Raw genomic sequence first — 461,373 nt, forward strand, 5'->3', positions numbered from 1 at the left:
CGTTGCGTTGATCAACGGTCGTCAGACGGCGGGGACCTCGAAAACGCAGGCTGTCACGACGTCATCCACGTCAAGTCGGACTGCCACGACAAGTCAGATTCAGACCAGCATCGTCAACCACGCTTCCACGATCGTCCTCGGCGCAGGCGGGCAGGTGTGCGGCGCCTCCGCGCCCGGAGCCTTCGCCTCGGCCGCTACGGGGAATTCGATCACCAGCTGCCCTTTCGCGCAAGCAGTCCGTGATGCCTACGCCGCGAGTGGTGCAGCCGGCAGCGATACGAGTGTTATGGCCTACAGCCCGGCCAAGCAGCGGAACTACACGATGTACTGCAGCGGTCAGGAGCCGGTGCGGTGCACAGGGGGTACAAATGCCGTCGTGCTGATCTACTCGAGCGACGACACCGTGGTGACCCAGTGATGCGTGGCCGGTCCAGCGCGTTCGCCGTCATGGCTTCAGGGATCGTGATGGCGGTCGGCGTCACCGCGTGCTCCCCGGCGGCGGCCCGCGCCAGTGCCGATGTTTCGGCGGAACCAGCCCTCAGCAGTACGCAGTCCGCGAACCCTCCACGGGCGACGCAGGGGGCGTCTGCGCTCACGGCATCGTTTGCCAGATTGCAGTCGCAACTAGGGGGCCGAATCGGGCTCGCAGTCGTACCGGTGGGTCCGGCGGGGCACACACAGCCCGGCGCGGTGCAGTGGGGCACGCTCACCAGCGAGGTGGCCTGGTCCACCTCCAAGGTGCCCTTGGTTATCGCCGCGCTCGCGCGCGCCAGTGGGTCTACGGTGCAAACGCTCGCGCGCGCTGCGATCACGAGATCCGACAACGCTGCAGCCGAACGTCTATGGCGTGAGCTCGGCAACGCCACAGCGGCGGGGAACTCGATGAATTCCGTGCTGGTGGCTCTGGGCGATCCCACCACCCGCACCCAGACTCGGGTTGTCCGAGCCGGATTCAGCGCCTTCGGTCAGACTCAGTGGACAGCGAAGGATCAGGCGAAGGTTGCCTCCGCTCTGCCATGTTCACAGCCGGCCCGCACCGTCTACGACCTGATGGGGAAAATCGATCCCGGCCAGGCATGGGGTCTCGGGACCATCTCGGGCGCTCGGTTCAAGGGCGGGTGGGGCCCGGACACGCAGGGACGCTACCTGGTGCGGCAGATGGGTGTCCTCATGGTCAAAGGCGTTCCTGTCATCGGCGTTTCGATGTTGAGCAAGCCGTCCGACGGCTCATTCTCCGCGGGCACCAGCGCACTCACCGCGATCGCGCACTGGTTGACTGCACATCTGGCAGCCTTTCCGAAGGGCCACTGCTGAACGCTGAGAGCTCAGCCCTGCTCGTCGGCGTAGCGGCCGGTGACGAGGTAGACGATCCGGTCGGCGACGGCGACGGCGTGGTCACCGAAGCGCTCGTAGTAGCGGCTGATCAGGGTGGCGTCGACCGCTGCCTCGGTGCCGTGCGACCACTCGTGATCGACCAGGGTGGCGAAGACACGGCGATGTAGCTGGTCCAGTGCGTCGTCGTCCTTCTCGATCTCGGTCGCCGCCAACGCGTCCTTGTCGGCGATGGCCTCGCCCGTCTTGGCCGCCAGATGCGCCGCGACCCGCTCCATGTCCGAGATCACCGCGCGCAGCTCATCCGGTACGGCATGTTCGGGGTAGCGCATCCGGGCGACCTTGGCGATGTGCCGGGCCAGGTCGCCCATCCGCTCGATGTCCGAGGCCATGTGCATCGCGGTGACGACCATCCGCAGGTCCGTCGCAACGGGCTGCTGACGAGCCAACAGATCCACCGCGTGGTCATCGACCTGGCGGCGTAGCTGGTCGATGTCGTCGTCCGCAGCGATGACGCTCTCAGCGACGGACAGGTCGGCTTCCAGTAACGCCCGGGTTGCGCGGGTCATCGCGACCCCGACGAGTCGGGTCATCTCGACCAGGTCGTCAGAGATCTTGTCGAGGTCTTCGTGAAAGGCATCGCGCATGGGCTTCATTGTCCTAGCTCGTGAGTGGGGTGCTGATCAGGAGGTTCGCAGGCTCGGGTGAACGACGGCGGGCGACAAGATGAACACCAGGGGGACACCGGGCGACTCGTTCTTCCGGGCCCGTCCTGCTGCGTACGCTGATCTGCGTGGATGTCGTTGTCGGCCTCGTGGTCGGGCTCATGGTCGGCCTCGTCATCGGCGCAGTTGCGGTGGCGGCGACCGTGCGTCGTTCCCGCAGAAGTCGGGCGCAAGTGGCGCCGACCGGGCACGACGGACCGCACGTCCTGTCCGATGAGGTCGTCGAGGTCATTCGTGCGCTGCCAGGGATGTCGATCGTGTTGGACACCTCCGACCGGGTCGAGCGGGCCTCGCCCCGCGCGCACGCTCTGGGGCTGATCAGGGGCAGCGAGTTGGCACATCCGGAGATCCTGGAGCTGGTCCGCTCAGTGCGTCGCGACGGGCGCATTCAGGAGGCCGAACTGGAGGTGGCTCGTGGTCCGCTGGGCTCAGGCATGCTCACGTTGCAGATCCAGGCCGCCACCATCGGCGACGAACACGTCATCGTTTTGGTGGATGACCTGACCTACAGCCGCCGCGTCGAGCAGACGCGTCGGGATTTCGTGGTCAACGTCAGTCATGAACTCAAGACGCCGGTGGGTGGGTTGTCCCTGCTGGCAGAGGCTGTCGAGGGTGCAGCCGACGACCCGGACGCCGTGCGACGCTTCGCCACCCGTATGCATTCAGAGACATCGCGGCTGACGCAACTGGTCCAGGAAATCGTGGAGTTGTCCCGTCTGCAGGTCTCGGCAGCCTTCGAGGAGCCTGTCGCGATCGACGCCGCATTGTGCGCGCGTCAGGCACTGGAGCACGTCCGGCTACTCGCGGAGAACAAGCAGATCGATCTGGTCTGCTCCTCCGGTATGGACGCGCCTGCCCCCACCTTCGGCGACGCGACGTTACTGACCACCGCTATCCGAAACCTGCTGGAGAACGCGATCCACTACTCCTCCCCGCACACCAGGGTCGCGCTCGCCGTGCGGCAGGCCGGGAACCTGGTGCAGGTAACGGTCACCGACCAGGGCGTGGGTATCTCAGCGCTCGACCAGGCACGTATCTTCGAGCGGTTCTACCGTGTCGATCCCGCCCGATCCCGACAGACCGGCGGCACCGGCCTCGGTCTCGCGATCGTCAAGCATGTCGCCCAGGGACACGGCGGTGATGTGACGGTGTGGTCCGAGGAGGGCCAGGGATCGACCTTCACGCTGCACCTGCCGTTGTCCAACGAGCGCCTCCCGCAACCCGCAATCGTCGCAGCTTCCACCGACCATCAGGTGGCTGAGCTGCGCGAACCAGAGCAGCAACCCGTCCCAGGAAAGGTAGTTTCCCGATGACCCGCATCCTGCTCGTAGAGGATGAAGAGTCCTACTCCGATCCACTGTCCTACCTGCTGCGCAAGGAGGGCTACGAGGTCATGCTGGCCGAAACCGGCCCGGACGCCCTCACGCTCTTCGACCGTGGCGGAATCGACCTGGTGCTGCTGGATCTGATGCTGCCGGGGATGTCCGGCACCGAGGTATGCCGTGGGTTGCGCCAGCGGTCCAATACGCCGGTGATCATGCTGACCGCCAAGGACAGCGAGGTCGACAAGGTCGTAGGGCTCGAGATCGGCGCTGACGACTACGTAACTAAGCCCTACTCCTCGCGAGAGCTGCTGGCGCGCATCAAGGCGGTGATGCGGCGCCCGCAGGACGCCGAGGAACTGCTGCCCTCGATATTGCAGGAGGGTGGGATCCGGATGGATATCGACCGGCACTCCGTCACGGTCGCAGGCGCAGCAATTGCGCTGCCGCTCAAGGAGTTCGAACTGCTGGAGATGTTGCTTCGCAATGTGGGGCGGGTGCTGACCAGAGGCCAGTTGATCGACCGGGTGTGGGGCAGCGACTACGTCGGCGACACGAAGACGCTCGATGTCCACGTGAAGCGGCTGCGCGCAAAAGTTGAAGCCGACCCCAGCGATCCGCAGTACATCCGCACGGTGCGCGGTCTGGGCTACAAGCTCGACATCGACGGCTGAGCGCCGCCAGCCGGTCTACTGATCTTTGTCCTGGGATTCCAGCACCGGTACCTGGACGGGCGTCTGCCCGGTGCCCGGAGTGCTGAAGACCACGTCGGCCTTCTTCCCGGGGATGACCGGGGTGTTGGCGACCAGGATCGGCGCGACGGTCTTCTCCGTGTTGCCGGACGTCTTGCCGTCCAGGCGGATGGCGGTATCGGCCGGGATCGTCACCTTGGCAGAACTGCCACCGATGGCGATGGTGAGGACCACGGGAGCGCCGCCGGAGTTGGCTACCAGACCATGCATAGCGCCAGGAGCGCCCTTGGAGCGCGTACTGATGGTGACCGAAGACATCTTCAGGCTACCGATGACGGCGTTCGCACCATCGCCACCGTTGTAGCTGACGTTGGTCTGGGCCGGATTGAGGTAGAAGCAGCCACTCAGCATTGTCGCGCTGGTCACCAGTCCCAGGGCGCCGAGGGCGCGTTTGCCAGCCTTGAATCGTCGCGTCACGGCGCTGAGACTACCGGGTCCGATGTGATCAGGCACGACGGAGGTTGATGACGGAGGGTGATGTTGACGAGCCGCAGCGGGCTGCGGTCAGTGGTCGGGTCAGTGGGCGATGCGGCTCACAAACTCGCGCGCGTGCATCAGCGGGGCGCATCTGTCAAGGCCCCTGAGCACATCTGTGGATCGTCCGGATGGCCTCTGACCTGCGAAAACGATGCCTGGGGGTGGCTCTCACCATGGTATTCTTAGGGTCGCGAAAGGGGCTAAACACACATGGCTTTCAAGGTTGGCGAGACAGTCGTATATCCGCACCACGGTGCGGCACTCATCGAAGAAATGAACAAGCGCACAATCCGCGGCGAGGAGAAGCTCTACCTCAAGCTGAAGGTCGCCCAGGGCGATCTGACGATTGAAGTTCCTGCTGAGAACTGTGACCTGGTAGGCGTCCGCGATGTTGTGGGCAAGGAAGGCCTCGACAAGGTGTTCGAGGTGTTGCGCGCCGAGCACACCGAAGAGCCGACCAACTGGTCGCGTCGCTACAAGGCAAACCTCGAAAAGCTCGCATCCGGCGATGTGATCAAGGTGTCGGAGGTCGTGCGCGATCTGTGGCGACGTAATCAGGACCGCGGTCTGTCCGCCGGCGAGAAGCGGATGCTCGCCAAAGCGCGGCAGATTCTCGTCAGTGAGCTGGCGCTCGCTGAGCACACCGACGAAGAGAAGGCTGAGGCCACGCTCGACGAGGTGCTCGCCTCCTGATTCATCCCGTAGCAGTGAACGACGCCCATCTCAGCCCTGCTGTGGTGGGCGTCGTCGTCGTAGCAGGCGGGCAGGGCACTCGGCTGGGTGCGGGCATGCCGAAGGCCCTGGTGTCCCTCGGTGGTGAGCCGCTCGTTGTACACGCAGTGCGTGCAGCGCAATCTGCAGCTCAGCTGGGTGACCTTGTTGTGGTGGCTCCAGCCACCCATCTGGACCAGTTCATTGCGTTGTTGCCGGATGTCCGGGTCGTCGCGGGCGGCGTCGAGCGCACTGATTCGGTAGCCGCCGGGTTGGCGGCACTGGACCCGCTGGCGCAGGTCGTGCTGATCCACGACGCAGCCCGGTCCCTCGCGCCCACCGCGTTGTTCGACAGGGTCGCAGCCGGGATTGCCCAGGGCTATGACGCCGTCGTGCCGGGCCTCGCTGTGACCGACACCATCAAGCAGGTGGATGCCTCCGGCCACGTGAGCAGCACGTTGGACCGCTCCGCGCTACGCGCGATCCAGACACCGCAGGGATTCACCCGGGAGGCACTACAACGCGCGCATACAGCCGGTGGTGCGGCTACCGACGACGCTGCGATGGTCGAACGGCTCGGTGGCCGGGTGCTGGTGATCGAGGGTGATCCCCGCGCGGCCAAGATCACCACGACGCCCGATCTACAGGCGGCTGTCCGTCTTTTGCACCCGCCCGGTCGAGCGACCCTGATCGTGCTCGGGGGGTTGCCCGGTGTCGGCAAGACAACCATGGCCCGCGCGCTTGCGGTGCGAATGCCGTTGATACATCTACGCGTCGACATCATCGAACAGGCCGTTGTCGACAGCGGGCTGACTGAGCACCCGGTCGGAGACGTCGGGTACCGCGTGTCCCACCAACTCGCCGCCCAGCACCTCGACCTGGGCATGACGGTGGTGGCGGACATGGCCAACGCGGTGACGCAGGCTCGCACAGGGTGGCGTCAGCTCGCGGTCGAACGCGGTGCCCGGCTGCTCGAAGTCGACGTTGTCTGCACCGACGAACGCGAACATCGGCGGCGCGTCGAAGTGCGCGTCGATGACATTGCCGGTCTCCCGCAGCCGAGCTGGCGGCAGATCCAGGACCGCGTCGTCGACCGCTGGGAGCCGCACCTGCGGATCGATACCTCTGCCATCTCAGCGGACCGGGCCGCAGACGTCATTCTTGCTGCGCTGGGCTCCCTTGACGAGCTCGATCCGGAGCAGGGGACGATGTTGTCATGAGTACCCGACTGCCCCGCACCGGTATCGGCATCGACGTCCACCCCTATGCCGAGGACGACCGCACGTTGTACCTGGCAGGACTGCAGTGGCCGGGTGAGCGCGGCATCGAAGGACACTCCGACGGTGACGTTGCCGCGCATGCCATCTGCGACGCGCTGCTCAGCGCGGCCGGGTTGGGCGACCTCGGGCAGCATTTCGGAACAGCGCGCCCCGAACTCGCAGGCGCCCGCGGAACGGTACTGCTGGGCGTCGTACGACAGCTCCTTGCGGACAACAGCTTCGAGATCGGCAATGTCGCCGTCCAGGTGATCGGTAACAGGCCGAAGATCGGTCCGCGTCGCCTCGACGCGCAGCAGGTGCTGTCCAAGGCACTCGGTGGCGCCGCCGTCTCGGTGGCAGCGACCACCACCGATGGGCTCGGGCTGACCGGCCGGGGCGAGGGTGTGGCCGCCATCGCCACGGCCCTGATCGTTCGGATGGCCTGAGCCCCGCTCCGGAAGTCAGGCCACCCGGTGGGGTGTCACGGTCGTATGGTCGACCTATGGATTATCGCAATCTCGGCCATACCGGTATGCAGGTCAGCCCGCTCTGTCTCGGGGCGATGATGTTCGGGCCGTGGGGTGAGCCGGATCACGACGAGTCGGCGCGCATCATCCACCGGGCGCTCGATGGGGGGATCAACTTCGTTGATACCGCCGACATCTACTCCCAGGGCGAGTCCGAGACAATCGTCGGTAAGGCACTGAAGGGTCGTCGCGGCGACGTCATTCTCGCGACCAAGTTCCACGGCCCGATGGATGTGGCGCTGGGCCAGGAGGGTGGCGACCCGAACCAGCGGGGCAACTCACGTCGCTGGATCGTCCGGGAGGTCGAGAACAGTCTGCGCAGGCTGCAGACGGACTGGATCGACCTGTATCAGGTGCATCGCCCAGATACCGGCACGGATGACGACGAGACGCTCGCGGCGCTGACCGATCTGCAAAGGGCGGGCAAGATCCGGGCGTTCGGATCGTCGACATTCCCGGCGTACCGGATCGTGGAGGGGCAGCAGATCGCGAAAGAACGCGGGCTGGCCCGGTTCGTGACCGAGCAGCCGCCGTATTCGATCCTGGACCGCGGGATCGAGCGCGAGGTGCTCCCGGTGACGCAGAAGTACCGGATGGGCGTGCTGTCGTGGAGCCCGTTGTCCGGCGGCTGGTTGACCGGTCGCTTCCGCAAGGGACAGGACGCGCCATCCACTAATCGCGCGAAGATGATGCCGGACCGGTTCGACCTGTCCAAGCCCGGTAACAAGATGAGGTTGGACGCCGTCGAGGATCTGGCGCTCCTGGCCGAAGCCAACGACATGACCCTCATCCACCTGGCGCTGGCGTTCGTCATGCAGCACCCAGGGGTCACCGCGCCGATCATCGGTCCGCGCACGATGGAGCAGCTGGACACCCAACTCGGTGCAACAGATATCCGGCTGAGCACGCAGGTGCTGGACCGCATCGACGAGATCGTCGCGCCGGGGAGCAACATCTCCGCCGAGACGAACCCCTACGTCACCGATGCGCTCACCGATCCGTTCCTGCGCAGGCGACGTACCGCCTGACCGGCTGATCCCAGTTCGCCGAGCGGCGGGGTCCACCGACGAGCGGAGGGGAAATATGGCCGCCGCCCGACATGGGACCCCGCCACTCGGCGGTTGGGGTGGCGGGCGCTTAGGTTATGGGGAAGCCAATCGAGGAGAGTTGCCATGTCACAGACCGTCCGCGGCGTCATTGCCCGCACCAAAGGCCAGCCCGTCGAGGTAGTCGACATCGTCATCCCCGACCCCGGACCGGGTGAAGCCGTCGTGGCGATCCAGGCGTGCGGGGTCTGCCACACCGATCTGACCTACCGCGACGGCGGTATCAACGACGAGTTCCCGTTCCTACTCGGCCACGAGGCCGCCGGCGTCGTGGAGTCCGTCGGCGAAGGTGTCACCGATGTCGAGGTCGGCGACTACGTGATCCTCAACTGGCGCGCAGTCTGCGGCCAATGTCGCGCATGTAGGAAGGGCAAGCCCTGGTACTGCTTCGCAACGCACAACGCCACCCAGAAGATGACCCTCACCGACGGCACGGAGCTGTCTGCGGCACTGGGAATCGGCGCGTTTGCGGACAAGACCCTGGTCGCGTCGGGTCAGTGCACCAAAGTCGATCGGGAGGCCTCGGCCGAAGCTGCCGGACTGCTCGGCTGCGGTGTGATGGCCGGATTCGGCGCGGCTGTGAACACCGGGGGAGTCACCCGCGGGGACAGCGTGGCCGTGATCGGTTGCGGCGGTGTCGGCGATGCAGCAGTGGCCGGTGCGTCCATTGCGGGCGCCACCACGATCATCGCGATCGACACCGACGAGCGGAAACTGGAGCTGGCCAGGCACTTCGGCGCCACCCACACCATCAACCCGGGCAACGACGATGTCGTGGAGAAGGTCCGCGAACTCACCGGCGGCAACGGCGCGGACGTCGTGATCGACGCTGTCGGCAGACCCGAGACCTACAAGCAGGCCTTCTACGCGCGCGATCTCGCCGGCACCGTAGTGCTGGTCGGTGTGCCGACGCCGGACCTCAAAGTCGAATTGCCGCTGATCGACCTCTTCGGTCGTGGTGGCGCGCTCAAGTCCAGCTGGTACGGCGACTGCCTGCCCGAGCGCGACTTCCCGATGCTGGTCGATCTCTACCGCCAGGGCCGGTTCGACCTGGACGCGTTCGTCACTGAGCGGGTCGGTCTGGATGACGTCGAGGCCGCCTTCGAGAAGATGCACAACGGCGGCGGCGACGATGTCGTACTGCGTTCGGTCGTGGTCCTGTGAGCGAGGTCGTGGCCGGTGACGACGGCGTACGCGTCGAACGGGTGGTGACATCCGGCACGTTCGAGCTGGACGGTGGATCCTGGGATGTCGACAACAACGTCTGGCTGATCGGTGACGACAAGAGTGTCTACGTGGTCGACCCGGGTCACGAGTCCGGGCCGATCCTCGAGGCGGTGGGCGGCCGGCGTATCGAAGGCATCCTGTGTACGCACGCTCACAACGATCACATCGACGCGGCCGCAGGCATCAAATCTGCTCATCCGGACGTGCGGATATCCCTGCACCCGCAGGAGTGGCCACTGTGGGAGATGACCTATCCCGAGCTGCGATGGGATGATGATCTGGCCGACGGTGACGTCCGCAGCATCGGTGGCGTCGACATCGAAGTGCTGCATACCCCCGGGCACTCGCCGGGCGCCTGCTGTCTGTCGATCCCGAGCCTCGGGGTGGTCCTGACCGGCGACACCCTCTTCCAGGGCGGTCCCGGCGCGACCGGACGCTCGTTCAGCGATTTCCCGACCATCATCGAATCCATCCGGGACAGGCTGTTCACCCTCCCTGCCGACACGCGTGTACTCACCGGTCACGGCGACTCCACCACCATCGGTGACGAGGCCCCGCACCTGCAGGAGTGGATCGACGCCGGGTCCTGACGACGTGACGCAGGTCGCTGCGCCCGTCTGCTGTGATGGCAGGCGGGCGGCGTTCTGCCGATAAACTCCGTCGGGTGAGCTTGCAGATCTACGACACCGCTACCGCAGAGTTGCGCGACTTCCAGCCGCTGCACGAGGGACGAGTCGGTATCTACATCTGCGGCCTGACCACCCAGGGCAGCCCGCACATCGGCCACGTTCGCTTCGCTGTCGCCTTCGACATCCTGCGCCGGTGGCTGACCACCGGGCACGAATACGACGTCACATTGGTACGCAACGTGACCGATATCGACGACAAGATCCTGGACAAGGCGGCCGCCAACGATGCCGACTGGTTCGCCTGGTCCTACCAGCACGAGCGGGAAACCAACGACGCGCTCGACGCGCTCGGGGTGGGTCGGCCGACCTACGAACCGCGCGCCACCGGACACATCACCGACATGATCGAGCTGATGCAGACCCTCATCGAGAAGGGTCACGCCTATCCGGCGCAGGACGGCAGCGGCGACGTGTACTTCGACGTGCGGTCGTGGCCGGAGTACGGCGAGCTGACCCGCCAGAGCATCGACGACATGGAAGCTGCATCGGATGCGGACCCCCGTGGTAAGCGCGATCCGCGTGACTTCGCACTCTGGAAGGGTCGCAAGTCAGGCGAACCGGACTCGGCGAGTTGGCCCACACCGTTCGGCGCGGGCCGTCCTGGCTGGCACCTGGAATGCTCGGCGATGGCGCAGCGTTGGCTCGGTGACACCTTTGACATCCACGGGGGCGGTATCGATCTGCGGTTCCCTCATCACGAGAACGAACTGGCTCAATCGAGAGCCGCAGGAATGGGGTTCGCCCGTTTCTGGATGCACAACGGATGGGTCACCCTGGGCGGCGAGAAGATGAGCAAATCGCTCGGAAACACCCTCGCTGTGGGCGAGCTGATCAAGACCGTTCGACCGTTGGTGCTGCGGTACTACCTCGGAGCTGTGCATTACCGCTCGACGATGGAATACCACGAGGGTTCGCTGGAAGAGGCCGCCGCTGCGGTGGCGCGCATCGAGGGCTTCCTCGATCGGGCGTTGGGGCGGGCCCATGACGGCGACCAGCTCGAGAAGGCCGTTCTCCCGCAGGCCTTCTCGATCGCGATGGATGACGACCTGAACGTCTCGAGTGCGCTGGCGGTCGTGTTCGACGCGGTGCGTGAGGGCAATATCGCGCTGGACGAGCATGAGCCGCACAAGGCCCGTGAGCTGGCGGCACAGGTCGTAGCCATGACCGACGTGCTCGGGGTCAACCCGTACTCCGAGCAGTGGTCTGATGCGGGTGCCGACCGTAGCGGTGGCGCCCTGGCGATCCTGGTCGAGGCCCTCATCACCCAGCGCACCGCAGCCCGCGCCGATCGCGACTTCGCGACAGCAGACCGGGTGCGTGACCAGCTCGCCGTGGCAGGGGTGGCCCTGGAGGACACCGCCGACGGCGTCCGCTGGTCACTGACCGACCCGACCGACTAACTGAGACGATCCCACCTGCGCGCGGGACAATTCGCGCGTCATCGACGCATCAAGAAGAGAGCACATCATGGCCGGTAACTCCCAACGGCGTGGCGCTATTCGTAAGGGCGCGAGCCGCAAGGGCGCGACGACCGGCAGCGGTGGGCAACGACGCCGCTCGCTGGAGGGCAAGGGGCCGACCCCGAAGGCGGCCGAACGCCCGAACCACAAGGCGTATGACAAGTCCGGTGGCGGCTCCAAGTCCTCCTCCGTGCGCAAACCCGTGCGGCGCTCCGGGCCCAAGAAGCCGAGCTCGGAGATCGTCGCGGGTCGCAACTCGGTGCTGGAGGCACTGCGCGCTGACATCCCGGCGACCGCCATGTACGTAGCGGGTCGCATTGAATCCGATGACCGGGTGCGGGCATCGATCAAGATCGCCACAGACCGCAACATCCCGATCCTGGAGACACCCCGCGGCGAGTTGGACCGGCTCACCGACGACGCGGTACATCAGGGGTTGGCGTTGCAGGTGCCGCCCTACGACTACGCCCACCCCACTGACTTCATCAATCCTGAAGCACCCGGCATCCCGCTGGTCGTGGCGCTCGACGGGATCACCGACCCGCGCAACCTCGGTGCGATCCTGCGGTCGGTCGGCGCCTTCGGTGGCCACGGGGTGATCGTCCCCGAGCGTCGGTCAGTCGGTATGACCGCGTCCGCCTGGAAGACTTCTGCCGGTGCCGCCGCGCGCGTACCGGTCGCGCTCGCCGGCAACCTGAACCGAACGCTTGAGGAGTTCAAGAAGGCCGGATTCTTCATCCTCGGTCTCGATATGGATGGTGATGTGGAGCTGCCGGACGTGCAGTTGGCGACCGAGCCGTTGGTCATCGTGGTGGGCTCCGAAGGCAAGGGCCTGTCCCGGTTGGTCACGGAGAACTGCGACCAGATCGTTTCGGTGCCCATGCACTCCGCGACCGAATCGCTGAACGCGGGTATCGCCGCATCCGTGACGTTGTATGAAATCGCCCGTAAGCGGGCCGGCTGTCCCGCCTGATCAACGCGCAGCAGACAACGAAGGGCCCGTATCCGGTCGGATACGGGCCCTTCGCCGTGTGCCGCGAACGCGGCTGCGAGAGTTACTTCGGGACGTCGATAACGACGGTCTTGAGGACCTTGTCAGCGAACGTCTGGCGTTTGGCGTCCCACAACGGGAAAAACCACCCGACGAAGCAGGCGATGGAGTCCAGGGCATGCGCGATGTCACGCACAAATGCCATACCCGGGCCGATCGGCTGACCCGTCTCTTCTGAGATGAGCTTGACACCCATCTGCTTACGACCGATGGACTGGCCGGTCTTGCCACCCATCAACCAACGGTTCCAGATTTGGAAACCCAAAAGCGCCAAATAGCCGAGAAGAACCAGCAGGCCACCTAACGTGCCGCCGATTGCTGCGCCGATTGCGAGCACGATATAGAACGCAATCACAGGCGCGATGATGTCGATCGCATACCCACCTACCCGAGTGCCCCACGAGGACAGCGTGCCCTGGGTCGGAGCAGGGGCGTATCCACTTTCCATCTGCGGTGCCTGGCCGTAACCGCCCTGCATCTGGCCACCCTGCTGGCCGTAACCGCCCTGCATCTGGCCACCCTGCTGGTCGTACCCACCCTGGCCCTGGCCGAAATTACCCTGGCCCTGGTCATAGCCGCCCTGTTGAGGTGGCTGGCCGTAGTTGCCCTGGTCGCCGTAACGGCCTTGAGTGGGCTGCTGGCCGTAGTTGCCGCCCTGGCCCTGGTCGTAACCGCCCTGCTGAGGCTGCTGGTCGTAGTTGCCGCCCTGGCCCTGGTCGTAACCGCCCTGCTGGCCGTTCTCGTGTTGGCCACCCTGCTGTTGGCCACCCTGCTGCGGGTAGGAGGAAGGCTGTCCCTCGTCGCTGGGAGGTTGTCCGTACGGATTGTCGCTGTTACTCATGGCCCATCCCTGTCGGAGTGCTGGTCAGTGGCGCACAGGCTATCGCGGGATTGCTCGAAGACGGCTGAACACCACCTGAAATACCCGCAGCTTCTGAGATACCTGCCGATAGGTCCCACCACCCGTCCTACTTCTGAACACCGGGTAGCACTGCAGCGTCACGGGTGAATTTCGCGGCCCACCACCGGGCGGTCGGCCTGGTGGATGACGCTGCTTCGCGCCTCAGCGGTTCTTTGCGCGTATCGGGATCGAACCGGTATCCACGCCGACGACCGATCGTTCATCGGGCTTGTCGGGCAGCACCCACTGCACGTAGTCCACGACCGCCTGCTCGATCGTCACGTCCTTCTCACGCTTCTCGGCCATGTACCAGCGGTGTTCGAGCACCTCGTGGAACAACTCCGCGGGTTCCAGTTTCGCGCGCAATTCAGCCGGTGCGGTGCGGGTGATGGGTTCGTAGATGGTGGTAAGCCAGTCGTAGGCGACGACCTCTTCGTCATCGTTCTGCCGGTCGGCGGAGGCGCGGAAAGAGTCCAGATCGTTCAGGAGTCGACGCGCCTGGTTGTCCTCGACATCCAGACCGGTCAGGCGGAGCAGCCGCCGGGAGTGGTGCCCGGCGTCGACGACCTTCGGCTGGATGCGGATGCGGGTTCCATCGAAATCAGTAGTGATGTCGAGCTCTCCGACGTCGAATCCGAGGCTGTTGAGCCGCCGGATGCGCTCGTCGACCCGCCAACGCTCGCCACGATCGATGGTCTCCACGCGGGTCAGCTCGGCCCACAGCTCGGCATACCGGGACAGGATCCGCTCAGAAACCTCGATGGCGTCGATGTCAGTGGACAGCAGCTCGCCGGCCTGCAGATCCATCAGCTCCCCGGCGATGTTGACCCGGCCGATCTCCAGGTCGTGCGCGCGCTGGCCGTCGGTGAGTCGGTTGTGCAGCTCGCCCGTCTCGGCGTCCACCAGGTAGGCCGCGAACTCACCGGCGTTGCGTTTGAAGAGCGTGTTGGACAGTGATACGTCGCCCCACCAGAAACCGTTCAGGTGCAGACGGACCAGCAGCACGGCAAGCGCGTCGATCAGGCGTTGGATGGTGCCGGTGCGCAACGCCTGGCCGAGCATGGCGCGGTAAGGCAGCGAGAACTGCAGGTGACGGGTGAGCAGGCAGGCATCCAACGGTTCACCATCGGCGTCGACCCTGCCCGTGACGACCCCGACCGCTTCGACGCCGGGCTGATCCAGGCGGCGCAGGTTACGCAGCATGTTGTACTCGCGCCGGGCGATATCGGACTTGATCTCCTTGACGGCGATGATCCGGCCCTCGATACGTACGAAGCGCACGACGTGTCGGGAAATACCACGTGGCAACGCGGCGAGCAGATCCTCCGGCCACTCCTCCAGTGGGGTCTCCCAGGGCAGGTCCAACAGTCCCGGCCAGGGACGAGCAGCAGTGATGTCCAGACCCACCCATTCATCGTGTCACCTTCGCGGCCGCAGGGCTACGTGTCACCGCGCACATCGAGGTGTCGTCGGCACCGAGATGTCACTTTCGGACAATAGATTCGCTCGAAGACCCTCCGAATCTGACATCTCGTAGGACGGCGGGGGCGCGGACACCCCTTGGCAGGTTTTCCCTGCGACTGTTCCGGCCAGCGGGCAGATCAAGCTGCTGGTCACGGTACGTCGACCCGCTGACTGCGCCGCGTACACATACCGCGTCCGGCGTAGTGACTACGACGGCGCCCTGGCGGTGAAGTGGAGATCACTACTGGACAGGCGCACGAGCGACATCAATGTGCTGGTTGAGCCCACCAGGATCTGCTGATCAGGTGCCGACGGTCACCGGCTGCGTCGGGCCTGCAGGACTGTCTGGATGATCGGCAGCACCTCATCGGTGCCGGTGATGCGGTGTTCGGCGACCGTGTCGCCTTCTCCGACCTTGATCGTGACGTGCCCGCCCGAGGTCGGCAGCACCTCGAAAGCCCGCTCGTCGGTGCGGTCGTCGCCGGAGTAACAGGTGACGGTTGCGCCGACGTGTTCGGCCAGAGCGTGCAGCGCCCCGCCCTTGTCGGTGTCGAGCACCCCGATCTCCAGCACGCTCTTGCCGGCGATGACGTGCGCACCGTCGATGGCGGACCCAGCCTGCTCGGCATCGCGGAGGGCAGCGTCGGCGGCGTCGTCGTCCATGCCGCGCGTGTGGATGGCCGCGCCGGCCGACTTGCGCTCGATCCGGCATCCCGGATGCGCTGTTGCCACTTCCTGCAGGGCCGCGGTCACGGCGTCGAGGCGGGCCTGCGCCGCGTCGTCCCACGCCTGGCCGCCCGGTAAGTCGATGCTCGGTTGGCCGCCGTGCGACCCGATCAGCACTATCGATTCGTCGTCGGCGATGCCGGACAACTGCCGCAGCGTGGCCAGGTCTCGCCCGGACACCACCGCGACCGTCGTTCCCGGCAACGCCGCCAATTCACGCAGCGCATCGATCGAGCCGTCGACAGGGGTCGACGTGGATGGATCCAGCACCAGGGGAGCGAGTACCCCGTCGAAGTCGGTGCCGTACAGGATGCGCTCCCGCCCGGCGAACGTCGTCAGAGCCGCGCGGAGGCCCGCCTCGAGCGCGGTCACGGTCCGGGCCGTTCCGGTGCAGCCTGCAGCGCCGCGAGGAAATCCGCCGCCCAGTGCTGTACATCCGCAGCCAGCACCACCTCGCGCAGGTGCCTCATCCGCGGCTCCAACTCCTCCCTCGATGCGCCCAACGCTTCGAGGATGGTCCGCTTGAGATTGCGGATGTCGTGCGGATTGCAGGGGAAAGACCCTTCGCCCAGCTCGATCGCGGCGCCGGTGAACTCACTGAGCACCAGCGCCCCGTCGTCCGGCCCACACATGACGTACTCCTTGGCGACCAGGTTCATCCCGTCTCGTAGTGGAGTCACCAATGCGACATCGGCCGCGACCAGGAGCGCGACCATCTCCTCGCGGTCGAAGGAGCGGTGGATGTAGGTCACCGCCGGTGATCCGATGGGCGAGTGCTCGCCGTTTATCCGACCAACGACCTGTTCAACCTGACCGCGCAGCGTGCGGTAGGCCTCCAGGCGCTCGCGGCTGGGGGTGGCGACCTGTACGAGAGTGACCTCTGCGGGGTCGATGCTGCCGTCGTTCAGTAGCTCGCTGTAGGCCTTCAGACGGTGCCGGATGCCCTTGGTGTAATCCAGGCGGTCCACCCCGATCAGCAGCTTCTTCGGGTTGCCGAGATCGACTCTGATCTGCTTGGCACGCTCCTGCACGCTGTCCGATAGCGCCAACTCCCGCAGAGCCGCAGAGTCGACCGAGATCGGGACGGCCGCCGCGCGGGTGGTCTGACCCTCGCCGTGCTGCACCAGGTCCCCCTCGACCCGCACGTCCAGCAGCCGATCACAGGCGCGCAGGAAGTTCTGCGCATCGCCACCTCGCTGGAAGCCGAGGAAATCGGCACCGAGCAGGCCCCGCAGGATCTCCTCGCGCCCCGGCAGCTGCATGAAGAGTTCGACGGGTGGGAACGGGATGTGGTCGAACCAGCCGATCCGCACATCCGGTCGCAGCTCACGCAGCAGGGCCGGGACCAGCTGTAGTTGGTAGTCGTGCACCCAGACCGTCGCGCCCTGCGAGGCGACATCGGCGATCCGTTGCGCAAAACGCTCGTTGACCCGGTCGTATGCGGACCGCCACCGCCTGCGGAAGGTCGCCGGAACAATCACGTCGTGATAGAGCGGCCACAGCGTGTCGTTGCTGAAACCCTCGTAGTAGTTGACGTACTCGTCCTGGGTCAGGCCAAGCGGTACCAGGTACATGCCGTCGTCCTCGAACGGGTCCGGCTCGGAGTCGGTGTCGCCCGCCCAGCCGATCCAGGCGGCCCCCTCGCGGCCCCGCATCACCGACTCCATCGCCGTGACCAAACCGCCGGGGCTGCGCTCCCAGCTCTCGTTGCCCTCGTCGTCGACCTTCCGATCTACGGGTAGGCGATTGGCGGCAATGACGAAATCAAAGGTGGTGTCGGACACGTGAAATGCTCCTTGGTGTGCGGGTCGAGCGCATGCATCTGCGCAGTCAGCGTAGGGCGGCAAACTGCGCGCACCCAGTGACCGGTCCCACCTGCCAACCGGGAACAGCCCTGCGGCGTCAGACGCTGTAGCAGGTGGCGGCTCGCCGCGACACGCTCGATTCTGGCCCCTTACCCACTCCACGTTCTACGGTTGAAGAATGCACTCCGATCGCCGCACCGAGGCTCCGCGCGAGCCTGCCGGGGCAACGACCGGTCCCGTCCGGCTGCCTGGCGGTGCCCAGCGTCGCCCGCCTGGACAGTCTCAGCGGTCAGCTCAGTCCCGGACCGCCTACGAGAAGATCGGCCCCTACCGCCTGATCGGCAAGGTCGGCGAAGGGGGCATGGGCGTGGTCTACAAGGCCTTCGACCCCCGCGACCAGATTGTGGCCGTGAAGGTGCTGCGGGCCCACATCGCGTACGACGCGGGGGCCCGGGAGCGTCTGCGGCGTGAGGTGTCCACTCTTTCGATGGCGCGATCCAACCGGATCGGCTGGGTATTGGATGCGGATGTCGACGGTGACCGGCCGTTCCTGGTCACCCGTTACGTCAATGGTCCGCCACTGGACGCCGTGGTCGACGAGTTCGGGCCGTTGGCGCCCGGGCCGCTCGCGATCCTGGGGCGAGGTATCGCCGAGGCGCTGCGCGACATCCACAGTGCAGGCATCGTGCACCGCGACCTCAAGCCCGGAAACGTCCTGATGGACGGCGACGAACCGGTCCTCATCGATTTCGGTATCGCCCACGTCGCTGATGAGTCCCGCCTGACCAGTACCGGACTCGTGATGGGCACACCCGGCTACCTCTCGCCGGAGATCGTCGAGGGCGGCGAGGTCACCGAGGCCACCGACTGGTGGGGATGGGCGGCGACCCTGGCGTTCGCAGCCTCGGGGGTGCCGCCGTTCGGCCGCGGCCCGATGCACGTAGTACTGGACCGGGTCTCCGAAGGCCGTGCCGACCTGCAGGGGGTGGACCCGCGTCTACGGCCGCTGCTCGCTGCGGCGTTGAGCCCGGACCCGGCCCGGCGTCCGAGTGCGCACGTCGTACTGGAGCAGCTGGAGATCTATGCGGCCGGCGGCCACACCACGACCATCGCGACGCGGCGTGGCGGCTCGGCCGTCCCTGCTGGGTCGTCTTCGTCCGCTGCTCCGGGCAATCGGGGCAACAACACGTCGCCGCACAACAACCGATCCGACCGATCCGACCGATCCGACCGATCCGACCGGTTCGATCGAGCGCTCGAGCGTCGTTCCGAGCCGACGGTCAGCTATGAACAGTCGGCCCCACGTGCCTCCGATCCCTACGGTTACGCCGCGCCGTTTACCCATGGGCGAGCTGATGACGAGCCGTACAGATACGCGGGCGAGGACTACGCATCGGCCGGATATGACGGCTACGACGGGAGCTCGCCCTACGATTCGCCGGCGACGCAATCCCGTCAGCAGTCCGGGTCGCACCTCGACCCGCGGATCGGGCAGTCGGCGCGTACGGGCACGTTGGCGGCGCTGGCTGCCTGTGCCATCGCCGTCTGCGCGCACTGGCCGATCATGAGTGTGATCCTGATCTTCGGGTGGTCTTTCGCGGCACGATGGAACGACCGGGCGATCACCTCCATGGTGCTGCGTAGATATCAGTCGGGTCCGCGAAAGTCCGACTCGCTGGTGGCCGTGGCTACCTCGCCGTGGCACGCGATCGTGGGAGCCTTCTCAGCGTTGTTGACCATGGTGATTCCTGCCTTCGTCGCGGGCTGCGTGGTTGCCGCGGCTGCTGTCGGCATGCATCTGGTCGACCATCAACCCACGTCGGTAGGCCGACCGGTCCCGCTGGCGCTCGGGGTCCTCGCGGGCCTGACGGTGCTGTGGTGGGGTCCGGGTAGTACCGGTATGCGGCGTGGATCGCGCAGCATCGTGCGCTCGGTGGCGCGCGATGAGGTACGCACCCGAGTGGTGATCGGGCTGTGTGCCGCGGTCGCCGCGGTCGCCGTGCTGGTAGCGGTGAATGCTCCGCTGCACGAGGTGAGTTGGCTGCCGTACAGCAGCTTCTCTCAGCTCCCGCTGGCTAACGTGATGCCTTCGCTACCCGGCAGTTGAGACACCCGGACACGGGCCTTGCGAGGTCGCGAAATCGAACGAATATTTCTGCCCGAACTACTGGACTTGAGTGACACTGATGGCGCAGTACGGCCACGAAACCCCCCTTCCCGGCCACCGCACGCCGAAATCGGACCGCACGCCGGAATCGCCGTCCCATGGCTTCCCGGTGCACCGCAGGATGCGCTTCCTACAAGGCGAGCCGATCACCGAACCGTTACCGATCGTCGATGCGCTGCGACACACGCCCTACCGCAACCCAGCGACGATGAATACTCCGGTTCGGGATGACGGCATCCGCAAGGCCCTCGATCTGTGTGTCCGCGTGGGGGAGTTGCTGTTGCGCTGCGGCGCCGGAACCAGGGATGTGGAAGCCAGTGTCGTCGCTGTTGCAGCGGCCGCCGGTCTACGCCGACTGGAGGTCGACCTCACGAACCAGTCGCTGCTGATCCAGGCGCCTGCCCCGTCCGGTGAACCCGTAACGATGCTGCGTGTGGTGCGTTCCAGTACCAGGGATTTCGCCCGCCTGACCGAGGTCCATCAGTTGGTGCAGGAGTTGATCAGCGGCGGCTTCACCGATGTTGACGATGCCCTGAAGGATCTACGACGCATTCAACGCGTGGCCCGTATCTACCCCCGCTGGCTGATCGGTCTCGCTTTCGGAGCACTCGCCGGCGCGGTGTGTGCACTGCTCGGCGGACATCTGACCGCGGTCGTGGTCGCCGTGGTGTCCGGGGTGTGTGTCGACCGGATCGGGCAGGCGCTGAACAACCGCCACCTCCCCTCGTTCTACGTCGACGCGGTCGGCAGCGGACTCTCGGTCATCCTGGCCTGGCTGGCCTATCTGTTGTCCGCCAAGGGCGGATTCGGGTTGAGCATGGATCCCAACGACTTTGCGTACGCAGTCTCCGGTGGTCTGGTCGTGCTGTTGCCCGGACGGGCGATGGCCGCCTCGGTGGAGGACGCCATCACCGGTTATCCGGTGACCGGTGCAGGCCGGTTACTGACCGTCTTCCTGACCGCTGCCGGCATCATCGTCGGCGTGGCAGGCGGGTTGTCGCTGACGCTCAAACTGGGCGTCGTCTTCAAACTGGAGCTTTATACGCCGGGGTCGCTGCAGTTCGGATCGCAGCGCGCCTCAGTCGCAGTTCAGGTTCTCTTCGGAGCTGTGGGCGCCGCGGCCGGCGCGCTCACGATGCGGACCAAGCCGCGCTTCATTCTGCCGACGGCGGCGCTGGGCGCTCTGGCGCTCGGCATCGCGGCGACCTTCCCGTTGATCTGGGGTGTCGGGTCCACGAGTGCCGTGGCCGCCTCCTGCGTCGTCGTGGGACTGCTGGGCAGGGTGGTGGCGCTGCGATGGGGAGCGCCCGCCCTGGTGCTGGTGCTACCGGCGGTGTCCCCGCTGCTACCGGGATTGCGGATCTTCGAAGGCATGTACTATGCCATCGCCGGGACCGTCGTGGGCACCGGCAGGGTCGTCCAGCAGAGTGCCGCACTGCCGACGCTGCTCGGGGCGGTAGGCATCGCGCTGGCGATCAGCACCGGTGTGGTGTTGGGAGACGTGATGGCCGCGCCCCTGGATCGGACGGCGTTACGCCGCCGCCGCACGCGTCATCGGTAGCCTGATCCCCTCGTCAACGGCAATTGCAAGCATCTGTCTCCGCGTGTCGCGAATTTAAAGTAACGTATTGCTGCCGAGCCGCGATGTGGTGATAGATCTCACGCATTCGATGCGGGCGTTCACTTTTCTCCCATAACTTCATACCGCCTACTCGCGCGTCCGGACGCTGAACCTCACGGACGCACCGGCCCCGCATCCTGCGGACGTCGGCTGAGGGCGGGGGACCCAATTTTGGCGGCGCCAGTGGTGCCGTCTTGGGGTGAAGCCGGTACGCCGGCCGGGCACCTGACAGCCCGAACCCGACAGCTGACCCCGCAAGCGTTCGTCAGGAAGGAACGCTGTTGCGTTATAGCCCCAAGCACGCTGCCCCCAAGGCGCCGTCCACCACCGGACGTCGCACCGCTGGAGTCGTCATGGTCTCGGCCGCCACCGTCGGTGGCGGCCTGGCGATGGCCGGAGCAGCGCAGGCTCAGTCCCCGCAGAACGTCTGGGACCGCGTCGCCACCTGCGAAAGCGGTAACAACTGGGCGATCAACACCGGCAACGGTTACTACGGCGGGTTGCAGTTCTCCGCCAGCACCTGGAACGGATTCGGCGGCGGCCGGTTCGCCGGCACTGCCAACGGCGCGACGCGCGACCAGCAGATCTACGTGGCACAAGCCGTGCTACGCACCCAGGGCCCCGGCGCCTGGCCGGTATGCAGCATCCGTGGCGGCCTCACGCGCGCCAATGGTCTGGCTGTGCAGGTCGACATCGGTGGCGGCACCAGCACCCCACCGCCGAAGACGGCGCCACCTTCGCGCAGTGAGACCCGCAAACTTGTCGTCGATGGCTCGTTCGGTCCGTTGACGACCAAGGCCGTTCAGCGGTGGGTCGGGGTGTCCCAGAGCGGTTCGTTGTCCTGGGAGACGCGTACCGCCCTGCAGCGCAAGGTCGGAACAGTGGCCGACGGCGACATCGGTCCGAAGACGATCTACGCCCTGCAGACCAAGATCGGAACCTCGCACGACCACTCTTCGTACCTGAACGCACGGACCATCAGCGCGCTGCAGACCTACCTGAACGCGAACCTGGGCTGACACCCTCCTCGATCAACGAAGCGTCCGTCCCTTCGCGGGGCGGGCGCTTCGTCCATTCGGGCGCGCCTAGGGCGGCGGCACCCCTTTTCCCTTTCTCCCTTCCCCCTTTCCCCCGTCTGCGTCGCTCGCGGCCCAAACGCGGCACGCGGACTGGGTTATGCGGTTTTCCTGGGCGCTGGCGACGCAAACGTGGGACGGGCCGGTCACGGGTTGTGCACAGTCTCCCCGCACGATCCGAGCACCTGGGCCAGACTGATCCGATGCTCACTGCCGTCGTCACCTGCGCCGCGGTGCTGGGAGCGGCGTACGGCGAGTGGCTGCGGCGGGTACTGGCTGCCGGTGCGTATCGACTCCCCGGCGAGATCGGGCCGATTCCTGCGCGCTACTGGCTGGGTCCGGTCGCGGCGTTGTTTGCCGCGCTGATCGGCTGGCATCTGGGCGGTCTCGAACGGTGGGTTGTACTACCCGCGTACGCCGTCATGCTTGCGATCGCACTGCCGTTGGCGGCGATCGACCTTGACGTCCACCGACTTCCCGATCGACTCACGTTGTCGGGGCTCCCGGCGCTGCTGCTGTTCCTCGCCCTGGACTGGGATACCGCGCGGATGGCTCGGGCGGTCATCTGCGCGGGCCTGGCCGGGTTGATTTTCCTGTTGCTGGCGCTCGCGGTGCCGGGTGGGTTGGGCCTGGGGGATGTGAAGTTGGCTGCCCTGCTCGGACTCGCGCTCGGTTGGTGGGGCTATGTCGCTGTGTTCCAGGGACTTGCCTCAGGGTTCGTCATCGGCGGCCTGGTATCGCTCGGGCTGATCGTCGCTCGCCGGGCTACCCGGCACACGCACATCGCGCTTGGCCCGGCGCTGCTGGTCGGCGCGCTCGGAGCACTGCTCACAGCAACGTGAGGTCGCCGGTACGATCGGTGCCGGTCCTCGTCGCAGCGCGGACGATGCCGGTGTAGCTCAGTTGGTAGAGCGCCTCACTTGTAATGAGGATGTCGCAGGTTCGACTCCTGTCTCCGGCTCCAGGGTGTAATTGCGATTGCTCGCCGCCGTGGTTGCGAAATCCGCCTCACGAGCCTGCGCACGTCAATCGGGTCGAAAGCGATGCATGAAGAAGTGGTCATAGTCCACTCTGTGCGACGGATCTTGTATTTCGTCGAGCCTCGGTAGCTCGCAATGGTGGCGATTACTGACTCTGGGCATACCAAAGGGCCGGAACCGCAGTGGTTCCGGCTGGTGTTGGCCTTCTCAGGCGACTTTGGGTGGTGCCTTCTGGCCGACGACATATTCCGGCTGATCGGCGGGGAACATCGTCACGGGCGAGGAGCTGCGCCGCCGGAACGGGCTTGATTCGTGAGCGGTGACCCCCAGGTGTGGCGGGTGGAAATGTCCGCGACTGCGCTGCGATCGTTGGACCGGTTATCGGCAAAGGTTGCTGTTGCGGTGGTGGAATTTGTGACGGTGGTGCTGCCGGGTAACCCGCGTCGGATGTCGCAACCATTGAGGTATGAGCTGGAAGGTCTGCGCGTCGCGCGGCGTGGGGACTACCGGGTCACATCCGTTATCGATGAGGACGATCACGCGTTACGGATCGGACGCATTGAACACCGCGCGCACATCTATATGGCGCGGTGATTCTCTCTCGCCTGTGCCAGCAGGGTCTGACCACTGCTGAGCCGGACGTGCAGAGGTGGTGGGTCAGTTTTCCCGGCCGATGGCCGTGACCGTCTCGGTCGAGCTTGCGGGAGCATCCCGGGTGGCCTGCGTAGATGGGTGCGTCACCGGCGGCGCGGACCGCGGCGTAGTTCTCGTAGTCAGACCCGCGTCGGATGGGCCGGTGGTGGTGCTGGCACGACGGGCCTGGGCCGCCGCCGCGGCGTTGCGTTTGTTATCGGCCCGTCTTAGATGTGGGCGCCTGGAAGATGGCCCACACGCCTTTGTGGTCTGAGCCGCGGACGGAGAAGGTGTCGGAGGATTCCACAGCCATGCCTGAGGACAGGATGTGGTCCAGGCGGGTGAAGGGCGCCGCGACGGGCCACGAGTTGGCTAGTCCGATTTTGGGCAGGGCGGTTGCCTCATCGAAGCCGTCGGCGAGGTTGCGGAACCCCGGGTGAGCGGTGCTGGCGTTGAAGTCGCCGGCCATCACGAAGGGCCCGCGAGCCTTGCTCTCGTTGGCGCGAGCCGCGAGCAGGTCCAGCCCGCGCCTCCAGTCGGTCGCCGCTTCGAAGACGGGCGGGAAGACGTGCACGCCCTGCAGTCGGACGACGCCGCCAGGTGTGACGACGTCGGCGCTCGGCTGTTGGAAGGAGTGCAGCAACTCGTTGCCGAAGGAAGAACTCACGGATCGCAGTGGATGCCGCGACAGCAGCGCGGTTCCGTAAATCACGTCACCCACCGGGGCTACCTGGTATTTGAAACCGACCATCCGCGGGTCGCTCAACAGTTGCGCGACCGCGACCTTGTCGGTCTCAGCCAGGATGATGACGTCCGCGTTGACCAGGTAAGCCCTGGCGGCGATATCGGATACGTCTGCGCGCGATTCCTTCATGTTGGCCGACACCACAGCGAACCTCGCGGCCCCGCCGCTTACCAGGGACGCTGTTGGCGGGCGCGACGCGATGGACTGACCGACAATCAGCGCAGCGGCCACGATCGCCGGCACCAACGCGACAAGCCCTCGCCAGCGGCGAAGCGCTGTGAGAACTATTCCGACGACCAGCAGCAGGCCGGTCACGATCATCCAGGTCGCCTGCAGCGCCGGAAGTAATCCGAATACCGTCACGTCAAGCCATCGGGAACCCAAAGCCACCACGAAGGCCAAGCCGAGGACCGCATAGAACCAGTCGCTCGTACGCATCGTGAAGCGGTCTGGGGAGTCAGTATTTGGCGACAAGGAAATCGCTACCGTCGCTCCACTTACTAACAACCAGTTGCAGCTTCGTCCCCGGTTTGATCACTACCGGAAAACTCTGCTGCCCGCCACACAGATCGACGCTGGAACGAAAGATCTTCTCTGCTTTGGTGACCGAACTGCCCTTTGCCAGGACGATGAGCTGCTGGTCCTCTCCCACGTTGGACGCATCAGCGGCATCGGCCCAGTTGAAACCCAATCTCGCCTTCATCGCGGCGCCAGTCCCGTGCGAACAACCGACAACAGCCCTGTCCCAGCCCGCACCATATATCTCGCCGAGCGTGATGGACGTTGGAGCGGGTGTGCGCTTCGCGACGTCCACCAACGGGCTACTGGAGGTTTCGACTCCGCCCGAACACGCGACGAGAGTCGACAAAAAAATCCCCCCGATCACACATTTGAGGACCCAATATTGCTGTTGCACCAGAACGAACTCACTTTCTTGACGCTGAGAGATCCGTTCGACCGGCCTGAGCGTCAGCCCGCCAGAATCGAGCCCGGATAGCTTGGCCCCCTGACTACTCCCCACCCCGCGATGTCCGTGGGGCTGCCGCTCCCCTGCGCATGACAAGGGAATCTGGTCATCATCCCATGTAATAAAAGGAGGCTCGAGTGTGTCTGCTGGGGCTGCGACGGTGAGGCGCCTACCCGAGACACCTTTCGGCTCGTAGAGCACTGCCTAGTCACCACCATCGACAATTGCGTTGGTGGTGCCTCAAGAACCTTTACCTTTACAAGTCACCCCACGGTATGTAATCGGGTGCTTGTGGCGGCATCACCAGATCGCGGATCACATGTCACGTGTCGTTGCCTGAGATGCAGGAGATCTCGACAACGAACCGTGGTAGCGCGGTCCCGGTTCCCACCGAAAAGATGAATTCAGCATCGGTTTTCTTCTTGCGTGAACCGAGGTCGACCTGATCAGCCCAGCTGCCTCCTGGCGAACTGACTCGGTAGATAAGACGGTCCTTGGTGTCAGGTCGCTTCACGATGACTGTGTCGAGGTCCTGTCTCAGATGTAGCTTGTGCTCACTGTTCGCGGTCCCAGCCATCTGTTTCGTGTACCAAGCGGCGGCGGCTGCGACCACGATCGCTACTACCGATAGCACCAACGCCGTCATCGCCATTGGTGCAGTATGCGGCCTGCGCCCAGACGTGATTCCAATGGAATCATTCGCGTACACATGTTCGAATATGCTCGGTGTGTGGGTAAGAGGCGGGCAGAGCGGACGTGGTCTCGGCCGCGTTCGATCCGGCACGTTTGGGTAAGGTTTCGTGACCTGCATCCGAAGCAACCCCTAGACGCCGGCGTGGTCATTTGGTGGAAAAAGGGACCAAGTCGCAGTGGATGGCGTTCGTGATCGTGGTGCGCGTCGGGCCGGAAGGTGAACCGAGCGGCCACTGACCCCAACAAGGTCCGCTCTAGTCACTGCAACGTTGAGAATCACGGCGCACCGAAGCTGAGGTGGACTCGGGGATTTACAGTTGAGCGGTCAGCGTGGTTCTGGCGACGAAGATCCTCACGTGCCCCTGGCGTGCCCCCGCGACTCAGCGAATGTCATGTAGCGCATCCCGGGCACTGACGATAACCTCCGAAACGACTACATACCAGCCATGGCGTGGCACTTGTAATGAGGATGTCGCAGGTTCGACTCCTGTCTCCGGCTCTACAGCCGTCAGGCCGGTTGCGCGGTCCGGCGCCTGGTCGCTCCCGTTGGTAACCGGGGGGGGGCGGCCAGCCGCCGAACGCGTGCAACGGCTGGTCAGCGCGGCAGTGTCGTCGCCATCTTCTTCACCTGAGCGTGCCGGGCTGCGAGCTGCATCTTCGCGGTAGGGCCGGACAGGTAGGTGTAGTCATAGCCCAGGACGTCCAACATGGGGAAGCCCGATGCCACCGTCGTGCCGAGGAGCGCGGATTCGTCACCTGCGATGACCTGGGCTCCGGGTCGAGCGGCCAGGTAGAGCACCCCGTAGCTGACCTCGCCCGAGGAGGACGCGCACAGCTGAGCAGTCACCAGGCGCACGTTCGCATTCGAGCGCACCCTGTTGGCCGTCCAGTTGGCGGATTTGTTGCACGTGGCGACGGTCCAGTACGTCGACGGTCGGGCGACGGCATGCAGGTATCCCCAGGTGGCCTCGTTGTCGGCCTTGAGCGAGGGGCCGAAGCGGTCATCGATGTTGACGAAGTGGTCGTACTTCGTCAACGGCACGCCCTTCTTGGCGAAGTACGCGATCAGGTAGGACCACTGGCCGGTCGAGACCGGGTAGCACGAGGTGCGGCTCTCGGGGCCGGTGATGCCGGGGTCGGAGTACGCCGGGATCAGCGTGACCTGCGCCGGTTTGGAAGCGATCTGCTTGACCCAGTAGCGCGAATAGGCCTCGCACGTCGAACGGCTCTGGAAGTGAGCATCGCGCGACGTGCCGTGGTAGTAGATGGTGTTGGTCGACCCGGCAGCGGAGGCGGGTGCACTGACCGCGCCGAATCCTGCGAGTCCTGTGCTTGCTGCTGCGACGGTGAGCGCGGCGGCCCAGAGTTTCTTCATTGGATGGATCCCTCCCGGAATGTGGGGTCTGAGCCCCGATGCTGTGGCTGTGCGAAGGACCGCCGAGGTGGCGGTCCTGGGTCGGCTGTGATGCCGGGCCGCAACTGGTGCTGCGGCGAAATGCTGCGGCGGCGTGTTGCGTCGGTGAGCGCCTGGATCAGCGCTGCGACGTCGGGCTGGTGGCGCCCCACACATAGGCCGCTTCGCCGTAGACGACGCGGTAGTCCCGCTTCGCCGACGAGGTGTAGGTGTACGACGCGTTGCCGGCTGAGTTGGTGGTCACCTGCTTGAGGATGCTCCACGCTGAACCGCCCGCAGGTCGGTACTGGATGATCCCCGTCGTGGACGTCCACGGGATGTTGACGTCGCGAGCAGTGGAGTACCGCACCGTTCGGGTGTTCACGGTGACCTTGGAGCCCTTGCGACTGGTCCACAGGCCGGCCCACGAGCCGACCTTGACGGTGGTCTGGGGCAAGTTCTGGCTGTAGACGTGATCATCGACATCGCTGGCGGCGTCCGGTGTCCAGGTCCGCGTGCCGAGTGGGGTGAATGCGAACAGCTGCCAGGAGGTGCGGTTGACCCCACCGAAGAAGATGTAGTCGGCCGGGTCGTCGTAGCTGCCGACGTACCAACCGGAGTAGACGTCCGGGTGGAGCGTGCAACCCCCTGTCAACCGGACAGGCACTGCCCGGCCCGAGCTGACCACCCGCACCGCGCTGGGCACGATGAGTGAGCAACTGCCGTACGGCTTGGCGTCGGCCGACCCGTGTCCGTGCACGAGGGCGCGCTCCTTGACGAACGAGCGGTGCTGGCCGTTGTGGGCGGTGCTGTCCGCAGCGTACGCGGGAGCGCCGAGCGCGGCGCCGAGGGTGAGAACGAGGGGTACGACTGCGATTGCAGCTCGGCTTTGATACATGGTGGCGGTAGCTTTCTGTCCCGGCTCAGCCCCCTGATTTCGGCCTCGCGATGCAGCAGATACTAGGGCGGGGGGAGGGCCAAAACTGGCTCGCGCCAGGTTGTGTCCAAAACGTCACCTCGGCCCGCCAAAAACGGTTCAGCAGACGGCCTCGCACCCCACCTAGAAACGAGATCAGCCGCGAGCTCGCATCAGCCGGTCGTCGTATCCAGAGCGCTACGCAGCAGTTGCGCGAGAGTGTCGCGGTCCTGCTCACTCAGCGTGGCGAAATGCGCGCGGCTGATCGCGACATGGGCCTGATCCAGGGTGCGCCGGAGCCTGAGGCCCTCTTCGGTCAGTCGTAGGTCGATAGCTCGTCGATCGATGACGCTCGCGGTGCGCTGCACCAGGCCTTGCGTCTGCAGGGCATCGACGACATCGGTGGCCGAGCGCGGCGCGATACCCAGCTCGGTGGCCAACGCAGACAGCCGCAACCCGGTGCCCTCATGGCGCCCGATGGCGGCTATCGCCCGGGACTGGTGGGGGGAGAGGCCGTAGGGCTCCAGGGCCTCCCGGTGGCTGCGGCGCAGGACCCGGGCGGTGCGTACCACCAGATCGCCGAGCGTCGCCTCATCCGTGCTCACGTTGGGAATCATATCCGGTACACAGGGGTTACGTCATAGTGAGGTAACCTCACCACATCGACAGAGAGGAGCCCGGATGACCATGCCCACCGCACGGCCCGGTGGCGGCCGACCGCCGAGTCCCGGCCAACGTGCTTCGCTCAAGGTCAGTGCAGCCGATGCCGCACAGCTGCAGGAGTACCCCGTCGGCGCCCGACGGGTGTTGTCGCTCTTCACGCCGTACCGCACCCCGATGCTCGGGGTCGCCGCGATCATCGTGGTCAGTACCGTGCTCGGACTGGCCAGCCCTTTCATCCTGCGCGCATTGATCGACCATGCGATCCCGCAGCAGGACGTGCACCAGCTGGTGCTGCTCGTCGGCGCGATGCTGGCCATCACGATCGTGACGCAGGCGCTCGGCGTCGTGCAGACCTACGCCTCCACCCGGATCGGTCAACGGGTGATGCACACCCTTCGCACCCGCCTCTTCACCCACCTGCAGCGCCTGCCGCTCGGCTTCTTCACCCGCACCCGTGGGGGTGAGTTGCAGTCGAGAATCACCAATGACATCAACGCAATGCAGTCGGTTGTCACCGACACCGGTACTTCGATCGCCACCAACGTCACCAGCACCATCGGGGTGGCCGCGGCGATGGTCGCCCTGTCCTGGCGACTGTCCCTCATCAGCCTGCTGATCCTGCCGCCCGCGATCTATCTGACCCGGCGCGTCGCGCGGATGCGCAGGGCCATCCAGTCGCGTGCCCAGCGCTCCCTGGCGGACATGCAGACCCAGATCGAGGAGTCGTTGTCGATCTCCGGGGTGCAGTTGGCCAAGACCCTCGGTTCGGGCCCGATGCTGTCCCGCCGTTTCGAGCAGACCTCTCTGGAGCTGACCGAGCAGGAGCTGCAGTCCCAGATGTCCGGCCGCTGGCGGATCGGCACGATGGCCATCATCTTCTCCGCGATCCCGGCCTTCATCTACCTTGCGGCAGGCCTGCCGGCGACCAGTGGCGGTATGACGATCGGCACCCTGGTGGCATTCACCGCGCTGCAGACCTCGCTGTTCAGGCCCGTGATGGGCGTGCTCAATGTCGGCATTCAGATCACCACCTCGATGGCGCTTTTCAGTCGCGTCTTCGAGTTCCTGGACGCGCCGGTCGAGATCGACGATCCGGTTGCGCCCACACCGAGCGACGGGCAGCCGGTGCGCGGGGAAAAGGTACGCGGGCAGGTGCTGTTCGAAGCGGTCGACTTCCGCTACACCGGTTCGGACACCGACGCACTCACCGGCATCGACCTGCAGATTCAGGCCGGGGCACGAGTGGCCGTGGTCGGCACCACCGGCTCGGGCAAGTCGACTCTCGCGGCCCTGATGTCCCGCCTGTACGACCCGACCGGCGGGCGGGTGCTGATCGACGGACATGATGTGCGCGATCTGCCGTTGGCGCTGGTTGCCGAATCGGTCGGCGTCGTCTCGCAGGACACCTATCTGCTGCACGCGACCATCGCGGAGAACCTCCGCTACGCCAAGCCTGACGCCACGGACGGTGAGCTGCGCGATGCCGCCCGTGCCGCGCAGGTCCACGACCTCATCGAGGCGCTCCCGCAGGGTTACGACACCGTCGTCGGTGCTCGCGGATACCGCTTCTCCGGCGGCGAGAAGCAACGGATCGCGCTCGCCCGCACCATCCTGCGCGACCCACCGATCCTGGTGCTCGACGAGGCGACCAGCGCGCTGGACAACACCACCGAACGGGCGGTGCAGCTTGCGCTGGACGAATTGAGCATTGGCCGCACCACCCTCACCATCGCCCATCGGCTGTCCACAGTCCGGCACGCCGACCAGATTGTGGTGCTCGACCACGGGCGGATCGTGCAGCGGGGGCGCCATGAGGAGCTCCTCGCGCAGGGCGGCCGGTACGCCGACCTGGTGCACGCGGCCGGCACGTCCGAGGACTCCTACCTGCAGGTCCCGGGCTGAAACCCGCCCCTGGTAGCGCACCCTCACCCACCCGGCGCGCACCCCGGCAACTTATGGTGATGTGCGGGGCTGATGAACTAAGGGTGTGGATATGGCAGTTCGGTCTCGGGTCTCCACCCGGGGCATGGTGCTGCCCTTGCTGCGCTCGGCCCACCTCGGGCCAGGACTGGCGGTGACCGGCCTCACCACGCTGCTGGCGTCCGCCGCCCGGCTGCCACCCCGGCGGGTTGTCGCGAGCGCGGCCGCCGTTTTCCTCGGCCAGCTGTCCATCGGGTGGGGCAATGACCTTGTGGATGCCGCGCGTGATCGTCAGGTCCAACGCGCAGACAAGCCGGTCGCTTCGGGGCAGGTGGGCATTCCCGTTGTGGCGACGGCCTTGGCGGCAGCGTTCGCAGGTACCACCTGGACGTCGCTGCGCCTAGGACGGCGTGCTGCGTTTGCGCACCTGGCACTCGGGGTAGCACCGGCTCATGCGTACAACCTCGGTCTCAAGAGCACGCCCTGGTCCTGGGCGCCGTACGCCGTCGCGTTCGGCGCGCTGCCCTCAGTCGTGAGTCAGGCAGCTCCGGATCCGAAGTGGGCGCCCGTCCGGATCACGATCCCGGCGGCCGCGATCGGGGTGTGCGCGCACGTGCTCAATGCGCTGCCCGATCTCGCACAGGACGACGCGACCGGGGTACGGGGGCTGCCGCACCGCCTCGGGCAACGTCGCGGGCAGCAACTCGCCACCGGACTCCTGGGCCTGGCCTCGATCGTGGTCGTCTTCGGACCCGCGCAGCCGCCGTCGGTTGCCGGCTGGGCCGCGCTCGCGATCAATGTCGGTCTCGGCACCGTTGCCTGGCGGGGCACCGGCCGGGATCCTTTTCGCGCTGCCGTCGGCATCGCGCTGATCGACGCTGGTCTACTGGTGGCAGGAGCCCGATGAGCACCCACGATCTGATCATCGTCGGGGGCGGCCCGGCAGGAGCCGCGACTGCCCTTGGCGCATTGCAGGCCCGACCGGGTATGTCGGTTGCATTGCTGGATCGCTCCGAGTTCCCCCGCGACAAGACCTGCGGGGACGGCATCGCTCCGGAAGTCATGGATCTCTTGGACGAAGCGGGCGCACCGGGTATCGGCGACGGATGGCAGCCGATCGACCGGTTGTCAATGCGCCGCGGGGACCGGGTCGTGGAGCGCACGATGGCTCGTTCGACCTGGGTCATCCCACGCGAAGTCTTCGACGCCCGGCTGCACGACGCCGCCGTGCGGGCGGGTGCCACGCCGCATACGCACCGCGTCAGCACCCTCAGCCTGGACGGGCCTGAGTGCGCCGTCGATGACCGGTTCAGCGCGCCGCTGATGGTCGGCGCCGACGGGGTGCACTCGGTTGTACGCCGCGCGCTGGGCCTGGCGACCGGACCCACCGCTTTCGCGCTGCGCGGTTACGCACCGGTGGGCGAGGACCGCAGCGGATCGCAGGCGATGGCCTTCGGGATGGTTCGGCAACCCTCCTACGCCTGGTCCTTCGACCGCGGCGACGGCCTGGCGAATGTCGGATACGGCGAGGTCCAGCTGCCGGGTGCGCCTCGACTGGCACGTCCCGCGTTGATGGAGCAGCTGGAGGATCTACTGCCCGGTTCGACCGCTGACGGCACGTCCTGGAAGGGTGCTCACCTCCCGCTGTCCGGGTGGAGCTTCGAAGGCTCCAACGGCCGGGTGGCGTTGACCGGGGACGCCGCCGGGATGGTGAATCCGATGACCGGGGAAGGCATCTACTACGCGGTCCTGACGGGGCTCATCGCCGGCCGCGCAGCAGCGGCCGCCCTGGATACCGGCGATATCGACCACTTCGCAGATGATTACACCGCCGCCGTGCGCGCCGCCCTCGGCGCACACCTGCGGCACAGTGCGCTCGCGGCGAAACTATGCCGCAACGGTCCGCTGTTGGACGCCGGGGTACGCGCGGCAGAGGACAATCAACAGGTCTTTGACGATCTCGTCGACCTCGGCCTCGCGGGCGGCAAGATCACCGCAGCCGTGCTGCGCAACCTGACCCGTCACCTGATCGGTGGCGCCTTGAACCGGACGGAGTCCATGCGATGACGGTGCAGATTTTGAGTGCGCGGGGCGCGTTGCCGCCCCACCGCTACCCGCAGGAGCAGATCACCGATGCGTTCGTGCGGTCGATGGTGCCCGGCACGGACGAGCGGCTGACCCGGCGCTTCCACGGCAACGCGGGGGTCGACTACCGGCATACCGCCATTCCCCTGGAGCAGTACTCCGAGCTGACCGATTTCGGTGCCTCCAACGACATCTTCATCGACGTCGCCGTACAACTGGGCTCCCAGGCCGTACTGGAGGCCCTGAAGGCTGCCGGCCTCGAGCCGCGCGACCTCGACGTCATCATCTCCGCGACCGTCACCGGCCTGGCGGTGCCTTCTCTGGACGCTCGGATCGCGGCCAACATCGGGCTGCGACCGGACGTCGTACGGATGCCGCTGGTGGGCCTGGGCTGTGTAGCCGGCGCCGCGGGGGTCGCCCGCCTGGATGACTTCCTGCGCGGTCGCCCGGACGCGGTCGGAGTACTCGTCGCCGTTGAGTTGTGCTCGTTGACGCTGCAGCGCACCGACCGGTCGTTGCCGAACCTGGTCGCCAGTGGTCTTTTCGGCGACGGTGCCGGCGCCGTCGTGGCCGCCGGGTCGCGTCGGGCCGCCGCGCTGGCGGACCCGATCACCCGTGAGCCGGTGCAGCCGCGCATCCTGGCCACCCGCAGCCACCTCTACCCCGACTCCGAGCGCACGATGGGCTTCGACGTGCGTAGTACCGGGCTGCAGATCGTGCTCGATGCGAACGTCCCCAATGTCGTACGGGAATACCTCGGCGATGACGTGGACGCGTTCCTTGCCGACCACGGCCTGACCCGCGCCGACATCGGCTGGTACGTCGCCCACCCGGGCGGCCCCAAGGTGCTCGAAGCGATGCAGGACACCCTCGGCCTCGAGCGCGAGGCGCTCGCGGTCACCTGGGATTCCCTGGCGCGGGTCGGCAACATGTCATCGGTCTCGGTGCTGCATGTGCTGATGGACACCCTCGCCGATCGGCCTCCGAAGCCCGACTCCTACGGTCTGATGATCGCGATGGGCCCGGGATTCTGTTCCGAACTGGTGCTGCTGCAGGCTCCCGGTACGGCCGAAACCCCGGCTATGTCTGAGACAGCCGATGCGGCGGCCGCACCGGCATGAGCAGCGAGATCCTCTACACGATCCTGATTCTGCTCGTCGGGTTCGAACGGATCGCCGAGCTGATCGTCACCAAGCGCAACGAGGCGTGGTCGATGGCCCGCGGCGGACAGGAGTACGGCGCCCGGCACTATCCCCCGATGGTCGTGCTGCACACCGCACTGCTCGCGGGTGCGTTGATCGAGGTGTGGGTGCGCCGCCCACAGACCCCGCTCTGGCTGGCGATCGTGATGCTGGTCGCGCTCGTCGGTTCGCAGTCCTTGCGCTGGTGGTGCATCACCACCCTCGGCCACCGCTGGAACACCCGGGTGATCATCGTGCCCGGCCTGGCCCCGGTGACCGGCGGCCCGTACCGCTTCTTCTCCCACCCCAACTATGTTGCCGTCGTCGCCGAAGGTATCGCGCTGCCGCTGATTCACGACGCATGGATCACCGCAGTGGTCTTCACCGTGCTCAACGCCTGGTTGCTGACCGTGCGGATCCGTTGCGAGAACGCCGCTCTGGCCACGCTGCCCGCGCCGGACCGCGAGGCCGTGGCGTCGTGATCGACCTGCTGGTGGCCGGTGGCGGTCCTGCAGGCCTGGCCGCCGCGTTGTACGCCGCCCGGGCGGGTCTGGACGTACAGGTCTGGGAGCCGCGCGCGGGCAGCATCGACAAGGCGTGCGGTGAAGGGCTGATGCCCGGTGCGCTGGCGGCGTTGCTGGACCTGGGCGTCGATCCGGACGGCCAGCAGATCCGGGGCATCCGCTACGTCGCCGGGCAGCGTCATGCGCAGGCGGACTTCCGGGCCGGCGTAGGTCGCGGGGTGCGCAGGGTCACCCTGCATGATGCGCTGCGTGACGCGGTGCTGGCCGCAGGAATCGTCACCGTGCAGCGAGCCGTCAAGGGCATCACCCAGGACGACGCGGGAGTGGTCGTCGATGGGCAGCGGTTCGGGCACCTCATCGCTGCGGACGGACTGCACTCGCCGATTCGGCGCTCGCTGGGGCTGGACCGCGAATCGCGCGGGTCCGCCCGATTTGGGTTGCGAACGCACTTCGAGATGGAGCCGTGGAGCCCCTATGTGGAGGTGCACTGGACGACAGGGTGCGAGGCCTACGTCACGCCGATCTCAGCCGACCGCGTCGGCGTCGCGATCCTGACGTCGGACAAGGGGCCGTATGCCGACCATCTCGCCCGGGTGCCTGCCATCGCCGAGCGCGTCGCGGGTGTCGAGCACGACAGGATCGCCGGTGCCGGTCCGTTGCGCCAGCGCAGCCGCGCCCGGGTGGCCGGTCGGGTACTGCTGGTCGGTGACGCGTCGGGATATGTCGACGCGTTGACCGGCGAAGGGATCGCGCTGGGAGTCGCGCATGCGCGGGTCGCCGTCGATGCGATCGTGGCCGGGCGGGCCCGCGATTATGAGCGGGCCTGGCGGCTCGCGAGCTGGCGGTACCAGGCCCTCACCGCGGGGTTGTTGCATGCGACGCAGGTCGGCGTCGTACGCCGCGCGATCGTGCCTGCGGCCGGTCGCGCCCCGTGGCTCTTCGGCGCAGCAGTCAATGCGCTCGCCGGCTCCGCAGCCTGAGCACACCAGGCCAGGCCGTCCTGCCAACGGGCCACGCTGCGTCAGCGGGGCGGCTGCAGGTGGGAGTGATGGGCGGCGACGACATCGGGGTGGGCGCGTAGCCGTGCCTTGAGGATGTTGTGCCCGAAGACATCGAGGATCGGGTTGGATTCATCCAGGGTGATGCCTGCGGCGTGGGCGGCAAGATGAGTCGGCAGCTCGATCTTCGGGAAGGTGGCCTCCAGAGCCGGGTTGTGGAAGTAGGGGACCGAGATGCGGTCGGTTCCAGCTTCAGGCGCGAGGACGCGGTGCTTGGTGGCTTTGAGGTATCCGTCCGTTGCCCACTCGAGCATTTCGCCGATATTGACGATGAAGGCGCCGTTCAGCGGCGGCGCGTCGACCACCTCGCCGTCGTGTTCGATCTGTAGACCGGCCGTGCCGGGCTCGACGAGCAGCAGGGTGAGCACGCCCGGGTCGTTGTGCCACCCGACGCCCTGCGTCGCCGACTCGGTCGTCTTGCCGGGGTAGCGGACCATCTTGGTCAGCGTCGCCGGTCGGTCACCGAATGCGCTGTCGAAGACGGTCGGCTGTTGGCCGAGCGCCAGCGCCCATTGGGCCAACAGCCGTCCCGCGAGCGCCTCGAGCATCGCGTTCCACTCCTGCACCACCTCGCGCAGCCGGGGCAACGCGGCCGGCCACTGGTTCGGTCCTTGCAGCATGTTGTAGTCCGGGTGACCAGCTCCGTACGGCAGCGGTTCGCGTTCCGGCGCGATGTCGATCTGCTCGCGCCAGTCGGTCTTGCCGCCGGTGAGCTCCCCGCCCACCCGGTTGTAACCACGAAAGTGCGGGCTGTTGACCATCTCGACCGACAGTTTCTCCGCATCCGGCAGCGCGAAGAACTCGCGGGCCACGGCGATGATCCCGTGCATCAGTTCCAGGTCGATGCCGTGGTCGGTGAGGTAGAAGAAGCCCACCTCGTGGGTGGCCTGCAGCAGATCCGTCCGGAACTGCTGTGAAGTCAACGGGTCGTCCGCATCCGACATGCGCAGCGTGGGTAGTTCCAGGCCGACATTTTCAATCACCATGCTCTGATTCTGACAGGGCGCGACCCTCACGTGCGGCGGTGTACGGGCTCAGACGCGTCGGATCCGGATCGGGCCTTTGGCAGTCGACGGATCAACGATGCGCCCACCTTGGGTGATGACGACGTCGCCCGCGTTCACGAGCCGCCGCGCCGCGCGCCGGGCCGGCTCCATCAGGTCCCGCCAGCCGTCTGGATTCGCCGCCGACGCGCCCACGATCCGGGCCGCGTCCGAAGGGCAGATGGTGGCCGACCGTGCCCTGGAATCGAGCAGTTCCAGGATCGTCTGTTCCAGTTGGGCATCGACGGCAGTGACACCGTGTTTGCGGCACGACGCGCTGCAGTAACGCACCTGCTCCCAGTCCCTCGCCCATTTCTTACGCCACTCGATGCGTCGTCCGCAGGCAGCGCAGGACTTGGGCTCGGGTGTGCTCACAAGGGCCAGTCTGCGGGAGCAGTCCGCTGCTCGGTCAGCTGCTGATGGCTGCGTTGATGGCGTCCACCGCGTGTGGCGGGTCATCGACGGAGATGATGAGCCGGGTGAAGTGCTCAGCGGGATCGAGCTGCACGACCACGGTCTGAGCGAAATCGGAGACGTTCCAGAACTGACGTCGGGTGAAAGACCACATCTTGTCCAGGCCCTGCGGCTCGACGACGAGCGTGTCACCGGTGATGGTGACGTTGGTGTGTGTCATGACTGAGCACTCCTTTGATGAGCTCCCATACCGGCCCGCGCCAGCATGCGTTCCCCGAGGTGCGAGGCGGTGAGATGGGTCGCAGCGATACCGTCGATCAGGCGCTGTCGCACGGCCGCGTCGGAGGGCGCGAGCTCGACGAGCGCGATGAGGACGAGGTCGAGGCCAGTAGGCCATTCCTCGTCGTGACTGCCGGATAGCCGTGCCAGTGCTTCATCGAGGGCTCTGACGAAGAGCCCGTATTTGCTGCCGAAGACGCTGTAGAGGCTGGCTCGATGCACCCCGGTGGCGCCGACGATGTCATCGATCGAGGTCGATGCATACCCCTGTCGCCGGAACAGTGCAGCGGCAGCGGCTACTGCGGCTGCTTCGCTGAACTGTCGGGACCGACCCATGAATCAAGAATGGTCGTTCCAATAAAAACTGTCAAGATTGCGAAGCGAAAACCCAGGTCACCATTCAAGCGATCCGGCGGCCCGGATCTGCGATCCCCACACACCGACCCGCTCAAAACTGCTGGCGGCAGAGCACTCTTCGCGCACCGGGCACGCGAGGCACCGGAAGGCTGCAGCCTCGCGGTCTGCCCTGTTGTTGCTCGTCCACAGATCGGGATTGATCTCGCACGGGACCTGCCGGTCGGCAAGGCGCACAGCGCGTAATGCCGTATTGAGGCGCTGTCGAGCATCCGTTGCTTCCGGCGATATGGCGCGCATGATTTCTCCCTCATCCTGTTCACCGGCGCTCGATCCGGTGCTCTTATCTGGTCATACCCCGCGCGGTGAGAGTTGAATCACCCGAAATGGCCGATCTGGATATATCTGCCTCGATACGCGTCGGCGGGAGACCTGACCCGGTCCCCGCAGCGGGTCAGGTGGACGTCGTCCTGGGGAGGATGGTGGCGGGGGGATCATGGCAGGGTGAATCCGAGCATCGCCTGCGCCACGACGTTGATCGACGAACTCATCCGCCATGGGGTGACGGATGCTGTGCTCGCACCCGGATCGCGATCTGCCCCACTGGCGTACGCGCTGCAGGACGCCGATCGCGCAGGACTGCTGCGGCTGCACGTGCGGGTGGATGAACGGTCGGCGGCGTTCCTTGCGCTCGGGCTGGCCAAGGCCAGCAGGGTGCCGGTTCCTGTCGTCGTGACCAGCGGTACCGCGGTCGCCAACCTGCACCCGGCGGTACTGGAGGCCTCCCACGCCCAGGTGCCGATGATGATCCTGTCGGCGGACCGGCCGCCGGAGTTGCGGGGGACCGGCGCCAACCAGAGCACCGATCAAGTCGATATCTTCGGCTCCGCCACCCGCTGGTCCCATGACCTCGGCACCCCGCACGAGCGCGACGAGCGCGACGCACAGAACGCCGTATGGCGATCGGTGGCTTCCCAGGCTGTCGGGCATGCTCGCGGTCTGCTCGGCGGGGCGCCGGGGCCGGTGCACCTGAATCTGCCGTTCCGCGAGCCCCTGGTCCCTCAGACGAGCGATCACGGGCAACGTGCGCCGCGCCTGGTCGCGAATGGCGGGCGGCCAGACGGTCGCCCCTGGACCCGCTTCGCCGCGCCTGCGTCCGCTGCTGCCAGCACGATTCGCGCCGTGCCGCGCACGCTCGCGGTGCTCGGCGATGTCCCCGACCCCGCAGCTGCCGCCCAGTTCGCTGCCCTCGCTGATTCGGCCGGGTGGCCGTTGATCGCGGAACCGTTCGGGGCCTTTCACCGGGTGCGGGTGCTACCGCACGGCCCGTTGCTGTTGCACGCGCAGGACTGGGTGGACGCTCACCTGCCCGAGCGCGTGCTGGTCGGCGGCCGTCCGACGCTGGACCGCGGTGTGGCCCGTCTGCTGCGCAACCCGTCGGTGCAGGTGGAGCTCGTCAGCCCGTCCGGACTCTGGTCGGACCCGGCGCACTCGCTCAGCGCCGTGCACGACTGGGCGGCTCTGGAAAGTAGCCACGATGCCGTGGCCAGCAGCGTGGACCGCGAGTGGGCGGCGCAGTGGCGCGCGGCGGGCGCGACCCTGGCGCAGGTTGCCGGCACTGTGATCGATGAATCGTGGCCCAGCGGTTTCACGATTGCCCGGGCAGTGGTCCACGCCGTACCGGCGGGGTCGGGACTGTTCGTCGGGTCTTCCAGCGCAGCGCGCTACCTGGATCTGGGTCGCAATTCCTCCCTCGTATCGAGGGATGTGGTCTCCGTCGCGAACCGCGGCCTGGCGGGCATCGACGGGTCGATCTCCACCGCAGTCGGTTTCGCGCTGAGCCGGGCGGACCACCCGGCGTACGCGCTGATGGGCGACCTGACGTTCGTGCACGACGCCAACGGCTTGCTCATCGGGCCGGGCGAGCCGCGTCCCGATCTGACGATCGTGGTGTTGGGCGACGACGGTGGCGGCATCTTCGGCACGTTGGAGCCGGGCGCCGCAGACGGCGCAGGGCTGGACCCCGCATATGAGCGCGTCTTCGGCACCCCGACCGGGGTATCGATCGCGGGGCTGTGTGCGGCGTACGGCGTGCCGCACGAGCTCGTAGCCGACGCCCGCGTGTTGAGTGAGCGGGTCGGCTCGAAAGCAAAAGGTATCCGCGTGATCGAGGTGCACCTGGACAGGTCCCGACAACGTGCTTTTCAGGAGCGGCTCTTCGCCCTCGCCGGTGAAGCATTGACCTGAGCCTGCCCACTCAACGCATGAGCTCCGGGCGTGGAACTCAGGCAGCGAGGGCGCTCCTGATGTCGGCGGCGATGTCCGCGGGCTTGGTCGTGGGGCCGTACCGCTTGATGACCTGCCCGTCCTTGCCGACCAGAAATTTGGTGAAATTCCATTTGATACGGCTACCGAGCATCCCGCCCTTCTCCTTGCGGAGCCACTGGTAGAGCGGGTGCGCGTCGGAACCGTTCACCTCGATCTTGGCGAACATCGGGAAGCTGACGCCGTAGTTGGCCTGGCAGAACTGCCCGATCTGCTCGGCGTCGCCGGGATCCTGGGAGGCGAACTGGTTGCACGGGAAGCCGAGCACGACCAGTCCCTCCTCGCGGAAATCGCCCCACAACTTCTCCAGGCCCTCGAACTGAGGGGTGAAACCGCACTTGCTGGCCGTGTTCACCACGAGGGCCACCTTGCCGTCGTATTCGGACAGCAGCTGCTCCTGCCCGGTCAGGGTGTCCGCAGAGAAGTCGTGCAGTGAGCTCATGAGGGGTCTCTTTCGCAGTGGGGTCATGACGATTTGGGGAAGTGCGCCCAGATTCGAAAGTAGTTCGACGCCGTCGCCCCGCCGGATGCCCCACCCCCAGTTTCCGGACAGTCGACCGGCGAGTCTACGAATCTGGGAGTCTGCGAATGGCTGTTTGGGCTGGGCGAGCGGGATCAGCCGGTCAGGGCCTCGCGCATCGGCAGCAGTTTCGATTCGGACTCAGCCAGCTCATCGGCCGGCACCGAGCCGGCCACGATGCCGCACCCTGCGTACAGACGCATCCGCGAGGGATCCGATGCGTCCAGTTGCCCGCAGCGCAGCGCGATGCCCCATTCGCCGTCACCGCTGGCATCCACCCAGCCCACCGGGCCGGCATAGCGTCCACGGTCCAGGTGCTCCAGCGAATGGATCAACGTGGCAGCGGCGGTGGTGGGTGTGCCGCAGACGGCGGCTGACGGATGCAGCGCTGCAGCCAATGTGAGCGATGTCGCATAGCCCGCGAGTACCCCGACGACATCGGTCGCCAGGTGCATCACGTTGGGCAGGTGAAGTACGAAGGGCGACTCGGGCACATTCATCGAGGTGCAGTGCGGTTTCAGCGCGTCCGCGACCGATCGCACGGCGTACTCGTGCTCCTCCAGGTCCTTCGACGAGCGCGCCAGAGAGCCCGCCAACGCGAGGTCGCGACTGTCGTCGCCGCTGCGCTGGATGGTCCCGGCCAGCACTCGTGATGTCACCAGCCCGCGCTCGCGGCGTACCAGCATCTCCGGAGTGGCTCCGACGAGGCCGTCCATGGAGAAGGTCCAGGTATTGACGTAACGCGACGCCAACTGTCCGATCAACCATCGGGGGTCGATGCGTTCGTCGGTGCGGGCGATGACATCGCGCGCCATGACGACCTTGTCCACGTCTCCGGCGACGATCGCGTCGACCGCCCTGGCTACCGCTTGCTCCCACTGGGCGCCCGTGAGTGCGCCGTCGCTGAAAGTCGCGGCGCCGGGTGGGAGCGGCGTGGTCTGCGGCATCGGTGCGGCCAGCTTTTCCAGTCGTTCGCTGATCGTGGTCACCCAGGAGGTGCCTGCACGCCGGCCCACGATCGTGGACGGGACGACGAGCGAACCCCCGGCAGGTGATCCGGACGAGAACGCGAAAGAGCCGAACGCCACCAGTCCCGTGCCGGCCAATTCCACGTCCGAGCGCACGAAGGCACTGGTTCTCACCTCATGCCACCAGTCGCTGGCGTCCTTGAACCGGCGCGCGCCACCGGTGTCGATGGAGGCCGCCCGACCCCAGCCGACGAGTCCGTCCCCACCGCGGAGCCAACTCAACACCTCACCGGAGGGGAGTCCGGGGGGGATCAGTCGGGCGAGGTCGCCCGGGTCGTCGATCCGTGTTGTCCTGACGACCAGATCCGGTATGCCCATCGGTGCGGATGCGGCGAGCGAGGTCACAAACGACAACGGTAGCCGGGGCATCTGGCCCGTCCACCCGGGGATCCGGTTTGAACTGACGCGAGGCCAGGACGGAGAGCAGGACGAAGGGCAGCCGCCAGGCCGGCTCCGTGCCCACCCGGGACGCCGGCGACGCAAACGTGGAAAGAATCGCCTGGGCAGCACCGGCCTCGGTCGCCGGCGACGCAAACGTGGAAGGGGAATTGGTGTACTCGGTCGACAGCCTGAAGCTGCGATGAGCGAGGATGCGAGATATGAACCGTGCCAGCCTCGACAAGCAACCAGCCGACGTTGCCCGGATGTTCGACGGCGTCGCCAAGCGCTACGACCTGACCAACGACGTGCTGTCGCTGGGGCAGGATCGCCGCTGGCGTCCCATCGTGGTGGAAGCCGTTGACCCTCAGCGCGGTGAGTTGGTGCTGGATATCGCTGCCGGCACCGGCACCAGCAGTATTCCGTTCGAAACCCGTGGTGCCCGCGTCATCCCCGCGGATTTCTCGCTGGGAATGCTTCGACAGGGCAAGAAGGTGCGGCCCCGGATGGCGTTCACGGCAGCTGACGCGATGCGGTTGCCGTTCAGGGACGACACATTCGACGCGGTCACGATGACCTTCGGGTTACGCAACGTAGCGGACCCGCTGATCGCACTGACCGAATTCCTGAGAGTCACCAAGCCGGGCGGCCGACTGGTGATCTGCGAGTTCTCCACACCCACGAACGGCGCGTTCCGCAAGGTGTACTCCGAATATCTGATGCAGGCGCTGCCCAAGATCGCACGTCGCGTCGGTTCGAACGCAGAGTCCTACGTCTATCTGGCTGAGTCGATCCAGTCCTGGCCGGATCAGTCCGGGCTGGCGGTCGAACTGCAGCAGGCTGGGTGGGCAGGCGTCGAATGGCGCAATCTGACGGGCGGAATTGTCGCGCTGCACCGGGGCCGCAAGCAGTCCTGACGTCGGCCGGTCCACGTTCGGGTCTGCTCGTCCTCAACCGTGCGGCGCACCGACCTTCGGTACCCACATGTGGCCCTGCCCGCCGCCGAACGTGCGGTTAGCCGAAGGTTGGTTAGGTCCGCCTTAGTGAGAGGCGTGTGCCTCTCGGACGTAGAGTTTCAGGCGCTCGTGAAAACTGTCACAAGACCCCCCGAGGACGCCCCGTGAGCCAGTCACAGATGGGCGGCGCTGTCAGCACCACCGCCCCCGAAACAGCCGATGTCATCGTTGTCGGAGCCGGTCCCGGCGGATCGTCGGTCGCCGCATACCTCTCGATGGCCGGGCTCGACGTCCTGCTACTCGAGAAGACGCACTTCCCGCGCGAGAAGATCTGCGGCGACGGCCTCACTCCCCGGGCCGTGCGCGAACTGGTCAGCCTCGGTATCCCGATGCCCGAGGACGACGGCTGGATCAGGAACAAGGGCCTGCGGATCATCGGCGGCGGCATGCGGCTGCAGTTGGACTGGCCCGACAACGCCAGTTTCCCGCCCTACGGCCTGGTTCGCACCCGGCAGGATTTCGACGACATCCTGGCCAAGCACGCCGTCAAGCACGGCGCGCAGCTGCGGGAGGGTGTGAACGTGATCGGGCCGATCAGGGGCTCGAACGGTCACATCGTCGGCGTGGACGCCAAAGAGATGGGCCGGGACGGTCGCGCCACCGGCAAGACGATGAGCTACCGGGCGCCCCTGGTGATCGCCGCCGACGGAAACTCCAGCCGGCTGTCTTTGGCGATGGGCCGGGAGAAGCGTGAGGACCGCCCGATGGGTGTTGCCGTCCGCGCCTACTACACGAGCCCGCGCCACGATGACGACTACCTCGAGTCGTGGTTGGAGCTGTGGTCCAAGGACAAGAACGGCAAGCGGGTCCTGTTGCCCGGATACGGCTGGATCTTCGGGGTCGGCGACGGTACGTCGAACGTCGGGCTCGGCATCCTGAACACCTCCTCGGCGTTCGGCAAGACCGACTACAAGGACGTCATGCGCCGCTGGGTCGCGACGATGCCGGAGGAGTGGACGTACAACGAGGAGACCATCACCGGTCCGATCCGCGGCGCCGCTCTGCCGATGGGCTTCAACCGTCAGCCGCATTACGCCGACGGTCTGCTCCTGGTCGGCGACGCAGGCGGCATGGTCAACCCCTTCAACGGGGAGGGCATCGCCTACGCGATGGAGTCCGCGCGTCTCGCCTCCGAGGTCGTAGCGCAGGCGTTTGCCCGCACCGACGACGAAAGTCGGGAGCGCGTGCTGTTGAGCTACCCGCAGGTAATGCGCGACGCGCTGGGCGGGTACTACACACTGGGGCGCGTGTTCGCCAAGATGATCGGTAACCCCGAGGTCATGAGGCTTGCCGTGAAGTACGGTCTGCCCCGCAAAACCATGATGCAGTTCCTGCTGAAAGTCATGGCGAACCTCGGTGACACCACCGGCGGCAAATTGGACGACAAGGCGTTGGCCCTGCTGTCCCGGATGACTCCGGCGGCATGATGTACCTCAAGATCGTCGCTGCTGCGGTAGCGGATGAATTGCGCTCCGGGTCCGCCCGCCGCGCCTGGAAGGAGCTCGCATGACCAACTACTCCTATTACCCGCTGCTGATGTTCGCGGCGCTGGGCGCTGGTTTCGCGATCTTCTCCGTGCTGGGCGCGGCTGGTCTTGCCGGCCCGAAGCGGTACAACCGCGCGAAGGCCGATGCCTATGAGTGCGGAATCCAGCCCAGCCCGCAGGCCGACGGCGGTGGTCGGGTGCCGATCAAGTACTACCTGACCGCGATGCTCTTCATCATCTTCGACATCGAAAGTATTTTCCTCTACCCGTTCGCCGTGCACTTCGACTCGATGGGCCTGTTCGCGCTGATCGAGATGGTGCTCTTCGTGGCGACCGTGTTCATCGCGTATGCGTACGTGTGGCGCCGAGGTGGCCTGGAATGGGACTGACCCCGCATCGAATGACCTGCAGCACTGTCCGGCTCGAAAGCACAGGTGTGTGAAATGGGTATTGAAGAGAAGCTCCCCGCAGGATTCATGCTGACGACCGTCGAGCAGGTGGCCGGCTACATGCGCAAGGGTTCGGTCTGGCCCGCCACTTTCGGTCTCGCCTGCTGCGCGATCGAGATGATGGCGGTCGGCACCCCCGACTACGACATCGCCCGGTTCGGGATGGAGCGCTTCAGCGCGACCCCGCGCCAGGCCGACCTGATGATCGTGGCAGGTCGGGTGAGCCAGAAGATGGCCCCGATCGTCCGCCAGGTCTACGACCAGATGCCGGAGCCCAAGTGGGTCATCTCGATGGGCGTCTGCGCAAGCTCCGGCGGAATGTTCAACAACTACGCCATCGTGCAGGGTGTCGACCACATCATTCCGGTCGATGTCTTCCTGCCGGGCTGTCCGCCGCGTCCGCAGATGTTGCTCAACGCCATTCTCGAGCTGCACAAGCAGATCCAGGGGATGAAGTTGGGCGTCAACCGGGTTGCCGCGGCGCGTGCTGCTGAGGCGGCCGCACTGGAAGCGACGCCGACCCACGCGATGAAGGGTCTACTGGCGTGACCGACGACTCGAAACAGGACGACTCGAAAAGGGACATCCCCACATCAGGGGGCAAGCCGACTGCGGGTCCGGCCACCACAGGGCCGGTCAAAGAGCCGTCCGGCGGTCCGATCACGCGTACCGCAGCTGCTCAGGAATTCGCGATTCAGCCCCACGAGCAGCACAACGCCGACCCGGTGGTCGTGTCGCAACGGCAGGGCATGTTCGGCTCCTCGCTCGGCAATGACACCAGCGGGTACGGCGGACTCAAGAGGCCCGTGCTCTTCCCCGGAAACAGCGAGCGACCGTTCGGCGGTTCGTTCGACCTGATGGCAGATGCCCTCGGCAGTGCGCTGCAGAACACCGGCACGTCGTATGAGCAGGCAGTCGAGCGCACCGTGGTCGACCGGGGCGAGCTGACCTTGTTCGTCCGCCGCGAACACCTGCCCGCAGTCGCGCAGGCGCTGCGCGATGAGCCGAAACTGCGGTTCGAGATGTGCATGAGCATCTCGGGTGTTCACTACCCGGACGAGACCGGCGCAGAGCTGCACGCGCTCTACCACCTCGTCTCGATCACCAACAACAACAAGCGCATCCGGTTGGAGGTCGCGGTCCCCGAGGGCGACGCGGTCATCCCGAGCATCGTGTCGACGTACCCCGGTGCGGACTGGCACGAGCGTGAGACGTGGGACATGTTCGGCATCGTCTTCGACGGTCATCCGGCCCTGACCCGCATCCTGATGCCCGACGACTGGCCGGGCCACCCCCAACGCAAGGACTATCCACTGGGTGGCATCCCGGTGGAGTACAAGGGCGCCACAGTGCCGCCCCCGGACACGCGGAGGTCCTACACATGAGCACCACAGCAGAGCACGACGCATTCGGCCAGACCAGCGCCAGGAGCGAGGAGAAGGTCGGCGTCGACGGCGACACACCTGTCCTCAACGCGTCCGGCGGCGACTGGGACGACCTGGTCGATGAGGCATCCGCGCTGCACGAAGAGCGGATCATCGTCAACATGGGTCCGCAACACCCGTCCACGCACGGTGTGCTGCGGTTGATCCTGGAGCTGGACGGCGAGACGGTCACCGAGGCGCGGGCCGGTATCGGCTACCTGCACACCGGCATCGAAAAGAACATGGAGTTCCGCACCTGGACGCAGGGGGTGACGTTCTGCACCCGGATGGACTACCTCACCCCGATGTTCAACGAGACCGCCTACTGCCTCTCGATCGAGAAGCTGCTCGGCATCACCGACCAGATCCCCGCGCGGGCCAGCGTCATCCGGGTGATGATGATGGAACTGACCCGGATCAGCTCCCACCTCGTCGCGCTCGCGACCGGCGGCATGGAAATGGGCGCGACCACGGTCATGACCATCGGCTTCCGCGAGCGTGAGCGCCTCCTGCAGATCTTCGAGGCCGTGACCGGGCTGCGGATGAACAACGCCTACATCCGCCCCGGTGGTGTCTCACAGGACGTCCCGGAAGGTACGACCGAACAGGTCCGGGCGATGATGCCGGACCTACGTCGCGGCATCGGCGAGCTGGAAGCACTCCTGAACGAGAACCCGATCGTCAAGGGGCGCATGGTCGACGTGGGCTACCTGGACCTCACCGGATGTATGGCGCTGGGCGTCACCGGTCCGGTGCTGCGTGCCTCGGGTCTGCCGTACGACCTACGCAAGGCCGACCCGTACTGCGGTTACGAAACGTATGACTTCGAGGTCCCGGTACGCGACAGTTGCGACGCCTACGGGCGCTTGCGGTTGCGGATCGATGAGATGTACCAGTCGATGCACATCGTGCAGCAGTGCGCCGATCGCCTGGACGCTGAGCCAGGTCCGGTCATGGTCGCGGACAAGAAGATCGCCTGGCCGGCACAGTTGTCGGTCGGCGCCGACGGGCAGGGCAACAGCCTGGAGCACATCCGGGAGATCATGAGCGAGTCGATGGAGTCGCTGATCCACCACTTCAAGCTGGTGACCGAGGGATTCCGGGTGCCCCCCGGCCAGGCGTACACCGCGATCGAGTCGCCCAAGGGCGAGCTCGGCTGTCACATCGTCTCCGACGGTTCGACCCGGCCCTACCGGGCGCACTTCCGCGATCCGTCGTTCAACAACCTGCAGGCAGTGGCAGCGATGTCGGAGGGCGGATCGGTCGCCGACATCATCGTCGCCGTCGCCTCGATCGATCCCGTGATGGGTGGAGTGGACCGATGAGCAACGAGTCACATCGGTCCGCAGACGCCGAAGTCGCCACGTCCGAGAGGTTGAGCTCGGTGACCCACGTGCATCCCGAGCATTTGAAGAATCCGTCCGATGCGTTCCTGCATCCGCCGACCCCACTGCACGCCAGCAGGACCCCGTACGACGAGCAGACCCTGGCAATGCTGCACCTGGACGCGGATCTGATCATCGCGCGTTACCCCCAGAAGCGCTCCGCGTTGCTACCGCTGCTGCACCTGATCCAGAGCCTCGACGGGTATGTGACGGGGCGCGGCGTCTCTTTCTGCGCAGCGAAACTTGAGTTGGCGGATGCCGAGGTCAGTGGCGTCGCGACGTTCTACACCCAGTACAAGCGACACCCGAACGGTGAGTACACCGTCGGGGTATGCACCAACACGCTGTGCGCGATCATGGGCGGCGACCAGATATTTGACACCCTCAGCGAGCACCTCGGCATCGGGCACGACGAGACGACGGCGGATGGCAAGGTCACCCTCGAGCGGGTCGAGTGCAATGCGGCATGCGACTACGCGCCGGTCGTGATGGCCAACTGGGAATTCCTGGACAACCAGACGCCGCAATCGGCAATTGCGCTGGTCGAGGACCTGCGTGCGGGCAAGGACGTCGTGCCCACCCGTGGAGCTGCGAAGGTCTGTACTTTCAAGCAGATGTCCCGGGTCCTCGCCGGGTTCTCCGACGGGCTCGCAGGCGAGGGTGTGGGCGCAGGCGGCCCGTCGCTCGAGGGCCTGCGGTTGGCCAAGCAGCGCGGGTTCGACCCGCATGCGCCGTCGGTGGATATCACCGGCGACTCCGACGCCGACAGTCCGTCCGACCACATGGCGGCGGGTCTGGCGGGATCGACCGACACCCCCGCAAACCCCGCAGGCAGCAAGGCCGGCGAAAAGGTGGATGAGTGATGAGCAGCACCCCCCCAAGTTTCTCGCCTGCTTCGCTCCTCCGAATACTTCGCAAGGACCCCGCATGAGTACCCCGTTGACCCCGATCCTGACCCGGTTCTGGGACCAGCCGCAGAGCTGGACCCTGGAGACCTATCTGCAGCACGAGGGCTACCAGGGTCTGGAGAAGGCCTTGGCGATGGATCCGGCCGATCTCGTTACTGCCGCCAAGGGCTCCGGTCTGCGCGGGCGCGGTGGTGCGGGATTCCCGACCGGCCTGAAGTGGAGCTTCCTGCCGAAGCCGGACGGCGGCCCCCGCTACCTGGTGATCAACGCTGACGAGTCCGAACCGGGCACCTGCAAAGACACCCCGATGATGCTCGCTGCACCGCATCTGCTGATCGAGGGCATGATCATCACCTCGTTCGCGATCGGCTGCAACCACGCGTTCATCTACCTTCGCGGCGAAGTCGTCCACGTCTACCGGCGGTTGCTGAACGCGATTGATGAGGCGTACGCGGCCGGACATCTGGGTCACAACATCCACGGCACCGGGTTCGACCTGGACATCACGTTGCATGCCGGTGCGGGCGCCTACATCTGCGGTGAAGAGACCGCACTGCTGGACTCCCTGGAGGGCCGCCGCGGACAACCGCGCCTCAAGCCGCCGTTCCCGGCCGTCGCCGGCCTGTACGCGCGACCGACCGTCGTCAACAACGTCGAGTCCATTGCCTCCGTACCCTCGATCGTGCTGAACGGTGCTGACTGGTTCTCAGCGCTCGGCACCGACAAGTCCAAGGGCTACGGCATCTTCAGCCTGTCCGGTCACGTCACCCGCCCGGGTCAGTACGAAGCACCGCTGGGCATCACGTTGCGCGAGCTGCTGGAGATGGCCGGCGGTATGCGTAATGGGGCGAAGCTGAAGTTCTGGACACCCGGCGGGTCATCGACCCCGATCTTCACCGACGAACACCTCGATGTGCCGCTGGACTTCGAATCAGTAGCCGCCGCCGGCTCGATGCTCGGCACGCGTGCGCTGCAGATTTTCGACGAGTCGGTGTCTGTGGTCCGGGCCGTCAGCCGGTGGACCGACTTCTATGCCCACGAGTCGTGCGGAAAGTGCACCCCGTGCCGCGAGGGCACTTTCTGGTTGAAGCAGATCATGACCCGACTGGAGCACGGTCAGGGCACCCAGGACGACATCGACAAGCTGGTCGACATCTGTGACAACATCCTGGGGCGCAGCTTCTGCGCGCTCGGCGATGGCGCCACCAGTCCGGTGACCTCGGCGGTCCAGTACTTCCGCGAGGAGTTCGAGGTCGGCATGCACAGTCCCTGGTGGGAGGCGTTCCCCCCGGAAGCCTCGGTACTCTTCGACGTCCCTACTCGCGATACCAAGGAGGTTGTGTCCGCATGACGACGGTCACCTCACCCGCTGGCGGCGGCAACGCCGTCGACAAGGGCGGCAACGCGAGTCCGGTGCCTACCGCGGCGGATGCCATCACCCTCACCGTTGACGGCGTCCCCGTCAGCGTTCCCAAGGGCACGCTGGTCATTCGTGCTGCCGAGCACATCGGCATCCAGATCCCACGGTTCTGCGACCACCCGTTGCTGGACCCGGTCGGCGCCTGTCGCCAGTGCCTGGTCGAGGTCTCGACCAAGGGCCCGGACGGCTCGATGCGTGCGATGCCCAAGCCGCAGACCTCCTGCACCCTGGAGGCCAGCGAGGGTATGGCCGTGCAGACCCAGCACACGTCGCAGGTTGCCAACAAGGCGCAGCACGGCCAGATGGAATTCCTGCTCATCAACCACCCGCTGGACTGCCCGGTGTGCGACAAGGGCGGGGAGTGCCCGCTGCAGAACCAGGCAATGAGCAACGGCCGCGCCCGAAGCCGCTTCGAGGACGTCAAACGGACCTATCCCAAGCCGATCAACATCTCGACGCAGGTGCTGCTGGACCGCGATCGTTGCGTGCTGTGCGCACGGTGCACCCGGTTCTCCGACCAGATCGCCGGCGACCCGTTCATCGCGTTGATCGAGCGTGGGGCGCTGCAGCAGGTCGGTATCTACGCCGAGAAGCCGTTCGAGTCCTATTTCTCCGGCAACACGGTGCAGATCTGCCCGGTCGGGGCCCTGACGGGTGCGGCCTACCGCTTCCGGTCCCGCCCCTTCGATCTCATCTCCACCCCGAGTGTGTGTGAGCACTGCGCGAGCGGTTGCTCGATGCGCACCGACCACCGTCGCGGCAAGGTCATGCGCCGGATGGCGCTGGAAGATGTCGCCGTCAACGAAGAGTGGAACTGTGACAAGGGCCGTTGGGCGTTCACCTACGCCAACGCCTCCGATCGTCTGTCCACCCCGATGGTGCGGGGGGAGGACGGCGAACTACGCGTATCCGGATGGCCCGAGGCCCTCGAGGCGGCAGCGGCCGGCCTGTCGGCTGCCCGTGACTCGGGCGGCGTCGGTGTGCTCACCGGTGGTCGAGTCACCGTCGAAGACGCCTACGCCTACTCCAAGTTCGCTCGGGTCGTGTTGGGCACCAACGACGTCGACTTCCGAGCTCGACCGCACTCGGCTGAGGAAGCCGCGTTCCTGTCGCATGCAATCGTCGCGACCGGTCCCGATACGCCGGGAAGCGTTACTTATCTAGATCTGGAACACGCCTCATCGGTACTTCTGCTCGGACTGGAGCCCGAGGAGGAGAGCCCGATGGTCTTCCTGCGGCTACGCAAGGCAGCCCGCAAGGGTCACCTCGCAGTGCTGTCCGCGGCTCCGTTCGCGACACGCGGGCTGCGCAAGATGAACGGTGTCCTGATCCAGGCCGCGCCCGGCACCGAAGCCGAAGTCATCGACGCGCTCAGCGCGTCGACTGGCGAGTTGGCCGTCCACGGCGACCAGATCACCGGCGACTCGATCGTGCTGGTCGGTGAACGCCTCGCGTCGGTTCCCGGCGCGTTGTCGGCAGCTCTGAAGCTGGCCGAGCGCAAGGACGCCCGTATCGCGTGGATCCCGCGCCGTGCCGGTGAACGCGGCGCTCTAGCAGCCGGTGCACTTCCGAATCTGCTGCCTGGCGGCGCGCCCGTCGAGGACGCCGGCGCCCGCGCTGCAGTAGGCGCGATCTGGGGCGCCGAGCTGCCCGGAACAGCTGGTCGCGATACCGCAGCCATGCTGGCGGCCGCAGCGAGCGGCGAACTGGCCGGCCTGGTCGTCGGCGGTGTCGACACCGCAGACATGCCGGACCCGCAGTTGGCGAACGACGCGATGAAACGTGCGTTCACCGTGAGTTTGGAGATCCGCGCGAGCGCTGTCACTGAGCATGCGGACGTGGTGTTCCCCGTTGCTCCGCAGCAGGAAAAGTCCGGTACCTACTTCGACTGGGAAGGTCGCGCGCGACCCTTCCAGCGCGCTATCGAGACCCTTTCGATGAGTGATCTACGCGTGCTCGATCTGCTGGCGGGTGAGCTGGGGGAGTTCCTCGGCACCCGCACCATTGAGGCGGTCCGGAACGAGATCGCGAAGCTGGGGGTGTGGACCGGCGTTCGTCCGGCAGCCCCCCGCGAGCGCAGCCAAGGCGTGCCGCGTCCGCTGGTCGGTCAGGCGGTGCTCGCCACCTGGCCGCATCTGCTGGACAAGGGCCGGATGCAGGACGGCGAACCCTTCCTGGCAGGTACAGCACCGATCTCGCAGGCCCGCATCTCGGCTGCCACTGCAGCCGCTGTCGGTGTGCAGGACGGCGGCCAGTTGACCGTCAGTACGCGGTCCGGCGCCATCACCGCACCGGTAGTGGTGACCGACATGCCCGACCATGTCGTGTGGTTGCCCACCAATTCAGCAGGTAGCGCTGTGCGATCGACGCTGCGCGTCGATGCCGGTGACCTGGTCTCGCTCGGCCGTCGTGCGGAGGTACGTCGATGAGTCACCTCGCAGCTCTCGGCTCGCTGGGGTCTGCCGTCGGCAACCCGGCAGCCGATTTCAGTGACACCCCATGGTGGTTGTCGTTGATCAAGGCGGTGCTGCTCTTCGCCTTCCTGCTCATCCAGACGCTGCTGGTGATCTGGTTCGAACGGCGCATCATCGGTCGGATGCAGCAGCGACCCGGTCCCAACCGGATGGGCCCGTTCGGTCTGCTGCAGACCCTCGCGGACGGTGTGAAGTTGGCGCTGAAGGAGGACGTGACTCCCAGGCGAGCCGACAAGTTGATGTTCATCATCGCCCCGATCCTGGCCGGATCGATGGCGTTCGTGTCGTTTGCGATCATCCCGATCTCGGGCAACGTCTGGATGTTCGGTCATTACACCCCGCTGCAGCTGACCGATACCCCGGTGGCAGTGCTGCTCGTACTCGCGGTCGCCGGTGTCGGTGTCTACGGCATCCTGCTCGGCGGCTGGTCCAGTGGCTCCACCTACCCACTGCTCGGCGGATTGCGCTCCAGCGCGCAGGTGATCTCCTACGAGATCGCGATGGGGCTGGCCCTGGTCGCGGTGTTCCTCTACTCCGGCTCGATGTCGACGTCGCAGATCGTGCTCGCGCAGGGCAAAGGCGTCTGGTACATCATTCCGGCCTTCTTCTCCTTCATCATCTACGTGATCACCATGGTGGGCGAGACCAACCGGTTGCCGTTCGACCTCGCGGAGGGCGAAGGTGAGCTGACCGGTGGTTTCCACACGGAGTACTCCTCGCTGAAGTTCGCGATGTTCTTCCTCGGTGAGTATGTGAACATGTTCACCGTCGCCGGACTGGCGACCACCTTGTTCCTCGGCGGCTGGCAGGCCCCTCCGGGCATCGCCGCCATCGGCGACGGCTTCTTCAACCATGGTTGGTGGGGCGTGTTGTGGTTCGTCATCAAGCTGTGGATCTTCATGTTCTTCTTCGTCTGGCTACGCGGCTCGCTGCCCCGTATTCGGTATGACCAGTTCATGCGCCTGGGCTGGAAGCTGATGATTCCGAGCACCCTGGTCTGGGTCGTCGTGGTGGCCTTCATCCGGGGCTCCAACGCCGGCTTCCTGGGCACCACGCGTATCGACCTGTTCGGCAGGCAGATCTACCGGTCAACGCTCATCGTGATCGCCGTGACGGCGTTGCTCGTGTTGGCCGCCGCCTGGATCTGGGACACTCGCAGTGCCCGCAGACAAGAGGCTGCCGACGCCCGAAGTCGGGTACCGGAGGAGATCGACCCGTTCGCGGGTGGTCACCCCGTACCTCCGCTGCCGGGCCAGCGCCTGGTAGAGCCGCTGCCCGCCCTGAGTGCTGCTGCGGCCCGGCCGGGCACGACACGAGACACCGACGACATACTCGCGAAGGAACCCCGTGGCTGACAAGAAGAAAACCGGCGCGAGCAGCGCCGACGGCACCCCCGAGCGGCCCGGCATATTTGCCGGTGTCGCCGGTTTCGGGGTGACATTCGCGACTATGTTCCGCAAGGTCGCGACCGAGGAGTATCCGGAGGAGAAGCGCCCGACTCAGCCGCGTTTCCACGGCCGTCATCAGCTGAACCGCCACCCGGACGGTCTGGAGAAGTGCGTCGGCTGCGAGCTGTGTGCGTGGGCTTGTCCGGCGGATGCCATCTTCGTGGAGGGCGCCAACAACGACGATGCTGCCGGTGAGCGTTTCTCGCCCGGTGAGCGGTACGGCCGCGTCTACCAGATCAACTACCTGCGCTGCATCTTCTGTGGACTGTGCATCGAGGCGTGCCCGACCAGGGCGCTCACGATGACCAACGAGTACGAGCTGGCCGACAACAACCGCGCCGACCTGATCTTCACCAAGGATCAGTTGCTGGGCCCGATCCAATCTGGCATGTTGCCCGCGCCGCACCCGATGGTCGACGGCATGGTCGAACGCGACTATTACATGGGCAAGGTCGATGGCGCGACAGATGCACAGCGCGCGTGGGTGGACGCCGACGCGAATCACGAGGCGGACCGGCAAGACAAATTTGACCCGAAAACCCGCGATGAGGGCACGCCGTCGATGTCCGCTGTGGCGACGGGCTCGCGCAATTTCGCGAACCAGGACAGGGGTTTTGACCGTTCGCACGCCGTGGGTGGCGCGCCCGACGAGCTCGTCGCCGAGGGTGGACCGGCCGGCGAGAAGAAATCCCAGGAGCCCAGAGATCGGGCGCTGCTGGACTCGGAGACGAGAGAATGATGCACCTGGGTGGGGCCGAATCCACGCTGTTCTTCTTCTGCGCACCACTGACCGTGTTCGGAGCGCTTGCGCTGCTGTTTGCCCGCAAGGCCGTCCATGCGGCCATGGGTATGGCGTTGTGCATGATTCTGCTGGGGATCTTCTACATCGCCCAGGAGGCTGAGTTCCTCGGGATCATTCAGATCTTCGTGTACTCCGGCGCTGTCATGATGCTGTTCCTCTTCGTCGTCATGCTGGTCGGCGTCGACTCCTCCGACTCGCTCGTGGAGACGATCCGCGGCCAGAAGGTAGCCGCGCTGCTTCTCTCTCTTGCCCTGATCGGCCTGCTGGCCTCGGGAATCGGGCGCGCCGCGTTCGCCCCCGGCAAGGGTTTGGCTGCCGCGAACCTCGCGCAGGGCGGAAATGTAGGCGGTATCGCCAACCTCATCTTCGGCCGCTACGTATGGGTCTTCGAGGTCACCTCGGCGCTGCTGATCACCGCTGCCATCGGCGCGATGATGCTTGCGCACCGCGAGCGGTTGACCCCCAAGGCCGGGCAGGCCGACTGGTCCCGCCGCCGCATCCGCGAGGGTGTCAACGTCGCAGGTCTACCCGTTCCTGGGGTGTACTCCCAGCACAATGCGGTAGACACTCCGGCGTTGCTCCCGGACGGCAGCCCGAGCGAACTCTCGATTTCGCGAGTGCTGCGCGCCCGCGAGCAGGTCAACCACGGCAGCGCCCACCAGTTGGAGCTGACCGAGCAGATCGAGGACGAGGTCGGCGATATGACGACGAAGGAAGTTGGGGACCGCCAATGAGGAAACCCCACGACGTGCTCCTCCGCTGCGCTTCCCCGATACTTCGCGAGGACCCCAAATGAGCATTGAGGTCTACCTCTACCTGTCGGTCATTCTGTTCAGCATCGGCTCCGCCACGGTGCTGTTACGCCGGAACGCCATCATCGTCTTCATGGGGGTGGAGTTGATGCTGAATGCCGCAAACCTCATGTTCGTCACTTTCGCGCGGATGTACGGCTCGTTGGAGGGTCAAGTGATCGCGTTGTTCGTGATGGTTGTCGCTGCCGCCGAAGTCGTCGTCGGCCTGGCGATCATCATGTCCATCTTCCGCGCCCGTCGTTCGGCTTCGGTCGATGACGCGAACCTGTTGAAGCTGTAAGGGAGCCCGCTGTTGCTGTCTTTGGTGGGGTCTGTCCCCCTGTCCGAACCCGGAACCGTTGCCACGGCTGCGTCCGGGATCAACCAGTACGCCTGGTTGCTCATCGCGCTACCGCTACTTGGAGCCATCATCCTGATGGTCGGTGGAAAGGCGATGGACAAAGCGGGACCGCTGCTCGGCGTCATTCTGCCCGGTCTGTCCTTCGTGCTCGGTGTGGCGATGGTCCTGCACACCGCAGGTCTGTCGTCTGCTGACCGGGCAATCCAGAGCAATGTGCACCTCTACGACTGGATCGACGCCGGCAGCTTGCATTTGTCGGCTGGCCTGCGCGTTGACCCACTGTCGTTGACCTTCGTACTGCTGATCACCTTCGTCGGCACGCTGATCCACATCTACTCCCTCGGGTACATGGAGCACGACCCCGCCAAGCGGCGGTTCTTCGCCTACATGAACTTGTTCGTGGCCTCGATGCTGACGTTGGTGCTGGCCAACTCGTTCGTCGGGTTGTTCGTCGGCTGGGAGGGTGTCGGTCTGGCGTCCTACCTGCTGATCGGCTTCTGGAACTGGAACCCCGAATATGCAACGGCCGCTAACAAGGCGTTCGTGGTCAACCGCATCGGTGACGTCGGCGTCCTGCTGGCCATGCTCACCATGTACGCGACGTTCGGACGGCTGGACTTCAACGGCGTCTTCGCCGGCGCGGCACAGGCCAACACCACTGCGGTGACCTGGATCGGTGTCTTCCTGCTGGTCGGTGCCTGCGGCAAGTCCGCTCAGTTCCCGCTGCAATCCTGGCTGGGTGATGCGATGGCGGGCCCGACCCCCGTGTCGGCGCTGATCCACGCCGCGACAATGGTGACCGCCGGTGTCTACCTGATCGTGCGTAGCCATGCGATCTTCGATGCCGCACCGAATGCGCGCCTCGCGGTCTGTGTCGTCGGCGCGATTACGTTGGTCTACGGCGCGATCGTCGGTTGCGCCAAGGACGACATGAAGAAGGCGCTGGCCGCCTCCACCATGAGTCAGATCGGCTACATGATCCTGGCCGCTGGGCTCGGGCCGATCGGTTATGTCTTCGCCATCTTCCACCTGCTGACGCATGGCTTCTTCAAGGCCGGGATGTTCCTCGGCGCCGGTTCGGTGATGCACGGTATGAACGACCAGGTCGGGATGCGCCGGTTCGGCGGTTTGTCGGCGGTCATGAAGATCACCTGGGCCACCTTCGGCCTGGGCTTCCTGGCAATCATCGGGTTCCCCCTGCTGTCCGGTTTCTGGTCCAAGGACAAGATCATCGAAGCTGCGTTCGTCGGTGAAGGCTGGCGACCGTGGGTCTTCGGTGGCTCAGCGCTGATCGCGGCCGGCATCACGGCCTTCTACATGGCGAGGTTGTTCTTCATGACTTTCCACGGCAAGCGCCGCTGGACCGACGACGTGCACCCGCACGAATCCCCGTTGACGATGACCGTCCCGATGATGGTCCTGGCGGTTGGATCGGCTTTCCTCGGTCTGGCTCTGGGCCCGACGAACATCATCATCAACTGGCTCGAGCCGGTCACCGGACACACCGAGGGCGACCCCAAGATCCCGGCAGCGCTGCTGATGGTGATCACCTTCGTGCTGCTGTGCATCGGGGTGGGGTTGGCGTGGGCGATGTACATCCGCGACGACGTGCCTATCACGCCGCCGGTCGGATCCCTGGTAACGCGCGCTGCACGTCGTGACCTCTTCCAGGACGACCTCAACGCGGCCGGTTTCCAGCGTCCCGGTCTGCATCTGACCCGGGCCCTGGTCTTCGCGGACAACCGCGGGGTGGACGGTGTGGCCAGTGGCCTGGCCGCCGGGATCGGTGGTTCGTCCTCGCGCATCAAACGTGTTCAGAACGGCTTCGTGCGGTCCTACGCCCTCACCATGTTGATCGGCGTCGTCGCAATCCTCGGCATTGTTTGGGTGGTGCAGTAATGACCTCGAGTTTCCCCTGGCTGACAGTGATCGGCCTGATTCCACTGGTAACCGCGATCGTCGTACTCGCGCTCCCGACGCCCGCTGCCGAGCGCATCGCGCGACCGGTGGCACTGGCCGGATCGGTCATCGCGCTGGTCCTCGGACTGGTGCTGTGGAGTCAGTACAAGACCGGCAAGGTCGGATCGCAGTTCCAGTTCGTCGAGACCCACCAGTGGATTCCGCAGTTCGGCGTTTCCTACCAGGTCGGCATCGACGGTCTCGCACTTGCGTTGATCCTGATGAGCCTCGTGCTCGTACCGGTCTCGCTGCTCGCGGCCTGGAAGGACGTCCCCGCTGACGGCAGTCGCCGGATGCAGAACTACTTCGCGCTGATGCTGGTGCTGGAGACCTTCATGATCGGGGTCTTCTCAGCCACGGACGTCTTCCTGTTCTATGTCTTCTTCGAAGCGATGCTGATCCCGGTTTACTTCCTGATCGGGTCCTTCGGCGGCCCGCGCCGCCAGTACGCCGCAGTGAAGTTCCTGCTCTTCAGCCTGCTCGGTGGATTCGTGATGCTGATCGCGGTCATCGCCATCTACCAGTACGGCCCCGGCGGCGACAACGGATTCCTGTTGTCCAGCCTGACCGGCTTGAAGCTGGGCACCTGGCCCGGCCGTTGGATGTTCCTCGGCTTCTTCTTCGCGTTCGCTGTCAAGGCGCCGATGTGGCCGGTCCACACCTGGCTGCCGGACGCCGCATCCGAGAGCAAGCCGGCGGTTGCTGTGTTGCTGGTTGGTGTGCTCGACAAGGTCGGCACCTTCGGAATGATCCGCTTCTGCCTGCAGCTCTTCCCGGACGCCAGTAAATGGGCGACCCCGGTGATCATCGTGCTGGCGCTGATCTCGATCGTCTACGGCGCCGTCGTAGCGATCGGGCAGACCGACATGATGCGGCTGATCGCGTACACCTCGGTCAGCCACTTCGGTTTCATCGTGCTGGGTATCTTCGCGATGACGACCACCTCACTGGCGGGTTCGGACCTCTACATGGTCAACCACGGGATCACCACGGCCGCGTTGTTCCTCTTCGCGGGCTTCCTGATCATGCGCGGCAAAAGCCGGGATATCCGCGACTACGGCGGCTGGCAGCGGGTCACCCCTGCCCTGGCCGGTGTCACTCTGATCGCCGGACTGTCGGCGCTGTCACTGCCTGGGATGAACTCCTTCATCTCCGAGTTCCTGGTGATGGTCGGTACCTTCCAGCGGTACAAGGCAGCTGGTGGGATCGCGACGGTCGTGGTGATCCTCGCAGCCCTCTACGCACTGCTGATGTACAAGAACATCTTCACCGGGCCGCCGCCGGCCGCTGTAGCGGACGGCGATGGTCATACCGGTGTTGACGCCGACGGTCCTCGCGGGGGCGACCCCTACACGGGCGAGTTGCTGCCGGTCGGTTCTGGCCCGTTGGCCTTGAACCTGTCTGCCGACAGTGACCCCCGTCGCCAGCTGGCGCAGCGCGAACCGGGCGGTGAGCCCAGCCTCGGCGGGCACACGGCGCCCACCGGCTCGAGTTTGAAGGTGCCCGATCTGGACCTGCGTGAGCGGGTCGTCGCCGGTGTGCTGGTTGTGCTGATCGTGGCTCTCGGCTTCTTCCCGAAGCCGGTGCTCGACATCATCCGTCCCGCAACCAACGCAACCATGCAGCTGGTCCAGATGACCGATCCGGCGCCCAGCGTCCCGAGCAGTCAGGTGAACTCGAAGTGATTGCCGCCGCAACCGGCTTCTCCCAGGTCAAGATCGAATACGCCGCCGTCCTGCCCATGCTGGTGGTCCTGGGCGCGGCGATGGTGGGTGTCCTCGTCGAAGCATTCGCGCCGCGTACCTTGCGGTACGCCTTACAGGTAGGCGTCACACTCGTCGGTCTTCTCGTCGCATTTCTGGCCTTGGTGCTGGGCGCGAAGAATCATCAGGCCGTGACAGCGGGCGGCTCAGTCGTCATCGACGGTCCGGCGCTGATGTTCCAGGGCGCAATCCTGGTGCTGGCCTTCCTGGCGGTCATGGTGATGTCCGAGCGGTTCCAGGGGTCCTCGCTGGACGCCTTCACGCAGTCCGGCGCCTCCGTGCCGGGGTCGCCGATGGAGACGAACGCTGTCCGCCTGGGAGCGACCTCGACGGAGGTCTTCCCGCTGGTGCTGTTCGCCGTCGGCGGGATGATGCTGTTCCCGGCGTCCGGTGACCTGCTGACGGTCTTCATCGCGCTGGAAGTACTGTCGTTGCCGCTTTATATCCTGACCGGCCTGGCTCGTCGTCGTCGGCTGCTGTCGCAGGAGGCTTCGATGAAGTACTTCCTGCTCGGCGCCTTCTCCTCGGCGTTCTTCCTCTTCGGTGCGGCACTCGTCTTCGGGTTCGCCGGTTCGCTGAACTTCTCCAATATCGCCGCTGCTATCGCCACTGGCGGGGACCGCGACGGGATCCTGATCCCGGGTGTCCTGCTGGTTGCGGTAGGGCTGCTGTTCAAGATCGGCGCGATTCCGTTCCACGCGTGGACCCCGGACGCCTACCAGGGCGCACCGACCCCGGTCTCGGGTTTCATGGCCGCCTGTACGAAGGTTGCGGCGTTCGGAGCTTTCCTACGCGTCTTCTATGTCGCGTTTCCCGGTATGGCGTGGAACTGGCAGCCGGTCGTGACGGTCGTCGCGATCCTCACGATGGTGGTCGGTGCAGTCATGCTGGTCACCCAGACCGACATCAAGCGACTGCTGGCCTACAGCTCGATCGTGCAGGCCGGTTTCATCCTCGTCGGTGTCGTGGCGTTGGACCGGGCGGCAGTGACCGGAACAGTCGTATATGTCGTGACCTACGGTCTGGCGACGATCGCTGCTTTCGCACTCGTCGCCATGGTGCGCTCCGGTGGTAACGAAGCCACCCACCTGTCCCAGTGGGCCGGGCTCGCCAAGACGAACCCGGTCGTCGGCGGGCTGATGGCGCTGATGATGATCGCGTTCGCGGGTATCCCGTTGACCTCGCTCTTCACGGCGAAGTACGCGATCTTCTCGGCCGCAGTCGGGCACGGTGGCACCTGGCTGGCGGTGATCGGTGTGGTCTTCAGCGCTGTCGCGGCGTTCGTCTACGTGCGCGTCGTGGTGCTGATGTACTTCTCCGAACCCACCGGCGACACCGTCGTGCTGCCGCCCTCCGTGTTGAGTGCCGCCGCGATCACCGCGTGCGCTGTGCTGACCGTTGCGCTGGGTGTCTTCCCGTCGCCGCTGCTGGACATGGCCAACCATTATTCGCAGTTCATGCGATGAACGACGTGCGAGGGCTGTTGCATTGAGTGTCGTGCCCGAGATCGGTGATGCACTCGACGAGAAGTTGCGCGAGGGCCTGGAGTTGGTAGACCAGCGACTGGCCGAGGTTGTCCGCCACGACGACGAGTTCATTCGCGGCGCATCGCATCACCTGCTGGACGCGGGTGGCAAGCGGTTCCGTCCGTTGCTCACGCTGCTGGTCAGCGAGTTGGGCACCGGGCGCAACGAGCAGGTCGTTGACGCAGCGGCGGGTGTCGAGCTGACCCACCTCGCGTCGCTCTATCACGATGACGTGATGGACGAGGCGACCCTCCGCCGCGGAGTGAGAGCAGCCAACCTGGCCTACGACAACTCCACCGCCATCCTCATCGGCGATCTCTTGTTCGGGCGGGCATCGCAGCTGGTTGCCGGTCTCGGATCCGAGGCGGTCCGCATCCAGGCCGACACGTTCGTACGGTTGTGCGCCGGTCAGATCGAGGATGACCGCCAGGCGCCCGAGGGCGCGGACCCGACGGAGTACTACCTGCAGGTGCTCGCGGGGAAGACCGGCTCGCTGATCTCCACTGCGGCCCGCTACGGCGGCATGTTCGCTGGAGTTCCGGCCCCGACGATCGAGCTGCTGGCTCGTTACGGTGAGTTGCTCGGGATGGTCTTCCAGCTGTCCGACGACGTGCTGGACGTGGCCTCCGACCGCGAGGAGTCGGGGAAGGAAGCCGGCGCTGATCTGCGGGAAGGTGTCACTACCTTGCCGGTCCTGTACGTCCGCAGCTCCACCGACCCGGCCGATGCCCGCCTGCAGGACCTTCTCTCGCGGCCGTTGACCGATACCGGTGAACACACTGAAGCGCTGGGATTGCTGCGGGCCCACAAGGCGATGCAGCAGGCGCAGGACCACACGATGGCAGTCGCCATGCAGGCCGTACGCCTCCTGGACGGGTTGCCCGACGGCGAAGCAGTGCGTGCTCTGCGCGCCCTCCCACCGTCCGTAGCTGCGCGCACCGCCTGATCGCTGCGGGGGGCCCACCCGCCGAGTGGCATAGGCATGTTTCCAGTGGTGCAGTCACAGGTCTGCCACTCGAACGTTATGGCTGCCACTCGGGGATGAAGGACCGCGTGCTCGGCCTGGGCGCTATTTTGACTCAGTCCAGAAAAGGCGACACCATATGGGTGTGACCGTCATCGCAGAGCCGCTCCTTCGTGAGGCTGGACTGCGGGTGACGAAGCCACGCGCCGCCGTGCTCGGGGTCGTACAAGCGCAACCGCACGTCGACAGCGCGACCGTCTATGACCTCGTGCGCGCTGCCCTTCCGGACGTGTCCCGCCAAGCCGTATTCGACGCACTGAACACCTTCGCGGCAGTCGGCATCGTGCGCCGGATCGAGCCCGCGGGCTCGCCTGCTCGGTACGAGCTGCGGATCGGCGACAACCACCACCACCTCGTGTGCCGGCGCTGCGGCGTCGTGTCCGACGTCGACTGCGCTGTCGGAGCCGCGCCATGCCTGACCGCAGATGACCAGTCGGGTTTCGTCGTCGACGAAGCCGAAGTCATCTACTGGGGTCGTTGCGCCGACTGCGCAACGCCCACTGACCTGACAACCTGAGTACGAAGCAACAACCCGAAAGGATCTCCTGTGACTGATGACCACACCACCGTCTTGAGTGAATTCAACGAGGAAGACGCCGAGCAGTGTCCGGTGATGCACGGCCTGCGTCGCCCGACCGAAGGTGATGCCAACCAGGACTGGTGGCCCAATCGGCTCAACCTGAGGATCTTGGCCAAGCACACGCCGGTCACCAACCCCTACGGCGCCGACTTCGACTACGCGAAGGCATTCGGGGAACTTGACATCGCATCCGTCAAGTCCGACATCGCGCACGTTCTGACCGACTCCCAGGACTGGTGGCCCGCCGACTTCGGCAACTACGGTCCGTTGATGATCCGGATGGCGTGGCACAACGCCGGCACCTACCGGATCCAGGACGGCAACGGTGGGGCGAGTTCGGCTCAGCAGCGCTTTGCGCCGTTGAACAGCTGGCCCGACAACGTCAACCTCGACAAGGGTCGCCGGTTGCTGTGGCCGGTCAAGAAGAAGTACGGCCGGAACTTGTCCTGGGGCGACCTGTTCATGCTGACCGGCAACGTCGCTCTGGAGACCATGGGTCTGAAACCGTTCGGCTTCGGCGGTGGACGGGTGGACGCGTGGGAGCCGGATGACGACATCTACTGGGGCCCCGAGACCACCTGGCTCGGCGACAACCGTTACACCGGCGATCGCGACCTGGAGAGCCCACTCGCCGCAGTGCAGATGGGCCTGATCTACGTCAACCCCGAAGGCCCCAACGGTGAACCGGACCCGGCCGCCTCTGCTGTCGACATTCGCGAGACCTTCGCCCGGATGGCGATGAACGACTACGAGACTGTCGCTCTGATCGCAGGTGGCCACACCTTCGGAAAGACTCACGGTGCCGCAACGCCTGAAGGCAACGTGGGCAACGCACCGGAGGCAGCACCGATGGAGGACAACGGCCTCGGTTGGACCAGCACCTACGGCAGCGGCCACGGCCGCGACACCATCAGCAGCGGTATCGAGGTCACCTGGACCCACACTCCGACAACGTGGGACAACGATTACTTCGACACCCTCTTCGGCTATGAGTGGGAGCTCGTCAAGAGCCCGGCTGGTGCCTACCAGTGGCAGGCCAAGGACGGCACCGGCGCCAACACCGTGCCCGACCCCGAGGATGGTTCCCTGTCCCGCCCGCCGACGATGCTCACCACCGACATCGCGTTCCGCGTCGACCCTGCATACGAGAAGATCTCCCGTCACTTCCAGGAGAACCTGGACGAGTTCGCTGATGCGTTCGCCCGTGCGTGGTTCAAGTTGACGCACCGCGACATGGGGCCGATCGACCGTTACCTCGGCTCGGACGTCCCGTCCGAAGTTCTGATCTGGCAGGACCCGGTTCCCGCCGCGCAGGCGCCTGCCGTCGGCGACGCTGAGATCGCTGAGTTGAAGCAGGCTGTCCGCAGCAGTGGTCTCACCGTTGCCCAGCTGGTTTCGACCGCATGGGCCTCGGCATCGACATTCCGCGGTGGTGACATGCGTGGAGGCGCCAATGGTGCTCGCGTGCGCCTGGCTCCGCAGAAGGACTGGGATGTCAACGACCCGGAGCAGCTTGCGGTTGCCCTGGGCGCGCTCGAAGATGTGCAGACCCAGTTCAACGCTGCGCACGATGGCGGGGTCCAGGTCTCGATGGCTGACCTCATCGTCCTTGCGGGTGGAGTCGGCGTCGAAGATGGCGCCAAGGCTGCCGGCCTCGACATCACCGTGCCGTTCACTGTCGGTCGTACCGACGCAACGGATGAGATGACCGACGTCGAGTCGTTCCAGTACCTGGAGCCGACCTCTGACGGCTTCCGGAACTATGAGCGACGTGACAACACGTTGCCCGCCGAGCACCGGCTGGTCGAAACTGCGCACCGTCTGACGCTGAGCACCCCGGAAATGACGGTGCTGGTGGGTGGACTGCGCGTATTGGGCGCCAACACCGAGGACTCCACGCACGGTGTCCTCACCGACAAGCCGGGCGTGCTGACCAACGACTTCTTCGTGAACCTCGTTGACCTCGGCACCAAGTGGACCCCGATCGAGGGTTCAGACAACTACGCCGGGACCGGCGCAGACGGCCAGAAGTGGCGCGGTAGCAGGGCCGACCTGGTCTTCAGCTCGAACGCCGAGCTTCGGGCTGTGTCCGAGGCCTACGCATCCGACGACGCACACGAGCAGTTCGTGCACGACTTCGTAGCAGCGTGGACCAAGGTCATGGAACTGGACCGGTTCGACGTCAAGAAGTAAGCACTTCGCACCATCTTCGCCGGGCCCGCCGCGTTCACGCGCTGCGGGCCCGGTGTCTTTGTCGGGTGGAAACATGTCAGCAGAGCCTTCCTGATGTCTACACTCGCCCTGAGCAAGCTGACTATCGAAGGGGCGCATGGTGGGACGGATTCTCTGCATGTTGCGGCTACATAAATGGGGTCCGTTGCAGACCGACGAACGCCGCTCCTTCCGGATGTGCGACCGCTGCGGCAAATTCGAGGGCTCCAGCAAGATGGGCCCGGACGGCTACGACGAGATGCCACCACAGGTGGTCGGCGGTCTCTGAAGGCAGGCCCGCCTCGACAGCTGCCCCCGGGTGATCAACTGGGCGAGGTCAGAGCGGTCCCAGCTGTCCGTTACCCCAGGTGCAGTGAGTAGGTAGTCGCAGATCTGCTGGGCTGACCAGAGGTGTGCATCCTGCAGCCCGGACGCGATCATCCGCAGGTACGCGGCACTGGGCGAGTTGAGCGGTGCGCTCGCCGCAGTCCACGACGCGGAGAACGTAACGACCGGTAGGTCCTGGATCGTGCCCACCCGGTGCAGCGTCTCATAACGCCCGTCCCCGAGCGTCACGCTCCGTGCGTGCCTCAGCAGGCTGTGAACGTCGAGGTCAGCGCCCTTCGTGCCCGGGAGGCGGTGCATCTCCTGTGCAGCGACATCGCTGAACTGCTGCACGGTGAGCAGGTATGCGCGTGCAGCCACCCCATCCGTGGGCCCCGTCGGGTCATAGAAGGCAACGCCGCCGGTCCAGGTCGCGGACTCCCAGGCGAAGTACAGCTGACCTGGCAGTAGGAGTGCGCGCTGGTCGGCGGGCGGGGTGTGATCGCGGGCGCCGGGATAGATGCGGGTCCCGCCGGCAGGTCGCCCACCCGACAGGTAGGTCTCGAAACGAGCACGGGACAGGTTGGAGCCGTAGGCCGCGTACCAGACCCGCTCCATCAGCCGGGCTCCATCAGACCGCGGCTCCGGCCGCCGACCGGGCCAGTCGACGGCCCTGGGTCGAGGCACGCACGGAATCCGCGGCCAACAGGACCAGTGAGACCCAGACGATGCCGAAGCCGACCCATCGAGCAGCCGTCATCGTTTCGCCGAGCAGCGCCACCCCGCAGATCAACTGCAGGATCGGGGTCAGGAACTGCAGCAGCCCGATCGTCACCAGTGGCACCCGACGCGCGGCCGCTGCGAAGAGCAGCAGCGGAATCGCCGTGACGATCCCCGATCCGGCCAGCAGCAGCGAGTGACCTGCGCCGTAGCCGGAGAACGTGGTGTCACCGCGAACGGTCAGTATCACCAGCACGACGGCGGCGATCGGTGCAAGCACTGCCGTCTCGAACGACAGGCTCTCCAGCGCGGTCATGCTCCCGCCGATGCGCTTCTTCATCAAGCCGTACCCGGCAAAACTGACGGCCAGGCTGAGCGCGATCCACGGCGGTTTGCCGTAGTCGATCGCAAGGTAGACGCAGGCCAGTAGGCCGATGCCCACGGCGACCCACTGCGTCGTGCGCAGTCGTTCCTTCAGGACGACGACGCCCAGCGCCACTGTGACCAGGGGGTTCAGGAAATACCCGAGTGCGGCTTCGGTGACGTGCCCGGTGACGACTGCCTGGACGTAGATCGTCCAGTTCGCGGCCACCAGCAGGCCGGCGAGAGTGAGGGCGGCCAGCCGTTTGGGTTGGCTCAAGACCTCGCGGATGAAGCCGAGTCGCCGACGTACCGACAGCACGATCACGCAGACCAGTAACGTCCAGAGCACCCGGTGGCAGATGACCTCCCACGCGCCGGCCGGCTCGATTGCGTTGAAGTAGAGGGGGAACGCGCCCCAGAGCAGATAGGCGATGAACCCGTACGCCGTCCCGACGTTCGTCTCCGAGCGAGCGGGCCGGTTCGCGCCGGCAACCATCAGGGGGGTCTCACGATCAGTCAGCAATGGGTCGATCGAAAGCCTAACTGCCTTCACAAAGACTCGACATCGTGCGTCCCGTGCGGGTTCCGCAACAAGCGACATCCAGAGGTGGGTATCCGCTACCGTCACCGGACGCACAGCACTCGACGTGCCCACGCATCCTTCCGAAACGTCGGTGGATCTGTCGGTGGCAGCAGTGAGCACATGTAGGTCAGTGCTCAGGACACCTCGGGGTGATCGCCGGCCCGCACTGAGCGTGCTGGAGCGCGTAGTCCGAGTAGGAGCAGAGCGCCCCAGATGAGGAAGAGCGGATCCCACAGCAGCACGTGCCCGGCCAGAGCATGCCGATCGGCTGGGGACACCGCACCGAATGCACCGAGCAGCGAGGCTCCGCCGAGCACGGTGTTCGCGCCGCCCCAGAACACCAGCACCACGCCACCGGCGACGCACGCCCACCACCACACGCGTGGTGCACGCAGCCGTCCGGCGGCATTGAACAGTGGGACAACGCCACCGGCCAGTTTGAGGATGCCGACGACGCCCAGCGTGAACGCGGTGAGTACGGGGAGATCACGCTGCAGATCCGAGGCCCACGATCCGACCGTCCACACGAATGCGCTTCCGCCTGCGGCCCAGTAGAAACTCGGCAGCGCGTGGATGACCGCGACGACGCACGCCGCATTGAGTAAACGCTGTCCGACCCCACCCATTGGCCCACGCTAGACGCTCGCCGGCCGAACCTGAACGGTCGCGATACCGACTCGCCGGTCGAGTGTCAGGAAACTGGAGTGTGGGGTTACGGACCTACGGTCCAGGTGTCATTGCCGTAGAGCATCTGCTCCAGCGAGCGGTCATCGGCCGGGCCACCGGCTGTGTCGATCGCCGCCGCTACCTGCGCGCGGACGCCGTCGTCGTAGGTCGGGCGGCTGGTCGAGCGGAAGATGCCCATCGGCACCTGCGCAAACGACGGATCATCCAATCGACTCAACGCGAACGCCTGGCTCGGATCGGGGTCGCCGACCCGGTGACGCACGATCGCAACGGGATCGGCCGATGCCTCGGGGACAACGAGCAGCCGACCCTCGGGGTCGCGCACGACGACACGAGCCGATTCGCCATCCCCGGCCCTGATCGGCTCGCCGTCCACGAGGTGCATGATGCGCGCCGTCGCCTCGTCGCGGTCCTTGACCATCTGGAACGCGCCGTCGTTGAAGATCGGGCAGTTCTGAAAAATCTCCACCAGTGCGCTGCCGCGATGTTCGGCCGCAGCCCGAAGTGTGGCGGTCAGGTGCTTGCGGTCCGAATCCATGGTGCGGGCGACAAAGCTCGCCTCAGCGCCCAGCGCCAGCGAGACCGGGTTGAACGGCTGGTCCACCGACCCCAGTGGCGAAGACTTCGTGACCGCTCCGACGTTGGACGTGGGGGAGTACTGACCCTTGGTCAGGCCGTAGATCTTGTTGTTGAAGAGCAGGATCTTGATGTTCACATTGCGTCGTAGCGCGTGGATCAGGTGGTTGCCGCCGATCGACAGCGCGTCGCCGTCGCCGGTCACGACCCACACCGACAGATCCGCGCGCGAGGTCGCCAGTCCGGTCGCGATGGCCGGAGCCCGCCCGTGGATCGAGTGCATACCGAACGTGTCGAGGTAGTAGGGGAAACGTGCTGCGCAGCCGATACCGGAGATGAAGACGACGTTCTCGCGCTTCAAGCCCAACTCGGGCAGAAAACCCTGCATCGCTGCGAGGATCGCGTAGTCACCGCACCCAGGGCACCAGCGCACCTCCTGGTCGGAGCTGAAGTCCTTCTTGGTCTGTGTCTCGCCGTCAGTCAGACGTGGCACGCCTGCCGTGCCGTGCTGGACGCCGATCTGCGGCATGCCGAGGTCAATGCTCATGCGGGGTCCTCGTGAAGTATCGGAGCGGAGTGCAGAACTTGGTGGGGTGCTTTCATCGCAGCTCCTCCAGGTGGGTGGTGATGACGGTGGCGAGTTCGGTTGAGGTGAAAGGCAGCCCCCGAACGGCGGTGTGGCTGCGTACATCGACGAGGTATTTGCCGCGCAGCAGCAACGCGAGCTGCCCGAGGTTCATCTCCGGAAGGATCACCCGTTCGTAGGACCGCAGCACCTCACCCAGGTTCGCCGGGAACGGCGCCAGGTTGCGTAGGTGTGCGCGCGCGACATCGGCACCATCCGCGCGGCACAACCGCGCAGCTGCAGCGATCGGTCCGTAGGTCGATCCCCAGCCGAGGATCAGCACTCGCGCCTTCCCGGACGGGTCGTCGACCTGCAGGTCCGGCACGTCGATGCCGTCGATCTTGGCCTGGCGGGTGCGCACCATGTGGTCGTGGTTATCCGGGTCGTAGCTGATGTTGCCGGTGACGTCGGCCTTCTCGATACCGCCGATCCGGTGCTCCAGACCCGCCGTGCCCGGGACAGCCCAGGGCCGGGCGAGCGTGTCCGGGTCACGCAGGTATGGAGCGAAGGTCGGGTTGCCCTTGGCATCGACGGAGTTGGGTTCGGTGGCCGACTCGACCTGCAGGTCGGGCAGGTCGGCTGCCCGCGGCAACCGCCATGGTTCCGACCCATTCGCGAGCGCACCATCGGACAGCACGATGACGGGGGTGCGGTAGGTCGTGGCGATCCGCACCGCTTCCAACGCGGCGTCGAAGCAGTCGACGGGGGTGCACGGAGCGATGACTGCGACCGGCGACTCACCGTTGCGGCCGTACATCGCCTGCAGCAGATCGGACTGCTCGGTCTTGGTGGGCAACCCGGTGGACGGTCCGCCGCGCTGCACGTCGACGATGATCAGCGGCAATTCCAGCGACACTGCGAGACCGATCGTCTCGGCCTTGAGTGCGAGCCCGGGCCCGGACGTCGTCGTCAGCCCGATCGCACCGCCGAACGCGGCACCCAGCGCCGCGCCGACACCGGCGATCTCGTCCTCTGCCTGGATGGTTGTGACGCCGAACCGCTTCATTCCCGACAGGGTGTGCAGGATGTCCGAGGCGGGCGTGATGGGGTAACTGCCGAGCACCAGCGGGCGCTTGGCCTGGTAGGAGGCGGCGACAAATCCGTACGCGATGGCGGCGTTTCCGGTTAGATTGCGATACGTGCCGGCAGCCTTGGTGGCCGGCGCGACGGTGTAGGACACCGCGAACGACTCGGTGGTCTCGCCGTACGCGTGCCCGGCGGCCAACGCGGCAAGGTTGGCAGCCAGGATCTCCGGCTTCGCTGCGAACTTGCGCTTCAGGAAGCCCTCGGTGCCGGCGGTCGGGCGGGAATACATCCACGACAGCAAGCCGAGCGCGAACATGTTCTTCGCGCGTTCCTTCTCCTTGCGGGTCAGATCGAAGCCGGCGAGGGCAGCGACGGTGATCGAGGTGAGCGGCACGGCATGCAACGCCCACGACTGCAGACTGTCGTCCTCGAGCGGGTTGGTGTCGTATCCGACCTTGCCCAGATTGCGCTTGGTGAATTCGTCAGCGTCGGCGATCAGCACCCCACCGCGCGGCAGGTCGCCGAGGTTGGCGCGCAGCGCTGCCGGGTTCATCGCGACCAGTACATCGGGTGCATCACCCGGGGTGAGCACCTCGTGATCGGCAAAGTGCAGCTGGAAGGAGGACACGCCCGGCAGGGTGCCTTGCGGTGCGCGGATCTCGGCCGGAAAGTTCGGCAGGGTGGAGAGGTCGTTTCCGAGGCTGGCCGTCTCTGCGGTGAAACGGTCGCCAGTCAGTTGCATACCGTCGCCGGAATCACCGGCGAAACGGATAACGACACGATCGAGGGACTGTTGGGATTTGCTGGTCATCAGTGACATCGCTCCGTGGAGGTGAGGGCTACCTTTTCCAACCTAAAGGCAGCCGAATTTCATCCCGAACCGGCCCACCCGCTGGACACGGTCTGAGCTGAGCCGCGGCTGAGCTGGGCCCGCGCCCAGCCGACCGGCATACGCTGCGTGGATGGGGTGGTGGCAGCAGCGCATTGTCGACGCCGGCAAGGAGCCGCTGGCGGTGTGCCTCATCGCGTTCATCCTGACCTTTTTGCTGACCCGGCTGGTGACTCGACTGATCCGCAGCGGGCGCGGCCCTTTCCGTAACAACGTGAGCGCCTCGGGAGTGCACGTCCACCATGCTGTCCCCGGGCTGGTGCTGCTGCTCCTCGGATCGTTGACCTCGCTGGCAGCCTTCGAGCCGACGTCGATGAACATCGCTGGGTTTGCCATCGGTGCTGGGGCTTCACTGGTGCTGGATGAGTTCGCGTTGATCCTGCATCTCAAAGACGTCTACTGGTCGCATCAGGGCCGCGCCTCGGTGCAGGCGGTCGCGCTCGCGGGCATGGTGATCTCGCTGGTGCTGCTCGGTTTCACTCCCACGTCTCTGGAGGAGCTCAATGACGCCCAGGCGCCGGTGCGGTACTCCGCGATTGTGATCCTGCTGGCGACGTTCGTCTGCTGCCTGGTGTGTGCCGCAAAAGGGAAATACCGCCTCGTTGTCCTGGCAGTCATCTTTCCGCCCGCCGCGTATGTCGGGGCAGCACGCCTGGCCCGACCGGGTTCACCGTGGTACCGCCGATACGAGCCCGGGTCGGCCAAGCAGATTCGCGCCAGTACCCGTGTGAGCCCGTTGAACAACCAGTGGGCCCGACCCATCTCGTGGTTCGCCGACCTCGTCGCGGGCGCGCCGACCCGCGACGAAGCGCCGGCGCCCTGAAGAGCGGGATGGCGGTGCGTCGTCCCGGCGTTTGCGTCGCTGGCGACCAAAAGTCAGCTGCAGGCCCCGATCGGACCCACGTTTGCGTCGCCGGCGACCACAACGCGGGAAGGGGGAGGCGGGGATCAGCCGAGTGCGTCCTGCAGGGACGTGGCGTCCATCGAATGCGCCTCTGCAACGGGCGCGTTGGTCAGCGAACCGGCGTGTGTATTGAGCCCGAGCGCGAGTGAATGGTCATCGCGGCAGGCCTGCGCCCAGCCCTTGTTCGCCAGCGCGACCGTGTAGGGCAGCGTCGAATTGGTGAGCGCGTACGTCGAGGTGTTCGGCACGGCTCCCGGCATGTTGGCCACGCAGTAGAACGTCGAGTTGTGCACGGCGTACGTCGGGTCCGCGTGCGTGGTCGGATGGGTGTCCTCAAAACAGCCGCCCTGGTCCACGGCAATATCGACCAGGACCGAGCCGGGCTTCATCTGCGACACCAGTTCGTTGGTCACCAGTTGCGGGGCTCTGGCGCCGGGGATCAGCACCGCGCCGATCACCAGGTCGGCCTCGATGCACTGCTGCCGGATCGCCAGTGCCGAGGACGCCAGACCGTGCACCCGGTTGCCGTAGCGCCAGAACGACATCCGCAGCTTGTCCAGGTCGGTGTCCAGCATCGTGACGTCGGCACCCATACCGAGCGCGATGTTGGCAGCGTTCTGCCCGGACACCCCGGCGCCGATCACCACCACCTTGGCGTTGGCGACCCCGCCGACACCGCCCATCAGCACCCCGCGCCCACCCTGCGCCTTCAGCAGACAGTGCGCGCCGACCTGCGGCGCGAGACATCCCGCTACCTCGGACATCGGGTACAGCAGGGGCAGCGAGCCTGAGGACGCCTGCACCGTCTCGTAGGCGATGCCGGTGACCTTTTGCCGCAACAACTCGTCGGTCAGAGCCCGGTCGGCAGCAAGGTGCAGATAGGTGAAGAGCACCAGACCCTCGCGCAACCGGCCGTACTCCTGCTCGACCGGTTCTTTGACCTTCAGCACCATCTCGGCGCCATTCCACACGTCATCGGCGGAATCGAGCATCTGGGCGCCCGCGGCGACGTAGTCCGCATCGTTGATCGCCGACCCGACGCCTGCGCCCTTCTCGATCGCGACCTCATGCCCGGCAGCGACCAGCTCGTGGACGCCTATCGGGGTGATCGCCACCCGGTACTCGTTGTTCTTTACTTCGCGCGGCACGCCGATATGCATGGGAGGTCCTCTGCTGGATGGCGAGGAACCCGGTGGCGGGCACCCCCTCGAGCATCGAACAGGAAGGCTGTGCACCGCTACCCTTTTGGGCATCTTTCTTCGCCCCACCAGGGTCCGGCGGCTGACCCGGATGAGTAGGGCACCGAGCGCAATGTCTCAGTCGAAGGCGATCCACTGGCCGTGCGGATGCGCGGTGCCCCAGCACTGCGGCGGTAGCTCGACACCGTCCCGCCACTGGTGAGCGCCCAGGATCGTCCCGCCGGGTGCATCCCGGAGCCGGTCGGGCAGTGGGATTCCTGGGACGCAGCGGGGTGGCTCCGCGCTGATCCAGCTGACGGCTCGACCGTCTCGAGCCACCTCAGCGAGGTGATCGACGATCAGCGGGCGACGGGCAGAGTCGGTGTAGGTCAGCGCCCATGAGCTGAACAGCACCAGATGTTCGCCCCTCACGCGGCCCAGGGTGTCGGGCAGGTCATCGATCATGTCACCGCTGTCCACGACCGGGGGATGCACGCGCATCAGATCCACTGCCGCTGTGAAGCGTTCGTACCGGCCAGGCACCTCGGGCCACAGGCAGGCCGCGAGCCACCGCACGGCGGCGGTGTCGCGCAGATCCACCGGCGCGAGATCGAGCCCGCGCCTGTCGAGGATGGGCGGGAGCGTGATCGCGGCGAAGGGTGCCGCGCTTCGGTCATCGCCGACGCACTGCACGGCGGACGCGGCCGGACCGTACGAGGTGTGTCCACCGCCGGATCCCACCAGCGTCGTGTGATATTTGTCGATTCCGAGCAGCAGTCCCGCGCTCGCGCCGATCTCGACCAACCCGACGTTCTGGTCAGGGATGTCGGCGCAGGCGCGCTGCAGCAGGGCCGCGAGGTAGACGCAGCGGTTGACCTCATTGGTCTGCGTGGAGTGGGTCGCGATGACTTCGCGCATCCGGTCGGCGTGTTCCAGCAAGGCAGCGCGCGCGTCCGGCCATGGGTCACCGGAGGGCAGGGCACCCTCGGGGTGGACGCTGCGATACCACCGGGCGATCGGCAGGTCGGGGTGATCCAGCACGAGGTCGTGCAGTGCAGCAAGCAGCAGCACCGGCCGCGCCTGACCGGGTCGAGCAGTGCGCAACAGTGCTGCCACATCGTCGTCTGCAGAGGAACCCGCGCAGATTGCCGCGTAGAGCGGAAGGTCGCAGTATTCGCGCGACCACTGCGCCAAACGAGTCTGGATCGCGCGTAGATCGGTCATTTCCACATCGTGCCCTGCGGCGAGCAGATCGTGCACCCGGGTTGTGCAACCCTCCCGAAGTCCGGAGTCCCCATCCGGGCGCGCTGCGAGGTCAGAGGATGACGAGCTACCTCATCGTCCGGGCTGCTGCAGCCCGACGGGCGTGTTCGCAGTGTTCAGGTATTTGACGGCACCGTTCAGGGTCTGACGATTCCGTAGGAACGCCACCACCATGAGGACCAGCAGGAACAACGGACGCTCCGCCTGCGAATAGCTGTCGCGCCACCCCACGATCGTCCAGATGATCAGGCCCGTGCAGATAATCGCGAACACGACGACGGCCTGGGTGCGCTGCTTGACGATCTTGCCCGCCAGGTCGGCCCCGGTATAGCGCGTCAACAGGTCGTCGCTGGGCTTACCCGCGCGCACGGTGCGGATGATCGAGCGACGATCACCGCGGGAGAATCCCCAGATGAGCGGCACCCGGGTCCCGATGCGGTGTTTCAGAACCCACTGCGTCGCAACGTAGTAGAACGCGATCGCGGCAATCGTCACGAGAACGACGATGACCAGCGCGATCACCGACGGATGGTGCTGCGCTGATCCCTTCTTGGAGTTGTTGCCATCCTGGGTGCTGACGAGGATCCCGGCGACGATCCCGAGCACCGGGATCACCGCGCCCAGCTGGATGGCGTACCGCTTGATGGCGCGCTGTCGGACCTGATCGACGGCGGCCGCGATCTGATCCGGGGGTGCGGGCATGTGCATAGTGGTTCCCGTCGTCGTCGGCCACCACGGAATCGGCGGTTGATAGTCGCACTATGCACGGCGACCCTGGGATCTCTGCCACGGTTTGGGGGAGACCGGAGATGACGCGGCCGCGGACGGTCCGGGGTTTGACCCGATGCTCTCGTTAGGCTGCGTGGCGTGAGTTCAGGGATGAGTGGATACCTCGTCCTCGCCGGGGTGAGCGCCGGCGGGGTGCTGCTGTTCGTGGCAGCAATGTTCGCCCGCAGCCTCCTCGCGCCGCAAGCGCCCGGTCACGCCAAGGAATCGACGTACGAGTCGGGGGTGGACCCCGTCGCCGGCGGGTGGGCTCAGACGCACGTGCGCTTCATGAGTTTTGCCTTCCTCTACCTGGTTTTCGCGGTCGATTCGGCCTTCCTCTTCCCGTGGGCCCTCGTCCTGCACGACACCTCCATCAACCGTGCGAGCCTGGTCGAGATGGGCATCTTCATCGCCGTCATCCTGGTCGGCCTCGTACATGCTGCCCGGCGCGGGTTGCTGCGCTGGACCACCGACAACTGAAGGGGAGCACGCTGCGATGACTACCGATCTCCCCATGCCCCGGGTCGGGCCTGCGCAGGCCGTCGCGCCCAAACCGATGCGCCTGGTGCTCAACTGGGGTCGCCGCTACTCCCTGTGGGTATTCAACTTCGGGTTGGCCTGCTGCGCCATCGAATTCATCGCTGCGTCGATGGCCCGCCACGACTTCATCCGGCTCGGGGTGATCCCCTTCGCACCCGGCCCCCGCCAGGCCGACCTGATGGTCGTCTCCGGCACCGTCACGGACAAGATGGCGCCCGCCATCCGCCGTTTGTACGACCAGATGCCCGAGCCGAAATACGTCATCTCCTTCGGCGCCTGCTCCAACTCCGGCGGGCCCTACTGGGATTCGTACTGCGTCACCAAGGGCGTCGATCAGTTGATCCCCGTCGATGTCTACGTGCCGGGGTGTCCGCCCCGCCCCGAGGCGTTGCTGCAGGGCATCCTCACGCTGCAGGCCAGAATTGCGGACGAACGACCCACCACGAAGGGTCTGCGGGAGAAACTCGGTCCGTACGCCGGTCGCCGTGCCATTGCTGCTCAGGTCAGCCGTCCGCTGGTCGCGCCACCGAAGGCTGACACCGTGGGCGACGACGTATGAGCGAGGCCGTACCCGTTGTCCATTGCGCCCCGGAGCTGTGGATCGAGACGTTGCGCGATGCCCGCAACGGCGGCTTCGCGATGTTCGACTTCCTGACCGCAGTCGATGAGACCGACCGCGCCGAAGACCCGGGGTTCGACATCGTCGTCCACCTCTACGACATCACGCCGGGCGATTTGCGCGAGACGCTGATCTGCACGCGGGTGCCCGACGGGCAGAACATGCCCAGCTGCACCGGTCTGTGGCGAGGTGCGGCCTGGCACGAGCGCGAGACCCACGAAATGTTCGGGATCGGCTTCGACGACTTCGAGGACGGCACCGGCCTCGGCCTGCGCCCCTTGTTGTTGCCGGACGGATTCGAGGGCACCCCGCTGCGTAAGTCCTTCGTGCTCACCGCCCGGGTCAGCAAACCGTGGCCCGGAGCGAAGGATCCTGCTGACCCGCCCACCGGCGCGACTACGGATGTCAAGGACGGCAAGGACGCCAGACCGGCCCGCGCGCCGCGTCGACGGATGCAGCCGCCCGGCATACCCGATCCCACCTGGGGCCCGAGATGAAGGGCCCGCGATGAATACGCTCGGGGAGGTCGTGCTTCGTTCGCTGTGCGTGCTGGTGGCATTCCTGGTGCTGCCGCTGCTCATCGGGCAGACCGAGCACAAGATGATGGCGCACATGCAGGGGCGCCTCGGGCCGATGTACGCCGGTGGTTTCCATGGCTGGGCGCAGCTGGTCGCCGACGGGGTGAAGTTCACCCAGAAGGAGGACATCGTCCCCCTCGCCGCCGACAAGACGGTTTTCAAACTTGCGCCGGCGCTCGGGATCGTTTCCTACCTGCTGGTGCTCGCCGTCATCCCGTTCGGGCCGAACCTGGTGGGCGCCGGTATCGCAGGAAGTCTGCTCTGGGTGCTCGCGGTGAGCGCCGTCGGCACCGTGGGTACGTTGATGGCGGGCTGGTCCAGTGGCAACAAGTACGCGCTCATCGGCGGGCTGCGGGCGGCCGCTCAGCTGGTGTCGTACGAGGTGCCACTGATCCTGGCCTCGGCGTCGTTCGCGATGGCGGCCGGGTCGTTCTCGTTGCTCTCGATCGCGCATGCCTGGACGCCCTGGTGGTTGCTCTGGCAGCTGCCCGGCGCACTGGTCTTCCTGGTGGCCGCGACCGCCGAGCTGCAGCGACCGCCGTTCGATATGCCGGTCGCCGACTCCGAAGTGGTGATGGGGGCGTGGACGGAATACACCGGACTACGGTTCGCCCTCTTCCTGCTGGCGGAGTACGCCGGCATCGTCGTCATGTCGCTGGTACTCGCCGTGCTGTACCTGGGCGGTTGGACCGGACCGTTCGACGCGCAGATCGGTTGGCTCTGGACGTTGCTCAAGGGCTTCTTCTTCGCGGCGATCATCTTGTGGATGCGGATGTCCTGGCCCCGGCTGCGTGAAGATCAGTTACAACGCGTTGCCTGGCTCGGTCTGGTGCCACTGGCTCTCGCGCAACTCGTGCTGACCGCAGTTGGGGTGGTGTTCGTGACATGACCGATCCACAGAAGAAGCCGAAGGGGTTCGTGCCCGGGCTGCTGAAGGGCATGGGCACGACAGCCCGTGCGATGACGAAACACGCGCATACCCAGGAATACCCGCACGTCCAGCCGCAACTACCACCCCGCTCGCGCGGTGTCATCGCGTTGGAGGAGTCCAACTGCACCTCGTGCATGTTGTGCGCCCGCGAGTGCCCCGACTGGTGCATCTACATCGACTCCCACAAGGAGACGGTTCCGGCGAGCACCGAGGGCGGGCGGGACCGCAAGGAGAACGTGCTCGACCGGTTCGCGATCGATTTCAGTCTGTGCATGTACTGCGGGATCTGTATCGAGGTCTGTCCGTTCGACGCGCTCTTCTGGAGCCCGGAGTTCGAATATGCCGAGACCGACATTCGCGACCTGCTTCATGAGAAGGACCGGCTCGGGCAGTGGATGCACACCGTCCCCGCGCCGCCGCCCATCGACCCCGGTGCGCCCATCGTTGAGCCCTCCGTTGAGCCCTCCGTCGGGTCCGCTTCCTCCGGGCCCGCTTCCTCCGATGCCGAAGATCCGGCACCGTGACGACGTACGACATCTTCTTCTCCATCCTCGGGGTCCTGTGCGCTGCCAGTGGGGTGCTCGCGGTGACGACACGGCACCTGATGCACTCCGCGCTCTGGTTGACCGTCGCCCTGGTAACCCTCGCCGGGTGCTATCTGGTGCTGGGTGCCGAGCTCGTGGCGTTGGTGCAACTGTTGGTCTATATCGGCGCGATCATCGTGCTGGTGATCTTCGCGCTGATGCTGACCCGGGCCCCGATCGGCCGCAGTCACGACCATGACACTCCGCTGTTGCAGCGCGCCATGGCACTCGTCGTCGCCGGATCAGCCGCCGTGCTGCTCGGCGCGGTACTGATCACGGGCGTGCGGGGCGGCACGGTCAAGGTGAACGGCGGATCGACGTACGGGTTGGCCAAGAACCTGTTCACCATCTGGGTATGGCCGTTCGAGCTGCTGTCGCTGCTGCTGCTCATCGCCGTGGTGTCCGCCTTGGCAATGAGCCGCAGGCTCGTGCCGGCGCGCTCAGCCGATGACGCCGCTGAGGAAGACTCGTGAGTTATGCCATGGGGTGTGACTCGTGAGGCATTTCGGGGTCCTCGCGAAGCATCGGAGCGCAGCGCAGAACTTCGTGGGGTGCGACTCGTGAGGCATTTCGGGGTCCTCGCGAAGTATCGGAGCGCAGCGCAGAACTTCGTGGGGTGCGACTCGTGATTCATTTGTGGCCGCCGCTGCTGCTGGTCGCGATTCTGTTCGGTACCGGCCTGTTCGGGGTCCTGGCCCGACGTAACGCGATTCTGGTCCTGGTCGGAGTGGAGTTGATGCTCGCTGCCGCCGGCCTGCTGTTCGTGACTTTCGGATCGACGGTGCGTGACACGGCCCGCGCGGGGCACGTGCTGACGATCTTCCTGATTGCCATTGCCGCCGCCGAGATGGCGGTCGCTCTCGCGGTGATCCTGGCCGTCTACCGCTCCCGGGCGAATATCGACGTCACGGTGGCAGGGGAGGACGACCTGTGATCGACACCCTGAGCGGGTTGACGACACTGGCCGACTGGCCGGTCCAACCCGCCGTACTCATCGTCCTGGTACCGGCGATCGTCGCTGCGCTGAGCGTGGTCCTGACCCGCAAGGCGCGGGTGCCGGCCTTCTGGTTGGCCCTGCTGGGGTCGCTCATCGGGCTGCTGGCTGCACTCGTGGTGCTGATCGCCCACCTGCGCGGTACGGGCGTCGCGTTGCCCGGCACGATCGGGTCGCTGCCGTTGGAGCCGGTACTGCGGGTCCCGCTGCACCTGCGGGTGGACCGCTTCTCGGCGTTGCTCAGCGTGACGGTCGCGATCGTCGCGCTCGTTGTGCAGCTCTTCACCCGCTGGTATCTGCGCGAGGACCCCCGCTACGCCGGCTTCGCAGCCACGGTCAGCCTGTTCACCGCGGCGATGCAGGTCGTGGTGCTGTCCGACGACATCCTGCTGACGATCCTCGGGTGGGAGTTGATGGGCTGGTGCTCCTATCTGCTGATCGGGCACGACAGCGAACGCGAGAAGGCCCGGCGCGCGGCCTACAAGGCGTTCCTGGTCACCCGGCTGGCCGATGCGCCGTTCGCGATCGGGTTGGTGTTGCTCGCAACCGGTGCGCACAGCACGTCGATCACCGCCATCGTGGCTTTCTGGACAGCGCAACCGTCCACCTTCCTGTCCGCAGGGATGATCGCGGTCATCGTCGGTGTCGCGGGCAAGTCGGCGCAGGTGCCCTTCCAGGACTGGCTGCCCGACGCGATGGAGGGCCCCACGCCTGCGTCGGCGTTGATCCACGCGGCCACCATGGTGGCCGCGGGAACGGTCGTTCTCGCGCGGTTGCTGCCGCTGCTGGAGGTTTCTCGCTCGGCCCGCTTCGCGCTCGTCATCAGCGCTGGTCTGTCCACCGTGCTCGCGGGCTTCCTCGCCTACTGCCAGACCGATCTCAAACGACTGCTGGCCTGGTCCACGGTGTCGCAGGTCGGTCTGATGCTGCTCGGATTGTCGGTGATGCCGATGGGTGGCGGTCCGGATCTCGCGCTGGACCACCTGGTGTCGCACGCGATGTTCAAGGCGCTGCTGTTTTTGATGTTCGGTTGGCTCTCGGTGCTGGTCGGGGGCACGGTCGTCGCGCGGATGTCGGGCTCGACGCGGTTGCACCCTGCCACCCGGACTCTCGTGGCCATCGGGTTGCTGTCGCTCGCGGGGGTGCCGCCGATGGCGGGTTTCATCAGCAAGGACCTGATCATCGATGAGGCGGCCACCCGAGCTGTCAACGGCGATGGCGTAGCCGGGATAGCCTTCGCCGCGCTCGTCCTGTCCGTCGTACTCACCACTGCCTACTGCATGCGCGCCTGGCTGGTCATCGATCACCGCTCGATCGTGGAGCGGCATGCTGCGCTGGATGTGGTGGACGATTCGCTGGACGTGCAGCAGGTCGGCATCGTCGAGATGTTCACGACCGGTGTCCAGGTGGACCGCAAGGGCAACGAGATCGACCCCGAACCGTCCCCAGCGCCGGTCGTTGAGGTCGAGGAGCCGGCGGGTCCGCCGGCGCCCGATTCCGCCGCGCGGTTCGGCCTGCAGGTGTTGGCACTCCTGGCGGTGATCGGCGGCCTTGTTGTCCTGACACCGCTGTTGGATGTCGACGTGCAGCACCCGACCTGGGCGTTGGTTGCGGCCACGCTGCTGCTGATGACCGCTGTTGCGATCGTCGTGCGGGTGCAGTCGCTCGGGATGCCGTACGGCGACGCCGCCGGTCGGCTGAGCAAGCGCCTGCGGCTGTCCGCCGACCGCGGCTTCGGTGTCGACTCGGTCTACGTCGCAATCGGTGGCTCGGTGTTGGCACTGGCCCGGCTGGTGGCCGACAGTGAGCACGCCCTGGACCGCGGCGTACGGTCCAGCGCGAGTGGCCTGCAACGCCTGGCCAGCGGTGGTGCGCGGCTGCAGAACGACACGCCCACCGCCGGGCTGATCGCTATTGCGCTCGGCGTCCTGCTCGTCGGTCTGGTGGGAATTTCACTGTGGTAGCCGCTTTGCTCCTCGCGCCACTGCTGCCTCTGCTGGGCGGGATCGCCTTGCTCCTCGCCGGTCGCGCTGCGCCCCGGATATCGCGCCCGGTCACCTGGGGCATCGCGCTTGCGCTGGCCATTGCCGCGCTGGCTGCGGTGCTGCTCATCGCGACGCAGAGACCTACGTTGGACCGTCCGTGGGTGCCGGCCATCGGGATGCGCCTGCATCTGAGCGCCGACGGTTTCAGCGTGCCGTTGCTGCTGCTCACTGCCGCGATCGGGGTCCTGGTCGTGCTGCACGCAGGGTGGAAGGATCACGGGCCCACCTACCTCGGGGCCTTGCTGATGGTCATCGGCGGAGCGATCGCGACATTCCTCGTGCAGGACGCGATTGCGTTCTTCCTCGCATTCGAGTCCGTGCTGATCCCGATGTGGCTGCTGATCGCCCGCTTCGGGGACACCCGGCAGCCCGGCGAGCGCGAGCGGGCTGCGCTGATGTTCCTGCTGTATTCGGTGCTCGGGTCCACCTTGATGCTGCTCGGCATCCTGGTGCTCGTCATCTCGGCGGGCACGTCTGATTTCGCCGGGATTGCCCGCGCTAATCTGTCGGGCAGCACTCAGATCGTCGTGGCGACGTTGCTGATGGTCGGGATCGGGATGAAGATCCCGATCTGGCCGCTGCATTCCTGGCTGCCCGCAGCACACACCGCTGCGCCGACCGGTGGGTCCGTGCTGTTGGCTGCAGTGTTGCTCAAGATGGGCACGTATGCAGTGGTGCGGCTCGTCGTGGTGCCGCTCCCGCTCGGGCTGCACACCATTGCGCCGTACGTCGCGGTGTTCGCGGTGCTCGGCATCCTGATCGGCGGCCTGGTCTGTCTGGTCGAGCGCAGCCTCAAGCGTCTGGTCGCGTGGTCCTCGATCGCGCATATGGGTTTTGTCGTCCTCGCATTGATGACCGGCACGACCCTCGGTATTCAGGCCGCGCTCTACGCCAACGTCGCGCACGGCGTGATCTCGGCATTGCTCTTCCTCGTCGTCGGGGGCCTGAAGAGCCGGTGGGGCAACGACGACCTCGACACTGCGCGGCGCTCTCTGCGGGACGTGAGTCCGCGGCTCGGGTTCGCGTTGATCGTCGGTTTCGCCGGGTCACTCGCGCTACCGGGGCTGGCCGGCTTCTGGGGTGAGATTCTGACGCTGCTCGCAGCCTGGGGGCCGTCCTCCGACCGTCCCCAGGTGCTGTTCCGGGTGCTGGCATCGCTTGCGGCACTTGGCGCTGTGCTCGCGACGGCGTACGCGTTACGCGTCCTACGCATCGTCTGGGCGGGCGGATCGCCGACGGCTGCTGATGACTCGACAGGGGCCGACGGGGGGACGGGTCACTCCGGAATGGAGGATCCGTCGAGCGAGGCCGCCGCGGCGCGCGATGCGCACTCCGTGGAATGGGTCGCCATGGCGCTGCTGATAGCCGGCGTCGTCGCACTCGGTGTCTGGCCGATCGCGCTGATGGATCAGACGAGCGACGCGCTGCGCCTGGTGGCGTACGCGTTCACCGGAGGACAGCGATGAATCCTGACTTCAATTTCCTCACCCTTGCTCCCGTGCTGATTCCCGCCCTCGGCACGATCCTGGTGCTGCTGCTGGACGCGGCCTTCCCGCGGTTGGGTCGGGCGCACTGGCTGATCGCCGCCCTGTTGCTGCTGGGGGGTGCTGCGACGACGGCGCCGATTCTGCTCGACAGTGCGCACCGGCCGCGGTCCACCCTGTGCACGGGCGGCAGCTGTTGGTACGCGGTCGATCACCTCGGCGCCGGCCTGCAGCTGTTGGCGCTGGTGTCGTCGTTGACGGTGGTCCTGCTGGCCTACCCGATCCGCGTCGTCGACGAGCGGGTTCCGATCCAGGTTGCTCTGGTGCTGACGAGCACGGCCGGCGCGGTGGGGGTGGCAGGAGCGCACGACCTGGCATCCCTACTGATCACACTGGAGATCTCGACGCTCCCGCTGATCGCGCTCGTCGTGCTGCGTGCGCGTCACTCGGCTGTCGATGCGGGTCTGAACCTGTTGACGACCTCGCTGGTGTCGTTCGCGATCCTGGCGATGGGTGCCGGGCTCTGGTTCGCCGCGACCGGCACCGCGCGACTGGACGTCCGCCCCGCCCTCGTTGCCGGCAACCAGCCGGACCTGCGGCGCATCCTGGTGCTGGCGGTCGTCTTCATCGTCGCCGGTCTCGCCTTCAAGTTGTCGCTGGCGCCCTTCCATCTGTGGACAGCGCCGACTATCGGTGCGGCCTCGCTCCCGGTAGGCACCCTGCTCGCAACGACCTCCAAGGTGGCCGCGGTGGCCGGTCTGGTGGCGCTCCTACGTACCGTGACCGACCTCAGCAGCGCCTCGATCGCCTCGATAGGCGTCCTCGCCGTGCTCTCGATGACCGTGGGGAACATCATGGCGTTGCGCGAGCGCAATGCCCTGCGGTTCCTGGGCTGGTCGACCGTCGCGCAGTCGGGGTGGATCGTGCTGCCGTTCACCACAGTGAGCACCGACTCGGGTCGCCGCAGTGCCCAGTACCTCGCGATCTACGTGCTGGCCTCGCTCGTTGCCTTCGCGGTAGTGACAGCTATCGCGCATGCGCAGGGTCGCCAACACGTCACCCGGATCACGTCGTACGCCGGTCTGCTGCGACGGCGTCCGTTCCTGGGCGGAGCGCTGGCCCTCGCGCTCCTGACGTTCGCGGGCCTGCCGCCCGCCATTGCCGGCCTCGCCGCGAAAGTGGTTGCGTTGCAGTCGATCATCGGGGATCGCCTATGGGTGCTCGCGGTGCTCGCGGCCCTGAACGCCATGCTGGGCGTGGCGGTCTATCTGCGGTGGATAGCGATCATGCTGGCTCCGGTCAGGCAAGCGGATGCGGCAGAACCGGGCATGCCCGGCGAACACGACCACGAGCTCGCGGGTGCGCCGGACATGGATCCGGTACATCCGGCGCACATCGGCGTCGTGGTCGTGAGCACGGTCGCTCTGGTGGTCTGCAGCGTCCTGCCCCAGGCGGCATTTGCATTGTTCAACTGAGCAGCTGTGTCGGGTCACCAGCACTGGCGACGGCCGGTCGTGGAACAAAGCGCTGGGCGTCGGTCGTTTCGCGGATATGCACAAGCACCACAACGGTCTGAAGACCACGCTGCTGTTCAGCAGTATCTGGGTCGTCCTACTCGGCGTCGGCGCACTCGTATCCGGTGGGAAGTACATCTGGATCTTCGCGCTGATCGGGGTCGGCACCACGTTCTACGGCTACTGGAACAGCGACAAGATGGCGATCAAAGCCATGCAGGCCTACCCGGTGAGCGAGGCTCAGGCACCGGCGATGTACCGGATCGTGGGTGAGCTCTCGACGGCCGCGGGCAAGCCGATGCCCGCTCTCTACATCTCGCCCACCCAGGCACCGAACGCGTTCGCCACCGGTCGCAACCCCAGCCACGCGGCAGTGTGCTGCACCGAGGGCATTCTGTCGTTGCTGGACGAGCGTGAGCTGCGGGGAGTACTCGGCCACGAACTGATGCACGTCTACAACCGCGACATTCTGACGTCCTCCATCGCCGCCGCACTGGCCGGGATCATCACGTCGGTCGCGCAGATGATGATGTGGTTCGGCGCCTTCGGGGGAGGCGGCGGCAACGACGATGACCGCCCGAATCCGCTCGTCATGCTCGCGATGGCACTGCTGGCTCCGATCGCGGCCACCATGATCCAGTTGGCGATCAGCCGCACCCGCGAGTTCGACGCCGACGAGGACGGCTCGCGGCTGACCGGTGACCCGTTAGCGCTCGCCTCGGCGCTGCAGAAGCTGGAGGCAGGCATCGCTCGCTCCCCACTCGCGCCGGAACCCAAGGTCGTCAACGCCAGTCACATGATGATCGCCAACCCGTTCCGTAAGCAGGACGTGTCGCGCGCGATGTCGACTCATCCACCGACGGCAGAGCGCGTCAAGCGGCTGCAGGAGATGGCCTACGGCCCGACCGGCAGATAGTCGCGGGGCGAAAGTTGTGTGAACGGGTGCGCCCAAGAGAGCGCACCCGTTCACACAACTACGGCACCCGTGGGGCGACTACGCAGACTGGGCGTGGAATGGTGTCGGTATGGCGATCCTGCAACGTACCGAGGCCGAAGCCCGCGCAGCACTGATCGAGGTCACGTCGTATGACGTGGACCTGGATCTGGACCAGGGCGCGACCGAGTTCGGGTCGACCACCACGGTCCGGTTCATTGCGCGGCGGCCGGGGGAGTCCACCTTTCTGGACCTTAAGGCCAAGCATGTCGAGTCGATCACGCTGAACGGCAACGCCATCGACCCCGCCAGTGTCGATGATGAGCGAGTCACGCTTACCGATCTACGCGCCGATAACGAGGTCCGTGTCGTGGCGACGATGAAGTACAGCCGCGACGGCGAGGGGCTGCACCGTGCAGTCGACCCGGAAGACGGCAACGCCTACATCTACGGCATGTCGTTCATGGACGCCGCTCCGCGGGTCTACGCGTGCTTCGATCAGCCGGACCTGAAGGCGCCGTACGACGTGCGTGTCCGGGCCCCGCAGGACTGGGTCGTGGCCGGCAACGGCGACGCGACGCAGACGGCGCCGGGGCAGTGGACGCTGGGCACGACGCAGCCGATCGCGACCTACTTCTTCACCGTCTGCGGCGGCCCCTACGCGACCGTGACCGACGAGCACGACGGCATCGCGCTCGCGGTGCATGTGCGAGCGGCGCTCGCCAACGAGTTGCGCGAGCAGGCGCCCGATATCTTCGCGGTCACCAAGGCGTCCTTCGACTACTACCACCAGCTTTTCAGGGTGCGGTATCCATGGGGTGACTACCACCAGTTCTTCGTACCCGAGTTCAATGCCGGCGCGATGGAAAATCCCGGCTGCGTCACCTTCCGCGACGAGATGATCATGCGCGGCACCCTGGCTCCCCAGGCGCTGCAGTCGCGCGCCAACACGATCGCCCACGAGATGGCGCACATGTGGTTCGGCGACCTGGTCACGCTGGCCTGGTGGGACGACCTGTGGCTGAACGAGTCGTTCGCCGAATACATGGCCGGTCGCACCGTCGACGCCGCAACGATCTACGACGAGTCTCGGGTCGCCTTCAGTGCCGCGCGCAAAAGCTGGGGCTATGCCGCCGACCGCGCTCCCTCGACCCACCCCGTCGCCGGCTCGCCGGCTCCCGACGCGCTGTCGGCGCTGACGAATTTCGACGGCATCTCCTACGCCAAGGGCGCTTCGGCGCTGGGGCAGCTGGTGCTGTACGTCGGCGACGACGCCTTCATCGCGGGGGTCCGCGACTATCTGACCCGACACGCATTCGGTAACGCGACGCTGGCTGATTTCCTGGCGGCCATGGAGCGCTCGAGTGGGCGCGACCTCTCACAGTGGAGCCAGGAGTGGCTTCGTCGGTCCGGTGCGGACGAGCTGGCCGTGCAGGTCGTCGCAGACGGTGACCTGATCACCGGTGCGCAGCTGCGGCGTACCCCACCCGCGGACCACCCGGCCGACCGCACGCACGTGGTGGACGTTGCGGGGTACACCGATGGTGCCCAGATCTGGCGCGCTCAGGTCGAAGCAGATGCATCGATGACTGAGCTCGCCGACCTCACCGGCGAGCGGGTGCCGCAGATTCTGTTGCCGAACGCGTCCGATGAGACCTGGGCTCAGGTGGTGCTGGACCCCCGAACTCTGCAGGGGCTGCGGACCGGTCTGCGTACCCTGCCCGACGCTCGCACCCGTGCGGCGGCCTGGTCGGCGCTGCTGAACGGAATGCTGACGGGATCGGTCGATCCTCGGTTGGTGCGTGACACCGTGCTCGACTTCTGGCCCGTGGAGACCAGCTTCACGCTGCTCGCCTACGTCGGTGGTCAGGCTCGTTCCGCACTTCTCGGTGGTTACCTGCCGAGTGCTGAATCAGCCTCGGCTGCAGCAGTATTCGCCGAAGTCGGATTGTCGATGCTGGATGGCGACGATGTACCGCTGCCGGCAGGTATCGCGGCCGCAACGATGGTGGTGCACACCACGTCGGACCAGGAATTGTTGGCTGACTGGGCGGCCGGGCGACAGCTGCCCAGAGTGTTCGAGGGCGACCCCGACTTCCCGTGGTCAGCGGTGCGGCGTCTGGCCGGCCTGGGGGCGATGACCGCCGAGCAGATCGATGCTCAGCTCGGCAGCGACCGCTCGATGTCGGCAGCATTGGACGGGCTCGCGGCCAAGGCCTCGATCCCGACGATCGCTGCCAAGGAATGGGCCCTCGATCTGGTCTTCGGCGGGGGCGACCTTTCCAACTACGAGGCTGCTGCGCTGCTCGGCTCGGTATTCCGACCCTCCCAGATCGACCTGGTCCGGCCCTACGTGGCGCGGTATTTCGAGCAGGTCGGTTCTCTCGCCGATCACTTCGGCGGGATGCCCGCAGAGCAGCTCACCCGCGCTGGATTCCCGCACGGCGTGGTCGAACCGGCAACTCTGCAGGCCGCCCAGCGGGCGATCGGGTCGCCAGGTCTGTCCGCAGGTATCCGGCGTGCGCTGATCGATCAGACGGCTGCGTTGCAGGAACGGATCACCTCGCGGCAGAAGTACTTTCCCGAGATTTGGACATGCTGAACGGGGCACAGATGCCCCGTTCGGCATGTCCAAATCGCGAAACTGTGCGCTGGAGCATCCAGGTCGGGGTGATCGGCGCCAGTCCCTGGCTGGTCGAGCAGCCCGATGTGGCGCTGCCCACGGCTTCGGTCGGCAAATTGTTGCTGCTCGGAGCAGCGGCCGAGATGTTTGCGGACGGGACTCTCTCCCGGGATGAGCCCCTGCAGCGCAGCAGCGGGAGCTTCGTGCGTGATTCCGGCGTCTGGCACGCGCTCGATCAGGACTGCTTGAGTGCTGTCGACGTGTGTCGGCTGATCGGCCTGGTGAGTGACAACCTGGCCACGAACGTTCTGCTGGAACACATCGGGCAGCGTGAGGTGCAGGCGTACGCGGACCGGCTGGGCCTCGCACCGATGGCGTTGCTGGACCAGGTGCGTGGATTGCGAGATCCCCACGATCCGGACATCCCGCCGACGCTTTCCGTGGCGAGCGCCACGTCACTGATCCGATTCATGGAGCTACTTGCGGACGGCACGGTCTCGCCCGAAGTAGGGCGGTGGCTCTCGCTGAATACAGACCTGTCGATGGTCGCCGACGCTTTCGGCCTCGATCCCCTGGCGCACAACGCGATTGGCGGTGGCGAGCCGGGTGGGTACACATTGATCAACAAGACAGGCACCAATGGAGGCACCCGTGCCGACGTGGGTCTGGTGCATGCTGGTGGTGCGCCGACGGCGTACGCGGTGATCGCCTTCTGGGACGAATCAACTGATGGTGACCGACTGCCTCAGGTCATCACCCGGATGCGCGAGATAGGCGCCCAGATCCGCGAGCGGACAGTAAAACGCCACGAGCCAACTCGCCGAGCGGCGGGGTCCGCCGCCCAGCGGAGGGTCAATAACCCCTCCGCTGGAGCGTGGACCCCGCCGCTCGATGGGCGAAGTGGTCAGTCCTTCGGGCCACCAGCGACGTAGAGCACCTGACCGCTCACGAACCCGGCCTCTTCACTGCAGAAGAACGATGCCGCCGCTGCGATGTCTTCCGGCTTGCCACCACGGCCCACAGGGATACCGGCGGCTGCAGCCTTCTTGAAGTCCTCGAAGTCCATCCCGACCCGCTCCGCGGTTGCCTTCGTCATGTCGGTCTCGATGAACCCCGGGGCGATCGCGTTGGCGGTGACACCGAATTTGCCGAGCTCGATCGCGAGAGTCTTGGTGAAGCCCTGCATCCCGGCCTTCGCGGCGGCGTAGTTGACCTGGCCGCGGTTCCCGAGCGCCGAGGTGCTCGACAGGTTGACGATGCGGCCGTATTTCTCCTTGGTCATGTACGCCTGCACGGCGCGCGTCATCAGGAAGCTACCGCGCAGGTGCACGTTCATCACGGTGTCCCAGTCGTCGACGGTCATCTTGAAGATGAGGTTGTCGCGCAGCACGCCCGCGTTGTTGACCAGCACTGTCGGCGCACCGAGCTCGGCAGCGACCTTCTCGACAGCGGCCTGCACGTCGCTCTCATCGGCAACGTTGCATGCCACGCCGATCGCATGGCCGCCGGAGGCGGTGATTCGCTCTGCTACAGCGGTGCACGCGTCCTGGTCCAGGTCGAGGATGGCCACGGCCATCCCGTCGGCGGCCAGCCGTTCCGCGACGGCAGCCCCGATCCCTCGGGCCGATCCGGTGACGATTGCGGTGCGGGTGCTCTGTGCTGACATGTGCAACATCCTTCGATTGGGGCATCGGTATGACGTACCGCACAACACGCCCGGAAGATCTGGCGCGCCGGGTCGGCACGGGGACTTCGCCCACTACGTTCTCACGTCTCGCTGGCGGCGAGCTCGCGTACTCCGGTGGCGAAGTCTTCGCGGGGTGACCAGCCGAGCTCCCGCCGGATGGCGGATGAATCGGCGGTGATGTGTCGTACGTCGCCCAGCCGCCACTGGCCGGTCACCGTCGGAGCGGGGCCGGACAGTGCAGTGCTCAGCTCGTCGGCGAGGTCGCCAACTGTCCTGGGTGTGCCGGACCCGACGTTGTAGGCCCGGAAACCTTCCCGTGGCTGCTCGGTCGCGGCAATCACCGCGCTCGCGATATCGCGCACATGTACAAAATCTCGCCGCTGGCCGCCGTCCTCGAACACCCGTGGTGCCTGACCGCGACGCAGCGCAGCCGCGAACAATGACGCAACCCCTGCGTAGGGAGTATTGCGCGGCATACCTGGGCCGTAGACGTTGTGGAAACGCAGTGCGGTCGCCGAGGCCGCGGTCTCGCGCGCCCACGTCATCGCGTAGTGCTCCTGAGCGAGTTTGGAAACGGCGTAGGCGTTGCGGGGATCGGCGGGCGTCGCCTCGTCGACCAGCGCGGGGGTGAGCGAGCGGCCGCACAACATACAGTGCGGCTCGAAATCGCCCGATTGCAGGTCGGTGGCGGTGCGCGGCAGACCCTGGGTCAGGCCGTGCTCTGGGCACTCGCCGTGGCCCTCCCCGTAGACGACCATCGAGGCGGCCAGAACCAGGGAGTTCTGCCCGGCGGCGGCCATTCGCGCGAGCAGCACGGCGGTGCCCACGTCGTTGGACGAGGCGTAGTCCGGCAGGTCTGAGATGTTCACTCCAAGGCCTACTTTGGCGGCCAGGTGGATCACGGACTCGACGCCGTCGAGCGCCTCATCGCAGATGTCAGGGTCGCGTACGTCGCCCTGCAGCAGCTGTACGCCGCTCGGCGGCTCCCAGGTCGAGGTTGGATGCACGTCTTCACGCAAGTTGTCCAGCACGAGCACGTCGTGACCGCCCGAGAGTGCCGCGGTCAGTACGTGTTGACCGATGAACCCGGCGCCACCGGTCAGCAGGATGCGCAAGGGGACCTCAACTTGCCAGGGGAAGCACGATGGTGAAAGCGCATCCGTCGTCGGTGTTCTCGAAATGAATGGTGCCCTCGTGAGCGTCCACGATCTCACGGGTGATGGTCAGTCCGAGACCTCCGCCGGCGCCGAGTCCCGGATGCGGTGCGCGGTGCTGTTCGCCGCGGAAGCCGACGTCGAAGAGCCGCGGCACATCGGCGGCGGCCACCCCGCCGCATCCGTCGCTCACCCGCAGGCAGGCCCGCCCCGGCGCCTTGCTCGAGCTCAATTCGATCGTCACCGTCCCATGCTTGCCCGTGTGTTGGATCGCGTTGTGCACCAAGTTGGTCAGCGCCCTGTTGAGGCCGCTGGCGTCGCCCAGTACCTCGGTGCCGTCCGCGACTCCGGTGGTCGTGCCGAGGAGTCGGATCTGCTCGTCGTGCGCCACCGGTTCGAGGCTGCTGACGGTGTCCGAGACAAGGTCGGAGAGGCTGATCCGATCCTGACGGCGGACCCCCACCCCGACGTGTAGACGACTGAGTTGGAAGAGGTCATCGACCATCCCCGTGAGCCGGGTGACCTCGGTGCCGATCTGTGCGTGGTAGCGGGCCTCGTCGGTGACCACGCCGTCCTGCAACGCTTCGGCCATCGCCCGAAGACCCGCCAGCGGGGTCCTCAGATCGTGGGAGATCCAGGCGATCAGTTCACGCCGCGAGGACTCCAGTGCCTGCTCGCGCTCGCGGGCCAGGGTGAGGTTCTGCGCCAGGTCACGCATCGCGTGGTGTACCTCGCGCAGCTCCCGCGACATGGGTTCGGTGTTGCCGGTCGGTACGACACCGAGCTTGATGGCGGCGATATCGCTGTGCAGGAATGCGCTGTCGCGGCGAAAAGTGCGCGCGGTGACCAGAGCTGCGACGGCGGCAAGGACCCCGGCGATCGTCGCCGCCGCGATGGTCGCCTTTCCGTCACCGTCGCTGATCAGCATCGCCCGGGTATTTCCGATGACCGCGGCGATCGTGGCGAAGGTGGCGACCAGGGCGATAGAAACGTAACCACCGACCCAACCCTTGCTGCGGATCGGCCAACTGAGCAGCCAGGCGAGGCCGGCGCCGCCCGCGCCCCACAGCAGCGCCGTCGCCAGGATGCGCACGAGGTCGTTCACGAGTCTGCCTCCAGCCGGTATCCGACTCCCCAGACCGTCTGGATCAGCGTGGGGTTGCCGGGATCGGCTTCCACCTTGGCGCGAATCCGTCGCACATGCACGGTGACCGTCGAGAGATCGCCGTAGGACCAGCCCCATACGTCGCGCAGCAGCTGCTCACGGCTGAGTGCCTCTCCAGGATGCCGCGCCAAATGTGCCAGCACGTCGAACTCCCGGGCTGCCAGGGAGATCTCCAGCGGTTCGCCACCGTGTGGATCGGTCCGGGTGACGCGGCGTGCACGGACATCGATGGTGAGCGGACCGACTCGGATCGGGGCGTGCGTGGGTGCCGGCCGGGTGCGGCGTAGCAGCGCCTCGACGCGGAGCATGAGCTCACGCGGAGAGAACGGTTTGGTGACGTAGTCGTCGGCGCCCAAAGTCAGCCCTGAGATGCGGTCCTCCTCCTGCGCAAGTGCGGTCAGGATGACGACCGGCAACTCCGGTCGGTCGGCGCGGATCTGAGCGCACAACTGCCATCCGTCGACTCCCGGAAGCATGACGTCCAGAATGGCCAGATCGAATTCGTCGGTCGGGTCGCGCAGCACTGCTGCTGCGGTGTCGCCCCGACACAGGTGGCGTACTTCGTGATGAGACCGCCGCAGATATTCGATGACGACCTCGGACATCGTCGGGTCGTCTTCGACGAACAACACCCGGGCCACACCAGGCAGCTTATTGTGCCCCGCAGGTCTCGGCTCGCAGTCGGACCGATCATGACCCATCCGAAGTTGTGGTGGGCTCAACCTACGCGAGCGCCTGCGCCTGCGCCTGCGAGCGACATTGTTCCTGACTTCGTAATGGCGTTGGGTGCCCACATTCAGCCGCCGATGGGGCAGGCTTGGCCACGATGATCGATATTGTCCTGCCCTGCCTCAACGAAGCTACGGCGCTGCCTCTGGTCCTGTGCGCCTTGCCCGAAGGTACCCGGGCGCTGGTCGTCGACAACGGAAGTACCGACGACAGCCCAGCCATCGCGCAATCCCTTGGCGCGTCGGTCGTTACCGCTCAGCAGCGCGGGTACGGCGCGGCATGTCACGCGGGCCTGCTGGCTGCGACGGCCGACTACGTCGCGTTCATCGACTGCGATGCCTCCTTCGACCTGTCCGTGGTGCCGCAGCTGGCTGCACCCGTCATCTCCGGTGCAGCAGATCTGTGTGTGGGTCGCCGTCGCCCCGTGGCCAGGGGTGCTTGGCCACCGCATGCCCGCGTGGCCAACGGAGTGCTCGCGTGGCGGTTGCGACAGCTGGGCCTGCCCGTGCATGACGTGGGCGCGGTGCGGGTAGGCCGCCGGGAGGCGCTGCTGGGCCTCGGCCAGACCGATCGGCGCAGCGGATATCCACTGGAGACGATGGTGCTGGCGGCGAAGGCCGGCTGGCGGGTCGTTGAGACGGACGTCGACTACCACCCTCGTGAAGGTCGCTCCAAGGTGACCGGCACGGTGCGCGGCACCATTCAGGCGATGCAGGACATGACCAGGGTGTTGGCCCGATGAGCAGCCTGAGCAGCGTGGTGGTCATTGCCAAGGAGCCGGTAGCCGGACGGGTCAAAACCCGCCTGACTGTGGCGATCTCACCCCAGCAGGCAGCCGACGTCGCGGTCGCGAGTCTGCGCGACACGCTGACGGCGATGCGTCAGGTGCCCGCCGAGCGTTACCTGCTGGCACTCGACGGGTCTGCAGGGGACTGGGTGCCGCGCGACTGGAGCGTGGTCGCGCAACCGGCCGGTGGCCTGGACCACCGACTCGCCACGGTCCTCGGTGAACTGCCGGCTGGGCCCTGCCTGCTCGTCGGCATGGACACCCCGCAGGTCACCCCCTCAGAGTGCGTGTTCGATACGAATTCTTACGATGCCTGTCTCGGGATGGCGACCGATGGTGGCTACTGGGCCATTGGTTTCGTCGATCCTGCTCTCGCCCCCGAGGTGATCGAAGGAGTGCCCATGTCCACCGACCACACCGGCTCCGACCAGCTCCAGCGGATGCTCGCCGCCGGCCTGCGCGTGCAACACCTTGCGTCGCTGTTGGACGTGGACACCCCGCAGGATGCCGACGCTGTGGCGCAGTTGGCACCGCACACGTCGTTTGCGGGCGCCTGGTCTTCAGCCGTCGGAGCCCGGTTATGAGAGTCGGTGCGCTCGCGGCGTACGAGCAGGCCCTGCGTGACCGCGGACCGTTGGGTCTACGCACCAGCTCCGGGCAACGCGTCGAGCTCGACATGGCCAGGTATCTGGCCGATGCGGACGCCGCGGACCGTACGGTGCTCGAACGCTGCGTCGGTCCCGTCCTGGATGTCGGATGCGGGCCAGGTCGGATCGTCGGCGCGCTGACGGAGTCGGGAGTCTCCGCGCTCGGCGTCGACATCGCCGATGCCGCCGTCGAGTTCACTCTGCAGCGCGGGGCTCTTGCGCTGGCCCGCGACATCTTCTCCCGGCTTCCGGGCGAGGGGCGCTGGCGAACGGTGCTGGTCATGGATGGCAACTGCGGCATCGGCGGTGACGTGCCCGCACTGCTACGGCGTCTGGTCGAACTCACCTCCGACGACGGCATCATGATCATCGAGGCGGCGACCACGGTGCCCGGCACCGATGATGTACTGACGGCCAGTTTCAGCACCGACGGTGAGGATGGTCCGACGTTCCCGTGGGCTATCGCGTCCGCAGATGTTCTGCAGCGCTACGCCGAGCAGGCCGGTCTGGCCCTGGTGCAACGGTGGAGTCACTCCGAGCGGGATTTCCTGATGCTGAGGAGCGAAGCCGCGTACCAGGTGCCGGTGACCACGACGACGACCCCGACGATGATCGCGTAATTGGCGATGTAGTTCTGCTCGAGCAGCGCCAATCCGGGGCTGGAGGCGGTGCCTTGTTTCCAGATCACGAAGAAGGCCATCGAACCAGTCAGTCCGATCACGACCAGTGCACCTTGCACGAATCCGCGAATGCGCGCGGGTAAGGCCTTGACCAGGAGCCACCCGATCAGGAGCAGCACATTGGCGATGACGATGTCGTGCAGCAGAACCCCACCGATCAGCCATTCGGCGAAGTTGATCGTCTTGATGTAGGGCCGCTCGTCCCACAGCAGCCGGAATCCAAAGGCTGCAGCGAGGATGCCGACCCCGCCGATAACGAAGCGGACAGCGCGATCAGGCATTCTTGACCTCCACTTTGCTGACCCACTTTGTTTGCAATTCGCCCTTCCGGTCCGGCGCGATGAGGCGGATCGGATACCCGTGGTCCATCGACAGTCGCTCACCATGCAGGTGGGTGGCCAACAGGGCTGCCTTGAGCTGTCCCGCTGTGATGGTCGAGTGGTTGAAGCCACTCTTCTCCAGGGACGTGATCGTCACGAGGCTCTCGGAGTTTCCGCCGACCATCGTCACGATGTCCATCAGCGACGGGCCCGACCAGGTTGCTCCACGACTCCATCCCTCGACGCAGGCGATCGACAGGTCACGGGTCTGGCGCGGCAGTGCCTCCAGCTGCGCGGTGCTGAAGGTCTTGGTGCTCGTGCCGCTGACGGTGAGTTTGTAGTCGTCGGCCACGGCTGTCTTGCGGACGCCGGCTTGAGCCGCAGTTCGTTGAATCGGCAGATCCTGTTGGGGTGCCTGGTCGGGACGACGCGGGGCCAGGAGCGCTATTTTGGCCAACGGGCCGACTGACTGCCCGATGGTCGTCACTCCGACGAGCCCGACTCCGATTCCGATTCCGGTCACGGCGCCACGCCGTGTCAGGCCGTGCTCGTCGATCATCGGCCCGGTCAGTTTGGTACTCAGACCTCGACGGATGATGGGCAGCTTGACGGCGATGTGCAGCAGTAGTGCGCCGATGACGATCCAGGACAGCGCGTAGTGCACGGTCACGAACGGCCACTTGAACGGGTAGTACTGGATGACGTTGAGCACTCCGGAGACCAGTTGGACCAATGTTGCGGCAATGAGCACGAAAACGCTGAGTCGCTCCAGCACATGAACGATGGACCGGGCCGGCGGCCACTGCACGAGCTTGTGCTGCACCGACCACAACTTCGCCAGAATCAGTGGGATCGTCATGAATCCGGTGATCATGTGCACGCCCTGGGTGAAGCGATACCCACCCGCGGGCGTTGCGGGCGGAGGGAGCCAACCCAACGCGTGGGACTGATAGTGACTGATCAACCCGGTCACGAAGCAGATTCCGAAAGCGATCCCGGCGGCCGCGCCGAGTCGTGCAGTGATCGACTCGTGGTGCAGCCTGCCCCGGTCCGCGCTCGGCCACCCCGGCGGCGGGTTCGCAGGCAGGCGCAGTTTCAACGAAGGCATGGGCTCATCATCCCCGGCCGGTTCGTGACGTGACACTTTCTGGCCCATTACGAAACACGGAACTACCCGACCTGACTAAGCGCTTGCTTAGCATCGCAAATCTGCGGCATGCTCGTCACCATGCCGACTCCCGCGCCCGGATCCAGCCGGCCCGATGCGCGGGTGCGTTTGTTGGAAGCGGCTCGTGCAGCCTTTGCGGAGAAGGGTTTTCACGGCACCACCACACGGGATATCGCCGCAGCGGCGGGGATGAGTCCCGCAGCGATCTACGTGCATCACCGCACCAAGGAGTCCCTGCTGCACGAGTTGTCCCTGGACGGGCACCGCGCCGCGGTCGAGGCTGTGCAGTTGGCCACCCGGGGCGTGGCCGACCCGGCCGAGGCGTTACGTGCCTGGGTGACGGCGTTCGTCACCGGGCAGGCCCTCGGTCACACCACGGCGCGCATCGTCAACTACGAGCTGGAGGCCTTGACCCCGCAGCACCGGTGCGATGTCGATCAGCTGCGCTCGCAGATCCAGGACTGCCTCATCAAAATTCTCGAACGAGGTTGTCAAGCTAGGGTTTTCGTTGTGGAAGACACCCATATGGCAGCAAACGCGATCGCCGGGATGGGTGTCGACGTCTCGCGGTGGTTCCGCGACGACGCAGGCACGTCACCCACTCAACTGGCACGCGAGTTCGGCGATCTCGCGGTGCGGATGGTGCGCGCATGATGCCGTTCACCGGCCGCACCTTCCGCGCCGTGCTCTTCGACAACGACGGCACTCTCGTGAACTCGATGCCCTCGGCAATGCGCGCCTGGGCGGCCTGGGCGGCTGAGTACGAGGTGCCGCTGAGCGCCCTGGAAGGCATCGCTGGAATGCCGGCAGCGGCCATCATCACCAAGGTTGCGCCGCACCTGGAACCCGTTGCAGCGCTGGCTCGGATCACCGCGCTCGAACTCGCCGACACCGATGGTGTGGTGCCGTTGCCCGGCGCCGTTGAGGCGGTACTGGCGACGCGGGACTGCTGCGCGATCGTCACCTCCGCGACGGCCGACCTCGCCGCGGCCCGGCTCCGCGCGGCCGGCATACCGTCACCTACCCGACTGGTGACCGCCGACGACATCACCCGGGGCAAGCCGGACCCGCAGCCGTTCCTGGTCGCGGCGCAGCAGCTGGGGGTGGACCCCGCGCAGTGTCTGGTCGTCGAGGACGCACCGAGCGGTCTGGCCGCCGGACGGGCAGCGGGATGCGCAACCATCGGCCTCACGACCGAGCTGTCCGCCGATCAGCTGGACGCCGACCTGGTCGTCGGGACGCTCGCTGACGTTGTCTTCGAGCGCACCCCGACCGGAATCCGGGTCCGCCGCATCGACGCTGCCCGATCCTCATAACCAAGGCCCCGTTGGCGACTACCGGTAGTTGGTGAACTGCAGCGCGACGTCCAGGTCGGCCGTCTTCAGCAGCTGCTGAACTTCCTGCAAATCGTCGCGTGACTTGGACGACACCCTGAGTTCATCGCCCTCGATGCGCGACTTGATCGACTTCGGGCCTTCGTCGCGGATCAGCTTGTTGATCTTCTTGGCGTCTTCCTGACTGATGCCGTCCTTTACCGTGAGGGACAACCGGTATTCCTTGCCGGACAGCTTCGGCTCCCCGTCGTCGCTCTGCTCGAACGCCTTCAGCGACACGCCGCGACGTACCAGTTTGGTCTGCAGCACATCGAGCACCGCCAGCACCCGTTCGGCGGAATTGGCCTTCAACAAGATCGTCTCGCCACTCCACTCGCAGGAAGCGCCGACGTTGCGGAAGTCGTAGCGGGTGCCGATCTCCTTCGCAGCCTGGTTCATTGCATTGGCGACCTCCTGCTTGTCGGTCTTGCTGACGACGTCGAACGAAGAGTCGGCCACGGGTGCTCCTAGGGGTGGGAAAAGGTTCGGGTACGGCGGCTTTCGAGTATGCCGGATCGGGCGTAGGTGCGCGGTCGGGCCGGGGCGGCGGCACTGTCAATGTGGGCTCGATTGGAGGCAGGGCCCGCCGATTGCTACCCTTGCGCACGCACTCCTGCCAGGTTGCCCGAGCGGCCAATGGGAGCGGACTGTAAATCCGCCGCGTAAGCTTCGAAGGTTCGAATCCTTCACCTGGCACCAGCAGTGTGAGCACGACACAGAAGGCGCGTCCAGCGGGCGCGCTTTCTGCGTTCTGCCCGAACCTCCTGCCCCGCCTCACCCCACCGCAATGAGCGCAATGCCGACCACGACGATGGCGGCGCCCAGCAGACGGCGCACCGGTCGCGGCTCCTTGAAGAGCCACCACGCGAGCAGTGACCCCACCACGATGCTCGATTCGCGCACTGGTGCCACGAGCGCGACCGACGTGGTCTTCATCGCCTGCAGTACCAGCACGTAGGCGAACGGCGAGAGCAGCGCGATGACCGCGACTTCCCGCCAGTAGGCCCGCACCACCGGCGCCACCCGGTCGCGCCGACGCCAGGCAACCGGGCTCATCGTCACGGCCTGCCAGAAAGCACTGATCGAGTAATACGACACAGCGCCCAGACCCAACGCGGTGACCGAGTGGTCATCGAAGAGGGTGTAAGTCGCGATCACCGCTCCGGTCAACGCGCCCCACCTCAGCCCCGCAACCCGTCGTCCGCGTGAGATCGCCGCGGTGTGCTCTGCACTGTCGGCGGTGGCCCGGGTGCTGGCGGTAGCGACCACGGCGACCCCGCCGATCACGACGAGGCCGCCGAGTACGGCTGCCCATCCTGGTCGCTGTGACAGCGCGGCGATCGCCACGATCATCGTCAGCAGTGGCCCGGTGCCGCGGGCTACGGGGTAGACCACGCCCAGATCGGCCCGGTCGTATCCCGTCTGCAAGCTGACTCCGTATGCGAAGTGCACCAGCCCCGAGATCACCGGCGCCCACAGCAGCGACCAGCTCAGTGGGTCAGGGGAGCGGGCAAGCAGGATGACGCCGATGGGCAGCCACAGCAGCGCCGAGGCGGTCGCGTAACACCACACGAACACGGTGCCGTCGGACGTGACGCGCTTGGCGGCAATATTCCAGGTGGCGTGGCAGACGGCCGCGATCAGCACGAGGGCTAATGCTGATCCGGACACCTGGCTATCCCATCACCAACGGACCGGCCAACTCGCCGGTCCGGAGTCGGGTTGCAGCGCGAGTGTCGGGATTCCGCCGCAGACTCGCCGGTCGAGTGGCGGGAAACTGTAGTGGGTGAACTGGAATGTCGGTCGGGTGACCTTCGTTCCATAGCTGTGAATGATGGCGTGCCCTTGCTGCGGATGGGCGACGCGGCCGGGCGCCGGTTGCTGGCCACCGCAATTCTCGGGTCCGGCATGGCGTTCCTGGATGGGACGATCGCGAACGTCGCGCTGCCGAAGATCGGCCGCGAGCTGCACACCGAGCTTGCCGGTCTGCAGTGGGTCGTGAACGGCTACACGCTGACGCTCGCTTCCCTGATTCTTGTCGGCGGATCCTTCGGTGACCGCTTCGGCCGGAAAAAGGTCTTCGGGGTCGGTGTCGCGGCTTTCATGCTCACCTCTGCCCTTGCCGCGATCAGTCCCACGATCGGGGTGTTGGTGGGCGCGCGAATGTTGCAGGGTGTTGCTGCCGCCCTGCTGACCCCCGGGTCGCTGGCCATGCTGCAGGCCTCCTTCGTGAAGGAGGATCGGATGCGAGCCATCGGCGCATGGACCGGCATGCTCGGGATAGCGACGGCGGGCGGTCCGATCCTCGGTGGCTGGCTGGTCGGTATCGACTGGCGCCTCGCCTTCTGGATCAACGTGCCGCTCGGCGTTGTCGTGCTGTGGTTGTTGAGGTCGGCCCCGGAGTCCAAGGATGCGCACGCCAGCACCGACCTCGATGTGCCTGCTCTCGTGCTGGCGCCGGTGGCGCTGGCCGGCCTGACCTGGAGCCTGACTGCCTGGCCCGATCGCGGTGCCGAGGTGAGTACCGTCGGACCACTGGTCATCGCGGTGATCGCGGCCGTTGCCTTCGTGGTGATCGAGCGGCGTTCACAGCATCCGATGGTGGCGCCTGAGTTGTTCGCGAATCGGGTGTTCACCGTCATCAACCTGGTAACGCTCGCGGTCTACGCGGCGTTGTCCGGCAGCTTCTTCTTCCTTGCCGTCTATCTGCAGATCAGCGCCGGTTGGAGCCCTCTGGAGGCCGGAGCTGCAACGGTGCCGATCTCGGGCATCATGCTGGTGCTCGCATCCCGGTTCGGCGCCGTGGCGACACGGTACGGCGCCCGCGCGCCGATGCTCGCCGGTACCGCGCTGCTCACGACCGGGTTGGCGTGGCTGGCGATGGCGCCGGACCACCCCGCGTACCTGACCCAGGTGCTCCCCGGCATCGTGACGATGGGGCTGGGCCTGTCGATGGTGGTGGCCCCGCTGACCGGCACCGTGCTCGCGGCTGCTCCCGACCACGAGGCGGGGCTGGCCAGCGGCATCAACAACGCCGTCTCGCGGACAGCGGGCCTGATCGCCATCGCCGCGCTGCCACTGGCCGTGGGTCTGAGCGGCAGGCAGTACCGCATCGGGCATGAGGTAGCGAGCGCCTACCGGTCCTCGATGTGGATCTGCGCGGGGCTGGTCGCAATCGGCTTCCTACTGACCCTCGCGGTCGGTGGGCTCAGCGCCGCTGAGGACCCCGAGTAGTGATCTGGTCACGCTCTGCGTCTGGTCGAGCAGGTCGTCCAACGCTTCGCGTAGGTCATCCGCCCGCACTCGGGAATGGCGTCCGTCAGCGAGCGCGGTCAGCACTGCACGACGGATCAGCTCCTTGAGGAAGGAGGCGGTCACCCCCTCGGTCCGCCCCACGGCGGCATCGATATCGCCGCCCGTCAGATCGTCGAGCACGTCGGCTCCGTACAGCCGCAGCAGCGCCGTCCGGGCGGCCACATCCGGGCGCCCCACCTCGACCGCGACATCGACCCTGCCGGGACGTTGGACGAGCGCTCGTTCCAGCACTTCGGCCCGGTTGGTGGTCAGCACGAACAACAGATCCGCGTCGGGTGCCGAACCGTCCATTGCGTCCAGCAGCTCGAACAGCACCGGGTTGACGTCGCCGTAGGAACGGTCCTCTGCGACGAGGTCCACGTCCTCCAGAACCACGATGCCGGGCGCAAGCTCCCGTGCGAGGGAGGCGATCTGTCCGACCGCGCGCAGCGATTCACCTTGCAGCAGCACCCGGGTGGCATCGGTGCGGGCGCCGACCAGGTAGCGGACGGTATGGGTCTTGCCGGTGCCGGGTGGTCCGTAGAGCAGCAGACCGCGCTTGAGGTGCTGTCCGGAGGCGGTCAGCTGGACCGCGTGCTGGGAGACCCCGAGCGCGTGCCGTTCGATGCGGGCGATCACCGGCTCAGGCAGGATCACGTCGTTGCGTTCGACAGGCTCGAGCGTCGCGAAGGTGAGCGCCACCGCTCCCATCGCGTTCATCGACGCGGTCACGACCTGGCCGCGGTAGACGTTCAGTCGGTTCCGCAGCCGTTCGATCTCGGCAAACACGGCCTGCGCATCGGGCACGGGTAGCCCGGCCACCTCGATGGAGACGCTCGGTTCCTGATGCTCCTGCGGTCCGCTGATCAGGACTGCGAACGCACCCGCCGGCCCGTGCACCAGGAGCAGCGCACAGTTCCAGCACGCGAGCGTCCGCCCCGGTCCGGCCGGCAGGTCGGTGATGTCCGGCGTCGACATGCGAACCGGCGGGAGGTGCTCCCCGTCCAGGAGCTGACCCAACGAGATTTCGGAGAAATGCGGCGGGACGGACAACCCCTGTACGCGTACATCGCGGGACTCTTCATCGATCCAGTGGTCCAGCGCCCGCTGCACGTTGACCTGTTCGAAGGCACTCCACTGTCGTCGCACGGCGGGCTGGTCGACACGCTCGCCGAGATGCTCACGAAGCATCGAGGTCACCGGTTGTTGCGCCGATCCGCCGAACGTGTGGGCCCACTGGATGAACTCGCTGAAGCGCCGCCCGAAGTCTCGGATTTCATCGCCCTGCTCTTCGTCGGTCCCGCTCATGCCGACCCCTCTCGTCAGGTGCAGCGTAGGGGCAGATACCGACAGTCTCTGGCCGCTGAGCGCGGCCTGCTCAGGACTGCCCACTCAGCGTTGCGCGATCGGCGCCGTGATCAGATCATCGGGAATTCCGAGGGCGTCCACCAGATCGGTGACGTGCCCACGTAGCTCGCGGCACAGCTCGTTGACCGTCGCGGTAACCAGCCGCGACCGGGTGGTGTTCAGCCGGCCGTGCTCGATGAACCAGGCCTTGTCGGCCTCGATCGAACTCAGCGCGTACAAGCTGAGCGTGGTTCCGAGCAGGTCCTTGGCCGGACCGTCGGCCAGCTGTGCGTGTGCGGCCTGCGACTCCTCCAGGACGATCGCGTCGATGTGTGTGCGCGCCGCGAAGAGCACGTGGTCCTGAGCGTTGTTGAACAGCTCGAAGCCGTTCTCCTTGTTCGCTTTACGTAGCCGCATGCCCAGCGTCGACAGGGCGTGGTCGGCGCGCTGCTCGAACATGGACAGCTGCCAACCGTGGTCGTCCATGGCGCTCTCGCTGTCGCGTCCTTTCGCGAGATCAACCAGGCGCTGGATGCCGATCCGTCCAGTCGTGCGCTCCAACACGCCGCTGGCGATCTGCTTGCTCACCTTGGCCACAAGTTCCGGGCCGCCCAGGCCACCCCAGACCTCGGCGTACTCGGTCAGCAGGCCTTTGGCGACCAGCTGCATCAGGACGGTGTTGTCACCCTCGAACGTCGCGAAGACATCGACGTCGGCGCGCATCTGACCGAGCTGGTTGTCTGCGAGGTAGCCAGCGCCGCCGCAAGCCTCGCGACAGGTCTGGATCGTGTCCACGGCATGCCAGGTGGTGACTGCCTTCAGCCCCGCGACGCGTGCTTCCAGCTCGCGTCCGGCGTCCTCGTCGCGCTCCTGCCCGTCCACCGGCGCAGTGCCGTGCAGCTCCTGCAGCATCTCCGTCACGGCGTTCTGGGCAAAGCTCAACGCATACGACTTGGCCAGGCGGGGCAGCAGTTTGCGCTGGTGCGCGAGGTAGTCCAGCACGATGGTCTCCTGCTCGGCGCCGGGTGCCTCGAACTGGCGACGGACCTGGCCGTACCGGATGGCAATGGCGAGGGCCTTCTTGGCGGCTGCCCCGGAGCCGCCGCCGACGCAGATCCGACCTCGCACGAGCGTGCCGAGCATGGTGAAGAACCGACGGTTGGGGTTCTCGATGTCGGAGACATAGTGCCCGGCGTCGTCGATATCGCCGAACGCGTTGAGCAGGTTTGCCTTGGGCACCCGCACACCGTGGAAGGCGAGGGTCCCGTTGTCGACGCCGGGCAACCCGGCCTTGTCGCCGTTGTCGCCGATGACGACACCGGGCATCGGCCCTCCGTCCACATCGCGGATCGGCACCATCATGGCGTGCACGCCGTGTTCTGTGCGGCCATTTTTCTCGGTGCTCAGCTGCGCGAAGACGACGGCCATCCGGCCATCGCGCGCAGCGTTGCCGATGTAGGTCTTCACGGACGATTCGGTAGGGGAGTCCAGCACGATCTCACCGGTGGCGTGGTCGTAGCGGGCGAGCGTTTCCAGGTGTTGCACGTTGCTGCCGTGCCCGACCTCCGTCATCGCAAAGCAACCGAGCAGCTTCGCAGTCATGATGTCTTCGAGGTATGCCTCGAAGTGCCGGTGGGTGCCCAGACGCGTCACCGCTCCGCCGAACAGCCCGAACTGCACGCCCGTCTTGACCAGTAGCGACAGATCCCCGAAGGCCTGCATCTCGAACAGCACGCAGGAGGCGCCGTAGTCGTAGATGCCGCCGTATTCGACGGGGAAGCCGATCCTGCCATAGCCCTGGTCGGCCACGCGGAGCAACTGCGCGAGCACACGCTCGCGCTGCTGCTCCACCGGCTGACCGGGTTCGCCGAGCAGGTCCTCGGGCTGCAGCTCTGCGCGAGCCTTCTCGCGCAGTTCGAACCACGCGCCGTCCAGGGCGCGACGGATCTGCTGCGCCACCGGGGAAACTCCGGGGGCAGGTGCGACTGCCGAAGGGCTGGCCAACGCCGTGGTCGTGTCCTGTGCGACATCCGTCGCCTGCGGTGGCTCGGATTCGGATTGCGGTGGCGAAGTGGTGCTCATTGCGACTCTCCCTCGTGGTGGTGCAGTAGTCCGTTCAGCCCGATCGCTGCGAATTCGGCCAGTTGCGCGACGATCACGCTTCGTGGTGCCCGATCGGGGTCGGTCATCCACCGGTCTGCCGACTCGCGGACGAGTCCGACCAGTCCGTGCGCCAGGATCGGCGCGAAGGTTTCGTCCCGGCCGGTCTCGCGCAGGTCTACGGCGAGTAACTCGGTGAGTCGATGGGCGATGGTGGCCGACAGACCGATGACCGGGTCGGCGTCGCGCGGCACATCCACCTGGGGTGGGCGGGTCACGAAGCGGTACACCTCCGGGTCGTGTTCCACGAGCGCGAGGTAGCTGTCGATGGCGGCAACCACCACGGCCTGTGGGTTGTTGGTCCGCACCCGGTGGGTGGCTCCTGATGTCTGCAGCGCGGCGCCGAAGTTGGCGAGGATCAGCCGGTCCACCGACGCGCATACTGCGAGATACATACCGAGGCGGTCCCCGAGATGGCGGTAGATGACCGTTTTGCTGGTTCCCGCGACGGCCGCGATCTCGTCCATCCCGACCTGCGCGCCGTGTTGCCGAATGGCTCGGATCGCGTCCTCGGTCAACTGCGCCCTGCGCTCCTCGCGGTGCGCTCGCCAGCGGGCGTCACGGCCATCGACGCGGTGGCTCCCAACGGGGTGGCTCTCAACAGGATGGCTCTCGACGGTGATATCCGTCGAATGTTCAGTGGCCGTCATTCCGGCAGAGTATCCGACACTCGGTGTATCTGCTACTTTGAGTATCAGTTATTTTCCCGATATCCGGGACCCCACCCCCAGGAGACGAATCGATGAGTCCACGCGATGTTTTCGTGCTCGGCGGCAACCGCATCCCCTTCGCCCGATCGGGTAGCAAATACCTGAAGGCTTCCAATCAGGACATGTTGACTGCTGCGATCGACGGCCTGGTCGCGCGCTACCACCTGCAGGGTGAGCGGCTGGGTGAAGTAGCAGCCGGGGCCGTCATCAAGCACTCGCGTGACTTCAATCTGACGCGGGAGTGCGTGCTCGGTTCGCACCTGTCGCCGACCACCCCGGCTTATGACCTGCAGCAAGCCTGCGGAACCGGTCTTGAAGCCACGGTGCTCGTCGCCAACAAGATCGCGCTCGGCCAGATCGAGTCGGGGATTGCGGGCGGTTCTGACACGACGTCGGATGCGCCGCTCGCCGTCAACGACAACCTGCGTAGGACGCTGATGAAGGTCAACTACGCGAAGACTCCCCAGCAGCGGGTGTCGGCCCTGCTCAAGATCCGCCCTTCGCAACTTTTACCGGAGCAGCCCCGCAACGGCGAGCCGCGCACCGGCCTCTCCATGGGTGACCACATGGCGATCACGACCCAGGCGTGGCACATCACCCGTGAGGCGCAGGACGAACTCACGGTGGCCAGTCATCAGCACCTGGCGGCGGCATACGACCGCGGATTCTTCGACGACCTGGTGACGCCTTACCTCGGTGTGACTCGCGATCAGAACCTGCGCCCGGACAGTTCGGTGCAGAAGTTGTCCACTCTGAAACCGGTCTTCGGTCGGGGCGAGGGCGCCACGATGACAGCAGGCAACTCCACGCCACTCTCCGACGGCGCATCGACGGTGCTCCTCGGATCGGGGGACTGGGCGAAGGAGCGCAACCTGACTCCGCTGGCCCGGTTCGTCGATGCCGAGACGGCGGCGGTCGATTACGTCTTCGGTGACGAAGGCCTGCTGATGGCGCCGCCGTATGCCATCGCCCGATTGCTCGCGCGTAACAATCTTTCACTTCAGGACTTCGACTTCTACGAAATCCATGAAGCGTTCGCATCGACCGTGTTGTGTCATCTTGCTGCTATGGCGGACCCGGCATTCTGTAAGGACCGGTTGGGTCTGGACGAGCCGCTCGGCGCGATCGACCGCAGCAAGCTCAACGTCGTGGGCTCCTCGCTCGCGGTCGGCCACCCGTTCGCGGCTACCGGGGCCCGCATTGTGGCGACGCTTGCGAAGCTGTTGCACGAGAGGGGTTCCGGGCGTGGGCTGATCTCGATTTGCGCAGCGGGCGGTCTCGGCATCGTCGCAATCCTGGAGGCAGCGGAATGACCGACACCCTGACGAATCTGGTCAATCAAGGCATCGGCAAGAAGATCGCGGTCCAGCTCGGGCTGCCACGTCCGACGATCCTGCGCCGATACGAGCCGGGCCAGCCGCTGGTCGAGGGCAGCATCGCGGTGGGCGGTATCCCGGTCGACGGCGCGGCACCGAACATCGCTGCTTTGCAGAGCATCCTGACCGAAGCGAAGGCTGTCCACGTCCGGGCGACAGCCGACACGACCTACGACGGAAAGCTCGCCGGGGTCGTCTTCGACGCCTCTGATGCACGCACATTGGACCAGTTGGAGCAGTTACGCGCCGTACTCGGTCCGGCGTTGAAGGCGCTGGGCAAGAACGGCCGGTTGGTGATGCTCGGTACCCCGCCGGCCGAGTTGAATGACAGCGAAGCGGCTGCCACCCAGCAGGCGTTGGACGGCATCACCCGCTCGCTCGGTAAAGAGATGCGCGCCGGAGGCACCGCAAATCTGCTGTGGGTGGCGCAGGATGCGCATGGGGACCAGGCCGTGCTCGACGCGCCGGTGCGGTTCCTGCTGTCCAGCCGCTCGGCCTACGTGTCCGGTCAACCGATCCGGGTGCTCGCAGCACCAGCGGGAGCGTCGGTCGATCCGCATGCGCCACTCACCGGTCAGGTGGCGGTCATCACGGGTGCTGCTCGCGGTATCGGCGCTCAGATCGCCCGTGTCTTTGCCCGGGCAGGTGCCGACGTGATCGCTGTGGACGTTCCCGCCGCGGGCGACGCACTCGCCACGATCGCCAACGAGATCGGTGGCACGGCACTGCAGCTGGACGTCACGGCGGTCGACGCCGGTCAGCGCATCGCAGCAGCCGTCAGTCGCCGCGGTGGCACGCTCGACGTGATGGTCCACAACGCCGGAATTACCCGGGACAAGCTTTTCGTCAACACCGACGCCGCCCGCTGGGGCAGCGTGCTGGACGTTAATCTCCGCAGCCAGTTCCGGATGAACAAAGTGTTGCTGGACCCGGCGACAGAGGGTGGTCTGCGCGATGGCGGCCGCATCGTCAGTGTCGCGTCCATCAGTGGCATCGGCGGGAACCGTGGTCAGTCCAACTATGCAGCCTCCAAGGCCGGTGTGATCGGGATGGTGCGGCAGCTGTCGCAGGAGCTTGCGCCCCGGAACATCACCGTCAATGCGGTGGCGCCGGGCTTCATCGAGACCGAGATGACGGCCAGGATCCCTGTGGCGACCCGTGAGGTCGGGCGCCGGTTGAATTCGTTGCTGCAGGGTGGTCAGCCGGTCGACGTGGCCGAGGCAATTGCGTTCTTCGCCGAACCCGGCGCCTGTGGCGTGACCGGGCAGGTGCTGCGGGTGTGCGGCCAGAGTCAGTTGGGGGCCTGAGTGTGTCGAGGGTCATCGAGGTGTCGAGAGCGCCGTCGCTCGGGCCGCTCTTCGTCAAAGCGGTCCTGCGCGCGCCGTTGCGCAAGGGCGGGCAGCTGCCCGATCTGCTCGTACGTCAACGCGACGCGGTCGCGGATCGGGAGCAACTCGCGGAGTATGCCCACGTATGTGGTTTCGATCTGGGAGACGTACTTCCCGCGGCGTTCATCCACCTGCTGGTCTTCCCGCTGCAGACCCGAATCATGGCGGATGCGGCATTTCCCTTCCCGCTGGTGGGCAGCGTGCACCTGAGTAACTCCATCACGTCTCACCGACCGGTATACGCCGATGACATCATGCAGATCGAGGTGCGGGCCGCGAATCTGCGTCCGCACTTCCGTGGCGCGCAGGCCGACCTCCTGGCCGAGGTGCGCATCCGCGGCGAGCTCGTCTGGCAGGAGCGCAGCATCTACCTCTTCCGCGGCGCCGACGCGCCCGGTGCGGTGCCCCAGAAGCCGGCCGAGCCCGCACCGCCGATCGGGCCGGGTGCGATCTGGCGGGTGCCCACAGACATCGGACGGCGGTACGCCGCGGTGTCCGGCGACGTGAATCCGATCCATCTGCATCCGCTTGGTGCGAAGGCGCTCGGATTCCCGACAACCATCGCGCACGGCATGTGGAGCGTTTCCAAGGTGTTGGGCGCGTTGGCGAACAGGGTTCCGACGGCTTTCATCTACGACGTTGAGTTCAAGAAGCCGATCCTGCTGCCTGCAACGATCAGATTCGTTGCGGAAGAGCACGACTCGGTGTGGGATCTGGCCCTGATCAACGCCAGGGAGGGTGGCGTGCATCTGGTCGGATCGATCCGGCCCGCGGTTCCTGCCGCGATTTCATGATCGGCGAGGCTCTGAGGTAGCCTCTTCGCTGCGCTCCCGGGACGTCAGACCCATGCGCGCAGGCCCCCATAGCTCAGTCGGTAGAGCGTCTCCATGGTAAGGAGAAGGTCAACGGTTCGATTCCGTTTGGGGGCCCGGTACGGCGTACGTCGGGAAGAAATATCCCGGCACCGCTGTTCTCCCTGGCGGGGTAGCTCAGCTGGTTAGAGCGCACGACTCATAATCGTGAGGTCGCGGGATCGAGCCCCGCTCCCGCTACGACAAATGTCCAAGCACCACCCGAGAGCAGGTAGCCCAGTGGCTAGCAAGAGCGGCGACATTCGCCCGAAGATCACGTTGGCATGCACCGACTGCAAAGAGCGCAACTACATCACGAAGAAGAACAAGCGCAACAACCCTGACCGGTTGGAAATGGCGAAGTTCTGCCCGCGTTGCAGCAAGCACACATCGCACCGCGAGACCCGCTGACCTCAGCAGGGAGCACGCGAGCACGACATTCTTGACGACCGGTCGTCGAGGGCAACCACTGGCTGTCCGCGACGGCCGGTTTTCTTGCGTCCCGGCGGCGAGCAGCTGAACCACGTGGGTCGAGTAACCCGCCGCTGTGCCATTTTCATCAAAGTACAGAACAGTGAGTGCAATGCCTGTGGCGATCGTCAGTAGCGCGGCGGGCCTCGGTGATCGGGTGCGATGGACCATCACCACAGCGTGTCATCGAACCCGCAACGGCGGTCTGCCTCGAACTATCTGACCGCCTGCTTCACCGCTCCGACTCACGACGGTCAGTGCTCCAGGGGATCGCTGACCGGTGAGCTTGTCTCCGACACCCAACCGCCTTCGTTGCCTCGGAATGAAGGCATGCCCTGGTCGTCGGTCAGACTGGGGCCGTGACGAATCTGGTCGTGTCGTTTAAGCCGAATTGGGTCAATGGTTGGTGGCTACGCGCGTTCACGGATCCATACGCGGAGGTTGACCGGGCGGTCACGAAGTGCTCATGGCCGACACCCACCACGATCGTCACGGCGCCCGGTGTACATCACGTTCGCACGTTCGTACGGTATCGACGGCTGATTCCAGGAGACGGCGGCTCAGGCGAAACCACTGTGGACCTGGCCCCCGGAGAAGACCTCAGCATCACCTCGTCAAACGGGATCGCCAATCAGAGCCCCTTCGTGCCGCGGGCGTCAGGCTGACCAGCCGTCCTCGACCACGTTGATTTCTGGCCTGGGTGATCTGGTCGAACCGGTACTCGGTGCGGGCGGGCACAACGGCCGTTCCGACGGCCGCCGATTGGGAAGCTCTGAGCATTGCTCCCAACGACCTTGAGCAGCGATCTGGCGGTTGCCCGTGTCGACCCAGACCACGCAAGCTCTTCCGGCTGCTCTCCAGTCGTTGTAGGTTGAAACCACGTCCAGGTGTCAGACGGAAGGACCTACAGGATGACTGTCACCGGTTCTGACGATGTTCTGCAACAGCTACCCCCAGGCACGTACCGGGTCGACCCGACTCGTTCGAATGTTCGTTACACCGGACGACATATGTTCGGACTGGGCGGTGTACAGGCAACCTTCGCCGTCGCCGCGGGCCTGCTCGAGGTTGCCGAACCGGCCTCCGGCTCGTCGATCCAACTCACGGTTGACCCGGCGACGTTCACATCGGACAAGACGCGGCGAGACCTGCACGTCAGGTCCAAGACGCTGCTGGACGTCGAGCAGTACCCGGAAATCTCGTTTCACAGCACCGCCGTGCGCGCGGACGGTGACCAATGGGTGGTGATCGGGGATGTCACGGCACACGGCAGCACCCAACCGGTCGAGATCACCGTCGATCGAGTCACCGCCTCCGGGACCGACGTAACCGTCCACGCCGTCGCAACGCTGGACAGATACGCCTTCGGCGTGACCGGGGTCAAGGGTATGGCCGGCCGGCAGGTGGCCCTGGAGTTCGATCTCACCGCTGCAAGGACGTCGACGTCTGCGGAGAGCTCGTAACCACGCGTCATCCATGCCACTCTCAACGTCCCCGATCGGCGACCCCGTCCCGGTCTACGGGTGCTGAGGATCGCCCGAGCACGTATACGAGTCGATTCGCAGTCGATCTGTGCCCGGTGGATGACCTGCCATGAACGTATTCTGGGGAATCCTTCGGTGGTGGCCCACGCTGCTGTCTCGCGCAGCGAACTCCATCTCAGCGACGGCACGGCGTGGCGGGAAACGGGCGTGGCCGCAGGACCTGTTGACTACCAGTTGAGCGTTTGCTCAAAAGTGTGCGAGATGGGTGTCAAGCAGTTGCTCCGCACAAATTTGGAGTCTGACATGGACGCGATCCGCCCGGCCCCGCCACAGCCCAGCCCGCGGCAACGCTCGGCGCGGGTACCCGCATTGTCTGTTTCCGTAGGAGTGGGGGCCTTATTAGTTGGACTGGTGGCTTCGGCTGCGGGACTGCAAGAGCTCACGGCCTTCCGCCACCTGAAACCTGGCTGGATCCGATACCAACCACCTTGGACTGTTCCGGTATTTGTTGGGGGCCTGGTGCTGACCCTCGTCGGCCTCGGAACACTCGCCGTTACCGCATCATGTCCCGACGAGAACGCTGATCTGGTCATTGCGCGACCGGCGCAGGGCTGACGCCACAACGTCCCGGTATCACCCCCGCTTCACTCCCGGCGGGATGCCCAGCGCTCGACATCCGTCAGCCCATTGCTGACCGATCTCGTCCCGGTCCTCGATCGTGAAGTGAGCTGCTGGTTTGGAAACTCACAGCTCGAGCCGCATGCGCGTCCGAGGCATCTGGACGGCTGTCTCATCGATACTGTGCCCTATGTCCACGGCAGAACCAGGCGAGATGATCCCGTTCAGGCCGTACGCACACGACGAAGTCGTCGACCCTCCTCTTACCGCGCCGCTGCGGTGGTTGGAAGGTCGGTGTGCTGCGCTATCGAGCAGGACGTATCGGCGGACTGATCCGAGTGGTTCACCGGGAGCCGCTAGCTGCAGCGACGGACCCCACAGCCCGGATCGCCGAATTAGTTGCCGATGTCGAAACTGGCCACTTCGACTCCTGACGATCGCGTAGTGGCCCCGAGCTGCGAGTACGACAACATGTTGGTCGCTCACGGAGCGCGCGGGACCGGGAGGTTGTCCACCAAGGCGCCCAGGGCCCGCATCGTGGCACCGCCGGAGTTCTGACGCGCATCGGGCTCCAGTGAGGTCTGGATCCGCTGGTAGGTGACGGCCTGAAATGCGAAGTCCGCCACATCTGCGAGTTGTAGAGCCCGGCGCAGGACGGACTCCGGGTAACCCACGCGCCACGGCTTCAGGTAGGCCTGCACCCAGGGTGCATCCCAGTCCAGTTCGGACCGCGCAGGGCGGACTGTGCGGGGTTGGCGCGCGCACAGGTGCGCCAGGTCGAGCATCGGGTGCCCGAGGCAGGCATCCGACCAGTCGAACACCACCGCTCCGTCGACGCTGACCACCACGTTGGCGGGGTACAGATCGCCGTGCACCAGTACGTCGGGCAGCCCGCACGCCGCCAGCCCATCGAGCAGACCGAGAGCCCGGTCCAGGCCGTCTTTCAGCTCCCGGTGGCGCCTGCCTTCCAGCTGTTCGGCGGGGATACCGGTGCTCAGCATGTCGCTGAGCTCGAGCCCGGTACCGGTCAGTCCGCGCTCTGGTGCACCGGTGGCGCGCAGCTCGTCGTTCCTCCCCGCGACGGCCACCTGCAGGCGCGCCATGGCAGTACACGTCGCCATTCGCTTCTGCTCTGGCGTCAGCGCCGGTTGTGCGGGAGGCAGGGCCTGCATGAGCAGGCAGGACCGCGCCTCATCGAGCGCCAGTACGCCAGGCACCAGGCCCGGAGCGAGATCGGCGAGCCACGCGGCGATGGCCGGCTCATGGGCGAACAGAGCGGATGAGGCCTTGAGGTAGCGGACGCCCTCGCTGGTGGGGATCTGCTCCACGTGTGAAAGACCCCACGACTTCACGACCGTCGACTCTCCCGTGCGGTGCGCTCCACGCTGCGCGAGGACCTCCTCGAGCCATGCTGCGGTCTGCTGCGACCACCCCTGGCGACACCACGGGGCGCGTGCGCCCGGGATGGGCCCACCGTGCTCCTGCTGGAGCGCAGTCGACACCACCCGCGTCAGCTCTTCAGGAATCGTGGACGAAGGGCCCGACACCCGGCCGCGCACCCGATGCACCACGTGACCGGGCGCTCGCAGCGGCGGACCAGCCGGGTCGGCGTTGCGCCCGGGGCCGAGGACTGCGACGAGCTCGGCGAAACAGGTGGGGTCCATCACCGGGCCCGGCAGGGCGATGCATTCGTGAGCACCGGCCGGGTCGATCACGAGCAGATGGTGGATCTCCACGTGCGCACCGTGTCACACCATCCGGCTGCACTTCACGACCAGTCTGGGACCCCTGCCGTCACCGCGTCGCCGAAACCCCTCGGGCGTTACTGCCATGACCATCTGTGGTCCAGGGCAGCTGACGGCGAGTTCGCGTCCATCAGGCACCTCGGGCGCTGGATCCGGGCCGTCCCATCCACCGGGGCGGTGGCTGCGAATACCCCGTGAGACGCAGAACACCGGGCAGAATCCCGGATGCATGACATCAGTGCATCGCCACTGCACGTCACAGCGAAGATCCGATGACGCGATTGCCATCTCGGCATCGATCGGGCTTAGTGGAAGGGTGCCCGATGTCCACCAGGAAAACCCTCGCGCTGATCGCGACCAGGGCAGTGCCGTGTGGGCATCCGGTTGACCACTGTGCGGAGGACAGCCCCTACGACGATGCGCCCAGGACACATCTGGACCGAACCCGCCGGAGGCGGCTACTGACCCGGCAGTCGGCGCGGTGGCCGTCGGTACCGCGGCAGCCGCCGTCGGCGCCGTAATCCTGCTGCATCGCCGTCAGCACACCGACAACTGATCCACGGGTAGGAACTTCCCCATGAATGAGCAGAGACGTCTACGTAGTCGCAGTATCGGTATCGGGCTTTTGTGCGCATGCCTGGTTCTGGCCGGAGCTGTCGCGATCGTGTGGGGCCTGCACCGGCCCCCGCACAACGGGCCCATTGCCTTGCCCACCTCGACGGCCACCACTGCTTCGACGGTGCCCGAAACGAGCAACGGCGGCACGCCGAACTCAACACCGGCTCCCACCAGCGCCACGACGACACCGGCAGTGGCCCCGTCGCTACCGACGAAGGTCGACATCCCCAGCATCACCGAGGGGTCACCCCTGCTGCGGTTGGGCACCACGACTGCCGGGGAGATCGCCGTACCGACCGACAAACTGGCTGATGATGCCGGGTGGTACACCGGGTCGCCGATGCCCGGCGCGGATGGGCCAGCCGTGATCGTGGGGCACTCCACCAGCTCCCGCGGTGCAGCGGTGTTCTACAAGTTGGCGCAAGTCAAGGTCGGTGCTGAGGTGCGCGTCACGACCAAGAACGGGAAGGTGCTGGTGTTCACCGTGTACAAGGTGGCCAGCTACCCCAAGACCAACTTCCCGACCAACACCGTTTACGCGAACACGACCGGCCCCGAACTACGTGTGGTCACCTGTGGGGGCACCTTCGATACCCAGACAGGTCATCTCCGTAACAACACCGTCGTCTACGCCAAACTGACCGCCTGACGTCCTGATCCAGGCCGCCATCAGGGGCTGCCGCTGCAGCGCAGGCGATGCTGACATCGGCAGGAGGACGTGCGCCGGCACCGGTTCGATTACGCTCGCGTCTCATGGCTGTGAATCCTGCGGTGCAGGGCAAGACCTATCCGAGTATCGCGCCCTACGTCGTCTCGCGCGCCAAGATCGCCGAGTTCGCGATGGCGATCGGCGCGACCGACGCGGTGCATACCGATCCCCGGATTGCCCGGGCGCGCGGCTATGCCGACGTGATCGCGCCGCCGACGTATGCCATCAGCATCGCCCAACGCGCCGAGTACGCCGTCGTCGCGGACCCCGCAGCCGCGATCGACTACTCACGCGTCGTGCATGGTGAGCAGAAGTTCGACCATCACCGGCCGCTGGTCGCCGGCGACGAGATCATCGCGGCGACCACCGTGACCAAGGTGCGCTCGGCCGGTGGTCACTCCATGGTGACGTTGCAGACGGTCATCACCACGGTTGACGGCGAGCCCACCACGACTGCTACCTCGTTGCTGGTTGTTCGAGGCAGTGACGGCAAGGACACCGAGGGCAAGGACGACGCAGGGGAGCGCGCATGAGTACCGAGGATGGACGGCTGCAGTTGCCAACTGTCGGGGCACAGCTGCCCGCACGGGTCATTCACCTGGACCGGGCCACCCTCGTCCGGTATGCCGGTGCCAGCGGTGACTTCAACACCATCCACTGGGACCAGCAGTCCGCAACGGCCGTGGGGCTGCCCGACGTCATCGCGCACGGCATGCTCACGATGGGCAGCGCGGTACAGGTGGTCGTTGACTGGGTTGGCGACGCGGGGCGGGTGACGCACTACTCGGTGCGGTTCAGCGCTCCGGTCCCGGTCCCGCACGACAGTGGCGCGGACCTGCTGGTCGAGGCGGCGGTGAAGTCGGTGGATGAAGCCGCCGTGAGTGCTGTCGTCGAGCTGATGGTGACGTGCGGTGGGGCGAAGGTCCTGACCCGCGCGCTCGCAACCGTCTCGTTTGCCTGACCCGCGCGACATGCAGGAACCGGCGTGCAGGAAGCGGCGCGAGGAAGCCCTCGAGAAGGATTGCGTGTGAAGGAACTGCAGGACATCCCGCTGGCTGCGTTGACCACGATGCGCGTCGGCGGACCGGCACGCAGACTCGTGATCGCCGAGAGCATCGACGAGATCGTCGATACGGTCCGTGAATGTGACGATGCGGACGAACCGTTGCTCGTGCTCTCCGGTGGCTCCAACCTGGTGATAGCGGACGAGGGTTTTGCGGGCAGTGTCCTGCGCATCGCGACGACCGGAATCACGGTCGAATCGAACGACGCATGCGGCGGGGTGTTCGTGCGGGTCGCGGCCGGTGAATCCTGGGATGACTTCGTGGCCTACGCCTGCAGACAGGGTTGGTCCGGAATTGAGGCCCTGTCCGGAATTCCGGGCCTCACCGGAGCGACCCCGGTGCAGAACGTCGGCGCTTACGGCCAGGACGTTTCCCAGACGATTGCCTCGGTACGGGTCTGGGATCGGCGTGAGGAATGTGTGCGCACCATCGTCAACGCCGACGCCCGGTTTTCCTACCGGCATTCGATGTTCAAGGACACCGATCGGTACGTCGTGCTCGATGTGCTCTTCCAGCTGCGTCCGGCCGACCGGTCCCAGCCGATTGCCTACGCCGATCTGGCGACCGAGTTGGGGGTGCAGGTGGGGGACCGGGTCTTGCTGGATGAAGCCCGTACCGCGGTACTTGCCCAACGGGCCCGGCGGGGAATGGTGCTGGACGAGGCCGACCACGACACCTGGTCGTGCGGATCATTTTTTACCAACCCGATCCTCAGTGCGCGGGCGTTCGAGATATTCGAGCGCCGCGCTGCGCAGGTTCTCGGCCCGGATGGTCCGACCCCGCCGAGGTTCACCGCCGATGAGGGCATCAAGACGGCAGCCGCCTGGCTGATCGACAAGGCCGGTTTCGGTAAGAGTTATGCCATGCCCGGCCCCGCCGCGTTGTCGACCAAGCACACGCTCGCTATCACCAACCGAGGCACCGCCACCGCCGCCGATATCACTGCGCTGGCCCGTGAGATCCGCGACGGAGTCCACGATGCGTTCGGAATCACGCTGGTCGCCGAACCGGTGATGGTCGGCCACACCATCTGAACATGAGACCCGTTGTGCGCTGCCCGCCGCTGCTCAGCTGTAAGAAAATGTGTCGGCAAATGCGCGCCTGACCCTAGCCTGGGGATCCTGCCAGGACGGTGTATGCCACGTTTGCAGGATCCTTGAAGAACTGGCCCATGCGTCCGCTTTCTTGAAATATCCCGTAGGTATTGGGCGCCGAACCTTGATTGAAGGCGGCCACGTCGCTGGGTGCAGGGCGGCGTCCTTCGTCCAGCGCGCGGCGGATGAGTTCGCCGTGCTTCAGGTCGAGGCCGGAGCGGGAACCGCCGCCACCGCGGGGATCGGAGGCGAACACGAGTCCTGGATATCTCCCCGACATACCAGTCGACACCACTGTCGAGAACACTTTTCCTTTCCCGCCGGCAGGATCCAGGAATGAGATATTTCTGTTTAGTCCGGCCGGAACATTTTCGAGGGCATCCTGCATCGAGACATCCCCAAGATGACCGAGCTCATTACCGAGCCACGACATCGGTGGCGTGATCTCGCCACTCTTGAGGGTCACGAGGTACATGACAAGTTGGTCGTTTTCGAACACTGCGCGCACTACGAGATTCGGCTTCTCACTGACGTACATCTGTAGGTGAGTCGGCTTCGGATTGGTGCAGGGCTGCTCCAGGCCACAAAGATCCACAATTTTCTGAGGATCGAACATCTTGTCGAAAACCGTGGGGCGGATCCCCAACTCAAGGGAGGCGATGCGCTCGTACTCGGCCTTGTTCGGGTGCAACCTCGCTTCGGACCAGGCCCGTAAGTCCTCGAATGCACCCAGGAAACCGGCGAGAGCTACAACGGACATCACGAACGCTCCGAGCGGCCAGACGAATTTATGACGCTTCATCCGCTCTGCTGATACCGCCAGCTTCGATTCGTTACCCGGCCCAGGATTCATTCTGCAGGTATACCAGTGCAGCAGGCGGCGGAACGGATTTTTGACCGATCACCAGCCACCGCTCGTTCATCGGGCGAGTGCCGGCCCCGTTGGTGACACGAATCCGAAAACTGTGATGCGGGGGTGACCCGAAATCCAGAGAGTGACGCGAAAGCTGAGTTCCTGCCTCAGCGCGACACGGACCGGCGCCGTGAGGTGGACAAGGGTCCTCCGGTGCGCATGGCCCGGGCCCGTGCGTAGAGGTTTGTCTCGGCCCGTACCGCGTCCTGCGGGCTGACTCCGGGTGGGAGTGCTGCTGCATTCGTGCGTAGTCGATCCAGTTCCTGCGGGTCGTTGACGAGCGTGACGATCGCCTCGACCATCGCTGCGGCGTCGGTGACGAGCAGCCCGTCCACCCCGTCGGTGATGAAATCGGACAGTCCGTTGCGGCGGTATCCGAGCACGGGCAGCCCCGCCGAGCGGGCCTCCAGCGCGGCGATCCCGAAGGCTTCCTGCCGTGAGGAGGCGACGAACACGTCGGCGTCGTGGCAGATCGCCCGGATCTCCTCGGACGGGTGATACCCGAGGAGGCTGACCCAGTCGGACAGGCCCAGTCGTTCAACTTGCTTCTGCAGGTCTTTCTGCCGCGGTCCGTCGCCCAGGATGCTGACCTTCACCCGCGTGCCGACCGGGACCCGCTGCCGCACCTGTGGGAGGACGTCGATGAACTCGTCCACGTGTTTGCGTTTCTTCAATCGACCGACCAGCACCATCCGGATCTCGCCGTCTGCGACGCGCATCGGTCCCTGGTTCTTCCACCATGGCGTGTCGATCAGATTGGGAAGGACAGATACCTCATCGACCCCGCGAAGCGTCCGATGCACATGTTGCGCGGCAACCGAGCTCACCGCGGACCACGCTGCCCGCATCCGGCCCCACCCGAACGGCAGGGTCGATACGCGCGTCGCGATGGCCACCTTCCACCACAGGGAATGCACGGTGACCGCGACGGGAATGCCCCGGCGTGATGCTTCGCGGGTGACGAAGATCGCCAGCGGCGAGATCACGGTGAAGTGGGCATGCACGATGTCGACATCGCCACGGTCGAGGATCTGCGTCACCATCGCGTGGTTGCGCCAGGGAAAGGCCACGGTGAGCCAGCGCCCGGATGCAGCGCGCGCGACCGGGATATCGCTGTCGACCGGACCCGTATCTGCGACCGCGGTGATGACCGTGACGTCATGGCCCTCGGAGAGCTGTCGGCGTGCCAGTGTCTCCACCTGCCGCTCGATCCCGCCGACGTCCGGTGGGAAGGAGTCTGCGACGTGGACGATTCTCATTGCGCCGTCCTCAGACTTGGTACGCAGCGGGAGAGGTGACGTTCAGCTGCACAGGCAGGGACCGGACGCCGTACACGATTGACAGGTCATGGAAGTCCAGAGTGCCCACCTCGGTGGCCAACTCGGCGTGCGGAAAACGGCGAGCGAAGGCGCGAAATGCCACCCGCATCTCCATCCGGGCGAGTTCGGCGCCGATGCACCGGTGCATGCCCCGCCCGAAAGCAAGGTGGGGTTGACGGTCGCGGTCGCTGCTGAACGCCTCTGAGTCCGTTCCGAACACGGGGTCACGATTCGCCCCGCTGAGCGAGCAGATCACGACATCACCCTTTTTGACGACATGCTCGAACAAGGTCATGTCCTGCAGCGCGAAACGCGGAAAGGCGATCTGTACGACGCTGAGGTACCGCAACAGCTCCTCTATCAGCGCGTCCAGCCCATCGTCCTCGCGGACGCGGGCGGCTGCTTCCGGGCGCTGTAGAAGCACCATCGTGCCCAGGGCCAACATGCTGGCCGATGTTTCGTAACCACCGGTGAACACGCCGTCGCACAGCCCCGCGAGCGCGATGTCGTCGATCTGGTCACCGTGCGCACGGATCATGTTGCCGATCAGCCCGGGGCCGGGCTGCGAGCGCTGCCTGTGCACTTCCTGCATCAGGAATTCCTGAGTGTCCGACATTGCCCCGAATGCCCCCTGCCCCCCGCCGTTGACGTCGAAGCGAGCCCGGCCCAAGTCTTGGAATCGTCGCCGCTCATCGACCGGTAGTCCGAGCAGCTCACAGATCACCGCAAACGGGATAGGAAATGCGAACTCGGACACGAGGTCGACCGGCCCGCCCTGGGCCTCGAGCCGATCCAACTGCTCTTCCACGATGCGCTCGACGTCGGGCACGAACGAGGCGAGCCTGCGAGCGGTGAACTCCGGGACGAGCATTCTGCGCAGGCGGGTGTGTTCGGGTGCGTCGGTGAATCCGAGGCCGGCGATGTCGGTGGAGGACTGCGCACCCATGAACGGCCGGATGTCGGTGCTGAAACTGTTGCGGTCCTCCAGGACATGACGGGTCTGTTCGTATCCGGTGACGAGCCACAGGGTGATGCCGAACACCCGGCCGAGTTTGGTCACCGGCGCTGCGGCGCGTTTGTCAGCCAGCTCGCTGACCGGATCCAGGCCGACGCGCCGTAATGGCATGGTGACCTTTTTCGGCAGCACCGTCACAGCCGAAAGTCCATGCCGCCGGGACGCCGACGTCGCGAGTAGTCTGCGAGCGATCGTGCGTCGCAGCCACCCGGGCATCAACAGCCTGGCCTCCTGTCGACATCATCTGCGCTTACCACTACCGCTGCGGTAGTCGCCGTTGATCTAAGCAGGACTTTAGGCGTTCCATGCCATGGACCCCGCCAGGACCTGATCCGCGGCGGCAAAAATTGAGTGTTCTACGGAGTCGGGCCCCGCTGTCCTCGACGTAGTCACCAGGGCCTTGAACTGCCGTGAGCCGCGCAGCGGCGGGAATTCATCAGAGGCGGCTCGCGCTGTGCTCGAGGTCGGTCCGGACCGACTCCTCAATGGTGATCGGTGCAATTGCGAAATATTCCTGTGCGCGTGTCGAGTCCATGACGTAGGGCCTGCGGAACTGGCACTGCGTCTCGCGCAGCTCTTTGACGAACGGGTTGAACACCCCACCCATCCACACCGCGGCGTACGGCATCGAGCGGACCTTCGGTGCTACGCCCAGCCGGCTCGCGGCGAGCCGCGTCAGCTCGCGTAGCGTGATCGGCGGCGCGCTCGGCGCATGCCAGACGGTGCCCCAACTGCCCTCGTCGGCTGCCGCTGCCACCAGGGTTGCGGCCATGTCGCGGACATTGGTGAAGGTGTGCGGCAGATCCAGATCGGCGGGCACCCAGGCGGTACGTCCCTTGCGGTAGGCGGGCGTCACCACTGCGTCGAGGTAGGAGTTGCCGCCGAGGTAGTCGCTACCGCGCACCTCGACAGCCCGGAGCCGCCCAGCCCGGTGCGCGTCCATGGCCTCCCGTGTCATGACTGCGCGCACGACTGCTTTGGTGCCGGTGCCGAGGTCCGGCATGCCCTGTGTCATCGGCCCGTTCAGCGGCCCGTACGGATAGAGGTTGCCGGCCGTCGCGAGCACGGCTACCGAGGCTGCCGCCGCAGACAGCAGTGCCCGCGCGATCGGTGGCCAGCTCTGCGGCCACGTGTCGTACGGCGGGTTGACGCAGTTGTAGATCGCGACGGAGCCTGCGCAGATCTCCGTCAACCGCGCGCCATCGCACGCATCTGCCACCACCGGTAGGGCCCCGGCCACGGTTGTTCCGCTGCGGGTGACCACGTGTACGTCGTGGCCCGTCGCGCATAGTGCGGTAGTCGAAGGGCGCACCAGCACTCGCGAGCGCATCCGTGCCGAAATGACCGAAGACATCAAGCGGGTCGCTCGTGCGCACCTGGCATCACGATGAGCGGATCTCTCGCTGCGGGCCGTCGCCAGGGACGTCGGAGTTGTCTCCTCGGCGGTCTATCGCTACTTCGCCAGCCGGGATGAGCTGCTCACCACGTTGGTGGTCGATGCGTACGACGAGCTCGCCGACGCTGCCGAGAGCGCAGAGCTCGCCCACCCCCACGAGTACGCATTGCTCTACGGCAGCCCCGTTCCCGGATATCAGGCGCCGCAGGACACCGTCGGACCTGCCAGTCGTCCGCAGCGGGTGTTCGCGCAGATCGTCCATGATGCGGCGTCGACCACCCGCAGCAACGCTGCAGCGGACGATCCGATGGCCGCGAGCCTGCGCGCCGATACCGACGGCGTCGCATAGTTCTTGCAACTCACAGATGTCCCGGCAACGATCATCGTGCGGGCACGTGGCGTGGACTCAGCTTTTCGGGGCACTCAGTTTCGAGATGTTCGGCAGGTTCGAGGGCGGAATCACCGACGCCGGGGCGCTCTTCGACTTCGAGGTGACCGCAATGAGTGACTATCTGGGGTTGCGCGCCACCTGACCTGTTCACTGCTTCCGGGTAGCCCTGGTCTGGTCGTTCTGCCGGTTTGCGTTACCCCGGGGCGGCGAGCCATGTGTCGATGTCCGCGAGCGCCTTTTTCTTGATCTGCGCCGGTGCCCTGGAGGCATACAGCGAACGACGGGCAAGCTCGGCGAGTTCGGCATCGCTGAAACCCAGATCATCCCGGGCGATGTCGTACTGGGCCGTCAGCCGGCTGCCGAACAGCAGCGGATCGTCGGCGCCGAGGGCGATTTGGGCGCCGGCGTCGTAGAGCCGGCGCAGCGGGATCTGGTCCGGCGTCGGGTAGACCCCGAGTGCGATGTTGGAACCGGGGCACACCTCGAAGGCGACGCCAGCTTCGAGTGCGCGCTCCAGCACCGCGTCGGACTCGACCGCGCGCACGCCATGGCCGAGGCGGTCGGGCGCAAGCGCGTCGAGGGTTTGGCTGACGGCCTGCGGTCCCAGTAGCTCGCCGGCATGCGGCACGGAGGCCAGGCCGGCGGCGCGGGCAATAGCGAAAGCCGGCGCGAACTCGGCGGTGTCACCGCGGCGTTCGTCGTTACTGAGGCCGAACCCCACGACGCGCCCGTGGCCCTGGCCAGCGTGTCGGGATGCCAGTCGGGCCAGTGTCCGGGCCTCGAACGGATGCCTCATCCGGGATGCGGCGACGATCAGGCCGACACCCACGCCGGCGTCGGTGCCCGCGGCGGTCGCCTCGTCCAGGACGATCTCCAGCGTGGGCGTGATTCCACCGAGCGGGCCTGCGTAAGAGGTCGGGTCCACCTGCAGCTCCAGCCACCGCGAACCTTCTGCGGCGTCGTCCTGCACTGCTTCGCGCACCAGGCGGCGCAGGTCGGACTCGTCACGAACGCAGGCCCGAGCAGCGTCGTACAGGCGCTGGAAACGAAACCAGCCACGCTCATCGGCCCCGCTCAAAGTGGGTGGCCAGTCGGCGCGCAGCGAGTCCGGCAGGCGTAGGTGATGGCGGTGCGCGAGGTCGTGCAACGTCTGGATGCGCAGCGAACCGGTGAAATGCAGGTGCAGATGCGCTTTGGGTAGGTGCGCCGTGGATCGCATGATGGGCCGACCGTACTGCGCCAGGGTGATCGGACGATTCAGGCACCTGGCGCACTGCGCGGGGCAGGTCATCGGTTCGCGCCTCGTCGCCGCAGTCGCGTACACTTGAGCGCTGATGGTTGACGATCGCCACGCTGACTGCTGTCCTTTTGCGGAGCATGCCTGACACCCCGCATGAAGGCAGGTCGCTCGGCGGACGTTGTCTATCAGTTGAGTCGCGCAGGTAGCGGCTCGAAGGGCACTAGCTCAATTGGTAGAGCACCGGTCTCCAAAACCGGGGGTTGGGGGTTCAAGTCCCTCGTGCCCTGCGTTGACCCACCGGTCGATGCGGACATCAGTTCGTGTTGCGGTGAGCCAGTCAGAAGCAAGTACATACGACGAAGAGGAGCCTCGCCCGTGACGAACATCAGCACGACCGCCGCGCGCCGCGGTTCGAGCAAGCCCGGCGATCCGGGTCGGCAGGGATTCGTCGCCAGGATCATCTTGTTCATCCGTCAGGTGCTGGACGAGATCCGCAAGGTGGTGCGTCCCACGCAGAGCGAGCTGGTCAACTACACCGGCGTCGTCGTCGTCTTCATTTGTTTCATCATGGCGTTCGTGGTCGGTCTGGACAGACTGTTCGAGCGGCTCGTCTCCTTTGTGCTCGGCACCTGACCCGGAGTCGTTAAGACCTATGCGTCTCGCTGTTGACACCCTCTGCAGACGCGCCCCGCACGAATCATGCATGACGCACTGAAGGAAGCAGGAAGCAGTTCAATGACGGACGAATGGACGCCCGAGAGCTCTGACACCGACATGGTGGATTCCGTATCTGTCGACGCAGGCTCCGGCGAGACGGTTTCGGCCGACGACACCCTGGCTGCCGAGCTCGACGCGGAGAACGCCGACGGGGATATCGATTCCCGACAGCGCGCAATGGCCGATCCCGGAGATGCCGCCACCGACGCCACTGACTTCAGCAATGCCGATGACACAGACACCGAAGAGGTCGATCTGTCCGGGATCCCCGATGCCCCTGAGGTCGCCGAGGGCAGTCAGGCGGAGCTCGACGCGGAAGCAGATGAAGCTGATGTCGCCGCCGAGGTGGAAGCCGCCGAAGACGCGCCACCATCTGCTGCGCAGCAGCGCGAGGCCTACCTCACAGACCTGCGCGCGCAATTCGGAGACTGGTACGTCCTGCACTCCTACGCCGGTTATGAGAAGCGGGTCAAGGCGAACCTGGAGACCCGTATCTCCAACCTCAATATGGAGGAGTTCATCTACGCCGTCGAGGTGCCGATGGAGGAGTTCACCGAGATCAAGAACTCCCAGCGCAAGCTCGGCACCCGGGTCCGGATGCCCGGATACGTCCTGGTCCGGATGGATCTGACCGACGAGAGCTGGGGTGCGGTTCGCCACACTCCAGGTGTCACGGGCTTTGTCGGCAACTCCCACCAGCCCTCACCGTTGATGCTCGACGAGGTCGTCACGATGCTCAACCCGGTCTTCGAGGAGCCCGAAGGCACCGCAGATGGCGGTTCAGGAGCAGGCGGCGCAAGCAAGAAGCGCGCCGAGGTCGCCGAGGTCGACTTCGTGATCGGCGAGTCGGTCACCGTCATGGAGGGTCCGTTCGAGACGCTGCCCGCGACGGTGTCCGAGATCAACCCCGATACCCAGAAGCTCAAGGTTCTGGTTTCCATCTTCGGCCGGGAGACCCCGGTCGAGTTGTCCTTCGAGCAGGTCTCCAAGCTCTGATCGACGGACGCGTTTGAACACAGCCGCCTGCCCGATACGTTCGGATCAGCGGTGTGCAACCGGGTCATCGCCCACGGCGTAGTCCCACCACCACAACAGGAAGTAACAACGACATGCCCCCCAAGAAGAAAAAGGTCTCCGGCTTCATCAAGCTGCAGATCCAGGCCGGCGCCGCGACGCCAGCACCTCCCGTCGGCCCCGCGCTGGGTCAGCACGGTGTCAACATCATGGAGTTCGTCAAGGCCTACAACGCCGCGACGGAAGCCCAGCGTGGCAACGTCATCCCCGTGGAGATCACGGTCTACGAAGACCGTTCGTTCACCTTCGTCACCAAGACGCCCCCGGCAGCCGAGCTGATCAAAAAGGCCGCCGGTGTCGCCAAGGGCTCTGGCGAGCCGCACAAGACCAAGGTCGCCAAGCTGTCCAAAGAGCAGGTTCGCGAGATCGCCGAGCAGAAGATGGTCGACCTCAACGCTCACAGCATCGAGCAGGCCAGCAAGATCATCGCCGGTACCGCCCGGTCGATGGGTATCGACACCGAAGTGTGATCCCCGGTATGCCGACCCAGCCGGGTCGGCATACCCGTGGCAGGGCCGGCTTCGGCCCGTGGACCACAACTCCCACGCATCACCACTGAAGGAGCAGCACCATGAAGCGCAGCAAGTCCTACCGCGCCGCAGTCGAGAAGATCGACGGCGACGCCCTCTACGCCCCGCTGGACGCAGTTCAACTGGCCAAGGAAACCTCCACGACGAAGTACGACGCCACCGTCGAGGTTGCTTTCCGCCTCAGCGTCGACCCCCGCAAGGCGGACCAGATGGTCCGCGGCACCGTCAACCTGCCGCATGGCACCGGTAAGACGGCCCGCGTGCTGGTCTTCGCCAATGGCGACAAGGCAGCTGCGGCTGAAGCAGCAGGCGCCGACTACGTCGGCTCCGATGAGCTGCTGGAGCGCGTCGCAGGCGGCTGGACCGACTTCGACTCCGTTGTCGCCACTCCGGACATGATGGGCAAGGTCGGGCGCCTGGGCAAGGTGCTGGGCCCGCGCGGGTTGATGCCCAACCCGAAGACCGGCACCGTGACGATGGATGTGGCGAAGGCAGTCACCGAAATCAAGGGCGGCAAGATCGAATTCCGCGTCGACAAGCACTCCAACCTGCACTTCATCATCGGCAAGGTGTCATTCGATGACGTCAAGCTGGTGGAGAACTACGGCGCAGCGCTGGAAGAGATCCTGCGTCTGAAGCCCTCGGCATCAAAGGGCCGTTACATCAGCAAGGCCACCATGTCGACCACGATGGGCCCGGGCATTCCGCTGGACTCCTCGCGGACCCGCAACCTCATGGGCGATGACAACGGCGAGAACTGACTCCCGCACCTTTCACCGAACCGCCCCGCGCCGATCCTCGGCGCGGGGCGGTTCGCTGTCCGCAGTGTCCAGTCGACTCCCAGGTGGGCCGCATAAATTCCCCTCCAGCCGCGGTGTCCGTTGTGCTGGTGTTCGTTCTGTCAAAGGGGAGTTTTCATGCAGGTCCGCAAGAACGTCACGTGTGTCGGGGCGGTGGTCACCGGCGCGCTGCTGATTGCCGGTTGCGGTTCCAACTCCGGTACGGCGGCTCCAGCAGTATCCAACCCGCCTTCCGTGACCAAGGGTGCGAGTTCACCGTCCGGAGCGTCCACCAGCGCACCGTCCTCGTCGACCAGTACGGGGTCGTCAACCTCGAGCGTTGCCGGTACTGCGAAGACATTCACCAAGGGCCAGAAAGTCGAATCCCAGAAGCTTCAGCGGGTCGTGAAGGCGGCGGTGGCTGCTTCAGGCGGGTCGTACGCCGTCAGGTTGACAGCGGCTGGGCTGGCGGCGGTCGGACACATCAAGCTCGTTCACGGCGCCACGCAGGGAAGCGTGCAGGAGACCGCGGGCGAAACAAAGATCTCCATCATCATCATTGGCGGGGTTGCCTACCTGAAAGGCCTGGGCGTCGGATCAAAGCCTTGGGTGAAGATCACGGACAAGAGCACCGGCACGCTCGCCGAGGCCTTCAAGCCGCTGCTCCAGATCGCCGACGGGGCTGCCGTGAGCGACTCGGTGCAATGGACTGTCACCTCGGCGACTGCGTCAGGAACAACCCTCACCTCCTCGCCGGCAACGGGTATCACCGTGACCGATCAACTCGACGCCAAGAACCGTCCCGTCCTGACGGTCGTCACCTCACCGGCGGGAACCAGACGCGAGACCTACTCCGACTACGGGACACCGGTAAATGTGCAGGCGCCCCCGGCCTCCCAGGTCGCAGCCATTCCCGGAGACAGCTCAGCCACCTGAGTTCCTCCGGTGAACACCGCAGGACAAGTGCCGATTAGGTGCTGACCCGGCCGTCCTCCTATGCTGGCATCACCGAAGACCGCCGGTTGCAAGCTCACCCGAGCTCGCCGAAGGTCCCGCCATTCGAGGCAGGGCAACCAGCGCAGGTGAGCAAAAGGCAACGTCAGCATCAAGTTGACGTGTGCGTCCAGCCGATGAGGCCGAGCGCATCTGGGAGCCCCGCGCCACTGCGCCGGGGCTCTTTTCGTATGTCGGGGCTTCACCCCGGTGGCCACACCATCGAAGGAGGCCCGCATGGCGAAACCTGACAAGGCTGCTGCCATCGCCGAACTGACGGAGAAATTCCGCCAGTCCGATGCGGCCGTTCTCACGGAGTACCGCGGCTTGTCCGTGGCGCAGCTGACCCAGTTGCGATCAGATCTTCGTGAGCACGCGACCTATGTCGTGGTGAAGAACACGCTGACCATGCGTGCTGCTGCCGATGCGGGCGTTACCGCCTTCGACGGCCAGCTGCAGGGTCCGTCCGCGATCGCCTTCATTACCGGGGAACCGGTTGAGGCGGCCAAGGGCTTGCGTGACTTCGCCAAGGCCAACCCGCTGTTGGTGATCAAGGCTGGCGTCCTGGACGGCAAGCCTCTCACCGCAGACGAGATCAACAAGCTCGCGGCTCTCGAGTCGCGCGAAACCCTGCTCGCCAAGTTCGCCGGAGCGATGAACGCATCGCTCAGCGGTGCAGCAGCGCTGTTCGCGGCGCCGCTTGCCCAGACGGCTCGCGTGGTCGAGGCGCTGCGCGCCAAGACCGAGCAGGAGGGTCCGGCCACCGCGCCGGCACCCGAGACCGACGTCGCCGAGGGTGGCGACGAAAGCTGAGACCTGTGGACACCACAGATTCAGTGCACACATCACATCCCGCCACTCATTGGCAGCACGACCAACAGAAAGGACGCCACCATCATGGCGAAGCTCAGCACTGACGAGCTCCTTGACGCGTTCAAGGAAATGACCCTCATCGAGCTCTCCGAGTTCGTTTCACAGTTCGAAGAGACCTTCAACGTCACCGCAGCCGCTCCGGTTGCAGCTGCCGCTGCAGGCGCTGCCGCCCCTGAGGCAGAGGCCGAGCAGGACGAGTTCGACGTCATCCTGACCGGTGCCGGCGAAAAGAAGATCCAGGTCATCAAGGAGGTCCGCTCGTTGACTTCTTTGGGTCTGAAGGAAGCCAAGGACCTCGTTGACAGCGCCCCCAAGGCGATTCTGGAGAAGGTCGACAAGGCTGCGGCCGAGAAGGCCAAGGAGCAGCTCGAAGGAGCCGGCGCAAGCGTCGAGCTCAAGTGATCTCCCGGGTGTGAGCAGGTCTTTCGACCTGCCCCACCCACCCCGCGGTTTCCGCGGACCCGCAGGACGACGGCGGGCCAGACCTCTCAGAGGCCAGGCCCGCCGTTTCGCTGTCTGCGGCCTTCCTAGATCACCCTCGCGGGTCCGGTGTCGGGTTACCTACGGATGGGCGGGGGCCGCGGTTACTGGCTGGCGCGGCTGTGTTCGCTGATGTGCAGGACCGTCGGTCGGTCGGCGCCCCAGGCCGTGCTGATCTCGGCTGCCAGGTCCTCCGGGCGTTGCACTGTGATGCCGTGGCAACCCATTGCGCGCGCGATGGCGGCGAAGTCGATACCACCCAGCCGCACCGAGTGGACAGTGTCGCCACGGTCATCCATCTCGTTGCGGATTTCTCCATATCCGCCGTTGTCCACGATGACGATCGGCAGCGCCAACCCCAGGGCGGCAGCCGTCGCGAGTTCGGGCAGGGTGAACATCGCGCCGCCGTCGCCGATCAGGGCCAGTACCCGCTGGGTACGGCCGCTCAGTGATGCGCCGATCGCGGCCGGTAGCCCGTAGCCGAGTGTTCCCACGCCGGTCGGGTAGAGGAATCCACCGGGCCGGCGTACCCGCAGTCCGCTGAGCGCGCCGTAGTAGCAGACCATCGTGCTGTCCCCGGCAAGCACCATGTCCTGGTCCACGACAGAAGCCAGCGCGGCCACGATGTCGACCCACGGTGCACCTTCGGTCCGGGCGTCGCCCGCCAGGGCCTCGCGGGCCGCTCGGGCCCGGTCATCCTCCCGCGGCGCGCCCGCGTCATGGTCGCCGATGTCCACCAGCAGCTGCTCCAGCACCGTGTCAGCGGCACCGACCAGGCGTACCCGTGGATCGGCGTTGGTGACCACGGACATCGCGTCGATGTCGATGCGCACCAGTCGGTCGTCCAGGTCCAGCGGACCGTTCCACAGGTCGGACGGGGCGAGTTCGGTCCCGATCGCGAGGATGACATCGCTGTCGGCGAGCAGCTGGGCCACTGACGGGTGATGCAGGCCCGCGCCGACGCTGAGCGGGTGTTCCTCATCGAAGACACCTTTGCCATTGGCGGTGCTGAGCACGGGCGCTGCCAGCCGCTCGGCAATCCGCAGCACCTCGGGTGCAGCCCCGCGGGCTCCGCCGCCGACAATCACAGTCGGCCGTCGGGCGGAGCGGAGCAGGTCCGTCGCAGTAGCCACAGCTGCGGTGTCGGCGCTCGCGACCGGTCGCATGACGGGAGCGAGCATGCGGACCGGCCCAGACTGCTCGAAGAGGTCTATGGGGATTTCTATGTGCACCGGGCGCGGCCGGCCCGTCTGCATCGCACTGAACGCGTAGGCGACCGCCGAGGGAATCTCCTGGACGCTGGTGACGCGGTGGCTGTAGGCGACTACCGCATCCAGCGCGGCGTGCTGATCTTTCACCTCGTGCAGGTATCCGTTGCCCCGACCCGGGTGGGTGAGCGGCATACCGGGGGAGATGAACAGCACCGGCACCGAGTCCGACCATGCCTGAGCGGCCGCGGCCACGGCATTGAGTATCGCGGGACCGGTCGTGGTGAGAACGACGCCGGGACGGCCGGTGACCCGGGCGTAGCCGTCGGCCGCGTAGCCCGCACCCTGCTCGTGTCGGGTCAGGACGGACCGAATGGGGGAGTCGGCCAGTGCGGCGTACGCGGCGAGATTATGCGTGCCGGGAATGCCGAAGACGGTGTCCACACCGTGTTGCTCCAGTGCGCGGATCAGCGCGGCACCTCCCGTCATCTCGATCGGCGTCGCATTCGAGGTGATATTCATGGGGTCCTTCGAGGTGGTGTCAGATGCCGGTCGGGTGCAGGAGTCTTCAGCCGAGATTGCGGGAGATCACCAGGCGCATGATGTCGGAGGTGCCTTCCTCGATCTCCTCGAGTTTGACGTCCCGCATCCACTGCTCGACGGGGAACTCCCGCGAATAGCCCCACCCGCCGAGGGTCTGCACGGCGGCATGAGTCACGAACATGGCGGTTTCGGACGCGGTCAGCTTCGCCATCGCAGCGAGACCAGGTGCGGACACACCGGCGTCCAGGGTGCGAGCAGCGTGATGCACCAGCAGCCGGGCGGCCTCGATGCGGGTCGCCATATCGGCGAGCCGGAACGCGACGGCCTGATGTTCGATGATCGGCTTGCCGAACTGCTCCCGCGTCTTCGCGTAATCGAGCGCGAACTCGTACGCCGCCCGCGCCGCACCGAGTGCGGCAGCGCCCAGGACCACCCGTGAGACGTCGAAGGTGCCCATCAGCCCGTAGAAGCCCTGACCTTCCTCGCCGAGCCGATCGGCATCAGGGACGAAGACATCGTCCAGGAACACCTCGCGGCAGACGATGGCGCGCTGACCCATCTTGCGCATCGGCTCGCCCCAGCTCAGGCCCTCGGCGTTTCCGTCGACCACGAAAGCAGTCACCCCACCCGAGCGTTTCGTGCGGTCCGTCTTGGCGAAGACGACGTAGAGCTTGGCGGCACCGGCGTTGGAGATCCAGGCCTTCTGCCCGTTGAGGCGGTAGCCACCCTCGACCCGGGTCGCAGTGGTGATGATCGATGCCGCATCCGACCCAGAGCCGGGCTCGGTGGTCGCCAGGGCGGTCATCGGTGCGTTCGGTCCGGTCACCATGCTCAGCCAGCGCTTCTTCTGCTCGGCAGTACCGGCCAGCATGATGGGGTCGGAGAAGAACCCGTTGGAACATACGAGGTTGCCGATGCCGGGGTCGCCCCAGCACAGCTCCTCCTGGACCAGGCACTGGGTGAACACGTCGGTGAACCCGCCGCCGCCGTACTCACTCGGGATCATGAAATCGGCAATTCCACACCGGGCGGCTTCGGCAAAGATGTCGACGGGTGTCACCACGTCCGCTTCGTCGACCTCCCTGCCGCGCGGTCGGATGATGCGCCGCGCGAAGTCGCGAGCCAACCCGATGAGCTCGAGCTGATCCTCGCTGAGCGGCCATGGGGTGGGCATGGTCGTGGGGGTGGCGGTCTTGGGGGTGAGGGTCGTGGTCATCGCGGTGAATCCTCCATAGCGTGCTCAGGTGTGGTCATCAGGGGTGGGGTGGCCGACGGTTGCGGGGGGTCCGGCAGGTGCGGGTGGTCGTTCGCAACGACGGTGTGCAGGGTCCATGGGGCGGCAGGCACCAGGAGTGCATCGACGGCGACCGCTCCCTGTGGTCCGACTCGCACAGGGTTGAGTTCGATCTCCGCAATGTCGACGCGGGCGCACACCAGTCGGGACAGCGCGGCTGCCACGGCTGCTAGGGCCCCGATGTCACAGGCCGGTCGGCCACGCCAACCGTGCAGCAGCGGGGCGCACCGCAGCCTGTTGATCATCGCGAGGGCACCCGGTTCGTCGATGGGTGCGCACTCGATGGCGATGTCGCGCCAGACCTCGGCATCGGTGCCGCCCATACCGAGCACGATCACGGGTCCCAGGGACGGATCGCGCCGTGCGCCGACGATGATCTCCAGGCAGTGCTCGCGAGTGTCCTGTTCTTCCACGACGTACTCGCCCTCGCCGAGTCGATCGCTCATCAGGTCGTAGGCCGCGACGAGCTGGGCCTCATCGAGCAGTCCGAGAATCACGCCGTCGGCCTCGGTCTTGTGCTCGATCCACCCGGCTTTCAGGACGTACGGCGGGTGCAGTGTCCGTGCTGCATCTCGGATCTCGCTGCGGTCCCGCGCGGCCCGGGCGTCGGGCATGGTTATGCCGGCGGCGGTCAGGAGCTGTTGGGCCGCGAGGTAGCCCGGTGAGGTGGGGGTTTCGTCGTTCGAGGATGAGGTCGGTGAAGGGGCAACCGGTTCGGCGTGCAGGACCGAAAGCCCGCGGATCATCCGGACGGCCTTCTCGATGCTGGCGACGACGGGTATCCCGCTGTTCCACAGGTGACGAGCAACGGGTCCGTCCGGTGCCATCGAGTGCACCACGATGGCCTTACCGGTCTCTTGGGCAATCTCGCCGATGCGTTGGGCAACCTGCAGTTCGCGGTCCGCCAGGGGTGGGGTGTCCTCGCTGTACCTGCCGAAGTATCCGGTGAGTACGGCAGCGTCGATCCCGGGGTCAGCGAGCATCGATTCGATGACTGTGGCGTATGCCGTGAGGTCCGCCTCGCCGCTACCGGCCAGGTCGACGGGGTTCTCCCGAGCGGCGCCTTCCGGCACCACCTGCGCGAGTCCCTGCTCGACGTTGTCGTCGAACGGAGCCACGATGAGGCCGGCATCTGTCGCGACGTCCGCTGCGATGCCGCACTGACCTCCGCTGTCGCCGGCGATACCTACCCGCAGGCCACTGGTGCCGCGCACGGTGAGGAAACCTTCCGCCACATCTACGAGCTCGGCGGGGGTCCGCACGCGTAGGACGCCTGCGGCTCGACAGGCCGCGTCGATCAGATCTGTGGCTGCGGTGAGTGAGCCGGTGTGCGATCGGGCCAGCCGGGCGCTCGCGGCACTGGAACCCACGGTCAGCAGCAGGGTCGGTTTGCCCGTGGCGCGCAACAGTCGCAGGGTCTCGAAAAGTTGCACACCGCTGGCGAAACCCTCGAGATAGAGGGCGATGACCTCGGTACTTCGGTGCTTCCGCAGTTGGTCGAGTATCTCGGCCGCGTCGATGTCGCTCTGGTTGCCGACGGATACGAAGCGGGATACGCCGATTCCCCTGCGGGCAAACCTGATCGCCAGCTCGGAGCCGAGCTGGCCGCTCTGCGTGACAATCGCGACGGGACCGGGGCGGAAGTGACCCCACGCCAACTGCAACTCTGTCTCCGCGTCGTACACGCCGAGGCTGTTCGCGCCGAGCAGTCGTGCTCCGCCGTCCCTGATGCGCCGGGCCAGGTCGGCTTCCTGCGCGACGTGGGCGGTGACGCCGAGGAATCCGCGGACCCCGAGGGCCAGTCCCTCCGCGACGACGGCCGATACGGCCGCGGCCGGGACGGCCAGCGCCACCAGCTCCGGCGGATGATCCAGCTCGGACAAGGAGCGGGCGCTGGGTTGCCCGAGGACGGTGTCGTGGGTGTGATTGACAAGGTCCACCGAACGTCGATGCCGGCCCTCGAGCGCGCCACGGGCCAGCCAAAAACCCCACTTGGCCGGGTTGTCCGATGCGCCGACGACCGCCACTGAGGCCGGGTCATTGAAGACGCGCAGGGTGTCATGCGCGTTCGTGGGTCCAGCGGTCACGGGTGATGCTTCTCCTTTACATTGTTCAAGGGGGAGGCAGAGGGGTAGGCCTGGTGGGCCAGCGCTCAGGAGCGCGCTCGTTCGTCGGTATAGATCGATTTGCCGAGCCACTGTCCACCGTCAACGACCAGAACCTCACCGGTGACATATGAGGCTCGGCCACTCAGCAGGTAGCACGCCGATTCGGCGATTTCGTCGGGGCTCGCGAAACGGCCTGCAGGAACCCCTGACTGGACGCGGGCCCGTGCTTCGTCGGTGCCCCAGAGCGCTGCTCCGGCCCCTTCGGTCTCCGTGGGACCGGGTGCAATCGCGTTGACCCGGACCCCGCGCCCTGCCCATTCCACCGCCAGGGTGCGGGTCATCGCCACGACGCCGCCCTTCGCGGCAGCGCTGTGGACTGTCCCCGGGTGGCCGTGCCAGGCGTAGGTTGCGATGACGTTGAGGATCGATCCTGAGCCGGCCGCCAACATATGCGGAGCAGCAGCGCGCGCGGCGTAGAAAGAGCCGTTGAGCACGATGTCGATAACGGCCTTCCAACCGTTCGGGCTCAGCTTCTCTGCCGGGGAGACGAAGTTCCCGGCGGCATTGTTTACGAGCGCGTCTAAACGACCTTCACGTTGCACGACGTCGTCGATTGTTTTCAGGACCGCTGCTGCATCGCGCATATCGCAGCAGGCGAAGTCGGCGAGACCACCTGCGGCCGTGATGCGGTCGACGGTTTCGCGCAGCGGGGCCTCGCGGCGACCAAGGACGATGGCCTTGCCGCCTGCGGCGCTGTATCGTTCGGCGATCGCGCGACCGATCCCGCTACCGCCTCCTGTTACGACGACGACCTGACCGCTGAACTCGCGGGAGATGTCTGGGACGGTCACCATGTCAGTCCTTGGGTGTGAGGATCGGCGATTCAGCTACTGAACCATGGTTCAGCATGACTGGAGGCTCAGGGCGCTGTCAAGACCCCGGAAGCGGTCATTACCGGGCTGCACATAGGCGAGCATCACCCTGTGCATTTCCGACCGCAGAGCTGGTCGTTGGCTGTATTCGTCACGCCTCGTGGCTTACCCTCCAGAAGTGGTCAGAAAGCGAATGGATGCAGATGTTCGACGTGCGGAGATCTTGCGCGCCACGATGCGTCAGATCGAGGAGCACGGCACCGCACTGTTGCGGATCGCCGATGTGGCAGCAGACCTGGATGTTTCCGCGGCGCTGATCGTCTATCACTTCCAGACCAAAGAGCAGCTGATCGTCGATACTTTCGCTTCCGCCGCGCAGCGCGACCTGGACAAGCTCGCGGAGCTCACCTCAGGTAGCGGCACGGCCCGGGAGCGGTTACGGGTCGCACTCAGCTGGTACGCGCCGACCGGGCGGGCCAATGGCTGGCGCCTGTGGATCGAAGGATGGGCTGAGGGAATGCGTCAGCCGATGCTGCAGAAGGTCGGCAGCGAATTCGATCTCGCCTGGCGCGCAGCATTGATTGCGATCATCGAGGAGGGGGTCGCTGCCGGTGAGTTCGTGACGGGCGATGCCAGGGGTGCGGCATGGCGGATCACCGCATTACTCGACGGTTTGGCGGTGCAGGTCATTGTGCACAACGGACTGATCACCCGGACCGAGCTACTGGATTGGACAATGGCGATCGTCACGCACGAGCTGGGGCTGGAGCCGCAGGCTGCGTTATCCGGCTGAGCTGCCAACTGCCCGGCGGACCATCCCTCCCGGTTGACCGACCACCTCTTTTACTGCACCATGGTTCAGTAAAAACAACGGGAGGACCCTCATGTCAGTCGCTGTACCCACCATTTCAGGTGTGAGCACCAGATCGCCCACCATGCAGGTGATCTGGACCGACCCGGTAACGGGTCGACAAGGTTTTGTCGTCATTGACAAGCTGGTGCGAGGGGTATCGAGCGGTGGCCTCCGAATGCGCGCCGGCTGCACGCTGAACGAAGTGGCCGGGTTAGCGGCGGGAATGACCCGCAAGGAAGCGCTGCACTACCTGCCCGACAACAAGTACGTGCCGCTGGGCGGCGCCAAGGGCGGCATCGACTGCGACCCCACCGACCCCGACGCTTTCGGCATGCTGACCCGCTTTCTGGACGGTGTCCGGTCCATCCTCGCGGAGCACTGGACGACGGGAGAGGATCTGGGAGTCCGCCAGGACACCATCGATGAAGCAATTCAGGCCGCTGGACTGGTCAACTCGATCCAGGCGATCTACCCGCTGCTGGACGACCCGGACGAAGCCCGCACCCGGCTCTCGGACGCCTTCGCAGTGATGGTCGACGGTGTCAGCCTGCCGGAGCTGATGGGCGGACTCGGTGTCGCCCAGGCCGCTCTGACCACGCTCGCGGTGCGGGGTGTTGATCCTGTCGGAACCCGGGCCGTGATCCAGGGCTTCGGCTCGATGGGCGGGGCGACTGCGCGGTATCTCGCGCGGGCCGGCGTCCGCGTCGTTGCGCTGTCCGACGTGCACGGCACGGTGGTCAACCCGGAGGGGCTGGACGTCGAACGGCTGTTGCTCTCCCGCGACCCATCGGGCGGGATCGACCGCGCGCAGCTTGCTGAGGGTGATCAGGATCTTGACGTCGGCGCCTGGATCGATGTGGACTGCGACGTCCTGATCCCTGCCGCCGTCTCGTACTGCATCACCCCGGCGAACCAGGGCCGGGTGAGCGCGACGTACATCGTCGAGGCTGCGAATATGCCCACCCTGCCCGAGGCAGAGGTCGAACTCCAGGCGCGTGGGGTGGAAGTCATCCCCGACTTCGTCGCGAACTCCGCGACCAACGCCTGGTGGTGGTGGACCCTTTTCGGCGATGTCGGCGCCGATGCCGAAGACGCCTCCAACCAGGTACGTAGCTCGATGACCCGCCTGGTCACCGCAATGTTGGAGCAGGCCGATGCCGAGCACATCACCCCGCGCGCAGCAGCGCAGCGGGTTGTAGAGGCGAACCTGACGGCGATCGACGAGCGCTTCGGCACCTCGGTCGGCTGACCTCATCCCCATGAAGCCAGAAGGCGGGTACCACGGGAAGTCCCGTGGTACCCGCCTTCTGGCGTTGGTCGGAAGTAGTTACAACCGACCGGCCTGCACGACTCGGGACAGGAACTGTTGGGTTCGCTCTTCCTGAGGGTTCTCAAAGATCTGCTGAGCGGTGCCGTTCTCGCAGATTTCGCCCTGGTCCAGGAAGCACACCTGACTGGCGACTTCCCTGGCGAAGCTCATCTCGTGAGTGGCCAACAGCATCGTCAGCCCTTCTTTCGCGAGCTCGCGGACAATCTCCAGCACATCTCCGACCAGTTCGGGGTCCAGCGCCGCCGTGATCTCGTCCAACAGCATCACGCGCGGCTCCATAGCCAGTGCGCGCACGATCGCGACCCGCTGCTGCTGACCACCGGAGAGCATGTCGGGGTAGGCCTTCGCCTTCATCCCCATGTTCACCGATTCGAGCAGGGCCATGCCCTTTTCAATGGCCACCTTTTTCTTGACCCCGCCGAGCATCGTGGGCGCCAGAATCACGTTCTCCAGCACGCTCATGTGCGGGAAGAGGTTGTAACTCTGGAAGACGATGCCCACGTCTTTGCGTAGCGCATTCAGGTCCACGCCTGTTCCGGTGACAGTGTCGCCCTCGATTCGGATTTCACCACCATTCACCTGTTCCAACTGGTTCACGCAGCGCAACAGTGTTGACTTCCCCGAGCCGGAGGCACCGATCAGGCAGACGACCTCGTGGCGCTCGACATTGAGCGTGACCCCTTTGAGGACCTGGTTCGAGCCAAAGGACTTCTTGACATTGTCGATCTCCAAAAATGACATCGATCAACCTCCTGCCTTGCGACTGGCGTCGCGATCGATGAGCCAATCAACGAACCGCGCCTGCGGAATGGTGATCAGGATGAAGAGGCCCGCGACGAGCATCACCGGTGAGAGATTGGCGAGTTTCGACTGCCAAAGCGTTGCAATCAAGAAGGCTTCAGGTACTGCTGCGATCGCCAGCAGTGCAGTGTCCTTCTGCAAGCTGATGAAGTCGTTCAGCAACGGGGGGATGACCCGACGCACAGCCTGCGGCACCAGCACTTTGCGCAGTGTCTGGACGTAGCTGAGGCCGAGTGAGCGCGCTGCCGCACTCTGACTCGGGTGGATCGAGGACAGACCCGCCCGGTAGACCTCTGCGACATACGCCGAGTAGGTCAACGTCAGCGCCACGATGCCCAGATAGGTAACGGGCCAACTAGTCATAGCGGGAATGGCCAATGGCAGGCCGAAGATGATCAGGTAGATCGTGACGATTGCGGGAATGGCCCGGAAGATATCGCAATACATGATTGCGATGAACCTCAGGGGCGCACCCGCTCGACCTGGCAGCATCCGCATAATCGCGAGAATCAGCCCGAAGATCAGAACGAAGACCTGTGCCACCAACGCTACCCAGATGTTGATCCAGAAACCATGGATAATTTCCGAGAAGGACATCCGAAAGGCACGCTGCTGAAAGAAGGTAATCGCGACGCTGCCATTATTGGCGAGTGCCAGGAATAGAACTCCAGAAGCGATCAGCGCCGCTGCTGCATATCCGATACCGATGAACGCTTCCTCGCGCCCACCCGCTGCTGCGCGCCGCGCCGACACAAGCTTCTTATCCCGCAGCAGCGAAGATCGCTGCGCATTGGCGCCGAATGCTTTGACCGTCGGCAGGAACGGATACAACGCGAGAACAATGAATACGATGGCAAAGATCGTTGATTTGATCCCGCCGTGGTTGAACTCACGGAGCTTGTAACTCACGAAAGCCGTGAACGCCAGACCAGCTGCGGACGCTAGGAGCGCGATCACGGCAAGGGGGAGTACGGGCTGTGGCGGGCTGGGCGTCGGAGGCGACTGGGTGTCTTCCCTGATCAGGTTTGCTGTACTCATATCGCAACTTCAGCTGGTCGGGGAACGACGGTGATCATTTAATTGCCCACACCGGGACGGTCGACGGGTCGCCACCGAATGCCGGGCCGAGGTAGTCCGTCGTGAGCGTCTTGAGTACGCCATCGGACATCAATGTCTTGATGCCCTTGTCCAGCTCGGTCTTGTTCTTGGATGCCTTGGGGTAGATCGCGCCGTACTTCTCGCCGGTCTTGAACTGCCCAACGACTTTCAGCGCCGGGACTGCCTTTGCCTCGGCCAGCACAATGGCGGTGTCCAGGAAGGCGGCGTCGATCTGACCGGAGATGACGGCCTGGTACAGCGTCTGTGAGTTGGGGTAGATCTTGGCGCTCTTGCACTTCAAGGTGTCCTGGATGAACGGCACAGAGGTGGTGCCGGCGTAGGCGCCGCAGCGCTTGTCCTTGATGTTGGCTTCGGTGACACCGCCGGTCTTCTTGGCGAGCACGCCGACGTTCGAGTCGTAGTAGGGGGTGGAGAAGTCGACGACCTTCTGGCGCTCCGGCGTGATCGAAATCTCGGCAAGAGCAATGTCGTAGTTCTGCGTGCTACCCGCAACGAGTTGGGCGAACGCGACATTCTTGACGGTGATGGACTTCAGACCGGCCATATTCGCCAGCTCGGCGCCCATGCAGTACTCGTAACCATCTTTGATCGATGCGGCGGTGGTTCCGTTCCACCAGCCCTGCGCCGGCAGCGTGGTCTCCACGGTGAGAGTGCCTGCAACGGCGGGAGTCAGCTTGATGGAGTTGGCCTTGCTGGTGATCTTGCAGTTGCCGAAGTCGGCTTTGCCACCTCCGCCTCCGCTCGCGCCGGAGCTCTTGGTCGAGCCGGAGCTACTGCCACAGGCTGCGAGCGTGGCCGAGGTTGCCAGCACGCTGACGATGGTGATGGTGCGCTTGAGGGCCATCTGATGATTCCTAACCGTTGGTTCAGGAGGGCGGAGGTTCTGGGAAGCGTGGCCCGGATGGGGAACAGAGTCAAGGATTTCGCAGCTATATGCAGGTTTCGATCAGGTATCGGTTCGCTGAGCCGCGGGTTCCGGGCGATGTCTGCGTGCGGGCAGGTGACAAGGCCTGCCGGAAATGGACACGCCGGCCGAAAATATCCGGCGAGGTTCTTGACCGGCCTGCGTCAAAGGTGCACGCTCGTGGCTAGCAAGTGGCGAGTAGGACAGGAACGGAGCGATCGCGTGCCCGGGTGGACGTAACTGTCCCTGTACGTGTAACGTAGACCTTTGTGCTGCCTTCCGTCAGCTCAAATCTTCTGTGTCAGCAAATTTCTCGCGCGACGCGCGGCAGCCGAATGGTTGCCGGGTGCGGTGTTTGATTGAAAGAGTTGGCTCGGCGTCTCAAGCGTCGCGGCAGGGGTGGTGCCGGCGGGGGAAAGCGTGACCGTACCGCCCTCCCGTTAGGCCTGTGGAAGGAATCTCCTTGGCTGCCTCGCGTTCCGCGAAATCAACTCTTACTACGGCGAAGACGGCATCGGGCCGTCTTACGTTCGCGAAAATTCGCGAACCGCTGGAAATGCCCGACCTGCTCGCTCCACAGACCGAGAGCTTCGACTGGCTGCTCGGTAACGAGCGTTGGCAGGAGCGGGTGGCTGCCGCGAAGGCTGCCGGTCGTCAGGAGGTGAACGACCGATCCGGCTTGGAGAACATCTTCGAAGAGATCTCCCCGATCGAAGACTTCGCCGAGACCATGAGTCTCTCTTTCCGCGATCACCGCTTCGAAGAGGTCAAGTACTCCATCGAGGAGTGCCGCGAGCGCGACATGACGTACGCGGCGCCGCTCTTCGTGACGGCCGAGTTCATGAACAACACCACTGGTGAGATCAAGAGCCAGACGGTCTTCATGGGTGACTTCCCACTGATGACCGGTCGCGGCACGTTCATCATCAACGGCACCGAGCGTGTCGTGGTGTCGCAGTTGGTGCGTAGCCCCGGCGTGTACTTCGAGCGGACCCTGGACAAGGTGTCCGACAAGGACGTCTACACCGCAAAGATCATCCCGAGTCGTGGTGCGTGGCTGGAATTCGAGATCGACAAGCGCGACCAGGTCGGCGTCCGCGTCGACCGTAAGCGCAAGCAGTCGGTCACTGTGCTCCTGAAGGCTCTCGGCTTGTCAGAGGCCGACATCCTGGAGACCTTCGGACAGTACGACTCGATCCGCGGGACCCTGGAGAAGGACCACACCACCACCCAGGACGAAGCTCTGCTGGACATCTACCGCAAGCTGCGTCCGGGCGAACCGCCCACCCGCGAGGCTGCCCAGAACCTGTTGGACAACTTGTACTTCAACGGCAAGCGGTACGACCTGGCGAAGGTCGGTCGTTACAAGGTCGACAAGAAGCTCGGTCTGGACGCGTCGATCAACAACTCGACACTGTCGGTCGACGACATCGTCGCCACCATCAAATACCTCGTTGCGCTGCATGCCGGCGAGGCCGAGATGGCCGGTGTACGCGAGGGCGAGCAGGTCACCCTGCCCGTCGAGGTCGACGACATCGACCACTTCGGCAACCGTCGCCTTCGCAACGTCGGTGAGCTCATTCAGAACCAGGTCCGCACGGGTCTGTCCCGGATGGAGCGTGTCGTCCGCGAGCGGATGACCACCCAGGACGTCGAGGCGATCACCCCGCAGACCCTGATCAACATCCGCCCTGTGGTGGCCTCGATCAAGGAGTTCTTCGGGACCAGCCAGCTGAGCCAGTTCATGGACCAGAACAACCCGCTCGCCGGATTGACGCACAAGCGTCGGCTGTCCGCGCTGGGCCCGGGTGGGCTGTCGCGTGACCGGGCCGGCATGGACGTGCGAGACGTGCACCCCAGCCACTACGGCCGGATGTGCCCGATCGAGACCCCGGAGGGCCCGAACATCGGCCTGATCGGTTCGCTCGCGTCCTACGGTCGGATCAACCCGTTCGGCTTCATCGAGACGCCGTACCGCAAGGTCACCAGTGGCCAGGTCACCGACGAGATCGTCTATCTGTCGGCTGATGAAGAGGACAAGTTCGTCATCGCGCAGGCCAACGCCGGCCTGGCCGAAGACGGCACGTTCTCCGAAGAGCGCGTCCTCGGTCGTACCAAGGGTGGCGAGGCCAGTGACGTACCGGCCGACGAGGTCGACTACATGGACGTGTCCGCACGCCAGATGGTCTCCGCATCCACCGCGCTCATCCCGTTCCTGGAGCACGACGACGCGAACCGCGCCCTGATGGGTGCGGCTATGCAGCGTCAGGCTGTGCCGCTGGTCCGCTCCGAGGCGCCGCTGGTCGGCACCGGTATGGAGTACCGCGCGGCGCTGGACTCCGGCGACGTGGTCCGCGCCGAGAAGGCCGGTGTGGTGCAGGCGGTGTCCGCCGATCTGGTGAACGTCATGAACGACGACGGCACCTACTCGACGTACAAGATTGCCAAGTTCACCCGGTCCAACGCCGGCACCTGCTACAACCAGCGCGTCGTGGTCACCGAAGGTGACCGTCTCGAGGCCGGTGGCGTCATCGCCGACGGTCCCGCGACCGACGGCGGGGAGATGGCTCTCGGAAAGAACCTGCTCGTGGCATTCATGCCATGGGAGGGCTACAACTTCGAAGACGCCATCATCTTGTCCCAGCGCCTGGTGCAGGATGACGTGCTCTCCTCGATTCACATCGAAGAGCACGAGATCGATGCCCGCGACACCAAGCTGGGCCCGGAGGAGATCACCCGCGACATCCCCAACGTCGCCGAGGAGGTCCTCGCCGACCTGGACGAGCGCGGGATCATCCGCGTGGGTGCCGAAGTACGCGACGGCGACCTGCTCGTCGGCAAGGTCACGCCCAAGGGTGAGACCGAGCTGACCCCGGAGGAGCGCCTGCTGCGCGCCATCTTCGGTGAGAAGGCCCGTGAGGTCCGTGACACGTCGATGAAGGTCCCGCACGGTGAGACCGGCACGATCATCGGCGTCAAGGTCTTCGATCGTGAAGAGGGCGACGAGTTGCCGCCGGGCGTCAACCAGTTGGTGCGTATCTACGTGGCCAACAAACGCAAGATCACCGACGGCGACAAGCTTGCCGGTCGGCACGGAAACAAGGGCGTCATCTCCAAGATCCTGCCCGTCGAGGACATGCCGTTCCTGGAGGACGGCACGCCGGTCGACGTCGTGCTCAACCCGCACGGTGTGCCCCGCCGAATGAACCTGGGCCAGATCCTGGAGTTGCACCTCGGATGGGCCGCCAGCCGCGGCTGGGACATCTCGACCAACGAAGGGGACACCTCCTTCTCCGAAGAGATCGCCGCAGACGCGCACACGGCCCCGCCCGGATCGCGGGTTGCAACCCCGGTCTTCGACGGTGCGTCCGAGGGCGTCATCACGGGTCTACTGGATTCCACCCTGCCCACGCGGGACGGAAAGCGGTTGATCGGCAGCTCGGGTAAGACCCAGTTGTTCGACGGTCGGTCCGGTGAGCCGTTCCCCGAGCCGATCTCGGTGGGCTACATGTACATCTTGAAGTTGCACCACCTGGTGGACGACAAGATCCACGCCCGCTCGACCGGTCCCTACTCGATGATCACTCAGCAGCCGCTCGGTGGTAAGGCGCAGTTCGGTGGTCAGCGGTTCGGTGAGATGGAGGTCTGGGCACTGGAGGCCTACGGCGCGGCTTACGCGCTGCAGGAACTGCTCACGATCAAGTCCGATGACGTGGTCGGCCGCGTGAAGGTCTACGAGGCCATCGTCAAGGGTGAGAACATCCCGGAGCCGGGTATCCCCGAGTCTTTCAAGGTGCTCATCAAGGAGATGCAGTCGCTGTGTCTCAACGTCGAGGTTCTCAGCAGCGATGGTCAGGCCATCGATCTGCGTGACACCGACCAGGAAGTGTTCCGTGCGGCCGAAGAACTCGGCATCGACCTGTCCCGGCGTGAGCCGAGCAGCGTCGAAGAGGTTTAAACACCCCACGAACTTCCTCGCCTAGCGGTTCGGATACTTCGCGGGGGCCTCGAAAGGGCCTCCGCGGGGTACCCGGGACCGCATCACGTAGCTCTTGTTAGCTAGCAACAAATGAAAGAAGGACAGCAACAGTGCTGGACGTCAACTTCTTCGACGAAATTCGTATTGGTCTCGCTACCGCTGAGGACATCCGTCAGTGGAGCCACGGTGAGGTCAAGAAGCCCGAGACCATCAACTACCGCACTCTGAAGCCGGAGAAGGACGGACTCTTCTGCGAGAAGATCTTCGGTCCGACCCGCGACTGGGAGTGCTACTGCGGTAAGTACAAGCGGGTCCGCTTCAAGGGCATCATCTGCGAGCGCTGCGGTGTCGAGGTCACCCGCTCGGCCGTGCGCCGTGAGCGGATGGGCCACATCGAGCTCGCCGCCCCGGTGACCCACATCTGGTACTTCAAGGGTGTGCCCAGTCGCCTGGGTTACCTGCTCGACCTGGCGCCGAAGGACCTCGAGAAGGTCATCTACTTCGCTGCGTACATGATCACTTCTGTCGATGTGGACCAGCGCCACGCCGACATGCCCTCGCTCGAGGGTCAGATCGAGGTCGAGAAGAAGGAGATGGAGAACCGGCGCGACAACGATGTCAACAACCGCGCCGCCAAGCTCGAAACCGACCTCGCGGAGTTGGAGAAGGAAGGCGCCAAGGCTGACGTCCGCCGCAAGGTACGCGAGTCCGCCGAGCGCGAGATGAACCAGCTGCGCAAACGCTCCGATCAGCAGATCGAGCGTCTGACACAGGTCTGGGACCGGTTCAAGAACCTCAAGGTCCAGGACCTCGAGGGCGACGAAATGCTCTACCGCGAGATGCGTGACCGTTTCGGTCTGTACTTCGAGGGTGGCATGGGAGCCCAGGCTCTGCAGAAGCGTCTGGAGACCTTCGACCTCGTGGCCGAAGCTGCTTCCCTGCGCGAGACCATTGCCACCGGCAAGGGTCAGCGCAAGACGCGTGCCCTGAAGCGCCTACGCGTCGTCATGGCGTTCCTGCAGACCAAGAACAGCCCGGTCGGCATGGTGCTGGACTGCGTCCCGGTCATCCCACCGGACCTTCGCCCGATGGTGCAGCTGGACGGTGGCCGCTTCGCGACCTCTGACCTGAATGACCTGTACCGCAGGGTCATCAACCGCAACAACCGGTTGAAGCGACTGCTCGATCTCGGTGCACCCGAGATCATCGTCAACAACGAGAAGCGGATGTTGCAGGAGGCAGTCGACAGCCTCTTCGACAACGGCCGTCGCGGCCGCCCCGTCACGGGCCCCGGCAACCGTCCGCTGAAGTCGCTGTCCGACATGCTCAAGGGCAAGCAGGGCCGCTTCCGTCAGAACCTGCTGGGCAAGCGCGTGGACTACTCCGGCCGTTCGGTCATCGTCGTCGGCCCGCAGCTGAAGCTGCACCAGTGTGGTCTGCCCAAGCAGATGGCGTTGGAGCTCTTCAAGCCGTTCGTGATGAAGCGTCTGGTCGATCTGGACCACGCGCAGAACATCAAGTCGGCCAAGCGGATGGTCGAGCGGGCTCGCCCGGTCGTCTGGGATGTCCTCGAGGAGGTCATCACCGAGCACCCGGTGCTGTTGAACCGTGCGCCCACCCTGCACCGCCTGGGCATCCAGGCCTTCGAACCGCAACTGGTCGAGGGCAAGGCAGTCCAGATCCACCCGTTGGTCTGTACCGCGTTCAACGCCGACTTCGACGGTGACCAGATGGCGGTCCACGTGCCGCTGTCCACCGAGGCGCAGGCCGAGGCCCGGATCCTGATGCTGTCCAGCAACAACGTGCTGAAGCCTTCTGACGGTCGTCCCGTCACCATGCCCAGCCAGGACATGATCACCGGAATCTTCTTCCTGACCTTGGGCGGCGACGACGTCATCGCCAACGGCAGCGAGGAGAAGCTTCGCTCCTTCGCCACTCCCGCTGAGGCGCGGATGGCTATGGACCGGGGTGAGATCCGACTCGGTTCGATCGTCCGGATCCGCATCTACGACCAGGTGCCGCCCACCGGCTACACACTGGGCGAGGATGAGGTCGTCGACGATCTCGGGCGTCTTGCCTGCCTCACGCTGGAGACCACACTCGGTCGGGTCCTGTTCAACGAGACCCTGCCGGAGGACTACCCGTTCCTCAACACCGCCATCGACAAGAAGGCACTCTCGGCAGTCGTCAACGACCTGGCCGAGCGGTACCCCAAGGCGCAGGTTGCCGCGTCGCTGGATGCGTTGAAGGAAGCCGGGTTCTACTGGGCCACCCGTTCGGGTTGCACCGTGGCGATCTCCGACGTTCAGACCCCGCCCCGTAAGACGGAGATCCTGAACGGCTTCGATGCCAAGGCCGCCAAGGTCCAGGGTCAGTACGAGCGTGGCTTGATCACCGACGACGAGCGTCGCCAGGAGCTCATCGAGATCTGGACGCAGGCCACCAATGAGGTCGCTGCCGAGATGCAGCGGAACTTCGATATCGACAACCCCATCTTCCGGATGGTGTCCTCTGGTGCCGGTGGTAACTGGCACCAGGTCCGGCAGATCGCCGGAGCGCGAGGGTTGATGGCCAACCCCAAGGGCGAGATCATCCCGCGCCCGATCAAGTCCAACTTCCGTGAGGGCCTGTCGGTGCTGGAGTTCTTCATCTCCACGCACGGTGCCCGTAAGGGACTGGCCGACACTGCGCTGCGGACAGCGGACTCCGGGTACCTGACCCGTCGTCTGGTCGACGTCAGCCAGGACGTCATCATCCGTGAGGACGACTGCGGCACCGACCGTGGCCTGGTTCTGCCGGTGGCTCAGCGCAATGCTGAAGGCGTACTGGTCGAGCATGACGATGTGGAGACCTCGGTCTACGCACGCACGCTCGCCTCGGATGTCGAGTCCGACGGTGAGGTGCTGGCCGCTGCCGGCTCCGACCTCGGCGACGTCAACCTGGACCGGTTGCTCGCAGCCGGCGTGGAAGAGGTCAAGGTCCGCTCGGTACTCACCTGTGAGTCCCGGGTAGGCACCTGCGCCAAGTGCTACGGCCGTTCGCTCGCAACCGGCCTGTTGGTCGACATCGGTGAGGCGGTCGGCATCATCGCCGCGCAGTCCATCGGTGAGCCCGGCACCCAGTTGACGATGCGTACCTTCCACACCGGTGGCGCCGCGGGTGATGACATCACCCAGGGTCTGCCCCGCGTGGTGGAGCTCTTCGAGGCACGTACCCCCAAGGGTGTCGCGCCGATTGCCGAGGCCGCAGGCCGCGTGCAGATCGAGGAGACCGACAAGGCCCGGCGCATCCTGTTGACCCCGGACGACGGCTCGGAAGAGCTGGCGTACCCGGTGAGCAAGCGTGCTCGGATGCTGGTCGCCGACGGCGAACACGTCGAGGTCGGTGCACTGCTGATGCAGGGCGCGATCGACCCCAAGCAGGTGCTTCGTATCCTCGGCCCGCGTGCCGTGCAGAAGCACCTCGTCGATGAGGTCCAGAGCGTCTACCGCCAGCAGGGCGTGTCGATCCACGACAAGCACATCGAGGTCATCGTGCGGCAGATGCTGCGCCGGATCACGATCATCGAGGCCGGCGACACCGACCTGCTGCCCGGCGAGCTGGCCGAACGCGGCCGGTTCGAGGACAGCTCACGTCGTGCGGTAGCCGAAGGTGGCCGTCCGGCATCGGGTCGTCCCGACCTGCTGGGCATCACCAAGGCCTCGTTGGCGACCGACTCGTGGCTCTCGGCGGCCTCCTTCCAGGAGACCACCCGGGTGCTCACCGAAGCGGCCATGCACGCCAAGAGTGACCCGCTGCTCGGCCTCAAGGAGAACGTCATCCTGGGCAAGCTCATCCCGGCCGGTACCGGTCTTGCGCGTTACCGAAACGTCAAGGTCGAGCCGACCGAGGAAGCCAAGGCTGCGCTGTACGCGCTGCCTGACTACCAGAGCTACGACTACCCGGCCTTCGGTCCGGGATCGGGCGAGGCGGTCCGGCTGGACGACGCTTCCCTCGGGCTCGACTGATCTACTGAGATCACGAAGCGGCCCCCGAACCGAACGGTTCGGGGGCCGCTTCGTGCGTTGTACCGGGCGTAAGAGGGCGTGAGTCAGTTCGGCAGCAACTGCCAGGCGCTGGCGTCCGCATCGCGGTACCGCAGAACGGCGTACGGCGCAAGACTGGCCGAGTGGGGGCGGGTGTTCTCTTCGTAGACCCAGCGCACTCCCATCCCCCACAGTTTGCGGGCCCCGGCCGCGGTCGGGTGGGTGTAGAACTCGTCATTCAGCCGGAGGAGGGCGGGATTCCAGTAATTGATCGTGATGGAGTCACGACCGTTCGGAGCGAGCCGAGTTGCCGTGTTCGTCGCGGTCCATCCCTCGATCAATGCCTGCCGCTGGGTATAGGCCGTCACCAGCCATCGGCGGCTGTCGCAATGATCAGGGGCTGACGGTCGTTGGCAGTGTCGATTCGTCATCACCAGGTCCTGCTCCTGCGAATGGTCGCGGATGTACACGGCCGCCGAGATCTGGCCGTTGGAGCTCACCCCGGGCTGGTCGACGGACAGGTTTCTGGCTACCGGCGACAGGGAGATCGACGGTAGATACCGGCCGTACGCGATCGGTGCGGACAGCACCACCGCCGCCGCGATGGGGGCGGCACCGATACGCCAATCGAGACGACGGTGGTCATCCCTGATCAGGACCATCGAAATCGCTCCTGCGACGATCAGCACGATGACCGCCAGGAGGGCAATCATCTGCATTTGCTGGAAGTCGTGCGATCGCAGCATTCCCAGGGCGAGTTCCGGGAGCACGTAGAAGCCGAATGCGCCGACGACGGAGACTGCCACCAGCTTTATCCGAGTAGATCGCTCCACCATGCGCAGGATGCGTTCCGCCCCGATTGCCGACGCGATAGCTGCCAATGGAAGAGCAGTGAGCAGGAAATAGCCTTGGCTCCCGCCGGGGTGGGAGAAAATACCGGTGGCCGTGGCTCCCGCCACCGCTGAGCCGAGAAGCACCCAGATCACCGGATCGTTGCGGTCCGCGCGTCGGCCGAGTGCTGCGCAGCCGAGCAGCGCCGGACCCACAGCCAGCAAAATCGACAGGCCCGAGATGATCAATTGCCACATCGGTGTCGGCGCGCCCCTCAGGACTCCCGCGAGCGTCGTCTGTTTGGCTGAATCGCCGATGCCCAATTTAAGCCCTGATGCCGATCCATGGAAGACAATCACGAGAGTGAGCGCCAGCGATGCGATCGTCATCACCAGATCGGCGACGAGGTGCGGCACCAGTCGACGTTGCCAGATCAGCATCGCGACCAGGGCCAGCGCCAGACCCGCAATGACGGTCGGAGCGGTCGAGCCCTTTGTTCCCGTAGCAATCACGGTCAGGAGGGGGACGAGGATGACCGATCCGCGTTGCGCCTGCCCGCGCCAGCGCATGGCCAGCACGGCAACGAGCGCCATCACGGTCGGCACCCCGAGGCCGAGGGTGGGAGAGTCCGGGGTGATCAGCGGGTGGGGAACATTGAACTGGAACGGACTGGTCCGCCCACCGAGCGATGCCAGCGCCACGGCGCCGAGTGCGACGTACGGACTCCGGGTGAGCCGCAGCGCCAGCGCTGCCACGCAGCTCACCGCAACGATCGGCATGAGGGCCGGCAGAATCCGCATCAGAACAACATCGAGTGACACCCCGCTGGACGCAGTGACCTGGGCGATCCACGCGTGTGCGAACCACTGGTATCCGAGCGGTTCGCCGATGACGGTGGGCCAGGCTGCTGGACCTCGTTCGAGCAGTTCGGAGGACAAAGCCAGGTGCAGGTAGGTGTCGACCGCCGGGCGCCCGGTGCTGAGGGGCCAGGTCGGTTGGTTCACGCGGAAGTAGGAGATCAGCGAAGACAGGGTCGTGATGGAGAACAGCGCAATGCCGCCGCTGAGCCACCAGGGCAGAGGTGCACATCTGGCACGGCTGATACGGGACCGGGTGATCGGCGTGCCGAGCAGAGTAGCCGCGACCAGTAACGGGAGCACCACCGCGAGCCAGCGTTGATGGGCGAATCCGGCAATGGTCTGGGTCGGGACGGCTACGACGATGCCCATGGCGAAACCCATCGCCATGTCCTCCAGCAGCCAACCGTCGGCCGGACGGATGCATCGCCACAACAGAATGCCGGGGAACATCTGGGTCACCGCGATCGCGCCGACAGCGACGATGACGTCCAGGCCGGTGGCGCCACCCGTGGCTGCGTACCAGAGGTAGAGACCAGCGCCTATCAGTAGGAGCCAGTAGCCTCTCTGATGGCCTAGCCAGTTGAATATCGTCCGCCGGGTCACACGCAGGCGTTCAGAGGCGGGCACGACGCACACCGTACCTACCGCGGCTGTCGGTACCGCAGCGATGCGGGCACTGCGTTGGATCGCAGATCGTGGCCGGCCAGGGCACCACGACAACAACGAGAAGGAACTCCCCATCACCGAAGCAGCATCCGGCACCTATGAGCCCGGATATTTCGAGACTCGACTAGCTCACAATCCCGCTCGCTCAGATGTGTGGCGGCACTTGGGAATCTACTTTCAGCAGTGGGTCGCAGCTGATGCGAGCGTGCTGGAACTGGGTGCTGGGTGGTGCGATTTCTCCAACGAGATCAGCGCCGCGCGCGTGGTGGCCATGGACCTGGACGACATTGTCGAACGGAAAGCGGGGGAGCATGTCGAGGCTGTGGTCGGCGACTGCACCGATCTGAGCCGGTTCGAGGAGAACTCCTTCGACGTGGTGTTCGCCTCCAACCTGTTGGAACACCTGGAACGCTCACAGACCAACCAGCTTGTCGACGGGGTTTTGCGGGTACTGCGGCCGGGCGGGCGGTTGATACTGATGCAGCCGAACTTCCGGCTGGCGCCCAAACGATACTTCGACGACTACACGCACGTCGCGATTTTTACCGATCAGTCGTTGAGCGACTATCTCACCTCGCGGGGCCTGCACATCGAGACGGTCAAAGCGAGGTTCATGCCGTTGACGATGAAGTCCTCGGCGTCCCGGTTGTCCTTTCTGGTGCCCTGGTACCTGCGGTCGCCGATCAAGCCATTGGCGGGCCAGATGCTCGTCGTCGCACGTACCTCGACGCCGTGACCGTTTCGGGGCGCCCATCGCTGACTGTTGTGCTTCCTACCTACAACGAGAGGGACAGCATTGCGGCATGTATCACCGCCTTCGCGACCATGCCGGAGGTCGACGAGGTACTGGTCATCAACAACAACGCGGCGGACGGCACTTCCGCCCAAGTTGCTCTGACGGGTGCACGAGAAGTGTGCGAGCCACGTCAGGGCTACGGCGCCGCTATCCAGCGTGGTCTTCGTGAGGCTCGCACCGACTTGATCGCCGTATGCGAGCCCGACGGTACGTTCGACCCGACGGATCTACGCAAGCTGCTTGCGTTCATGCCCGAATGCGGATTCGTCGTCGGCTCACGCACGGTGAACGAGTTCATTTGGGATGGTGCCAACATGGGGTGGTTCCTCAAGTGGGGCAACTGGGCGGTGGCCAAGTGGGTAGAGGTTCTCTACAACACCACCAGCCTGTCCGACGTCGGTTGCACCTTCCGGGTGATGACCCGTGCACATGCCGATTACCTGCTCGAGCACTCGACGATGGATGGATCCGCATACGGCCTGGAGATGTTGGTGTTGACGGCAAAGAGCGGGACGAAGATGGTCCAGGTGCCGGTCAACTACCACCCGCGAGTGGGGGAATCGTCGGTCACGGGCGATCTGAGCAAGACGATCCCACTCGGGGTGAAGATGTTCGCGATGAGCACCTCTATGCGGATGAAGGAACCACGGCGGCAGAAGTCTCGGTGAACGTGCCTGTCGAACTGCGCTTCGATGATGGCGAGCAGCTCCGTCGATCAACGGCCGATGCCTGGGACACCGTTGTTTTCCTGTGGGCGGCGGCACGATACGCCGAGGTTGACGTCCTCGCCTTGCGCCACACCGGTGCGCGGCTGAGGCGGCGTGCAAACCGTCGTACCCTGACTCGGTGACCCGGCGCTGGCTGATCGTGTGCGCAGTGGCGCTGCTGGCAGCCTTCGGCGGGTTGACGCTCACTTCGTGGATGACCCAGCGGGCGCCGTTGCAGAGCGTTTCCCAGCCGGGACCGACTGTTCTGGTGCGGGTGCCGACCATCGACTGGAACTCCACGTCCGTGCAGGCCAACCCGACTCTCTACGCATTGGCCCGGCGCGGGGCGGTTGCTGCGATGTTGACCCGCAATATCGCCGGCCACAGCTGCACCAACGACTCGTGGCTGACGTTGTCGGCCGGCACCCGCACGTCGGTGGGTGCGGTGGTCCAGGAGACATTGCCCGGTCAGCCGGTCGGCAGCTGTCCTGCAGTGCCGAAGTTCCTGAACCTTGACGCCGGCACCGTCCAGTACCCGTATTGGGCTCGGTGGCGGCAGATCGCGCTGTCGCGTTCACCGAAGGCCGACATCGGTCGGCTTGCTTCGACCGCAGCGCTGTCGAATCAATGCGTGCTCGCGGTTGGTAGCGGTGCTGCGTTGGGCGCAGTCGACCGCGAGGGCGTGGTCACCCACTATGCGCCCGGTGTTGCCCAGGCCGATTTCAATGAGTGTTCCATCAGTCTGGTCAGTCTCACCACGACGAAGGACTCCGTGCTGCGGCAGGTCATTGACAGACTTCCGCAGAACGCGACCGTCATCGTCGCTGCGCTGGCAGATGACGCCACTCCGGAGCATGTACGTGCTGTCGTTGTCGCCGGACCCGGCGTGCCGCACGGGCGGATGACGTCCCTGAACACCCGCCAACCCGGTCTGATCGCGACCCCTGATCTCTCGGCGCTGCTGTTGCACCGATTCGGTGCCGATGCGCCGAACCTGCCCGAAGGCCGGATGCCGTCGGTCGAGCCGACGGGGAGCGTCTACGGGTCGGTGAGGCTGTCTCGGGATCTGGGTCAGGAACTCGCTGTTCAACATTCGGTGCTGCGCAGCTTCTTTCCCCGTTCCCTGGTGATCGGCGCGGCGATCCTCGGTCTGGGCATCCTGGTGTGGCGCTGGCTGGTGCACCGGGTTGGTCGGGGCAAACGGGTACGGGCCGCACATCCGTCGCTTCGTGGCGCTATCGCGCTCACTGCCGGCGCATTGTCTGCGCTGCCGGTAGCGACATTCGCTGTCGGGCTGGTGCCCTGGTATCGAAGCAGTCATCCCGGAATTGCGCTGACAGTGTCGGTGCTCCTGATCGCGATTCTGATTCCCGCGGTCGCGCTCGTGGGTCCATGGCGCAAGTTCCCTGGCGGCCCGCTGATCGTCATCCTCGCGGTTACCTGGTACGTCGTGGTCGATGACACCACTCACGGGTCTCGACTTCAGCTCACCTCGATGATGGGCCTGGAACCGGTCTACGGCGGCCGTTTCTACGGCATGGGGAACGTCGGGTATGCCATGTTGGCGACCAGCGGACTGCTCCTTGCGGCGCTACTGGCCGATCCGCTGATCAGGGCCGGCCGACGCGATCTGGCGGCGCTGACGGTCATCCTTTTCGCCGTCCCGTCCATTCTGGTGGACGGTTACCCGTGGTGGGGAGCCGACGGTGGAGGCCCGGCGGCGATGATCCCTGCATTCGCCTACCTGGCGCTGAACGCAGCGGGGTTGAAGGTGACCTGGCGGCGGGTGGGTATTACCGGCGGCGCGACTGTCGTGGTGGTCGGTGCGCTGGCCGTGATCGACTACCTTCGGCCGGTCGCCTATCGAACCCACCTGGGTGATTTCGTCGCGGGTCTCAGGGATGGCGGGAAGGTCGGTGGACTCGGCCGGATCCTCACGCTGAATGAACAGATGGTCACCTCGAGCCCACTGACGCTGTTTGTGCCGGTCCTGCTCATTGTGGCGATCATCGTGCTGATCGCACCAGGGCGGCGCTTGACCCAACCGGTGAGCCGGCTCTGGGATCGTCTGCCGTTCCTGGGCAACGGCCTGGTCGCGTGTGTGATCTGCTGGGTGATCGGCTTCTTCGCCAACGATTCGGGTACAGCCATACCGCCGGTCGGCATGTTGATCAGCGTGCCCCTACTTGTGGTGTTGTCGACCTGGGCCGGGCGATCCCAGACCGGCACGGCCCTCGCTGGCCCTTCCGGTGCTTCCGCCGGAAAGGGATCGAGGACGATAGACCCCGGCGTACCGAACTCGGACTGACGCGATTTGGTGCGGTATGTCAGCCCCGGTAGGATCAACGGCTGTGCATGGTCTCGCCATGTCTCGTCCCACTAGCAGTAGGGCACAGCCGGTCCGGCACGAACGTCGGGAAGCTGATCGCCGGGTTCGTTGTTGACACCATTGTGCAACCGCCGCGGTCTCTCTGTGAGTGGTACCGAGGAAATCGAGACTTGTGCGCCCGCTCTCGCCGGGCAGCCTGGCATCGTCAGGAAGTGCGGGGGAGGGCTCCGGCATCACAGGCAGGCGGCAATCACCCGACATCGGGCGGTTGCCTAGGGCTTGGCCGGCATTCCAAGGAGTCGATCGGGCATCAGCTCGTTCGTAGACAAGATCACCAACAGACGGAGTCAACAGGTTGCCTACCATCAACCAGCTCGTCCGTAAGGGTCGGCAGGACAAGGCCACGAAGGTCTCCACGCCGGCTCTGAAGGGCAGCCCACAGCGACGCGGCGTGTGCACCCGCGTTTACACCACGACGCCCAAGAAGCCGAACTCGGCGCTACGCAAGGTGGCTCGCGTGCGGCTCACCTCCGGCATCGAGGTCACCGCGTACATTCCCGGCGTGGGCCACAACCTGCAGGAGCACTCGATCGTGCTCGTGCGTGGCGGTCGGGTCAAGGACCTGCCGGGCGTGCGTTACAAGATCGTCCGCGGTTCGTTGGACACCCAGGGTGTCCGCAACCGCAAGCAGGCCCGTTCCAAGTACGGCGCCAAGAGGGAGAAGAAGTAATGCCACGTAAGGGCCCCGCTCCGAAGCGTCCCCTCGTCATCGACCCGGTCTACGGTTCGCCCCTGGTGACGCAGTTGATCAACAAGATCCTGCTGGACGGTAAGAAGTCCGTTGCAGAGCGCATCGTCTACGGCGCGCTGGAAGGCACCCGCGAGAAGACGGGCACCGACCCGGTCGTGACCCTGAAGCGCGCGCTGGACAACATCAAGCCGAGCTTGGAGGTCAAGAGCCGCCGCGTCGGTGGCGCCACCTACCAGGTGCCGATCGAGGTCAAGCCGGGCCGCGCGACGACCCTGTCGTTGCGTTGGCTGGTCGGCTACTCCCGGCAGCGCCGCGAGAAGACGATGACCGAGCGACTGATGAACGAGCTTCTCGATGCGAGCAACGGCCTCGGCGCCGCTGTGAAGCGCCGCGAGGACACCCACAAGATGGCCGAGTCCAACCGGGCCTTCGCGCACTACCGCTGGTGATCGTTGTCGGGTTCCGGATGCCTGACAGGTAGCCGGAACCCGACACTCACCACACCATTCGACGAGCGGATAAGGAACCACACCGTGGCACAGCAGGAAGTGCTGACCGACCTGAAAAAGGTCCGCAACATCGGCATCATGGCCCACATCGACGCCGGCAAGACCACCACTACCGAGCGCATCCTCTACTACACCGGCGTGAACTACAAGATCGGTGAAGTTCACGACGGCGGAGCGACGATGGACTGGATGGAGCAGGAGCAGGAGCGCGGCATCACGATCACGTCCGCCGCGACGACCTGCTTCTGGAAAGACAACCAGATCAACATCATCGACACCCCCGGCCACGTCGACTTCACGGTCGAGGTGGAGCGCTCGCTACGGGTGCTCGACGGTGCTGTCGCGGTCTTCGACGGCAAAGAGGGCGTGGAGCCCCAGTCCGAGACGGTCTGGCGACAGGCGGACAAGTACAACGTCCCGCGCATCTGCTTCGTCAACAAGATGGACAAGATGGGCGCCGACTTCTACTTCACGGTGCAGACCATCATCGACCGCCTGGGAGCCAAGCCGCTGGTCATCCAGCTGCCGATCGGCGCGGAATCCGACTTCGTCGGCGTGATCGACCTGGTGGCCATGAAGGCTCTCACCTGGCATGGCGAGACCAAGTTGGGTGAAGAGTATTCGACCGAGGAAATCCCGGCTGAGCTGCGGGCCAAGGCCGACGAGTACCGCACGGCCCTTCTCGAGCGTGTTGCTGAATCCGACGACGCGCTCATGGAGAAGTACCTCGGCGGCGAGGAGCTGACCGAAGCTGAGCTGAAGGCCGGCATCCGGGCCATCACCATCGCCGGTGAGGTCAACCCCGTCCTGTGTGGGACCGCGTTCAAGAACAAGGGCGTACAGCCCATGCTCGACGCGGTCGTGGACTACCTACCCACACCGTTGGACGTGCCCCCGATGATCGGCCACAAGCCGGGCAACGAGGACGTGGAGATCATCCGTAAGCCCAGCACCGACGAGCCGTTCTCGGCGTTGGCCTTCAAGGTCGCGACCCACCCCTTCTTCGGGACGCTCACCTACGTGCGCGTCTATTCCGGTCGGATGTCGACCGGTGGCCAGGTCATGAACACGACCAAGGGCCGCAAGGAGCGCGTCGGCAAGCTCTTCCAGATGCACTCCAACAAGGAGAACGCAGTCGAGACGGCTTCCGCAGGTCACATCTACGCATTCATCGGCCTGAAGGACACCACCACCGGTGACACCCTGTCCGACGTGCAGGACCAGGTCGTCCTGGAGTCGATGACCTTCCCGGAGCCCGTCATCTCGGTTGCCATCGAGCCGAAGACCAAGAGTGACCAGGAAAAGCTGGGCATGGCGATCCAGAAGCTGGCTCAGGAAGACCCGACGTTCCAGGTCGAGCAGGACGAAGAGACCGGCCAGACCATCATCAAGGGGATGGGCGAGCTGCACCTCGACATCCTGGTCGACCGGATGCGGCGTGAATTCAACGTCGAGGCCAACGTCGGCAAGCCCCAGGTGGCCTACCGCGAGACGATCCGTCGCGCGGTCGTCAAGCTGGACTACATCCACAAGAAGCAGACGGGTGGATCGGGCCAGTTCGCCAAGGTCCAGGTCACCATCGAGCCGCTGGACACCCACGAAGGCGAGATGTACGAGTTCGTCAACGCGGTCACCGGTGGTCGCATCCCGCGGGAGTACATCCCCTCGGTGGACCACGGTATGCAGGAGGCCATGCAGCTCGGTGTCCTCGCTGGCTACCCGCTGGTGGGTATCAAGGCGACCCTGCTCGATGGTGCCTACCACGACGTCGACTCTTCGGAGATGGCGTTCAAGATCGCCGGTTCGATGGTGCTGAAGGAAGCGGTCCGCAAGGCCGATCCCGCACTGCTCGAGCCGATGATGGCGGTCGAGGTCCGCACCCCGGAGGACTACATGGGTGAAGTTATCGGTGACCTCAACTCTCGTCGTGGCCAGATTCAGGCCATGGAAGACATCAGCGGCGCCAAGATCGTGCGAGCGGTCGTGCCTCTGTCGGAGATGTTCGGGTACGTTGGCGACCTTCGGTCCAAGACCCAGGGTCGTGCCAACTACACGATGCAGTTCGACTCCTACGCCGAAGTTCCCAAGAACGTGGCGGAAGAGATCATCAAGAAGATCCGGGGCGAATGAGGCGCACCTGTTCATCCGTTTGCACTTTTAGCGGCTGAGCAGGGATCCTCAGGGACGACTGATGTCGTCTTCCCAGCAGCATTACCACCATTAGGACGCCCCGGCGTCAGACCAACAGTCTTTGAAGGAGTACCCAGTGGGTAAGGCCAAGTTCGAGCGCAGCAAGCCGCACCTCAACATCGGCACCATCGGTCACATCGACCATGGCAAGACGACGTTGACCGCAGCCATTTCCAAGGTTCTGCACGACAAGTACCCGGATGTCAACGGGCAGTCCGCCTTCGATCAGATCGACAAGGCGCCCGAAGAGAAGCAGCGCGGAATCACGATCACGATCTCGCACATCGAATACCAGACCGAGAAGCGTCACTACGCACACGTCGACTGCCCCGGGCACGCCGACTACGTCAAGAACATGATCACCGGTGCCGCGCAGATGGACGGCGCCATCCTGGTCGTCGCCGCGACCGACGGCCCGATGCCGCAGACCAAGGAGCACGTGCTGCTGGCACGTCAGGTCGGCGTGCCTTACATCGTCGTCGCGCTGAACAAGTCCGACATGGTCGATGACGAAGAGATCATGGAGCTTGTCGAGATGGAGGTGCGTGAGCTGCTGTCCGCTTACGAATTCCCCGGCGACGATCTGCCCGTGGTCAAGGTTTCCGCTCTCAAGGCGCTGGAAGGCGACGAGAAGTGGAGCGCCAGCATCATGGAGCTCATGGACGCGGTGGATGAGAGCATCCCCGAGCCCGTGCGTGACGTCGAGAAGCCCTTCCTGATGCCCGTCGAGGACGTTTTCACGATCACCGGTCGTGGCACCGTCGTTACCGGACGTATCGAGCGCGGGGTGCTGAAGATCAACGAGGAGATCGAGATCGTCGGTCTCAACGAGGGTCCGGTCAAGTCAACTGTTACCAGCATCGAGATGTTCAACAAGATGCTCGACACCGGTCAGGCCGGCGACAACGCCGCCCTGCTGCTGCGCGGTATCAAGCGCGAAGACGTGCAGCGCGGACAGGTCATCGTCAAGCCGGGCACGACCACGCCGCACACGAACTTCGAGGCAAGCGTCTACATCCTGTCCAAGGATGAGGGTGGCCGTCACACGCCGTTCTACGACAACTACCGCCCGCAGTTCTACTTCCGCACCACTGACGTCACTGGCGTCGTGAGCCTGCCGGAAGGCACCGAGATGGTCATGCCCGGTGACAACACCGAGATGTCCGTCGAGCTCATCTCGCCCATCGCGATGGACGAGGGTCTTCGGTTCGCAATCCGTGAGGGCGGTCGTACCGTCGGTGCGGGTCGCGTGGTCACCATCACCAAGTGATATGACCTCCGCAAGGAGGTAGAACACGAGAAAGACCCCGGTCTGCTGTTGCGGACCGGGGTCTTTCCCGTCACAAGCGCGCAACCCGGATCGACTACGCGCTGGGTCAGGTGCGGTGCTGCTGGATCAGAGCAGGACCACGATCAGCACGGCGATGATGCCCATCAGGAGGGCGAATCCCAGGCCTGCGGCAGCGACGATCAGGCCGGTGCGGGTGGCGGAATCCACCTGTTTGCGCCAGCCCGTGTCTGCCATGAAGTCGTTGACGGTCTTCGACAGCCAGGTGCTGTCGAAGGCGTAGCCGACGGCGGCCGGCCGGCCGCTGTCGGTGAGTCCGAACTGAAGGTGCAATTCCTTCTCGTAAACGGTTCCTCGCAGCACTGTGCGTTTGGTGGAGACCTGCGCAACGGCGCCCCCTGTCCCGACCCCGGTAATCCAGGACACCGCGCGTACGACCTGCTGACGACTGTAGATGTGTTCGTCTTCCCGGAGCATGAGTTCGATGCTGTACTCCTTCTGCAGGCTGTGCTGGTGCAGCAGGCCCACCCATCGCAGATCGGCCACCTGAAGGTGCAGCAGTAACCCGTAGTCGGTGCGCGTCACGGTGTACGGCGTGTCGCGGACCCGATCCTGCAAGCCTTGGTAGATCTCATCTGACGTCTGCACGTGGATCTCCCTCATCGTCGGTGACGCTGTTGGGACCGTTTCAGGAAAGTCTGGTGATTCGCGGTGAGAACCCTGCTGAGAACGAGGGCGACCTCGCGGAGCGGATCTCCGATGGGGCACCGGCGGGGATCTTCGCTGATCGCGCGGACGGCGGCACGTCGGCGACTCCCCATGGATGAGACGGCCCGGAACGGCGACCGGGCGTGCTGCGAGAATAGGCGCTCCGGCACATCCCCAGCACAGAAATGGTGACTTGTTGTGGCCTTGACCGACCTGTCGGCAGAACAGCTGCGCGAACTGTCCGATATTCAGCGCACGGCCTACGACGATGCGGTTGCCCGCGGTCTGAAGCTGGACCTGACGCGCGGCAAGCCCAGTTCCGCGCAGCTGGACCTGGCCGAGGAGTTGCTGTCACTTCCGCGCGGTCACCGCGCGGCCGACGGCACCGATGTACGCAACTACGGGGGTCTGTTGGGTCTGCCGGAGCTGCGCGCGATGTTCGCGGAGTTGCTCGGTGTCGACCTGAACCAACTGGTAGCCGGTGGGAACGCCAGCCTGACGATGATGTCCGACGTCCTGATCTACCATCTCTTCCACGGCGGCGTGGATTCCCAGGAGCCGTGGGGGGTGCAGGAATCGGTCAAGTTCATCTGCCCCGTGCCGGGGTATGACCGTCACTTCTCCCTTCTGGAGCACTACGGCGTCGAGATGGTCACCGTTGCGATGAATGCCGACGGTCCCGACGTCGAGGCTGTCAAGGAACTGGTCGCGGAGGACGCGAGCATCAAGGGCATCTGGATCGTGCCGACCTATGCGAACCCCAGCGGCGCGGTGTGCTCCCTGGAGGTCGCGTCGCAACTTGCGGCGATGCAGACCGCGGCTCCCGACTTCCGCATCTTCTGGGACAACGCCTACGCGTTGCATCACCTCACGCAGGACGAAGCCAAGAGCGCTGACATCCTGTCGCTGGCGAGTGCGTCGGGCCACCCGCACCGCCCCATTGTCTTCGCCTCCACCTCGAAGGTCTCGTTTGCCGGATCGGGTGTCGCGTTCCTTGCGGCCTCAGCCGAGACGATCGCCTGGTACACCGGCCACCTCGGCAAGAGTTCGATCGGGCCGGACAAGGTCAATCAGCTGCGTCATGCGCAGTTCTTCGGCAGTGCGGAAGGCGTACGCGCGCACATGCGCAAGCATCGCGAGATCATCGCTCCCAAATTCGCCGAGGTGCAGCGCATCCTGCAGGAGCGGCTCGGGGAGCACGGCGTGGCGTCCTGGAACACTCCGCTGGGTGGATACTTCGTCAACCTGGACGTGCTGGATGGTACAGCCTCTCGGGTTATCGAGCTCGCGAAGGCCGCCGGCGTGGCCTTGACTCCGGCGGGGTCGTCTTTTCCCTACGGCGACGACCCGCGGGACCGCAATATCCGTCTGGCCCCGACCATGCCGCCGCTGTCGGAGGTCACTGACGCGATGGACGTGGTCGCGACCTGCGTGTTGCTGGCCGCGGCAGAGAAGCTCCTCGCCTGATCGGATCGGGTAGGCAGGCTCCCGCGCGGCCAGGACACGGACGATTTCCTGGGTGTTCCGGGACCTGGCCGGCGGCTTGGTGTCCGTTGCGCAACGAGGTGTGTCAAGGTGACCCCTATGGCATCCGTTGAAGCGACGCCGGTCTTCTTCCTGGCCGGTGGCACGGGAATCTCCGCCGAGACCCTCGGCAACATGATTCTGCAACAATTCCCTACGCTACGCTTTATTCGGCAGAAGATTCCGTTCATCACAACTGTCTCGCACGCAGAAGAAGTTCTGGCGAATGTGAACATAGCGAAGACCGAGAATGTCATTCCACTGATCTTCTCAACCGTCGCGGACGAGGAAATCCGTGCTGTTCTGATGCGTACCGACTGTGCTTTTGTCGACCTTTTCGGTGCCCAGCTCGATCTGGTCGAGCGGGTGTTGCACGTCAACGCAACCCGGGGTGGCGGCAGCGCTCACGGTGTCGGCGATCCCATGGCATATGACGCCCGGATGAAAGCTGTCGAATACGCCATCGAACACGATGACGGTCAAAGCCTGCGGGCCATCGAACGCGCCGACCTCATACTCACCGCGCCCTCGCGATGCGGCAAGACTCCCACCACCATGTACCTGGCGCTGCAACACGGGCTCCTGGTAGCCAATTACCCGCTGGTCGAGGAAGATTTCGAATCCACCGATCTCCCTCGTCCGATCAGGGCGTATGCCAGGAAGTGTTTCGGAATCCTGACCACGGCAAGTCGGCTGAGCCAGGTGCGCGGTGAGCGTCGGCCGGGGTCGGCATATGCCTCGATCACCCAGTGCAGCTACGAGCTGCGCCGGGCAGAGGCTATGTTTCGAGCACACCGGGTGCCGAGTATCAACTCGGCAGCCATGTCGGTGGAAGAGATGGCAGCAGTCATCATGCAGACCCAGAAGTTGAACCGCGCCCACTGAATCACTAGTTTTTCCGTTCTCAGCTCTCGTCGAAAGAGGTCCGATTCCATGACCGTCAGCAATATCGAGTGGTTTGCCGATCTCGGGCTCGGCGACGTGGACCGGGTGGGCGGCAAGAATGCGTCGCTGGGCGAGATGGTCAGTAACCTCGCGCAGGCAGGGGTGCGGGTTCCCGACGGGTTCGCGACGACGGCCGAGGCCTACGTGCGGTTCCTTGGCGAGACCGGGCTGGCCGACCGGATCAACGCACTGTTGGACGACCTCGATGTCGACGACACGCGTGAACTCTCCCGGGTGGGAGCGCTGATCCGTACCTCAGTGCAGGAACAGGCTTTTCCCGACGACCTCGAGCGGGAGATCCGGTCGGCATACGAGCAGCTGCGTGGAGACGACGAAGAGCTCTCTCTCGCCGTTCGGTCCAGCGCGACAGCGGAGGATCTGCCCGACGCCTCGTTCGCAGGGCAGCAGGAGACCTTCCTCAACGTTGTGGGCATCGACAATGTCCTGCAGGCGATCAAGCTCGTGTTCGCCTCGCTCTACAACGACCGCGCGATCTCCTACCGGGTGCATTCGAATTTCGACCATGCCTCGGTTGCGCTGTCGGCGGGGGTACAGCGGATGGTCCGCTCGGACATCGGTTCCTCCGGCGTGATGTTCACGATCGACACTGAATCCGGCTTTTCCGATGCGGTGTTCATCACCTCCAGTTACGGCCTCGGCGAAGCCGTTGTTCAGGGCGCGGTCAACCCCGACGAGTTCTACGTGTACAAGCCGGCGCTGCGCGAAGGTCGCCCCGCCGTGCTCAAGCGCGGGCTGGGTAGCAAGGCCACCAAGATGGTCTACACCTCGGATGCGACCGTGGGTAAGACGATTGAGTTCGTCGATGTGCCGGCGGCCGAGCGCGGCCGATTGAGCCTGACCGACGATGAGGTCCAGGAGCTCGCGCGGCACGCTCTCAAGATTGAGGAGCACTACGGCCGCCCGATGGACATCGAATGGGGCAAGGACGGTATCGACGGAAATCTGTATGTGCTGCAGGCGCGTCCGGAGACCGTGAAGTCCCGGCAGAATGGCTCGATGCTGCAGCGGTATGTGATGGGCTCGCGCGGCGAGGTCATCATCGAAGGCCGCGCCATTGGTCAGAAGATCGGTGCCGGCAAGGTTGCGGTGCTGACCTCGATGGACCAGATGCACGATTTTGTCCGTGGGGACGTGTTGGTGGCCGATATGACCGACCCGGACTGGGAACCGATCATGAAGCGGGCCTCGGCGATTGTTACCAACCGCGGTGGGCGTACCTGCCACGCCGCGATCATCGCCCGCGAGCTGGGTATCCCGGCGGTCGTCGGCACCGGCAATGCAACGACTGCGCTGGAACCCGGACGCCCGATCACGGTCTCCTGCGCCGAGGGCGACACCGGTTTCGTCTACGACGGTGAGCTGAATTTCGAGGTCAAAGAGACTGCGCTGGACGAGATGCCCGACATCCCTGTGAAGATCATGATGAATGTCGGCACCCCGGACCAGGCGTTCGAATTCTCCCGACTTCCGAACAAGGGCGTCGGCCTGGCGCGACTGGAATTCATCATCAACCGCCAGATCGGTATCCACCCGAAGGCGCTCCTGGACTACGACACGCTCGACGCGGATCTACGCGCCGAGATCAAGCCGCTCATTTCCGCCTACGACAGCCCCCGTGACTACTTCGTCAAGCGCGTGGCCGAGGGCGTCTCGATGCTGGCCGCAGCGTTCGCGCCGGAGCCGGTCATCGTGCGGATGAGTGACTTCAAATCCAACGAATACGCCGGACTGCTGGGCGGCGAGAGCTACGAACCGCACGAGGAGAATCCGATGATCGGCTACCGCGGTGCATCGCGGTACCTGTCGGAGGACTTCGCCGAGTGCTTCGCGATGGAGTGCGAGGCACTGCGCTACGTACGCGAAGACATGGGCCTGCTCAACGTGAAGGTGATGATCCCGTTCGTTCGTACCGTCACCGAGGCGAAGGGCGTCATCGATCTCCTGGGCAAGAACGGCCTGAAGCGCGGTGAGCATGGCCTGGAAGTCATGATGATGTGCGAAATCCCGTCGAATGCTGTTGCCGCCGAGGATTTCCTGGAGTACTTCGACGGCTTCTCGATCGGGTCCAACGACATGACCCAGCTGACGCTGGGTCTGGATCGCGATTCTGCCTTGGTTGCTGCGGGCTTCGATGAGCGCGACCCCGCTGTGAAGAAGATGTTGATGATGGCGATCACCGCGTGCCGTGAGCAGGGCAAATATGTCGGGATCTGCGGTCAGGGCCCGTCGGACCACCCCGATCTGGCCGACTGGCTGCTGGATCAGGGCATCGAGTCGATGTCGCTGAACCCTGACACCGTTGTGGAGACGTGGCTGCGGCTGGCGAAGCGAGCGAACGCCTGACCCACCCCGGTCGGTAGAAGTGCGGTGAACGGGAACGCCCGTTCACCGCACTGTTTGTGATGGTCTCAGGACAGGACGCGGCGGCGGAAGTTGCGCAGGCCGATGGTCAGGAACACCACGGCGAACCCAAGAATTACCGGGTAGATCGCGAAGAGTGTCATGTGTGGTGCCTGGGTGAACGCCGCCCGCATTCCTTCGTTCACGTAGATCAGCGGATTGATCAGGACGAGGGTCTGCAGCCAGTGGAAGCCGCCGATCGTCACTGGCGACAGCGTGGTCCAGGAATAGTAGGTGCCGCCGAGGAAAGTGATCGGCAGGATGATGAACCCGAACATCAGGCCGATGTTGCGTGGTTGGAAACTGGTTCCGAGAACCAGGCCGAGGCCGGCCATCGCGACACAGGCCAGCGGTACCAAGGTCAGAATGACGGCCCAGTGCAGGTGCAGGTGGGCCTGCACCCCGTTGGCGTGCACGACCGATGCGATCGGCAGGACGATGATCGCGGAGATGATCCCCTGCACTGCGCCGGACAGCACTTTCGCAATGGCCACCAGCCAGATGGGGCAGGGCGCCTGAACGCGGTCCTCGATCTCGCGGGTGTAGCCGAACTCCTGGGCCATCGACAGGGCAATCGACTGCACTCCCTGGAACATGATCGAGATGCCGACCACCCCGGGTACGAGCACGGTCGCGAAGTCCGACTGGCCGCCCTTACCTTTGCCGCCGCCGATGCCCTGGCCGATCTTGGGAAACACGTAGAGGAATACAAAACACAGCAGAAAAGGCTGGATGATCGTGCGAAGGACGAACAGCCCCCAGTCCTTGCGCAGCACGGTGACGTCGCGCAGCATCAAAGCCCCGAGTGCGGTCCACGCTGCGCGCGGGACACTTCGGGTCGGAGCATCGGAGATGAACGCTCTGTCTGCGGGCACTGCGGGCACTGCGGGCACTGCGGCCGGTGCTGTGGGGCTGCTCATTCGCGGAGTTCCTTTCCGGTCAGGTCGATGAAAACGGTCTCCAGGCTGGGTTCGGACACCGACAGATCCAGGATGTCGTAGCCGGCCTTCTCAGCGGCCAGGACGATCCGGGGCACGAGGCGGTCGCTTCCGTCGATGTGCAGCTCCAGAGATTCCCCACGCACCCGATGCTCGGCAACCCCGTTCAGTTCCGCAGCCAGCAGATCGCCCAGTCTTTCCTGATCACCGGCTGCGCGGATGGTGACCACGGTATCGGCGCCGACCCGTTTCTTCAGTTCGGCGGGAGTGCCCAACGCGAGAACAGTGCCGTGATCCATGATGGCGACCCGATCGCACAACTGGTCGGCTTCTTCCATGTAGTGGGTGGTCAGCAGAATCGTCTGACCGTCATCGTTCAGCTCCCGCAGTTTCTCCCACAGCGCAAGGCGACTCTGGGGATCCAGCCCCGCTGTGGGCTCATCCAGGAAAAGCACCGCCGGGCGGTGGAAGATCGCCCGCGCAACCATCAGCCGTTGCGCCAGGCCTCCTGACAGGGTGAAGACGGACCGGTCGGCCCATTTGGTGAGCTGGAAGTCCGCCAGCAGTTCATCAGCCGTGGAGCGCGCGGACCTGGCGCTGTAGCCGAACAGGCGACCATGGAAGTAGAGGTTCTCCCGCACGGTCAATGCCCGGTCCAGGGTGTTCTGCTGGGAGACGATCCCGGTGACCTGCTTGGCCAGCGACGGTTGCTTGACGATGTCGATGCCGGCGATGAAGCCTCGTCCGGATGTGGGGATGACCCTGGTCGTCAGCATCCCTGCCGTGGTGGTCTTGCCCGCTCCGTTGGGTCCGAGCAATCCGAAGATCTCGCCCGTCGGCACGTCCAGATCCAGCGCCTGCACGGCGGGAGCATCGGCGCCGGAGTAGGTCTTCGCCAGCGATTCGGTGTGGATCGCCCACTCACCCTGCGGGCTGTGCCGATGATGTCTCGTCGTGTCCATAGTCCCTCAAACTACCTGGGGAAGCTGTTCTCGTGGCCCATCATTCGGCATGTGCAATGCCGAGTAGGGCGATGTCGACGGCTGCGGCGATGAGTGCGTCGCTGGGCAGCGTGTCATGCATCATCGCGGCATTCGAGACGAAACCGGAAAGCATCAGTGCAGCGGCTTCGAATCGTTCGCCGTCGGCGACGGTCGCCAGCATGGTCCGCAACGGAGCCTCACCGTCCCGCACCATTTCGTCCCGAATGACCGCCATCCGCGGATCGGAGGACGCGAGCTCGGCAAGCACCGCGAGCAGTTGATCCAGGTGGTAGTCCTCGATGGCAGCGCGGAACATCGTCAGTTCAGCGATCAGGTCATTGCGCAGATTGCCCGTCGCCGCGTGGTGCGGCATCTGCCGCAACCAGGCGAAGGCTTCGTACAGCAGATCTGACCTGGTGGGCCAATGTTTGTAGACGGTCGCCCGCGAATAGCCGGCGACTCGCGCCACATGGTTGTGGGTAACCGCTTCGCGGCCTTCATCCACCAGTACCTGCAGGGTGGTGGTGAGGATGTCGTTACGGGTCCGGACGACCCGGGCATCAACTGGTTCCTCGGTCGGGGAGGCGGTCAGTGCCACGCCGGTCACCTCCTGGTTGCCTAATGGACGGATTGTCCACTAGCTTTGTTCTAGTCCATTAGGACCCCCACTGCCAAAACCGGTGTGGGGGTCCTGGCGCAAATCCGGAAGCCTCTGCGGTCGAAGGTCGGTGGATGTCGGTCCAGATCAACCTAGGAGCCCCACATGTCAGCTGTTCTGTTCGGTTCGATCAGCACGATCGCCGACACCTCCGAGTTGCAGCGCGAAGCCTTCAACAAGGCCTTCGTCGCGCATGACGTGAACTGGGTCTGGGATCGCTCGGACTACCTCGCGATGCTCGACAAGAGCGGAGGCCGCGACCGGATCGCTGCCTACGCGCAATCGCGTGGTGAGTCCGTCGACGCGGACGCCATCCACCGGACGAAGTCCGAGATCTTTCAACGTGACCTCGCTGAGTCGAACATCGTTCCCCGCGATGACGTCGCCCAGACGATTCAGGACGCGGTGGACGCCGGGATGTCGGTCGGTCTGGTGACCACGACGTCGCGCCGGAACATTTCCGCGATGTTGGACGCACTGCACCCGCAGATCCGGGTCGACCAGTTCGACATCATCGTCGACGTCACCGACGTGGACCAGCGAAAGCCGGCCGGTGATGCGTACGAGTTCGCACTGACCAGCCTGCATGTGAAATCCGACGACTGCGTCGCGATCGAGGACAACATCGAGGGCGTCCGGGCGGCGCAGGCTGCCGGAATAACCTGCGTGGCTTTCCCCAATGCAAACACCTCCGGTCAGGACTTCGCCGCAGCTGACCGACGCGTCCATCAGGTGCAGTTCGACGAGCTCGCCTCACTGATCACCGCCAACTGAGTTACCAAGAACCTCCGAGACAGGACCTGAAGATGCCCGACCCGACCGCTTCCGTCGAGGCCACCGAGACCTCGTTCCATGTCCAGGCGTACGAGAAGATCGAATACTCCCTTACCTACGTCGATGGCGTATTTGCTGTCGAGAACAGCCATCTCGCCGACGCATATCGCGCGTGGGGCCGCACCCTGATGGTGATCGACGAGACGGTTCTGGCGCTCTACCGCGAGAAGATCGAGGCGTACTTCGAGCACCACGAGATTGCGCTCACCATTTTCGCCATCCGCATTGCGGAGCCGGACAAGTCGTTGACCACCCTGGAGAAGATCATCGACGCGTTCGGAGCCTTCGGGCTCGTGCGTAAGGAGCCGGTCCTGGTCGTCGGGGGAGGCCTCACGACCGATGTCGCCGGCCTGGCCTGCGCAACGTTCCGGCGTGCGACGAATTACATCCGCATCCCGACCACGTTGATCGGGCTGATCGACGCCAGCGTTGCCATCAAGGTTGCGGTCAACCACGGTCATTACAAGAACCGGCTCGGCGCCTTCCACGCATCCCAACAGGTGATTCTGGACTTCTCCTTTTTGCAGACGCTGCCGATCGATCAGGTCCGCAACGGGATGGCCGAGATGCTCAAGATCGCGGTGGTCGGCAACGCCAGCATCTTCAATCTGATGGAGAAGTACGGCGAGGATCTGCTGACCACCCGCTTCGGGCACCTGGACGGCACGCCCGAGCTGCGTGAGATCGCCCACCGGGTGACCTACGACGCTATCGACACCATGCTCAGGCTCGAGGTGCCGAATCTGCAGGAGCTGGACCTGGACCGGGTCATCGCCTTCGGTCACACCTGGAGTCCCACCTTGGAGCTGACCCCCGACGTGCCCTACTTCCACGGGCACGCGGTCAATATTGATATGGCCTTCTCCACCACCCTCGCCGAGCGACGGGGAATGATCAGCGTCAGCGAACGTGACCGCATCTTCTGGTTGATGAGCAACATCGGCCTCACCCTGGACAGTCCTTACCTCACGCCGGAGCTGCTGCAGACCGGCACCGAGTCGATCGTGCAGACGCGCGACGGGTTGCTACGAGCTGCAGTGCCGAACCCGATCGGTAGCTGCGCCTTCATCAACGACCTTCCGGAGGCGGAGATGCGCGAGACGCTGCAGGCCCACCGCGAGACGGCGCGCAAGTACCCGCGCGAGGGTCAGGGCGAGGACATGTTCATCGACTCCGCACCGGTTCACTCGCGGTGACCCGATGACCGAACCAGCTATCTGGGTCAGCCCGATGCCGAGGCCCGTGACGCCGGTGGCAATCGCCGGTCACGAGCTGTCGGCGCTGGTGCGGGATCTGGCGGCCGACACGTCCCTGGATGACAGCGTCCGGGAGCGGTTGGCCCGATGTCGCGATCTCGTGGTGGGTCTGGACCCTTACCTCGAGGCGTGTACGACGCCGGAGTCACCGGACCTGAGTCGCCTCGCCGCCCGTACCCGAGAGGAGTCCTGGGCCGATCGAGCAGGCAGCTCTGCCGTTGGTGGGGGCTGCGGTGTTCTGGAGCAGGAGATGCTCTCGGGGCATGTCGAGGGTCAGTTCCTGAAGATGCTCGTGCATGCTACGGGCGCCTCGCGGGTGCTGGAGATCGGCATGTTCACCGGATACTCGGCGCTCGCAATGGCCGAGGCGATGGGGCCGGACGGGTCGATCGTGGCGTGCGAGATCGATGCGTACGCCGCCGACATCGCGCGGGAGTGTTTTGCGGACTCCACCGCCGGCTACAAGGTGGATGTGCGGGTCGCCCCCGCCCTGGAGACGCTGGCGTCCTTGTCGCAGTCCGGCGAGCAGTTCGAGTTGGTGTTCATCGACGCCGACAAAGCCGGCTACGGGGAGTACCTGGCGGCTGTGCTGGATTCGGATCTACTGACACCGCAAGGCCTGATCTGCGTCGACAACACGCTGATGCAGGGCGAGCCGTGGCGGACAGGGAAGCCGGGGCAGCCCAGTGGCAACGGCGCGGCAATCGCCAGGTTCAACGAGATGGTGGCTTCTGACGCCCGCATCGAGCAGGTGCTGTTGCCGCTGCGAGACGGACTGACCTTGATTCGCAGGACCGATACCTGAGCAGCCGCGCCGGGTGACCGGCCGTTGCCACCAAGAGGAGAGCAGACATGCAGACCACTGCACTGGACCCGATCGGAATGCAGGTACGGGGCCTGGATCTCGCAACCATAGATGCCGACACCGTCGGCCAGTTGCAGGGCCTGTTGGCCCGGCACGGTGTTCTGGTCTTCCCGGATCAGGACATCAGCGACACTGTCTTCACGCGCTTTCTGCGTTCGTTCGGGACCATGACGTTCTCGGTGGGCGAGACCCCGGTCGAGGGCCATGAGGACCTCAACCTGATCAGCAATGTCGGTCGCAAGGTGCCGCCCAAAAGTGAATTCCACGTCGACACCAGTTACGTGAGCAGGCCCCCGGCCTACACGGCACTGCGTGCGGTACAGATTCCCAGCGAGGGCGGCCAGACACTCTTCTCCAACCAGTACCGCGCCTACGAGACGCTTCCGGACGACGTCAAAGGTGATCTGCGGGACCGTACGATCACCCACGTGGTGACCGGGCTGGAACTTGGCGAGGACGAGGAGCGCTCGGCGCAGCATCCTATCTTCCGCCAGCACCCCGTCACCGGTGACGTGTCGCTGTATCTGACAACTGCCAAACGCTGTGAATCAGTCAGCGGCATGGGCCAGGAACAGTCGAGGGAAATTGTGGACTATCTGCTGGCGCACTCCACTGCCGATGACAACCTCTACCGACACTCCTGGGCGGCCGGAGATGTTGTCATGTGGGACAACGGATGCGTGCTGCATCGTGCGGACCATTCCGGGGTGGTGGGTGACCGGGTCATGCACCGCGGAATGGTCGCGGATTACCCGCAGTCGGTGCCCGCGTGATCGGTGCCGCCGTTCGCTCCACCCTGAAGACGACGGCAGCGCTCGCCGTACTGCAGGTCGCGCTGCCGCTCAACCTGCTCTGGACAGCGGGGGCGTTGGTCCGACCACGGTCGATGCAGGCAGTTCTGCCTGAGGCCAGCGAGCGTAGAACCATCCTGATCAGCGGCGGCAAGATGACCAAAGCACTTGCGCTGGCCCGCGCATTCCACAACGCAGGCCATCGTGTGGTCCTGGTGGAGGCAGCCAAATACCGGTTCACCGGGCACCGCTTTTCTTTCGCCGTAGCAAAGTTCTACACGGTGCCTGCGCCGACCGATCCCCGGTACGCCGATGCCCTGCTGCAGATCGTGCGCGCTGAGAAGGTGGATGTCTACATCCCGGTGTGTGCGCCGGCCGCCTCGTATCCCGATGCAATGGCAGGTGAGCTCCTCGCGCCGTACTGCGAGGTGGTGCACGGCACTCCGGCGCAGATCATGGCGCTGGACGACAAATTCGAGTTCTCAGCGATGGCGCGTGAGGCGGGGGTCCGGGTGCCCGAGTGTTTCCGGATCACCTCCGAGCAACAGCTGCGTGACTTCGACTTCGGATCGGGGCAGACGTCCTACGTGCTGAAGAATCTCGCGTACGACCCGGTCAATCGACTCGACCTGACGCGGTTGCCGACGCCGGATGAGAGCACGCTGGACGCTTTCCTGGCAGGCAAAACGATCTCGGCGGAGAATCCGTGGATCCTGCAGGAGTTCATTCCTGGGCGGGAGTACTGCACGCACGGAACGGTACGCGCCGGGCGGGTACAGGTGTACTGCTGCTGTCCTTCCTCCGCGTTCCAGATCAACTACGAATCGGTGGACAAACCTCGCATCCAGGAGTGGGTGACGACGTTCGTGGCGCACCACGAACTGACCGGGCAGATGTCGTTCGACTTCATTGAATCCTCGCGGGACGGATCGATCTACGCGATCGAGTGCAACCCGCGCACCCACTCGGCGATCACGATGTTCTACGACCAGAGTGAGCAGCTGGCCGGCGCCTACCTGCAGGACGGCCACCCGCTGGTCACACCCACGCCTGCCAGCAAGCCGACGTACTGGATCTATCACGAGGTATGGCGGCTGCTCACCGGATACGGTCCGGTGCGGGAGCGGCTGCGCGTCATCGCCGAGGGCAAGGACGCGATCTTCGACGTAGCTGATCCGATGCCCTTCCTGCTGGTGCATCACCTGCAGATCCCCTCGCTGCTGTTGACGAACCTGGTGACCTGCAAGGAATGGATCAAGGTGGACTTCAATATCGGCAAAATCGTGCAGGCGGCGGGGGACTGAGGCCATGACCACGCGTGTACTGCACCTGGCCGGCTCACCGGTGAGCGATTTCTATGCCGACCTGTCGCGGCTCTATGCCTCGGATGCGCTCGCTGCGACTGCCGATCCGGCGCGTTACGAGATGGTCCCCGCATACGTGCTGCCGGGCGGGCAGTGGTGTTTCCCGACGGACCTGAGCCACCAGGCGATCGACGACGCCCCGCGGATGACGGTCGGCGCGGCGGTGCAGCGGCTGACCCAGTCGGGGTTGGATGCTGTGCTCCCGCAGCTGTTCTGTATCCCCGGTATGACCGCGTACCGGGGACTCCTGGAAGTGATCGGGTTGCCCTATCTCGGCAATCGGCCCGACACGATGGCCCTGGGTGCCCACAAGGCGCGCGCCCGGGCAGTAGTGGCAGCGGCAGGTGTGCGGGTGCCCGAGGGGGAGTCGCTGCGGGTCGGTGACCACCCGACGCTGACTCCGCCCGTCGTGGTCAAGCCTGTCGATGCCGACAATTCGCTCGGAATCAGCCTGGTCCGCCGCGACAGCGAGTACGACGCGGCACTGGCACTGGCGTTCGGGTACTCCGACACGGTGCTGGTGGAGGCCTATGTCGAGCTGGGCAGGGAAGTGCGTGCCGGCATCTTCGAGCTGGACGGTGAACTCGTGCCGCTGCCGCTGGAGGAATACAACGTCGATGCGGATCGCAAGCCGATCCGCGACCACGCCGACAAGATCGGATCGGCCGACGACGGAGACCTGCGGCTGATGGCCAAAGATGTCGAGCACGCCTGGATACTGCCGACCGACGACCCGGCGACGCAACCCGTGTGGGCGGCAGCTCTGGCCTGTCACCAGGCAATGGGTGCCCGTCACTACAGCCTTTTCGACTTTCGGATCGATCCGCTTGGCCGACCGTTCTTCCTGGAAGCCAGCCTCTACTGCTCGTTCGCGAACTCCAGCGTGCTCGCCGTGATGGCCAAAGCCGCTGGTATCGAGGTATCCGAGCTATTTGCCATCACCCTCGCGCAGACGCTGAATTCCTGACGCCTGCCAGGGTGGGCGAGCCGGCTCGGATTCCGTCGAGATGTCAATTTCGGAACATTTTTATGCTCAACGACCCTCCGATACTGACATCTCGCAGTGGCAGCGCGCCCGGCGGGATGCGCCAGGTCGCCGTCGTTGCTGCAGGCTCGATTTGGAGCGAGCCGCGCCCTCTGGCAGACTGCTCAAGTTGCTTGACGCGTGGGTGTCGATCAGCACAGGCCAGTTCGCACGTTCTCCGGAGCGTGCGAGGGCAGGTGCCTCGCTCCCGCCGCCTTTCACTCCTGAGGTTCGTGGCCCAATGGCTGGGAACCGGTAGTGCAGGGAAGCGCAGGCTGGGTCCATCCGGATCCGAGAACACCCCCGGGTTAGAAGTACCGTTCAGCGCGTCGATCCGGCGTGAGGGCGACACACCCGAGCGCGGGGGTCGGAGCAGTCCGGCGGACTACAAGTTCTTTTCACAGGCAAGATGACGGCGAGAGAGAGACGCACTCAGATGGCGGGACAGAAGATCCGCATCCGGCTGAAGTCGTATGACCACGAGGTCATCGACAGCTCGGCGCGCAAGATCGTCGACACGGTTACCCGTGCCGGCGCAACAGTCGTAGGCCCGGTGCCGCTGCCGACGGAGAAGAACGTGTTCTGCGTTATCCGTTCGCCGCACAAGTACAAGGACAGCCGCGAACACTTCGAGATGCGCACCCACAAGCGTCTCATCGACATCATTGACCCGACTCCGAAGGCCGTCGATTCGCTTATGCGTCTGGACCTGCCGGCGGATGTCAACATCGAGATCAAGCTCTAGATCGGTAGGTGACTCACTCATGACACACACGACTGAGCGCCCCGTGAAGGGCGTTCTCGGCAAGAAGCTCGGCATGACCCAGGTGTGGGATGCCAACAACAAGCTCATTCCCGTCACCGTGGTGCAAGCAGGCCCGTGCGTCGTCACCCAGGTGCGTGGCGAGGGCGAGGGCTACCACGCGGTGCAGCTCGCCTATGGCGAGATCGACCCGCGCAAGGTGACCAAGCCGATGCTCGGACACTTCGAGAAGGCTGGGGTCACACCCCGCCGCCACCTGGTGGAAATCCGCACGGCGGACGCCGCGCAGTATCAGCTCGGCCAGGACGTCACGGCGGAAGCCTTTGGCGACGGCCAGGTGGTCGATGTCATCGGCACGACCAAGGGCAAGGGATTCGCAGGTGTCATGAAGCGCCACGGCTTCCACGGCGTCAGCTCCTCCCACGGTTCGCACAAGAACCACCGCAAGCCTGGTTCGATCGGTGGCTGCGCCACTCCGGGCCGTGTCTTCAAAGGTATGAAGATGGCCGGCCGGATGGGTGGCGAACGCCAGACCACACAGAACCTGACCATTCACGCGGTCGACGCCGAGCGCGGCGTACTGCTCATCAGGGGTGCCGTTCCCGGCCCCAAGGGTGGGCTCGTGCTGGTGCGCACTGCGGCCAAGTCGACGCAGAAAGGCGCATGATCGCCATGACTACGCTCGACATTCAGACCCCCGCCGGTAAGACCGATGGAACAGTTGAACTGCCCGCCGAGATCTTCGACGTCGCAACCAACGTCCCGTTGATCCACCAGGTCGTCGTTGCGCAGCTCGCTGCTGCACGACAGGGCACGCACTCCACCAAGACCCGCGGCGAAGTCCGTGGTGGTGGCCGCAAGCCTTACAAGCAGAAGGGCACCGGCCGCGCCCGTCAGGGTTCGACCCGCGCTCCGCAGTTCGCAGGCGGTGGCGTCGTTCACGGCCCGAAGCCGCGTGACTACAGCCAGCGAACCCCGAAGAAGATGAAGGCTGCTGCCCTGCGCGGAGCATTATCGGACCGGGCACGCCACGGCCGAATTCACGTCTACACGGGGCTCGTCGACGGCGACTCGCCTTCGACCCGCACCGCCGCGACTCTGCTCGGCAATGTCAGTGAGCGCAAGAACCTCCTGGTCGTGCTGGGTCGCGATGAGCGCAACTCGCTGCTCTCGGTCCGCAACCTGGAAGCCGTGCACACGCTGTACGCCGACCAGTTGAACACCTACGACGTGCTCTGCGCGGACGACCTGGTATTCACCAAGGCAGCGCTGGATGCATTCCTTGCCGGACCGCTACAGGCCGCCAAGATCACGGAGGACGCGAAATGACCAGCCGGATCCACAACAAGGACCCCCGCGACATCCTGATCAAGCCGGTTGTCTCGGAGAAGTCGTACGCCCTGATGGATGAGGGTAAGTACACCTTCGAGGTCGACCCGCGGTCGAACAAGACCGAGATCAAGATTGCTGTCGAGAAGATCTTCGAAGTCAAGGTCGACTCGGTGCACACGCTCAACCGCAAGGGCAAGACGCGTCGGACCAAGGCCGGTCTCGGCAAGCGCAAGGACACCAAGCGCGCGATCGTCTCCCTCAAGGAAGGTGCGATCGACATCTTCGGCACCGTCAGCTGACCGGCTGAGTTGCTGAAATGCATTTCGCACACATGGACTTCGAGGGACAAGGACGTAAGGACAAGTAATGGCTATCCGCAAGTACAAGCCGACAACGCCGGGACGGCGTGGGTCGAGCGTGGCGGACTTCGTCGAGGTGACTCGCTCGACACCGGAGAAGTCTCTGGTTCGCCCGCTCACCAAGACCGGTGGTCGCAACTCAGCAGGTCGGATCACAACCCGACACATCGGTGGTGGCCACAAGCGCGCCTACCGGTTGATCGACTTCCGTCGCAATGACAAGGACGGCGTGCCGGCCAAGGTCGCGCACATCGAATACGACCCCAACCGCACGGCGCGTATCGCGCTGCTGCACTACGCCGACGGCGAGAAGCGCTACATCATCGCCCCGAACAAGCTGCGTCAGGGCGACCCGATCGAGAACGGCCCTTCGGCCGATATCAAGCCCGGTAACAGCCTGCCGTTACGCAACATCCCGACCGGTACGGTGCTGCACTGCATCGAGCTGCGTCCAGGTGGCGGCGCCAAGATCGCCCGTTCTGCCGGTACCCGCGTGCAGCTGGTCGCCAAGGAAGGTGCTTACGCGCAGTTGCGGATGCCCTCTGGTGAGATCCGCAACGTCGACGTCCGCTGCCGCGCCACTATCGGCGAGGTCGGTAACGCCGAGCAGAGCAATATCAACTGGGGCAAGGCCGGCCGGATGCGGTGGAAGGGCAAACGCCCGACCGTCCGTGGTGTCGCCATGAACCCGGTAGACCACCCGCACGGTGGTGGTGAGGGTAAGACTTCCGGTGGACGTCACCCGGTCAGCCCGTGGGGACAGGCCGAAGGCCGTACCCGCCGCCCGAACAAAGAGAGCGACAAGCTCATCGTGCGTCGCCGTCGTACTGGAAAGAAGAAGCGGTAAGACATGCCACGTAGCCTGAAAAAGGGTCCCTTCGTGGACGACCACCTGCAGAAAAAGGTGGATGTCCAGAACGAAGCAGGCACCAAGAACGTGATCAAGACCTGGTCCCGCCGGTCGATGATCACCCCCGACATGCTCGGCCACACGCTGGCTGTGCACGACGGCCGCAAACACGTCCCGGTCTTCGTGACCGAGTCGATGGTCGGTCACAAACTCGGCGAGTTTGCACCGACCCGGACCTTCAAGGGTCACGAGAAGGACGACCGGAAGGGGCGCCGCCGCTGATCGCGGTGCAACAGTGATGACTACTACAGACACCATCTCCGAAGGGAGTGCGATGCAGGCCGAAGCTTCTGCCCGGTATGTCCGGGTGACGCCCCAGAAGGCCCGGCGTGTCGTGGACATGATCCGCGGCAAGCAGGTCTCGGACGCCATCAACGTGCTCACATTCGCTCCCCAGACGGCGAGCGAGCCGGTGCTGAAGGTGCTTCGCAGCGCCGTGGCCAACGCCCGCTTCACTGCCGACAAGTACTCGCAGGCATTCGACGAGCGGACCCTCGTGGTCACGGTCGCATATGTCGACGAAGGTCCCACCATGAAGCGGTTCCGACCGCGGGCACAGGGCCGTGCGAGCCAGATCCTCAAGCGCAGCAGTCACATCACGGTGCAGGTGACTCAGCCCGTCAAGCCCGTCAACAACACCGAGAAAGGTCGCCGGTAGTCATGGGCCAGAAAGTCAACCCGAACGGTTTCCGTCTCGGCATCACCACCGAGCACAAGAGCCGCTGGTACGCCGACAGCAACAAGCCCGGTCAGCGATACCGCGATTACGTCAAGGAAGACGTTGCCATCCGGCGCCTCATGTCCAAGGGCATGGAGCGCGCGGGCATCAGCCGGGTAGAGATCGAGCGCACCCGTGACCGGGTCCGGATCGACATCCACACCGCTCGCCCGGGTATCGTCATCGGCCGCCGCGGCGCCGAGGCCGACCGGCTGCGCGGCGAGCTGGAGAAGCTCACCGCGAAGCAGGTACAGCTGAACATCCTCGAGGTCAAGAACCCAGAGGCCGACGCTCAGCTGGTCGCACAGGGTATCGCCGAGCAGTTGACCGCTCGGGTGAACTTCCGTCGTGCGATGCGCAAGGGCATGCAGTCCAGCCAGCGCGCGGGTGCCAAGGGCATCCGGGTGAAGGTGTCCGGTCGACTCAACGGCGCCGAGATGAGCCGCGCCGAGTTCTACCGCGAAGGCCGCGTACCGCTGCACACGCTGCGCGCGAACATCGACTACGGCTTCTACGAGGCCAAGACGACGTTCGGCCGCATCGGTGTGAAGGTGTGGATCTACAACGGTGACATCACGGCAAAGGAGCTCGCCCGCGAGCAGGCCGCGGCCCCGTCACGGCCGGCACGTCGCCGTGATGACCGTGGACCCCGCACCGGTCCTGGTGCAGATCGCGGCGCCAGCCGTCCTCGTCGTGACGACGCTCCCGCTACTGCAGAGAATGCGCCCGCAGCTGCTGGCGCATCCACTGAGGGGGTGCAGGCCTGATGTTGATTCCCCGTCGTGTGAAGCACCGCAAGCAGCACCATCCAGGTCGCAGCGGCGCCGCCAAGGGCGGCACGCGCGTCACGTTCGGTGACTTCGGCATCCAGGCTCTCGAGCCCGCTTACGTCACCAACCGCCAGATCGAGTCCGCTCGTATCGCAATGACCCGTCACATCAAGCGTGGCGGCAAGGTGTGGATCAACATCTACCCCGACCGCCCGATCACCAAGAAGCCTGCGGAGACGCGGATGGGTTCTGGTAAGGGCTCGCCCGAGTGGTGGGTTGCGAACGTCAAGCCCGGTCGGGTCATGTTCGAGCTGTCCGGTGTATCCGAAGATGTTGCACGCGAGGCCCTGCGCCTGGCGATGCACAAGTTGCCGATGAAGTGTCGCTTCGTCGCGCGTGAAGGTGGTGACTTCTGATGGCTACCGGTTCCAAGGACCTCATGCCGGAGGCGCTACGCGAGTTCGATGACGAGCGCCTCGACGAAGAGTTGGGCAAAGCAAAGCAGGAGCTGTTCAACCTGCGCTTCCAGTCCGCAACGGGCCAGTTGGAGAACAACTCCCGCCTGCGGGCAGTCCGCAAGGATATTGCCCGTATCTACACCGAGATGCGTGAACGTGAGCTCGGTATCGGTCAGGCTCCGCCTGCCTCGAAATCGTCGAAGGTGAGCTGACATGACTGACACAGAGAACAGTGCGCAGGAGAAGACCGTGACCGACAGCGAGCGCAACTACCGCAAAACGCGGCAGGGCTACGTGGTCAGCGACAAGATGGACAAGACCGTTGTGGTCGAGGTCGAAGACCGGGTCAAGCACCCGCTCTACGGCAAGGTCATCCGCACCACCCGCAAGGTGAAGGCGCACGACGAGACCAATGACTGCGGTATCGGCGACCGCGTGCAGATCATGGAGACCCGCCCGCTCTCAGCGCAGAAGCGCTGGCGCGTGGTGGAGATCCTCGAACGCGCCAAGTAGACCATCAACGGTCTGCCCTACTCCGGTACTCATCGGAGAGCGACGGGCAGCCAGCGTGACCGCACCTCAAACCACTAGTTCCGCAAGGCTCACCCGTCGCGGTGAGAACCAGTGAGACGACAGGAGACAAACCAGTGATCCAGCAGGAGTCGCGACTTCGAGTCGCCGACAACACCGGTGCCAAGGAGATCTTGTGCATTCGGGTTCTCGGCGGTTCAGGCCGTCGTTACGCCGGCATCGGTGACACCATCGTGGCGACCGTCAAGGACGCCATCCCCGGTGGCAACGTGAAGAAGGGTGACGTCGTCAAGGCGGTCATCGTTCGCACCCGCAAGGAGCGTCGTCGGGTGGACGGTTCCTACATCCGCTTCGACGAAAACGCAGCAGTGATCCTCAAGGGTGACGGTGACCCTCGCGGTACCCGCATCTTCGGCCCGGTGGGCCGTGAGTTGCGCGAGAAGCGCTTCATGAAGATCATCTCGCTCGCCCCGGAGGTGCTCTGAGCCATGGCTATGAAGAAGAAGATCCAGGTCGTCAAGAAGCCGACCATGAGGATCAAGAAGAACGACCTGGTCCAGGTCATCACCGGACGGTCTCAGGCCAACGGTGGAGACAAGGGCAAGCAGGGCAAGGTCATCGAGGTCTTCCCCGAGCGCCAGCGGGTGCTCGTCGAGGGCATCAACCGGGTGACCAAGCATGTCCGCGCCGGTCAGCCGGGCGGCGGTGCTGGTGGCCTGGAGGTCGTCGAGGCGCCTATCCACGTGAGTAACGTCGCTGTGGTGGACCCCGAGTCCGGTAGGCCTACCCGTATTCGTATGCGAGTCGAGCAGGTCGAACGCGATGGCCGGATGAAGACCGTCCGTACCCGCGTCGCCGTTCGTTCCGGAAAGGATCTGTGATGACTGCAACTGCTACTGAGCCCACTGCCTCCGCGGCGACCACGCCCCGGATGAAGACTCGCTACAACGCCGAAATCAAGCCGGCTCTGCGTGAACAGTTCGATTTTGCGAACATCATGCAGGTGCCCGGCGTGGTGAAGGTTGTCGTGAACATGGGTGTCGGCGATGCTGCCAGAGACTCCAAGATCATCGACGGCGCAATCACCGACCTTTCGGCGATCACCGGCCAGAAGCCGGCCGTGACACGGGCCCGCAAGTCGATCGCACAGTTCAAGTTGCGTGAGGGTATGCCGATCGGCTGCCACACCACCTTGCGCGGCGACCGGATGTGGGAGTTCCTGGACCGGTTGGTCTCCACTGCCCTTCCCCGGATCCGTGACTTCCGTGGCCTGTCGCCGAAGCAGTTCGACGGCAACGGCAACTACACGTTCGGTCTGACCGAGCAGTCGGTGTTCCACGAGATCGATCAGGACCGTATCGACCGGGTCCGAGGTATGGACATCACGGTCGTGACGACCGCCAGTAACGATGACGAGGGCCGAGCGCTACTGCGTGCACTGGGCTTCCCGTTCAAGGAGAAGTGACCCATGGCTAAGACCGCACTGGTCAAGAAGGCCGAGCGCAAGCCGAAGTTCGCCGTCCGCGGGTACACCCGTTGTCAGCGGTGCGGTCGCCCGCACGCTGTCTACCGCAAGTTCGGGCTCTGCCGCATCTGCCTTCGCGAGATGGCGCACCGCGGCGAGCTGCCCGGCATCAAGAAGAGCTCCTGGTAGACCTTCGCTCGAGGGTTCCCGCTGTGCTCAGTTGATGGGCGATAGCAGGGATCCACTGCACGTTTCACGTCGATGAGTGAGCCTCATGAGTCGACAGTCACTACGAACTACACCGTAGGTCGCTCACGGATGTCCCGTGAATCCGAAACCCCGGTGAGGAAGGGCAATGAAGCCCAATGACCATGACCGATCCGATCGCGGACATGTTGACGCGCGTCAGGAACGCCAATTCGGCGCACCATGACTCGACGTCCATGCCGTTCTCGAAGTTGAAGTCGCACATCGCGGAGATCCTGGAAGCCGAGGGCTACATCGGTGGCTTCCGCGTCGAGGATGCCGAGGTGGGCAAGACGCTCATCGTCGACCTTAAGTACGGCCCGAACCGGGAGCGCTCCATTGCAGGCGTTCGCCGCGTATCCAAGCCCGGTCTGCGGGTTTACGCCAAGTCCACGAACATGCCTCGCGTGCTCGGTGGCCTCGGCGTTGCAATCGTGTCCACGTCTTCCGGTCTACTGACCGACCGGCAGGCAGCCAACAAGGGCGTTGGCGGGGAAGTCCTCGCCTACGTCTGGTGACCAGGAACTAAGGAGGAGTTAAACGATGTCTCGTATTGGACGTCTCCCCGTTCCGGTCCCTACCGGAGTGGACGTAGCGATCGACGGTCGCACCATCAGTGTCAAGGGCCCGAAGGGTCAGCTCGGTCTGACATTGCCCGAGCCGATCACGGTCGCCAAAGATGAGGGTGTACTGCAGGTATCGCGGCCCAACGACGAGCGCGCATCGCGTGCCCGCCACGGGCTCACCCGCAGCCTGATCAACAACATGGTCGTCGGTGTGACCGAGGGTTACACCAAGAAGCTGGAGATCCACGGCACCGGTTACCGAGTGACCGCCAAGGGATCCGATCTCGAGTTCGCGCTCGGGTACAGCCACTCGATCACCATCACCGCGCCTGAGGGCATTGCCTTCACGGTCGAGAACCCCACCCGGTTCTCGGTGACTGGTATCGACAAGCAACTCGTCGGCGAAGTGTCGGCGAACATCCGCAAGTTGCGCAAGCCCGACCCGTACAAGGCAAAGGGCGTTCGCTACGAAGGCGAGCACATCCGCCGCAAGGTCGGAAAGGCTGGTAAGTGAGCCATGGCTAAAGCAAAGATCACGAAGCGTTCCAGCAGCAAGCAGGCGGCCCGCAAGCGCCGTCACGCTCGCCTACGCAAGCGCATCTCCGGTACCTCGACGTGCCCGCGTCTGGTGGTGTCCCGCTCGGCGAAGCACGTTTTCGTGCAGGTCGTCGACGATGGCATCGGTCAGACCCTCGCATCTGCCTCCACGATGGAAGCAGACCTGCGCGGCTCTGAGGGTGACAAGACAGCAAAGGCCAAGCAGGTGGGCCAGCTTGTCGCTGCCCGCGCGAAGGATGCCGGTGTGCAAGCCGTTGTCTTCGACCGCGGTGGTAACAAGTACGCCGGCCGAGTCGCGGCGATCGCCGATGGCGCCCGCGAGGGCGGTCTGAAGCTATGACCGCGTTCATCTGCACGGCTTCAAACACGAAGGTGAGGAACCACTGATGGCTGGACCCCAGCGTCGAGGTGCCGGTGGCCCCCCCCAGGGCGCCGCATCCGGTGGCAATGCCGCCAACTCCGCCGGTGGCAACGCCGGCAATGACCGTGGCGGCCGCGCAGGTGGCGGCGGCCGTGGTGGTAACGACCGTGGTGGCCGTGGTGGCCGTGGCGGGGATGAACGCAACCAGTACCTGGAGCGCGTTATCACCATCAACCGGGTATCCAAGGTCGTCCAGGGTGGTCGTCGGTTCAGTTTCACCGCGCTCGTCGTGGTCGGAGATGGACAGGGCACCGTCGGAGTCGGCTATGGCAAGGCCAAAGAGGTCCCGTCCGCGATTGCCAAGGGTGTTGAGGAAGCGAAGAAGAACTTCTTCCGCGTCCCGATGATCGGCGACACCATCCCGCACCCGTTCCAGGGTGAGGCTGCAGCAGGTGTTGTCCTGTTGAAGCCGGCATCGCCTGGTACCGGTGTCATCGCCGGTGGCCCGGTGCGCGCCGTGCTGGAGTGCGCGGGCATCCACGACGTGTTGTCCAAGTCGCTCGGCTCGGACAACGCGATCAACATCGTGCACGCCACCGTGGCTGCGCTGAAGGGCCTGGAACGGCCCGAGGCCGTCGCGGCTCGTCGCGGCATGCCGCTGGACCACGTTGCTCCTCCCCGGATGCAGCGTGCGATGGCAGAGGCGGCTGCAGCAGCGAAGGCAGGTGCCTGATGGCGTCGCTGAAAGTGACCCAGATCCGTTCCGACATCGGTGGCAAACCCAAGCACCGCGAGACCCTTCGTTCACTGGGTCTGCATCGGATCGGTGAGACCGTCGTCAAGGAGGATCGTCCCGAGTTCCGTGGGATGGTTCGATCGGTCGCCCACCTGGTGACCGTCGAGGAGACTGACTGATGAGTGAGAGCAAGAGCACGACAGGCACCGTGGCCCCGTCGGCTGCGCGTGAGCACGCCCTGAAGGTCCACCACCTGCGTCCCGCGCCGGGAGCCAAGACGGCCAAGACTCGTGTCGGTCGTGGTGAGGGTTCGAAGGGTAAGACCGCCGGACGTGGCACCAAGGGCACCAGTGCCCGTTATCAGGTGCCCGCCACATTCGAGGGTGGCCAGACGCCGTTGCACATGCGACTGCCGAAGCTGCGTGGTTTCAAGAACCCCGCGAAGGTCACCTTCCAGGTCGTCAACCTGGACAAGATCACCGCGTTGTTCCCTGAGGGCGGCTCCATCGGTACGCAGGAGCTCGTGGCCAAGGGCGCGGTTCGCAAGGGCGCCCCGGTCAAGGTGCTGGGTACCGGCGAGATCGGTGTGACGGTGCAGTTGACCGTCGCGGCCTTCTCCCAGTCGGCCAAGGAAAAGATCGAGGCAGCGGGCGGATCGATTTCCGCATCCTGACCCACACGTCTCGACAGTGACGTGACCACCGTGCGCCCCGGGCCTGCGGGACACTCATCAGAGGGTCTCGCACCCGGGGCGCACGTATGCCGGGTATTGTCACCCCGGTGACCGGGACGGATCCCGTTCCGTCGTCGTCTGTATCCGCCGAGTGCCACGGCAGTCCGGCTGCTCGCAGAACGTAGGTCCGACCCGCCGGGTCGACCGTTGTAGGAGGACCCTGTTGCTCACCGCCCTGGCCCGCGCGTTCAAGACGCCGGAACTGCGAAAGAAGATCCTGTTCACCCTCATGGTGATGGCGATCTTCCGTCTGGGATCGCATATCCCGACACCCGGCATCAGCCTGCCGTTGATCCAGGCATGTCAGAAGGGTGCGACGTCCAATCAGAGCTTCCTCGGGTTGGCGAACCTCTTCTCAGGTGGTGCGCTGCTGCAGTTGTCGGTTTTCGCGCTCGGGATCATGCCGTACATCACCGCGAGCATCATCGTTCAGCTGCTCACGGTGGTCATTCCACGCTTCGAGGAATTGAAGAAGGAAGGCCAGGCGGGGCAGACCAAGATGACGCAGTACACGCGTTACCTCACCATCGGTCTTGCGTTACTGCAGTCCGCGACGTTGGTAACAGCGGCCAAGGCAAACCCGTCCTCTCTGCTGGGCGGCGACGCCAGCAGTTGCCCGACGATCATGCCCCAGCAGGGGATCTTCAACATCGTCCTGATGGTGCTGGTCCTGACAGCCGGCACCGGCCTGATCATGTGGCTCGGTGAGCAGATCACCGAGCGCGGTATCGGCAACGGAATGTCGCTCCTGATCCTGACGGCCATCGCCGCGCAGGTGCCCGGCTCGGTCTGGGCCATTCACAGCCAGGGCTGGGGCAAGTTCATCGTTGTCGTCGTCATGGGTCTGGCCATCACCGTGGCCGTCGTCTTCGTGGAGAACTCCAACCGGCGCATCCCGGTGCAGTACGCGAAGAAGATGGTCGGTCGCCGGATGTACGGCGGAATGTCCACCTACCTGCCGCTCAAGGTGAACATGGCGAATGTGATCCCGATCATCTTCGCAACATCCCTGCTGTCCCTGCCGGTGCTGCTCGCTGGTTTCGCCCAGCCCAGTGACCGCAGTAAGCCCCCACCCGGATGGGCGCGATGGGTGCTGGAGAATCTGGCGCGTGGTGACAACTGGTCCTACATGCTGCTCTCAACGGTGCTCGTCGTGTTCTTCACGTTCTTCTACGTGTCGGTGACCTACCAGCCCGAAGAGGTGTCGGACAACCTCAAATCGGCCGGGTCGTTCATCCCGGGTGTGCGTGCGGGTAAGGCAACATCGGAGTACCTCAACTACGTGTTGACCCGCATTACGGTGGTCGGCGCGCTGTATCTGGGCATTTTGGCGTTGATCCCGCTGATAGCCCTCGCTATGGTCGGTGCCAACTCCAACTTCCCGTTCGGCGGTGCATCCATCATCATCCTCGTAGGCGTGGGGTTGGAGACGGTCAAACAGGTTGACGCCAAACTTCAGCAGCACCACTACGAAGGGTTCCTGCGCTGATGCGATTGATCATTCTGGGTCCGCCAGGGGCGGGTAAAGGCACGCAGGCCCAGCGGCTGTGCGACCGGCACGGCATACCGCACGTGTCCACCGGTGATATCTTCCGGGCCAACATCAAGGACGAGACGCCGTTGGGCCTTGAGGTCAAGGGCATCCTGGACGCAGGCGGTTATGTCACTGACGAGGTCACCAATCGGATCGTCGCCGACCGGCTCGGTCACGATGACGCGGCAGCTGGGTTTCTGCTCGACGGATACCCCCGCACCACTGTCCAGGTCGATGCGCTGGACGAGCTGCTCGCTGCGACCGGGCACAGCGTCGACGGGGTATTGCGCCTGACGGTGGACGACGATGAGCTGGTCTCCCGGCTCGCCGAGCGTGCAAAGACGTCTGGGCGGGCGGATGACTCCGAGCAGGTCATTCGCGAACGCCAGCAGATCTACAACAAGGAGACCTCCCCGTTGGCGCAGACCTACTCCCAACGGGGACTCCTGCACGAGGTTGATGGGATGGGCGATGTCGACGAGGTGACCGCTCGAATCGAAGCAACGCTGGACGCACTGTCGGCCGGCGGCTGACGGGTTCAGTGCACTGTGTTCGGTAGGGAACGTCTCCCGGTCAAGACGCCACAGCAGTTGCTCACGATGCGAGCGGCTGGGCTGGTAGTCGGTAACTGTCTGGCCCACGTACGCGAACAGTCCCGAGCCGGTATGACGACGCAGCACCTGGATCGACTGGCCGAGGCGTTCATCCGTGACGCCGGTGCTACTCCGAGCTTCCTGGGTTATCAAGGCTTCCCCGCAACGCTCTGCATCTCCGTCAATGACGAAGTGGTGCACGGAATACCGGGGGAGAGGGTGCTGGCCGCAGGTGATCTGGTGTCGGTGGACTGCGGTGCGATCGTCGACGGGTGGCACGGAGACGCAGCCGTCACGTTTCCGATCAGCGATTTTGCGGCTGCTTCCGACCGGGCCCTGACGACAACAACGTACGACGCGCTCTGGGCTGCGATTGCTGCTTTCCGTCCCGGCACGGGCGTCTACGACATCGGTGCGGTCATCGAGGACACCATTGCGGCCGGAGCTCAGCGGTGGAACGCCTCGGGATTGGATCTCGCCTTCGATACCGTCGATGGCTATACCGGTCACGGCATCGGTACGGCGATGCACATGGAGCCCACCGTGTACAACGAGCGGGTGCGCGGGTCGGGACCTACGATTCGCGAAGGCGCGACGGTGGCCATCGAGCCCATGGTCACGCTCGGCGGATTCGAGACGCACGAGCTCGAGGACGGCTGGACGGTTCTCACGGACGACGGCTCGCGCGCGGCACACTGGGAGCACACCGTGGCTGCCACTGCGGGCGGGCTGTGGGTACTGACCGCAATCGACGGCGGCGAGCGGGAACTCGCGGCCGTCGGAGCGCCGTACGGGCCACTGGGCTGAGGAAGAATGGCGAGGGTCTGCCCGGGGTGCGGGAGGCACGCTGCTCGTCAAGCGCCCTCGTGCTCGGCCTGCGGCGAGCCACTGGCAGTGCGCGCCACCGGGTCTGCGGTGCTCGCCACCAGCGCCGGTCGGAGCTACGTGGCACCCAGCGACGAGGCGGGTGCGCCGGCTACCCGCGCCCCGGGCGACGCTGAGTCGATCGGGGGCCGCGTCGATGAAAATTCCGCCAGGAAGTTGACCCGGGGGACCCGGTGGATGGTGGCGACAGGGGTGGTCGTCCTCAGCGTGTCCCTGAGCGCGTCGTACGTCGCACTCAGATCCACGCCTCCACGGGTGCCCGACGGCGTGGCATATGGTCGCGTACGGCTGTCGTCGGACCCCGGGTTGCGTTGGCAGCGCAACTTCGAACAGATCGCGCCGGATCTGGGGTGTCCGACAGCGGTGACCCAGGACAACCCCAGTGTCGACGCCTGCTCGGTCACTGCGAGCGCGACGGTCGATGGCCTCGTGGTGGTGGCGGTGCAGCGCTCCCAGCGGGCCGAGCTTGTCGGGCTTGCCACTCGTGACGGGTCCGTGAAATGGCGTCGACAGTCGCCCACGGGTTCGACCTACGACTGCATGGTGACCGGCGGTCGGTTGTGGTGTCTGAGCGTGCCGCTCTACTACCCGGTGATCGAGCACAACACCCCGAACGGCGCCACGGATGGAAGCTTCGATGTCCTCCCGCGGCGAAGCGCCGCTTATCGCAGCGCCAGCCTGGTCCGGCTGGAGCCGACTACGGGTGCCGTGGTGGCCGGCTCACCAGTGCCCGGGTCAGGTGTGGGAGCCGCCTTCGCAGGTGTGGGCAGGGGCGGTTTCTACGTCCTCGGGCGGGGGCCAACGCCCGAGGGCACCGTCGTTAGTTACTCCGGTCGGGGCGAAATGCAGTGGAGCCACCGGGTGACACTCGTGCTGCTCCAGTCGAGTTCCTCCACTCTGATGAGGCGGGTGGCGACACCGCAGGTACACGAGCTGCAGGGTCGGGCGCTGGTCTCACTCGCGCAGGTTGCCGGTCGGCAGGCAGCTTTCACCGTCGTAGGGGGCGCCCCGGTCCGGTCGGCGGTCGGCCACATCGTGACGGTGCTGGGTCGGACTGTCGTGAGTCAGGTGGGCAGTGGCACGCTGAGGGTCGATGGCCACGAGATACCGGAGAATGCGCTCGCCGTCCTCTCCGCTGACGACCGGTCGGGTGGGGAACCACTACTGGTGACGCAGTTCTCAGCGGTCGATCCGAACGGTCCGGGCGCCGCGGGTTCCGCCGGTTTCACCCTCCGGTCGCCGCCCCACCCGACCGTGGGCGGGCACAGTCTGCAGGCGCGGGATCAGCCTGTCGCCTACTGTGCTGGGGTTGTCCTCACGCTGGCCGACGGTGCCGTCGCTGGTTACGATTCGGTCAGCGGTGTGCGCCGCTGGACCGCGGGAGTGCTGGACGGAGCAGATCTGCAGGTGCGCTGCAACGGATCGCAGGTCGTGTTCGCGAATTCATATCAGGCGACGGCGTTTTCACTGGACAGCGGGACACAGATCTGGACTGTTTCCTACCCGCTCGGATCCATCGTGACTGGTGGCGGATTCGGAGATCCACCGCAGGGACTACTTGCCGGCCCCTCGAACAACACGGGCCTGCCCACCGGAACGACGTCAGTGAGTTACCTGCGATGAATGTTCCCGGTGGCCAGGGCCGATCGAAGCTGGACACCTGATGCCCAGGATGTGCTCGGTGTGCGGGCGACGGGCTGCCGGTGGGGCGGTCGCGTGCGCGACGTGTGGCGAACCCTTTGCGGGGAGCGAGACCGTGTCGAGAGTGCTTGCGACCACCGCAGGTCGCAGTGCTGGTGCAGATGCGGCGGACCTCGGCGGTGCCCAGCTCGGTGATGGGCCGGACGGTGACGGGCCGGACGGCAGCATCGTCCGCAGGTTGTCGCGGAACATTCGGTGGGTGGTGGTCGCCGGTGTCCTGACCATCTGCTTATCGCTGAGCGCGACCTACGTTGCCCTGCGCGAAGCACCGCAACGCATCCCGGACCGCAACGCGTCCGGGCAGGTGCGGCTGTCCTCGGATCCGCAGGTGCGCTGGCAGCGCCCGCTCAATGACGTCGCTGCTGCGCTGGGCTGCCCGACTGCGTTGCCGTCCTCGTCATCTCCGGAGGACCCAGGTGGTCTCTTCGCCACGGATCTGTGTTCGGTTACCTCGAGCGCCATCGTCGGTGACGTAGTCGTCGTTGCGGTTCAACGCTCGCAGCGGGCAGAACTGGTCGGTCTCGTGCGCGAAACCGGTTCGGTCCGCTGGCACCGGGCTGCCCCCGCCGGTTCGACGTACGACTGCCTGGTGATCACCGGTCGGCTGTGGTGTCTCACCGTGCCGGTGTTCTACCAGGTGGTCGACAACACATCCCCGATCGACGGTGACCAATCAAGTTTCAGTAGCCACTCCGAGCGCAGCGCTGCCTATCGAGGCGCGACGATCAGCAGGGTGGATGTCGCCACTGGCGCGATCCTGCACAACTCTCAGGTTGCGGGTGCGCCCGAGGGCGCTGCGTTCGCGGGTGTGGGTACCGGTGGTTTCTACGTGCTCGGTCATGGGTTGCCGGACGAGGCAACGGTGGCGCGTTATTCGATGGGTGGCCAGGCACAGTGGAGCCACCGGGTTTCGCTGGTCCGGTTGCAGTCGAGTTTCTCGTTCGTGACGGGCCAGGTCGCGCATCCGCACGTCGTTGAGTTGCGGGGCCGGGCACTGGTCTCACTCGCGCAGGTCGCGGGTCGACAGGCAGTTTTTTCCGTCGCGGGGGGTGCGCCCGTCAGTGCGGGTGCCGGTCATGTCGTCACAGTCCTCGACAGGACCGTCGTGACACAGGTGGGCGATGGCGTATTGACGGTCGGTACGCGACGGATCCCAGAGAACGCGACCGCGGTTCTCTCGGCCGATGATCGCACTCGTGGTGAACCGCTGCTCGTGACGGTATTTTCATTTCCCGACCCCAGCGGACAGGACGGGTCGGTATCGACCGCGTATGTCGGCCGTTCGCCGTCGGACCCCGCCGCAGCTCCTCGACGACTATCGCCCGGCGATCAACCGATCGCGATCTGCGGCGGGGTGATTGTCACCCTGGGCAGCGCGGTCTTGGCCGGGTACGACGCCGCTACCGGGGTCCGACGCTGGGTTGCGGACGGCGCGGCCGGCAACGACGTGCAGGCGCGATGCACCGACAGCCAGGTCGTCCTCGCGAACGGATATCGCATTTCGGGGTACTCGTTGCGGTCGGGTGCGAGTGCCTGGTCGCTCTCTATTCCGGTGAATTCATCGATCGGCGACAGCGGACTCGGTGACCCTTCAGACGGCATGGTCGTCGGCCTGTCCGGTGAGCTGAGCCTTCCAGGCGATCGGGGCGGGCTGAGCTACCTGCGCTGAGCAATCCGCATCCTCCTACTGCTGATTCACTGCACTAGCCGCCGGGACGGAATGCGGAGCCCATGGAGTCCAGTGCGCCATCGGCCACCGGCACGCGACCGTTCCTGGCAGCGGTCACCAATCTGGCGTGATCACGTTCGGTCTGGTCGGCATAGGCGAGGGCGAAGTGGCCCATTGCGCGGTCCAGGCTGGCGCCCTTTCCGACGTACCCGGCAATCATCGAGGCGCCGCTCGTCCGCGCGTGGCCTTTGGCCAGCAGGTGGCCGACGATGCCGGCATAGTCGGCCAGCGCGCGCCCATCCATCGAATCCAGGGCGATTGTGCCCTTCATGTTGCGGAACTGACGCACGTAGTACTGGCGGCGGTCGATCGTGGTCCAGCCCAGCAGCGGGTCACTCACAGTCTGCAGCGCCTGCTGGTATTCCACGACGCGCTGGCCCTGATGCCGGTGCCACGCCGAGTCGCCGTGTACGTACGTCGCCAGGACCGAACGACGGGCCTGCTTCATCTGCAGGAACACGACGTCGTCGGCGGAGGACCCCTCGAGTAACGCCACGTAGGCGCGTAGGCCCACGCTGCCTACTCCGACGACCTTGAGGGCCACATCCTGGATGGTGTACCCGCCCAACACCCGGGCCCAGTGCGGGGCCAACGTGGGTAGGTATCGGTCCAGCCCGGACGCGATCAGGTCAGCTTTGCTGTCGGTGACCCGGCGGATCAACGGCGGCTCTTCCACGATGTGGCGCTCGTCGCCCTGCTGATGGGTGAACTTGGGCAGGGCGCGGTCACTCGTGCGCTTCTTGGCGCGTCTGACCGAACGCTTGATCTCGTTGCGCAGCGACTTCTCGGTAGCGCTCTCATGCAGCCGCCCCACGTCCAGCCGGTTGTAGGAGCGCATCAACAACGGCTCGTGAGCCAGGAACCGCACTTCATCGCGGTACGCCGCCACGCACGACTCGACAGCGGTGCGGCACTGGCCCTCGCTCAGGCCGTTCTCCCGCCCGGCCACCCAGATGCTGGTGGTCAGTCGTCGTAGATCCCATTCCCATCCGCCGGGGTGGGCTTCGTCGAAGTCGTTGAGGTCGAGCACCAGCTCACCTTCGGGGGAGCCGTAGAAGCCGAAGTTGCCCAGGTGGGCGTCCCCGCAGATGACCGGTTGGATTCCGGTCGCTGCGAGATGAGCGACGTCCCATGCCATCACAACAGCCGCGCCGCGCAGGAAACCGTACGGCGAGGAGATCATCCGGCCCACCCGGATCGGGACCAGGTCATCAACTCGGCCGCGGTGGGATCGACTCAGCAACGTCACTGGGTCGGGCCGGTCCTTCGGGGCGCCCCACGCCGCCATCGAGCTGCGCGGGACCTGCTGACGGATGGCCTTACCCGTCGCGACGCGCTCTGCCCGGGAGGTAGGACGCAGGCGCAAGGAAGCGAAGGATCCGCCGTCGGCGTTGGCCAGCACCTTGTGTCCGGAACCGGATGCGGTCACAAGGTGCTCCCACCAGATCGTTTGGTCAGCCCGCGAAGGAAGGGCACAGTTGAACTTACCCGGCCCGGCGCCTCTCGGCGCTGACCGGCGAATTCGTGACGGATGCGGCGCAGCGGCTCTCGATACGGCACGATCGTGCCGACGACCCACACAGGCCGACGTGGTGAGAGGCAGCACCGGATGAGCAACTTCGACGACTTCTTCCCGCGCGACCCGTCGGGGCAGGAGGACTACGTCGACGAGCGACCCCGCGAACCCACCGGATCGGGTTCCTCGATTCCATTGCTGCTCGGGGCGATTCTCGGCGCCGTTGTCTTCGGTATTGCCGGTTTTGTCATCGGGGCATCGCGTGATCGGGCGGTCGGACCCGCTGCTGGGACGCAGACCCAGGCCCAGACCCAGACCCGGACCGTGACGACGACCCAGGCCGCGGTCACCGAGAACTCCACTCTGGTGAGCACGAAATACTCGACTGCAACCAGCACGGTGACGGGCCCGCCGCAGACCGTGAGCGTCACGGGGCCGGGGTCCGTGACAACCGCCACGCAGACAGTCACCGCACCCCCCACCACGGTGTCGGTGCCGCCGTCGACCGCCACCGTGACGGCCACCGCCACCGTGACGGCCACCGTCACTGCGACGGCCCCGCCCGCCCCCTGACCGACGCGCGGTCGACCACGACATCTTCGAGCGCCTGACCACCCCCGGCGGCCTCGCGATTTGGGCCATATACGCCGGGCCGGTAAGGTAACTAATCGGTTCACGTGCGCGCTGTGACCTCGGTCCCGAACCAGGTCATCGTCTGCCAACTTCCGCTTCTGGCTCTCAAACTGGACAGCTCTGCTGTGCGGCCAGCCCAGGGTGCAGGAGGGCAGGTGCGCACGAAGCGTGGTCCGCACATCAGGGACGCCCGTCAGGGGTGCTCCCGCTGAAGCAGGTGAGTTGGAGGACATGGCCAAGAAGGACGGTGTCATCGAGATCGAGGGCACGATCGTGGAGGCTCTACCGAACGCAATGTTCCGGGTAGAGCTGAGCAACGGTCACAAGGTGCTCGCCCACATCTCAGGGAAGATGCGACAGCACTACATCCGGATCCTCCCCGAGGACCGTGTCGTGGTCGAGCTCAGCCCGTATGACCTGACTCGCGGTCGTATCGTTTTCCGGTATCGCTGATCGACCTGATTCAACACTGGTCGATTTTTTACTGCCTGACATCCGCCCGGATGTCGGGTACCGACTTCGAAGACAAAAGGTGCGATGAAAGTCCAGCCGAGCGTCAAGAAGATCTGTGACAACTGCAAGGTGATCCGCCGTAATGGTCGGGTCATGGTGATTTGCGAGAACGCCCGCCACAAGCAGCGGCAGGGCTGACCTTCTGCCACTGGCAGAGGTCGTGTTTCTCTCTTAGAACGCAGCTACACAACTTCATCACGACGACACAGGTTTTATCTGTGTGGCATCTGCCGCACATCTGCTCGTGCCCGGCCCCGATGGATTACTCCCATCGGACGTCACCCCCGGCTCGGAGGCCGGGGACCCATCTCAGCCACTCCGGCTGGTCATGGGATCGGCGCGTGCATCAGACCTCCGAAGACACATCAGGAGAACCACCAGATGGCACGTCTCATCGGTGTCGACCTCCCGCGCGAGAAGCGCGTCGAGGTTGCACTTACCTACATTTACGGCGTGGGGCGAACCCGCGCCGAACAGACGCTGCAAGCAACCGGCGTCAGCCCGGACACTCGTGTCCGTGACCTCAGCGAAGAGGAGCTCGTTACGCTCCGTGACCACCTCGAGGCCAGTTTCCGCCTCGAAGGTGACCTGCGCCGTGAGGTGGCTGCCGATATCCGCCGCAAGGTCGAAATCGGCTCCTACCAGGGGCTGCGCCACCGTCGTGGCCTGCCCGTGCACGGCCAGCGCACCAAGACCAACGCGCGCACCCGTAAGGGTCCCAAGCGCACGGTCGCCGGTCGCAAGAAGGCGAAGTAAATCCGTCCACTGGATGGTTCCACCGCCTCTCTCACATTCGTACATTCGCTGACAGTCACACCAGGAGTTCTATAAATGCCTCCCAAGAGCCGTACGGCGCCCGGCGCCAAGAAGGTGCGTCGCAAGGAGAAGAAGAACGTTGCGGCAGGCCACGCCTACATCCGCAGCACGTTCAACAACACGATCGTCTCGATCACCGACCCGCAGGGTGCGGTGATCGCATGGGCGTCCTCCGGTCAGGTCGGATTCAAGGGCTCCCGTAAGTCGACCCCGTACGCCGCGCAGATGGCCGCTGAGGCCGCCGCGCGTCGGGCGATGGAACACGGAATGAAGAAGGTCGACGTCTTCGTCAAGGGCCCCGGTTCCGGTCGCGAGACCGCGATCCGTTCCCTGGCCGCCGCTGGCCTGGAGGTCGGCGCCATTCAGGACGTCACCCCCCAGCCGCACAACGGCGTCCGCCAGCCCAAGCGTCGTAGCTGAGCGACCGACTTACTTTCAAGGAGATCTGAATCATGGCCCGTTACACCGGCCCCATCACCAAGAAGTCGCGTCGTCTCAAGACCGACCTCGTCGGGGGTGACAAGTCTTTCGAGATGCGCCCCTTCCCGCCCGGCCAACACGGTCGCGGTCGGGTGCAGGAGAACGAGTACCTGCTGCAGTTGCAGGAGAAGCAGAAGGCCCGCTTCACCTACGGCATCATGGAGAAGCAGTTCGTCCGCTACTACAAGGAGTCTGTCCGCCGTCAGGGCCGGACCGGCGAGGTTCTGCTGACCATCCTTGAGTCGCGTCTGGACAACGTCGTCTACCGCGCGGGCCTGGCTCGTACCCGCCGCGCCTCGCGACAGCTGGTCAGCCACGGTCACTTCAGGGTGAACGGCAAGGCTGTGGACATCCCGTCCTACCGCGTCGAGCAGTACGACATCATCACGGTGCGCGAGAAGTCCCGCGAGATCTTCCCGATCCAGCTGGCGCGCGAAACCTTCGGTGACCGTCCTATCCCGGCGTGGATGCACGTCTCGGCGGGCACGCTGCAGATCCTGATCCACTCGTTGCCGACTCGTGCGCAGATCGACAGCCAGTTGACCGAGCAGCTCATCGTGGAGCTCTACTCCAAGAACTGATCACTGTTTGGACATGCCGGACGGGGCAGATATGACTCGTTTGGCATGTCCAAGTCGTGGGATGGGTGTACGCGGACAGAGGTGCACACCCAGCAATCATGAGGCGTCAAATAGCGGACGCCCGTGGGAAGGAAAGAAACAGTGCTTATCGCACAGCGCCCCATCCTCAGTGAGGAAGTCGTCGCCGACAACCGCTCACGGTTCGTCATCGAACCGCTGGAGCCCGGCTTCGGCTACACCCTCGGCAACTCCCTGCGCCGGACCCTGCTGTCCAGCATCCCCGGAGCCGCCGTCACCAGCCTGCGCATCGATGGTGTGCAGCACGAATTCACCACGATCCCCGGTGTCAAGGAAGACGTCACCGAGATCATCCTGAACATCAAGAGCCTGGTGGTCTCCTCCGAGCAGGACGAGCCCGTCGTGATGTACCTGCGCAAGCAGGGTCCCGGTGCGGTGACCGCAGCCGACATCGCGCCGCCCGCCGGTGTCGAGGTGCACAACCCCGATCTGCACATCGCGACGCTGAACGATGGCGGCAAAGTCGAGATGGAGCTGACCGTCGAGCGCGGTCGCGGCTACGTCTCCGCCGCGCAGAACAAGTCCGCGGAGCAGGAGATCGGCCGGATCCCGGTGGACTCGATCTACTCCCCGGTGCTGGCCGTGACCTACAAGGTCGAGGCGACCCGTGTCGAGCAGCGCACCGACTTCGACAAGCTCATCGTCGACGTCGAGACGAAGAACTCGATGGCGCCACGTGACGCGATGGCCTCCTCCGGTAAGACCCTGGTCGAGTTGTTCGGGCTGGCCCGCGAGTTGAACGTCGAGGCCGAAGGCATCGACATGGGCCCGTCACCGACGGATGCCGTGCTCGCCGCGCACCTCTCGATGCCGATCGAAGACCTGGACCTCACCGTCCGCTCCTACAACTGCCTCAAGCGCGAGGGCATCCACACCGTGGGTGAACTCGTCGGGCGCAGCGAAGCCGACCTGCTCGATATTCGCAACTTCGGTGCGAAGTCGATCGATGAGGTGAAGGAAAAGCTTGTCGAGATGGGTCTGCAGCTCAAGGACAGCCCTCCCGGGTTCGACGCGAGTGCTATCGCCGACCGTTACGACGACGAAGAATCAGCTGACGACGACGGCAGCTTTGCCGAGGACGAGCAGTACTGAGCCGCTGAATCCACTGCTTTCGCAATGTGATTCGTAGACCAAGGAGTTATCAATGCCAACCCCTACCAAGGGACCCCGCGTCGGCGGCGGTCCTGCGCACCAGCGGCTCATCCTGGCCAACTTGGCCACAGCGTTATTTGAGCACGATCGCATCACGACCACTGAAGCAAAGGCCAAGCGGCTGCGGCCGCTGGCTGAGCGTTTGGTGACCTTCGCCAAGCGCGGTGACCTGCACGCGCGCCGTCGGGTGATGAGGACCGTGCGCGACAAGGGTGTCGTTCACCGCCTCTTCACCGAGATCGCGCCGGACATGACACAGCGTCCCGGCGGCTACACCCGTACCACGAAGATCGCTCCGCGTAAGGGCGACAACGCCCCCATGGTCGTGATCGAGTTGGTGCGCGAGGCCGTCAACGCCAAGCCCAAGCGCGCCGTAGTCGCCGAGGCCGAAGGCGCCACGCGTCGTTCCGCAGCGGACAACGCCAAGGCTGCCGAGTCGTCATCCTCGGCTGACAGCAAATACGGCGAGGAGTCAGCGGCCCCGCTCGAAGGCGGAGCATCCCCTGATGCCGCGAAGTTCACGGTCAAGGGCAACGAAGACTCGATGAAGTATCACGTCGAGGGTTCGCGGTGGTACGACTCGACCGTTGCTGAGGTGTGGTTCACCACGTCCGAGGCAGCTGCAGCTGCAGGTTTCGCGCCGGCTGGTGGCGAGGACGCGCAGGCCGAGCAGCCTGACGCAGCTGACGCAGCTGACGCTGCAGAGGCGGACGAGCACGACACCAACGTCTGATCGAATATCTGATGAACGGGGCTGCACCGATGCCGGTGCAGCCCCGTTCTGTCTGTGCGCCAGCTCACGCTGCGGGCCCGTTCCTACGCAGCGCGGTGCTGTGCGAAAGTGGGGTAACCGGCGAATATCTCACGAGGAGCAGTCATGAGCGATGAGCAGAAGCAGGACCCCAAGAACCAGAAGCCGGAGCAGGATGCGCCGGCTGGAACGACCGATGCGGACTCCAAGGACGCGCAGATGGCTGCTGCCGGAGCGACGGCAGCCGACGCGGAATCGGCCTCCGCGGACCCTCAGGCCACCGACGGCTGAACAGATCGGAACGATCGGGCCAGCGGGATGAGGGTGAGCATCAGCACCATCGGCCCTGAGGGTGCCGCGTGCGCCAAAGGTGCGATCAAGGTAGGTCGGAACCCACGTCGTCACCGCCATGTCAACCATGTGGAAGAGGACGAGTGCAGGCCCGATGTGGAGGATGCGCCGCCAGGCGATGGACTTCTCGATCGAGGTGCTCGGTGGTACCTGAAGTGGGACGGTGTGACCGGCAGAGCGAGCACCATGACCACGAATCCCGCCCGTAGGATCGCCGCGTTTCCGTACCTCGGCGCGGTGCGCTCGGCGATCAGTGAGCCGAAATCGGCGGCAACGAGGAGGGCCAGAAGGAGCGCGGGGAATTCGCCGGGACCGATGTCGAGACGGTCCTGCAGGGCGGGCAGCTTGGTACTGAGGACGATAAAGACCAGGCCCTGAGTCGCGAAGGCGGCAGCGACTGCTATCTGATGGCGGGTGAAGTCGACGGTGTCGGACACCTGCCGATTGTGGTATCCCGTTGGCCGGGCGTCCGGGGATTGCCGGGGGAGATGCCCGCGCAGATACCCTGTGCGGGTGCGGCTGAGGATCGACTTCGGGTATGACGGCGGTGACTTCTTCGGCTGGGCGACGCAGCCGGGTCTGCGCACCGTCGAGCAGACGTTGAGTGAGGCGTGGGGGACGATCGCCCGTACCGGTCCCGCGCGCTTGACCGTTGCCGGGCGCACCGACGCCGGCGTGCATGCCCGCGGTGCGGTCTGTCACCTGGACGTGGACGAGGCAACGTACGAGGCACTACCGGCGAGGTCGCGTCGCACACCGGCGGTTGCTGCGACGCGACGTCTGAATGGCGTGCTGCCCGCCGACGTCGTCGTGCATCGGGTGAGTGCGGCTCCGGAAGGATTCGATGCCCGGTTCTCCGCGCTGCGGCGACGCTACAGTTACCGGCTTTGCGACGACCGGGCCTCCTGCGACCCCACCAGACGCCATGACACGGTGTTGGCAAAGCATCCGGTGGACGTGCCGGCGATGGATCTCGCCGCGCAAGCGTTGCTCGGACTGAACGACTATGCCGCATTCTGCAAGAAACGAGGTGGCGCAACGACGGTCCGTACGTTGCTGGAATACCGGTGGGAGCGGACAGCAGACGGGACCGCAGTCGCGACGGTCGTCGCGGACGCGTTCTGCCATTCGATGGTGCGCTCGCTGGTCGGGGTCGTTATGCCCGTCGGGGAGGGTCTGCAGCCCGTGTCGTGGCCGCTCGCGGTCATGTCGGCCCGACTACGTCACCCGGGAGTCAAGGTAATGCCGCCGCACGGCCTGTGCCTGGAGGAAGTGACCTACCCGCCCGACGGGCAGCTCGCTGCCCGTGTCCGCGAGGCGCGAGCTACCCGCGAGCTCCCGCAATTACGAAGCTGACGGAGCCGGCCCGGTCTCGACGAGGCGCTTGACCTCCGCCAGGGTCGCCGAGATCCCCTCGTTGATCTGGTCGGCCGCTCCGTGCTCGGTGTGCAGTTTGACGGTCACGGTCGAGGTGTGTGTATCGCCCGTGACATCCAACAGGCCCCGGTAACCGCCGGTCCCTTCGGAGCCCCACTGCAATCTCTTGGCGACCTGATCCACCCGGAACCACGCCTCGCCCTCCTCGCGTGAGCCGTTGACCTCAGCCACCACGTGGACGGCTTCACCGTCGGCCGGGTCGGCGCTGACCATGGCTGCGAAATAGTCCGGCAGGTGACGGACGTCCGACAGGTAGTCGAAAAGCTGTTGGGCGGGTGCCTGTACGTCGATGCTGCCGTCGTGATCAGCCATGGGGGAACTCCATTCGGCCGGTGAACGGCCTGGTCGGCACTCGGGAATCGACTCGAGCGACGGGGCGGCCCCGCCTCACCACCTTCACACGGTACGACGATCTATGGGTGAGTTGCAGAGGGCACGGTTCAAGAGCCCCTCGGGCGGTCTCCCGGACCGGTCGGCAGAGCGTGCTCGCGCGAGGTGGTGACAACGAGGGGGCGGGGTGCGACGATCGGCAGATGGGGATGCCCGGGGGTCTTGCGAACGGGCAGCCGTCACCGACAGCGGATGGCGGGTGCGCAGCTGAGAAATCTATCGGGCGCGCACGTGCTGGTCGTGGGCGATGGGCGGCATCGCGCGTTGTCGGGATCATGCTCGTGGTGTTGTGGGTGCTGTACTTCGCATCCTCGTTGTGGGCAGCTCCCGTGCGGGCATCCGGCGACTCATTGCGTGCAGCCACGGAGAGTGGCCGCGTGACCGACATCGACCGGGTGGCTTCGCGGCCGGCGCGATTGAGCGCGAGCCCGATGTTCTCGTTCCGTGGCGACAACTCCACGGACAATACGGGCGATTACCTGGTGTGGAGTGTGCACAACGGTCATCGCTACTACACCGACGTGATGACCTTCCCCGGGCCGATCACCTCCTCGGCGATCACCAGCGGCACATCCTTCGTGAGCGGCTCATCGGAGCCGTCGTACGTCGACCGGGTCACTGACTTCGTCGTCAAACGCACGCATTTCGAGGGTGGCATCGCCTGGGCGGGACTGGCTCAGTTGTTGATTCTTCTCCTCGCTCTCGGATCGCTGTTCAATCGCGCACCGCGCACCGGCACGCGATGGTTCTGGTTCTGGGTGATCAATGTGCCGCTCGGTATCGGCCTGCTCTGGTATGCCTCGAGCGAACGGCTGCGCGAGCCGGCCCCGATCACGGTGCGCAGGGGAGGCGGTCAGGGGTTCCTGCTCGGCCTCGTCGCGACCTTTGCGATCCCGCTCGCCGTCACTGTCCTCCAGCAGCTGGTCGACCGGATCTGATTGATTTCGGCCAGGGTGAAGGCTGGTGCAGTGCTTCAGGCGTTGCGTAGGCCGAGGCGGCCGAAGGGGGCGCCGATCAAAGTCCCCACCGACACCCCGACAACAGCGAAGACAGCCGTCAGAATCGCATGCGTATCGGTGCCCGACCCGAGACCGGCTGTGTTCAACAGACCGAAACTGCCGGGGACCAGAACCCAGAACGCCGGCAGGTAGGCCACCTGCCAGGACGGACCGTTCGGCAGTCGATGGGCAACGGCGGCAGCCGCGGCAGCCACCACTGCCCCGGCCAACCCGCCGAGACCAGGACCATAGAAGTGCTGGACGCTCAACTGCACGGTGGCAGTGACGGCAACCACAGCGGCAATGGGGGCGATCGCGCGCAGCGGTACGTAGACGTTCACGATGATGCCGGCGATGGCAATGGTGAGACCCAGGGCGATTGCCCACACACCGTGGTGCGCCACCGCAGTGTTGTTCAGCACGGTTGCGGGAGCGTCGGTCACTGCGACTGCGGCCAGTACCCCCGCGAGAAAGAGCACGAGCTGGGCTACTCCCGCCGTCAGCCTTGCGGTACCCGCCTGCAGCGCTCCGGCCGCGATTTCCGACAATCCGGTGACCAGGAGGCTGCCGGGCAGCAGGACCGCCAGCACCGCGACGATCGTGCGTAACGGCCCGTCCATCAGCGAAGCCCGAGTCGCCAGCAACACCACGATGGACACGCTGAAGGCAGCAGCGACAGGCACCAGGGGCCGCACCGATGGCCAGCGCCGCGCTGCGGCGGTCACCCCGGCGACCATGAGCGAGGCCACCGCCGCGACCAGGACGTTGGCCAGCGCCGGCTGTAGGAGCAGACAGAGACCGACCCCGATGGGCAGGGCTCCGAGATCTGAGAGCCACGCCGGCCAGCGGGCAGGTCGGTGGCGGATCGTTTGCAGCCGCTCGAGAGCAGCCGGGTAGGGCACGGTTCTGCGGCGTACGGCGTGCATGACGTCCAGGACGGCCGCCGTCTGCTCGAAACGGAGACCAGGGCCGACGGGGTGGAATCCTGTCGACGCATCGTGGCCCATCGTTACGAAGAGGCCCGTGGGGGTGGCAGCCACCATGACGTCGTCGGCGCCGAGCACCGAGCCGATCGTTCGCAGCATCTGCTCGATGTCAGGTACGGGCAGTCCGCCGCTCAACAGGTCGGCCCCCAGCTCCAGCAGGAATCTGCGCCGCAGATCAATCGCGGCGACGGGCCCGGTGTCAGCATCTTTGCCGGAAACGCCGCTACCCGACATGTGTCCTCCTCCGCTGTCCGAATGGGTCTGCAGTCACGCGTAGCCGACCCTCGTTCTGCCTGGCCCGTAGGCGGCGCGATGTCGGATGGCGACGCGCAGCGTGCACGAGGGGAGGACCAGTGTGAGCCGTATCAGGTCCCGCACGCGCTGATGGATCTCAACCTAACGTGCGGACGCTCTTGGACCCGCAATGCAAGCTCTGCGTGCAGCACTTCACCTCGCTGCTGGTGTCCAGGGCTGCACGAAGTCGTTGGCGGGGCGGCCCTCGACGGCGGCCTTGAGCGAGGCGGCGTCGGCGCCGTCCAGTTGCTCGCGAAGGATGTCCGCATGGCCGGCGTGCCGGGCCAGTTCCTCGACGTGATGCAGCAGGTAGAACCGTTCCCTGGTGGGTGCCTCGTGCATGATGCCGTTCCACGGCGCCGACGGCTCGATGACGTCGGCGCTGGGGTCAGCCGCGCGCACGCTGGCCAGGTACGCGCTCGCCATCTCATCGAAGCGCGCCAATGCCGCAGTCAGGGTGTCGTGGGCTGGAAGCGAGAAGCTGGTGAGAAAGGCCTGAATACCGTCCTGACTTAGTTCTGTGTTGCGGCTTCCATGAGAGTCGCGGTCCAGGCGACCCTTCATTACGTACATCGCATGCTCGATGAGGCCACCGACCGAAAGTTTGCTGCAGCAGGGAGTTTCGCGGGCCTGCTCGTCGGTCAATCCGTAGGCAGCAGCGCGTAGCCCGGCGAGTTGGTCGGCCAGGTAGAGCGCAAACTCGGCTGATTCGGGGTGGATCCCAGGTGTCGGCATGGCAAGTTCTCCTCGGCTGCGCCGCGATGCGGTCCCGCGTGCCGCGAATGTAGCCGCGTGCACCGACAGCCTCCCGGCAACGCGATCCCGGCTTCGACGCTGTCGTACGCCGTCCTACTGCGTCCGCGTCCGGGTGACGTCATCGCGAGGTACATCCCGGTAATCCCTGCCCGGGTCGCCCCAGTGTCAGGATGACGAAATGCATACGACGAACTACACGAACACGCTGATCACAGTGTCGCCGGACACCAAGTGTGTCGCCGCGGTGCCGCCGCCGGTAGGCAGATCGTCGATCGCAGAGATGCAATTCGCGATGCTGCATGGCCACGACTACGAGCTGACGAGCGATGACGTGATCTTTGCCGTTTTCGCTGACCGCAAGGGTGTCGCAACCTATGAGCGTGCTGCGGCTCGCGACCGTTTCTTCTCCCGAGGTCAACCGTGCATGCGCACCTCGCCGCTGGCAAAGAACTACGGGTGGGGCGTACATGCCGACGAGACGGGCAGAATCGCGCTGGTTGCGATGGGAACGAGCGCCTATCACGCCATGGTGAACGATGACGCCATCATCAAGCGACCTGCCATGAAGACATCGCGTGAGGGCGAGGCTTGATGACTGGCGTGACTGGACCGGCTGGCCATCGGACGACATAGAGCCGCGACCTACCTCAGCAATTCAGACGCTTCAGACATGTCGCACGCCGGACAGGGGCCAGGGTCGGCGTGCGCGGCCTCGGAAGAGGCGGGTCACCCTTGTTGTTGTCTCAGTCATGAGCTTGAAGGTTGAAGTCTGGTCCGACGTTGTCTGCCCGTGGTGCTACATCGGTAAGCGCCGCCTCGAAGCGGCCTTGGCGCGCTTTGCGCACCGCGGCGAGGTGGAGTTGGTGTGGCGCAGCTTCGAACTCGACGTGTCCGCATCCCCGAGCGCTGCCGAGGGGGGCACGTACGCGCAGCGGCTCGCGGCCAAGTACGGCTGCTCGGTTGACGAGGCACAGGTGATGATCGATCAGATGACCGCAACGGCCGCGAGCGAAGGTCTTGACTTCCGTTTCGATCTGGCCCGGCCCGGCAACACCTTCGACGCGCACCGGTTGCTGCACCTTGCTTTGGAGTACGGCCACCAGGATGAGCTCAAGGAGCGCCTGGACCGCGCGACGTTCACCGAGGGGTCCCCGGTCTCCGATCATCGCGCCCTGCGAGGCCTCTGCGCGCAGGTGGGGCTGCCCGAAGCCGAAGTGGACGCCGTGCTGACATCGAACCGTTACTCCGATGCTGTTCGTGCAGACGAGGCGCAGGCGCAGGCGTACGGCATCAGTGGTGTCCCGTTCTTCGTCATCGACGGCCGGTACGGCATCTCCGGAGCCCAACCCGCCGACGCCATCCTGCAGGCGCTGGACACAGCCTGGTCCGAACACTCTCCGCTCACCCTGGTGGCCCAGGACGGCGACGCGCCCTCCTGCGACGGTGATTCGTGTGCCGTCTGACGCAGGGTCCATCGGCGCCCCTGACCCGAGATTCTGCCCGCAGAAGTGCCGGATGCCCTGATCGCCCGGAGCCGACTTGTTGCGGCTGCGGCCGTAAATCGGGCTGACGGATGCCGCGACGTCGTACAGACTGGACGCTCGTGGGCCATGTGGATGTCAACTCGATCGACTACGCGCTTCCCGACGGACGACCGCTGCTCGGCGGTGTCAGTCTGCGGGTGGGTGAGGGCGCCAAGGTCGCGCTGATCGGTCCCAACGGCACCGGCAAGACCACACTGCTGCGGATCATTGCCGGCGAGCTCACCGCCGACGAAGGCGCGATCACCCGCAGTGGCGGTCTGGGGGTAATGCGTCAGTTCATCGGCAAGGTAGGGCGGGACGGCAGTCAGGTCACCGTGCGGGACCTGCTGGTTGACGTGGCGCCGGGCCCGATCGCAGCCGCTGCCCGTGCCGTCGATCGGGTCGAGCTGGCGATGATGGAACAGGACGATGAGCCCACTCAGATGGCCTACGCGCAGGCGCTCGCCGACTGGGGCGAGATCGGTGGCTACGAAGCGGAGACCCTGTGGGACGTCTGTACCGTCGCGGCCCTCGGCGTGTCCTTCGACAAGGCTCAGTGGCGCGATGTGTCGACCTTGTCCGGCGGGGAGCAGAAGCGGCTGGTCCTGGAGGCGCTGCTGCGCGGACCCGAGGAGGTGCTGTTGCTGGACGAACCGGACAACTACCTCGACGTACCGACCAAACGGTGGCTGGAGCACACCCTGAACGAGTCGCCCAAGACCGTCCTGTTCGTCAGCCACGACCGCGAACTGCTCGACCAGGTCGCGACCCGCGTCGCCACGCTGGAGCCAAGTGCTGCCGGGTCCGCCGCCTGGACGCACCCCGGCCGATTCGCCACCTACGCCCAGGCGCGGATCGATCGCAATGCCCGCCTGGAGGAGCTGCGCAAACGGTGGGATGAGGAGTTGGCCAAGTTGAAGGCTCTGGTGCAGATGTACAAGCAGAAGGCGGCCTACAACTCGGACATGTCTCCCCGCTACCACGCCGCTCAGACCCGGCTGCGCCGTTTCGAAGAGGCCGGTCCGCCGCAGGTGACCCCGACCGAGCAGAAGGTCACCATGCGACTGCGAGGCGGCCGCACCGCCAAGCGCGCAGTGATCTGTGAGCGCCTGGAGTTGTCGGCTGACGGTGGGCAGAGCGTGCTCATGGCGCCTTTCGACGTGGAGCTCTGGTACGGCGAACGGGTGGCGGTGCTCGGATCGAACGGGTCGGGCAAATCACACTTCCTGCGGTTGCTCGCAGCAGGCGGCAGCGACCCGGATATCGAGCATCAACCGGTGGGCGACGTCCAGCCGGCGCCGGTCATCCATCAGGGGATCGCGCGGCTGGGCTCACGGGTACGGCCGGGTTGGTTCGCCCAGACCCACCAGCACCCTGCTCTGCTCACACGGACCTTGTTGGAGATCCTGCACCGCGGTGACGAACACCGCGCGGGCAAACCCCGCGAGGAGGCATCGCGAGCGCTGGACCGGTACGAGTTGGCGCACGCGGCCGAGCAGACGTTCGCCTCGCTGTCCGGTGGTCAGCAGGCCCGGTTCCAGATCCTGTTGCTGGAGTTGTCCGGAGCTACCTTGCTACTGCTGGATGAGCCCACCGACAACCTAGACCTGCACTCGGCCGAGGCATTGGAGGAAGGCCTCGAGGCGTTCGAAGGCACGGTCGTGGCCGTCACGCACGATCGGTGGTTCGCGCGCGGTTTCGACCGGTTCCTGGTCTTCGGCCAGGACGGCGAGGTGTACGAGCCGAACGAGCCCGTATGGGACGAACGTCGGGTACGACGCCGACGCTGACGGTGTTGGCCGGTCGTTGACGGTGTTCAACGACCGTCAACGACCGTCAATGGCCGCCGATACCGTCAACGTGCTGGTTTCGTGTCGACGGGGAGCAACGTCGTGTACGCCGCCACGCGTCGCGCGCCTGGGCTGCCCGCCCCGATCCGCCGGTACCGCGCGAACACCTCAGCGAGTTCGGCGCTCAGCGCCGACAGTTGCTCGGTGGTGAGCAGCACCGCGTGGTCCTGGATGCCGCAGGATTCGCGCCAGGCCCGCGGCCAGTCGTCCTGCAGGTCGATCCAGGCGTCCGCGCGTTGGCCGACGTACTGCACGAGGTCGTGCTGCAGCCAACGGGCGACCGCCGCTTCATCGGGATCCTGCACGTCGTCGGCGGCGAGATCTGAGCGCTCCGGTTGGGCAGCGGCCGCCCAGACCCTGCGGCGTCCGACGCCGGTCCCGGTGTCGTGGACGTGGCCCGCCTCGGCCAGCACTCTCAGGTGGTAACTCGTCGCGCCGGTATTGCTGTCCAGCGCTGCGGCGAGCAATGTTGCCGTGGCCGGTCCATGGACTCTCAGTCGGGCCAGCAGCCGCGAGCGCAGGGGGTGGGCGAGCGCTCGCAGACTCGTGGGTCGGGTGATCTCATCGGCATCAGAAATGGGCACTTTATGCACAATACTTGTGCATAGATCCCGTGGATACCAGCTGTATTCCTGGACCGCACCGCTCGAGATCATTGCCATCCGGGCGTTCTCAGCCAATTTGGGACCTGCGACGTCGGGTTCGTAGACTGTACGAGGCGCGGAAACGTGCCCCGAGATGTTCCAGTCGCGACCGTGCGCACGCGAGATCAGCTTCTTCCTCGTGAACGAGCTTGTGTCGTTGCCAGATCGGTTCGGCAGTCCAGCACGAAAGACCACCCCAGAAAGTTGACGAACGTGCGTACTTTCACGCCCAAGCCGGCGCAGCTCCAGCAGGAGCGCGCCTGGCACATCATCGATGCCACCGACGTGGTGCTGGGCCGACTGGCCACGCACACGGCGAGCCTGCTGCGCGGCAAGCACAAGCCTGTTTTCGCGCCGCACGTCGACGCCGGTGACTTCGTCATCATCATCAACGCCGACAAGGTTGCGCTGACCGGTTCGAAGTTGCTGAAGAAGAAGGCTTACCGCCACTCGGGCTTCCCCGGCGGCCTCAAAGAGATCTCCTACATCGACCTGATGGCCAAGGACCCGGCGAGGGCCGTTGAGAAGGCTGTCCGGGGCATGATTCCCAAGACCAGCCTCGGTCGTGACCAGATGACCAAGCTCAAGGTCTATGCCGGTCCGAACCACCCGCACGGCGCCCAGCAGCCTGTGCCGTTCGAGATCACCCAGGTCGCGCAGTAACGCGCCTGCGCCCCTACCCCTTCAGACTTCAGGAGAATCGTGGCTGACGATCAGACCACCGAGCAGGACGTCCTCGAAACGGACGAGCCCGCACTGTCCACCTACACCTCAGAGTCCAGCGGCCCCGTTGGCGAAGACGGCGAGGGCGCACCGCGTCGTCGCACCGCGTCCGAGCCCGGCGCCGGCACCGGCCGCCGCAAGCAGGCGATTGCGCGGGTGCGCATTGTGCCCGGCACCGGCGAATGGACGGTCAACGGCCGCACCCTGGCGCAGTACTTCCCCAACAAGGTCCACCAGCAGCTGGTCAACGACCCGTTCACCATCCTCGAGCTCGACGGTGCCTACGACGTGCTCGTGCGGGTCACCGGTGGTGGCCCCTCCGGCCAGGCCGGCGCCGTCCGCCTCGGTGTTGCTCGTTCGCTGAACGGCATCGACCCCGAGCTCAACCGCGCGCCGCTGAAGAAGGCCGGCTTCCTGACTCGTGACGCCCGCGTCCCCGAGCGCAAGAAGGCCGGTTTGAAGAAGGCCCGTAAGGCTCCTCAGTACAGCAAGCGCTGATCTCGACCGCGGACCGACGATGCTCTGGTATCGCGGCCCGCAACGACCCTGGTTTCCTGCCACTGCAGGGGGCCGGGGTCGTTTCGTCTCGGCGATGCAGGTCGTCGGTGTAGAAGGAGACTGCATGACAAGAATGTTCGGCACCGATGGGGTGCGTGGCCTCGCCAACCGTGAGGTAACCGCAGAGCTGGCGCTAGGTCTTGCCGCTGCAGCGGCACGGGTGCTGTCCGAACGGGGCGAGCTCGCCGGCCATCGGCCGCACGCCGTCGTCGGCCGTGACCCGCGCGCTTCGGGTGAGTTCCTGGCCGCCGCGACGATCGCAGGTCTTGCCTCCGCAGGGATTGACGTCTACGACGCGGGTGTCCTGCCGACCCCGGCAATCGCGTTCCTCACCGCTGAGAGCGACGCCGATCTGGGCGTCATGATCTCTGCGTCGCACAACCCGATGGCCGACAACGGCATCAAGTTCTTCTCCCGTGGCGGGCACAAACTCGCCGATACGGTCGAGGATGCGATCGAGGCGCACCTGACCAGCGACTGGGACCGCCCGATCGGCGCTGCGGTGGGCCGGGTCACGGCCTACCCCGACGGCGCCGAGAAGTACATCGCACACCTGCTCAGCGCCCTACCGCAGCTGGAGCAGGGGCTGAACGGTCTGCACATAGTTCTCGACGCCGCCAATGGTGCGGCGTGGGACGTGGGGGCGCGCGCGTTCGCGCAGGCGGGAGCCCGCCTGGACCTGATCGGTGCTGCCCCGGACGGCATCAATATCAATGACGGATGCGGATCGACCCACCTCGAGCCGCTGCAACGAGCGGTGCTTGGTTCCGGCGCCGATTTCGGTCTGGCGTTCGACGGTGACGCCGATCGCTGCCTGGCCGTGGACGGCGACGGTCAGATCGTGGACGGCGACCAGATCATGGCGGTCCTCGCGATCGATTTGAAGCGGCGCGGCAAGTTGGCGCAGGACACCCTCGTTGCGACGGTGATGAGCAACCTCGGACTGCACCACGCCATGCGTGCGGCGGGCATCAAGGTCCGCCAGACCGGTGTCGGCGATCGTTACGTACTGGCGGAGATGCGGGAGTCGCAACTTTCGCTCGGCGGTGAACAGTCCGGACACGTGATCGTGTCCGAGTACGGCACCACCGGTGACGGTGTGTTGACGGGACTGTTGCTGGCCGCGTGCGTTGCCTCGCAGGGCAGTTCGCTGGCCCAGTTGGCGGGATGCGTCACGCGACTACCGCAACGCCTGGTCAACGTGCCACACGTCGACAAGGACGCGGTGGACCACCACGCAGGTGTGCAGGCAGCGGTAACGCAGGTGCGGGCCGAGCTCGGTGACACCGGGCGGGTGCTCCTACGCAAATCCGGCACCGAACCGTTGGTGCGGGTCATGGTGGAGGCAGTCACTTCCCAGCAGGCAGACGAACTCGCTCATCGGTTGGCGGGCGTCGTCGCCGCCGAACTCGCGCTGGACTGAGAGCGTCCTTCAGCAAGGACCGCGAGGCGCGGGGAATTGTGAGCGTCGGCGGACGTTGCAACCGGTGTAACCAACAGGTTTTATGACGAAAGGTGTGTCCATGCCGTACGAAGCCCTCGATGAGGTCCTTTACACCACTGACGCGACTGCTGAGGGTGGCCGCGACGGCCACGTGAAGAGCGCAGACGGAGTCGTGGACCTGCTCCTCGGCAAGCCGGGCAGCACCTCCAACCCCAAGGCCAACCCCGAGACGCTCTTCGCGGCCGGGTATGCCTCCTGCTTCTCGGGTGCGTTGGCTGTTGTCGCCGGCAAGGCCGGACACGACGTGAGTGAGTCCACCGTGACCGCATCGGTCAGCCTGGGCAAGGGTGCCTCCGGTTTCGGTATCGCGGTGAAGATCTCCGCGCACATCCCGGGCGTCGATCACGCAACCGCTCAGGACCTGGTCGATCAGGCTCACCAGGTCTGCCCGTACTCCAAGGCGACGCGCGGCAACATCGATGTGACGGTGTCCGCCGCCTAACTCGATCTGACTGCCTCGACCGCGTCCTGTGCTGCTTGTGCGGCCAGGGCGCGGTCTGCGTCCACCAGCCCGATGCGGGTACGCCGGTCCAGCAGGTCTGCTGCGCTGAGCGCACCCTCGTGGCTCATCCCGTAAGCGAATTCGGCGTGCGTGGTGGGCAGACCCGCAGCGACCGATCCCCACAGCTCGGGGTCAGCGCGCAGTGCGGGCGCCTCGATTCCGTAGCGACGGGTCAGCCGTTTCGGCGCATCGATCTGCGCCAGGATTGACGGCGGCGCCGCCCCGACCAGGGGGGTACGCGCGGTCACGCAGGGTCCCGCAGCCAGGTCGGCGACCCGCACCGCCGCATCGACGGCGTCCTGCGCCATGCGGCGGTAGGTGGTGAGTTTGCCACCGACCACCGTCACCTGTGCGCCTTCGGTGATCACGCTGTGGTTGCGGGACAGGTCCGCAGTGGCGCCGTCTCCGGTGTCCAGCAGAGGCCGCAGGCCCGCGAACGTGCCGAGGACGTCGCTGCGCGTCAGGGGTACCTGCAGCACCGTATTGACCGTGTTCAGGAGAAAGTCGATCTCGGCCTGGGTCGCGGTCGGTTCATCCGGGAGCTGACCCTGCACCGGTTCGTCGGTCAGCCCGATGAAGGTGCGCCCGTCCGGTTGCGGCACCGCGAAGACGTACCGCGCGAAGGTGCCTGGAATCGCGGCGTTCACCACGGCGTCCGGGCAGCCCACTGCATCCGTGGACACGACGAGGTGAGATCCACGCGACGGTCGCAGCCGGACATTCGGGGACAGTTGCCCGGCCCACACTCCTGTCGCGTTGATGATGCACCGGGCGTGCAGGTCGCATTCGGCGCCGGTCAGCTCGTCCCGGATCCGAGCCTCGCGTTCCCCGATCTGCAGTGCCCGGACCCGCGTCAGCACGTTGGCACCGTGCCCGGCAGCCGTCCTGGCCACCGCGACGACCAGTCGCGCGTCATCCTCCAGCTGCCCGTCCCAGCCCACAGATCCGCCCCGCAGGCCGACTCGGCGGACTCCCGGTGCGATGCTCAGCACCTGCGAGGCGTTCAGGCGCCGCGGCGGCGGAAGCAACTCGGACGGCGTGCGGGCGGACCGCCGCAGCACGTCCCCGGCCCGCAGGCCGACGTACGTGAGCGCCGCATCCCCTCGCCCGGCCGTCTCGTAACTCGGCATCAGCCACGCACCCCGTCGCACCAGGTGCGGCGCCGTCCGGGTCATCAGGATGTGCCGCTCGAGCGCGCTTTCGCGGGCGATACCGACCTGACCGCGAGCCAGGTAGCGCAACCCGCCATGCGCGAGCTTGGAGCTCCAACGGGAGGTACCGAACGCGAGATCATGCGCATCGATGGCGGCGACCCGTAGGCCGCGGCTGGCCGCGTCCAGGGCGATCCCGGTGCCGGTGATACCCAGGCCGATGACCAGCAGGTCCAGTTCGCGCCCATCGACCAGGGCAGCGAGTTCGCGCTGGCGGCGGGCGGCGTTCAGGCGGGTGTCGCCGCTCACCGCAGATAGCTCTCGACGGCCGTGGTCAGCTCGCGGCGCGCGATGCGATCGGTGTAGCGGTCCTCGATCATCGTGGACGACGAGACGACGTAGCCGTGGGCCAGCAGCAAGACGGTGCGGGCCAGGACATCGGGTCGTCCCTTGCGGACGTCGCCGTGGCGTTGCCCGGCACGGATGTGGCTGGTGAGGGTGCTCAGCAACAGGTCCTGCACTCGGCCACGGCGGTTCAGCAGGTACGGCAGCAGGAGCTCCGGATCGACGTCGACCATCTTGACGAAGAGCGGGTCGGTGCAGATCTGAGTCGCGGCGGTCGTCACGGCACGGGCGATCTCGGCGGCGTTGATCGGTGTGCCTGCGTCCTCGTGCAGGGCAGTGCCCGCACCGGTGAACTCTCGCGTCATCAGATCGGCGGTCAGGGCATTCATGTCGGGCCATCGGCGGTAGACCGTCATTCGGGATACACCGGCGCGCCTGGCGACGTCGGTCATTGTCGTGCGCCGCCAGCCGACGGCGAGCACGCAGTCGCGGGCAGCATCGAGTAGAGACTCTTCACCGGTCCCGTTGCTACGAACGGTATTGTTACGCATTGACGACATATGTCACACTCTATCGCATGAGTGACACTATGCACTGGGCCCGGTGGGGCGATCCTGCCCGGGAGATGCAACTGGCCGGTCCGACGCGGGCGCTCATCGACGCAGCCTTCGGTGCGCGCTCGGCGACACCACCAGTGCAGGAGTCCCAGATACCGATCGCGGCGTGCGGGCTGATGCCCGACGCGTTGTCGGCGCTGACCGAAGTGGTGGGTCAGGCGTACGTCGACATCTCAGCTGCGACCCGCCTGAGGCATACGGGCGGCAAGTCCACCAGTGATCTGCTGCGCCGGCGTCGCGGAGACGCGGCGAACGCGCCGGACGCGGTGGTGCGGCCGGCGACCCACGAGCAGGTGCAGACACTGCTGGCTATCTGTGCCGCGCACCACCTCGTGGTCGTGCCGTTCGGCGGGGGTACCTCGGTCGTGGGCGGCCTGGACGGTTCTGCGGGCGGGGAACGTGGCTGGGTAGCCCTGGATCTGGGTCGGCTGGACCGGCTGCTCGATATCGACCTGATCTCCATGACAGCGACCCTGCAGGCGGGTGTCACCGGCCCGGATGCCGAGCGATTGCTCGGCAAGCAGGGGTTGACGTTGGGCCACTTCCCGCAATCGTTCGAATATGCATCGATCGGGGGTTTTGCAGCGACCCGGTCCAGCGGACAGGCCTCCAGCGGCTACGGACGGTTCGACGAGATGGTGGTCGGGATGACGGTCGCTACCCCGCGTGGCACGTGGCGGCTCGGATCCGCCCCGATGACGGCGGCCGGGCCGGACCTGCGACAGATGCTCCTCGGCTCCGAGGGCGCCTTCGGTGTCATCACCTCGGTGCGGCTCGCCGTGCACCTTGCGCCGCAGGTGCAGGAATATCAGACATGGCGGCTTGCGTCGTTCCAAGACGGCGCGAACGCACTGCGCGCACTGGTCCAGGAGGGTCTGAACCCCACGGTCCTGCGGTTGTCGGACGAGATGGAGACTGCAGTCAACCTGGCGAGCCCGGTCGACATCGGGACCGAGCAGGGAGGGATCTCCGGCGGGGTGTCGATGGTCTGCGGTTATGAGGGCACCCGGGTTCGCGTCGACCGGATGCGTCGGGAGGTCGAGGATCGGTTGCGGGAGCTGGGTGCGGTTCCGCAGGACAATCAGAGCAACGAGAGCAGCAAGGACGGCGCGAGCTGGGCCGCGGGCCGGTTCGACGGACCGTATCTGCGGGATGCCCTGCTGGACGAGGGGTTGCTGGTCGAGACGCTGGAGACAGCCGGATTCTGGAGCGACCTGCCGGCCGTCTACTCAGCCGTTTCCGGGGCCGTCGTCCAAGCGTTGTCCGACGGGACGACGAGCCCCATCGTGATGTGTCACATTTCGCACCTCTACCGCACCGGCGCTTCGCTCTATTTCACGGTGGTCTGTCCCCAGGATGCGGATCCGGTGGCTCAGTGGGCCCGTGCCAAAGTCGCGGCGAACGATGCGATACGGGGGTGTGGCGCGACGATCACCCATCACCACGGCGTCGGCGTCGATCATCGACCGTGGCTGGCGACGGAGATCGGCGAGCTCGGCGTCGATGTACTGCGCGCCGTCAAGGAGTGCCTCGATCCGCAGGGTGTGCTCAACCCAGGGGTGCTCATCCCGTGAACACGTTTCAGGTGGTGATCAACCCGTCCTCCGGTAGTGGCAATGCGGCGGGCACCGCACAGCCGGTCATCGATGCATTGCGGGCACGTGGCGCCAGAGTGCGCACCACGATGAGTCCGGGTCCGCAGGCCGCTGATGCGCTGGTGGCAGCCAGCGCGGCGGCAGGGGAGCGGTGCATTGCCGTGGGCGGTGACGGAATGGTCAGTTCGATGGTTGGTCCCGTGTTCCGGTACGGCGTCGAGTTCGGGATCATTCCCGCGGGCCGGGGCAACGACTTCGCACGCCAACTGGGTGTGCCCTTCGATCCGGAGCAGCAGGCGTCGGCGCTGCTGGCGCCGACGGCTACCGCGGTCGACGCGATCGCGGTAGCGGATCGAGTGGTTGCCGGCAGTGTCTACGCGGGTGTCGATTCGCGCACCTCGCAGATCGTCAACGGGCTGCACCGGATGCCGACAGCACTGCAATACCCGTACGGCGCGGTGCGCTCGCTCGCGACCTTTCCCCGCACTGCTTACACAGTGACGATCGACGGTGCAGTGCATCGTTACGAGGGATTCACGGTGGTGGTCGCCAACTCCGGGTACTACGGCAAAGGCATGCACATCGCGCCCGGCGCCGATGTGCGCGACGGGCTCCTGGACGTGGTGATGATTGCGGCGGGTAGCCGCGCGCGCTTTATCGCTCGGTTACCCAGCGTCTACCGCGGCACGCACGTCGATCACCCGGAGATCACTGTGCTGCGCGGACGGACCGTGACCATCGAAGCCCCGGGGGTGGTTGCCTACGCTGACGGTGAGCCGGTCTGCCCGCTGCCCGTTACCGCGGACGTGTTGCCTGCGGCATTACGCATGCTCCTCGGCTAGCGATCGCGAGTTGTGGGGTTGCGCCGGGGTGCGCGTTCGAGTACCTCAAGGACGTCCCCGACGCAGATAGTGCCTTCGCCGTCCGGGATGAGGTTCGGTGCGAACCAGGTCCTGCCGTCCCAGCGTCGGTGGCGGGCCATCGTCCGGATCGGTTCCTTGCCCTTGTGCAGGCGCTCGTCGATCGTCGTCATCACGCATCGTGCGGACGGCACGGGCACCCTGAATTCCACTGCACCGATCCGGATCCGGGACCAGGTGTCCTCCTCGAACGCAGCGATCGGCCCACTGACCTCGATGTTCGCGCGGAATCGAGCAGCCGGGATCCGGACCGGCTCTTCGCCACGTTCGCTCGTGGTCTCATCGACCCACTCCTGCAGGCGGCGCACCGACGGATCGGTGACCAGGGTGAGGGGAAAGCCGTCGGCGAACGCGGTGTAGTCGCCGGGCCTGCTGTATTCCGGGTCCAGACGTCTGGCGGCCGGGTCGTGGCACCACACCAGATGCAGGTCCGCTCGACCGATTGCCTGTTGCAACCAGTCGTCAACGTCGCTCCCTGCTGACCGTGCCGTGAGGGGCGGATCGGAGAACATCCGGACCTGGGTAGCCCCGTTCTCAGGGTAGGAAACCACCATCGGGTGCATTCCGGGGGCGGTCAACTGCAGATCGTGCTGCACACCGGTTCCGCGGTTGTCCGCGACGATCGCGAAGAGCGCGGGTAACTCGCGAGCCGAGACGAGGTCGCCGCCACCATCGACGACCATCCATTCGCGATCGCCGATCAGCCCTGCCCGGGTCACCTGCGCGGACTGCACACCCCGGATGGCGGTCGATTTCACCGGGTGGATGCGCAGCCCGGTCACCTCGATGGCAGTAGGTAGATCGTCGCTCACGGGGGTCACTCCTCGATCGATGTCTTGATCCGGTCGGTCAGGCAGGGTGGTCCTCAGGCCTTCTCGACCCGTTTGACGGTGCCGGGCAGCATGCCGGCGTCGATCACGGCTTTGACGAACGGTCGGCAGGCGCTGACCAGCTCGGCTGCATCCGCAACTTCGGCGTACGCGCCGGCAGCGGCGTCGTCGGTAGCTTCCTCGAGAGCCGCATACAACTCGGCTCCGAGCGGGCTGATCGTGCCGTCAGCATCCAACAGACCCCGATCGGTGAGCGCCGCGAGCGCGGCGTCCCACTCCTGGGTAGACCAGCCGCGCGACTTACGGGAGAAATCGCTACCCAGGGCGCGGCGGCGCAACGCCGGGTCTGGGTGCGGTGACTCGTGGAAGGCCAACGCCTGCACGCCGCTGAGACCGGACTGCACCAGTGCTGCGATGTGGCCGTCGCCGCGGTATTCGCGCAATGCCGCGAAGCACTGCCACAGTGCCAGGTGCGGTTCGTCGGGCACAGGGGTAACAGACCACGCGGCTGCCAGGGGGCGCCCGGCGTAGCTCAGACCAGCCGCGATCTCGCCGAAACGGCGCGCGAGCGCAGGCAATGATGGGTCCTCGCACAGCGGGCCGAGTGCTTCCCGCAGGGACCCTTCGATGGCTTCCAGGTGGAGCCGGTACAGCCGGTCCAAGCCGTACTTCCTCGCCTCCTGCCAGGCGGGCTCGACCGCGGCCGGGTTGAAATTGAAGAAGGTCGCCGAGACACATGCGGCGGGACAGTCGCCGAGCGGGGCACCCCGCCCGCCGAGATACCGGGCCATCGAGGACAGCCCGGTGCGCTGCTGCTGCTCGCGGATGGCCGGGTTGAAGTAGGCGATCACGTGAAGTGGCTCGACGCTCTCATAGACCGAGCGGGCGAGCCGACGTTCGGCTGCGTTGTACCGAAGGGGTATCCGGGAGAAGTCAGAAGGCACGTGGTGATCCGATCTGTGAGGGGGTGCTCGCGGTTAGAAGTGCTGGTCCAGTAGGCCGGTGTCGACGTCGTAGAGAAATCCGCCCACCTGCACCCGGTCACGGATCAATGGGTGGGTGCGCACCTTCGCGACATCCTCGGCGAGGGACTCCAGCTGGTCCGCCACCACGTGGAACCGCTGCCAACTGGCATCGACACCGGCTGAATCGGCGACCTGCTCGCGTAGCTCGCGCTCGGTGGAGGTCGAGACCGCGCAACGGGTGTGCGGGATGACCAGCACGCGCTCGACATTCAACAGGTGGGCACACATGACGAGAGCTTCCAGCGCTGCGTCGGTCACCCGGCCGCCGGGGTTGCGGAAGATCTTCGCGTCACCGGGTGCCAGCCCGACCATCCGCAGCGGGTCGATGCGCGAATCCATACACGTGACGATGGCGACACCGGCAGCCGCGACGCCGTCGAAGCCACCCAGGGTGAAGGTGTCGGCGAACTGCCGATTGGCACGCAGGAGGTCATCGAATCCGCTCATGATCTCGGCAGTCCTTCTCGTCGGTTGATGGTCAATGCCATCGGTTTTGCGGTCGCGGCGAAGAAGTCGCCGCCCTTGTCATCGACCACGATGAAAGCAGGGAAGTCGCGCACCTCGATCTTCCAGATCGCCTCCATTCCCAGCTCGGGGTACTCCAGGACGTCCACCGAGGTGATGCAGTCCTGGGCCAGCCGCGCCGCCGGTCCACCGATCGACCCGAGGTAGAACCCGCCGTGCGCTGTGCAGGCATCGGTGACCTGACTGCTGCGGTTGCCCTTGGCAAGCATCACCATCGACCCGCCTGCCGCCTGGAACTGCTCGACGTACGAGTCCATCCGACCGGCAGTGGTGGGCCCGAACGAGCCGGACGCATAGCCTTCCGGGGTTTTCGCGGGCCCTGCGTAGTAGACCGCGTGGTCCTTGAGGTACTGCGGCATCTCGTGCCCGGTGTCCAGGCGTTCCTTGATCTTGGCGTGTGCGATGTCGCGTGCGACGACCAGCGGACCGGTCAGCGACAATCGCGTCTTGACGGGATGCCTGGTGAGCTCGGCCAGGATGTCGGCCATCGGCCGGTTCAGATCGATCTGCACGACATCCTGGCCGCCGTCGCTGCCGCTCAGGGCCTCATCGGTGACCTCCGGCAGGAAGCGCGCGGGGTCTGTTTCCAGCTCCTCGATGAAGACTCCGTCGGCAGTGATCTTGGCCAGGCACTGCCGGTCTGCGGAACAGCTGACAGCGATCGCGATCGGCAGGGAGGCCCCGTGCCGCGGCAGCCGCACGACGCGCACGTCGTGGCAGAAGTACTTGCCGCCGAACTGCGCGCCGATACCGAATGCACGGGTCAGTTCCAGCACCTGCTCCTCGAGTTCGACGTCCCGGAAACCGTGCGCGACCCGCGAACCCTCTCTGGGCAGATCATCCAGATATTTGGCGCTCGCGTACTTCGCGGTCTTGAGGGCGAACTCTGCGCTGGTGCCGCCGATGACGATGGCGAGATGGTAGGGCGGGCAGGCGGCGGTACCCAGCCCGCGTAGCTTCTCGTCCAGGAACGCCAGCATCGCGCTCGGGTTCAGCACGGCCTTCGTCTCCTGGAAGAGGAAGGACTTATTGGCCGAACCGCCGCCCTTGGCCATGAACAGGAACTTGTAGGTCGTCTCGTGCCCGGCCTCGGTATCGGCGTACAACTCGATCTGGGCAGGAAGGTTGTTACCGGTGTTGACCTCCTCCCAGGTGGTCAACGGCGCCATCTGGGAGTAGCGCAGGTTCAGGCGGGTGTAGGCGTCGTGGATGCCGCGGGACAGCGCGGCTTCATCTGGGGTACCGCCGTTGATGAGGACCTGAGAACCCTTCTTGCCCATCACGATCGCAGTGCCGGTGTCCTGGCACATGGGCAGCACGCCGGCGGCGGCGATCCCAGCATTCTTCAGCAGGTCCAGGGCCACGAACTTGTCGTTGTTGCTCGCCTCCGGATCATCGATGATCGAGCGCAACTGAGCGAGGTGTGCGGGGCGTAGGTAATGCGCGATGTCATGCATCGCGGTGTCGGCCAGCAGCTGCAAGATCTGCGGGTCGACCTCCAGGAAGGTGCGACCACCCGGGCCCGGTACGGTGCGGACTCCCTGGGTGGTGAGCAATCGGTACGTCGTGGCATCTGCCCCGATGGGCAGTAGGTCGCGGTAGCCGAAGTCGGGCATCAGCCGGTTTCTCCCTCGTGTGGAGTTGTCTGTGGACGCTTTCGGCCAGAATATGCCGTCGCAGGGCTGCGCCGGCGGTATCGAACGGAAGAGCCGCCCGCTCGATACCGCTGGGTAGGTACCGATTGTGCAACGTTCCGGGCGCAACGGTGACGCCCGCTTGCCCCCGAAGGCAGTGCCAACAACAGTGATGGCTGTCACAATCGAGTGGATCGGGTATCCGGTGCGCCCCAAATCTAGGAGTCATCTTTCATGAGAAGACACTCATCTGGTCGCCGTGGGCTCGCCCTGGCAACTGCGGGGGTCATGCTCGCCTCGCTGGGTCTTGCTGCCTGCGGAAGTAGCAGCAGCGCCAGCGGGACCAAAGCCCTGACCTGGTACATCAACCCGGACATCGGAAATACCGACCCCAGCAAGGGCGGTCAGGCCTCGTTGGCCCAGATCTGCTCTAAGGCCTCGGGCGGGAAATACAACATCAAGGTGCAGTTGCTTCCGAACAGCGCCAGTGATCAACGGATCCAGTTGCTGCGGCGCCTCGTCGCCAACGACAGTTCAATGGATCTGATGAGCATGGACCCGGCCTTCGTGACCGAGTTCGCCTCTGCTGACCTCCTGGCCCCGGTCCCGGCGAGTATGGACAAAGAGTTCAAGGCCGACCGGGTGGACTCGGCCATCAAGGGCGCGACGTTCGACAACAAGTTGATCGCGGTGCCGTTCTGGGCCAATACCCAGCTGCTCTGGTACAGCAAGAAGGTCGCCAAGGCTGCCGGCCTCGACATCTCCGTCAACAACCCGGTCACCTGGGCGCAGGTCATCGACGCAGCCAAGAAGGAAAAGAAGCAGATCGGTGTACAGGCCAAGCTGTACGAGGGATATTCGGTCTGGATCAACGCGTTGATCGCCGGTGCAGGCGGCAAGATCGTCGACAATCCGGCCGCCACCGCTGTCGATACGAAGCTCGGCATCAACAGCCCCGCCGGTAAGGACGCCGCCAAGATCATCTCCACGATCGCCAACTCTGGCCTCGGAGGACCGGCGATGGGTTCCTCGGATGAGACGGCGGCACTGGCACTGTTCCAGAGCAAGGCCGCCGCATTCCTGGTCAACTGGCCCTACACCTACGCCGCGTTGACGGGTGACAAGAGCGACGTCGGCGCTGCTGTCTATCCGCGCACCGTGGCCGGCAAGGACGCCGCGCCGCCGTTCGGCGGTATCGACCTCGCGGTCGGCAAGAGCAGCAAATCCCCCGAGGTGGCCTACCAGGCCGCCGCCTGTATCACCAACGAAAAGAACCAGGCTGCCTACATGGCCGTCGCCGGTAACCCGGCGAGCCGTAAGGCTGCGTTCACCGATCCGGCCGTGCTGAAGGCGTTCCCGAACGGCATCGCAGCGACCATCCTGAAATCACTGGGTACCGCTACTCCGCGACCGTTGTCGCCGTACTGGGGTGACATCTCCACGGGTCTGCAGCAGCAGTTCAGCCCGCCGAGCTCGGTGAATGCAAACACGCCCGTCAAGGCGCAGAAATTCATCACGAACGTCTTGAAGGGGAAGGCACTGCTGTGAGCACTGTCGAAGACACCAAGACCGGAGCTCGCTCCGCTCGCCGCGGTGAGAAGAAACCGCAGATATCGGACCGCACCAGAGGTGAGCGCAAGCTCGGCTGGAAGCTGGCGGGGCCGGCATTCCTGGTGATGATCCTGGTGACGTTCTACCCGATCGCCTATGCGCTGTACCTGTCGTTGTTCAACTACCGGTTGACCGACCCCGCCGCGCGCAAGTTCGTGTGGTTCCAGAACTACATCACCTCCCTGAGTGACCCGTTGTTCTGGAAAGCCACCGGCATCACGGCGCTGATCACCATCATCACCTTGATCGTCGAGCTGGTGTTCGGTATGGCGATCGCCATGGTGATGAACAAGATCGTGCTACCGCGCAAGACGCTGCGCACCATTGTGCTGATCCCGTACTCGATCATCACCGTGGTCTCGGCGTTCTCCTGGCTCTACGCGTTCAAGTTCGACACCGGATTCGTCAACCACTGGTTGCACTTCCTGTCCTTCGGGGCGTTCGATCCGACCTACAACTGGTTCGGCGGAACCTGGTCCTCACTGACGATCATCTGCCTGTCGGAGATCTGGAAGACGACGCCCTTCATGTCCCTGCTCCTGCTGGCGGGATTGGCCCAGGTCGACCAGTCGATGGAGGAGGCCGCGAAGGTAGACGGTGCCTCCTGGTGGCAGACCCAGGTGAAGGTGGTCTTCCCCAGCATGAAGGCGGCCATCATGGTTGCCGTGGTTTTCCGGGCTCTGGATGCCTTCCGCATCTACGACAACCCCTATGTGATGACCGGTGGTGCCAACAACACCGACACCCTCTCGATGCTCGTCGGTCGAGAAACGGTCACCCGAGCCGAGATCGGAATGGGTTCGGCGCTCGCTGTGCTGTTGTTCATTTTCGTGCTCATAATCGCCGGGGTGCTGGTCCGCGGCTTCAAGGTCGACCTGACGGGGGATAAGAACTGATGGACACCAACGTCACCAACAAGACCAAGTGGGGTCTGGCCGGGATCTCGATCCCGATCATGCTGTGGACCTTGATTCCGATCCTGTGGATTCTGGCGACCTCGCTCAAGAGCACGACCGCGCTCGCAGACCAGGGCGCCAACGTCTTCGGAAACTTCTGGCCGAAGAACATCTCGTGGGAGAACTACAGTCTGATCTTCACCGGGGGAGCCAAGGACCTCTTCGTCCCGGCGTTGTGGCACTCCGTGGTCGTCTGTCTGGCCGCCACCGTCATCAGTGTGGTGCTCGCGACGTTCTGCGCCTACGCGATCGCCCGGTTGGAGTTTCCCGGCAAGAAGGCAATCCTGCTCACCGCGCTCACCGTCTCGTTCTTCCCGGTGATCGCGATGGTCACCCCGTTGTTCAACCTGTGGCGCATCCTGGGCCTGTTCGACACGTTGCCCGGGTTGATCATTCCCTACATCACCCTCACGCTGCCGCTGTCGATCTGGATCCTGACGGCGTTCTTCCAGCAGATCCCGTGGGAGATGGAACAGGCGGCTCAGGTCGATGGAGCAAGCAGTTGGGAGGCGTTCGTGAAAGTGGTCGCGCCGCTGGCACTCCCAGGTGTTTTCACGACGGCGATCATTGCCTTCTTCGTAGCCTGGAACGACTTTGTGTTCTCCAGTAACCTGACCGCGGCTCGAGCTCAGACCGTCCCGGCGGCGTTGAACTCCTTTACCGGGGCCAGTCAGTTCACCCAGCCCACCGGTGCGATCTGCGCTGCAGCAGTCGTCGTCACCATCCCCGTCGTCATCTTGGTGCTGGTCTTCCAGCGTCGGATCGTCGCCGGACTCACCTCCGGTGCCGTCAAAGGCTGACCGTCCTACTCACAGCAAGAAGGAGCAACACTCGTGTCAAGCATCAAGCTCAAGAATCTCGTCAAGAAGTACGGCGACGGCTTCCCTGCGGTCAACGATGTCTCGCTGGACATCGCCGACGGCGAATTCATGATCCTCGTCGGACCGTCCGGTTGCGGCAAGTCCACGTTGTTGCGGATGGTCGTCGGCCTCGAGGACATTACCGGCGGTGACCTGGAGATCAATGACAAGCGGGTCAACGACCTGGCCCCGCGCGATCGCAACCTGGCGATGGTCTTCCAGAACTACGCGCTCTACCCGCACCTGACCGTCTTCGAGAACATTGCGTTCCCGCTGCGTCTCGCCAAGGGCAAGTTCACCAACGAGGAGATCAAGGCGAAGGTCAATACCGCGTCGGACATGCTCGAGCTCGGTGAGCACCTGGACCGCAAGCCCGCCAACCTTTCCGGTGGGCAACGCCAGCGGGTGGCTATGGGTCGCGCCATCGTCCGCGACGCCGATGCATTCCTCTTCGACGAGCCGCTGTCCAACCTGGACGCCAAGCTGCGCGGTCAGATGCGTACCGAGATCGCGCGTATGCAGCGTCGGCTCGGTTTCACCTGCCTCTACGTCACGCACGACCAGACCGAGGCCATGACTCTGGGTGACCGGGTGGCCGTGTTGAAGAAGGGCGTTCTCCAGCAGTGCGCCTCGCCGCGCGAGCTGTACGAACAGCCGGTCAATATCTTCGTGGCCGGCTTCATCGGATCGCCGCCGATGAACTTCCTGCCCGCGCAGGTGGAGGGTGACACCCTCAAGTTGCCCATCGCCGACGTCAAGCTCACCGGTGAGTTGGCAGAAAAGGTCAAGGGCAAGAAGGCCGTCATCGTCGGTCTGCGCCCCGAGCACATCAAAGACACCTCGCTGGGCGACACCATCAACAACGCTGTCTCGTTCACGTCGATCGTCGACGTGCGGGAATGGTTGGGCAATGAGCAGTATGCCTACATCCCCTTCGAGCCGGACCCCTCCATGCAGAAGACGCTGGAGGAATTGGACCGCGACCTCGACGGCGAGGGCATGCGTACCCAGATGGTCGTCAACCTCGACGCCCGCTCGCGGGTGCGTGAGGGCGAGGAGGCCCATCTGGCCTTCGACCCGTCCCTGATGCACGTATTCGACCCCGAGACCGGTGACTGTCTGACCCGCGACGACGAGCTTGCAGCCGAAATCGCGAGGGACAACGAAGAGCAGCGCAAGGCCGCATTGGAGCGGGCCCGTTCCATCGAAGCCCGAAGTGCCGAGGAGAAGGCACCGAAGCAGGCTTCATGACCCGCTAATACCACCTGTTCGACGAGCACAGAGCCGGATCCTCCTTCGAGGGTTCGGTTCTGTGCTTACCTGGAGGGGCGTCCCTGGTCTGCAGGGAGTTGTGACTGATCAGGGCAGGAGGTGCCCCGTGCCTGTCTGGTTTCAGTACGTGCTGGTGTGCACCGTGCCTACTGCGTTGATCTGGTCCCTCGTCGCTATTCCGAGGGGTCTGCACTGGTGGGCCCTTCGTCAACCCGACAGGCCCGCCAGCAGGGCGCCCATCGAGCGGTTGGTGGCCGATCTACGACGACTGAGTGCTGACCAGGACGCGGTGCGCACCGGGTGGGAGCTACCGGCTCGGCATCGGCGACTCACCGCCATCGAGTTGGCCTATGACGACGTGCTGCTGGAGTGCTGCGACGCGCTGGAGATCGCGCATTCCGGGTCCCCACCCCTTTCCCGGGAGCAGCGCCACGCTGTCGAGGTGGCTTTGTTGAGGTCAGGGTTGCGCTGGTAGCGCCCTACCGGCAACGGGCAGATCCTTAAGCTGATCGGATGACGCAACGAGCAAAGTCCGTCCTGGTCACCGGAGGCACGCGCGGGATCGGCCGCGCGATCGCCGAAGAACTGTCGCCGACCCACGACCTGCTGATCGGCGGCCGCGATGAAGCTGCAGTGCTGCGGGTGTGCGCTCAGCTGCGGTCGGCGGTGCCCTTCGTCGCGGATCTGGCTGACGAGGAAGCGACATCGGCCGCTGCGGGGCGCATCGAGTCGCTGGATGCCGTGGTGCATTCGGCCGGACTACTCGGGCACGGCCGGATCACCGAACTGACGCGGGCCGACTGGCGCATGACGATGGAACTCAACGTGATCGCGGTCGCTGATCTGACGCGTCTGTTACTTCCGCAGTTGCGCAGCGCGCGCGGCCACGTGATCGTGATCAACTCCGGCTCGGGGTACCGCTCCGGCGCCGGAGGCGGTCTTTATTCGGCGAGTAAGTTCGCGGCCAGAGCGTTCACCGACGCGCTGCGGGAGGAAGAGTCTGCCTCCGGTGTCCGCGTGACCAGCGTGCACCCGGGCCGGGTGGACACCGACATGCAACGTGAGCTCGTTCTCGCCGAAGGCGGGACCGACTACGACGGCGACCGCTTCATCCGACCGGAATCCATCGCCCTCACCGTGCGTCTGGCGCTCGAGCTACCCGCTGACGCCGCGATGCACGAGGTATCAGTGCGGCCCGGGCCCCGCTGAGATCAGTTCGCTGCGGACCGGCGGGTTGGACCCCGCACGGGACACCGTGATCGCTGACGCCGCTATCGCCCGATCAACAGCTTCCAACAGGACATCCCGGCCCGCCCCACGCAGGCGCTGGCGGGCTTCGACATCACCCAGCAGGCCGCTGTCCAACAGGCTGGACAACATGCCCGACATGAACGAATCTCCGGCACCGACCGTGTCGATGAGGTCCACCCGCAGTCCGGGCACCTTGACGACCTCGTCGGCGCCGCTCAGATACACCAGCGCACCGTCTGATCCGAGAGTTGCCACGGCCAGCGACGGACCCAGTTGTGCCCACAGCCTGAGGATCTGCGTCAGGTCGACCTCAGCGCCGTCGTGCCCGTAGAGCCATTCGATGTCTTCGTCGCTGGCTTTGACGACATCGCTGAGGCCCACCAGCTCTTCGATACCGGAGCGGACCGAGGCTGCATCGCCGATGATCGTCGGTCGCAGGTTGGGGTCGAAGGAGGTCGTGCCTCGCGCTCGGTGGCCCACCACCGCATCCCGCACGGTGCTGGCACCAGGTTGCAGCACCGTCGCGATCGACCCGGTGTGCAGGTGACCCGAGAGATGGGGCAGGGGAGGCACCGGGTTCCATTCCAGGTCGAAGGCGTAGGTCGCAGCTCCCGTGGGATCAAGGGTGGCTGCTGCCGTCGACGTGCGCGGTGATTCGGCACTGTGCGCGCCCAACCGCACCCCGTCATCGCGTAGCACCTGCTCGATCAACTCGCCGTGTACGTCCGCGCCGATGCACGTCGCCAACGTCACGTCATGACCCAACCGTCGAAGGCCGATAGCGACATTGAGCGGCGAGCCGCCGACGTGCTCACGCACCGAACCATCGACACTGTGCACGATATCGATGAGTGCCTCACCGATGACGAGGTGGGAATCCACAGGTCAGACGTCCAGACTCGTGTACTCCGCCAGCTTGGCCGGCGAGTGGTGGGCGTCGATGGTACGGATGGTTCCACTCTTGGAACGCATCACGAGGGACTGGGTGTGGCAGCCGTCGGCGCCGTACCGCACACCGCGCAACAACTCACCGTCGGTGATGCCGGTGGCCACGAAGAAGGCGTTGTCGCCCTTGACCAGGTCATTGGTGGACAACACCGTGTCCAGGTGCAGACCGGCGTCGATGGCCTTCTGCCGCTCATCGTCGTCCTTGGGAGCGAGGATGCCCTGGATAGTGCCGCCGAGGGCCTTCATCGCACAGGCCGTGATGATGCCCTCCGGGGTGCCACCGATACCGAGCAGAAGGTCGATACCGGTGTCCGGGCGAGCCGCCATGATGGCACCGGCGACATCACCGTCGGCGATGTAGCGAAGCCGCGCGCCGGCATCGCGGATCTGCTGAGCCAACTCCTGGTGGCGGGGTCGATCCAGCATCACGACCGTTACATCGACCGGGCTGACCCGCTTGGCCTTGGCGACGCGGCGGATGTTCTCCGCGACCGGCAGCCTGATGTCCACGACGTCAGCGATGTCCGGACCGGCTGCGAGCTTGTCCATGTAGAAGACGGAGCTGGGGTCGTACATTGCTCCACGCTCGCTCACCGCCATGACCGATACGGCGTTACTCATGCCCTTCGCGGTCAGGGTGGTGCCGTCGATCGGGTCCACGGCAACGTCGACGCCAGGCCCCGTGCCATCGCCGACATGTTCGCCGTTGAAGAGCATCGGGGCTTCGTCCTTCTCGCCCTCGCCGATGACGACCACGCCGTTCATCGCGACCGACGAGATGACTCGGCGCATTGCCGCGACTGCAGCGCCGTCGGCGTCGTTCTTCTCGCCTCGACCAACCCATCGCCCGCCCGCTATGGCCGCGGCCTCGGTGACTCGCACCAGCTCCAGAGCCAAGTTTCGGTCGGGTAGCTGGGCGGAGGTGTGACGGGCATCATCGGTTGACATATGGCTCCTTCATCGGCGGGAGGGACCTGAGAACAGGTCCGCTCGGTCACTAGCGGCGAGTCTATCCAGCGCAGCGCCGGATGCGGGGTGGGAACGACAAGGGCGATGGGCGACCATGGAGGGGTGAGCACTCCGACGTCGGCGCCCGTACAGGCCGTCAACCCACCGCCGGCCCGACGCGGGATGGGTGGGACCGCCAAGAGCATGGTGATTTCAATGATCGTGCTGCTGGGCGGGTGCCTGGTCCTTGTCGCGTTGGTGCCGAGGGTGAAATCAGTGCAGCAGGCGACCGCGAACGCAACGGCGATCGCGCGCGAGGTGGGCTCCGCGCAGAAGTGGAATGTCGCTGTTGCGAATGGACTACCGAAGGGATGGACAGCCACCAACGTCAACCTGATCCCGGGTAGCTCACCGCAGACCTGGCTGGCCGGATACGCCGCGCCCGGCGATCACTACGCCGCGATCAAGCAGACCCGTGGGGGGGACCGGCGATGGGTGGCGCAGCAGACCGGGGCTTCCGCGCAGGTCGGGACCGTCACGATCGACGGCACGGTCTGGGCGAAATTCAGGCGCAACGACGGCGGCGCGCGCAGCCTCGTGCGCTCTGCCCCGCTCGGAGGGTTGTCCACCGTCGTGATCGGCACCGGCCCGTGGGCCCAGGTGCAGCTGTTCGCCCGGGCGGTGCAACCGCTCAAGGGTTCTCCAGCGGGCGCGACCTCCTGAGGGGCCCCCAGAGGATCGCGTGGGCCCCGGTGATGAGGGGTGTGGTGGCCGTGGCGGAGCATTGGCATAGTGAGTAAGACTGCGGGCCGACAGAACGCTGAGGCAAGGCCGCATGAGGGTGCGGATGCAGGTGACTACCCCGAAGGGGAAAACCCCGCCAGATGGCTCGCGCTCGCCGTGTGTCTCGGCGCCGTCTTCATGTCGCTGCTGGACGTAAGCATCGTCAATGTCGCCTTGCCCTCGTTGGAGGAGGGTCTCAAGGCCTCGTCGTCCGACCTGCAGTGGGTGCTGTCCGGCTACGCCGTGACCTTCGGGCTGACACTCGTGCCAGCAGGCCGCATCGGCGATGCCTACTCGCGGCGGACGATGTTCCTGATCGGCATCACCGGCTTCGTCTCAGCGAGCGTTGCCTGCGGCCTGTCGTGGTCGCCGTTGTCGATCATCGCCTTTCGACTGCTTCAGGGCGTTTTCGCAGGGATACTCACCCCGCAGGTCAACGGCATCATTCAATTGCTCTTCCGGGGCGCCGAACGAGGCCGGGCCTTCGGCTACTTCGGTGCTGTCGCAGGTATTTCGACCGCTGCCGGACCTCTCGCAGGTGGCGGCCTGATTGCCGCTTTCGGCACCCAGCACGGCTGGCGGGCAGTTTTCTTCGTGAACCTGCCGATCGGGTTGATCGCGATTCCGTTCGCGGCCAGATTGCTGACCAAAGCAGGTGTCACCAGCAGCAGGTCCGAAAGCGGGCGACCGCAACTGGACCCGGTCGGCTCTTTGCTGTCCGGTATCGGGATTGTCGCGTTGCTGCTACCCCTGGTCGAGCAACGGGAATGGTCCAGCACAGTCCGGTACCCGCTCTACCTCGTTGCGGTGGTGTTCCTGGTGTCGTTCGTGCTCTGGGAGCGTCGTGTCGAGGCAAAAGGAAAGGTGCCGGTGCTCAACCTGGACCTGTTCTCGCTACGCAGCTTCAGCTTCGGCTCGCTCACGGGACTGCTGTACTTCGGTGCCTTTACCTCGATCTTCTTCGTGTTGACCGTCTATCTGCAGATGGGGCAGGGGTACTCGGCGTGGCAGGCCGGTCTGACCGTGACAGCGTTCGCCGCAGCGACGATCCCAGCGTCCCGACTATCGGGCTCGAAGGGTCCGCAGCACCCGATTGCGTTCCTCGTTACTGGATCGCTCTTGTTCACTCTCGGTCTGATCCTGGTCATCGGCGCGGTGCGAATCGGAGCCGGCCCTGATATCGGCTGGTGGATGGCGCTACCGCTGGCGGTGGCCGGATTCGGAAACGGTCTCGTGCTGCCGGCCAACCAGACCCGGGCGGTGTCGGAGGTGCCGGTGAAGGAAGCGAGCTCGGCGGGTGCCGCCTACCAGGTATTCCAGCGCACCGGCACCGCGCTGGGAATCGCTGTCGTCGGATCGGCCTTCTTCGGCCAACTCGCCGCCAGCCGGGGTGATTTTTCGCGGGCATTCGAGTACGGCGTAGCCATATCGGCCGGCCTCGGTGCCCTGACCGCGATGCTCGCGGGCGTCGAGGCGTTCAGCGATCGACGCGCGCGACTGGCGCATCGCGGGGCCCACGCCGCCTGACCAGACCGCGGCGTTTCCGTCGCCCGGTCAGTTGCGCTCTGCCGTCATCGCATCAATGCGCTGCTCGGCGTCCGCCAGCCACTTCTGGCAGTGCGCCGCCAATGCTTCGCCACGCTCCCAGAGGTGCATGCTGTCTTCGAGGCTGGGCTCGCCGCTCTCCAGCCGGGCGACCACCTGAGCAAGCTGATCGCGGGCATCCTCGTACCCGAGCTGTACCACCTCGGCGTGCATCGCAGACTTCGGTCGGTCCGATGAGTCGTCGGCGATATCGCTGCTACTGGACTCTTCTGTGGCGGTCATTGATAGGTACTCCTTTGAAATCGCTGGGCAGGTCAGTTGCTGGGCAATCTCGCGGTGACCGGACGTACTGCGAAGTCTCCGTGCGCGACGGTCACTCTCAACAGGTCGTGATCCTCCAGCTGGGCGACATCGGTGATGACCTCGCCCTCGCGGGTACGGACCACGGCGTATCCGCGTTGCAGGACCTGCAGGGGGGACAAGGCGCGTAGTTGGCCGGCCATCCGATCGATATCGCCCTCCGCGCGTTGCAACCGTCGGCTGAAACACGCGCTTGAGCGTTCGCGTAAGCGATCTATCTGCTCCGCGCGGACCCGCACCATACCGGCCGGGTCCGAGATGACCGGTCTCGTGCACAGCTGGTCCAAGGTGCGTCTTTCGAGCGTCGCGTGATGGCGTAGCGATCGGGAGGCGCGGCGCAACAGATCATCCAGGCCGTTTTGCTGTTCCCCCAGGTCCGGCACCACCAGTCGGGCAGCATCCGTCGGTGTCGACGCACGCACGTCAGCGACGAGATCCAGCAGCGGGCTGTCGACGTCGTGTCCGATGGCGCTGACGATCGGGGTACGCGCGGCAGCCACTGCACGGATCAGAGCCTCGTTGCTGAAGGGGAGCAGATCTTCGAAGGCCCCGCCTCCGCGCGCGATGACGATCACATCGACGTCCGGTGCCGCATCGAGTTCCGCGAGTGCAGTCGACACCTGCTCGACGGTCCCCGGGCCCTGCACCGCGACTTGTCGGATTTCGAACCGGGTGGCAGGCCATCGCTGCAGGGTGTTCTGCACCACGTCTTTCTCCGCTGCGCTGGAGCGGCCGCAGATCAGACCGACTCTGCGCGGCAGGAAGGGCAGCGGACGCTTGCGGCGGGGATCGAAGATGCCCTCACTGTGCAAGAGCTGTTTGAGGTGCTCCAGCCGCAGCAGCAGGTCACCGACGCCCACTGGTCGCATCTGGCGGGCCTCCAGTTGCAGGGTGCCGCGTTTGGTCCAGAAGGTGGGCTTGGCCTGTACGACAACGCGGGCACCAGGCCCGATACCGGGTCCCATCGCGTCCAGAGTGTTGACATGGACGGTGACGGACAGCGACATGTCGACGTCGGGATCGCGCAGGGTCACATAGCAGGTGGGTGCGCCGGGGCGCCGCTGCAATTGCACAATCTGCCCCTCGACCCACAGAGCCGACATCCGGTCGACGTACTCGCTGATGCGCATCGAGAGCGTCCGTACGGGCCACGGCTGCTGGGCTGTGGTGTCGGCGGCCTTCTCCGGCAACGGCGAGCTCATCGCGCCACCGTAGACTCGGTGGTATGACGAGCACAGCTGCGGGTACCCGACCGACCACCGCCAAGCGCGTCCTGCTGGCGGCGCCACGAGGGTATTGCGCGGGCGTTGACCGCGCCGTGATCACGGTGGAGAAGGCGTTGGACCTCTATGGTCCGCCGGTCTACGTGCGCAAACAGATCGTCCACAACAAGCACGTGGTCACCACGCTGGAGAAGCGCGGGGCGATCTTCGTGGAAGAGACGGACGAGGTCCCCGAGGGTGCCACGGTGATCTTCTCGGCACACGGTGTAGCACCGGTCGTGCATGAAGAAGCCGCAGCTCGCAGCCTGAAGACCATTGATGCGACCTGCCCGTTGGTCACCAAGGTGCACCGGGAGGCAGTGCGGTTCGCCAGTGACGACTTCGACATTCTGTTGATCGGACACGAGGGCCACGAAGAGGTTGTCGGCACCGCAGGTGAGGCACCGCAGCACATCACCCTGGTCCAGAGCCCTGACCACGTCGACGCGATCACCGTGCGCGATCCGGAAAAGGTGGTGTGGCTGTCGCAGACGACGCTGTCGGTCGACGAGACCATGGAGACCGTGCGCCGACTGCGGGAGCGGTTTCCGGCGCTGCAGGATCCGCCCTCGGATGACATCTGCTACGCCACGCAGAACCGGCAACTCGCGGTGAAGCAGATGTCGCAGGACTGCGATCTGATGATCGTGGTCGGCAGTCGCAACTCCTCCAACTCGGTGCGCCTGGTCGAGGTTGCCCTGGAGCACGGTGCTCGCGCAGGGCACCTGGTCGACTATGCCGACGAGATCGACGACGCTTGGTTGGCGGGTGTCGGCACAGTAGGCGTGACGTCGGGTGCCTCGGTGCCCGAGGTGCTGGTGCGCGGAGTACTCGATTACCTGGCCACCCACGGGTTCAGCGACGTCACCGCGGTCACGGCCGCCCAGGAGAGCCTGCTCTTCTCGCTGCCCAACGAGCTGCGTCGCGATCTGAAATTGGCCGGGAACACCGACGACAAGGTCAGTCACGACGCGGGTTCGCTGCACTGATCGTCACCTCGGAACGAATCCCGCGACGCGGAACGGCCGACGCGTAGATCCAGTTGCGGGCGGGCCACGTCGTCATTGATCGCGTCGATCAGTTCTCTCGCGCTGAGCGGACGCGGGGCGGCGGTGATCGGCTCGGCGGTGTCGGCGGGCCGGTCGGCCACTCCCAGCTCGTGCATCTTGCGGGCGGTGACCAGCACGCGGCTCTCCAGAGTGCCGAGCAGGGAGTTGTATGCCTCCACCGACTTGCGCAGCGAAGCACCCAGCTTGTCCGCGTGCTGCCCCAGGGTCGCCAACCGGGCGTAGAGGGTGCTGCCGAGCTCCAGAAGTTCTTTGGCATTGGCGCTGAGGCTGTCCTGCTGCCAACTGAACGCGATGGTGCGCAACAGCGCCAGCAGGGTGCTGGGGGAGGCCAGCACCACCTTGCGGGAAATCGCACGCTCGAAGAGCGTCGGGTCTGCCAAGAGCGCGGCCGACAACACTGCGTCGGACGGCACGAACGCCACCACCATCTCCGGAGTCTCCCGGAAAGCGGCCCAGTACGCCTTGGCCGAAAGCGCGTCCAGGTGTCCGCGCAGGGCGCGGGCATGCGCTGACAACGTCGCAGCTCGCTCGGCGTCTGTGATGCCGTCGCGCGCGGCGCCTAGGAAGGCGGTCAACGGCGCTTTGCTGTCGATAATCAGGGTACGCTCGCCGGGCAGCCTGACCACCACATCAGGGCGCAACGTGCCACCCTCACGCACGTGCACACTGACCTGTTCCTCGAAGTCACATCGCGCCAGCATCCCCGAGTGCTCCAGGATGCGGCGCAGCCCCGTTTCGCCCCAGGTGCCGCTCACATTGGACGATTTCAGTGCGCCGGCGAGTGAGGCGGTCTCCTGCTGCAGGCGCGCGGTCACCGAACCCACCGCATCCAACCGCTCACCCAGCTCTCCCCACTGCTCGATGCGGTCCCGTTCCAGGACGCCTACCTGGCGCTCCACGCGAACCAGAGCCTCCCCGAGCGGGCCCAGGATCTGTGCTGTGCGGTCGTCGTGCTCCCCTGCCAGGGAGAGTTGCTGCACTCTGGCGTCCAACATGTCGCGCTGTGTGCTCAGCGAGGCACAGCGGGCTGCGTAGGTGGAACGCAGCAGCAGTGCCGCGACAGCGGCGCCGAGGAACACGCCGAGGAGCAGCGTCAAGATCAGGTCCATGGGTGCAGCGTGACACCCGCCACTGACAAAGGTCAGGCGCGCCCGCGCCGGAAAAATGGTTTTGTTATCCGTTGCAGATGGTGCCAGGCATGACGCTGCACCATGAGGGTGAGCGTGCCAGCCGCGACCATGCCGACGAAGTTGATCCCCAGTTGGGTTGCTGCACCGCCCATCTCACCGGGTACCCACAACCCCAACGCCAGCGCGAAACTACCCGCCGCGGGCACCGTGGTGACCGAGATGAAAACACCGACCATGGCCTGTGCCTTCTCCACGGACAGGGCGAGCACACCGGCGGCACCCGCGAGTACAGCGACGACGAACGACCAGGTGGTCGGTTGCCAGATGAACTGGGTCTGGGGTCGGGGACGGGTCACGGCATCGGGGCTGAGGAGCCCTGCTGACCGGGCGAGCAGAGCCAGCAGAGCAACGACGAGGGCCGCGGACGCGAAAGTGAGAAGGAGCACCAGGACGCTACGTCCCGCTAATTTCAGGTCTCGCATCGCCAAACCGGTACACACCGCTGCGACGGTGGCGAACTCCGGTCCGATGACCATCGATCCGACGACCAGGATGGAGGAGTCCGTGATCACGGCTACCGAGGCCAGTGCCACAGCCAAGAAGAGGAAAATCTGGTAACTGAGGGTGGGTCGTGCTGCGTTGTAGGCCTGCTCTTGCAGCACGTCCCAGACGACGGCGTCGTCTGGGTCTCCGGTGGCGGCGCGGTCGATCTGACGGGCTGCTGCGAACGGCGTGCCAGTGGGTTGTGACAGTACGATGCCGCCACGCTTGGCGAGCCCGAGGGCATGCAGTCGGGCCAGGAGCGCGTTGGCGTCCTCGCGAGCCACGTCGGCGGTGTACACATCACCCTCAGGTCGAAGCGATGCGCCGGAGAGAACGACGACATTGGTAACGGTGTCGGTTTCCAGCAGCGCTTCGCGAACCTGGTCGGACAGATCAGCAGGCACATTCAGATCCAGGTGAACCAGCATGGTTCAACCTACGATTCAGCCGAGCCTGCGCGGCGCAGAATGAGCCGGCGTGATCATGCCATAGGGATGGCGAGGATCGGTGGGTTTGTAGGTACTGCCGATCCCCCGGCTGGCTCGATGGTGATGTCGAACTCACTGGCTCCGGACAGCTTCGACGCGAGCACACTCTGACCGCTGGGCATCAGTACACCTGCACTGGTGGGACCGTCAGACTTGATGTACCAACCCTGGTAGGTCGTCTTGTCGCCTGCGGCGGCGACCTTGTCCAGTGTTGCCACGGCCTGGTTCATCGACCGGGACATCACCACGGTGATCGTGCCACCGCGAAACGGTGCCGTCTTGCGGACCGCGTCGGGGGCCTTGGCAATGCGGGCCGCAGCATTGGTGGTGCTGGAGGAAGAGTTCGACCAGGGTGCCACCTTCGCAACGCTGGCTCCACCGACGACTATCGCAGCTGCAGCCACGAGGCCGATGAGCGCGCGGCGTCCACGGCTCGAACGCGATGCCTGAGCAGAGTGTGTGGCCCGTATGTCCTGGGGTGCATCTTGCGGAACGTTCTGAATCTGCTCCAGCAGGTTGACACGCAACGCGGCGGAGGGCGTGACCTCGGGCGCATCCAGAGCCAGCATGGCAGTGACCTCGTTCATCTCGGCCACCTCCTCGCGGCATTCTGAGCACTCTCGGAGGTGCCGCTCGTAGCGGACCCTCTCCAAGTCGTCGACAGCGTTGAGGGCGTATCCGACAACGTCGATATGGGTGGTGTTCATGCTGTCCCTCCCATCGCGGTACGCAACCGCAGTAATCCGTCTCTGATGCGTGTCTTCGCGGTCCCGAGTGGAATACCGAGCGTGTCGGCAACCTCTGCGTGCGTGCGGCCTTCGAAGTACACCAGGCTGAGGGCCTGTCGTTGATTGTCTCCCAGCGTCTTCAACGCTGTGCGGACTCGTTCTGCGTCCAGCGTTGCGGTGACCTGATCGACGGTCGAGTCGTAGGAGGTGTCCTGCGACTCACGGGTGTAGACCTCGTCCCGGCGACGGGTGGCTTGGGCGGATCGAATGCGATCCACTGCCCGCCGGTGGGCCATGGTGAAGATCCAGCTGAGAGCTGAGCCCTTGTTCTGATCGAACTTGGGGCTGGTGCGCCAGATCTCCAGAAACACCTCTTGAGTTATCTCTTCGGCCTGCGCACGGTCAACGATCAGTCTGGTGACCAGACCGTTGACTCGTGCGCTGGTCGCGTCGTACAGCTGAGCAAAGGCGTCTTGATCCCCCCGACCCGTGGCCACAAGGAGCTCTGAGAGCTGTGGCGCCGAGTCGGGAACTCCGGCATCAACCGTCCGTAGCGCACCCGACATGGGGTCCATCTTGGCTGATGGACCCCATGCGAGCACTACCGACGTCACGCTTGGTTCGATCTGGGGTGGATCAGGCGGGGACGAGAACGGTGTCGACGATGTAGACCGTGGCGTTCTTGGTCTGCACGTTGCCACAGATGATCTTGGCCTCAGCGCCACCCTTGACGGTCAGGTTCGGAACCGTTCCGCTGACGACATCAGCGGTCTTGTTCAGGGTCATGTGCGAGCCCACGATGGTGGTGGGGGTCAGACGCTCGCCGACCACGTGGTTGGTCAGGATCTTGGTCAGCAGTGCCTTGTCGCCGAGCACCTTGGCCAACGTCGCCTTGGGCAACTTCGCGAAGGCGGCGTTCGTCGGGGCGAAGACGGTCAGGGCCGGCGCGTTGTTCAGCGTGTCGACCAGGCCGGCCTTCTTGACGGCGGTGACCAGGGTCGAGAGCAGCGGGTTGTTCGAGGCAGCAGTCGCAACGGTGTCCTCGGTCATGCCACCGAACGAACCCTTACCGGTCTTCGGCACTGCCGAGCAGGCCGGACCGAAGGGCTTGGTGTCGGCTGCAGCAGCGGCGGTGCTGGAGCTCGTGGCCGGGGCCGAAGAACTTGAGCTCGAGGTTGCCGGTGCGCTGGACGATGATGACGAGGTGGCCGGGGCGGCCGAGGAGCTGGAGCCACCGGAGCCGCTGCTGCCGCAGGCGGTGAGGGCCAGGGCGCCCACCGCGGTCAGGGCAGCTGCTGAGGTGATGGAACGAGTCTTCATGGGTTTCTCCTTGGTTGGTTCCCGCTGCTGTGAGCGGGTTTTCGAGCCGAAGTACACGAGTAGTTCGGAGGCCACCGAAAGGTGGATTGGACCGGTTGAAACTATTTTCAGTCGACGCTGAAGAACAGGTTGACGATGCCGCTGGAGCCGTTGGGGAAGACGTCCTTACGGGTCGTGGACTGCAGAGAGTCCTTGCCGTAGACGATGCGAGCGCGAACCTGGTGCTGGCCCTTGGCCTTGGTGTCCCAGAGGTAGACCCACTGGCGCCAGTAATCGACATTGACGTCCGGACCCATGGTGGCGTCCTTCCAGGGGCCTTCGTCGATGCTGACCTGGACCTTGACGACGCCTTCGCCCTGCGCCCAGGCGATACCCCCGATGATCTGCTTGCCATCAGCGGTCTTTTTGCAACTGCCGAAGTTGCTGGGGGTGTCGATCCGCGCAGATGGCTTGATCGGCCCGTCTTTCGTCCAGCCGCGCTTGGTCCAATACGCCGTCTTCTGGTCGTAGTCGGTGACCGTCAATCTGGTCACCCATTTGGTGCAGCCGAGCATCCCGTACAGGCCGGGGGTGACCAGACGTGCGGGGAACCCGTGCGCCCTGGGAAGTGCCTTGCCGTTCATGCCGATCGCGAGAAGGGCGTCGCGATCATCCAGCATCGCGCTCAACGGCGTGCTGATGGAGAAGCCTTCTGAGGACTCGCTGAACAGCTGTCGACCCTTCTTCTGCGGGTCTTTGATCCCGGCCATGTCGAGCAGGTCCTTGACACGTACTCCGAGCCAGGTGGCACCGCCGGCGTAGCTGCCGCCGGGTTCGTTGCTGATGCAGGTGAGTGAGATGTTGCGCTCGATGAGATCCATTTTGCTGATGTCGTCGTAGCTGAGCGTCAGCTTCTTGTCGACATCGCCGCCAATTTCCAGGCGCCACTCGTCCCGGTTGATGTTGGGCACGGTCAGCGAGGTATCGACGCGGTAGAACTTGTCGTTGGGGGTGCGCAGTGGGGTGATCTCCGGGTATTTTGCGGTGAGACCGACGGGGATCTGGGGAGCCTTTTTCTTTGCGGAAGGCAGCGCGAGCTTGACGGTGCTTGTGACAGCGCCGAGCTTTTGACCGACGACCCCGCTGGCCACGGCCAGCGCGGCGACCGCCCCGGAGCCGACCAGAAAGACACGTCGGGTGCTGGCCAGCGCCGGTTGCCGGCCATCGGCGGGTCGGCTCCGGGTGCGGACCCTGTCCACCAGGTTGCGGGTGTAGGCGTCGCCGGAGAGCCAGAAGAGGCCGAAGAGCGTGATGACGCCGACGACTGCGGTCGCGAGTGTCGGGACGATGTCGGAGCCGACGGCCGCCGGTCGGGTCATTGCTGCATATCCGGCGATGGCGACGAGGAAGAGTTCCAGGCCAAGGCCGGCAAGGAAGATCTTGCGTGCCAGTAGGCCCGCGAGCCCGGCCAGGATGAGCGCTCCGGCGGACACCGACAACAGCAGGACGAGTTTGTCGTTCGTGCCGAACTGCTTGATCGCGAAGTCCTTCAAACCGGTCGGCGTGCGGTCGATGACCGCTTCGCCTACCGCCAGAACGGGGGAGGCGGACGCGCGCTTGAACGATGCGACGAGGTGACCGATCGCCATACCGAGACCTGCTGCGAGGATGCCGATGAGGACGGCACGCCAGCGGCTGACGATGCCGTTCGGGTTGTCGGGATGCAGGATGCGCTGCATCCGGGAGTTGCCCACCGAGTCACCGGAGGGGTGCACCGGTGTAGCGCCTGTCGGTGGGCTCGAGTGGTCTGAGGGTGTCGGGGAGCGGTCCTGGCCGGACCGGTCCTTGGAAATCGCGGACCGCAAACGGTCGAGGAAGTCACTCATGGGAGAGATTCGGAGCGAACGGCCTGTTGGATGCTGGGGAGTGGACCGCGTAGCCTCTTGTCCCCGTGGCCCTTACCATCGGAATCGTAGGACTGCCCAACGTCGGCAAGTCCACCATGTTCAACGCGCTCACCAAGAACAATGTGCTCGCCGCGAACTATCCCTTCGCAACGATCGAGCCGAATGTTGGCGTCGTGTCGTTGCCCGACGCCCGGCTCAAAGCGCTCGCTGAGGTGTTCGGCAGCAAGGCCATCATCCCGGCGACGGTGTCGTTTGTGGATATTGCCGGCATCGTGAAGGGCGCCTCCGAGGGTGAGGGGCTGGGCAACAAGTTTCTTGCCAATATTCGCGAGGCCGACGCGATCTGTCAGGTCATCCGCGCGTTCGATGACGACGACGTTATTCACGTGGACGGTTCGATCTCGCCGGTGCGCGACAAGGAGATCATCGAGACCGAGTTGATCCTGGCCGACCTGGAGACCATCGACCGCGCGATCCCGCGTCTGGAAAAAGAGGTCAAGGGCAAGAAGGTCGAGAAAGCGGTGCTCGATGCCGCGGTACTGGCCAAAGAGACGCTCGACACCGGTGCGACGCTTTTCTCCCAGCGCGAGAAGCTGGACCTTGTATCAATCCGCGAGCTGGGCTTGCTGACCGCAAAGCCGTTCCTCTACGTGTTCAACGTCGACGAGGACCAGCTGACCGACACCGATTTCCAAGCCTCACTCCAGGAGCTGGTCGCGCCTGCCGAGGCGATCTTCCTCAACGCGAAGCTGGAGATGGAGGTGGCGGAGCTTGAGGACGACGAAGCAGCCGAGCTGCTGGAGTCGGTCGGGATCACCGAACGTGGTCTCGACCAGCTGGCACACAAGGGTTTCCACACTCTCGGGCTGCAGACCTACCTGACGGCCGGGCCCAAGGAAACGCGCGCTTGGACGATCCCTGTCGGCGCGACAGCGCCGCAGGCCGCGGGCGTCATCCACTCCGATTTCCAGAAGGGCTTCATCAAGGCCGAGGTCATTTCCTTCGATGACATGGTGCAGCTGCGTTCCATCGCCGAATGCCGCTCGCACGGCAAGGCCCGCATGGAGGGCAAGGACTACGTCATGGCCGACGGCGACGTCGTCGAGTTCCGCTTCAACGTCTGAACCGCCGCGTTTCCGCACGTCAGAAGGGGTACAGACCCTCCCAGTCCGCGGGAAAATCAGCGGTAGGGGGATCAGGCGGTGCCAGACGCCAACTCTGGCCCGGTGCTACCCGTTGATACTGGTGAGATCAGTGGCCCGTTGGCGGCGGGTTGTCGCACTCCGACTTCCCGTGTGCGCAGTGCTAGCATTGCTGTCAGGAGGTCCAGGTGAGCACTCTTACGATCAGGCAACTGGATGAGCGCACCCACGCCCGGCTTCGAGGGCGAGCGGCCGAGCATGGCCGCTCGGTGGAGGCAGAGGTTCGAGCGATTCTGGACGCTGTTGTGAACCGTCCCGAGCGCAACTTCCTCCTGTCCCTGCACGAATCCATGGCAGAGGTCGGTGGGATCGACCTCGAGGTGTCTGAGCGGACCGATCAGCCTCGCACGGTCGACCTGTCGTGATCATCGCTGACACCAACGTCGTGTCAGAGTTCATGCGGGACACACCTGACCCCGTCGTACTTGCTTGGGCGCAGTCGATCGATGCATCGGACCTGACCATTTGCGTGGTGACGGTTGAGGAGATCGAGCGTGGGCTGGGGAGGCTTGCCGATGGGCGACGCCGCCGGGACTTGGAGCAGCGGTGGGCCCGACTGTTGGACACCTTCGCCGAGTCCGTCGTTGCTTATGACTTGCCCGCTGCCCGCGAGACTGCCGTCGTATTGGTGGCGGCCGAATCATCTGGTCGCCCGATGGCCCTGGCCGATGCTCAGATCGCTGGGATCTGTCTCGCACATGGCCATGAACTGGCAACTCGCAACATGAAGGACTTCTCCAACACCGCTGGTCTGACGGCCATCGACCCGTTCGGGTAGAAAGCAGCCAGTGGCGCTGCAGGCGGCTGAGTGACCCGTATTCGAGATCGGCTGGCGGGGGAGCGCAACTCCAGGGCCGTCGGAGGCCACAGCCACGGCATGGAGCGACGGTGATCGGTGCGCTGTTCCAACATGGCCCGCCGAAGGCACTGTCCGTTCGGCATTGCCCGCGAGCCGCCCGCAACCTCGTCGTTCCACACGTCGCTGCGGGTGGAGACAGGGCCCGGTGTTTCACCCACTACCGTTGTCAGGTGAGTGATGTAGCGAACGGAGCCCCCGCGGCACGCGAGATGCCGACCTTCGCCGAGCTCGGGTTGCCCGAGAAGGTGCAGGCCGTGCTACGCGACGTGGGCTACGAGACTCCGTCGGCGGTGCAGGCCGCGACGATCCCGCCGCTACTGGCGGGCCGTGACGTCGTCGGCGTTGCGCAGACCGGCACCGGCAAGACGGCAGCGTTCGCGCTGCCGATCCTGTCCCGCCTGGACCTGACGCAGAAGGCGCCGCAGGCGCTCGTGCTCGCCCCGACGCGTGAGCTGGCACTGCAGGTGTGCGAGGCCTTCGAGAAGTACGCCGCCCATCTCAAGGGCGTCAAGGTCCTGCCCGTCTACGGCGGCCAGGGGTACGGCGTGCAGCTCTCTGCGTTGCGCCGCGGAGTCCATGTGGTCGTCGGCACCCCCGGCCGCATCATGGACCACCTCGACAAGGGCACTCTCGACCTGACCCAGCTGCGCTTCCTGGTCCTCGACGAGGCCGACGAGATGCTCAAGATGGGCTTCGCCGAGGACGTCGAGACGATCCTGGCTGATACCCCCAGCGACAAGAACGTCGCGCTGTTCTCGGCCACCATGCCGGCTCAGATCCGCCGGCTGTCGAAGAAGTACCTCAACGACCCCGTCGAGATCACCGTCAAGGGCAAGACGTCGACGGCGGCCAACATCACCCAGCGCTACCTCACGGTCAGCTATCCGCAGAAGGTCGACGCTCTGACCCGGATCCTCGAGGTCGAGAACTTCGAGGGCATGATCGTCTTCGTCCGCACCAAGAACGAAACCGAGACGCTGGCCGAGAAGCTGCGGGCCCGGGGATTCTCGGCCACGGCGATCAACGGTGACGTGGCCCAGAATGTCCGAGAGCGGACCGTGAACCAGCTCAAGTCCGGCGCCCTCGACATCCTGGTGGCCACCGACGTGGCGGCCCGCGGCCTCGACGTGGAGCGGATCAGCCACGTGGTGAACTACGACATCCCGACCGACCCTGAGTCCTACGTGCACCGCATCGGCCGCACCGGCCGGGCCGGGCGCAGCGGCGACGCGATCTCGTTCGTCACCCCGCGGGAGAGGTATCTGCTCAAGCACATCGAGAAGGTCACCCGCCAGCCGCTGACCCAGATGACCTGGCCCAGCGTCGAGGACGTCAACACCACGCGCCTGGCCCGCTTCGATGACCAGATCACCGAGGCCCTGCAGGCGACGGCCCGGATCGAGGGCTTCCGCGAGATCGTGGCCCACTACGTCCGCGAGCACGACGTGCCCGAGGTCGACGTGGCCGCCGCACTGGCCGTGGTCGCCCAGGGCAACGAGCCGCTGCTGCTCGACCCGGCCGCCGAGAAGTCGCGGCGCACCGAGCGGCCGGTCCGTGCCGAGCGGCCCGACCGCGGCGCCGGCACGAAGCCCAGCTGGCGCGATCGCGCCGAGCACGGCGACCGGCCCGAGCGCGGCGCCAAGCACGAACGCCGGGTCCGTCCCAGCCACGTGACGTTCGCGAGCTATCGGATCAACGTCGGCAAGCGGCACAAGGTGGAGCCGCGCCAGATAGTCGGCGCCATCGCTAACGAGGGCGGCCTGAGCCGCGGCGACTTCGGCGCCATCACGATCCAGCCCGGCTTCTCGCTCGTCGACCTGCCGGCCGACCTGGCCCCAGAGGTCTGGGACAAGCTGCGCACCACTCGCGTCTCGGGCAGGCTCATCGACCTGGCCAAGGAAGACGGCACGCGGGGGTAACGCTGTCCTGCGAAGACCGGGCGGTTCGCACGCCCTGTCAGCAGCGCTGACCGGGCCGGCCCCACCAGCGCATCGGCCCCGACGGGATCGGCGTGCGGGACCGGCGGATCTCAGAAGTCTCGCTGATCGCCTTATCGCCCGTGCATCGATGGCACGAGGCTGTCACGGGGGCTCATCGATTCTGGGGAGCGACGAGGGTCGCTGATCGTCAGTCAAAGATGAACGAGAGCGTGCGCGGTCGCACGGTAACGATCGTGGAGCATCGGCCGCCGTGGCATCCGGCGTTGGGCCCGGAGTGGACGGACAGTCCGCAGGCTCGGATGAAGTATGACGACCACACCAAGGGCTGGACCTTGTACTGGTTCGACCGGAACTCCCGGGCCCATATTTACGACTTGCTCGAGCCGGATCAGCCGATCGAGCGGCTGTTAGCTGAGTACGCCGACGACCCAACCTGCATCTTCAAGGGCTGACTCGGCCGGCTTTCCACCGCCGCCTCAGACCTGAGGGCGCTCGCTCGTTCTGCAGCGTGGCGTAGCCCGGGCACGCGGTTGAGCGGCCTGTCGCGGGCGGAAAGCTCTAGTGCTGGGACAAGATCGACGCTACGGTGCGGATCTTCGACGCCGAGACGTGTACGGACTTACGTAGGCCGACCAGAACCAGTAGATAATCGAGCTGTCACGCCATCCTGGCGGGAACGCGTTTTCGCTGAACGACCTCAGTTCGCGTCGTGCCGACAACGCGTAGTCGACCACCGGATTCATGTTGTCAGAAGATGGAGCGGAGCAGTCATGCCACTGGTACGAATCGACCTCATCGAAGGTCGCACCGATGAGCAGGTCAGGACGCTAGCCGACACCGTCCAGGATGTGATGGTCGATGTGTTCGCCGCTCCTGAGCGGGACCGCTACCAGGTCATTCACGAACACCGACGTGGCCGAATCATCGCCCAGGACACCGGCCTCGGATTCGAACGCACCGATGGTGTCGTGATGATCCAGGTGACGCAGCAAGGCAGGGACGAGGCACAGAAACAGGCTCTTTACGCCAGACTGGCCGACCGGCTGGAGTCCGAGGCGGGGGTACGCCCCGAGGATCTCATCGTGTCGATAGTCGCAAACACCACAGCTGACTGGTCGTTTGGCATGGGACGGGCGCAGTTCCTCCAGGGTGATCTTTAGCCCGCCTGTCCATACGACCGACGCACGTTCTGCGCCTAGCGGCTGGTGCGATGTACCTCTGGGAGGCTCACAAGGCGTCGCTTTCGGCATCCTCTGCGTTACGCCGAACCGCAGCGGCCAGCCGGGAAAGTGTTCGATGCGCTGGAATCACCCTCTCGCTCCTCGCCGGGGGCTAGCGTCTGTTCCATGCTTAAAGACGTACGCCAGCTCATTGACCTCCTCGACATCGAGGGCCACACCATCGGCGAGGACTACGACGACGATCCGATCCTGCTGGGTCCGGACGGGCGAGCCGTCGATACCTGGCGGCAGAACTATCCCTACCCGGACCGCATGGACCGCGACGAGTACGACGAGGTCAAGTACGCCCTGCAGGTGGAATTGTTGAAGTTTCAGAACTGGGCTGCTGAGAACCAGAGCAAGCACGTCATTCTTTTCGAGGGTCGGGACGCTGCGGGCAAGGGTGGGACGATCAAGCGGTTCATGGAGCACTTGAACCCGCGGTACGCCCGAACTGTCGCGCTGACCAAGCCGAGCGATCGTGAGCAGAACCAGTGGTATTTCCAGCGGTACGTGCAGCATCTTCCGACGGCTGGCGAGATGGTGCTGTTCGACCGGTCCTGGTACAACCGTGCCGGCGTCGAGCGGGTGATGGGATTCGCCACGGCTCCCGAGTACCAGCAGTTCATGGCCCAGGTGCCTCTGTTCGAGCGGATGCTGGTCGACAGCGGTATTTCTCTGACCAAGTTCTGGTTCTCGGTGACCCAGTCCGAACAGCGGACGCGGTTCATCATCCGCCAGGTTGATCCGGTCCGACAGTGGAAGCTCTCGCCGATCGACTTGAAGTCCTTGAGCAAGTGGGAGGACTACACCGAGGCCAAGGAGGAGATGATCCGGGAAACCGACACGGACTGGGCTCCATGGACGACCGTCAAGAGCAACGACAAGAAGCGCGCGCGGGTCAATGCGATGCGCTATTTCCTGTCCCGATTCGACTACGAGGGACGGGATGACGCTCTCGTGGGCGAACCGGACCCGAAGATCGTCCAGCGCGGCATCGAAGCGGTCGGGGACTGACCCCGATCCAGCAGTGAGGTCCGGTGCTCCCCGTTTGGGTCGCCGGCGACCAGAAAAGCGTGGGGTGGACCGGATCGGTCCGCGTTTGCGTCGCTGGCGACGGAAACGTGCGCCGCCGGCTGCGCAACTGTGTCGAGTTGGCCTAGGGGGTTCGGTGTTCACGGTGATGTTCGTGCGGGTGCCGGGAAGGCGCCGAGTTGCACCAGTAGTCCGAGGTCGTCCCGGCAGGCCCAGTGTTCGGCAATCATCCCGTCGCTGACCCGGAACAGATGCATGAAGGTCCAGACAATCGGCGTGCCGGTTGCGGGAACGCCGAGCAGCAGCGGGGACGTCGACGCCGTGTGGGTCCCGACCAGATCAAGGTGGACCGACACCAGATCTGCCGAAGCGACCACATGATGGATGACAATGTCCGGCTGACCAAGGTCATGTTCGAGAACGAGCGCAGTCTGTCGTAAACCTGCCCGTCCCTGGGGCGTCGCAGCATGCTGGATCAAGTCCTCGGCCACCAGGTCGAAGGCCGTTTCTTCACGTCGACCAACGCGAGCGAAGTACTCCTCGACAACTGCCTGTGGGTCAGCAATCTGTGATGTGAACCTGGTGTGAGACGTCATTGCGTCATCTCTTCCGTCGGTCGGCAGACGCCTCACTCGGCGCCCGACCACAATCATCGAGGGGACGCTCATCAGTGACAGCCCCGATTCGCCCTGGACGATGCCGGGCTTCTTTCAGTGCCAGCGCTCACGTGGCCAGGGGCTCGCAAACCTAGTTTCGATGTATGACAACGACACCGAGACGAATCGCCGTTATGGGTGCGGGCCTGATCATCGCGGGACTGATGACCGGGTGCGGATGCCCGCTCGGCACGGTGTCCGATGCTCGGCTGCCGTCGCCTACACCGGGTGTCATGCCTTCGCCGGCCACCACACCCCTGAGCATTCGGTCGGCGACCCAGTCCACGTCCGACGGCGTTCTGCGAATATCAACGCCATCCGAGCGCACGGGACGCTACGTTCTTGGGACTACGAACGTCCCCGCGTCCGTAACCACCACGATCGCCGTCCCGTGAGCATGCAGGTCCACGTCGGCGGTGGAGTCGGGCCACCTCTGAACCCTGGTGTGGGAAGGGCTGGCGGTATGCGTCGACCGGGCAGGACCCGCACGACCCGTTGGCTCTTCGCCATCCTGGCCGTCGTCGGCGTCGTTCTTGTTGTGGTCGGGGCGACGCTGGCGGCAAGGAACTGGATGCACGGTGCTGCCTGGACCGGCTACGACGCGGCCCTGGTGACCGTGCGCCTGATCGGTGCAGTCCTCGGACTCGGGGTCGGCTTGTGGTGGTGGTGGCGCGCTCCAGCGAATCCCACCGGTCGGCTGCTGTACGTGGCCGCGGCAGCAGACGTCCTCCTGGTCGTGGGCTACTGCTGGCCAGGGTCACGGTGGGCCGATGAACTCACCTGGGTCTCCTGGCTGACCGAACCACTCATCGTGATCATTGTGCTGAGCTGGCCGTCCGGGCACCCGAGCCGACGTCTTGTGCGCACCGTGACGTGGTGGACCGTTGCCGGCGCTGCGCTCGTTCTCGTGGGGGACGTCTTCAGCCGACGACCGAATGCGCCCACAGACTGGCCGGACCCGTTCGAGGCACTTTTTACCGTCCCGACCGTGTTCCGCATCGTCGATCCGATCCAGGCACTGGCAACCCAGGCTCTTCCAGCCGCCGTGGTCCTGGTGGTCCTCGTGCGGCGGCGTCGAGCAGTACCTCCCGCCGTCCGGCCCCTACTCACGCCGATCACGACGGCCGGCGTCGTGGTCTGCGGATCGCTGCTCATCCTGCATCTCGGTTTTCAGGTCTTCGGCTACCTGCTCGGCTACGGCGCCACACTGACGATCTGGCGGTTCCTCATCTTCCTCGGTTACTACTTCATGGTCGGATTCGTCGCACTCGGTGTGTTGTTCGGCGCGCGTCGTCGTCGCCGAGCTGTCTCGATGGGGCGGCGCCACCGCGAGGTCGACCTGCAGTCGGCCAAGGCTGTCATCACGCCTTCGGCAGCTGCGGCTGCCACTACTGGCGATCCGACGACGCTGGTCCGCTACCGGCGTCTGGACGGTTCCTGGATCGACGCAGCGGGCACGACGTTGCCCAAAGCCACCACCGGCCGTCGACTCATCCCCGTCCTGGACGAGGTGGGTGCGACGACCGCCGCGCTGGAGGTCGCCGAGTCAACGCCGCTGTCGCCCCTGCTCACCGACCTGGCGATCAGCATCATCGCTGCGCAGTCGGCCAACGAGCGAGCCACTGCAGTCGCGGACGCGCGGCGGGCCGAGGTGCGAATGCGTTCACGAGAGCTGGTCGCGGCAACGGACAGTGGCCGACGCCGACTGGAGCGCGACCTGCATGACGGGGCTCAGCAGCTGCTCGTCGGGCTCGCACTGATGGCTGGGCTGTCGGCGAGACGTGGTGAGCTCGATACGCAGGGCCTCATCGACCACATCGGTGAAGTCCGCCGCGAGATCCTGGCACTCGTGGATCAGGCCACCCCAGCGGCCTTGGCGGAGGGCCTCGCCGGTGCACTGCACGCCCTGGCCACGGTCTGTCCTATCCCCGTCTTCGTCGACGCCGAGGGTGACCTGACGGCGGATGACCCGCTGGCACTGACGCTCTACCTCGCCGCCGGTGAGGCGATCACGAACGCGGTCAAGCACTCCGGCGCGCGGCTGATCTGCGTGCGCCTCGGCGTCGTCGCGGTGGGGATAGACATTCGTGTCAGCGATGACGGCATCGGTTCGCTCGCCGAGGTGCCCCCCAGCATTGCCAGCCGGTTGGTGGACGTCGGCGGCTCTGCCAGTGTGGCGAGCCCACCTCTTGGCGGCACGGTGCTGCACATTTATGTGCATCGACCGACGGTCTCAGCGGCGGCCCTGACATGACTCGTCGACGTCTCGCGATGACAGCACTGTGGGTGGCTGCAGTTCTCACGATCAGCGCAGGCTGGTTCGAGGTCGTCACGCGCGTCGGTATCGACCGGGTCAACTCTGGGCAGGCCGTTTTCCTGACACTGTGTGCCCTCGCCGCCCCGGCACTCGCGACAGTCATGACATCCCGGCATCCTGATGACCCCACAGGCGTGTTGCTCGGACTCACCATCCTCACGACCATGCTCGCCGCCTGCCGCACGACGGACCTGGGGTCCGTAGCGCCGATCGCCGGCCTGACCGCCCTTGTCGCGGCGCCGCTGCCCGCGGTCGTCGTGTCCCGTTACCCGGCACTTACCTTTCCCCAGCACACAGTGCGCCTGGTGTCGCGCTGCTTCTGGGTATCGGCTGCCGTCGGACTGGTGCTGGGGGTTCTGCTTCTGCTGGGCGGGTCGGTCCCGACAGCTCAGTGGTTCACGACGCTGCCCGGCCCCGTCGGGATCCCGGCGACGGTCCTGCTTGTCGTTCGAGCAGGGCTTGTGTGCACCGGGCCGACAGCACTTGCCGCGGCCTGCGTCATCGGCCGGATGCCACGCGCCGCGCGGGTCGCGGCGCGCCCCATCAGGTGGCCTGTCACCTGTTGGGCGCTCTCGCTCACCGCGGGCGAGGTCTGGGGGGCCCTGCGCGGCGTGAAGACACCGACACGTGACATGTTCGTCGGCCCGGACGCAACGCTCTTCGTGATCCTGCCGGCGGCCCTGGTCGGAGCGCTGGCCGCCGGTATCGGCTGGATCGATCTGACCGCGCGCATACCGACCTCTCGATCGGGTAACCCCGCCCCGCGCACTTCGGTTGTCAATGTCGAGCAGTACCTCGCGCGGGCGCTCGCCGACCCGTCGATTCGCGTCCGCTACCCGGTCGACGGCGGGCAGAGCTGGGTGACGGCTGCAGGCGTCACGGTCTTGCCCGAGACCGAAACCGCCGACCGGGCGACCACAGTTATTGTCCGTGGATCCCAAGTCATCGGCCTCATCGATCAGGATGCAGCCGTCACTGCCCACCCCGACGCCGTCGAGCTGGTGGCGACCGGCGCGGGCCTCATCATGGAGACCGAGCGTCTACGGGCATCCGCCGCAAGTGATCTCGAACAGGCCCGGCTACTGGCGCAGCGGCTGCTGGTCGCCTCGGACGAGCCCCGATCGGAGTTGCGCACGGCGCTTGTGAACGGCCCGTTGGCCGAGCTCGACTCGATCGCGCGCCTACTGCGTAGTGGGACCCCTGTTGCGGACGTGGTGGTCAGGCTTACCGCAGTGGCCACTGACGTAAGAGCTATCTCGCACGGGGTCTTTCCCGCGTCCCTGGCGACCGGCGGACTGCGCGCCTCGCTGGGCGGCCACCTGGTGCCCGATCGTCGGTACGCTCCCGTCATCGAGATGACCACCTATCTGGCCACACACGCTGACCTGGCCGCGACCATCGAGGAGTCGGTGGGCGAGGAAGGGCCGCGTCTGGTTGTCCGCACCGGCTCGGCACCGGCTGTCGACGTTCGTGACCGCGTCACGGCCCTCGGCGGCACGATCTCCGGTCAGGACGGTCGTTGGGTCGTCGGCCTCCCCACCGGTGATAGGCCGGGCGGCCTATGACGACCACGACCCTGTTGGCCTGGCCGCTCGAAGCTCCCGGGCCGACCCCCGTGGTGCGCGCGCACGCGGAGGAGCGTGGCGGTCGGTTTGCGTACCGGGGCGGGCTGGCCCTGTTCTCAGGAACGGCGGACGCCGTGGCGACCGCTATCGACTGGCAGCAGTCCGAGCAGGACCAACCGGAGACGTCCCTCGCGCTGCACGTCGCCGAGGTGACCTACCGGGCCGACGCAGCAGAACCTGCTGCGGTCGGGCTGGTTCGCGGACTCGCCGAGCGCGGACACCCGGGGGACATCCTCGCCACCGAGATCGTCCGGATGCTCCTTCCCGCGCCTACCCCTGCGCACTGGTCGAACGAGCTGGCCACATCCATCGGGGTGCCGCCGCAACTGGTCCATCCCATTCTGTGGCCTCGCAACGCCGATGCGCTGCCTGTCACGGTCGTCGTCGCGGAGGACGTCGCGCTCATCCGTGCGGGACTCGTCAGTCTGTTGCGGGACGACGGCTTCGATGTCGTCGCGGAGGCCGCAGATTTCGACTCGGTAGTGGCCACCGTGCGTGCCACGCGACCGCGGCTGCTCATCACCGATGTGCGGATGCCACCCGAGCAGGGCGACGAAGGGCTGCGTGCCGCGTCGTTGCTACGGGCCGAGCAGCCAGGGCTCGCCGTGCTCGTGCTCAGTCAGGCGGTGCAGGCCGGGGCTGCAGCCGACCTGCTGACCGAGCAGACCTCGGGCCTGGGCTATCTCCTCAAGGAGCGGGTAACGGCACTGGATGAGTTCCTCGACGCAGCCCGCGCAGTGGCCGCCGGCCGGACGGTCATCGACCCGCTCATCACCGACGAGCTGCTGGCCCGCCGGCGCAACCACGATCAACTCACTGCACTGGCCGACCGGGAGCGGGCCGTCCTGGAGCTGATGGCGCAGGGACTGTCCAACAGCGCGATCGCCGACCGTCTCACCCTGTCGGGACGCACGGTGGAGTCCCACGTGCGCTCCATCATGACCAAACTCGACCTCTGGGAGGATCCGTCGGGCAACCGTCGTGTTCAGGCAGTCATCCGGTGGCTGAACCAGTCGTGAGCAGCGTCTCGACTTCACCTTCCACGTTTGCGTCGCTGGCGACGCAAACGTGGGGTGATCCAGGTACGGGCCTCGGTGGGCCAGGTGAGGGTTGAGGTGTCGGGGATGGGATCGGTTCCTGAGCCATCGACAGGTGTCTCGAAGGAGAGGATGCTCGACGGTGCCCCTTCGCACTGAACTGATCACCGGAGCGGGTCATCCACGGCGCCCCGCAGTCGGGATGCAGGCGAGGTGAGGGCTGGACCGCATGAGCGATATGGGAACGGACCCTGAGCAGCCGGTCGCCGGTGCCGACACCTTCCAGGTCACCGGCCAGAAGTACGACGACTTCATGGGGCGCTATTCCAAGCCGCTGGCGAGCGGCTTCGCGGATGCCGCCGGTGTGCGCCCGGGAATGACCGCTCTGGACCTCGGATGTGGCCCCGGCGCGTTGACGACCGTCCTCGTCGAACGACTCGGCGCGGCGTCCGTCAGTGCCTGCGATCCATCCCGCCCGTTCGTGACGGAATGCGCCGCTCGGCACCCCGGCACCACCGTGCGGGTGGGCCGCGCTGAGGCCATCCCGTTCGAGGACGACGCTTTCGACTGCCTTCTCGCGCAACTGGTCCTGCATTTTGTCGGCGACACCGCAGCTGCGGCGGGGGAGATGCTCCGGGTGTTGCGGCCCGGCGGCACCGCGGGTGCCTGCGTATGGGAGAGCATGCAGCTGCTCGACCACTTCTGGACGGCAGCGATCAGCGTGGATCCCACCGCAGCAGCGAACGCAGTGCGAGAGTTGAAGCTCAGCCAGGAGGGCGACCTGGGGGCGCTGTTCGCGGCCGCCGGATTTACCGACGTGACCGAGACGACGGTGGATGTCAGCTCTACCTACATCGGCTTCGACCAGCTGTGGTCCGGATTCCTGGCGGGTATCGGTCCTGCGGGCGCTTACTGCCTGAGCCTCGACCCGAACACCCGGGCCGACCTGCGATCGGCGACGTTCCACGAGATGGGATCGCCCAGCGGCCCCATCACGTTGGATGCCGTAGCGCGATGCGGGTCCGGACGTACTCCGCGCTGAGGTCGGACCTCGTCGATACTGCGCGGCCGGATCAGTCCGGCATACGGTCGGGGCATGAGATGCCGCGAAGTGCAGTTGACGTCGGTGCCGAACGTCGGTGTCACGGCGGCGAACTTCGGTGTTTTCGATACCGACACCGACGCACCTGCCGACGGGCAGGTACTTGTCGGGCTTCGCAGGCTCGGGCTGAACGCGGGTCTCGCGCACCGCCTCGGAGGCGAGGGCACCGCATACGGTCCGGGGGTCGGTGTCGGTGACGTCCCCGCGAGCGACGCTGTGGTCGAGGTGCTGGAATCGAACGACCCCCAGTTCGCGCGGGGTGATCTTGGCGTTGTTCAGCTGCCCTGGAGAACCACCGCCGTTGTCGATGCCGAATCACTGCGCGCTATCGGTGGCGGCGTCTCGGACGACGATCTCAATGCGCGCATGACGGTGCTGGGTCACGTCGGGTTCACTGCCTGGACCGGCATGATCCAGATAGGGCAGGTGCGCCCGGGCGACACCGTGTACATTTCCGGTGCGGCAGGCGGCGTCGGGAGCTGTGCCGTGCAGTTCGCGAAGGCCGTCGGAGCGAGTGTCATCGGCGTCGCGGGCTCCGCGGAGAAGGCCAGGTTGCTCACCGACGATCTCGGCGCAGATCACGCGGTCGACCGACATGATGGCGACGCCGTCGACCTGTTGCGCAAGGCAGCACCCGACGGCATCGATCTCTACTACGACAATGTCGGCGGGGAGCAGCTCGACGCCGCGTTGGAGGTGCTCAACTTCAGGGGTCGGGTGGTCATGTGCGGCGCTGTCGCAGGCGCCCCCGCTCCTGAGAACCTGCGGAAGATGATCTACCAGGAGCTCACCATCCGCGGATTTACGGTGACCGCACACGAGGATTTGCGCGATCGGTTCGAGTCGCAGGTCGGTGGGTGGCTACGGGATGGGAAGGTACGCAGTCTGCACACGGTGTTCGACGGGATCGACAGGGTCCCTGAGGCGTTCGAATCGTTGCTGGCCGGTGGCAGTTGCGGCCGGGTGATCGTCTCGGTGCCGTCACAGCTCTAGTGCACTGAACGCGAAGTAGGGCAGGCCAGCGCGGCACCGGCGCGGTCAGCCGGCCAGGCGCGCGAAAAGGACCGTGTTGTCGCGGTACCGACCGGTTGCCGGGTCAATCGATCCGCCGCAGGTGATGACGCGTAACTCCGGACCGGTCGTGTTTCCGTAGACGACGGCGGCGGGGAAGTCGTCCTTCGGGTACCGCGCGACGTCGTAGACGTCGAAGGTCAGTTTTGTCCCGTTCGCCTGGCCGATCTGCACGGAGTCGCCCTTTTTGACGTCAGCCAGGCGGAAGAAAACCCCACGCACCCCGCCCGCACCGTCGACATGTCCCTCGGATCACGGCAGGCCCGACCTGGCCGGGTCTGGGCGATCCCGTGAACCATGCGGCCTGCTTGACCTGGGCGTTGGTCGGCACCGCGATCTTCCCGTCAGCATCCAGGCCGAGCTGCAGCAGTCGCGAGGACGCGCCGATCGAAGAAATGTTTACCGTGGCCGGCACGCTGACCGAGGCCGCTGAGTTCGTCGATGACGAACTGCGGGGCGTAGTCGACGAGGGCGTAGTCGAGAAGGACGATGTCGAAGAAGGCGAGCTGGACTGTTGGGAAAGGGCGACCTGGGGCGAACTCAGGGGCACCTGCGGGGCATGTGTCTGGTCGCTGACAGCAAATACCACGAGGCCCACGCCCACCGCCATCAGCACGACCAGCAGGGCTGCGCCGGTTTGTCGCGAAAAGGGTGCGCGGCGACGCGCGTGGTGTTTGCCGGTCATCAGCGCCGAGCTGCCGGCGTGCGGCGTTTCAGCGCGATCAGGCCAACCCCGCCCACTGCGATCGCAGTCGCTCCGGCACCCAGGGCGCCTGTGTGCTGCATGCCCATGGTCGACCCGTCACCGGTCTGTGGTCCGCGGTTGGGAATGCCGCTGAGTTGACTCGCCACGAGGCGGCCGCAGGTTGCCGGGTCAGTGGCTTCCTCGGGCAGGGCGGCGTTCAACTCGGACTTCGAGGCTCCGTCATATTTCCCGCTCTTGTTGTAGTCGACACCGTGCTGCACGACGACTGCCTTGCCCGCGCGGATCTCACCGGCGATCGTCGCTGATATCGGGATACTGCGGGTGTAGGTCGTGTTTCCCACGGGGAAACGATCGACGGCCAACGCGCTCTTGGGGGAGGTGTCGCCGCTGGTCGTCAGCGATACGGCAATCGATCCGTAGCTCGTAGCGCCGTCTTTGACGCGTAGGTGACCGTTGATGCCGGTGCCCCGTTGGGTGGCCGCCGGGCAGCTGTTCGTCCCACCGATGTGCAGGTGTGCCGCGTGGGGCAACTCGGCGCTCAGACCACTGGATGTGACAGTGATCCACAGCGTGTCACCGACCAGTTTGCCGACGACTTTGCTGTGCGCTCCGCTACCGTTCAGTGCTGTCAGGTTGGCGGAGAAGGTGTCGTTCGTCGCGGCGTGAGCCGGTGCGACACCGGTCAGCGGCAGGGCGACCAGCGTGAGCGCGGCAACCGGTAGAGCGCGCTTGAGGATCTGATGCATGTCGTCCTGCTCTCATCCGTTACTACAAACTGTGCCACGTCCTTCTGGAGATTCGGAGCCGTCGGCACTTTGGATGGATAGCCGACCCTGCCTGATGGGCCAGCTGCGCAGCTCAGATAGTGCCGGTGGCCCACTGCAGTCCGAGGCTGGACAGTGCGACACACAACCACAGCGCACCACCGAGCAGCAGGGGCCGCACACCCGCGGCACGCATCTGTCCCAGGCGCATTGACAGTCCGATACCCGCGAGCGCCATCGTGATCATGAAGGTGCCGATGTGGTTCAGCGGGCTGTGCCAGCCCGCCGGTATAACGCCGAGCGAATCCAGCACCGCTGCGAGCAGGAAACCGATCAGAAATGGCGGCACCACCCGCTGCCAGGGAATGGATGTGGTGATCTCGCCTCCTGCGCGCGCCTGCCGTCGCGAATACAGCAGCGACAGGGTCATCACGATGGGGATGATCATCAGTGATCGGGTCAGTTTCACGACCAGGGCGTAGGGCCCGGCTCCGTCCCCGAAGCTGTAGGCCGCTGCGACGACAGACGATATGTCGTTGACGGCGGTGCCGCTCCACAGTCCGAAGGAATGCCCGCTCATCCCGATGAGGTGCCCGATGGGGGGAAAGAGCAGAACTGCAGCGATGTTGAAGGTGAATATGGTGCCGATCGCGTAGGCGACGTCGGCCTGTTTGGGTTTGATCACCGCGGTAGCTGCAGCGATTGCGGATGCGCCGCAGATGGCTGTACCCACCCCGATCAGCGTGCGAACGTCGGAGTCGAGGCCGAGCGCACGTCCGATCACGTAGGCCCCGATCAGCGAGACGGCCACGGTGCCGAGCATGACGGGCAGTGATGAGCCGCCGACGTTCAGGACCTGGCGGATGGACAGTCCGGTGCCAAGGACGACCACCGACGCCTGCAGGACGGGTTTCGAGGCGAATGTGTACCCGGAGGAGAAGCTGTCCCCGCGCAAGGCGGTTACCGCCGTTCCGGCGACCAGGCCGATCAGGATGCCGAACAGCGGCCCGCCCACGATGGGGAAGAACTTCCCGAGCGTGGTCGCTACTCCTGCGACGACGAGGGTCACGAGCAGCCCCGGGATGGTTTGACGAGCACGGACGCCGCGAGTTGAGGACCTGGGTTCCGTCGTTGTCGACTCGTGCGTTGGGTGGGTGCTCGTGCCCCGGGGTGACCTCACACTGACCAGCCTGATCGCGATGGCCCTACGGCGGTAGACCACGATCTACCATCGGGGGTATGTCCGACGGATATTGCTGGGGTTGTCCACCCTGTTACGAAAGCCCACATTGTGGCTGAGTGGCCCGCCCTGGCAGCAACGGAGCTGCTGGTCGCGGTTGCCGACCACGGGTCGCTGGCAGCCGGTGCCCGCGCGGTCGGGATGGCGCAACCCAACGCCAGCCGCTCCATCGCCCGCCTGGAGCGGCATCTGAAATTGTTGTTGCTGCAGCGCTCGACCGCTGGCTCCACGCTCACGCCGGCCGGGCTCCTGGTCGTGGAGTGGTCCCGCGCCCTGCTGTTCGCGGCGCGGGACCTCACCGACGGCGCGGCCGCGCTCGCTGCCGATGGAACGGGCGCGATGACGGTCTCGGCCAGTCAGACCGTCGCGGAACACCTGTTGCCGCGCTGGCTGTCCGATCTGCGGTGGACACACCCGGACGTGCGGATCACCGTCCGGGTGCACAACACCCACGCTGTGCTGGCCGACGTACTGCACGGCAGGTGTGCAGTGGGTTTCATCGAGGGCCCCGGGACGCCCGCGGGGGTGCATTCCCTGGTCGTCGCTCGGGATGAACTGGTGCTTGTCGTGTCGCCTGCACATGTGTGGGCGAGTAGCGCCGTTCCGATCACCGCTGAGGAGCTGCGCGAAACGGCATTGGTGACCAGGGAGTACGGCTCCGGCACCCGGGTTGCGCTCGACACCGCGCTCGGCGGGCCTGTGCGGTCGGTGCTGGAGCTGTCGGGGAACGCAGCCGTCCGGGTCAGCGTGATGTCCGGGACAGCTCCTGCGGTACTCAGCAGACTCGCGGTCGCGGATGCGCTGACGGCCGGCACCCTGTGCGAGGTGCCGATCGAGGGCCTGGACCTGCGCAGGCCGCTGCACGCCGTCTGGACCGGACCGCGACGCCTGGGCGGTGTGAGCGCGGATCTGGTGGGTATCGCCCGAGCGTCCGGCAGAGCCCGTGGCGACGGTCTGGACGAGGTGGCCCGATAGCCGGCTGAACGCGCGGGCCTGACCGCGTCGATAACGCGCACACGTGGGGAGGGACTTGGAGTAGTCCCTCCCCACGTCGTCGCCCCGCTCTCAGCCGCCGGGCGACGATCCGTCACTTGACGGTGCGGATGAGCTTCTTGTTGATGAATTCCTCGATGCCGTAGCGGCCGAGCTCACGACCGAAACCGGATCGCTTCACGCCGCCGAAGGGTAGTTCGACGGAGTCGGCATTGACGCCGTTCACGAACACCATGCCGACGTCCAGACGGTCTGCGACTCGTTGGGCCTGATCGGCATCGGTGGTGAACACGTAGGAGCCCAGACCGAACGGCGTGTCGTTGGCCAACTCGATGGCCGCGTCCTCCGAATCCACCTTGAACACCATCGCGACCGGCCCGAAGAGCTCCTCGTGGAATGTGGCGCTGTCATGGCTTACCCCGGTCAGGACGCTCGGCGGGTAGAACGCGCCGTGGCGCTCGCCGGCGCTCTGCAGGTGGGCACCACCCTGCACCGCGCGCTCGACCTGCTTCACCAGGTTGTCGGTTGCCTGGATCGACGACATCGGCGCATCGTTCGGGGTAGCGAGCACCTTTGCGGTGAACGCGGAGATGAACTCGTCGTACACGCCGTCGGCGATGATCAGCCTCTTGCCGCCATTGCAGGCCTGGCCGGTGTTGTAGTAGCGCGCATCGAATGCAGCCTGCACGGCGGCGTCCATGTCATCTGTGCTCAGCAGGATGAACGGGTCGGAGCCACCGAGCTCGAGGACGACCTTCTTCAGGTTGCGACCGGCAATCTCCGCCACGGCTGAGCCGGCCCGCTCGGAGCCGGTGAGCGAGACGCCCTGGATGCGGGGGTCGGCGATGATGTCGGCGCACTGGTCGTTGGTTGCGTAGAGGTTGACGTACGCACCTTCGGGAAATCCGGCGTCGACGAAGATCTTCGCGATCGCGGCAGCCGATTCCGGGCACTGCGGGGCGTGCTTGAGGATGATGGTGTTGCCGGCGACCAGGTTGGGCCCGGCGAAGCGCGACACCTGGTAGTAGGGGAAGTTCCACGGCATGATGCCGAGCAGGGGGCCGACCGAGGTACGGCGGATCAATGCGCTTCCGGCGCCTGCTTCCTGCTCGATGGGCTCGTCAGCCAGGAACTTCGGTCCGTTGTCCGCGTAGTACGCGTAAATAGCCGATGCGAACTCGACCTCCTCGATGGCTTCTGCCTCGGGCTTGCCCATCTCGCGGATGATGATCTCGACGAGCTCGTCCTGACGCTCGGTGTGCAGTTCAGCGACCCGGTGGATGAGTGCTGCCCGCTCGTCCACTGTCGAGCTACGCGACCACTCACGGTGTGCCTTGGTGGCCGAAGCCATCGCCGCCTGGACGTCCTGGTCGGTAGCGGTCGGGTACTCCTGCCCCGTCTCGTTGGTGCTCGGGTCGACAACTGCGTACTGCGTGGTCATACAGGCCTCCAATAGCTTCGATTTCCAACAAATGGGCTGAATCACAGGCTAACGGGTGCAGGCGTGGCGGTAGGCGCCTGCGGAAAATGCACCGGGCCCGGGATTCGCCACATAACAAACAAACTTGACTGTTTCTCACGATGGCGGGAGAGTTGGGCCCGTGACCACCACCGCACCATTGCCCGCTCGGGTACCTCAGCCGCAGCGCGCTGCGGCAATGCGGGGCAGGCTCTTGGAGGCAACGGTCGAAGTGCTCGTGGAACGCGGCTGGTCGGGTACGACGACCACCGTGGTTTCCACCCGCGCCGGGGTGTCCCGGGGCGCCCAGCTGCATCATTTCCCGTCCAAGCGTGAGCTCGTGGTCGCCGCAGTGGATCACCTGGGCGAGCGACTGCATCACCAACTGCAGCAGTTGCGGATCGAGGCGCCCACCGGGCAGGGCAGCACGGTCGCCGCCCTCACGACTCTCGCCGACTTCTTCGTCTCCGACCTGTTCGTGGCCGCGCTCGAGCTGTGGGTCGCAGCGCGTACCGATCCTGAGCTGCTCGAATCAGTGGCTCCGATGGAACGGCGTTGGGGACGCCGCGCACACCGTCTTGCCGTTGAGCTGCTCGGCGTGGACGACGAGGACCCGCAGACCCGGCTGCTGATACAGGGTCTGCTGGACATGTTGCGCGGGCTCGGCCTCGCCAACACCCTCAGCGACGACGGTCCGCGTCGAGCCGTGATTCTGCAGCGCTGGGCGCCCCTGATAGACCAACATGCTCGGCGAAAGGCCCGCTCATGAAGCTTCTGGATCTGCTGGACGATCTACGCGCCGAGTGCATCGCCGTTCGGCAGCTGGTGCAGTCCCTGCCGGATGCGGACTGGGAGCGCTCCACGCCGGCCCTGGGTTGGAACGTCGCCCACCAGATCGGCCATTTGGCCTGGACCGACGCAATGTCCTCGATCGCGGTGGCGACAATGCTGGATGCCGGTGACACCGCTGCGCAGCACGCGTGGCGAGCCGTGGTGGAGGGTGCGATGAGCGCGCCGGACACCTTCGTGAACGACGGAGCGACCGAGTTCGCCGCACTGCCTCCGGCGCAGCTGATGGCCCGGTGGGACAACGAGCGGGAGCTGCTGCATGATCGACTGGGCCGCGTCGATTCGGCGGCGCGCATCCCGTGGTTCGGGCCACCGATGAAGTCAACCTCGATGGCGACCGCCCGGTTGATGGAGACCTGGGCGCACGGGCTCGACATTGCCGATGCGCTCGGCGCGCAGACATTCCCGACCGACCGCATCCGGCATGTTTGCCACCTCGGTTTCGCCACCCGCGCATTTGCCTACCTGGGGCGCGGAATGGACCTGCCGGAGCGCGACGTCGCCCTGGACCTGATCGGTCCGGGCGGTGACTCGTGGACCTGGGGTCCGGCCGACGCCGAGCAACGCATCACCGGCACAGCGTGGGACTTCGCGCGGGTCGCCGTGCGTCGGGTGCACGCGTCGGACACCGAGTTGCTCGCCACCGGGAAGGACGCGCAGACCTGGCTGGGCATCGTGCAGGCCTTCGCCGGGCCACCCGGCTCCGACCCGCAACCGTCTGCCGCGCCCGAATGAGTGAGCCGCTGCGGATCGCAAATGTCTCCGGCTTCTACGGTGACCGCCTCTCCGCGATGCGCGAACAGCTCGAGGGCGGACCGATCGACGTCCTCACAGGCGACTACCTCGCAGAGTTGACGATGCTGATCCTGGGCCGCGATCAGCTCAAGGACGCGTCGCGTGGTTATGCCCGCACCTTCCTGCGCCAGGTCGCCGACTGTCTGTCACTCGCCCATGAGCGCGGGGTGCGGATTGTCAGCAACGCGGGCGGTCTGAATCCGCAGGGGCTGGCCGACGCGTTGCGGAAGGTCATCGCCGAGGCGGGCCTTCCGATGACCGTCGCTTATGTCGACGGTGACGACCTTCGTTCTCGTGCGGCCGAATTCGGCGTCGAGGGCATCCTGACCGCGAACGCCTACCTGGGCGCGTTTGGGATCGCCGAAGCCCTGAAGCGTGGAGCGGACATCGTGGTGACCGGGCGTGTCACCGACGCGTCCGTGACGATGGGACCGGCTATCGCCCACCACGGTTGGGGGCGACAGGACTATGACGCGCTCGCGGGTGCCTTGATCGCGGGGCATGTCATCGAGTGCGGTGCGCAGGCGACCGGCGGCAACTTCACCGGCTTCGCCGCCCTTTCCGACCTCTTGCACCCCGGTTTCCCGATCGCCGAGATCGCCGTCGATGGCAGCAGCGTGATCACCAAACATCGCGGCAGCGCGGGAGCGGTCACCGTCGATACCGTGACAGCCCAGCTCGTCTACGAGATCGGTGCCCCGACCTACCTGAATCCGGACGTTGTGGGGCACCTGGACACGGTGCGTCTGACTCAGACAGGTCTTGACAGGGTGCAGATCGATGGGGTCCGGGGCACTCCGCCACCGCCCACTACGAAGGTGTGTTTGAACAGGCTCGGCGGCTTCCGCAATGTGGTGGAGTTTGTGCTCACCGGCCTGGAGATTCCCGCCAAAGCTGTCCTGGTGCGCGCGCAGATGGAGCATGCGCTCGCGCTGGATCAGCCTGCCGAAGTGACATGGCGACTCGACGACCTCACGGTTCCCGACCCCGAAACTCAGGTTGCGGCAACGGCACTGTTGACCTGCCAGGTGCTCGACCGGACTGACCGACCGGTCGGTCGGGCGTTCAGCGCTGCGGCCGTCGAGCTGGCGCTCGCGTCCTACCCCGGTTTCACCATGACCCGCCCACCCTCATCAGCGACCGCCTACGGCATCTACTCGGCGGCGTACGTCGCGCAGGGCAGCGTTCCGCACCGCGTCACGATGCAGGACGGCGAGGTCATCGAGATCGACCCGCCGCAGGTAACCGAACAACCCATCCTCGATGTCGTTGCACCGGTAGCTGCATCGTTCGTCGCATCCGACTCGGTCCGCGCGCCACTCGGTGTGGTGGCACATGCCCGCAGTGGCGACAAGGGCGGCGACGCCAACGTCGGCGTGTGGATTCCGTCAGCGCACCTGCACCCGGATGCGGCCTACGAATGGTTGCAGGCGCTACTTACCCCGGATGGTGTTCGCCGACTGTTGCCGGAGGCGGCCGACCTCGACATCGACGTCTGGCCGCTGCCGCATCTGCGTGCAGTCAACGTCGTCATCCACGGGCTGCTCGGCGAAGGTGTCGCGGCATCCACCCGGCTCGACCCGCAGGCCAAAGCGCTCGGTGAATGGCTGCGTGCCCGGGTCGTTGACATCCCCAAGGAGTTCATATGAGTGACAGCTGGACGAACTCCGAGCGGGAGGCGCTGCATGACAGCGTCACCCGCTTCACCCGTGACAAGATCACTGACCAACTCGCCGGCTGGGAAGACGAGGGCATGCTGCCGCGGTCGCTGCACCGCGAGGCGGCTGCGGCCGGACTGCTCGGCGTTGGTTTCGCCGAGGAGGTGGGTGGCCAGGGTGGAGATGCGATCGACAATTCTGTGGTGTGTGAAGCCATCATCGGGGCCGGTGGATCGAGCGGCCTGGTGGCTGGGCTCTTCACCCACGGCATCGCACTGCCGCACATCGTTGCCAGCGGTAATGCCGATCTCATCGACCGTTACGCGCGGCCCACCCTCGCCGGCGAGTTGATCGGCTCGCTCGCCGTGACGGAGCCGGGCGGCGGCTCGGATGTAGCTGCCGTGCAGACCCGGGCTGTTCGCGACGGCGACGACTACGTGGTCACCGGTTCCAAGATGTTCATCACCAGCGGGGTACGTGCCGACTTCGTGACCACGCTGGTGCGCACCGGGGGCGCCGGTTACGACGGACTCAGCCTGCTGGTCATCGACAAGGAATCGACCGGCTTCTCCGTCTCCGCACCGTTGCGCAAGATGGGCTGGCACTGCTCGGACACCGCTGAACTGTCGTTCGATGCGGTGCGGGTACCGGTCCGGAACCTGATCGGCGGCGAAGGGGAAGGATTCATCTCCGTCATGCAGCAATTCGTCCACGAGCGGCTCAACCTCGCCGTCCAGGCATACGCCGTTGCCCAGCGCTGTCTCGATCTGGCGGTTCAGTACGCGCGCGGCCGGGAGACGTTCGGCCGGCCGCTGATCGACCGTCAGTCGATCCGACGCACCCTGGTGGCAATGCACCGACGTACCGATGTCGCACGTGCCTACACACGGGCGGTCATCGAACGTGAAGCGGCGGGAGAGGAGCCGCTGCTGGAGGCGACCGTGGCCAAGAACGAAGCGACCGCAGCGTGCGATTTCGTGGTCGATCAGGCAGTGCAGATCTTTGGCGGCGCGGGGTATCTGCGTGAGTCCGAAGTCGAGCGGCACTATCGCGATTCGCGCATCCTGCGGATCGGTGGAGGCACCGACGAAGTGATGGACGACCTCGCGGCGAAGTTGCTCGGATACTCCAGTAGGGCGGGCGCGCGATGACGGTGCTACGCAGCGGGATCGACGCGCAGTCAGCAGAGTTCGCAGCCAATGCCGACTCGATGCGTGAGCAGGTCGAGGACCTGATCGTGCAGCACGGCAAAGCACTGGAAGGTGGTGGCCGGAAGTACGTCGACCGCCATCACTCTCGCGGAAAGCTGTTGCCGCGGGAGCGGATCGAGCTGCTCCTCGATGAGGACAGTGCGTTCCTGGAGCTGTCGACCCTGGCAGGCTACGGATCGGAGTTCCCGGTCGGCGGCAACCTGGTGACCGGCATCGGCGTCGTCGAGGGCGTCGAGTGCATGATCGTCGCCAACGACCCGACCTCGCGCGGTGGGGCGAGCAATCCGGTGACTTTGAAGAAGTCCGAGCGGGCGGCTCGGATAGCGGCCGAGAACGGGTTGCCGACGATCAACCTGGTGGAGTCCGGCGGCGCGGATCTGCCCACTCAGAAAGACATCTTCGTGCCCGGCGGACGAGCCTTCGCGAACCTGACCCACTCCAGCGCTGCCCGCTGTCCCACCATTGCCCTGGTCTTCGGCAACTGCACGGCGGGTGGCGCCTATGTGCCGGGTATGAGTGACTACACAGTCATGGTCAAGGACGCCGCGAAGGTCTTCCTGGCCGGCCCGCCCCTGGTCAAGATGGCGACCGGCGAGGAGTCCGATGACGAATCGCTGGGTGGCGCCGAGATGCATGCCCGTATCTCGGGGCTCGCGGACTATCTGGCCGCCGACGAGCACGACGCAATCCGTATCGGGCGCAGCGTGATCCGGCGGTTGAACTGGCGCAAGAAGGGATTGAGCCCCGCCCCGACATACGCCGATCCCGTGCTGGACGGCCGGGAACTGCTGGGCGTGGTGCCGAGTGATCCGCGGGCGCCGTTCGATCCCCGTGAAGTGATCGGGCGGATCGTGGACGGCTCGGACTTCGATGAGTTCAAGCCGCTCTACGGGTCGAGCCTGGTCACCGGTTGGGCGCAGTTGCATGGCTACCCGGTCGGGATCCTCGCGAACGCCCGTGGGGTGCTCTTCAGCGAAGAGGCTCAGAAAGCTGCGCAGTTCATCCAACTCGCCAACCAGATCGACACACCGCTGATCTTCCTGCACAACACCACCGGCTACATGGTCGGCAAGGAGTACGAGCAGGGCGGCATCATCAAACACGGTGCGCAGATGATCAACGCGGTGGCGAACTCCACCGTGCCTCACCTGTCGGTGATCATCGGATCGTCATATGGCGCAGGTAATTACGGCATGAGTGGGCGCGCCTACGACCCGCGGTTCATGTTCAGCTGGGTCAACGCGAAGTCCGCAGTGATGGGCGGCGCGCAGCTGGCAGGCGTCATCTCGATCGTGTCGCGGGCCTCGGCGGCCAACCGCGGCAAACCGTTCGACGAAGAGAGTGACGTGGCGATCCGGGAAATGGTCGAAGCACAGATCGACGCCGAATCGCATGCATACATGATGTCCGGGCTGCTGTACGACGACGGCGTGATCGACCCACGCGATACCCGCACGGTGCTCGGTATTGCACTGTCGACGATCAATACGACCGCGACCAGCGGGGCACAGGGATACGGGGTGTTTCGGCTGTGATGATTGAAGCGGTATCGATCCGGCGGGTGCTGGTGGCCAACCGTGGTGAGATCGCCCGTCGGGTCTTCGCCAGTTGTCGCAGGGCCGGTATCGAGACGGTCGCGGTGCACTCACCCGCAGACGCCGAGGCGGCCTTTGTGCGCGAAGCCGATCAGGCTGTGGCGTTACCTGGTGATGCACCGTCGGAGTCGTATCTGCGTGGTGATCTGATCGTGGCGGCCGCGCGTGCAACGGGTGCGGACGCCATCCACCCTGGGTACGGATTCCTTTCCGAGTCAGCGGGTTTCGCGAGGTTGGTCACCGATGCGGGGCTGACCTGGATCGGACCGGACGCCGACACCATCGAGGCAATGGGCTCCAAAGTCCGCGCCAAGAAACTGATGGCAGAAGCCGGGGTGCCCATCCTCGAGGTCGACGTCGACACCGTGAGCGACGAGCAGTTCCCGCTCCTGGTCAAGGCGTCCGCAGGTGGCGGTGGCCGAGGGATGCGCGTGGTGCGCGGGCGCTCGGACCTTGATGCGCAGTTGGCTGCGGCGTCGTCGGAGGCAGCGTCGGCGTTCGGCGACGGCACGGTCTTCGTCGAGCCGTACCTGCCCACTGCGCGGCACGTCGAGGTGCAGGTGCTCGCCGACGCCCACGGCACCTGCTGGATCGTGGGCGAGCGGGACTGCTCGCTGCAACGTCGCCACCAGAAGGTGATGGAAGAAGCCCCGGCGCCTGCGCTTGCGGACGGAGTGCGAGAGCTGTTGGCTGACGCGGCTCGCGCCGCCGTCGGCGCGGTGGGATACCTCGGCGCAGGCACCGTGGAGTTCCTCGTGCAGGGTGAGTCGATCTACTTCCTGGAGATGAACACCCGGCTGCAGGTCGAGCATCCGGTCAGTGAGTGCGTCTACGACGTGGATCTGGTCGCGGCGCAGTTGTCCGTCGCGCAGGGCGAGGCGTTGCCGCCTCGCGACTTCACGCCGCGAGGCCACGCGATCGAGGTGCGGCTCTACGCCGAGGATCCGGGATCGGACTGGGCGCCACAGACCGGCACCGTGCGGGCGTTCGACTTCCCCAGCGCCACCACGTCATTCGAAGTCCCGACCACGTATGGCGTGCGCCTCGACAGCGCCGTCGACGCCGGTGCTCAGGTCGGGATCCACTACGATCCGATGCTCGCCAAGGTGATCGCATGGGGCCCGGACCGCGCATCAGCGGCACGCATGCTCAGCGACGCGTTGCGGCGGGCACGGGTACACGGGGTGGTCACCAATGCGGCCGTGCTGCGGGTGATGCTGAACGACCCCGATGTACTCGCGTCGCTGATGCACACCTCGTTGCTGGAGGAAAAAGCTGCTCACTGGATCAGTCAGTCGTCGTCGAGCGGGCAACGCCGAGTCATCGCAACAGCGGCCGCGCTGAGCGATGCCGCGGCCGCAACTACCGGGGCCGGTGTGCAGCAGCGGATGCCTGCGGCGTGGCGGTCGGTGCCGTCCCAGTCCCGCACCCGCAGTTACCTTCTCGGCGGTGATGAAGTGAGTATCGGGTACCGCGACGTGGGCGGGCTGCTGTGCAGCGACGACGATGAAGTCACCGCGGTCGAGGTCGGCCCCGATGTCGTCGTGCTCGATGTCCACGGGGTACGCCAGCATTTCGAGGTGTCGCGGTCGGGCTCGTTCGTGGACGTATGGGGACCCAGCGGAAGTTGGTCGCTGGAGCGGGTACCGCGCTTCACCGACCCGGCAGCGAGCGTCGGCGAAGGCTCGTTGGTCGCTCCGATGCCTGGCGCTGTGGTGTCCCTTGCGGTCGCGCAGGGTGACCGCGTAGCTGCTGGTGACCCACTCCTTGTACTGGAAGCCATGAAGATGCAGCACACCATTCGCGCAACCACCGACGGGGTACTCAGCGACCTACGCGTCCACGTCGGGCTGCAGGTCGAGTCGGGCGCGGTACTGGCTGTCATCGAGCCGGACAGCGCATGACGAGCTGCCTCCGAAACATCCGAAACCTACTGCTGTCCATGAGGAGTCGAAATGACAACGACTGAAACCCAACCTGCAGAGATTGCTTTCTCGGAGCCGTCGGAGCGCCGCGATCTGCGCGTCTCGGTGGCGCAGTTCGCGAAGTCCTACGGGCCGGACTACTGGCTGGGCAAGGCCTATGCCAATGCCAAGACCGACGAGCTGTGGCAGGCAGCCGGACGCCAGGGCTTCCTCGGTGTCGCCATTCCCGAGGAGTACGGCGGCGCGGGCGGCACCATCGGCGACCTGGCAGCTGTCTGCGAGGAGCTGGCGACGGCGGGGTGTCCGTTGCTGCTGATGGTCGTGTCGCCGGCGATCTGCGGCACCATCATCTGCACCTACGGCACGGATTCGCAGAAGTCGCGCTGGCTGCCGGGTTTCGCGGATGGCACCACCAAGATGGCCTTCGCCATTACCGAGCCGGATGCCGGATCCAACTCGCACAACATCGTCACCACCGCGACGCCGGACGGCGACGGATGGCGGTTGCGTGGCGGCAAGGTCTACATTTCCGGGGTCGACGAATGTGGGCACGTGCTGGTCGTGGCGCGCACCCAGAGCGCGAAGACCGGTAAGTTGCGCCCGGCGCTGTTCATTGTGCCGACCGACGCCGATGGCTTCTCCTTCACCGAGATCCCGATGGGGATGGTGGAGCCGGAGCGGCAGTTCAGCGTGCACATCGACGACGTGGCACTGCCCGCCGACGCGCTGGTCGGCTCGGCCGATGCCGGCATCGAGCAGCTCTTCGCGGGCCTGAACCCCGAGCGGATCATGGCTGCCTCCTCGGCCACCGGCATGGCGCGCTACGCGCTGGCCAAAGCGACGGCATACGTGAAGGAACGTGAAGTGTGGGGTGTGCCGATCGGGCAGCACCAGGCGGTCGCGCACCCTCTCGCGCAGTCCCACGTCGAGATCGAGCTGGCCCGGTTGATGACCCAGCGGGCCGCGGCGCTCTACGACGCGGGCCAGCTGATGCTGGCCGGTGAGGCCGCGAACATGGCCAAATACGCCTCTGCCGAAGCTGCCTGCACTGCGGTCGACCGGGCCGTACAGGCGCACGGTGGCAACGGACTGGCCAACGAATACGGCCTGGTACACCTGATTGCAGCCTCACGACTGACACGCATTGCTCCCGTGAGCAAGGAGATGGCGCTCAATTTCGTCGCTCAATTCAGTCTCGGCCTGCCCAAGTCGTACTGAACCCGCTCGTCTTAGTTTCTTTTTCGAAGAGGGAGCAGCAATGGAACTCGTTCGGTACGACGTGTCCGACGCGGTCGCGACGATCACGCTGGCCAGCCCGCAAAACCGCAACGCGCTCAGCCGCCAACTGGTCGGCGAACTGTTGGACACCCTGCGGGCGGCGCAGGATGACTCGGACGTTCGGGTGGTCGTGCTGGCAGCGGAAGGTCCCGCCTTCTGCGCAGGCGCTGATCTGAAAGAGGCAGGTGCAGGGGACGGTGGGGTCGGTGACCTCATCGAGATCCAGCGACTGATCCTGACGCTCGCGGTACCGGTGGTGCTGCGGCTGCATGCGCCGGTACGAGCCGGTGGGCTGGGTCTGGTTGGTGCCGCCGACATCGTGGTGGCCGCCCGTTCGGTGTCTTTCGCATTTACCGAAGCGCGGCTGGCACTCGCGCCGGCGATCATCTCGCTGACGACTCTGCCGCGGATGACGAGCCGCGCTGCGGCATACACCTTCCTGTCCGGTGCGACCTTCGACGCAGATGAGGCGCAGTCGTACGGGCTGGTGACGAGCACTGTCGACGACGGCCAGTTGGATGCCGAGATAGCCCGCGTGGTGGGCGAGTTGGGTAAGGCCGACCCCCAGGGGCTGCGCGAGACCAAGAAGCTGCTCAATGCCGACATGGTGGCTGGGATCGATCGCGACGGAGAGCGGCTGGCGCGGCTGTCCGGTGAATTGTTTGCGAGCGAAGACGCCCGAGCTGCGATGTTGCGTTTCTTCGAGAGCCGCAAGCCGCGCACCTGACCCTTCCTTTCCGGCGTTTTGGTCGCCAGCGACCCAAACGAGGCCGTCACGCCTCCCGGACGGGCTTTTATCGGCGCCAGCGACGCAAACGAGTGGGCCAGGCCGCGGTCGGAGACTTTTCGGGGCGCTGGCGACCCACACGTGGGCAAGCGGGGGAGAAGCGGCCCGACGTGGCAGACGTCAGCCGTACCCGCAGCGTGGTCAGTCCGCGTCGGCCTCATCGGCCGAAAGCGGGTAGGTGACCCGGCCCTGGTCATCGACCTGGGCCGCAGCGCCCCAGGCGCCGAGCTCATGGGTGCGTGCCGGGCTGCCGGCCATGATGTGTCGCACCGTCCACCCGCGTGCGGTCAGCGTGTTGGAGATCAGCAACCGATGGCAACGCCACGGCATCGGTTCAGCGCACATGATCGCGATCCGGCAGTTGGCGGCGCGCTCGACGAGGTCGGTGACTGCCTTCTGGTACTCCGCAGTCAGTGTGTAGTCCGCGTAATTCTTGAAACTCTGGTTCTGCCAGCCGCCGTTGATGTCTGGATCCACCGGCTGTTTGCGGCGTCGTCCACCGAGATCGGTCAGGTGGACATACTCGATGCCGGCACGATCCAACCATTCGCGCATCGCGTCCTGGCCGAATTGGGGGCTGCTACGCGATCCCGGATGTGCTCGAACGTCGGCGAGGACGTCGATGCGTTGGTCGCGGAGTAAGCCGATGAAGGTCTCCTCCGGGCAGGTCCAGTGCCCAATGGTCCAGATTTCGTGCATGACCCAAGTGTGGCCGAGCTCTTGGCGGTGCTGCGCTGCAACCTACGTCTGGGGCCAGAGGCCAAGACGTGGGTCCAGGTGCCGGTCCGCACCTATGTTTGAGGGAAAGAGGCCAAGACGTGGGTCCAGCTGCCGGTCCGCACCTGTGTTTGGGGGCGAGTGGGCCCAAACGGACGAACGTCGACGCACGAGGGTATGTCAGCGGGCAGAATGCCCGGTGTGCTGCTGACGCTTTCCACGACTCATCAACCCGCGACCGATCTGGGATACCTGCTGCACAAGCACCCATCGCGCGTGCAGTCGTTCGGGCTCTCGGTGGGTCGTGCGCACGTCTTCTACCCCGAGACCGCCGAAAACCGTTGCACCGTGGCGCTCTTGGTCGAGGTGGACCCGGTGTCCCTGGTGCGTGGTCGCGGCGACAACTCGCGCGGTGGGTTTGCGCTGGGGCAGTATGTCAACGATCGCCCGTATGCGGCCTCCAGCCTGCTCGCCGTCGCGATCAAGCGGGTCTTCGCCACGGCAATGACCGGGCGATGCGACAGTCGGGCCGGGTTGGCGGCCGGACCGATTCCGTTGCAGATCACCCTGCCCGCAGTGCCCTGCGGAGGTGATGCCGAGCTGTTGCACCGGCTGTTCGAGCCGCTCGGCTGGCACGTCGACGCGAGCACCGCGCCGCTGGACCCGCACCTTCCGGAGTGGGGCAATGCACCGTACGCCGACCTGCGACTCACGGGTGAGGTGCGGTTGGCCGATGCGTTGAATCAGCTCTATGTGTTGCTACCGGTGCTCGATGACTCCAAGCATTACTGGGTCGGCAATGAGGAAATCGAGAAATTGTTGCGCGCGGGGCAGGGGTGGCTGGCCGACCATCCTGAACGCGAGCTGATCGCCAGCCGCTACCTCAAGCACCAGCGGACGCTGACGGCCACCGCTGTCGCGCGGTTGAGCGAGTCGGACGCCGTTCACAGCGATGACCGCGATGGCAGCGATGACGGCGGGGGGCGCATCGAGAGCACAACGGCATCGCCACTGTCTGAGATGCGCCGGCGTGCGGTCATGGAAATCATTCGTGAATCGGGGGCTCGGCGGGTCGGTGACTTCGGATGCGGTGAAGGATCGCTGATCGCAGAGTTGTTGCACGACATCACCATTGAGCGCATCGTCGGCGCCGATGTATCGATGCGCTCGCTGCATACCGCTGCACGCCGCCTGCACCTCGACACGCTGCCCCAGCCGCAGCGGGATCGGGTTGAGCTACTCCAGGCCGCGTTGACCTACCACGACGACCGTCTGGTCGGCCTCGACCTTGCGGTGCTGATGGAAGTCATCGAGCACGTCGATCCGTCGCGGCTGGCAGCCCTTGAGAGCACGGTGTTCGGCCACGCCGCACCGACCCGGGTCGTCGTCACGACCCCTAATGCCGAGCACAACGTGCGTTACGACGGGTTGGCGCACGGACAGCTGCGCCACCACGACCACCGGTTCGAGTGGGGGCGCGCGCAATTCGCGCAGTGGGCGGGTGTCGTGGGTGAGGCCTACGGTTACGACGTTCAGCTACGCCCCGTCGGTCCCGACGACCCACAGGTCGGCCCACCGACGCAACTGGCGCTCTTCACCAGGCGCAGCATTCGTACCACCGAGGTGACCCGATGACCCGCCAGTTGCAGATTCCCCAGTTGTGCCTCGTCGTGCTGGTTGGCGCGAGCGGATCGGGCAAGTCGACGTTCGCTGCCCAGCATTTCCTGCCCACCGAGGTTGTCTCTTCGGACGCTTGCCGCGGGATGGTCGCTGACGATCCGAACGATCAATCCGCCACCGGCCCGGCATTTGAGCTGCTCAACTTCATCGTCGGCAAACGCCTTGAAGCAGGCCGGTTGACCGTCATCGACGCGACCAACGTGCAGCCGAACGCTCGCCGCGAACTGGTAGCGCTCGCTCGCGCGTACGACGTGCTGCCGGTCGCGGTGGTGCTGGACGTCCCGGAGCGGGTCTGCCTGGACCGCAACGAAACCCGCCCCGACCGTACATTCGGCGTGCACGTCGTCAAGCGGCAGCGAGATCAGCTACGCCGTGGGTTGAAGGGCCTGCAGCGCGAAGGTTTCCGGACCGTTCACCGGTTGTCCGGACTTGATGAGATTGCCGACGTGAGCTTCGTGCGCACCCGCCTCTACAACGACCTGCGGGACCAGTCGGGCCCGTTCGACGTCATCGGCGACATCCATGGGTGCCGCTCGGAGCTGGAGACGTTGCTGCATGAGCTGGACTACCGTATCGAGCGTGACGGCCAGGGCCGCGCGATCGGCGCGCATCACGGCACTCGACGCGCGATCTTTGTCGGTGACCTGGTCGACCGCGGCCCGGACACTCCGGGGGTGCTGCGCCTGGTGATGGGCATGGTTGCCGCCGGTAACGCCTACTGCGTATCCGGCAACCATGAGGCAAAGCTGTTGCGGGCGCTCCGTGGTCGGAACGTGCAGCAGACCCACGGTCTGGCAGAGACGTTGACTCAGATCGCGCTGGAGACCGATGACTTCCGCGAGCAGGTCGAGCAGTTCGTCGATCGGTTGACCGGCCACTACGTTTTCGATGACGGCGCACTCGTGGTGTCGCACGCCGGTCTGATCGAGAAATACCACGGCCGCGCGTCCGGTCGCGTGCGTGAGTTCTGCCTTTACGGGCAGACCACTGGCGAAACCGACGAATACGGTCTGCCGGTGCGGTACCCGTGGGCAACGGAGTATCGCGGTGCGGCGACGGTGCTCTACGGGCATACCCCGGTCCCGGCACCGGAATGGATCAACAACACGATGTGCCTGGACACGGGCTGTGTATTCGGCGGACGATTGACCGCGCTGCGGTATCCCGAGCGGGAGGTGGTCTCTGTCGCGGCAGAGCGGGAGCACTACGAGCCTGCGCGGCCCTTCCCGGTAGCCGACGATGTCGCGGTGTCAGGTGCCGGGCGGCGCGATCCCGACGTGCTGGACATCATCGATGTCGCGGGCAAGACGGTCATCGAGACGGCACACCACGGGCGGGTCTCGATCCGCTCAGAGAACGCTGCCGCCGCTCTGGAGGTGATGAGCCGGTTCGCGATCGATCCCAGGACCCTGATCTATCTGCCCCCCACGATGAGTCCTGTTGCAACGGCGAAGGACTCTGAGTTCCTCGAGCGTCCCGAGCAGGCCTTCGATTACTACCGCGGCGAAGGTGTGCAACGGGTGATCTGCGAGGAGAAGCACATGGGTTCGCGCGCGGTGCTGCTCATCTGCCGCTCGGTGCAGGTGGCGCGGGAGCGGTTCGGGGTGCCGGGCGAAGCGTGTGGTGCGGTGTGGACCCGCACCGGCCGGTCTTTCTTCGACGAGAACTCGAGCGTGCAGCTCGTCGAGCGGTTGCGGGATGCGGCCGAGAACGCCGGGCTCTTTGACGAACTGGATTCCGAATGGCTGCTCTTCGACGCCGAGATCCTGCCGTGGAGCGCGAAGGCAGGTCGGTTGATCCGTGAGCAGTATGCGGCGGTGGGCGCAGCAGCTCGCGCGGCGCTCCCGGCTCAGGTGCAAGTGCTGCGCCAGGCGCAGCAGACCGACCTGGAGGTTGCCGAGCTGCTGGACCGAAGTATCGAACGCGATGCCAATGCGTCTGCGTATACCGAGGTCTACCGCCGATATACCTGGCCCACAACGGGGTTGGACGGAGTTGCGGTAGCGCCGTTCCAGCTGCTGGCCACCCAGGGCCACACATACGCCGATCGGCCGCACGCATGGCACCTCGCGTTGGCCGACCGTATGGTGCAGGTCGCGCCGCAGCTGATCAGGACGACGCGTCGTATCGAGATTGACACGCAGGATCTGGAGTCAACGCAGGCCGGCACAGGCTGGTGGCATGAACTCACCGACGTCGGTGCAGAAGGCATGGTCGTCAAACCCGCCGACAACCTCACGAGGGGCGCGAAGGGTCTGGTGCAACCGGGGTTGAAGGTGCGCGGGCGCGAATATCTGCGGCTCATCTACGGCCCGGACTACACCCTGCCGGTCAACCTCGAACGACTTCGGCAGCGACAACTGGGCCACAAGCGCTCGATGGCATTACGGGAGTATGCGCTGGGGTTGCAGGCGCTCGATCTGGTGGCGTCCGACGAACCGCTGTGGCGGGTGCACCAGTGTGTGTTCGGCGTCCTCGCACTGGAATCCGAGCCGGTGGATCCGCGACTGTGAGTGACGAGGGACTATGAGAGAGAAGGGACTACGACCAACACGGTAGGAAGCGCTGTGATCAAGGGGGGCCGTTCGCTCCCCTCAGGTTTTGCACACCCGCATGCCTCTGAGGAGGCCCGGGCCATAGCCGAGCAGGGGTTGATTTTTCGCGCTCAGGTCGGTTCGGGAGTGCACGGCACCGCAATCAGCGGGCAGGACGACCGCGATGAGATGGGTATCGCCCTGGAGCCGCCGGCGTACGTCACCGGGTTGGCACGGGTGCCCACAGGCACCGGAGATCCTCGGGCGACGGTGGCTTTCGAGCAGTACGAGAGGCACACGATCTGGGATGCGCCCGGGGCATCACGAACCGCTCTGGCGCTGGTGATCTGGACGTGATCGTCTACTCAGCGCGCAAGTGGTGCCGACTGGCGCTCGCGGGTAACCCGACGGTGTTGCTGCTGCTTTTCGTGCCCGATGAAGAGGTGGTGCTCCGCGACGCGGCGGGCTGCGAGCTGGCAGACAACGCTGACCGTTTCGTGTCCGTCCTCGCGGCGGAGCGATTCCTGGGCTATCTACGCGCGCAACGCGACGCAATGGTGGGAGTTCGCGGCGCGAAGACCAATCGTCCCGAACTGGTCGCAGTGCACGGCTACGACACCAAGTTCGCGACGCACGCGCTTCGGCTCGGGATGCAGGGCGTGGAGTTGCTTGCGACCGGCCGGATGACGCTGCCTGTGCCCGCCGAGGATCGCGAATTCCTGAGGGCTATCCGTCGCGGCGAGGTAGCTGAGGCGGATGTTCTACAAGCGATCGGGCGGGCAGAAGCAGAGTTGATCCGACTCGCCGGAGCATCCTCGGTGCCCGCCGCACCTGACTACGCGTGGGTCGATGGCTGGCTACATCGGGCGCATCTGTCCTACTGGGGCAGTAGCCTCGCGGCCGGGCGGAGGATCGGGTGACCGACGGGTCGGTCAGCGCTTCTCGCAGGCAATTCCGTCATGGTCCCGGTCGGATTTGGTGTTCTTGTTGTAAACCGCCGTGTTGATCGTGAAGTTCGTGACCGGTTTGGCGCCTCGGCTCACCTTGTCCTTGGCACCCTTCCTGCCGACGCCGTGCGGGAACGCCTTGTTCAGCGCCGTGCAGTTCGGATAGGTCTTCGCGGCGGGGGCCGCGTCGGCAGGGGCCGATACCAGCGCCGTGCCCATGATCAGGGCGGCGGTCATCAACATGGTGGGGGTCTTAGGGATGTGCACGGGGGAATTATGCCGTGCAGGAGCGTGCCTGCGCACCTGAATGAGATGAGAAACATCGACATGGCTGAGTCGCCAGCTTCGGCCACCACTTTGATGTGCTTCGATAGATCCGGCGTGCATGCGCGTCCCGGCAGTGGGGCCTGACCGGCACCAACCTCGGAAGTCGCTTCCGACAACGGTCCCTGTCTTCGTGATGAGTGGCGCCCGTGAGCGCCCGGAGATAGGGAGTGGGTAACAGATGAGTATCGATCCGCGCGCGGCGCGTGATGCCCTTGCGCGGCCGTGGCTGCCGCGGGACCCCGATATCGATGTCGAGGACGGCGGACGCAGGGTCCACCTGCACCCCGTCTACGTGTTCTACGTCGCTGTAGGCGGAGCATTCGGCACTGCTGTCCGAGAAGCCCTGAGTCTGTGGATTCCCGCAAATGCGAACCGAGCCGACTGGACGATTCTGACGATCAACGTGCTCGGCGCGTTCCTGCTGGCGGCGTTGCTGCAGGGACTGGCCGGCGCGCGCAGCGAAGAGCGTGGGCGGCGCCGCACGTTGCGTCTGCTGCTGGGCACCGGCGTGCTCGGCGGTTTCACGACGTACAGCACGTTTGCCACCGGGGCAGCAGAACTGATTCGCGGTGACCATCAGGGCATCGCGATCGGATACTGCGGGCTGACCCTGTGGCTCGGCCTGATGGCGTCTTTTGCCGGTATTGCCGTCGCGCGCTGGGCACATGACGGGGCGATGCGCTCATGAACCCTTTTGTATTCGTGCTGGTGTGCATCGGCGGCGGCGTCGGCGCCGGCCTGCGGTTCATGGCCGATGGGGCCATCAAGGAGCGGGTGGCCACTTCTATCCCGGTCGGCACCGTCGCCATCAACGTGTCCGGTTGTCTGCTGCTGGGTCTGCTCACGGGATTCGCAGTCGGCCACGCAAGCACGATCGCGGTGCTCGGAACCGGGGTGATGGGTGGATACACCACGTTCAGTACTGCAAGTTTCGAGACCGTGCGGTTGATACAGGAGGGACGACGCGGCCCAGCGCTCTGGACCGGACTGGGCACGCTGTTCGGCGGCGTTGCGGCGGCGCTGCTCGGCCTATGGCTGGGGCTGGGGCTGTGATGACCGTTCGATCACAGTCGTGACGATCGTGGTCACTGAGGGCCGGGTGGGAACCGAGCCGAAACCGAACGACACGGCCGGCTCCACCGGGGTGAGCTCGCCGAGATCGTTCCCGGCATAACGGCCTGAGGCGCGGGTCAGGGCGTGCATGTCGCGAGCGCCATAGAATTCCCGTCGACCGGCGCGCGCCGTCCCGGCGGTGCGTACTCCGCGCATGACGATCCGGGCGACCGGATCGATGATGCGGCTCCAGGTGGGTGCCGTGGCCAGCCGGGCCGGCACTGCCCGCAGCAAACCGCCGATCGCAGTGCGCCCGCCGATGGTCCAGCTGACCTGCAGATCATCAGCGTGCAGCTCGCGGGTCGCTCCGTTGGCAGTCACGGTGACCGGCACGATGCTGACCTCATCGAACTCGTAGGTCTGCTCGATGAACTGCGCGACCTGCGGGGTGGGGGCCAGCAGCCGACGATGCCCGTCTGCTGTCTCCAGCATCACGTCGTCGAAGCTGCCATAGGGTGTCTCGCGCCATTGTCCGACTACGACGCGCACCCCGCTGGTGGTCCCGATGCCGGTGATGGTCCCGTGGAATTGCGCGCGTGTCATGGTGCCTTCCATCATGAACCAGGCTGATTTACGAGTGTCGGCGAGGGTAGGCCGTGCGGTTCGGGAAGAGACTGGTCTCAGGCCAGTGGGCCGAGGAAGTACCCCACGATGTATGTGACCAGCATGGCCGCTGCGCCCCCGGCGACATTGCGCAGAATGGCGGGCCGTCGTGGCGCATCGCCCAACCCGGCACTGATGCCGCCGGTGAATGCCAGCGCGATGGCGACCGCGATGAAGGTGACGGGCACCCGCCAGGAGTCACGGGGCAGCAGGATGGCGAGCAGAGGAAGCATCGCGCCGACCGTGAAGGCGACCAGTGAGGCGTAGGCCGCATGCCAGGGGTTGGTGAGCTCATTGGGATCGATACCCAGTTCGGCCTCGGCATGTGCGCCGAGGGCGTCGTGCTCGGTGAGATGGAGCGCGACCTGCTCGGCCAACGGACGCGGAAGACCCTTGCCCTGATAGATCGCGGTCAGCTCTTCGAGTTCTTCGGCCGGCATATCGCGCAACTCAATGCGTTCTTTCTCCAGCAGCGCACGTTCACTGTCGCGCTGGGTACTCACCGAAACGTATTCGCCCGCAGCCATGCTCAGCGCTCCGGCGACCAGGCCGGCGAGACCTGCGATGGCGATCGGTGAGCGTCCAGAGGTGGCCCCTGCGACACCGACCACGATGCCCGCGACGCTGACGATGCCGTCGTTGGCGCCCAGGACCCCGGCGCGCAGCCAGTTCAGTCGCCCCGCCATACCTGCGACGTGTGGTTCATCCGGATGCGATTCGTAGATCGGTCCCTCGGAGGGCGACGTGCGGGTGGCGTCGGTCATGGCATTCTCCTCCTGGGTGAACATCGGGTTGCTTGCTTCACTCTGCCCCCTGCGGCCGTGGCGATCCAGGCAGGTGAGGCTGCACTCAGGTGGTGGACGAGTGGTGCGCTGGCGTCATTTGCGCAGCGAACCGCAAGGCGAGAGGAGCCCACGTCGTGCGTAGTTCGTCCGCTGCGCGGGCGATGGCATCACCGAGGATGTCGAGGTCGTCGCGACCCGGGTACTCCGCGGCCCACTCCCGGAAGATCGACTCGGTCACCTCGGGGTGGAACTGCACACCCCACGCCCGCGCGCCGAAGCGGGCAGCTTGCACGGTGCCGTCAGGGGCCGTGGCCAGCCGCACCGCACCGGCAGGTAGTCGGGTAACGACGTCGCCGTTCCAATGCGTCGCGCGTCGTGCGTCGGTGCTGGCCAGCAGGGGGTCCTGGCGACCGGCCTCGGTCAGCACAACCGAGGTAAGGCCGATCCGAGTGCCCAGTTCGTTGACGTCCACAGCTCCGCCGAGCGCGCATGCCAGCAGCTGATGTCCCAGGCACACCCCGAGCGTGGGAATCTCGCGGCGCACCGCTTCGGCAAGCAGCGCGATCGTCGGGTTCAGCCAGGGGTAGCTGTCCGCGCTGTTCGCGCTCATGTGACCGCCGAGTACGACAAGTCCGGCGAACGGGTCCAGGTCCGTCGGCAGATCGGCGACATCGCGGTAGGGCGAAAAGATGCGCAGCTCGATTCCGGCTTCCTCCCACGCCTCGCCGAGCAGGCCCGCCAGACAGCTCGGTTCATGCGTCACGACGGCGAGGAGAGCAGGCACGATGAGGAGTCTATGAGCCATGATCGCGGCGTGGGAGATGACCTCTGTGACCGAACGCACGCGGGCCCGACGCCGAGGATGGTGGTCGGTGCGGCGATCGTCGATGACCTGGCGCACCCCGGTCGCCTCCTGGCAGCCCGGCGCGTCGCGCCCGCTGAACTCGCGGGGGGTTGGGAGTTTCCCGGCGGCAAGGTCGAGCCGGGGGAGACATTGCAGGCTGCGCTATGGCGGGAGATCTCCGAGGAGCTGCGGGTCGCCGTCGAGTTCGGCGCCGAGGTGGTTGGCCCGGTCGAGTTGGGCGAGGTGACGGCGTGGCGGCTCACGGCGGGCTGGTTGATGAATGTGCGACTGGCGCGAATCACAGCCGGGGTCCCGCAACTGGTGGACCACGACGAGCTTCGCTGGCTCACCAGGGCGCAGTTGGATGACGTGCCATGGCTGGCGCCGGACCTGCCGATCGTGCAGGCGATCCGGCAGCTGCTGCACTGAACGTCGCCGAGTGGCAGACAAAACACTCGACCGGCGCACCCTTTGGTATGCCGGTCGACGTGCTTGTCTGCCACTCGGCAGGTCTTTGCGATTTTTAGATGCGCGGACCTTTTGCGCGGAGGTCATCCACGCTCGTCATCGCTTCACGCAGCTCGGCGAGCCACTCCTGGGTGTGCTCGCCGACCAGCTTGACCGACCACGACACGGCGTCAGCACGCGAACGCGCGACGCCGGCATCCACCAGGGTGTCCAGCACGCGGCGTTCGTCCTGCCGCAACCTGGTCATCACCGGGACGGCAAGATTGGTGAAGACGACCTGGGTGGCGCCGATGCGCGCACCCCAGGCCACCGATCGTTTGTACTTGGCCTGCGCCTCCTGCGCCAACGCCATCCGGATATCGCGGGTCTCCTCACGGAATCGGGTCAGCCGTCCCTCAACAGCGGCCTCCGTCGCCGTGGGATCTGCGTCATCGGGCAGGTCGGGGGCAGCGATGTCGCCGATGACGACGATTTCTTCGCGATCCACGGTCACGGTCGGCGAGCCGGTATACAGCCCGCTCGGCAGGCGCCCGGCGAACCAGCCGGCTGCGTCGTCGGCCGGGGGCAGATCGGCCTGTTGCCAGCCGCTGGGGCGTCCTCGGCCCGGTCCCGCGAAACCCTGAGAGCTCCGTGGGCCCCGATGTCTACTGGGTCCTTTCGATCCTTTCCGGTCGGCGCCTTCGTTGTGGTCATTGTCAGAGCCGTGATGGGTGGGGCAGTTCATGATGTCTCCTCGCTAAATTACTTAATTACATCATTACACAACACGAAATTGGCGGAATCATTCCCGATGGGGAGGGTTTCCAGGTCTTCGTGCGTGACCGGCGCCACGCGCAGGTGGTTCGAACAGCCTCAGCCGCCTGAGATAATCGAAATCATGTCTATGAAAACTCGGGACGACGTGCGCAACGTCGCGATCGTTGCTCACGTCGACCACGGCAAGACCACCCTCGTGGACAAGATGCTCCGGCAGACCGGTGCGTTCACCGAACGCCAGACGGTCGAGGCCACGGGTGAGCGGGTGATGGACACCGGTGACCTGGAACGCGAAAAGGGCATCACGATCCTCGCCAAGAACACTGCTATCTCCTACGACGGGCCTGCGTCCGATGGCACACCCGTGACCATCAACATCATCGACACCCCCGGCCACGCCGACTTCGGTGGCGAGGTCGAGCGCGGCCTGTCGATGGTCGACGGTGTGGTCCTGCTGGTCGACGCCTCCGAGGGTCCGCTACCTCAGACCCGCTTCGTGTTGCGCAAGGCGCTCGCCGCAAAATTGCCCGTCATCCTCTGTATCAACAAGGTCGACCGACCGGACAGTCGCATCGAAGAGGTCGAGGAAGAGGCCTACGAGCTCTTCATGGATCTGCTCGACGACGCCGATGGCAACCCCGACCAACTCGACTTCCCGGTCGTCTACGCCTCCGCGAAGGCCGGCATTGCCTCGCTCACCCGGCCCGCGAACGGCGAGAACCCCGAGGGCGTCGATCTGGAGTCGCTCTTCGCCACGATCCTGTCCACGATTCCGGCACCCGCCTACGACGATGAGGCGCCGCTGCAGGCGCACGTCACCAACCTGGACTCCAGCAACTTCCTCGGTCGCCTCGCGTTGCTGCGGGTACGCAACGGCGTGATCCGGAAGGGCCAGCAGGTCATGTGGTGCCGTCACGACGGCACCCAGCAGCGGGTCAAGATCACCGAATTGCTGATGACCGACGGGCTGGAGCGCGCCAGCGCCGAGCAGGCCGGACCGGGCGACATCATCGCCGTTGCCGGTATTCCCGAGATCACCATCGGCGAGACGTTGGCCGACCCGGAGAACCCGATCGCGTTGCCGCTCATCACGGTCGACGAGCCGGCAATCTCGATGACCATCGGCACCAATACCTCGCCGATGGTCGGCAAAGTGCGCGGTAGCAAGGTCACCGCCCGGATGGTCAAGGACCGTCTGGACCGCGAGTTGGTCGGCAATGTGTCGCTGCGGATTCTCGCGACCGAACGCCCCGACGCGTGGGAGGTCCAGGGCCGTGGCGAACTCGCACTCGCCATCCTGGTGGAGCAGATGCGTCGCGAGGGTTACGAACTGACCGTCGGTAAGCCGCAAGTGGTCACCCGTGAGGTTGACGGCAAACTGCAGGAGCCGGTCGAGCTCCTCACGATCGATACCCCTGAGGAGTACCTCGGCGCGATCACTCAGATCCTCGCGTCCCGCAAGGGCCGCATGGAGCAGATGACCAACCACGGCACCGGCTGGATCCGGATGGAGTTCAAGGTGCCCTCGCGCGGCCTGATCGGCTTCCGTACCCAGTTCCTCACCGAAACCCGTGGCACCGGCATCGCCAACCACGTGTTCGACGGGTACGAGCCGTGGTTCGGACCGATCATCACCCGCACGTCGGGGTCGCTGGTGTCGGACCGTACCGGTGTCGTCACCTCCTTCGCGATGGTCAACCTGCAGGAGCGCGGCACGCTCTTCGTGGACCCCACGACCGAGGTGTACGAGGGCATGATCATTGGTGAGAACTCTCGCACCGACGACATGGACGTGAACATCACCAAGGAGAAGAAGCTCAGCAACGTTCGCGCGTCCAGCGCCGACAACTTCGAGAAGATCTTCCCGCCGCGCAAGTTGTCGCTGGAGCAGAGCCTGGAGTTCTGCCGCGAGGACGAGTGCGTCGAAGTCACCCCTGAGTCGGTACGTATCCGCAAGCTGATCCTGGACCAGAGCGAACGCGGTCGCGCGCTGTCACGGTCGCGCCGCTGAGCCACTCCATGGCCCGGTTGCTCTTCGTGCACGCCCACCCCGATGACGAGACTCTCGTCAACGGGGTGGCGATGGCCCACCATGTGCGTCTCGGCGATGAAGTGCACGTGCTGACCGCGACCCTCGGTGAAGAGGGCGAGGTCATCCCCGCCGAGCTCGCCCACCTGGAACTTCCGGCAAAGCAGCCCCGGCCGTCGGACATCCGCGATCCGCTCGCGGACGTCCGACGTCTTGAACTGGCAGGTGCTGCAGAGGTGCTCGGCGTCGCCTCATCGCAGGTTCTGGCCGGCAACTGGCGTGATTCCGGGATGGCCGGCTCGCTCGCGTCACGTCATCCGCGAGCCTTCTCGTCGGCACCCGTTGCCGACGTCGGTGCGCGGGTCGCCGACGTCATCCGGGCGCTCGAGCCGGATGTAGTGGTGACCTACGACGAGCACGGTGGATATGGGCATCCGGACCACATTCAGACCCATCGCGCCACAGTGGCGGCCGTCGCGTCGCTACCGAAGGAGCAGCGGCCGCGACTTTTTGCCACGCTCACGCCGTGGTCGTGGGCGGAGCAGGATCGTCAAAGCTGCCTGGAGACCCACTTCGAGGGTCTGTCGACGCTCGACCACTCTGATCCCTACCCGCCATCCGTGGTCGCTGACGATCGCGTGACTCATCGACTGGTGGACCCCGAGTGTGTCCCGATCCAGGCGGCGGCGTTGCGCTGTCACCGCACGCAGGTCACAGTTTTGGACGACGCCCACTACACCTTGTCGAACGATATCGTCGCGCTCATGTCCGGCCGCGAGGGATTCGCCGAGCTGGACCCGGAGACCGGCAGAACGATGCCCGCCGAACGGACTCTGACAGGATTGCTGGGGTGAGCCGGATGGAGCACTTCAACGGTGTCGATCCGGACGACTACCGGCGGGTCGTGGGCAGGCTGGTTTCCGGCGTCACTGCGGTAACGACCTACGCCGACGGGCTGGATCACGCGATGACGGCCAATGCGGTCTGCTCGGTATCCCTGGATCCGGTACTGATTCTGGTGAGCGTCGAGCAGGAGGCCCGCTTCCACGACGCGGTCCTGGCATCCGGGGTGTGGGGTCTGAGCATCCTCCCGGTGGGTGCCCGCTCCATCGCAGCGTGGCTCGCGACACGGGGTCGACCGTTGCACGGCCAGCTGGATCGGGTGCCGCATACTCGAGGCCGGGAGACGGGGGTGGCACTTGTGGACGGTGCGTTGGCACAGCTGGAGTGCCGCACGGTCGACACACATCCGGCCGGTGATCACACGCTGGTCATCGGCAGCGTCGTCGCGATGTACGACGCAGAGGTGCCGCAAGACGCACTGACGTACTACAGAGGGCGATTTGGAGCACATCCGTGACTGACGAACAAGCAACCGACTCGGCTGAGGATCTGACCGCACCGCCGCAGCCGCGGCGAAATCGGAAAGGCTGGGGGCTGATAGCAGGGGTCGGGGTGATCGCGGTAGCGGTGGCGGCCTATGGCGGGGTCGCTCTCACAGGCACCGACCGCGTCCCGAGTGGTACCACGGTGGACGGCATGATCGTCGGGGGCCAGAGTAAAGCTGCTGCCGAGAAACGGGTGCAGGGTCACATTGCAGCACTCGAACGAGAGCCGGTCACCTTCGTGGCGGGCGGTAAGACCTTCAGCATCCTGCCCTCGGCAGCCGGCCTGAGTTACAACGCCGACGGCGCCCTGGACAACCTCACCGGCTTCACCCTCGATCCCAGCACCATCTGGCACCGCTACACCGGAGGATCCTCGAGGTCGCTCAAAACAACGGTCGACAAGACCGAGCTGCAGAACGCGATTGCGGCGGCCGGTGCCTCGGTCAAGGGCGCGCCTGTTCCGGGCACGGTCAAATTCATCGGCGGGCAGGTCAAGGTCACCTACTCCAAGCCCGGTAAAGGCGTCGACGTCACTGCACTGGCCACCGCGATCGCGACCGGCTGGCCGGCCAAGACGTCCTACGATGCTGCGCTCACGGACCAGGCGCCCAAGCTCACGAGGCAGACCATCGACGCCTTCGCCGCGGGACCGGCGAAGGCTGCGATGTCCGGGCCGGTCACCTTCGCCAAGGACGGCAGTAACGCGAACGTCACCGTGCGGCAGCTCTCAGACGTCCTGAAGACGGTCCCGGACGGGAACTCCCTGAAGATCGCAGTGATTCCCGAGGTGATGGCGAAGCTGGTGAGCTCGATCAGCCCGCAACTCGCGACGCCGGCCACGTTTCCCAAGGTGAAGATGAATGGCATCGTGCCTACGAAAACGGTGATTCCAGGTAAGGCCGGCAGCATCGTGGACCCGGTGAAGACGGGTGCCGCGTTGATTGCAGGTCTGCAGGCCGGCAAGCGCACCATCACGGCAGTCACCACATCCCAGCAGGGCACGAGCGTCGATCTGTCGCAGATCAGCACCACCAAAATCAGCGAGTTTCGCTCCAGGTATCCGCTCGGCACTTACAACGCGGCCCGCACTGAGAACATCAAGGTAGGCCTCGCCAAGCTGAACGGTACGTACATCGCGCCGGGCCAGCAGTTCAGCCTGCTCGATGCGCTGTCGCCGATTGTGAAGTCGAACGGATATGTCGATGCGCCCGTGCTGGAGGGCGGTCGTGACTTCCTTGGCACCGGCGGTGGACTGTCACAGGTATCGACCACGATGTACAACGCAACCTTTTTCGCAGGTCTCCAGGAGGACGTGCACACGGCGCACTCCTACTGGATCTCGCGCTATCCGATGGGCCGCGAGGCGACCCTGTCCGTTCCCACGATCGACAACAAGTGGACCAACGACAGCGGGCACGGCATCGTGATCGAGGCGCGGACGGAGTCCAACTACTCCGTCATAAGGCTCTACGGAACGAATGTCTTCACCGTGACGAGCAACACTGGGCCGCAATTCGACATCAAAGCTCCGGGCACCCAGCGGGTGAGCGGGGCAGCCTGCCTCGGGCAGCCCGCGGTGAACGGTTTCAAAGTCACCGTCACCCGCAGGGTGACGCGCGACGGCAAAGTGGTCAAGGATGAATCCCTGACCACGACGTACAAGCCCGCTGACCTGGTCATCTGCACCGGCTGACCCACCCGCCATCGACTATGGCTCAGTTAACCCCGAATGGCGCAGGTGGACGTGTGCCTTTCGGGACTAGCTGAGCCAGGGTGAGTCAGGTGGTGGCTGGCCTCCGTACCCAGGGCGGTGGCTGTGGCACGGGAATGATGCCGACGCGGGCCAGGATCTGCGCCATGGGTGACCCCCTCAGCGCGTCGTCCCAGGTCCAGCGAGCCACCCCGCCGCTTTCTCGAATGCGATCCTCGCGGCGTTTTTCGCGCCACAGCACGTCTGCAGCTTCTTCATCCGCGATGCCCTGCATTCCGTACTTGGCCTTCCCATCGAACTCGCCGATTACTCCTGGCCAGCCGAAGTCGGCTCGTCCGTAGCTACCCCGGCTGTCGTGTAGCGGCACCTGAAGTCGAGGCTGAGGAAGCCCGAGCTCCCACATCCGCGCCCGGCTGAGAGATTCACCCGGCGATTCGCAGAGCTGGTCAGCGAGCATCGCGACGCGTGCTGCGCTCTTTCGGCCGCGTGCCCGGTCCGGAATCAGTTCGACTTCGTGATCAATGTCATCGGGCGTACACAGTTTTTGTCGCAACGCCGCGTCGGCAACCATGAGGGCTGCGGCAAAGTCAGCACACCGCGCAACATCGATGACCGTACGCGCCGGCGATGTCACCAGAACGCCACCGACGTGGTGTGGCTCGGGGATGCTCGCCACTCGGCGTCGTGCCACGTTCCCCGTCGAGCTCGGTCCACCTCGAGCGACCAGAACTTCCACCGTATTGGGCCATCGCCCCACGGTGGGTAGTTCCCAGACAGCTGCGGCGGACAGCCCTGACACAATTGGAGCAGATCGCATGCATTCCACCGTGGCAAGCACGAAGATCCGGTAACGTTCTGCGGCCTGCAGCTGTGACCAGTAGCGGGTGTCGGCGTAGACCCCCCTGCGGATCCGGGCGAGGCGCGACTGGTCTCGTAAGAGTTCGGTCTCGGGCCCAATGCCGCGGCGCTTGAGGACTCCGGCGAGCAGCAGTTTGTCATTGCCATCCATGGCGCCACGCTCCCACCGACGCCGGCAGTGACCCGAAGATATCCACAGACATGCCGACCATGGCTCAGGTAACCCCGAGAGGCACACGTGGACGTGTGCCCCTCGGGGTTGCCTGAGTCAGGGTCAGGTGCGGGCCGCTACCGGGGCGTGGGGGAGGGGGCGCGGAGGTACCAGTACTCGTGGTGACTGCGAAAGCCCAGTGATTCGTACAGCCGCACTGCTGCTGTGTTGGACCGCGAAACCTGCAGGTACATCGACGGTATGCCGCGTGCCTGCGCCCGCCGGGCGGCCACTGCCATCACTTCGCGGGCAAATCCGCGGCCGCGGTGCTGCGCTGGCACGTGCACCGAGAACGCGCCGGCCCAGCCTGGCGAGTACGCGATCCGACCCACCGCGACGACGCACGAATCCAAGCTCAGAGTGATGTAGTCACCGTCTGGGATCAGGCCGAAGATCGCGGCTGCGGTTTCGCGATGGGCCTGCTCACGGGACATTGCCCCGATCCACCAGTCATCCGTTGCGTGGGCTTGGACGCCGATCTGCAGCGCTGTGGGGAGCCTGGTCGAAGCAACGCCACCCGCCAAGGCAGCTACAGACGCGGTCATCACCAGGGTGCGTTGGAACGCGGTCCATCCTGCCGCCAGGGCAGCACCTCCGGCCACGTCGTCGGCGATCACGAAATCGTCCGGCCCGAAGACCTGCAGCAGCGGCACGCCGCCTCGGGCGGCGTACCAGTCCTCGACGTAGGAAAGCGCGTCAGACAGCGGCATACCCGGATCTGCGATCGGGAGAACTGAGTTCGCGCGCCCGGTGTATCCGGCTGACTCGCGCAGTAACCACCGACCGAGCCACAGCGATCGCAGTGGCGGCATCCCACCGACCATCAACTCCTGCAGGTCCGGCATCGACAGTGCACGGTGCGGACGCCCACGGCGGACAGCGCGAGGAGGCACCCGTTTGGCGGCCAACACCGAGCGCCGGTCGATTCGCACCGGCCCGCGCCGCGTCGTCACCTCCAACGATGCAGCGTCGACTGCGCTGACATCCCCGAGTGCATCAGTGACCCCGTCGGCCGTACGGTGGCGCACGACGACGCGCATCCCGGGCTCGAATTCCGCGGTTAGGTCAGGCTGGTTCACAGGGAGAGGCATCGGTTCGTCATACTAGAACCGCCGACGGCACAAGACCGCCGGCACTCCCACCGTTCGAGAATTGCAGGAAGGTCCAGTTCGTCATGACCTACGTCATCGCTCAACCGTGTGTCGACCTCAAAGACAGGGCCTGTATCGAGGAGTGCCCGGTCGACTGCATCTACGAGGGCGAGCGATCGCTCTACATCCACCCCGACGAATGTGTCGACTGCGGTGCATGTGAGCCGGTGTGCCCCGTCGAGGCGATCTACTACGAAGACGACGTGCCGAAGCAGTGGGCCGAGTACTACAAGGCAAACGTCGAGTTCTTCGACGACCTGGGTAGCCCCGGCGGTGCCGCGAAGATGGGCGTGATCGCGAAGGACCACCCGGTGATCACCGCTCTACCCCCGCAAGAGCACGACGTCTAAGACCCGATGAAGGCCGCGCTGCCCGACTTTCCCTGGGACACTCTCGCGCAGGCGAAGGCACGCGCGGCCGCTCACCCGGAGGGGCTCGTGGACCTTTCGGTGGGTACGCCGGTCGACGCGACTCCGCAGGTCATCCAGGCAGCATTGCGCGATGCGTCGAATGCCCCGGGATACCCGCAGGTATGGGGGACCCCCGACCTTCGTGAGGGTGTGGCGACATGGTTCGCCGAGCGCCGCAACTCCAGCAACGTCAATCCCGACGCTGTCCTGCCCACCATAGGCAGCAAGGAATTCGTCGCATGGTTGCCGACCATGTTGGGTCTCGGCCCGGGGGACGTCGTCGGAATCCCTCGCATCGCCTATCCCACGTACGACGTGGGCGCCCGACTGGCCGGCGCCACTCCTGTCGCGTCGGACAGCACCATAGGTTTCGGCCCGAGGCCACCAAAGCTGCTCTGGCTGAACAGTCCAGCCAACCCGCACGGCAAGGTCCTGCCGGTCGAGCACCTCGCGAAGGTGGTTGCCTGGGCCCGCCAGCACAACGTCGTTGTAGCGAGTGACGAGTGCTACGCCGAGCTGGATTGGCGCGAGCAGCCGGACGGTCTCACCACCCCGAGTATTCTGGACGATCGGGTATGCGGCGGCAGTCACGAAGGGCTGCTGGCGGTCTATTCCTTGTCCAAGCAGAGCAATCTCGCGGGGTATCGGGCAGCGTTCGCCGCGGGTGACCCGCAGCTGATCTCGCGGTTGGTCGCGGTGCGCAAACACGCGGGGATGATCGTTCCGTGGCCTGTGCAGCGTGCGCTGCTCGCCGGGTTGTCCGCCACTGGCGCGGTTGCCGCACAGAAGCAGGTCTACTCAGCTCGACGCGCGACCCTGCGTGCTGCGTTCGAACGAGCCGGCTGGCAGATCGATCATTCAGAGGCAGGTCTGTATCTCTGGGCGACCCAGGCCCGCCCGTGCCGCGACAGCATCGAAGACCTCGCAGTGCTCGGGATCCTCGCAGCGCCGGGCGATTTCTACGGCGCTGCGGGTGCCCAGCACGTGCGGATTGCCGTCACCGCGACGGACGAGCGCGTCGCCGCAGCAGCGACGCGACTCACCGCACGCTGACGCAGCGTCACATTCCCGCCTTTTTGCCCGCTGGGTTGGGTCAGGATGCGCGTCTACCCTGGGGTACGGTCGAAGTTGCTGGATTTTCGGGGCCGCAGAACGACGTGCCCAGAACCGACGAAGGATGGACTGACATATGACGGAACAGGGTGCGGCTAGCTTCACTGCCGGCGACAAGACGTTGGACTTCAACCTCGTGCCGGCAAAAGAGGGCAGCTCGGGGTACGACATCGCGGCATTGCTGAAGCAGACGGGCAACGTCACGCTGGACGTCGGCTTCGTCAACACCGCTTCATGCCAGTCGGAGATCACTTTCATCGACGGGGACGCCGGGATCCTGCGCTACCGCGGTTACCCGATCGACGAGTTGGCCGAGAAGTCGACCTTCCTGGAGACGTCCTACCTGCTGATCTACGGCGAGCTGCCGACCGACGAGCAGCTGGAGAATTTCCGGACCAGTATCTCGCGCCACACGATGCTGCACGAGGACCTGAAAGATCTGCTCGCAGCTTTCCCGCGCGATGCACACCCGATGTCGGTGCTGTCCGCAGCCGTATCGGCGCTGGGCACCTTCTATCAGGACAGCTTGTCCATCACCGACCCCGCGCAGATCGAGCTGTCGACCATCCGTCTGATGGCCAAGCTGCCCACGATTGCCGCGTATGCGCACAAGAAGAGCCAGGGCCAACCCCTGCTCTACCCGGACAACAGCCTCAACCTGGTTGAGAACTTCTTGCGGATGACATTCGGCTTCCCCGCCGAGCCGTATGACGTCGACCCCACCATCGCCAAGGCGCTGGACATGCTCTTCATCCTGCACGCGGACCATGAGCAGAACTGCTCGACCTCGACGGTGCGGCTTGTCGGATCTGCTCAGGCGCACCTCTTCGCCTCGATTTCGGCCGGTATCCACGCGCTGTCAGGCCCTCTGCACGGTGGCGCCAACTCCGCCGTGCTGGAGATGCTGGGCAAGATCCACGAAAGCGGCGACGACGTCGAGACGTTCGTCACCAAGGTCAAGAACAAAGAAGACGGCGTGAAGCTGATGGGCTTCGGGCACCGCGTCTACAAGAACTACGACCCGCGTGCGGCGATCGCCAAGAAGTTCGCGCACGAGGTCATGGAGAAGATGGGCGTGCAGGACCCGTTGTTGGACATCGCGATCCGGCTGGAGGAGATCGCGCTGGCCGACGACTACTTCGTGGAGCGCAAGCTGTACCCGAATGTGGACTTCTACACCGGTCTGATTTACAAGGCCATGGGTTTCCCGACCGAAATGTTCACCGTACTTTTCGCGATCGGCCGGCTGCCCGGTTGGATCGCCCAGTGGCGCGAAATGATCGAAGACCCCGCGACCAAGATCGGCCGCCCGCGCCAGGTTTACGTCGGCGAGACCGAACGCCACTTCGTCGCGATGGATGAGCGTTAGACACGTACGCAACGTAGGTAACAGGAGCGGCGCGGGGAGCATCCCGCGCCGCTCCTGTTGTCTTCCGGCACCGTCCTGCGAGGTTTCATCCCTGCTCAGCAGGTGTGCGGCGCGCCGCCACACCGGATGCCCGAGCAGGGACGACCATGGGGCCACCATGAGTGTGCTCGAACGCGATCAGAACGTCACCGTCCTACACCCGGCCGGGCGGTTCAACCCCCGGCTGTCGGGTCTTGCGCTGCTGTACGGCGCCATCGGGGCGGTCGCGCTGGCGCTCGTATTGCTGGTCCCCACGTTGGTTGCCTGGATGGCCGACTCCCGCTCGAGTGTCAGCTGGTTGGCGGCGATGTCGTTCGCCGGCGACGGGTGGGTCCTCGCGCATCACGGCCATCTGCGTGCTCCAGCGGGCGGGGTTACCCACGTCATCACGTTTGCGCCGCTGCTGTTCAGCGGGCTGGCTGCCTGGTTCGCGCGGGCCGCAGCGAAGCCGTTGCTGCGTGAGGTCGAGCAGGAGGGTCGCTCTGCCGGGCGCTGGTGGCACGCTCCGATGCTCTTTGTCCTCGGCTACCTCGGCGCCGGTCTGCTGTTGGCGCTGTTGGGCATGACGGGTCCCGCCACTCCCGGCATCCTCAGTGTGATTCCCGGAGCGATGGTGATTGCTGCGGTCGGTTTCGGGTGGGCGCTGCGAGCCGAGCCCGAGCTCGCCGCGTACGCCTGGTGTGCACGCCAGTGGGAACGTCTACCCGCAGCTGTCCGCCGGGGAGTGCGGCCGGCGGTCGAGGCGACGGGCGTGTTGTTGGCAATGGCCCTGGTGGCTGTGGTGGTGCTGCTCATCGTCCACGCGTCACGCGTCGGTCAGGTGAACGGGCTGCTTTCGGCCGGCACAGTCGGGACCCTCGTGCTCGCGCTGGCGCAGCTGGCGAGCGCGCCCAATATCGTTCTCATGGTCACCGGATGGTTCAGCGGTGCGAGCGTGCACGTCGGCACCGCGACGATCGCGGCGGGCTCCGTGCAGAGCGGGCTCGTGCCGAGCATCCCCGTCCTAGGTGCTGCCCCCGACCCGGGTGGGTTGCCGTTATGGGTACGTGCCGCTCCGGTCATCGTGGTCCTCGTTGGTGCACTGGCGGGATATCGCGCGGCCAACGGATTCAGTGCTCTCACCGGCCTGAAGGCGAAACTGACCTGCGCAGCGGGTGCTGCTGGGGTTCTGACGCTCGGTGTTGCCCTCCTGATCTGGCTCGCGGGTGCCCGGGTGAGTGCTGCGCCGCTCGCTCAGGCATACGTGTCACCGATGGTGCTGCCGCTGCTCGCGGTCGAGATCGCCGCAGGCGCGACCGCAGCGGCGACTATCACGCACTATCTGCAGGCGCGTCGCTCCCAGCTCTGACCAGGTTTTCCGCCACTCGACCGGCGAGTTGTCCCAGGTTTCCCGACTCTCGCCCTGAGACCCGCCACTGGACCGGTGAGTTGTGCAGCGACTAGGGCGAGGCCCGAGGGCCGGTAACCTGCTGCCTGTGTCCTCTGCGATCGAGCCGGTGCCCATCGTGGTCCTCGTGTCAGGTTCTGGAACACTTCTACAGGCCCTGATCGAGGCAGCCGGCGACCCGGCCTACGGGTTGCGTATCGCAGCGGTGGGAGCGGACCGAGCAGGCGTGCAGGGCCTCGCTCGCGCCGAACGTGCCGGTCTGCCCACCTTTGTCTGCCGGGTCCGCGATTTTCCCGACCGTGCAGCCTGGGACAGCGGGTTGACCGACCTGGTGGCCGTCCATGAGCCGGCCCTGGTTGTCTCCGCCGGATTTCTGAAGTTGGTCGGTCCACGCTTTCTGGAGAAGTTCGGCGGCCGCTACCTGAACAGCCACAACGCCCTGCTGCCGAGTTTCCCCGGGATGCACGGTCCCGCCGATGCGCTGGAGTATGGCGTCAAGGTGACGGGGGCGACGCTTTTCGTGGTTGATGAGGGTCTTGACACCGGAGCGATCGTTGCGCAGGCGACCGTGCCGGTGTTTGACGGTGATGACGTCCAAACGCTCACCGAACGGATCAAGTCCGTCGAACGACCGCAGCTTGTGCACTACGTCGGGCGGATGGCCCGCGAAGGATTCACTGTCAACAGTCGAAAGGTCAGCATCCCGTGACACAGCAGTCAGAGGCGCAGCAGTCGAACGAGGTCCGACGTCCGGTCCACCGCGCTCTGGTGTCGGTCTACGACAAGACCGGACTGGAGGGCCTCGTGCGTGGGCTGCACGAGTCAGGCGTCGCGCTGGTGTCGACGGGCGGCTCGGCCCGGTTGATCGCCGAGCTGGGGGTGCCGGTCACGAAGGTCGAGGACCTCACCGGTTTCCCCGAGTGTCTGGACGGCCGCGTGAAGACGTTGCACCCCAAGGTGCACGCCGGGCTACTCGCCGACACCGAGAATCCCTCTCACCGGGAGCAACTGGCTGACCTGGAGGTCGAGCCGTTCGACCTGCTGATCTCGAACCTCTACCCCTTCAACGAGACGGTTGCCAGCGGAGCGAGCCCGGCGGAGTGTGTTGAGCAGATCGATATCGGCGGTCCGTCGATGGTGCGCGGAGCCGCAAAGAATCACCGGTCGGTTGCGGTCGTCACCGATCCCACGACGTACGACGAGGTGCTGAGCAGCGTCCGCGACGGCGGATTCACCCTCGAGCAGCGTGAACGTCTCGCGGCGCAGGCATTTGTACACACCGCGACGTACGACGTAGCAGTCGCCACCTGGATGGGGGAGGTGCTGACCGTGAGCTCCGCAGACGACGGCTTCCCGACATGGGTCGGCGCCACCTTCGACAAGGTCCGTCCCCTGCGGTACGGCGAGAACCCCCACCAGGCCGCCGCGATCTACGACAACGGTGCGCTGACCTCGCCGGGGTTGGCGCAGGGGAAATTGCTGCACGGCAAGGAGATGTCGTTCAACAACTACGTCGACGCCGACGCTGCGCACCGGGCGGCCTACGATCACGGCGATGCGCCGACGGTTGCCGTCATCAAACACGCGAACCCGTGTGGGATAGCGATCGGTTCCGACATCGCCGACGCGCACCGCAAGGCCCACGAGTGCGACCCGGCCTCGGCATTCGGCGGCATCATCGCGACGAACCGCACCGTCACTGCCGCAATGGCCGACACCGTCAAGGACATCTTCACCGAGGTCGTCGTCGCTCCCGATTTCGAGCCGGAGGCGTTGGCGATCCTGCAGACCAAGAAGAACCTGCGGCTGCTGCGCGCCGCGCCACGCGAGCAGGTGGGCGAGATGCGGCACATCTCCGGTGGGTTGTTGATGCAGCAGGCGGACATGGTCGATGCGGTGCTGCACGACGGGTCCGGCGCCGTCATCGGAGGCGATGACTTCGACTCCTGGCGACTGGTCTCCGGCAATCCCGCGGATGCGGACACTGCGGCTGATCTGCAGTTCGCGTGGCGGGCGATCCGTGCGGTGAAGTCCAACGCGATCCTGCTAGCCAATGGCGGCGCCTCGGTCGGTATCGGTATGGGGCAGGTCAACCGCGTGGACGCCTGCCACCTCGCGGTGACCCGCGCCGGTCAGGACCGCGCTCAGGGCGCCGTTGCGGCCTCTGACGCGTTCTTCCCCTTCCCCGACGGTCTGCAGGTGCTCATCGACGCCGGGGTGCGCGCGATCGTCGCTCCCGGCGGCTCGATGCGCGACCAGGCTGTCATCGATGCCGCCCAGGCTGCCGGTGTCTCGATGTACTTCACCGGGACCCGCCACTTCGCGCACTGAGGCCGACGGCACGCACCACCTGACCACGGCCTCGGGTTGCATCTTGTGGTGAGGGTTGCGCTATAGCCACACCCTCACCACAAGATGCAACCACTGGGCGAGACTGGAGGCATGCAGACTCAGACAATTGAGATCGAGACCGGCAGCCGCGAGGTCGTCCTGGACATCACCCGCCAGTGCGAGAGCGCGTTGGATGGTGTGGAGACCGGACTGCTGCACGTTTTCGTGCCGCACGCGACGGCCGGTATCGCGATTCTCGAGACCGGAGCGGGCAGCGACGAAGACCTGCTCGCAGCACTGAAAGACCTTCTCCCTGCTGACAATCGGTGGATCCACCAGCACGGCAGCAAGGGGCACGGCCGTTCCCATGTCATGCCCGCACTGATCCCGCCGTATGCCAGCGTCCCGATCGTGGGTGGCCGACTTGCCCTCGGGACCTGGCAGAGCATCTGTCTGGTCGATCTCAATATCGACAACCACGTGCGGCAGGTCAGGCTCTCGGTCCTGACGGGTTGAGCGACTATGGGTTGATCGACCGTGGGTTGAGGGTCAGCCGGGCCTCAGCTCAGGCGTTTGCCGAAGCATCGAGAGAGCTCGTCCTCTTTGTAGTAGCCGAAATTGGGGATCGGCTCGAAGCCGGCGCTCTCGTAGAACGCGATGGCCTCGTGCTGCGGCGAACCTGTTTCCAGGATGATGCGGCTGAACCCGCGGGCTCGGGAATGTTCCTCCAGGGCGACCAGCAGCCGAACGGCATGGCCTTCGCGCCGACGAGAGACGCGCACGTACATCCGCTTCAACTCGATGTCGCCGCGTGCGACCTCGTCGGTGGCGCGCAATCCAGCGCAACCGATCAGGCCGCGCTCATCGGAGGCGACCACGAAGATGCCGTGCGGTGCTGCGAATTGTTGCGGCGCAACGGCAGTGGCGTCCTTGCCGCCGTACCGCGCAACCATGTCGTCGTCGAGCTCACCGATCAGCACCTGCGCATCCGGGTCGGTGTAGGCCACGGCCCGCGCACTCCACGTCACCAGCAAACGATAGGCCCACCGGTCCGCCGAAGGAATGTCCGCCGGGCAACCGATCGACCGTGGGAGAATATCCGCCGTGACGGCGATCGTGATGGACGGCAAGGCCACCCTGGCGACGATCATGGACGAGTTGCGGGTACGCGTCGAGATTCTGAAGGCGCAGGGCATCACGCTCGGCCTCGGCACCGTGCTCGTCGGAGACGACCCGGGCAACCACTGGTACGTCGGCGCCAAACACCGCGACTGCGCCACGATCGGCATCGGGTCGATCCGCCGCGACCTGCCGGCCGGCTCCACGCAAGCCGACGTCGAGGCGGTCATCGACGAGCTGAACGCCGACCCCTCCTGCACGGGATTCCTCGTTCAGCAGCCGACCGGCCTGGATGAATTCGCGCTGTTGTCGCGGGTCGATCCGGCCAAGGACGTCGACGGTCTGCACCCGATCAATCTCGGCAAACTCGTCCTCGGCGAGTCCGCACCCCTGCCGTGTACTCCCATCGGAATCATCGAGCTGCTGCGCCGCTACGACGTGCCGATCGCGGGGGCGAATGCCGTGGTCATCGGTCGAGGGCTGACGGTCGGACGGCCGCTCGGACTACTCCTTACCCGCCATAGCGAGAACGCCACCGCGATCCTGTGCCACACCGGAACCCGTGATCTGCCCTTGATCGTGGCCGGTGCAGACATCGTCGTGGCTGCAGCCGGTGTGCCGGGTCTGGTCACCGCGGAGATGGTCAAGCCGGGCGCCGCTGTGCTGGACGTGGGGGTATCGCGAGTGGACGGCAGGATCGCCGGTGATGTAGCACGCGACGTCGCGGACGTTGCCGGGTTCATCGCACCCAACCCCGGCGGAGTAGGCCCCATGACGCGCGCGATGCTGCTGGTCAACGTGGTGCAGGCAGCTGAGCGCCAGCTTCGATGAGGCCTATGCGTCTCGGGCCGGCGTGGTGGTTGCTCGCTGTGGGCACGGTCGCAGCTCTGGTATTCGCCTGGTTCTACTCCCTTCGCATCGGCGGGTACGCCGTTGCTGCGGTCCTGGTGCTCGCCGCGGTGCTGAGGCTCGGTCCGGCGCCGTTCACCGATGGCCTGGCGGTGCGATCGCGGTACGTCGACGTCGTGACCCTGCTGATCCTGGCAGGTGCCGTCGCGACGATCTTCGCCCTCGTCCGCCTCTGAGGAGAAGAGCCCACGAGACCCAGAAAGGCCCGGCGCGAGCCACTCGCGCCGGGCCTTTCTTCGTCGCACGGCTCAGATCAGACCGAGGGCCTTCACCGCATCGCGCTCCTCGCCGAGTTCCTTGACCGATGCATCGATCTTCCCGCGGGAGAAGTCATCGATCTCCAGGTCCTGCACGATCGACCACGTGCCATCGGCAATGGTCACCGGGAAGGAAGAGATCAGACCCTCGGGAACACCGTACGAACCGTCCGAGCAGACCGACATCGATACCCAGTCGTCTGCCGGTGTGCCTGCCGCCCAGTCGTGTACGTGATCGATGGTGGCCGATGCGGCGGACGCCGCAGAAGACGAACCGCGCGCCGCGATGATTGCTGCGCCACGCTTGGCGACGGTTGGGATGTAGGTGCCGGCCAGCCAGTCCTGGTCGTTGACGACCTCAGCAGCGTTGCGGCCGCCGACCAGCGCATGGAACAGGTCGGGGTACTGCGTCGCGGAGTGGTTGCCCCAGATCGTCATCTTGGTGATGTCGGTGACCGAGGCACCGGTCTTCGCCGCCAGCTGGGCGATCGCCCGGTTGTGGTCCAACCTGGTCAGCGCCGAGAAGCGCTCCTTGGGGATGTCGGGCGCGTTCGACATGGCGATCAAGGCATTGGTGTTGGCCGGGTTTCCGGTCACGGTGATACGGATGTCATCGGCCGCGACGGAATTCAGCGCCTTGCCCTGGGGTGCGAAGATCCCGCCGTTGGCCTCGAGGAGGTCACTGCGCTCCATGCCGGGGCCGCGCGGGCGGGCGCCGACCAGGAGGGCGTGGTTGACACCGTCGAAGATCTTGGCCGGGTCGTCGCCGATCTGGACGCCGGCGAGGGTGGGGAATGCGCAGTCGTCCAACTCCATGACGACGCCTTCGAGCGTCTTCAGCGCGGGGGTGATCTCCAGCAGTCGCAGTTCAACCGGGGTATCGGCCCCGAAAAGTGCTCCACTGGCGATGCGGAAGAGCAGGCTGTAGCCGATCTGGCCGGCGGCGCCGGTGACGGCAACCTTGATGGGCGTGGTGCTCACGGGTTCGGACCCCTTCAACTGGACGACGGGCCTGCATTTCGGCGGGCCGCTGGTATGAGTTCGACGGTAGCAGCGCCACCTCCACGTAGGTGGGTCGCTCGGTTGCAGATCGTCGGAGGTCGCCGATTCCGGGGAACGGCACCGACCGCGATAGTCTCGAGCGGCGGTCAGAACCCACCCGTGGAAGACCGCCATCCACCCAGTTCCCTCGAGGAGTCACCGCCAGCATGGACAAGATCAAGGTCAAGAACCCCATCGTCGAGCTCGACGGTGATGAGATGACCCGCATCATCTGGCAGTTCATCAAGGATCGACTGATCCATCCCTACCTCGATGTGGACCTGAAGTATTACGACCTGGGTATCGAGAACCGGGACGCGACCAACGACCAAGTGACCGTTGACTCCGCAAATGCCATCAAGCAATACGGCGTCGGCGTGAAGTGCGCGACCATCACCCCTGACGAGGACCGCGTCGAGGAGTTCGGCCTGAAGGAGATGTGGAAGAGCCCCAACGGCACGATCCGCAACATCCTGGGCGGGGTGATCTTCCGTGAGCCGATCATCATCAGCAACGTCCCGCGCCTGGTGCCCGGCTGGACCAAGCCGATCATCATCGGTCGCCATGCCCACGGCGATCAGTACAAGACCCAGAACTTCAAGGTGCCCGGTGCCGGCACGCTGAAGATCACCTTCACCCCTGAAGGTGGCGGCGAGGAGATGTCGTACGAGGTCGCCAAGTTCGCCGAAGACGGTGGCGTCGCGATGGGCATGTTCAACTTCAACAAGTCGATCGAGGACTTCGCGCGAGCGTCGTTGACCTATGGGTTGGACCGCAAGGTACCGGTCTACCTCTCGACCAAGAACACCATCCTGAAGGCCTACGACGGCCAGTTCAAGGACACCTTCCAGCGCATCTTCGATGCCGAGTTCAAGGCCAAGTTCGACGAGATCGGTATCACTTACGAGCACCGACTCATCGACGACATGGTGGCTGCATGCCTGAAGTGGGAGGGCGGTTACCTCTGGGCGTGCAAGAACTACGACGGTGACGTGCAGTCCGACACCGTCGCGCAGGGATTCGGCTCGCTCGGCCTGATGACCTCTGTACTGATGACCCCGGACGGCAAGACCGTTGAGGCCGAAGCAGCGCACGGCACCGTGACCCGGCACTACCGCCAGCACCAGCAGGGCAAGCCCACCTCGACCAACCCGATCGCCTCGATCTTCGCCTGGACGCGAGGGCTTTCCTACCGCGGCAAGATGGACGAAACCCCCGAGGTGACCGACTTCGCGGAGACCCTGGAGCGGGTCTGCATCGAGACGGTCGAGGAAGGCAAGATGACCAAGGACCTCGCGCTGCTGATTGGTAAAGAGCAGCCTTTCCTGTCCACCGAGGAGTTCCTCGGCGCCCTGGATGAGAACCTTCAGAAGGCGATGGCCGGCTGAACCGTGGCCATGATCCTGGTTACCGGGGGAGCTGGGTTCATCGGCTCGAACTTCACCCGCACCGCGCTGGACGCCGGTCACCGCGTTCGCGTGCTCGATGACCTGTCCAGTGGGCTGCGGGAGAATCTCGACGGGCTCGATGTCGAGCTCGTCATCGGATCGCTGACCGATCCCGAGGTCGTTCTCAGCGCGGTGCGCGGCGTCGACTCGATCGTGCACCTCGGTGCGATCGGCAGCGTGCCGCTGAGCGTCGCGGATCCGGTGCGCTGTAACGACGTCAACGTCAACGGCACCATGGCGGTGATGCAGGCGGCACGGTCCGCGGGGATCGAGCACATCGTTTTCTTCTCCAGCTCTGCGGTGTACGGCGCCAACCCAGCGAGCCCGGCAGGAGAGCGCGAGTGGGTGGCTCCGATGACTCCTTATGGCGTCAGCAAACTCGCCGGCGAGCAGTATCTGTTGGCCGCGCAGCAGTCCTACAACCTGCAGACCCTCGTCTTCCGGCCGTTCAACGTCTACGGTCCGGGTCAACGTGCGGACCATGCATACGCCGCGGTCATCCCGGCGTTCCTGGACGCGGCGTTGGCCGGGCGCCCGCTGCGGGTGGAAGGTGACGGTGAGCAGACCCGCGACTTCTGCTTCGTGTCCACGGTGTGTCGCCTCCTGCTGGCCGCGGTCGAGCGTCGGGTGTCGCACCCGGAGCCGGTCAACCTCGCCTACAGCACGCAGACGTCGATCAACGATCTGGTCGCCGCCGTTGGACGCGCAGTCGGCGTCAGTACCCACGTCGACTTCGCCGCGGCACGTATCGGTGACGTGAAGCACTCCCGGGCCGCGAACGACTCTCTGCTGCGGTTGTTCCCGGAGGTCACTCCGGAGACCCTCGATGAGGGTCTGGCGGCAACAGTGGCCTGGTGGCGTCGCTGAAAGGTCAGACCGGCACTGTGCCTCCGGCCGCTCTACGCACGAACTCCGCCAGATCCTCGCTCTGCTGAACGCGACTGGGCTGATGCACGTACATCATGTGCCCGGCCGGGTAGTAGCAATGCTCGATCCGCTGCAGGGCCTGGGGCGTCAGCCGTAGCTGCGCAACGGTCTCCTGCGCGGCGAAGTACGGAGTGGCTCCGTCGTAGTAGCCGTAGGCAATCTGCACGCGCAGATGCGGATTGGCCCGCATCGCGCGCTCGAGCCGGTCGGACACGTAGACAGAGCGGCCTTCGAATTCCTTGTAGCTCCATTCCTCGTTGACGCCCTTGCCGAAGACACTGAACGGCGCGTCGTCGGTGTGGCCGAGCTCGGCGTGCGCATAGTGCTGGTACGCGGCGACATATGCGCCGGTGATGGCATCCATCGACGGGTCGGCATCCATGTGTTCGGCAATGCGTGACGCCGCAGGGCCGGTGAAGCGGGAGTCCAGCCGCCCGACGGTCAACCCCTCCGCGCGCAGCAGTTCACCGAAGTACCGCCAGTGCTCGATCTTCAGATCGGCCCGGTCGACGTATTCGGGTGAGAGCCCTGTCAGGTGAGCCAGGCGCTGGACAGCCTTCGAGCGGTCGTCGGGGCTCAACCTGTTCCCGCGGGAGAGTACCCACGGGTAGTCGCGTGACGCATACTCCTCGGCCTCTGCGAGTACGTCGGCGAGCGGGCGATCACCGTGTTTGCCGTGCGCGTGCGCAGTAGCGGCGTAGAACGGTAGATACATCGACCAACCGCGTGGATCCTGCCCTTCGAAATCGGACATCCCGAAGTCGAGGACGCTGGAGATCAGCATCAGGCCGTTGAGATGCATGCCGATGTCGTCTTGCAGGAGCTGGGCGAGGCCAGCGGCGCGGGTCGTGCCATAGGACTCACCGGCAATGAACTTCGGCGACATCCAGCGGCCCTCAGAGGTGACCCAGCGGCGGATGACCTCGGCCACGGTTTCCAGGTCCCGTTTGAAGCCGTGAAAGTCCTTCGGCTTGCCGCCCTCGACCGCGCGCGAGCGTCCCGTTGAGACCGGGTCGATGAAGACGAGATCGCTGTGTGCCAGCAGTGTTTCGATGTTGTCCACCAGGTCGTACGGCGGCGCCACCAACGCGCCGACATCACCGCAGACCACCCGGCGTGGGCCGAGCAGACCCAGATGCAGCCAGATGCTGGAACTACCGGGTCCGCCGTTGAAGGCGAAGGTGATGGGCCGCGTGTGCGGGTCGGCGTCATCCAGGGTGTAGGCGGTGATGGCGACCTGCGCTTTGGAGACCGAACCCTTCCAGACGCCCTCCTCGATGACTTCCTCGCGGAGCACGACCCGACCGCTGGAGGCGGTGTACTTCAGCGGGCCGTCCGGGAGCTGCAGAGTGTGTGACGTCTGGACCAGCTGATCGTTCAGGTCGGCGGGTGGCGTCGCCGGGGCGGCCGCGGGGTTCGGAGCGGCTGGGGTGGGTGCTGAATCAACCATCCCTGCAGCGTACGACCGACCCCCGACACCAATGGGTGCTAGGACATGCATGGACCTGCATGGACCTGCATGGTGTAGCGAGGTGTGGCGTGCCTGCTCAAGCGGTGCGGCGGCGTCGACGGGCAGTTGCGGCGCGCAGGAAGAGGAATCCGGTCGTCACCCCGATGACCAGACCAGCGAGGCCCCGGCCGGTGGCGATCACGGTAGTACCGCTCTGGAACACGACCGCGCAGATGACCACGAGCACCGCACCGGCAGCGGCCACGACCCACGACGGGGTCTGGATGCTGCGAGGTATGGCGAAAGCGGCGAGGTTGCCGACGACCCAGCCGATGAACGGGGCGATCAGGGTTGCGGTCAGGAAGGAGTCGGAGTCGACCGACAGGAAGGTCGCACTGAGAAGTAGCAGGACTGCGGCGAATACGACATCTGCAACAGCCCAAAGGGTGGCTTCTTGTCGTGCGCTGAGGTCGGAACTGGGTGCGGCTTTGACTGCGGCGTCGGCGTGCGGCATCAGAATTCTCCTGGGAATAGGTGGCTCGGTCCTCCGGTGTCGATATTACTACAAATGTAGTGAGACGTTCTCGGACTTCGGAATGTCCTTTGTCACAATGGCGAGATGCGACTTGTGTCCGTCAACGTGAACGGAATTCGAGCGGCGCTGCGCCGCGGCGGTCTCTCGTGGTTGCACGCGCAGCAGCCCGACGTCATAGCCCTGCAGGAGGTTCGGGCAAGTCCGGAGGAGTTGCGTACCGCTCTGGCGGCTGGGCAATTCGCGGACTGGCACCTCGCGCACGCTGCAGCTGCTGACGCGGGTCGTGCCGGGGTCGCCATCCTCTCGCGTCAGGCGATAGCGGACATGCGGATCGGCCTGCCCGGCTTCCCCGACGCCGGACGATGGATCGAAGCACAGATCGGCGCCGTGACGGTGATCTCGGCATATGTTCACACCGGTGAGGCAGGTACGGCGAGGCAGGGGGAGAAGTACGGCTTCCTTGATGCGGCGGGTACGCGGATGGCGGCGCTGGTTGACGGGCAGGCTGTGCTCACCGGTGACCTGAACGTCTGTCATACCGCCCGCGACCTACGCAACACCAGAGGCAATGTCGGCAAAGCGGGGTATCTACCGCAGGAGCAGGCATATCTGAGCCGATGGGCGGATGCGGGGTGGGTGGACGTCGTGCGGGCGAGGGCGGGTGACGTCGACGGGCCCTACACGTGGTGGTCCTGGCGTGGCAAGGCCTTCGACAACGACACAGGATGGCGTATCGACTATCAGTGGGCCTCCCCGGCGTTGGCATTCACACTCAGCGACACTTCCATCGGGCGGGCGGCGTCCTACGCCGAGAGGTGGAGCGACCACGCTCCCGTCGTCGTGGACTACGACCTGCCGTGACCGGCGCGTCGGCTGATGCGAGCGCCACAGCTTCACGACTGCGACTGCGACTGCGTCTGCGACGGTGGGCTGGAAGGATGGCGCCATGACACACAGCAGACCGGTCGAATGCTGGCTGACCGATATGGACGGGGTTCTCATCCATGAGGAGCACGCGCTGCCCGGTGCCGCCGAGTTCCTTGCGAAGTTGCAGCAGACCGGTCGCAGATTTCTGGTACTGACCAACAACTCGATCTACACGCCCCGCGATTTGCGGGCCCGGCTGCTCTCCAGTGGTATCGACGTCCCCGAGGAATCGATCTGGACGTCCGCCATGGCGACCGCGCAGTTCCTGGACACCCAGCGCAGCGGCGGTTCGGCCTACGTGCTGGGCGAGGCGGGCCTGACGACGGCGCTTCACGAAATCGGCTTCATCCTGTCCCAGCGCGACCCCGACTACGTGGTGCTCGGTGAGACCCGAACCTATTCGTTCGAGAGCATCACCCGGGCAATTCGCCTGATCGACAACGGCGCCCGGTTCATCGCCACCAACCCGGACGCGACCGGGCCCTCACCGGACGGATTGATGCCCGCAACCGGAGCGATTGCCGCGTTGATCACCAAGGCGACCGGAGTTGAGCCGTACTACGTCGGCAAGCCGAACCCGTTGATGATGCGCAGCGCGCTGAACCGAATCGACGCACATTCGGAGACGACGGTGATGATCGGGGACCGGATGGATACCGACGTCGTCAGCGGACTGGAGGCCGGGTTGCGCACCATCCTGGTGCTCACCGGCTCGACCCGCGCCGAGCAGGTGGGCCGTCACCCGTTTGTGCCCACGTGGGTGAAGGACGGCATTCACGACGTTGTCCCGATGATCGACGAGCTCGCCCCCGCCTGACTCCCCCCCCCCGGCCCATCCCCCGAGTGGCATACCAAACCGTCGAGTCCACTGCTTAGGAGTACGCCACTCGACGCCGCTCTATGCCTGTCGATCCGGCTGTGGATAACTCGCGGCGGTGCGTTGCGTAAATGTCACGCTGCCGCATGGTCTCTTCAAGCACCATCAGTCCGTCACCGATGTCTTTCGCCCCTCTTATCGGCTCGGCGGACGCTGCTGCCGCCCATGCGGTTCCGATCGTCGCGGTGGCCTTGAGGAATGCGGTTCCTGGGCCGGTCGACCTGGGCGCAGAAACCGCAGCGACGAGATGGGTAAAGGTGCGACGCGGGTCGTACGTCGCTGCGGCGGCCTGGGCAGGGTTGTCCTCCGACGCGAAACTGCTCGTGCGAGCGCACGCCATCGCGAAGGACGGCGAGACAGCGCGCTTGTTCTCTCACTGCACTGCTGCACGCGTATGGGGCCTGCCGATGATCGGACGCCCGGAGCCGAAAGTGGAGGTGTTGGTCAGCGACGGTAGAACCGGTCGCACACCAGGGGTGATCAGAAGGCGGACACAGAATCTACCCTCAGGACAGCTGCTGCACGGATTGTGTGTCACCGGCGCAGCACGAACTGCGGTCGACCTCGCCCGAGTGCAGTCGCTCGCATCCGCAGTCAGTGTGTTCGACGACGTACTTCGACGGCGGTTGGCGACCTGTGATGAGTTATCTGCACAGGTGAACACGGTGCCACGCGGTGGGCGGGGCCGTCGGCAGGCGGGCCTGGCAGTTGCGTTGGCCGACCCCGCCAGCGAATCCGCCGGAGAGTCGCTGAGCCGGGTGCGCTTGTGGGAGGCCGGCTTTGCCCGGCCATCGCTACAGGACAACATCTTTGATGCACGAGGCTTCGTCGGGCGGGTAGATATGTTCTGGGAGGAGCTGGCTGTGGTGGGGGAATTCGACGGCCGGATCAAGTATGCCGTCGATCAATCTCAGTCCAGTGAGCAAGCCGCAGAAAACCTCTGGCGGGAGAAGCTGCGCGAGGATCGGCTGCGCGCGCTCGGGCTGACTGTCGTTCGATGGACCTGGGACGAGGCACTCCATGCAAACGCCATGCTCAGCAAACTTCGGGTAGCGGGCGTTCGCAATGGACACGAGACGCAGTGGCCGTCCTGGGCACCGCCGAGTGGCGTAGGTAACGTCCCAGTGGCGTACTCATAAGTGGTGCACTCGAAATATAGGTATGCCACTCGGGGGAGGGGTCAGGGGGTGGTGCGGGCGGCGACGATCAGGTTGATGTCGTGACCGGACAATTCGCGTCTGGCCTCGGCGTCCAGTTCTGCGTCGGTGACCAGGGTGTGCACCTGGTCCAGCGTCGCGATGGTCGATAAGCCGATAATGCCCCATTTGCTGTGGTCGGCGACCACGATGATCTTCTTCGCCGACTTGATGAGGGCCCGATTGGTCTGGGCCTCCTGCAGGTTCGGGGTCGTCAGCCCTGCTTCCAGGTCGATCCCGTGAACACCGAGGATCAGCGTGTCGACGTGGGTGGTGGCCAGCATCGCATTGGCCACGGGTCCGGCCAGCGCGTCCGACGGAGTGCGCACCCCGCCGGTCAGCACCACGAGCTGGTCATCGCGCGTCGGGTCGTACAGCAGTTCCGCAGCGCGCGGAGAATTCGTCACGACCGTCAGGTGCTGGATCGCCCGCAACTCCACTGCGACGGCGTACGCCGTGGTGCCGGCAGAGAGCGCGAGGGAACTTCCCGGCGGGATCAACGACGCTGCCGTGCGGGCGATCTGGGACTTCTGGACCGGATTCATCTCCGACTTCACGCTGAAGCCGGGCTCGTCGATGCTGCGGTCGGCGAGGGTTGCACCGCCATGGACGCGATGCACAAGTCCCTTCTCGGCGAGGGCCTCGATATCACGGCGGATCGTCATATCGCTGACACCGAACTCGTGGACGAGGTCAGAGACTCGCGCACCACCGTCCCGCTCGACGGTGGTGAGGATTACTTCCTGTCGTTGGCGCGCGAGCACGATTGACCTCCTTGCGCTGCCCTGCCTGCCGGACTCTACCCGCGAGGTTGGTCATCGAGTGCGGTCAGCCTTGGCACAATGACGCCCATGGCTTTCCAAGCGCCGACCCGGCCACGCATCCTGTCCGGGATGCAGCCCACGCACGATTCACTGCATCTGGGGAACTATCTCGGGGCGTTGGTCAACTGGCAGACGATGCAGGCCGACTACGACGCATTCTTCTGTGTGGTTGATCAGCACGCCCTCACCGGCACTCCCATGTCGCCGGCGGAGTTGCTGCGTCGTACCAGGGTCACCGCCGCGCAGTACATCGCCGGTGGCATCGACCCGGCCCAGTCAGCGGTTTTCGTCCAGTCCCATGTGCCGGAACACTCGCAACTCGCCTGGGTACTCAACTGTCTGACCGGCTTCGGTGAGGCATCGCGGATGACCCAGTTCAAGGACAAGTCGGCCAGGGGTGGTGCCGAGTCCTCCAACGTGGGGTTGTTCACCTACCCGATGCTGATGGCTGCCGATGTACTGCTCTACGACGCGACGGCGGTGCCTGTGGGCGAGGATCAGCGCCAGCACCTGGAGCTGACCCGCAACCTGGCTCAGCGGTTCAATGCGCGCTTCGGCGAGACATTCGTGGTTCCGCAGGCCCGCATACCGGCTGGTTCGGCGAAGATCATGAGCCTGGTGGAACCCACCTCGAAGATGAGCAAATCCGCGCAGAACCAGAACGGCAGTCTCTGGATGCTCGATGAGCCCAAGGCGAACGTCAAGAAGCTCAAGGCCGCCATCACCGACACCGACAACGCGGTGCGATTCGACGCCGAGGCCAAGCCCGGTATCGCGAACTTATTACGTATCCATGCGGCGCTGTCCGGCGACGATATCGACACGCTCGTGAACCGGTACCCGGGGGAGAACAGGTACGGGGCGTTGAAGGGTGACGTGGCCGACTTGGTCGTTGACCTCCAGGCGCCGTTCCGTGCCCGGGTGCAGGAATTACTGGCCGACCCGGCCGAACTGGATTTGATACTCGCGAACGGTGCTCGGCGGGCACGCGAGGTCGCAGGGCCGGTGTTGGCCCGTGCCTACGAGGCGGTCGGCTTCTTGGCGCAGGTCTGAGGTGATTCAGACCATCGGCATCTCGCTTGCAGTTCCGCAGCCGTGGGACGGGCAGCTGCGCGAGGCACGCCGCCGCGCGGGTGACCTGCAAGCGGACAGCGTGCCCCCGCACGTCACGTTGCTGCCGCCCACCCCGTGCTCCGATGTGGACCGGGAAGCCCTGCGCGAATATCTACTCGCAGTGGCAGCGCGCCATTCGGCATTTCGGATGACCCTGTGCAGCACCGGAAGCTTTCGTCCGACGTCCGACGTGGTCTTTGTCGCGCTCACGCAGGGCGGTGAGGAATGCGCGCAGATCGAGGCGGACGTGCGTGCCGGGCCGGTCACGAGAACGCTTCAGTTCCCCTATCACCCGCACGTGACGATTGCCCACGATGTCTCCGCGCGGGGACTGGACGACGCGATGGCGCAGCTCGCAGACTTCGAGGCCTCCTTCGAGGTTGTGGGTTTCGAGCTCTACGAGCACGGCAGCGACGGTGTCTGGCGGGCAGTCGACCACTTCGAATTCGGGCCGTCGGACTGATCAGTTCGCCCGGCGCAGGCCACTTTGTAGTAGGTGAGGCGCACCTAACCGCTGACCCACAGCAACCGGGCAGTAATCTCACATGGTGGCAACTTCTACGCTCCCCGACCGGCGCACGGGGAAGACCGGCAGCAGCGTCTTCCTAAAGATTTTGATGGCGGTCACCGGCACGATCTTCGTGCTGTTCGTGCTCGCGCATATGTATGGGAACCTCAAACTCTTCCAGGGTCACGACGCGTACAACGAGTACGCCGCAGGTCTGCGGACACTCGGGACGCCGGAGTTGCCCAGGCACGGACTGCTCACCATCGCTGAAGTCGTCCTGGGTGTGAGCGTGATCGTGCACATCTACTGCGCGATCACCCTGTGGAAGCGCGCCAAGGCCGCGCGACCGCAGAACTACGCCATCAGGAACTCGCGGGTCGCGACCGTCTCCTCGAAGTGGATGCGCTGGGGTGGCGTCGCGCTGCTGCTGTTCATCATCTGGCACCTGATCGAGTTCTCGCTGTTCAAGATCAATGTGGGCTCCGGCGGTCAGGGAGCCAACATCACTGAAGATCCGTTCAAGCTGGTCACGCAGTCGTTCAAGGTGTGGTGGCTGACGCTCATCTATCTGCTGGCGATGGGCGCATTGCTGATGCACCTGCACCACGGCATCTGGAGTGCTTCGCAGACTCTCGGGTTTGCTGACTCACCAGCCGCACGTCACCGCTGGAAAATCGGCGGTCTGGCCATCGGCGCAATCGTCGCCGTGGGCTTCATTCTCCCGCCCCTGTTCATTCTCTTCGGCGTCATCAAGTAAGGGCTGCAGATGTCTGATCTCATCAATGACCTGTATCGCGAAGGCGACCCCATCGTCGACACCAAGTGTCCGGACGGGCCGATCGACAAGATGTGGACGGAGGCGAAATTCGAGAACAAACTGGTCAATCCCTCCAACCGGCGCAAGCTCTCGGTGATCATCGTGGGCACCGGGCTGGCGGGCGGTGCTGCAGCGGCGACGCTGGGTGAGGCCGGTTACCACGTGAAATCCTTCTGCTACCAGGACAGCCCGCGTCGAGCGCACTCGATCGCGGCGCAGGGTGGTATCAACGCCGCCAAGAACTACGCCGACGACGGCGACTCGGTCTACCGACTCTTCTACGACACGGTCAAGGGTGGGGACTACCGCTCGCGGGAATCCAACTCCTACCGGCTGGCCGAGGTCAGCACGAACATCATCGACCAGTGTGTCGCGCAGGGTGTGCCGTTCGCTCGTGAATACGGCGGTCTGCTGGATAACCGCTCCTTCGGTGGTGTGCAGGTGGCCCGCACCTTCTACGCTCGTGGCCAGACCGGTCAGCAGCTGTTGATCGGTGCCTACCAGGCCATGGAGCGGCAGATCGCAGCCGGCACAGTGGAGGCGTTCACCCGCCACGAGATGCTCGAGGTCGTCATCGTGGACGGCAAGGCACGCGGCATCATTGCTCGCGACCTGGTGACCGGGGAGATCGAAACCCACCTGGCAGATGTCGTGGTGCTCGCTTCCGGTGGTTACGGCAACGTCTTCTTCCTGTCAACCAACGCGATGGGCTGCAACACCACCGCGACGTGGCGCGCGCACCGTAAGGGCGCCTACTTCGCGAACCCGTGCTACACGCAGATCCACCCGACCTGTATCCCGGTCTCCGGCGATTACCAGTCGAAGCTGACCCTGATGAGCGAGTCGCTGCGCAACGACGGCCGTATCTGGGTGCCGAAGAACCGCGACGACTGCGACAAGAACCCGCGCGAGATAGCCGAGGAGGACCGCGACTACTACCTCGAGCGCAAATATCCCGCGTTCGGAAACCTGGTCCCCCGCGACATCGGCAGTCGGCAGGCGAAGGTGGTCTGCGATGACGGCCGTGGTGTCGGTCCGAAGGTCGGGGACTTCCGCCGTGGTGTCTATCTCGACTTCGCCGAAGCCATCCAGCGCCTCGGCCGGGCGCAGGTGACCGCGAAGTACGGCAACCTCTTCGACATGTACGAGCGGATCACCGGTGAGTCGCCGTACGAGGTGCCCATGCGGATCTACCCGGCGGTGCACTACACGATGGGCGGACTCTGGGTCGACTACGGCCTCGAGACCACGATCCCGGGGCTGTTCGCGGCCGGAGAGGCGAACTTCTCCGACCACGGTGCCAACCGGCTGGGTGCGTCATCGCTCATGCAGTGTCTGGCGGATGGGTACTTCGTGCTGCCGAACACGATTCGCGACTACCTGGCGAAGGGTCCCTTCGAGCCGGTGGCGCAAGACCACCCCGCGGTCGTCGAGGCGCGCGAGCAGGTCACCAGTCGGATCGACAAGCTGATGTCGATCAACGGTGACCGCACCGTCGATTCCTTCCACCGCGAACTCGGGCAGATTATGTGGGAATACTGCGGTATGGAGCGCTCGGAGGAAGGGCTGAACAAGGCCGTCGACCTGGTCCGCTCGCTGCGCGCGGAGTTCTGGCGCAACGTGAAGGTGCTCGGCAGTGCCGACACCCTGAACCAGTCCTTGGAGAAGGCAGGGCGGGTCGCTGACTTCCTCGAACTCGGCGAGTTGATGTGCATCGACGCACTGCACCGGCGTGAGTCGTGCGGCTGCCACTTCCGTGTCGAATCCCAGACCGAGGAAGGTGAGGCACTGCGCGATGACAAAGAATTCGCTTATGTCGCAGCGTGGGGCTTCGAAGCCCAACCCGATAGCGAAGGTGAGGCGTTCACGCCGACCCTGCACAAAGAAGACCTGGTCTACAACTTCATCCAGTTGAAGCAACGGAGCTACAAATAATATGAACCTGACTTTGAAAATTTGGCGACAGGCCGGCCCGGAGGTCGAGGGTCGATTTTCCACGCACGACGTGAGCGATGTGTCAGTCGACATGTCGTTCCTGGAGATGCTCGACGTACTCAACGAAGACCTGATGCTGAGCGGGGAAGAGCCGATCGCGTTCGACTCCGACTGTCGCGAGGGCATCTGCGGAAGCTGCGGTCTGATGATCTCGGGTTACGCACATGGCCCCGAGGTCACCACGACCTGCCAGTTGCACATGAGGTCATTCAGTGACGGCGAGACGATCACCATCGAGCCGTGGCGCGCATCGGCGTTCCCGATTGTGAAGGATTTGATCGTCGACCGGTCGGCATTCGATCGGATCATCCAGTCCGGTGGCTACATCTCGGTCAACACCGGAGCGGCTCCGGAAGCCCACTCGGTGCCGGTGCCCAAGGTCAACGCCGACCGCGCGTTCGACACGGCAACGTGCATCGGGTGCGGTGCCTGCGTGGCTGCCTGCCCGAACGCCTCCGGCATGCTCTTCATGGGTGCGAAGGTGTCCCACCTGGGTGAGTTGCCGCAGGGTCAGCCCGAGCGCGACTCACGCGTGGTGTCGATGATCAACCAGCATGACGCCGAGGGCTTCGGCGGCTGCACCAACATCGGTGAGTGCGCAGCCGCGTGCCCCAAGGAGATCCCGCTGGACGTCATCAACCAGTTGAATCACGACTTCCGCAAGGCCAAGAAGACCTCACGCTGACAGCGACCAACAGCGAAAATCGGCCCGACCTCAACGAGAGGTCGGGCCGATTTTTTGGGTGGGGCCTGGGGGTGTAATGGGAGGTTTGTAAATTCTCTGATTTCAGTCAGTTTTGGGTCAAGCTGCGGTAAGGTTCTGTCTGGTTGAACATCGAACGCGATTTCCTCCTCGCCGCAATGCTGTTGCGCCGTGCGTATTCCGGAGGAAGTCCTTGTACCCAGAAGGATCACTATGGATATTCACGAGCCCACTTCCGTACCGACCGGGACTCGTCTCCTGTCGCGCCGCACGATCGCAAAGGGGGCGGCCTGGAGCTTGCCGGTCATTGCCGTGGGTTCGACTGTTCCAGCGTTTGCAGCCTCAGGTTGCCAATCCGAGAAGATTATTGTCGACCCGAATTCAGGCACTAACTCGGCGGTCTACGACGCGAACGGGGTGCGCATCGGGCAGCAGTTCTTTCTCAATGCAAAGGATTCCAAAGGCCAGACGACCTACTACCGGATTACGGCAGTAACGGCAGGGACCAGCGACACGGTATTCATGAACCCGTCAGGGCAAGGGCCGCAGACCACGCAGATGTCCTACAACATGATGCTCGGTAACTCTGGCATCAACGGCGCACCAGCCAATGACGGCTCCAATGACCGAATCTTTACCGGTTTCGGCCCAGGCGGGAATACGTTGGTGATGAATCAGCGCGGTCGCCAGAGTGGTTCGGGTCAGTCCCCGTCGTATGCTTCCCCTTCTCAGACGATGACACTGACGTTCGAGAACAGCTCGACAAGCTCAGGCCCGTGGTCATCCTTCAAACCCGGGACCGCCGCCATCAAAGTCTTCGATATCAGTTCTGTCGATGACGCGCTCCGTGACTCATACTGGGACGGCGTCTCATTTAGTGTCCCCGCGACTGGCGTTGTCTCCACGGGCCTTTCGGTGGGCAGTCCTCTTGCCGGATCGGGTACGGCCAGTGACCCCTACAGGCGCCAAAGTGGCCGCGCGGCCACGCAGGGCAACGGCAGTTACTTCACGGATGAATTCCAGTTCAACAACGGTTTCCCTTCCGGTTCTACCCTTACCTACTCGTCCTACAACAGTCGCGGTGGATGGCAGTTCATCTCCATTCTCACCGTCTCCTTCACCGTGGACACGATCTGCCCACCAGGTAGATGAGGGTTCGGCCGAGAAGCGCGGGTCTGCCTGGACGTGCCTCGGGCGCACAAATGAGTGGCCCGACAGATTTGGCCTGATTGGTCGTACCCGACGGCAGTAAAGCCCTCGATCGGCTGGCCATTCCGACCATCTTGTTGCGTTAGCGTTTGGGTATGTCCGAACCTCTGATGCCCACCGCCATTCCTGACTTCTGGGCGGTGATTCCGGCGGGCGGGTCGGGGACCCGGTTATGGCCACTGTCACGCGAATCGTCACCCAAGTTCCTGCATGACCTGACGGGCGCGGGCCAGTCCCTGCTGCAAGGGACCTTCGACCGGCTGCACCCGTTGTGCGAGGACCGGATGATGGTCGTGACCGGGGTGCCGCACGTGGACGCGGTGCGCGAGCAACTTCCGTTGCTCGGTATCGACAACCTGTTGGTCGAGCCGTCTCGTCGGGAGTCTCTTCCGGCGATCGGACTTGCTGCAGCGCTGCTCGAGCAGCGTGACCCCGAGGCGATCCTCGGATCGTTCGCTGCGGATCACGTGATCAATGATGTGCTCGCATTCAGCGAGTGCGTGACGGAGGCAGTGAACGTAGCCCGCACCGGCAAACTGGTGACCATCGGCATCGAGCCGGATCACCCGGCCACCGGGTTCGGCTACATCGAAATAGGCGATGAGCTCAGCGTGTTGGGTGCGCCCAGGGCCCGCGCCGTGACGGCGTTCGTGGAGAAGCCCGATGGGCCGATGGCCGAGGAGTACCTGGCCAGTGGACGCTACTCCTGGAACGCCGGCATGTTCGTGGTGCAGGCCAGCGTGCTGATGGACATGATCGCCCACTATCAGCCCCGGCTGGCGGAATACCTGCGCGAAATTGCTGCCCGGCCGATCCGGTTGGCCGAGCTGTGGCCGCGGTTGACGAAGATCACGATCGACAACGCCATTGCCGAGCCAGCGTCGGTCGACGGCCGGGTAGCGGTCATTCCGGCGACGTTCGGCTGGGACGATGTCGGCGACTTCGCGTCGCTGGCCACCTTGCTGATGGACCGGCATGACGAGCCGGGCGTGAAGGTGCTGGGCGAGTCGCAGCTGGTCGTGATGAAGGACGCCACCGGAGTAGTGGCGCCCGGTTCCGGACGGACGGTCGTCGCACTGGGTATCCAGGACGTCGTGGTCATCGACACGATGGACGCGGTGCTGGTCACGACCAGAGATCGCGCGCAGGACGTGAAGAAGATCGTCGAACAGCTGAAACTCGACGGACGCGAATATCTCACCTGATGACCGCCCGATGAGCGCGCTGACCCGCCGATTCGTAGGCTGACCTCGTGGACCTGCGCGGCAAGACGATGGAAGCCGGCTACTCGAGGGTGGTCCGGCCGCTGCTGTTCCGGGCGCATGACGGTGACCCCGAGCAGGCCCACCACCAGACGCTGCAGCGCCTCGCCTCGCTGGCCCGCAATCCGCGGGCGCTCGGCGTTGTGCGCAAGGTGTGCACCGTTCCGACACAGATCGTCACGGTCGCTGGAATCGAATTCCCCGGTCGGGTCGGGTTGGCAGCAGGCGTGGACAAGGACGGCGTCGCGCTCGCGGGCTGGTCGGCGTTGGGCTTTTCGCATGTGGAGTTGGGGACCGTCACGCCGCGCGAACAACCGGGCAATGGTCGCCCGCGCCTCTTTCGGGTGGTGGACAGCGGCGGCATCATCAACCGGATGGGCTTCAACAACGACGGAGTCGAACAACTGGCAACCCGGATCGGCATGGCGCGCCACCGGGCCGGCGGGGTCGGCATCCCCGTCGGCGTCAGTATCGGCAAGAACGCGTCCACGCCGATGGACAAGGCACTGGAGGACTACCTCATCTGCCTGCGCGCGCTGGACGGGTACGCCGACTACATCGCGGTCAATGTCTCCAGTCCCAATACCGCTGGACTGCGGGGTCTGCAGAGTAAGGAGCCGCTGGGCGAGCTGCTCGCGACCCTGGTCCAGGAAGCAGCCCAGCTGGCCGCCGGGGGAAAGCACCGCGAGGTCCCGATCTTCCTCAAGATCGCGCCGGACCTGACCGGCAGTGCCCTCGATGACATCTTGGAAGTAGCCGGCCACGCTGACGTGGCCGGCATCATCGCCACCAACACCACGTTGAGCCGCGACGGTCTGCGAGGCGCGGACCTCGCGCTCGTGGATGAGTCCGGCGGTCTGTCCGGGTCACCCCTGACGCGGCGCAGTCGCAAGATCGTGCGCTACGTGACGCAACACACCTCACTGCCGGTCATCGGGGTGGGCGGAATCATGTCGGTCGACGACGGTAAGGCGCTGATCGATGCGGGGGCCAGCCTGCTGCAGGTCTACACGGGATTCGTCTATTCCGGGCCTGGGTTGGTGCGAAACCTGAATCTCGCACTCGGCTGAGACAGCCGGGCGTCAGGACAACGGCGTCAGGCCGCAGCTGTTACCCCTGCCGGTCAGCTGCGCCGTGGTTTCCTGCCAGGCCTGAGGATTGGAGGTTTTGGTGACCAGTCGGATGACGTAACCGGCCGGTATGTCGGTGCGGGTCACCTGGTACTGCTCGGTCACCTTCGTGACCTTGCCGCCGGTCAGCTCGAAAGTGAACCTGCCGACGACCCCGTTCTGAGCGTTGCTGAGAGCGCCCGGGTGGGTGGAGGTTGCCGGTGGGTAACCGGCGCGCTGGTCCGAAACCTGGTTCCCGAAGGCGTAGTTGACGATCCGACCGTTGATGCGTTCGCAGGCCTGCACCACGTGAGGGTGGTTCCCGATGATCTGGTCGACCTCGCCGGACTGCAGTAATGCGGTGGCAAAGGTGGTCTGTTCGTTGCTGGGCGCGACGACGAATTGCCGGCCCCAGTGCATGGACACCAGCACGATCTGAGCCCCTGCCGCCCGTGCCGCCCGGGCATCCGCGATGATCCCGTCGGCCGTGTGTGAATGCAGGGTGTTGGCCTGCAGCCATGGGGCAGAGCTGGGGTACTCCGGACCGTTGGTCAGGTTGTAGCTGTAGGAGAGCTGCGCGACCTTGACGCCTTTGACGTCGTACATCGTGGGTTGACCGGGGGTGGCTGCATCGGGACCAGGCCCGGCGGCCCGCACCCCGTAGTCGGCCAGCACCGTACGGGTGTCACGCACGCCCTTGACGCCCCAGTCGAAGGTGTGGTTGTTCGCCGTGGAGCAACCGTCGTAGCCGGTCCACGCCAGATCACGCGCGAATTCCCGTGGGCCGTGATGCACGATGCCCTGATGGATCGAGTCGCTGGTCAGGTCGGTGTCATCGGGGCTGAGGGTGCCCTCCATCTGGCAGATCGCGAGATCGGCTCCGGAGACCAGTGGCTTCAGCGCGGCGAAGATCGGTTTGAAGTCGTACCCGTTCCCACCCGCGAATCGGTGCGCCGAGGCGATGATGACGGCCTGGGGGAGGGCGTCGCCGCCCTCGACGATCGTGATGCGCTGGGTGCCCTTGGCCGGGGCAGCTGGGCGAGATGACGTGGTCCGGCCTGTGGGCGGCGTGGATGCCGGCGAAGATGCCGTGCTGCCGGTGGATGCGACGGTGCTCGTGCTTGTGACTGCAGCACGAGTCCCGTCCGAGCACCCGGCCGTCAGCGCGGTGACGAGAACGGCGCACGCGGCGGCGAGGATGGAACGAGAGGCAGTCGTGGCGCGCATGACACCGATCGTGCCGGGTCGCCGTCCGCAATGTCGACAGGCGCGCGGCCCACCTCCGCACCCGCCGACTTCTGTGCACTGCACTAGCCTCGGCACATCATGGCCATCAGCGAATCCGGACTACCCATCGAACCGGTCTACGACGCGTCCGCACTGTCCGACTTCGACGCCGCGAACAGCCTCGGCGTGCCCGGGGAGTACCCGTACACCCGGGGTGTCTATCCGAGCATGTACACCGGCCGCCCGTGGACCATGCGGCAATATGCGGGATTCGGCACCGCAGGCGAATCCAACGAGCGGTACAAGGAGCTGGTGGCCAACGGCACTGGCGGCCTCTCGGTGGCCTTCGATCTGCCCACCCAGATGGGGTACGACTCCGACCACGAGCTCTCGCACGGCGAGGTCGGCAAGGTCGGGGTGGCCATCGACAGCCTGGACGACATGGCGCTGCTCTTCGACGGACTCCCGTTGGATGAGGTCAGCACCAGCATGACGATCAACGCCACGGCCAGCACCCTGCTGCTGCTCTACCAGTTGACCGCTCAGGCCCAGGGCATCAGCGCCGACAAGTTGACCGGCACCATCCAGAACGACGTGCTCAAGGAGTACATCGCGCGGGGTACCTACATCTACCCGCCGGCCGAGTCGTTGCGGTTGACCAGTGACATCTTCGCCTACTGCCAGCGTGAGATGCCGCGTTGGAACACCATCTCGATCAGTGGTTACCACATGGCCGAAGCGGGCGCTACGCCCGTGCAGGAGATCGCGTTCACGCTCGCGAACGCCAAGGAGTATGTGCGCGCCGCCATTGCCGCTGGCTTGGAGGTCGACGACATCGCGCCGAGGTTGTCCTTCTTCTTCGTGGCCCGCACGACCTTGTTGGAAGAAATTGCGAAGTTCCGCGCGGCGCGTCGGATGTGGGCCCGGATCATGCGCGAGGAGTTCGGGGCGAAGAACCCCAAGTCGCTGATGTTGCGCTTCCACACGCAGACCGCCGGCGTGCAGCTGACCGCCCAGCAGCCCGAGGTCAATATGGTTCGTGTTGCCCTCCAGGGCCTGGGTGCGGTACTCGGTGGCACCCAGTCGTTGCACACCAACTCCTTCGACGAGGCGATCGCGCTGCCGACGGCAAAGGCCGCGCGGCTCGCGCTGCGTACCCAGCAGGTGATCGCCTACGAGAGCGACGTGACCAAGACCGTCGATCCCTTCGCGGGGTCCTATCTGATGGAGTCGATGACCGACGACGTGGAGGAGGCGGCGCTCGCGCTGATCCAGCAGGTGGAGGACAAGGGCGGTGCTGTGCGGGCGATCGAGGAGGGTTTCCAGAAATCGGAGATCGAGCGCACGGCGTACTCCACGGCTTTGGAGATCGACAGTGGAGAGCGGGTCGTGGTGGGGCTGAACAAGTTCCGCACCGCCACCGAGGAGCCCTACGAGCCGTTGCGCGTCAACCCCGCGATCGAGGCTGATCAGTGCGAGCGACTGGCGATCTTGCGCGCAGAGCGCGACAACGCTGTGGTCGACCGGGCATTGCAGGCCCTGCGGGTTGCGGCGCAGGGCAGTACCAACATGCTGCTGCCGATGCGTGACGCGCTCGCCGCGCGTGCCACCGGTGGGGAAGTGAGCAACGCGTTGCGTGACGTATGGGGCACGTACGTCCCGCGTGAATTCTTCTGATGGACGATTTGCTCGGGCCGTTTCGCGTACTGCGCCGCCGGTTCGTCCCGATCGTGCTGGGGCTGCTGCTGGTGGCGTTACTGATCGGCTGGATCGCGCGAGAGGCATCGCATCCGCGTGTGCAGGCCGGGCCGACGGCATCGCGCACCTACGAGAAACGCGCGGTGACCTCGAGCACCGGCAGCACGGCGAAATCGCCCCTGGAGACGGTTACCTATGCGGATCTGCCCAGCGGTGCCCGCGCGACCTTGCGGTTGACCGACAAGGGTGGGCCCTACCCCTACCGACAGGACAACTCCGTCTATCAGAACCGCAACGGGGCGCTACCGGTCCGGTCCCGCGGCTACTACCACGAGTTCACGGTTCTGACCCCGGGTGCGGGCGACCGTGGTCCGCGACGGATTGTCCTCGGAGCAGACCGGACCGCCTACTACACGGCCAATCACTACAAGACCTTTCGCCTCGTGGTGCGATGAGCGAGTCCCCGCGCGCTGCAGCGCTGCGGGAGCTGGTGGGCGACCTGGAGCGGCGCCGACCGGGGGTTCGCGAGCTACCTCTCGATGTTGCTGATGCGGCTGCAGCCGGCAGCGGGGCCGGATGGCACGTCGTGCAGTTGGATACCAGCGGCGATCGGGACGATTTGTTTGCCCAATGCAGCCGCGCGTTCGAGCTGCCGGGGTGGTTCGGGCGCAACTGGGACGCGCTCGCGGATGCGTTGTCCGACGTACAACACCGGCCCGGCACGCTGGTGATCTGGTCGGGGGAACGCGATGTGTCGGATGCGGTGCGGTCGATGGCGACCGAAATCTTCGAAGAACGAGCGGACAACGGTCCTGCGCCGCTGCTCGTGGTGGTGGTCAGGCCCGCAGCCCGGTAACGATTCGGTCCCCAGAGTCGGACTTCGGATGGCAGCGAACTGTGATGTGTTGTTTCCTTGGCAGGGGAGGGAATGACAATGAGTAGACAGTCGCGGTGGGCAAGGCAACGTGTGGTGACCGCTGCCATCGCGGTTTCAGTGCTGATCGCGGGATGCGGGTCGCAGATCGCACCAGGTGGCGACAGCACCAGTCCGCCAGCATCACAATCTGTCACGATCTCGACCCCGAGTGCCCCGAAGCCAAGTGTCTCGACGCCTAAGACGCCAACGACACAGCTACTGACGCCGACGTTCGATCAGGCTACCTACGACCTGATCCGAGCACTCGATGTGGCCGCTCACGCCCGCTATGTGAATACTTTTGGATCGCTCAGCTTCGCGCCTCCCCATCACGGCGTGATTCTGGCGATGACGGACCTCGCCAATGCCCGAGCGCTCATCAGTTCCACGCGCGCCGGGCATCCGCAGTGGTCAAGGGTCGCGGTGACTCTGGTCAAAGTGACCTACACCGAAGCGCAGTTGCAGGCCGCTCAGAACGCGGTCTCGCCTACTTACTGGAAGAAATACGAACTGGTCAGCGTGGGATCCGGTGCGGGCGACTATGTCGACGTCGGTTCCTCTGACCCATCGTTGAAGGGGCCGGGCGGACGCGTCGGACGTGAGCGACTCGCGAGCATCCTGACGCGCGCCGTGGGGGTGCGGGTAATCGTGACCTACTCCCTTCCGGCCCAGGCGGCGAACGGCTGATGCCATCCGGATTTCCCCGGGCGGGCCGCTGGTCGCTGGTCATGGCCTCGCTGACTTTGGTCGTGGGATGCGGATCGCAGACTTCCCCCGGCGCGACCGGCACCAGCCCGAGGACATCGACGGTCGCACCGCCGAGCTCCACGTCACCCCTACCCGGTCAGCCAGGCGGTCCCGATCACTCCGTCACCTACGACCTGGCCGGAGCAATGACGCAGGTGGGCCGCGACAGCTACTCGCGCAGCTATGCACTGATGAGTGTCGACCGCTCGCAGACGGTGCTGACGCTAAGGGTCACCGATCTGGCGGACGGCGCGGCGATCATCGCGCGCGCCCGTGCGGCACAGCCTGAATCCGCTGGAGTGTCGGTGCATCTCATCAAGGTGCCCTATAGCGAGAAGGAGCTACTCGCGGCGCAGAACCGATTGACCGATCGCGACTGGAAAAAGTACCGGCTGGTCGGTACCGGGCCGGACTCGGGTCAGTATCTTTCGGTGCGTACCGATGACCCCCAACTCAAGGATCCGGTGTCGGGTCGGGCGGGTCGCCACCTCATGGAGCGGACCTTGAGCCGCATTGTCGGGGTCCGCGTGGTGGTGACCTACTCCGTTCCGTCCGGCCCCGCGGCAACGGCCTGATGCGGCGGGGCCCGCACCATCTGCAGGTTCGGCGATTAGCATCAGTAGATTGTGAGCACCCTTCCCACTCGCAGCACCGTGTCCGAGCTTCCCGAGCTGATCTCAGCGACGGTTGCGAATGCCCTCCCCGAGTTGGTCCGATTCCGGCGTGACCTGCACACTCATCCCGAGCTGGGCTACAACGAGGTTCGTACGACGGCCGCGGTGATCGAGGCCCTGCAGTCGGCCGGTATCGAGGTCAACACGTTCCACGGCACGGGGCTCACCGCCGAGATCGGTGCGCGCAATCCGTCCCACCGCATTGCGTTGCGGGCCGACCTGGACGCCCTGCCGGTCGCCGAGCGCACCGGGTTGGAGTTCAGCTCCGTCAACGAAGGCATCGCCCACGCCTGCGGGCACGATGTGCACACCACCGTCGTGCTGGGGGCCGGGCTCGTGCTGAAGACGTTCGAGCAACATCTCATCGACCGGGACACCGCCGTGCGGCTGGTGTTCCAGCCGGCGGAGGAGATCGTGCCGGGCGGCGCCCACACGGCCGTCAAAGAGCACGCGCTGGAGGGCGTCGATCAGGTCTTCGCCCTGCACTGCGACCCCAGCATCGACGTGGGCACCGTCGGGCTCAAAGTCGGCGCCATCACGGCTGCCTGCGATGCGATCCGGGTTCGGTTGTCGGGCAAGGGCGGACACACCAGCCGTCCGCACCTGACCGGAGATCTCACCTACGCGCTCGCCAAGGTCGTGACCGATGTGCCCGGAGCACTGTCGCGCAGGCTCGATCCACGGGTGGGCGGCGCGCTGGTGTGGGGCAGCGTCGTCGCGGGAAACGCCGCCAATGTGATTCCGGCGATGGGGGAGTGCGTCGGCACCCTGCGGATGCTCGACATCGACGCGTGGCAGGAGGCAGGTGATCTCGTACAGACCCTGGTCCACGAAGTCGTCGCGCCCTACGGTGTCACGGCCGAGATCGAATACACCAGGGGAGTGCCACCGGTCGTCAACGACGCAGCTGCAGTCGAGGCGCTGACGACCGCGTGTCGCGCGGTCGTCGGGCCGGAGGCGGTGGTCACGACGAAGCAGTCGCTGGGCGGTGAGGACTTCAGTTGGATGCTCGTGGAGGCGCCCGGCGCGATGGGTCGTCTCGGTACACGCACACCCGGCGGACCGACCTACGAACTACACCAGGGCAATCTGGTCGTCGACGAACGGGCCATCACCGTGGGTGTCTCTCTGCTCGCTGCGACCTGTCTCCTGCAGCCCGACGTGCTGGCACCGACCGCGCCCTGAAGCTGCTGCACAACCGTTTGGTAACGGTCTGCGCCTGAGGGTGCAAGGCGCCGGGATGGTCGCTACGCTGACCCGATCCGCACCCGCCCGACGGTGGCCCACCAGCGCCGCGAAACGTCGATGTGCCCGCCTACCTTCAAGGAGTTCTCTGTGCGTTCGGTGATGAAGATCGCGGCTGTGGCCGCCCTCGGTTCCCTGGCCCTGTCAGGTTGCGGCAGCAAGCCCTCAGCCGGTGGTACCGCGTCCGGCTCCGGCACCGGTACCGGCTCCACCGCACCGGCCAAGGCCTCCGGCAAGAAGATCAGCGCGTGCATGGTGTTGGACACCGGTGGGGTGGACGACCGTTCGTTCAACCAGGGCTCCTACGACGGTATGAAGGCCGCAAAGAGCAAGAACCCGAACATCTCGATCAGGTACGTGCCGAGCAACTCCGGTGCGGACTACACCCCTAACCTGACCAAGGCCGCGGCCGGCGGCTGTAATGCGGTCATCGGCGTCGGTGGCCTCATGGCGGACGCGATGAAGACAGCCGCCGCCGCGAATCCGAAGGTGAACTTCGCCGAGGTCGACGCCCCGGGCACCGGCGCCAACTTGTACGGCATCCAGTACAACACCGCACAGGCCGGCTTCCTGGGCGGGTACCTCGCGGCCAGCATGACCAAGTCCGGCACAGTCGGAACCTGGGGCGGTCTGTCGATCCCCCCCGTGACCATCTACATGGACGGTTTCTGGGAGGGCGTGCAGTACTTCAACAAGACCAAGTCCAAGTCGGTCAAGGTCCTCGGTTGGAACGAGAAGACCAAGAAGGGCACCTTCTCGGCCAGCTTCACCGACCAGAACAAGGGCAAGTCGGTCAGTCAGTCGATGGCCAGCCAGGGTGCTGACATCATCTTCCCGGTGGCCGGCGGATCAGGCCTCGGTGCCGGTGCGGCAGCACAGGCATCCGGCGGCAAGTTGAAGATCATCTGGGTCGACACGGACGGTTGCGAGAGCGCTGCGCAGTACTGCAAGTTCATGGTCGGCAGCGTGACCAAGAACTTGTCCGGTGGCGTGCAGGCCTACCTGGCGAAGGCTGCCGACGGCACCTACCCGAAGGGCAACTACATCGGCACGCTGGCCAACCAGGGTGTCGGACTGGTCGACAACAACGACAGCCAGTCGGCGGCGTTGAAGGCCGAGCTGACCAAGATCACTGCTGACATCGCTGCCGGCACGATCAAGATCACGTCGCCGAGCCAGCCCACCAGCTGAGCGGGCACCACGGTTGATCGTTCGGAGGCAGGGCGGGCCACGGTTCGTCCTGCCTCCGGCGTGCAGACGGCCGGTACCCTCGCGGTCAGCGACAACGGAAGGCAGCTGGGCATGAAACTGCAGCTCCAGGGCATTACCAAACGTTTCGGCACCTTCACCGCCAACGATCAGATCGATCTGACCGTGCAGTCGGGGGAGATCCACGGTCTGCTCGGCGAGAACGGAGCCGGTAAGAGCACGCTGATGAACGTGCTCTACGGGCTGTACGAGCCGTCCGAGGGCACCATCCTGCTGGACGACGCGCCGGTGGTGTTCAAGGGTCCGGGCGACGCCATGGCAGCCGGTATCGGGATGGTCCACCAGCACTTCATGCTGGTGCCGGTGCTCACCGTGGCCGAGAACATCATGCTCGGAGCTGAGCAGACGTCTCACGGGATGCTCGACATCCGCCGGGCCCGGAAGATGGTCAGGGAATTGTCCGACCGCCATCACCTCGACGTCGACCCCGATGCGAAGGTCGAAGATCTTCCGGTCGGCATCCAACAGCGGGTGGAGATCCTCAAGGCCCTCGCGCGCGAAGCGAAGATCCTGATCCTCGATGAGCCGACGGCGGTGCTCACCCCGCAGGAGACCGACCGGTTGATGGAGGTCATGCGCTCGCTGAAGGCGCAGGGCACCTCGTTGGTCTTCATCAGCCACAAGCTGCGTGAGGTCCGCGAAGTCTCGGACACCATCACCGTGATCCGCCGCGGCAAGGTCGTCGGCACCGCGGAACCGAGTGCGACGGCTGCCGAGCTGGCCGCGCTGATGGTTGGCCGCCCGGTGCAGCTGCGGGTCGAAAAGGACGAGGCGAAACCGAAGGACGTGCTGCTGGAGGTCGACAATCTTCGGGTGCTCGACGCCGCGGGTCACGTGATGGTGGACGACATCTCCTTCTCGGTGCGCGGGGGTGAGATCTACGCGATCGCCGGTGTGCAGGGCAATGGGCAGACCGAGCTGACCGAGGCAATCGTCGGGCTCGTGGAGCCGTCCTCCGGGCGCATCATCATCGACGGCCAGGACATGACAGACGACACGACCTACGACATCCTGCGCGCCGGTGTCGGATACGTCCCGGAGGACCGCGGGCGCGACGGACTGGTATCCAGCTTCAGCATCGCCGAGAACCTGGTCCTGGACCTGCACGATCAGCCGCCGTTCGGTGGGCGTTTCCAGCTGGACAACAAGGCGATCGAGGAGAACGCCCGGGCGCGGGTCCAGGAGTTCGACGTGCGGACGACATCCGCTCTCGCGCCGGCATCCACCCTGTCCGGCGGCAACCAGCAGAAAGTGGTGCTGGCGCGCGAGCTGTCCCGACCGCTGCGGGTGTTCGTGGTGTCTCAGCCCACCCGCGGCGTAGATGTCGGCTCGATGGAGTTCGTCCACAAGCGGATCGTCGCAGAGCGCGACCGGGGCGCAGCCGTGCTGCTGGTCTCGACCGAACTGGATGAGGTTGTCAGCCTCGCGGACCGCATCGGCGTGATGTTCCGCGGCGCGCTCGTCGGCGAGTTGCCGCCCACGGCGTCCGCTGCTGAATTCGGGCTACTGATGGGCGGGCAGAGTCAAGGCAACGCCGTGCCCGAGCCGAAAAATTCGGACAAGACCGACCACACGAAGGAGTCGGCGTGAGCGAGCCCGCGCCCCAAGTTGTCCCACCTGCGGATAACCAGCAGGATGAAGCGCCCCAGGGGGGACAACGGTTCAGCGTGCGGGAGATCTTCCGCAGCGACCATCCGGCGCTGGTGACGATTCTCGCGATCTTCGCTGCGGTCGTGATCGGGTCGCTGCTGATCGTGGTCTCCGACGAGCCCACCCGTGCGGCCGCCTCATACTTCACCGCGGCCCCGATGGACACGTTGTCTGCGGCATGGCACGCGGTTTCGGGTGCCTACGTCGCGCTCTTCCAAGGTTCGATCCTCAATCCGTCCAGTCTCTCCAGCGGCAGCCTCACCACGATTTTGGGACCGATCTCCGAGACCATCGTCAGCGCGACGCCGCTGATTCTGGCGGGTCTGTCGGTCACGTTGGCCTTCCGCGCCGGACTGTTCAACATCGGCGCGCAGGGGCAGATCCTGGTGGCTGCGATCTTCGCCGGGTACGTCGGCTTCAGCTGGCACCTACCCGTCGTGCTGCACGTCATCGTGGCGATCATCGCGGGGGTAGTCGGCGGCGCCATCTGGGCAGGCATCGCGGGGGTGTTGAAAGCCAAGACGGGCGCCCACGAGGTCATCACCACCATCATGCTCAACTACGTCGCGCTCGGACTGATCCAGTTCCTGCTGAGCGTGCACGGGTTCCAGGCCAAGCCCTACACCCAGGCGATCGCGACACCGGTCGACGGTACGGCCCGCTACCCCCACCTGCTGGGGGACAGCCTGCGGGCGAACACCTCATTCCTGATTGCCATCGCTGCCACGATCGGCGTCGCGTGGCTGTTGCGCCGTAGCACTTTCGGTTTCCGGGTGCGTGCGGTCGGCGCCAACCAGGACGCGGCGCGGACGGCGGGGATCAGCATCTCCCGCGTCTATATCGGGGTCATGCTCCTCGTCGGGGCGCTCGCCGGCCTCGCGGGCAGCGCCCAGGTCCTGGGTACCCAGCCGCAGGTCACCGCCGATATCGATGCCGGTATCGGTTTTGACGCCATCACGGTGGCGCTGCTCGGACGGGGTTCGGCATCAGGCACCTTCTGGGCAGGAATGCTTTTCGGAGCGCTGCGGGCCGGGTCCGTGCAGTTGCTCGCCTCCACCAGCACCCCGGCGGATCTCGTGCAGGTGCTCCAGGCGCTGATCGTGCTCTTCATCGCCGCACCGGGCCTGGTCCGGTTGATCTTCCGACTGCGGGCCACCGACGGCGGCGACAGCGCCGTGTTGGCGAAGGGATGGAACGGATGATCACCCCACGATGTTCTCCACTCGTGCCTCGCTCCGATACTTCGAGGGGACCCCGATGAGCGCGCAGACGACCGACGAGGAACTCGTCGTCCACCTCAAGAAGGTACAGACCGGTCCGTCGCCGAAACGGCGCGTCGGGGTCGGGGTGGCTCTGCTCCTTGTGGGCGTATTCAGTGCGCTCGTCCTGGCGACCACGGGGAGCCGGCGCACCGCGACCTTCGGGTTCAACACCGGCGGTGCGCTGCACATACCTGATGTGACATTCCCGCAAGCACCGTTCTGTGTCACCGTCGGGGTCCTCATTGCCGTCGCGGGTGCTTATCACGCAGCGCGCGGCTTCACCCCCCGCGTCCTTCGCGCGGTGGGTTCCGTTGCCGGAGTGCTGTTCCTGCTGAGCTTCCTGGCCTGGGCAGGCACCGGCGGCCGCACCGTGCAGCTGACCAGCCTGTTGCAGCAGGGTTTGTTCCTGGCAGCACCGCTGGTACTGGGGGCCATGGGCGGCATCTTGTGCGAGCGCAGCGGCGTGATCAACGTCGCCATCGAGGGCCAGATGCTCGCCGGTGCCTTCGCCGGCGCACTGCTCGGCACTGTCGGCGGCCTGGCCGCGGGGATCGTCGGGGCGGTGATCGTCGGTGGACTGATGGGCCTGCTGCTGGCCGTTTTCGCGATCAAATTCCTGGTCAATCAGGTGATTCTCGGCGTCGTCCTGAACGTACTGGCGCTCGGCCTGACCGGCTTCCTCTTCGACGCGATCATGGCCAACGATTCCAACGGCACCAACAACCCGGGCTTCTTCGGACCCGTGAAGATCCCGCTGCTCGGTGACATCCCCGTCGTCGGGCCCGTCATCTTCAACCAGAACTACATCGTCTACGCCATGTACGTGATCGTCCTGGTGATCGATGTAGCCCTGCTGCGTACCAGGTGGGGGCTTCGGACCCGCGCTGTCGGCGAGCATCCGCAAGCCGCTGACACGGTTGGCATCAACGTGTTGCGGTTGCGCTACCAGAACGTCGTCATGGGTGGTTGCGTGGCCGGCCTGGCGGGGGCGTTGCTGACGATCGGTAGCGTCGGGGCGTTCAACAAGAACATCACCTCCGGGCAGGGATTCATCGCGCTCGCCGCAGTCATCTTCGGACGATGGACCCCGCGTGGTGCGCTCGGGGCTGCGCTGCTGTTCGGCTTCGCCGGCGCGCTGCAGTCGGTGTTGTCCTTCCTGAACACCCCGCTGCAGATCAATGCGAGCCTGCTGGGGATGCTGCCCTACCTGGTGACCATCTTTGCGGTGGCCGGGCTCGTGGGACGGGTACGTGCACCGGCTGCCGACGGGGAGCCCTACGTGAAGGGCTCGTCATGAGCGGAACCGGTGTTGATCCGAACTGGGAGCAGCTGCGCCTCAGCGCCGTGCAGGCAATGGGTCGGGCCTACGCGCCGTACAGCGACTTTCCTGTCGGCGTCGCCGGCCTTGTCGACGACGGCCGGATCGTCAGCGGGTGCAATGTGGAGAACGCGTCCTACGGCGTCGGGTTGTGCGCCGAGTGCGGAATGGTCAGCGACCTGATGCGCTCCGGAGGGGGCCGACTGGTTGCCGTCTGGTGTGTCAACGGTGACGGGGACACGTTGATGCCGTGCGGGCGATGCCGGCAACTGCTGTGGGAGCACGGCGGCCCCGAGTGCCTGCTGCAGACGCCCCTGGGTGTGTTGCCGATGAGCGAGGTACTGCCGCAGGCCTTCGGGGCCGACGATCTGTAGCTGAGATCAACCGCCGGCAGCAACGCTTTTCGCGCAGGCCTGGTTGGCGTCGTTCAGGGTCGTCTTGTCCTTGTCGTCACCCTTGGAGTTCTTGTCACCGCTCGCCATTGCTTTGAGGGTCCGGGTGGTCAGCTTGTCGTAGGTCTTGTCCACGACGCACTTGGAAAGCTTCTCCAACAGCGCCGGGTTGGCGTTCGAAGCCCCGGGCTCAGACTTCACGAGTTTGGAGAAGCCGGCCTGGGCGTCTGCCTTGCTGGGTTTGTCACTGCCGCCGCCGCAGGCAGCAAGACTGAACGGCAGGATGAGTAGTGCTGCCGTGGCAGTGGCGCGGTTGAGGATCGACATGAGGTGCCTTTCAGGTTGATGGGGTGCAGGGGTCGTGACGACCTACCTCAGCTGCTGGTGGTGGGCGAGGGAGGAGTCACTCCCGAGGCCTTGCCGCAGTAGGCGACTGCGGCAGTCAATGCGGGTTGGTCGCTGCTGTCCGGGTCGGTCTTGGAATCTCCGGTCGCCATTGCTCTGAGCGTCTTGGCGGTCAAGGTGTCGTAGGTCTTGTCGACGACGCACGTCGCGACCGTCGCGAGTTGGGCGGCGGTGAGGGATGGCCCCATCGGGCCCTCCTTCAGAATTTTGGCAAGACCCGACGCGGCTGCCTTCTTGCTGGGTTTGCTGGCGTCGGCCGCTGTGCTGGTGGTGGTGCTGGGGGAGCTGTTCGTGGCGGTGCTGCTCGATGCGGTGGCCTTGGCGGAGCTCGCAGACGTACTGCTCCCGCTGTTGCCACTGCAAGCGGACAGCATGAGCCCCAGGGCTAGGACCACAGGAACGGTGATGGAACGGGTGACGCTGGCCTGAAGGGGCATCGTTCTACTTCCTCGGGTCGGACGACGTGCTCAGTGAATGCGACGCACGGGGACGGCGATCGGTTTCCTCGCTGCGCGTTATTTACGCAACTCGAGCTGTTTGCCGCAGGCAACCGCCGCGTCCTTGTAGACCGTGTTGTCCGCCGCGTCCAGCTGCTGTGTCGGGTCGCCGCTCGCGAACGCCCGCAGGGTCTTGTTCGAGACTTTGTCGTAGGTTTTGTCCACGATGCAGGTGGACGCCTTCTTGATGACCGTCGGACTGATCTGGGCGCCCTTCGTCGTTCCAGCCAGCGCCTTGGTGAGTCCGTCGATCGTTTGCGCCTTGGTGGGTTTCGCAGTGCTGTCGGTAGAACTGGAACTCGGCGAACTGCTGGTCGTGCTGCTGGCAGCGGTGCTCGGTGCACTGCTGGGTGAGGCACTGCTGGGGGAGGCGCTGGCGCTCGATGAGCCACTGGTGGTCTGGCCGGCTGGGGTGACGCTGACTGTGCCACTGCTTCCACCGCAGGCAGCGAGACCGAGAGATAGTGCGCAGAGCGCGACAGCTGCGGCACGACGAGATGCGGGCAGCGGAATTGAGTGCAGCGGAGTTGAGGGCATAGTGCGGTGGGCCTCTTCTTGAGTAGATACCGATCGACGGCGGGGCGCCTGCTGTGAGAATAGAGGGATTGTCGCCGGGCCCGATACCGAGCGGGTCGACGCCGATTCCCATCGTTGTCAGGCAGGTGGTCGATGTAGCAGAGGCGTGGGACGATCTGCGCATGGTGCAGACGACTGAATCGCATGACGCTGTCGACATCATCCGGGTCAAACGTGGACACGGTGAACTGGGCGACGCGCAGATCGACTGGGTGATCGATGCGTACACGCGCGGCGTGGTCGCCGACGAGCAGATGTCGGCCCTGGCGATGGCCATCCTGCTCAACGGCATGACCCGCCGCGAGATCGCCCGATGGACCGCGGCGATGATCGCCTCCGGCGAGCGGATGGACTTCTCCGGCCTGTCCCGCCCGACCGCCGACAAGCACTCGACCGGCGGGGTGGGCGACAAGATCACCCTCCCGCTCGCGCCTCTGGTCGCGGCGTGCGGTGTCGCGGTGCCGCAATTGTCCGGGCACGGGCTGGGCCACACCGGCGGGACGCTGGACAAGCTGGAATCGATTCCGGGGTGGCGGGCCGAGCTGAGCAACGAGGCGATGTTCTCGCAGCTGGAATCGGTCGGGGCCGTCATCTGTGCTGCGGGCGCGGGGCTGGCTCCCGCCGACAAGAAGCTGTACGCGCTGCGCGACGTCACCGGTACCGTCGAAGCGATCCCCCTCATTGCCAGCTCGATCATGAGTAAGAAAATCGCCGAAGGCACCGGTTCGCTCGTCCTGGATGTGAAGGTCGGTTCCGGTGCTTTCATGAAGGACGTGCAGAGCGCCCGTGAGTTGGCCGCCACCATGGTCGAGCTCGGTAAAGACGCCGGGGTGGCAACGGTCGCGTTACTGACCGACATGTCCACGCCGCTGGGCCTGACTGCCGGGAATGCACTCGAAGTCGCCGAATCGCTGGAGATCCTGGCCGGTGGCGGGCCCGCCGACGTACGCGAGCTCACCCTCGCACTCGCCCGCGAGATGGTCTCTGCTGCAGGAGTTCTCGGCGTGGACCCCGCGGATGTGCTGGACGACGGGCGTGCGATGGACACCTGGCGGGCGATGATCTCGGCGCAGGGCGGCGACCCGGCGGCCACGTTGCCAGTTGCCCGCGAACAACACGTCATCACGGCATCGCGCGATGGCTATCTCACCCGGTTGGATGCTCTGGCCGTCGGTGTCGCGGCGTGGCGACTCGGTGCCGGTCGCGCACGCAAGGAGGACGTCGTGCAGGCGGGTGCGGGCGTGCAGTGGCATGCCCGACCAGGGGATCCGGTCCGCGCGGGTGAGCCGCTGATCACCCTGCACACCGACACCCCCGAGCGCTTCGAGCGGGCACTTGCGTCGCTGGAGGGCGCGTTCGAGATCGCCGACAGCGACACCGGAGACCGGCTGCCCCTGCTGATCGACCGCATCGCCTGACCGGAACTCCGGCTCGTCGTACAGTGTCCGGATGCCTGAAACCCACGCCCCGCTGACCAGCGAAGAGATCATTGCCCTACCGAAGGTGCTGCTGCACGACCACCTCGACGGAGGTCTACGGCCTTCGACCGTGGTTGCGTTGGCCCGCGACGAGGGCTACGACCAGTTGCCCACCACCGATGTCGAGGGTCTGGCGGACTGGTTCCGCGAGAACGCCGACTCCGGCTCGCTGGTGCGCTACCTCGAGACCTTCGCGCACACCGTGGGTGTCATGCAGACCCAGACCGCTCTGCACCGGGTGGCGCGTGAGGCGGTCGAAGATCTGGCTGCCGACGGAGTCGTCTACGCGGAGATCCGGTATGCGCCGGAGCAGCACCTGGAGCAGGGCCTGAGCCTGGACCAGGTCGTCGAAGCGGTCAACGCGGGCATGCGGGAGGGCGAGCGCATCGCAGCTGAACGCGGTCAGGTCATCCGCGCCCGGGCGTTGTTGACCGCCATGCGGCACGCCGCCAAGAGCACCCAGATCGCCGAATTGGCGGTGCGCTATCGCGACCAGGAGGTCGCCGGGTTCGACATCGCTGGTGCCGAGGCCGGGCATCCGCCGACCCGGCACCTGGACGCGTTCGAATACCTACGCCGCGAGAACGCGCATTTCACCATTCACGCCGGTGAGGCGTTCGGGCTGCCGAGCATCTGGGAGGCCATCCAGTGGTGCGGCGCGGAGCGACTCGGGCACGGCATCCGGATCGTCGACGACATCGAGGGGTTGGGCACCTCCAGCGCGCGACTGGGCAGGCTTGCCGCCTACGTGCGCGATACCCGGATACCGCTGGAGATGTGCCCCTCCTCGAATGTGCAGACCGGCGCAGCGACTTCGGTTGCCGCGCACCCGATCAGTCAGCTGCGCGATCTACGGTTCCGGGTCACCGTCAACACGGACAACCGGTTGATGAGCAGTACGTCGATGTCCCGCGAGATGGACCTGCTGGTCAACGACGCCGGCTGGGACGTCGACGATCTGCGATGGGTGACGATCAACGCGATGAAGTCGGCGTTCCTACCGTTCGAGGAGCGGCTGGCGATCATCGACGGGCAGATCAAGCCCGGGTACCCCGCGCGCTGAGTCAGCGGCGGCCGGTCAATTCGTCGACCGGCAGCATGCGATGCCGGATGGCGGCTTCGGCACGCAGGCGGTTCTCGTCACGACGCCGACGCTCCGCCAGCACCGCAGCGAGGAACTCCTCGTCGTAGGTGCCGGGCGGCGGCGGGGGTGCGACGGCCGGGCGTACGACTGCGGACAGATCTATGCATAGTCGGGTCCGCGCAGCAGGGGTCAGGGTGGCGCGGCGCATCAGGAACTGGCGGACCGCAAGCGCGACGCCGTCCGGTAGTGCCGCGATGTCGGCCGACGCCGCCCAGTGCGCCAACCGCGGCGGCATCATCGGCGGAGGCGTCAGGCGCAGGCGCACGTCTTCCTGTACGACGTAGGTGCCGGCAGCGAGGTCGCCGAGTCGTTTGACCCGGGTCGTGGCGATCGCGGCGATGATGGCGGGTACCCCGTAGGCGACGAAGAACTCCACGAACCCCACCAGACCGCGAACCAGCGCGTGCCGCAGGACGATCGGGCCGCCGTCATCGCGGACGACCCTCAGCTTGCAGACAACCTTGCCGAGCGAGCGGCCCTTGGTCAAGGTCTCGATGACGACCGGCGCGATCACGAAACAGCTCACGAGACTGATCAGCAACAGCGTCTGGGTCGTGGCTGCACTGCCGGCGAAGGACTGCGCGACCACCACGAACAGCAGTGCAATGAAGGCGGCGAGGTAGACGACGGTGTCCAGCAGGCGGGCGACGACCCGGATGGGCAATGATGCGGGTGGGAGGTCGATGAGGACCGCCTCGCCGGTGACCAGGGTGTCCGCGTCCGTCCCACGCAACCCCCGCGCCGCAGGAGGTGCGCCCCGTTCGTCGGCTTCCGCCCGGCCCGTCACGCCCCTCAGCGTACCGTTGGGCCATGGATCTGGATGCCTACGTCGCGGCTCATCACGGGGAATGGGAGCGGTTGCGTGAGCTCGGGGGCAGGGGGCGGTTGACCGCCGCCGAGGCCGATGAACTGCTCGACCTCTATCAGCGGGCTGCGACCCATCTGTCCCAGATTCGGTCCACGGCAGCAGATCCGGCGTTGGTGCGGTATCTCTCGGCCGTGTTGTCCCGGGCCCGCGCGAAATCGATGGGTGGCCGTACCAGCACCTGGGCGGGGGTGGCGAGGTTCTTCGCGGCGACCTTCCCGGCCGTCTTGTACCGTCTGCGCCGGTGGTGGCTGGGGGTGCTGGTCAGCAATGTCGTGGCGGCGTTCGCGGTCGGTGCATGGGTTGCCCAGCATCCCGGTGTGCAGACGTCGTTCATCAGCGCAAAACAGGCTAACCAACTGGTCGACAAGGACTTCGCGGGTTACTACACCGAGTACGCGGCAACTGATTTCGCCACCCGGGTATGGACGAACAACGTATGGGTGGCCGCCCTGTGCATTGCCTCCGGCGTGCTCGGACTTCCGGTGATCTACCTGCTCTTCCAGAACGTGATGAACGTGGCGATCATCGGTGGATTGATGGCCTCGCACGGCAAGCTGTCGCTCTTCTTCGGGCTGATCCTGCCGCACGGGATGTTGGAGTTGACGGCGGTGTTCGTGGCGGCCGGAGCGGGCCTGAAGCTGTTCTGGTCATGGATCGAACCGGGCGGACGGACCCGGATGGATGCGATGGCCGCCGAGGGGCGGGCCGTCATCACGGTGGCGATGGGGCTGGTCGTGGTGCTGCTGGTGACCGGGATCATCGAAGCATTCGTCACCCCGTCGGGGTTGCCCACCGGAGCGCGGATCGGGATCGGAGCGGCCGCTGAGGTGTTGTTCTTCCTCTACGTCTTCATCATCGGCCGGCGGGCGTGGCGCGACGGCGACATGGGTGAGGTCGCCGAGATCGACCGCAGCGCCGCGTTGCCCACCGCTGCCTGAGTCTCATCTTTTGGACATGCTGAACGGGGCACATGCGCCCCGTTCAGCATGTCCAAATCGCGAGATGGTCAGAGCAGACCCTGGCGCTTGAGCATCAGGTAGTGGTCCACGAGCGCTGTCGGCAATTCCTGCGGAGACTGGTCCAGCACGGTGATGCCGAGCTGACCGAGGGCCGCGGCAGCACGCTCACGCAACATGATGGTGCGCTCGGCAGCGGCTGCGTCGTACGCCTGGAACGCCGTCTCGCGCTGCCCGGCTATCTCCTGCAGCAGCGGGTCGGTCACGGAGGCGAGGACGACGCGGTGCCGCCGGGTGAGCGCGGGCAGACTCGGCAGCAGGCTGTGCTCGATCGCGGCCGGCTCCAGGGAGGTGAGGAGCACGACCAGCGCGCGCTGTCTCGACATGCTTTCCACGGCTGCGGCGAGGCGTGGCCAACTGGCTTCGACGAGGTCGGACTCCAGGGGAGCCATCGCGGTCACCAGCTGGTGCAGCAGCTGACCGCGGTCCTGCACGCCGGTCACACGCGCCTGCACCGATCGTGCCCCGGCGAAGAACTGCACCCGGTCGCCTGCCCGCGATGCCAGCGCAGCGAGCAGCAGCGCCGCGTCCATGCTGTGGTCCAGGCGGGTCGTGTCGCCCACCCGACCGGCGCTGGTGCGCGAGGTGTCCAGGACGATGACCACGCGCCGATCGCGCTCCGGTTGCCAGGTGCGCACGACCAGGTGCTGTCGTCGTGCGGTGGCCCGCCAATCCAGGCTGCGTACATCGTCGCCCTCGACGTAGTCACGCAGCGAATCGAATTCGGTGCCCTGCCCGCGCACCCGTACGGCGGAGCGTCCGTCGATCTGCCGCAGCGCCCGCAACCTGCTCGGTAGGTGCCGCCGCGAGGGGTACGCTGGGAGTGCGCGCACCGATCCCGGAACCCGCATCGATCGTTGCCGGGCCGCAATACCCAGCGGTCCGAAAGAGCGGACGGTGACCTGGTCCGCGAGACGGTCGCCCCGGCGTACCGGGGTCAGCACCGTGTTCAGGCGGGCACTCTCACCGGAGGGTAGCGACGTCCTGTGTCGCTGCGAATGGGCGCCGGCCGAGGGCTGCCAGGCGTCGCGCACCAGGGCGCGGACACGGCGGCTGCCGTCGTTGCGCACCAGCAGGGAAGTCTGCGAGGACTCACCGAGCAGGACCTGAGGGGACGCCGAGCGGGAGAAGACCAGCCGGGAAGGGGCGCCCGCGAGAAGCAGGTCGACACCGATCAGTACACCGACCACGGCCAGCCAGAGCAGCACGGAGAGCCCGCTCGGCACCAGGACGACGTAGATCAGCCCCAGTGCGGCGAGCGCGACGGCGCGTCCGGTGATGGCCATATCAGGAATTCAGCGGGGGACCGGCACAGACCCGGCGGCGGACTCCAGCACCGATGCTGCGCCGACGCCCTCCAACTCAGCCTCCGGGCGCAACGTGATGCGGTGGGCCAGGGTTGCGCGGGTCATCGTCTGTACGTCGTCGGGGGTCACGAAGTCGCGGCCGGCCAGGAACGCCCACGCCCGGCTCGTGGCCAGCAGCGCGGTGGCGCCGCGGGGGCTGACTCCGAGGGCGACCGACGGTGAGAACCGGGTCGCGCGCGCGATGTCGACGATGTAGCCGGCAACCTCGGGCGCCACCCGGACGGCGCGGACGGCGCGGGCCCCTGCAGCGATGTCGTCGGCGCTCGCGACCGGTCGGATGCCGGCCGCCACGAGGTCACGGGGGTCGAACCCGTCGGCGTGCCGCTGCAGCACGATCATCTCGTTCGCCCGATCCGGTAGCGACACCACGACTTTGAGCAGGAACCGGTCCAGCTGTGCTTCGGGCAGCGGGTAGGTGCCCTCGTACTCGACCGGATTCTGGGTGGCCGCGACCATGAAAGGCACCGGTAGTGGGCGTGCTGCGCCATCGACGGAGACCTGACGTTCCTCCATCGCCTCCAGCAGTGCCGACTGGGTCTTGGGTGGGGTGCGGTTGATCTCGTCAGCGAGTAGCAGGTTGGTGAAGACCGGGCCGGGGCGGAAGACGAAATCGGAGCTACGCCCGTCGTAGACCAGCGACCCGGTCAGGTCGCCCGGCATCAGGTCGGGGGTGAACTGCACGCGTTTGGTCTGCAGCGACAGCGCCTGGGCCAGTGAACGCACCAGTAGTGTCTTGGCGACCCCGGGCACCCCTTCGAGCAGCACGTGACCACCGGCGAGCAGGCCGACGACCAGTCCTCCGATGGCCGCGTCCTGGCCGACGACGGCCTTGTTGACCTCGTTACGGACGTCGAGCATCGCCTGTCGGGCGCGGGTCGCGTCGATCGATGATGCGTCGGCGCGGGTTGCGTCGGCATCTGATCCGGGCACGGGATTCGAGTCGCTCATGTGCGGCGTACCTGCCTTTCGAGGGTCTGTAGTTCCTGGGCGGTCCGGACCAGCTCATCGTCGTCGAGTACAGGGGCCTCGACCAGAAGAGCCCGCACCCGGGCCGGGTCGAGCGCGGCGGCCTGGGCCGCCTGGGAGCACAGCTGGGTCGGATCGGTGCTCGGTGCGAGGCCGAGGTAGCGGGCTATCCGATGCCGCGATGCGATGCGGAGCACCTCAGCGGTACGGGCGGTATCGCGCGCCCGCCGGTAGAGCTGGCCACGGCTGCGGGTGGTCTCGACAGCCGGTACAACGACCGGCAGCGGTTCGGTCACCAGCGGACCGAGTCGCCGGCCACGCCAGAGCATGAGCAGCACGACGCAGACGCAGACGAGACTCAGCGCGGGGAAGGTCCAACGGGGCCATGGGGAGGCGTCGGTGGCCGCGACCGGGTCGGCGTCGGCGTGCGCTGGGTCGACGGCGACCCAGGTCAGCGAGCGGTGTGATCCCAGTGCGCGCAGTGCGAAGGCAGCGTTGTCGCCGTCGGCGACGGTGCTGTTGCGCATCAGACTGTCGCTGCCGATCACGGTCACCGCGGGTCGGAGACCAGGGATCGCGGGCAGGGTGCGTATCACGTCGCCCCCGTCGTCGGAGCGCACGCAGCCCTGACCCGAGGTGGACGTGTAGGCGCGGCTGCCCGGCTCGGCGGCGAAGATCAACCCCCGGTAGGGCGAAGTGGTGCATTCTGCGTCGATCGGTGCACGGGAGGATGGCCCCGGAACGGCCCGGACTGGTATGCCGAGGGCCTGCAGTACCGGCGTCGCGGGTGCGATCAGCACGAGCGAGCCGGCGCCGGCGGAGGAGCGGGCGATCTGGCGCAGTGACTGCACGCCGAGCAGACCTCCGCGGGTCAGCACGACTGTCGTGGCGGTGTCGGACGGGCGGCGACTCAGATCACCGGCGGTGTGGGCCACGGTGACCTGCACGCCCTGGGCCCGTAGTACCTGCGCGAGGGCCTTGGATCCCGTCGGAGCAGCAGACGCCGGATCGAGCGGTTCCTTCCTACCCGGACCACCGATAACGGCCGCGATCGCCACCAGGATCAGCACGAGCACGAGCAACGCCGCGAGCAACCGGCCGCGGGTCATCCGTTGCTCCCCGAGCCGGTGAAACTACCGGCCGCGGGGGCTGGGCGGGCACGCTGCACGTCCAGTTCCAGCTCGCGCATCCGGGCGCAGGCTGCGGCGTCGGCGGGCTGATCGCCGTACAGCACGGCATCGAAGATCGTGGCCGCGGCGGCGACGTCGCCCGCCCGGTCGGGGAACCGCCCACCGAGGACCCGTGCGATGTCGTACGCAGTCAGGCCGGGTGCCGGATCGACCAGCGCGCGCTCGACGCCCCGCACGGCGAGGGCACGGAAGTAGTCGAGGGTGGCACCTTGGAAATCGCCTGCACGCTCCGCGTGGCCGGCCCGGCGGCGTAGATCAGAGGCTGTCATGGCATGTTCGCCGAGTACCGCGTCCTCGCTCGTGGATCGGGGGTGCACCCGACCGCGGCGAAGGCTGATCGCCGCGACGACCACGAGCAGGATGACCAGGAGGATGCCGACCAACCAGGCAATCGCGGGCACCGTGCCGCCGGCTCCGTCAAGTAGCCGGCCCAGTTGTTCTCCCAGCCAGTCCAGCACCGTCTGCAACAGGCCCTTGTGCTGCTGATACTCCTGTTTGGCCAGTTCCTGGCGTAGCAGGTTCGCTGCCTGACCCGCGCTGGGCGTCAGCGGTGGGCCCTCAGTTCCTGCCATGACCGTCCTGGGCTGCAGCGGACATCAAGGCGACGTCCAAGCCCTCCCTGCGCATCCGCTGATCGATGTAGAGCAGGCCGGTGGTGCCGTTGACGAAGGGGGCGACGGCGGCCGTGACGACCGCCGACCACAGCTGTGCGGCGACGAGCAGCAGGATGCTGGTGACCCCGCTGGTGGACAGTCCGCCGAGGGTCAGGAACGTCGCTGGAAGGTTGGCGAAGCCGCCGACGAAACCAGCCACGAGGGCCGCGAGCAACGAGATCCCGAGGATCCGCCAGAACGCGCCGCGCGTCAAACCCCACGAGCGGCGTAGCGCGGCGATCGGGCCGATGCCCTCCAACACCAGTGCCGGGCTGGCCAGCAGGATCCGGGTATACACCGCGATGAGGGCGACAAGCGAGAGCAGCCCGAGCAGGATGCCGAGCACGACCGCGAGCACTGTGCCCGCCGTGGCGGCCACCAGGACGATGATGCCGACGACGACCGCAATGGCCAGCAGGGCGCCCAGCAGCAAAAGGACGGTCATCCCGAGAAGTGCCCAGATCCGTGGTCGGATGCGGGCCCACGTACTGCCCATGCTGATGCGACGACCCAGGACCGCTTCGGAGACGACGACGATGAGCATTCCGGCGAGCACGATGCCCCCGATGTAGCTGAAGACCTGCGCGATGAGGCTGGCCGCATTGAGATCGATGCTGCTCGACATGCCGCTGCCACTGCCGCTGGTGGTGTCCGGGTTGAAGTTGATGCCGTTGGGGAACGCCGCATCCTTCAGCCACAGCGTCAAGATCAGGCTGGGAACGGCCACGATGAGATGCACGATCAGCGACAGGCCGAGGGTTGCGGCAGGGTTGCCGCGGATCGTCGCGAACGCGCCGCCGAAGATGTCGCCGAGGCTGAGGGGCCGAAGCGGCACGACACCCGGCTTCGGTGCCATCGGGCGGAACTGGTTCGGACCGCTGTAATAGGGGCCACTGCCCTGGGGCCGGCCGTACTGTGGCCCGCCGTACTGGGGCCCGCCGTACTGGGGCGGACTCTGCTGCGGGGGCATCGGCCCGTACGCGCCGTACCGGGGTCGCGGTCGATCATCGTGGTGCTCACCCTGGCCGCCGTATGACGGCCCCTGCTGCGGTTGCTGCCCCTGCTGTGGCTGCTGTGGGTCCCCCGACGGGCTTGCCCATCCGTCGCTCATGAGCAGAACCCTAACCGGCGCGCGGTTGGTGCCTTGCTACCCGTGGCACCGGTTGCGTCTTTTCGTGAGGGTGCGGCAATAGCTGCACCCTCACCACAAATCGCAACCATCCCGTCAGGCCCGCTGTACGCGCATCGTCCAGGGTCCGCTCAAGGGTGACGTGGGGGTAGCCGGGCTCGCCGCCGAACCAGTCATACAACTCCGGGACGTCCTGGCCGTGCACCTGTTGGGTGAGGAAGATGCCGCCTGCGCGCAGCACGCGCGCCACTTCCTCGGCGTTGTATGACTCGTGCCGTGCCATCACCAGATCGAAGGATTCATCCTGCATCGGCATCCGCTGATCGTGTTCGCTGTCGTACCGGGCGAGGTCGATACCGCAGGGCGTCAGCGCGTTTCTGGCGACGTCGAGGTTGGGCGCCCACCCCTCTGTGGCGGTAAGCCGCAAAGGCCGGTGCGGGCCGAGCAGGGTGTCCAACTTCAGCCGGCGGTCATCCGTCCATCCAGCCTGGAAAATCCTAGCCCACCATGTCGGCGTTCGTCTAAGCGGTGGTGAGCCGCTTCGCGAGGGAGTCGATCATGGCGGTCAGGTTAATGCTCTGGCCGTAGCTCCGCCGTGGGTGATGAGCTATTGAACTCCGTTCAGCGCGTCGACCACCTTGAACAGATCGCCCTGGCTGTAATAGTTGACGGCGACAAAATTAGGGATCATGCCGCGTTCGCGCCGGCACCTGACGATTCGCGGGTACAAGCTGTCGTAGGCGTTGACCTGCGCGGCGTCGGAGATGATGGCATCGAAGTGGTTGAGCCAATTGTTGACCAACAGCAGTTGGCTTTTGTCAGTACCGCGATTTCGGGCGCAACTGAGTTGATCGGGGGTCTTGGAGTCGTAGTTGGTGTCCTGCACCTGGCTGAAGCCCTGCATCAGCCACGGGTCGGCGGTCCCGCCGCCGTGGTTCTCCATGAGCACCACGAGCCGCTTGTTCGTGTTGATCATCTGGCCCAACGTGGGCCACGGTTGACCGACCTGGTGGGTTGCGACATACGGCAACAGACCTGCCTGCCGGAACACCGTGGCGGTGTCCGCGGGTGAGACGTAGTCCTCGATGAAGAAGGTGACGACCTCGCGGGGATGCGCGGCCAACCAGGCTCGAACCTTTGCCATATCCGGCTCCCACTTGGTCGCCCCGATATCGCACACCCCGTGGCACAGGTAGGGCTCGACGGGACCGGTCGGTTTCCCCGAGATCGCGCTGCGCAGCCGTAGGGCGCTCGCCACCGCACCCACTCCGAAGTCTGCATCGGCCTTTGCCCGGCCCGCCGCTTTGTCCTGCGCAGCGTTGGTGACCTGCCCGGCAGTGGTCGTCGTCTGGCCGTACCAACTGTCGATCAGCATCACCCGAATACCCGCGTTGAGCTGGCCGATCAGACCGGTGGGTTGCTCGGCCAGATACCACCCGGGTTCGTCCGCTGCGGACATTGCGTTATGCGCCGCTGGGTAGGCGACATCGTTGTACGGCCGGTCGCACAGCTGCGTGAAACCGTTGCAGGCTGTGGTGTCGCCGGGCCCGGCCACGGCCGGCAGGGCACGCGAGGTCGGTAGGGCCAGCGACAGTGTCAACGTCATCACGACCACCACCGGCAGAACTGCCATTGCCCGCGTTGTCCACACATACCGTCGTGCGGACAGTTGCTCCTGCGCATCCCGTCTGCTGCCCGCCAACTGCAGGAGCACCCTGGTGATCTCAACGAGCCCGAGGACCAGTACCCCCATGCCGGCGACGACCGCGAGGGTCTGCACAGCCAACGAGGGCCGCAGCACGACGAAGGCGCCCACCGTCGCCAACCCCGCCGCACGCAGTGCCTGAATGCGCTGGGACGCGGGTCGCACCGCGAGCCAGTCCCGCCAGCCCGAGCCTGCGGGCGCGTCGCCGTCCAGTACGGCCAGCACCCGCAGTACGACGCCGGCGCCGATCAGCACCGCAGCCGGCCACCACAGCAGTCCTGCCAGCACGTGCAGGACTGCGGCGCGTAACGCCCCGGACAACGAGTTCGAATCGGCCGATGCGGCGAACGCGGAGGCGCCGCCGGCCAGCGCCACGATCAACGCGCCGGCCGCGACCACGGCAAACCCGATGTGGCGCAACGAGTTCTTGCGCCAACCCCACAGCCACGCTGCGCCGACGAAGCAACCGAGCGCCAGGGTCGGTAGCAGCCACGCCAGCAGGGTGATCCGGCGCGCGATGGAGATCGTGGACTGCGCGGCGCTCTGGTCCCCGATCCGGGCCAGCGTCACATCGATGTTCGACGGCAACCCGGCCGGGGACTGCGGAGCTATCTTCTGCACCACCCCTGAGAGCACCGAGCCGATATCCGCGAGCCGCAGCACAACCACCCCGGATCCGGGTTGGGTGAACGCGTCGTGCACCTGACGGACGGCGCCCTGCAGCACCGGGCTGAAGGTGGGGCTACGCGCCACCGAGATCGCTGCTGCCTCGATCAGCGGCCGGACCGCCGTCAGATCGGCGTCCGCCCGCAGGATCGCGTCGGTCATCGCGATCCCGACCTGCCGGGAGACCGCCTCGTCCTGCCGCACCTGATCGACATGGGCCGCGAACCGCGAGCCGTCGACCAGTTGCCGGTTGGCGATCCCGGCGATCGTGCCCAGCGCCAGAAGCACCGCTGCGAGAGCACACAGCACAACGGACCAGCGCCGTCGCGCTCTGTCCACACCGACGACTGCCACAGGAGGAGTCGACTCCGAGTTCATCCCCATCTGGGTGATTATGAAGCAGAACTCGCGCGGATCACGGCATCGCGCGGTCCGCCGGTCCCGTTCGGAGGGGCCCTGGGTCAGCCCGTACCGGGTGAATCGGCACAGGTAATCGTCCCAGTCACCGATCGGTACGCGGTCATCGGTTGGGACGCCGGCGCAGACCACGCTGACCCAACACAGGTCGGTCTGTGCTCAGGTCCCTTTGGGGTGCCAGACCGTCTTGGTCTCGAGGAAGGCCCGGACGCGGCGCAGGCTCGGTGTCGGCGTGAAGTCGGGTTCGATCGCGTCGGTGCCCGTGCCGGCCGGTCGCAGGACACGCTTCACCGAGTCCGCAGCTGAAGCCTCCAGCGCTGCCCAGTCCACGCCCTGCGCGAATGCGGCGCCGGTCAGGTCGATCGCGTTGACGTCCTGGTGGGACGCCAGCCACGGCGCGAGTTCCGCGGTGCGGCCGGTGATGATGTTGACGACGCCGCCGGGCACATCAGAGGTGGCAAGCACCTCCGACAACGTGATCGCAGGCAGCGGCCGTTCCTCACTGGCCAGAACGACGACGGTGTTACCCGAGACAATGGCAGGTGCGATCACGCTGATCAGCCCGAGCAGTGAACTACGTTGCGGCGCAAGAATGCCCACGACTCCAGTCGGTTCGGGTGCCGAGATGTTGAGGTATGGGCCGGCAACCGGATTGAGATTGCCGAGCACCTGAGCGAGCTTGTCAGGCCATCCGGCATACCAGACCCAGCGGTCGATTGCTGCGTCCACCAGCCGCTCGGCTCGCGGGCGGGTGACGCCCTCAGCAGCAGCGACATCGGCGACGAACTGATCGCGGCGACCTTCGGCCACCTCGGCCACCCGGTAGAGCACCTGCCCCCGGTTGTACGCCGTCGCGCCCGACCAGCCGGCCACCGCGCCGCGCGCTGCGACGACGGCGTCGCGCACGTCCTTACGCGATCCCTGCGCGGCGTTCGCGAGGAAAGCAGGCGAACGGCCCTGGGAGACAACCTCGTACGAGCGCCCTGACTCGCTGCGTGGGAACTTGCCGCCGATGTAGAGCTTGTAGGTCTTGCGTACGTCCACCCGAGCCATCAGTCCTCACTCCCTGCTGCGACATACGCTTCCAGTCCGTGCCGGCCGCCCTCGCGGCCGTACCCGCTCTCCTTGTATCCACCGAACGGCGAGGTCGGGTCGAACTTGTTGAACGAGTTCGCCCACACCACCCCTGCGCGCAGCCGGTCCGCGGTCCACAGCACCCGTGATCCCTTGTCCGACCAGATGCCGGCCGACAGCCCGTAGGGCGTGTTGTTCGCCTTGGCGACCGCTTCAGCCGGGGTACGGAACGTCAGCACCGACAGCACCGGACCGAAGATTTCCTCCTGGGCTACCCGGTGGGCTTGCGAAACATTGGTGAACACCGTTGGCGCAAACCAGTATCCGCGGTCCGGCAGGTCGCAGGGCGGGCTCCATCGGGTGGCCCCTTCAGCTTCACCGGCCTCGACCAGCGCGGTGATCCGGGCCAGTTGTTCAGCAGAGTTGATCGCGCCGACGTCGGTGTTCTTGTCCATCGGGTCACCGACCCGCAGGGTGCCCAGGCGCCGCTTCAGCCGGGCGATGACGTCGTCCGCAATGGACTCCTGCACCAGCAGCCGCGATCCGGCGCAGCACACGTGTCCCTGGTTGAAGTAGATACCGCTGACAATGCCCTCGACGGCCTGATCGAGCGCAGCATCGTCGTAGACGATATTGGCGCCCTTGCCACCGAGCTCCAGGGTGAGCCGCTTACGGGTGCCCGCGACCGAGCGGGCGATCTGCTTGCCGACGTCGGTCGATCCGGTGAAAGCAATCTTGTCGATGTCGGGGTGGGAGCTCAGCGCGTGCCCGGTCTCGCCCGCACCGGTGACGATGTTGACGACGCCCGGGGGCAGGTCGGCCTGCTGGCAGACCTGCGCGAAGAGCAGCGCCGTCAGTGGGGTGGTCTCAGCGGGCTTGAGCACCACTGTATTGCCGGCGGCGAGGGCCGGCGCGATTTTCCAGGACAGCATCAGCAGCGGGAAGTTCCACGGGATGACCTGGCCGATCACGCCCAGCGGCGCGGGCTTGCCGGCGTTACCGAGCCCGGCGTACTCCAGCTTGTCCGCCCACCCGGCGTGGTAGAAGAAATGCGCGGCCGCGAGGGGGATGTCGACGTCCCGTGATTCCTTGATCGGCTTGCCGTTGTCGAGGGTCTCCAGCACAGCGAATTCGCGGGCCCGCTCCTGCAGGATGCGGGCGATCCGGAAGAGGTACTTGCCGCGCTCTGCCCCGGACATCGGACCCCAGACCCGGTCGTAGGCCCGGCGGGCTGCGCGGACGGCCGCGTCGACATCGGCGGCGCTGCCCTCGGAGACATCGCTCAGGGCCTCGCCCGTCGCCGGGTTGAGGGTCTTGAACGAGGCTCCGTCAGAGGGATCGACGAAATCCCCGCCGATGAAGAGCCCGTAGGAGGAGGCGATGTCGACCACGGCGGGTGACTCCGGAGCCGGGGCGTATTCGAAACCCGTTGGCATGTCTCAGTGTCCCTAATCCTCGGAAATGTAGTCGGATCCGGCGTAGGCGCCGGTGCTCAACTTGTGGCGCTGCATCAGCAGGTCGGTCAGCAGGCTGGAGGCCCCGAAGCGGAACCACTGTGGGCTCAGCCAGTCCGGCCCGGCCGTCTCGTTGACGGTGACCAGATGCTTGATGGCGTCCTTGGTGGTGCGGATGCCGCCCGCGGGCTTGACCCCGATCATCGTGCCTGTCGCGTCACGCCAGTCGCGGACCGCTTCGAGCATCAACAGCACAACGGGCAGCGTTGCGGCGGGGGAGATCTTCCCGGTGGACGTCTTGATGAAATCGGCGCCCGCGAGCATCGCGAGGTGGGAGGCGCGGCGCACGTTGTCGTATGTCGCGAGCTCCCCGGTCTCCAGGATCACCTTGAGGTGCGCGTCAGGGCGGTCGGGGTTGCTGGCGCATATCTTCTTGACCGCGACGATCTGGTCGAAGACGGTGCGGTAGTCACCGGACAGAAAGGCGCCTCGGTCGATCACCATGTCGATCTCGTCGGCACCGGCGGACACCGCGTCCTGCGTGTCGGCGAGTTTGACCGCGAGCGAGGCCCGACCCGAAGGAAAGGCCGTGGTGACGGCCGCGATGTGGATACCGCTGTCGCCCAGTGCTTCGCGCGCCACACCGACCATGTCGTTGTAGACGCAGACCGCGGCAACCCGTGGCGTCGAGGAGTCCGACCGGTCCGGAACCCGCGCTTTGGCGCACAGATTGCGCACCTTGCCGGGCGTGTCAGCACCTTCCAGTGTCGTCAGGTCGATCATCGAGATGGCGGTGTCGATGGCCCACGCCTTGCTGGTCGTCTTGATCGACCGCGTGCCCAGCGCCGCCGCGCGAGCTTCGAGACCGACTTGGTCCACAGGTGGTAGGCCGTGTAGCCAGCCGCGCAGATCGGCGTTGCTGGAGGCATCGACATAAGACCCGGCGCGTGGCGCAGAAGTAGTGGATGCGCTCATCAGCCCACCCTAAGGCCCGACCGGGTCCATCGACCTGCGCGATCCGACGCGTACTGTCGGCGCCATGCCGAACAGCCCAGCGCAGACTTCTGAGCGGACCGACACGCCAGAGGTGTTCCGACAGGCACAGGCCTTGGTCCTGGGTTACGCAACGATCTCGCTCTGCGCCTTGATCGTGTTGTTGAGTCTGCGGTCCGACGCGGGGATCGGCTTCCTGGAGGTGATGTGGCCCCTGGCGATCGCGCTGGTGGCCTGGGCGCTCTTCGTGCGGCCCAGTGTCGAAATCACCGACGACGCGGTCATCCTGCGTAATCTGGTGCGCGACGTGCGGATCCCGTGGGAGCGGATCGAGGCGACCCAGGCGCGGTGGAATTTGCGGGTGGTCACCGAGGGCGGCGCCGCCTACGGTTCGTGGGCCGTCTCCAAGCAGCGGCCCAGGGTCGCCGGGATGCACCGGATGGGCGGTGGCCTGGGCCTCGGCGGTGGCGGCGGGATGGGTCTGCGCAGCGCCTGGCGCAACGCCCGCGACACCGAGATCGATACCGATGCCTACCGCAACCCCGTGCAGCGTCCTAAATCTGCGGGGGCGGTCGCCGTGCTGATCGACGAACGATGCGCCGGGTCGGCCGCGAAGATCGGGCAGCCGACCACCAAACGCGCGGTGGACATGGCGCGTGGGGTGGCCATCACACCGGCTTGGCGCAATATCGCCTTCTTTGTCGTCGCGGTGGTGCTTGCCGTGACCGCCGCGGTGGTCTGAGACCCGTTACCGGGGGGCGGTCAACCGCTCGAACTCGGTGCGTACCTGCGCCAGTCGTGCTGCACCGGCTGCTGCATCGCTGTTGATGACTTCGAGGTAGATCTTGAGTTTCGGCTCGGTCCCGCTGGGTCGCACGATGATCCGCGTGGCGTCCCCGAGCAGGTACCGCAGTCCGTCGGTGGGTGGCAATCCACAACGTCCCTGCGCCAGATCGTCATAGTTCGCGACGGGTTCGCCCGCGATTTCGGTGGGCGGGTCGGCGCGCAGCCGTGCCATCACCTCCGCGATCAGCGACAGATCCGCCACTCGGACCGAGAAGCTGTCGGTCAGATAGTGCCCGTGCTCGTCGGCGAGATCGTTCAACGCATCAAGCAGCGTCCGGCCGTGACTCTTCAGCGATGCGGCGTACTCCGCGATCAGCAGTGCCGCGCTGACACCGTCCTTGTCGCGCACCTGGGTCGGGTCCACGCAGTAGCCGAGCGCCTCCTCGTAGCCGTAGACCAGTCCGGGCACCCTGCTGATCCATTTGAAGCCGGTCAGGGTCTCTTCGTGCCGGACGCCCTGCGCTGCACACATCGCACCCAGAAGCCGGGACGACACGATCGAGTTGGCCATCACCGCATCAGCCGGCCAGGTCCGCTGCAGCAGATGGTCGCCCAACAGCGCACCCACCTCATCGCCACGCAGCATCCGCCAACCGACCGTGCTGCCGGAGACAGGCACGGCCACCGCGCACCGGTCTGCATCCGGATCGTTGGCGATCACCAGGTCGGCGCCGACGCGACGGGCCAGATCGAGCGCCAGGTCGATCGCACCGGGCTCCTCGGGGTTCGGGAACGCGACGGTCGGGAACTCCGGGTCCGGCTCGGCCTGCTCGGCGACCGAATGCACGTCATGGAAACCGGCCTGTGCCAAGGCGTCCCGCGCAACCCGTGATCCAACGCCGTGCAGCGCCGTGTGCACGACCCGCAGGTCGCGCGGCCCACCGGGTGTCACCACTGCGCAGACCGAGTCCAGGTAGTCGGCCACGATGCCGTTGTCGACGGTCGTCCACCCGTCGTTCGCCTGCGGCACGGACCCTGCGGTCGGGTACGCCTCGATGGCCTGCGCGATCTGAGCGTCGGCCGGCGAGACGATCTGGCTGCCGTCACCGAGGTAGACCTTGTAGCCGTTGTCCTGCGGCGGGTTGTGGCTCGCGGTGACCACCACACCCGCGTCGGCGCCGAAATCGCGGATCGCGAACGCCAGTACAGGCGTCGGCAGGGGATGCGGTAACACCAGCGCGTTGCCGCCGAGCGCGGTCACCACCGCGGCCGTATCGCGGGCGAACACGTCGGAGTTGTGCCGCGCGTCGTAACCGATGACCACGGTGACGTCGGGCACGCCGAGTTTCGCCTGCAGGTATGACACCAGCCCGGCTGCGGTGCGCAGCACCACAACCCGGTTCATCCTCGCCGGGCCTGCGCCGAGCGGGCCGCGTAGCCCCGCTGTGCCGAACTGCAGGAACCCGCTGAAACGGTCCGCGAGGTCCGCCGCAGCCGCCTCATCGCCGGATTCGACGGCCGTGAGCACCGCCTGCAACTCGGTGCGGGTGGCCGGGTCGGGATCTGCCTGCATCCAGGCCCGTGCCTCGGCAATCAGCTGTGCGTCCACACCCATCAGATGGCCCGGACGATGTCGGCGAGCAGTGCGCCGCATCGATCCGCTGCGGCCCTACCCGCCTGCAGTACCTCGGCGTGCGACAGGGGAGTGGGGCTTATTCCGGCCGCGGCATTGGTCACCAGGCTGATGCCGAGTACCTCGAGCCCGGCCTGGCGGGCGGCAATGGCCTCCAGGGTCGTCGACATGCCGACGAGGTCTGCACCGAGGATGCCCGCCATCCGCACTTCGGCCGGCGTTTCGTAATGCGGCCCTCGGAACTGTGCGTAAACGCCTTCATCGAGACCGGCGTCGATCGAGCGGGCGACGTCGCGCAGTCGGGAGCAGTAGAGATCGGTCAGGTCCACGAAGTTCGCGCCCTCGATGGGCGAGGCCGCTGTGAGATTGAGGTGGTCGCTGATCAGGACCGGGGTGCCGGGCGCCCACGCGGGATTCAGCCCCCCGCAGCCGTTCGTCAGCACGATCACCCGGCACCCGGCCGCCGCGGCAGTGCGCACTCCATGCACCACGGCACGCACGCCGCGGCCTTCGTAGAAGTGCGTTCTGGTGCCGAAGACCAAGGCGCGACGGTCGCTGTCACCGATCCGCACCGAGCGCATGACGCCGCTGTGCCCGCTGACTGCAGCAGCAGCGAACCCGGGCACGTCCGTGTTGTCCACCGTGGCGAGCGTCTCACCGATGCGGTCGGCCGCACCGCCCCAGCCGGAGCCGAGGACGAGCGCAACGTCGTGCCGGGGGGCGCCGGTTCGTGCCGCGATCACGCGAGCAGCAGCCTGGGCTACCTGGGTCGGGTCGGTGTCGGGGTCGGTCAGGTCCGGCACATCGGATGGGTCGAAGTCGGTCGTCACCGGGCCAGGCTAACCAGGGCGACGGGTTATCTGTAGCGGGCGTGGTTGGATGAAACCTGTGACTCGACAGAAGACAGTGGCGATCATCGGCGGCGGCCCCGGGGGGTACGAGTCCGCCTTGGTGGCGGCGGCAGCCGGCGCGAGCGTGACGGTCATCGAGCAGGAGGGGATGGGCGGTGCCGCGGTACTCACCGACTGCGTACCGAGCAAGGCGCTGATCGCCACCTCGGATTTCATGTCACGGTTCGCATCTGCGGGCCGCCTCGGTGTCGGTTTCGAAGGCACCCAGGACGACCAGCACGCTGAGGCTCACATCGTCCAGGTCAACGACCGCATCCTGGCCCTCGCGCAGGCACAGAGCCACGACATCACCGCCCAGGTCGAGGGGGTCGGAGTACGCGTACGTCGCGGTGCCGCCTGCATCGTCGGGCCCGGCCGGGTGGGCATCGAGAGTGCGGAAGGTGTCGACGAGATCAGTGTCGACGCCATCCTGCTCGCGGTCGGCACCACGCCGCGCACGCTGCCGGCGGCGATGCCCGACGGCGAGCGGATCCTGACCTGGCAGCAGATCTACGACCTGAAGCAACTTCCCGAGAAACTGATCGTGGTCGGCTCGGGGGTGACCGGCGCGGAGCTGGCTCACGCCTACCTCGGTCTGGGCTGCGAGGTCACGCTCGTCTCGTCGCGCGACCGGGTACTGCCCGGCGAGGACGCCGACGCCGCGACCGTCATCGAGGACGTCTTCCGGCGGCGGGGGATGGTCGTGCTCAACAGATCTCGCGCATCGGCTGCTGAGCGGACCGCTGACGGGGTCATCGTCACGCTCGAGGACGGACGTACGGTGCAGGGTTCACACGTGCTGCTCGCGGTCGGGTCCATCCCGCAGACCAAAGGCATCGGCCTGGAAGAAGCGGGTGTCGAGCTGAGTGAGTCCGGCCATATCGTGGTGGACCGTGTGTCGCGTACGTCCGTGGCGGGGATCTACGCAGCCGGGGACTGCACGGGGGTCTTGCCGCTGGCCTCGGTGGCGGCCATGCAGGGCCGGCTGGCAATGGCACACGCGCTCGGCGACGCTGTCGCACCGCTGAACCTGCGCGGTGTGTGCGCCAACATCTTCACCGACCCGGAGATCGCCACGGTGGGGTATTCACAGGCCGATGTGGAAGAGGGGCGGGTGGAGGCCAAGATGGTGACCCTGCCGCTCTCGACCAACCCGCGTGCCAAGATGCGCAACATCAAAGATGGCTTCGTCAAGCTTCTGGTGCGCCCCGGCAGCAATACCGTGATCGGCGGTGTCGTCGTGGCGCCGCAGGCGTCGGAGTTGATCTTCCCGATCGGGTTGGCCGTGCAGAACCGGCTCACGGTGGATCAGATTGCCTCGACCTTTTCGGTCTACCCGTCGATGACCGGGTCGATCACCGAAGCCGCACGCCGGCTGCATTCGCAGGACTCCTGAGTAGCCGGAGAGCGACAGCTCAACGGTTGAATGCTCAGTGCCCGAGAGCCAGTCCGCGGTAGTACGGGACCAGCGGCTGGTGCTGCGTGACACGCTCGGTGTGGTTGCGTGCGAAGAACTGCACGGTCCAGGTGGTGACGAAGGCGAGCAGGGCCACGAGGGCAACGGCGACGATGATCATCGTGCCGGTGAAGAACTGGTCGATGTTCACAACGTTCATGATGTCTGCCTTGATCTTTCTCTGCTGAGGACACTACATCTGTAGTGCTTATGAGAAACACACTACACCTGTAGTAGTCGGCAGCCAACTCCGCAGCATGTGCGCATCGTCACAGCCTCATCGACCCGGCGTGAGAGGGTGCAGGCGTGGCGAGACGAAAGCGACCCGAAGGCACAGCGGCCCGTCAGGCTCATCTGCTGGAGTCCGCGATCGTCGTGGTGGGGCGAGGCGGGCTACGCGGTCTGACGCATCGGGCCGTCGACCGGGAAGCAGACCTGCCGGAGGGGACCTGCTCGGTCTATTTCCGCACCCGGCTGGCGCTGCTCACCGCACTCACGACGTTCGTGGCCCAACGGCTGACCGACGATGTGCGTGCCATGGGCGAGGCGTTGCCGCACCCATCCGGTGATCCTGGTCCGGCGATCGAGGCCACCGTCGACATGGTGGTGCGTTGGTCCGGTCAGCCCGAGTTGCTGATCACGATGACGGAGCTGTATCTGGAATCCGTGCGTACTCCCTCGCTACGCCCGGTGTCGGGCGCCTGGCGCGAGCAGTTGGTGGACGTGGTCGAGGTGCTCGTCCAGCGTGCGGGCAAGCAGGATCCACGGCGTCGAGCCAAGAGCATCGTGGGCAGCGTGGAAGGTGTCGCGATCTCTTCGTTGCCGATGCCTCCCGCAGAGCGCGAGGCCTACCTGCGGGACACCCTGGACAGTGTGATCACGGGACTGACCTGAGATCCGAAACCTGGCGGAGCTCAGTCGGTGATCTGTGCCAGGACCGCGCCTGAGGTGACGGTCTCGCCGACCGTGACACTGAGTCCGGACAGTGTGCCGTCCTTGTGCGCGGTGATCGGCTGCTCCATCTTCATGGCCTCGATGACCAGGATGGTGTCCCCGTTGCTCACGGCGTCACCGTCGGTGGCCACCACCTTCACGATCGTGCCCTGCATCGGCGCCGTGAGTGCATCGCCGCCGGCTCCCTGAGCAGCGCCGCCGGAGCGGCCTCTCTTGGGCGCCTTCCTGCGACCCGGCGCGGACCCGCCCCCCAGTGCCAGATCGCCGGGCAGCGACACCTCGAGGCGCTTGCCACCGACCTCGATGACCAGCTGTTGCCGCGGGGCGGCTTCGTCCGCGTCGCCGGTCGGGCCGTCGTGCGCCGGGATCGTGTTGTCGAAATCGGTCTCGATCCACCGGGTGTGCACGGTGAAGGCTGCGTCGTCCTCAGGCGCGAACGCCGGGTCCGACACGACCGCGCGGTGGAAGGGCAGCACGGTCGGCATTCCGTCCACGACCATCTCGGCCAGCGCGCGGCGAGCCCGCTCCAGCGCCTGTTGACGGGTCGCACCGGTGACGATCAGCTTCGCGAGCATGGAGTCGAACGCCCCGCCGATCACGTCGCCACTGGTCACACCGGAGTCCACCCGCACGCCCGGCCCACTCGGCGGGTTGAAGCGGGTGACGGTGCCCGGCGCGGGCAGGAAGCCACGTCCGGCGTCTTCGCCGTTGATCCTGAACTCGAAGGAGTGCGCGTGCGGGGCGGGGTCGTCGTAGCCGATTGCCTCACCGCGGGCGATGCGGAACTGCTCACGCACCAGGTCGATCCCGGTGACTTCCTCGGAGACGGGGTGTTCGACCTGCAGGCGGGTGTTGACCTCCAGAAAGCTGATGACACCGTCCTGGCCGACGAGGAACTCGCACGTGCCGGCTCCCCGGTAGTCCGCAGCGCGCAGGATGGCCTTGGAGGCACGCACCAGTTCGGTGTGCTGCTCATCGCTCAGAAACGGCGCTGGAGCTTCCTCGACCAGCTTCTGGTTGCGGCGCTGCAACGAGCAGTCGCGGGTCGAGATGACCACGACGTTGCCGTGGTCATCGGCCAGGCACTGGGTCTCCACATGGCGTGGTTTGTCCAGGAAACGCTCCACGAAGCATTCCCCGCGGCCGAATGCCGACACGGCCTCTCGGACGGCGGACTCGAACAGGTCGGGGATCTCCTCGATGGTGCGCGCAACCTTCAGGCCGCGCCCGCCACCGCCGTACGCGGCTTTGATCGCAACCGGCACGCCGTGCTCGGTCGCGAAGTCGATGATCTCCTGGGCATCCTTGACCGGCTCCTTGGTGCCGGGCACCAGGGGCGCTCCTGCGGCCGTCGCGATATGGCGGGCCTTCACCTTGTCGCCGAGGGAGTCGATAGCGCTGGGCGGCGGACCGATCCAGACCAGGCCCGCATCGAGTACGGCCTGCGCGAAGTCGGCGTTCTCGGACAGGAACCCGTATCCGGGGTGCACGGAGTCTGCTCCGGAGGTACGCGCGATCTCCAGCAGCTTCTCGACCACCAGGTAGGAGTCGCCCGGCGTCGAGCCGCCGAGGGCGAAGGCCTCGTCGGCCATCCGCACGTGGAGTGCGTCGCGGTCGGGATCGGCGTACACGGCGACCGAGGCGATGCCTTCGTCGGCGCAGGCGCGCGCGATACGGACGGCGATTTCGCCTCGGTTTGCGATCAGTACTTTCTGCACAGCTGCCATGGTTCGCGACTCTAGTAGGACATCGCCCGAACTGCCTCGTCCGGGTTATGAGACGCCCGGGCATACTCAGCGGGCATCGATGGTTAGCAAACCTATGACGGAAAATTCCAATGACGCTGTCCCGCAGACCGAATTACGTACCGGATCGGGCAGCACGCCCATCCCGCAGCTCGGCTACGGGGTCTTCCAGGTCGATGACAACGAAGTGGTCGAGCCCGTACTCACGGCGCTGAAGGCCGGCTATCGCTCCATCGACACCGCCAAGATCTACGGCAACGAGGAGGGCGTGGGCCGTGCGCTCGCACAGACCGACGTCGCCCGGGACGACATCTTCCTCACCACCAAGGTGTGGAACGACGACCAGGGCTACGACGCCACGCTGCGTGCCTTCGACCTGTCCGCCAAGAAGCTCGGCACCGATCCCGACATGTACCTGGTGCACTGGCCCACGCCGAAGCACGATACCTATGTCGACACCTTCCGTGCTCTGCTGAAGTTGCGCGAGGACGGCCGGATCAAGGTCGCCGGGGTCTGCAACTTCAACGTCGACCACCTGACGCGCGTCAACGACGAGTTGGGCGAATTCCCCGCGATCAACCAGATCGAGCTGCACCCGCTGCTGAACCAGCAGACGCTGCGCGACTTCCATGCCCAGAACGACATCGTGACCGAGGCCTGGAGCCCGCTCGCGCAGGGTGGTGAACTGTTGAACGACGCCACGATCGCCACGATCGCCAACGTTCGCGGGGTCACCCCCGCCCAGGTGATCCTGCGCTGGCACATCCAGCTCGGCAACGTGGTCATTCCCAAGTCGGTCACCCCCAAGCGCATTGCCGCCAACTTCGACCTCTTCTCCTTCGAGCTCGATGCCGACGACATGACGAAGATCGGGCAGCTCAACAAGGACGAGCGCATCGGTCCGGATCCCGTCGAGTTCAACTGACCCACTGAAACGACAAGGTCGCCGCGCGCTGCAGAGCGCGCGGCGACCTTGTACGTCTTGGCCGGACGTAGCCTGTCCGGATGGGTGAGGTGTTCGCTGGTCGTTACGAATTGATCGACCTGATCGGCGAAGGCGGGATGGGAGCCGTCTGGCGGGTCCACGACCGGCGCCGCGACACCATCGTGGCAGCCAAGGTGCTTCGACAGTCCGACGCTGCGGGCCTGTTGCGCTTCATGCGCGAGCAGGCCGTTCGGATCCACCACCCGCACGTCGTGACGCCGATCGGTTGGGCCGGTGAGGACGACACGGTCCTGTTCACCATGCCGATCTTCGAGGGCGGTTCCGTTGCGGACCTGCTGAAGAAGTACCGGGCGCTGCCGCCTCTGATCGTGGCTGAAGTACTGCGGCAACTGCTCTCGGCACTGGGCGCCGTGCACGACGCCGGGGTGATCCACCGGGATGTGAAGGCCGGCAATCTGCTACTTGAACCGACAGACGTGCAGCGCCCTTTCGTACGGCTGACTGACTTCGGTGTGGCCATCGATGAGGACACGCCCCGGATGACGACGCAGTCGACAGTCCTCGGCACCCCCGGCTTCATTGCGCCGGAGGTCATGGCCGGCGGTAGTCCGAGCCGGCGATCGGATCTGTATGCAGTCGGGATGGTGGGTCTGCAGATGCTCACCGGCGACGAGCCCGCGACGGCAACCAGGACCGAACGTGCCGACCTGCCGCAGCGCCCGGAGGACGTCCCGGATGAACTCTGGCGAATCCTTACCGAACTCGTTGATCCGGACCCGCTTGGTCGACCGCAGAGTGCTGCCGAGGCACTGGAGGCACTACAACACGGTGAGCTGGCATGGGTGGCGCAGACCCAGGTGAGCGTCGAGCAGTTGCTGCGACCGCCAGTGTCGGGTTTCTCCGCAGCAGCAGCCGCACCCGTTGATCCAGCGGCGTACCTCCCGTCAGGCGCCGGTGGGAGTAACACCGCGGCGTTGCGGCCGAGGGCGACCCGAGCCATCAGGCCGGAACGCCACCGGCGCCCGGTGACCAGCAGGTTCGGCGCCGCGTCCACCGTCCACCGCGGACCCGGTTCCAGGGCTGTCTCCCTTGCACTCCTGGGGGCCCCGCTACTGGCGCTTGCCGCACTCGCGGGTGTGTGGCTGATCCCGTGGGGAGGCGCCCAGCCCCATCCTGTCGGCACCACCGACGTCAACGGCGTCTGCAGATGGCAGGACGCCGGCACGACCAGACCGGCCGCGAGTGGCGCCCGCCCTGCGAGCGGTCGGCAACTCACCTGTCGGGCGGTGGGGCAGGGCTACCGCTGGACCGCAGATTGAGATCGACGTCGCCGGACCGCCCACGCCATTGCGGCGGCCGTCAGTAGCAGAATTCCCGCGCTGGCGCTGATTCGCCACCACGGGGTGCTGGAGCTGGGAGTAGGGGCCTGTTGCGCGGTCGGTTTCGAAGCGCTGATCGTGTTACCCGCAGCATCGACATATGTCGGGCCGCTGACGGCGATCCCGGTGACGGCGACGTTCAACCTGGTCGGCACGATCTGCTGCTGCGCGGTCGTGGTTGCCCCACCGGTAGGGGGCGACGGGGTAGATCGGATGGTCACGTAGTACCACCCCGCGACGCTGGTCCAGGTCAACGCCTCCGGGCTCAGATTGCTGGCCGGCGCCACGGCCGGGTTGACACGGTTGCTCCACGAAACCTGTGCGCTCCCACTGGCGATCCGTTGCGGGGTCCCGTTGTCGGCGGGCAGCGTGATGGTGTCCGGAATGCTGTTGACGGCAGCCGGGTTGATCGGCACCAACTGCGGGCTCCAGAGAGTCAGCCCGATCATGGTGTTCGAGGAGGGGACGAAGGTGGTGGCATCGCGGGGAGCCTCGAGCGACACCCCGATCTGCTGCCCCCATCCGACCCGGACGCGGAAGGTCTGCAGCCGCTGAGGCCGCAGATCCAGCGAATAGCTGCCCTGCGTGAGTGTCGTGGCCGATGCATACGGTCGGTCGCCGTTGACCGGTGCGCCGGTGATGTCCAGACTCGGCGCGAGAGGCGGGGTCTGCTCGATCCCGACGGCCGCCGGGCTGGGCGCTCCGTTGATCGGCGGCTCCCGGGTGATACCCAGTTGGGCACCAGCACCTGCGGGCGCGGTCACCTGCACGACGATGAGCAGAGTCGTCGCCGAACCGCAGGCTGCGGGCACGGTAGCGGCGCCCGGTACTGCCGGTAGACCCGCGAGAGTGACGACTGCAGACCGTAGGCCGGACGACCGGTCGATCCGGCTGGGCGACGTGCCCGACGCTGCGCAGGACGTGCCGTCCGGTAGTTGCAGGGTGAGGGACGCCGATGGATCGCCGCCGCTCACCGCTGGTGCGGTGATCAGCGACACCGTGATCGTGTCGGCCACCGCCCGGGTGACCTTGGCGTATCCCGGTCCTGCGGCAGCTAGTTCACCGCTGTACATGCCGGGGGCCAGCGTCTGTGCCGACCCGGGCAATGCACTCAGGGAGAGGGCAGCGGTGCTGGTCGGCTGAGCCTGCGACGGTGTCATCGCGAGCAACGATGCGGCACCGCACAAGAACGCAACGAGTACTGCGGGCAGTCGACGAGGCACCGCACAAGTATGTGGCCCGGGTGGACGTGGGTACCCGCATCCGCTGCGTCAGACGGGCAGGACCCGCGCGACAAAAGCGCGTAGCTGATCCAGGTTGCGGCATTCGTGCATGTCGATCGCGGCCGCGTAGCGGGCCGCCTCGGAGTCACCGGTGTCCCACAGTCGGGCGGGCTCGGGATTGAGCCACGCGCTGTGCCTGGCCCGACGGGTGATCGCGATCAGATGCTCGATGCCTGGGGAGCCGTAGTTGGTCCGCGCATCGCCGAGGATGAGCACCGTCGAGCGCGGTCCGATACCCGCCAGCTCGCTCTGCGCGAACCCGCGCAGCGCTGTCCCGTAACTGCTGCTGGTGCCGTACCTGGTGAACTCCGGGCGGCCCCGGGCCCATCCTGACAGCGACTGACCGGGGCCGGTGATCCCCAGCAGGTCGGTGATCTCGGCGCTACTGCTGACGAAGCCGTACGTGCGGACCGCACGGAACTGGGCGTGCAGGGCCTGCATCAACAGCATCGTGAAGGTCGAGAAGCCGCCGACCGATCCGGACAGGTCCGCCAGTACCACGAGGTCGGGTCGGTGTCGCCGTCTGTCCCGGTAGACAGGGTCGATCGGGACACCGCCGGTTGCCATCGACGCCCGTAGGGTGCGTCGCAGGTCCAGCGTGCCGTTGCCGGATCGACGGCGCGCCGACATGCGAGCAGCGAGCTTTCGGGCCAGCGGCTCGATATGACGGCGTAATTGCGCCAGATCGCGGGTGCTCGCAGCGAGAAAGTCGCGCTGCTCGATGCCTCCCGACACCCCGAACCGGGCCACCCTCTCGCGGGACCGGATCCCGGTATTGCGCCGTAACGCCTCCGCCTCGACATGCCGCCGGAACGCCGCTACGCGGGTGCGCATCTCATCGCGGTCGAAACGGTCCGAGAGCTGCTCACCCTGTCCGTTGAGTCCTGTCTGTCCTGACCTGTCCCCCCGCGACTGCTGTTGCGCGGCGGCGATAGCACGTTGCGGTTGCAGCCTGGCGATGGTCTGGGCCGATGAATATCCCTGACGTTCATCGCCGTTCGCGACCTCACCGAGGAGATCCACGGCGGCGGCCGCGAGGGCCTCCAGGGCGACGGTGTCGTCGGCGGCCAGGGCCTGCACCAGCGCGTCGCGCAGTTGATCGGTCGATGTCGCGGCTGCCATGGTGCGGCGTCCCGGCGCTGCCGGGAAGTACAGGTCGAACAGCTGGTCGAACACCTCGCGATCCCCGGACCGGCGCAGCATCGCGCAGGCCAGCCCCGTGCGCAATCGACGCCGATCCGTCAACCCGAGGGTCAGCGCGACCCGGCCCGCGTCGGCGACGTCGCTCGTCCCGACGTCCACGCCGTGCTCGCGCAGCGAACCGGTCAGTTCGACCAGTCGCTGCGCCAGGGGGTTCTGAGGCACGGGGGTATCAGGCGCGTAGACCACGATCGAGTTCCAAGGTCGCAGTGGCGTCGCGGATGTCCTGCTGATGTTTCAGCACCACCCCCAGCGTCGCCCGGACGACGTCCGGTTCGAGGGTCAGCGCGCCCAGCTCGAGCAGCGTGCGAGCCCAGTCCACCGTCTCGGCGACCGAGGGCGGTTTACGCAGCGACCCGGCCCGCAGGGCGCCCACCATGCGCACCAGACTCGCCGTGAGCTCCTCACCCAGGCCGGGGGCCTGCAGCGTGACGATGCGTGCCTCCAACGCCGGTTCGGGATAGTCGATGTGCAGGAAGAGGCATCTGCGGCGCAGCGCTTCGGACAGCTCACGGGTGGCGTTGGAGGTCAGGACGACGAAGGGGCGGTGGCGGGCGGTGACAGTCCCCAGCTCCGGGATCGTCACCTGGAAGTCGGACAGCAGCTCCAACAGCAGTCCCTCCATCTCCTCGTCGGCCTTGTCCAACTCGTCGATGAGCAGGACGGTGCGCTGGGTGCTGCGGATAGCAGTGAGCAGCGGCCGGGGCAGTAGGAACTCCTCCCCGAAGATGTTGGACCGCAACGCTTCCCAGCTACCGCGCGAGCTGTCGCGCTGTGCTGTGATGCGCAACAGCTGCGCTGCGTGGTTCCATTCGTACAGCGCGCGGGCCTCGTCGACCCCTTCGTAGCACTGCAGCCGGATCAGGTCCGCGCCCAGCGCTCGCGATACCGCTTTGGCCAGTTCGGTCTTGCCGACACCCGCTGGTCCTTCGACCAGGAGCGGCTTGCCGAGCGCTTCGGCGAGGTAGACCGTGGTCGCGATCTCGTCCGAGGCGAGATATCCGGCTTCGGCCAGTGATGCGCGAGTTCGGTCCACCCCGAGTAGGGCCGGGTGTGCAGTTCTCATTTCGCCATCTTGTCCTACGCGTGGGTAACCAGGTCGACAAAGGTCGCCGCCCGCTCCAGGGAGCAGACGGCGACCGTTGTCGAACAGGTGAGCGTGAGGGGTGTCAGGCCTTCTTGGTCTCCGCGAAGATATCGGCGATCTCGTCGATCTTCGCCAGCAGCTGGTCGGCGACGTCGACGTCGAGCGACCCCTTGGCGCCGGACGCGCCGGCGAGCTTGGTGGCCTCGTTGACCAGCTGGTGCAGCTGCGGGAACTTCTCGAAGTGTGGGGGCTTGAAGTAGTCGGTCCAGAGCACCCACAGGTGGTGCTTGACCAGTTCTGCCCGCTGCTCCTTGATGATGAGCGAGCGGATGCGGAAGTCGAGGTCGTCATTGGCTGCGACCTTCTCGCAGATGCCCTTGATCGACTGGGCCTCGATACGGGCCTGAGCGGGGTCATACACACCACACGGGAGGTCGCAGTGTGCGCTGACCTCGATGGTGGGGGCGAAGAAACGGCGAAGCATCAAAGTCATCCCTTTCCTATGGACGCCGCGCGGCGAGGCGCGACGAAGTTCAGCTGTTGCTTCCACCATACGACTGATGGCGCTGGGGTGCCTCGCGCGCGTAAGTGCTGCGACCACGTCGCGTGTGGGTGCACTACCGGCGGCCCCTGCGCGGCAGCCGGACCAGAACCCGCGCGAGAACGTCGGCCTCCGGTATCGCTCCGACTGTGCGGGAGTCGACTCCCTCATCGGGATTGTCCCGAACGGCCCACCACCCGCCGGGGACCCGCGCGCTCAGTCGCTTGACGGCTACCGGACGCGGACCGTGCGGGCCGTCCGGTAGCGCGACGACATGGGTGCGACCGGCGACAGGGCGTGCTCCGTGCGCCACGAGCAGTCGGTCACCGTCGACGTAGGTCGGCTCCATCGACCGGCCCCGCACAATTGCGAACCCCAGCCGGATCACCGACCCGATGCCACGCGGAGCGCGGCGACGTGCGCCAGGTAGCCCTCGTAGGTAGGCAGCAGCCCATCTGCAGCTGCCTGCGCGAGGGTGGGCGCGGCCTCGTCCTTGGGCGACAACAGCAGTTCCATGTCAGGTAGCTGCAGCGCAATCTGCGCGTCGAGCGGGTTGATGCCGTGCTCGCCGGTCGGGTTGTAGGGCGTGGAGCACAGGTAACAGGCCGTGCTGTCGCCCTCGAGCGCGACCAATGCGTGCCCGAGGCCCTCGGACAGGTAGACCGCCCGCCGGTCCGCGGTGTCCAACAGAACGGATTCGAACTGGCCGAACGTCGGGGACCCGACCCGGATGTCGACGACGAAGTCAAGGAATGCGCCCGACAGCGCTGTGACGTACTTGGACTGGCCGGGTGGGATGTCGGCGAAATGAATTCCGCGCACAGTGCCGCGCGAGGAGACCGAGATGTTCGTCTGTACGACGCGCGGCTCGTATCCGAGATGCTCGGCGAGCAGGTCACCGCGGTAACCCTCCATGAAAACCCCGCGATTGTCGGGGAACTGTCGAGGGGTGATGACGTAGGCGCCCTCGATCGGTAGAGCCTCGATCTTCATCAGCTGCCTTCCTGCAGAATTCCGCGCAGGTATTCGCCGTACCCGCTCTTGCGCAGTGGGTCCGCCAGGGCGTGCAGCGCGCTGTCCCCGATCCACCCGGCGCGCCAGGCGATCTCCTCCACGCAGCCGATCTTCAGGCCCTGCTGCAACTCCACTGCGTGCACGAACTGGGCGGCCGACATCATGGCTTCGAAGGTGCCGGTGTCGAACCACGCCGTGCCGCGCGGCAGGGTGGTGACAGCCAGGCGCCCAGCCTTCAGGTACGCGTCATTTACCGCGGTGATCTCCAGTTCGCCACGTTCGCTGGGTCGCAGGTCGGCCGCGATCGAGATCACCTCGTTGTCGTAGAAGTACAGGCCCGGCACGACGTAACGCGATTTGGGTAGGGCCGGTTTCTCCTCGATGGACAGCACCCTCCCGTCGACGTCGAACTCCACCACGCCGTACGCCGACGGATCGGGCACGTGATACGCGAAGATGCGGGCTCCGTCGGGATCCGTCTGAGCCTGTAGCTGACGTCCGAGGCCGGAGCCGAAGAAGATGTTGTCACCGAGCACCAGCGCGACGCTGTCCCCGCCGATGAACTCGGCGCCGATGACGAACGCCTGCGCCAGGCCCTCGGGGCGCGGCTGCACCGCGAAGGTGAGGTCGACACCCCACTGGGAGCCGTCGCCGAGTAACCGCCTGAACTGTTCGCTGTCGTGCGGGGTGGTGATGATCAGAATTTCGCGAACTCCGGCCATCATCAATGTCGACAAGGGGTAATAGACCATCGGCTTGTCGTATATCGGCATCAGTTGTTTGCTGATCCCGCGAGTTATCGGATGGAGTCGGGTGCCCGATCCGCCTGCCAGAATGATGCCCTTCATAGGCGCTGACCATAACGGGAGCGCCCGACCATAGGGAGTCTGTGTGCGAGTCCTGGTTACCGGTGGAGCCGGTTTCATCGGCAGCAACTTCGTGCATCTGACCGGTCGGTCCCGTCCCGACGCGGTGATCACGGTGTTGGACGCCATGACCTACGCAGGTAACGAACGGTCGTTGGCCGGGACGTCGGCGACGCTGGTACGTGGCGATGTCGCCGACGCGCAGTTGGTGGACGCGCTCGTGGCGGACGCCGATCTCGTGGTGCACTTCGCGGCCGAGTCCCACAACGACAACTCGTTGCGCGAGCCCTGGCCGTTCGTGCAGACCAACATCGTGGGTACCTACACCCTGCTGGAGGCGGTTCGCCGTCACGGCGTGCGTTACCACCACATCTCGACCGATGAGGTGTACGGCGATCTGGCGCTGGATGACCCGCAGCGTTTTACCGAGTCCACGCCCTACAACCCGTCCAGTCCCTACTCCAGCACCAAGGGGGCCAGCGATCTGCTGGTCCGGGCCTGGGTGCGTTCCTTCGGCGTTGCAGCGACCCTGTCGAACTGCTCGAACAACTACGGTCCGCGCCAGCACGTCGAGAAGTTCATCCCCCGGCAGATCACCACGCTGTTGGACGGCGGTCGTCCCCGGTTGTACGGCGACGGGCTGAACGTGCGCGACTGGATCCACGTCGATGACCACAACGACGCGGTCTGGGCAATCATCGAGCGGGGGGCGATCGGTGAGACCTACCTGATCGGCGCGGACGGTGAGGCCGACAATCTGACGGTGGTCCGCACCTTGCTGGGACTGCTCGACCGCGAACAGGACGACTTCGATCACGTGAGCGACCGCGCCGGGCACGACCGTCGGTACGCCATCGACTCCACCCGGTTGCGCACCGAGCTGGGCTGGTCGCCGCAGTACCCGGACTTCCGAGCGGGGCTTGCTGCGACCGTGGCCTGGTACCAGGACAACGAAGACTGGTGGCGCCCGACGAAGGCGAGTACCGAAGCGGGTTATGCGGCAGCAGGGGAGATGACCGTATGACGCGGTGGCTCCTGACCGGTGGCAGTGGGATGCTCGGTCAGGACCTCGCTCGCGCCGTGGTCGCGGCCGGCGACGAGGCGATTGCGGTGGGATCGGCAGAAGTGGACATCACCGACCCGGCCGCTGTACATGCCGCCGTGCGCGATGTCGACGTCGTCGTCAACTGTGCGGCGTGGACCGCGGTCGATGATGCGCAGACCCACGAGAGTGCAGCTTTCGCCGTCAACGCCGTTGGTGCTGCCAACGTCGCACGGGCCTGCGCTGCCCGCGAGGTCCGGCTTGTGCAGGTCTCGACGGACTACGTGTTCGACGGGTCGGCCGACAACCCGTATTCGGAGTCGACGCCGCAACGCCCGCAGAGCGCCTACGGGCGGACCAAATGCGCAGGCGAGTGGGCCGTACGCGCGTTGTGTCCCGACGCGTTGATTGTGCGCACCGCCTGGCTCTACGGGGCCGGCGGCGGCAACTTCGTGTCGACGATGGCGCGGTTGGCAGGGGAACGCGACATCCTGACCGTCGTCGACGACCAGCACGGACAACCCACCTGGACCGCCGATCTGGGCGACCTGATCACCCGACTGGTGAGCGCCGAGGCCCCCGGCGGGTACTGGCACGGGGTCACCGGCGGCCAGACCACCTGGTGGGGGTTTGCGCGGGCGATCTTCGAAGCGGCTGGGTGGGATCCCGATCGCGTGCAGGCAGTCGACAGCGCCCAGTTCCAGCGCCCGGCACCCCGCCCCGCCTACTCCGTTCTCGGCCGGCAGCGGTTCGCAGAGATCGATGTTGCACCGCTGCGCGACTGGCGCACGGTCTTGGACGAAGCGTTGCCCACACTTCTATAGTTGATACTCGAGAGAATCGAGAGCTAGGTCATATGGGGATCGGACGTTAGGATGCCGTAAGTTCCGCTAGATTTGCCATGTCACGAGACGCGGTGTTCGCGGGGGGTGGGCCCGAAGGGAATGGATGTTGTCTGCTCAACTCGAGTACGACGTGAATGAAAAGTCACCCCTGCCACCGTCGAAGTTTGCCGGACGGTCCTCCTGGCGTGCCCGGTTCGTGCCGTCAGCCGTCCTGATCGACGCCGTGGCCATCGCCGTAGCACTACTCACAGCCCAGGTGCTGCGCTTCGGACAAGGCGGCGGTAGTGAGTTCCTGAGCGGTTCCTCGAGGGCCAGCTACCTCACGGTCTCGATCATTCTCTTCGTAGCCTGGTTGGCGGCGCTGGGGCTCAACCGCTGTTATCAACCCGAGCACGCGACGATCGGGAACGAGACCTATCTGCGGATGGTGCGCTCATCGTTCTTCATCTTCGGGGTGTTGGCGATGGTCGCGCTGGCCCTGCGGCTGCAGTTTGCCCGCGGCTACGTGGCGATCGTCTTCCCGCTGGGCGTGGTGCTGCTCTTGTTCGGCCGTTTCCTGCTGCGTACCTGGCTGATCCGACAACGGTTCCAGGCCCGTTGTATGGACAACGTGCTGATCGTCGGTGCTCCGCAGGAGGTCCGCTACGTCGCCGACCGGATCTGCAACACCCCCGCTGCCGGGTTGAGTATCTCGGGGGTGCTGACCGGCGCGTCGACACCTGGCGACTTCGAACTACGCGACGGAACCATCGTGCCCGATGCGGGATCGGTGGACTTCGCGCTCGAGACCGCGATGCAGCACCACGTCGACGCGATCATTGTGGCCGGCCACGCGCGGGCTTCGGACACCTTCCTGCGAGAGCTGGGGTGGGGTTTGGAAGGCACCGGGGTCGGCATGGTGCTGGCCAGCAGGATGACCGATGTGGCCGGTCCGCGGATCCACCGCACGCCGGTCGAGGGTCTTCCACTGATGAGTGTGGACGCACCCCGGTACGACGGTGGTCGGTATCTGCTCAAGCGGGCATTCGACATCGTCGTCTCCGCCGCGCTCCTGGTGCTCCTGTCGCCGGTCTTCGCAGTGGCTGCCGCCCTCATCTGGGTCGATGATCACGGGCCGGTCTTCTTCCGCCAGGAGCGGGTGGGCGTCAACGGTGACACTTTCAAGATGACCAAGTTCCGCTCGATGGTGGTCGACGCCGAGGCGCGTCTCGCCGAGCTGGAGGCCGACGGTGCGGCCGCCGGAAAATTGTTCAAGATGCACCAGGACCCGCGGATCACCAAGATCGGCAAGGTGCTGCGGGCCTACTCCATCGATGAGCTGCCGCAGTTGGTCGATGTGCTGATCGGCAAGATGTCACTGGTCGGCCCGCGGCCTGCGCTGTCGAGCGAAGTCAGTGTCTACCGCGACCACGCCCACCGGCGGTTGAACGTGAAACCGGGCATCACCGGGCCGTGGCAGGTGGGCGGGCGCTCCAACCTCAGCTGGGAGGAGAGCCTGCGTAAGGACCTCTACTACGTGGAGAACTGGACCATCATCGGTGACTGTCTAGTGCTGATCAAGACGGTGAAGGCGGTGCTGTCCCGCGACGGTGCCTACTGAGTAAGGTCGGGTCCATGCTTGCCGTCTACGCCGCCCGTCAGGATCCCAACGACCCGCTCAGTGCCCTGGAGGTCGGTGACCTGCAGGCACCGACCACTCCCTCGGACTGGATCACCGTCACCATGCAGGCGGCCGCACTGAACCACCACGACGTCTTCTCCCTGCGGGGGGTGGGTCTTCCGGCCGACCGGCTACCGATGATCCTGGGCTGCGACGGAGTCGGCACCACGCCGGGCGGCGACCGGGTCGTCATCCACTCGGTGATCTCCAGCCCGGGGTGGGTCGGGGACGAGACCCTCGACCCCAAGCGCACCCTGTTGTCCGAGCTGCACCCCGGCACGTTGGCCGAGCAGGTACGGGTGCCGCCAACCAACGTCCTGCCGGTGCCGGAGTCGATGGCCACCGAGCATGCGGCGTGCCTGTCCACGAGCTGGTTGACCGCCTACCGGATGCTGTTCGTGCAGGCCGGGGTACGACCCGGCGACACCGTGTTGGTGCAGGGCGCGGGCGGGGGAGTCGCCAGCGCGGCGGTCCAGTTGGGGTCGGCCGCGGGGCTGCGGATGTGGGTCACCAGTCGCGATGAGAAGCGCGGTGCGCGTGCCGTCGAACTGGGAGCTGACACCGCATACGCGAGTAACGAGCGGCTCCCGGCGAAGGTCGACGCGGTCCTGGAAACTGTTGGCGCTGCCACCTGGTCGCACTCGGTCAAATCTCTGAAGCCGGGCGGCACCCTGGTCATCGCCGGTACGACGTCCGGGCCGCAACCAGACAATGCTGAACTCACCCGCATCTTCTTCCAACAGATGCGGGTACAGGGTTCCACCATGGGCACCCGATCGGAGTTCTCGGCGCTACTGAGCTTCATGGCCGACCGTCGTATCGAGCCAGCAATTGACTCCGTGCGACCGATGGATCAGGCCAGGGACGCGTTCGCTGCGATGATCGAGGGCACCGCATTCGGCAAGTTGGTCCTGACCGCGGTCTGATGTTTTGGACATGCCGAGCGGGGCAAATAAGCCCCGCTCGGCATGTCCAAAACAGGGGTTCAGTCCAGCTGGAGCCAGGACTGCCAGCCGGCGTGCAGCACCAGCCACGCAATCAGGCCGTATCCGGCCTGTCCAGGGTGCCACCCGTCGCCGGCGTCGAGATCGGCCTGCCACTGGTCGTGCCCCAGTAGTGGGCGTAGACAGTCGACGTAGGTGACCCCACGGCGTGAACACACGTCCGCCTGAGCGCTGACGAGCACCTCGAGGCGCTCGTTGATCTCAGGGTCCAGCGTCGGGGGAGGACCCACGACGAAGGTGGCGATCGCGCCGTTCGCTGCGTCATCGAGGATGTTCGCCAGGTTCAGACGCGAGCGCGCCGTCGTCATCTGCGACATCACGTCGTTGGTGCCCAGACCCAGTACGAGACGGCGTTCGTTGCTCGGCGCCCAGCGCGGCTCGCATTCGCGTTGCCAGCGTGCCAGGACCTCTGTCGAGCTCTGTCCGCGGATACCCAGGTTGTACATCGCCAGTTCGACTCCGGCTTGCGGGGTCCGGGCAACCACGCGGGACACCCAGCCCAACGCTTTCGGGTCGCCCAGTCCCGCGACGTAGGAGTCGCCGACGAAGCACAGGCCGACGGCACGCACTCCTTCGGCCACCTGGAACTGTGCGCTGGGGTTGAAGTGGGGCACGCTGCCCTGCGTCGGGTAGGTCACATCTGTCTCACTCATCGTCGTCGAGGCGCGCGAGCCATGTCGCGAGCCGTTCTACTGCGGTTTCGAACTCAGGGTGTACGTCCACGAAGGCCTGCAGCTGGTCGGCGACCCACGCCAGGCTCACCTCTTCCTCGCCGCGGCGAGATGTCAGCTCCTCAATGCCTCGATCGGTGAAGTACACACCCGGCAGGCTATCCCGCCTACCGACCGCTATCGGCCAGGCGCGACGGCCGGCGACGCGTTCAGGGTGGTGTCGATGTCGCGCGACCACGTCTGGGTGCGGTACTTCGTGACCCAGCCCATCGACAGGTAGAGGCCATCGGCCTGGGTGGGGGAGTCGGCGTCGACCTCGAGACCGACCCTGCCCCGGCCTCGTTCGGCGGAATCAGCGATAACCGCGTACAGCAGACCTTTGGCAACGCCGCGTCCACGTGCCACGCGGTGCACCCCGATGTACTCCACGTAGGTACCGGCAACTCCGTGTTCATCCGGGGGCAGCTCGGTGCTGACCAGTGCGCCGCCGGGCGTGGGTTGACCGTCGACGTCGACGATGGCGATCCACCAGTGGTCCCACCGGTGGCCGGGGTCTTCCCGCAGACGCTGCACGAACTCACCGAAGGCTTCGCGGTAGGAGTTGAAGTGGTCCTCGAAGGATTCCTCGAGCACCTGGTGAACGGCGCGCAGCTCGGCACCGACAGGGGAGCCGTCGGGGTGGCCGGCTACCCGGCGTATCACGACGCCTTCACGGGTCGCCGGAAAAACGCCGTCGGCCTCGCGCGGATCCACCGGTCGGGACATCTGCAACCAGGTCCGGGAGTACGTCAGTCCGGCAGCTTGCAGCCACCTGATCTGGGTGGCGTCATCAGCGTAGATGTCCGATTCGAGTTCGGTGCGTGCCTCGCCGCGCTCCGAAGCGGCCACGTCAGCGGCGACCGATGAGCACCAGAAGTACAACTGGCCGGCCACCAGATTGCCGACATCGGCCGACAGCCCGCGATCGACATACACCCTGATGTCGGTACGGCCGGAGGCCCGGTCGTGTACCGAGGACCAACCCTTCACAGCGCCGCCTGAATCGACGACGACCAGTTGCCTGCGGGTCCACGAACCGAGCCCGGTGACGAAGGCGCGAACGGCGTCCTCATCAACACTGGAGATACCGAGCACGGCCTGTTTCTCCTGGGCCTGCAGGGCTCCCAGTGCCCCGACGTCACCCTGGACGGGCGGACGTGTGGTCCACCCGTCCGGGAGAGCCAGTACCGGTCCTTCGACTGCAATCGTCACCGGTGACCTATCGATCGAAGGACTGCGCGAGCAGTTCGGCAAGTTGTGCCTGGTGTCGCTTGCTGGATCCGGTCGCGGGCGACGCGGATGCCGGGCGGCACACCACTCGCAGGGTGCGGTGCTCACCCAGTTCGGCGAGCTGTTCGGGCAGGTTGAGTGCCATGAACGGCCAGGCCCCCTGGTTCTTGGGCTCGTCCTGCACCCAGACCAGTTCGGCATCCGGGTAGTGCGCGATGGCCTCGGCGATCTCACGCGTCGGGATCGGCGCCAGCTGCTCCACGCGGACGATCGCCGTCTGCTGGTCCTCGCGGCGGGTGCGTTCGGCCTCCAGGTCCCAGTAGATACGCGCCGAGGTGAGCAGCACCCGGGTTACCCCCTTCGCCTCGATACCCGAGGTGTCAGGAATTGCCGGCTGGAAGGTGCCGCTGGTCAGCTCGCTCGGATCGGAAACGGCTGCCTTCAGACGCAGCAACTGCTTGGGCGTGAAGACGATCAGCGGACGCCGCGGCCGCGCGAACGCCTGGCGGCGCAGCAGGTGGAAGTAGGACGCAGGCGAGGAGGGGTAGGCGATCGTCATGTTGTCCTCGGCGAACAAGGTCAGGAACCGCTCGATCCGTGCCGAGGAGTGATCAGGGCCCTGTCCTTCGTAGCCGTGCGGTAGCAGCAGTACGACCGAGCTGCGCTGGGTCCACTTCTGCTCCGAGGAGCTGATGAATTCATCGATGATCGACTGCGCGCCATTGGCGAAGTCACCGAACTGGGCTTCCCACAGCACGAGCGCGTCCGGGCGTTCCACCGAGTAGCCGTACTCGAAGCCCATCGCGGCGAACTCCGAGAGCAACGAGTCATAGATCCACAGCCAGGCCTGCTCGTCGGAAAGGTAGCGCAGCGGGGTCCATTCGTTGCCGTTCACCGAGTCGATGAGCACAGCGTGGCGCTGGGTGAAGGTGCCTCGCCTGGTGTCCTGGCCTGCGAGGCGTACCGGCACACCCTCCATCAGCAGCGAGCCGAGCGCGGTCAGTTCGCCCATCGCCCAGTCGATGCCGCCGTCGCGCACCATGCGCGCGCGTCGCTCCATCAACTTCTGCAACTTGGCGTGCACGGTGAAGCCCTCGGGCGCGTTGACCCAGGTGTCACCGATCTTGAGCAGCATGGCTTCACTGATGGAGGTCCCGTGACGGCTGCGGTCCTCGCGGGTGTCGTCCTCCTCCTGTGCCGAGGGGCGTTCCAGCCCGCCGTGGCCTTCGGCGTCCGTGCCTGCAGAGCTCGCGCTCGGTGCCTGCGGGGCAGTTTGGGAAGCCGCCTTACGTGCTTCCTTGGTTTCGGTGAAGGCCCGCTCGAGCTGCTTCTGGTAATCGCGCAGCGCCTCCTCGGCATTTTCGATCGTGATGTCGCCACGGCCGATGAGCGCTTCGGTGTAGAGCTTGCGGACACTGCGCTTGGATTCAATGAGTCGGTACATCAGCGGCTGGGTCATCGAGGGGTCATCACCCTCGTTGTGGCCCCGGCGCCGGTAGCAGACCATGTCGATGACGACGTCCTTGTTGAACTTCTGCCGATAGTCGTAGGCGAGCTCGGCGACCTGAACGCACGCCTCGGGGTCATCGCCGTTGACGTGGAAGATCGGCGCCTGCACCATCCGCGCAACGTCGGTGCTGTAGGTCGAGCTACGCGAACTACTCGGTGCGGTGGTGAAGCCGACCTGGTTGTTGACGATCAGGTGAATCGTGCCGCCGGTGCGGTAGCCGCGCAGTTGGGACAGGTTGAGGGTCTCGGCGACCACACCCTGGCCGGCGAACGCAGCGTCACCATGCATCAGCAGCGGCAGCACGGTGTAAGCACTGCCCGCCAGGTTGATGCGGTCCTGCTTGGCGCGCACAATGCCCTCGAGGACAGGATTGACAGCCTCCAGGTGGGAGGGATTGGCGGCGAGGTAGACATCGATCTTGCGGCCGGTGTCGGAGGTGAAGACCCCCTCCGTGCCCAGGTGGTACTTCACGTCGCCGGAGCCCTGCACGGATTTGGGGTCCGCCGTGCCCTCGAACTCGGCGAAGACCTGCGCGTAGGACTTGCCGGCAATGTTGGCCAACATGTTCAACCGGCCGCGGTGCGGCATTCCGATGCAGGCCTCATCCAGGTCGTCATCGGCGGCCCGGGACAGGATGCGGTCCACGATCGCAACCGCAGACTCCCCGCCCTCCAGGCTGAAACGTTTCTGCCCCACGTACTTGGTCTGGAGGAAGGTCTCAAAGGCCTCGGCAGCGTTGAGCCGGCGCAGGATACGCAGCTGCTCGTCGGTGGTGGCCTTCTGGTAGCCGATCTCGACCCGCTCCTGGACCCACTTGCGCTCGGTCGGAGCCTGGATATGCATGTATTCAATACCGATGCTGCGGCAGTAGGAGTCCCGCAGGACCCCCAGGATCTTGCGCAACTTCAGGAACGGCTCACCGCCGAATCCGCCGGTCGGGAAAGTACGGTCCAGGTCCCACAGGGACAGTCCGTGTGAACCCACGTCGAGATCGGAGTGCTTGCGCTGCTTGTACTCCAGCGGGTCGGTGTCGGCCATCAGGTGACCGCGTACCCGATAGGCATGGATCAGTTCCTGCACACGCGCGGTCTTGTTGATGTCGTCGTCGTGACTGGTGTCGATGTCCATGACCCAGCGGATCGGCTCGTACGGGAGTTTCAGCGCGGCGAAGATCTCGTCGTAGAAGCCGTCGTCACCGAGCAGGTATCCGTTCAGGATCCGCAGGAACTCGCCGGAGACAGCACCTTGAATGACACGGTGGTCGTAGGTGGAGGTCAGCGTCATGATTTTGCTGACACCGTTCTTGATGACGGAGTCGTGGCTCGCACCGGACCATTCAGCGGGGTACTGCAGAGCGCCCGCACCGATGATCGCGCCCGAACCCTTCATCAGTCGTGGCACCGAGTGAATGGTGCCGATACCGCCCGGGTTGGTCAGGCTGATCGTGGTGCCCTTGTAGTCGTCGACGGTCAGTGACCCGCTGCGGGCCTTGCGCACCATGTCTTCGTAGGCGTTCCAGAACTGGGCGAAGCTCATTGCCTCGGCGCCCTTGACGTTGGGCACGACCAGGGTGCGGCTGCCGTCCTCCTTCTTGAGGTCGATCGCCAGACCGAAGTTGATGTGGCCGGGCTCGATCAGCACCGGCTTGCCCTTCTCGTCTTCGCCGAGCGCGTAGTTCATCTCGGGCAGCACCCGCAGCGCCTTGACGATCGCCCAACCCAGGATGTGCGTGAAGCTGACCTTGCCGCCACGCGTGCGGGACAGGTGGTTGTTGATGACCGTGCGGTTGTCGATCAGCAGCTTGGCCGGGATGGCCCGCACGCTCGTGGCGGTGGGCACTTCCAGGCTGGCCTCCATATTGGCCACGATGCGGGCAGCCACCCCGCGCAGGGTGGTGCGGGTGTCCTCGGCGGGTTCAGGCGTCGGGATGGTGTCGTTGACGCTGTCGCGCGCGATCGGCTGGGTGTTGGACAACTCCGCCTGACGCGGGTCAGGAGCGGCGTGCGAGTGGTGCGTCCGCTTCTCACTGTCTGCGTTCGGGCGGGTCGCAGCCGTGGCCGGCTCAGCGGGCTTGGCGTCAGCGGGCTTCGACTGCGCGGGCTTGGCGTCAGCGGGCTTCGACTGCGCGGGCTTGGCGTCAGCGGGCTTCGACTGCGCGGGCTTGGCGTCAGCGGGCTTGGAAGCAGGCGCCTCTGTTGACCCGTTCGAGCCGTTCGAGCCGGACGTCGTGCCGGGTGTGTAGTCGGCAAAGAAGCCCCACCACGCCTTGTCCACCGAGGTTTTGTCCTGCAAATACTGTTGGTATAGATCGTCTACCAGCCACTCGTTCGGTCCGAACGTTGCGAGTGGGTCGGGCGACTGGGATGACACGCGGAATGCGCCTCTTTCACAAGGAGGGCGACGTGTGTCTGTTGCACACGTCTGGGTTTCGAGCTCTGGAGCGACAATGGCACCTAGCCTAACGTGCAAGGCCAGGTGCCGTTGGGCAGGTCATCAGGGTGTGTTACAAGATGTCGCGTCGTTTCGTCAACAGCGTCCCGATGACCGCGAAGATCACCGCGTAGGCAATCAGCACCAGAGAACCCTGCCACCAGTCCAGCGGGGCTGAACCGCCCGGCCCGCCGTTCTGGCCCTGGCTGAGGATGGCCTGGGTGGCCCGGCTGGGGAAGTATTTCGATGCTGTCTCGCCCCAGCTGACATTGGCCAGGATGACCGCCGCAATGGGTTCGACGATGAATGCCAGTCCGACACCGATCAGCAGGGCCGCCACCTGATTCGGAATGAGGATCCCCAGGCCGAGCCCGATCAGGGCCCACAGGCCCAGCACCAACAACGACAACAGCAGTGTCCGGCTCAACGTGGCAGGTTCGGGGAAGACGGCTTCGCCCTTGGCCGCCAGGATCGCACCGCCCACGGCTACTGAGGAGATGAGGAACAACACGCCGTAGGCGATTCCGAAGATCAACAGTGCGACGATCTTGGCCCCGATGAGCTTGACCCGCGATGGCACCGCGAGCAGCGCCGAGGTAATGGTCTTGTGCCGGTATTCCATCCCTATCGTGAGGATGCCGATGACCAGGAGCAGCAGATAGCCGAAGGTGATGCCGCCTGTGTAGACGCCCGCGGCGCGGTCCACGGGGGACTCACTGCCGTCGGAGTTGGCACTGTTGCCTCCGAGGCTCGCGGCCAGGGCTGCGATGCCTGCGGCGAAGATGAAGATGCCGATCGCCATGCCCCACCAGAGTCTGATCGTGGTCAGCTTGCGGATTTCGGCCTTGATTGCAGCGCCCATTACTTCGCCCCTCCTGGTGCGGTCTGTCGCCCCTCGGGCGGCGCGCCACCCGGTACCCGTTGCCCGTTCGACTGGTTCAGGTTGCGGTTGGTGTTTTCGGTGAGTTGGAAGAACAACTGCTCCAGATCGGCCTGCTCGGCGCGTAACTCGTGCACGGGCACACCGGCAGCGAATGCGGCGTCGCCGACCTGGATGAGGTCATCGGTGGACACGGCGTAGCGGCCCTCCGGAAGCGCTTCGACATGCAGGCCAGCACGGCGCAATGCGTCGGTGAGCCGGTCACCACTGGGGGTACGCACGATGATGCGCGCATGCCCCCGTAGCTCCTGGATCGTGCCCTGTCGCACGAACTGCCCGTTGGCGATGATGACGACGTCATCGACGGTCTGCTCCACCTCGCTCAGCATGTGGCTGGAGATCAGGATCGTCTTGCCCTCACCCGCGAGATGACGCAGGAACCCGCGCAGCCAGCGGATTCCCTCCGGATCCAGGCCGTTGGCCGGCTCGTCGAGGATCAGCACCTGCGGATCACCGAGTAGTGCTGCCGCAAGGCCCAGGCGCTGACGCATACCCATCGAGTAGCCGCCGGCGCGTTTCTTCGCCGCCGCGGGGATCCCGACCAGGTCGAGCATCTCATCGACCCGTTGGTCCGAGACGCCGCTGGCCGCGGCGAGCACCCGTAGGTGGTTGCGGCCGCTGCGACCTGGGTGGAAGTTGGTTGCCTCCAGGGCCGCGCCGACAGTGCCGAGTGGGTCCTTCAGGTCGATGTATTTGTGACCAGCGATGGTCGCCGTACCGGAGGAGGGCTTGATGAGCCCGAGGGCCATCCGCAAGGTGGTGGTCTTGCCCGCGCCGTTGGGACCCAGGAAACCGGTGATCCGGCCGGGTCGGACCGAAAAGCTGAGATCGTCGACGGCGCGGAAGCTACCGAACGACTTGGACAAGTGCGAGATCTCCACCGGCGCGCCCGGATCACGTCCGGCGCGCGCTGTGGGTGCTGGACTGGCAGACACGTCATACCCCTTTGGTCATCGTGACGTCGTTTCTGTCGCGGTCGGGCGCCTGTCCGCGCCGACGAACCGTGCCGTCATCATCGGGCATCGAGCCGGGCAGCGCGAATAGTCGTGGACCTTCGGCGTGCCGAACCGCTGCGGTAAGAGAGGATGGCCTCCTGATGACGCCGTGGCTTCTGTTGCTCCTGGGCGTAGCCCTCACCTTCGGCACCGCGCTCTTCGTGGCCGCCGAGTTCTCTCTTGTCGCGCTGGATCGCCCGACGGTGCAGCGCGCCGTGGACGAGGGCGATACCCGAGCGGGGGTGGTTCTGGAGTCGTTGCGGACCCTGTCCACCCAGCTGTCTGCTGCGCAGGTCGGCATCACCATCACGACCCTGGTGCTCGGGTACCTCGTGCAGCCCTCGCTCGGGGTGCTGCTGCACACGCCGCTGACTGCCCTGGGGCTGAGCGCGGAAGCCAGCACCGCTGTCTCCGCAGTGCTGGCGTTGGTGCTCGCCACGCTGTTCTCGATGATCGTCGGCGAGTTGGTGCCGCAGTTCCTCGGCTTCTCCGACCCACTGCGGGTGGCAAAGATCGTGGCCGGCCCGGTGCGGATGTTCGCGGTGGGCATGCGCCCGCTGATCGTGATGCTCAACGGGTCCGCAAATGTCCTGCTGCGCTCCGTGGGGGTGGCGCCGCAGGAGGAACTGAGTGCCGCCCGGACCCCTCAGGAACTCGTATCGATGGTGCGCCGATCAGCCGAAGCCGGAGTGCTGGAGGAGCGCACCGCGCGACTGCTGACCCGGTCCCTCGATTTCGGCGAGCGCGTCGCTGCCGACGTGATGAGCCCGCGGGTCAAGTGCGATTCGGTGCCGCGCACGGCCTCGGCCGCCGACGTCGTCGAGCTTGCGCGTACTACCGGGCACTCCCGGTTCCCGGTACTCGGCGAGGACTGGGATGACGTCGACGGGATCGTGCATGTCAAAAGGGCCATCGCGGTTCCGCAGGATCGCCGCAGCGACGTTCCTGTCACGGCACTGATGGTGCCGCCGGTATTGGTGCCCGAGACGATCACCCTCGACCCGTTGCTGTTGCTACTGCGCGCCAGTGGTTTCCAGTTGGCGATCGTGGTCGACGAGTACGGCGGTACGAGCGGAGTGGTGACCCTCGAGGACGTCATCGAGGAGATCGTCGGTGAGGTCAGCGACGAACATGACAGGGTGCGCGACCCGAGTCGGGTGCTGCCCGACGGCTCCTGGACAGTGCCGGGGCTGTGGCGACCCGACGAGGTGCACGAACGGATCGGGGCGGATATTCCGATCGGGTCTGCCTACGAAACGATGGGCGGCTTCGTGATGGCAAGCGTCGGCCGGGTGCCGGTCGTGGGCGATGAGATGCAGCTGCCCGGGTGGACCCTGCGGGTGATCTCGATGGACGGACGCCGGGTTGACCGGTTACGCCTGACGCCGGCTCCGGTGGCCGCTGATGAGGACGAGGGTGGCCAATCATGAATCTTTGGCTCTCTGTGCTGTTCCTGCTCGGCAACGCCTTCTTCGTGGGCGCCGAGTTCTCTGTCATGGCCGCACGGCGCTCGCAGCTGGAGCCGATGGCGGCAGCGGGGTCCAAGCGTGCGCGCGCCAGCCTGCAGGCACTGGAACAGGTGTCCTCGTTGCTCGCCTGCGCGCAGTTGGGGATAACGATCTGCTCGGTGCTGCTGGGAGCCGTCGCCGAGGACGCCATCCACCATCTGATCGCAGGTCCGCTGGAATCCGTGGGCATCCCCAGTGCCGCCTCCGATGTGATCGCACTGGTGATCGCGTTGCTGATCGTTGCCTACCTGCATGTGGTGCTGGGGGAGATGGTGCCCAAGAACCTCGCCATCGCCGGTCCCGACCGCGCGGCGCTCGCGCTCGCGCCGGCCCTGCTGGCGGTGACCCGGGTCTTGGGGCCGGTGATCTGGCTCGTCGAAGCAATCTCCAAGTGGATCGTGCGACGGCTCGGAGTGGAGCCCAAGAGTGAGATGACCTCGACCTTCTCCGCCGAAGAGGTCGAGCTGATCGTGCAGGAGTCGCACCGCGGGGGCCTGCTGCAGGAGCGTCAGCAGCAGCGTGTCCAGGGGGCGTTGGAGTTCAGTGACCGGTGCGCGGCGGACGTTGCTGTACCTCTGGCCGAGCTGGAGACGGTGTCCGTCGGCATTACGCCCGCTCAACTGGAACGGCTGGTGGCCACCACGGGTTTCTCGCGCTACCCGGTGCGGGATCTGGGCGGTGTGATCGCGGGCTACCTGCATCTGAAGGATGTGCTGTATGCGCGCGACGAGGCCTATGACGAGCCGGTGCCGCCCAAGCGGATCCGCAAGCTGGCCACAGTGGGGCGGGCCGACGACGTTGAAGACGTCCTGCTGACCATGCAGCGCAGCGGCAGCCACGTGGCGCGGGTGGTGGACGATGTCGGCACCGTGCTCGGTCTGGTGTTCCTGGAGGACGTGCTGGAAGAACTCGTCGGCGAAGTCGACGACGCGACGCAACGTCCGGTCGCCCGCCGCCGCTGACTGCCCGTCCCGCAGTGGCTGTCAGCGGCGGTCCGTCGGTTAGTCAGTGTGGGTGGATCCGGAGTGGATGCCGAGCAGGTGTTCGATGGCCAGGCGTTGGATGCGCGCGAAGCCGTAGCCTTTGGTGGCTGCGGTGTCGCGGTCGAAGTTCTGGGCGGCCGTGTCGTCGCTCAGCAACATCTCCCATGTCTCCTCGGTGTTCAGGGTCGGTTGGGACAGTTCCGCGACCTCGGCTGTGGCAAGGGCTTCCTGCACCCGTGGGTCGGCCCGGAACTGCTGGGAGCGTTCCTTCAGGGCGAGGTACAGCTCCATATTGGCCAGCGCGGATTCCCACACGCCGTCCATGTTTTCGGTCCGCAGCGGCTTGTAGTCGAAGTGCCGGTCCGCGGTGTACGTCGGGCCACCACCAGGGGCGCCGTTCTCGAGCAGGTCGACCGTGGAGAACGCCTGCAGCAGGTCGCCGTAACCGAACACCATGTCCTGGTCGTAGCGGGGCCCTTTTTGGCCGTTGAGATCGATATGGAACAGCTTGCCCTGCCACAGCGCCTGGGCGATGCCATGTGTGTAATTCAGGCTGGCCATCTGCTCATGGCCGGTTTCGGGGTTGATACCGACCATGTCGGCGTGTTCCAGCTGGGTGATGAACGCCAGCGCATGCCCGATCGTGGGTAGCAGAATGTCTCCCCGAGGCTCGTTGGGCTTGGGCTCGATGGCGAAACGCATCCCGTAACCCTTGTCGATCGAGTACTGGGCGAGCAGGTCGATGGCTTCGCGGTAGCGGTCCAGCGCCGCGCGGACGTCCTTTGCGAAATCCACTTCGGAGCCCTCGCGGCCACCCCAGAAAACGTAGGTCTCGGCACCGAGCTCGGCGGCCAGATCCATGTTGTGCATGACCTTGCGCAGGGCGTACCTGCGCACGGAGCGATCGTTGCTGGTGAAGCCGCCGTCCTTGAAAACGGGGTCACCGAACAAGTTCGTTGTTGCCATCGGCACGACCATGCCCGTGTCGGCCAGTGCTTGTTTGAACTTGGTGATGATGGTGTCCCGCTCGGCCGGCGAGCTGCCCGGCGGGATCAGATCGTCGTCGTGGAAGGTGATTCCGTAGGCACCCAACGCGGCGAGCTTGTGCACCGCCTCGACACCGGCGAGCACCGGCCGGGTGGCCTCGCCGAACAGGTCGCGCGCCTGCCATCCCACCGTCCACAGACCGAAGCTGAACTTGTCTTCGCGGGTGGGGACGAACGCCATGAAAGCTCCCATGCGGGTGGTGTGGTGCAGCAAATGACGGCGCCACGGTAGCGCGTTTCGCTGGAATCGCGACGTGCTCATCGCGGCAGCGAGCGTGGATGTACCTGGGATGGCGCCACGGAGGGCAGCAGAAGCGGCACGCGGTGATCGAACCCAACCCGAACAACGGGGCGCACGCCGATCAGATCGTCTACTTCGGCTTCGATTCACCCGGGCGGGCCCGGTACTGGCGGATAGGTCAGAGGGTGCGTTGGTCCACGATCCGGCGCATCTTGCCCACCGACCGCTCGATCGAATCGGGGGCGAGCACCTGCACCTGCACGGTGACGCCGGTGCGGTCCTTGATCTGTCGGCTCAGGTCCTCGCCCGCGCTGGTAGCCCGGTCCGCCGCCGATCCCGGTGCATGTTCGACGCGTACGACGAGTTCATCCATCCGACCGGGTCGGGTGAGTACGCACTGGAAATGCGGCGTCAGCATCGGAATGGCGAGCACCAGCTCCTCGATCTGGGTGGGGAAGATGTTGACACCGCGCACGATCATCAGGTCATCGGAGCGTCCGGTGATCTTCTCGATGCGGCGCATCGGTCGGGCAGTGCCGGGCAACAGCCGGGTCAGGTCGCGGGTGCGGTAGCGGATGATCGGCATGGCTTCGTTCGTCAGAGAGGTCAGGACCAACTCGCCCACCTCGCCGTCCGGCAGCAGCTCCCCGGTGACCGGATCGACGATCTCGGGAAAGAAGTGGTCTTCCCACAGGTGCAGCCCGTCCTTGGTCTCCACGCATTCCATCGCAACGCCCGGTCCCATCAGCTCCGAGAGTCCGTAGATGTCGACGGCGTGGATATCGAGACGGTCCTCCAGCTCCTGGCGTAGTCGCTGGGTCCACGGCTCGGCACCGAATATCCCCACGCGCAGCGATGATTCGCGAGGGTCCAGGCCCTGACGCTCCATCTCGTCGGCGATGACCAGCATGTAACTGGGCGTCACCATGATCACGTCCGGCTCGAAGTCGCGGATCAGCGTGACCTGCCGACTCGTCATACCCCCGGATACAGGGACGACCGTCGCGCCGAGGGCTTCGACGCCGTAGTGCGCGCCCAATCCGCCGGTGAAGAGCCCGTAGCCGTAGGCGACATGGATTAGGTCACCGGCGCGACCGCCGCCGGCCCGGATCGAGCGCGCCATCAGCGAGGCCCAGGTCGTGATGTCGTGGGCGGTGTACCCGACGACGGTGGGTCGGCCGGTCGTGCCGGACGACGCATGCACCCGCGCGACCTGCTCGCGCGGGACCGCAAACATGCCGAACGGGTAGTTGTCGCGTAGATCGGCCTTGGTGGTGAACGGAAGCGCCGCAAGATCGTTCGCGGCACGGATGTCCTGGGGATGCGCGTCGACCGACTCGAACGCCGCGCGGTAGTGCGGAACGTTGTCGTACGCATGCCGCACCGACCACTGCAACCGGGTCAGCTGCAGGGCGCGCAGCTCATCGACGCTCGCGCGTTCTACCGGATCCAGTGAGTCGGGGTCCAGCGTGTTCTTGTCGGCCGTGTTCTTGTCCGCAGGGTCCATCCAGCGCTCCTCAACTGTCGTAATCGACGGTCAGCGTGTCGGTGGTGGGGATGGCCTGGCAGGTCAGGATGTATCCCGCGGCCACCTCCTCGGGCTCCAGGGCGTAGTTGCGCCGCATCGTCGCCGCCCCGTCCGTGACCCGGGCGCGGCAGGTGCCGCATACGCCGCCTTTGCAGGCAAAAGGCAGGTCGGGGCGGACCTGCTGCGCCGCGTCGAGGACGGCGGTGTCCGGTGGGACGGTGACCAGCGTGCTGCGGCCGTCGAGCACGATGGTCGCAGCAGCGCCGTCGACCTGAGCAGCCTCTTCGTGGCGGGCCTGCTCGGGTGGTTCGTCGCCGACCCAGAAGAGCTCCCGGTGGACGCGTTCGCGTGGCACGCCGTGCTGGCGCAGGACATCCTGCGCTGCGTGCACCATCCCCAGGGGGCCGCAGAGCCACCAATGGTCGACGGCAGCGACATCGACCGTGCCGGTCAGGACAGCGGTCAGTCTTTCCGCGTCGATCCGGCCGCCGAAGAGCTGCACCTCCTGTGGCTCGCGGGAGAGCACGTGGACCAGCTGCATACGGGTGTGGTGAGCGTCTTTGCAATCGGCGAGCTCGTCCGCGAACATCACCGAGTCGACACGACGGTTGCCGTACAGCAGCGTCACAGTGGAGCCTTCATCGGATTCCAGGACGGAGCGGGCAATGGAGATCATCGGCGTGATCCCGGAGCCCGCGGCGATCAGCACGTGGTGCGCCGGGGTGGCCAGGTCGGGCACAAATCTGCCGCTCGGCGCCAGCACGTCCAGTTCGTCGCCCGGACGGACGTCGTGTACGAGCCAGCTACTGACGGCACCACCGGCGACCTCGCGGACACCGATACGCGGGGCTTCTCCCGCGGCGGCGCAGATCGAATACGACCGTCGTTCCGCACCCCGACGAATGGTGAGACTCTGGCCGGGGGCGAACTGGAACTCCTGCTCCAGGTCGGTCGGCACCGCAAACGTCAGGGCTGCTGCGTCGTCGGTGAGCCGCTCGATGCTGGCCACCCGCAGAGTGTGGAACTGCGTCTTCATAGTGATGACTTCACAGTGATTTTACCGCCTCGAAGGGTTCGGCGCAGTCCAGGCACCGGTGCAGGGATCGGCACGCTGTCGCGCTGAATGCTGCTGTCTGGGTGGTGCGCGTGGAACCGCAGCGGGGGCAGGGCGCGCTCGTCGGTAGACCCAGAGTCAGCGGCACCGGACCGCTGGTGTGCCGCGCGGGGTCCGGCGGTGCGATGCCCGCCTCGAGCAGTTTGCCCCGGCCCTCTTCAGTGATCCAGTCGCTGGTCCATGCCGGTGCGAGCTGCGTTGCTATCCGGACGTTTTCATACCCCGCGCCGATGAGACGGCTGCGTAGGTCAAGGCTGATTTCGCGGATGGCCGGGCACCCGGAATAGGTCGGCGTGATGGTCGCAACGATGCTCCCGTCGAGGCTTTCGCTGACATCACGCAGGATCCCGAGGTCGGCGAGGGTCAGCATCGGCAACTCTGGATCGGGGGTCTGGGCGGCGACCCGCCAGGCTCGGGTAGCTGTCTTTTCGCTGATCACCAGGTGGCCTCCGGGTCGGCCCGCGCGACGCTCTGCAGCTCGGCGAGGAGATAGCCCAGGGCTTCGGTATGAATGCCGTCCCGACCGGTGCGGCCGTCGACCGCGCCCAGCTCGCGGGGGTCTGTGGGGAGAGTGAGCGTGGCCTGCCCGAAGACGTCGGCGAGCACGTCGAGCACCGGCTGCCGTGGAGCCGTGATGCCGAGTGCGTCCTGCGCCCCGCAGTGTCTCCACAGCTCGGGGATGAGCGGCCAGACCCGTTCCACAGCGACCGTCATCCGTCGCTGGGACACCTGGGTGCCGTCGCCGAGGCGCAGCACCCAGCCGGCGGCGTAGTCCCGGTGGTAGGTCAGCTCCTTCACACCCTTGGCCGCGATGGCGCCCAGAACAGGGTCGGCGACATCGCGGACCCGCTCCAGCAGGGCCAGCCGCCACGTGCTGAACACCATCAGGCGGGTGACCAGTTGGGCGAAGTCGTCGTCGACCGGCTCCACGAGGCGGACGTTGCGGAAGTCCTGGGCGTCGCGGAAGAATGCGAGGTCGTCCTCGGTACGGCCGAGAACGGTGCCTGCGCGGGCCAGCAGCATCCGGGCCTGACCCAGCAGGTCCAGCGCGATATTGGCGACGGCGGTCTCCTCCTCCAGCTCCGGCAGCCGGGTCACCCACTCCTGCAGGCGGTGGGACATGACGAGCGCATCGTCGCCGAGCATCAGGCAGTAATCGGCGAGTGCATCGGCGTCGACGTTGTCAGGAATCGTGGTGTCGATGCCTTCGAGGGCGTTCGTGAAACCGGTGCCGAAAGCCCAACGTTCGTCGCCGAAGTGTTCGTCGGCAAGGCCTTCGTAGAGGTGGTCGCCGGCAGCATGGTCGGTGGCTGCGTGGTCGGTGGTTTTTGTCATCACATGTGCGGCACGTCGGCCGGGATGTCGTAGAAGGTGGGGTGGCGGTACACCTTGTCACCCGACGGCGCGAAGAACGGGTCCTTCTCGGCGGGGCTGGATGCGGTGATGTCGGCGGACGCGGCCACCCAGATGCTGACACCCTCGTTACGCCGGGTGTAGAGATCGCGCGCGTGGTGCAGCGCCATCGTGGCGTCGGCAGCGTGCAGGGAGCCGACGTGGACGTGGTTCAGCCCGCGCTTGCCGCGTAGGAACACTTCGTAGAGCGGCCAGTCCGAGCGCACCGCCGCAGGCGACGGTTCGACGGGTATGCCCTCCATGGGTACGGCACCGTGCCCGCCTTCGGCAGTGAATGCCTCGCCGGTGGATTCGCTCATCGGGCGGCGGCCTTGGCTGCGTACGCGGTTGCGGCCTCGCGCACCCAGGCACCATCCTCATGCGCCCGGCGGCGGTGCTGCACCCGCTGGGTGTTGCATGGGCCGTTGCCCTTCAGCACGGCGTCGAACTCCGACCAGTCGATCTCACCGAAGTCGTGACGACCACGTGACTCGTTCCACACCAGGTCGGGGTCGGGCAGCGTCACACCCAGCTTTGCCGCCTGCGGCACAGTCATATCGACGAAGCGCTGACGTAGTTCGTCGTTGGTGTGCCGCTTGATCCCCCAGCGCATGGACTGGGCGGTATTGGGGGAGCGGTCGTCGGGCGGACCGAACATCATCAGCGACGGCCACCAGTAGCGGTCGGTCGCCTCCTGCACCATGGCGCGCTGGCGGTCAGTACCGCCCATCATCGTCAGCAGCAGTTCATATCCCTGGCGCTGGTGGAAGGACTCCTCTTTGCAGACCCGGATCATCGCGCGGGCGTACGGGCCGTAGGAGGCACGGCACAGCGGCACCTGGTTGCAGATCGCAGCACCGTCTACGAGCCAGCCGATGACTCCGACGTCCGCATAGGTCAGCGTGGGGTAGTTGAAGATCGAGGAGTACTTCTGCCGACCGGAGATCAGCTTCTGTGTCATATCGGCGCGGTCGGCGCCGAGAGTCTCTGCAGCGCTGTACAGATACATTCCGTGACCGGCCTCATCCTGCACCTTCGCCAGCAGAATCGCCTTGCGACGCAGGGATGGAGCCCTGGTGATCCAGTTGCCCTCGGGTTGCATGCCGATGATCTCCGAATGCGCGTGCTGCGCGATCTGGCGGATCATCGTCTTGCGGTAAGCCTCGGGCATCCAGTCGCGGGGCTCGATACGACGGTCGTCGTCGATCGTGGCGTCGAAGGCGTGCTCCAACGACGGCGTATCAAGATTCGAAATCGTCGTCGACATGACAGCTCTCCTGGATAGACGTCGGTCGGCACTGCCGGAACTGGCACTGTCAATTACCGACCGTTCGTTCAGTAATTTACTCCTGGAGCGTGACCTACGCCACCCCGGGCGGTTACCTCATCCTGAGCGCCCGCCGTCACGGCTTACGCAGGCGATAGACCGTGACATTTCCGGAGTGGAAGGTCTGCTGCGCCATGGTCGCGAGCAGCGGGGACACCGGGCTTGCCGATGTGTCACCGATCAGGTAGCGCACTCCCCGGTTGTACAAGGTGGCCAGGATCTTCGGGGTGGGTGCGTTGAACGCCGAGTCGTTGAGGCGCAGCCGTGGCTGGTCGTAGAAGGAGGCGCTCCAGTAGAAGACGCCCTTCTCCCCGGGCCGTGGGTGGTTGGCCGTCGCGTAGGCCTGATCGGTGTATCCCCAGGAGCTGACGTAGGCCCGGCGCTCGCTGAGGGCGGTCACCCATAGCGCGCGCGAGTCGCAGATCCGGGTGGTCCTGGCCTTGCGGCAGTGCACGTTGGTTGCGAGCAGCGCCTGCTCGGGTGTGTGGGTGCGCAGCCAGGTGGTTGCGGGGACGGCGCCCGGCGACAGTTGGTTGGCGGGACTGGCGATGTAGGCGTGACTGGGCCCGGACCGGGCGATGGTTATCCCGCTGGGGATCACGGCAGCGCCCACCAGAAGGCCGGCCAGAACCGCCCGGACCGAGCCCGCCCGGGGAGTAGCACGGGAGCGGCGCCAGAGCACAATGCCGACTGCCAGCAGCGCCAGCAGGACGCCGGTGGCCGTACATGTCACGACGAAGGCCGCATTCGCCGACGGGTGGGTCTTCCTGGTGAACGACGCGGCGGCGTACCCAATGCCGCCACCGACCACCGCGGCGACGCCGGCCCGCCACCAGCGAGCGTCGTGGCAGCGCATCGCGTACACGACGCCCCAGGCAATCAGGATGTCCGACAACGGCATCACACCGCGCAGGAAATACAGTTCGGATCCGCTCGGGTGCAACACGATCAGGGTTGCGCTGAATCCGGCCAGGATCATGCCGAAGAGCAGGACGACTGCGGGATCCTTCAGCAGCGGCACGGCCAGCAGGAGGCTCGCCAGCTGCAGCAGAACGAGCATGCTGAGCACCACCAGGAAGGTGTATTTCCAGACATCGTTCGGGATCGCGGCCGCGGGTACCCACGAATTCAGCCGACCTCCGGGGGCTGCAAATGCGGCGAGTTTGGAGACGTTGCCACCGCCGAGCAGAAACGGCGCGGTGACAGCGATGGCCGCCAGGCACAGCCCCGTGCTGATCCAGGTCTGACGCAGTCGTGCACGGATCACCAGTTGGAGGACGCCCACGAGCAGCAATCCGCACAGCAGCACGGGCAGGTTCGATGATTTCGACCCCGCGCAGGTGAGCATGATCAACCCCAGCAGTACCCAACCGGCGCGGCCCAACCGACGGCCGCGGACGATGTCGATGACCCACCAGGTGGCCACGATCAACACGGGGACACCCATCACCTCTGACGGTGACAGCGGGACGATCGGGTCCGTTCCCAGCGGTGCGATCCATCGCACCGGATTGATGGCGGCGTTGGTGAGGAGCAGGACCAGCGCGGTCAGCCCGGCCTTGGGGGAGCCGGCCAGCCGGGTGGCGAGCAGATAGGTCAGCGCGATGATGGCGGCATACACCGGCAGATACCAGAGTCGACTCGCGACATGCAGGATGTCGACACCGGAGATGAGGGAGTCCGCAGCCATGTGAGCGTTGGAGAACCAGTGGTACTTCAACTCCTGACCGGACACCTGCGGCACCAGGGGCGGCACTGACGTGCGCGCGGAGGCTGCGACCGCGACGTGCCAGTACAGGTCGGGATACCAGCGCGCGGTCGCAGGGGGTAGGGGGTAGCTCGCGAACATGCGGCTCGCGAGTAGCCAGATCGCCACCACATACGCTGCGGCAACTGACCACGACGCCCACCATGGCTGACGTTCCTCGTACACCGTGCTGCGCAGTTGCGCCCGCCAGCGGGGTACGGCGACGGCGACCGCGATCAGGGGTAGCGGATACACCACGAGGAAGGCGCCGATCCCCAGTGCGACGAAGGCGCCCCAGGCGATCAGTTGGGTCATCATGCCCACGACGAAGCCGACGGAAATTTCCTCCAGGATCGAACGCGCCTGGCCCCGGCAGAGGCGGGTCAGGATCGTCCCCGGAATCAGTACGCCCCAGATCGTCGCGAGCGCGTAGATCAGAATCACACCGAGGTTGATTCCATGCGGCAGGACGATCACGATCGTTGTGAGGAGAGCAACCAGTGCCGGCGCCCACTGGTAGAGCGACGTGGTGCGCTCGAGTGTGGGAAGTCGAAGCGCGGAGAATCGTGGTGCGGGCACGACCCGACGGTATCCCGCGAGGTAGCCACTAGATTTCGCTGAGAGTGACCGACCGTTCGGTCAGTAATTGTCAGGAGCTTCGATGAATGATGTAGCTGGCGGAGCGCTCGATGCTGTTACCCGTCGTGGTCGCCCGGGCTACGACCTCGACTCGCTCCTCTCGGTGACCGTCGAAGTGTTCAACGAGCGCGGGTTCGACGCGACGAGCATGGGTGACCTGTCGCAACGGCTCGGCATTGCGAAATCTGCGATCTATCACCATGTTGCAAGCAAGGAAGTGCTACTGCGGTTGGCGCTGGACGTGGCGTTGGACGGTCTGGAAGCTGTGGCGCGTGAAAGCCGCGACCTCAATGGGCCCCCGGTGGTGCGGTTGGAGTTCCTGGTCCGCGAGAGCGTCATGCTGCTACAACAGCGGCAGCCGTACGTGACGCTGCTGTTGCGGGTCCGCGGCAACAGCGCCGTCGAGCGCGCCGCGTTGGATCGGCGACGGGCACTGGACAGATATGCAGCCTCACTCGTCCGGGAGGCTGTTCGAGACGGTGAACTGCGCGATGATCTGGATCCCACCCTGACCGCCCGGTTGATATTCGGCATGGTGAACTCGCTTGTTGAGTGGACCAGACCTGCCAGCAGGACCCACACCGCAGCGCTACCGGATGCCATCAGTGCGCTCGTTTTCCAGGGGCTTCGTGCCGTTTAACCGGTGAGCCTCACGCGCTATCAGTAAGGAATGGCTGCGAATCTTTTCACGTCACCCTTGAGGTGGTCGGTTTACGTCCGTGTCCCTCGCTACAGCGAGGGGCACGGACGTAAACCGACCACCTGGGTGGGGCCCTGACCGCTAAAAATAGACAAAGCCGCAGGTTTCCCTGCGGCTTTGTCCTCGGTGCCCCCGGCAGGATTCGAACCTGCGCTTTCGCCTCCGGAGGGCGACGCTCTATCCCCTGAGCTACGGGGGCGGGCAGCGCTTGTTCAGCGCGGAGCAACCGTATCAGTCGTAGCCGGGCGATGAGGACGCGCGCGTCTCTCCCTCCGGGCAGATCCCGCTCCTTGTGCTGATGGTGGGTACCTTTAGGCCGCCATGACTGAGCAGACACATACGACTGGGCAGACAGACCGCGCGCCGCAGCCCGCCGAGTCCAGCGGCCCCGCGTCCGCCGCGCGCGGGCGCATCCTGGACCGCGTTTTCCCCGCCAACACGTGCACGCTGAACGATGGTGCCATCGCGATCGCGGGGCACGACCTACGCGATATCGCCCGCAAGTGGGGCACCCCTGCATACCTGCTGGACGAAGCTGATATTCGCAGTCGGGCGCGGGAGTTCCGCTCCGCGTTCACGCTGGCATTCGAAGCCATCGGCACCGGTGTCGACGTCTACTACGCCGGCAAGGCTTTCCTCTGCACGGCGATGGCGAGACTGGTCCACGAGGAGGGCCTGCTCCTGGACGTGTGCTCGGGTGGCGAGTTGGCGGTCGCGCTGCGAGCCGAGGTTCCCGGTGACCGGATGGCGATGCACGGCAACAACAAATCGGCTGTGGAGATCGGCCAGGCGCTGGACGCAGGCATCGGCCGGATCATTGTGGACTCGTTCGAGGAGATCGAGCGGGTCGCCGCGGCCGCCCGTGAGCGCCGCGTCGTCACTCAGGTCATGCTCCGGGTCAAGACAGGCGTCGAAGCCCACACCCACGAGTTCATCGCCACGGCACACGAGGACCAGAAGTTCGGCTTCAGCCTTACCGAGGAGCAAGGCAGTGGGAACGACGGCGGGGACAGGGAGGTGAGCCAGGTCAGTGAGGCCGTACGACGCGTGCTTGCCGCCCCGGATGCGTTGCGGCTGCTCGGTTTCCACTCCCACATCGGAAGTCAGATCTTCGAGTCCGACGGTTTTGCCGAAGCCGCCGAGCGGTTGATCGCCCTGCAGTTGGCCGTTGCCGCCGAGCACGGGGTGCAGCTGCCGGAGCTCGACCTCGGTGGAGGTTTCGGCATTGCCTACCTGCCCACCGACAGTCCGCTACGCCCGGAGGCGATGGCGCGGCAGCTGGCGGAAATCGTGGCACGCGCGTGCGCTGCAGCAGACACACCGGTGCCGAGGATCTCCTTCGAGCCAGGTCGCGCGATCATCGGTCCGGCGGGTGTGACGCTCTACGAGGTCGGCACGGTCAAACCTGTGCGGGTCAACGACGATCTGGTCCGCAGCTACGTCGCCGTCGACGGCGGGATGAGCGACAACCCGCGTCCTGTGTTGTACGACGCCGACTACACGTGCGTTCTGGCCAACCGCGCCAGCAGCGAGACCGCGCAACAGACCCGCGTGGTGGGAAAGCACTGCGAGAGCGGTGACATCGTCGTCCGGGACATGCAGCTGTCCGACGACGTGCGCGCCGGCGACCTGCTCGTCGTGCCGGCGACCGGGGCCTACTGCCGTTCGCTGGCCAGCCAGTACAACCACATCCCGCGCCCTCCGGTGCTCGCCATGCGTGAGGGAATGGTCAGTGTGTGGTTGCGACGCGAGACCATGGACGATCTGTTCGCTCTGGAAGGTGAATGACGTGAGTACACCCGTGCGGGTTGCCCTGCTGGGCTGTGGAGTCGTGGGCTCGGCGGTCGCGCGTCGGCTCGTGCAGCATGCGGATGAGTTGGCTGCGCGCGTCGGTGCGCCCCTGGAGATTGTCGGCGTCGCCGTGCGTGACGCCGACCGCGAGCGGCCCGACTCCGGGCTGTCGAAGGACATCTTCACGACCGACGCCCGCGAGTTGGTCGAGCGCGCCGACGTGGTGATCGAGCTGATGGGCGGACTGGAGCCCGCGCGGAAGTTGCTGCTGCACGCGATCGAGCACGGCGCCAGCGTTGTGACCGCCAACAAGGTGCTGCTCGGTGAGGACGGCCCGACCCTCTACGAGGCAGCCGCGCGCGCCGGCGTCGACTGTTTCTACGAAGCATCGGCCGGTGCCGGTTTCCCGCTGCTTCGCCCCCTGCAGATCAACCTCGCAGGCGACGACGTACGTCGGGTGGTAGGCATCGTCAACGGCACCACCAACTTCATCCTGGACAAGATGGACCGCACCGGCGCTGACCTGGCTGACGTGCTACGTGAGGCCCAGGAGCTGGGGTACGCCGAGGCGGACCCCACGGCCGACGTCGAGGGTTACGACGCGCGCGCCAAGGCCGCGATCCTGGCCTCGCTCGCTTTCCACACCCGGGTGTCCACGCGAGATGTGTATTGCGAAGGCATCATGGCGCTCACCGCCCAGGACATCGCGGCGGCCCGCAAAATGGGGTGCGTCATCAAACTGCTCGCCATCTGCGAGCGCGTGGAGACGCCCCAGGGCCCGGCGATCAACGCGCGCGTCCACCCCGCCCTGGTGCCCCGCTCGCATCCCCTCGCATCGGTGCGCGACGCGTTCAACGCGGTCTTCGTGCAGGCCGAACTGGCCGGTGAATTGATGTTCTACGGGCGCGGCGCGGGTGGCGACGCCACCGCGTCGTCCGTTCTGGGCGACGTGGTGCAGGCCGCCCGCCACCGGGTGCACGGTGGCCGTGGACCCGGCGAATCATCCTATGCGGCAATGACATTGCAGAAGATCGGGCGAGCTCTGACGAGCTACTCGATTCGGTTGGAAGTCCTGGACCGGCCGGGAGTCCTGGCCCAGGTGGCCAGTGTCTTCGGCGGGCAGGGCGTCTCGATCGAGAGCATGCGACAGGGAGTGTCCCGGTCGGACTCCGGCCGAGCGACCCTGCACCTAGTCACCCACCAAGCCACGGATGCTGCCCTGTCGCGGACCGTGGACCTGTTGCGCGGGCACGACGATGTCACCGAGGTGACCTCCGTGTTGCGAGTCGAAGGAGTCTGAGCAGATGGCACATCAGTGGAGCGGCGTCATCCAGGAGTACGCCGACCGGTTGCCGATGTTGGCGGGCGCACCGGTCATCACCCTCGGTGAGGGTGGTACCCCGCTCATCCCTGCGGAGTACCTGAGTGAGCTCGTCGGTGCGAGCGTCCACGTGAAATTCGAGGGCCTCAATCCCACTGGATCCTTCAAGGACCGGGGGATGACCACGGCGATCTCGATGGCCGCGAAGGTCGGTGCGAAAGCCGTCATCTGCGCGTCGACCGGTAATACCAGCGCATCGGCTGCGGCTTACGCCACCAAGGCCGGTATGACGTGCGGGGTACTCGTGCCCGACGGCAAGATCTCGATGGGCAAGCTCAGCCAGGCGATCGCCCACGGGGCGCAGTTGCTGCAGGTCGCGGGCAACTTCGACGACTGTCTGACCCTCGCCCGCAAACTGGCCGAGTCCTACCCTGTCGAGCTGGTCAACTCCGTCAATCCGGCCCGGATCGAGGGTCAGAAGACTGCAGCTTTCGAGATCGTGGATGTCCTGGGTGACGCCCCCGACATCCACTGCCTACCGGTCGGAAACGCGGGCAACATCACCGCGTACTGGCGCGGTTACCGCGAGTACGCGGGTGAGGGTGACCGGCCCGTTGTTGCCACGCACACCCCGAAGATGTGGGGCTTCCAGGCTGCGGGCGCTGCCCCCATCGTCCTGGGCCACCCCGTCGATGAGCCTGACACGATTGCTACCGCGATCCGGATCGGCAACCCGGCGTCGTGGAAACAGGCGGAGCAGGCGCGCGATGACTCCGGCGGTGTCATCGACATGGTGACCGACGCTCAGATCCTGGCCGCGCACCGGCTGTTGTCCAGCCGCGAGGGCATCTTCGTCGAGCCCGGATCTGCTGCCAGCATCGCGGGTCTGCTGATGATGCACGAGCGGGGCGCTGTCCCGGCCGGCTCAACGGTGGTCTGCACAGTGACCGGGCACGGGTTGAAGGATCCGAGCTGGGCACTGAAGGCTGCTGACGGATCGGACGTGACGCCCACGAAGATCCCGGTGGACGTCATGTCCGCCGCTGCAGCTCTGCTGCTCGAGGGCTGAATCGGATGTCACACGTGCGGTACGCGCTGAATCGTCGTGTCCAGGTGCGGGTGCCGGCCAGCTCGGCCAACCTGGGGCCTGGGTTCGACTCGATCGGGTTGGCGCTGGAGTTGCGCGACGACGTCACCGCCGAAGTTGTTCCACAAGGCCTGCACATCACGGTCGAGGGGGAAGGGACGGGAATGGTGCCGCTCGACGAGCAGCACCTCGTGTGGCGGTCGATGCAGACCGCGTGGGACCGGATGGACGTCGAGCCGCCGTCAGGTCTGAAGCTGCACTGTCACAACGCCATTCCACACTCGCGCGGACTTGGATCCTCAGCCTCGGCCATCGTTGCCGGGGTGGCGCTGGCAGTCGGGTTGGCAGGCGGATGTGACCGGTTGGACGACGATGCTCTGGGGATGATCAACGACATCTCCAGTGATCTCGAAGGTCATCCGGACAACGCATCGGCGAGTGTCTACGGCGGTCTGACGATCTCCTGGCGGTCGGTCGACCGGTGGTCGACGACCTGCCCTCCGGTGCACGCTGATGTGCATCCCGTGGTGTTCGTCCCTGACGGCACATTGGCTACCGAGGCGGCCCGCGCAGCGCTCCCGCAGGTCGTGCCGCTGCGCGACGCGGCCAGGACTGCGGGCCGCGCCGCGCTGCTCATCGAGGCACTCTGTCGGCGCCCGGAACTGCTGCTGGACGGCACGGCCGACTGGCTGCACCAGGAAGCTCGCCGCAGTTCCTACCCGGCATCGATGGCGTTGGTCGACCGATTACGCGCCGAAGGCCACGCGGCGGCAGTCTCAGGCGCGGGCCCATCGGTGATGGTGCTGGCCATCGCCGAGCGGGCAGCAGAGGTCGTGGCAGGCAGACAATGGCGCCGGCTCACGCCGGGAATTGCCACGGACGGGGTACTGCTGCGGGTGCTGTGAGGCTCGACAACGTGCTGTCGGCCGGGCGGCGGCCTACCGGCTGGTTTCGCCACCGGGCGCGGGCGGGTGTACGTTGGAGAAGTACTCCACAGGTATGGCCGCGTGACGAAGTCCGGGCCCGTGGGTACACAACACTCGCAGATTCAAGCTCTTTCCGTAATATCCCTCGGGTCACCGGGAAGTGCTCTGCAAGCACATCGCAGCTGCCGAAAGTGTGTGCTGCGCAATCTGATAACCGGTATCACCGGTTGCTGACGAGGGGAAGGAACCTTCGTGACAGACACCACCGAACGCGTCGCATCCGAACAAGGAGCAACTCGTTCCACTGGTTCGCTCAGCACCTTGAAGCTCGATGAGCTCAAGCAGCTGGCATCCACCATGGGCATTGGCGGCACGTCGAAGATGCGCAAGAGCGACTTGCTGACGGCGATCCGCGAGCGGGGGAGCAACAGCCCGAGCGGCACCACCTCCAGCGCTTCAAGCACAACCGGCACCAGGAGCGCGGCTCCACGCCGCGCCCGCAGTCGGGTAACCGCGCCACCCACCACGCCACAGGCGACCCAGGTGCCGCCCACCGAAGTGACCACGGTCGCCGCATCCACGCGGGCCACCGAGCAGGCACCCAAGACCGAAGCACCCAAGGCTGAAGCACGTAAGACACAGGCACGTAAGGCTGAAGCACCTCAGACTGAGGCTCGTAAGGCCGAAGCACCTCAGACCGAAGCACCCAAGACCGAAGCACCCAAGACTGAGGTGGCGCAGGCACAGGCCCCGCAGAGCTCGGGTCAGTCGGCGAGCGAGTCTGCAGCTGACAACCGGGGAAATGAGAACCGCGGGAGCGACAACCGCGGGAGCGACAACCGCGGGAGCGACAACCGCGGGAGCGACAACCGTGGCAGCGACAACCGTGGCAGCGACAACCGTGGCAGCGACAACCGTGGCAGCGACAACCGTGGCAGCGACAACCGTGGCAGCGACAACCGTGGGAACGACAACCGCGGTGGTCGCCAGGGTCAGAACAACCGTGGCGCCCAGAACACCGCCACCTCGGGCAACCAGAGCAACCGCAGCAACAACGGTCCGAGCCGCGACGAGGACTGGGGCGACGAGCGGGGCGGCCGCCGCCGTCAGCGTGGCCGCGACCGTAAGCGGGGCGGAAACACAGGACCTGGCAGCAACGGCCCCAGCGGTCGTGGCGGCCGCGCCGACGACTTCGGCGATGTCGACACCCAGGTGCGCGAAGACGACGTCCTGGTGCCGGTGGCCGGCATCCTGGACCTGCTCGACAACTACGCATTCGTGCGCACCACCGGCTACCTGCCCGGTACGAGCGATGTGTACGTGCCGATCAACATGGTCAAGAAGAGCGGTATGCGCAAGGGAGACGCCATCACCGGCGCCGTCCGTGCATTGCGTGAGGGCGAGCAGCTCCCGGCGCGGCAGAAGTTCAACGCGTTGGTGCGCCTGGACACCGTGAACGGCATGACCCCGGAGGTGGCCCGCGAGCGGGTCGAGTTCGGGAAGTTGACGCCGCTCTACCCGCAGCAGCGTCTGCGCCTGGAGACCGAGCCCAACATTCTGTCCACTCGCCTCATCGACCTGGTCTCCCCGATCGGTAAGGGTCAGCGCGGCTTGTTCGTCGCTCCGGCCAAGGCCGGTAAGACGATGATCATGCAGGCGGTGGCCAACGCGATCACGATCAACAACCCTGAGGTCCACCTGATGGTGGTCCTGGTCGATGAGCGTCCCGAAGAGGTCACCGACATGCAGCGCGCGGTCAAGGGTGAGGTCATCGCCTCCACCTTCGACCGGCCTGCCACGGATCACACGCAGGTCGCCGAGCTGGCCATCGAGCGCGCCAAGCGTCTGGTCGAGCAGGGTATGGACGTCGTCGTCCTGCTCGACTCGATCACCAAGTTGGGTCGTGCCTACAACACGGCGGCTCCCTCCAGCGGGCGCATTCTGTCCGGTGGTATCGACAGCGGTGCGCTCTACCCGCCGAAGAAGTTCTTCGGTGCGGCGCGCAACATCGAAGACGGTGGCTCGCTCACCATCCTCGCCACGGCGCTGATCGAGACCGGGTCCAAGATGGACGAGGTCATCTTCGAGGAGTTCAAGGGCACCGGCAACATGGAGTTGCGTCTGTCGCGGATGCTCTCCGAGCGCCGTATATTCCCGGCGGTCGACCTGAATGCGTCCAGTACCCGCCGCGAGGAGATTCTGCTCGGGCACGACGAGCTGAAGATCATGTGGAAGCTGCGTCGCGTGCTTGCGGCGCTCGACCCGCAGCAGGGCATCGAGTTGCTGCTGGACCGGTTGAAGAAGACCAAGAGCAACACCGAGTTCCTGATGCAGGTGCAGCAGACGAGCTCCATCAAGCTCGACGACGAGGACTGAGCAGAAGCACCGACACGCAAAAGCGCCGCCCCACCAGATCCGGTGGGGCGGCGCTTTGCTTTGGGTGGCGGTGTTTGCGCCTCAGCTGAAAGCGGGTTCCTTTCTGGAGACCGGCCGGCCCGGTGCGTCGCGGTGCGACGTCTCCGTCAGCGACTGACCGTTTGTCTCCGGAGCCCACATGTAGGAGATGACTCCGCCGCCGAGCGATACGACTCCCATGATGATCAGCACGGCGGGGGTGCCCCACGCGTCTTTGACCGTGGGCAGCATGAACGTGCCCAGAGCGGCTGCCACCCGACTGGTCGAGCTGGCGATACCGAGACCGGTCGCGCGGACCGAGCTGGGGAACACCTCGGATGGGTAGATACCCGTAGTGATGCTCATGATTCCGTAGGAGAAGAGGTAACCGAAGTAGGCGACGATGCCCACGGCCGCCGGCAGCGCGGTGTAGGCCGATGCCACGAAGAGGAACGCTGCACAGACGAACATCGGGATGATGGTGATCGGCCGACGGCCTACCTTGTCGATGTACTTCCAGGAGATCGTGGCACCGATCAGGGCGATCACCGTGCCCATCAACGCCCCGAAGAGCGCATCTTTGAGTCCGATCGACTTCAAGATATCCGGTGCGAAGAAGATCAGCCCGAAGTACGGCATCACGATGGCGCTCCAGGACAGTGACGCGAAGAGCGTCCGCCGGATGTACTCCTTGGAGAAGAGCAGCTTCCAGTCGGTGTCTTCGGCCAGCTCGTCTTCCAGGTCGCCGAGGTTCGCGACATGCAGCTCCTCGCGGTAGATCTTCTCGGCCTCCTTCTTTCGGCCCTTGCTCATCAGCCAACGTGGCGACTCGGGAATTCCGTGCCGCACGACGAGGCAGATCAGGGCCGGCACGATGCTTGCGCCCAGAATGAGTCGCCAGCCACCGGGCCAGTAGCTGTTGATGACGTAGCCGATGATGTAGGCGACCACGTAACCGACGTTCCAGCTGATCTCGAGCAGGCCCAGGTAGTTGCCGCGGTCTTTCTTCTGTGAGAACTCGCCCAGCAGGGGAGACCCGATCGCATAGTCCCCACCGACCGCCAAGCCCATCACGGCCCCGAGAGCGAAGAGTTGCCAGGAGGACTGGACGAAGAACAGCAGGAACGCCGCGACACTGAACATGATCAGGTCGAACGTGAACATCGGCTTACGGCCGATCTTGTCGGTGATGTACCCGATGATGAGCCCGCCGAAAAACGTCCCGATCAACGTCGAAGCCGAGATCAGGTTGTTCCAGATGCCGGTCACGCCAAGTTCCTCGTGGGCCCGGCCCGCCATCGCAGCAGCGAAGGTTGCGAAGATGAAGCCGTCGATGAACATCCCGCCGCCAGTGGCGACGGTCAGCTTGCGTAGGAAGTGCCGAACGGGTGGCGTCAGGGGGGCTTCGTGATCTTTGCGGAGCCCGCCTTCGGGCGGTGCAGTCGAAGTCGTCATCTACTACACATACGTGGTTTGCAACTGCATAGCGAGTCGATGTGCCAATCGTTACCTGCAGGAATACCGGTCGGGCCCGCTTCGTTTAGCCCTATGTCAGTACTTCTGGCAGAATCATCCGCTGGCCACCGGTTCACGTCCCCGCCCCCTGTGTGGACGACCCGGAGGCATCCGAGCGCAAGGAGAAACCCCGTGAAGAAGAACATTCACCCCGCGTACACCGCCACCACCGTTACCTGCACCTGCGGCGCGACGTTCGAGACGCGCAGCACCTCCGAGAGTGACAAGATCTCGGCTGAGACCTGCTCGCAGTGCCACCCGTTCTACACGGGTAAGCAGCGGATCATGGACACCGGTGGCCGCGTGGCCCGCTTCCAGCAGCGTTACGGCAAGAAGGCCGCCGCCGCAGACGCAACTGCAGACGCAACTGCAGACGCAACCGCGACCAAGTAGCTTCCATGACGCGCCGGCCCTACCCCTTGCGGGCAGGGTCGGCGCGTTGTTTGTACCCGCGGGCAGATCTTTTCGCGGGTTGGTAACCCGCCCAAAGGAGCCGCCGTGCTGGAATCCGCTGAAGCAGTAGCGCAGGAATATGCCGAACTCGAGGCACGGCTGGCCGACCCGGCCATCCACACCGACCCGGTCGCCATGCGCAAGGTCAACAAGCGGTACGCAGCGCTGGCACCCACCGTCGCTGCCTATCGTGCCTGGCTTGCGGCGGGTGACGACCTCGGCGCGGCCCGCGAGCTGGCGCAGGAGGACGAGGCGTTCGCCGAAGAAATTCCGGCGATGCAGGAACGTCTGGACGTCACGCAGGCTGCGCTGCGCAAGTTGCTGCTGCCGCGTGACGAGGACGACGACCGCGACGTGATCCTGGAGGTCAAGGCCGGCGAGGGCGGCGAGGAGTCCGCACTGTTCGCCGGGGACCTGGTGCGGATGTACCTGCGGTATGCCGAGCGCTCGGGGTGGCGTGCGGAGCTGGTCGATTCGACCGATTCCGACCTGGGCGGGTTCAAGGACGCGCGCCTGCAGATCCGCGCCAAGGGCACCATGGAGCCGGGCACAGCCCCGTGGGCGCTGCTGAAGTACGAGGGTGGCGTGCACCGGGTACAGCGGGTGCCCGTGACCGAGAGCCAGGGCCGGATCCACACGTCCGCAGCAGGTGTTCTGGTGATGCCCGACCTGGACGAGGACGATGACGCCGAGATCGAGTTCGGCCCGAACGACCTGAAGATCGATGTCTACCGCAGCTCTGGACCGGGTGGCCAGAGCGTCAACACCACCGACTCGGCGGTGCGCATCACCCACCTTCCGACTGGCGTCGTCGTGTCGTGTCAGAACGAGAAGAGTCAACTGCAGAACAAGGAATCAGCGACGCGGGTGCTCAAGGCCCGGTTGCGGCAGATCCGCCAGGACGAACGCGATGCCGAAGCTTCCGCAGCACGCAGGAGTCAGGTACGCACCGTGGACCGCAGCGAGCGGATCCGCACGTACAACTTCCCGGAGAACCGGATCGCAGATCACCGCACCGGTTACAAGGCCTACCACCTGGACGCCGTACTTGGCGGTGACCTCGGCCCGGTCGTGGCCTCGGCTATCGAAGCCGACGAGTCGGCGCGGATGTCTGCCGTAGCCGACCGCAGCTGATGTGCCCGGTGCTGCTGTGACGGTTTTGTTGTGACGGTTTTGTTGTGACGGTGCGCGAGATCCTGAGCGCCGCCGCGACGCGCCTGGGGGAGGCCGGGGTGGTGTCGGCTGCGTCCGACGCAGCGATCCTGCTCGCCCATGCCTGGGGTGTCGAGCTGGCTGAGGTACACAGCGCACAGGTGCTGGACCGTCGGCCCGATGTCGCAGTGCTGACCCGGTTCGCCGACCTGGTCAGCGAGCGAGCGTCGCGGATTCCGCTGCAGCACCTGACCGGTCGGGCACCGTTCCGTCATCTGGAGCTGGCTGTCGGGCCAGGAGTCTTTGTGCCCCGGCCGGAGACCGAGATGCTGGTCGATCTCGTGGCATCGCACCTGCAGCACGGCTCGCCCACTGTTGTTGACCTCTGCACCGGCTCGGGCGCGCTGGCATTCGCGGTCAAACAGGAATTTCCGCAGACGCTCGTGTACGCCGTGGAACTTTCGAAGGAGGCCGTGGCGTGGGCGCAGTTGAATCGTCAGCTGCTCGGTCTTGATGTCGACATTCGGCAGGGAGATGCGACGTCGGCCTTCGATGATCTGGTGGGTCAGGTCGACGTGGTCCTCAGCAACCCGCCGTACATCCCCGACGGCATGGTCCCGATCGATCCCGAAGTGCGCGATCACGATCCGCACCTCGCGCTCTTCGGCGGCAGCGCGGACGGGTTGGCCATCCCTGTGCAGGTCGCCGCGCGCGCCGCGCGGCTGTTGCGCCCTGGTGGCCGGTTGGCGATGGAGCACGCTGCGACCCAGGGAAAATCGCTACCGGAGGCCATCCTCGCCCAGGGCTACTGGTCCGAGGTCGAGGACCATCACGACCTGACGGACGCTGCGCGGGTCACGGTGGCAACAAAGCAGCTGAAGCATCCGCAGCGGCGTGCCTGATATGACGAACGTGCCCGACGTGATGACGCACGACGTATGGGAGGACGCGCGCCGAGTGCGGGCGCGTCATCTTCTGGTGGATGCGCTCGGCGCGGGTCTGCTGATCCTGCTGTCCGTCATTCTGCAGAGCGGTCAGGGTAGATGGGCTTTCGCCGCGGTCGTCGTCCTCGCAGTGATGATCGTCGCCCGGCGTCTCAGCGTGCCGGTGGCCATCGGGCTGGCGGTGCTCGGCGCGTTGCTCCAACTCGGTAGCGGGCAGTTGGTGCCGGTCGCCGACCTCGCCTACGCGCCGCTCTACTTCACGCTGGGTGCTGACCCCAGGGCATGGGTCCGCACTGTCGGGCTCGCGGGCGTCCCCACGGCGGTCGTACTTGCGGGCGCCGGGTCCGGCCTGGTCAACGTGACCGGTGTGGGCAGCGGCCGTTACGGCTACCAGGGCGTCACGGTGCTGGCGCTCGCGATGTCGGCCGGGGTCGTATGCGGTGGCGGTTGGACTACCGGTTACCTGCGCCGACAGAATCAGCAGGCTGTGCAGTCCCGGGTCGACGCGCAGCTGGAGGCGTCCGAGCGGCTGCGCCTGGCGCAGGAGCTGGACCAGCAGCAGCACCGCGCCCGTATTGCGGCGGACATGCACGACGTCGTCGCGCATTCCTGGGCGGTCGTGGCGGCGCAGTCCGATGGCGCTCGTTATGCGTTGAAGACCAGTCCGCAGGAGGCCGAGCGTGCTCTGGAGGTCATCGGCGAGACCGCCCGCTCGGCAATGGCCGACGTACGCACCATTCTGACCGAGCTGCGCGACAACACGAAGGCCGCCGACGCGCCGAGCAACCGGAATCAGGATGAACTGATCGCCCGGATGCGGGCGTCGGGGCTGCAGCTGCAGCTGACCGAGTCGGGCGGGCGTTACACCTCCCCGCTCCTTTCCCTGACCGCATACCGCGTGTTGAGTGAATCCCTGACGAACGCGCTCAAACACGGCGATGTGTCTCGGCCGGTGCGGGTGGAACAGGTGTGGGGCTCAGATGCCTACTTCCTGACCGTGGTCAACGCCGTGGTGCCGGGTGCGGCCTCGGGTGAAGGCACCCGGCACGGCATCATCGGGATGAAGGAGCGGGTGACTGTCGCCGGTGGGCAGCTGCATGTCTTTCGCGAAGGTGACGAGTACCGACTGGTCGCGACGATCCCGATCGGCAGGCAGGTATGACCATCCGGGTGGCGTTGGTCGACGACCAGGAGTTGTTCCGCGCCGGTATCGCCATGGTGCTGCGCTCCCAACCCGATATCGAGCTGGTCGGTGAGGCCGCGGACGGTGCCGATGCGCTGGACCTCGCGCGGCGCACAACGCCTGATGTGATCGTCATGGACGTGCGGATGCCGCAGCTCGACGGGGTCGCAGCGACCCGTCAGATTCGCGCGAACGCCACCGCCTCGACACCGCGGGTACTCGTGCTGACGACTTTCGACCTCGACAACGCGGTCGCTGATGCAATCGAGGCCGGCGCCAGCGGTTTTGTCCTGAAGGACGCCAGGCCGGAGCTGCTGCTGGCAGCCATTCGCGCGGTTGCCGATGGGAGTCAGGTGGTCGCCGCCGGTGCGACCAGGACGTTGTTCGAGCGGTTCAAGGGCCGCGCGACGACGGCCCCCGGCCGTGAGTACGACTCGCTGACCCCGCGCGAGCGGGAGATCCTGCTGCGGGCGGCGCGGGGTCTTTCCAACGCGGAGATCGCCGCCGTGGAGTTCCTCTCAGAGGCCACCGTCAAGACCCATATCTCGCGGATTCTGGCCAAGCTGTCGTTGCGTGATCGGGTCCAGCTGGTCGTCTATTCCTATGACCACGGTCTGATCTGACGCGTCGTCTCGCTGGCACAGCAGGCAGGTGGGCAAGCCGAGGGGTCGTCGTACATCGCAGGATGTACGCGAATCATCCTTCGCGCCGATGGCAGGCGGGTGCGGTTGCAGGACGCTGGAGGTATGAAGACAACCCCCCACGCGCCGGTGTCATCGCAGCGCACCACGAATGCCGTCCTGGCGATGCGCCACGTCAGCAAGGTGTACGGCAGTGGCCCGCAGGCGATCCATGCGCTGGCAGACGTCAGCGTCGAAATCCACGGCGGTGGCGTCACGGCAATCATGGGCCCCTCCGGCTCGGGGAAGTCGACCTTCATGAACGTGGCCGCCGGCTTGGACGACATCACATCAGGGGAGGTGTACCTCGCCGGCGCGCCGCTGCATTCGCTGGACGATCACGGACGCACGGTGCTGCGTCGGGACCACGTCGGCTTTGTCTTCCAGTCCTTCAATCTGGTACCGACGTTGGATGTGCGCGAGAACGTCGAGCTGCCCTTCCGGTTGGCCGGGCGGCCCATCGGGGCGCCGGAGCGGGAATGGATCGACCGGCTCCTGCAGACCCTCGGACTGAGCGACCGGGTCGCCCACCGGCCGGCACAACTGTCCGGCGGTCAGCAGCAACGGGTGGCCATTGTGCGGGCTCTCGCCTCGCGTCCGCAGATCGTGTTCGCCGATGAGCCCACCGGCAACCTGGACTCGCGCACCTCGCGAGAGGTGCTGACCCTGCTGCGGACCGCGGCACAGGAGTACGGGCAGACGATCGCCATCGTCACCCATGACCCGGTCGCCGCGTCCTACGCCGACCGCATCCTGGTGATCGCCGACGGCGCCCTCGTGACCGACCACGGACCGCTACCCGCGCAGCAGATCTCCCAGCTGCTGATCGACGTCGAGGAAGGTGCGGCATGAATCGGGTGCCGGAAGTGCTCGGTAGCACCCGCGAGCTCGGCACCGTCGTGGCGGTCGCCGCCTTGAGCGGCGGTTACGCCGCGGCGCTGATCATGGCGTCCTCGATGCTGGGCACGACCACCGGCAGTGGCGGCATCCTGGCGGGGATCCTGTTGGGGGTGGTCTCTACCGTCTTCATCGGCATAGCGCTCTACGTCGCAGCGGTGGTCATCACCGGTTGCGTCGCCACCGTGATCGCAGGCCGGTTGAAGCAGATCGCACTCCTGCGGCTGCTCGGCGCGGATGGCCGCGATCTACGACGTTCGATCGGTTCCACCACTGCGAAGGTCGGCTTCGTCGGCGCTCTCGCGGGGGCAGCGGTGGGCACGGCACTCGCCGATGGTGTCCGCGTCCTCCTCGTCGCCAGGGGCACGATGCCGAAGGGCGACTACGCGTGGTTCAGCGGGCAGTCGGTCCTCGCGGTTCTGGCGATCACCTGCTGCGCGACAGTTGCCGGATGGGTCGGATCGCGGCGGATTCTGGCCGTCACGCCGGCGCAGGCACTCGCGGAGGTGGAGATGGCGCAGCCGATCACCGGACGGGTCTCCCACCTCCGGGCCGTTGTATCGGTTGCGTTGACTGTTGCGGGTGGCGCCGGCCTGCTGCTGGCGCTCCGGCTGGGTGAGAAGGCCGGCCAAGCCGGTTTTCTGATGGCATTCGGCGGATCGGTCGGGTCCGCCACAGGCATCCTGATCGGTGCCCGCTTCATCGTGCCCAGCGTCGTCGACGGCTTCGGTCGGATCCTCGGATCGGACCCCGCCAGTCTGATCGCCCGCCGTAACGCGGTGGCGGATCCGATGCGTACGACACGGTCGACGATCGGACTGATCGTGGGGGTCACCCTCGTCACCACGTTCTCCTCGGGCGCCTCGGCACTACGTGCGTCGGTCGCCCGGACAACAAATCTGAATAGCGACCAGCAGGCGCAGGCCGACCAGTTCCTCGCGATCGCGTCTGCGGTGATGATCTGCGTCGTCGTCATCTCCTGCGTCATCTCCTGTATCGGTTTCGTCAGCACCATGTCGCTCACGGTGATTCAACGGCGCCGCGAGATCGGCCTGCTCCGGGCGTTGGGTTTCACTGCCGGTCAGGTGCGCTCGATGATCACCAGGGAGTCCGTGGCGTTGTCTGCGAGTGCCGTGTTGTTCGGGGTATCGCTGGGGGTGGTCTACGGGTCCGTGGGTGCGCAGTCGCTGGTCGGTTCGTTCACGCCGGGCTTCGCCTGGGGGCTGCCCTGGTCGGTGCTCGTAGCGATCGCGGTAGGCGGCGTCGCGCTGGTCATCCTCGCGTCCCGGCCGCCGGCCCGGCGAGCCATTGCTGTGTCGCCGGTCGAAGCCCTGAGCGGGCAGCACTGACCAGCGGGATCAGCAGAGGTGACTCCTACCGGCGAGTACAGTGATGGCAATCACACTCTGCTCGTGCCCGGGAGGCAACTGGTGAGCTCATCCGAAAGCTACGACTACGTCATCATCGGCGGTGGGAGCGCCGGGTGCGTACTCGCCAACCGATTGACCCAGGACCACGCGGTGACCGTGCTGCTGATCGAGGCGGGTGGCGAGCCGGACGCCGACGAGATCAGCATCCCGGCGGCGTTCTCGACGCTCTTCCACACCAAATGGGATTGGGACTACCAGACCACCGGGCAGAAGCAGCTGGATGCGCGTCCGACCTTCTGGCCGCGGATGAAGGCGCTCGGCGGCTGTTCGTCGATGAACGCGATGATCTACATCCGCGGCAACCGCGTCGATTACGACGGGTGGCGCGACGCGTACGGCGCAACCGGGTGGGGATACGACGACGTCCTGCCCTACTTCAAGCGCGCCGAGCACAACGGGCGCCTGGGTGACCCGTTCCACGGTCAGGACGGCCCGCTCTACGTCGAGGACCACCGCTGGAACCACGAGCTGAACCACGCGTGGATCGCGTCTGCGGTGGCGTCCGGGATGCCCGCGAACGACGATTTCAACGGTGCAGCCCAGGAGGGCGCAGGTTTCTTCCAGGTCACCTGTCACAACGGGCGTCGCTGGTCGACCGAGCGGGCCTACCTCGCACCGATCCGGGACCGGTCCAATCTCACGGTCATCACCGGTGCGCTGGTGCACCGGATCAATCTGGAAGGCGACCGCGCCGTCGGCGTGACCTTCGAGCACCAGGGCGCGCAGCGCACCGTCACCGTGAACGCCGAGGTGCTGTTGTCCGCCGGTGCCATCGGGTCGCCCCAGTTGCTGATGCTCTCCGGGATCGGGCCGGGCACCCACCTGCGCGAGACCGGCGTCCAGGTGCTGCACGACCTGTCCGGCGTCGGTGGCAACCTGCACGACCATCCCGTGGTGCCGCTGATCTGGGAGACCAAGGGCACCACCGACATCATGGAGTTCAACAACCTCGCCGGGATGCTCAAGGCCAAGACATTCGGTCGTGGCGCACTGACATCGAACGTCGCGCAGGCCGGTGCCTTCCTGCACAGTCGCGACGGTCTACCCGCACCCGACCTGCAGGTGCACTTCACGCCGACCGGGTTCTACGACAACGCCGCTCATGAATCTGCCACTCGCAAGGTGACGGTCGGTGCGACCCTTGTCAACGTCGCCAGTCGCGGCGCCATCCGACTGCGCTCGACCGACCCGTCGTGGCATCCCAGCATCGACCCGGCCTACTACGACGACCAGCGCGACCTGGACGCGATGGTGTCCGGCTGCGAGCAACTTCTACAGGTGGCGGCCCACGGCCCCCTTGCGGAATTCCTGGACAAGCCGTTCATGCCGGGTTCGGACTCGCCCACCACAGAGCAGCTGGAAGCTCATATCCGCAAGGAGACCCAGACGCTCTACCACCCGGTCGGCACCTGCGCGATGGGCGACCACGCCGACAGCGTCGTGGACGCCGAGCTGCGCGTGCACGGCATCAGCGGGTTGCGTGTCATCGACGCCTCCGTCATGCCGGAGGTGGTCCGCGGTAACACCAACGCACCGACCATCATGATCGCCGAACGAGCCGCAGACCTGATCCTCGGCGCCACCCCTCAGCGCACATCCCGACTCGCCAACGCAGGAGCAACCTCATGACCACTGCCACCCCCGACATCGACACCGTTCCCGGCGGCGCACAGGAGCTACGCACCTTCGAATCGCTGAACCCGGCAACGGGTGACGTCGTCGGCATCCACCCCATCGATGATGAGAGGACCGTCAGGGAAGCGGTTCGACGGGCGCACGCTGACGCGCAGTGGTGGGACGAACAGGGCTTCGACGGCCGCAAAGAGGTACTCGGAAAATGGCGCGGCGTACTTGCTCGCAGGCTGGCAGGGTTGGCAAAGGTCGTGCATGACGAGACCGGTAAGCCGATCGCCGACGCGCAGCTCGAGATCGGGTTGGCCATCGACCACCTCGCGTGGGCTGCCGGGCATGCGGGCAAGGTGCTCGGGCCGAGTAAATCCTTCGCGGGACTGCTGATGGCCAACCAGTCGGCGACAGTCGAATACCGCCCGTTGGGCGTCATCGGTGTCATCGGCCCGTGGAACTACCCCGTGTTCACCCCGATGGGTTCGATCAGCTACGCGCTCGCGGCCGGAAACACCGTGGTCTTCAAGCCCAGCGAGCTGACGCCGGGGGTGGGGGAGTGGCTCGCCGCCGCCCTGCGTGAGGTGGTGCCGGATCGTGCGCTGCTGCAGGTGGTTACCGGGCTCGGCGAGACCGGTGCGGCGCTCTGTACTGCGGGCGTGGACAAACTGGCCTTTACCGGGTCCACCGACACGGGCAAGAAGGTGATGGCGGCCTGCGCGCAGACGCTGACACCGGTCATTATCGAGGCGGGCGGCAAGGACGCCCTGATCGTCGACGCGGACGCCGACATCGAGGCTGCCGCCACCGCTGCTGCCTGGGGCGCGTTCTCCAACGCCGGTCAGACCTGTATCGGCGTGGAACGTGTCTACGTGCACGCAGCGGTGCATGACAAGTTCGTCGACGCGCTGGTCGCCAAGGCCAGGCAGGTTCGCCCCGGATCCGGCGCGGATGCCCACTACGGTCCGGCGACGCTACCCAAGCAGTTGGACATCATCCGCGGCCACATCGACGACGCGCTGGCCTCCGGTGGCCGCGCGCTGGTCGGGGGCAAAGGCGCGGTCGGCGAACGGTTCGTGCAGCCGACGGTGCTCGTCGACGTGCCCGAGGACAGCGCCGCGAACACCGACGAGACCTTTGGTCCGACCGTGACCGTCAAGAAGGTCGCATCGATGGACGAGGCGATCACCCTCGCCAATGCAACGCGCTACGGCCTGGGTTCCACGGTGTTCTCCAGGAAGCATGGAAAGGACATCGCCCGCCGGCTGCGGTCGGGCATGACGGCCGTCAACGACGTCATCTCCTTTGCCGCGATCCCGGCCCTGCCGTTCGGCGGCGTGGGCGACTCCGGCTTCGGCCGGATCCATGGCGCGGACGGGTTGAAAGAGTTCACCTACGCCCATGCCATTGCGGCACGGCGGATGAAGCCGGTGCTGCTGCTGACGACGTTCGACCGGACGGCCAAGCAGGACGCGACCTTTTCGCAGATGATCCTGGCCCTGCACGGTCGTGCGACGACGATGGCACTGCCGAGCAAGGGGCTCAGCAAGCTCCGCAAAAAGAGCTGATCAGCGAACGGCCCTCACAGAACGGTTGCACCGGTCAGGTCGCGGACTATCTCCGCGGCCTGCTCGGTGGTTACGATCGCGCCTTTGAGCGCACGTAACCGGTCCAGATCGCATGCGCCCAGACCGGCCCCTCGTAGGTCAGCGCCGTCGAGGCGGGCCATCGTGAGATCCGCAGCGGACAGGTCACACCCGTCGAAAAGGCAAGACCGTAGGTCGGCGCCCCGTAGGACGGCTTCGGTGAACCTAGTGCCGGAAAGGTCGGCGCGGGCCAGGACGGCGCCGGTGAGGTTGGCGGCGAAGGCATTGCAACGGGTGATCGAGAAACCGAAGCCGCGGCTGTCCTCGAAGTCGGCGCCCATCAGCCGGCAGCCGATGAATGATGCTCCGCCCAGTGACGCGCCGCGAAGGTCCACGTTGTCCAGCACGCATTCCTCGAACGTGACGTCCGTGAAGTCCGCGCTGCGTAGATGTGCCCCCCGCAGATCGCACCGCCGCAACCGAAGGTCGTCGGTTGCGGCGGTGAGGATCGCTCGTAGGGTGTCGCCCTCGAAAGTCTGATCTGTCAGTTCCACCAGGGCAGCCTGCCATCCGCTGCGGGCAGCGAGTGCCACAGCAGGTTTGCCGACCACCTCACGCACAAAGTTCAAGAGCCCTGATGGGTGCAATTCGACTCGGACCCGTCGTGCTCAGATCAGGCACGAAATGTCTGCATGGCGGGTCACGCCCAACGCAATTCTGGGTTGTGTGGATAACTGCGCTGCGGGAAGGGGGATGTGGATAACTGGTGGCCGAATGTGACTGTGGCACAACGAAATTAGCAGTTGTAGCCCTTGCTCAATGAGTCGAACGCTTGTATGATGAAAGGACGCAAGGGTAGATCAACGGGCACGGGTTGGAGGTGAGTGGGATGGGGGTTCCGCGAGGCTCGGCGATGCCGGTCGGACCGTTGCCCACTTCGCCATTGGTGGTCCCGGCGGGTCCGGGGGTTGGGGCAGGGTTGATGGAGCGACTAGGGGAGTTGATTCTTGATCTGCGGGGCTGGCCCGGGGCGTTGTTCCAGCTGGGTGAGGCCGATCTGGGGGATTTCGTGGCGGCGATGGTGGGGTTGTCGGCGCGGGCTGAGTCATTGGCGCTGGTGGGCACGGTCGAGGCGGTGTCCAGGGGCGTGGTCGCGTCGTCGACTGCGGCTGACCCGGCGGGGTGGGTTGCTGCTCGGGTCAGTGAGCAGGCGGGTCTGATGGTGTCGGATCCCGTGGTGGTGCGGCGGGTGGGTGCTGCGGCCGGGGAGTGCGCGGATACAAAAAATCGGGTGGTTGCTGACGCGTTGTGCGCGGGGGTGGTCACGGTTTCCTGTGCGCGGGTGGCGGTGCGGGAGGCGCCGGGGGTGTTGTGCGTGGTTCCTGGTGCTGATCGCGATGAGGTGTTGGGTTGGTTCTTGGCGGCCTCGCGTACGGACACGCAGGCGTTGCGGGATCTGTCGGCGCGGGTCATCGGCCGGTTCGCTGCTGATGTGCTCGTGGTGGAGGAGGGGCGGGCGCAGGGGTGTGAGTCGTTGTCGTGGGCCGGTCTACCGAACGGGTTGACCCGGTTGACTGCGGATCTGTCAGCGGGGCACGCGGCCATGGTGGAACACGCGATCGGCGCGTTGTCCGCCCCTAAGCCCGCGACGTGTACTGATCTGACGTCCACCGCTCCGGTTGTGGTGGAACGTGATCCGCGAACGCCGGGTAAGCGTCGGGCGGATGCGCTGGTTGAGCTGGTGGGTGTTGCCGCGCGGGTCGTGGATGCAGACCGTAGCCACACCACGGGGAGCATGGCCGGGTCCGCGAAAGTTGTCGTAACGGTGGATTACCAAACGTTGATCGGGGAACTCGCTGAGACCGGTCAGCTTCCCGGCCTGGGGCAGAGCATCAGTGGGGACCTGATCGATGCGGGTACGGCGCGACGGCTGGCCTGCGACGCGGACATTCTCCCGGTGGTTCTGGGCGGAGATTCTGAACCGTTGGACGTAGGTCGGACCAGGCGTTTGTTTACCGGTGGATTACGGACGGCGGTCATCCTCCGGGATCAGGGGTGCACCTTCCCCGGGTGTGGTCGGCCGCCGGACTGGTGCGATGTGCATCACGTCATTCCGTGGTGGGCCGGTGGGGTGACCACGATGTCGAACGCGGCGCTGTTGTGTGCGCGCCACCGCACGATCGTGCACCGCGACCTTCTCCTTGCTGACGTCGCCGCGACCGGCGTTACCTGGGACCCGACACCGGGCCGAATGCCCAATCGAGCACGTCGCCCATCCCACGCGGCATGACGATGAATTCAATTGCTGACAACTCGGTTGTCGTTGCGTTCGCCGGTCCCCACACTGAGGGCGTGAACGCCCTAGAGATAGTTCATGTGTCGCCGACCTCGGCGCTGCTGCATCAATGGCACTCGGTCATGAGGACGGCGTACACCGACGGTCACGACGCGATGTGGTGGGAGTCGTTGCCCCAGTTGCAGCACTCTGTGACCATCCCGCACTCGCGCCGCAGTCGTTACCTGTTCGCTGCAATGCGCGACAGGTGGTGCGCTGGCGCTCTCGAAATCGCTGGGCAGGTGGACCACCCGGCGGAACCGGTGCAGATCGAGCTCGGTGTGGCCCGTGACCACCAGGGCAATGGCGTGGGGCGTGAGCTGGCTTCGTACGCAGTGGGTTTCGCGGTGGGTCACGGGCATACGACGCTGCAGACGGAGGTGTCCGTGCCGGTCGGACAGGCGCTGGAATCAACGAGGTCGGGCCTGTTCCTGGCCCGAGCAGGATTCACGGTGGGCAATGTCGAAGACCGGCTCCTGCTGGAGCTGCCGTGGGACGGCCGTGGTGAGCGCGCAGCTTCCTGCCCCGGACTCGTGCTGTCGTCCTGGGTCGGTGCGTGCCCGGGTGAGCACGAGATCGCCTGGTCTGCGCTGGAGCAGCAGATGGAGGAGGATGTCCCCATCGGCGGCCTGACTCGCAGCAATACGACGGTCGATATCGCCCGGATGCGAGAGGGTGAGCAACGATCTGCTGCCCGTGGCTGGCTCCTGGTACGCACCATGGCGTCGCTGCACGGTGCTCCCTGTGGCTATACCGAACTGATGGTCGACATTCACGACCCGGCGCTGGTGGTGCAGGAATCCACCCTGGTCGAGCGCGCCGCACGAGGCCGTGGCATCGGCAACGCACTCAAATCGGCCAACCTGCGCCGACTCGCTGAGCTGCCGAACGATCTGGTGTCCCGGATGGAGTACGTGCAGACCTACACGGCGCAGCAGAATGCGCCGATGCAACGACTGAACGAGCAGTTCGGTTTCGTCCGGGTAGGCACGCTGCACGACGCCGAGCAACAGTTGCCCGACGCCGCGATTGCCGCCGATAACTAGGATCACCCCTCATGGCGACCAGTGAGCACGACCACGGATGCCCGTCACACCGCGCATGGGTGGCGGATGCCGTGCGTAAGGTCACTGCTGATGCCAATCGATCTGCTGATACGCATCTGATCCCGTTGCGGCTGGCGGGTTTCGACGGCATCGACATCTATCTCAAAGACGAGTCCACCCACCCGACGGGGAGCCTGAAGCACCGACTCGCGCGCAGCCTGTTCCTCTACGCGTTGTGCAACGGCTGGATCGCAGAGACCACCACGGTCGTCGAGGCGTCCAGCGGTTCGACGGCGGTCAGCGAGGCGTACTTCGCGCAGTTGCTCGGGTTGGAGTTCGTCGCGGTGATGCCCCGCACCACCAGCGTGGAGAAGATCGCGTTGATCCAGCGCTATGGCGGTCGCTGTCACTTCGTCGACGACGCGGGCGCTGTCTACGCCGCAGCCGAGCAGATCGCGCGCGACAGCGGCGGGCACTACCTGGACCAGTTCACCTACGCCGAGCGGGCCACGGACTGGCGGGGCAACAACAACATTGCCGAGTCGATCTTCTCCCAGATGCGGTTGGAGCGGCACCCGGAGCCCTCCTGGATCGTGGTCGGTGCAGGCACCGGTGGTACGAGCGCGACGATCGGCCGATACCTGCGCTACCAGGGTCTTTCGACGAAATTGTGCGTGGTCGACCCCGAAGGGTCGGCTTTCCACGGCGGTTGGGCCAGCGGCGACCGTACCCATACGACCGGTAGGGGTTCGCGGATCGAGGGAATCGGTCGACCGCGGGTCGAGCCCTCATTCCAACCCGAGATCGTCGATGCGATGATCCAGGTCCCGGATGCTGCTTCTATCGCTGCCATGCACCTGCTGCACGAGCGCACCGGCCTGTTCGCGGGCGGTTCGAGCGGCACCAACCTGAGCGGCGTCCTTGAGTTGGCCTGTCGGATGCGAGCGGCCGGCGTGGACGGCAGCATCGTGACGCTGCTGTGCGACGGCGGGGAACGTTACGCAGCCACCTATTACGACCGCGACTGGTTGGCAGCTGCAGGCATCGATCCGTCCGGTCACCGTTCGGTGTTGGAGGCCGCGATGGATGACGGGGTCTGGCACGCGTACGGCGAACCCGCCCGCGCCCATTAACCTGAAGGTCCACTCCCTAATCCCCATCAACATCGCAGGAGAGCCTCGTTGAGCCCTGTCTTCGACTGCGCGTCACCGCAGACCCGCGAGGAGGGTGTCTCCGCCGCAAAAGATGCCACCGACAGCGGTGATTGCGTCGTGTTGCCGACCGACACCGTCTACGGCATCGGTGTCGACGCCTTCAACCCCTCAGCCGTGCAGAAACTGCTGGATGCCAAGGGTCGAGGTCGCGATATGCCGCCACCCGTGCTGATCCCGGCGCTCACCACAGTGGACGGGCTGGCGACGGCGGTACCTTCCTATGCCCGTCGGCTGATGGAGGCGTTCTGGCCGGGCGGACTGACACTGATCTTCCGTGCGCAGCCCTCTCTCGCGTGGGATCTGGGCGACAGCAACGGCACCGTGGGTTTGCGGATGCCTGACGATGACATCGCGCTGGAGCTGCTCTCACGAGTCGGTCCGATGGCCGTCAGTTCGGCCAACCGCACCGGCAAACCGACTGCGACCACCATCACTGAAGCCGGTTTCGCGCTCGGTCCCGCGGTCGAGGTCTACCTGGACGGTGGAACACGCGAGGGCCGTGAACCGTCCACGATCCTGGACTGCACAACCCCGGACCCAGTGCTGCTGCGGGTCGGTGCGGTGTCGGCGCAGGCGCTGCGCGAGGTGCTGGCCGGTGTCGAATTGATCGAAGTAGCTGCCATCGAACAGTTCGAGGGTTACGGCGAACCCGACGCGGCCCACGAACCCGACGCGGCCCGCAAACCCGACGCGGCCCACAAACCCGACGACGGCGCGGTTGACCTCTCCAAGGTGCAGCCGGAGTCGGCCACGCACGCAGCGCCCGAGCCGGTCAACCTGACCAAGGGCGAGCCCGACACCACCTCCACCACCTCCTCCGATTCCTAAGGTGACCCGATGACCGACTCCTCCACACCGTTCTACGGTTCCGACTTCAACGCGCTTGCGCAGTTCGACCCGGAGATATCCGACGTCCTGTTGTCCGAGTTGGATCGGTTGCGCACCGGACTTCAGCTCATCGCCAGCGAGAACATGTCCAGCCCCGCGGTCTTGACGGCGCTGGGTTCGACGTTGTCCAACAAGTACGCCGAGGGCTACCCCGGTCGTCGCTACTACGGCGGGTGCTCCGAGGTAGACAAGGCCGAGACCCTCGCCATCGAGCGGTGCAAGACGCTGTTCGACGCCGAGCATGCGAATGTGCAGGCCCATTCGGGGGCCAGCGCCAACCTGGCCGTCTACGGGGCGTTCATGAAGCCGGGGGAGACGCTGCTCGGTATGTCGTTGCCGATGGGTGGTCACCTGACGCATGGAACCAAGGTCAGCTTCTCCGGTAAGTGGTTCAACGCGGTCGGGTACGGCGTGGAGAAGGATTCGGAGAACATCGACTACGCCGAGGTCGAGCGGCTCGCGAAGGAGCACCGGCCAAAGATCATCCTGGCCGGAGGTTCGGCCATCCCACGGTTGATCGACTTCGAATTCTTCCGCAACCTCGCCGACGAGATCGGCGCGATCTTCTGGGTCGACGCGGCGCACTTCATCGGTCTGGTCGCCGGTAAGGCGATCCCGTCGCCGGTGCCGTACGCCGACGTGGTCACCTTCACCACCCACAAGGTGCTGCGCGGTCCCCGTTCGGGTGCGCTGGTCTGCAAGGCCGAGCACGCGGCGAAGCTGGACAAGGCCATTTTTCCGATGATGCAGGGTGGCCCGCAGATGCACACGATTGCGGCGAAGGCAGTCAACTTCAAAGAGTGCGCGACGCCGGAGTACGCCACCTACGCCGCACAGGTCATCAAGAACGCGCAGGCGCTCGCCGGTGCGCTGGGTGAGCGCGGTATCCGTCCGACCACGGGCGGCACCGACACCCACCTGTCGCTGCACGACCTGCAGGGCATCGACGTCACCGGTGCGCAGGCCGAGGAGCGCGCGGATGCCGCGGGCATCGTGCTGAACAAGAACGCCATTCCCTACGACCCGCAGAAGCCGAACATCGCCTCCGGTATCCGGGTCGGCAGTCCCAGCGTGACGACGCAGGGAATGGGTACGACGGAAATGACGACGATCGCCGACCTGATCCACCGGGCCATCACTCAGGGCGACGGATCACCGCAGCACGCGGTGGCGCAGCAGGTGCGGGCCGAAGTCGCTGACCTGGTGGGCCGCTTCCCGGCATACCCGCGCCCCGCCTAGGCGGCCCGGTCCCAGCTCGTGCGCGAATACCTGCTCGTTGCCGTGATCGCCGCGGTTGTCACCTATGTGACGACCCCGGCGATCCGGTGGCTGGGGATGCGGTTCGGGGCGGTGACCCCGGTGCGCCAACGCGACGTCCACTCGGTGCCGATCCCGCGCCTGGGCGGCGTCGCCATGCTGCTGGGGTTCGCAGCAGCGGTTCTCGTCGCCAGCAAATTGCCGTACCTGAAGGGTTTGACCAACGGCGCGAACCACCAGGTCGTAGCGACCTTGCTGGGCGCCGCCTTCATCACTGTGGTGGGGGCGATTGACGACTTCCGCGAGCTGGACCCGGTGACGAAGTTCGCGGGCCAGCTCATTGCGGCCGGCATCATCGCGTTCGGAGGGGTGCAGCTCGCCGCTCTTCCGACCGGTGACGCGACCACAATCTTGCCGCAACCCATCCTGATCGTGCTGACTTTCGTCATCGTGCTCGGGATGACGAATGCGGTGAACTTCGCCGATGGGTTGGACGGCCTGGCCGCCGGTTTCGTGGCGATCGCCGCAGTGGCGTTCTTCGCGTGGGCCTACCAGGTCGCGCATCTGTTCCCGGACTCCTCCGGGCGGGTCTTCACCGCGTCCGCCTTCCTCGCGGCAGCCACGGCCGGCTGTTGCCTGGGTTTCCTGCCGCACAATTTCTATCCGGCGCGGCTGTTCATGGGGGATGCCGGGGCGTTGCTGCTGGGGCTGCTGCTGTCGGCGTCGACCATCTCCTTCACCGGCAACCTGCCGCCCAATCAGGTCGCTCAGGCGTCGGCGGCGTTCTGGGTGCCGGTCGCGTTGCCGGTCGCGATCCTGGCGCTGCCCGTGCTCGACGTGATCCTGGCCGTCAAGCGGCGCGGGCCGAAGTTCTGGAAGCCGGACCGGAGCCATCTGCACCACAAGATGCTCGACATCGGTCACTCGCACCGTCGGGCGGTGCTGCTGCTCTATCTGTGGTCCGCATCATTGGCGCTGGGGGTGTTGATGTTCAGCTACGTCAAGACCGGCTGGGCCGTATCTGCGCTCGTGGCGCTGATCGCCATCAGTGCGCTGCTGACTCTCTGGCTTCCGAGGTGGAGAAGGGCAGGGAGCTTGTGATAGTTTTCACAAGGTAGCCGCAGGCTGCTTTGCCCTTCGCGAGACGCCCGGGAGACCGATGTCGACGCCCACGATCTGGCAGGAGAACGAGCCAATGAAGGACTCACCGTCCGCTCACGACACCGCTTCGGTGCCTGCTGAGCCCGTGGTGCCGTCGCCATTCGACGTGATGCTCAAGACGGCCCTCGTGCCGAGCGTGATCGCCGGCATCGTGACCGCAGTGGTCGCGTTGTTGATCGGGGGCGGTCGTGCCGGCCTGTCGGCCGGGTTCGGTGCCCTGCTCGCTCTGTTCTTCTTCGCCGCCGGCCTGCTGGTGATGCGCAAGGTGATCGACGTCAACGGGGTCGCTCTGATGGCAGCCGCGATGGCAGTCTTCTTCGGCCAGTTAATCCTGGTCATCCTTCTGATGTTCGCAGCGACGTCACTGCTGGATCTGCAGCCCGTTCCTACCGTGCTTGCAGTCGCCGTCGTCGTGCTGGTATGGCAGGGATTCCAGGTGCTGGGCTTCGTGCGCAGCCGCCGACCTGTGTACGACCCGCCGACTGCGGGGGACGGCGCAGCATGATCGGGGGCCTCGAATTTCGGGTAACCTTGGCGCCGGATCACCCCTGCGGCGACGGGTGCGGGCACCGCACACCCCGATCGGCTCAGGGCCGTGCGCTGTTGATCGCGCACCAAGATGACATTTTTAGCTGGGTAGTTGCTGATGACATGATGACGAAGGAGATTCTGTGAGCGCGACACTCGCTGCCGCTGCCGCCCCCTACGCGGCTGTCATGAGCGGGGATAAGTTCCAGCCGCCCGGGATCTCAGACTTCTGGCAGCCGCTCATCGGCAATGGCGCCTTCGCGCTCACCCGTCCGAGCGTGGTTCTTGTTTTGAGCGTTGTGCTACTCGGCTGGTTCTTCTACAGCGTCAGCGGCAAGCTGACTGTGGTTCCCAGCAAGCGCCAGTTCAAGACGGAGCTCATTTACGGGTTCGTCCGCGACACCATTGGACGCGACGTCATCGGCACCAAAGAGTTTCGGCGCTTCCTACCGTTGCTCTTCACCCTGTTCACAGTCATCGTTCTCAACAATGTGGCCGGCGTGATCCCATTTGTGCAGTTTGCGACATTCAGCAGGATCGGTTTCTGCATCGTTGCAACTGGGATCGTCTATGTGGTGTATCACGCAGTCGGAATTCAGGCAAAGGGTGGAGTACTTCCCTACTTCAAGTCGATCATGCCGCCAGGACTGCCATGGTGGATCTCCTGGTTCGTGTACACCCTGGAACTGGTGACCTTCTTCATCACTAGGCCAGTGACGCTGGCCCTGCGACTTTTCGGAAACATGCTTGCTGGCCACGTGATGTTGCTGGTCTTCAGCCTCGGTGGTGAGTACCTGCTGTTGCACGGGAGCAATCTGTTCTTGAATGCATCAGGTGTGGTGTCGTTCGGCTTCACGATCGTCATGACCCTTTTCGAACTCATCATCGAGTTCCTGCAGGCTTTCATCTTCACCATGTTGGCGGCCATCTACATCTCCGGCGCACTGGCCGAAGAGCACTAAGACTTCTCAATCACCTCCACCGAATCATCCCGACGCGCCGGCACCGAGCCGGAGCGCCAACGAAAGGAACAAGAATGACTGGCAACCTCGCCATCGTCGGTTACGGACTCTCCGCGATCGGCCCCGGCATCGGTATCGGCTTGATCTTCGCGGCCTACATCAACGGTGTTGCCCGCCAGCCCGAGGTCCGCGGTCAGCTGCAGACCATTGCCTTCATCGGCTTCGCACTTGCCGAGGCACTTGCACTGCTGGGCCTGGTCTTCGGATTCATTTTCAAGTAGGTCGCGATGCGTCTCAGGACGAATATTTCACCCGGATCACGTCAGTAAGGATCGATCGTGGCATTCACCAGTCTTGCGACCGAAGGCGGCACGTGGGGCACCCAAATCCCCATCATCCCGCAACCGGCCGAGCTGATCATCGGCCTCATTGCGTTCGGGGTCATCTACTTCATCTACAAGAAGTACGTCGTGCCCCGGTTGGAGCAGATGTACGACGAGCGGACCGCTGCCATTGAAGGCGGCATGGAGCAGGCCGAGGAGGCGCAGGCGCAAGCTGCAGCCGCCAAGGCGAAGTACGACGAGCAGTTGTCGCACGCTCAGGGCGAAGCATCCAAGATCCGCGAGGACGCAAAGGCTCAGGGCGCGACGATCATTTCGGAAGCGCGTGAGCAGGCGAACGTCGAGGCCGAGCGCATCGTCGCGGCTGCCCACAAGCAGACCGAGGCCGAGCGTCAGCAGGCGTCGGTGCAGCTGCGCAGTGAGGTCGGCACGATCTCGACCAATCTCGCCAGCCGCATCGTGGGCGAATCCCTGGAGGACGACGTCCGCCGGCGCGGAATCGTCGACCGGTTCCTGGCCGACCTCGAGTCCGGGGCCGTCAAGCCGGAGAAGGTCGGATCGACAGGTCCGGAGGCAGGCAGCTGATGGAGGGCAGTTCACGGTCATCATTGGCCGGAGCTCGGGACACCCTGCACAGCCAGCTCGGCGATCTCGCCGATGCCGGCGCGGTGGGTGACGAGCTGTTCGCCGTCACGACGGTGCTGGATTCCAGTGTCGCGTTGCGCCGAGCATTGGCCGATCCGTCAGCCACCCAGGACGCACGGGCCGGGCTGGCCGATCGCCTCTTCGCAGGAAAGATCGGCGATAACACGCTCGAGGTAGTGCGATCGCTGGTGCGCCAGCGCTGGTCCCGGGAGCGCGACCTGTCCGACGCGACCGCGCAGTTGGCGGTCGAGGCGGTGCTCACCGGAGCTGACGGTGCGGGTCGGATGGACCAGGTCGAGAACGAACTGTTCCGGGTCGAACGTACGGTTGCCGGCAGTCCTGAGTTACGCGACGCATTCGCGGATTCCCAGCGAAGTGGTCACGACAAGGCAGCCCTGGTCACGACGCTGTTGGAGGGGAAGGTTGCACCCGAAACCCTTTACCTCGTCCGTGGTGCAGTCGAACGTCCGCGGGGGCAACGTATCGAGCGCGTACTCGAGTCCTACATCGAGACGGCCGCGCGACTGCGCGAGCAGCTGCGGGCCACGGCGTTCGTGGCTCACCCCCTGGACGATGACCAGCGCGCACGACTGGCCGGCGCCCTGAAGGAGATCTACCGCCGGGACGTGCAGATCAACGTCGTCGTTGATACGCAGGTCGTCGGTGGTATCCGAGTGCACGTCGGTGATGAGGTCATCGACGGAAGTCTGGCCAGTCGTCTCGATGAGGCTCGTCGCCTCATGACGCGCTGAACACGTAACGCAGATCGGCGCTCAGGCGCCCAGCACACTTTGTACTGACAGCCCATGCTTGACCGGCCGTAGTGGCCGAGGAGAAGGAGATAAGAAGATGACGGAGCTCTCGATCCGCGCAGACGAGATCCGGGATGCACTGGAGGGGTACGTCTCCTCCTATGAGCCCGGTGCAGCCTCGCGCGAAGAGGTCGGCCGGGTCAGTGACGCCGCTGACGGCATTGCGCACGTCGAGGGTCTGCCCTCGGCGATGACCAACGAGCTGCTCCGCTTCGAGGACGGCACGCTGGGCCTCGCGCTCAACTTGGACGTCCACGAGATCGGTGTCGTCGTCCTCGGTGAGTTCGACGGAATCGAAGAGGGCCAGGAAGTCAAACGGACCGGTGAAGTGCTCTCTGTTCCCGTCGGTGATGCGTTCCTGGGTCGGGTCGTCGACCCACTCGGGCAGCCGATCGACGGCCTCGGTGAGATCAAGGCCGACGCTCGTCGCGCGCTGGAACTGCAGGCGCCCACCGTCGTCCAACGTAAATCGGTGCACGAGCCGCTGCAGACCGGTATCAAGGCCATCGACGCGATGACCCCGGTCGGCCGCGGTCAGCGTCAGCTGATCATCGGTGACCGCAAGACCGGCAAGACCACCATTGCCACCGACACGATCATCAACCAGAAGGCCAACTGGGAATCCGGCGATCCGCAGAAGCAGGTCCGGTGCATCTACGTCGCCATCGGTCAGAAGAACTCGACCGTCGCCGAGGTGCGGGGCGTGCTCGAAGACGCAGGCGCAATGGAATACACCACCATCGTGAACGCCTCCGCCGGTGAACCGGCAGGCTTCAAGTACCTCGCCCCTTACACCGGTTCGGCCATCGGACAGCACTGGATGTACGACGGCAAGCACGTCCTCATCGTGTTCGATGACCTGTCCAAGCAGGCCGAGGCCTACCGCGCGGTGTCGCTGTTGCTGCGCCGTCCGCCGGGCCGCGAGGCCTACCCGGGCGACGTGTTCTACCTGCACAGTCGCCTGCTGGAGCGTTGCGCCAAGCTGTCCGACGAGCTGGGCGCGGGTTCGATGACCGGTCTGCCGATCATCGAGACCAAGGCCGGCGACGTCTCGGCGTACATCCCGACCAACGTCATCTCCATCACCGACGGTCAGATCTTTCTGCAGGCGGACCTGTTCAACGCCAACCAGCGGCCGGCGGTGGATGTGGGTATCTCCGTCTCCCGAGTCGGCGGCGCGGCGATGACCAAGGCGCTGAAGGCGGTCACCGGTTCGATCAAGGTCGACCTGGCGCAGTACCGCGAAATGCAGGCCTTCGCCATGTTCGCCTCCGACCTGGACGCGGCCTCACGTCGACAGCTGGCCCGGGGTGAGCGCCTCATGTCGCTCTTCCGTCAGCCGCAGAACAGCCCGTACGCCGTGCAGGACCAGGTAGTTGTCATCTGGGCCGGTACGACGGGGCAGCTCGACGACGTCGCCGTGGAGGACATCGGCCGCTTCGAAGAAGAATTCCTGGACTACCTGCGCCGCGAGGACAAGGGCATTCTGGACTCGATTCGTGAGACGTTGAAGTTCGACGACGACAGTCGCAATGCTCTCGAGTCGGCAATCAAGTCTTTCAAGAAGCAGTTCCACGCGACTGACGACAAGTCCGGCGCGGGCACCGAATCGCACGACGCGATCGATGAAGATCAGGTCAGCCAGGCGAAGATCGCCAAGCAGAAGAAGGACAGCTGACTCATGGCAGGGCAAATGCGGGTCTACCGACAGCGCATCCGCTCCGTGCAGTCCACCAAGAAGATCACTCGCGCGATGGAGCTGATCGCAGCATCACGGGTGGTCAAGGCGCGGCAGGCGGTTGGTAAGTCGACCCCCTACGCACTGGCACTGACTCGCGCCTGCTCGGCCGTGGCCACCCACTCCAACACCGTTCACGTGCTGACCACCGAGCGGGACCATCCGGCGAACGCGGGCGTGGTGATCTTCAGCAGTGACCGCGGGCTGGCCGGTGCCTATTCTGCGAACGCGATGAAGAAGAGCGCGGAGCTGGTGGAGCGACTCGGTGGTGAGGGCAAGGAGATCGCGCCGTATCTCATCGGTCGCAAAGCCATTGCGTACTACAAATTCCGCCGGCGCGAGGCGGAGCACACCTGGGAGGGCTTTACCGACAGCCCCACCTTCGAGGTAGCTCGGGAGATCGGCGAACGCATCGTCGCCGACTTCCGCAAGGGCGCCGACAACGGTGGTATCGACGAGGTCCACCTGGTTTACACCCGCTTTGTGAACATGGTGACTCAGGAGCCCGTCGTGCTTCGTCTGCTACCGCTGGAAGTCAGCGAGAGCAACGATGTCGATGGTGACGGCCAGGACGATGCCATTGCCCCGTTGTACGAGTTCGAGCCGAGCGCCGAGCAGGTGTTGGATGCTCTGCTTCCGCGGTATGTCACGGCGCGCATCTTCAACGCCATGTTGCAGTCGGCGGCATCAGAGTTGGCGGCCCGCCAGCGCGCGATGAAGTCGGCTACCGACAACGCCGAAGAACTCATCAAGACCTACAGCCGCCTCGCCAACCAGGCACGCCAGGCAGAAATCACCCAAGAGATCAGCGAGATCGTTGGCGGGGCCACCGCACTCGAAGACGCCAGCTGACCCGCTACGAAGAAGGACTGAACAGATGAGCACAGTTACCACTCCAGAGCAGGATCAGGCTGGCCAGACCGCGGGCGGGGTAGGTCGTATCGCTCGCGTCATCGGCCCGGTCGTTGACGTCGAGTTCTCAGCAGACTCGATGCCCGACATGTACAACCTGCTGAAGCTTGAGGTCGACCTGTCCAGCGGTGACGTCGAGGGCGAGAACAAGCACATCGTCAACCTCGAGGTCGCCCAGCACATCGGCGACAACATGGTGCGCGCGATCTCCCTGCAGCCGACTGACGGTATCGTCCGCGGCGCGGCGGTCCAGGACACCGGCGGCCCGATCAGCGTGCCTGTGGGCGACGTCACTCTCGGCAAGGTATTCAACGCCACGGGTGACTGCATGAACTTGCAGGACGGTGAGACGCTCGATATCAAAGAGCGGTGGGGTATCCACCGCAAGGCTCCCGCGTTCGATCAGCTGGAGTCGCGCACCACGATGTTCGAGACCGGCATCAAGGTCATCGACCTGCTGACCCCGTATGTGCAGGGTGGAAAGATCGGCCTGTTCGGTGGTGCCGGTGTCGGCAAGACCGTGTTGATTCAGGAAATGATCGCCCGAGTCGCCCGCGACCACGGTGGTGTCTCGGTGTTCGCCGGTGTCGGTGAGCGCACCCGCGAGGGCAACGACCTGATGGTCGAAATGGAAGAGGCCGGCGTGCTCGGCCAGACAGCCCTTGTCTTCGGCCAGATGGATGAGCCGCCGGGCACCCGCCTGCGCGTCGCGTTGTCTGCGCTGACGATGGCGGAGTACTTCCGCGATGTGCAGAACCAGGACGTGTTGCTCTTCATCGACAACATCTTCCGATTCACGCAGGCCGGTCAGGAAGTTTCCACCCTGCTGGGTCGGATGCCGTCCGCAGTGGGCTACCAGCCGACCTTGGCTGACGAGATGGGCGTGCTGCAGGAGCGCATCACCTCCACTCGTGGCCACTCGATCACCTCGATGCAGGCGATCTACGTACCGGCGGACGACTACACCGACCCGGCCCCCGCAACGACGTTCGCCCACCTGGACGCCACGACCGAGCTCTCGCGTGACATTGCCTCGATGGGTATCTACCCGGCAGTGGACCCGCTGGCTTCGACCTCGCGCATCCTGGACCCGCGGTACATCGCCAAGGACCACTACGACACCGCAGTGCGGATCAAGGGCATCCTGCAGCGCAACCGTGAGTTGCAGGACATCATCGCGATCCTCGGAATCGACGAATTGTCCGAAGAGGACAAGGTGCTGGTGAACCGGGCCCGCCGTCTGCAGCGCTTCCTGTCCCAGAACACCTACGTGGCCAAGCAGTTCACCGGCCTCGAAGGGTCGACGGTGCCGCTGAAGGACACCATCGAGGCGTTCACGAAGATTGCCGACGGCGACTACGACAGCTCGCCCGAGCAGGCCTTCTTCATGTGTGGTGGCCTCGACGACGTCGAGCGCAAGACCAAGGAACTGCACCAGCAGGGCGACTGACCTCAGAGCGACAGTCAGCAGGACGAGCGGTCAACCGGGCAACCGTTTGGCCGCTCGTCATATCTGTTGCGGGCCGTTCTGACTGCGTTTTTCCTGGGCGAGCGCTGCCTGGGTGCGCCCAATGTGCAGTGGCAGCACGACCCAGAGCAGAACGAAGATCACCGTTACGGTGCCCGCCACAAGCACGCCGGCCAGTGGGTTGATCAGCACGCTGAAGACCATCAGCAGGACGAGAACGATAGTCGCCGCGAGTGCTGCCAGACCGCCTTTGGCAAAGCGGTTGGCCATGGTGACCAACACCGCCTTCTCGTGCCGACGGAAGAGCAGCCGGTGCGAGCTGACGGGGGCGACGAGCAGAATGGTCGCCGCGACCGCGCACAGCACACTCGCGGCATACTCGCCCCGCTCCAGACTGCTGAGGATCGAGAAGCGTTGCTGGAACGGCAGGGTAAGTAGGAAACCGGCAAGGATCTGTACACCGGTCTGGGTGACCCGCAACTCCTGGAGCAACTCAACCCAGTTGCGGTCCATTCGCTCGTCGACGGACTCGATCCGATGCGCCGGACGCTCGTCGGCGGGTTTGTCACCGGTAGGCGGCGGCTCGATGCTCATGACGACAGTGTCCCTGCCTGCCGTGTCTCAGCAACTCTGCCCGGCCGCTGGTTCGGGTTCAGCGCGTTGCGCGAGGGCGATGCAACTGCCGAGGGCAAGGGCAAATCCGACCCCGGCAACGGCCCATAGGTGCTGGCGGACGCCGTCGCCGAGCAGCGTGAGTCCGATGATCGCGGGCAGCACCGTCTCGGTGGCGAAGGTCACCGCAGCCACCGTGGTGGTCCGACCGCGGCTCAACGCGAGGCCGTAGGCGGTCAAGGCCAGTCCTCCGTGCGCGATCAGCGCCCAGAATGTCGGTTCGGTGAACCACTGCCACCAGTGATCCGGGATCACGATGATGCGTGCGGCCACGCCCATCAGGCCGAATCCGGCTCCGGCGCCCAGTGCCAGCACCGCGGCCGATGATTCGCGGTCCGCAGCCATCCGCCAACCGACGAGCAGGATCAGTGCGACCGCGCCGGCGGCGAGCAGTAGCAGCCAACCGGCGAGGTGGCCGACTGCTTGAGGCGGGCCTTCCTTGGCGCTGACGGCGAGGAGTACCAGGCCGGCACCCACCCCACCGAGGGCGATGATCTCGCTGCGGTGCAGGCGAACGCCGAGGAGGAAGACGGCCAGAACGGCGGTGATCGCCACCGAGGAGGCGACCGCGGACTCGACCAGAAAGAGCGGCAGACGTCGTAACGCCGCGGCGGACAGCAGAAACCCGACCAGATCCACGATGAGCCCGCACAGGTAGATCCCGGCGCCCGGCATCCGGTCGCGCCACGGCGATCCCTGGGGGAGTGCAGCCAGTTGCCGTACTCCGATGGCCTCCAGGATCGTCGCTGCGCCGTACGCGACGGCGGCCAGGAACGCGCCGATCAGGCTGACGGTCATCCTTCGGTCACTCGTCCACGAACCCGTGTGCTGATCATGGTTTGGTCGCCGGCGACGCAAACGTGGCCGAGAGGGCTGGATTCGACACTTCTGTGGGCGCCAGCGACGCAAACGTGAAAGACGGCGAACGTGAAAGACAGCAAGACGTTGTTCAGCGCGGTCGGGTAGCGGCGACGCGGCGGGCCTGCTCGGCGTACCGGTCATCGATCGATGCGGGCACGAAGTCCGGCTGCCGCATGCGTACGGCGCGCTCGATCAGGAAGTCGGCAATCCGGGGATTCTTGGGGAGCACAGACCCATGCAGGTAGGTGCCGAGCACATTGCGGTAGCGGGCACCCTCGGTGCCGTCGTCGCCGTTGTTGCCCGCACCCTGCACGACGCTTCCGAGGGCGCTCCCGCCGGTGCCGAGGTAGGTCTTCCCACTGTGGTTCTCGTAGCCGAAGATGTCGCCGAAGTCCTGGTGCCGGGTGGTGATGTTGCCGATCAGCCGCGTGGTGCCGCCGACTGTGTGTACGTCGAGCAACCCGATACCGGTCAGCCGGGTGCCGTCGACGGTGTCGAAATAGTGACCGAAGAGCTGGTACAGCCCGCAGACCACCAGCATCGGCACATCGGCGTCCGCCAATTCATGCAGTCGCGGCCCGATCCGCAGCAGGTCCTGTGCCACGACACCCTGGCCGCTGTCCTGGCCGCCACCACCGACGACAAGATCGATGCCGTCCGGGAAGTCGTCGCCGGGGTTGTAGTCGATGATCTGCGGCTCGTAACCGTGCCAGGTCAAGCGCTGCCGCAGGACCAGGGTGTTTCCCCAGTCGCCGTAGATGTTCATGTCGCGGGGATACAACTGCAGAATGCATACTTTCGTAGTCATACGATGTCGCTCATGCGATGACCTTCTCCAGATCGCCCTTGGTGGCCAGCACTTTTCGAATCGCGAGCATCGCCGTGTAAGTGCAGTAGATCCGTTTGTCCCGACCGGGCGTGCTGCGCAAGAACTCCTGCAGCGCGGGCTCCAACTGCGGCGAGACCGTCGTGACCTGCACGTCGTCGTACTGCAGTCGTAATGCCATGTCGTACGCCCGAACGCCCGTCACGCAGGCCACCCCGGCCGGTTGCAGCGACGCGAAGTCGACGTCCCACAGCCAGCTCATGTCGCGGCCGTCCGCGTAGTTGTCGTTGATGGCGATCATCGTGGCAGTGTCGGCGGGGTCATAGGAGCGCAGCGCCAGCCGGAAGCCGGCGGGGTTCTTGACCAGCACCATCGCGCAGTCGCTGTCCTGCAGCCGCACCACCTCGCCGCGGCCGAACGCCGGCCGCACCCGAGCGAGCGCGTCGTACATCGGGCCTTCGCGTAGTTGCCCACCGAGCACCGCCCGGGTGAGCGCGATGGCGGCCGTCGCGTTGAGTACGTTGTAGACGCCGGTCAGTTCGAGCGTCGCTGCATGGGTCGTGCCACCGTAGGAGACCTGCGCCCGTTGGCCTTTGAAGGAGTCCAATTGGGTGTCATCCAGGAAGATCGCGGGCACCACCCCGGGTGCGCCCTCCCCGTCGCCGTACATGTTGTCGTCGGAGGGAAAACTTGCCGAGAGGTCGACGCTGGTGCCGTAGCTACGCAACGCAGCGTGCTGCACGCGGTCCCCGAACGACTTCGCGCCGAGTCGCGGATCGTCGCGGTTCAGGACCACCGTGTCGGTCGTGTGCTCGGCGATGGTGGCCAGCATGCTGGCCGTGTGATCGATCTCACCGAACCGGTCCAGCTGGTCGCGCATGACGTTCAGCAGCAGGCAGTACGTCGGTGCGACGGCTCGGACGAAATGCACCGCGTGCGCCTCGTCGAGCTCGAGGACGGCGATATCGGCGTCCAACCGGCCGCGTACGTTGACCGCTCCGAGCAGCGCAGCAGCGACACCGCGCACGAAGTTACTGCCGGTGCGGTTGGTGAACACCCGTAAACCCTGTGATTCCAGCAGATCCACCAGAATCTTGGTGGTGGTGGTCTTGCCGTTGGTGCCGCTGACGACGACTACTCCGCGTGGCAGGGTCGCGAGCACCTTCGCGACGTACGACGGATCGAAACGTTCGACGAACAAGCCGGGAAACGCAGACCCGCCACCGCGGGCCAACGCGGCCCGACGGACCCCTTTGCCGAGCACGGTCGTCAACGAAACAAGCACCTGGCGATGGTAGCCGCCGTGGCCCGGTATCATGGACTATCGTCCGACGACCCCGGCACGCACCGACATTCGACCGTCATGGTGCATTGCGGCCGGCGCCCGACCAAGGAGTCATCACTAGTGAGCCCCCTCGACGTCCAACTTGTTGCCGCAGACCGCCTGGTGTGGGAAGGCGAGGCGAACGGCGTGAGCGCACGCACCACCGAAGGCGAACTCGGCATCCTGCCCGGTCACTCGCCGTTGTTGTCCGTGCTCGTCGACGGTGAGGTTCGCATCGACCCGGTCGACGGAGCACGCAAAATTGCCACGATCGACGCGGGCTTCGTCTCCGTTGACAACGACAAGGTGACCGTCGTTGCCGAGACCGTAGACGCGTCGGACTTCTGAGAGCCGTCGTCACCACGCATTGACCGGTAGGCGCAGATATGGGTAGCGAGTTCGTACGGTCCAGTGAGTTCCTCGGTCTTGCCCTCATTCTGATCCTGCTGGCTCTTGTCGGTGCTGCCGCTGCGGTCGTGCTGCGCAACCGCACGATCGGACGGGGGACGACCGCCTACCTGGTGGCCGTGCAACACAACGGGCGCAGCCGCCTGGGTCAGGCACTCGTCTCCACGACCGACGTCCGGTGGTTCCTGATGCGCAGCGTGTCGCTTCGGCCGTCGTGTGTGTGGCCGCGCGGTGAGATCGAGCTGGGTCCGCCGCGCCCGCTACCCGGGGGTGCATCGGCGCATCTGACGGATCCGGTGCAGGTGAGCTGCCGCATCGGGGAACGATATTTCGATATCACCATGAACAACGTGGACTACGCCGCGCTGCGGTCCTGGTCGGAGTCCTCCCCGCCGGGCGTCCGCGCGGACGTGGCATGACGGACGCTGCGTGACGCGCGAACCCGACTGGGTGCAGCACGTGGTGTGGTGGCAGGTCTACCCGCTGGGTGTTGCCGGTGCCGATATCAGCGGCCGGTCGCGGGCGGCAACGCCTGCCCTGGCGCGGATCGGCGACTGGTTGGACTACACCCTCGAACTCGGTGCGTCAGGTGTCGCCCTCGGCCCGATCTTCGAATCCAGCACCCACGGGTACGACACCACCGACTATCTCCGTATAGACGCCCGTCTGGGTACCGATTCGGACTTCGATGACCTGGTCGCTGCGGCCCATACGCGCGGTCTACGGGTGCTACTGGACGGCGTGTTCAACCACGTGGGTCGCGAGCACCACGCGTTCCAGGACGTGCTGGCGCACGGGTCGCGTTCGCCCTACTGCTCGTGGTTCCGACTGAGGTGGCCGGACGGACCCGACGGCCCACCGGAGTACGACGATTTCGAAGGCCATTCTCAGCTGGTCGCGCTCGACCACGACTCACCCGAGGTAACCGCGATGGTGACTCGGGTGATGACCCACTGGCTGGACCGGGGTGTCGACGGGTGGCGGCTGGATGCTGCCTACGCTGTGCCGCCGAAGTTCTGGGCGCAGGTGCTTCCAGTGGTCCGCGAGAAGCATCCCGACGCGTGGATTGTCGGGGAGGTGATCCATGGCGACTACGTAGAAGTCGTGCAGGCGTCAGGGATGGATTCGGTCACCCAGTACGAACTGTGGAAGGCGATCTGGAGTTCGTTGCAGGATGGCAATTTCTACGAACTCGACGCCGCGATGGAGCGTCACAACGCATTCCTGGACGCCTTCGTGCCGCTGACCTTCGTCGGGAATCACGACGTGACGCGGATTGCCAGCAGGATCAGTGACAGTCGGCACCTGGCCCATGCCGTCGTCGTGCTGTTCACCCTCGGTGGCACTCCGAGCGTCTACTACGGGGACGAGCAGGGCTTCCGCGGTGTCAAGCAGGAGCGCGTCGGGGGAGACGACGAGATTCGTCCGGCACTCCCGAGCAGCCCTTCGCAGTTGTCACCGCTCGGTGAACCGGTGCTGCGGCTGCACCAGGAGCTGATCGGGCTTCGCCGCCGCCACCCGTGGTTGCACACTGCGCACAGCACCGTGGTGCAGCTGTCCAACGAGCAGCTGATCTACGACGTGAGCGCCGAATCCACCCAGCGACTGCGGGTTGCGTTGAATCTCAGCGATACGACGTACCGGGTGGCGGCCGACGGATTGGCTCTGCAGGCCGGGGAAGCAGCAGCAACCGGAGCAGATTTCACGCTGGAACCGCATGGCTGGGCTGTGCTGTGCTGACGCCCGCTTCCAGCGTTCTTGACGCCGGCGTCGTTCATTCGGACTTCTGCTGGCGACCCCCGCCCGGCACCCACTCCACGTCCCCACCATGCGCGATGTTTGCGTGACGGGCGGCCAGGAACAACAGGTCGGACAGCCGGTTCAGATACCGCGCAGCAAGTGGATTGACCCCGCCGATCTGTTCAGAGCCCGTCGCGGCCTCCTGCGTGCCGTGCTCGGCGATTGCCGCCCAGGTCGAGCGTTCGGCCCGCCGTGCCATCGTGCGCGCGAGGTGCAGCTGCGCGGCGCCGACCGAACCGCCCGGCAGGATGAACGACCGCAAGGTCTCGAGGTCTTCGTTGAGCCGGTCGCAGTCCGCCTCCAACTCATCGACCCACTCCGGCAGTACGCGCAACGGCGGGTGCGGGGGATCGGCCACGAGCGGCGTACAGAGATCTGCCCCCACGTCGAAGAGGTCGTTCTGGATACGACGCAGCATGGCCTGCATCGCGTCGTCCAGTCCGCCCGTAGCGACGGCGACACCGATGCACGAGTTGGTCTCGTCGATGTCGGCGTATGCCACGAGTCGCGGGTCGTTCTTCCCGGTGCGACTGAAGTCACCGAGGGAGGTACTGCCGTCGTCGCCGGTGCGGGTGTAGATCCTGCTGAGGATGACCATGACCCGATCCTCTCAGTCGGTCGGTTCAACCGATCGCGGTGCCCGCCGCCCGGCGTGGGTCGGCCGCCGCGAACAGCGTCCCGTCACTGGCCCGGTAGGCGGCCGCCACACCACCGAAATACATTGCGTGAGCAGGGTGTTCAACCGCGTCGCGGCCCCCGAGCTGCGCCTCTATCTGGGCATCGGGCTCGTACTGCACGACCTCGTGGTCGTCGACGAGCTGAATGTGCAGCCGTGGCGCGTCGATGCCCTCCTGCAGGCCGGCGTCATCCAGGCAGTAGCGGCCCATGACCTGCATCAGCGCCGTCGTGATCCGGTCGGCGCCGGGACTGCCGATCGCCAGAAGGCCGCCATCGGTGCTACGGGCGGTGGTCGGTGCCATGTTCGAGGCGATCCGGGTGCCGGTGGGTAAGGCGTGCAGGCCCAGTCGATTGAGCTCGGGCTCGCCGAGACAGTTGTTCAGCACCAGACCGGTGCCTGGCACGGTGACGCCGGATGAATATCCGGCCGAGGAGGTGATCGAGCAGGCGGTGCCACCTGCATCCACCGCCGAGACGTGGACGGTGTCCCCGCTGGTCGACAGCGCGGCCCGGTCGCCATCAGGCCGGCTGTGCAGCATGTGCAGCCCCGCCGCAGCGAGATCGACGGCGCGGTCCAGGTGTGCTTCCCGGTAGCGCAGCACCCTGGTCTGCACGTCGATGAGCGCTGCGGGGCTGGTGCCGGATTCGGCGAGCATCCGCAGCATCGTGGTGAGCACGGGGCCCCCGATGGAGGGTGGCGGGTTGGTGGCGATGTCCCACCGGCCGAGGCGCGTCCGGTTCGCGGGCCGCGCCACGGCCTGGTACGCCGCGAGGTCGGCGCGCGTGAGCAGTCCTCCGGTGCGTTGCACGTGATCGGCCACCGCTTCAGCCAGATCGCCGTCGTACAGGCTCGAGAAACCCTGTTGGGCGAGGATTTCCAGGGTGCGGGCGAGATCGGCGTTCGTCATGGTGTCGCCCAGCCCGACCGGTGAATCGCCGTGGAAGTGGATGGCGCGGGTCACCGGATCGAAGGCGTAGAGCGGGTCGCCCACGAGACGCAGATAGCTGCCGCTGGCGGACCCGACCGTGAAGCCGTCCCGCGCTGCGCTGATGGCCGGCGCAAGGACATCGGCCCGACTGGCCCGCCCGAATCTTTCGGTGGCCATTGCGCAGGCCGCGAAGGCTCCCGGTGTCGCGGCCGATCCGGGGCCGGCGAAGACGGTGATGCCACCCGCGTAGTTCAGGAAGAGCTCGCGGATGCCACCGCCGAACCGGTCTTCGGCCAGCCCTCGGCCGGGCATCTCGCAGTTGCCGTCGATGACGATCGGCGACCCGTCCGACGGCCAGACGTTGATGAAGGCGCCACCGAGCGCGCTGACCAGACCCGGTTCGGTGACATAGGCGGTCATCAATGCTGCAATGGCCGCGTCAACCGCGCTACCGCCGGCCTGCGCTACCTGGACCCCGGCCTGGGTGCTGAGGGCATTCGGCGCCGCGACCGCGATCTGATCGGGCATCAGAACAATCTCGTGGTGGTGTCGTCGGCACCCTTGAGTGCGTCGTAATCCAAGGTCACACAACGGATCCCGCGGTCCTGGGCCAGCACTCGCGCCTGCGGTTTGATCTGCTGGGCCGCGAAAACCCCGGTGACGGGCGACAGGTGCGGGTCGCGGTTGAGCAACTCCAGATACCGCGTGAGCTGCTCGACCCCGTCGATGTCCCCGCGCCGCTTGATCTCCACGGCCACCGTCGCTCCGCCGTTGTCGCGGCACACGATGTCGACCGGACCGATAGCCGTCGGGTACTCGCGGCGGACGAGCGTGTAACCGTCGCCGAGGGTATGGATGTGCTCGGCGAGCAACGCCTGCAGCTGGGCCTCCACACCGTCCTTGATCAGACCGGGATCGATGCCCAGGTCGTGCGAGGAGTCGTGCAGCACCTCGTAGATCAACACATGCAACCGGCCGTCAGATTTGGCGTGCTGCACCGACCAGGTCTGCACCACACCGGTTTCGGCCTCGTCCTCGGTGGGCGGCAACTGCGCCATCGAGCACGGCGGCGACATCCAGTTCAGCGGCTTGTACGACCCGCCGTCGCTGTGGATCAGCACCGATCCGTCGGCCTTGACCATCAGCAGTCTGGTCGCAAGGGGTAGATGGGCGTTCAATGTTCCGGTGTAGTCCACGCTGCAGCGGGCAATGACGACGCGCACGACCGGAAGCCTAGTGCGGTGCGTGCAAAGGTTGCTGGGCGGTCGCTCCGCGGCCGATCAGCAGCTTTGCCCACATCCGCACCGCGTTACTTCTAATTCACTGCACCAGTGGCACGCCGAGGTTTGGGGGATCGCGGTTTCTGGGAGACTGGCGGGATGACGGGCGAGATCGAAAAAGTAGGCGTTATCGGACTCGGCACGATGGGTGCCGGCATCGTGGAGGTGTTCGCGCGAGCCGGGCTCGATGTCGTGGGCGTCGACGGCACGCCCGAGTTGGCGCAGCGCGGACGCGGCTTTCTGGAGGCCTCCACCGGCAGAGCGGTGACCCGGGGGCGGCTGTCCGAGCAGGATCAGCGCCAGATTCTGGACCGGGTGACCTGGACCGACAGCTACGACGCGCTTGCCGAATGCGATCTGGTGATCGAGGCGGTGCCGGAGCGAATGGACCTCAAATCAGCCATCTTCGAGGCTCTGGATGGTGTGGTACGACCTGACGCGGTCCTCGCCACCAACACCTCCAGTCTGTCCCTGACCGCCATCGCGGCCCCGACGGCGCACCCCGAGCGGGTGATCGGCATGCACTTCTTCAACCCGGCGCCGGTGCTCAAACTCGTCGAGGTCATCACGACGGTGCTGAGCGACCAGGGCGTCGTCGCGCGGGTACACAGCCTGGCGCAGCGGCTCGGTAAGGAACCGGTCGTGGTGCGGGACCGGGCCGGGTTTGTGGCCAACGCCCTGCTGATCACCTACCTGGCACGCGCCATCGCCACCTACGAGACCGGTCACGTGAGCCGCGAAGACCTCGACGCGGCCGGCCGGATCGGTGTCGGATTTCCGATGGGGCCGCTCACCCTGTCGGATCTGATCGGGCTCGATGTCGTGAAGGAAGTCTGCGACGTCCTGTACGCCGCAACTCATGATCCGTCCGCCGCGCCGCCCGCCCTGCTGACCCAACTGGTGGCTGCAGGTCGGCTGGGCCGCAAGACCGGATCAGGCTTCTACAGCTATGAGCGACCGGGATCGGGTGTCGTCACAGACCTGCCCGAGCCTCTCGATGCGCAACCGGCGCAGAGCGTCGTGGTGATCGGGGATTCCGCCCGGGCCTCCGAATTGGCCGATCGCATCGGCGCCGGTGGGGCCTCATCGGTGGAGTGGGTCAGCACCTCGGGTGCGCGAGACTCGCTCGCCGGGCTGGAGGTGGTGATGCTCGCCGGCGACAGCAGCGCCGAGTGGATCCGCGATCTGGTCGCGACAATGCAACCCGGCGCGGTGCTCGCGATTGCCTCCCGTGGATCGGCGGGCACGGTGCCGGTCGTACCCGACGGAGTCACGATGGTCGCCGTCCGCACACACCCGGCAACACGTGGTGGTGAGCTGGCAGAGATCCTCAGTTCCCGCCGCGACGCGTCCGTGGTGACGCTGCGCGCGACGCTCACCGCCACCGGATTCACCGTGGTCAGTGGACGCCTGCGAGCGGGAGGCGTCGTCGATGCGTTGCTCTACCCGCACCTCAACGACGCGGTGCGGATGCTCGACTCGGGGTACGCCACCGCGGGTGATATCGACACCGCGATGATTGCCGGATGCGGATATCCCGAAGGGCTGCTCGCGATGGTCGACCGTCTCGGAGCAGCACAGGTGGCCGCCGTTCTGACCGCGATGCGTGACGAGAGCGGTGAGGCTGCGCTGACCCCCTCCGTCCTGCTGCGCGAGCACGCCGCCTCTGGCGCACCACTCCTCGGCTGACCCGGTGCCTCGCCGACCGCGTCCGCCGCGTCGCAAACCACCGGCCGACGGCGAATTCGACATCTCCCGGGTGCTGGAAACCGGAATGCGCCGCGAGCAGTATGCCGGCGGTGCATGGATGGTGCGACCGGTCCGGGGTAACGGCAACGGGCGGGTCTACACCTGTCCCGGGTGCAGTCAGCAGCTGTCAGCAGCGCTCGGGCACGTCGTCGTCTGGCCCGACGACGGGCTGGGCGACATCAGCGACCGGCGGCACTGGCACACCGGATGCTGGACCGCCCGGGACCGCCGTCGGCCCGGCGGATCGTGGCGGTAACGCGCTTTCTCAGAAGTTGTATGAACCAGCGCGCTCGATGGAGCGCGCTCGTTCAGACAACTTCAGCGGGTTGGACCAGCTCGACCAGCACGCCGCCCGCGTCCTTGGGGTGCACGAAGTTGACCCTGCTGTCCGCAGTTCCGCGGCGCGGCTCGTCGAACAGCAGACGCAGCCCGCGCTCGCGCAACGTCGCGCTGACGGCCTCGATGTCGCTCACCCGGTAGGCGACCTGTTGCAGACCCGGCCCGGAGCGATCGAGGAACTTCGCGATCGTCGATTCCGGGCCAGTGGGTGCCAGGAGCTGGATCTGCGCCCCCGAGTCGCTGCCCTCGGCGCCTGCGCGCAGCATGGCTTCATCGACGCCCTGCTCATCGTTGGTCTCCCGGTGCACGACCTGCATACCAAAAGTCGCCCGGTAGAAGTCGATGGCAGCGTCCAGATCGGGCACGGCGATGCCCACGTGGTCGACAGCGGTGAACAGATGGGTCGGCAGGCTCGGCATAGCCGCAAGGCTAAGGTGAATTTATGGGTAATGACGTAGATACCGACCGCACCCCCGTCCTCGTTGCCGGCGCTCGGACGCCGATGGGCAAGCTGATGGGCGGGCTCAAAGACCTCTCCGGCGCAGACCTGGGCGGCTTCGCCATCAAGGGCGCGCTGCAGAAGGCGGGCATCAGCCCAGACCAGGTCGATTACGTGATCATGGGCCAGGTGCTCACTGCGGGCGCCGGTCAGATTCCGGCCCGTCAGGCCGCGGCCAAGGGTGGCATCCCGATGAATGTGCCCGCCCTCACCATCAACAAGGTCTGCCTCTCAGGAATCGATGCCATTGCGCTTGCGGCGCAGCTGATCCGGGCGGGCGAGTTCGACGTCGTCGTGGCCGGTGGCCAGGAATCGATGTCGCAGGCACCGCATCTGCTGCCCGGCAGCCGCGCGGGATTCAAGTACGGCGACGTGACGATGCGTGACCACATGGCATACGACGGTCTGTGGGATGCCTTCACCGACCAGGCGATGGGCGGCCTGACCGAAGACGCCAATACCGCCGATCAGGAATTCAGCCGCCAGGAGCAGGACGCCTTCGGTGCCCGCAGCCACCAGCGCGCGGCACTCGCCTGGAAGAACGGTCTCTTCGACGACGAGGTCGTCAGCGTGATGATCCCGCAGCGCAAGGGCGATCCGATCGAGTACCGCAACGACGAGGGCATCCGCCCCGACACGACCACCGAATCGCTGGGGAAGCTTCGCCCGGCATTCCGCAAGGACGGCACAATCACCGCCGGTTCGGCATCCCCGATCTCCGACGGAGCCTGTGCGGTGGTCGTGATGAGCGCCGCGAAGGCGGCCGAACTGGGCGTCACCCCGCTCGCCGAGATCGGTGCGCACGCCGTGGTCGCTGGACCCGACTCCAGTCTGCAGTCCCAGCCCGCGAACGCCATCGCAAAGGCCTGCGCCAAGGCGGGCCTGGATCCCACCGACCTGGACCTCGTCGAGATCAACGAGGCGTTCGCAGCAGTTGGGCTCGCCTCCACCAAACAGCTCGGGCTCGATCCCGAAAAGGTCAATGTCAACGGCGGCGCCATCGCGATGGGCCACCCGATCGGGATGTCGGGCGCGCGCATCACGTTGCACCTGGCCCTGGAGTTGGCACGGCGCGGCGGTGGTACCGGTGTCGCGGCGCTGTGCGGCGGCGGCGGGCAGGGCGACGCGTTGATCGTGCGCGTGCCGAAGGTCTGAGGGGCCGTTGTCGATGCGGTCCCGCACGGTTGACGTACCGGCCCTGGTCGAGGCGGCGCGCGAGGGTTCGCCGCGGGCGGTCGCCCGGCTGATCACGCTCGTGGAGAACGCCGACCCGAGGCTGCGCGAGGTCATGGCTGCTCTGGCGCCGCATACCGGCAACGCGTGGATCATCGGGCTGACCGGTAGCCCGGGGGTCGGCAAATCCACGACCACCAACACCTTGGTCGCAGCGTTCCGCGAGCGGGGCAAGCGGGTCGGTGTGCTGGCAGTCGACCCCAGTTCGCCATTCTCCGGCGGCGCCCTGCTCGGCGACCGGATTCGACTGCTCGATCACGCGCTCGACCCGCAGGTCTACACCCGCTCGATGGCCAGTCGGGGCCACTTGGGCGGGCTGTCCTTCGCTGCGCCGCAAGCTCTTCGGGTTCTGGACGCGGCGGGGTGCGACGTAATTTTCCTGGAGACCGTAGGTGTCGGGCAGAGCGAGGTCGAGGTCGCTGCGCTCGCCGATACGACAGTCGTGCTGCTGGCGCCGGGAATGGGTGACGGTATTCAGGCCGCGAAGGCCGGCATCCTGGAGATCGGCGATGTCTTCGTGGTCAACAAGGCCGACCGGGACGGCGCGAATATCACCGTCCGGGATCTGCACGGGATGATCAGCCTCGGCGATCGCACGCAACCCGGACTCTGGCGCCCGCCGGTGGAGAAACTGGTCGCCGAGCGCGGCGAAGGCCGCGATGAGGTGATGGCTGCCCTGGACAAGCACCATGACTGGTTGATCGAGCATGACGAGCTGCGTTCACGGCGGGTCACCCGCGCCGAGGGCGAGATCGCCGCAATTGCCGTGCGGACGCTGCGGGCCAGGATGTCGGACCCGCACCGCGGTGAGAACCTGGCCGACCTCGCGGAACAGGTCGTCGACGGCCGGACCGATCCGTACGCTGCAGCCGATGAGTTGGTGCAGGCGCTGTGAGCTTTCGACATCGGAGTTCCTGGATACCACCCGCGATCGGGGCTGTTGCGGTGCTCACCGGATGCAGCTCAGGAAGTGGATCGGGCACCTCTGCAACAGCGACAGCGACGACCACGTCGACGGCTACGAGCACCGCGCCGTCACGTCCCGCGGCCAGTTCCTCGCAGCAACCCAGCAGCAGCACCAGTTCCGCAGCGACAAAGTCATCGTCGACGAGTTCCCCACCGCTGAGCTTGTCACCTGCGGTCGAGCAGAGTGGGCGTTGCACGACGAGCGCCCTGCGGGCATCGATTGTGGGCAGCAGTGCCGCAGCCGGGTCGAACTATTACCGGATAGCCCTGCGGAACAGCAGTTCTGCCACCTGCACGTTGAATGGGTATCCGGGCGTCAGCCTCGTGGCGGGCAGCTCCGGGCGGCAGGTCGGTGCGGCGGCCGCGCGCGACACTGCGCAGACACCGATCGGCGTACGAGTCAGTGCCGGAAAGAGCGCCACGTTCGAGTTGCGTGTTGCCGTTGCGCAGAACTATCCCGCCGACCGGTGTCAGCCGGTGCCCACCCGTGGACTGCGCATCTATCCTCCGGGCAATAAGCGGGCGTTGTACCTGCCGGTCCCCGGTGTCACCGGGTGCGCTAAAGCTTCGGTCAACCTGTTGAGCGTGCAGGCCATCGGTACCGCCCGCTGAGGACCGATGGAACTGGCTGATTCCTCAGGCCTGTGCAGCCGACTCTTCGATCTCGAGCAGCGACGTACTTTCCCGCTCCTGCTCGAAGGCCACCCGACCGCCACGCACTCCGAACAGGTGCTTGGTCCAGATCAACCACGCAACTGCGCCGAGGTTGATCAAGAACGTCGCGACTTTCAGCGCGCTGACCTTGTCGGCAAGTTCGTAGATCTCCAGCGGTAGGAAGATCGACGTCCCGATGACCGAGACGTATTCTCCCCACCGCTTCATGATCCACAAGCCGTAGCCTTCGACCAGTTCGAGGAGGCCGTAGGCCAGGACTCCTGCCGCGAGCAGCACCAGCGTGGTGTGGCCGACGTTCAGCGCATGTTGCAGCAGACGGGTGGGCGCCGCGTCCACGAAGTCGATCCCTGTCCTGTTCGACAGGTCGCGAACCGCCGGCAGGTCACGGTCCACGACTTGTTGCACGGTTTGGCGAGCCCCGACGAAGCGCCACACGGCATACGCCGCGGCGACCAGGAACAGCCCGCGGACCAGTCGCTCGATGGCCAATAGTCTGATGACGAACTCATCGCGTAGGGCTTTGCCCCGAGGTGGCACCGGCGCGTCGCCGGCTGGGCCGGACCCCGCCGCTGGACCGAGCGCATAGTCACCGCAGCGTAGGCATCGCCATGCGGTGCCCTGCGCGGTGTCCACTCGGAGCCGGTCGGCAAGTTCGCTCTCATCAGGCTGGTAGGTGAGGTGGCCGTGCCGGCCGCAGGATCGCAGCTCCCAGCGCCGTTCCATGTCCGCACGCCGAGCGCTCTTGTCCTTCACGCTGCGCAGCGTAGAGCGGCAGCCTGAATCCACCTGACCCAGCAGCAACGCAGGGGTGACCCGTACACGTAACCTGGATCACATGACAAACAACCGCGAGTCGAGCCAGGGTTACCACCGCTGGCAGGACCGCTTCGCCGCCGCCCAGACCCAGGGCAAGGTACGCGACGCGGATTTCACCACGTTGTCGGGAACACCGGTCGATCCCGTCTACGGACCTGCCTCTGGTGACGCACCCGAGGCGATCGGCTGGCCGGGGGAGTACCCGTTCACCCGTGGCCTCTACGCCACCGGGTATCGCGGTCGCCCCTGGACAATCCGACAGTTCGCCGGTTTCGGTAACGCCGTGCAGACGAACGAGCGTTACAAGATGATTCTGAAGCGTGGCGGTGGCGGGCTCTCCGTTGCGTTCGACATGCCGACCCTGATGGGCCGCGACTCCGACGACGGCCTGAGCTTGGGCGAGGTCGGGCACTGCGGGGTCGCCATCGACTCCGCTGCGGACATGGAGACCTTGTTCGCCGACATTCCGCTCGGTGAGGTCACGACGTCGATGACGATCAGTGGGCCTGCGGTACCGGCCTTCTGTATGTATCTGGTGGCGGCCGAGCGTCAGGGAGTCGACATCACCACCCTGAACGGCACCTTGCAGACCGACATCTTCAAGGAGTACATCGCTCAGAAGGAGTGGCTCTTCGGTCCCGAGCCGCATCTGCGGCTGATCGGCGACCTCATGGAGTACTGCAGCGCGAAGATCCCGGCATACAAACCACTTTCGGTGTCCGGCTACCACATCCGGGAGGCCGGATCGACGGCCGCTCAGGAGCTGGCCTACACCTTGGCCGATGGCTTCGGCTACGTCGAACTCGGATTGTCGCGTGGCTTGGACGTGGATGTATTTGCGCCCGGCTTGTCGTTCTTCTTCGACAGCCACATCGACTTCTTCGAGGAGATTGCGAAGTTCCGGGCCGCCCGCCGGATCTGGGCGCGATGGCTGCGCGATGTGTACGGCGCGAAGACCGAGAAGGCACAGTGGTTGCGTTTCCACACTCAGACCGCGGGCGTGTCGCTGACGGCTCAGCAACCGACGAACAACGTGGTTCGTACCGCGGTAGAGGCGCTCGCTGCGGTGCTGGGTGGCACCAACTCGCTGCACACCAACGCCCTCGACGAGACTCTGGCGCTGCCCTCGGACCAATCGGCTGAAGTGGCTCTGCGCACCCAACAGGTGCTGATGGAGGAGACCGGTGTCGTCAACGTGGCCGATCCATTGGGTGGGTCCTATTACGTCGAGGCGCTGACCGACCGGTTGGAGGCCGAGGCGGAGGCCATTTTCGAGAAGATCCGGTCGATGGGTGTGCAGGGCAAGGACCAGCAGCCGGACGGCGCCGTTGCTCATGAGATCGGGCCGATCACCTCGGGTCTGCTGCGCGGTATCGAGGACGGTTGGTTCATGGCCGAAATTGCCGAGGCGGCTTTCACCTACCAGATAGCGCTGGAGAAGGGCGAGAAGAAGGTCGTCGGAGTGAACTGCCACACCGAATCCCTCGCTACCGACCTGGAGATCATGCGTGTCTCACACGAGGTGGAGGTCGAGCAGGTGCGGGCGCTCGCCGAGCGCAAGGCTGGCCGGGACGGGCCGCGGGTGCGCGAGGCCCTCGAAGTGATGACCGCCGCCGCGCTGGGCACCGAGAACCTGATCGAACCGATGCTGGCCGCTGCCCGAGCCGAGGCCACGATGGGCGAGATCTGCGATGCGCTACGTGATGTGTGGGGCACCTACCGGGAGCCGGCCCGCTTCTGACCGGTGCTCAGGCAGGCGAGCCCGGTTCGTCTGCCGGCGGGTCATCGGAAGTCTTCTCGGCGATCGGGTGCCGGGGTCGACGGTAAAACCAGGTTCTCAACAGCAGATCGCAGCGGCGGACCGGGTCTGCTGAGAACATCGCGGGTCGCGAATGTCCGGGTGTAGAAAACTGTGATGGACGAAGACGGCGAGCGGTCCGCGGTGCATGGCGGTATGGGCGGGCTGGACCCAACGGTCGATACGGCGCAGAACTACCTCCGGTTTGCTGAACGGGAGGCTGCCGGTCGGTCGCCGGCCTATGAGTCGCTCGCGAGGGCCGTCGCCGGCGACGAGGTCGTTCTCCGCTTCCTCGCGTCGTTGCCCACAGACAAACGGCAACCCAACCTGCTCTTCGCTGCTGCTCGCTACCTGCTGAGTGATGTGCCGATCGCCGACAGCCTGCGCAACCTCGTGCTCGAGGATGGTGATCCGTTGCGTGACGTCATGCTGCAGCGCCGCACGCAGACGAACGAGGCTGCCCGGTGCGCGACGTTGTTACCCGCGCTGGCGCGGCTGCCGCAACCGTTGGCACTGATAGAAGTCGGTGCGTCGGCGGGTCTGGCGCTACTGCCGGACCGGTACTCCTACGACTACGACGGACATCGCATCAGCGGGCTCGATCCTGTCGCCCCGACTCTTCGGTGCAGCATCGAAGGCCCGGTGCCCGTGCCGACGGCGGTGCCTACCGTCAGCTGGCGTCGCGGTCTGGACCTGAATCCGTTGGACCTCGCCAGCGACGTGGACATGCAGTGGTTGGAGTGTCTCGTCTGGCCGGGTCAGCAGGACCGCGCCGATCGGCTGCGCGCCGCTGTGGCTGCAGCTCGTCGCGATCCACCGATCGTGCAGCGTGGGGATCTCGTTGACGATCTCGCCGAACTCGTCGCAGAAGTACCCCGCGAGGCCGGGACCGTCGTCGTATTCCATTCCGCGGTCCTCGCCTACGTCGATGCCGGCAAGCGAGCTGCGTTCGCCCGCGTCGTCGACCAGCTCGGCGTGCACTGGCTTTCCCACGAGGCGCCCGCAATACTGCCGCTGACCGCCGGTGATGACGGTCGAGGTTTCCGGCTGGTGGAGAACGGAAGCGAGGTACTCGCTCATACCGACCCGCACGGCGGCTGGATCCGCTGGGTAGCAGGCGATGCGTGAGCCGCCCCTCCTCGCGGTGTAGCCGCCCACGTTGGACCATTGCCACAGACACGACAGAATGGGCCTATGAGCGATCAGCCCTTCACCCCAGCCTCATTGCGCGGAGCCATCGATTTGTCCGGGCTGGCCAAGAAGCCCGCCCGACCTGCCTCCCGCCCCAGTGCTACCGGTGGACCGGGTCAGCAACAGGCCGGTACGCCAGGGCCCGATCCCCTGGTCAGCGAGGTCGATGACGTCACATTCGGTGATGCTGTCGAGCAGTCGATGAATGTGCCGGTGATCTTCGCGCTCTACTCCGGCGCACGTCCGGCGAGCCGTGAGCACACCGATCTGCTGGCCACCATCGTGCGTGAGTACGCCGGACGTCTGGTACTGGCGATCGCCGATATCGACGTTGCAATGCAGATCCGTCAGGCACTCCAGGTCCAGCAGGTACCGATGGTGCTGGCGCTGGTCAAGGGTCAGCCGTTGCCGCTCTACTCCGGAGATCAGCCGCAGGATGCGGTACGCGACGTCTTCGACAAGGTGCTGGAGGCTGCCGCTGCCAACGGCATCACCGGGCGCGTCGACGTCGGTGAGGTGGCCGCGCCTACCGATCAGGCTGCGGAGCCCGAGATCTCCCCGCTGCACGAGCTTGCCTTCACTGCCATCGAGGCGGGTGACTTCGACGGGGCGGTCATCGCGTACGAGCAGGCGCTGGCCGCGAACCCGGCCGATGAGGAAGCAGCCCTCGGCCTGGGCCAGGTGCGGTTGCTGCAGCGCACCGACGGGGTGGATCTCAATGCCGCGCGCGCCGAGGCTGCCCAGGCACCGGCCGACGTCGCGAAGCAGACCGTCGTGGCGGATCTGGACATTCTCGGCGGCCATGTCGAGGACGCTTTTGTCCGCCTTGTGGACCTCGTGAAAGCAACAACGGGCGACGAGCGCAATGCGGCCCGTCAGCACCTGCTCAGCCTCTTCGACGTGGTGGGCGCTGCCGACCCTCGGGTCAAGAAAGCGCGGACGGCGCTGATGTCGGCGCTCTACTGAGTTCGACCGACCTGGTGTCGAACCCGCACGAGTGGTTGCGCGCGCCACGGGAACTGCCGAGTGCCTTCAGGCAACCGTCGCACGTGACCGTATGCAGTCCGCCGACCTTGTCGGACACGGAGCCGGCACCGTTGCTCTGGGTGCATGACGGTCCCGCGTACGACGCGCAGGCGGGGTTGCTGGAGTGGCTCGCCACTCGCGACCTACCGCCGATGCGGGTCGTGTTGGCCGACGTACGCCGCCGCACCCAGTGGTATTCGGCGTCGCCGCGTTATCTGCGTACCTTCACGACGGGTTTGAGCGCGATACAGGAGTCATACCCGGTGCGCCGGCCGGTGATCGTCATGGGCGCAAGTCTCGGCGGACTCACCTCGGTGCTGGCGGGCTTGTCCGATGACCGGGTCGGCGCGGTGTTCGCCCAGTCGGGGTCGTTCTTCACCCCAGAGACAGATGCGCAGGAGTCCAACTTCGCCTACTTCGACCGCATCGCGGCAGCCGTGGCCGATGTCACCGGGACCGGCCTTCGCGCGGCACCGTTGCGCGTGGAGCTGACCTGCGGGTCCAGTGAGGAGAACCTCCACAACAACCGCCTGATGGCGCAGACGCTCGACGGTGTCGGGGTCGAGGCGGTACTGACCGAGGTAGCAGGTGGGCACGACTATTCGTCGTGGCGCACTGCATTCGACCCTACGTTGACGGCACTTCTGCGCGACGTCTGGAGCTGAGCCAGCGAGCTACCCACCCATCGGCTGACGCGGTGCGTGACCTTCGGCACGGTGTGTCTGGTGATCTATGTTGCGTCACTGACTAGTTATCGATAGTGTCTAGTGATGACGTCCGATGAGTTGCCTACTGAATGGCTCCGAGCGGTACTGCCGCTCGCGGTGCTGTCGACGGTGGCGGACGGTGAGACCTACGGCTACCTGGTGGCGCAGCACCTGAAGTCGGCAGGACTGGGAACCGTGAAGGGCGGCACGCTCTACCCCGTTTTGAACCGACTGGAGGCAGACGGACTACTGGTCTCGTCGTGGCGTGCAGGGGTGGGCGGTCCGGGCCGGAAATTCTTCGAGATCACACCACTCGGCGCGCGGACGTTGCACCGTCGAACAGTCGCCTGGCACGAATTCACCGAGCAGGCAGCCAGTCTGCTCCCCGAGGTAAGGAGCAGGCGATGACCGCATACAGAGCTGACAGCGCGATGGCCGACTACCGTCAATCGCTGATCCTCGCGCTTCGGATGAGAGACGTGGATGGGGACCGCATCGGCGAGATCGTGGCGCAGGTGGAGAGCCATGTCGCTGATACCGGTGAAGATCCGGGCGAAGCGTTCGGTCCGCCGCGTGAGTACGCGGATCTGATCACCGCGGATCGACCCCGTAATCCTCGGTGGCCGATCATCATTCTTGCGCTGTTCGGCGCGGTAGCCGGGTGGCTCGTGGCGCAAGGTGCGCTTGCCCAACTGCTGGGGGAGACATCTTTCGGACGACCTGGATGGTGTCGCTGATCATCGGACTGCTGGTGGGCGCACCCACTGCACTGGTGGTGCAGCGCCGATCGACGCGCGTGCGTGACCCGCGCACCGGCGCCGACATGGTTCCGGCCTCGGGGTGGGAGCTGGCCACGCTGATCGGCCTACCGGTGGCGGTCATCCTCATCGCCTGGGGAGCCATCGAACTTGCCACCTGACCAGACCCGGGGGCATACGGTGACGGGTATGGACACGTTGTTGGTCGTAGGAGACGGACCGGTACGCGACAAGCTGGTGGCGATCGCGCAGCTACTCGGGTGGGAGGTGCACGCGACAGCTACTGCCGAGGAGGCGCTGGCTCGCGTGGCGCAGGCAGACGCGGTCGTCGTCACGAGTCACGATGTCGAGGTTGCCGGCGCAGTACTCGCCGCCGCGCTGGCCGCCGATATCTCCTATATCGGCCAGATGGGTTCCAGGCCCGGTCAGGACAAGCGTCGGCAGTGGCTGCTGGAGCACGATGTGTCCCAGGCGGCGCAGGACGCCATCCACGGGCCGGCCGGGCTCGATATCGCCGCCGACACCCCTGCTGAGATCGCCGTGTCGATCCTGGCCGAAGTGGTGTGTGTCCTACGCGATGGCAAGGCGATCTCGTTGCGCGACCGACCGGGCCCGATACACCCGGAGCTCACATCTGGGGAAGCCTTCTGCCCGGAGGGCTGACCTCGCCGGCGCTCCCAGGGTGGTTTCGCCGTCGGGGTGCGGACATGCCGGGCACCGTCCTCGAGCAAATAAGGAAATGCTCTATGCTCCCGATGCCTCCAGCACGCCGCCTGCGAAAGTGATCTCGCGAAACCATGCCTGTATCTGTTGTCCGTCGTCTGATCAGCGGGGTCACGATCCTCGGTGCGGGGGCGCTCGCCTGTGTCTGCGCGCCGGGCTCCACCGCCGCTACACCGCCGCAATCCACCACCGCCGGCGCGGCCCACAGCCGTCACGAAACACTTGCCGCCCGGGCGTTGAGCTCGCCGAACCACTACGCGACTTCTTTCTCAACGGTCGCCGATGGGGCACCGTGGCAAGACGTTCGTGCGCTGCAGTACCTGCTGCTCTCGGCGGGGTTGAAGACCAACTGGGAGAGCACGTTCGGGGCGTCGACCGCCGCTGCGGTGTCGGCCTACCAGAGCAAGATGCACCTACCGGTCACCGGTGTCGGCGACGACGCCACGCTGTCGAAACTGACCCCGACCACTGGTGATGGCGCCAATACGTACCGGTCATTCGCCATCCAGACACTGCTGGAAAAGCACGGCTACTGGTTCGGCGGCACCGCTCCGGCGATGAGCACCACATACAACGCGATCACCACGTCCTACGTGCGTTCCTTCCAGGTGGGTCACGGCATCAATCCGGTCGACTGGACGGGCATCACCACCTGGCGCACGTTGTTCGCCGCTAAGACCTCTGGAGCGCTCTACCCACTGCTGCAGCGCGGCACCGGCGCGGCACAGTGGTCCAACTGCGGTCCGGCATCGGCAGTCGCGCTGATGATCGAGATGGCCAGAGTCGCTCCGACCGGCTGGCAGTGGAACATCGCGACCCGCGCCGTCGCGATCAACGACTTCCGGTACGGCGCCATGGGCGTGGGAGACACTGCAGCCCGCAATGGCGAAGGCACCGAGTTCGCGGACTTCGAGAAGGCATTCGCTTCTTACGGGCTGAGCGCCTGGCACGGTGGAATCGACGACACGCTGGTCGATGCGCGAGCCGGAAAGCCGTCCATCGCTGGTGGCGACGCCTCGAAGTTGCCGTGGGCAGATGTGCGCGGCCCGGTGTCGCACTGGGTGGCGGTCCTTGGTTTCAACGGCACCTACTACCTCGTCATGGATCCACTCAGCAGGACGAACGCCGACTACATCCACCGGATGACCGAGGGCCAGTTGCGCGACTACGCCGCCACCAACCCCGGACACGCGAGCAGTACCGCAGCGAGCAATTCGATCCTGCTGAGGTGACCCACTCGGGGCCGCGACCGTAAGCTCGCGATGAGCAGGCGCGGCCGTACCGCGCTCTCACATCGAAGCGCTGAACCATGGGCAGCGAAACATGGGCAGCGAAATATTCGCCGTGAAGAAGACGCGGTGAGAATCGAAGGAGTCGCGGAATGTCTGAGCACCTGATCGGACTGCTGTTGGGCGCCGAAGAGGACTGGCCCCGTGCCTTCGAGCAACTCGTGACGCTGCTCGGACCGGTGCAGTACGACGGCGAGACCCACGAGCTGCGCACCGACCGACTGAGTATCGAGCCGTTCAATCTGCGGGCCAAGCCCAGCACGGACCTGGTCATCGACCGCCTCGCGCACTGGTACTACCACCCGCGTGAGTGGTTGAAGAAGGTCGCGTTGATGGATGACGTCTATCTGCTCAACAGTCCCTTCACCTTCCAGTCGATGGAGAAGCACTCGGCCTACTGCGCTCTGATGCGGATGGGCATGCATGTGCCCGAAACCGTCCTGGTGCCCTACAAGAACCCGCTCGACAATGTGCGGTGGGCCTACACGTCCAAGAAATACAACAATTCCTTCGATCTCGCGGCCATTGCGCGAGAGGTCGGTTACCCGATGTTCATGAAGCCTTTCGACGGTGGGGCATGGCGGGGGGTCTCGATGATCCGGGACGAAGCCGATCTGCAACGCGCCTACGACGAGTCCGGCGAGATGCTGATGCATCTGCAGGCTTCGGTCGACAACTTCGAGGTGTTTGCGCGCGCCCTCACCATCGGGCCCGAAACCATGGTGATGAACTTCCGACCTGATCTGCCGATGCACGAGCGGTATGCCGTGTCGCACGACTTCCTCAGTCGCGAGATGGGCGCCGAGACTGCCACGATCGCGCAGACGGTGAATGCGTTCTTCCGGTGGGAGTTCAACAGCTGCGAGATGCTGATCAAGGACGGGGTCGCCTACCCGATCGACTACGCCAATGCCTGCCCGGACGTCGCGCTCACGTCCCTGCACTACTACTTCCCGTGGGCGATGAAGTCGCTGCTGAAGTGGTCGGTCTACTGCGCCGTTACCGGTCGTCGGGGCAAGACCCAGGTCGACACGGCCCCATGGTTCGACATCGCCGATGACGACAGTGACTACAACAGCAAGCTCGGTGCCTACCAGCGGTTGTGCGATGAATATTTCGAAGTCGAGAAATACCGGGCGTTCGTGGCGGAGTCGATGCCCGGCGTCGACGCGATGGTGCTGGACTGGGTCACCTCACCCGCGTTCGACGAGCTGCTGGTTTCGACCGTACGCTCGACGTATCCCGAGCACGAGCACGACCGCTTCATCGCGCACTTCCGCGGGTTGACGGGTCTGTGGGCGCGAGATGAGGCGGCCCTGCTCAGCTGACCGGCGCCACCGTCGCGTCGCGCAGATTACGCAGGATGTGCACCACGATCTGTGCGGGCGTCATGGTGCTGGTGTCGATCCACAGACCGGACCGCCGGGTGTTGAACTCCAGCTCGTTCCATTGATTCTCGACACTCTCGTTGCCGCCGTACGCACTGAGCGCCTGCGACGAACGGTGCTCCAGGACAGCGTCCCGCGAGGGGTGCAACACCACGAGATGCAGTGGTCCGGTGTCGGCGAGGTCGAGCAGATCTGCCAGGTACTCACCGATCGCCGTTTCACTCACGACAGCGTCGAAGCCGTTGACGCGGTAGACCTCTGCCAGGGTGAGCGCCCCGGCGTATCGCGCATACAGCTGCTCCAGGCCGCCGACGGTCGGTGGTGAGCCCACCGGCATCCGGCCGGCAGTCACCATCGCATCGATATTCCTGCCGTCGATGCAGATCGACTTCTGCAGAGCCTGCGCCAGCGACTGTCCGACCATCGTCGGCTCAGCCGCAGCCAGTCCGGTGACGACGAACAGCCGCCCCATGGAATTCGGGTCCGGCACGCTCAATTGCCCAGAGTCGCCGAGACGATCTCGCGTGCCTCGTCCTGCACCTGTTTCAGGTGCTCGGGGCCTTTGAACGACTCGGCGTAGATCTTGTACACGTCTTCGGTGCCGGACGGGCGGGCTGCGAACCACGCACTCTCGGTCGTGACCTTCAACCCCCCGATCGCCGCGTCGTTACCTGGCGCCTCGGTCAGCTTCGCCGTGATCGGCTCTCCCGCAAGGGAATCGGCGGTGACATCGGATCCGCTGAGGGCGCCCAGCTTGGCCTTCTGCTCCCGCGTCGCCGGTGCGTCGACCCGCGCGTACGACGGTGCGCCGAATTTCTCCGCCAATTCCGCGTAGTGCTGGCTGGGGGACTTGCCGGTCTTCGCCTGGATCTCCGAGGCCAGCAACGCCAGGAGGAGACCGTCTTTGTCGGTGGTCCACACGGTGCCGTCGAAGCGTAGGAACGAGGCGCCCGCAGACTCCTCACCGCCGAAGCCGACCGATCCGTCGAGCAGGCCGGGCACGAACCACTTGAAACCGACCGGCACCTCCCACAGTGTCGCCCCGATCGATGTCACGACGCGGTCGATCATCGAGGAGGACACCAGCGTCTTGCCGACCCGGTCGCTGGACCAGTTCGGTCGCGCGCCACCGTAGAGGTACTGAATGGCGACCGCGAGGTAGTGGTTGGGGTTCATCAGCCCGCCATCCGGCGTCACGATGCCGTGCCGGTCCGAATCGGCGTCGTTGCCGGTCGCGATGTCGTATTTGTCCTTCTGCGAGATCAGCGAAGCCATCGCAAAGGGGGAGGAGCAGTCCATCCGGATCTTCTCGTCCCAGTCCAGCGTCATGAAACGCCAGGTCGGGTCGACCAACGGGTTGACGACCGTCAGGTCCAACCCGTGCCGCTGCCCGATCTCGCCCCAGTAGTAGACCGCCGCGCCGCCGAGCGGGTCGGCGCCGATCCGGATACCGGCATCCTTGATCGCCGCCATATCGAGCACGTTGGGCAGGTCGTCGACGTAGGTGCCGAGAAAGTCGTAGTCGCAAACCGTTGCACGGGCCTTGGCGAACGGCACCCGCTGCACACCCCGCAGATCTGACTTCAGGTATTCGTTCGCAGCAGCAGCGATGACCTTCGTGGCCGCACTGTCAGCAGGTCCGCCGTGTGGCGGGTTGTACTTGAAACCACCGTCGTGCGGCGGGTTGTGTGAGGGCGTGACCACGATGCCGTCGGCCAGGCCGCTGCCCGTCGTACGTCCCTTGTTGGCGCGCAGGATCGCGTGTGACACCGCGGGTGTGGGTGTCACAGAGTCCTTGCTGTCGACCAGTACCTGAACGTCGTTCGCTACCAGCACCTCCAACGCGGTCACCCATGCCGGCTCGGACAAGCCGTGCGTGTCGCGACCGATGAAGAGCGGCCCGTCGTACCCCTGGTCGCGGCGGTAGTCCACGATGGCCTGCGTCGTGGCGAGGATGTGTGCCTCGTTGAAGGCCGACTTCAGCGACGATCCCCGGTGACCCGAGGTGCCGAAAACGACCTGCTGGTCCAGGTTCTCCGGATCGGGGGTCTGGCTGTAGTACGCCGTTACCAAATGGGCGACATCGACCAGGTCCGAAGGCTGGGCAGGCTGGCCGGCTCGAGGTTGCGCCATCGTCATGCTCCTTGAATGTCGGTGTCGGACACCGGCAGCTGCTCGGTTATTTGGGGGATGAACCACATCGCCGCCAGCGGAGGCAGCGTCATGCTCGCCGAGAACGGCTGACCGTGCATCGGGACCGGCTCGGCGGTCACGGTGCCGAGGTTGCCGCGACCCCCGCCGCCGTAGATGTCGGCGTCGGTGTTCAACGCTTCGCGCCACACCCCGCCGCTCGGCAGACCGATACGTACGTCGAGATGCTCGGTGCCGCTGAAGTTGACCACCACGGCGACGACGTCCTGCGGCGACGTGCCGTGCCGCAGGTACGACAACGTGTTGCGGTCGCCGTCGTCGGCGTCGATCCAGCCGAAGCCGCGCGGCTCGTTGTCCAACTCCCACAGCGCAGGATGCTCGCGGTAGAGCCGGTTCAGGTCCTTGACCAGCGCGTGCACGCCGTAGTGGGCGGGCTGATCGAGTAGCCACCAGTCCAGGCTGCGACCGTCGGCCCACTCGGCTTCCTGGGCGAACTCCTGGCCCATGAAGAGCAGCTGCTTGCCGGGGTGGGACCACATGTAGGCGATGTAGGCACGCAGGTTGGCGAGTTGCTCCCACCGCTCGCCGGGCATCTTGCGTAGCAGGGAGCCCTTACCGTGCACGACCTCGTCGTGGCTGATCGGCAGGGTGAACTGCTCGCTCCACGCGTAGACCAGCGCGAAGGTGAGTTGACCGTGGTGGTATTTGCGGTAGATCGGCGGGTTGGACATGTAGTCCAGCGAGTCGTGCATCCACCCCATGTTCCATTTGAATCCGAATCCGAGCCCGCCGGCGTCGGTCGGCTGGGTGACGCCGGGCCATGACGTCGACTCCTCGGCGATCATCACCGTGCCGGGGTTGCGGCGGTAGGCGGTCGCGTTCGTCTCCTGCAGCACCTTCACTGCGTCGAGGTTCTCCCGACCGCCGTAGATGTTCGGGATCCACTCCCCGTCCTTGCGCGAGTAGTCCAGGTAGAGCATCGAGGCGACCCCGTCGACGCGCAGCCCGTCGGCGTGGAACTCCTCCAGCCAGTACAGCGCGTTCGCGACCAGGAAGTTACGCACATGCGGGCGGCCGAAGTCGAAGACGTAGGAACCCCACTCGTTGTGCCACCCCTTGCGGGGGTCCGGGTGCTCGTACAGCGCGGTGCCGTCGAACTTCGCCAGCGCCCACTCGTCGGTGGCGAAGTGTCCGGGCACCCAGTCCAGGATCACGCCGATCCCGGCCTGGTGCAGTGCATCGATCAGGAAACGCAGGTCGTCGGGGTTTCCCATCCGGGAGTTCGGCGCGTAGTAACCGGTGACGTGGTACCCCCAGCTCGGCGGGTACGGGTGCTCCATGACGGGCATGAACTCCACGTGGGTGAAGCCGAGGTCGCGTACGTAGTTGACCAGGTGTTCGGCCAGATCCCGGTAGGACAGGCCCTGCCGCCAGGAGCCGAGGTGCACCTCGTAGACGCTCATCGGCCGGGTGTGCTGATCGACGGCGCCGCGCGCGGTCAACCACTGCTCGTCGCCCCAGTCGTAGGAGGTCGCCGTCACGATCGACGCGGTCGCCGGTGCAGTCTCGGAGGCGCGGGCCATCGGGTCGGCGCGGTCGCGCCATACCCGGTCCGCGCAGCAGACCTTGAATTTGTAGCTGGCACCTGGCGCGACATCGGGGATGAAGAGCTCCCAGACGCCGGAGTTGCCCAGCTGGCGCATCCCGTGCGCGTCACCGTTCCAGACGTTGAAGTCGCCGATCACCTGCAGGCCCTTGGCATTCGGCGCCCACACCGCGAACGACGTGCCGTGCACCCGCCCGAGCGGGCCGTCGTAGGAGCGGGTGTGCGCTCCGAGGACCTTCCACAGTTCTTCGTGGCGACCTTCACCGATCAGGAACAGGTCGATGTCACCGAGCGTCGGCAGGAACCGGTAGGGGTCGTCCTGTACGTGTTCCCAGCCGTCCTCGTACGTGGTGACGAGGCGGTAGTCGGGTAGCTGAGCGACCGGCAGTCGCGCGGACCAGATGCCCTCGTACTCGTGGTTCAGCGTCGTCCGCGATCCGTCTTCCAACAGCACCTGGACGCTGGCCGCGAACGGTCGCAGCGCCCGCACGAACGGTCCGTGCTCATCGGTCTGTCCGCCCAGCACACTGTGCGGGTCGCGGTGCACACCCATCAGCAGCGCATCAGCCTCATGCTGGTCCAGCTTCGGGGCGGGGGCGGCGGGTCGGGCGTGCTCCTGCGGATCGGCGACCGGCCGGTCCTGGGTCAGCAGCCGCAGAATTGCGGTGGTCGGTATCGCCAGCCATGAGGGTCGGTTGCGTGCCTCGTACTCGATCTCGTAGCTCGCCTTGTCGATCTCGAACGCGTCCAGAATCGCGGCGTATGCCTGCAGGTCCAACCCGCCCCCGGCGGCATAGCCGTCCAGGAATGCCGAGCGGGTCGCGGTCGCCCAGCTGCGCCGGTCCGCACTGGTCTCGCGCTCTGCGGAACCGGCTGCGTAGTCGAAGGAGCGCAACATGCCCGCGACGTCGCGCAGCGGCGAGTCCGGCTGGTTGCGCTCGGCGAGCGGGCGCAGCGGTTCACCCTCGAAGTCCAGCAGGACGAACCGGTTTCCCGTTGGGCTCGGGACGTCCAGCACCTGCCCGAGGTGGTAGTCGCCGTGGATCCGCTGCAGCGCAGGCCAGGCGGTCTCGCCCGCAGCATTGAGAAGCGCGGTGAATCGCTCGACGTGCGTTGCCAACTCGGGTGCGTGCTCGCAGGCCTGCGTGAAACGGCTGCGCATGCCGTCGGTCACCCGCGCGACGTCGGCGGCGCTTGCGGGGTGGGTTTCGAAGAGGCCCGCGAGGGCTGCGTGCACCTTCGCGGTCGCAGCGCCGAGGTCGCGCGCTGGTCGGGTGAAGTCGGTGTCCGCGACGGCCGCCGCGGCCGCTTCGCGCCAGGCATCCTGCACCCCGGGCAGGAACTCCTGGACGAAGAATGCGTGGCCCTGGTGGTTCTCTGCGCCGGGCTGAGGCGAGGGCCAGGTGGCCTGCACCGATCCGAGCATGCCCGGCACCTGGTCGCTGCCTTCTCGCGACAGGGCCGACTGCAGGATGACGTCGGGGTTCTCACCGTCGTGCAGCACCCGGAAGATCTTCAGGATCCACGATGAAGGGGTGTCGTGCTCGTCGACTACCTCGTAGATGATCGAGGTGTTGGACTGCTCGCCGGCCAGCACGCGACTTCGCACGATCCGCGGCATCAGGGCGTGGCGTGTGCCGCTGCCCTTGACGCGGACGTCGGTGGGAAGGTCGCGCACGGTGCCGTCAGCGGACTGCACCTGCACAGGCACTTCGGCGCTTCCGGTGATGACGCAGCGCAGCAGTTCTGCGGCGCATACCGGGTCGTGGCAGCCGTCGTAGCCGTACCGGGTGCCGAGGGTGCCGTGCTCGGTGATGCCGATCAGCGCGTGCGCCAACTCCGGGTCCGGCTCGGCGCGCCAGGTGACCGGGATCTGGTAGACGACCGGCTCGCCGGCGCCACCGCTGTCGGCCACGAGCAGGACCTCGATGCCCACCTGCCCGGCGGGGTCATCGAATCGGTAGAAACCGACCCGTTCCAGGACCGGCGCATGTGCCTTGCCGGTGTACCAGCGTTGATCGCTGATCCACCGGCCGATCAGATCGAGTTTGGAGGGCTGAAGTGTCGTTTCGTACACGATGGCCATCCGTCGATTATCACTGGATCGCGACCGTCCGTCACCTTGCCGCCACGATGCGGCGGTCGACACGCCAACGCGGAACAGCCGATGGGGTCTGCTCAGTCGTCAGCGCCCTGGATGCGCAGCCAGAAGAAGTCGCGCGAGCCCAGCGTCAGCGTGGCGTTCCCCGACTCATCCAGGGGTGGGAACCAGCTTCCGCCGAACAGATCGCGCAGCCGTGCCCCGGCGAAGCGCTCACCGGCCTGGACGGTGACGGCCTGCGGACGACTGGACAGGTTGCTGACACACACCACGTTCGGTACCTCGACCTCGTTGACCTCCACGTCGCGGGCGCTGACGCAACGGGTGAACGCCAGAATCGCGTCGTTGTCCGTTTCGCAGACAGTGAAGTCGCCGAGGCCGAAGACGGGGTAACTCGAGCGGATCGCGAGCATCTCGCGGACCCAGTGCAGCAATGAGGAGGAGCTGCCCATGGCGGACTCCACGTTCACGTTGTTGTAGTGGTAGACGAGGCTGGAGATCACCGGCAGGTAGAGCTTGCCGGGGTCGGACGTGCCGAAACCGGCATTTCGGTCCGGTGACCACTGCATGGGGGTGCGCACGGCATCGCGGTCCTCCAGCCAGATGTTGTCGCCCATCCCGATCTCGTCCCCGTAGTACATGCAGGGTGAGCCGGGCAGCGAGAGCAGCAGCGCGTGGATCAGTTCGATCTCGGCGCGACTGTTGTCCAGCAGGGTCGCCAGCCGTCGCCGGATGCCGACATTGGCGCGCATCCGGGTGTCGGGGGCGTACCAGCCGTACATCGCCGAGCGTTCCTCCGGAGTCACCATCTCCAGGGTCAACTCATCGTGGTTACGCAGGAAGGTGCCCCACTGGGTGCCCTCGGGGATGGCCGGGGTGTCGGCCAGTACCTCGATGATCGAGGTCGCCTTCTCCTCGCGCAGCGCGTAGTACAGGCGCGGCATCACCGGGAAGTGGAAGCACATGTGGCACTCGGGGCGCTCGGCCGTCCCGAAGTAGTCCACGACCTCGTGCGGCATCTGGTTGGCCTCGGCCAACAGCACGCGCCCGGGGAACTCGGTGTCGACCATCTCGCGCAGATCGACCAGGAAGTCGTGGGTCTTGGGATGGTTCTCGCCGTTGTGGCCTTCCTCGATGAACAGGTAGGGCACGGCATCCAGGCGGAACCCGTCGATACCCAGGTCCATCCAGAAGCGGACGATGTCGAACATCTCCTCCTGGACGGCCTTGTTCTCGTAGTTGAGGTTGGGCTGGTGGGAGAAGAACCGGTGCCAGAAGAACTCACGGCGGATGGGGTCGAAGGTCCAGTTGGAGACCTCGGTGTCCACGAAGATGATGCGCGCGTCGGCGTACTTCTCGTCGGTGTCGGACCAGGTGTAGTAGTCGCCGTACGGACCTTCGGGATCGCTGCGGGAGGCCTGGAACCACGGGTGCTGGTCGCTGGTGTGGCCCAGCACGAGGTCGGTGATGATGCGGATACCGCGGGCGTGCGCCTGCGAGACCAGCTCAGTGAACTCCGGCAGCGTGCCGAAGTCGGACAGCACGGACTTGTAGTCGGCGATGTCGTAACCGCCGTCACGCAGCGGGGAGGCGTAGAACGGCGGCAGCCACAGGCAGTCCACCCCGAGCCACTGCAGATATTCCAGCCGGTTGATCAGACCGCCGAAGTCACCCGAGCCACTACCCGTGGAGTCGCCGAACGCGCGGACCAGCACCTCGTAGAAGACCGCCTTGCGGTACCACTGCGGATCGTGGCGTAGGCCGGGCTGGTTGAGGTTGAACTGCTGAGCCATCGGTTCAGGCGCTCCTTACATGGATGATGTGCACGGGCTCGGTCTCGGGGCCGACGCGCACGTAATTGTGCTCTCCCCAACGCCAGGTGACGTCGGTGATGCAGTCGTAGGCCGAGAACCATGCACCGGCGGGCAGCCCGAGCGCTTCCAGGTCCAGGTGCACGATCGATTCGCGGGTGGCATGCGGGTCGCAGTTGGCCACCACGATCACCACGTCGTCGCCGCGATGTTTGGAGAAGACCAGCACCTGCGGGTCGTCGACCTCGTGGAAGGTGATGTTGCGTAGCCAGTCGAATGCGTGGTGTTCGCGGCGGATCTGGTTCAGCCGGGTCAGATAGGGCGCCAGTGACTGTCCGGCCTTGGGCCCACCCGGTTCGTAGTCCTCCCAGCGCCTGTCCTTGTATTCGTACTTCTCGTTGTCGACCTGCTCCTCGACGCCCGGGCGCGCCACGCTCTCCACGAGCTCGTACCCGGCGTAGATCCCGTAGGTCGGTGACAGTGTCGCGGCGAGCGCAGCGCGCAGCTTCCACGCGGTCGGCCCACCGAATTGCAGATACGGCGTGAGGATGTCGTGTGTGGTGGGCCAGAACGCAGGGCGCATGTAGGAGGCGGCTTCACCTGCGAGCTCCTCGACATACTCGCGCAGCTCGATCGGGTCATTGCGCCATGCGTAGTAGGTGTAGCTCTGCTGAAAGCCGACCTTGCCGAGGGTGTGCATCATCGCGGGGCGGGTGAATGCCTCGGCCAGCCAGATCACCTCGGGGTGCTCCGCCGCGACATCGGCGATCAGCCACTGCCAGAACTCCACCGGTTTGGTGTGCGGGTTGTCGACCCGGAAGATCTTCACGCCGTGGTCGATCCAGACCTGTACGACCGCCCGCACTGCGGCATAGCTGCCCGCCGGGTCGTTGTCGAAGTTCATCGGGTAGATGTCCTGGTACTTCTTGGGCGGGTTCTCCGCGTAGGCGATCGTGCCGTCGGCGCGGGTGGTGAAGAACTCCGGGTGCTGCGTGACCCAGGGGTGGTCCGGTGAGCACTGCAGCGCCAGGTCCAGGGCCACCTCCAGCCCTTCGCGGGCGGCCGCTGTGACGAAGCCGTCGAAGTCGTCCCAGTCGCCGAGGTCGGGATGCAGTGCGTCGTGCCCACCCTCGGGGCCGCCGATGGCGTAGGGCGATCCGGGGTCCTTGGGCCCAGCGTCCAGGGAGTTGTTCGGGCCCTTGCGGTTCGTCGTGCCGATCGGGTGCACGGGGGTGAGGTAGACCACATCGAAGCCCATCGCGGCGATGGCGGGCAGTCGCTTGGATGCCGTGGCGAAGGTGCCGCTGACCCAGTCGCCGGATTCGTCCTGGTAGCAACCCTCCGAGCGCGGGAAGATCTCATACCAGGCTCCGGTCAGCGCGCGCTCGCGCTCGACCAGCCATGGGTAGGCCGCGCTGGGGCTGACGCTCTCGCGCAGTGGATGGGAGGCCAGCACCCGGCGTACATCGGTGCTCGTCCCCGACGCGAGACGGGCTGCGACGTCGCCGGCCTCGTCGCGGAGCTGCTCGACTGCGGCACGCAGGGTCGCGGTGTCGTGCGCGTCATAGCTGTCGGTGTCCAGTGCGCGCTGCAGCACGAGCGCGCCCTCGGCGAGCATCAGTTCGGCGTCGACGTCGGCGGCGATCTTGATAATCGCGTCGTGACTCCAGGTGCCGTAGGGGTCCGACCAGCCTTCGACGCGGTAGTTCCACTGGCCCTCGCGGTCTGCGCTGACGGTGGCGGTCCAGGCGTCGAGTCCGGCGTTCACGCACGTCATCGGGACATGCGTCTCGCGCCCTTGCGGGTCGGTCAGCACGACGGTGGCGTTGACGGCGTCGTGCCCCTCGCGGAAGACCGTCGCTGAGACGGTGAACTCTTCGCGGACAACGGATGTCGTCGACCTGGCACCACCGTCGACGGAGGGCAAGACGTCCTGGACGGGTATCCGTCCGATGGGTCTACCGGCGCCGACGGCGAGGGGAGCCTCGCTCTTGGGAGGGTTCCCTCTCACGCGCGTGGGAGCGTGAGGTGCAGAAGGTAGACGACGGCTGATGGCAGGCGAATCAGTCACGGTGCGACGCTACAAGGTTTACCTGGTGGACGTTGCCTGTCCAGGTGGCGGATCGCCCTTAAAATGGCACCCGTGAAAGCCATCCGACGTTTCCACGTCCGTACCGTTCTTCCCGAGCCACTCGCTCCCCTGGGCGACCTGGCCAGTAACTTGCGGTGGTCATGGCACAGCCGGACCCGTGACCTTTTCCGGGATATCGACCCGCAGCGCTGGGAAAGCGTGCGGCACGATCCGGTCGCATTGCTCGCGTCCTTCACTTCTGATGAGCTGCAGTCCCTGGCGGCCGACACCGCTCTGGTCGAACGGGTCGAGTCTGCTCAGCGGAATCTGGATCGGTACCTCACCGCTCGTTCCTGGTACGACGATTTCGCCGCCGATAACGAGGCGCCGAAATCGATCGCGTACTTCAGTGCCGAGTACGGCATCACACATGTACTGCCGCAGTACTCCGGCGGTCTCGGCATTCTCGCCGGTGACCACCTCAAATCCGCCTCCGATCTGGGTGTGCCGATCGTCGGGATCGGCTTGTTCTACAACACCGGGTATTTCGCCCAGTCGTTGTCCGCGGACGGCTGGCAGCAGGAGTCCTACCCGACGCACGACCCGGACGACCTGCCGCTCTCGCTCGTTCGCGAACACGACGGAACCCCGGTACGCGTCACCCTGGACCTGCCCGAAGGTCGCACCCTGCATGCGCGCATCTGGCGTGCGCAGGTCGGCCGGGTGCCTTTGTTGCTGCTCGATTCCGACGTCGACGGCAACGATGACGCCGGACGCGAGCTGACCCGCCGGTTGTACGGCGGTGGCGGCGAGCAGCGTCTGCAGCAGGAGATGCTGCTCGGTATCGGCGGTATCCGCGCGACGCGCATCTGGTCTCGGCTGACCGGCGCACCGTTGCCCGAGGTCTACCACTGCAACGAGGGCCACGCCGGGTTCCTCGGCCTGGAGCGGATCAGTGAGTTGGTCACGGGCCAGGGTCTGGATTTCGACACCGCGATGGAGACCGTCCGCGCGGGCACCGTCTTCACCACCCACACACCCGTGCCGGCCGGTATCGACCGCTTCGGCAAGGACCAGGTGCGGCGTTATCTCGGTAACCTGCCCGGCGTTCCGCTGGAGAAGGTGCTGCCGTTGGGCGCCGAGACGTACGAGGGCGGCGACGACACTGTCTTCAATATGGCGGTGATGGGCCTGCGGATGGCGCAGCGCGCCAACGGCGTCTCCAAGCTGCACGGCGTCGTCAGTCGCGGGATGTTCGACGGTCTGTGGCCCGGATTCGACGACACGGAGATTCCGATCGTCAGCATCACCAACGGTGTCCACATGCCGACCTGGGTGGACCCGAAGGTCATCGCACTCGGTCAGCGGTACGTGGGTGCCGAGCCGATGCGCGACGGGGATGCCTGGGAGATGCTGGGCAAGGTGCCTGTTGAGGAGTTCTGGAAGGTCAAACGCGAGCTGCGCGAGCAGCTGGTCGACGACGTTCGCCGCCGGATGCGCGAGTCGTGGTTGAACCGCGGTGCATCCTCGGCCGAACTGGGCTGGACAGATGAGATCTTCAGCCCTGATGTGCTGACGATCGGTTTTGCGCGACGGGTGCCGACCTACAAACGACTCACGCTCATGCTGCGTAACCCGACGCGACTGCGTCGACTCCTGCTGGACCCGGAGCGACCGATTCAGCTGGTCATCGCCGGCAAGAGTCACCCGGCCGACGAGACCGGTAAGAAGCTCATCCAGCAGATGGTGCAGTTCGCTGACGATCCCGCCATCCGGCACCGGATTGCCTTCCTGCCCGGCTACGACATCGAGATGGCCCAGAAGCTGTACCCGGGCTGCGACGTGTGGCTGAACAACCCGCTGCGTCCGTTCGAGGCGTGCGGCACGTCCGGTATGAAGGCGGCGCTCAACGGCGGCCTGAACCTGTCGATTCTCGACGGGTGGTGGGACGAGTGGTACGACGGTCAGAACGGTTGGGCCATCCCGACCGCCGACGGTGTCGAAGACCCGGACCGTCGCGACGACTTGGAGGCGAACGCGCTGTACGAGTTGATGGAGCGCCACGTCGCGGCCATCTTCTACGACCGTGACGCGCAGCAGCTGCCGCAGCGGTGGCTGGCGATGGTGTCGCACACGTTGAGCACCTTGGGTCCGAAGGTCCAGGCGACCCGTCAGGTCAAGGACTACACGAGTGAGCTCTACGCGCCGGCTGCCCAGGCGGCGCACCGCCGTGCGGAGAACGACTTCGCGCAGGCGCGCTCGCTGGCCGCGTACAAGCAACTCGCGGCGGCGGCTTTCCCGAAGGTGAAGGTTGAGCACGTGGACTCCGAGGGGCTCTCGGACAGCCCCCAGGTGGGCGACGAGGTCAACGTGCGTGCCTATGTGACTCTAGAAGCACTGGCACCGACCGACGTCGACGTCCAGGTCGTGCATGGTCGGGTCTCGGAGTCCGATGATCTACGCGACGTAGCCACCGTTCCGCTCTCGTTCGTGGAGACCGAGCCCGACGGGCGGCACCTGTTCAGCGGCGACGTCACCATCGGGCGTACCGGTTCATTCGGCTACACGGTGCGGGTGCTGCCCCGGCACGAGGGACTGGCCAGCCCGGCAGAGCTGGGACTTGCGATCAACGCCTGACGACGGACTCAACATGAGCAACTGAATGCACAAACGTTCAACAGATTACCTGCGGCGCAGTGGCACTCTGGTGTCGCTGCGCCGCATTTCGTTCACTGATCAATCATTCAGTAAAAATAAGCACGAGAATTCAAGGTAAACAAAGAGATTGAATCGTCATTCAAAGTAGACGATTGGGGAATGCGCAACCTATAGTTCGGTCTGAAAGCGAGCCATGTCTGATCGACCTGACTCATACGCGCGGGGTCCACCCAAAATGATGGAGACGTTATGTCGATCGATGTTGACCAAATCGCTGCAGGGATCAGTAAGAAGCAAGTTGACCGTCGGTCGATTGCCAAGGGTGCGGCGTGGAGCCTCCCGGTCATCGCCGCTGGGGTTGCTGCCCCGGCGTTCGCCGCTTCCCCGAACACTTGCGATTCCTGTAATCGACAGCAGCAGTGCATCCTGACCGTAGGAAATTCTGGAAACTGTAAGTGCGCTCCCGGACTCCTATGTGTCGGTACCGGACCGCTTGGTCTGGCCAATGTCTGCGTCGGGTCGACGCTCGTGGCCAGCACTTGCGGTAAGGGCACGTGCTTCGGAGTGTGCCTGAGCGTTGGCAGTCCGCTCGTGACCGCTCTCAATGGCATCATTGGCCTCATCACTACTCTTCTCAATGGGCTCAATATCGTCGGCGCAATCCGAACCACGACGATTGCGCAGATTCCCAAGAACGTATGTGTCTCGCCTCTCGGTGACGGCAGCCTGGGTACCTTGTGCCGAGTGTCCACCTCGGAGGGTGGATTACTGGGAAATACCATCCTCGACGCGCTGGTAGCCGTGTTCAACACCCTCGTGGGTACATTGAACCTGGCTGGCGTCACCTTGGGCACCAACTGCAATGCTGGCCTGACCTGCAATCCGATCGTTGGAGAGCGGGTGCGGGTGCGGGTTCCTATCATCGGAACCAAGCTGGCCGATGTGACCGTCGCTATTGGCACCTGCGAGTGCACCGCTCAGCGGGCAGGGGGTGTAGAGAAAGAGGTCACGAACGCTGCCACCGAGCGCGAGTTGAAGCATGCACAACTCACCGGCGAGCCGTTCATAGCTCGCGCCGGTGACAAGACGGTCGCCGTTCCTATGGCCGGCAGCGTTAAGCCGTCAAGCACGTCGTCTACTACCTCGCCGTCGTTGCCTACTACCGCGCCTTCTCCGACGTCCGCACCCACATCGAAGCCTGCACCGTCCACCAGCAGCACCTCGGCCCCGTCCAGTACGGGCACCAACTGATCTGCCGAATTTCTCTTAGAAGGACGTTTTCTTGAGCACTATTCACCTAGCCGTCACATTAGTGATGGTGGGGGTTCTCCTACTCAGCGGAATAGCGAAGCTTCGCGATCACGCAGGTACAGTCGCTGCCATCAAGGGCTTTGGCGTCATCCCCGTGCCGGAAGATGCCCGCGCATTGGTCGCTAGGGTAGTTCCTGTTGTCGAGATCGTTCTGGCGATTGGTCTCTTGGTCACGTCTGGCCCTTCCTTCATCGTTATCGGTACTCTGGTTGTCGCGTTAATGCTCGGGTTCACCGTCCTGGTGAGCGTGACGCTGGCACGCGGCGAAGCGCCGTCGTGTCACTGTTTCGGTGAGTTGACTCCTGAACCAATCTCAAAGTCCACGGCAATCCGTAACGCGGTGCTTACCGTTTTCGCGGTTGTGGTGGCCTATGGGGTACTTCCTGCTACCGGAGTGTGGCGGACAGTCCGCGACGAGTCTGGGTGGCAGGTCACGTGGGCATTTACCGTGCTGGTTGCCTCGGCGGCACTCGCGGCGCTTTACTTCCTGTGGCGCCGCGAGGCCTCCCAGAGGGCAGCGCTTACCGTGGAGCTGGAGTCCCGACCTGTTGGCGTCGTCGCGGAACCGGTGGATATTCCTGACATCGAACTTGTCGATGCTCTGGGGGCTCGAGTCAATCTGGTGGAGTTGGCACAAGATAAGGCTCAACTGCTGGTCTTCATTTCTCCGACCTGCATCAATTGCCATGATCTCGTCCCCCACGTCCCTATGTGGTCGGCGGCATTCATGGATCAGGTAGACGTCGCACTGGTCACGATAGGTTCGGTTGAGGACACCTTGGCGGAATTCAACGATGTTATCGGCGATCTGTCGCTCTATGGCGACGAGAACGCAGTCGCTCAATTGAGTCTCAATGTAGGAGCGACTCCGGCAGCGGTCCTTATCGGCACCAATGGCAAGGTCTCGGCGGGCCCGGCTCTTGGGGCTGAGCGCATCAGTGAATTGGTCAGCGCGATCGTCCAAGCAGTCGGGGTCAACGTGGTGACAGGTATGGCGCACGCCCCCAGTGACAAGCAGGTTGCGCAGCAGGAAGAAGTCAACCGCAGCTCACTCCCGGGCGATGACTTCGAGACACTGAACCCGATGGTGGCCCTGGATGATGGCGAAGAGCTGTTGTTCGCGGATGCCGTTGCGCGCTTCGGCGGCGGCGAACCGGTGCCGGTAGTTGCCTGGCGTGACTCGTGTGGATTTTGCGAGTCGATCACTCCGGCGATGCTGGAGCCCAATGCTGCCGGTGATGTGCTGCTGTTGATCAATGAATCGATCAGCACAGTCCGGGCACAGGGCTTCACCGGTCCGGTAATGCAGGTAATCGACTCTGATGCCGGATCTGTTCTGGGTGTGCCTGGCACGCCGGCTGGATACCCGGTGTTGAACGGCCGTAAGGCCCCCGGTGGCGGAGTCGGAGGACCGGACGTATTGAAGATGCTAGGCTTCGTGGTTACCGAAGACGGCCACGTGCACAAGAACATCGAGCTCGAAGCACTGGATCACTCGCACTGATCTCAGCCTTCAAAAGGAGTAGGCGCCGTCCCCTCAAGGGGGGCGGCGCCTACTGGTGTCGCTGGTGGAGATCGTCGTCGAGCGCAGATACCTTAGCGTCGGTGGGAGATCTGCGGCACGAAATGGTCGGCACTGGCGGCATCCCAGTCATCGGCCCAGGTCGCAGGTCCTTTGGACAATAGCTGCCCGGGCGAAAGCCACTCGTACAGCTCGTAGTAGGACTGGGTGGTGCCGAAATCGACATTGCGGCGCAGCATATGTGGGCTGAGCTCGTCGGGGCTGGTGGCGCCCAGACTGGCCATCATCCTGGCCGCCTGAATCACCGTTGCTTCCTGATAGCGCTTGACCCGCATGCTCTTGTCGCCGACATCCAGCGCCCGCGAACGCCGTTCGTTCTGGGTGGCGACACCTGTCGGGCATTTGTCTGTGTGGCATTTCTGGGACTGGATGCAGCCGATCGCCATCATCATGGCGCGGGCGGAGTTGGTGTAGTCAGCACCTTGGATCAGTCGTTTGACCACATCACTACCGCCGACGATCTTGCCGCTGGCACCGATCTTGATCCTGTCTCGCAGGCCCGCGCCGACGAGCGCGTTGTGCACGATCATCAGCCCATCCGTGAGCGGCATCCCGACGTGATCCTCATATTCCAGCGGTGCAGCGGCTGTGCCACCCTCGCTGCCGTCCACGATGATGAAGTCGGGAGCTGTGCCTACCTGCAGCATTGCCTTGCAGATGGCCAGGAAGTCACGCCGCGATCCCACGCACAACTTGAACCCGACCGGTTTGCCGCCGGTCAGTTCGCGCAGCCGCGCGATGAACTGGATGAGTTCGATCGGTGTGCTGAACGCCGTGTGAGCGGCCGGGCTCACGCACTTCTGCCCCTCCGGCACGCCACGCACGTCGGCGATCTGCCTGGTGACCTTCGCACCGGGCAGCACCCCGCCGATCCCCGGCTTGGCTCCCTGGCTCAGTTTGATGGACACGCACTTGACCTGGTCGCGGTTCGATTTCTCGGCGAACTGCTCCTCGTCGAAATGGCCGTCCTTGGTGCGGGTGCCGAAATAGCCCGACCCGATCTCCCAGACCAGATCGCCGCCGTTCTCCTCGTGATACTTGGACAGCCCGCCCTCGCCGGTGTCGTGCGCAAAGCCACCCATCGCAGCGCCTTTGTTGAGCGCACGGATCGCGTTGGCCGACAATGCGCCGAAGCTCATCGCAGACACGTTGACCAGCGCCATGCTGTACGGCTTCTTGCAGTCCGGCCCGCCGATCATCACTCGCGGCGGCTGATCCGGTGCTTCCAACGGCGTGGTGGTGTGGATGAGGTACTCGTAGCCGGGTCTGTACACGTCCCGCTCGGTGCCGAAGGACAGCTCGGCCGCAGTTCCTTTCGCGCGCTCGTAGATCAACGTGCGGGTGTCGCGATCGAACGGGCGGCCGTCCCAGTTCCGTTCGATGAAGTACTGCTGCAGCTCCGGGCGCAGACCCTCCAGCAGGAACCGGCTGTGCCCGATCACCGGGTAGTTACGCAGAATGGAATGTCTTTTCTGCAGTAGGTCACGAGCCGCAAGCGCGGCGATCGCCCCTGCTCCGATACCGAGTCCACCCAGTTTGCTCACGATCGACTCCTTCGAGGTATCGGGGGTCGCGGTTCGCTGCGGCGCCCGAGGGGGATATTCGCGTTGTTCCCCGAACCTATCCAAGCCACCTGCAAGGGCGCAGGCACTCACGGGCAACAAGCGTCGATGAAGCGGAACCTCGGCATCCGTACGATGAACGCGTGTACGCACCCCTGACCTATCTCACCGGCGCGGTCCTGGTGTTGCTGGCGATCCTGGCCGCCGTGGCCTTGCTTCGCGGCAAACCGATCAACGACCCGATGCTCTGGGCCGGTCTGGGCGCCGAAGGCTGCATGATCGTGCTGCTGGTCGTCGGGATCGTCTTGTCGGGCAATGGTGCCTCTGGTATGTCGACACCGTTGTTCATCGCCTACCTGGCGGGGATGGTGGTCGCGCTTCCGGTGGCCGGATTCTGGGCCATCGCCGAGCGGGAGTCGCGTTCCAGTTCCGGAGTCATACTGGTCGCTGCGCTCGGCTTGTTCGTCATGTTGTTCCGGCTGGTCCAGATCTGGGACGGCCGCCGCTGACCATGCCCCGCTGCGACACGCACCATGTCTATTCATCTTTTGAGACCCACGACGGCGGTTTGATCTGAGTGCGCACCAATACCGGCACCGGCCGCATCCTGGTCGCCGTCTACGCGCTCTTCGCGTTGGCTGCTGCGGGGCGTTCGATCCTGCAGATCGCCCAGACCTGGCCGCACCCCAATACGCCCTATCTGCTCTCGGCACTGGCCGGCGTCGTGTATGTCGTGGCGACTGTTGCGCTCGCACGCAGTGGCCGGCTGAGTGCGCGAGTCGCGTTGTACACCATCGCGTTCGAGCTTTTAGGGGTGATCGCTGTCGGCATCTGGAGTTACGCCGACGCGGGTGCGTTCGTCGCTCAGGGCCAGGCGGGCGACACCACCGTATGGGCACATTTCGGGCAGGGTTACGGGTACGTTCCGCTGGTTCTGCCGATCGTTGGTCTGTGGTGGCTGCGCCACCTTTCGCGCACCCCGGAGACCGGCGACTGAGCCCTGGAACCGCTCTGCGCTCAGACGTCCGATGCGTCGCCGAGGAAGCGGGCGATGGCCTGACCCAGTGCCTTGTCGGCGACGGCGCTCATGTGATCACCGGGCACCAGTGCCAGGCGCGCGTTCGGCAGAGCGTCGACCAGCTCCTGCGGCGATCCGTTGTCCAGGTCGTGTTCGCCGCACACCACCAACGTCGGGGCGGTGATGCACGACAGGTCGTTGTCGGGGGTGTCGACGAACGACTCCAGTACGTGCAGCAGCGCGACCGGATCGCCGCCGGTCTTGCGCAGGAAGGACTGGCTCTTCCACAACGGTGAATACCGCGGGTAGGTCTCTGTCGCGGTCAGCACCTCGCGGAAGTGCTCGCCACGACCGCCCGTGCGGGTGATGCCGGACAGTCCCATCCCGCCCAGCACCACGCGTCCGGGAGTGGCGCCACGCACCAGCATTCGGGCGGTCGTGCGGGCACCGAGGGAATACCCGCCGAGGTCGTAGTCGGTCAGACCGAGCTGCTCGACCAGGGCGAGCCCGTCATCGGCCAGGATGTCGCCCCGGTAGCGCTCGCTGTCATGCGGTTTTGCGCTGTCGCCGTGACCGCGCAGGTCGGGCATGATCACCCGGTATCCGCGATTTGCGATCAACTGGGCGTGCCCATAGGCGATCCAGTTCACCCTCGCGGTGGAGAAGTACCCGTGGATCAGGACGAGCGGCCGGCCGTGGCCGACCTCGTGGACGGCGAGCCGCTCGCCGTCGTGCGCGTCGATGTAAGAGACCACGTCAGACCCCCCGGAAGACTGCGAGTGTGGCAGCGGGCACCTCGTAGGGCGCACCGAGCGGCGTTCGATCCCGGGTGATCTCTGACGTCTCCTCGAAGCGGCTGTCCCACAGCAATTCCCATGCTGCGATACCGCTCTGGTCGGGAAGGGTCACGGCCGACTCAGCGGCGCCACCGTGGAAGAGCAGCAGCAGGCGGTCATCGCCGACAGCCGCCCCGTCGAAGACGACGGACATCGTGCGGGTGCGGCCGTTGTTCCACTGGTCTGCGGTCAGGATCTGACCGTCTGCGGCGTGCCAGTGCAGGGCCGGAAGTGTCTGGCCTTCGACGGGACCACCGGGGAAGAAGTGTCGCTGCCGCAACACCGGGTGATCGCGGCGTATCTGCACGAGGTGGCGAACCGTGTGGTTCAGCGCGCTCTGCCACGGCGCGAGATCCCAGTCGTACCAGGATATTTCGCTGTTCTGGCAGTACGGATTGTTGTTGCCGTGCTGCGTACGCCCGAACTCGTCGCCGCCGGTCAACATGGGCACGCCCGAAGACAGGATGAGGGTGCCCAGCAGGTTGCGCATCGAGCGTCGCCGCAGTTCGTCCACCTCGGGCGCCGCGCTCTCGTGGTCCTCCACGCCGTGGTTCCAGGAGGAGTTGTTGTCGGTTCCGTCGCGGTTGCCCTCGCCGTTGGCGTCGTTGTGTTTGCGGTTGTACGCGGTGAGGTCGGCCACGGTGAATCCATCGTGCGCCGTGATGAAGTTGATGGAGGCCAGCGGACCGCGCCGTGAGTCGTGGAACAGCTCGGCCGACCCGGCGATACAGGTCGCCAGCTCGCGTACCCCGTGCCCGCTCTCCCCGGCAGCGTCGCGCGCCAGGTCGGGCAGCCAGAAGGTGCGCACCGTGTCCCGGAACCGGTCGTTCCACTCCCCGAACGGCGTCGGGAACTGACCCGTGCGCCACCCGTGCATACCCAGATCCCAGGGCTCCGCGATCAGCTTGACGTCCGCGAGTACGGGATCGGTGCGCAGCGCCATCAGGAAGGGGTGATCGGGGTGGAAGCTGTCGTCCAGACCGCGCGCGAGCGCCACCGCCAGGTCGAACCGGAAACCGTCGACGTGCATCTCGCACACCCAGTAGCGCAGCGAATCCATCACCATCCGCACGGTGACCGGGTGGCGTAGATCGAGGGTGTTGCCGCAGCCCGTGACGTCGATGTCGTTGCCGCGACCATCCAGACGGTAATAGGCGCGACTGTCCAGACCGCGCCAGGACAGGGTGGAGCCGCCGCGGGCGCTCTGCTCGCAGGTGTGGTTATAGACCACGTCCAGGATGACCTCGATGCCAGCCGCGTGCAGCAGCTTGACCATGCCCTTGAACTCGGCAACGGACTCGACCGGATCGTCGGAGGCGGCATAGGGCAGGTGCGGCGCGAAGAAGCCGAGCGTGTTGTAACCCCAGTAGTTGATCAGGCCGCGCTGCTCGACCTGCGGCTCCGAAGCGCTGGCCTGCACGGGCAGTAACTCCACGGTGGTGACGCCGAGCGAGCGCAGGTGCTCGATGGTGACCGGGTGCGCCATCCCCGCGTAGGTGCCGCGCAGGTGCTCGGGGACGCCGGGCAGGTCGTGGGTCATCCCGACGATGTGCGTCTCGTAGATCACGGTGTCACTCCAGGAGACCATCGGCGCGCTCACCCCACCCCAGTCGAACTGGTCATCCACGATGACGCTGCGGGGCACGAAGGCGGCGCTGTCGCGGTCATCGCGCACGTCACCCCCGACGAGTAGTTCGTCCACGACGTTCCCGTAGACCTGCGGAGCCCACTGCACCTGCCCGTCGATGGCGCGGGTGTAGGGGTCCAGCAGCAACTTGGCGGGGTTGTGGCGCTGCCCACTGGCCGGATCCCACGGCCCGTCGACCCGGTATCCGTACCGCTGACCTTCCCGCACCCCCGGGGCGTGCACGGACCAGGTGCCGTGCACGTGAGGCACCATCGGGATTTGCCGCTCGGTGCCGGAATCGTCGAAGAGACAGAGCCGTACTGCGTTGGCGTGGCCCGCATAGACGGCGAACTCCGCACCGTCGTCGGTGAGCGTCGCGCCGTACGGCGGTGGGACATGGTCGGGGCGGCGCGGGGCAGGCATGGGGGTCAGCCTAGAGATCCCGGTAACGTGGCGGTATGACTGATCCCACCTCCATGCCCAATTTCCCGCCTCCCGCCGACGAGCACCCGCTGCGTGGTCGCGTCCTGGACGTGTTGCAGGACATGCAGGCCCAGCCGGACCTCGACACCGACGGCGACGTGACCTACTCCGTGCAGGAGCAGCAGTTGTTCGCCCGCTGCACCGAGGGCGACGTCAGTTTGCTGCGCATCTTCGGGCAGTGGCAGATCACCGACGACATGCCCACCGACATCACGAAACAGCTGCTGGCCTGCAACGACGTCACCCTCAGCCTCAACATCATCAAGACCGGTATCGCCAACGGCACGTTGGTCGTCTCCGGTGAGCACCTGGTCCAGGACGGCGACAACCTGGAGATGATGGTCGCCTCCACCACCCAGATGGTGCTGCAGGCCGTGCAGCTGTGGCACCAGACCGTGCTCGGCGAAGGCCCGCATGTGGCGAATACCGACCCCAGCGAGTTGCCCGGTCCGCCCGAAGGTGGCCCGGAAGGCGACTCCGGCAACGGTCTGGTCTGAGCATGACTGATAGGACATACGGCGAGTACGTCTCGCTGCAGGTGGCCGACGGGATCGCTGTGATCCGGATCGACCGCCCCAAGATGAACCCACTCGACGCGGCCATCCAAGAAGGTCTGGCAGCTGCGGCGGTCGAGGTTTCCGGGCGCGACGACGTCGATGCCGTCATCCTGTACGGCGGTGAGAAGGTTTTTGCCGCGGGCGCAGACATCAAAGAAATGCAGCACCTGGACTATGTCGACATGGTCACCCGCGCACCCCGACTGCAGGCCTGTTTCGCTGCGATCGCCGCCATCCCGCAGCCGACCGTGGCTGCCATCGCCGGATACGCGTTGGGCGGCGGGTGCGAGTTGTCGATGACCTGTGACTTCCGGATTGCCGCCAGCGACGCGAAGCTGGGCCAGCCGGAGATCCTGCTGGGCATCATTCCCGGTGCCGGCGGCACCCAGCGGCTGACCCGACTGGTGGGTCCGGCCCGCGCCAAGGACATCGTCTTCTCCGGTCGGATGGTCGACGCGAGCGAGGCGTTGCAGATCGGGCTGGTGGACCAGCTGTGCGAGCCGGGGACGGTGCTCGAATCCGCGAAGGCGCGGATGAGCCGGTACGTCGGCGGGCCGAAGGTGGCGCTACGGGCTGCCAAGCAGGCCATCG

General features: G+C 65.7%; 446 protein-coding genes, 6 tRNA genes, 2 pseudogenes and 1 riboswitch (2 of these 455 running past the window's edge). Of the genes and pseudogenes, 297 read left to right on the plus strand and 157 right to left on the minus strand.

Annotated features, from left to right (window positions below):
* Nucleotides 1-418: the 3' end of a serine/threonine-protein kinase gene (locus V3G39_04795; protein ID XAS77365.1), read on the plus strand. Its footprint begins 1,058 nt before the window's first position; 418 of the gene's 1,476 nt are visible here — the last part of the coding sequence; its start codon lies beyond the left edge, outside the window; its stop codon occupies nt 416-418.
* Between the two features lie 29 nt (nt 419-447).
* Complete coding sequence (locus V3G39_04800) at nt 448-1,314, plus strand: serine hydrolase (GenBank protein ID XAS77366.1); 867 nt, start codon at nt 448-450, stop codon at nt 1,312-1,314.
* Nucleotides 1,315-1,325: 11 nt separating this feature from the next.
* On the opposite strand, the gene phoU is transcribed toward V3G39_04800, so the two are convergent.
* Complete coding sequence (gene phoU / locus V3G39_04805) at nt 1,326-1,979, minus strand: phosphate signaling complex protein PhoU (GenBank protein ID XAS77367.1); 654 nt, start codon at nt 1,977-1,979, stop codon at nt 1,326-1,328.
* Nucleotides 1,980-2,125: 146 nt separating this feature from the next.
* Between phoU and V3G39_04810 the strand changes: the two genes are divergently transcribed.
* Both V3G39_04810 and V3G39_04815 read left to right on the plus strand, forming a co-directional pair.
* A complete protein-coding gene (locus tag V3G39_04810; GenBank protein ID XAS77368.1) occupies nt 2,126-3,370 on the plus strand; it encodes an ATP-binding protein in 1,245 nt (414 codons plus the stop codon).
* Complete coding sequence (locus V3G39_04815; GenBank protein XAS77369.1) at nt 3,367-4,053, plus strand: response regulator transcription factor; 687 nt, start codon at nt 3,367-3,369, stop codon at nt 4,051-4,053. The genes V3G39_04810 and V3G39_04815 overlap by 4 nt, the downstream gene beginning before the upstream one ends.
* Nucleotides 4,054-4,068: 15 nt before the next feature.
* Here the strand turns inward: V3G39_04815 and V3G39_04820 are convergent, their stop codons facing one another.
* Nucleotides 4,069-4,548: a hypothetical protein gene (locus V3G39_04820; protein ID XAS77370.1), complete on the minus strand. Its 480-nt coding sequence runs from the start codon at nt 4,546-4,548 to the stop codon at nt 4,069-4,071.
* A gap of 270 nt (nt 4,549-4,818) precedes the next feature.
* Between V3G39_04820 and V3G39_04825 the strand changes: the two genes are divergently transcribed.
* The 8 genes from V3G39_04825 to rlmB all read left to right on the plus strand — a co-directional run bounded on the left by V3G39_04825 (nt 4,819) and on the right by rlmB (nt 12,560).
* Entirely contained in the window at nt 4,819-5,301 is a 483-nt protein-coding gene (locus V3G39_04825) for a CarD family transcriptional regulator (protein ID XAS77371.1), read from the plus strand.
* Between the two features lie 14 nt (nt 5,302-5,315).
* Entirely contained in the window at nt 5,316-6,539 is a 1,224-nt protein-coding gene (ispD, locus tag V3G39_04830; GenBank protein XAS77372.1) for a 2-C-methyl-D-erythritol 4-phosphate cytidylyltransferase, read from the plus strand.
* Nucleotides 6,536-7,024, plus strand: coding sequence for a 2-C-methyl-D-erythritol 2,4-cyclodiphosphate synthase (gene ispF / locus V3G39_04835; GenBank protein ID XAS77373.1), 489 nt, complete (start codon nt 6,536-6,538; stop codon nt 7,022-7,024). Before ispD ends, ispF begins: the two co-directional genes overlap by 4 nt.
* 56 nt (nt 7,025-7,080) lie before the next feature.
* Nucleotides 7,081-8,133, plus strand: coding sequence for an aldo/keto reductase (locus V3G39_04840; GenBank protein ID XAS77374.1), 1,053 nt, complete (start codon nt 7,081-7,083; stop codon nt 8,131-8,133).
* 144 nt (nt 8,134-8,277) lie between these two features.
* Entirely contained in the window at nt 8,278-9,375 is a 1,098-nt protein-coding gene (locus V3G39_04845; protein ID XAS77375.1) for an S-(hydroxymethyl)mycothiol dehydrogenase, read from the plus strand.
* Entirely contained in the window at nt 9,372-10,028 is a 657-nt protein-coding gene (locus tag V3G39_04850) for an MBL fold metallo-hydrolase (GenBank protein ID XAS77376.1), read from the plus strand. The genes V3G39_04845 and V3G39_04850 overlap by 4 nt, the downstream gene beginning before the upstream one ends.
* A gap of 74 nt (nt 10,029-10,102) precedes the next feature.
* A complete protein-coding gene (gene cysS, locus V3G39_04855; GenBank protein ID XAS77377.1) occupies nt 10,103-11,527 on the plus strand; it encodes a cysteine--tRNA ligase in 1,425 nt (474 codons plus the stop codon).
* Nucleotides 11,528-11,594: 67 nt separating this feature from the next.
* Nucleotides 11,595-12,560 carry a 23S rRNA (guanosine(2251)-2'-O)-methyltransferase RlmB gene (gene rlmB, locus V3G39_04860; protein XAS77378.1) on the plus strand — a complete coding sequence of 322 codons (966 nt, stop codon included), beginning with the start codon at nt 11,595-11,597 and terminating at the stop codon, nt 12,558-12,560.
* An 82-nt stretch (nt 12,561-12,642) separates the two neighbouring features.
* On the opposite strand, the gene V3G39_04865 is transcribed toward rlmB, so the two are convergent.
* From V3G39_04865 to V3G39_04880, 4 genes are all read right to left on the minus strand, one after another.
* Nucleotides 12,643-13,479: an RDD family protein gene (locus V3G39_04865; GenBank protein XAS77379.1), complete on the minus strand. Its 837-nt coding sequence runs from the start codon at nt 13,477-13,479 to the stop codon at nt 12,643-12,645.
* 222 nt (nt 13,480-13,701) lie between these two features.
* Nucleotides 13,702-14,946: a DUF4032 domain-containing protein gene (locus tag V3G39_04870; GenBank protein XAS77380.1), complete on the minus strand. Its 1,245-nt coding sequence runs from the start codon at nt 14,944-14,946 to the stop codon at nt 13,702-13,704.
* A gap of 372 nt (nt 14,947-15,318) precedes the next feature.
* Nucleotides 15,319-16,101, minus strand: a complete 783-nt coding sequence (otsB, locus tag V3G39_04875; GenBank protein ID XAS77381.1) for a trehalose-phosphatase — start codon at nt 16,099-16,101, stop codon at nt 15,319-15,321.
* Nucleotides 16,098-17,513 (minus strand): trehalose-6-phosphate synthase, encoded by a 1,416-nt coding sequence (locus V3G39_04880; GenBank protein ID XAS77382.1) that lies wholly within the window; start codon nt 17,511-17,513, stop codon nt 16,098-16,100. The genes otsB and V3G39_04880 overlap by 4 nt, the downstream gene beginning before the upstream one ends.
* Before the next feature lie 199 nt (nt 17,514-17,712).
* Here V3G39_04880 and V3G39_04885 point away from each other — a divergent pair, with 199 nt between their 5' ends.
* From V3G39_04885 to V3G39_04910, 6 genes are all read left to right on the plus strand, one after another.
* Nucleotides 17,713-19,641: a serine/threonine-protein kinase gene (locus V3G39_04885; protein XAS77383.1), complete on the plus strand. Its 1,929-nt coding sequence runs from the start codon at nt 17,713-17,715 to the stop codon at nt 19,639-19,641.
* 79 nt (nt 19,642-19,720) lie between these two features.
* Nucleotides 19,721-21,262: a threonine/serine exporter family protein gene (locus tag V3G39_04890; GenBank protein XAS78177.1), complete on the plus strand. Its 1,542-nt coding sequence runs from the start codon at nt 19,721-19,723 to the stop codon at nt 21,260-21,262.
* A gap of 188 nt (nt 21,263-21,450) precedes the next feature.
* Nucleotides 21,451-21,598: riboswitch (cyclic di-AMP (ydaO/yuaA leader) on the plus strand.
* A gap of 5 nt (nt 21,599-21,603) precedes the next feature.
* Nucleotides 21,604-22,341 carry a transglycosylase family protein gene (locus tag V3G39_04895; GenBank protein ID XAS77384.1) on the plus strand — a complete coding sequence of 246 codons (738 nt, stop codon included), beginning with the start codon at nt 21,604-21,606 and terminating at the stop codon, nt 22,339-22,341.
* A 260-nt stretch (nt 22,342-22,601) separates the two neighbouring features.
* The gene (locus V3G39_04900; protein XAS77385.1) at nt 22,602-23,240 is read left to right on the plus strand and encodes a prepilin peptidase; all 639 of its coding nucleotides are present in this window, start codon (nt 22,602-22,604) and stop codon (nt 23,238-23,240) included.
* A 46-nt stretch (nt 23,241-23,286) separates the two neighbouring features.
* Nucleotides 23,287-23,362 (plus strand) — tRNA-Thr (locus V3G39_04905).
* A 328-nt stretch (nt 23,363-23,690) separates the two neighbouring features.
* Entirely contained in the window at nt 23,691-23,972 is a 282-nt protein-coding gene (locus V3G39_04910; GenBank protein ID XAS77386.1) for a type II toxin-antitoxin system RelE/ParE family toxin, read from the plus strand.
* Here V3G39_04910 and V3G39_04915 read toward each other — a convergent pair.
* The 7 genes from V3G39_04915 to V3G39_04945 form a co-directional block, all read right to left on the minus strand.
* The gene (locus V3G39_04915; protein ID XAS78178.1) at nt 23,899-24,168 is read right to left on the minus strand and encodes an excalibur calcium-binding domain-containing protein; all 270 of its coding nucleotides are present in this window, start codon (nt 24,166-24,168) and stop codon (nt 23,899-23,901) included. The genes V3G39_04910 and V3G39_04915 overlap by 74 nt on opposite strands.
* Nucleotides 24,169-24,225: 57 nt before the next feature.
* Complete coding sequence (locus V3G39_04920; GenBank protein XAS77387.1) at nt 24,226-25,194, minus strand: endonuclease/exonuclease/phosphatase family protein; 969 nt, start codon at nt 25,192-25,194, stop codon at nt 24,226-24,228.
* 19 nt (nt 25,195-25,213) lie between these two features.
* Complete coding sequence (locus V3G39_04925; protein XAS77388.1) at nt 25,214-25,777, minus strand: hypothetical protein; 564 nt, start codon at nt 25,775-25,777, stop codon at nt 25,214-25,216.
* A gap of 268 nt (nt 25,778-26,045) precedes the next feature.
* Nucleotides 26,046-26,375, minus strand: a complete 330-nt coding sequence (locus V3G39_04930) for a hypothetical protein (GenBank protein XAS77389.1) — start codon at nt 26,373-26,375, stop codon at nt 26,046-26,048.
* Between the two features lie 636 nt (nt 26,376-27,011).
* On the minus strand, nt 27,012-27,791 hold the full coding sequence (locus tag V3G39_04935; GenBank protein XAS77390.1) for a hypothetical protein: 780 nt from the start codon (nt 27,789-27,791) through the stop codon (nt 27,012-27,014).
* A 157-nt stretch (nt 27,792-27,948) separates the two neighbouring features.
* The gene (locus V3G39_04940) at nt 27,949-28,707 is read right to left on the minus strand and encodes a hypothetical protein (protein XAS77391.1); all 759 of its coding nucleotides are present in this window, start codon (nt 28,705-28,707) and stop codon (nt 27,949-27,951) included.
* Between the two features lie 191 nt (nt 28,708-28,898).
* Nucleotides 28,899-29,330 (minus strand): MarR family transcriptional regulator, encoded by a 432-nt coding sequence (locus V3G39_04945; protein ID XAS77392.1) that lies wholly within the window; start codon nt 29,328-29,330, stop codon nt 28,899-28,901.
* A 76-nt stretch (nt 29,331-29,406) separates the two neighbouring features.
* On the opposite strand from V3G39_04945, the gene V3G39_04950 reads away from it, so the two are divergent.
* The 6 genes from V3G39_04950 to V3G39_04975 all read left to right on the plus strand — a co-directional run bounded on the left by V3G39_04950 (nt 29,407) and on the right by V3G39_04975 (nt 36,078).
* Complete coding sequence (locus V3G39_04950; protein XAS77393.1) at nt 29,407-31,290, plus strand: ABC transporter ATP-binding protein; 1,884 nt, start codon at nt 29,407-29,409, stop codon at nt 31,288-31,290.
* Between the two features lie 91 nt (nt 31,291-31,381).
* The gene (locus V3G39_04955) at nt 31,382-32,215 is read left to right on the plus strand and encodes a UbiA family prenyltransferase (protein ID XAS77394.1); all 834 of its coding nucleotides are present in this window, start codon (nt 31,382-31,384) and stop codon (nt 32,213-32,215) included.
* Nucleotides 32,212-33,375: a geranylgeranyl reductase family protein gene (locus V3G39_04960; protein ID XAS77395.1), complete on the plus strand. Its 1,164-nt coding sequence runs from the start codon at nt 32,212-32,214 to the stop codon at nt 33,373-33,375. Before V3G39_04955 ends, V3G39_04960 begins: the two co-directional genes overlap by 4 nt.
* On the plus strand, nt 33,372-34,514 hold the full coding sequence (locus V3G39_04965) for a 3-oxoacyl-[acyl-carrier-protein] synthase III C-terminal domain-containing protein (GenBank protein XAS77396.1): 1,143 nt from the start codon (nt 33,372-33,374) through the stop codon (nt 34,512-34,514). Before V3G39_04960 ends, V3G39_04965 begins: the two co-directional genes overlap by 4 nt.
* A complete protein-coding gene (locus tag V3G39_04970; GenBank protein ID XAS77397.1) occupies nt 34,511-35,056 on the plus strand; it encodes an isoprenylcysteine carboxylmethyltransferase family protein in 546 nt (181 codons plus the stop codon). The genes V3G39_04965 and V3G39_04970 overlap by 4 nt, the downstream gene beginning before the upstream one ends.
* Nucleotides 35,053-36,078: an FAD-dependent monooxygenase gene (locus tag V3G39_04975; GenBank protein XAS77398.1), complete on the plus strand. Its 1,026-nt coding sequence runs from the start codon at nt 35,053-35,055 to the stop codon at nt 36,076-36,078. Before V3G39_04970 ends, V3G39_04975 begins: the two co-directional genes overlap by 4 nt.
* A 41-nt stretch (nt 36,079-36,119) precedes the next feature.
* Here V3G39_04975 and V3G39_04980 read toward each other — a convergent pair whose 3' ends face one another.
* Genes V3G39_04980 through V3G39_05000 form a run of 5 tightly spaced genes read right to left on the minus strand, consistent with a single transcriptional unit; the run spans nt 36,120 to nt 38,546 of the window.
* Nucleotides 36,120-37,142, minus strand: a complete 1,023-nt coding sequence (locus V3G39_04980) for a 2-oxoglutarate and iron-dependent oxygenase domain-containing protein (GenBank protein ID XAS77399.1) — start codon at nt 37,140-37,142, stop codon at nt 36,120-36,122.
* Nucleotides 37,143-37,190: 48 nt separating this feature from the next.
* Nucleotides 37,191-37,574, minus strand: a complete 384-nt coding sequence (locus tag V3G39_04985) for a DUF2256 and DUF3253 domain-containing protein (protein ID XAS77400.1) — start codon at nt 37,572-37,574, stop codon at nt 37,191-37,193.
* 34 nt (nt 37,575-37,608) lie between these two features.
* Entirely contained in the window at nt 37,609-37,833 is a 225-nt protein-coding gene (locus V3G39_04990) for a hypothetical protein (GenBank protein ID XAS77401.1), read from the minus strand.
* The gene (locus V3G39_04995; protein ID XAS77402.1) at nt 37,830-38,228 is read right to left on the minus strand and encodes a helix-turn-helix domain-containing protein; all 399 of its coding nucleotides are present in this window, start codon (nt 38,226-38,228) and stop codon (nt 37,830-37,832) included. The genes V3G39_04990 and V3G39_04995 overlap by 4 nt, the downstream gene beginning before the upstream one ends.
* A gap of 57 nt (nt 38,229-38,285) precedes the next feature.
* The gene (locus V3G39_05000) at nt 38,286-38,546 is read right to left on the minus strand and encodes a WhiB family transcriptional regulator (protein XAS77403.1); all 261 of its coding nucleotides are present in this window, start codon (nt 38,544-38,546) and stop codon (nt 38,286-38,288) included.
* 204 nt (nt 38,547-38,750) lie between these two features.
* Between V3G39_05000 and menD the strand changes: the two genes are divergently transcribed.
* A complete protein-coding gene (menD, locus tag V3G39_05005; protein ID XAS77404.1) occupies nt 38,751-40,493 on the plus strand; it encodes a 2-succinyl-5-enolpyruvyl-6-hydroxy-3-cyclohexene-1-carboxylic-acid synthase in 1,743 nt (580 codons plus the stop codon).
* Nucleotides 40,494-40,530: 37 nt separating this feature from the next.
* On the opposite strand, the gene V3G39_05010 is transcribed toward menD, so the two are convergent.
* Together V3G39_05010 and V3G39_05015 are read right to left on the minus strand one after the other, a co-directional pair.
* Complete coding sequence (locus tag V3G39_05010; protein XAS77405.1) at nt 40,531-41,013, minus strand: glutathione peroxidase; 483 nt, start codon at nt 41,011-41,013, stop codon at nt 40,531-40,533.
* A gap of 173 nt (nt 41,014-41,186) precedes the next feature.
* A complete protein-coding gene (locus V3G39_05015) occupies nt 41,187-42,488 on the minus strand; it encodes an isochorismate synthase (protein ID XAS77406.1) in 1,302 nt (433 codons plus the stop codon).
* 230 nt (nt 42,489-42,718) lie between these two features.
* On the opposite strand from V3G39_05015, the gene V3G39_05020 reads away from it, so the two are divergent.
* The 20 genes from V3G39_05020 (at nt 42,719) to V3G39_05115 (ending at nt 65,813) form a co-directional block, all read left to right on the plus strand.
* Nucleotides 42,719-43,414: a demethylmenaquinone methyltransferase gene (locus V3G39_05020; GenBank protein XAS77407.1), complete on the plus strand. Its 696-nt coding sequence runs from the start codon at nt 42,719-42,721 to the stop codon at nt 43,412-43,414.
* 218 nt (nt 43,415-43,632) lie between these two features.
* Complete coding sequence (locus V3G39_05025) at nt 43,633-44,940, plus strand: geranylgeranyl reductase family protein (protein ID XAS78179.1); 1,308 nt, start codon at nt 43,633-43,635, stop codon at nt 44,938-44,940.
* A 79-nt stretch (nt 44,941-45,019) separates the two neighbouring features.
* Complete coding sequence (locus V3G39_05030) at nt 45,020-45,388, plus strand: NADH-quinone oxidoreductase subunit A (protein XAS77408.1); 369 nt, start codon at nt 45,020-45,022, stop codon at nt 45,386-45,388.
* Between the two features lie 54 nt (nt 45,389-45,442).
* Nucleotides 45,443-45,997 carry an NADH-quinone oxidoreductase subunit B family protein gene (locus tag V3G39_05035; GenBank protein ID XAS77409.1) on the plus strand — a complete coding sequence of 185 codons (555 nt, stop codon included), beginning with the start codon at nt 45,443-45,445 and terminating at the stop codon, nt 45,995-45,997.
* Complete coding sequence (locus V3G39_05040) at nt 45,994-46,833, plus strand: NADH-quinone oxidoreductase subunit C (protein ID XAS77410.1); 840 nt, start codon at nt 45,994-45,996, stop codon at nt 46,831-46,833. The genes V3G39_05035 and V3G39_05040 overlap by 4 nt, the downstream gene beginning before the upstream one ends.
* Nucleotides 46,830-48,197 carry an NADH-quinone oxidoreductase subunit D gene (locus V3G39_05045; protein ID XAS77411.1) on the plus strand — a complete coding sequence of 456 codons (1,368 nt, stop codon included), beginning with the start codon at nt 46,830-46,832 and terminating at the stop codon, nt 48,195-48,197. Before V3G39_05040 ends, V3G39_05045 begins: the two co-directional genes overlap by 4 nt.
* Complete coding sequence (gene nuoE / locus V3G39_05050) at nt 48,194-49,120, plus strand: NADH-quinone oxidoreductase subunit NuoE (GenBank protein XAS77412.1); 927 nt, start codon at nt 48,194-48,196, stop codon at nt 49,118-49,120. Before V3G39_05045 ends, nuoE begins: the two co-directional genes overlap by 4 nt.
* Nucleotides 49,121-49,184: 64 nt before the next feature.
* Nucleotides 49,185-50,516, plus strand: a complete 1,332-nt coding sequence (nuoF, locus tag V3G39_05055; GenBank protein ID XAS77413.1) for an NADH-quinone oxidoreductase subunit NuoF — start codon at nt 49,185-49,187, stop codon at nt 50,514-50,516.
* Nucleotides 50,513-53,014 (plus strand): NADH-quinone oxidoreductase subunit G, encoded by a 2,502-nt coding sequence (locus tag V3G39_05060; protein XAS77414.1) that lies wholly within the window; start codon nt 50,513-50,515, stop codon nt 53,012-53,014. Before nuoF ends, V3G39_05060 begins: the two co-directional genes overlap by 4 nt.
* Nucleotides 53,011-54,414 carry an NADH-quinone oxidoreductase subunit NuoH gene (gene nuoH, locus V3G39_05065; protein ID XAS77415.1) on the plus strand — a complete coding sequence of 468 codons (1,404 nt, stop codon included), beginning with the start codon at nt 53,011-53,013 and terminating at the stop codon, nt 54,412-54,414. Before V3G39_05060 ends, nuoH begins: the two co-directional genes overlap by 4 nt.
* 52 nt (nt 54,415-54,466) lie before the next feature.
* Nucleotides 54,467-55,246, plus strand: coding sequence for an NADH-quinone oxidoreductase subunit NuoI (gene nuoI / locus V3G39_05070; GenBank protein ID XAS78180.1), 780 nt, complete (start codon nt 54,467-54,469; stop codon nt 55,244-55,246).
* Nucleotides 55,243-56,043, plus strand: a complete 801-nt coding sequence (locus V3G39_05075) for an NADH-quinone oxidoreductase subunit J (GenBank protein XAS77416.1) — start codon at nt 55,243-55,245, stop codon at nt 56,041-56,043. The genes nuoI and V3G39_05075 overlap by 4 nt, the downstream gene beginning before the upstream one ends.
* A gap of 58 nt (nt 56,044-56,101) precedes the next feature.
* The gene (gene nuoK / locus V3G39_05080; GenBank protein XAS77417.1) at nt 56,102-56,401 is read left to right on the plus strand and encodes an NADH-quinone oxidoreductase subunit NuoK; all 300 of its coding nucleotides are present in this window, start codon (nt 56,102-56,104) and stop codon (nt 56,399-56,401) included.
* Between the two features lie 24 nt (nt 56,402-56,425).
* Nucleotides 56,426-58,360 carry an NADH-quinone oxidoreductase subunit L gene (gene nuoL / locus V3G39_05085; protein XAS77418.1) on the plus strand — a complete coding sequence of 645 codons (1,935 nt, stop codon included), beginning with the start codon at nt 56,426-56,428 and terminating at the stop codon, nt 58,358-58,360.
* Nucleotides 58,360-60,105, plus strand: a complete 1,746-nt coding sequence (locus V3G39_05090; GenBank protein XAS77419.1) for an NADH-quinone oxidoreductase subunit M — start codon at nt 58,360-58,362, stop codon at nt 60,103-60,105. Before nuoL ends, V3G39_05090 begins: the two co-directional genes overlap by 1 nt.
* Nucleotides 60,102-61,649 (plus strand): NADH-quinone oxidoreductase subunit NuoN, encoded by a 1,548-nt coding sequence (nuoN, locus tag V3G39_05095; GenBank protein XAS77420.1) that lies wholly within the window; start codon nt 60,102-60,104, stop codon nt 61,647-61,649. The genes V3G39_05090 and nuoN overlap by 4 nt, the downstream gene beginning before the upstream one ends.
* 31 nt (nt 61,650-61,680) lie before the next feature.
* Nucleotides 61,681-62,655, plus strand: coding sequence for a polyprenyl synthetase family protein (locus V3G39_05100; protein ID XAS78181.1), 975 nt, complete (start codon nt 61,681-61,683; stop codon nt 62,653-62,655).
* Nucleotides 62,656-62,818: 163 nt separating this feature from the next.
* Nucleotides 62,819-63,250: a Fur family transcriptional regulator gene (locus V3G39_05105; protein XAS77421.1), complete on the plus strand. Its 432-nt coding sequence runs from the start codon at nt 62,819-62,821 to the stop codon at nt 63,248-63,250.
* Nucleotides 63,251-63,280: 30 nt separating this feature from the next.
* Nucleotides 63,281-65,506 (plus strand): catalase/peroxidase HPI, encoded by a 2,226-nt coding sequence (gene katG, locus V3G39_05110; protein ID XAS77422.1) that lies wholly within the window; start codon nt 63,281-63,283, stop codon nt 65,504-65,506.
* Between the two features lie 157 nt (nt 65,507-65,663).
* Nucleotides 65,664-65,813 (plus strand): hypothetical protein, encoded by a 150-nt coding sequence (locus tag V3G39_05115; protein XAS77423.1) that lies wholly within the window; start codon nt 65,664-65,666, stop codon nt 65,811-65,813.
* Here the strand turns inward: V3G39_05115 and V3G39_05120 are convergent.
* The 5 genes from V3G39_05120 to V3G39_05140 all read right to left on the minus strand — a co-directional run bounded on the left by V3G39_05120 (nt 65,774) and on the right by V3G39_05140 (nt 71,239).
* The gene (locus tag V3G39_05120) at nt 65,774-66,466 is read right to left on the minus strand and encodes a histone deacetylase (protein ID XAS77424.1); all 693 of its coding nucleotides are present in this window, start codon (nt 66,464-66,466) and stop codon (nt 65,774-65,776) included. The genes V3G39_05115 and V3G39_05120 overlap by 40 nt on opposite strands.
* Before the next feature lie 13 nt (nt 66,467-66,479).
* Nucleotides 66,480-67,427: an EamA family transporter RarD gene (gene rarD, locus V3G39_05125; protein XAS77425.1), complete on the minus strand. Its 948-nt coding sequence runs from the start codon at nt 67,425-67,427 to the stop codon at nt 66,480-66,482.
* A gap of 221 nt (nt 67,428-67,648) precedes the next feature.
* Entirely contained in the window at nt 67,649-68,140 is a 492-nt protein-coding gene (locus V3G39_05130) for a DUF3995 domain-containing protein (protein ID XAS77426.1), read from the minus strand.
* 86 nt (nt 68,141-68,226) lie between these two features.
* The gene (locus V3G39_05135; protein XAS77427.1) at nt 68,227-69,324 is read right to left on the minus strand and encodes a 2-oxoacid:ferredoxin oxidoreductase subunit beta; all 1,098 of its coding nucleotides are present in this window, start codon (nt 69,322-69,324) and stop codon (nt 68,227-68,229) included.
* Between the two features lie 52 nt (nt 69,325-69,376).
* Nucleotides 69,377-71,239 (minus strand): 2-oxoacid:acceptor oxidoreductase subunit alpha, encoded by a 1,863-nt coding sequence (locus V3G39_05140; protein XAS77428.1) that lies wholly within the window; start codon nt 71,237-71,239, stop codon nt 69,377-69,379.
* A 151-nt stretch (nt 71,240-71,390) separates the two neighbouring features.
* Between V3G39_05140 and V3G39_05145 the strand changes: the two genes are divergently transcribed.
* Entirely contained in the window at nt 71,391-72,140 is a 750-nt protein-coding gene (locus tag V3G39_05145; GenBank protein XAS77429.1) for a hypothetical protein, read from the plus strand.
* Nucleotides 72,141-72,265: 125 nt separating this feature from the next.
* On the opposite strand, the gene ald is transcribed toward V3G39_05145, so the two are convergent.
* From ald to V3G39_05160, 3 genes are all read right to left on the minus strand, one after another.
* Nucleotides 72,266-73,381 carry an alanine dehydrogenase gene (ald, locus tag V3G39_05150; GenBank protein ID XAS77430.1) on the minus strand — a complete coding sequence of 372 codons (1,116 nt, stop codon included), beginning with the start codon at nt 73,379-73,381 and terminating at the stop codon, nt 72,266-72,268.
* A 156-nt stretch (nt 73,382-73,537) separates the two neighbouring features.
* Nucleotides 73,538-74,623: a DUF2332 domain-containing protein gene (locus V3G39_05155; GenBank protein XAS77431.1), complete on the minus strand. Its 1,086-nt coding sequence runs from the start codon at nt 74,621-74,623 to the stop codon at nt 73,538-73,540.
* A 111-nt stretch (nt 74,624-74,734) separates the two neighbouring features.
* The gene (locus tag V3G39_05160) at nt 74,735-75,364 is read right to left on the minus strand and encodes a hypothetical protein (GenBank protein ID XAS77432.1); all 630 of its coding nucleotides are present in this window, start codon (nt 75,362-75,364) and stop codon (nt 74,735-74,737) included.
* 165 nt (nt 75,365-75,529) lie between these two features.
* On the opposite strand from V3G39_05160, the gene ndhC reads away from it, so the two are divergent.
* The 13 genes from ndhC to V3G39_05225 all read left to right on the plus strand — a co-directional run bounded on the left by ndhC (nt 75,530) and on the right by V3G39_05225 (nt 89,208).
* Nucleotides 75,530-75,910 (plus strand): NADH-quinone oxidoreductase subunit A, encoded by a 381-nt coding sequence (gene ndhC / locus V3G39_05165; GenBank protein ID XAS77433.1) that lies wholly within the window; start codon nt 75,530-75,532, stop codon nt 75,908-75,910.
* A gap of 16 nt (nt 75,911-75,926) precedes the next feature.
* On the plus strand, nt 75,927-76,529 hold the full coding sequence (locus V3G39_05170; GenBank protein ID XAS77434.1) for an NADH-quinone oxidoreductase subunit B family protein: 603 nt from the start codon (nt 75,927-75,929) through the stop codon (nt 76,527-76,529).
* Nucleotides 76,526-77,086, plus strand: a complete 561-nt coding sequence (locus tag V3G39_05175; GenBank protein XAS77435.1) for an NADH-quinone oxidoreductase subunit C — start codon at nt 76,526-76,528, stop codon at nt 77,084-77,086. The genes V3G39_05170 and V3G39_05175 overlap by 4 nt, the downstream gene beginning before the upstream one ends.
* A gap of 10 nt (nt 77,087-77,096) precedes the next feature.
* Complete coding sequence (locus V3G39_05180) at nt 77,097-78,056, plus strand: complex I subunit 1 family protein (GenBank protein ID XAS77436.1); 960 nt, start codon at nt 77,097-77,099, stop codon at nt 78,054-78,056.
* Nucleotides 78,053-78,622, plus strand: coding sequence for an NADH-quinone oxidoreductase subunit I (locus V3G39_05185; GenBank protein ID XAS77437.1), 570 nt, complete (start codon nt 78,053-78,055; stop codon nt 78,620-78,622). Before V3G39_05180 ends, V3G39_05185 begins: the two co-directional genes overlap by 4 nt.
* On the plus strand, nt 78,619-79,155 hold the full coding sequence (locus V3G39_05190) for an NADH-quinone oxidoreductase subunit J (GenBank protein XAS77438.1): 537 nt from the start codon (nt 78,619-78,621) through the stop codon (nt 79,153-79,155). Before V3G39_05185 ends, V3G39_05190 begins: the two co-directional genes overlap by 4 nt.
* Nucleotides 79,156-79,307: 152 nt before the next feature.
* Nucleotides 79,308-79,616 (plus strand): NADH-quinone oxidoreductase subunit NuoK, encoded by a 309-nt coding sequence (gene nuoK, locus V3G39_05195; protein ID XAS77439.1) that lies wholly within the window; start codon nt 79,308-79,310, stop codon nt 79,614-79,616.
* The gene (locus V3G39_05200) at nt 79,613-81,640 is read left to right on the plus strand and encodes an NADH-quinone oxidoreductase subunit L (GenBank protein XAS77440.1); all 2,028 of its coding nucleotides are present in this window, start codon (nt 79,613-79,615) and stop codon (nt 81,638-81,640) included. Before nuoK (V3G39_05195) ends, V3G39_05200 begins: the two co-directional genes overlap by 4 nt.
* Entirely contained in the window at nt 81,634-83,187 is a 1,554-nt protein-coding gene (locus tag V3G39_05205) for an NADH-quinone oxidoreductase subunit M (protein XAS77441.1), read from the plus strand. The genes V3G39_05200 and V3G39_05205 overlap by 7 nt, the downstream gene beginning before the upstream one ends.
* Nucleotides 83,184-84,680: a proton-conducting transporter membrane subunit gene (locus V3G39_05210; protein XAS77442.1), complete on the plus strand. Its 1,497-nt coding sequence runs from the start codon at nt 83,184-83,186 to the stop codon at nt 84,678-84,680. Before V3G39_05205 ends, V3G39_05210 begins: the two co-directional genes overlap by 4 nt.
* 76 nt (nt 84,681-84,756) lie before the next feature.
* Nucleotides 84,757-85,635 carry a zinc metalloprotease HtpX gene (htpX, locus tag V3G39_05215; protein XAS77443.1) on the plus strand — a complete coding sequence of 293 codons (879 nt, stop codon included), beginning with the start codon at nt 84,757-84,759 and terminating at the stop codon, nt 85,633-85,635.
* Between the two features lie 109 nt (nt 85,636-85,744).
* On the plus strand, nt 85,745-88,255 hold the full coding sequence (pepN, locus tag V3G39_05220; protein XAS77444.1) for an aminopeptidase N: 2,511 nt from the start codon (nt 85,745-85,747) through the stop codon (nt 88,253-88,255).
* Between the two features lie 44 nt (nt 88,256-88,299).
* Nucleotides 88,300-89,208 (plus strand): serine hydrolase, encoded by a 909-nt coding sequence (locus tag V3G39_05225; protein XAS77445.1) that lies wholly within the window; start codon nt 88,300-88,302, stop codon nt 89,206-89,208.
* Here V3G39_05225 and fabG read toward each other — a convergent pair.
* The 4 genes from fabG to V3G39_05245 all read right to left on the minus strand — a co-directional run bounded on the left by fabG (nt 89,181) and on the right by V3G39_05245 (nt 92,923).
* Nucleotides 89,181-89,942: a 3-oxoacyl-ACP reductase FabG gene (gene fabG / locus V3G39_05230; protein ID XAS77446.1), complete on the minus strand. Its 762-nt coding sequence runs from the start codon at nt 89,940-89,942 to the stop codon at nt 89,181-89,183. The two genes, V3G39_05225 and fabG, sit on opposite strands and share 28 nt — an antisense overlap.
* A gap of 101 nt (nt 89,943-90,043) precedes the next feature.
* Complete coding sequence (locus tag V3G39_05235) at nt 90,044-91,078, minus strand: NAD-dependent epimerase/dehydratase family protein (GenBank protein ID XAS77447.1); 1,035 nt, start codon at nt 91,076-91,078, stop codon at nt 90,044-90,046.
* Nucleotides 91,079-91,085: 7 nt separating this feature from the next.
* The gene (locus V3G39_05240) at nt 91,086-92,222 is read right to left on the minus strand and encodes a HAMP domain-containing sensor histidine kinase (GenBank protein ID XAS77448.1); all 1,137 of its coding nucleotides are present in this window, start codon (nt 92,220-92,222) and stop codon (nt 91,086-91,088) included.
* On the minus strand, nt 92,219-92,923 hold the full coding sequence (locus V3G39_05245) for a response regulator transcription factor (GenBank protein XAS77449.1): 705 nt from the start codon (nt 92,921-92,923) through the stop codon (nt 92,219-92,221). Before V3G39_05245 ends, V3G39_05240 begins: the two co-directional genes overlap by 4 nt.
* Before the next feature lie 185 nt (nt 92,924-93,108).
* Between V3G39_05245 and V3G39_05250 the strand changes: the two genes are divergently transcribed.
* Genes V3G39_05250 through V3G39_05260 form a run of 3 tightly spaced genes read left to right on the plus strand, consistent with a single transcriptional unit; the run spans nt 93,109 to nt 95,065 of the window.
* Nucleotides 93,109-93,753 (plus strand): glycosyltransferase family 2 protein, encoded by a 645-nt coding sequence (locus V3G39_05250; GenBank protein ID XAS77450.1) that lies wholly within the window; start codon nt 93,109-93,111, stop codon nt 93,751-93,753.
* The gene (locus tag V3G39_05255) at nt 93,750-94,382 is read left to right on the plus strand and encodes a DUF2064 domain-containing protein (GenBank protein XAS77451.1); all 633 of its coding nucleotides are present in this window, start codon (nt 93,750-93,752) and stop codon (nt 94,380-94,382) included. The genes V3G39_05250 and V3G39_05255 overlap by 4 nt, the downstream gene beginning before the upstream one ends.
* Complete coding sequence (locus tag V3G39_05260) at nt 94,379-95,065, plus strand: methyltransferase domain-containing protein (protein XAS77452.1); 687 nt, start codon at nt 94,379-94,381, stop codon at nt 95,063-95,065. Before V3G39_05255 ends, V3G39_05260 begins: the two co-directional genes overlap by 4 nt.
* Here V3G39_05260 and V3G39_05265 read toward each other — a convergent pair.
* Together V3G39_05265 and V3G39_05270 are read right to left on the minus strand one after the other, a co-directional pair.
* Nucleotides 94,975-95,406, minus strand: a complete 432-nt coding sequence (locus tag V3G39_05265) for a hypothetical protein (GenBank protein ID XAS77453.1) — start codon at nt 95,404-95,406, stop codon at nt 94,975-94,977. The two genes, V3G39_05260 and V3G39_05265, sit on opposite strands and share 91 nt — an antisense overlap.
* Nucleotides 95,399-96,553, minus strand: coding sequence for a molybdopterin-dependent oxidoreductase (locus V3G39_05270; protein XAS77454.1), 1,155 nt, complete (start codon nt 96,551-96,553; stop codon nt 95,399-95,401). Before V3G39_05270 ends, V3G39_05265 begins: the two co-directional genes overlap by 8 nt.
* A gap of 120 nt (nt 96,554-96,673) precedes the next feature.
* Here V3G39_05270 and V3G39_05275 point away from each other — a divergent pair, with 120 nt between their 5' ends.
* Both V3G39_05275 and V3G39_05280 read left to right on the plus strand, forming a co-directional pair.
* Nucleotides 96,674-97,267 carry a TetR/AcrR family transcriptional regulator gene (locus V3G39_05275; protein XAS77455.1) on the plus strand — a complete coding sequence of 198 codons (594 nt, stop codon included), beginning with the start codon at nt 96,674-96,676 and terminating at the stop codon, nt 97,265-97,267.
* On the plus strand, nt 97,264-97,929 hold the full coding sequence (locus tag V3G39_05280; protein XAS77456.1) for an HAD-IA family hydrolase: 666 nt from the start codon (nt 97,264-97,266) through the stop codon (nt 97,927-97,929). Before V3G39_05275 ends, V3G39_05280 begins: the two co-directional genes overlap by 4 nt.
* A gap of 18 nt (nt 97,930-97,947) precedes the next feature.
* Here V3G39_05280 and V3G39_05285 read toward each other — a convergent pair whose 3' ends face one another.
* Nucleotides 97,948-98,445 (minus strand): YajQ family cyclic di-GMP-binding protein, encoded by a 498-nt coding sequence (locus tag V3G39_05285; protein ID XAS77457.1) that lies wholly within the window; start codon nt 98,443-98,445, stop codon nt 97,948-97,950.
* A gap of 156 nt (nt 98,446-98,601) precedes the next feature.
* On the opposite strand from V3G39_05285, the gene V3G39_05290 reads away from it, so the two are divergent.
* Nucleotides 98,602-98,685: transfer RNA gene (locus tag V3G39_05290), tRNA-Tyr, on the plus strand.
* Nucleotides 98,686-98,760: 75 nt separating this feature from the next.
* On the opposite strand, the gene V3G39_05295 is transcribed toward V3G39_05290, so the two are convergent.
* On the minus strand, nt 98,761-99,657 hold the full coding sequence (locus V3G39_05295) for a DMT family transporter (GenBank protein ID XAS77458.1): 897 nt from the start codon (nt 99,655-99,657) through the stop codon (nt 98,761-98,763).
* A gap of 168 nt (nt 99,658-99,825) precedes the next feature.
* Here V3G39_05295 and V3G39_05300 point away from each other — a divergent pair, with 168 nt between their 5' ends.
* Complete coding sequence (locus V3G39_05300; GenBank protein XAS77459.1) at nt 99,826-101,220, plus strand: MFS transporter; 1,395 nt, start codon at nt 99,826-99,828, stop codon at nt 101,218-101,220.
* Here V3G39_05300 and V3G39_05305 read toward each other — a convergent pair.
* The 3 genes from V3G39_05305 to V3G39_05315 form a co-directional block, all read right to left on the minus strand.
* Nucleotides 101,170-102,588: an ATP-binding protein gene (locus tag V3G39_05305; protein XAS77460.1), complete on the minus strand. Its 1,419-nt coding sequence runs from the start codon at nt 102,586-102,588 to the stop codon at nt 101,170-101,172. The genes V3G39_05300 and V3G39_05305 overlap by 51 nt on opposite strands.
* Nucleotides 102,589-102,672: 84 nt before the next feature.
* Nucleotides 102,673-104,709 carry an acyl-CoA dehydrogenase gene (locus V3G39_05310; GenBank protein ID XAS77461.1) on the minus strand — a complete coding sequence of 679 codons (2,037 nt, stop codon included), beginning with the start codon at nt 104,707-104,709 and terminating at the stop codon, nt 102,673-102,675.
* On the minus strand, nt 104,706-105,437 hold the full coding sequence (locus V3G39_05315) for a TetR family transcriptional regulator (GenBank protein XAS77462.1): 732 nt from the start codon (nt 105,435-105,437) through the stop codon (nt 104,706-104,708). Before V3G39_05315 ends, V3G39_05310 begins: the two co-directional genes overlap by 4 nt.
* A 92-nt stretch (nt 105,438-105,529) precedes the next feature.
* On the opposite strand from V3G39_05315, the gene V3G39_05320 reads away from it, so the two are divergent.
* The 7 genes from V3G39_05320 (at nt 105,530) to V3G39_05350 (ending at nt 111,046) form a co-directional block, all read left to right on the plus strand.
* On the plus strand, nt 105,530-106,810 hold the full coding sequence (locus tag V3G39_05320) for an acetyl-CoA C-acetyltransferase (GenBank protein XAS77463.1): 1,281 nt from the start codon (nt 105,530-105,532) through the stop codon (nt 106,808-106,810).
* Nucleotides 106,807-108,180, plus strand: coding sequence for a 3-oxoacyl-ACP reductase (locus tag V3G39_05325; GenBank protein ID XAS77464.1), 1,374 nt, complete (start codon nt 106,807-106,809; stop codon nt 108,178-108,180). The genes V3G39_05320 and V3G39_05325 overlap by 4 nt, the downstream gene beginning before the upstream one ends.
* A 20-nt stretch (nt 108,181-108,200) precedes the next feature.
* On the plus strand, nt 108,201-109,055 hold the full coding sequence (locus V3G39_05330; protein XAS77465.1) for a MaoC/PaaZ C-terminal domain-containing protein: 855 nt from the start codon (nt 108,201-108,203) through the stop codon (nt 109,053-109,055).
* A gap of 62 nt (nt 109,056-109,117) precedes the next feature.
* Nucleotides 109,118-109,190, plus strand: a tRNA-Thr gene (locus V3G39_05335).
* A gap of 49 nt (nt 109,191-109,239) precedes the next feature.
* Nucleotides 109,240-109,313: transfer RNA gene (locus V3G39_05340), tRNA-Met, on the plus strand.
* 6 nt (nt 109,314-109,319) lie between these two features.
* On the plus strand, nt 109,320-109,523 hold the full coding sequence (gene rpmG / locus V3G39_05345) for a 50S ribosomal protein L33 (protein XAS77466.1): 204 nt from the start codon (nt 109,320-109,322) through the stop codon (nt 109,521-109,523).
* A gap of 971 nt (nt 109,524-110,494) precedes the next feature.
* Complete coding sequence (locus V3G39_05350) at nt 110,495-111,046, plus strand: YceI family protein (GenBank protein ID XAS77467.1); 552 nt, start codon at nt 110,495-110,497, stop codon at nt 111,044-111,046.
* A 1,121-nt stretch (nt 111,047-112,167) separates the two neighbouring features.
* Here V3G39_05350 and V3G39_05355 read toward each other — a convergent pair.
* Nucleotides 112,168-113,421, minus strand: coding sequence for an aminoglycoside phosphotransferase family protein (locus V3G39_05355; protein ID XAS77468.1), 1,254 nt, complete (start codon nt 113,419-113,421; stop codon nt 112,168-112,170).
* A 586-nt stretch (nt 113,422-114,007) separates the two neighbouring features.
* Between V3G39_05355 and V3G39_05360 the strand changes: the two genes are divergently transcribed.
* From V3G39_05360 to V3G39_05375, 4 genes are all read left to right on the plus strand, one after another.
* On the plus strand, nt 114,008-114,697 hold the full coding sequence (locus tag V3G39_05360) for a class F sortase (GenBank protein XAS77469.1): 690 nt from the start codon (nt 114,008-114,010) through the stop codon (nt 114,695-114,697).
* A gap of 104 nt (nt 114,698-114,801) precedes the next feature.
* Nucleotides 114,802-115,290 carry a MaoC family dehydratase N-terminal domain-containing protein gene (locus tag V3G39_05365; protein ID XAS77470.1) on the plus strand — a complete coding sequence of 163 codons (489 nt, stop codon included), beginning with the start codon at nt 114,802-114,804 and terminating at the stop codon, nt 115,288-115,290.
* Nucleotides 115,287-115,718: a MaoC/PaaZ C-terminal domain-containing protein gene (locus V3G39_05370; protein XAS77471.1), complete on the plus strand. Its 432-nt coding sequence runs from the start codon at nt 115,287-115,289 to the stop codon at nt 115,716-115,718. Before V3G39_05365 ends, V3G39_05370 begins: the two co-directional genes overlap by 4 nt.
* A 66-nt stretch (nt 115,719-115,784) precedes the next feature.
* On the plus strand, nt 115,785-116,855 hold the full coding sequence (locus V3G39_05375; GenBank protein ID XAS77472.1) for a UDP-N-acetylmuramate dehydrogenase: 1,071 nt from the start codon (nt 115,785-115,787) through the stop codon (nt 116,853-116,855).
* A 73-nt stretch (nt 116,856-116,928) separates the two neighbouring features.
* Here V3G39_05375 and V3G39_05380 read toward each other — a convergent pair whose 3' ends face one another.
* The 4 genes from V3G39_05380 to V3G39_05395 all read right to left on the minus strand — a co-directional run bounded on the left by V3G39_05380 (nt 116,929) and on the right by V3G39_05395 (nt 121,516).
* The gene (locus V3G39_05380; protein XAS77473.1) at nt 116,929-117,768 is read right to left on the minus strand and encodes a hypothetical protein; all 840 of its coding nucleotides are present in this window, start codon (nt 117,766-117,768) and stop codon (nt 116,929-116,931) included.
* Between the two features lie 167 nt (nt 117,769-117,935).
* Nucleotides 117,936-119,087, minus strand: a complete 1,152-nt coding sequence (locus V3G39_05385) for a glycosyltransferase family 4 protein (protein XAS77474.1) — start codon at nt 119,085-119,087, stop codon at nt 117,936-117,938.
* Between the two features lie 10 nt (nt 119,088-119,097).
* A complete protein-coding gene (locus V3G39_05390; protein ID XAS77475.1) occupies nt 119,098-120,273 on the minus strand; it encodes a cytochrome P450 in 1,176 nt (391 codons plus the stop codon).
* Between the two features lie 325 nt (nt 120,274-120,598).
* Nucleotides 120,599-121,516, minus strand: coding sequence for a hypothetical protein (locus V3G39_05395; protein XAS77476.1), 918 nt, complete (start codon nt 121,514-121,516; stop codon nt 120,599-120,601).
* 49 nt (nt 121,517-121,565) lie between these two features.
* On the opposite strand from V3G39_05395, the pseudogene V3G39_05400 reads away from it, so the two are divergent.
* The 3 genes and pseudogenes from V3G39_05400 to V3G39_05410 all read left to right on the plus strand — a co-directional run bounded on the left by V3G39_05400 (nt 121,566) and on the right by V3G39_05410 (nt 122,091).
* Nucleotides 121,566-121,631, plus strand: a pseudogene (locus V3G39_05400) (hypothetical protein).
* A 21-nt stretch (nt 121,632-121,652) separates the two neighbouring features.
* Nucleotides 121,653-121,907 (plus strand): TetR-like C-terminal domain-containing protein, encoded by a 255-nt coding sequence (locus tag V3G39_05405; GenBank protein XAS78182.1) that lies wholly within the window; start codon nt 121,653-121,655, stop codon nt 121,905-121,907.
* Between the two features lie 46 nt (nt 121,908-121,953).
* Nucleotides 121,954-122,091, plus strand: coding sequence for a hypothetical protein (locus tag V3G39_05410; GenBank protein XAS77477.1), 138 nt, complete (start codon nt 121,954-121,956; stop codon nt 122,089-122,091).
* A gap of 51 nt (nt 122,092-122,142) precedes the next feature.
* Here the strand turns inward: V3G39_05410 and V3G39_05415 are convergent, their stop codons facing one another.
* Entirely contained in the window at nt 122,143-123,168 is a 1,026-nt protein-coding gene (locus V3G39_05415; GenBank protein XAS77478.1) for an adenosine deaminase, read from the minus strand.
* 235 nt (nt 123,169-123,403) lie between these two features.
* Here V3G39_05415 and V3G39_05420 point away from each other — a divergent pair.
* The 8 genes from V3G39_05420 (at nt 123,404) to rplL (ending at nt 128,557) form a co-directional block, all read left to right on the plus strand.
* Nucleotides 123,404-123,476: transfer RNA gene (locus tag V3G39_05420), tRNA-Trp, on the plus strand.
* 88 nt (nt 123,477-123,564) lie between these two features.
* Nucleotides 123,565-123,822, plus strand: a complete 258-nt coding sequence (secE, locus tag V3G39_05425; protein XAS77479.1) for a preprotein translocase subunit SecE — start codon at nt 123,565-123,567, stop codon at nt 123,820-123,822.
* Between the two features lie 102 nt (nt 123,823-123,924).
* Nucleotides 123,925-124,902 (plus strand): transcription termination/antitermination protein NusG, encoded by a 978-nt coding sequence (gene nusG / locus V3G39_05430; protein XAS77480.1) that lies wholly within the window; start codon nt 123,925-123,927, stop codon nt 124,900-124,902.
* Between the two features lie 113 nt (nt 124,903-125,015).
* A complete protein-coding gene (rplK, locus tag V3G39_05435; protein ID XAS77481.1) occupies nt 125,016-125,450 on the plus strand; it encodes a 50S ribosomal protein L11 in 435 nt (144 codons plus the stop codon).
* A gap of 101 nt (nt 125,451-125,551) precedes the next feature.
* Nucleotides 125,552-126,271 carry a 50S ribosomal protein L1 gene (rplA, locus tag V3G39_05440; protein ID XAS77482.1) on the plus strand — a complete coding sequence of 240 codons (720 nt, stop codon included), beginning with the start codon at nt 125,552-125,554 and terminating at the stop codon, nt 126,269-126,271.
* A 156-nt stretch (nt 126,272-126,427) separates the two neighbouring features.
* Complete coding sequence (locus tag V3G39_05445) at nt 126,428-127,225, plus strand: hypothetical protein (GenBank protein XAS77483.1); 798 nt, start codon at nt 126,428-126,430, stop codon at nt 127,223-127,225.
* A 294-nt stretch (nt 127,226-127,519) separates the two neighbouring features.
* On the plus strand, nt 127,520-128,095 hold the full coding sequence (rplJ, locus tag V3G39_05450; protein XAS77484.1) for a 50S ribosomal protein L10: 576 nt from the start codon (nt 127,520-127,522) through the stop codon (nt 128,093-128,095).
* Nucleotides 128,096-128,179: 84 nt separating this feature from the next.
* Nucleotides 128,180-128,557, plus strand: a complete 378-nt coding sequence (gene rplL, locus V3G39_05455) for a 50S ribosomal protein L7/L12 (protein XAS77485.1) — start codon at nt 128,180-128,182, stop codon at nt 128,555-128,557.
* Nucleotides 128,558-128,739: 182 nt separating this feature from the next.
* Here the strand turns inward: rplL and V3G39_05460 are convergent, their stop codons facing one another.
* The 4 genes from V3G39_05460 to V3G39_05475 form a co-directional block, all read right to left on the minus strand.
* A complete protein-coding gene (locus tag V3G39_05460; GenBank protein ID XAS77486.1) occupies nt 128,740-130,365 on the minus strand; it encodes a thiamine pyrophosphate-binding protein in 1,626 nt (541 codons plus the stop codon).
* A 46-nt stretch (nt 130,366-130,411) separates the two neighbouring features.
* Nucleotides 130,412-131,602: an acyl-CoA dehydrogenase family protein gene (locus V3G39_05465; GenBank protein XAS77487.1), complete on the minus strand. Its 1,191-nt coding sequence runs from the start codon at nt 131,600-131,602 to the stop codon at nt 130,412-130,414.
* Complete coding sequence (locus V3G39_05470) at nt 131,599-133,767, minus strand: acetate--CoA ligase family protein (protein ID XAS77488.1); 2,169 nt, start codon at nt 133,765-133,767, stop codon at nt 131,599-131,601. Before V3G39_05470 ends, V3G39_05465 begins: the two co-directional genes overlap by 4 nt.
* Before the next feature lie 65 nt (nt 133,768-133,832).
* Entirely contained in the window at nt 133,833-134,642 is an 810-nt protein-coding gene (locus V3G39_05475; GenBank protein ID XAS77489.1) for an SDR family oxidoreductase, read from the minus strand.
* Nucleotides 134,643-134,838: 196 nt separating this feature from the next.
* Here V3G39_05475 and V3G39_05480 point away from each other — a divergent pair, with 196 nt between their 5' ends.
* Both V3G39_05480 and V3G39_05485 read left to right on the plus strand, forming a co-directional pair.
* Entirely contained in the window at nt 134,839-135,453 is a 615-nt protein-coding gene (locus V3G39_05480) for a TetR/AcrR family transcriptional regulator (protein XAS77490.1), read from the plus strand.
* 121 nt (nt 135,454-135,574) lie between these two features.
* Nucleotides 135,575-136,762, plus strand: coding sequence for a Glu/Leu/Phe/Val dehydrogenase dimerization domain-containing protein (locus V3G39_05485; protein ID XAS77491.1), 1,188 nt, complete (start codon nt 135,575-135,577; stop codon nt 136,760-136,762).
* Between the two features lie 78 nt (nt 136,763-136,840).
* Here V3G39_05485 and V3G39_05490 read toward each other — a convergent pair whose 3' ends face one another.
* The 3 genes from V3G39_05490 to V3G39_05500 are packed head-to-tail and all read right to left on the minus strand — an operon-like array spanning nt 136,841 to nt 139,607.
* Nucleotides 136,841-137,584 (minus strand): amino acid ABC transporter ATP-binding protein, encoded by a 744-nt coding sequence (locus V3G39_05490; protein ID XAS77492.1) that lies wholly within the window; start codon nt 137,582-137,584, stop codon nt 136,841-136,843.
* Nucleotides 137,585-137,587: 3 nt separating this feature from the next.
* On the minus strand, nt 137,588-138,682 hold the full coding sequence (locus tag V3G39_05495) for an amino acid ABC transporter permease (GenBank protein ID XAS77493.1): 1,095 nt from the start codon (nt 138,680-138,682) through the stop codon (nt 137,588-137,590).
* Between the two features lie 34 nt (nt 138,683-138,716).
* The gene (locus V3G39_05500) at nt 138,717-139,607 is read right to left on the minus strand and encodes an ABC transporter substrate-binding protein (protein ID XAS77494.1); all 891 of its coding nucleotides are present in this window, start codon (nt 139,605-139,607) and stop codon (nt 138,717-138,719) included.
* Between the two features lie 523 nt (nt 139,608-140,130).
* On the opposite strand from V3G39_05500, the gene rpoB reads away from it, so the two are divergent.
* The gene (gene rpoB / locus V3G39_05505) at nt 140,131-143,625 is read left to right on the plus strand and encodes a DNA-directed RNA polymerase subunit beta (protein XAS77495.1); all 3,495 of its coding nucleotides are present in this window, start codon (nt 140,131-140,133) and stop codon (nt 143,623-143,625) included.
* A 131-nt stretch (nt 143,626-143,756) separates the two neighbouring features.
* Nucleotides 143,757-147,653: a DNA-directed RNA polymerase subunit beta' gene (locus V3G39_05510; GenBank protein XAS77496.1), complete on the plus strand. Its 3,897-nt coding sequence runs from the start codon at nt 143,757-143,759 to the stop codon at nt 147,651-147,653.
* An 83-nt stretch (nt 147,654-147,736) separates the two neighbouring features.
* On the opposite strand, the gene V3G39_05515 is transcribed toward V3G39_05510, so the two are convergent.
* On the minus strand, nt 147,737-149,989 hold the full coding sequence (locus tag V3G39_05515) for a hypothetical protein (protein XAS77497.1): 2,253 nt from the start codon (nt 149,987-149,989) through the stop codon (nt 147,737-147,739).
* A 40-nt stretch (nt 149,990-150,029) separates the two neighbouring features.
* Here V3G39_05515 and V3G39_05520 point away from each other — a divergent pair, with 40 nt between their 5' ends.
* From V3G39_05520 to tuf, 7 genes are all read left to right on the plus strand, one after another.
* On the plus strand, nt 150,030-150,764 hold the full coding sequence (locus V3G39_05520) for a class I SAM-dependent methyltransferase (GenBank protein ID XAS77498.1): 735 nt from the start codon (nt 150,030-150,032) through the stop codon (nt 150,762-150,764).
* Nucleotides 150,761-151,492, plus strand: a complete 732-nt coding sequence (locus V3G39_05525) for a glycosyltransferase family 2 protein (GenBank protein XAS77499.1) — start codon at nt 150,761-150,763, stop codon at nt 151,490-151,492. Before V3G39_05520 ends, V3G39_05525 begins: the two co-directional genes overlap by 4 nt.
* Before the next feature lie 178 nt (nt 151,493-151,670).
* Entirely contained in the window at nt 151,671-153,839 is a 2,169-nt protein-coding gene (locus V3G39_05530) for a hypothetical protein (GenBank protein XAS77500.1), read from the plus strand.
* A 376-nt stretch (nt 153,840-154,215) separates the two neighbouring features.
* Nucleotides 154,216-154,590 carry a 30S ribosomal protein S12 gene (gene rpsL / locus V3G39_05535; protein XAS77501.1) on the plus strand — a complete coding sequence of 125 codons (375 nt, stop codon included), beginning with the start codon at nt 154,216-154,218 and terminating at the stop codon, nt 154,588-154,590.
* Nucleotides 154,590-155,060, plus strand: coding sequence for a 30S ribosomal protein S7 (gene rpsG / locus V3G39_05540; GenBank protein XAS77502.1), 471 nt, complete (start codon nt 154,590-154,592; stop codon nt 155,058-155,060). Before rpsL ends, rpsG begins: the two co-directional genes overlap by 1 nt.
* 84 nt (nt 155,061-155,144) lie before the next feature.
* Entirely contained in the window at nt 155,145-157,250 is a 2,106-nt protein-coding gene (fusA, locus tag V3G39_05545; protein ID XAS77503.1) for an elongation factor G, read from the plus strand.
* A gap of 136 nt (nt 157,251-157,386) precedes the next feature.
* Nucleotides 157,387-158,580 carry an elongation factor Tu gene (gene tuf / locus V3G39_05550; GenBank protein XAS77504.1) on the plus strand — a complete coding sequence of 398 codons (1,194 nt, stop codon included), beginning with the start codon at nt 157,387-157,389 and terminating at the stop codon, nt 158,578-158,580.
* A gap of 126 nt (nt 158,581-158,706) precedes the next feature.
* Here the strand turns inward: tuf and V3G39_05555 are convergent, their stop codons facing one another.
* The gene (locus V3G39_05555; GenBank protein ID XAS77505.1) at nt 158,707-159,246 is read right to left on the minus strand and encodes a hypothetical protein; all 540 of its coding nucleotides are present in this window, start codon (nt 159,244-159,246) and stop codon (nt 158,707-158,709) included.
* Nucleotides 159,247-159,510: 264 nt separating this feature from the next.
* On the opposite strand from V3G39_05555, the gene V3G39_05560 reads away from it, so the two are divergent.
* The 3 genes from V3G39_05560 (at nt 159,511) to ppsA (ending at nt 164,139) form a co-directional block, all read left to right on the plus strand.
* Nucleotides 159,511-160,773 carry an aminotransferase class I/II-fold pyridoxal phosphate-dependent enzyme gene (locus V3G39_05560; GenBank protein ID XAS78183.1) on the plus strand — a complete coding sequence of 421 codons (1,263 nt, stop codon included), beginning with the start codon at nt 159,511-159,513 and terminating at the stop codon, nt 160,771-160,773.
* Nucleotides 160,774-160,890: 117 nt separating this feature from the next.
* Nucleotides 160,891-161,715, plus strand: a complete 825-nt coding sequence (ppsR, locus tag V3G39_05565; GenBank protein XAS77506.1) for a pyruvate, phosphate dikinase/phosphoenolpyruvate synthase regulator — start codon at nt 160,891-160,893, stop codon at nt 161,713-161,715.
* A gap of 48 nt (nt 161,716-161,763) precedes the next feature.
* Complete coding sequence (gene ppsA / locus V3G39_05570; protein XAS77507.1) at nt 161,764-164,139, plus strand: phosphoenolpyruvate synthase; 2,376 nt, start codon at nt 161,764-161,766, stop codon at nt 164,137-164,139.
* A 65-nt stretch (nt 164,140-164,204) separates the two neighbouring features.
* Here the strand turns inward: ppsA and V3G39_05575 are convergent, their stop codons facing one another.
* From V3G39_05575 to V3G39_05585, 3 genes are read right to left on the minus strand one after another with little or no spacing between them, the layout of a single operon-like run.
* Nucleotides 164,205-165,116: an ABC transporter permease gene (locus V3G39_05575; protein ID XAS77508.1), complete on the minus strand. Its 912-nt coding sequence runs from the start codon at nt 165,114-165,116 to the stop codon at nt 164,205-164,207.
* A complete protein-coding gene (locus V3G39_05580; GenBank protein ID XAS77509.1) occupies nt 165,113-166,096 on the minus strand; it encodes an ATP-binding cassette domain-containing protein in 984 nt (327 codons plus the stop codon). The genes V3G39_05575 and V3G39_05580 overlap by 4 nt, the downstream gene beginning before the upstream one ends.
* 40 nt (nt 166,097-166,136) lie before the next feature.
* Complete coding sequence (locus V3G39_05585; protein XAS77510.1) at nt 166,137-166,715, minus strand: TetR/AcrR family transcriptional regulator; 579 nt, start codon at nt 166,713-166,715, stop codon at nt 166,137-166,139.
* 165 nt (nt 166,716-166,880) lie between these two features.
* On the opposite strand from V3G39_05585, the gene V3G39_05590 reads away from it, so the two are divergent.
* From V3G39_05590 to V3G39_05745, 32 genes are all read left to right on the plus strand, one after another.
* Nucleotides 166,881-167,549 carry an HAD-IA family hydrolase gene (locus V3G39_05590; protein ID XAS77511.1) on the plus strand — a complete coding sequence of 223 codons (669 nt, stop codon included), beginning with the start codon at nt 166,881-166,883 and terminating at the stop codon, nt 167,547-167,549.
* 32 nt (nt 167,550-167,581) lie between these two features.
* Complete coding sequence (locus V3G39_05595; protein ID XAS77512.1) at nt 167,582-168,805, plus strand: sedoheptulose 7-phosphate cyclase; 1,224 nt, start codon at nt 167,582-167,584, stop codon at nt 168,803-168,805.
* A 4-nt stretch (nt 168,806-168,809) separates the two neighbouring features.
* Nucleotides 168,810-169,670 carry a class I SAM-dependent methyltransferase gene (locus V3G39_05600; GenBank protein XAS77513.1) on the plus strand — a complete coding sequence of 287 codons (861 nt, stop codon included), beginning with the start codon at nt 168,810-168,812 and terminating at the stop codon, nt 169,668-169,670.
* Between the two features lie 47 nt (nt 169,671-169,717).
* Nucleotides 169,718-170,503, plus strand: a complete 786-nt coding sequence (locus tag V3G39_05605) for a TauD/TfdA family dioxygenase (GenBank protein XAS77514.1) — start codon at nt 169,718-169,720, stop codon at nt 170,501-170,503.
* The gene (locus V3G39_05610; protein ID XAS77515.1) at nt 170,500-171,825 is read left to right on the plus strand and encodes a hypothetical protein; all 1,326 of its coding nucleotides are present in this window, start codon (nt 170,500-170,502) and stop codon (nt 171,823-171,825) included. Before V3G39_05605 ends, V3G39_05610 begins: the two co-directional genes overlap by 4 nt.
* A 4-nt stretch (nt 171,826-171,829) precedes the next feature.
* Nucleotides 171,830-172,852 carry a hypothetical protein gene (locus V3G39_05615; protein ID XAS77516.1) on the plus strand — a complete coding sequence of 341 codons (1,023 nt, stop codon included), beginning with the start codon at nt 171,830-171,832 and terminating at the stop codon, nt 172,850-172,852.
* Nucleotides 172,853-173,345: 493 nt separating this feature from the next.
* Nucleotides 173,346-173,654 carry a 30S ribosomal protein S10 gene (gene rpsJ / locus V3G39_05620; GenBank protein ID XAS77517.1) on the plus strand — a complete coding sequence of 103 codons (309 nt, stop codon included), beginning with the start codon at nt 173,346-173,348 and terminating at the stop codon, nt 173,652-173,654.
* A gap of 19 nt (nt 173,655-173,673) precedes the next feature.
* Nucleotides 173,674-174,339 carry a 50S ribosomal protein L3 gene (rplC, locus tag V3G39_05625; protein ID XAS77518.1) on the plus strand — a complete coding sequence of 222 codons (666 nt, stop codon included), beginning with the start codon at nt 173,674-173,676 and terminating at the stop codon, nt 174,337-174,339.
* Between the two features lie 5 nt (nt 174,340-174,344).
* Nucleotides 174,345-175,001 carry a 50S ribosomal protein L4 gene (gene rplD / locus V3G39_05630; protein XAS78184.1) on the plus strand — a complete coding sequence of 219 codons (657 nt, stop codon included), beginning with the start codon at nt 174,345-174,347 and terminating at the stop codon, nt 174,999-175,001.
* The gene (rplW, locus tag V3G39_05635; protein ID XAS77519.1) at nt 174,998-175,303 is read left to right on the plus strand and encodes a 50S ribosomal protein L23; all 306 of its coding nucleotides are present in this window, start codon (nt 174,998-175,000) and stop codon (nt 175,301-175,303) included. Before rplD ends, rplW begins: the two co-directional genes overlap by 4 nt.
* A gap of 67 nt (nt 175,304-175,370) precedes the next feature.
* The gene (rplB, locus tag V3G39_05640; GenBank protein XAS77520.1) at nt 175,371-176,210 is read left to right on the plus strand and encodes a 50S ribosomal protein L2; all 840 of its coding nucleotides are present in this window, start codon (nt 175,371-175,373) and stop codon (nt 176,208-176,210) included.
* A gap of 3 nt (nt 176,211-176,213) precedes the next feature.
* Nucleotides 176,214-176,495, plus strand: a complete 282-nt coding sequence (rpsS, locus tag V3G39_05645; GenBank protein ID XAS77521.1) for a 30S ribosomal protein S19 — start codon at nt 176,214-176,216, stop codon at nt 176,493-176,495.
* 52 nt (nt 176,496-176,547) lie between these two features.
* Complete coding sequence (rplV, locus tag V3G39_05650) at nt 176,548-176,931, plus strand: 50S ribosomal protein L22 (GenBank protein XAS78185.1); 384 nt, start codon at nt 176,548-176,550, stop codon at nt 176,929-176,931.
* A gap of 2 nt (nt 176,932-176,933) precedes the next feature.
* Nucleotides 176,934-177,758 (plus strand): 30S ribosomal protein S3, encoded by an 825-nt coding sequence (rpsC, locus tag V3G39_05655; GenBank protein XAS77522.1) that lies wholly within the window; start codon nt 176,934-176,936, stop codon nt 177,756-177,758.
* Entirely contained in the window at nt 177,758-178,177 is a 420-nt protein-coding gene (gene rplP / locus V3G39_05660; protein ID XAS77523.1) for a 50S ribosomal protein L16, read from the plus strand. The genes rpsC and rplP overlap by 1 nt, the downstream gene beginning before the upstream one ends.
* On the plus strand, nt 178,177-178,431 hold the full coding sequence (gene rpmC / locus V3G39_05665) for a 50S ribosomal protein L29 (GenBank protein ID XAS77524.1): 255 nt from the start codon (nt 178,177-178,179) through the stop codon (nt 178,429-178,431). The genes rplP and rpmC overlap by 1 nt, the downstream gene beginning before the upstream one ends.
* A 1-nt stretch (nt 178,432) precedes the next feature.
* The gene (gene rpsQ, locus V3G39_05670) at nt 178,433-178,732 is read left to right on the plus strand and encodes a 30S ribosomal protein S17 (GenBank protein XAS77525.1); all 300 of its coding nucleotides are present in this window, start codon (nt 178,433-178,435) and stop codon (nt 178,730-178,732) included.
* A 134-nt stretch (nt 178,733-178,866) separates the two neighbouring features.
* Nucleotides 178,867-179,235 (plus strand): 50S ribosomal protein L14, encoded by a 369-nt coding sequence (gene rplN / locus V3G39_05675; protein XAS77526.1) that lies wholly within the window; start codon nt 178,867-178,869, stop codon nt 179,233-179,235.
* A 3-nt stretch (nt 179,236-179,238) separates the two neighbouring features.
* Nucleotides 179,239-179,631: a 50S ribosomal protein L24 gene (gene rplX, locus V3G39_05680; GenBank protein ID XAS77527.1), complete on the plus strand. Its 393-nt coding sequence runs from the start codon at nt 179,239-179,241 to the stop codon at nt 179,629-179,631.
* Nucleotides 179,631-180,215 carry a 50S ribosomal protein L5 gene (gene rplE / locus V3G39_05685; protein XAS77528.1) on the plus strand — a complete coding sequence of 195 codons (585 nt, stop codon included), beginning with the start codon at nt 179,631-179,633 and terminating at the stop codon, nt 180,213-180,215. The genes rplX and rplE overlap by 1 nt, the downstream gene beginning before the upstream one ends.
* A 3-nt stretch (nt 180,216-180,218) precedes the next feature.
* Complete coding sequence (locus tag V3G39_05690; GenBank protein XAS77529.1) at nt 180,219-180,404, plus strand: type Z 30S ribosomal protein S14; 186 nt, start codon at nt 180,219-180,221, stop codon at nt 180,402-180,404.
* A gap of 176 nt (nt 180,405-180,580) precedes the next feature.
* On the plus strand, nt 180,581-180,979 hold the full coding sequence (gene rpsH / locus V3G39_05695; protein ID XAS77530.1) for a 30S ribosomal protein S8: 399 nt from the start codon (nt 180,581-180,583) through the stop codon (nt 180,977-180,979).
* A 25-nt stretch (nt 180,980-181,004) separates the two neighbouring features.
* Nucleotides 181,005-181,541 (plus strand): 50S ribosomal protein L6, encoded by a 537-nt coding sequence (gene rplF, locus V3G39_05700; protein XAS77531.1) that lies wholly within the window; start codon nt 181,005-181,007, stop codon nt 181,539-181,541.
* 3 nt (nt 181,542-181,544) lie between these two features.
* The gene (rplR, locus tag V3G39_05705) at nt 181,545-181,925 is read left to right on the plus strand and encodes a 50S ribosomal protein L18 (protein ID XAS77532.1); all 381 of its coding nucleotides are present in this window, start codon (nt 181,545-181,547) and stop codon (nt 181,923-181,925) included.
* Between the two features lie 46 nt (nt 181,926-181,971).
* A complete protein-coding gene (gene rpsE, locus V3G39_05710) occupies nt 181,972-182,679 on the plus strand; it encodes a 30S ribosomal protein S5 (GenBank protein ID XAS77533.1) in 708 nt (235 codons plus the stop codon).
* Nucleotides 182,679-182,861, plus strand: a complete 183-nt coding sequence (gene rpmD / locus V3G39_05715) for a 50S ribosomal protein L30 (GenBank protein ID XAS77534.1) — start codon at nt 182,679-182,681, stop codon at nt 182,859-182,861. Before rpsE ends, rpmD begins: the two co-directional genes overlap by 1 nt.
* On the plus strand, nt 182,861-183,355 hold the full coding sequence (gene rplO / locus V3G39_05720; protein ID XAS77535.1) for a 50S ribosomal protein L15: 495 nt from the start codon (nt 182,861-182,863) through the stop codon (nt 183,353-183,355). The genes rpmD and rplO overlap by 1 nt, the downstream gene beginning before the upstream one ends.
* A gap of 223 nt (nt 183,356-183,578) precedes the next feature.
* Complete coding sequence (gene secY / locus V3G39_05725) at nt 183,579-184,904, plus strand: preprotein translocase subunit SecY (GenBank protein XAS77536.1); 1,326 nt, start codon at nt 183,579-183,581, stop codon at nt 184,902-184,904.
* Nucleotides 184,904-185,482: an adenylate kinase gene (locus V3G39_05730; protein XAS77537.1), complete on the plus strand. Its 579-nt coding sequence runs from the start codon at nt 184,904-184,906 to the stop codon at nt 185,480-185,482. Before secY ends, V3G39_05730 begins: the two co-directional genes overlap by 1 nt.
* A 15-nt stretch (nt 185,483-185,497) precedes the next feature.
* A complete protein-coding gene (gene map / locus V3G39_05735; protein ID XAS77538.1) occupies nt 185,498-186,349 on the plus strand; it encodes a type I methionyl aminopeptidase in 852 nt (283 codons plus the stop codon).
* 87 nt (nt 186,350-186,436) lie between these two features.
* Nucleotides 186,437-188,050 carry a hypothetical protein gene (locus V3G39_05740; GenBank protein XAS77539.1) on the plus strand — a complete coding sequence of 538 codons (1,614 nt, stop codon included), beginning with the start codon at nt 186,437-186,439 and terminating at the stop codon, nt 188,048-188,050.
* Between the two features lie 133 nt (nt 188,051-188,183).
* Complete coding sequence (locus V3G39_05745; GenBank protein XAS77540.1) at nt 188,184-189,797, plus strand: hypothetical protein; 1,614 nt, start codon at nt 188,184-188,186, stop codon at nt 189,795-189,797.
* A gap of 34 nt (nt 189,798-189,831) precedes the next feature.
* Here V3G39_05745 and V3G39_05750 read toward each other — a convergent pair whose 3' ends face one another.
* Nucleotides 189,832-191,286 carry a DUF2252 domain-containing protein gene (locus tag V3G39_05750; protein XAS77541.1) on the minus strand — a complete coding sequence of 485 codons (1,455 nt, stop codon included), beginning with the start codon at nt 191,284-191,286 and terminating at the stop codon, nt 189,832-189,834.
* Between the two features lie 180 nt (nt 191,287-191,466).
* Here V3G39_05750 and V3G39_05755 point away from each other — a divergent pair, with 180 nt between their 5' ends.
* From V3G39_05755 to V3G39_05795, 9 genes are all read left to right on the plus strand, one after another.
* The gene (locus V3G39_05755; GenBank protein ID XAS77542.1) at nt 191,467-191,946 is read left to right on the plus strand and encodes a hypothetical protein; all 480 of its coding nucleotides are present in this window, start codon (nt 191,467-191,469) and stop codon (nt 191,944-191,946) included.
* Between the two features lie 291 nt (nt 191,947-192,237).
* Nucleotides 192,238-192,459 (plus strand): translation initiation factor IF-1, encoded by a 222-nt coding sequence (infA, locus tag V3G39_05760; GenBank protein XAS78186.1) that lies wholly within the window; start codon nt 192,238-192,240, stop codon nt 192,457-192,459.
* An 84-nt stretch (nt 192,460-192,543) separates the two neighbouring features.
* Nucleotides 192,544-192,657 carry a 50S ribosomal protein L36 gene (gene rpmJ / locus V3G39_05765; GenBank protein XAS77543.1) on the plus strand — a complete coding sequence of 38 codons (114 nt, stop codon included), beginning with the start codon at nt 192,544-192,546 and terminating at the stop codon, nt 192,655-192,657.
* 243 nt (nt 192,658-192,900) lie between these two features.
* Nucleotides 192,901-193,275: a 30S ribosomal protein S13 gene (gene rpsM / locus V3G39_05770; protein ID XAS77544.1), complete on the plus strand. Its 375-nt coding sequence runs from the start codon at nt 192,901-192,903 to the stop codon at nt 193,273-193,275.
* Between the two features lie 75 nt (nt 193,276-193,350).
* The gene (rpsK, locus tag V3G39_05775) at nt 193,351-193,755 is read left to right on the plus strand and encodes a 30S ribosomal protein S11 (protein ID XAS77545.1); all 405 of its coding nucleotides are present in this window, start codon (nt 193,351-193,353) and stop codon (nt 193,753-193,755) included.
* A 32-nt stretch (nt 193,756-193,787) separates the two neighbouring features.
* Nucleotides 193,788-194,396, plus strand: coding sequence for a 30S ribosomal protein S4 (gene rpsD, locus V3G39_05780; protein XAS77546.1), 609 nt, complete (start codon nt 193,788-193,790; stop codon nt 194,394-194,396).
* A gap of 141 nt (nt 194,397-194,537) precedes the next feature.
* Complete coding sequence (locus tag V3G39_05785; protein XAS77547.1) at nt 194,538-195,566, plus strand: DNA-directed RNA polymerase subunit alpha; 1,029 nt, start codon at nt 194,538-194,540, stop codon at nt 195,564-195,566.
* 52 nt (nt 195,567-195,618) lie between these two features.
* Entirely contained in the window at nt 195,619-196,359 is a 741-nt protein-coding gene (gene rplQ, locus V3G39_05790; protein XAS77548.1) for a 50S ribosomal protein L17, read from the plus strand.
* Nucleotides 196,360-196,503: 144 nt separating this feature from the next.
* Nucleotides 196,504-196,668 carry a hypothetical protein gene (locus tag V3G39_05795; GenBank protein XAS77549.1) on the plus strand — a complete coding sequence of 55 codons (165 nt, stop codon included), beginning with the start codon at nt 196,504-196,506 and terminating at the stop codon, nt 196,666-196,668.
* Between the two features lie 110 nt (nt 196,669-196,778).
* Here V3G39_05795 and V3G39_05800 read toward each other — a convergent pair whose 3' ends face one another.
* Entirely contained in the window at nt 196,779-197,165 is a 387-nt protein-coding gene (locus V3G39_05800) for a hypothetical protein (protein XAS77550.1), read from the minus strand.
* A gap of 76 nt (nt 197,166-197,241) precedes the next feature.
* Between V3G39_05800 and V3G39_05805 the strand changes: the two genes are divergently transcribed.
* Nucleotides 197,242-198,084, plus strand: a complete 843-nt coding sequence (locus V3G39_05805) for a tRNA pseudouridine synthase A (protein XAS77551.1) — start codon at nt 197,242-197,244, stop codon at nt 198,082-198,084.
* Here the strand turns inward: V3G39_05805 and V3G39_05810 are convergent.
* Entirely contained in the window at nt 198,073-198,477 is a 405-nt protein-coding gene (locus V3G39_05810; GenBank protein XAS77552.1) for an SRPBCC family protein, read from the minus strand. The two genes, V3G39_05805 and V3G39_05810, sit on opposite strands and share 12 nt — an antisense overlap.
* 221 nt (nt 198,478-198,698) lie before the next feature.
* Between V3G39_05810 and V3G39_05815 the strand changes: the two genes are divergently transcribed.
* Nucleotides 198,699-199,493 carry a hypothetical protein gene (locus V3G39_05815; protein XAS77553.1) on the plus strand — a complete coding sequence of 265 codons (795 nt, stop codon included), beginning with the start codon at nt 198,699-198,701 and terminating at the stop codon, nt 199,491-199,493.
* Nucleotides 199,494-199,528: 35 nt separating this feature from the next.
* Here the strand turns inward: V3G39_05815 and V3G39_05820 are convergent, their stop codons facing one another.
* Both V3G39_05820 and V3G39_05825 read right to left on the minus strand, forming a co-directional pair.
* Nucleotides 199,529-200,773, minus strand: coding sequence for a threonine/serine exporter family protein (locus tag V3G39_05820; GenBank protein ID XAS77554.1), 1,245 nt, complete (start codon nt 200,771-200,773; stop codon nt 199,529-199,531).
* Between the two features lie 213 nt (nt 200,774-200,986).
* On the minus strand, nt 200,987-201,568 hold the full coding sequence (locus V3G39_05825; protein XAS77555.1) for a DUF664 domain-containing protein: 582 nt from the start codon (nt 201,566-201,568) through the stop codon (nt 200,987-200,989).
* Between the two features lie 199 nt (nt 201,569-201,767).
* Between V3G39_05825 and V3G39_05830 the strand changes: the two genes are divergently transcribed.
* From V3G39_05830 to V3G39_05840, 3 genes are all read left to right on the plus strand, one after another.
* Nucleotides 201,768-202,181, plus strand: a complete 414-nt coding sequence (locus tag V3G39_05830; protein XAS77556.1) for a DUF6157 family protein — start codon at nt 201,768-201,770, stop codon at nt 202,179-202,181.
* 157 nt (nt 202,182-202,338) lie between these two features.
* A complete protein-coding gene (locus tag V3G39_05835) occupies nt 202,339-203,052 on the plus strand; it encodes a DsbA family oxidoreductase (protein XAS77557.1) in 714 nt (237 codons plus the stop codon).
* 140 nt (nt 203,053-203,192) lie between these two features.
* Nucleotides 203,193-204,902, plus strand: a complete 1,710-nt coding sequence (locus V3G39_05840) for an ATP-binding cassette domain-containing protein (GenBank protein XAS77558.1) — start codon at nt 203,193-203,195, stop codon at nt 204,900-204,902.
* 65 nt (nt 204,903-204,967) lie between these two features.
* On the opposite strand, the gene V3G39_05845 is transcribed toward V3G39_05840, so the two are convergent.
* Complete coding sequence (locus V3G39_05845; GenBank protein XAS77559.1) at nt 204,968-205,546, minus strand: helix-turn-helix domain-containing protein; 579 nt, start codon at nt 205,544-205,546, stop codon at nt 204,968-204,970.
* Between the two features lie 273 nt (nt 205,547-205,819).
* Here V3G39_05845 and rplM point away from each other — a divergent pair, with 273 nt between their 5' ends.
* From rplM to V3G39_05865, 4 genes are all read left to right on the plus strand, one after another.
* Nucleotides 205,820-206,269: a 50S ribosomal protein L13 gene (rplM, locus tag V3G39_05850; GenBank protein ID XAS77560.1), complete on the plus strand. Its 450-nt coding sequence runs from the start codon at nt 205,820-205,822 to the stop codon at nt 206,267-206,269.
* A 39-nt stretch (nt 206,270-206,308) separates the two neighbouring features.
* The gene (rpsI, locus tag V3G39_05855; GenBank protein ID XAS77561.1) at nt 206,309-206,827 is read left to right on the plus strand and encodes a 30S ribosomal protein S9; all 519 of its coding nucleotides are present in this window, start codon (nt 206,309-206,311) and stop codon (nt 206,825-206,827) included.
* A gap of 124 nt (nt 206,828-206,951) precedes the next feature.
* Nucleotides 206,952-208,310, plus strand: a complete 1,359-nt coding sequence (gene glmM / locus V3G39_05860; protein ID XAS77562.1) for a phosphoglucosamine mutase — start codon at nt 206,952-206,954, stop codon at nt 208,308-208,310.
* A gap of 100 nt (nt 208,311-208,410) precedes the next feature.
* Entirely contained in the window at nt 208,411-208,833 is a 423-nt protein-coding gene (locus V3G39_05865) for an organic hydroperoxide resistance protein (protein ID XAS77563.1), read from the plus strand.
* Here V3G39_05865 and V3G39_05870 read toward each other — a convergent pair.
* Complete coding sequence (locus V3G39_05870) at nt 208,830-210,353, minus strand: glycerol-3-phosphate dehydrogenase/oxidase (protein ID XAS77564.1); 1,524 nt, start codon at nt 210,351-210,353, stop codon at nt 208,830-208,832. The genes V3G39_05865 and V3G39_05870 overlap by 4 nt on opposite strands.
* Nucleotides 210,350-210,949, minus strand: coding sequence for a TetR/AcrR family transcriptional regulator (locus tag V3G39_05875; protein XAS77565.1), 600 nt, complete (start codon nt 210,947-210,949; stop codon nt 210,350-210,352). The genes V3G39_05870 and V3G39_05875 overlap by 4 nt, the downstream gene beginning before the upstream one ends.
* Before the next feature lie 17 nt (nt 210,950-210,966).
* On the opposite strand from V3G39_05875, the gene V3G39_05880 reads away from it, so the two are divergent.
* Nucleotides 210,967-212,580 (plus strand): FAD-binding oxidoreductase, encoded by a 1,614-nt coding sequence (locus tag V3G39_05880; GenBank protein ID XAS77566.1) that lies wholly within the window; start codon nt 210,967-210,969, stop codon nt 212,578-212,580.
* Nucleotides 212,577-213,443 carry a YegS/Rv2252/BmrU family lipid kinase gene (locus tag V3G39_05885; protein ID XAS77567.1) on the plus strand — a complete coding sequence of 289 codons (867 nt, stop codon included), beginning with the start codon at nt 212,577-212,579 and terminating at the stop codon, nt 213,441-213,443. The genes V3G39_05880 and V3G39_05885 overlap by 4 nt, the downstream gene beginning before the upstream one ends.
* Here the strand turns inward: V3G39_05885 and V3G39_05890 are convergent.
* The 4 genes from V3G39_05890 to V3G39_05905 are packed head-to-tail and all read right to left on the minus strand — an operon-like array spanning nt 213,440 to nt 217,517.
* The gene (locus V3G39_05890; GenBank protein XAS77568.1) at nt 213,440-214,333 is read right to left on the minus strand and encodes an MOSC N-terminal beta barrel domain-containing protein; all 894 of its coding nucleotides are present in this window, start codon (nt 214,331-214,333) and stop codon (nt 213,440-213,442) included. The two genes, V3G39_05885 and V3G39_05890, sit on opposite strands and share 4 nt — an antisense overlap.
* 53 nt (nt 214,334-214,386) lie before the next feature.
* On the minus strand, nt 214,387-215,295 hold the full coding sequence (locus V3G39_05895) for a hypothetical protein (protein XAS77569.1): 909 nt from the start codon (nt 215,293-215,295) through the stop codon (nt 214,387-214,389).
* A 33-nt stretch (nt 215,296-215,328) separates the two neighbouring features.
* Nucleotides 215,329-215,823, minus strand: a complete 495-nt coding sequence (locus V3G39_05900; protein XAS77570.1) for a carbonic anhydrase — start codon at nt 215,821-215,823, stop codon at nt 215,329-215,331.
* Nucleotides 215,820-217,517 (minus strand): fumarate hydratase, encoded by a 1,698-nt coding sequence (locus V3G39_05905; GenBank protein ID XAS77571.1) that lies wholly within the window; start codon nt 217,515-217,517, stop codon nt 215,820-215,822. The genes V3G39_05900 and V3G39_05905 overlap by 4 nt, the downstream gene beginning before the upstream one ends.
* 252 nt (nt 217,518-217,769) lie before the next feature.
* Here V3G39_05905 and V3G39_05910 point away from each other — a divergent pair, with 252 nt between their 5' ends.
* The 6 genes from V3G39_05910 (at nt 217,770) to V3G39_05935 (ending at nt 223,443) form a co-directional block, all read left to right on the plus strand.
* Nucleotides 217,770-219,083, plus strand: a complete 1,314-nt coding sequence (locus V3G39_05910; protein ID XAS77572.1) for an extracellular solute-binding protein — start codon at nt 217,770-217,772, stop codon at nt 219,081-219,083.
* Nucleotides 219,080-220,042 (plus strand): sugar ABC transporter permease, encoded by a 963-nt coding sequence (locus V3G39_05915; GenBank protein XAS77573.1) that lies wholly within the window; start codon nt 219,080-219,082, stop codon nt 220,040-220,042. Before V3G39_05910 ends, V3G39_05915 begins: the two co-directional genes overlap by 4 nt.
* The gene (locus V3G39_05920; GenBank protein XAS77574.1) at nt 220,042-220,902 is read left to right on the plus strand and encodes a carbohydrate ABC transporter permease; all 861 of its coding nucleotides are present in this window, start codon (nt 220,042-220,044) and stop codon (nt 220,900-220,902) included. The genes V3G39_05915 and V3G39_05920 overlap by 1 nt, the downstream gene beginning before the upstream one ends.
* 33 nt (nt 220,903-220,935) lie before the next feature.
* The gene (gene ugpC, locus V3G39_05925; GenBank protein XAS77575.1) at nt 220,936-222,213 is read left to right on the plus strand and encodes a sn-glycerol-3-phosphate ABC transporter ATP-binding protein UgpC; all 1,278 of its coding nucleotides are present in this window, start codon (nt 220,936-220,938) and stop codon (nt 222,211-222,213) included.
* Between the two features lie 127 nt (nt 222,214-222,340).
* Nucleotides 222,341-222,709, plus strand: a complete 369-nt coding sequence (locus V3G39_05930) for a hypothetical protein (GenBank protein ID XAS77576.1) — start codon at nt 222,341-222,343, stop codon at nt 222,707-222,709.
* A gap of 38 nt (nt 222,710-222,747) precedes the next feature.
* Nucleotides 222,748-223,443: an SDR family oxidoreductase gene (locus V3G39_05935; GenBank protein ID XAS77577.1), complete on the plus strand. Its 696-nt coding sequence runs from the start codon at nt 222,748-222,750 to the stop codon at nt 223,441-223,443.
* On the opposite strand, the gene V3G39_05940 is transcribed toward V3G39_05935, so the two are convergent.
* Nucleotides 223,420-224,367 carry a carbohydrate kinase gene (locus tag V3G39_05940; protein ID XAS77578.1) on the minus strand — a complete coding sequence of 316 codons (948 nt, stop codon included), beginning with the start codon at nt 224,365-224,367 and terminating at the stop codon, nt 223,420-223,422. The two genes, V3G39_05935 and V3G39_05940, sit on opposite strands and share 24 nt — an antisense overlap.
* A 3-nt stretch (nt 224,368-224,370) precedes the next feature.
* Complete coding sequence (glpX, locus tag V3G39_05945) at nt 224,371-225,381, minus strand: class II fructose-bisphosphatase (protein XAS77579.1); 1,011 nt, start codon at nt 225,379-225,381, stop codon at nt 224,371-224,373.
* Nucleotides 225,382-225,504: 123 nt separating this feature from the next.
* On the opposite strand from glpX, the gene V3G39_05950 reads away from it, so the two are divergent.
* Both V3G39_05950 and V3G39_05955 read left to right on the plus strand, forming a co-directional pair.
* Entirely contained in the window at nt 225,505-226,104 is a 600-nt protein-coding gene (locus V3G39_05950) for a DUF4245 domain-containing protein (GenBank protein XAS77580.1), read from the plus strand.
* A gap of 69 nt (nt 226,105-226,173) precedes the next feature.
* The gene (locus V3G39_05955) at nt 226,174-227,691 is read left to right on the plus strand and encodes an MFS transporter (protein XAS77581.1); all 1,518 of its coding nucleotides are present in this window, start codon (nt 226,174-226,176) and stop codon (nt 227,689-227,691) included.
* A 27-nt stretch (nt 227,692-227,718) separates the two neighbouring features.
* On the opposite strand, the gene V3G39_05960 is transcribed toward V3G39_05955, so the two are convergent.
* On the minus strand, nt 227,719-227,991 hold the full coding sequence (locus V3G39_05960; protein ID XAS77582.1) for an exodeoxyribonuclease VII small subunit: 273 nt from the start codon (nt 227,989-227,991) through the stop codon (nt 227,719-227,721).
* A gap of 32 nt (nt 227,992-228,023) precedes the next feature.
* On the minus strand, nt 228,024-229,271 hold the full coding sequence (xseA, locus tag V3G39_05965) for an exodeoxyribonuclease VII large subunit (protein XAS77583.1): 1,248 nt from the start codon (nt 229,269-229,271) through the stop codon (nt 228,024-228,026).
* 23 nt (nt 229,272-229,294) lie between these two features.
* On the opposite strand from xseA, the gene V3G39_05970 reads away from it, so the two are divergent.
* On the plus strand, nt 229,295-230,320 hold the full coding sequence (locus tag V3G39_05970) for a 4-hydroxy-3-methylbut-2-enyl diphosphate reductase (protein ID XAS77584.1): 1,026 nt from the start codon (nt 229,295-229,297) through the stop codon (nt 230,318-230,320).
* On the opposite strand, the gene V3G39_05975 is transcribed toward V3G39_05970, so the two are convergent.
* From V3G39_05975 to V3G39_06000, 6 genes are all read right to left on the minus strand, one after another.
* Nucleotides 230,296-231,510 (minus strand): DNA recombination protein RmuC, encoded by a 1,215-nt coding sequence (locus tag V3G39_05975; GenBank protein ID XAS77585.1) that lies wholly within the window; start codon nt 231,508-231,510, stop codon nt 230,296-230,298. The two genes, V3G39_05970 and V3G39_05975, sit on opposite strands and share 25 nt — an antisense overlap.
* A 32-nt stretch (nt 231,511-231,542) precedes the next feature.
* Nucleotides 231,543-232,502 (minus strand): DUF389 domain-containing protein, encoded by a 960-nt coding sequence (locus V3G39_05980; protein ID XAS77586.1) that lies wholly within the window; start codon nt 232,500-232,502, stop codon nt 231,543-231,545.
* Nucleotides 232,503-232,555: 53 nt separating this feature from the next.
* On the minus strand, nt 232,556-233,269 hold the full coding sequence (locus V3G39_05985; GenBank protein ID XAS77587.1) for an anti-sigma factor: 714 nt from the start codon (nt 233,267-233,269) through the stop codon (nt 232,556-232,558).
* The gene (sigK, locus tag V3G39_05990; GenBank protein ID XAS77588.1) at nt 233,266-233,856 is read right to left on the minus strand and encodes an ECF RNA polymerase sigma factor SigK; all 591 of its coding nucleotides are present in this window, start codon (nt 233,854-233,856) and stop codon (nt 233,266-233,268) included. Before sigK ends, V3G39_05985 begins: the two co-directional genes overlap by 4 nt.
* 70 nt (nt 233,857-233,926) lie before the next feature.
* Nucleotides 233,927-234,610 carry a fasciclin domain-containing protein gene (locus tag V3G39_05995; GenBank protein XAS77589.1) on the minus strand — a complete coding sequence of 228 codons (684 nt, stop codon included), beginning with the start codon at nt 234,608-234,610 and terminating at the stop codon, nt 233,927-233,929.
* A 107-nt stretch (nt 234,611-234,717) separates the two neighbouring features.
* Entirely contained in the window at nt 234,718-236,475 is a 1,758-nt protein-coding gene (locus V3G39_06000) for a molybdopterin-dependent oxidoreductase (protein XAS77590.1), read from the minus strand.
* Between the two features lie 65 nt (nt 236,476-236,540).
* On the opposite strand from V3G39_06000, the gene ychF reads away from it, so the two are divergent.
* From ychF to ppk2, 7 genes are all read left to right on the plus strand, one after another.
* On the plus strand, nt 236,541-237,620 hold the full coding sequence (ychF, locus tag V3G39_06005; GenBank protein XAS77591.1) for a redox-regulated ATPase YchF: 1,080 nt from the start codon (nt 236,541-236,543) through the stop codon (nt 237,618-237,620).
* Nucleotides 237,621-237,826: 206 nt separating this feature from the next.
* Nucleotides 237,827-238,063: a toxin-antitoxin system antitoxin subunit gene (locus tag V3G39_06010; protein ID XAS77592.1), complete on the plus strand. Its 237-nt coding sequence runs from the start codon at nt 237,827-237,829 to the stop codon at nt 238,061-238,063.
* A complete protein-coding gene (locus V3G39_06015) occupies nt 238,060-238,476 on the plus strand; it encodes a type II toxin-antitoxin system VapC family toxin (GenBank protein XAS77593.1) in 417 nt (138 codons plus the stop codon). The genes V3G39_06010 and V3G39_06015 overlap by 4 nt, the downstream gene beginning before the upstream one ends.
* 290 nt (nt 238,477-238,766) lie before the next feature.
* Entirely contained in the window at nt 238,767-240,476 is a 1,710-nt protein-coding gene (locus V3G39_06020; protein XAS77594.1) for a DEAD/DEAH box helicase, read from the plus strand.
* Nucleotides 240,477-240,694: 218 nt separating this feature from the next.
* Nucleotides 240,695-240,949, plus strand: a complete 255-nt coding sequence (locus tag V3G39_06025) for a DUF3024 domain-containing protein (GenBank protein ID XAS77595.1) — start codon at nt 240,695-240,697, stop codon at nt 240,947-240,949.
* 318 nt (nt 240,950-241,267) lie between these two features.
* A complete protein-coding gene (locus V3G39_06030; GenBank protein ID XAS77596.1) occupies nt 241,268-241,657 on the plus strand; it encodes a tautomerase family protein in 390 nt (129 codons plus the stop codon).
* Nucleotides 241,658-241,843: 186 nt separating this feature from the next.
* A complete protein-coding gene (gene ppk2 / locus V3G39_06035; protein XAS77597.1) occupies nt 241,844-242,734 on the plus strand; it encodes a polyphosphate kinase 2 in 891 nt (296 codons plus the stop codon).
* Between the two features lie 158 nt (nt 242,735-242,892).
* Here the strand turns inward: ppk2 and V3G39_06040 are convergent, their stop codons facing one another.
* On the minus strand, nt 242,893-243,348 hold the full coding sequence (locus V3G39_06040) for an ester cyclase (protein XAS77598.1): 456 nt from the start codon (nt 243,346-243,348) through the stop codon (nt 242,893-242,895).
* Between the two features lie 457 nt (nt 243,349-243,805).
* Here V3G39_06040 and V3G39_06045 point away from each other — a divergent pair, with 457 nt between their 5' ends.
* The 5 genes from V3G39_06045 to V3G39_06065 all read left to right on the plus strand — a co-directional run bounded on the left by V3G39_06045 (nt 243,806) and on the right by V3G39_06065 (nt 250,482).
* On the plus strand, nt 243,806-245,662 hold the full coding sequence (locus V3G39_06045) for a histidine kinase (GenBank protein XAS78187.1): 1,857 nt from the start codon (nt 243,806-243,808) through the stop codon (nt 245,660-245,662).
* A 17-nt stretch (nt 245,663-245,679) separates the two neighbouring features.
* Nucleotides 245,680-247,290, plus strand: coding sequence for a hypothetical protein (locus V3G39_06050; GenBank protein XAS77599.1), 1,611 nt, complete (start codon nt 245,680-245,682; stop codon nt 247,288-247,290).
* A complete protein-coding gene (locus V3G39_06055; GenBank protein ID XAS77600.1) occupies nt 247,287-248,369 on the plus strand; it encodes a response regulator transcription factor in 1,083 nt (360 codons plus the stop codon). The genes V3G39_06050 and V3G39_06055 overlap by 4 nt, the downstream gene beginning before the upstream one ends.
* Before the next feature lie 247 nt (nt 248,370-248,616).
* Nucleotides 248,617-249,429, plus strand: a complete 813-nt coding sequence (locus V3G39_06060) for a class I SAM-dependent methyltransferase (protein ID XAS77601.1) — start codon at nt 248,617-248,619, stop codon at nt 249,427-249,429.
* A gap of 54 nt (nt 249,430-249,483) precedes the next feature.
* The gene (locus tag V3G39_06065) at nt 249,484-250,482 is read left to right on the plus strand and encodes an NADP-dependent oxidoreductase (GenBank protein XAS77602.1); all 999 of its coding nucleotides are present in this window, start codon (nt 249,484-249,486) and stop codon (nt 250,480-250,482) included.
* A 45-nt stretch (nt 250,483-250,527) separates the two neighbouring features.
* Here V3G39_06065 and V3G39_06070 read toward each other — a convergent pair.
* The 3 genes and pseudogenes from V3G39_06070 to V3G39_06080 form a co-directional block, all read right to left on the minus strand.
* A pseudogene (locus V3G39_06070) lies at nt 250,528-250,794 on the minus strand (sortase).
* 450 nt (nt 250,795-251,244) lie between these two features.
* Nucleotides 251,245-252,012 (minus strand): hypothetical protein, encoded by a 768-nt coding sequence (locus V3G39_06075; protein XAS77603.1) that lies wholly within the window; start codon nt 252,010-252,012, stop codon nt 251,245-251,247.
* A gap of 112 nt (nt 252,013-252,124) precedes the next feature.
* Nucleotides 252,125-253,099 carry a putative sulfate exporter family transporter gene (locus tag V3G39_06080; protein XAS77604.1) on the minus strand — a complete coding sequence of 325 codons (975 nt, stop codon included), beginning with the start codon at nt 253,097-253,099 and terminating at the stop codon, nt 252,125-252,127.
* A 222-nt stretch (nt 253,100-253,321) separates the two neighbouring features.
* Here V3G39_06080 and V3G39_06085 point away from each other — a divergent pair, with 222 nt between their 5' ends.
* Nucleotides 253,322-254,245 (plus strand): LysR family transcriptional regulator, encoded by a 924-nt coding sequence (locus V3G39_06085; GenBank protein ID XAS77605.1) that lies wholly within the window; start codon nt 253,322-253,324, stop codon nt 254,243-254,245.
* Between the two features lie 112 nt (nt 254,246-254,357).
* Here the strand turns inward: V3G39_06085 and V3G39_06090 are convergent, their stop codons facing one another.
* Complete coding sequence (locus V3G39_06090; GenBank protein ID XAS77606.1) at nt 254,358-255,704, minus strand: NAD-dependent succinate-semialdehyde dehydrogenase; 1,347 nt, start codon at nt 255,702-255,704, stop codon at nt 254,358-254,360.
* A 160-nt stretch (nt 255,705-255,864) separates the two neighbouring features.
* On the opposite strand from V3G39_06090, the gene V3G39_06095 reads away from it, so the two are divergent.
* From V3G39_06095 to V3G39_06130, 8 genes are read left to right on the plus strand one after another with little or no spacing between them, the layout of a single operon-like run.
* Nucleotides 255,865-256,491, plus strand: a complete 627-nt coding sequence (locus V3G39_06095) for a TetR/AcrR family transcriptional regulator (GenBank protein XAS77607.1) — start codon at nt 255,865-255,867, stop codon at nt 256,489-256,491.
* Nucleotides 256,488-257,306 (plus strand): TIGR03084 family metal-binding protein, encoded by an 819-nt coding sequence (locus V3G39_06100; protein ID XAS77608.1) that lies wholly within the window; start codon nt 256,488-256,490, stop codon nt 257,304-257,306. The genes V3G39_06095 and V3G39_06100 overlap by 4 nt, the downstream gene beginning before the upstream one ends.
* Complete coding sequence (locus V3G39_06105) at nt 257,303-259,015, plus strand: acyclic terpene utilization AtuA family protein (GenBank protein XAS77609.1); 1,713 nt, start codon at nt 257,303-257,305, stop codon at nt 259,013-259,015. Before V3G39_06100 ends, V3G39_06105 begins: the two co-directional genes overlap by 4 nt.
* Complete coding sequence (locus V3G39_06110) at nt 259,012-260,175, plus strand: acyl-CoA dehydrogenase family protein (protein XAS77610.1); 1,164 nt, start codon at nt 259,012-259,014, stop codon at nt 260,173-260,175. Before V3G39_06105 ends, V3G39_06110 begins: the two co-directional genes overlap by 4 nt.
* Nucleotides 260,172-261,770 (plus strand): carboxyl transferase domain-containing protein, encoded by a 1,599-nt coding sequence (locus V3G39_06115; GenBank protein XAS77611.1) that lies wholly within the window; start codon nt 260,172-260,174, stop codon nt 261,768-261,770. The genes V3G39_06110 and V3G39_06115 overlap by 4 nt, the downstream gene beginning before the upstream one ends.
* Nucleotides 261,770-263,734: a biotin carboxylase N-terminal domain-containing protein gene (locus tag V3G39_06120; GenBank protein ID XAS77612.1), complete on the plus strand. Its 1,965-nt coding sequence runs from the start codon at nt 261,770-261,772 to the stop codon at nt 263,732-263,734. The genes V3G39_06115 and V3G39_06120 overlap by 1 nt, the downstream gene beginning before the upstream one ends.
* A gap of 51 nt (nt 263,735-263,785) precedes the next feature.
* Nucleotides 263,786-264,973 (plus strand): acyl-CoA dehydrogenase family protein, encoded by a 1,188-nt coding sequence (locus V3G39_06125; protein ID XAS77613.1) that lies wholly within the window; start codon nt 263,786-263,788, stop codon nt 264,971-264,973.
* A gap of 40 nt (nt 264,974-265,013) precedes the next feature.
* Nucleotides 265,014-265,760, plus strand: a complete 747-nt coding sequence (locus V3G39_06130; protein XAS77614.1) for an enoyl-CoA hydratase-related protein — start codon at nt 265,014-265,016, stop codon at nt 265,758-265,760.
* A 201-nt stretch (nt 265,761-265,961) separates the two neighbouring features.
* Here the strand turns inward: V3G39_06130 and V3G39_06135 are convergent, their stop codons facing one another.
* Nucleotides 265,962-266,519, minus strand: a complete 558-nt coding sequence (locus V3G39_06135) for a DUF488 domain-containing protein (GenBank protein ID XAS77615.1) — start codon at nt 266,517-266,519, stop codon at nt 265,962-265,964.
* A gap of 219 nt (nt 266,520-266,738) precedes the next feature.
* Between V3G39_06135 and V3G39_06140 the strand changes: the two genes are divergently transcribed.
* The 4 genes from V3G39_06140 to V3G39_06155 are packed head-to-tail and all read left to right on the plus strand — an operon-like array spanning nt 266,739 to nt 271,671.
* Nucleotides 266,739-268,172: a 3' terminal RNA ribose 2'-O-methyltransferase Hen1 gene (locus tag V3G39_06140; GenBank protein XAS77616.1), complete on the plus strand. Its 1,434-nt coding sequence runs from the start codon at nt 266,739-266,741 to the stop codon at nt 268,170-268,172.
* Nucleotides 268,169-270,730: a polynucleotide kinase-phosphatase gene (locus V3G39_06145; protein XAS77617.1), complete on the plus strand. Its 2,562-nt coding sequence runs from the start codon at nt 268,169-268,171 to the stop codon at nt 270,728-270,730. Before V3G39_06140 ends, V3G39_06145 begins: the two co-directional genes overlap by 4 nt.
* Nucleotides 270,731-270,784: 54 nt before the next feature.
* Nucleotides 270,785-271,108, plus strand: a complete 324-nt coding sequence (locus V3G39_06150) for a nucleotidyltransferase domain-containing protein (protein ID XAS77618.1) — start codon at nt 270,785-270,787, stop codon at nt 271,106-271,108.
* A complete protein-coding gene (locus tag V3G39_06155) occupies nt 271,105-271,671 on the plus strand; it encodes a nucleotidyltransferase domain-containing protein (protein XAS77619.1) in 567 nt (188 codons plus the stop codon). The genes V3G39_06150 and V3G39_06155 overlap by 4 nt, the downstream gene beginning before the upstream one ends.
* Before the next feature lie 12 nt (nt 271,672-271,683).
* On the opposite strand, the gene V3G39_06160 is transcribed toward V3G39_06155, so the two are convergent.
* Complete coding sequence (locus V3G39_06160) at nt 271,684-271,965, minus strand: excalibur calcium-binding domain-containing protein (GenBank protein ID XAS77620.1); 282 nt, start codon at nt 271,963-271,965, stop codon at nt 271,684-271,686.
* A gap of 238 nt (nt 271,966-272,203) precedes the next feature.
* On the opposite strand from V3G39_06160, the gene V3G39_06165 reads away from it, so the two are divergent.
* On the plus strand, nt 272,204-272,713 hold the full coding sequence (locus V3G39_06165) for a CrcB family protein (protein XAS77621.1): 510 nt from the start codon (nt 272,204-272,206) through the stop codon (nt 272,711-272,713).
* Nucleotides 272,710-273,078: a fluoride efflux transporter CrcB gene (gene crcB, locus V3G39_06170; protein ID XAS77622.1), complete on the plus strand. Its 369-nt coding sequence runs from the start codon at nt 272,710-272,712 to the stop codon at nt 273,076-273,078. The genes V3G39_06165 and crcB overlap by 4 nt, the downstream gene beginning before the upstream one ends.
* Here crcB and V3G39_06175 read toward each other — a convergent pair.
* From V3G39_06175 to V3G39_06185, 3 genes are all read right to left on the minus strand, one after another.
* Nucleotides 273,055-273,681 (minus strand): hypothetical protein, encoded by a 627-nt coding sequence (locus V3G39_06175; GenBank protein ID XAS77623.1) that lies wholly within the window; start codon nt 273,679-273,681, stop codon nt 273,055-273,057. The two genes, crcB and V3G39_06175, sit on opposite strands and share 24 nt — an antisense overlap.
* Nucleotides 273,682-273,758: 77 nt before the next feature.
* Nucleotides 273,759-274,505 carry a VIT family protein gene (locus tag V3G39_06180; protein ID XAS77624.1) on the minus strand — a complete coding sequence of 249 codons (747 nt, stop codon included), beginning with the start codon at nt 274,503-274,505 and terminating at the stop codon, nt 273,759-273,761.
* Nucleotides 274,506-274,590: 85 nt separating this feature from the next.
* A complete protein-coding gene (locus V3G39_06185) occupies nt 274,591-275,310 on the minus strand; it encodes a type 1 glutamine amidotransferase (protein ID XAS77625.1) in 720 nt (239 codons plus the stop codon).
* 30 nt (nt 275,311-275,340) lie between these two features.
* Between V3G39_06185 and V3G39_06190 the strand changes: the two genes are divergently transcribed.
* The gene (locus tag V3G39_06190; GenBank protein XAS77626.1) at nt 275,341-275,799 is read left to right on the plus strand and encodes a (deoxy)nucleoside triphosphate pyrophosphohydrolase; all 459 of its coding nucleotides are present in this window, start codon (nt 275,341-275,343) and stop codon (nt 275,797-275,799) included.
* Nucleotides 275,800-275,893: 94 nt separating this feature from the next.
* Here the strand turns inward: V3G39_06190 and V3G39_06195 are convergent, their stop codons facing one another.
* Nucleotides 275,894-276,562 (minus strand): hypothetical protein, encoded by a 669-nt coding sequence (locus V3G39_06195; protein XAS77627.1) that lies wholly within the window; start codon nt 276,560-276,562, stop codon nt 275,894-275,896.
* Nucleotides 276,563-276,715: 153 nt separating this feature from the next.
* Between V3G39_06195 and typA the strand changes: the two genes are divergently transcribed.
* From typA to V3G39_06215, 4 genes are read left to right on the plus strand one after another with little or no spacing between them, the layout of a single operon-like run.
* On the plus strand, nt 276,716-278,605 hold the full coding sequence (gene typA, locus V3G39_06200) for a translational GTPase TypA (protein ID XAS77628.1): 1,890 nt from the start codon (nt 276,716-276,718) through the stop codon (nt 278,603-278,605).
* Between the two features lie 8 nt (nt 278,606-278,613).
* Complete coding sequence (locus tag V3G39_06205; protein ID XAS77629.1) at nt 278,614-279,477, plus strand: PIG-L family deacetylase; 864 nt, start codon at nt 278,614-278,616, stop codon at nt 279,475-279,477.
* 5 nt (nt 279,478-279,482) lie between these two features.
* Nucleotides 279,483-279,983: a flavin reductase family protein gene (locus V3G39_06210; protein ID XAS77630.1), complete on the plus strand. Its 501-nt coding sequence runs from the start codon at nt 279,483-279,485 to the stop codon at nt 279,981-279,983.
* A complete protein-coding gene (locus V3G39_06215) occupies nt 279,980-281,704 on the plus strand; it encodes a VanW family protein (GenBank protein ID XAS77631.1) in 1,725 nt (574 codons plus the stop codon). Before V3G39_06210 ends, V3G39_06215 begins: the two co-directional genes overlap by 4 nt.
* Nucleotides 281,705-281,789: 85 nt before the next feature.
* Here V3G39_06215 and V3G39_06220 read toward each other — a convergent pair whose 3' ends face one another.
* Nucleotides 281,790-282,731 (minus strand): hypothetical protein, encoded by a 942-nt coding sequence (locus V3G39_06220; GenBank protein XAS77632.1) that lies wholly within the window; start codon nt 282,729-282,731, stop codon nt 281,790-281,792.
* Between the two features lie 137 nt (nt 282,732-282,868).
* Nucleotides 282,869-283,882, minus strand: coding sequence for a GNAT family N-acetyltransferase (locus V3G39_06225; GenBank protein ID XAS77633.1), 1,014 nt, complete (start codon nt 283,880-283,882; stop codon nt 282,869-282,871).
* A gap of 83 nt (nt 283,883-283,965) precedes the next feature.
* Here V3G39_06225 and fdxA point away from each other — a divergent pair, with 83 nt between their 5' ends.
* The 7 genes from fdxA to V3G39_06260 all read left to right on the plus strand — a co-directional run bounded on the left by fdxA (nt 283,966) and on the right by V3G39_06260 (nt 291,107).
* Complete coding sequence (gene fdxA / locus V3G39_06230) at nt 283,966-284,292, plus strand: ferredoxin (protein ID XAS77634.1); 327 nt, start codon at nt 283,966-283,968, stop codon at nt 284,290-284,292.
* A gap of 6 nt (nt 284,293-284,298) precedes the next feature.
* Nucleotides 284,299-285,405: a succinyldiaminopimelate transaminase gene (gene dapC, locus V3G39_06235; GenBank protein ID XAS77635.1), complete on the plus strand. Its 1,107-nt coding sequence runs from the start codon at nt 284,299-284,301 to the stop codon at nt 285,403-285,405.
* Between the two features lie 136 nt (nt 285,406-285,541).
* Nucleotides 285,542-286,834 (plus strand): citrate synthase, encoded by a 1,293-nt coding sequence (locus V3G39_06240; protein XAS77636.1) that lies wholly within the window; start codon nt 285,542-285,544, stop codon nt 286,832-286,834.
* Between the two features lie 157 nt (nt 286,835-286,991).
* Nucleotides 286,992-288,221, plus strand: coding sequence for a DUF6350 family protein (locus V3G39_06245; GenBank protein ID XAS77637.1), 1,230 nt, complete (start codon nt 286,992-286,994; stop codon nt 288,219-288,221).
* Between the two features lie 127 nt (nt 288,222-288,348).
* Nucleotides 288,349-288,969: a phosphoribosylglycinamide formyltransferase gene (gene purN, locus V3G39_06250; GenBank protein ID XAS77638.1), complete on the plus strand. Its 621-nt coding sequence runs from the start codon at nt 288,349-288,351 to the stop codon at nt 288,967-288,969.
* Complete coding sequence (gene purH / locus V3G39_06255; GenBank protein ID XAS77639.1) at nt 288,966-290,591, plus strand: bifunctional phosphoribosylaminoimidazolecarboxamide formyltransferase/IMP cyclohydrolase; 1,626 nt, start codon at nt 288,966-288,968, stop codon at nt 290,589-290,591. The genes purN and purH overlap by 4 nt, the downstream gene beginning before the upstream one ends.
* Before the next feature lie 111 nt (nt 290,592-290,702).
* Complete coding sequence (locus V3G39_06260; protein XAS77640.1) at nt 290,703-291,107, plus strand: secondary thiamine-phosphate synthase enzyme YjbQ; 405 nt, start codon at nt 290,703-290,705, stop codon at nt 291,105-291,107.
* Nucleotides 291,108-291,151: 44 nt separating this feature from the next.
* Here the strand turns inward: V3G39_06260 and V3G39_06265 are convergent, their stop codons facing one another.
* Nucleotides 291,152-291,619, minus strand: a complete 468-nt coding sequence (locus V3G39_06265) for a GNAT family N-acetyltransferase (protein ID XAS77641.1) — start codon at nt 291,617-291,619, stop codon at nt 291,152-291,154.
* A gap of 76 nt (nt 291,620-291,695) precedes the next feature.
* On the opposite strand from V3G39_06265, the gene V3G39_06270 reads away from it, so the two are divergent.
* A complete protein-coding gene (locus V3G39_06270; GenBank protein ID XAS77642.1) occupies nt 291,696-292,541 on the plus strand; it encodes a bifunctional methylenetetrahydrofolate dehydrogenase/methenyltetrahydrofolate cyclohydrolase in 846 nt (281 codons plus the stop codon).
* The gene (locus tag V3G39_06275; protein ID XAS77643.1) at nt 292,538-292,795 is read left to right on the plus strand and encodes a DUF3017 domain-containing protein; all 258 of its coding nucleotides are present in this window, start codon (nt 292,538-292,540) and stop codon (nt 292,793-292,795) included. The genes V3G39_06270 and V3G39_06275 overlap by 4 nt, the downstream gene beginning before the upstream one ends.
* Before the next feature lie 72 nt (nt 292,796-292,867).
* Here the strand turns inward: V3G39_06275 and V3G39_06280 are convergent, their stop codons facing one another.
* The gene (locus V3G39_06280; GenBank protein XAS77644.1) at nt 292,868-293,857 is read right to left on the minus strand and encodes a malate dehydrogenase; all 990 of its coding nucleotides are present in this window, start codon (nt 293,855-293,857) and stop codon (nt 292,868-292,870) included.
* A gap of 227 nt (nt 293,858-294,084) precedes the next feature.
* Here V3G39_06280 and V3G39_06285 point away from each other — a divergent pair, with 227 nt between their 5' ends.
* Nucleotides 294,085-295,305, plus strand: coding sequence for an NADP-dependent isocitrate dehydrogenase (locus V3G39_06285; protein XAS77645.1), 1,221 nt, complete (start codon nt 294,085-294,087; stop codon nt 295,303-295,305).
* A gap of 9 nt (nt 295,306-295,314) precedes the next feature.
* Complete coding sequence (locus V3G39_06290; GenBank protein XAS77646.1) at nt 295,315-296,232, plus strand: NAD-dependent epimerase/dehydratase family protein; 918 nt, start codon at nt 295,315-295,317, stop codon at nt 296,230-296,232.
* 4 nt (nt 296,233-296,236) lie between these two features.
* Here V3G39_06290 and V3G39_06295 read toward each other — a convergent pair whose 3' ends face one another.
* Both V3G39_06295 and V3G39_06300 read right to left on the minus strand, forming a co-directional pair.
* Nucleotides 296,237-297,742, minus strand: coding sequence for a peptidase S10 (locus V3G39_06295; protein ID XAS77647.1), 1,506 nt, complete (start codon nt 297,740-297,742; stop codon nt 296,237-296,239).
* A 97-nt stretch (nt 297,743-297,839) separates the two neighbouring features.
* Nucleotides 297,840-298,256: a hypothetical protein gene (locus tag V3G39_06300; GenBank protein XAS77648.1), complete on the minus strand. Its 417-nt coding sequence runs from the start codon at nt 298,254-298,256 to the stop codon at nt 297,840-297,842.
* 105 nt (nt 298,257-298,361) lie between these two features.
* Here V3G39_06300 and V3G39_06305 point away from each other — a divergent pair, with 105 nt between their 5' ends.
* From V3G39_06305 to V3G39_06315, 3 genes are all read left to right on the plus strand, one after another.
* Nucleotides 298,362-299,138, plus strand: coding sequence for an exodeoxyribonuclease III (locus tag V3G39_06305; GenBank protein ID XAS77649.1), 777 nt, complete (start codon nt 298,362-298,364; stop codon nt 299,136-299,138).
* An 85-nt stretch (nt 299,139-299,223) separates the two neighbouring features.
* On the plus strand, nt 299,224-300,021 hold the full coding sequence (locus tag V3G39_06310) for an HAD-IIA family hydrolase (protein ID XAS77650.1): 798 nt from the start codon (nt 299,224-299,226) through the stop codon (nt 300,019-300,021).
* Nucleotides 300,022-300,200: 179 nt separating this feature from the next.
* Nucleotides 300,201-301,220 (plus strand): hypothetical protein, encoded by a 1,020-nt coding sequence (locus V3G39_06315; GenBank protein XAS77651.1) that lies wholly within the window; start codon nt 300,201-300,203, stop codon nt 301,218-301,220.
* 41 nt (nt 301,221-301,261) lie between these two features.
* Here V3G39_06315 and V3G39_06320 read toward each other — a convergent pair whose 3' ends face one another.
* Complete coding sequence (locus tag V3G39_06320; GenBank protein ID XAS77652.1) at nt 301,262-302,041, minus strand: DeoR/GlpR family DNA-binding transcription regulator; 780 nt, start codon at nt 302,039-302,041, stop codon at nt 301,262-301,264.
* A 78-nt stretch (nt 302,042-302,119) separates the two neighbouring features.
* Between V3G39_06320 and trpS the strand changes: the two genes are divergently transcribed.
* From trpS to V3G39_06360, 8 genes are all read left to right on the plus strand, one after another.
* Nucleotides 302,120-303,154 (plus strand): tryptophan--tRNA ligase, encoded by a 1,035-nt coding sequence (trpS, locus tag V3G39_06325; GenBank protein XAS77653.1) that lies wholly within the window; start codon nt 302,120-302,122, stop codon nt 303,152-303,154.
* Between the two features lies 1 nt (nt 303,155).
* Complete coding sequence (locus V3G39_06330; protein ID XAS77654.1) at nt 303,156-303,677, plus strand: 2'-5' RNA ligase family protein; 522 nt, start codon at nt 303,156-303,158, stop codon at nt 303,675-303,677.
* A gap of 82 nt (nt 303,678-303,759) precedes the next feature.
* Nucleotides 303,760-304,479 (plus strand): succinate dehydrogenase cytochrome b subunit, encoded by a 720-nt coding sequence (locus V3G39_06335; protein ID XAS77655.1) that lies wholly within the window; start codon nt 303,760-303,762, stop codon nt 304,477-304,479.
* A 9-nt stretch (nt 304,480-304,488) separates the two neighbouring features.
* A complete protein-coding gene (locus V3G39_06340; protein XAS77656.1) occupies nt 304,489-306,474 on the plus strand; it encodes a fumarate reductase/succinate dehydrogenase flavoprotein subunit in 1,986 nt (661 codons plus the stop codon).
* A 1-nt stretch (nt 306,475) separates the two neighbouring features.
* The gene (locus V3G39_06345) at nt 306,476-307,219 is read left to right on the plus strand and encodes a succinate dehydrogenase/fumarate reductase iron-sulfur subunit (protein ID XAS77657.1); all 744 of its coding nucleotides are present in this window, start codon (nt 306,476-306,478) and stop codon (nt 307,217-307,219) included.
* Between the two features lie 231 nt (nt 307,220-307,450).
* Entirely contained in the window at nt 307,451-308,389 is a 939-nt protein-coding gene (locus V3G39_06350) for a hypothetical protein (GenBank protein XAS77658.1), read from the plus strand.
* A 152-nt stretch (nt 308,390-308,541) separates the two neighbouring features.
* Nucleotides 308,542-309,651, plus strand: a complete 1,110-nt coding sequence (locus V3G39_06355; protein ID XAS77659.1) for a mannose-1-phosphate guanylyltransferase — start codon at nt 308,542-308,544, stop codon at nt 309,649-309,651.
* Nucleotides 309,652-309,698: 47 nt separating this feature from the next.
* A complete protein-coding gene (locus V3G39_06360; protein XAS77660.1) occupies nt 309,699-310,778 on the plus strand; it encodes a quinone-dependent dihydroorotate dehydrogenase in 1,080 nt (359 codons plus the stop codon).
* Nucleotides 310,779-310,790: 12 nt separating this feature from the next.
* Here V3G39_06360 and V3G39_06365 read toward each other — a convergent pair whose 3' ends face one another.
* A complete protein-coding gene (locus V3G39_06365; GenBank protein XAS77661.1) occupies nt 310,791-312,044 on the minus strand; it encodes a CapA family protein in 1,254 nt (417 codons plus the stop codon).
* Nucleotides 312,045-312,143: 99 nt separating this feature from the next.
* Here V3G39_06365 and V3G39_06370 point away from each other — a divergent pair, with 99 nt between their 5' ends.
* From V3G39_06370 to V3G39_06420, 11 genes are all read left to right on the plus strand, one after another.
* Nucleotides 312,144-313,721 carry a methylmalonyl-CoA mutase family protein gene (locus V3G39_06370; protein ID XAS77662.1) on the plus strand — a complete coding sequence of 526 codons (1,578 nt, stop codon included), beginning with the start codon at nt 312,144-312,146 and terminating at the stop codon, nt 313,719-313,721.
* Nucleotides 313,721-314,197, plus strand: coding sequence for a ribonuclease domain-containing protein (locus V3G39_06375; GenBank protein ID XAS77663.1), 477 nt, complete (start codon nt 313,721-313,723; stop codon nt 314,195-314,197). The genes V3G39_06370 and V3G39_06375 overlap by 1 nt, the downstream gene beginning before the upstream one ends.
* A complete protein-coding gene (locus V3G39_06380) occupies nt 314,194-314,598 on the plus strand; it encodes a barstar family protein (protein XAS77664.1) in 405 nt (134 codons plus the stop codon). The genes V3G39_06375 and V3G39_06380 overlap by 4 nt, the downstream gene beginning before the upstream one ends.
* Nucleotides 314,599-314,676: 78 nt before the next feature.
* Nucleotides 314,677-315,345, plus strand: a complete 669-nt coding sequence (locus V3G39_06385; GenBank protein XAS77665.1) for a hypothetical protein — start codon at nt 314,677-314,679, stop codon at nt 315,343-315,345.
* Nucleotides 315,345-315,980, plus strand: coding sequence for a hypothetical protein (locus tag V3G39_06390; GenBank protein XAS77666.1), 636 nt, complete (start codon nt 315,345-315,347; stop codon nt 315,978-315,980). The genes V3G39_06385 and V3G39_06390 overlap by 1 nt, the downstream gene beginning before the upstream one ends.
* A gap of 51 nt (nt 315,981-316,031) precedes the next feature.
* The gene (locus V3G39_06395; GenBank protein XAS77667.1) at nt 316,032-317,264 is read left to right on the plus strand and encodes an amidohydrolase; all 1,233 of its coding nucleotides are present in this window, start codon (nt 316,032-316,034) and stop codon (nt 317,262-317,264) included.
* Nucleotides 317,265-317,414: 150 nt separating this feature from the next.
* The gene (locus V3G39_06400) at nt 317,415-318,515 is read left to right on the plus strand and encodes a BMP family ABC transporter substrate-binding protein (GenBank protein XAS77668.1); all 1,101 of its coding nucleotides are present in this window, start codon (nt 317,415-317,417) and stop codon (nt 318,513-318,515) included.
* 111 nt (nt 318,516-318,626) lie between these two features.
* Nucleotides 318,627-320,183, plus strand: a complete 1,557-nt coding sequence (locus V3G39_06405; GenBank protein ID XAS77669.1) for an ABC transporter ATP-binding protein — start codon at nt 318,627-318,629, stop codon at nt 320,181-320,183.
* Entirely contained in the window at nt 320,180-321,445 is a 1,266-nt protein-coding gene (locus V3G39_06410; protein XAS77670.1) for an ABC transporter permease, read from the plus strand. Before V3G39_06405 ends, V3G39_06410 begins: the two co-directional genes overlap by 4 nt.
* A 55-nt stretch (nt 321,446-321,500) precedes the next feature.
* Complete coding sequence (locus V3G39_06415; GenBank protein XAS77671.1) at nt 321,501-322,802, plus strand: ABC transporter permease; 1,302 nt, start codon at nt 321,501-321,503, stop codon at nt 322,800-322,802.
* Nucleotides 322,799-323,197 (plus strand): cytidine deaminase, encoded by a 399-nt coding sequence (locus V3G39_06420; GenBank protein XAS77672.1) that lies wholly within the window; start codon nt 322,799-322,801, stop codon nt 323,195-323,197. The genes V3G39_06415 and V3G39_06420 overlap by 4 nt, the downstream gene beginning before the upstream one ends.
* A 6-nt stretch (nt 323,198-323,203) precedes the next feature.
* Here V3G39_06420 and V3G39_06425 read toward each other — a convergent pair whose 3' ends face one another.
* Both V3G39_06425 and V3G39_06430 read right to left on the minus strand, forming a co-directional pair.
* Nucleotides 323,204-323,542 (minus strand): hypothetical protein, encoded by a 339-nt coding sequence (locus V3G39_06425; GenBank protein ID XAS77673.1) that lies wholly within the window; start codon nt 323,540-323,542, stop codon nt 323,204-323,206.
* A 47-nt stretch (nt 323,543-323,589) separates the two neighbouring features.
* Nucleotides 323,590-323,808, minus strand: a complete 219-nt coding sequence (locus V3G39_06430; GenBank protein XAS77674.1) for a hypothetical protein — start codon at nt 323,806-323,808, stop codon at nt 323,590-323,592.
* 19 nt (nt 323,809-323,827) lie between these two features.
* On the opposite strand from V3G39_06430, the gene V3G39_06435 reads away from it, so the two are divergent.
* Entirely contained in the window at nt 323,828-324,049 is a 222-nt protein-coding gene (locus tag V3G39_06435) for a hypothetical protein (GenBank protein XAS77675.1), read from the plus strand.
* 86 nt (nt 324,050-324,135) lie between these two features.
* Here the strand turns inward: V3G39_06435 and V3G39_06440 are convergent, their stop codons facing one another.
* Nucleotides 324,136-324,654 (minus strand): hypothetical protein, encoded by a 519-nt coding sequence (locus V3G39_06440; GenBank protein XAS77676.1) that lies wholly within the window; start codon nt 324,652-324,654, stop codon nt 324,136-324,138.
* Nucleotides 324,655-324,815: 161 nt separating this feature from the next.
* Between V3G39_06440 and V3G39_06445 the strand changes: the two genes are divergently transcribed.
* Both V3G39_06445 and V3G39_06450 read left to right on the plus strand, forming a co-directional pair.
* Nucleotides 324,816-326,111, plus strand: coding sequence for a thymidine phosphorylase (locus V3G39_06445; protein XAS77677.1), 1,296 nt, complete (start codon nt 324,816-324,818; stop codon nt 326,109-326,111).
* Between the two features lie 31 nt (nt 326,112-326,142).
* Nucleotides 326,143-327,234, plus strand: coding sequence for an adenosine deaminase (locus V3G39_06450; protein XAS77678.1), 1,092 nt, complete (start codon nt 326,143-326,145; stop codon nt 327,232-327,234).
* A 1-nt stretch (nt 327,235) separates the two neighbouring features.
* Here V3G39_06450 and V3G39_06455 read toward each other — a convergent pair whose 3' ends face one another.
* Nucleotides 327,236-328,102: an RDD family protein gene (locus tag V3G39_06455; protein XAS77679.1), complete on the minus strand. Its 867-nt coding sequence runs from the start codon at nt 328,100-328,102 to the stop codon at nt 327,236-327,238.
* Nucleotides 328,103-328,125: 23 nt separating this feature from the next.
* Here V3G39_06455 and V3G39_06460 point away from each other — a divergent pair, with 23 nt between their 5' ends.
* Nucleotides 328,126-329,121 (plus strand): stage II sporulation protein M, encoded by a 996-nt coding sequence (locus V3G39_06460; GenBank protein ID XAS77680.1) that lies wholly within the window; start codon nt 328,126-328,128, stop codon nt 329,119-329,121.
* 68 nt (nt 329,122-329,189) lie between these two features.
* On the opposite strand, the gene V3G39_06465 is transcribed toward V3G39_06460, so the two are convergent.
* The 10 genes from V3G39_06465 to deoC form a co-directional block, all read right to left on the minus strand.
* Entirely contained in the window at nt 329,190-330,485 is a 1,296-nt protein-coding gene (locus tag V3G39_06465; GenBank protein ID XAS77681.1) for a DUF58 domain-containing protein, read from the minus strand.
* 9 nt (nt 330,486-330,494) lie between these two features.
* Nucleotides 330,495-331,424 (minus strand): MoxR family ATPase, encoded by a 930-nt coding sequence (locus V3G39_06470; GenBank protein XAS78188.1) that lies wholly within the window; start codon nt 331,422-331,424, stop codon nt 330,495-330,497.
* Between the two features lie 86 nt (nt 331,425-331,510).
* A complete protein-coding gene (locus V3G39_06475) occupies nt 331,511-332,641 on the minus strand; it encodes a DUF4350 domain-containing protein (protein XAS77682.1) in 1,131 nt (376 codons plus the stop codon).
* On the minus strand, nt 332,638-333,294 hold the full coding sequence (locus tag V3G39_06480; protein ID XAS77683.1) for a DUF4129 domain-containing protein: 657 nt from the start codon (nt 333,292-333,294) through the stop codon (nt 332,638-332,640). The genes V3G39_06475 and V3G39_06480 overlap by 4 nt, the downstream gene beginning before the upstream one ends.
* Entirely contained in the window at nt 333,281-334,486 is a 1,206-nt protein-coding gene (locus V3G39_06485) for a proline-rich domain-containing protein (protein ID XAS77684.1), read from the minus strand. Before V3G39_06485 ends, V3G39_06480 begins: the two co-directional genes overlap by 14 nt.
* Before the next feature lie 10 nt (nt 334,487-334,496).
* Nucleotides 334,497-334,961: a methyltransferase domain-containing protein gene (locus tag V3G39_06490; protein ID XAS77685.1), complete on the minus strand. Its 465-nt coding sequence runs from the start codon at nt 334,959-334,961 to the stop codon at nt 334,497-334,499.
* A gap of 150 nt (nt 334,962-335,111) precedes the next feature.
* Nucleotides 335,112-337,259: a hypothetical protein gene (locus V3G39_06495; GenBank protein ID XAS77686.1), complete on the minus strand. Its 2,148-nt coding sequence runs from the start codon at nt 337,257-337,259 to the stop codon at nt 335,112-335,114.
* A gap of 192 nt (nt 337,260-337,451) precedes the next feature.
* The gene (locus tag V3G39_06500) at nt 337,452-338,345 is read right to left on the minus strand and encodes an aldehyde dehydrogenase family protein (protein ID XAS77687.1); all 894 of its coding nucleotides are present in this window, start codon (nt 338,343-338,345) and stop codon (nt 337,452-337,454) included.
* Nucleotides 338,345-339,802, minus strand: coding sequence for an aldehyde dehydrogenase family protein (locus tag V3G39_06505; protein ID XAS77688.1), 1,458 nt, complete (start codon nt 339,800-339,802; stop codon nt 338,345-338,347). The genes V3G39_06500 and V3G39_06505 overlap by 1 nt, the downstream gene beginning before the upstream one ends.
* A gap of 12 nt (nt 339,803-339,814) precedes the next feature.
* On the minus strand, nt 339,815-340,795 hold the full coding sequence (gene deoC, locus V3G39_06510) for a deoxyribose-phosphate aldolase (protein ID XAS77689.1): 981 nt from the start codon (nt 340,793-340,795) through the stop codon (nt 339,815-339,817).
* A gap of 64 nt (nt 340,796-340,859) precedes the next feature.
* Here deoC and V3G39_06515 point away from each other — a divergent pair, with 64 nt between their 5' ends.
* Nucleotides 340,860-341,555, plus strand: a complete 696-nt coding sequence (locus V3G39_06515; GenBank protein XAS77690.1) for a PH domain-containing protein — start codon at nt 340,860-340,862, stop codon at nt 341,553-341,555.
* Between the two features lie 6 nt (nt 341,556-341,561).
* Here V3G39_06515 and V3G39_06520 read toward each other — a convergent pair whose 3' ends face one another.
* Nucleotides 341,562-343,214 carry a phospho-sugar mutase gene (locus V3G39_06520; protein XAS77691.1) on the minus strand — a complete coding sequence of 551 codons (1,653 nt, stop codon included), beginning with the start codon at nt 343,212-343,214 and terminating at the stop codon, nt 341,562-341,564.
* Nucleotides 343,214-344,062, minus strand: a complete 849-nt coding sequence (locus V3G39_06525; protein ID XAS77692.1) for a purine-nucleoside phosphorylase — start codon at nt 344,060-344,062, stop codon at nt 343,214-343,216. The genes V3G39_06520 and V3G39_06525 overlap by 1 nt, the downstream gene beginning before the upstream one ends.
* Nucleotides 344,063-344,111: 49 nt before the next feature.
* On the opposite strand from V3G39_06525, the gene V3G39_06530 reads away from it, so the two are divergent.
* Nucleotides 344,112-345,518, plus strand: coding sequence for an NAD(P)H-quinone dehydrogenase (locus V3G39_06530; GenBank protein XAS77693.1), 1,407 nt, complete (start codon nt 344,112-344,114; stop codon nt 345,516-345,518).
* A gap of 34 nt (nt 345,519-345,552) precedes the next feature.
* Here V3G39_06530 and V3G39_06535 read toward each other — a convergent pair whose 3' ends face one another.
* Entirely contained in the window at nt 345,553-345,738 is a 186-nt protein-coding gene (locus tag V3G39_06535; protein ID XAS77694.1) for a hypothetical protein, read from the minus strand.
* Between the two features lie 146 nt (nt 345,739-345,884).
* On the opposite strand from V3G39_06535, the gene V3G39_06540 reads away from it, so the two are divergent.
* The gene (locus V3G39_06540) at nt 345,885-346,472 is read left to right on the plus strand and encodes a hypothetical protein (protein XAS77695.1); all 588 of its coding nucleotides are present in this window, start codon (nt 345,885-345,887) and stop codon (nt 346,470-346,472) included.
* A gap of 20 nt (nt 346,473-346,492) precedes the next feature.
* Here the strand turns inward: V3G39_06540 and V3G39_06545 are convergent, their stop codons facing one another.
* Entirely contained in the window at nt 346,493-348,259 is a 1,767-nt protein-coding gene (locus V3G39_06545; protein ID XAS77696.1) for a biotin carboxylase N-terminal domain-containing protein, read from the minus strand.
* A gap of 94 nt (nt 348,260-348,353) precedes the next feature.
* Between V3G39_06545 and V3G39_06550 the strand changes: the two genes are divergently transcribed.
* Together V3G39_06550 and V3G39_06555 are read left to right on the plus strand one after the other, a co-directional pair.
* Complete coding sequence (locus V3G39_06550; protein XAS77697.1) at nt 348,354-349,202, plus strand: aldo/keto reductase; 849 nt, start codon at nt 348,354-348,356, stop codon at nt 349,200-349,202.
* A gap of 80 nt (nt 349,203-349,282) precedes the next feature.
* Complete coding sequence (locus tag V3G39_06555; protein ID XAS77698.1) at nt 349,283-350,542, plus strand: serine/threonine-protein kinase; 1,260 nt, start codon at nt 349,283-349,285, stop codon at nt 350,540-350,542.
* Here the strand turns inward: V3G39_06555 and V3G39_06560 are convergent.
* From V3G39_06560 to rfbA, 7 genes are all read right to left on the minus strand, one after another.
* The gene (locus V3G39_06560) at nt 350,521-351,825 is read right to left on the minus strand and encodes a hypothetical protein (GenBank protein XAS77699.1); all 1,305 of its coding nucleotides are present in this window, start codon (nt 351,823-351,825) and stop codon (nt 350,521-350,523) included. The two genes, V3G39_06555 and V3G39_06560, sit on opposite strands and share 22 nt — an antisense overlap.
* A 48-nt stretch (nt 351,826-351,873) precedes the next feature.
* Nucleotides 351,874-353,250, minus strand: coding sequence for a VWA domain-containing protein (locus V3G39_06565; GenBank protein ID XAS77700.1), 1,377 nt, complete (start codon nt 353,248-353,250; stop codon nt 351,874-351,876).
* A gap of 7 nt (nt 353,251-353,257) precedes the next feature.
* Complete coding sequence (locus V3G39_06570; GenBank protein ID XAS77701.1) at nt 353,258-354,151, minus strand: MoxR family ATPase; 894 nt, start codon at nt 354,149-354,151, stop codon at nt 353,258-353,260.
* 103 nt (nt 354,152-354,254) lie between these two features.
* Complete coding sequence (gene sodN, locus V3G39_06575) at nt 354,255-354,656, minus strand: superoxide dismutase, Ni (protein ID XAS78189.1); 402 nt, start codon at nt 354,654-354,656, stop codon at nt 354,255-354,257.
* A gap of 133 nt (nt 354,657-354,789) precedes the next feature.
* Nucleotides 354,790-355,101, minus strand: coding sequence for a S24 family peptidase (locus V3G39_06580; protein XAS77702.1), 312 nt, complete (start codon nt 355,099-355,101; stop codon nt 354,790-354,792).
* Nucleotides 355,098-355,706: a dTDP-4-dehydrorhamnose 3,5-epimerase family protein gene (locus V3G39_06585; protein ID XAS77703.1), complete on the minus strand. Its 609-nt coding sequence runs from the start codon at nt 355,704-355,706 to the stop codon at nt 355,098-355,100. Before V3G39_06585 ends, V3G39_06580 begins: the two co-directional genes overlap by 4 nt.
* Complete coding sequence (rfbA, locus tag V3G39_06590; GenBank protein XAS77704.1) at nt 355,706-356,575, minus strand: glucose-1-phosphate thymidylyltransferase RfbA; 870 nt, start codon at nt 356,573-356,575, stop codon at nt 355,706-355,708. The genes V3G39_06585 and rfbA overlap by 1 nt, the downstream gene beginning before the upstream one ends.
* A 43-nt stretch (nt 356,576-356,618) precedes the next feature.
* Here rfbA and rfbB point away from each other — a divergent pair, with 43 nt between their 5' ends.
* The 4 genes from rfbB (at nt 356,619) to V3G39_06610 (ending at nt 361,066) form a co-directional block, all read left to right on the plus strand.
* Nucleotides 356,619-357,617, plus strand: coding sequence for a dTDP-glucose 4,6-dehydratase (gene rfbB, locus V3G39_06595; protein ID XAS77705.1), 999 nt, complete (start codon nt 356,619-356,621; stop codon nt 357,615-357,617).
* Nucleotides 357,614-358,459 carry a dTDP-4-dehydrorhamnose reductase gene (gene rfbD, locus V3G39_06600; GenBank protein ID XAS77706.1) on the plus strand — a complete coding sequence of 282 codons (846 nt, stop codon included), beginning with the start codon at nt 357,614-357,616 and terminating at the stop codon, nt 358,457-358,459. The genes rfbB and rfbD overlap by 4 nt, the downstream gene beginning before the upstream one ends.
* A gap of 124 nt (nt 358,460-358,583) precedes the next feature.
* Nucleotides 358,584-360,080 carry a sugar transferase gene (locus V3G39_06605; protein XAS77707.1) on the plus strand — a complete coding sequence of 499 codons (1,497 nt, stop codon included), beginning with the start codon at nt 358,584-358,586 and terminating at the stop codon, nt 360,078-360,080.
* 14 nt (nt 360,081-360,094) lie between these two features.
* Nucleotides 360,095-361,066 carry a zinc-binding dehydrogenase gene (locus tag V3G39_06610; protein ID XAS77708.1) on the plus strand — a complete coding sequence of 324 codons (972 nt, stop codon included), beginning with the start codon at nt 360,095-360,097 and terminating at the stop codon, nt 361,064-361,066.
* A gap of 59 nt (nt 361,067-361,125) precedes the next feature.
* Here V3G39_06610 and V3G39_06615 read toward each other — a convergent pair whose 3' ends face one another.
* The 6 genes from V3G39_06615 to V3G39_06640 form a co-directional block, all read right to left on the minus strand.
* On the minus strand, nt 361,126-361,797 hold the full coding sequence (locus tag V3G39_06615; GenBank protein XAS77709.1) for a GDSL-type esterase/lipase family protein: 672 nt from the start codon (nt 361,795-361,797) through the stop codon (nt 361,126-361,128).
* Nucleotides 361,790-361,963 carry a DUF6104 family protein gene (locus V3G39_06620; protein ID XAS77710.1) on the minus strand — a complete coding sequence of 58 codons (174 nt, stop codon included), beginning with the start codon at nt 361,961-361,963 and terminating at the stop codon, nt 361,790-361,792. Before V3G39_06620 ends, V3G39_06615 begins: the two co-directional genes overlap by 8 nt.
* 29 nt (nt 361,964-361,992) lie before the next feature.
* The gene (locus tag V3G39_06625; GenBank protein ID XAS77711.1) at nt 361,993-363,066 is read right to left on the minus strand and encodes a GNAT family N-acetyltransferase; all 1,074 of its coding nucleotides are present in this window, start codon (nt 363,064-363,066) and stop codon (nt 361,993-361,995) included.
* Between the two features lie 7 nt (nt 363,067-363,073).
* Nucleotides 363,074-366,964, minus strand: a complete 3,891-nt coding sequence (locus V3G39_06630; GenBank protein XAS77712.1) for a multifunctional oxoglutarate decarboxylase/oxoglutarate dehydrogenase thiamine pyrophosphate-binding subunit/dihydrolipoyllysine-residue succinyltransferase subunit — start codon at nt 366,962-366,964, stop codon at nt 363,074-363,076.
* 133 nt (nt 366,965-367,097) lie between these two features.
* Nucleotides 367,098-367,886 (minus strand): ABC transporter permease, encoded by a 789-nt coding sequence (locus V3G39_06635; GenBank protein ID XAS77713.1) that lies wholly within the window; start codon nt 367,884-367,886, stop codon nt 367,098-367,100.
* The gene (locus tag V3G39_06640; protein ID XAS77714.1) at nt 367,886-368,899 is read right to left on the minus strand and encodes an ABC transporter ATP-binding protein; all 1,014 of its coding nucleotides are present in this window, start codon (nt 368,897-368,899) and stop codon (nt 367,886-367,888) included. Before V3G39_06640 ends, V3G39_06635 begins: the two co-directional genes overlap by 1 nt.
* Nucleotides 368,900-369,060: 161 nt before the next feature.
* On the opposite strand from V3G39_06640, the gene V3G39_06645 reads away from it, so the two are divergent.
* The gene (locus V3G39_06645; GenBank protein ID XAS77715.1) at nt 369,061-370,389 is read left to right on the plus strand and encodes a hemolysin family protein; all 1,329 of its coding nucleotides are present in this window, start codon (nt 369,061-369,063) and stop codon (nt 370,387-370,389) included.
* Nucleotides 370,386-371,429 carry a hemolysin family protein gene (locus tag V3G39_06650; GenBank protein XAS77716.1) on the plus strand — a complete coding sequence of 348 codons (1,044 nt, stop codon included), beginning with the start codon at nt 370,386-370,388 and terminating at the stop codon, nt 371,427-371,429. Before V3G39_06645 ends, V3G39_06650 begins: the two co-directional genes overlap by 4 nt.
* Nucleotides 371,430-371,468: 39 nt before the next feature.
* On the opposite strand, the gene xylA is transcribed toward V3G39_06650, so the two are convergent.
* The 8 genes from xylA to V3G39_06690 form a co-directional block, all read right to left on the minus strand.
* The gene (gene xylA / locus V3G39_06655; protein XAS77717.1) at nt 371,469-372,677 is read right to left on the minus strand and encodes a xylose isomerase; all 1,209 of its coding nucleotides are present in this window, start codon (nt 372,675-372,677) and stop codon (nt 371,469-371,471) included.
* Nucleotides 372,678-372,915: 238 nt separating this feature from the next.
* Nucleotides 372,916-374,244 carry a phenylacetate--CoA ligase PaaK gene (paaK, locus tag V3G39_06660; protein ID XAS77718.1) on the minus strand — a complete coding sequence of 443 codons (1,329 nt, stop codon included), beginning with the start codon at nt 374,242-374,244 and terminating at the stop codon, nt 372,916-372,918.
* Nucleotides 374,245-374,254: 10 nt separating this feature from the next.
* On the minus strand, nt 374,255-375,301 hold the full coding sequence (gene paaE, locus V3G39_06665; protein ID XAS77719.1) for a 1,2-phenylacetyl-CoA epoxidase subunit PaaE: 1,047 nt from the start codon (nt 375,299-375,301) through the stop codon (nt 374,255-374,257).
* Between the two features lie 10 nt (nt 375,302-375,311).
* Nucleotides 375,312-375,818: a 1,2-phenylacetyl-CoA epoxidase subunit PaaD gene (gene paaD / locus V3G39_06670; protein ID XAS77720.1), complete on the minus strand. Its 507-nt coding sequence runs from the start codon at nt 375,816-375,818 to the stop codon at nt 375,312-375,314.
* Nucleotides 375,815-376,714 carry a 1,2-phenylacetyl-CoA epoxidase subunit PaaC gene (gene paaC, locus V3G39_06675; protein ID XAS77721.1) on the minus strand — a complete coding sequence of 300 codons (900 nt, stop codon included), beginning with the start codon at nt 376,712-376,714 and terminating at the stop codon, nt 375,815-375,817. The genes paaD and paaC overlap by 4 nt, the downstream gene beginning before the upstream one ends.
* Nucleotides 376,714-377,034, minus strand: a complete 321-nt coding sequence (paaB, locus tag V3G39_06680) for a 1,2-phenylacetyl-CoA epoxidase subunit PaaB (GenBank protein XAS78190.1) — start codon at nt 377,032-377,034, stop codon at nt 376,714-376,716. Before paaB ends, paaC begins: the two co-directional genes overlap by 1 nt.
* A gap of 53 nt (nt 377,035-377,087) precedes the next feature.
* Nucleotides 377,088-378,038, minus strand: a complete 951-nt coding sequence (gene paaA, locus V3G39_06685; protein ID XAS77722.1) for a 1,2-phenylacetyl-CoA epoxidase subunit PaaA — start codon at nt 378,036-378,038, stop codon at nt 377,088-377,090.
* A 136-nt stretch (nt 378,039-378,174) separates the two neighbouring features.
* The gene (locus tag V3G39_06690) at nt 378,175-380,424 is read right to left on the minus strand and encodes a hypothetical protein (protein XAS77723.1); all 2,250 of its coding nucleotides are present in this window, start codon (nt 380,422-380,424) and stop codon (nt 378,175-378,177) included.
* Between the two features lie 82 nt (nt 380,425-380,506).
* Here V3G39_06690 and V3G39_06695 point away from each other — a divergent pair, with 82 nt between their 5' ends.
* Nucleotides 380,507-381,124, plus strand: a complete 618-nt coding sequence (locus tag V3G39_06695; protein XAS77724.1) for a TetR/AcrR family transcriptional regulator — start codon at nt 380,507-380,509, stop codon at nt 381,122-381,124.
* Between the two features lie 187 nt (nt 381,125-381,311).
* On the opposite strand, the gene V3G39_06700 is transcribed toward V3G39_06695, so the two are convergent.
* Nucleotides 381,312-381,383 (minus strand) — tRNA-Arg (locus V3G39_06700).
* A 122-nt stretch (nt 381,384-381,505) separates the two neighbouring features.
* Between V3G39_06700 and lysA the strand changes: the two genes are divergently transcribed.
* From lysA to rho, 5 genes are all read left to right on the plus strand, one after another.
* Nucleotides 381,506-382,972 (plus strand): diaminopimelate decarboxylase, encoded by a 1,467-nt coding sequence (gene lysA, locus V3G39_06705; protein XAS77725.1) that lies wholly within the window; start codon nt 381,506-381,508, stop codon nt 382,970-382,972.
* A 1-nt stretch (nt 382,973) separates the two neighbouring features.
* A complete protein-coding gene (locus tag V3G39_06710) occupies nt 382,974-384,275 on the plus strand; it encodes a homoserine dehydrogenase (protein ID XAS77726.1) in 1,302 nt (433 codons plus the stop codon).
* A gap of 4 nt (nt 384,276-384,279) precedes the next feature.
* Entirely contained in the window at nt 384,280-385,365 is a 1,086-nt protein-coding gene (gene thrC, locus V3G39_06715) for a threonine synthase (GenBank protein XAS77727.1), read from the plus strand.
* A gap of 5 nt (nt 385,366-385,370) precedes the next feature.
* On the plus strand, nt 385,371-386,288 hold the full coding sequence (gene thrB / locus V3G39_06720) for a homoserine kinase (GenBank protein XAS77728.1): 918 nt from the start codon (nt 385,371-385,373) through the stop codon (nt 386,286-386,288).
* Between the two features lie 273 nt (nt 386,289-386,561).
* The gene (gene rho, locus V3G39_06725; protein ID XAS77729.1) at nt 386,562-388,685 is read left to right on the plus strand and encodes a transcription termination factor Rho; all 2,124 of its coding nucleotides are present in this window, start codon (nt 386,562-386,564) and stop codon (nt 388,683-388,685) included.
* A gap of 81 nt (nt 388,686-388,766) precedes the next feature.
* Here rho and V3G39_06730 read toward each other — a convergent pair whose 3' ends face one another.
* Nucleotides 388,767-390,158 (minus strand): MFS transporter, encoded by a 1,392-nt coding sequence (locus V3G39_06730; GenBank protein XAS77730.1) that lies wholly within the window; start codon nt 390,156-390,158, stop codon nt 388,767-388,769.
* A gap of 192 nt (nt 390,159-390,350) precedes the next feature.
* Between V3G39_06730 and rpmE the strand changes: the two genes are divergently transcribed.
* From rpmE to V3G39_06775, 9 genes are all read left to right on the plus strand, one after another.
* Nucleotides 390,351-390,611, plus strand: a complete 261-nt coding sequence (gene rpmE / locus V3G39_06735) for a 50S ribosomal protein L31 (GenBank protein XAS77731.1) — start codon at nt 390,351-390,353, stop codon at nt 390,609-390,611.
* Between the two features lie 105 nt (nt 390,612-390,716).
* Nucleotides 390,717-391,805 carry a peptide chain release factor 1 gene (gene prfA, locus V3G39_06740; protein ID XAS77732.1) on the plus strand — a complete coding sequence of 363 codons (1,089 nt, stop codon included), beginning with the start codon at nt 390,717-390,719 and terminating at the stop codon, nt 391,803-391,805.
* A gap of 44 nt (nt 391,806-391,849) precedes the next feature.
* A complete protein-coding gene (gene prmC, locus V3G39_06745; GenBank protein ID XAS77733.1) occupies nt 391,850-392,725 on the plus strand; it encodes a peptide chain release factor N(5)-glutamine methyltransferase in 876 nt (291 codons plus the stop codon).
* 1 nt (nt 392,726) lies between these two features.
* A complete protein-coding gene (locus tag V3G39_06750; protein ID XAS78191.1) occupies nt 392,727-393,929 on the plus strand; it encodes a histidine kinase in 1,203 nt (400 codons plus the stop codon).
* Nucleotides 393,926-394,573, plus strand: a complete 648-nt coding sequence (locus tag V3G39_06755; protein ID XAS77734.1) for a response regulator transcription factor — start codon at nt 393,926-393,928, stop codon at nt 394,571-394,573. The genes V3G39_06750 and V3G39_06755 overlap by 4 nt, the downstream gene beginning before the upstream one ends.
* A gap of 123 nt (nt 394,574-394,696) precedes the next feature.
* Entirely contained in the window at nt 394,697-395,482 is a 786-nt protein-coding gene (locus V3G39_06760; protein XAS77735.1) for an ABC transporter ATP-binding protein, read from the plus strand.
* Nucleotides 395,479-396,876 (plus strand): FtsX-like permease family protein, encoded by a 1,398-nt coding sequence (locus tag V3G39_06765; GenBank protein XAS77736.1) that lies wholly within the window; start codon nt 395,479-395,481, stop codon nt 396,874-396,876. Before V3G39_06760 ends, V3G39_06765 begins: the two co-directional genes overlap by 4 nt.
* A gap of 81 nt (nt 396,877-396,957) precedes the next feature.
* Nucleotides 396,958-398,586 (plus strand): GMC family oxidoreductase N-terminal domain-containing protein, encoded by a 1,629-nt coding sequence (locus V3G39_06770; GenBank protein XAS77737.1) that lies wholly within the window; start codon nt 396,958-396,960, stop codon nt 398,584-398,586.
* Nucleotides 398,583-400,148: an aldehyde dehydrogenase family protein gene (locus V3G39_06775; protein ID XAS77738.1), complete on the plus strand. Its 1,566-nt coding sequence runs from the start codon at nt 398,583-398,585 to the stop codon at nt 400,146-400,148. Before V3G39_06770 ends, V3G39_06775 begins: the two co-directional genes overlap by 4 nt.
* Before the next feature lie 14 nt (nt 400,149-400,162).
* On the opposite strand, the gene V3G39_06780 is transcribed toward V3G39_06775, so the two are convergent.
* Nucleotides 400,163-400,786 (minus strand): pentapeptide repeat-containing protein, encoded by a 624-nt coding sequence (locus V3G39_06780; GenBank protein XAS78192.1) that lies wholly within the window; start codon nt 400,784-400,786, stop codon nt 400,163-400,165.
* A gap of 269 nt (nt 400,787-401,055) precedes the next feature.
* Here V3G39_06780 and V3G39_06785 point away from each other — a divergent pair, with 269 nt between their 5' ends.
* From V3G39_06785 to atpD, 14 genes are all read left to right on the plus strand, one after another.
* On the plus strand, nt 401,056-402,456 hold the full coding sequence (locus tag V3G39_06785; protein XAS77739.1) for a DUF222 domain-containing protein: 1,401 nt from the start codon (nt 401,056-401,058) through the stop codon (nt 402,454-402,456).
* A 62-nt stretch (nt 402,457-402,518) separates the two neighbouring features.
* On the plus strand, nt 402,519-403,547 hold the full coding sequence (locus V3G39_06790) for a GNAT family N-acetyltransferase (protein ID XAS77740.1): 1,029 nt from the start codon (nt 402,519-402,521) through the stop codon (nt 403,545-403,547).
* A gap of 11 nt (nt 403,548-403,558) precedes the next feature.
* The gene (locus tag V3G39_06795) at nt 403,559-404,680 is read left to right on the plus strand and encodes a PLP-dependent cysteine synthase family protein (protein XAS77741.1); all 1,122 of its coding nucleotides are present in this window, start codon (nt 403,559-403,561) and stop codon (nt 404,678-404,680) included.
* Between the two features lie 48 nt (nt 404,681-404,728).
* Complete coding sequence (locus V3G39_06800; protein ID XAS77742.1) at nt 404,729-405,589, plus strand: L-threonylcarbamoyladenylate synthase; 861 nt, start codon at nt 404,729-404,731, stop codon at nt 405,587-405,589.
* Nucleotides 405,590-405,598: 9 nt separating this feature from the next.
* Nucleotides 405,599-406,888, plus strand: coding sequence for a serine hydroxymethyltransferase (gene glyA, locus V3G39_06805; GenBank protein ID XAS77743.1), 1,290 nt, complete (start codon nt 405,599-405,601; stop codon nt 406,886-406,888).
* An 18-nt stretch (nt 406,889-406,906) separates the two neighbouring features.
* Complete coding sequence (locus V3G39_06810) at nt 406,907-408,007, plus strand: MraY family glycosyltransferase (protein ID XAS77744.1); 1,101 nt, start codon at nt 406,907-406,909, stop codon at nt 408,005-408,007.
* A gap of 58 nt (nt 408,008-408,065) precedes the next feature.
* The gene (locus V3G39_06815) at nt 408,066-408,572 is read left to right on the plus strand and encodes a hypothetical protein (GenBank protein XAS77745.1); all 507 of its coding nucleotides are present in this window, start codon (nt 408,066-408,068) and stop codon (nt 408,570-408,572) included.
* A gap of 166 nt (nt 408,573-408,738) precedes the next feature.
* Nucleotides 408,739-409,557 (plus strand): F0F1 ATP synthase subunit A, encoded by an 819-nt coding sequence (atpB, locus tag V3G39_06820; GenBank protein ID XAS77746.1) that lies wholly within the window; start codon nt 408,739-408,741, stop codon nt 409,555-409,557.
* 74 nt (nt 409,558-409,631) lie between these two features.
* Entirely contained in the window at nt 409,632-409,838 is a 207-nt protein-coding gene (gene atpE, locus V3G39_06825; protein ID XAS77747.1) for an ATP synthase F0 subunit C, read from the plus strand.
* Between the two features lie 57 nt (nt 409,839-409,895).
* Nucleotides 409,896-410,483 (plus strand): F0F1 ATP synthase subunit B, encoded by a 588-nt coding sequence (locus V3G39_06830; GenBank protein ID XAS77748.1) that lies wholly within the window; start codon nt 409,896-409,898, stop codon nt 410,481-410,483.
* The gene (locus V3G39_06835) at nt 410,483-411,295 is read left to right on the plus strand and encodes a F0F1 ATP synthase subunit delta (GenBank protein XAS77749.1); all 813 of its coding nucleotides are present in this window, start codon (nt 410,483-410,485) and stop codon (nt 411,293-411,295) included. Before V3G39_06830 ends, V3G39_06835 begins: the two co-directional genes overlap by 1 nt.
* Nucleotides 411,296-411,392: 97 nt before the next feature.
* A complete protein-coding gene (gene atpA / locus V3G39_06840; protein ID XAS77750.1) occupies nt 411,393-413,033 on the plus strand; it encodes a F0F1 ATP synthase subunit alpha in 1,641 nt (546 codons plus the stop codon).
* Nucleotides 413,034-413,036: 3 nt separating this feature from the next.
* Nucleotides 413,037-413,945: a F0F1 ATP synthase subunit gamma gene (locus V3G39_06845; GenBank protein XAS77751.1), complete on the plus strand. Its 909-nt coding sequence runs from the start codon at nt 413,037-413,039 to the stop codon at nt 413,943-413,945.
* Between the two features lie 25 nt (nt 413,946-413,970).
* Nucleotides 413,971-415,455 (plus strand): F0F1 ATP synthase subunit beta, encoded by a 1,485-nt coding sequence (atpD, locus tag V3G39_06850; GenBank protein ID XAS77752.1) that lies wholly within the window; start codon nt 413,971-413,973, stop codon nt 415,453-415,455.
* 57 nt (nt 415,456-415,512) lie between these two features.
* Here atpD and V3G39_06855 read toward each other — a convergent pair whose 3' ends face one another.
* From V3G39_06855 to V3G39_06870, 4 genes are all read right to left on the minus strand, one after another.
* A complete protein-coding gene (locus V3G39_06855) occupies nt 415,513-416,067 on the minus strand; it encodes a DUF6328 family protein (GenBank protein XAS77753.1) in 555 nt (184 codons plus the stop codon).
* Nucleotides 416,068-416,094: 27 nt separating this feature from the next.
* Entirely contained in the window at nt 416,095-416,943 is an 849-nt protein-coding gene (locus V3G39_06860) for a hypothetical protein (GenBank protein ID XAS77754.1), read from the minus strand.
* Between the two features lie 151 nt (nt 416,944-417,094).
* Complete coding sequence (locus V3G39_06865) at nt 417,095-417,814, minus strand: glutamine amidotransferase (GenBank protein ID XAS77755.1); 720 nt, start codon at nt 417,812-417,814, stop codon at nt 417,095-417,097.
* Nucleotides 417,815-417,824: 10 nt separating this feature from the next.
* Nucleotides 417,825-419,117 (minus strand): MurT ligase domain-containing protein, encoded by a 1,293-nt coding sequence (locus tag V3G39_06870; GenBank protein ID XAS77756.1) that lies wholly within the window; start codon nt 419,115-419,117, stop codon nt 417,825-417,827.
* Nucleotides 419,118-419,237: 120 nt separating this feature from the next.
* Here V3G39_06870 and V3G39_06875 point away from each other — a divergent pair, with 120 nt between their 5' ends.
* Genes V3G39_06875 through V3G39_06885 form a run of 3 tightly spaced genes read left to right on the plus strand, consistent with a single transcriptional unit; the run spans nt 419,238 to nt 421,304 of the window.
* Nucleotides 419,238-419,504 carry a F0F1 ATP synthase subunit epsilon gene (locus tag V3G39_06875; protein XAS77757.1) on the plus strand — a complete coding sequence of 89 codons (267 nt, stop codon included), beginning with the start codon at nt 419,238-419,240 and terminating at the stop codon, nt 419,502-419,504.
* A gap of 38 nt (nt 419,505-419,542) precedes the next feature.
* Nucleotides 419,543-419,983: a DUF2550 family protein gene (locus V3G39_06880; protein ID XAS77758.1), complete on the plus strand. Its 441-nt coding sequence runs from the start codon at nt 419,543-419,545 to the stop codon at nt 419,981-419,983.
* Nucleotides 419,984-419,993: 10 nt separating this feature from the next.
* Nucleotides 419,994-421,304 carry an alpha-amylase family protein gene (locus tag V3G39_06885; GenBank protein ID XAS77759.1) on the plus strand — a complete coding sequence of 437 codons (1,311 nt, stop codon included), beginning with the start codon at nt 419,994-419,996 and terminating at the stop codon, nt 421,302-421,304.
* Between the two features lie 34 nt (nt 421,305-421,338).
* Here V3G39_06885 and V3G39_06890 read toward each other — a convergent pair whose 3' ends face one another.
* From V3G39_06890 to nucS, 3 genes are read right to left on the minus strand one after another with little or no spacing between them, the layout of a single operon-like run.
* A complete protein-coding gene (locus tag V3G39_06890) occupies nt 421,339-421,962 on the minus strand; it encodes a cob(I)yrinic acid a,c-diamide adenosyltransferase (protein XAS77760.1) in 624 nt (207 codons plus the stop codon).
* A gap of 25 nt (nt 421,963-421,987) precedes the next feature.
* Nucleotides 421,988-423,499 (minus strand): gamma-glutamyltransferase, encoded by a 1,512-nt coding sequence (locus V3G39_06895; protein ID XAS77761.1) that lies wholly within the window; start codon nt 423,497-423,499, stop codon nt 421,988-421,990.
* The gene (nucS, locus tag V3G39_06900; protein ID XAS77762.1) at nt 423,499-424,194 is read right to left on the minus strand and encodes an endonuclease NucS; all 696 of its coding nucleotides are present in this window, start codon (nt 424,192-424,194) and stop codon (nt 423,499-423,501) included. The genes V3G39_06895 and nucS overlap by 1 nt, the downstream gene beginning before the upstream one ends.
* Before the next feature lie 156 nt (nt 424,195-424,350).
* On the opposite strand from nucS, the gene V3G39_06905 reads away from it, so the two are divergent.
* A complete protein-coding gene (locus tag V3G39_06905; GenBank protein ID XAS77763.1) occupies nt 424,351-425,940 on the plus strand; it encodes a 3-hydroxybutyryl-CoA dehydrogenase in 1,590 nt (529 codons plus the stop codon).
* Nucleotides 425,941-425,944: 4 nt separating this feature from the next.
* Nucleotides 425,945-426,256 carry a hypothetical protein gene (locus V3G39_06910; protein XAS77764.1) on the plus strand — a complete coding sequence of 104 codons (312 nt, stop codon included), beginning with the start codon at nt 425,945-425,947 and terminating at the stop codon, nt 426,254-426,256.
* A 52-nt stretch (nt 426,257-426,308) separates the two neighbouring features.
* Here V3G39_06910 and mce read toward each other — a convergent pair whose 3' ends face one another.
* A complete protein-coding gene (mce, locus tag V3G39_06915; protein XAS77765.1) occupies nt 426,309-426,758 on the minus strand; it encodes a methylmalonyl-CoA epimerase in 450 nt (149 codons plus the stop codon).
* A gap of 23 nt (nt 426,759-426,781) precedes the next feature.
* Here mce and V3G39_06920 point away from each other — a divergent pair, with 23 nt between their 5' ends.
* Genes V3G39_06920 through V3G39_06930 form a run of 3 tightly spaced genes read left to right on the plus strand, consistent with a single transcriptional unit; the run spans nt 426,782 to nt 429,649 of the window.
* Entirely contained in the window at nt 426,782-427,993 is a 1,212-nt protein-coding gene (locus V3G39_06920; protein XAS77766.1) for an acetyl-CoA C-acetyltransferase, read from the plus strand.
* 13 nt (nt 427,994-428,006) lie between these two features.
* Nucleotides 428,007-428,966 carry a methylmalonyl Co-A mutase-associated GTPase MeaB gene (meaB, locus tag V3G39_06925; GenBank protein ID XAS78193.1) on the plus strand — a complete coding sequence of 320 codons (960 nt, stop codon included), beginning with the start codon at nt 428,007-428,009 and terminating at the stop codon, nt 428,964-428,966.
* A 50-nt stretch (nt 428,967-429,016) separates the two neighbouring features.
* On the plus strand, nt 429,017-429,649 hold the full coding sequence (locus tag V3G39_06930) for a DUF4232 domain-containing protein (GenBank protein XAS77767.1): 633 nt from the start codon (nt 429,017-429,019) through the stop codon (nt 429,647-429,649).
* 24 nt (nt 429,650-429,673) lie between these two features.
* Here V3G39_06930 and V3G39_06935 read toward each other — a convergent pair whose 3' ends face one another.
* Nucleotides 429,674-430,465, minus strand: a complete 792-nt coding sequence (locus tag V3G39_06935) for a DUF2127 domain-containing protein (GenBank protein ID XAS77768.1) — start codon at nt 430,463-430,465, stop codon at nt 429,674-429,676.
* 82 nt (nt 430,466-430,547) lie between these two features.
* Here V3G39_06935 and V3G39_06940 point away from each other — a divergent pair, with 82 nt between their 5' ends.
* From V3G39_06940 to V3G39_06985, 10 genes are all read left to right on the plus strand, one after another.
* Nucleotides 430,548-432,269: a methylmalonyl-CoA mutase family protein gene (locus tag V3G39_06940; GenBank protein XAS77769.1), complete on the plus strand. Its 1,722-nt coding sequence runs from the start codon at nt 430,548-430,550 to the stop codon at nt 432,267-432,269.
* A gap of 174 nt (nt 432,270-432,443) precedes the next feature.
* Nucleotides 432,444-433,454 (plus strand): DUF2332 domain-containing protein, encoded by a 1,011-nt coding sequence (locus V3G39_06945; protein XAS77770.1) that lies wholly within the window; start codon nt 432,444-432,446, stop codon nt 433,452-433,454.
* 66 nt (nt 433,455-433,520) lie between these two features.
* On the plus strand, nt 433,521-434,483 hold the full coding sequence (locus V3G39_06950; GenBank protein XAS77771.1) for a tetratricopeptide repeat protein: 963 nt from the start codon (nt 433,521-433,523) through the stop codon (nt 434,481-434,483).
* Between the two features lie 14 nt (nt 434,484-434,497).
* A complete protein-coding gene (locus tag V3G39_06955) occupies nt 434,498-435,208 on the plus strand; it encodes an alpha/beta hydrolase-fold protein (GenBank protein XAS77772.1) in 711 nt (236 codons plus the stop codon).
* A 105-nt stretch (nt 435,209-435,313) separates the two neighbouring features.
* Nucleotides 435,314-435,658 carry a PadR family transcriptional regulator gene (locus V3G39_06960; protein XAS77773.1) on the plus strand — a complete coding sequence of 115 codons (345 nt, stop codon included), beginning with the start codon at nt 435,314-435,316 and terminating at the stop codon, nt 435,656-435,658.
* Complete coding sequence (locus V3G39_06965) at nt 435,655-435,987, plus strand: hypothetical protein (GenBank protein ID XAS77774.1); 333 nt, start codon at nt 435,655-435,657, stop codon at nt 435,985-435,987. Before V3G39_06960 ends, V3G39_06965 begins: the two co-directional genes overlap by 4 nt.
* The gene (locus V3G39_06970; GenBank protein XAS77775.1) at nt 435,975-436,169 is read left to right on the plus strand and encodes a hypothetical protein; all 195 of its coding nucleotides are present in this window, start codon (nt 435,975-435,977) and stop codon (nt 436,167-436,169) included. Before V3G39_06965 ends, V3G39_06970 begins: the two co-directional genes overlap by 13 nt.
* Before the next feature lie 28 nt (nt 436,170-436,197).
* Nucleotides 436,198-436,671, plus strand: coding sequence for an XdhC family protein (locus V3G39_06975; protein ID XAS77776.1), 474 nt, complete (start codon nt 436,198-436,200; stop codon nt 436,669-436,671).
* Nucleotides 436,672-436,805: 134 nt separating this feature from the next.
* The gene (locus tag V3G39_06980) at nt 436,806-437,963 is read left to right on the plus strand and encodes a peptidoglycan-binding domain-containing protein (GenBank protein XAS77777.1); all 1,158 of its coding nucleotides are present in this window, start codon (nt 436,806-436,808) and stop codon (nt 437,961-437,963) included.
* A 149-nt stretch (nt 437,964-438,112) separates the two neighbouring features.
* The gene (locus tag V3G39_06985) at nt 438,113-439,348 is read left to right on the plus strand and encodes a hypothetical protein (protein ID XAS77778.1); all 1,236 of its coding nucleotides are present in this window, start codon (nt 438,113-438,115) and stop codon (nt 439,346-439,348) included.
* On the opposite strand, the gene V3G39_06990 is transcribed toward V3G39_06985, so the two are convergent.
* From V3G39_06990 to V3G39_07010, 5 genes are all read right to left on the minus strand, one after another.
* Nucleotides 439,341-439,880 (minus strand): hypothetical protein, encoded by a 540-nt coding sequence (locus tag V3G39_06990; GenBank protein XAS77779.1) that lies wholly within the window; start codon nt 439,878-439,880, stop codon nt 439,341-439,343. The genes V3G39_06985 and V3G39_06990 overlap by 8 nt on opposite strands.
* Nucleotides 439,881-439,900: 20 nt before the next feature.
* On the minus strand, nt 439,901-441,541 hold the full coding sequence (gene pgm / locus V3G39_06995; protein ID XAS77780.1) for a phosphoglucomutase (alpha-D-glucose-1,6-bisphosphate-dependent): 1,641 nt from the start codon (nt 441,539-441,541) through the stop codon (nt 439,901-439,903).
* Nucleotides 441,542-441,543: 2 nt separating this feature from the next.
* Nucleotides 441,544-445,251 (minus strand): 1,4-alpha-glucan branching protein GlgB, encoded by a 3,708-nt coding sequence (gene glgB / locus V3G39_07000; GenBank protein XAS77781.1) that lies wholly within the window; start codon nt 445,249-445,251, stop codon nt 441,544-441,546.
* A 92-nt stretch (nt 445,252-445,343) separates the two neighbouring features.
* Complete coding sequence (gene treS / locus V3G39_07005) at nt 445,344-447,059, minus strand: maltose alpha-D-glucosyltransferase (GenBank protein XAS77782.1); 1,716 nt, start codon at nt 447,057-447,059, stop codon at nt 445,344-445,346.
* Nucleotides 447,060-447,063: 4 nt separating this feature from the next.
* Nucleotides 447,064-449,088 (minus strand): alpha-1,4-glucan--maltose-1-phosphate maltosyltransferase, encoded by a 2,025-nt coding sequence (locus V3G39_07010; protein ID XAS77783.1) that lies wholly within the window; start codon nt 449,086-449,088, stop codon nt 447,064-447,066.
* Between the two features lie 132 nt (nt 449,089-449,220).
* Here V3G39_07010 and glgP point away from each other — a divergent pair, with 132 nt between their 5' ends.
* From glgP to V3G39_07025, 3 genes are all read left to right on the plus strand, one after another.
* Entirely contained in the window at nt 449,221-451,785 is a 2,565-nt protein-coding gene (glgP, locus tag V3G39_07015; GenBank protein XAS77784.1) for an alpha-glucan family phosphorylase, read from the plus strand.
* A 612-nt stretch (nt 451,786-452,397) separates the two neighbouring features.
* Nucleotides 452,398-453,057, plus strand: a complete 660-nt coding sequence (locus tag V3G39_07020; protein XAS77785.1) for a hypothetical protein — start codon at nt 452,398-452,400, stop codon at nt 453,055-453,057.
* A 31-nt stretch (nt 453,058-453,088) separates the two neighbouring features.
* Entirely contained in the window at nt 453,089-454,621 is a 1,533-nt protein-coding gene (locus tag V3G39_07025) for a MauE/DoxX family redox-associated membrane protein (protein XAS77786.1), read from the plus strand.
* 92 nt (nt 454,622-454,713) lie between these two features.
* Here the strand turns inward: V3G39_07025 and V3G39_07030 are convergent, their stop codons facing one another.
* Complete coding sequence (locus V3G39_07030; GenBank protein ID XAS77787.1) at nt 454,714-456,243, minus strand: FMN-binding glutamate synthase family protein; 1,530 nt, start codon at nt 456,241-456,243, stop codon at nt 454,714-454,716.
* A gap of 161 nt (nt 456,244-456,404) precedes the next feature.
* Between V3G39_07030 and V3G39_07035 the strand changes: the two genes are divergently transcribed.
* Both V3G39_07035 and V3G39_07040 read left to right on the plus strand, forming a co-directional pair.
* A complete protein-coding gene (locus V3G39_07035; GenBank protein ID XAS77788.1) occupies nt 456,405-456,770 on the plus strand; it encodes a hypothetical protein in 366 nt (121 codons plus the stop codon).
* Between the two features lie 68 nt (nt 456,771-456,838).
* Nucleotides 456,839-457,258, plus strand: a complete 420-nt coding sequence (locus tag V3G39_07040; GenBank protein XAS77789.1) for a hypothetical protein — start codon at nt 456,839-456,841, stop codon at nt 457,256-457,258.
* Between the two features lie 20 nt (nt 457,259-457,278).
* Here the strand turns inward: V3G39_07040 and V3G39_07045 are convergent, their stop codons facing one another.
* A complete protein-coding gene (locus V3G39_07045) occupies nt 457,279-458,034 on the minus strand; it encodes an alpha/beta hydrolase (GenBank protein XAS77790.1) in 756 nt (251 codons plus the stop codon).
* A 1-nt stretch (nt 458,035) separates the two neighbouring features.
* Nucleotides 458,036-460,165: a glycogen debranching protein GlgX gene (gene glgX / locus V3G39_07050; GenBank protein ID XAS77791.1), complete on the minus strand. Its 2,130-nt coding sequence runs from the start codon at nt 460,163-460,165 to the stop codon at nt 458,036-458,038.
* A gap of 35 nt (nt 460,166-460,200) precedes the next feature.
* Here glgX and V3G39_07055 point away from each other — a divergent pair, with 35 nt between their 5' ends.
* A complete protein-coding gene (locus V3G39_07055) occupies nt 460,201-460,722 on the plus strand; it encodes a hypothetical protein (protein ID XAS77792.1) in 522 nt (173 codons plus the stop codon).
* 2 nt (nt 460,723-460,724) lie between these two features.
* On the plus strand, nt 460,725-461,373 hold the 5' portion of the coding sequence (locus tag V3G39_07060; protein XAS77793.1) for an enoyl-CoA hydratase-related protein. It continues 146 nt past the right edge of the window; 649 of the gene's 795 nt are visible here — the first part of the coding sequence; the start codon lies at nt 460,725-460,727; its stop codon lies beyond the right edge, outside the window.

Source organism: Dermatophilaceae bacterium Sec6.4, assembly GCA_039636865.1.
Taxonomy (GTDB): domain Bacteria; phylum Actinomycetota; class Actinomycetes; order Actinomycetales; family Dermatophilaceae; genus Allobranchiibius.

Excerpts from the sequence above, each read along its gene's own strand:
- V3G39_04800 (XAS77366.1), top strand. The coding sequence starts at position 448 with ATGGCTTCAGGGATCGTGATGGCGGTCGGCGTCACCGCGTGCTCCCCG.
- phoU (XAS77367.1), bottom strand. The coding sequence starts at position 1,979 with ATGCGCGATGCCTTTCACGAAGACCTCGACAAGATCTCTGACGACCTG.
- V3G39_04815 (XAS77369.1), top strand. The coding sequence starts at position 3,367 with ATGACCCGCATCCTGCTCGTAGAGGATGAAGAGTCCTACTCCGATCCA.
- V3G39_04825 (XAS77371.1), top strand. The coding sequence starts at position 4,819 with ATGGCTTTCAAGGTTGGCGAGACAGTCGTATATCCGCACCACGGTGCG.
- ispF (XAS77373.1), top strand. The coding sequence starts at position 6,536 with ATGAGTACCCGACTGCCCCGCACCGGTATCGGCATCGACGTCCACCCC.
- V3G39_04840 (XAS77374.1), top strand. The coding sequence starts at position 7,081 with ATGGATTATCGCAATCTCGGCCATACCGGTATGCAGGTCAGCCCGCTC.
- V3G39_04845 (XAS77375.1), top strand. The coding sequence starts at position 8,278 with ATGTCACAGACCGTCCGCGGCGTCATTGCCCGCACCAAAGGCCAGCCC.
- rlmB (XAS77378.1), top strand. The coding sequence starts at position 11,595 with ATGGCCGGTAACTCCCAACGGCGTGGCGCTATTCGTAAGGGCGCGAGC.
- V3G39_04865 (XAS77379.1), bottom strand. The coding sequence starts at position 13,479 with ATGAGTAACAGCGACAATCCGTACGGACAACCTCCCAGCGACGAGGGA.
- V3G39_04885 (XAS77383.1), top strand. The coding sequence starts at position 17,713 with ATGCACTCCGATCGCCGCACCGAGGCTCCGCGCGAGCCTGCCGGGGCA.
- V3G39_04890 (XAS78177.1), top strand. The coding sequence starts at position 19,721 with ATGGCGCAGTACGGCCACGAAACCCCCCTTCCCGGCCACCGCACGCCG.
- V3G39_04900 (XAS77385.1), top strand. The coding sequence starts at position 22,602 with ATGCTCACTGCCGTCGTCACCTGCGCCGCGGTGCTGGGAGCGGCGTAC.
- V3G39_04920 (XAS77387.1), bottom strand. The coding sequence starts at position 25,194 with ATGCGTACGAGCGACTGGTTCTATGCGGTCCTCGGCTTGGCCTTCGTG.
- V3G39_04930 (XAS77389.1), bottom strand. The coding sequence starts at position 26,375 with ATGGCGATGACGGCGTTGGTGCTATCGGTAGTAGCGATCGTGGTCGCA.
- V3G39_04935 (XAS77390.1), bottom strand. The coding sequence starts at position 27,791 with ATGAAGAAACTCTGGGCCGCCGCGCTCACCGTCGCAGCAGCAAGCACA.
- V3G39_04940 (XAS77391.1), bottom strand. The coding sequence starts at position 28,707 with ATGTATCAAAGCCGAGCTGCAATCGCAGTCGTACCCCTCGTTCTCACC.
- V3G39_04950 (XAS77393.1), top strand. The coding sequence starts at position 29,407 with ATGACCATGCCCACCGCACGGCCCGGTGGCGGCCGACCGCCGAGTCCC.
- V3G39_04955 (XAS77394.1), top strand. The coding sequence starts at position 31,382 with ATGGCAGTTCGGTCTCGGGTCTCCACCCGGGGCATGGTGCTGCCCTTG.
- V3G39_04960 (XAS77395.1), top strand. The coding sequence starts at position 32,212 with ATGAGCACCCACGATCTGATCATCGTCGGGGGCGGCCCGGCAGGAGCC.
- V3G39_04965 (XAS77396.1), top strand. The coding sequence starts at position 33,372 with ATGACGGTGCAGATTTTGAGTGCGCGGGGCGCGTTGCCGCCCCACCGC.
- V3G39_04970 (XAS77397.1), top strand. The coding sequence starts at position 34,511 with ATGAGCAGCGAGATCCTCTACACGATCCTGATTCTGCTCGTCGGGTTC.
- V3G39_04980 (XAS77399.1), bottom strand. The coding sequence starts at position 37,142 with ATGGTGATTGAAAATGTCGGCCTGGAACTACCCACGCTGCGCATGTCG.
- V3G39_04990 (XAS77401.1), bottom strand. The coding sequence starts at position 37,833 with ATGACACACACCAACGTCACCATCACCGGTGACACGCTCGTCGTCGAG.
- V3G39_04995 (XAS77402.1), bottom strand. The coding sequence starts at position 38,228 with ATGGGTCGGTCCCGACAGTTCAGCGAAGCAGCCGCAGTAGCCGCTGCC.
- V3G39_05000 (XAS77403.1), bottom strand. The coding sequence starts at position 38,546 with ATGCGCGCCATATCGCCGGAAGCAACGGATGCTCGACAGCGCCTCAAT.
- V3G39_05010 (XAS77405.1), bottom strand. The coding sequence starts at position 41,013 with ATGAGCTCACTGCACGACTTCTCTGCGGACACCCTGACCGGGCAGGAG.
- V3G39_05015 (XAS77406.1), bottom strand. The coding sequence starts at position 42,488 with ATGCCCCGGCTACCGTTGTCGTTTGTGACCTCGCTCGCCGCATCCGCA.
- V3G39_05020 (XAS77407.1), top strand. The coding sequence starts at position 42,719 with ATGAACCGTGCCAGCCTCGACAAGCAACCAGCCGACGTTGCCCGGATG.
- V3G39_05025 (XAS78179.1), top strand. The coding sequence starts at position 43,633 with ATGGGCGGCGCTGTCAGCACCACCGCCCCCGAAACAGCCGATGTCATC.
- V3G39_05030 (XAS77408.1), top strand. The coding sequence starts at position 45,020 with ATGACCAACTACTCCTATTACCCGCTGCTGATGTTCGCGGCGCTGGGC.
- V3G39_05035 (XAS77409.1), top strand. The coding sequence starts at position 45,443 with ATGGGTATTGAAGAGAAGCTCCCCGCAGGATTCATGCTGACGACCGTC.
- V3G39_05045 (XAS77411.1), top strand. The coding sequence starts at position 46,830 with ATGAGCACCACAGCAGAGCACGACGCATTCGGCCAGACCAGCGCCAGG.
- nuoE (XAS77412.1), top strand. The coding sequence starts at position 48,194 with ATGAGCAACGAGTCACATCGGTCCGCAGACGCCGAAGTCGCCACGTCC.
- nuoF (XAS77413.1), top strand. The coding sequence starts at position 49,185 with ATGAGTACCCCGTTGACCCCGATCCTGACCCGGTTCTGGGACCAGCCG.
- V3G39_05060 (XAS77414.1), top strand. The coding sequence starts at position 50,513 with ATGACGACGGTCACCTCACCCGCTGGCGGCGGCAACGCCGTCGACAAG.
- nuoH (XAS77415.1), top strand. The coding sequence starts at position 53,011 with ATGAGTCACCTCGCAGCTCTCGGCTCGCTGGGGTCTGCCGTCGGCAAC.
- V3G39_05075 (XAS77416.1), top strand. The coding sequence starts at position 55,243 with ATGATGCACCTGGGTGGGGCCGAATCCACGCTGTTCTTCTTCTGCGCA.
- nuoK (XAS77417.1), top strand. The coding sequence starts at position 56,102 with ATGAGCATTGAGGTCTACCTCTACCTGTCGGTCATTCTGTTCAGCATC.
- V3G39_05090 (XAS77419.1), top strand. The coding sequence starts at position 58,360 with ATGACCTCGAGTTTCCCCTGGCTGACAGTGATCGGCCTGATTCCACTG.
- V3G39_05115 (XAS77423.1), top strand. The coding sequence starts at position 65,664 with ATGTTGCGGCTACATAAATGGGGTCCGTTGCAGACCGACGAACGCCGC.
- V3G39_05120 (XAS77424.1), bottom strand. The coding sequence starts at position 66,466 with ATGGAGCGGGTCTGGTACGCGGCCTACGGCTCCAACCTGTCCCGTGCT.
- rarD (XAS77425.1), bottom strand. The coding sequence starts at position 67,427 with ATGGTTGCCGGCGCGAACCGGCCCGCTCGCTCGGAGACGAACGTCGGG.
- V3G39_05130 (XAS77426.1), bottom strand. The coding sequence starts at position 68,140 with ATGGGTGGGGTCGGACAGCGTTTACTCAATGCGGCGTGCGTCGTCGCG.
- V3G39_05135 (XAS77427.1), bottom strand. The coding sequence starts at position 69,324 with ATGAGCATTGACCTCGGCATGCCGCAGATCGGCGTCCAGCACGGCACG.
- V3G39_05140 (XAS77428.1), bottom strand. The coding sequence starts at position 71,239 with ATGACCAGCAAATCCCAACAGTCCCTCGATCGTGTCGTTATCCGTTTC.
- V3G39_05145 (XAS77429.1), top strand. The coding sequence starts at position 71,391 with ATGGGGTGGTGGCAGCAGCGCATTGTCGACGCCGGCAAGGAGCCGCTG.
- ald (XAS77430.1), bottom strand. The coding sequence starts at position 73,381 with ATGCATATCGGCGTGCCGCGCGAAGTAAAGAACAACGAGTACCGGGTG.
- V3G39_05155 (XAS77431.1), bottom strand. The coding sequence starts at position 74,623 with ATGACCGATCTACGCGCGATCCAGACTCGTTTGGCGCAGTGGTCGCGC.
- V3G39_05160 (XAS77432.1), bottom strand. The coding sequence starts at position 75,364 with ATGCCCGCACCCCCGGATCAGATCGCGGCCGCCGTCGATCAGGTCCGA.
- V3G39_05170 (XAS77434.1), top strand. The coding sequence starts at position 75,927 with ATGACTACCGATCTCCCCATGCCCCGGGTCGGGCCTGCGCAGGCCGTC.
- V3G39_05175 (XAS77435.1), top strand. The coding sequence starts at position 76,526 with ATGAGCGAGGCCGTACCCGTTGTCCATTGCGCCCCGGAGCTGTGGATC.
- V3G39_05180 (XAS77436.1), top strand. The coding sequence starts at position 77,097 with ATGAATACGCTCGGGGAGGTCGTGCTTCGTTCGCTGTGCGTGCTGGTG.
- V3G39_05185 (XAS77437.1), top strand. The coding sequence starts at position 78,053 with ATGACCGATCCACAGAAGAAGCCGAAGGGGTTCGTGCCCGGGCTGCTG.
- V3G39_05210 (XAS77442.1), top strand. The coding sequence starts at position 83,184 with ATGAATCCTGACTTCAATTTCCTCACCCTTGCTCCCGTGCTGATTCCC.
- htpX (XAS77443.1), top strand. The coding sequence starts at position 84,757 with ATGCACAAGCACCACAACGGTCTGAAGACCACGCTGCTGTTCAGCAGT.
- pepN (XAS77444.1), top strand. The coding sequence starts at position 85,745 with ATGGCGATCCTGCAACGTACCGAGGCCGAAGCCCGCGCAGCACTGATC.
- fabG (XAS77446.1), bottom strand. The coding sequence starts at position 89,942 with ATGTCAGCACAGAGCACCCGCACCGCAATCGTCACCGGATCGGCCCGA.
- V3G39_05250 (XAS77450.1), top strand. The coding sequence starts at position 93,109 with ATGATCGATATTGTCCTGCCCTGCCTCAACGAAGCTACGGCGCTGCCT.
- V3G39_05255 (XAS77451.1), top strand. The coding sequence starts at position 93,750 with ATGAGCAGCCTGAGCAGCGTGGTGGTCATTGCCAAGGAGCCGGTAGCC.
- V3G39_05260 (XAS77452.1), top strand. The coding sequence starts at position 94,379 with ATGAGAGTCGGTGCGCTCGCGGCGTACGAGCAGGCCCTGCGTGACCGC.
- V3G39_05265 (XAS77453.1), bottom strand. The coding sequence starts at position 95,406 with ATGCCTGATCGCGCTGTCCGCTTCGTTATCGGCGGGGTCGGCATCCTC.
- V3G39_05270 (XAS77454.1), bottom strand. The coding sequence starts at position 96,553 with ATGCCTTCGTTGAAACTGCGCCTGCCTGCGAACCCGCCGCCGGGGTGG.
- V3G39_05275 (XAS77455.1), top strand. The coding sequence starts at position 96,674 with ATGCCGACTCCCGCGCCCGGATCCAGCCGGCCCGATGCGCGGGTGCGT.
- V3G39_05280 (XAS77456.1), top strand. The coding sequence starts at position 97,264 with ATGATGCCGTTCACCGGCCGCACCTTCCGCGCCGTGCTCTTCGACAAC.
- V3G39_05305 (XAS77460.1), bottom strand. The coding sequence starts at position 102,588 with ATGAGCGGGACCGACGAAGAGCAGGGCGATGAAATCCGAGACTTCGGG.
- V3G39_05310 (XAS77461.1), bottom strand. The coding sequence starts at position 104,709 with ATGAGCACCACTTCGCCACCGCAATCCGAATCCGAGCCACCGCAGGCG.
- V3G39_05315 (XAS77462.1), bottom strand. The coding sequence starts at position 105,437 with ATGACGGCCACTGAACATTCGACGGATATCACCGTCGAGAGCCATCCT.
- V3G39_05320 (XAS77463.1), top strand. The coding sequence starts at position 105,530 with ATGAGTCCACGCGATGTTTTCGTGCTCGGCGGCAACCGCATCCCCTTC.
- V3G39_05325 (XAS77464.1), top strand. The coding sequence starts at position 106,807 with ATGACCGACACCCTGACGAATCTGGTCAATCAAGGCATCGGCAAGAAG.
- rpmG (XAS77466.1), top strand. The coding sequence starts at position 109,320 with ATGTCCAAGCACCACCCGAGAGCAGGTAGCCCAGTGGCTAGCAAGAGC.
- V3G39_05350 (XAS77467.1), top strand. The coding sequence starts at position 110,495 with ATGACTGTCACCGGTTCTGACGATGTTCTGCAACAGCTACCCCCAGGC.
- V3G39_05360 (XAS77469.1), top strand. The coding sequence starts at position 114,008 with ATGAATGAGCAGAGACGTCTACGTAGTCGCAGTATCGGTATCGGGCTT.
- V3G39_05365 (XAS77470.1), top strand. The coding sequence starts at position 114,802 with ATGGCTGTGAATCCTGCGGTGCAGGGCAAGACCTATCCGAGTATCGCG.
- V3G39_05370 (XAS77471.1), top strand. The coding sequence starts at position 115,287 with ATGAGTACCGAGGATGGACGGCTGCAGTTGCCAACTGTCGGGGCACAG.
- V3G39_05380 (XAS77473.1), bottom strand. The coding sequence starts at position 117,768 with ATGAATCCTGGGCCGGGTAACGAATCGAAGCTGGCGGTATCAGCAGAG.
- V3G39_05385 (XAS77474.1), bottom strand. The coding sequence starts at position 119,087 with ATGAGAATCGTCCACGTCGCAGACTCCTTCCCACCGGACGTCGGCGGG.
- V3G39_05390 (XAS77475.1), bottom strand. The coding sequence starts at position 120,273 with ATGCCATTACGGCGCGTCGGCCTGGATCCGGTCAGCGAGCTGGCTGAC.
- V3G39_05395 (XAS77476.1), bottom strand. The coding sequence starts at position 121,516 with ATGTCTTCGGTCATTTCGGCACGGATGCGCTCGCGAGTGCTGGTGCGC.
- V3G39_05415 (XAS77478.1), bottom strand. The coding sequence starts at position 123,168 with ATGCGATCCACGGCGCACCTACCCAAAGCGCATCTGCACCTGCATTTC.
- nusG (XAS77480.1), top strand. The coding sequence starts at position 123,925 with ATGACGGACGAATGGACGCCCGAGAGCTCTGACACCGACATGGTGGAT.
- rplK (XAS77481.1), top strand. The coding sequence starts at position 125,016 with ATGCCCCCCAAGAAGAAAAAGGTCTCCGGCTTCATCAAGCTGCAGATC.
- rplA (XAS77482.1), top strand. The coding sequence starts at position 125,552 with ATGAAGCGCAGCAAGTCCTACCGCGCCGCAGTCGAGAAGATCGACGGC.
- V3G39_05445 (XAS77483.1), top strand. The coding sequence starts at position 126,428 with ATGCAGGTCCGCAAGAACGTCACGTGTGTCGGGGCGGTGGTCACCGGC.
- rplJ (XAS77484.1), top strand. The coding sequence starts at position 127,520 with ATGGCGAAACCTGACAAGGCTGCTGCCATCGCCGAACTGACGGAGAAA.
- rplL (XAS77485.1), top strand. The coding sequence starts at position 128,180 with ATGGCGAAGCTCAGCACTGACGAGCTCCTTGACGCGTTCAAGGAAATG.
- V3G39_05460 (XAS77486.1), bottom strand. The coding sequence starts at position 130,365 with ATGAATATCACCTCGAATGCGACGCCGATCGAGATGACGGGAGGTGCC.
- V3G39_05465 (XAS77487.1), bottom strand. The coding sequence starts at position 131,602 with ATGACCACGACCCTCACCCCCAAGACCGCCACCCCCACGACCATGCCC.
- V3G39_05475 (XAS77489.1), bottom strand. The coding sequence starts at position 134,642 with ATGGTGACCGTCCCAGACATCTCCCGCGAGTTCAGCGGTCAGGTCGTC.
- V3G39_05490 (XAS77492.1), bottom strand. The coding sequence starts at position 137,584 with ATGTCATTTTTGGAGATCGACAATGTCAAGAAGTCCTTTGGCTCGAAC.
- V3G39_05495 (XAS77493.1), bottom strand. The coding sequence starts at position 138,682 with ATGAGTACAGCAAACCTGATCAGGGAAGACACCCAGTCGCCTCCGACG.
- V3G39_05500 (XAS77494.1), bottom strand. The coding sequence starts at position 139,607 with ATGGCCCTCAAGCGCACCATCACCATCGTCAGCGTGCTGGCAACCTCG.
- V3G39_05520 (XAS77498.1), top strand. The coding sequence starts at position 150,030 with ATGCGGGCACTGCGTTGGATCGCAGATCGTGGCCGGCCAGGGCACCAC.
- rpsG (XAS77502.1), top strand. The coding sequence starts at position 154,590 with ATGCCACGTAAGGGCCCCGCTCCGAAGCGTCCCCTCGTCATCGACCCG.
- ppsR (XAS77506.1), top strand. The coding sequence starts at position 160,891 with ATGGCATCCGTTGAAGCGACGCCGGTCTTCTTCCTGGCCGGTGGCACG.
- ppsA (XAS77507.1), top strand. The coding sequence starts at position 161,764 with ATGACCGTCAGCAATATCGAGTGGTTTGCCGATCTCGGGCTCGGCGAC.
- V3G39_05575 (XAS77508.1), bottom strand. The coding sequence starts at position 165,116 with ATGAGCAGCCCCACAGCACCGGCCGCAGTGCCCGCAGTGCCCGCAGTG.
- V3G39_05580 (XAS77509.1), bottom strand. The coding sequence starts at position 166,096 with ATGGACACGACGAGACATCATCGGCACAGCCCGCAGGGTGAGTGGGCG.
- V3G39_05590 (XAS77511.1), top strand. The coding sequence starts at position 166,881 with ATGTCAGCTGTTCTGTTCGGTTCGATCAGCACGATCGCCGACACCTCC.
- V3G39_05595 (XAS77512.1), top strand. The coding sequence starts at position 167,582 with ATGCCCGACCCGACCGCTTCCGTCGAGGCCACCGAGACCTCGTTCCAT.
- V3G39_05600 (XAS77513.1), top strand. The coding sequence starts at position 168,810 with ATGACCGAACCAGCTATCTGGGTCAGCCCGATGCCGAGGCCCGTGACG.
- V3G39_05605 (XAS77514.1), top strand. The coding sequence starts at position 169,718 with ATGCAGACCACTGCACTGGACCCGATCGGAATGCAGGTACGGGGCCTG.
- V3G39_05615 (XAS77516.1), top strand. The coding sequence starts at position 171,830 with ATGACCACGCGTGTACTGCACCTGGCCGGCTCACCGGTGAGCGATTTC.
- rpsJ (XAS77517.1), top strand. The coding sequence starts at position 173,346 with ATGGCGGGACAGAAGATCCGCATCCGGCTGAAGTCGTATGACCACGAG.
- rplC (XAS77518.1), top strand. The coding sequence starts at position 173,674 with ATGACACACACGACTGAGCGCCCCGTGAAGGGCGTTCTCGGCAAGAAG.
- rplD (XAS78184.1), top strand. The coding sequence starts at position 174,345 with ATGACTACGCTCGACATTCAGACCCCCGCCGGTAAGACCGATGGAACA.
- rplW (XAS77519.1), top strand. The coding sequence starts at position 174,998 with ATGACCAGCCGGATCCACAACAAGGACCCCCGCGACATCCTGATCAAG.
- rplB (XAS77520.1), top strand. The coding sequence starts at position 175,371 with ATGGCTATCCGCAAGTACAAGCCGACAACGCCGGGACGGCGTGGGTCG.
- rpsS (XAS77521.1), top strand. The coding sequence starts at position 176,214 with ATGCCACGTAGCCTGAAAAAGGGTCCCTTCGTGGACGACCACCTGCAG.
- rplV (XAS78185.1), top strand. The coding sequence starts at position 176,548 with ATGCAGGCCGAAGCTTCTGCCCGGTATGTCCGGGTGACGCCCCAGAAG.
- rpsC (XAS77522.1), top strand. The coding sequence starts at position 176,934 with ATGGGCCAGAAAGTCAACCCGAACGGTTTCCGTCTCGGCATCACCACC.
- rplP (XAS77523.1), top strand. The coding sequence starts at position 177,758 with ATGTTGATTCCCCGTCGTGTGAAGCACCGCAAGCAGCACCATCCAGGT.
- rpmC (XAS77524.1), top strand. The coding sequence starts at position 178,177 with ATGGCTACCGGTTCCAAGGACCTCATGCCGGAGGCGCTACGCGAGTTC.
- rpsQ (XAS77525.1), top strand. The coding sequence starts at position 178,433 with ATGACTGACACAGAGAACAGTGCGCAGGAGAAGACCGTGACCGACAGC.
- rplX (XAS77527.1), top strand. The coding sequence starts at position 179,239 with ATGGCTATGAAGAAGAAGATCCAGGTCGTCAAGAAGCCGACCATGAGG.
- rplE (XAS77528.1), top strand. The coding sequence starts at position 179,631 with ATGACTGCAACTGCTACTGAGCCCACTGCCTCCGCGGCGACCACGCCC.
- V3G39_05690 (XAS77529.1), top strand. The coding sequence starts at position 180,219 with ATGGCTAAGACCGCACTGGTCAAGAAGGCCGAGCGCAAGCCGAAGTTC.
- rpsH (XAS77530.1), top strand. The coding sequence starts at position 180,581 with ATGACCATGACCGATCCGATCGCGGACATGTTGACGCGCGTCAGGAAC.
- rplF (XAS77531.1), top strand. The coding sequence starts at position 181,005 with ATGTCTCGTATTGGACGTCTCCCCGTTCCGGTCCCTACCGGAGTGGAC.
- rplR (XAS77532.1), top strand. The coding sequence starts at position 181,545 with ATGGCTAAAGCAAAGATCACGAAGCGTTCCAGCAGCAAGCAGGCGGCC.
- rpsE (XAS77533.1), top strand. The coding sequence starts at position 181,972 with ATGGCTGGACCCCAGCGTCGAGGTGCCGGTGGCCCCCCCCAGGGCGCC.
- rpmD (XAS77534.1), top strand. The coding sequence starts at position 182,679 with ATGGCGTCGCTGAAAGTGACCCAGATCCGTTCCGACATCGGTGGCAAA.
- rplO (XAS77535.1), top strand. The coding sequence starts at position 182,861 with ATGAGTGAGAGCAAGAGCACGACAGGCACCGTGGCCCCGTCGGCTGCG.
- V3G39_05730 (XAS77537.1), top strand. The coding sequence starts at position 184,904 with ATGCGATTGATCATTCTGGGTCCGCCAGGGGCGGGTAAAGGCACGCAG.
- V3G39_05755 (XAS77542.1), top strand. The coding sequence starts at position 191,467 with ATGAGCAACTTCGACGACTTCTTCCCGCGCGACCCGTCGGGGCAGGAG.
- infA (XAS78186.1), top strand. The coding sequence starts at position 192,238 with ATGGCCAAGAAGGACGGTGTCATCGAGATCGAGGGCACGATCGTGGAG.
- rpmJ (XAS77543.1), top strand. The coding sequence starts at position 192,544 with ATGAAAGTCCAGCCGAGCGTCAAGAAGATCTGTGACAACTGCAAGGTG.
- rpsM (XAS77544.1), top strand. The coding sequence starts at position 192,901 with ATGGCACGTCTCATCGGTGTCGACCTCCCGCGCGAGAAGCGCGTCGAG.
- rpsK (XAS77545.1), top strand. The coding sequence starts at position 193,351 with ATGCCTCCCAAGAGCCGTACGGCGCCCGGCGCCAAGAAGGTGCGTCGC.
- rpsD (XAS77546.1), top strand. The coding sequence starts at position 193,788 with ATGGCCCGTTACACCGGCCCCATCACCAAGAAGTCGCGTCGTCTCAAG.
- rplQ (XAS77548.1), top strand. The coding sequence starts at position 195,619 with ATGCCAACCCCTACCAAGGGACCCCGCGTCGGCGGCGGTCCTGCGCAC.
- V3G39_05795 (XAS77549.1), top strand. The coding sequence starts at position 196,504 with ATGAGCGATGAGCAGAAGCAGGACCCCAAGAACCAGAAGCCGGAGCAG.
- V3G39_05810 (XAS77552.1), bottom strand. The coding sequence starts at position 198,477 with ATGGCTGATCACGACGGCAGCATCGACGTACAGGCACCCGCCCAACAG.
- V3G39_05815 (XAS77553.1), top strand. The coding sequence starts at position 198,699 with ATGGGGATGCCCGGGGGTCTTGCGAACGGGCAGCCGTCACCGACAGCG.
- V3G39_05820 (XAS77554.1), bottom strand. The coding sequence starts at position 200,773 with ATGTCGGGTAGCGGCGTTTCCGGCAAAGATGCTGACACCGGGCCCGTC.
- V3G39_05825 (XAS77555.1), bottom strand. The coding sequence starts at position 201,568 with ATGCCGACACCTGGGATCCACCCCGAATCAGCCGAGTTTGCGCTCTAC.
- V3G39_05830 (XAS77556.1), top strand. The coding sequence starts at position 201,768 with ATGCATACGACGAACTACACGAACACGCTGATCACAGTGTCGCCGGAC.
- V3G39_05835 (XAS77557.1), top strand. The coding sequence starts at position 202,339 with ATGAGCTTGAAGGTTGAAGTCTGGTCCGACGTTGTCTGCCCGTGGTGC.
- glmM (XAS77562.1), top strand. The coding sequence starts at position 206,952 with ATGACAAGAATGTTCGGCACCGATGGGGTGCGTGGCCTCGCCAACCGT.
- V3G39_05865 (XAS77563.1), top strand. The coding sequence starts at position 208,411 with ATGCCGTACGAAGCCCTCGATGAGGTCCTTTACACCACTGACGCGACT.
- V3G39_05875 (XAS77565.1), bottom strand. The coding sequence starts at position 210,949 with ATGTCGTCAATGCGTAACAATACCGTTCGTAGCAACGGGACCGGTGAA.
- V3G39_05880 (XAS77566.1), top strand. The coding sequence starts at position 210,967 with ATGAGTGACACTATGCACTGGGCCCGGTGGGGCGATCCTGCCCGGGAG.
- V3G39_05900 (XAS77570.1), bottom strand. The coding sequence starts at position 215,823 with ATGAGCGGATTCGATGACCTCCTGCGTGCCAATCGGCAGTTCGCCGAC.
- V3G39_05905 (XAS77571.1), bottom strand. The coding sequence starts at position 217,517 with ATGCCCGACTTCGGCTACCGCGACCTACTGCCCATCGGGGCAGATGCC.
- V3G39_05910 (XAS77572.1), top strand. The coding sequence starts at position 217,770 with ATGAGAAGACACTCATCTGGTCGCCGTGGGCTCGCCCTGGCAACTGCG.
- V3G39_05920 (XAS77574.1), top strand. The coding sequence starts at position 220,042 with ATGGACACCAACGTCACCAACAAGACCAAGTGGGGTCTGGCCGGGATC.
- V3G39_05935 (XAS77577.1), top strand. The coding sequence starts at position 222,748 with ATGACGCAACGAGCAAAGTCCGTCCTGGTCACCGGAGGCACGCGCGGG.
- glpX (XAS77579.1), bottom strand. The coding sequence starts at position 225,381 with ATGTCAACCGATGATGCCCGTCACACCTCCGCCCAGCTACCCGACCGA.
- V3G39_05960 (XAS77582.1), bottom strand. The coding sequence starts at position 227,991 with ATGACCGCCACAGAAGAGTCCAGTAGCAGCGATATCGCCGACGACTCA.
- xseA (XAS77583.1), bottom strand. The coding sequence starts at position 229,271 with ATGAGCTCGCCGTTGCCGGAGAAGGCCGCCGACACCACAGCCCAGCAG.
- V3G39_05970 (XAS77584.1), top strand. The coding sequence starts at position 229,295 with ATGACGAGCACAGCTGCGGGTACCCGACCGACCACCGCCAAGCGCGTC.
- V3G39_05975 (XAS77585.1), bottom strand. The coding sequence starts at position 231,510 with ATGGACCTGATCTTGACGCTGCTCCTCGGCGTGTTCCTCGGCGCCGCT.
- V3G39_05980 (XAS77586.1), bottom strand. The coding sequence starts at position 232,502 with ATGCTGGTTCACCTGGATCTGAATGTGCCTGCTGATCTGTCCGACCAG.
- V3G39_05985 (XAS77587.1), bottom strand. The coding sequence starts at position 233,269 with ATGAACACCACCCATATCGACGTTGTCGGATACGCCCTCAACGCTGTC.
- sigK (XAS77588.1), bottom strand. The coding sequence starts at position 233,856 with ATGTCGGGTGCGCTACGGACGGTTGATGCCGGAGTTCCCGACTCGGCG.
- V3G39_05995 (XAS77589.1), bottom strand. The coding sequence starts at position 234,610 with ATGAAGACTCGTTCCATCACCTCAGCAGCTGCCCTGACCGCGGTGGGC.
- V3G39_06000 (XAS77590.1), bottom strand. The coding sequence starts at position 236,475 with ATGAGTGACTTCCTCGACCGTTTGCGGTCCGCGATTTCCAAGGACCGG.
- V3G39_06020 (XAS77594.1), top strand. The coding sequence starts at position 238,767 with ATGCCGACCTTCGCCGAGCTCGGGTTGCCCGAGAAGGTGCAGGCCGTG.
- V3G39_06025 (XAS77595.1), top strand. The coding sequence starts at position 240,695 with ATGAACGAGAGCGTGCGCGGTCGCACGGTAACGATCGTGGAGCATCGG.
- V3G39_06030 (XAS77596.1), top strand. The coding sequence starts at position 241,268 with ATGCCACTGGTACGAATCGACCTCATCGAAGGTCGCACCGATGAGCAG.
- ppk2 (XAS77597.1), top strand. The coding sequence starts at position 241,844 with ATGCTTAAAGACGTACGCCAGCTCATTGACCTCCTCGACATCGAGGGC.
- V3G39_06040 (XAS77598.1), bottom strand. The coding sequence starts at position 243,348 with ATGACGTCTCACACCAGGTTCACATCACAGATTGCTGACCCACAGGCA.
- V3G39_06045 (XAS78187.1), top strand. The coding sequence starts at position 243,806 with ATGCAGGTCCACGTCGGCGGTGGAGTCGGGCCACCTCTGAACCCTGGT.
- V3G39_06050 (XAS77599.1), top strand. The coding sequence starts at position 245,680 with ATGACAGCACTGTGGGTGGCTGCAGTTCTCACGATCAGCGCAGGCTGG.
- V3G39_06055 (XAS77600.1), top strand. The coding sequence starts at position 247,287 with ATGACGACCACGACCCTGTTGGCCTGGCCGCTCGAAGCTCCCGGGCCG.
- V3G39_06060 (XAS77601.1), top strand. The coding sequence starts at position 248,617 with ATGAGCGATATGGGAACGGACCCTGAGCAGCCGGTCGCCGGTGCCGAC.
- V3G39_06065 (XAS77602.1), top strand. The coding sequence starts at position 249,484 with ATGAGATGCCGCGAAGTGCAGTTGACGTCGGTGCCGAACGTCGGTGTC.
- V3G39_06075 (XAS77603.1), bottom strand. The coding sequence starts at position 252,012 with ATGCATCAGATCCTCAAGCGCGCTCTACCGGTTGCCGCGCTCACGCTG.
- V3G39_06090 (XAS77606.1), bottom strand. The coding sequence starts at position 255,704 with ATGACCACGCAGTACGCAGTTGTCGACCCGAGCACCAACGAGACGGGG.
- V3G39_06100 (XAS77608.1), top strand. The coding sequence starts at position 256,488 with ATGAAGCTTCTGGATCTGCTGGACGATCTACGCGCCGAGTGCATCGCC.
- V3G39_06105 (XAS77609.1), top strand. The coding sequence starts at position 257,303 with ATGAGTGAGCCGCTGCGGATCGCAAATGTCTCCGGCTTCTACGGTGAC.
- V3G39_06110 (XAS77610.1), top strand. The coding sequence starts at position 259,012 with ATGAGTGACAGCTGGACGAACTCCGAGCGGGAGGCGCTGCATGACAGC.
- V3G39_06115 (XAS77611.1), top strand. The coding sequence starts at position 260,172 with ATGACGGTGCTACGCAGCGGGATCGACGCGCAGTCAGCAGAGTTCGCA.
- V3G39_06120 (XAS77612.1), top strand. The coding sequence starts at position 261,770 with ATGATTGAAGCGGTATCGATCCGGCGGGTGCTGGTGGCCAACCGTGGT.
- V3G39_06125 (XAS77613.1), top strand. The coding sequence starts at position 263,786 with ATGACAACGACTGAAACCCAACCTGCAGAGATTGCTTTCTCGGAGCCG.
- V3G39_06130 (XAS77614.1), top strand. The coding sequence starts at position 265,014 with ATGGAACTCGTTCGGTACGACGTGTCCGACGCGGTCGCGACGATCACG.
- V3G39_06135 (XAS77615.1), bottom strand. The coding sequence starts at position 266,519 with ATGCACGAAATCTGGACCATTGGGCACTGGACCTGCCCGGAGGAGACC.
- V3G39_06145 (XAS77617.1), top strand. The coding sequence starts at position 268,169 with ATGACCCGCCAGTTGCAGATTCCCCAGTTGTGCCTCGTCGTGCTGGTT.
- V3G39_06165 (XAS77621.1), top strand. The coding sequence starts at position 272,204 with ATGAGTATCGATCCGCGCGCGGCGCGTGATGCCCTTGCGCGGCCGTGG.
- crcB (XAS77622.1), top strand. The coding sequence starts at position 272,710 with ATGAACCCTTTTGTATTCGTGCTGGTGTGCATCGGCGGCGGCGTCGGC.
- V3G39_06175 (XAS77623.1), bottom strand. The coding sequence starts at position 273,681 with ATGACACGCGCGCAATTCCACGGGACCATCACCGGCATCGGGACCACC.
- V3G39_06180 (XAS77624.1), bottom strand. The coding sequence starts at position 274,505 with ATGACCGACGCCACCCGCACGTCGCCCTCCGAGGGACCGATCTACGAA.
- V3G39_06195 (XAS77627.1), bottom strand. The coding sequence starts at position 276,562 with ATGAACTGCCCCACCCATCACGGCTCTGACAATGACCACAACGAAGGC.
- typA (XAS77628.1), top strand. The coding sequence starts at position 276,716 with ATGTCTATGAAAACTCGGGACGACGTGCGCAACGTCGCGATCGTTGCT.
- V3G39_06205 (XAS77629.1), top strand. The coding sequence starts at position 278,614 with ATGGCCCGGTTGCTCTTCGTGCACGCCCACCCCGATGACGAGACTCTC.
- V3G39_06210 (XAS77630.1), top strand. The coding sequence starts at position 279,483 with ATGGAGCACTTCAACGGTGTCGATCCGGACGACTACCGGCGGGTCGTG.
- V3G39_06220 (XAS77632.1), bottom strand. The coding sequence starts at position 282,731 with ATGGATGGCAATGACAAACTGCTGCTCGCCGGAGTCCTCAAGCGCCGC.
- V3G39_06225 (XAS77633.1), bottom strand. The coding sequence starts at position 283,882 with ATGCCTCTCCCTGTGAACCAGCCTGACCTAACCGCGGAATTCGAGCCC.
- fdxA (XAS77634.1), top strand. The coding sequence starts at position 283,966 with ATGACCTACGTCATCGCTCAACCGTGTGTCGACCTCAAAGACAGGGCC.
- dapC (XAS77635.1), top strand. The coding sequence starts at position 284,299 with ATGAAGGCCGCGCTGCCCGACTTTCCCTGGGACACTCTCGCGCAGGCG.
- V3G39_06240 (XAS77636.1), top strand. The coding sequence starts at position 285,542 with ATGACGGAACAGGGTGCGGCTAGCTTCACTGCCGGCGACAAGACGTTG.
- V3G39_06245 (XAS77637.1), top strand. The coding sequence starts at position 286,992 with ATGAGTGTGCTCGAACGCGATCAGAACGTCACCGTCCTACACCCGGCC.
- V3G39_06260 (XAS77640.1), top strand. The coding sequence starts at position 290,703 with ATGCAGACTCAGACAATTGAGATCGAGACCGGCAGCCGCGAGGTCGTC.
- V3G39_06275 (XAS77643.1), top strand. The coding sequence starts at position 292,538 with ATGAGGCCTATGCGTCTCGGGCCGGCGTGGTGGTTGCTCGCTGTGGGC.
- V3G39_06285 (XAS77645.1), top strand. The coding sequence starts at position 294,085 with ATGGACAAGATCAAGGTCAAGAACCCCATCGTCGAGCTCGACGGTGAT.
- V3G39_06290 (XAS77646.1), top strand. The coding sequence starts at position 295,315 with ATGATCCTGGTTACCGGGGGAGCTGGGTTCATCGGCTCGAACTTCACC.
- V3G39_06295 (XAS77647.1), bottom strand. The coding sequence starts at position 297,742 with ATGGTTGATTCAGCACCCACCCCAGCCGCTCCGAACCCCGCGGCCGCC.
- V3G39_06300 (XAS77648.1), bottom strand. The coding sequence starts at position 298,256 with ATGCCGCACGCCGACGCCGCAGTCAAAGCCGCACCCAGTTCCGACCTC.
- V3G39_06305 (XAS77649.1), top strand. The coding sequence starts at position 298,362 with ATGCGACTTGTGTCCGTCAACGTGAACGGAATTCGAGCGGCGCTGCGC.
- V3G39_06310 (XAS77650.1), top strand. The coding sequence starts at position 299,224 with ATGACACACAGCAGACCGGTCGAATGCTGGCTGACCGATATGGACGGG.
- V3G39_06315 (XAS77651.1), top strand. The coding sequence starts at position 300,201 with ATGTCTTTCGCCCCTCTTATCGGCTCGGCGGACGCTGCTGCCGCCCAT.
- trpS (XAS77653.1), top strand. The coding sequence starts at position 302,120 with ATGACGCCCATGGCTTTCCAAGCGCCGACCCGGCCACGCATCCTGTCC.
- V3G39_06335 (XAS77655.1), top strand. The coding sequence starts at position 303,760 with ATGGTGGCAACTTCTACGCTCCCCGACCGGCGCACGGGGAAGACCGGC.
- V3G39_06340 (XAS77656.1), top strand. The coding sequence starts at position 304,489 with ATGTCTGATCTCATCAATGACCTGTATCGCGAAGGCGACCCCATCGTC.
- V3G39_06345 (XAS77657.1), top strand. The coding sequence starts at position 306,476 with ATGAACCTGACTTTGAAAATTTGGCGACAGGCCGGCCCGGAGGTCGAG.
- V3G39_06350 (XAS77658.1), top strand. The coding sequence starts at position 307,451 with ATGGATATTCACGAGCCCACTTCCGTACCGACCGGGACTCGTCTCCTG.
- V3G39_06355 (XAS77659.1), top strand. The coding sequence starts at position 308,542 with ATGTCCGAACCTCTGATGCCCACCGCCATTCCTGACTTCTGGGCGGTG.
- V3G39_06365 (XAS77661.1), bottom strand. The coding sequence starts at position 312,044 with ATGCGCGCCACGACTGCCTCTCGTTCCATCCTCGCCGCCGCGTGCGCC.
- V3G39_06370 (XAS77662.1), top strand. The coding sequence starts at position 312,144 with ATGGCCATCAGCGAATCCGGACTACCCATCGAACCGGTCTACGACGCG.
- V3G39_06375 (XAS77663.1), top strand. The coding sequence starts at position 313,721 with ATGGACGATTTGCTCGGGCCGTTTCGCGTACTGCGCCGCCGGTTCGTC.
- V3G39_06380 (XAS77664.1), top strand. The coding sequence starts at position 314,194 with ATGAGCGAGTCCCCGCGCGCTGCAGCGCTGCGGGAGCTGGTGGGCGAC.
- V3G39_06385 (XAS77665.1), top strand. The coding sequence starts at position 314,677 with ATGAGTAGACAGTCGCGGTGGGCAAGGCAACGTGTGGTGACCGCTGCC.
- V3G39_06390 (XAS77666.1), top strand. The coding sequence starts at position 315,345 with ATGCCATCCGGATTTCCCCGGGCGGGCCGCTGGTCGCTGGTCATGGCC.
- V3G39_06405 (XAS77669.1), top strand. The coding sequence starts at position 318,627 with ATGAAACTGCAGCTCCAGGGCATTACCAAACGTTTCGGCACCTTCACC.
- V3G39_06415 (XAS77671.1), top strand. The coding sequence starts at position 321,501 with ATGAGCGCGCAGACGACCGACGAGGAACTCGTCGTCCACCTCAAGAAG.
- V3G39_06420 (XAS77672.1), top strand. The coding sequence starts at position 322,799 with ATGAGCGGAACCGGTGTTGATCCGAACTGGGAGCAGCTGCGCCTCAGC.
- V3G39_06425 (XAS77673.1), bottom strand. The coding sequence starts at position 323,542 with ATGTCGATCCTCAACCGCGCCACTGCCACGGCAGCACTACTCATCCTG.
- V3G39_06430 (XAS77674.1), bottom strand. The coding sequence starts at position 323,808 with ATGGGGCCATCCCTCACCGCCGCCCAACTCGCGACGGTCGCGACGTGC.
- V3G39_06440 (XAS77676.1), bottom strand. The coding sequence starts at position 324,654 with ATGCCCTCAACTCCGCTGCACTCAATTCCGCTGCCCGCATCTCGTCGT.
- V3G39_06445 (XAS77677.1), top strand. The coding sequence starts at position 324,816 with ATGGTGCAGACGACTGAATCGCATGACGCTGTCGACATCATCCGGGTC.
- V3G39_06450 (XAS77678.1), top strand. The coding sequence starts at position 326,143 with ATGCCTGAAACCCACGCCCCGCTGACCAGCGAAGAGATCATTGCCCTA.
- V3G39_06460 (XAS77680.1), top strand. The coding sequence starts at position 328,126 with ATGGATCTGGATGCCTACGTCGCGGCTCATCACGGGGAATGGGAGCGG.
- V3G39_06465 (XAS77681.1), bottom strand. The coding sequence starts at position 330,485 with ATGGCCATCACCGGACGCGCCGTCGCGCTCGCCGCACTGGGGCTGATC.
- V3G39_06470 (XAS78188.1), bottom strand. The coding sequence starts at position 331,424 with ATGCTCGACGTCCGTAACGAGGTCAACAAGGCCGTCGTCGGCCAGGAC.
- V3G39_06475 (XAS77682.1), bottom strand. The coding sequence starts at position 332,641 with ATGACCCGCGGCCGGTTGCTCGCGGCGTTGCTCGTGCTCGTGCTGATC.
- V3G39_06480 (XAS77683.1), bottom strand. The coding sequence starts at position 333,294 with ATGGCAGGAACTGAGGGCCCACCGCTGACGCCCAGCGCGGGTCAGGCA.
- V3G39_06485 (XAS77684.1), bottom strand. The coding sequence starts at position 334,486 with ATGAGCGACGGATGGGCAAGCCCGTCGGGGGACCCACAGCAGCCACAG.
- V3G39_06495 (XAS77686.1), bottom strand. The coding sequence starts at position 337,259 with ATGGGGATGAACTCGGAGTCGACTCCTCCTGTGGCAGTCGTCGGTGTG.
- V3G39_06500 (XAS77687.1), bottom strand. The coding sequence starts at position 338,345 with ATGGCTCGGGTGGACGTACGCAAGACCTACAAGCTCTACATCGGCGGC.
- V3G39_06505 (XAS77688.1), bottom strand. The coding sequence starts at position 339,802 with ATGCCAACGGGTTTCGAATACGCCCCGGCTCCGGAGTCACCCGCCGTG.
- deoC (XAS77689.1), bottom strand. The coding sequence starts at position 340,795 with ATGAGCGCATCCACTACTTCTGCGCCACGCGCCGGGTCTTATGTCGAT.
- V3G39_06515 (XAS77690.1), top strand. The coding sequence starts at position 340,860 with ATGCCGAACAGCCCAGCGCAGACTTCTGAGCGGACCGACACGCCAGAG.
- V3G39_06520 (XAS77691.1), bottom strand. The coding sequence starts at position 343,214 with ATGGGTGTGGACGCACAGCTGATTGCCGAGGCACGGGCCTGGATGCAG.
- V3G39_06530 (XAS77693.1), top strand. The coding sequence starts at position 344,112 with ATGAAACCTGTGACTCGACAGAAGACAGTGGCGATCATCGGCGGCGGC.
- V3G39_06535 (XAS77694.1), bottom strand. The coding sequence starts at position 345,738 with ATGAACGTTGTGAACATCGACCAGTTCTTCACCGGCACGATGATCATC.
- V3G39_06545 (XAS77696.1), bottom strand. The coding sequence starts at position 348,259 with ATGGCAGCTGTGCAGAAAGTACTGATCGCAAACCGAGGCGAAATCGCC.
- V3G39_06550 (XAS77697.1), top strand. The coding sequence starts at position 348,354 with ATGACGGAAAATTCCAATGACGCTGTCCCGCAGACCGAATTACGTACC.
- V3G39_06555 (XAS77698.1), top strand. The coding sequence starts at position 349,283 with ATGGGTGAGGTGTTCGCTGGTCGTTACGAATTGATCGACCTGATCGGC.
- V3G39_06570 (XAS77701.1), bottom strand. The coding sequence starts at position 354,151 with ATGAGAACTGCACACCCGGCCCTACTCGGGGTGGACCGAACTCGCGCA.
- sodN (XAS78189.1), bottom strand. The coding sequence starts at position 354,656 with ATGCTTCGCCGTTTCTTCGCCCCCACCATCGAGGTCAGCGCACACTGC.
- V3G39_06585 (XAS77703.1), bottom strand. The coding sequence starts at position 355,706 with ATGAAGATCGAGGCTCTACCGATCGAGGGCGCCTACGTCATCACCCCT.
- rfbA (XAS77704.1), bottom strand. The coding sequence starts at position 356,575 with ATGAAGGGCATCATTCTGGCAGGCGGATCGGGCACCCGACTCCATCCG.
- rfbD (XAS77706.1), top strand. The coding sequence starts at position 357,614 with ATGACGCGGTGGCTCCTGACCGGTGGCAGTGGGATGCTCGGTCAGGAC.
- V3G39_06605 (XAS77707.1), top strand. The coding sequence starts at position 358,584 with ATGTTGTCTGCTCAACTCGAGTACGACGTGAATGAAAAGTCACCCCTG.
- V3G39_06610 (XAS77708.1), top strand. The coding sequence starts at position 360,095 with ATGCTTGCCGTCTACGCCGCCCGTCAGGATCCCAACGACCCGCTCAGT.
- V3G39_06615 (XAS77709.1), bottom strand. The coding sequence starts at position 361,797 with ATGAGTGAGACAGATGTGACCTACCCGACGCAGGGCAGCGTGCCCCAC.
- V3G39_06635 (XAS77713.1), bottom strand. The coding sequence starts at position 367,886 with ATGGGCGCTGCAATCAAGGCCGAAATCCGCAAGCTGACCACGATCAGA.
- V3G39_06645 (XAS77715.1), top strand. The coding sequence starts at position 369,061 with ATGACGCCGTGGCTTCTGTTGCTCCTGGGCGTAGCCCTCACCTTCGGC.
- V3G39_06650 (XAS77716.1), top strand. The coding sequence starts at position 370,386 with ATGAATCTTTGGCTCTCTGTGCTGTTCCTGCTCGGCAACGCCTTCTTC.
- xylA (XAS77717.1), bottom strand. The coding sequence starts at position 372,677 with ATGGCGTTCGTCCCCACCCGCGAAGACAAGTTCAGCTTCGGTCTGTGG.
- paaK (XAS77718.1), bottom strand. The coding sequence starts at position 374,244 with ATGGACCCTGCGGACAAGAACACGGCCGACAAGAACACGCTGGACCCC.
- paaE (XAS77719.1), bottom strand. The coding sequence starts at position 375,301 with ATGAAGACGCAGTTCCACACTCTGCGGGTGGCCAGCATCGAGCGGCTC.
- paaC (XAS77721.1), bottom strand. The coding sequence starts at position 376,714 with ATGACAAAAACCACCGACCACGCAGCCACCGACCATGCTGCCGGCGAC.
- paaB (XAS78190.1), bottom strand. The coding sequence starts at position 377,034 with ATGGAGGGCATACCCGTCGAACCGTCGCCTGCGGCGGTGCGCTCGGAC.
- paaA (XAS77722.1), bottom strand. The coding sequence starts at position 378,038 with ATGTCGACGACGATTTCGAATCTTGATACGCCGTCGTTGGAGCACGCC.
- V3G39_06695 (XAS77724.1), top strand. The coding sequence starts at position 380,507 with ATGAATGATGTAGCTGGCGGAGCGCTCGATGCTGTTACCCGTCGTGGT.
- lysA (XAS77725.1), top strand. The coding sequence starts at position 381,506 with ATGACTGAGCAGACACATACGACTGGGCAGACAGACCGCGCGCCGCAG.
- thrC (XAS77727.1), top strand. The coding sequence starts at position 384,280 with ATGGCACATCAGTGGAGCGGCGTCATCCAGGAGTACGCCGACCGGTTG.
- thrB (XAS77728.1), top strand. The coding sequence starts at position 385,371 with ATGTCACACGTGCGGTACGCGCTGAATCGTCGTGTCCAGGTGCGGGTG.
- V3G39_06730 (XAS77730.1), bottom strand. The coding sequence starts at position 390,158 with ATGACGACTTCGACTGCACCGCCCGAAGGCGGGCTCCGCAAAGATCAC.
- V3G39_06750 (XAS78191.1), top strand. The coding sequence starts at position 392,727 with ATGACGAACGTGCCCGACGTGATGACGCACGACGTATGGGAGGACGCG.
- V3G39_06755 (XAS77734.1), top strand. The coding sequence starts at position 393,926 with ATGACCATCCGGGTGGCGTTGGTCGACGACCAGGAGTTGTTCCGCGCC.
- V3G39_06760 (XAS77735.1), top strand. The coding sequence starts at position 394,697 with ATGAAGACAACCCCCCACGCGCCGGTGTCATCGCAGCGCACCACGAAT.
- V3G39_06765 (XAS77736.1), top strand. The coding sequence starts at position 395,479 with ATGAATCGGGTGCCGGAAGTGCTCGGTAGCACCCGCGAGCTCGGCACC.
- V3G39_06775 (XAS77738.1), top strand. The coding sequence starts at position 398,583 with ATGACCACTGCCACCCCCGACATCGACACCGTTCCCGGCGGCGCACAG.
- V3G39_06785 (XAS77739.1), top strand. The coding sequence starts at position 401,056 with ATGGGGGTTCCGCGAGGCTCGGCGATGCCGGTCGGACCGTTGCCCACT.
- V3G39_06795 (XAS77741.1), top strand. The coding sequence starts at position 403,559 with ATGGCGACCAGTGAGCACGACCACGGATGCCCGTCACACCGCGCATGG.
- glyA (XAS77743.1), top strand. The coding sequence starts at position 405,599 with ATGACCGACTCCTCCACACCGTTCTACGGTTCCGACTTCAACGCGCTT.
- V3G39_06815 (XAS77745.1), top strand. The coding sequence starts at position 408,066 with ATGTCGACGCCCACGATCTGGCAGGAGAACGAGCCAATGAAGGACTCA.
- atpE (XAS77747.1), top strand. The coding sequence starts at position 409,632 with ATGACTGGCAACCTCGCCATCGTCGGTTACGGACTCTCCGCGATCGGC.
- V3G39_06835 (XAS77749.1), top strand. The coding sequence starts at position 410,483 with ATGGAGGGCAGTTCACGGTCATCATTGGCCGGAGCTCGGGACACCCTG.
- atpA (XAS77750.1), top strand. The coding sequence starts at position 411,393 with ATGACGGAGCTCTCGATCCGCGCAGACGAGATCCGGGATGCACTGGAG.
- V3G39_06845 (XAS77751.1), top strand. The coding sequence starts at position 413,037 with ATGGCAGGGCAAATGCGGGTCTACCGACAGCGCATCCGCTCCGTGCAG.
- atpD (XAS77752.1), top strand. The coding sequence starts at position 413,971 with ATGAGCACAGTTACCACTCCAGAGCAGGATCAGGCTGGCCAGACCGCG.
- V3G39_06855 (XAS77753.1), bottom strand. The coding sequence starts at position 416,067 with ATGAGCATCGAGCCGCCGCCTACCGGTGACAAACCCGCCGACGAGCGT.
- V3G39_06860 (XAS77754.1), bottom strand. The coding sequence starts at position 416,943 with ATGACCGTCAGCCTGATCGGCGCGTTCCTGGCCGCCGTCGCGTACGGC.
- V3G39_06865 (XAS77755.1), bottom strand. The coding sequence starts at position 417,814 with ATGACTACGAAAGTATGCATTCTGCAGTTGTATCCCCGCGACATGAAC.
- V3G39_06880 (XAS77758.1), top strand. The coding sequence starts at position 419,543 with ATGGGTAGCGAGTTCGTACGGTCCAGTGAGTTCCTCGGTCTTGCCCTC.
- V3G39_06890 (XAS77760.1), bottom strand. The coding sequence starts at position 421,962 with ATGGTCATCCTCAGCAGGATCTACACCCGCACCGGCGACGACGGCAGT.
- V3G39_06895 (XAS77761.1), bottom strand. The coding sequence starts at position 423,499 with ATGCCCGATCAGATCGCGGTCGCGGCGCCGAATGCCCTCAGCACCCAG.
- V3G39_06905 (XAS77763.1), top strand. The coding sequence starts at position 424,351 with ATGACGGGCGAGATCGAAAAAGTAGGCGTTATCGGACTCGGCACGATG.
- mce (XAS77765.1), bottom strand. The coding sequence starts at position 426,758 with ATGCCGAGCCTGCCGACCCATCTGTTCACCGCTGTCGACCACGTGGGC.
- V3G39_06920 (XAS77766.1), top strand. The coding sequence starts at position 426,782 with ATGGGTAATGACGTAGATACCGACCGCACCCCCGTCCTCGTTGCCGGC.
- meaB (XAS78193.1), top strand. The coding sequence starts at position 428,007 with ATGCGGTCCCGCACGGTTGACGTACCGGCCCTGGTCGAGGCGGCGCGC.
- V3G39_06940 (XAS77769.1), top strand. The coding sequence starts at position 430,548 with ATGACAAACAACCGCGAGTCGAGCCAGGGTTACCACCGCTGGCAGGAC.
- V3G39_06945 (XAS77770.1), top strand. The coding sequence starts at position 432,444 with ATGGACGAAGACGGCGAGCGGTCCGCGGTGCATGGCGGTATGGGCGGG.
- V3G39_06950 (XAS77771.1), top strand. The coding sequence starts at position 433,521 with ATGAGCGATCAGCCCTTCACCCCAGCCTCATTGCGCGGAGCCATCGAT.
- V3G39_06960 (XAS77773.1), top strand. The coding sequence starts at position 435,314 with ATGACGTCCGATGAGTTGCCTACTGAATGGCTCCGAGCGGTACTGCCG.
- V3G39_06965 (XAS77774.1), top strand. The coding sequence starts at position 435,655 with ATGACCGCATACAGAGCTGACAGCGCGATGGCCGACTACCGTCAATCG.
- V3G39_06970 (XAS77775.1), top strand. The coding sequence starts at position 435,975 with ATGGTGTCGCTGATCATCGGACTGCTGGTGGGCGCACCCACTGCACTG.
- V3G39_06975 (XAS77776.1), top strand. The coding sequence starts at position 436,198 with ATGGACACGTTGTTGGTCGTAGGAGACGGACCGGTACGCGACAAGCTG.
- V3G39_06980 (XAS77777.1), top strand. The coding sequence starts at position 436,806 with ATGCCTGTATCTGTTGTCCGTCGTCTGATCAGCGGGGTCACGATCCTC.
- V3G39_06985 (XAS77778.1), top strand. The coding sequence starts at position 438,113 with ATGTCTGAGCACCTGATCGGACTGCTGTTGGGCGCCGAAGAGGACTGG.
- V3G39_06990 (XAS77779.1), bottom strand. The coding sequence starts at position 439,880 with ATGGGGCGGCTGTTCGTCGTCACCGGACTGGCTGCGGCTGAGCCGACG.
- pgm (XAS77780.1), bottom strand. The coding sequence starts at position 441,541 with ATGGCGCAACCTCGAGCCGGCCAGCCTGCCCAGCCTTCGGACCTGGTC.
- glgB (XAS77781.1), bottom strand. The coding sequence starts at position 445,251 with ATGGCCATCGTGTACGAAACGACACTTCAGCCCTCCAAACTCGATCTG.
- treS (XAS77782.1), bottom strand. The coding sequence starts at position 447,059 with ATGGCTCAGCAGTTCAACCTCAACCAGCCCGGCCTACGCCACGATCCG.
- glgX (XAS77791.1), bottom strand. The coding sequence starts at position 460,165 with ATGCCTGCCCCGCGCCGCCCCGACCATGTCCCACCGCCGTACGGCGCG.
- V3G39_07055 (XAS77792.1), top strand. The coding sequence starts at position 460,201 with ATGACTGATCCCACCTCCATGCCCAATTTCCCGCCTCCCGCCGACGAG.